401 protein-coding genes, 35 tRNA genes, 2 other RNA genes and 10 pseudogenes (2 of these 448 running past the window's edge) are annotated in these 461,373 nt (G+C 43.5%); 262 read left to right on the top strand and 186 right to left on the bottom strand.

The window, feature by feature from the left end:
* The 9 genes from C2M32_RS14575 to C2M32_RS14535 all read left to right on the top strand — a co-directional run.
* On the top strand, window positions 1-2,478 hold the 3' portion of the coding sequence (locus tag C2M32_RS14575) for an efflux RND transporter permease subunit (RefSeq protein ID WP_105169042.1). The gene continues 591 nt to the left of window position 1, outside the view; 2,478 of the gene's 3,069 nt are visible here — the last part of the coding sequence; its start codon lies off the left edge, out of view; the stop codon is at window positions 2,476-2,478.
* Window positions 2,479-2,527: 49 nt separating this feature from the next.
* On the top strand, window positions 2,528-3,715 hold the full coding sequence (locus tag C2M32_RS14570) for an ATP-grasp domain-containing protein (RefSeq protein WP_105169041.1): 1,188 nt from the start codon (window positions 2,528-2,530) through the stop codon (window positions 3,713-3,715).
* 12 nt (window positions 3,716-3,727) lie between these two features.
* Entirely contained in the window at window positions 3,728-4,948 is a 1,221-nt protein-coding gene (locus tag C2M32_RS14565) for an ATP-grasp domain-containing protein (RefSeq protein WP_105169040.1), read from the top strand.
* 1 nt (window position 4,949) lies between these two features.
* Window positions 4,950-6,158, top strand: coding sequence for an MFS transporter (locus tag C2M32_RS14560; protein WP_105169039.1), 1,209 nt, complete (start codon window positions 4,950-4,952; stop codon window positions 6,156-6,158).
* A 142-nt stretch (window positions 6,159-6,300) separates the two neighbouring features.
* Window positions 6,301-6,816 carry a cysteine dioxygenase gene (locus C2M32_RS14555; protein WP_105169038.1) on the top strand — a complete coding sequence of 172 codons (516 nt, stop codon included), beginning with the start codon at window positions 6,301-6,303 and terminating at the stop codon, window positions 6,814-6,816.
* 58 nt (window positions 6,817-6,874) lie between these two features.
* Window positions 6,875-7,795 (top strand): TauD/TfdA family dioxygenase, encoded by a 921-nt coding sequence (locus C2M32_RS14550; protein WP_105169037.1) that lies wholly within the window; start codon window positions 6,875-6,877, stop codon window positions 7,793-7,795.
* A gap of 34 nt (window positions 7,796-7,829) precedes the next feature.
* Window positions 7,830-8,888 (top strand): DUF1611 domain-containing protein, encoded by a 1,059-nt coding sequence (locus C2M32_RS14545; protein ID WP_105169036.1) that lies wholly within the window; start codon window positions 7,830-7,832, stop codon window positions 8,886-8,888.
* A 357-nt stretch (window positions 8,889-9,245) separates the two neighbouring features.
* Window positions 9,246-10,931, top strand: a complete 1,686-nt coding sequence (locus C2M32_RS14540) for a carbon starvation CstA family protein (protein ID WP_105169035.1) — start codon at window positions 9,246-9,248, stop codon at window positions 10,929-10,931.
* Between the two features lie 73 nt (window positions 10,932-11,004).
* Window positions 11,005-12,537: a M17 family metallopeptidase gene (locus C2M32_RS14535; protein WP_105169034.1), complete on the top strand. Its 1,533-nt coding sequence runs from the start codon at window positions 11,005-11,007 to the stop codon at window positions 12,535-12,537.
* 43 nt (window positions 12,538-12,580) lie between these two features.
* Here the strand turns inward: C2M32_RS14535 and C2M32_RS14530 are convergent, their stop codons facing one another.
* From C2M32_RS14530 to C2M32_RS21170, 3 genes are all read right to left on the bottom strand, one after another.
* Window positions 12,581-14,806: a S9 family peptidase gene (locus C2M32_RS14530; RefSeq protein ID WP_105169033.1), complete on the bottom strand. Its 2,226-nt coding sequence runs from the start codon at window positions 14,804-14,806 to the stop codon at window positions 12,581-12,583.
* A gap of 154 nt (window positions 14,807-14,960) precedes the next feature.
* Window positions 14,961-16,475, bottom strand: coding sequence for a dipeptidyl-peptidase 3 family protein (locus C2M32_RS14525; protein ID WP_442792710.1), 1,515 nt, complete (start codon window positions 16,473-16,475; stop codon window positions 14,961-14,963).
* 14 nt (window positions 16,476-16,489) lie between these two features.
* Window positions 16,490-16,645 carry a hypothetical protein gene (locus tag C2M32_RS21170; protein ID WP_442792709.1) on the bottom strand — a complete coding sequence of 52 codons (156 nt, stop codon included), beginning with the start codon at window positions 16,643-16,645 and terminating at the stop codon, window positions 16,490-16,492.
* Between the two features lie 221 nt (window positions 16,646-16,866).
* Here C2M32_RS21170 and C2M32_RS14520 point away from each other — a divergent pair, with 221 nt between their 5' ends.
* Entirely contained in the window at window positions 16,867-17,706 is an 840-nt protein-coding gene (locus C2M32_RS14520; RefSeq protein WP_105169032.1) for an HDOD domain-containing protein, read from the top strand.
* 45 nt (window positions 17,707-17,751) lie between these two features.
* Here C2M32_RS14520 and rdgC read toward each other — a convergent pair whose 3' ends face one another.
* Both rdgC and C2M32_RS14510 read right to left on the bottom strand, forming a co-directional pair.
* The gene (gene rdgC, locus C2M32_RS14515) at window positions 17,752-18,660 is read right to left on the bottom strand and encodes a recombination-associated protein RdgC (protein ID WP_105169031.1); all 909 of its coding nucleotides are present in this window, start codon (window positions 18,658-18,660) and stop codon (window positions 17,752-17,754) included.
* Between the two features lie 101 nt (window positions 18,661-18,761).
* Window positions 18,762-20,522 (bottom strand): sensor histidine kinase, encoded by a 1,761-nt coding sequence (locus C2M32_RS14510; protein WP_105169030.1) that lies wholly within the window; start codon window positions 20,520-20,522, stop codon window positions 18,762-18,764.
* Between the two features lie 201 nt (window positions 20,523-20,723).
* Between C2M32_RS14510 and C2M32_RS14505 the strand changes: the two genes are divergently transcribed.
* The 14 genes from C2M32_RS14505 to C2M32_RS14440 all read left to right on the top strand — a co-directional run bounded on the left by C2M32_RS14505 (window position 20,724) and on the right by C2M32_RS14440 (window position 36,695).
* Window positions 20,724-21,092, top strand: a complete 369-nt coding sequence (locus C2M32_RS14505; protein ID WP_105169029.1) for a response regulator — start codon at window positions 20,724-20,726, stop codon at window positions 21,090-21,092.
* A gap of 324 nt (window positions 21,093-21,416) precedes the next feature.
* Entirely contained in the window at window positions 21,417-23,828 is a 2,412-nt protein-coding gene (thrA, locus tag C2M32_RS14500; RefSeq protein WP_105169028.1) for a bifunctional aspartate kinase/homoserine dehydrogenase I, read from the top strand.
* A gap of 15 nt (window positions 23,829-23,843) precedes the next feature.
* Complete coding sequence (thrB, locus tag C2M32_RS14495; RefSeq protein WP_105169027.1) at window positions 23,844-24,785, top strand: homoserine kinase; 942 nt, start codon at window positions 23,844-23,846, stop codon at window positions 24,783-24,785.
* Window positions 24,786-24,787: 2 nt separating this feature from the next.
* Window positions 24,788-26,071 carry a threonine synthase gene (thrC, locus tag C2M32_RS14490; protein WP_105169026.1) on the top strand — a complete coding sequence of 428 codons (1,284 nt, stop codon included), beginning with the start codon at window positions 24,788-24,790 and terminating at the stop codon, window positions 26,069-26,071.
* A 242-nt stretch (window positions 26,072-26,313) separates the two neighbouring features.
* Complete coding sequence (glyA, locus tag C2M32_RS14485) at window positions 26,314-27,570, top strand: serine hydroxymethyltransferase (RefSeq protein WP_105169025.1); 1,257 nt, start codon at window positions 26,314-26,316, stop codon at window positions 27,568-27,570.
* An 82-nt stretch (window positions 27,571-27,652) separates the two neighbouring features.
* A complete protein-coding gene (nrdR, locus tag C2M32_RS14480; RefSeq protein WP_070993255.1) occupies window positions 27,653-28,102 on the top strand; it encodes a transcriptional regulator NrdR in 450 nt (149 codons plus the stop codon).
* Between the two features lie 2 nt (window positions 28,103-28,104).
* The gene (gene ribD / locus C2M32_RS14475) at window positions 28,105-29,211 is read left to right on the top strand and encodes a bifunctional diaminohydroxyphosphoribosylaminopyrimidine deaminase/5-amino-6-(5-phosphoribosylamino)uracil reductase RibD (RefSeq protein WP_105169024.1); all 1,107 of its coding nucleotides are present in this window, start codon (window positions 28,105-28,107) and stop codon (window positions 29,209-29,211) included.
* Between the two features lie 13 nt (window positions 29,212-29,224).
* Window positions 29,225-29,881, top strand: coding sequence for a riboflavin synthase (locus C2M32_RS14470; RefSeq protein ID WP_105169023.1), 657 nt, complete (start codon window positions 29,225-29,227; stop codon window positions 29,879-29,881).
* 29 nt (window positions 29,882-29,910) lie between these two features.
* Window positions 29,911-31,023 (top strand): bifunctional 3,4-dihydroxy-2-butanone-4-phosphate synthase/GTP cyclohydrolase II, encoded by a 1,113-nt coding sequence (ribBA, locus tag C2M32_RS14465; protein WP_105169022.1) that lies wholly within the window; start codon window positions 29,911-29,913, stop codon window positions 31,021-31,023.
* Window positions 31,024-31,182: 159 nt separating this feature from the next.
* Window positions 31,183-31,647: a 6,7-dimethyl-8-ribityllumazine synthase gene (gene ribH, locus C2M32_RS14460; protein ID WP_070993251.1), complete on the top strand. Its 465-nt coding sequence runs from the start codon at window positions 31,183-31,185 to the stop codon at window positions 31,645-31,647.
* An 11-nt stretch (window positions 31,648-31,658) separates the two neighbouring features.
* Window positions 31,659-32,069 (top strand): transcription antitermination factor NusB, encoded by a 411-nt coding sequence (gene nusB, locus C2M32_RS14455; RefSeq protein ID WP_105169021.1) that lies wholly within the window; start codon window positions 31,659-31,661, stop codon window positions 32,067-32,069.
* 42 nt (window positions 32,070-32,111) lie between these two features.
* Complete coding sequence (gene thiL, locus C2M32_RS14450) at window positions 32,112-33,074, top strand: thiamine-phosphate kinase (RefSeq protein ID WP_105169020.1); 963 nt, start codon at window positions 32,112-32,114, stop codon at window positions 33,072-33,074.
* Window positions 33,075-33,082: 8 nt separating this feature from the next.
* Window positions 33,083-33,568 (top strand): phosphatidylglycerophosphatase A family protein, encoded by a 486-nt coding sequence (locus C2M32_RS14445; RefSeq protein WP_105169019.1) that lies wholly within the window; start codon window positions 33,083-33,085, stop codon window positions 33,566-33,568.
* 34 nt (window positions 33,569-33,602) lie between these two features.
* Window positions 33,603-36,695 carry a ligand-binding sensor domain-containing diguanylate cyclase gene (locus C2M32_RS14440; RefSeq protein WP_105169018.1) on the top strand — a complete coding sequence of 1,031 codons (3,093 nt, stop codon included), beginning with the start codon at window positions 33,603-33,605 and terminating at the stop codon, window positions 36,693-36,695.
* Here C2M32_RS14440 and C2M32_RS14435 read toward each other — a convergent pair.
* The 4 genes from C2M32_RS14435 to C2M32_RS14420 all read right to left on the bottom strand — a co-directional run bounded on the left by C2M32_RS14435 (window position 36,692) and on the right by C2M32_RS14420 (window position 40,150).
* A complete protein-coding gene (locus tag C2M32_RS14435) occupies window positions 36,692-36,991 on the bottom strand; it encodes a DUF962 domain-containing protein (protein WP_105169017.1) in 300 nt (99 codons plus the stop codon). The two genes, C2M32_RS14440 and C2M32_RS14435, sit on opposite strands and share 4 nt — an antisense overlap.
* 43 nt (window positions 36,992-37,034) lie before the next feature.
* On the bottom strand, window positions 37,035-38,894 hold the full coding sequence (gene dxs / locus C2M32_RS14430) for a 1-deoxy-D-xylulose-5-phosphate synthase (protein WP_105169016.1): 1,860 nt from the start codon (window positions 38,892-38,894) through the stop codon (window positions 37,035-37,037).
* 122 nt (window positions 38,895-39,016) lie between these two features.
* Window positions 39,017-39,904 (bottom strand): (2E,6E)-farnesyl diphosphate synthase, encoded by an 888-nt coding sequence (gene ispA / locus C2M32_RS14425; RefSeq protein ID WP_105169015.1) that lies wholly within the window; start codon window positions 39,902-39,904, stop codon window positions 39,017-39,019.
* 3 nt (window positions 39,905-39,907) lie between these two features.
* On the bottom strand, window positions 39,908-40,150 hold the full coding sequence (locus C2M32_RS14420; protein WP_105169014.1) for an exodeoxyribonuclease VII small subunit: 243 nt from the start codon (window positions 40,148-40,150) through the stop codon (window positions 39,908-39,910).
* A 320-nt stretch (window positions 40,151-40,470) separates the two neighbouring features.
* Here C2M32_RS14420 and pomA point away from each other — a divergent pair, with 320 nt between their 5' ends.
* Complete coding sequence (gene pomA, locus C2M32_RS14415; RefSeq protein ID WP_105169013.1) at window positions 40,471-41,238, top strand: flagellar motor protein PomA; 768 nt, start codon at window positions 40,471-40,473, stop codon at window positions 41,236-41,238.
* 5 nt (window positions 41,239-41,243) lie between these two features.
* A complete protein-coding gene (locus tag C2M32_RS14410) occupies window positions 41,244-42,188 on the top strand; it encodes a flagellar motor protein MotB (protein ID WP_105169012.1) in 945 nt (314 codons plus the stop codon).
* Window positions 42,189-42,217: 29 nt separating this feature from the next.
* Here the strand turns inward: C2M32_RS14410 and C2M32_RS14405 are convergent, their stop codons facing one another.
* The 14 genes and pseudogenes from C2M32_RS14405 to leuS form a co-directional block, all read right to left on the bottom strand.
* Window positions 42,218-43,423, bottom strand: a complete 1,206-nt coding sequence (locus tag C2M32_RS14405; RefSeq protein WP_105169011.1) for an aromatic amino acid transport family protein — start codon at window positions 43,421-43,423, stop codon at window positions 42,218-42,220.
* Window positions 43,424-43,643: 220 nt separating this feature from the next.
* On the bottom strand, window positions 43,644-44,609 hold the full coding sequence (lipA, locus tag C2M32_RS14400; protein WP_105169010.1) for a lipoyl synthase: 966 nt from the start codon (window positions 44,607-44,609) through the stop codon (window positions 43,644-43,646).
* Window positions 44,606-45,259, bottom strand: a complete 654-nt coding sequence (gene lipB / locus C2M32_RS14395; protein WP_105169009.1) for a lipoyl(octanoyl) transferase LipB — start codon at window positions 45,257-45,259, stop codon at window positions 44,606-44,608. The genes lipA and lipB overlap by 4 nt, the downstream gene beginning before the upstream one ends.
* A gap of 18 nt (window positions 45,260-45,277) precedes the next feature.
* A complete protein-coding gene (gene ybeD, locus C2M32_RS14390; protein ID WP_105169008.1) occupies window positions 45,278-45,556 on the bottom strand; it encodes a DUF493 family protein YbeD in 279 nt (92 codons plus the stop codon).
* A gap of 151 nt (window positions 45,557-45,707) precedes the next feature.
* Window positions 45,708-46,871 carry a serine hydrolase gene (locus C2M32_RS14385; RefSeq protein ID WP_105169007.1) on the bottom strand — a complete coding sequence of 388 codons (1,164 nt, stop codon included), beginning with the start codon at window positions 46,869-46,871 and terminating at the stop codon, window positions 45,708-45,710.
* A gap of 45 nt (window positions 46,872-46,916) precedes the next feature.
* On the bottom strand, window positions 46,917-47,681 hold the full coding sequence (locus C2M32_RS14380; RefSeq protein ID WP_105169006.1) for a septal ring lytic transglycosylase RlpA family protein: 765 nt from the start codon (window positions 47,679-47,681) through the stop codon (window positions 46,917-46,919).
* Complete coding sequence (gene rodA / locus C2M32_RS14375) at window positions 47,678-48,787, bottom strand: rod shape-determining protein RodA (RefSeq protein WP_105169005.1); 1,110 nt, start codon at window positions 48,785-48,787, stop codon at window positions 47,678-47,680. Before rodA ends, C2M32_RS14380 begins: the two co-directional genes overlap by 4 nt.
* Window positions 48,784-50,657: pseudogene (gene mrdA / locus C2M32_RS14370) on the bottom strand (penicillin-binding protein 2). Before mrdA ends, rodA begins: the two are co-directional and overlap by 4 nt.
* A gap of 10 nt (window positions 50,658-50,667) precedes the next feature.
* Entirely contained in the window at window positions 50,668-51,138 is a 471-nt protein-coding gene (rlmH, locus tag C2M32_RS14365) for a 23S rRNA (pseudouridine(1915)-N(3))-methyltransferase RlmH (RefSeq protein WP_070993222.1), read from the bottom strand.
* 3 nt (window positions 51,139-51,141) lie between these two features.
* Complete coding sequence (gene rsfS / locus C2M32_RS14360; RefSeq protein WP_070993221.1) at window positions 51,142-51,459, bottom strand: ribosome silencing factor; 318 nt, start codon at window positions 51,457-51,459, stop codon at window positions 51,142-51,144.
* Window positions 51,460-51,514: 55 nt separating this feature from the next.
* Window positions 51,515-52,144, bottom strand: coding sequence for a nicotinate-nucleotide adenylyltransferase (nadD, locus tag C2M32_RS14355; protein WP_105169004.1), 630 nt, complete (start codon window positions 52,142-52,144; stop codon window positions 51,515-51,517).
* 9 nt (window positions 52,145-52,153) lie between these two features.
* A complete protein-coding gene (gene holA, locus C2M32_RS14350) occupies window positions 52,154-53,191 on the bottom strand; it encodes a DNA polymerase III subunit delta (RefSeq protein ID WP_105169003.1) in 1,038 nt (345 codons plus the stop codon).
* Window positions 53,191-53,691 (bottom strand): LPS-assembly lipoprotein LptE, encoded by a 501-nt coding sequence (locus C2M32_RS14345; protein ID WP_105169002.1) that lies wholly within the window; start codon window positions 53,689-53,691, stop codon window positions 53,191-53,193. Before C2M32_RS14345 ends, holA begins: the two co-directional genes overlap by 1 nt.
* A gap of 1 nt (window position 53,692) precedes the next feature.
* On the bottom strand, window positions 53,693-56,281 hold the full coding sequence (leuS, locus tag C2M32_RS14340) for a leucine--tRNA ligase (RefSeq protein ID WP_105169001.1): 2,589 nt from the start codon (window positions 56,279-56,281) through the stop codon (window positions 53,693-53,695).
* Between the two features lie 344 nt (window positions 56,282-56,625).
* On the opposite strand from leuS, the gene C2M32_RS14335 reads away from it, so the two are divergent.
* The 4 genes from C2M32_RS14335 to C2M32_RS14320 all read left to right on the top strand — a co-directional run bounded on the left by C2M32_RS14335 (window position 56,626) and on the right by C2M32_RS14320 (window position 62,277).
* Window positions 56,626-58,764 (top strand): TonB-dependent receptor, encoded by a 2,139-nt coding sequence (locus C2M32_RS14335; protein WP_105169000.1) that lies wholly within the window; start codon window positions 56,626-56,628, stop codon window positions 58,762-58,764.
* A 103-nt stretch (window positions 58,765-58,867) separates the two neighbouring features.
* Window positions 58,868-59,326 carry a zinc ribbon-containing protein gene (locus C2M32_RS14330; RefSeq protein WP_105168999.1) on the top strand — a complete coding sequence of 153 codons (459 nt, stop codon included), beginning with the start codon at window positions 58,868-58,870 and terminating at the stop codon, window positions 59,324-59,326.
* Between the two features lie 45 nt (window positions 59,327-59,371).
* A complete protein-coding gene (locus C2M32_RS14325; protein ID WP_105168998.1) occupies window positions 59,372-61,795 on the top strand; it encodes a Lon protease family protein in 2,424 nt (807 codons plus the stop codon).
* Complete coding sequence (locus C2M32_RS14320) at window positions 61,795-62,277, top strand: FKBP-type peptidyl-prolyl cis-trans isomerase (protein ID WP_105168997.1); 483 nt, start codon at window positions 61,795-61,797, stop codon at window positions 62,275-62,277. The genes C2M32_RS14325 and C2M32_RS14320 overlap by 1 nt, the downstream gene beginning before the upstream one ends.
* Before the next feature lie 46 nt (window positions 62,278-62,323).
* On the opposite strand, the gene C2M32_RS20565 is transcribed toward C2M32_RS14320, so the two are convergent.
* Together C2M32_RS20565 and C2M32_RS14315 are read right to left on the bottom strand one after the other, a co-directional pair.
* On the bottom strand, window positions 62,324-62,500 hold the full coding sequence (locus tag C2M32_RS20565) for a hypothetical protein (RefSeq protein ID WP_158678229.1): 177 nt from the start codon (window positions 62,498-62,500) through the stop codon (window positions 62,324-62,326).
* A 188-nt stretch (window positions 62,501-62,688) separates the two neighbouring features.
* Window positions 62,689-64,029, bottom strand: a complete 1,341-nt coding sequence (locus C2M32_RS14315) for a type III PLP-dependent enzyme (RefSeq protein WP_234401300.1) — start codon at window positions 64,027-64,029, stop codon at window positions 62,689-62,691.
* Window positions 64,030-64,253: 224 nt separating this feature from the next.
* Between C2M32_RS14315 and C2M32_RS14310 the strand changes: the two genes are divergently transcribed.
* Window positions 64,254-65,000, top strand: a complete 747-nt coding sequence (locus C2M32_RS14310; RefSeq protein WP_105168995.1) for an SDR family oxidoreductase — start codon at window positions 64,254-64,256, stop codon at window positions 64,998-65,000.
* On the opposite strand, the gene C2M32_RS14305 is transcribed toward C2M32_RS14310, so the two are convergent.
* From C2M32_RS14305 to miaB, 7 genes are all read right to left on the bottom strand, one after another.
* The gene (locus tag C2M32_RS14305; RefSeq protein ID WP_105168994.1) at window positions 64,975-65,538 is read right to left on the bottom strand and encodes a GNAT family N-acetyltransferase; all 564 of its coding nucleotides are present in this window, start codon (window positions 65,536-65,538) and stop codon (window positions 64,975-64,977) included. The genes C2M32_RS14310 and C2M32_RS14305 overlap by 26 nt on opposite strands.
* A complete protein-coding gene (locus C2M32_RS14300; RefSeq protein WP_105168993.1) occupies window positions 65,535-65,780 on the bottom strand; it encodes a helix-turn-helix domain-containing protein in 246 nt (81 codons plus the stop codon). The genes C2M32_RS14305 and C2M32_RS14300 overlap by 4 nt, the downstream gene beginning before the upstream one ends.
* Before the next feature lie 315 nt (window positions 65,781-66,095).
* On the bottom strand, window positions 66,096-67,673 hold the full coding sequence (gene lnt / locus C2M32_RS14295; RefSeq protein WP_105168992.1) for an apolipoprotein N-acyltransferase: 1,578 nt from the start codon (window positions 67,671-67,673) through the stop codon (window positions 66,096-66,098).
* On the bottom strand, window positions 67,651-68,529 hold the full coding sequence (gene corC / locus C2M32_RS14290) for a CNNM family magnesium/cobalt transport protein CorC (RefSeq protein ID WP_105168991.1): 879 nt from the start codon (window positions 68,527-68,529) through the stop codon (window positions 67,651-67,653). Before corC ends, lnt begins: the two co-directional genes overlap by 23 nt.
* A 61-nt stretch (window positions 68,530-68,590) precedes the next feature.
* Window positions 68,591-69,049, bottom strand: coding sequence for an rRNA maturation RNase YbeY (gene ybeY, locus C2M32_RS14285; protein ID WP_105168990.1), 459 nt, complete (start codon window positions 69,047-69,049; stop codon window positions 68,591-68,593).
* Window positions 69,049-70,095, bottom strand: coding sequence for a PhoH family protein (locus C2M32_RS14280; RefSeq protein WP_105168989.1), 1,047 nt, complete (start codon window positions 70,093-70,095; stop codon window positions 69,049-69,051). Before C2M32_RS14280 ends, ybeY begins: the two co-directional genes overlap by 1 nt.
* A gap of 51 nt (window positions 70,096-70,146) precedes the next feature.
* Window positions 70,147-71,580 (bottom strand): tRNA (N6-isopentenyl adenosine(37)-C2)-methylthiotransferase MiaB, encoded by a 1,434-nt coding sequence (miaB, locus tag C2M32_RS14275; protein WP_105168988.1) that lies wholly within the window; start codon window positions 71,578-71,580, stop codon window positions 70,147-70,149.
* A 239-nt stretch (window positions 71,581-71,819) separates the two neighbouring features.
* Between miaB and C2M32_RS14270 the strand changes: the two genes are divergently transcribed.
* A complete protein-coding gene (locus C2M32_RS14270; RefSeq protein WP_105168987.1) occupies window positions 71,820-72,977 on the top strand; it encodes an FAD-dependent oxidoreductase in 1,158 nt (385 codons plus the stop codon).
* Between the two features lie 135 nt (window positions 72,978-73,112).
* On the opposite strand, the gene C2M32_RS14265 is transcribed toward C2M32_RS14270, so the two are convergent.
* The 17 genes from C2M32_RS14265 to lolB all read right to left on the bottom strand — a co-directional run bounded on the left by C2M32_RS14265 (window position 73,113) and on the right by lolB (window position 79,816).
* Window positions 73,113-73,197: transfer RNA gene (locus C2M32_RS14265), tRNA-Leu, on the bottom strand.
* A gap of 107 nt (window positions 73,198-73,304) precedes the next feature.
* Window positions 73,305-73,379: transfer RNA gene (locus tag C2M32_RS14260), tRNA-Gln, on the bottom strand.
* 41 nt (window positions 73,380-73,420) lie between these two features.
* Window positions 73,421-73,505, bottom strand: a tRNA-Leu gene (locus C2M32_RS14255).
* A 1-nt stretch (window position 73,506) separates the two neighbouring features.
* Window positions 73,507-73,581, bottom strand: a tRNA-Gln gene (locus C2M32_RS14250).
* Window positions 73,582-73,729: 148 nt separating this feature from the next.
* Window positions 73,730-73,814 (bottom strand) — tRNA-Leu (locus tag C2M32_RS14245).
* Window positions 73,815-73,913: 99 nt separating this feature from the next.
* Window positions 73,914-73,988 (bottom strand) — tRNA-Gln (locus C2M32_RS14240).
* 43 nt (window positions 73,989-74,031) lie between these two features.
* Window positions 74,032-74,116, bottom strand: a tRNA-Leu gene (locus tag C2M32_RS14235).
* A gap of 46 nt (window positions 74,117-74,162) precedes the next feature.
* A tRNA-Met gene (locus tag C2M32_RS14230) sits at window positions 74,163-74,239 on the bottom strand.
* A 2-nt stretch (window positions 74,240-74,241) separates the two neighbouring features.
* Window positions 74,242-74,316, bottom strand: a tRNA-Gln gene (locus tag C2M32_RS14225).
* Window positions 74,317-74,344: 28 nt separating this feature from the next.
* Window positions 74,345-74,429 (bottom strand) — tRNA-Leu (locus tag C2M32_RS14220).
* A gap of 44 nt (window positions 74,430-74,473) precedes the next feature.
* Window positions 74,474-74,550, bottom strand: a tRNA-Met gene (locus C2M32_RS14215).
* Between the two features lie 257 nt (window positions 74,551-74,807).
* Window positions 74,808-75,899, bottom strand: coding sequence for a redox-regulated ATPase YchF (gene ychF, locus C2M32_RS14210; RefSeq protein WP_105168986.1), 1,092 nt, complete (start codon window positions 75,897-75,899; stop codon window positions 74,808-74,810).
* 47 nt (window positions 75,900-75,946) lie between these two features.
* Complete coding sequence (gene pth, locus C2M32_RS14205; RefSeq protein ID WP_105168985.1) at window positions 75,947-76,531, bottom strand: aminoacyl-tRNA hydrolase; 585 nt, start codon at window positions 76,529-76,531, stop codon at window positions 75,947-75,949.
* Between the two features lie 19 nt (window positions 76,532-76,550).
* Window positions 76,551-77,165: a 50S ribosomal protein L25/general stress protein Ctc gene (locus C2M32_RS14200; protein ID WP_105168984.1), complete on the bottom strand. Its 615-nt coding sequence runs from the start codon at window positions 77,163-77,165 to the stop codon at window positions 76,551-76,553.
* A 167-nt stretch (window positions 77,166-77,332) separates the two neighbouring features.
* Complete coding sequence (locus C2M32_RS14195) at window positions 77,333-78,280, bottom strand: ribose-phosphate pyrophosphokinase (RefSeq protein ID WP_105168983.1); 948 nt, start codon at window positions 78,278-78,280, stop codon at window positions 77,333-77,335.
* A 74-nt stretch (window positions 78,281-78,354) separates the two neighbouring features.
* On the bottom strand, window positions 78,355-79,209 hold the full coding sequence (gene ispE, locus C2M32_RS14190) for a 4-(cytidine 5'-diphospho)-2-C-methyl-D-erythritol kinase (protein ID WP_105168982.1): 855 nt from the start codon (window positions 79,207-79,209) through the stop codon (window positions 78,355-78,357).
* Window position 79,210: 1 nt separating this feature from the next.
* Entirely contained in the window at window positions 79,211-79,816 is a 606-nt protein-coding gene (lolB, locus tag C2M32_RS14185) for a lipoprotein insertase outer membrane protein LolB (protein ID WP_267894535.1), read from the bottom strand.
* A gap of 62 nt (window positions 79,817-79,878) precedes the next feature.
* Between lolB and hemA the strand changes: the two genes are divergently transcribed.
* From hemA to C2M32_RS14115, 14 genes and pseudogenes are all read left to right on the top strand, one after another.
* Window positions 79,879-81,135 (top strand): glutamyl-tRNA reductase, encoded by a 1,257-nt coding sequence (hemA, locus tag C2M32_RS14180; protein WP_105168981.1) that lies wholly within the window; start codon window positions 79,879-79,881, stop codon window positions 81,133-81,135.
* Between the two features lie 7 nt (window positions 81,136-81,142).
* Window positions 81,143-82,227, top strand: a pseudogene (gene prfA, locus C2M32_RS14175) (peptide chain release factor 1).
* Window positions 82,228-82,229: 2 nt separating this feature from the next.
* On the top strand, window positions 82,230-83,075 hold the full coding sequence (prmC, locus tag C2M32_RS14170; protein ID WP_105168980.1) for a peptide chain release factor N(5)-glutamine methyltransferase: 846 nt from the start codon (window positions 82,230-82,232) through the stop codon (window positions 83,073-83,075).
* A gap of 42 nt (window positions 83,076-83,117) precedes the next feature.
* Window positions 83,118-84,668 carry a response regulator gene (locus tag C2M32_RS14165; RefSeq protein WP_105168979.1) on the top strand — a complete coding sequence of 517 codons (1,551 nt, stop codon included), beginning with the start codon at window positions 83,118-83,120 and terminating at the stop codon, window positions 84,666-84,668.
* Window positions 84,669-84,680: 12 nt separating this feature from the next.
* Window positions 84,681-85,055, top strand: a complete 375-nt coding sequence (locus C2M32_RS14160) for a SirB2 family protein (RefSeq protein WP_105168978.1) — start codon at window positions 84,681-84,683, stop codon at window positions 85,053-85,055.
* 196 nt (window positions 85,056-85,251) lie between these two features.
* The gene (locus C2M32_RS14155) at window positions 85,252-86,061 is read left to right on the top strand and encodes a tetratricopeptide repeat protein (RefSeq protein WP_105168977.1); all 810 of its coding nucleotides are present in this window, start codon (window positions 85,252-85,254) and stop codon (window positions 86,059-86,061) included.
* A gap of 20 nt (window positions 86,062-86,081) precedes the next feature.
* Window positions 86,082-87,332 (top strand): DUF819 family protein, encoded by a 1,251-nt coding sequence (locus C2M32_RS14150; RefSeq protein WP_105168976.1) that lies wholly within the window; start codon window positions 86,082-86,084, stop codon window positions 87,330-87,332.
* 12 nt (window positions 87,333-87,344) lie between these two features.
* The gene (gene kdsA, locus C2M32_RS14145) at window positions 87,345-88,199 is read left to right on the top strand and encodes a 3-deoxy-8-phosphooctulonate synthase (RefSeq protein WP_105168975.1); all 855 of its coding nucleotides are present in this window, start codon (window positions 87,345-87,347) and stop codon (window positions 88,197-88,199) included.
* A gap of 62 nt (window positions 88,200-88,261) precedes the next feature.
* Window positions 88,262-89,155, top strand: coding sequence for a transcriptional regulator GcvA (locus tag C2M32_RS14140; RefSeq protein WP_105168974.1), 894 nt, complete (start codon window positions 88,262-88,264; stop codon window positions 89,153-89,155).
* Entirely contained in the window at window positions 89,155-89,784 is a 630-nt protein-coding gene (locus C2M32_RS14135; RefSeq protein ID WP_105168973.1) for an alpha/beta family hydrolase, read from the top strand. Before C2M32_RS14140 ends, C2M32_RS14135 begins: the two co-directional genes overlap by 1 nt.
* Window positions 89,777-90,145: a DUF423 domain-containing protein gene (locus C2M32_RS14130; RefSeq protein ID WP_105168972.1), complete on the top strand. Its 369-nt coding sequence runs from the start codon at window positions 89,777-89,779 to the stop codon at window positions 90,143-90,145. The genes C2M32_RS14135 and C2M32_RS14130 overlap by 8 nt, the downstream gene beginning before the upstream one ends.
* 12 nt (window positions 90,146-90,157) lie before the next feature.
* A complete protein-coding gene (rlmM, locus tag C2M32_RS14125) occupies window positions 90,158-91,243 on the top strand; it encodes a 23S rRNA (cytidine(2498)-2'-O)-methyltransferase RlmM (protein ID WP_105168971.1) in 1,086 nt (361 codons plus the stop codon).
* Between the two features lie 75 nt (window positions 91,244-91,318).
* Window positions 91,319-91,570, top strand: a complete 252-nt coding sequence (locus C2M32_RS14120) for a Rho-binding antiterminator (RefSeq protein WP_105168970.1) — start codon at window positions 91,319-91,321, stop codon at window positions 91,568-91,570.
* 127 nt (window positions 91,571-91,697) lie between these two features.
* Window positions 91,698-93,296 carry a formylglycine-generating enzyme family protein gene (locus tag C2M32_RS14115; protein ID WP_105168969.1) on the top strand — a complete coding sequence of 533 codons (1,599 nt, stop codon included), beginning with the start codon at window positions 91,698-91,700 and terminating at the stop codon, window positions 93,294-93,296.
* Between the two features lie 100 nt (window positions 93,297-93,396).
* Here the strand turns inward: C2M32_RS14115 and C2M32_RS14110 are convergent, their stop codons facing one another.
* The 4 genes from C2M32_RS14110 to cysZ all read right to left on the bottom strand — a co-directional run bounded on the left by C2M32_RS14110 (window position 93,397) and on the right by cysZ (window position 98,023).
* On the bottom strand, window positions 93,397-95,157 hold the full coding sequence (locus C2M32_RS14110) for a winged helix-turn-helix domain-containing protein (protein WP_105168968.1): 1,761 nt from the start codon (window positions 95,155-95,157) through the stop codon (window positions 93,397-93,399).
* Window positions 95,158-95,307: 150 nt separating this feature from the next.
* Window positions 95,308-95,601, bottom strand: coding sequence for a putative quinol monooxygenase (locus C2M32_RS14105; protein WP_105168967.1), 294 nt, complete (start codon window positions 95,599-95,601; stop codon window positions 95,308-95,310).
* Window positions 95,602-95,828: 227 nt separating this feature from the next.
* Entirely contained in the window at window positions 95,829-97,160 is a 1,332-nt protein-coding gene (locus tag C2M32_RS14100) for a glycerophosphodiester phosphodiesterase family protein (RefSeq protein ID WP_105168966.1), read from the bottom strand.
* A 137-nt stretch (window positions 97,161-97,297) separates the two neighbouring features.
* Window positions 97,298-98,023 (bottom strand): sulfate transporter CysZ, encoded by a 726-nt coding sequence (gene cysZ, locus C2M32_RS14095; RefSeq protein ID WP_105168965.1) that lies wholly within the window; start codon window positions 98,021-98,023, stop codon window positions 97,298-97,300.
* A 232-nt stretch (window positions 98,024-98,255) separates the two neighbouring features.
* Here cysZ and C2M32_RS14090 point away from each other — a divergent pair, with 232 nt between their 5' ends.
* The 5 genes from C2M32_RS14090 to speB all read left to right on the top strand — a co-directional run bounded on the left by C2M32_RS14090 (window position 98,256) and on the right by speB (window position 103,647).
* Window positions 98,256-99,557 carry a hemolysin family protein gene (locus C2M32_RS14090; protein ID WP_105168964.1) on the top strand — a complete coding sequence of 434 codons (1,302 nt, stop codon included), beginning with the start codon at window positions 98,256-98,258 and terminating at the stop codon, window positions 99,555-99,557.
* Window positions 99,558-99,634: 77 nt separating this feature from the next.
* Entirely contained in the window at window positions 99,635-99,916 is a 282-nt protein-coding gene (locus C2M32_RS14085; protein ID WP_105168963.1) for a hypothetical protein, read from the top strand.
* A gap of 65 nt (window positions 99,917-99,981) precedes the next feature.
* Complete coding sequence (locus tag C2M32_RS14080; RefSeq protein ID WP_105168962.1) at window positions 99,982-100,572, top strand: CBS domain-containing protein; 591 nt, start codon at window positions 99,982-99,984, stop codon at window positions 100,570-100,572.
* A 234-nt stretch (window positions 100,573-100,806) separates the two neighbouring features.
* A complete protein-coding gene (gene speA / locus C2M32_RS14075; protein ID WP_105168961.1) occupies window positions 100,807-102,720 on the top strand; it encodes a biosynthetic arginine decarboxylase in 1,914 nt (637 codons plus the stop codon).
* Window positions 102,721-102,723: 3 nt separating this feature from the next.
* On the top strand, window positions 102,724-103,647 hold the full coding sequence (gene speB / locus C2M32_RS14070) for an agmatinase (RefSeq protein ID WP_105168960.1): 924 nt from the start codon (window positions 102,724-102,726) through the stop codon (window positions 103,645-103,647).
* Window positions 103,648-103,690: 43 nt separating this feature from the next.
* Here speB and C2M32_RS14065 read toward each other — a convergent pair whose 3' ends face one another.
* Window positions 103,691-103,987: a hypothetical protein gene (locus C2M32_RS14065; protein WP_105168959.1), complete on the bottom strand. Its 297-nt coding sequence runs from the start codon at window positions 103,985-103,987 to the stop codon at window positions 103,691-103,693.
* 425 nt (window positions 103,988-104,412) lie between these two features.
* Between C2M32_RS14065 and C2M32_RS14060 the strand changes: the two genes are divergently transcribed.
* Entirely contained in the window at window positions 104,413-105,108 is a 696-nt protein-coding gene (locus tag C2M32_RS14060) for a helix-turn-helix transcriptional regulator (RefSeq protein ID WP_105168958.1), read from the top strand.
* Here the strand turns inward: C2M32_RS14060 and C2M32_RS14055 are convergent.
* From C2M32_RS14055 to C2M32_RS14035, 5 genes are all read right to left on the bottom strand, one after another.
* A complete protein-coding gene (locus C2M32_RS14055; protein WP_105168957.1) occupies window positions 105,062-105,886 on the bottom strand; it encodes a CsgG/HfaB family protein in 825 nt (274 codons plus the stop codon). The two genes, C2M32_RS14060 and C2M32_RS14055, sit on opposite strands and share 47 nt — an antisense overlap.
* Entirely contained in the window at window positions 105,886-106,296 is a 411-nt protein-coding gene (locus C2M32_RS14050) for a curli assembly protein CsgF (RefSeq protein WP_105168956.1), read from the bottom strand. Before C2M32_RS14050 ends, C2M32_RS14055 begins: the two co-directional genes overlap by 1 nt.
* Window positions 106,297-106,298: 2 nt before the next feature.
* Window positions 106,299-106,682 (bottom strand): CsgE family curli-type amyloid fiber assembly protein, encoded by a 384-nt coding sequence (locus tag C2M32_RS14045; protein WP_105169310.1) that lies wholly within the window; start codon window positions 106,680-106,682, stop codon window positions 106,299-106,301.
* 111 nt (window positions 106,683-106,793) lie between these two features.
* Window positions 106,794-108,314, bottom strand: coding sequence for a curlin (locus C2M32_RS14040; RefSeq protein WP_105168955.1), 1,521 nt, complete (start codon window positions 108,312-108,314; stop codon window positions 106,794-106,796).
* Window positions 108,315-108,338: 24 nt separating this feature from the next.
* Window positions 108,339-108,806, bottom strand: a complete 468-nt coding sequence (locus C2M32_RS14035) for a curlin subunit CsgB (protein WP_105168954.1) — start codon at window positions 108,804-108,806, stop codon at window positions 108,339-108,341.
* A gap of 491 nt (window positions 108,807-109,297) precedes the next feature.
* Here C2M32_RS14035 and C2M32_RS14030 point away from each other — a divergent pair, with 491 nt between their 5' ends.
* Window positions 109,298-111,799: a S8 family serine peptidase gene (locus tag C2M32_RS14030; RefSeq protein ID WP_105168953.1), complete on the top strand. Its 2,502-nt coding sequence runs from the start codon at window positions 109,298-109,300 to the stop codon at window positions 111,797-111,799.
* 75 nt (window positions 111,800-111,874) lie between these two features.
* On the opposite strand, the gene C2M32_RS14025 is transcribed toward C2M32_RS14030, so the two are convergent.
* A complete protein-coding gene (locus C2M32_RS14025) occupies window positions 111,875-112,300 on the bottom strand; it encodes a hypothetical protein (protein ID WP_105168952.1) in 426 nt (141 codons plus the stop codon).
* Window positions 112,301-112,663: 363 nt separating this feature from the next.
* Here C2M32_RS14025 and C2M32_RS14020 point away from each other — a divergent pair, with 363 nt between their 5' ends.
* The 5 genes and pseudogenes from C2M32_RS14020 to ligA all read left to right on the top strand — a co-directional run bounded on the left by C2M32_RS14020 (window position 112,664) and on the right by ligA (window position 119,691).
* Window positions 112,664-113,395: a TrmH family RNA methyltransferase gene (locus tag C2M32_RS14020; RefSeq protein WP_105168951.1), complete on the top strand. Its 732-nt coding sequence runs from the start codon at window positions 112,664-112,666 to the stop codon at window positions 113,393-113,395.
* 54 nt (window positions 113,396-113,449) lie between these two features.
* Entirely contained in the window at window positions 113,450-115,003 is a 1,554-nt protein-coding gene (locus C2M32_RS21165; protein WP_442792708.1) for a chromosome segregation SMC family protein, read from the top strand.
* 806 nt (window positions 115,004-115,809) lie between these two features.
* Window positions 115,810-116,844 (top strand): annotated as a pseudogene (locus C2M32_RS21160) (chromosome segregation SMC family protein); the annotation flags it as partial.
* 18 nt (window positions 116,845-116,862) lie between these two features.
* Window positions 116,863-117,591, top strand: a complete 729-nt coding sequence (zipA, locus tag C2M32_RS14010; protein WP_105168950.1) for a cell division protein ZipA — start codon at window positions 116,863-116,865, stop codon at window positions 117,589-117,591.
* Window positions 117,592-117,672: 81 nt separating this feature from the next.
* Window positions 117,673-119,691 (top strand): NAD-dependent DNA ligase LigA, encoded by a 2,019-nt coding sequence (gene ligA / locus C2M32_RS14005; RefSeq protein ID WP_105168949.1) that lies wholly within the window; start codon window positions 117,673-117,675, stop codon window positions 119,689-119,691.
* Between the two features lie 149 nt (window positions 119,692-119,840).
* Here ligA and C2M32_RS14000 read toward each other — a convergent pair whose 3' ends face one another.
* Together C2M32_RS14000 and C2M32_RS13995 are read right to left on the bottom strand one after the other, a co-directional pair.
* Entirely contained in the window at window positions 119,841-120,314 is a 474-nt protein-coding gene (locus tag C2M32_RS14000) for a hypothetical protein (protein WP_105168948.1), read from the bottom strand.
* Window positions 120,311-120,736, bottom strand: coding sequence for a GNAT family N-acetyltransferase (locus C2M32_RS13995; RefSeq protein ID WP_105169309.1), 426 nt, complete (start codon window positions 120,734-120,736; stop codon window positions 120,311-120,313). Before C2M32_RS13995 ends, C2M32_RS14000 begins: the two co-directional genes overlap by 4 nt.
* A gap of 288 nt (window positions 120,737-121,024) precedes the next feature.
* Between C2M32_RS13995 and C2M32_RS13990 the strand changes: the two genes are divergently transcribed.
* Entirely contained in the window at window positions 121,025-121,510 is a 486-nt protein-coding gene (locus C2M32_RS13990) for a DUF2919 domain-containing protein (protein ID WP_105168947.1), read from the top strand.
* A 9-nt stretch (window positions 121,511-121,519) separates the two neighbouring features.
* Window positions 121,520-121,960, top strand: coding sequence for a peptide-methionine (R)-S-oxide reductase MsrB (msrB, locus tag C2M32_RS13985; RefSeq protein WP_105168946.1), 441 nt, complete (start codon window positions 121,520-121,522; stop codon window positions 121,958-121,960).
* On the opposite strand, the gene C2M32_RS13980 is transcribed toward msrB, so the two are convergent.
* The 7 genes from C2M32_RS13980 to C2M32_RS13950 all read right to left on the bottom strand — a co-directional run bounded on the left by C2M32_RS13980 (window position 121,957) and on the right by C2M32_RS13950 (window position 125,138).
* Entirely contained in the window at window positions 121,957-123,588 is a 1,632-nt protein-coding gene (locus tag C2M32_RS13980; RefSeq protein WP_105168945.1) for a tetratricopeptide repeat-containing response regulator, read from the bottom strand. The genes msrB and C2M32_RS13980 overlap by 4 nt on opposite strands.
* 700 nt (window positions 123,589-124,288) lie before the next feature.
* Window positions 124,289-124,364, bottom strand: a tRNA-Val gene (locus C2M32_RS13975).
* 33 nt (window positions 124,365-124,397) lie between these two features.
* Window positions 124,398-124,473 (bottom strand) — tRNA-Val (locus C2M32_RS13970).
* A 16-nt stretch (window positions 124,474-124,489) separates the two neighbouring features.
* Window positions 124,490-124,565: transfer RNA gene (locus C2M32_RS13965), tRNA-Val, on the bottom strand.
* Window positions 124,566-124,767: 202 nt separating this feature from the next.
* A tRNA-Val gene (locus tag C2M32_RS13960) sits at window positions 124,768-124,843 on the bottom strand.
* 103 nt (window positions 124,844-124,946) lie between these two features.
* Window positions 124,947-125,022: transfer RNA gene (locus C2M32_RS13955), tRNA-Val, on the bottom strand.
* Window positions 125,023-125,062: 40 nt separating this feature from the next.
* Window positions 125,063-125,138, bottom strand: a tRNA-Val gene (locus tag C2M32_RS13950).
* Window positions 125,139-125,784: 646 nt separating this feature from the next.
* Between C2M32_RS13950 and C2M32_RS13945 the strand changes: the two genes are divergently transcribed.
* The 7 genes from C2M32_RS13945 (at window position 125,785) to C2M32_RS13915 (ending at window position 127,044) form a co-directional block, all read left to right on the top strand.
* Window positions 125,785-125,860, top strand: a tRNA-Ala gene (locus tag C2M32_RS13945).
* A 35-nt stretch (window positions 125,861-125,895) separates the two neighbouring features.
* Window positions 125,896-125,971: transfer RNA gene (locus tag C2M32_RS13940), tRNA-Glu, on the top strand.
* Between the two features lie 104 nt (window positions 125,972-126,075).
* A tRNA-Glu gene (locus C2M32_RS13935) sits at window positions 126,076-126,151 on the top strand.
* A gap of 162 nt (window positions 126,152-126,313) precedes the next feature.
* A tRNA-Glu gene (locus C2M32_RS13930) sits at window positions 126,314-126,389 on the top strand.
* A gap of 162 nt (window positions 126,390-126,551) precedes the next feature.
* Window positions 126,552-126,627 (top strand) — tRNA-Glu (locus tag C2M32_RS13925).
* Window positions 126,628-126,730: 103 nt separating this feature from the next.
* Window positions 126,731-126,806, top strand: a tRNA-Glu gene (locus C2M32_RS13920).
* A 162-nt stretch (window positions 126,807-126,968) separates the two neighbouring features.
* Window positions 126,969-127,044, top strand: a tRNA-Glu gene (locus C2M32_RS13915).
* Window positions 127,045-127,481: 437 nt separating this feature from the next.
* Here the strand turns inward: C2M32_RS13915 and iadA are convergent.
* The 3 genes from iadA to C2M32_RS13900 form a co-directional block, all read right to left on the bottom strand.
* Window positions 127,482-128,648: a beta-aspartyl-peptidase gene (gene iadA, locus C2M32_RS13910; protein WP_105168944.1), complete on the bottom strand. Its 1,167-nt coding sequence runs from the start codon at window positions 128,646-128,648 to the stop codon at window positions 127,482-127,484.
* 12 nt (window positions 128,649-128,660) lie between these two features.
* Window positions 128,661-130,070 (bottom strand): putative basic amino acid antiporter YfcC, encoded by a 1,410-nt coding sequence (gene yfcC / locus C2M32_RS13905; RefSeq protein WP_105168943.1) that lies wholly within the window; start codon window positions 130,068-130,070, stop codon window positions 128,661-128,663.
* Between the two features lie 147 nt (window positions 130,071-130,217).
* Window positions 130,218-133,145, bottom strand: a complete 2,928-nt coding sequence (locus C2M32_RS13900; RefSeq protein ID WP_105168942.1) for a TonB-dependent receptor domain-containing protein — start codon at window positions 133,143-133,145, stop codon at window positions 130,218-130,220.
* Window positions 133,146-133,493: 348 nt separating this feature from the next.
* On the opposite strand from C2M32_RS13900, the gene C2M32_RS13895 reads away from it, so the two are divergent.
* Window positions 133,494-135,191, top strand: coding sequence for a cyanophycinase (locus tag C2M32_RS13895; RefSeq protein WP_105169308.1), 1,698 nt, complete (start codon window positions 133,494-133,496; stop codon window positions 135,189-135,191).
* 30 nt (window positions 135,192-135,221) lie between these two features.
* On the opposite strand, the gene C2M32_RS13890 is transcribed toward C2M32_RS13895, so the two are convergent.
* The 3 genes from C2M32_RS13890 to C2M32_RS13880 all read right to left on the bottom strand — a co-directional run bounded on the left by C2M32_RS13890 (window position 135,222) and on the right by C2M32_RS13880 (window position 136,990).
* Complete coding sequence (locus C2M32_RS13890; protein WP_105168941.1) at window positions 135,222-135,410, bottom strand: hypothetical protein; 189 nt, start codon at window positions 135,408-135,410, stop codon at window positions 135,222-135,224.
* 107 nt (window positions 135,411-135,517) lie between these two features.
* Window positions 135,518-136,060: a cytochrome b gene (locus C2M32_RS13885; RefSeq protein WP_105168940.1), complete on the bottom strand. Its 543-nt coding sequence runs from the start codon at window positions 136,058-136,060 to the stop codon at window positions 135,518-135,520.
* A gap of 30 nt (window positions 136,061-136,090) precedes the next feature.
* Complete coding sequence (locus C2M32_RS13880; protein ID WP_105168939.1) at window positions 136,091-136,990, bottom strand: LytR/AlgR family response regulator transcription factor; 900 nt, start codon at window positions 136,988-136,990, stop codon at window positions 136,091-136,093.
* 386 nt (window positions 136,991-137,376) lie between these two features.
* Here C2M32_RS13880 and C2M32_RS20560 point away from each other — a divergent pair, with 386 nt between their 5' ends.
* The 4 genes and pseudogenes from C2M32_RS20560 to C2M32_RS21120 form a co-directional block, all read left to right on the top strand.
* Window positions 137,377-137,532, top strand: a complete 156-nt coding sequence (locus tag C2M32_RS20560; protein WP_158678228.1) for a hypothetical protein — start codon at window positions 137,377-137,379, stop codon at window positions 137,530-137,532.
* A gap of 22 nt (window positions 137,533-137,554) precedes the next feature.
* Window positions 137,555-138,112: a hypothetical protein gene (locus C2M32_RS13875; protein WP_105168938.1), complete on the top strand. Its 558-nt coding sequence runs from the start codon at window positions 137,555-137,557 to the stop codon at window positions 138,110-138,112.
* A gap of 551 nt (window positions 138,113-138,663) precedes the next feature.
* Window positions 138,664-138,879 (top strand): hypothetical protein, encoded by a 216-nt coding sequence (locus C2M32_RS20555; RefSeq protein WP_158678227.1) that lies wholly within the window; start codon window positions 138,664-138,666, stop codon window positions 138,877-138,879.
* 524 nt (window positions 138,880-139,403) lie between these two features.
* Window positions 139,404-140,885, top strand: a pseudogene (locus C2M32_RS21120) (methyl-accepting chemotaxis protein); the annotation flags it as partial.
* 202 nt (window positions 140,886-141,087) lie between these two features.
* On the opposite strand, the pseudogene C2M32_RS13860 reads toward C2M32_RS21120, so the two are convergent.
* Both C2M32_RS13860 and C2M32_RS13855 read right to left on the bottom strand, forming a co-directional pair.
* Window positions 141,088-141,285, bottom strand: a pseudogene (locus tag C2M32_RS13860) (endonuclease III); the annotation flags it as partial.
* Window positions 141,286-141,316: 31 nt separating this feature from the next.
* Window positions 141,317-141,859, bottom strand: a complete 543-nt coding sequence (locus tag C2M32_RS13855) for a nuclear transport factor 2 family protein (RefSeq protein WP_105168934.1) — start codon at window positions 141,857-141,859, stop codon at window positions 141,317-141,319.
* 155 nt (window positions 141,860-142,014) lie between these two features.
* Between C2M32_RS13855 and C2M32_RS13850 the strand changes: the two genes are divergently transcribed.
* From C2M32_RS13850 to C2M32_RS13835, 3 genes are all read left to right on the top strand, one after another.
* Window positions 142,015-142,401: a winged helix-turn-helix transcriptional regulator gene (locus C2M32_RS13850; protein ID WP_105168933.1), complete on the top strand. Its 387-nt coding sequence runs from the start codon at window positions 142,015-142,017 to the stop codon at window positions 142,399-142,401.
* 363 nt (window positions 142,402-142,764) lie between these two features.
* On the top strand, window positions 142,765-144,225 hold the full coding sequence (locus tag C2M32_RS13845) for a hypothetical protein (protein WP_105168932.1): 1,461 nt from the start codon (window positions 142,765-142,767) through the stop codon (window positions 144,223-144,225).
* Window positions 144,226-144,598: 373 nt separating this feature from the next.
* Complete coding sequence (locus tag C2M32_RS13835; RefSeq protein WP_105168930.1) at window positions 144,599-144,982, top strand: VOC family protein; 384 nt, start codon at window positions 144,599-144,601, stop codon at window positions 144,980-144,982.
* On the opposite strand, the gene C2M32_RS13830 is transcribed toward C2M32_RS13835, so the two are convergent.
* The 13 genes and pseudogenes from C2M32_RS13830 to C2M32_RS13770 all read right to left on the bottom strand — a co-directional run bounded on the left by C2M32_RS13830 (window position 144,979) and on the right by C2M32_RS13770 (window position 154,917).
* Window positions 144,979-145,620 (bottom strand): helix-turn-helix domain-containing protein, encoded by a 642-nt coding sequence (locus C2M32_RS13830; RefSeq protein ID WP_105168929.1) that lies wholly within the window; start codon window positions 145,618-145,620, stop codon window positions 144,979-144,981. The genes C2M32_RS13835 and C2M32_RS13830 overlap by 4 nt on opposite strands.
* Before the next feature lie 15 nt (window positions 145,621-145,635).
* Window positions 145,636-146,271 carry an endonuclease III gene (gene nth, locus C2M32_RS13825; protein ID WP_105168928.1) on the bottom strand — a complete coding sequence of 212 codons (636 nt, stop codon included), beginning with the start codon at window positions 146,269-146,271 and terminating at the stop codon, window positions 145,636-145,638.
* Window positions 146,272-146,289: 18 nt separating this feature from the next.
* Window positions 146,290-146,988 carry an electron transport complex subunit E gene (locus tag C2M32_RS13820; protein ID WP_105168927.1) on the bottom strand — a complete coding sequence of 233 codons (699 nt, stop codon included), beginning with the start codon at window positions 146,986-146,988 and terminating at the stop codon, window positions 146,290-146,292.
* A pseudogene (gene rsxG / locus C2M32_RS13815) lies at window positions 146,985-147,622 on the bottom strand (electron transport complex subunit RsxG). The gene C2M32_RS13820 and the pseudogene rsxG overlap by 4 nt, the downstream one beginning before the upstream one ends.
* Complete coding sequence (gene rsxD, locus C2M32_RS13810) at window positions 147,619-148,677, bottom strand: electron transport complex subunit RsxD (RefSeq protein ID WP_105168926.1); 1,059 nt, start codon at window positions 148,675-148,677, stop codon at window positions 147,619-147,621. The pseudogene rsxG and the gene rsxD overlap by 4 nt, the downstream one beginning before the upstream one ends.
* Window positions 148,674-151,127, bottom strand: coding sequence for an electron transport complex subunit RsxC (gene rsxC, locus C2M32_RS13805; RefSeq protein WP_105168925.1), 2,454 nt, complete (start codon window positions 151,125-151,127; stop codon window positions 148,674-148,676). The genes rsxD and rsxC overlap by 4 nt, the downstream gene beginning before the upstream one ends.
* Window positions 151,128-151,136: 9 nt before the next feature.
* Window positions 151,137-151,691 carry an electron transport complex subunit RsxB gene (gene rsxB / locus C2M32_RS13800; RefSeq protein WP_105168924.1) on the bottom strand — a complete coding sequence of 185 codons (555 nt, stop codon included), beginning with the start codon at window positions 151,689-151,691 and terminating at the stop codon, window positions 151,137-151,139.
* Between the two features lie 2 nt (window positions 151,692-151,693).
* Window positions 151,694-152,275: an electron transport complex subunit RsxA gene (gene rsxA / locus C2M32_RS13795; RefSeq protein WP_105168923.1), complete on the bottom strand. Its 582-nt coding sequence runs from the start codon at window positions 152,273-152,275 to the stop codon at window positions 151,694-151,696.
* A gap of 201 nt (window positions 152,276-152,476) precedes the next feature.
* The gene (locus C2M32_RS13790) at window positions 152,477-154,420 is read right to left on the bottom strand and encodes an EAL domain-containing protein (protein WP_105168922.1); all 1,944 of its coding nucleotides are present in this window, start codon (window positions 154,418-154,420) and stop codon (window positions 152,477-152,479) included.
* Between the two features lie 126 nt (window positions 154,421-154,546).
* Window positions 154,547-154,623, bottom strand: a tRNA-Asn gene (locus C2M32_RS13785).
* Between the two features lie 27 nt (window positions 154,624-154,650).
* Window positions 154,651-154,727, bottom strand: a tRNA-Asn gene (locus C2M32_RS13780).
* 17 nt (window positions 154,728-154,744) lie between these two features.
* Window positions 154,745-154,821 (bottom strand) — tRNA-Asn (locus C2M32_RS13775).
* A 19-nt stretch (window positions 154,822-154,840) separates the two neighbouring features.
* Window positions 154,841-154,917, bottom strand: a tRNA-Asn gene (locus C2M32_RS13770).
* Between the two features lie 1,025 nt (window positions 154,918-155,942).
* Between C2M32_RS13770 and C2M32_RS13760 the strand changes: the two genes are divergently transcribed.
* On the top strand, window positions 155,943-157,319 hold the full coding sequence (locus C2M32_RS13760) for an MATE family efflux transporter (RefSeq protein ID WP_234401296.1): 1,377 nt from the start codon (window positions 155,943-155,945) through the stop codon (window positions 157,317-157,319).
* Window positions 157,319-159,331 (top strand): excinuclease ABC subunit UvrB, encoded by a 2,013-nt coding sequence (gene uvrB, locus C2M32_RS13755; protein WP_105168920.1) that lies wholly within the window; start codon window positions 157,319-157,321, stop codon window positions 159,329-159,331. Before C2M32_RS13760 ends, uvrB begins: the two co-directional genes overlap by 1 nt.
* A 122-nt stretch (window positions 159,332-159,453) precedes the next feature.
* On the opposite strand, the gene C2M32_RS13750 is transcribed toward uvrB, so the two are convergent.
* The 4 genes from C2M32_RS13750 to C2M32_RS13735 all read right to left on the bottom strand — a co-directional run bounded on the left by C2M32_RS13750 (window position 159,454) and on the right by C2M32_RS13735 (window position 167,547).
* Entirely contained in the window at window positions 159,454-161,676 is a 2,223-nt protein-coding gene (locus C2M32_RS13750) for a TonB-dependent receptor (protein WP_105168919.1), read from the bottom strand.
* Between the two features lie 376 nt (window positions 161,677-162,052).
* On the bottom strand, window positions 162,053-163,258 hold the full coding sequence (locus C2M32_RS13745) for a hypothetical protein (protein ID WP_105168918.1): 1,206 nt from the start codon (window positions 163,256-163,258) through the stop codon (window positions 162,053-162,055).
* A 48-nt stretch (window positions 163,259-163,306) separates the two neighbouring features.
* On the bottom strand, window positions 163,307-165,100 hold the full coding sequence (locus C2M32_RS13740; RefSeq protein WP_105168917.1) for a hypothetical protein: 1,794 nt from the start codon (window positions 165,098-165,100) through the stop codon (window positions 163,307-163,309).
* A gap of 119 nt (window positions 165,101-165,219) precedes the next feature.
* On the bottom strand, window positions 165,220-167,547 hold the full coding sequence (locus tag C2M32_RS13735; protein ID WP_105168916.1) for a DEAD/DEAH box helicase: 2,328 nt from the start codon (window positions 167,545-167,547) through the stop codon (window positions 165,220-165,222).
* Window positions 167,548-167,655: 108 nt separating this feature from the next.
* Between C2M32_RS13735 and C2M32_RS13730 the strand changes: the two genes are divergently transcribed.
* The 3 genes from C2M32_RS13730 to C2M32_RS20550 all read left to right on the top strand — a co-directional run bounded on the left by C2M32_RS13730 (window position 167,656) and on the right by C2M32_RS20550 (window position 172,158).
* Window positions 167,656-168,486 carry a M90 family metallopeptidase gene (locus C2M32_RS13730; RefSeq protein WP_105168915.1) on the top strand — a complete coding sequence of 277 codons (831 nt, stop codon included), beginning with the start codon at window positions 167,656-167,658 and terminating at the stop codon, window positions 168,484-168,486.
* 110 nt (window positions 168,487-168,596) lie between these two features.
* Complete coding sequence (locus tag C2M32_RS13725) at window positions 168,597-171,782, top strand: amidohydrolase family protein (RefSeq protein ID WP_105168914.1); 3,186 nt, start codon at window positions 168,597-168,599, stop codon at window positions 171,780-171,782.
* 211 nt (window positions 171,783-171,993) lie between these two features.
* Complete coding sequence (locus C2M32_RS20550) at window positions 171,994-172,158, top strand: hypothetical protein (RefSeq protein ID WP_158678226.1); 165 nt, start codon at window positions 171,994-171,996, stop codon at window positions 172,156-172,158.
* A gap of 431 nt (window positions 172,159-172,589) precedes the next feature.
* On the opposite strand, the gene C2M32_RS13720 is transcribed toward C2M32_RS20550, so the two are convergent.
* The 9 genes and pseudogenes from C2M32_RS13720 to pspF form a co-directional block, all read right to left on the bottom strand.
* Window positions 172,590-173,801 carry an ABC transporter permease gene (locus C2M32_RS13720; protein WP_105168913.1) on the bottom strand — a complete coding sequence of 404 codons (1,212 nt, stop codon included), beginning with the start codon at window positions 173,799-173,801 and terminating at the stop codon, window positions 172,590-172,592.
* A gap of 9 nt (window positions 173,802-173,810) precedes the next feature.
* On the bottom strand, window positions 173,811-175,133 hold the full coding sequence (locus C2M32_RS13715) for an ABC transporter permease (RefSeq protein WP_105168912.1): 1,323 nt from the start codon (window positions 175,131-175,133) through the stop codon (window positions 173,811-173,813).
* A gap of 10 nt (window positions 175,134-175,143) precedes the next feature.
* Window positions 175,144-175,833 carry an ABC transporter ATP-binding protein gene (locus C2M32_RS13710; protein ID WP_105168911.1) on the bottom strand — a complete coding sequence of 230 codons (690 nt, stop codon included), beginning with the start codon at window positions 175,831-175,833 and terminating at the stop codon, window positions 175,144-175,146.
* A 431-nt stretch (window positions 175,834-176,264) separates the two neighbouring features.
* A complete protein-coding gene (locus C2M32_RS13705) occupies window positions 176,265-177,026 on the bottom strand; it encodes an ATP-binding cassette domain-containing protein (protein ID WP_105168910.1) in 762 nt (253 codons plus the stop codon).
* Complete coding sequence (locus C2M32_RS13700; protein WP_105168909.1) at window positions 177,011-178,018, bottom strand: peptide ABC transporter ATP-binding protein; 1,008 nt, start codon at window positions 178,016-178,018, stop codon at window positions 177,011-177,013. Before C2M32_RS13700 ends, C2M32_RS13705 begins: the two co-directional genes overlap by 16 nt.
* On the bottom strand, window positions 178,018-178,911 hold the full coding sequence (locus C2M32_RS13695) for an ABC transporter permease subunit (RefSeq protein WP_105168908.1): 894 nt from the start codon (window positions 178,909-178,911) through the stop codon (window positions 178,018-178,020). Before C2M32_RS13695 ends, C2M32_RS13700 begins: the two co-directional genes overlap by 1 nt.
* Window positions 178,898-179,932 carry an ABC transporter permease gene (locus tag C2M32_RS13690; protein ID WP_105168907.1) on the bottom strand — a complete coding sequence of 345 codons (1,035 nt, stop codon included), beginning with the start codon at window positions 179,930-179,932 and terminating at the stop codon, window positions 178,898-178,900. Before C2M32_RS13690 ends, C2M32_RS13695 begins: the two co-directional genes overlap by 14 nt.
* Window positions 179,932-181,535, bottom strand: a pseudogene (locus tag C2M32_RS13685) (ABC transporter substrate-binding protein). The gene C2M32_RS13690 and the pseudogene C2M32_RS13685 overlap by 1 nt, the downstream one beginning before the upstream one ends.
* 2 nt (window positions 181,536-181,537) lie before the next feature.
* Window positions 181,538-182,623, bottom strand: coding sequence for a phage shock protein operon transcriptional activator (gene pspF, locus C2M32_RS13680; protein WP_105168906.1), 1,086 nt, complete (start codon window positions 182,621-182,623; stop codon window positions 181,538-181,540).
* A gap of 186 nt (window positions 182,624-182,809) precedes the next feature.
* Here pspF and pspA point away from each other — a divergent pair, with 186 nt between their 5' ends.
* From pspA to C2M32_RS13640, 8 genes are all read left to right on the top strand, one after another.
* A complete protein-coding gene (gene pspA / locus C2M32_RS13675; RefSeq protein ID WP_105168905.1) occupies window positions 182,810-183,472 on the top strand; it encodes a phage shock protein PspA in 663 nt (220 codons plus the stop codon).
* A gap of 77 nt (window positions 183,473-183,549) precedes the next feature.
* The gene (pspB, locus tag C2M32_RS13670; RefSeq protein WP_415839071.1) at window positions 183,550-183,780 is read left to right on the top strand and encodes an envelope stress response membrane protein PspB; all 231 of its coding nucleotides are present in this window, start codon (window positions 183,550-183,552) and stop codon (window positions 183,778-183,780) included.
* Complete coding sequence (pspC, locus tag C2M32_RS13665; RefSeq protein ID WP_105168904.1) at window positions 183,777-184,178, top strand: envelope stress response membrane protein PspC; 402 nt, start codon at window positions 183,777-183,779, stop codon at window positions 184,176-184,178. The genes pspB and pspC overlap by 4 nt, the downstream gene beginning before the upstream one ends.
* A 76-nt stretch (window positions 184,179-184,254) precedes the next feature.
* Entirely contained in the window at window positions 184,255-185,661 is a 1,407-nt protein-coding gene (locus C2M32_RS13660; protein WP_105168903.1) for a YcjX family protein, read from the top strand.
* A complete protein-coding gene (locus tag C2M32_RS13655) occupies window positions 185,658-186,695 on the top strand; it encodes a TIGR01620 family protein (protein WP_105168902.1) in 1,038 nt (345 codons plus the stop codon). Before C2M32_RS13660 ends, C2M32_RS13655 begins: the two co-directional genes overlap by 4 nt.
* A gap of 137 nt (window positions 186,696-186,832) precedes the next feature.
* A complete protein-coding gene (locus C2M32_RS13650; protein ID WP_105168901.1) occupies window positions 186,833-188,011 on the top strand; it encodes a trans-sulfuration enzyme family protein in 1,179 nt (392 codons plus the stop codon).
* Between the two features lie 219 nt (window positions 188,012-188,230).
* Window positions 188,231-189,028, top strand: coding sequence for a phenylalanine 4-monooxygenase (gene phhA / locus C2M32_RS13645; protein ID WP_105168900.1), 798 nt, complete (start codon window positions 188,231-188,233; stop codon window positions 189,026-189,028).
* 11 nt (window positions 189,029-189,039) lie between these two features.
* Window positions 189,040-189,384: a 4a-hydroxytetrahydrobiopterin dehydratase gene (locus C2M32_RS13640; RefSeq protein ID WP_105168899.1), complete on the top strand. Its 345-nt coding sequence runs from the start codon at window positions 189,040-189,042 to the stop codon at window positions 189,382-189,384.
* A 59-nt stretch (window positions 189,385-189,443) separates the two neighbouring features.
* Here C2M32_RS13640 and dapD read toward each other — a convergent pair whose 3' ends face one another.
* The 3 genes from dapD to map are packed head-to-tail and all read right to left on the bottom strand — an operon-like array spanning window position 189,444 to window position 193,696.
* Complete coding sequence (gene dapD, locus C2M32_RS13635; protein WP_105168898.1) at window positions 189,444-190,271, bottom strand: 2,3,4,5-tetrahydropyridine-2,6-dicarboxylate N-succinyltransferase; 828 nt, start codon at window positions 190,269-190,271, stop codon at window positions 189,444-189,446.
* 11 nt (window positions 190,272-190,282) lie between these two features.
* Window positions 190,283-192,901 carry a [protein-PII] uridylyltransferase gene (gene glnD / locus C2M32_RS13630; RefSeq protein WP_105168897.1) on the bottom strand — a complete coding sequence of 873 codons (2,619 nt, stop codon included), beginning with the start codon at window positions 192,899-192,901 and terminating at the stop codon, window positions 190,283-190,285.
* A gap of 9 nt (window positions 192,902-192,910) precedes the next feature.
* Complete coding sequence (gene map, locus C2M32_RS13625; RefSeq protein ID WP_105168896.1) at window positions 192,911-193,696, bottom strand: type I methionyl aminopeptidase; 786 nt, start codon at window positions 193,694-193,696, stop codon at window positions 192,911-192,913.
* A gap of 265 nt (window positions 193,697-193,961) precedes the next feature.
* Here map and rpsB point away from each other — a divergent pair, with 265 nt between their 5' ends.
* From rpsB to C2M32_RS13530, 19 genes are all read left to right on the top strand, one after another.
* A complete protein-coding gene (rpsB, locus tag C2M32_RS13620) occupies window positions 193,962-194,690 on the top strand; it encodes a 30S ribosomal protein S2 (protein WP_105168895.1) in 729 nt (242 codons plus the stop codon).
* A 104-nt stretch (window positions 194,691-194,794) separates the two neighbouring features.
* Window positions 194,795-195,646: a translation elongation factor Ts gene (gene tsf / locus C2M32_RS13615; RefSeq protein ID WP_105168894.1), complete on the top strand. Its 852-nt coding sequence runs from the start codon at window positions 194,795-194,797 to the stop codon at window positions 195,644-195,646.
* Between the two features lie 148 nt (window positions 195,647-195,794).
* Window positions 195,795-196,532 (top strand): UMP kinase, encoded by a 738-nt coding sequence (gene pyrH / locus C2M32_RS13610; protein WP_070993497.1) that lies wholly within the window; start codon window positions 195,795-195,797, stop codon window positions 196,530-196,532.
* 23 nt (window positions 196,533-196,555) lie between these two features.
* Window positions 196,556-197,113, top strand: coding sequence for a ribosome recycling factor (gene frr, locus C2M32_RS13605; protein WP_105168893.1), 558 nt, complete (start codon window positions 196,556-196,558; stop codon window positions 197,111-197,113).
* Between the two features lie 76 nt (window positions 197,114-197,189).
* Window positions 197,190-197,963, top strand: a complete 774-nt coding sequence (locus tag C2M32_RS13600) for an isoprenyl transferase (RefSeq protein WP_105168892.1) — start codon at window positions 197,190-197,192, stop codon at window positions 197,961-197,963.
* Window positions 197,964-197,975: 12 nt separating this feature from the next.
* A complete protein-coding gene (locus C2M32_RS13595) occupies window positions 197,976-198,842 on the top strand; it encodes a phosphatidate cytidylyltransferase (protein WP_105168891.1) in 867 nt (288 codons plus the stop codon).
* Window positions 198,839-200,032, top strand: a complete 1,194-nt coding sequence (gene ispC / locus C2M32_RS13590) for a 1-deoxy-D-xylulose-5-phosphate reductoisomerase (RefSeq protein WP_105168890.1) — start codon at window positions 198,839-198,841, stop codon at window positions 200,030-200,032. Before C2M32_RS13595 ends, ispC begins: the two co-directional genes overlap by 4 nt.
* Window positions 200,033-200,035: 3 nt before the next feature.
* On the top strand, window positions 200,036-201,388 hold the full coding sequence (rseP, locus tag C2M32_RS13585) for a sigma E protease regulator RseP (protein WP_105168889.1): 1,353 nt from the start codon (window positions 200,036-200,038) through the stop codon (window positions 201,386-201,388).
* Between the two features lie 71 nt (window positions 201,389-201,459).
* Window positions 201,460-203,931: an outer membrane protein assembly factor BamA gene (gene bamA, locus C2M32_RS13580; protein WP_105168888.1), complete on the top strand. Its 2,472-nt coding sequence runs from the start codon at window positions 201,460-201,462 to the stop codon at window positions 203,929-203,931.
* 10 nt (window positions 203,932-203,941) lie between these two features.
* Window positions 203,942-204,460: an OmpH family outer membrane protein gene (locus C2M32_RS13575; RefSeq protein WP_105168887.1), complete on the top strand. Its 519-nt coding sequence runs from the start codon at window positions 203,942-203,944 to the stop codon at window positions 204,458-204,460.
* Window positions 204,460-205,500, top strand: a complete 1,041-nt coding sequence (lpxD, locus tag C2M32_RS13570; RefSeq protein WP_105168886.1) for a UDP-3-O-(3-hydroxymyristoyl)glucosamine N-acyltransferase — start codon at window positions 204,460-204,462, stop codon at window positions 205,498-205,500. Before C2M32_RS13575 ends, lpxD begins: the two co-directional genes overlap by 1 nt.
* 15 nt (window positions 205,501-205,515) lie before the next feature.
* Window positions 205,516-205,968 (top strand): 3-hydroxyacyl-ACP dehydratase FabZ, encoded by a 453-nt coding sequence (fabZ, locus tag C2M32_RS13565; protein ID WP_105168885.1) that lies wholly within the window; start codon window positions 205,516-205,518, stop codon window positions 205,966-205,968.
* A 2-nt stretch (window positions 205,969-205,970) separates the two neighbouring features.
* On the top strand, window positions 205,971-206,741 hold the full coding sequence (gene lpxA, locus C2M32_RS13560; RefSeq protein WP_105168884.1) for an acyl-ACP--UDP-N-acetylglucosamine O-acyltransferase: 771 nt from the start codon (window positions 205,971-205,973) through the stop codon (window positions 206,739-206,741).
* 90 nt (window positions 206,742-206,831) lie between these two features.
* A complete protein-coding gene (gene lpxB / locus C2M32_RS13555; protein WP_199886159.1) occupies window positions 206,832-207,986 on the top strand; it encodes a lipid-A-disaccharide synthase in 1,155 nt (384 codons plus the stop codon).
* Entirely contained in the window at window positions 207,976-208,572 is a 597-nt protein-coding gene (rnhB, locus tag C2M32_RS13550; RefSeq protein ID WP_105168882.1) for a ribonuclease HII, read from the top strand. The genes lpxB and rnhB overlap by 11 nt, the downstream gene beginning before the upstream one ends.
* Before the next feature lie 2 nt (window positions 208,573-208,574).
* Window positions 208,575-212,066 carry a DNA polymerase III subunit alpha gene (gene dnaE, locus C2M32_RS13545; protein WP_105168881.1) on the top strand — a complete coding sequence of 1,164 codons (3,492 nt, stop codon included), beginning with the start codon at window positions 208,575-208,577 and terminating at the stop codon, window positions 212,064-212,066.
* 16 nt (window positions 212,067-212,082) lie between these two features.
* Entirely contained in the window at window positions 212,083-213,039 is a 957-nt protein-coding gene (accA, locus tag C2M32_RS13540; RefSeq protein ID WP_105168880.1) for an acetyl-CoA carboxylase carboxyl transferase subunit alpha, read from the top strand.
* Between the two features lie 76 nt (window positions 213,040-213,115).
* Window positions 213,116-214,432 (top strand): tRNA lysidine(34) synthetase TilS, encoded by a 1,317-nt coding sequence (gene tilS / locus C2M32_RS13535; protein ID WP_105168879.1) that lies wholly within the window; start codon window positions 213,116-213,118, stop codon window positions 214,430-214,432.
* Window positions 214,425-214,778 (top strand): hypothetical protein, encoded by a 354-nt coding sequence (locus tag C2M32_RS13530; protein ID WP_105168878.1) that lies wholly within the window; start codon window positions 214,425-214,427, stop codon window positions 214,776-214,778. Before tilS ends, C2M32_RS13530 begins: the two co-directional genes overlap by 8 nt.
* Window positions 214,779-214,837: 59 nt before the next feature.
* On the opposite strand, the gene C2M32_RS13525 is transcribed toward C2M32_RS13530, so the two are convergent.
* On the bottom strand, window positions 214,838-215,734 hold the full coding sequence (locus C2M32_RS13525; RefSeq protein WP_105168877.1) for a GGDEF domain-containing protein: 897 nt from the start codon (window positions 215,732-215,734) through the stop codon (window positions 214,838-214,840).
* 144 nt (window positions 215,735-215,878) lie between these two features.
* Between C2M32_RS13525 and C2M32_RS13520 the strand changes: the two genes are divergently transcribed.
* Window positions 215,879-217,846: a cation:proton antiporter domain-containing protein gene (locus C2M32_RS13520; protein ID WP_105168876.1), complete on the top strand. Its 1,968-nt coding sequence runs from the start codon at window positions 215,879-215,881 to the stop codon at window positions 217,844-217,846.
* 8 nt (window positions 217,847-217,854) lie between these two features.
* Here the strand turns inward: C2M32_RS13520 and C2M32_RS13515 are convergent, their stop codons facing one another.
* Window positions 217,855-219,003, bottom strand: a complete 1,149-nt coding sequence (locus tag C2M32_RS13515; protein WP_105169306.1) for a patatin-like phospholipase family protein — start codon at window positions 219,001-219,003, stop codon at window positions 217,855-217,857.
* Window positions 219,004-219,160: 157 nt separating this feature from the next.
* Between C2M32_RS13515 and C2M32_RS13510 the strand changes: the two genes are divergently transcribed.
* From C2M32_RS13510 to C2M32_RS13500, 3 genes are all read left to right on the top strand, one after another.
* On the top strand, window positions 219,161-220,060 hold the full coding sequence (locus C2M32_RS13510; RefSeq protein WP_105168875.1) for a DUF3014 domain-containing protein: 900 nt from the start codon (window positions 219,161-219,163) through the stop codon (window positions 220,058-220,060).
* A 125-nt stretch (window positions 220,061-220,185) separates the two neighbouring features.
* An RNA gene (ffs, locus tag C2M32_RS13505) (signal recognition particle sRNA small type) lies at window positions 220,186-220,282 on the top strand.
* A gap of 535 nt (window positions 220,283-220,817) precedes the next feature.
* Entirely contained in the window at window positions 220,818-221,816 is a 999-nt protein-coding gene (locus C2M32_RS13500) for a sphingomyelin phosphodiesterase (RefSeq protein WP_105168874.1), read from the top strand.
* A gap of 85 nt (window positions 221,817-221,901) precedes the next feature.
* On the opposite strand, the gene C2M32_RS13495 is transcribed toward C2M32_RS13500, so the two are convergent.
* Window positions 221,902-222,807 (bottom strand): PD40 domain-containing protein, encoded by a 906-nt coding sequence (locus tag C2M32_RS13495; RefSeq protein ID WP_105168873.1) that lies wholly within the window; start codon window positions 222,805-222,807, stop codon window positions 221,902-221,904.
* 413 nt (window positions 222,808-223,220) lie between these two features.
* Between C2M32_RS13495 and C2M32_RS13490 the strand changes: the two genes are divergently transcribed.
* The gene (locus C2M32_RS13490; protein ID WP_105168872.1) at window positions 223,221-225,293 is read left to right on the top strand and encodes a leucine-rich repeat domain-containing protein; all 2,073 of its coding nucleotides are present in this window, start codon (window positions 223,221-223,223) and stop codon (window positions 225,291-225,293) included.
* A 73-nt stretch (window positions 225,294-225,366) separates the two neighbouring features.
* On the opposite strand, the gene C2M32_RS13485 is transcribed toward C2M32_RS13490, so the two are convergent.
* Window positions 225,367-228,147, bottom strand: coding sequence for a DUF5666 domain-containing protein (locus tag C2M32_RS13485; protein WP_105168871.1), 2,781 nt, complete (start codon window positions 228,145-228,147; stop codon window positions 225,367-225,369).
* 327 nt (window positions 228,148-228,474) lie between these two features.
* On the opposite strand from C2M32_RS13485, the gene C2M32_RS13480 reads away from it, so the two are divergent.
* Window positions 228,475-228,939, top strand: a complete 465-nt coding sequence (locus C2M32_RS13480) for a hypothetical protein (protein WP_105168870.1) — start codon at window positions 228,475-228,477, stop codon at window positions 228,937-228,939.
* Between the two features lie 30 nt (window positions 228,940-228,969).
* Window positions 228,970-229,833 (top strand): LysR family transcriptional regulator, encoded by an 864-nt coding sequence (locus C2M32_RS13475; protein WP_105168869.1) that lies wholly within the window; start codon window positions 228,970-228,972, stop codon window positions 229,831-229,833.
* 246 nt (window positions 229,834-230,079) lie between these two features.
* Here C2M32_RS13475 and C2M32_RS13470 read toward each other — a convergent pair whose 3' ends face one another.
* A complete protein-coding gene (locus C2M32_RS13470; protein ID WP_105169305.1) occupies window positions 230,080-230,409 on the bottom strand; it encodes a stress response translation initiation inhibitor YciH in 330 nt (109 codons plus the stop codon).
* A gap of 204 nt (window positions 230,410-230,613) precedes the next feature.
* Between C2M32_RS13470 and C2M32_RS13465 the strand changes: the two genes are divergently transcribed.
* From C2M32_RS13465 to C2M32_RS13450, 4 genes are all read left to right on the top strand, one after another.
* Complete coding sequence (locus C2M32_RS13465) at window positions 230,614-230,919, top strand: STAS domain-containing protein (RefSeq protein ID WP_105168868.1); 306 nt, start codon at window positions 230,614-230,616, stop codon at window positions 230,917-230,919.
* Between the two features lie 27 nt (window positions 230,920-230,946).
* Window positions 230,947-232,593, top strand: a complete 1,647-nt coding sequence (locus tag C2M32_RS13460) for a fused response regulator/phosphatase (RefSeq protein WP_105168867.1) — start codon at window positions 230,947-230,949, stop codon at window positions 232,591-232,593.
* Between the two features lie 65 nt (window positions 232,594-232,658).
* On the top strand, window positions 232,659-233,324 hold the full coding sequence (locus C2M32_RS13455) for a GAF domain-containing protein (protein WP_105168866.1): 666 nt from the start codon (window positions 232,659-232,661) through the stop codon (window positions 233,322-233,324).
* A gap of 126 nt (window positions 233,325-233,450) precedes the next feature.
* Complete coding sequence (locus C2M32_RS13450; RefSeq protein ID WP_105168865.1) at window positions 233,451-234,641, top strand: amino acid aminotransferase; 1,191 nt, start codon at window positions 233,451-233,453, stop codon at window positions 234,639-234,641.
* A gap of 67 nt (window positions 234,642-234,708) precedes the next feature.
* Here C2M32_RS13450 and C2M32_RS13445 read toward each other — a convergent pair whose 3' ends face one another.
* On the bottom strand, window positions 234,709-235,011 hold the full coding sequence (locus C2M32_RS13445) for a YebG family protein (RefSeq protein WP_105168864.1): 303 nt from the start codon (window positions 235,009-235,011) through the stop codon (window positions 234,709-234,711).
* A 263-nt stretch (window positions 235,012-235,274) separates the two neighbouring features.
* Between C2M32_RS13445 and C2M32_RS13440 the strand changes: the two genes are divergently transcribed.
* Window positions 235,275-235,583: a ComEA family DNA-binding protein gene (locus C2M32_RS13440; protein WP_234401295.1), complete on the top strand. Its 309-nt coding sequence runs from the start codon at window positions 235,275-235,277 to the stop codon at window positions 235,581-235,583.
* A 29-nt stretch (window positions 235,584-235,612) separates the two neighbouring features.
* Here C2M32_RS13440 and C2M32_RS13435 read toward each other — a convergent pair whose 3' ends face one another.
* Both C2M32_RS13435 and dsbB read right to left on the bottom strand, forming a co-directional pair.
* Window positions 235,613-235,915: a hypothetical protein gene (locus C2M32_RS13435; RefSeq protein ID WP_105168863.1), complete on the bottom strand. Its 303-nt coding sequence runs from the start codon at window positions 235,913-235,915 to the stop codon at window positions 235,613-235,615.
* Entirely contained in the window at window positions 235,912-236,427 is a 516-nt protein-coding gene (gene dsbB / locus C2M32_RS13430) for a disulfide bond formation protein DsbB (protein ID WP_105168862.1), read from the bottom strand. The genes C2M32_RS13435 and dsbB overlap by 4 nt, the downstream gene beginning before the upstream one ends.
* Window positions 236,428-236,605: 178 nt before the next feature.
* Here dsbB and fadR point away from each other — a divergent pair, with 178 nt between their 5' ends.
* Together fadR and C2M32_RS13420 are read left to right on the top strand one after the other, a co-directional pair.
* Window positions 236,606-237,319, top strand: coding sequence for a fatty acid metabolism transcriptional regulator FadR (gene fadR / locus C2M32_RS13425; protein WP_105168861.1), 714 nt, complete (start codon window positions 236,606-236,608; stop codon window positions 237,317-237,319).
* Window positions 237,320-237,570: 251 nt separating this feature from the next.
* Window positions 237,571-238,176, top strand: a complete 606-nt coding sequence (locus tag C2M32_RS13420; RefSeq protein ID WP_105168860.1) for a peroxiredoxin C — start codon at window positions 237,571-237,573, stop codon at window positions 238,174-238,176.
* 200 nt (window positions 238,177-238,376) lie between these two features.
* Here C2M32_RS13420 and C2M32_RS13415 read toward each other — a convergent pair whose 3' ends face one another.
* The 3 genes from C2M32_RS13415 to smrB form a co-directional block, all read right to left on the bottom strand.
* Entirely contained in the window at window positions 238,377-238,643 is a 267-nt protein-coding gene (locus tag C2M32_RS13415; RefSeq protein ID WP_105168859.1) for a hypothetical protein, read from the bottom strand.
* Window positions 238,644-238,810: 167 nt separating this feature from the next.
* On the bottom strand, window positions 238,811-239,614 hold the full coding sequence (locus C2M32_RS13410; protein ID WP_105168858.1) for a response regulator: 804 nt from the start codon (window positions 239,612-239,614) through the stop codon (window positions 238,811-238,813).
* Between the two features lie 96 nt (window positions 239,615-239,710).
* Window positions 239,711-240,268 carry an endonuclease SmrB gene (gene smrB, locus C2M32_RS13405; protein ID WP_105168857.1) on the bottom strand — a complete coding sequence of 186 codons (558 nt, stop codon included), beginning with the start codon at window positions 240,266-240,268 and terminating at the stop codon, window positions 239,711-239,713.
* 89 nt (window positions 240,269-240,357) lie between these two features.
* Here smrB and prmB point away from each other — a divergent pair, with 89 nt between their 5' ends.
* The 4 genes from prmB (at window position 240,358) to C2M32_RS13385 (ending at window position 244,633) form a co-directional block, all read left to right on the top strand.
* Entirely contained in the window at window positions 240,358-241,293 is a 936-nt protein-coding gene (gene prmB / locus C2M32_RS13400; protein WP_105168856.1) for a 50S ribosomal protein L3 N(5)-glutamine methyltransferase, read from the top strand.
* Window positions 241,294-241,354: 61 nt separating this feature from the next.
* Complete coding sequence (gene aroC, locus C2M32_RS13395; RefSeq protein WP_105168855.1) at window positions 241,355-242,455, top strand: chorismate synthase; 1,101 nt, start codon at window positions 241,355-241,357, stop codon at window positions 242,453-242,455.
* A 194-nt stretch (window positions 242,456-242,649) separates the two neighbouring features.
* On the top strand, window positions 242,650-243,522 hold the full coding sequence (locus tag C2M32_RS13390) for an MBL fold metallo-hydrolase (RefSeq protein ID WP_105168854.1): 873 nt from the start codon (window positions 242,650-242,652) through the stop codon (window positions 243,520-243,522).
* A 115-nt stretch (window positions 243,523-243,637) separates the two neighbouring features.
* Window positions 243,638-244,633, top strand: a complete 996-nt coding sequence (locus C2M32_RS13385) for a phytanoyl-CoA dioxygenase family protein (protein WP_105168853.1) — start codon at window positions 243,638-243,640, stop codon at window positions 244,631-244,633.
* 155 nt (window positions 244,634-244,788) lie between these two features.
* Here the strand turns inward: C2M32_RS13385 and folD are convergent, their stop codons facing one another.
* Window positions 244,789-245,643 carry a bifunctional methylenetetrahydrofolate dehydrogenase/methenyltetrahydrofolate cyclohydrolase FolD gene (gene folD / locus C2M32_RS13380; RefSeq protein WP_105168852.1) on the bottom strand — a complete coding sequence of 285 codons (855 nt, stop codon included), beginning with the start codon at window positions 245,641-245,643 and terminating at the stop codon, window positions 244,789-244,791.
* A 346-nt stretch (window positions 245,644-245,989) separates the two neighbouring features.
* On the opposite strand from folD, the gene C2M32_RS13370 reads away from it, so the two are divergent.
* From C2M32_RS13370 to ppiD, 11 genes are all read left to right on the top strand, one after another.
* Window positions 245,990-246,066 (top strand) — tRNA-Pro (locus tag C2M32_RS13370).
* A 37-nt stretch (window positions 246,067-246,103) separates the two neighbouring features.
* Window positions 246,104-246,180 (top strand) — tRNA-Arg (locus tag C2M32_RS13365).
* A gap of 25 nt (window positions 246,181-246,205) precedes the next feature.
* Window positions 246,206-246,281: transfer RNA gene (locus C2M32_RS13360), tRNA-His, on the top strand.
* Between the two features lie 14 nt (window positions 246,282-246,295).
* Window positions 246,296-246,372 (top strand) — tRNA-Pro (locus C2M32_RS13355).
* A 27-nt stretch (window positions 246,373-246,399) separates the two neighbouring features.
* A tRNA-Pro gene (locus C2M32_RS13350) sits at window positions 246,400-246,476 on the top strand.
* 286 nt (window positions 246,477-246,762) lie between these two features.
* Window positions 246,763-248,067: a trigger factor gene (gene tig, locus C2M32_RS13345; protein ID WP_105168850.1), complete on the top strand. Its 1,305-nt coding sequence runs from the start codon at window positions 246,763-246,765 to the stop codon at window positions 248,065-248,067.
* Between the two features lie 150 nt (window positions 248,068-248,217).
* Window positions 248,218-248,835: an ATP-dependent Clp endopeptidase proteolytic subunit ClpP gene (clpP, locus tag C2M32_RS13340; RefSeq protein WP_105168849.1), complete on the top strand. Its 618-nt coding sequence runs from the start codon at window positions 248,218-248,220 to the stop codon at window positions 248,833-248,835.
* A gap of 125 nt (window positions 248,836-248,960) precedes the next feature.
* Window positions 248,961-250,244, top strand: a complete 1,284-nt coding sequence (gene clpX, locus C2M32_RS13335) for an ATP-dependent protease ATP-binding subunit ClpX (protein WP_105168848.1) — start codon at window positions 248,961-248,963, stop codon at window positions 250,242-250,244.
* Window positions 250,245-250,366: 122 nt separating this feature from the next.
* Window positions 250,367-252,736 carry an endopeptidase La gene (lon, locus tag C2M32_RS13330; protein ID WP_105168847.1) on the top strand — a complete coding sequence of 790 codons (2,370 nt, stop codon included), beginning with the start codon at window positions 250,367-250,369 and terminating at the stop codon, window positions 252,734-252,736.
* 202 nt (window positions 252,737-252,938) lie between these two features.
* Window positions 252,939-253,211 (top strand): nucleoid-associated protein HU-beta, encoded by a 273-nt coding sequence (gene hupB / locus C2M32_RS13325; RefSeq protein WP_010371157.1) that lies wholly within the window; start codon window positions 252,939-252,941, stop codon window positions 253,209-253,211.
* A gap of 169 nt (window positions 253,212-253,380) precedes the next feature.
* Window positions 253,381-255,291: a peptidylprolyl isomerase gene (ppiD, locus tag C2M32_RS13320; RefSeq protein ID WP_105168846.1), complete on the top strand. Its 1,911-nt coding sequence runs from the start codon at window positions 253,381-253,383 to the stop codon at window positions 255,289-255,291.
* Window positions 255,292-255,355: 64 nt separating this feature from the next.
* Here the strand turns inward: ppiD and C2M32_RS13315 are convergent, their stop codons facing one another.
* From C2M32_RS13315 to barA, 4 genes are all read right to left on the bottom strand, one after another.
* Entirely contained in the window at window positions 255,356-255,862 is a 507-nt protein-coding gene (locus C2M32_RS13315; protein ID WP_105168845.1) for a YfiR family protein, read from the bottom strand.
* On the bottom strand, window positions 255,859-257,865 hold the full coding sequence (locus tag C2M32_RS13310) for a TonB-dependent receptor plug domain-containing protein (protein WP_105168844.1): 2,007 nt from the start codon (window positions 257,863-257,865) through the stop codon (window positions 255,859-255,861). Before C2M32_RS13310 ends, C2M32_RS13315 begins: the two co-directional genes overlap by 4 nt.
* On the bottom strand, window positions 257,862-259,064 hold the full coding sequence (locus C2M32_RS13305; RefSeq protein WP_234401294.1) for a sensor domain-containing diguanylate cyclase: 1,203 nt from the start codon (window positions 259,062-259,064) through the stop codon (window positions 257,862-257,864). Before C2M32_RS13305 ends, C2M32_RS13310 begins: the two co-directional genes overlap by 4 nt.
* Window positions 259,065-259,391: 327 nt before the next feature.
* A complete protein-coding gene (gene barA / locus C2M32_RS13300) occupies window positions 259,392-262,145 on the bottom strand; it encodes a two-component sensor histidine kinase BarA (protein WP_105168842.1) in 2,754 nt (917 codons plus the stop codon).
* A gap of 80 nt (window positions 262,146-262,225) precedes the next feature.
* Between barA and rlmD the strand changes: the two genes are divergently transcribed.
* Together rlmD and relA are read left to right on the top strand one after the other, a co-directional pair.
* Window positions 262,226-263,539 carry a 23S rRNA (uracil(1939)-C(5))-methyltransferase RlmD gene (gene rlmD, locus C2M32_RS13295; protein WP_105168841.1) on the top strand — a complete coding sequence of 438 codons (1,314 nt, stop codon included), beginning with the start codon at window positions 262,226-262,228 and terminating at the stop codon, window positions 263,537-263,539.
* 5 nt (window positions 263,540-263,544) lie between these two features.
* Window positions 263,545-265,701: a GTP diphosphokinase gene (relA, locus tag C2M32_RS13290; protein ID WP_105168840.1), complete on the top strand. Its 2,157-nt coding sequence runs from the start codon at window positions 263,545-263,547 to the stop codon at window positions 265,699-265,701.
* 129 nt (window positions 265,702-265,830) lie between these two features.
* Here the strand turns inward: relA and C2M32_RS20840 are convergent, their stop codons facing one another.
* The 3 genes from C2M32_RS20840 to C2M32_RS13275 are packed head-to-tail and all read right to left on the bottom strand — an operon-like array spanning window position 265,831 to window position 266,871.
* On the bottom strand, window positions 265,831-266,052 hold the full coding sequence (locus C2M32_RS20840) for a GDCCVxC domain-containing (seleno)protein (RefSeq protein ID WP_105168839.1): 222 nt from the start codon (window positions 266,050-266,052) through the stop codon (window positions 265,831-265,833).
* Complete coding sequence (gene merC / locus C2M32_RS13280) at window positions 266,040-266,429, bottom strand: organomercurial transporter MerC (protein WP_105168838.1); 390 nt, start codon at window positions 266,427-266,429, stop codon at window positions 266,040-266,042. The genes C2M32_RS20840 and merC overlap by 13 nt, the downstream gene beginning before the upstream one ends.
* 58 nt (window positions 266,430-266,487) lie before the next feature.
* Window positions 266,488-266,871: a MerR family transcriptional regulator gene (locus C2M32_RS13275; protein ID WP_105168837.1), complete on the bottom strand. Its 384-nt coding sequence runs from the start codon at window positions 266,869-266,871 to the stop codon at window positions 266,488-266,490.
* A gap of 131 nt (window positions 266,872-267,002) precedes the next feature.
* Between C2M32_RS13275 and mazG the strand changes: the two genes are divergently transcribed.
* The 3 genes from mazG (at window position 267,003) to eno (ending at window position 270,998) form a co-directional block, all read left to right on the top strand.
* A complete protein-coding gene (mazG, locus tag C2M32_RS13270) occupies window positions 267,003-267,812 on the top strand; it encodes a nucleoside triphosphate pyrophosphohydrolase (RefSeq protein WP_105169303.1) in 810 nt (269 codons plus the stop codon).
* 115 nt (window positions 267,813-267,927) lie between these two features.
* On the top strand, window positions 267,928-269,562 hold the full coding sequence (locus tag C2M32_RS13265; protein ID WP_105168836.1) for a CTP synthase: 1,635 nt from the start codon (window positions 267,928-267,930) through the stop codon (window positions 269,560-269,562).
* Between the two features lie 143 nt (window positions 269,563-269,705).
* Window positions 269,706-270,998: a phosphopyruvate hydratase gene (eno, locus tag C2M32_RS13260; protein ID WP_105168835.1), complete on the top strand. Its 1,293-nt coding sequence runs from the start codon at window positions 269,706-269,708 to the stop codon at window positions 270,996-270,998.
* A gap of 58 nt (window positions 270,999-271,056) precedes the next feature.
* Here the strand turns inward: eno and mutH are convergent, their stop codons facing one another.
* Entirely contained in the window at window positions 271,057-271,731 is a 675-nt protein-coding gene (mutH, locus tag C2M32_RS13255) for a DNA mismatch repair endonuclease MutH (RefSeq protein ID WP_105168834.1), read from the bottom strand.
* A 432-nt stretch (window positions 271,732-272,163) separates the two neighbouring features.
* Here mutH and rppH point away from each other — a divergent pair, with 432 nt between their 5' ends.
* The 11 genes from rppH (at window position 272,164) to C2M32_RS13200 (ending at window position 281,346) form a co-directional block, all read left to right on the top strand.
* Window positions 272,164-272,688, top strand: a complete 525-nt coding sequence (gene rppH / locus C2M32_RS13250) for an RNA pyrophosphohydrolase (protein ID WP_105168833.1) — start codon at window positions 272,164-272,166, stop codon at window positions 272,686-272,688.
* An 11-nt stretch (window positions 272,689-272,699) separates the two neighbouring features.
* Entirely contained in the window at window positions 272,700-274,970 is a 2,271-nt protein-coding gene (gene ptsP / locus C2M32_RS13245) for a phosphoenolpyruvate--protein phosphotransferase (protein ID WP_105168832.1), read from the top strand.
* 75 nt (window positions 274,971-275,045) lie between these two features.
* Window positions 275,046-275,855 carry a sulfite exporter TauE/SafE family protein gene (locus C2M32_RS13240; protein ID WP_105168831.1) on the top strand — a complete coding sequence of 270 codons (810 nt, stop codon included), beginning with the start codon at window positions 275,046-275,048 and terminating at the stop codon, window positions 275,853-275,855.
* A gap of 9 nt (window positions 275,856-275,864) precedes the next feature.
* A complete protein-coding gene (gene lgt, locus C2M32_RS13235; RefSeq protein WP_105168830.1) occupies window positions 275,865-276,668 on the top strand; it encodes a prolipoprotein diacylglyceryl transferase in 804 nt (267 codons plus the stop codon).
* Between the two features lie 14 nt (window positions 276,669-276,682).
* On the top strand, window positions 276,683-277,516 hold the full coding sequence (locus C2M32_RS13230; protein ID WP_105168829.1) for a thymidylate synthase: 834 nt from the start codon (window positions 276,683-276,685) through the stop codon (window positions 277,514-277,516).
* A gap of 8 nt (window positions 277,517-277,524) precedes the next feature.
* Window positions 277,525-278,403 (top strand): UTP--glucose-1-phosphate uridylyltransferase GalU, encoded by an 879-nt coding sequence (gene galU / locus C2M32_RS13225; protein ID WP_105168828.1) that lies wholly within the window; start codon window positions 277,525-277,527, stop codon window positions 278,401-278,403.
* A gap of 247 nt (window positions 278,404-278,650) precedes the next feature.
* Window positions 278,651-279,247 (top strand): FlgO family outer membrane protein, encoded by a 597-nt coding sequence (locus C2M32_RS13220; RefSeq protein WP_105168827.1) that lies wholly within the window; start codon window positions 278,651-278,653, stop codon window positions 279,245-279,247.
* A 13-nt stretch (window positions 279,248-279,260) separates the two neighbouring features.
* Window positions 279,261-279,935 (top strand): FlgO family outer membrane protein, encoded by a 675-nt coding sequence (locus C2M32_RS13215; protein ID WP_105168826.1) that lies wholly within the window; start codon window positions 279,261-279,263, stop codon window positions 279,933-279,935.
* Between the two features lie 8 nt (window positions 279,936-279,943).
* Window positions 279,944-280,609, top strand: coding sequence for a FlgO family outer membrane protein (locus C2M32_RS13210; protein ID WP_105168825.1), 666 nt, complete (start codon window positions 279,944-279,946; stop codon window positions 280,607-280,609).
* 77 nt (window positions 280,610-280,686) lie between these two features.
* Window positions 280,687-280,761 (top strand) — tRNA-Arg (locus C2M32_RS13205).
* A gap of 111 nt (window positions 280,762-280,872) precedes the next feature.
* Window positions 280,873-281,346, top strand: coding sequence for a DUF1203 domain-containing protein (locus tag C2M32_RS13200; protein ID WP_105168824.1), 474 nt, complete (start codon window positions 280,873-280,875; stop codon window positions 281,344-281,346).
* A gap of 54 nt (window positions 281,347-281,400) precedes the next feature.
* On the opposite strand, the gene C2M32_RS13195 is transcribed toward C2M32_RS13200, so the two are convergent.
* Window positions 281,401-282,594 carry a flagellar assembly protein T N-terminal domain-containing protein gene (locus C2M32_RS13195; protein ID WP_105168823.1) on the bottom strand — a complete coding sequence of 398 codons (1,194 nt, stop codon included), beginning with the start codon at window positions 282,592-282,594 and terminating at the stop codon, window positions 281,401-281,403.
* Between the two features lie 108 nt (window positions 282,595-282,702).
* On the opposite strand from C2M32_RS13195, the gene C2M32_RS13190 reads away from it, so the two are divergent.
* Window positions 282,703-283,182, top strand: a complete 480-nt coding sequence (locus C2M32_RS13190) for an LPP20 family lipoprotein (RefSeq protein ID WP_105168822.1) — start codon at window positions 282,703-282,705, stop codon at window positions 283,180-283,182.
* Window positions 283,183-283,222: 40 nt separating this feature from the next.
* On the opposite strand, the gene flgN is transcribed toward C2M32_RS13190, so the two are convergent.
* The 3 genes from flgN to flgA form a co-directional block, all read right to left on the bottom strand.
* Window positions 283,223-283,651: a flagellar export chaperone FlgN gene (gene flgN / locus C2M32_RS13185; RefSeq protein WP_105168821.1), complete on the bottom strand. Its 429-nt coding sequence runs from the start codon at window positions 283,649-283,651 to the stop codon at window positions 283,223-283,225.
* On the bottom strand, window positions 283,644-283,970 hold the full coding sequence (gene flgM, locus C2M32_RS13180) for a flagellar biosynthesis anti-sigma factor FlgM (protein WP_105168820.1): 327 nt from the start codon (window positions 283,968-283,970) through the stop codon (window positions 283,644-283,646). The genes flgN and flgM overlap by 8 nt, the downstream gene beginning before the upstream one ends.
* A gap of 69 nt (window positions 283,971-284,039) precedes the next feature.
* Complete coding sequence (gene flgA / locus C2M32_RS13175; RefSeq protein ID WP_105168819.1) at window positions 284,040-284,747, bottom strand: flagellar basal body P-ring formation chaperone FlgA; 708 nt, start codon at window positions 284,745-284,747, stop codon at window positions 284,040-284,042.
* Window positions 284,748-284,887: 140 nt separating this feature from the next.
* On the opposite strand from flgA, the gene C2M32_RS13170 reads away from it, so the two are divergent.
* From C2M32_RS13170 to C2M32_RS13070, 21 genes are all read left to right on the top strand, one after another.
* Complete coding sequence (locus tag C2M32_RS13170; protein ID WP_105168818.1) at window positions 284,888-285,820, top strand: chemotaxis protein CheV; 933 nt, start codon at window positions 284,888-284,890, stop codon at window positions 285,818-285,820.
* A gap of 17 nt (window positions 285,821-285,837) precedes the next feature.
* A complete protein-coding gene (locus C2M32_RS13165) occupies window positions 285,838-286,671 on the top strand; it encodes a CheR family methyltransferase (RefSeq protein ID WP_105169302.1) in 834 nt (277 codons plus the stop codon).
* An 82-nt stretch (window positions 286,672-286,753) separates the two neighbouring features.
* The gene (flgB, locus tag C2M32_RS13160) at window positions 286,754-287,161 is read left to right on the top strand and encodes a flagellar basal body rod protein FlgB (RefSeq protein ID WP_105168817.1); all 408 of its coding nucleotides are present in this window, start codon (window positions 286,754-286,756) and stop codon (window positions 287,159-287,161) included.
* A gap of 5 nt (window positions 287,162-287,166) precedes the next feature.
* Complete coding sequence (gene flgC / locus C2M32_RS13155; RefSeq protein ID WP_070984410.1) at window positions 287,167-287,601, top strand: flagellar basal body rod protein FlgC; 435 nt, start codon at window positions 287,167-287,169, stop codon at window positions 287,599-287,601.
* Window positions 287,602-287,615: 14 nt separating this feature from the next.
* Window positions 287,616-288,293 carry a flagellar hook assembly protein FlgD gene (locus tag C2M32_RS13150; protein WP_105168816.1) on the top strand — a complete coding sequence of 226 codons (678 nt, stop codon included), beginning with the start codon at window positions 287,616-287,618 and terminating at the stop codon, window positions 288,291-288,293.
* 46 nt (window positions 288,294-288,339) lie between these two features.
* The gene (flgE, locus tag C2M32_RS13145; protein WP_105168815.1) at window positions 288,340-289,662 is read left to right on the top strand and encodes a flagellar hook protein FlgE; all 1,323 of its coding nucleotides are present in this window, start codon (window positions 288,340-288,342) and stop codon (window positions 289,660-289,662) included.
* Between the two features lie 135 nt (window positions 289,663-289,797).
* Window positions 289,798-290,562, top strand: a complete 765-nt coding sequence (locus tag C2M32_RS13140; protein WP_105168814.1) for a flagellar basal body rod protein FlgF — start codon at window positions 289,798-289,800, stop codon at window positions 290,560-290,562.
* A gap of 18 nt (window positions 290,563-290,580) precedes the next feature.
* Window positions 290,581-291,369, top strand: coding sequence for a flagellar basal-body rod protein FlgG (gene flgG, locus C2M32_RS13135; protein WP_070984421.1), 789 nt, complete (start codon window positions 290,581-290,583; stop codon window positions 291,367-291,369).
* 15 nt (window positions 291,370-291,384) lie between these two features.
* A complete protein-coding gene (flgH, locus tag C2M32_RS13130) occupies window positions 291,385-292,068 on the top strand; it encodes a flagellar basal body L-ring protein FlgH (RefSeq protein WP_105168813.1) in 684 nt (227 codons plus the stop codon).
* 11 nt (window positions 292,069-292,079) lie between these two features.
* The gene (locus C2M32_RS13125; protein ID WP_105168812.1) at window positions 292,080-293,174 is read left to right on the top strand and encodes a flagellar basal body P-ring protein FlgI; all 1,095 of its coding nucleotides are present in this window, start codon (window positions 292,080-292,082) and stop codon (window positions 293,172-293,174) included.
* Between the two features lie 106 nt (window positions 293,175-293,280).
* Complete coding sequence (gene flgJ, locus C2M32_RS13120; RefSeq protein ID WP_105169301.1) at window positions 293,281-294,255, top strand: flagellar assembly peptidoglycan hydrolase FlgJ; 975 nt, start codon at window positions 293,281-293,283, stop codon at window positions 294,253-294,255.
* A 1-nt stretch (window position 294,256) separates the two neighbouring features.
* Complete coding sequence (flgK, locus tag C2M32_RS13115; protein ID WP_105168811.1) at window positions 294,257-296,257, top strand: flagellar hook-associated protein FlgK; 2,001 nt, start codon at window positions 294,257-294,259, stop codon at window positions 296,255-296,257.
* A gap of 6 nt (window positions 296,258-296,263) precedes the next feature.
* On the top strand, window positions 296,264-297,478 hold the full coding sequence (gene flgL / locus C2M32_RS13110; RefSeq protein WP_070991342.1) for a flagellar hook-associated protein FlgL: 1,215 nt from the start codon (window positions 296,264-296,266) through the stop codon (window positions 297,476-297,478).
* A 324-nt stretch (window positions 297,479-297,802) separates the two neighbouring features.
* Complete coding sequence (locus tag C2M32_RS13105; RefSeq protein ID WP_105168810.1) at window positions 297,803-298,765, top strand: flagellin N-terminal helical domain-containing protein; 963 nt, start codon at window positions 297,803-297,805, stop codon at window positions 298,763-298,765.
* Between the two features lie 408 nt (window positions 298,766-299,173).
* The gene (locus C2M32_RS13100) at window positions 299,174-300,139 is read left to right on the top strand and encodes a flagellin N-terminal helical domain-containing protein (protein ID WP_105168809.1); all 966 of its coding nucleotides are present in this window, start codon (window positions 299,174-299,176) and stop codon (window positions 300,137-300,139) included.
* Between the two features lie 148 nt (window positions 300,140-300,287).
* Window positions 300,288-301,250 (top strand): flagellin N-terminal helical domain-containing protein, encoded by a 963-nt coding sequence (locus C2M32_RS13095; protein WP_105168808.1) that lies wholly within the window; start codon window positions 300,288-300,290, stop codon window positions 301,248-301,250.
* A gap of 85 nt (window positions 301,251-301,335) precedes the next feature.
* Window positions 301,336-301,755 (top strand): flagellar protein FlaG, encoded by a 420-nt coding sequence (locus C2M32_RS13090; RefSeq protein WP_105168807.1) that lies wholly within the window; start codon window positions 301,336-301,338, stop codon window positions 301,753-301,755.
* A gap of 24 nt (window positions 301,756-301,779) precedes the next feature.
* Complete coding sequence (fliD, locus tag C2M32_RS13085; protein ID WP_105168806.1) at window positions 301,780-303,207, top strand: flagellar filament capping protein FliD; 1,428 nt, start codon at window positions 301,780-301,782, stop codon at window positions 303,205-303,207.
* An 11-nt stretch (window positions 303,208-303,218) separates the two neighbouring features.
* Window positions 303,219-303,647 (top strand): flagellar export chaperone FliS, encoded by a 429-nt coding sequence (fliS, locus tag C2M32_RS13080; protein WP_105168805.1) that lies wholly within the window; start codon window positions 303,219-303,221, stop codon window positions 303,645-303,647.
* Entirely contained in the window at window positions 303,637-303,930 is a 294-nt protein-coding gene (locus C2M32_RS13075) for a hypothetical protein (RefSeq protein ID WP_105168804.1), read from the top strand. The genes fliS and C2M32_RS13075 overlap by 11 nt, the downstream gene beginning before the upstream one ends.
* 17 nt (window positions 303,931-303,947) lie before the next feature.
* A complete protein-coding gene (locus tag C2M32_RS13070) occupies window positions 303,948-306,023 on the top strand; it encodes a motility associated factor glycosyltransferase family protein (RefSeq protein ID WP_105168803.1) in 2,076 nt (691 codons plus the stop codon).
* Window positions 306,024-306,130: 107 nt separating this feature from the next.
* On the opposite strand, the gene C2M32_RS13065 is transcribed toward C2M32_RS13070, so the two are convergent.
* The 21 genes from C2M32_RS13065 to C2M32_RS12970 form a co-directional block, all read right to left on the bottom strand.
* On the bottom strand, window positions 306,131-306,835 hold the full coding sequence (locus tag C2M32_RS13065; RefSeq protein ID WP_105168802.1) for a nucleotidyltransferase family protein: 705 nt from the start codon (window positions 306,833-306,835) through the stop codon (window positions 306,131-306,133).
* A 1-nt stretch (window position 306,836) separates the two neighbouring features.
* A complete protein-coding gene (locus tag C2M32_RS13060) occupies window positions 306,837-308,279 on the bottom strand; it encodes a PfkB family carbohydrate kinase (protein WP_105168801.1) in 1,443 nt (480 codons plus the stop codon).
* A gap of 11 nt (window positions 308,280-308,290) precedes the next feature.
* Complete coding sequence (locus tag C2M32_RS13055) at window positions 308,291-308,947, bottom strand: class I SAM-dependent methyltransferase (RefSeq protein ID WP_070991353.1); 657 nt, start codon at window positions 308,945-308,947, stop codon at window positions 308,291-308,293.
* Window positions 308,947-309,408 (bottom strand): WbuC family cupin fold metalloprotein, encoded by a 462-nt coding sequence (locus tag C2M32_RS13050; RefSeq protein ID WP_105168800.1) that lies wholly within the window; start codon window positions 309,406-309,408, stop codon window positions 308,947-308,949. Before C2M32_RS13050 ends, C2M32_RS13055 begins: the two co-directional genes overlap by 1 nt.
* The gene (locus C2M32_RS13045) at window positions 309,405-310,505 is read right to left on the bottom strand and encodes a DegT/DnrJ/EryC1/StrS family aminotransferase (protein ID WP_158678224.1); all 1,101 of its coding nucleotides are present in this window, start codon (window positions 310,503-310,505) and stop codon (window positions 309,405-309,407) included. The genes C2M32_RS13050 and C2M32_RS13045 overlap by 4 nt, the downstream gene beginning before the upstream one ends.
* Window positions 310,492-311,232, bottom strand: a complete 741-nt coding sequence (locus C2M32_RS20545) for a hypothetical protein (RefSeq protein WP_158678223.1) — start codon at window positions 311,230-311,232, stop codon at window positions 310,492-310,494. Before C2M32_RS20545 ends, C2M32_RS13045 begins: the two co-directional genes overlap by 14 nt.
* Window positions 311,199-311,807, bottom strand: coding sequence for a hypothetical protein (locus C2M32_RS13040; protein WP_234401293.1), 609 nt, complete (start codon window positions 311,805-311,807; stop codon window positions 311,199-311,201). The genes C2M32_RS20545 and C2M32_RS13040 overlap by 34 nt, the downstream gene beginning before the upstream one ends.
* A gap of 21 nt (window positions 311,808-311,828) precedes the next feature.
* Window positions 311,829-312,608 carry a hypothetical protein gene (locus tag C2M32_RS13035; protein ID WP_105168797.1) on the bottom strand — a complete coding sequence of 260 codons (780 nt, stop codon included), beginning with the start codon at window positions 312,606-312,608 and terminating at the stop codon, window positions 311,829-311,831.
* Between the two features lie 13 nt (window positions 312,609-312,621).
* Window positions 312,622-313,332 carry a formyltransferase family protein gene (locus C2M32_RS13030; protein WP_158678222.1) on the bottom strand — a complete coding sequence of 237 codons (711 nt, stop codon included), beginning with the start codon at window positions 313,330-313,332 and terminating at the stop codon, window positions 312,622-312,624.
* A gap of 11 nt (window positions 313,333-313,343) precedes the next feature.
* Complete coding sequence (locus tag C2M32_RS13025; protein ID WP_105168795.1) at window positions 313,344-314,492, bottom strand: class I SAM-dependent methyltransferase; 1,149 nt, start codon at window positions 314,490-314,492, stop codon at window positions 313,344-313,346.
* A 4-nt stretch (window positions 314,493-314,496) separates the two neighbouring features.
* Window positions 314,497-315,534, bottom strand: coding sequence for a zinc-binding dehydrogenase (locus C2M32_RS13020; RefSeq protein ID WP_105168794.1), 1,038 nt, complete (start codon window positions 315,532-315,534; stop codon window positions 314,497-314,499).
* Window positions 315,534-317,357, bottom strand: a complete 1,824-nt coding sequence (locus C2M32_RS13015) for a hypothetical protein (protein ID WP_105168793.1) — start codon at window positions 317,355-317,357, stop codon at window positions 315,534-315,536. Before C2M32_RS13015 ends, C2M32_RS13020 begins: the two co-directional genes overlap by 1 nt.
* Before the next feature lie 8 nt (window positions 317,358-317,365).
* On the bottom strand, window positions 317,366-318,382 hold the full coding sequence (locus C2M32_RS13010) for a phosphotransferase (RefSeq protein ID WP_158678221.1): 1,017 nt from the start codon (window positions 318,380-318,382) through the stop codon (window positions 317,366-317,368).
* On the bottom strand, window positions 318,379-318,975 hold the full coding sequence (locus C2M32_RS13005; protein ID WP_105168791.1) for a hypothetical protein: 597 nt from the start codon (window positions 318,973-318,975) through the stop codon (window positions 318,379-318,381). Before C2M32_RS13005 ends, C2M32_RS13010 begins: the two co-directional genes overlap by 4 nt.
* Window positions 318,972-319,892, bottom strand: coding sequence for a transketolase family protein (locus C2M32_RS13000; RefSeq protein WP_105168790.1), 921 nt, complete (start codon window positions 319,890-319,892; stop codon window positions 318,972-318,974). Before C2M32_RS13000 ends, C2M32_RS13005 begins: the two co-directional genes overlap by 4 nt.
* Window positions 319,889-320,692 (bottom strand): transketolase, encoded by an 804-nt coding sequence (locus C2M32_RS12995; RefSeq protein ID WP_105168789.1) that lies wholly within the window; start codon window positions 320,690-320,692, stop codon window positions 319,889-319,891. Before C2M32_RS12995 ends, C2M32_RS13000 begins: the two co-directional genes overlap by 4 nt.
* 7 nt (window positions 320,693-320,699) lie before the next feature.
* Window positions 320,700-321,362, bottom strand: coding sequence for a class I SAM-dependent methyltransferase (locus tag C2M32_RS12990; protein ID WP_105168788.1), 663 nt, complete (start codon window positions 321,360-321,362; stop codon window positions 320,700-320,702).
* 7 nt (window positions 321,363-321,369) lie between these two features.
* Window positions 321,370-322,359, bottom strand: a complete 990-nt coding sequence (locus C2M32_RS12985; RefSeq protein WP_105168787.1) for a GDP-mannose 4,6-dehydratase — start codon at window positions 322,357-322,359, stop codon at window positions 321,370-321,372.
* Window positions 322,352-322,963: an SIS domain-containing protein gene (locus tag C2M32_RS12980; protein WP_105168786.1), complete on the bottom strand. Its 612-nt coding sequence runs from the start codon at window positions 322,961-322,963 to the stop codon at window positions 322,352-322,354. Before C2M32_RS12980 ends, C2M32_RS12985 begins: the two co-directional genes overlap by 8 nt.
* A complete protein-coding gene (locus C2M32_RS12975) occupies window positions 322,960-323,904 on the bottom strand; it encodes an NAD-dependent epimerase/dehydratase family protein (RefSeq protein ID WP_105168785.1) in 945 nt (314 codons plus the stop codon). The genes C2M32_RS12980 and C2M32_RS12975 overlap by 4 nt, the downstream gene beginning before the upstream one ends.
* 61 nt (window positions 323,905-323,965) lie before the next feature.
* Window positions 323,966-324,691 (bottom strand): cytidylyltransferase domain-containing protein, encoded by a 726-nt coding sequence (locus C2M32_RS12970; protein WP_105168784.1) that lies wholly within the window; start codon window positions 324,689-324,691, stop codon window positions 323,966-323,968.
* Between the two features lie 90 nt (window positions 324,692-324,781).
* Here C2M32_RS12970 and C2M32_RS12965 point away from each other — a divergent pair, with 90 nt between their 5' ends.
* From C2M32_RS12965 to C2M32_RS12945, 5 genes are read left to right on the top strand one after another with little or no spacing between them, the layout of a single operon-like run.
* On the top strand, window positions 324,782-325,960 hold the full coding sequence (locus C2M32_RS12965; protein WP_234401291.1) for an FkbM family methyltransferase: 1,179 nt from the start codon (window positions 324,782-324,784) through the stop codon (window positions 325,958-325,960).
* Window positions 325,961-326,006: 46 nt separating this feature from the next.
* Window positions 326,007-327,047: a pseudaminic acid synthase gene (gene pseI, locus C2M32_RS12960; protein WP_105168783.1), complete on the top strand. Its 1,041-nt coding sequence runs from the start codon at window positions 326,007-326,009 to the stop codon at window positions 327,045-327,047.
* Window positions 327,044-327,295 (top strand): hypothetical protein, encoded by a 252-nt coding sequence (locus tag C2M32_RS12955; protein ID WP_105168782.1) that lies wholly within the window; start codon window positions 327,044-327,046, stop codon window positions 327,293-327,295. Before pseI ends, C2M32_RS12955 begins: the two co-directional genes overlap by 4 nt.
* Window positions 327,292-328,869, top strand: a complete 1,578-nt coding sequence (locus C2M32_RS12950; RefSeq protein ID WP_105168781.1) for a PseG/SpsG family protein — start codon at window positions 327,292-327,294, stop codon at window positions 328,867-328,869. Before C2M32_RS12955 ends, C2M32_RS12950 begins: the two co-directional genes overlap by 4 nt.
* A 20-nt stretch (window positions 328,870-328,889) precedes the next feature.
* Entirely contained in the window at window positions 328,890-330,395 is a 1,506-nt protein-coding gene (locus tag C2M32_RS12945; protein ID WP_105168780.1) for a class I adenylate-forming enzyme family protein, read from the top strand.
* 19 nt (window positions 330,396-330,414) lie between these two features.
* On the opposite strand, the gene C2M32_RS12940 is transcribed toward C2M32_RS12945, so the two are convergent.
* Genes C2M32_RS12940 through pseB form a run of 3 tightly spaced genes read right to left on the bottom strand, consistent with a single transcriptional unit; the run spans window position 330,415 to window position 333,738 of the window.
* Complete coding sequence (locus tag C2M32_RS12940) at window positions 330,415-331,548, bottom strand: Gfo/Idh/MocA family protein (protein WP_105168779.1); 1,134 nt, start codon at window positions 331,546-331,548, stop codon at window positions 330,415-330,417.
* Window positions 331,549-331,579: 31 nt separating this feature from the next.
* Window positions 331,580-332,740 carry a UDP-4-amino-4,6-dideoxy-N-acetyl-beta-L-altrosamine transaminase gene (gene pseC, locus C2M32_RS12935; protein WP_105168778.1) on the bottom strand — a complete coding sequence of 387 codons (1,161 nt, stop codon included), beginning with the start codon at window positions 332,738-332,740 and terminating at the stop codon, window positions 331,580-331,582.
* On the bottom strand, window positions 332,737-333,738 hold the full coding sequence (gene pseB, locus C2M32_RS12930) for a UDP-N-acetylglucosamine 4,6-dehydratase (inverting) (RefSeq protein WP_105168777.1): 1,002 nt from the start codon (window positions 333,736-333,738) through the stop codon (window positions 332,737-332,739). The genes pseC and pseB overlap by 4 nt, the downstream gene beginning before the upstream one ends.
* Before the next feature lie 224 nt (window positions 333,739-333,962).
* Between pseB and C2M32_RS12925 the strand changes: the two genes are divergently transcribed.
* Window positions 333,963-334,748 carry a flagellin N-terminal helical domain-containing protein gene (locus tag C2M32_RS12925; protein WP_105169299.1) on the top strand — a complete coding sequence of 262 codons (786 nt, stop codon included), beginning with the start codon at window positions 333,963-333,965 and terminating at the stop codon, window positions 334,746-334,748.
* A 147-nt stretch (window positions 334,749-334,895) separates the two neighbouring features.
* A complete protein-coding gene (locus C2M32_RS12920; RefSeq protein ID WP_105168776.1) occupies window positions 334,896-336,335 on the top strand; it encodes a sigma-54 dependent transcriptional regulator in 1,440 nt (479 codons plus the stop codon).
* A gap of 2 nt (window positions 336,336-336,337) precedes the next feature.
* Here C2M32_RS12920 and C2M32_RS12915 read toward each other — a convergent pair whose 3' ends face one another.
* Complete coding sequence (locus C2M32_RS12915; protein ID WP_105168775.1) at window positions 336,338-336,937, bottom strand: DNA-3-methyladenine glycosylase I; 600 nt, start codon at window positions 336,935-336,937, stop codon at window positions 336,338-336,340.
* 171 nt (window positions 336,938-337,108) lie between these two features.
* Between C2M32_RS12915 and C2M32_RS12910 the strand changes: the two genes are divergently transcribed.
* The 29 genes and pseudogenes from C2M32_RS12910 (at window position 337,109) to C2M32_RS12770 (ending at window position 365,461) form a co-directional block, all read left to right on the top strand.
* Window positions 337,109-338,212, top strand: a complete 1,104-nt coding sequence (locus C2M32_RS12910; protein WP_105168774.1) for a sensor histidine kinase — start codon at window positions 337,109-337,111, stop codon at window positions 338,210-338,212.
* Window positions 338,209-339,594, top strand: a complete 1,386-nt coding sequence (locus tag C2M32_RS12905; RefSeq protein WP_105168773.1) for a sigma-54-dependent transcriptional regulator — start codon at window positions 338,209-338,211, stop codon at window positions 339,592-339,594. Before C2M32_RS12910 ends, C2M32_RS12905 begins: the two co-directional genes overlap by 4 nt.
* 155 nt (window positions 339,595-339,749) lie before the next feature.
* Complete coding sequence (gene fliE, locus C2M32_RS12900) at window positions 339,750-340,082, top strand: flagellar hook-basal body complex protein FliE (RefSeq protein ID WP_070991379.1); 333 nt, start codon at window positions 339,750-339,752, stop codon at window positions 340,080-340,082.
* A 22-nt stretch (window positions 340,083-340,104) separates the two neighbouring features.
* On the top strand, window positions 340,105-341,814 hold the full coding sequence (gene fliF / locus C2M32_RS12895) for a flagellar basal-body MS-ring/collar protein FliF (protein WP_105168772.1): 1,710 nt from the start codon (window positions 340,105-340,107) through the stop codon (window positions 341,812-341,814).
* Window positions 341,807-342,844 carry a flagellar motor switch protein FliG gene (gene fliG / locus C2M32_RS12890; RefSeq protein WP_070984512.1) on the top strand — a complete coding sequence of 346 codons (1,038 nt, stop codon included), beginning with the start codon at window positions 341,807-341,809 and terminating at the stop codon, window positions 342,842-342,844. Before fliF ends, fliG begins: the two co-directional genes overlap by 8 nt.
* 3 nt (window positions 342,845-342,847) lie before the next feature.
* The gene (gene fliH, locus C2M32_RS12885; RefSeq protein WP_105168771.1) at window positions 342,848-343,666 is read left to right on the top strand and encodes a flagellar assembly protein FliH; all 819 of its coding nucleotides are present in this window, start codon (window positions 342,848-342,850) and stop codon (window positions 343,664-343,666) included.
* A gap of 14 nt (window positions 343,667-343,680) precedes the next feature.
* Window positions 343,681-345,011: pseudogene (gene fliI, locus C2M32_RS12880) on the top strand (flagellar protein export ATPase FliI).
* Complete coding sequence (fliJ, locus tag C2M32_RS12875) at window positions 345,011-345,451, top strand: flagellar export protein FliJ (protein WP_105168770.1); 441 nt, start codon at window positions 345,011-345,013, stop codon at window positions 345,449-345,451. The pseudogene fliI and the gene fliJ overlap by 1 nt, the downstream one beginning before the upstream one ends.
* Window positions 345,452-345,592: 141 nt before the next feature.
* A complete protein-coding gene (locus C2M32_RS12870) occupies window positions 345,593-347,575 on the top strand; it encodes a flagellar hook-length control protein FliK (protein ID WP_158678220.1) in 1,983 nt (660 codons plus the stop codon).
* 57 nt (window positions 347,576-347,632) lie between these two features.
* A complete protein-coding gene (gene fliL, locus C2M32_RS12865; RefSeq protein ID WP_105168768.1) occupies window positions 347,633-348,151 on the top strand; it encodes a flagellar basal body-associated protein FliL in 519 nt (172 codons plus the stop codon).
* Window positions 348,152-348,159: 8 nt separating this feature from the next.
* The gene (gene fliM / locus C2M32_RS12860) at window positions 348,160-349,251 is read left to right on the top strand and encodes a flagellar motor switch protein FliM (protein WP_105168767.1); all 1,092 of its coding nucleotides are present in this window, start codon (window positions 348,160-348,162) and stop codon (window positions 349,249-349,251) included.
* A gap of 28 nt (window positions 349,252-349,279) precedes the next feature.
* Entirely contained in the window at window positions 349,280-349,681 is a 402-nt protein-coding gene (fliN, locus tag C2M32_RS12855; RefSeq protein ID WP_070991387.1) for a flagellar motor switch protein FliN, read from the top strand.
* On the top strand, window positions 349,678-350,079 hold the full coding sequence (gene fliO, locus C2M32_RS12850; RefSeq protein WP_105168766.1) for a flagellar biosynthetic protein FliO: 402 nt from the start codon (window positions 349,678-349,680) through the stop codon (window positions 350,077-350,079). Before fliN ends, fliO begins: the two co-directional genes overlap by 4 nt.
* The gene (gene fliP, locus C2M32_RS12845) at window positions 350,072-350,812 is read left to right on the top strand and encodes a flagellar type III secretion system pore protein FliP (RefSeq protein WP_105168765.1); all 741 of its coding nucleotides are present in this window, start codon (window positions 350,072-350,074) and stop codon (window positions 350,810-350,812) included. Before fliO ends, fliP begins: the two co-directional genes overlap by 8 nt.
* 1 nt (window position 350,813) lies before the next feature.
* On the top strand, window positions 350,814-351,083 hold the full coding sequence (gene fliQ / locus C2M32_RS12840) for a flagellar biosynthesis protein FliQ (protein WP_070984537.1): 270 nt from the start codon (window positions 350,814-350,816) through the stop codon (window positions 351,081-351,083).
* Window positions 351,084-351,085: 2 nt separating this feature from the next.
* Window positions 351,086-351,865, top strand: a complete 780-nt coding sequence (gene fliR / locus C2M32_RS12835; protein ID WP_105168764.1) for a flagellar biosynthetic protein FliR — start codon at window positions 351,086-351,088, stop codon at window positions 351,863-351,865.
* Between the two features lie 3 nt (window positions 351,866-351,868).
* Complete coding sequence (gene flhB, locus C2M32_RS12830) at window positions 351,869-352,999, top strand: flagellar biosynthesis protein FlhB (RefSeq protein WP_105168763.1); 1,131 nt, start codon at window positions 351,869-351,871, stop codon at window positions 352,997-352,999.
* Between the two features lie 64 nt (window positions 353,000-353,063).
* Window positions 353,064-355,160 carry a flagellar biosynthesis protein FlhA gene (gene flhA, locus C2M32_RS12825; RefSeq protein ID WP_105168762.1) on the top strand — a complete coding sequence of 699 codons (2,097 nt, stop codon included), beginning with the start codon at window positions 353,064-353,066 and terminating at the stop codon, window positions 355,158-355,160.
* Window positions 355,161-355,181: 21 nt separating this feature from the next.
* A complete protein-coding gene (flhF, locus tag C2M32_RS12820) occupies window positions 355,182-356,654 on the top strand; it encodes a flagellar biosynthesis protein FlhF (RefSeq protein ID WP_105168761.1) in 1,473 nt (490 codons plus the stop codon).
* The gene (locus C2M32_RS12815; protein ID WP_105168760.1) at window positions 356,647-357,507 is read left to right on the top strand and encodes a MinD/ParA family ATP-binding protein; all 861 of its coding nucleotides are present in this window, start codon (window positions 356,647-356,649) and stop codon (window positions 357,505-357,507) included. The genes flhF and C2M32_RS12815 overlap by 8 nt, the downstream gene beginning before the upstream one ends.
* A gap of 26 nt (window positions 357,508-357,533) precedes the next feature.
* A complete protein-coding gene (locus C2M32_RS12810; protein ID WP_070991614.1) occupies window positions 357,534-358,244 on the top strand; it encodes an RNA polymerase sigma factor FliA in 711 nt (236 codons plus the stop codon).
* Between the two features lie 40 nt (window positions 358,245-358,284).
* Entirely contained in the window at window positions 358,285-358,668 is a 384-nt protein-coding gene (gene cheY / locus C2M32_RS12805; RefSeq protein ID WP_070984550.1) for a chemotaxis response regulator CheY, read from the top strand.
* Between the two features lie 20 nt (window positions 358,669-358,688).
* A complete protein-coding gene (locus C2M32_RS12800; RefSeq protein ID WP_105168759.1) occupies window positions 358,689-359,471 on the top strand; it encodes a protein phosphatase CheZ in 783 nt (260 codons plus the stop codon).
* Window positions 359,472-359,484: 13 nt separating this feature from the next.
* Window positions 359,485-361,689 carry a chemotaxis protein CheA gene (locus tag C2M32_RS12795; protein ID WP_105168758.1) on the top strand — a complete coding sequence of 735 codons (2,205 nt, stop codon included), beginning with the start codon at window positions 359,485-359,487 and terminating at the stop codon, window positions 361,687-361,689.
* A gap of 76 nt (window positions 361,690-361,765) precedes the next feature.
* The gene (locus C2M32_RS12790) at window positions 361,766-362,899 is read left to right on the top strand and encodes a protein-glutamate methylesterase/protein-glutamine glutaminase (protein ID WP_105168757.1); all 1,134 of its coding nucleotides are present in this window, start codon (window positions 361,766-361,768) and stop codon (window positions 362,897-362,899) included.
* A gap of 64 nt (window positions 362,900-362,963) precedes the next feature.
* Window positions 362,964-363,734, top strand: coding sequence for a ParA family protein (locus C2M32_RS12785; protein ID WP_105168756.1), 771 nt, complete (start codon window positions 362,964-362,966; stop codon window positions 363,732-363,734).
* 8 nt (window positions 363,735-363,742) lie between these two features.
* The gene (locus C2M32_RS12780; protein ID WP_105168755.1) at window positions 363,743-364,513 is read left to right on the top strand and encodes a chemotaxis protein CheW; all 771 of its coding nucleotides are present in this window, start codon (window positions 363,743-363,745) and stop codon (window positions 364,511-364,513) included.
* Window positions 364,514-364,537: 24 nt separating this feature from the next.
* Complete coding sequence (locus C2M32_RS12775; protein ID WP_070984558.1) at window positions 364,538-365,035, top strand: chemotaxis protein CheW; 498 nt, start codon at window positions 364,538-364,540, stop codon at window positions 365,033-365,035.
* A gap of 3 nt (window positions 365,036-365,038) precedes the next feature.
* Window positions 365,039-365,461, top strand: a complete 423-nt coding sequence (locus C2M32_RS12770; protein WP_442792707.1) for a DUF2802 domain-containing protein — start codon at window positions 365,039-365,041, stop codon at window positions 365,459-365,461.
* On the opposite strand, the gene C2M32_RS12765 is transcribed toward C2M32_RS12770, so the two are convergent.
* Together C2M32_RS12765 and fliK are read right to left on the bottom strand one after the other, a co-directional pair.
* Window positions 365,462-365,758 carry an EscU/YscU/HrcU family type III secretion system export apparatus switch protein gene (locus C2M32_RS12765; protein WP_070991401.1) on the bottom strand — a complete coding sequence of 99 codons (297 nt, stop codon included), beginning with the start codon at window positions 365,756-365,758 and terminating at the stop codon, window positions 365,462-365,464. It abuts the gene before it with no gap.
* Window positions 365,759-365,766: 8 nt separating this feature from the next.
* Window positions 365,767-368,121, bottom strand: a complete 2,355-nt coding sequence (gene fliK / locus C2M32_RS12760; protein WP_105168753.1) for a flagellar hook-length control protein FliK — start codon at window positions 368,119-368,121, stop codon at window positions 365,767-365,769.
* An 88-nt stretch (window positions 368,122-368,209) separates the two neighbouring features.
* Here fliK and ccmA point away from each other — a divergent pair, with 88 nt between their 5' ends.
* The 10 genes from ccmA to C2M32_RS12710 are packed head-to-tail and all read left to right on the top strand — an operon-like array spanning window position 368,210 to window position 375,933.
* The gene (ccmA, locus tag C2M32_RS12755) at window positions 368,210-368,845 is read left to right on the top strand and encodes a cytochrome c biogenesis heme-transporting ATPase CcmA (protein WP_442792706.1); all 636 of its coding nucleotides are present in this window, start codon (window positions 368,210-368,212) and stop codon (window positions 368,843-368,845) included.
* Entirely contained in the window at window positions 368,842-369,528 is a 687-nt protein-coding gene (ccmB, locus tag C2M32_RS12750) for a heme exporter protein CcmB (RefSeq protein WP_105168752.1), read from the top strand. The genes ccmA and ccmB overlap by 4 nt, the downstream gene beginning before the upstream one ends.
* Before the next feature lies 1 nt (window position 369,529).
* Complete coding sequence (locus C2M32_RS12745; protein ID WP_105168751.1) at window positions 369,530-370,270, top strand: heme ABC transporter permease; 741 nt, start codon at window positions 369,530-369,532, stop codon at window positions 370,268-370,270.
* Entirely contained in the window at window positions 370,270-370,473 is a 204-nt protein-coding gene (gene ccmD, locus C2M32_RS12740) for a heme exporter protein CcmD (RefSeq protein ID WP_105168750.1), read from the top strand. The genes C2M32_RS12745 and ccmD overlap by 1 nt, the downstream gene beginning before the upstream one ends.
* Window positions 370,470-370,949 carry a cytochrome c maturation protein CcmE gene (gene ccmE, locus C2M32_RS12735; protein ID WP_105168749.1) on the top strand — a complete coding sequence of 160 codons (480 nt, stop codon included), beginning with the start codon at window positions 370,470-370,472 and terminating at the stop codon, window positions 370,947-370,949. Before ccmD ends, ccmE begins: the two co-directional genes overlap by 4 nt.
* Window position 370,950: 1 nt before the next feature.
* A complete protein-coding gene (locus C2M32_RS12730) occupies window positions 370,951-372,915 on the top strand; it encodes a heme lyase CcmF/NrfE family subunit (RefSeq protein WP_105168748.1) in 1,965 nt (654 codons plus the stop codon).
* The gene (locus C2M32_RS12725) at window positions 372,912-373,484 is read left to right on the top strand and encodes a redoxin family protein (RefSeq protein WP_105168747.1); all 573 of its coding nucleotides are present in this window, start codon (window positions 372,912-372,914) and stop codon (window positions 373,482-373,484) included. Before C2M32_RS12730 ends, C2M32_RS12725 begins: the two co-directional genes overlap by 4 nt.
* A complete protein-coding gene (locus tag C2M32_RS12720; protein ID WP_105168746.1) occupies window positions 373,481-373,936 on the top strand; it encodes a cytochrome c-type biogenesis protein in 456 nt (151 codons plus the stop codon). Before C2M32_RS12725 ends, C2M32_RS12720 begins: the two co-directional genes overlap by 4 nt.
* 11 nt (window positions 373,937-373,947) lie before the next feature.
* Window positions 373,948-375,201, top strand: coding sequence for a c-type cytochrome biogenesis protein CcmI (gene ccmI / locus C2M32_RS12715; RefSeq protein ID WP_199886169.1), 1,254 nt, complete (start codon window positions 373,948-373,950; stop codon window positions 375,199-375,201).
* Window positions 375,202-375,933 (top strand): MlaA family lipoprotein, encoded by a 732-nt coding sequence (locus C2M32_RS12710; RefSeq protein ID WP_105168745.1) that lies wholly within the window; start codon window positions 375,202-375,204, stop codon window positions 375,931-375,933.
* A gap of 88 nt (window positions 375,934-376,021) precedes the next feature.
* Here C2M32_RS12710 and C2M32_RS12705 read toward each other — a convergent pair whose 3' ends face one another.
* Both C2M32_RS12705 and C2M32_RS12700 read right to left on the bottom strand, forming a co-directional pair.
* The gene (locus C2M32_RS12705) at window positions 376,022-376,309 is read right to left on the bottom strand and encodes a hypothetical protein (RefSeq protein WP_105168744.1); all 288 of its coding nucleotides are present in this window, start codon (window positions 376,307-376,309) and stop codon (window positions 376,022-376,024) included.
* A 273-nt stretch (window positions 376,310-376,582) separates the two neighbouring features.
* Window positions 376,583-378,153: pseudogene (locus C2M32_RS12700) on the bottom strand (cation:proton antiporter domain-containing protein).
* A 201-nt stretch (window positions 378,154-378,354) separates the two neighbouring features.
* Here C2M32_RS12700 and C2M32_RS12695 point away from each other — a divergent pair.
* Together C2M32_RS12695 and C2M32_RS12690 are read left to right on the top strand one after the other, a co-directional pair.
* Window positions 378,355-379,098 (top strand): sporulation protein, encoded by a 744-nt coding sequence (locus C2M32_RS12695; protein ID WP_105168743.1) that lies wholly within the window; start codon window positions 378,355-378,357, stop codon window positions 379,096-379,098.
* A 65-nt stretch (window positions 379,099-379,163) separates the two neighbouring features.
* Window positions 379,164-379,616, top strand: coding sequence for a GNAT family N-acetyltransferase (locus C2M32_RS12690; protein WP_105168742.1), 453 nt, complete (start codon window positions 379,164-379,166; stop codon window positions 379,614-379,616).
* A gap of 60 nt (window positions 379,617-379,676) precedes the next feature.
* Here the strand turns inward: C2M32_RS12690 and C2M32_RS12685 are convergent, their stop codons facing one another.
* The 5 genes from C2M32_RS12685 to C2M32_RS12665 all read right to left on the bottom strand — a co-directional run bounded on the left by C2M32_RS12685 (window position 379,677) and on the right by C2M32_RS12665 (window position 385,195).
* Window positions 379,677-381,023 carry a sodium-dependent transporter gene (locus C2M32_RS12685; RefSeq protein ID WP_105168741.1) on the bottom strand — a complete coding sequence of 449 codons (1,347 nt, stop codon included), beginning with the start codon at window positions 381,021-381,023 and terminating at the stop codon, window positions 379,677-379,679.
* Window positions 381,024-381,258: 235 nt separating this feature from the next.
* Window positions 381,259-382,548 (bottom strand): ATP-binding protein, encoded by a 1,290-nt coding sequence (locus C2M32_RS12680; protein ID WP_105168740.1) that lies wholly within the window; start codon window positions 382,546-382,548, stop codon window positions 381,259-381,261.
* An 11-nt stretch (window positions 382,549-382,559) separates the two neighbouring features.
* A complete protein-coding gene (locus C2M32_RS12675; RefSeq protein WP_105168739.1) occupies window positions 382,560-383,267 on the bottom strand; it encodes a response regulator transcription factor in 708 nt (235 codons plus the stop codon).
* 169 nt (window positions 383,268-383,436) lie between these two features.
* Entirely contained in the window at window positions 383,437-384,279 is an 843-nt protein-coding gene (locus tag C2M32_RS12670; protein ID WP_105168738.1) for a MipA/OmpV family protein, read from the bottom strand.
* Window positions 384,280-384,391: 112 nt separating this feature from the next.
* A complete protein-coding gene (locus C2M32_RS12665; protein ID WP_105168737.1) occupies window positions 384,392-385,195 on the bottom strand; it encodes a hypothetical protein in 804 nt (267 codons plus the stop codon).
* Between the two features lie 97 nt (window positions 385,196-385,292).
* On the opposite strand from C2M32_RS12665, the gene C2M32_RS12660 reads away from it, so the two are divergent.
* The gene (locus tag C2M32_RS12660) at window positions 385,293-386,447 is read left to right on the top strand and encodes a serine hydrolase domain-containing protein (protein WP_105168736.1); all 1,155 of its coding nucleotides are present in this window, start codon (window positions 385,293-385,295) and stop codon (window positions 386,445-386,447) included.
* Window positions 386,448-386,452: 5 nt separating this feature from the next.
* Here the strand turns inward: C2M32_RS12660 and yhbY are convergent, their stop codons facing one another.
* Window positions 386,453-386,749, bottom strand: a complete 297-nt coding sequence (gene yhbY, locus C2M32_RS12655) for a ribosome assembly RNA-binding protein YhbY (RefSeq protein ID WP_070991617.1) — start codon at window positions 386,747-386,749, stop codon at window positions 386,453-386,455.
* Window positions 386,750-386,833: 84 nt separating this feature from the next.
* Here yhbY and rlmE point away from each other — a divergent pair, with 84 nt between their 5' ends.
* From rlmE to C2M32_RS12610, 9 genes are all read left to right on the top strand, one after another.
* Window positions 386,834-387,463, top strand: a complete 630-nt coding sequence (gene rlmE / locus C2M32_RS12650; RefSeq protein ID WP_105168735.1) for a 23S rRNA (uridine(2552)-2'-O)-methyltransferase RlmE — start codon at window positions 386,834-386,836, stop codon at window positions 387,461-387,463.
* A 69-nt stretch (window positions 387,464-387,532) separates the two neighbouring features.
* A complete protein-coding gene (gene ftsH / locus C2M32_RS12645; protein ID WP_105168734.1) occupies window positions 387,533-389,470 on the top strand; it encodes an ATP-dependent zinc metalloprotease FtsH in 1,938 nt (645 codons plus the stop codon).
* 153 nt (window positions 389,471-389,623) lie between these two features.
* A complete protein-coding gene (gene folP / locus C2M32_RS12640; protein WP_105168733.1) occupies window positions 389,624-390,472 on the top strand; it encodes a dihydropteroate synthase in 849 nt (282 codons plus the stop codon).
* A complete protein-coding gene (glmM, locus tag C2M32_RS12635) occupies window positions 390,469-391,809 on the top strand; it encodes a phosphoglucosamine mutase (RefSeq protein WP_105168732.1) in 1,341 nt (446 codons plus the stop codon). Before folP ends, glmM begins: the two co-directional genes overlap by 4 nt.
* A gap of 79 nt (window positions 391,810-391,888) precedes the next feature.
* Window positions 391,889-392,638, top strand: coding sequence for a triose-phosphate isomerase (tpiA, locus tag C2M32_RS12630; RefSeq protein WP_105168731.1), 750 nt, complete (start codon window positions 391,889-391,891; stop codon window positions 392,636-392,638).
* A 1-nt stretch (window position 392,639) separates the two neighbouring features.
* Window positions 392,640-392,990, top strand: a complete 351-nt coding sequence (gene secG / locus C2M32_RS12625; RefSeq protein WP_105168730.1) for a preprotein translocase subunit SecG — start codon at window positions 392,640-392,642, stop codon at window positions 392,988-392,990.
* A 65-nt stretch (window positions 392,991-393,055) separates the two neighbouring features.
* A tRNA-Leu gene (locus C2M32_RS12620) sits at window positions 393,056-393,140 on the top strand.
* Window positions 393,141-393,440: 300 nt separating this feature from the next.
* Window positions 393,441-395,234 carry a UvrD-helicase domain-containing protein gene (locus C2M32_RS12615; protein ID WP_158678219.1) on the top strand — a complete coding sequence of 598 codons (1,794 nt, stop codon included), beginning with the start codon at window positions 393,441-393,443 and terminating at the stop codon, window positions 395,232-395,234.
* Window positions 395,235-395,437: 203 nt separating this feature from the next.
* A complete protein-coding gene (locus C2M32_RS12610) occupies window positions 395,438-396,727 on the top strand; it encodes a Glu/Leu/Phe/Val family dehydrogenase (protein WP_105168728.1) in 1,290 nt (429 codons plus the stop codon).
* A gap of 96 nt (window positions 396,728-396,823) precedes the next feature.
* Here C2M32_RS12610 and C2M32_RS12605 read toward each other — a convergent pair whose 3' ends face one another.
* The 9 genes from C2M32_RS12605 to C2M32_RS12565 all read right to left on the bottom strand — a co-directional run bounded on the left by C2M32_RS12605 (window position 396,824) and on the right by C2M32_RS12565 (window position 406,047).
* Complete coding sequence (locus C2M32_RS12605) at window positions 396,824-397,675, bottom strand: Tim44 domain-containing protein (RefSeq protein WP_105168727.1); 852 nt, start codon at window positions 397,673-397,675, stop codon at window positions 396,824-396,826.
* Between the two features lie 130 nt (window positions 397,676-397,805).
* The gene (locus C2M32_RS12600) at window positions 397,806-398,522 is read right to left on the bottom strand and encodes a DUF3379 family protein (protein ID WP_105168726.1); all 717 of its coding nucleotides are present in this window, start codon (window positions 398,520-398,522) and stop codon (window positions 397,806-397,808) included.
* Entirely contained in the window at window positions 398,522-399,037 is a 516-nt protein-coding gene (locus C2M32_RS12595; RefSeq protein WP_105168725.1) for a sigma-70 family RNA polymerase sigma factor, read from the bottom strand. Before C2M32_RS12595 ends, C2M32_RS12600 begins: the two co-directional genes overlap by 1 nt.
* Before the next feature lie 63 nt (window positions 399,038-399,100).
* Window positions 399,101-400,750 carry a BatD family protein gene (locus tag C2M32_RS12590; protein ID WP_105168724.1) on the bottom strand — a complete coding sequence of 550 codons (1,650 nt, stop codon included), beginning with the start codon at window positions 400,748-400,750 and terminating at the stop codon, window positions 399,101-399,103.
* Window positions 400,744-402,705, bottom strand: a complete 1,962-nt coding sequence (locus C2M32_RS12585) for a vWA domain-containing protein (protein ID WP_105168723.1) — start codon at window positions 402,703-402,705, stop codon at window positions 400,744-400,746. The genes C2M32_RS12590 and C2M32_RS12585 overlap by 7 nt, the downstream gene beginning before the upstream one ends.
* 1 nt (window position 402,706) lies before the next feature.
* Complete coding sequence (locus C2M32_RS12580; RefSeq protein WP_105168722.1) at window positions 402,707-403,693, bottom strand: vWA domain-containing protein; 987 nt, start codon at window positions 403,691-403,693, stop codon at window positions 402,707-402,709.
* The gene (locus tag C2M32_RS12575) at window positions 403,686-404,120 is read right to left on the bottom strand and encodes a DUF4381 domain-containing protein (protein ID WP_105168721.1); all 435 of its coding nucleotides are present in this window, start codon (window positions 404,118-404,120) and stop codon (window positions 403,686-403,688) included. The genes C2M32_RS12580 and C2M32_RS12575 overlap by 8 nt, the downstream gene beginning before the upstream one ends.
* 5 nt (window positions 404,121-404,125) lie before the next feature.
* Window positions 404,126-405,091: a DUF58 domain-containing protein gene (locus tag C2M32_RS12570; protein ID WP_105168720.1), complete on the bottom strand. Its 966-nt coding sequence runs from the start codon at window positions 405,089-405,091 to the stop codon at window positions 404,126-404,128.
* Complete coding sequence (locus C2M32_RS12565; RefSeq protein ID WP_105168719.1) at window positions 405,091-406,047, bottom strand: AAA family ATPase; 957 nt, start codon at window positions 406,045-406,047, stop codon at window positions 405,091-405,093. The genes C2M32_RS12570 and C2M32_RS12565 overlap by 1 nt, the downstream gene beginning before the upstream one ends.
* Before the next feature lie 282 nt (window positions 406,048-406,329).
* Here C2M32_RS12565 and fadI point away from each other — a divergent pair, with 282 nt between their 5' ends.
* From fadI to C2M32_RS12530, 7 genes and pseudogenes are all read left to right on the top strand, one after another.
* Complete coding sequence (gene fadI / locus C2M32_RS12560) at window positions 406,330-407,640, top strand: acetyl-CoA C-acyltransferase FadI (protein WP_105168718.1); 1,311 nt, start codon at window positions 406,330-406,332, stop codon at window positions 407,638-407,640.
* Window positions 407,640-409,822, top strand: a pseudogene (fadJ, locus tag C2M32_RS12555) (fatty acid oxidation complex subunit alpha FadJ). The gene fadI and the pseudogene fadJ overlap by 1 nt, the downstream one beginning before the upstream one ends.
* A 166-nt stretch (window positions 409,823-409,988) precedes the next feature.
* On the top strand, window positions 409,989-411,512 hold the full coding sequence (locus C2M32_RS12550; protein WP_105168717.1) for a GGDEF domain-containing protein: 1,524 nt from the start codon (window positions 409,989-409,991) through the stop codon (window positions 411,510-411,512).
* Between the two features lie 72 nt (window positions 411,513-411,584).
* Window positions 411,585-412,139, top strand: a complete 555-nt coding sequence (locus tag C2M32_RS12545; RefSeq protein WP_105168716.1) for an elongation factor P hydroxylase — start codon at window positions 411,585-411,587, stop codon at window positions 412,137-412,139.
* Window positions 412,129-413,256, top strand: a complete 1,128-nt coding sequence (locus tag C2M32_RS12540; protein WP_105168715.1) for an ATP-NAD kinase family protein — start codon at window positions 412,129-412,131, stop codon at window positions 413,254-413,256. The genes C2M32_RS12545 and C2M32_RS12540 overlap by 11 nt, the downstream gene beginning before the upstream one ends.
* A 9-nt stretch (window positions 413,257-413,265) precedes the next feature.
* Window positions 413,266-413,544 carry a YfcL family protein gene (locus C2M32_RS12535; RefSeq protein WP_105168714.1) on the top strand — a complete coding sequence of 93 codons (279 nt, stop codon included), beginning with the start codon at window positions 413,266-413,268 and terminating at the stop codon, window positions 413,542-413,544.
* Between the two features lie 59 nt (window positions 413,545-413,603).
* Window positions 413,604-414,686: an energy transducer TonB gene (locus C2M32_RS12530; RefSeq protein WP_105168713.1), complete on the top strand. Its 1,083-nt coding sequence runs from the start codon at window positions 413,604-413,606 to the stop codon at window positions 414,684-414,686.
* Window positions 414,687-414,733: 47 nt separating this feature from the next.
* Here C2M32_RS12530 and C2M32_RS12525 read toward each other — a convergent pair whose 3' ends face one another.
* Together C2M32_RS12525 and C2M32_RS12520 are read right to left on the bottom strand one after the other, a co-directional pair.
* Complete coding sequence (locus C2M32_RS12525; protein ID WP_105169296.1) at window positions 414,734-415,900, bottom strand: NRAMP family divalent metal transporter; 1,167 nt, start codon at window positions 415,898-415,900, stop codon at window positions 414,734-414,736.
* Between the two features lie 153 nt (window positions 415,901-416,053).
* A complete protein-coding gene (locus tag C2M32_RS12520) occupies window positions 416,054-416,908 on the bottom strand; it encodes an HDOD domain-containing protein (protein ID WP_105168712.1) in 855 nt (284 codons plus the stop codon).
* A gap of 149 nt (window positions 416,909-417,057) precedes the next feature.
* On the opposite strand from C2M32_RS12520, the gene C2M32_RS12515 reads away from it, so the two are divergent.
* The 3 genes from C2M32_RS12515 to C2M32_RS12505 all read left to right on the top strand — a co-directional run bounded on the left by C2M32_RS12515 (window position 417,058) and on the right by C2M32_RS12505 (window position 421,583).
* On the top strand, window positions 417,058-418,611 hold the full coding sequence (locus C2M32_RS12515; protein ID WP_105168711.1) for an AbgT family transporter: 1,554 nt from the start codon (window positions 417,058-417,060) through the stop codon (window positions 418,609-418,611).
* Between the two features lie 78 nt (window positions 418,612-418,689).
* Window positions 418,690-419,124, top strand: coding sequence for a GNAT family N-acetyltransferase (locus C2M32_RS12510; protein ID WP_105168710.1), 435 nt, complete (start codon window positions 418,690-418,692; stop codon window positions 419,122-419,124).
* A gap of 122 nt (window positions 419,125-419,246) precedes the next feature.
* Window positions 419,247-421,583 carry a methyl-accepting chemotaxis protein gene (locus C2M32_RS12505; protein WP_105168709.1) on the top strand — a complete coding sequence of 779 codons (2,337 nt, stop codon included), beginning with the start codon at window positions 419,247-419,249 and terminating at the stop codon, window positions 421,581-421,583.
* A gap of 35 nt (window positions 421,584-421,618) precedes the next feature.
* Here C2M32_RS12505 and C2M32_RS12500 read toward each other — a convergent pair whose 3' ends face one another.
* A complete protein-coding gene (locus C2M32_RS12500; RefSeq protein ID WP_105168708.1) occupies window positions 421,619-422,878 on the bottom strand; it encodes an aromatic amino acid transport family protein in 1,260 nt (419 codons plus the stop codon).
* Between the two features lie 507 nt (window positions 422,879-423,385).
* Here C2M32_RS12500 and C2M32_RS20540 point away from each other — a divergent pair.
* Genes C2M32_RS20540 through C2M32_RS12490 form a run of 3 tightly spaced genes read left to right on the top strand, consistent with a single transcriptional unit; the run spans window position 423,386 to window position 424,504 of the window.
* A complete protein-coding gene (locus C2M32_RS20540) occupies window positions 423,386-423,565 on the top strand; it encodes a hypothetical protein (RefSeq protein WP_158678218.1) in 180 nt (59 codons plus the stop codon).
* Window positions 423,566-423,593: 28 nt separating this feature from the next.
* Window positions 423,594-424,142, top strand: coding sequence for a hypothetical protein (locus tag C2M32_RS12495; protein ID WP_105168707.1), 549 nt, complete (start codon window positions 423,594-423,596; stop codon window positions 424,140-424,142).
* A gap of 53 nt (window positions 424,143-424,195) precedes the next feature.
* Entirely contained in the window at window positions 424,196-424,504 is a 309-nt protein-coding gene (locus tag C2M32_RS12490; protein ID WP_158678217.1) for a hypothetical protein, read from the top strand.
* Between the two features lie 133 nt (window positions 424,505-424,637).
* Here C2M32_RS12490 and C2M32_RS12485 read toward each other — a convergent pair whose 3' ends face one another.
* On the bottom strand, window positions 424,638-425,084 hold the full coding sequence (locus C2M32_RS12485) for a helix-turn-helix transcriptional regulator (RefSeq protein WP_105168705.1): 447 nt from the start codon (window positions 425,082-425,084) through the stop codon (window positions 424,638-424,640).
* A gap of 199 nt (window positions 425,085-425,283) precedes the next feature.
* Here C2M32_RS12485 and C2M32_RS12480 point away from each other — a divergent pair, with 199 nt between their 5' ends.
* Complete coding sequence (locus tag C2M32_RS12480; RefSeq protein WP_158678216.1) at window positions 425,284-425,571, top strand: helix-turn-helix transcriptional regulator; 288 nt, start codon at window positions 425,284-425,286, stop codon at window positions 425,569-425,571.
* Between the two features lie 304 nt (window positions 425,572-425,875).
* On the top strand, window positions 425,876-427,387 hold the full coding sequence (locus tag C2M32_RS12475) for a tryptophan halogenase family protein (protein ID WP_105168703.1): 1,512 nt from the start codon (window positions 425,876-425,878) through the stop codon (window positions 427,385-427,387).
* Window positions 427,388-427,445: 58 nt separating this feature from the next.
* Here the strand turns inward: C2M32_RS12475 and C2M32_RS12470 are convergent, their stop codons facing one another.
* Complete coding sequence (locus C2M32_RS12470) at window positions 427,446-428,960, bottom strand: tryptophan halogenase family protein (protein WP_105168702.1); 1,515 nt, start codon at window positions 428,958-428,960, stop codon at window positions 427,446-427,448.
* Between the two features lie 119 nt (window positions 428,961-429,079).
* A complete protein-coding gene (locus C2M32_RS12465; RefSeq protein ID WP_105168701.1) occupies window positions 429,080-432,115 on the bottom strand; it encodes a TonB-dependent receptor in 3,036 nt (1,011 codons plus the stop codon).
* 438 nt (window positions 432,116-432,553) lie between these two features.
* Between C2M32_RS12465 and C2M32_RS12460 the strand changes: the two genes are divergently transcribed.
* From C2M32_RS12460 to C2M32_RS12425, 8 genes are read left to right on the top strand one after another with little or no spacing between them, the layout of a single operon-like run.
* Entirely contained in the window at window positions 432,554-433,780 is a 1,227-nt protein-coding gene (locus C2M32_RS12460; RefSeq protein WP_105168700.1) for an amino acid deaminase, read from the top strand.
* An 11-nt stretch (window positions 433,781-433,791) separates the two neighbouring features.
* On the top strand, window positions 433,792-434,664 hold the full coding sequence (locus tag C2M32_RS12455; RefSeq protein ID WP_105168699.1) for a MurR/RpiR family transcriptional regulator: 873 nt from the start codon (window positions 433,792-433,794) through the stop codon (window positions 434,662-434,664).
* 3 nt (window positions 434,665-434,667) lie between these two features.
* Window positions 434,668-436,140 (top strand): N-acyl-D-amino-acid deacylase family protein, encoded by a 1,473-nt coding sequence (locus C2M32_RS12450; protein ID WP_105168698.1) that lies wholly within the window; start codon window positions 434,668-434,670, stop codon window positions 436,138-436,140.
* Window positions 436,141-436,142: 2 nt separating this feature from the next.
* On the top strand, window positions 436,143-436,529 hold the full coding sequence (locus C2M32_RS12445; RefSeq protein ID WP_105168697.1) for a RidA family protein: 387 nt from the start codon (window positions 436,143-436,145) through the stop codon (window positions 436,527-436,529).
* Between the two features lie 59 nt (window positions 436,530-436,588).
* Window positions 436,589-438,025, top strand: coding sequence for a sodium:solute symporter family protein (locus tag C2M32_RS12440; protein ID WP_105168696.1), 1,437 nt, complete (start codon window positions 436,589-436,591; stop codon window positions 438,023-438,025).
* Window positions 438,022-438,996, top strand: coding sequence for a sugar kinase (locus C2M32_RS12435; RefSeq protein ID WP_105168695.1), 975 nt, complete (start codon window positions 438,022-438,024; stop codon window positions 438,994-438,996). The genes C2M32_RS12440 and C2M32_RS12435 overlap by 4 nt, the downstream gene beginning before the upstream one ends.
* A gap of 43 nt (window positions 438,997-439,039) precedes the next feature.
* On the top strand, window positions 439,040-441,436 hold the full coding sequence (locus C2M32_RS12430; protein ID WP_158678215.1) for a family 20 glycosylhydrolase: 2,397 nt from the start codon (window positions 439,040-439,042) through the stop codon (window positions 441,434-441,436).
* A complete protein-coding gene (locus C2M32_RS12425; protein WP_105168693.1) occupies window positions 441,433-442,335 on the top strand; it encodes an SMP-30/gluconolactonase/LRE family protein in 903 nt (300 codons plus the stop codon). The genes C2M32_RS12430 and C2M32_RS12425 overlap by 4 nt, the downstream gene beginning before the upstream one ends.
* Before the next feature lie 57 nt (window positions 442,336-442,392).
* Here the strand turns inward: C2M32_RS12425 and C2M32_RS12420 are convergent, their stop codons facing one another.
* A complete protein-coding gene (locus tag C2M32_RS12420; RefSeq protein WP_105168692.1) occupies window positions 442,393-443,601 on the bottom strand; it encodes a hypothetical protein in 1,209 nt (402 codons plus the stop codon).
* Between the two features lie 249 nt (window positions 443,602-443,850).
* On the opposite strand from C2M32_RS12420, the gene C2M32_RS12415 reads away from it, so the two are divergent.
* A complete protein-coding gene (locus tag C2M32_RS12415; protein WP_105168691.1) occupies window positions 443,851-445,740 on the top strand; it encodes a winged helix-turn-helix domain-containing protein in 1,890 nt (629 codons plus the stop codon).
* An 8-nt stretch (window positions 445,741-445,748) separates the two neighbouring features.
* On the opposite strand, the gene C2M32_RS12410 is transcribed toward C2M32_RS12415, so the two are convergent.
* Window positions 445,749-446,711, bottom strand: a complete 963-nt coding sequence (locus C2M32_RS12410; protein ID WP_234401289.1) for a formylglycine-generating enzyme family protein — start codon at window positions 446,709-446,711, stop codon at window positions 445,749-445,751.
* 630 nt (window positions 446,712-447,341) lie between these two features.
* On the opposite strand from C2M32_RS12410, the gene C2M32_RS12405 reads away from it, so the two are divergent.
* A complete protein-coding gene (locus tag C2M32_RS12405) occupies window positions 447,342-448,256 on the top strand; it encodes a S1 family peptidase (protein ID WP_105168689.1) in 915 nt (304 codons plus the stop codon).
* Window positions 448,257-448,391: 135 nt separating this feature from the next.
* Here C2M32_RS12405 and C2M32_RS12400 read toward each other — a convergent pair whose 3' ends face one another.
* Window positions 448,392-448,700, bottom strand: a complete 309-nt coding sequence (locus C2M32_RS12400; protein ID WP_105168688.1) for a hypothetical protein — start codon at window positions 448,698-448,700, stop codon at window positions 448,392-448,394.
* Window positions 448,701-448,960: 260 nt separating this feature from the next.
* Between C2M32_RS12400 and C2M32_RS12395 the strand changes: the two genes are divergently transcribed.
* Window positions 448,961-451,483 carry a M1 family metallopeptidase gene (locus tag C2M32_RS12395; RefSeq protein WP_105168687.1) on the top strand — a complete coding sequence of 841 codons (2,523 nt, stop codon included), beginning with the start codon at window positions 448,961-448,963 and terminating at the stop codon, window positions 451,481-451,483.
* Between the two features lie 235 nt (window positions 451,484-451,718).
* Here C2M32_RS12395 and C2M32_RS12390 read toward each other — a convergent pair whose 3' ends face one another.
* The 3 genes from C2M32_RS12390 to ssrA all read right to left on the bottom strand — a co-directional run bounded on the left by C2M32_RS12390 (window position 451,719) and on the right by ssrA (window position 456,330).
* Window positions 451,719-454,013: a DUF262 domain-containing protein gene (locus C2M32_RS12390; RefSeq protein ID WP_105168686.1), complete on the bottom strand. Its 2,295-nt coding sequence runs from the start codon at window positions 454,011-454,013 to the stop codon at window positions 451,719-451,721.
* Between the two features lie 12 nt (window positions 454,014-454,025).
* Complete coding sequence (locus tag C2M32_RS12385; protein WP_105168685.1) at window positions 454,026-455,339, bottom strand: putative phage abortive infection protein; 1,314 nt, start codon at window positions 455,337-455,339, stop codon at window positions 454,026-454,028.
* Window positions 455,340-455,973: 634 nt separating this feature from the next.
* Window positions 455,974-456,330, bottom strand: a transfer-messenger RNA (tmRNA) gene (gene ssrA / locus C2M32_RS12380).
* A 248-nt stretch (window positions 456,331-456,578) separates the two neighbouring features.
* On the opposite strand from ssrA, the gene C2M32_RS12375 reads away from it, so the two are divergent.
* The 4 genes from C2M32_RS12375 to gap all read left to right on the top strand — a co-directional run.
* Entirely contained in the window at window positions 456,579-458,207 is a 1,629-nt protein-coding gene (locus tag C2M32_RS12375) for a DUF342 domain-containing protein (RefSeq protein ID WP_105168684.1), read from the top strand.
* A 366-nt stretch (window positions 458,208-458,573) separates the two neighbouring features.
* Window positions 458,574-460,427: a phosphogluconate dehydratase gene (edd, locus tag C2M32_RS12370; RefSeq protein WP_105168683.1), complete on the top strand. Its 1,854-nt coding sequence runs from the start codon at window positions 458,574-458,576 to the stop codon at window positions 460,425-460,427.
* A gap of 25 nt (window positions 460,428-460,452) precedes the next feature.
* On the top strand, window positions 460,453-461,073 hold the full coding sequence (gene eda / locus C2M32_RS12365) for a bifunctional 4-hydroxy-2-oxoglutarate aldolase/2-dehydro-3-deoxy-phosphogluconate aldolase (protein ID WP_105168682.1): 621 nt from the start codon (window positions 460,453-460,455) through the stop codon (window positions 461,071-461,073).
* Window positions 461,074-461,090: 17 nt separating this feature from the next.
* Window positions 461,091-461,373, top strand: the start of a protein-coding gene (gap, locus tag C2M32_RS12360; protein ID WP_105168681.1) for a type I glyceraldehyde-3-phosphate dehydrogenase. Its footprint extends 722 nt past the window's final position; the window shows 283 of its 1,005 coding nt (coding positions 1-283); it begins with the start codon at window positions 461,091-461,093; its stop codon lies off the right edge, out of view.

The raw sequence follows: 461,373 nt of genomic DNA, 5'->3' as shown, positions 1-461,373 counted from the left end.
GACATTATCAATACCATTAAAACCCACGAGTTTGACTATTCTCTGGGCAGTATAAGTACAGAACGTGATGGTAAAATTGCAGTCAACGTGCAAAAGCGTAACAGCAGTATCGCAAAACTGGAATCTATCACCGTCGCTAGAATCGAAGGGCGAGCAATCCTGTTAAAAGATGTTGCACAGGTGGTGATTGCTGAAACAGAGCTGGCGAGGGTACTGCAGCTCGATGGCAAAAATGCGGTGGCAGTGGCTGTTTGGCCTAAACCTGATGCCAACTTGTATCAGGTTTCGCAGGATTTTCTGGCTGAAGCTCGAGCCTATACATCAAGTGTTGGCACCATACACGTGCTCAATGATCCCTCTGAATTTATTGACGAGGCCATTCATACCGTTATCAAGGCCATTTTGCTGGGTATGACCATCGCCGCCTTTTCCGTGCTGATTTTTTTCCGCTCTTTCGGTAAAACCATAGTGGTATGCTTGGCGATGCCGCTATCTTTATTGGGAGCAGGTGTGCTGATGAGCGTGATGGGCGTTGACATCAACCTGTTATCTCTGGGTGCCATCAGTGTGTCTATCGGCATGGTGGTTGACGGCGCGATAGTGGTGATTGACAACATAGACCGTCATCAGCAACGTTCAGGCAGCGAGGACAATCTTGTTTTTAGGGCGGTCAGCGAAGTCGCACCGGCAATTTTTGCGTCGGTACTAACGACGATTATCGTCTTTGTGCCCATGGCATTTACGATCCCCATCGCTTCCTCATTGTTGTCGGATATTGCCTTTGTGGTGGTTTCCATCATGCTGTTTTCTATCCTGATCACCTTGGTATTTATTCCCGCGCTATTTTCTCTGTGCACAGTGAAAAGCAAACTCGGCGAAGGGCAAATATCTAACAAACGTGTCAACCCGATTGAATATGTGATCCAGCGGGTGTGTGATGTGTACTGTTTCCTCCTCAAGACGCTATTGATCAATCGCTTCATACAGTTGCTGTTTGTTGCGGTTATTTCTGTGGTGGCATGGGCTGCAAGTAATGTGCTTGGAGACATCCGTCAGGAATTGATTGCCAAACCTGAGGCTGAAATTATTGATGTGATTGTTTCTTTCAAAAAAGATGGGCTAGAAATGGCGGATAGAATTGCCTTGCTTGAGCCTATTCGCCAGCAGATAGATGCGGCTTATCATCAAAAAATTAAGTTTGCTTACTCTGATATCCGTAAAAATGCTGGTTATATTTCTTTGCACTTAACGGATTATCGTGTATTCGAAGATGTTTTCATGGGATTGCAACGGTTATTGCAAAACAATGAAGATGTGGATATTGAGGTGGAGCCTTGGATCACATCGGCACTGGCGGTGCCTGATTTCCCAGATTTACGCTTGTTAGTGACCGGCGAAACCGAACATGAAAGGCGTCAGCAACTTGACCAGTTATATGAGGCTTTTAGAGGGCAGGCTGAAGTTAAGAAGGTCAAGGTTACGCCAAAGAATCAGCAAAGTACCAAATATGAGATCACCTATAACCAGCAAATGCTGACTCAGTTGTTTGCAGAGCAAGATATCGACGATATTAAACAGCAACTTGCCGACTATGTCGGGATGGCTATCGAAGAAAAATACCTGAGTGAAATCGAGCTTTTTGGTGAACAAAGTACCCTTTTCGCCCAATTAGGCGACGAAACCCTCAGCAAGATCGAAGAAATTGGTGATCTGCCATTTTTTATCGATGAGCAGATCTTTCATTTACGCGATATTCTTGAAATCCAAAATATTAAGCAATGGAAATTGTTCTACAGCCGCAACAGTGCCCCCATTTATATGGCGGAAGTGTGGCTTAAAGAGGGTGAACAGCATCAGGCTAGCCTTGTTCTTGACAGAGTTTATGCTGGGCAAAGCGGGCAAAAGGCGATTCCATTCATTCTTGATAAGCCAAAGGAGCAGGTTACAGAGGGGATCATTTCCTTGATCAAATCTTTACTACTTGCTTTTGGTTTGGTGCTACTGGCGGTGTTGTTTTTGTTTGCCAGCTTGAAGCTGTCGCTGATCATCTGTGCCGCGATCCCGTTCGCTATTCTTGGGGCCATCATCTCTTTATATCTGTTTGACAGTACTCTGTCGTTGAATTCTATGCTCGGCATGATCATGTTGTGCGGTATTTCAGTTAACAACTCTATTATTTTTGTTGATGTCTACCGCCGAGTACTTGCAGAGAGTGGCGATATCGTGACGGGTATTATCGGCGCTGCGAGATTAAGATTTCGCGCCATTATGGTGACTAACCTAACGACCATTGCCGGCTTGGTGCCCTTGGCGATTGGTTTTGGCAGCGGTGGAAAAATACTCCAGCCGTTGGGGGTTTCAGTCGCTTGTGGCATCGCCTTATCCACCATATTTACCATGTTTTGTATTCCTTTATTACTGGTTTTATTTGACCGGAACAAGGCAGAACAGTCTGACGCGTTAGTGGCGACATCCTAATGGTCAGCGGGCAGTAAAGGTTGAGAAATTAAATGAACCGGAGAAATTCATGAGCACAAAGCAGTTTAAAGTACTAGTGATTGGCGGCAGGGACTTCCAAGTGCAGGGCCTTAATGATTTGGGTATTTTCTATACCCTTTTTCAAAAAAAAGATGAACTAACGCCTTATCAAATTGACCATGCCGATGAGTTGCTGATCACTGAGTATCAAGAGCTGGATAATACCTTAGCGCTGGCGAAAATGTTCCATCGAGAGCGTCAATACGATGCGGTGATAGGCTATCGTGAATTTGCACAAACCGTTTGTGCAGAGATTGCACAACAACTGGGATTACCCAGCAATTGTGATAGCGGGGCGGTGTCGGTTTCTCGAGACAAGCTGAAAATGCGTCAGGCACTGGCTGAAAATGGTCAGGGCAACGTAGCGTTTGCCAAAGTTGAAAGCTTGGCAGAATTACAAGCGTTTATGGCCGAGCTACAAAAGCCTGCGATCCTGAAACCTTTAGATGGTACGGGTAGCCTAGGGGTGATCAAAGTGACCCCTGAAACCGTTGAGCATGCTTACCAGTACGTGAGTGCTCATAGCAATGGCGCCATGTTGGCGGAAGAATATATTGGCGGTAGTGAATACAGTGTCGAGTCGCTGTCCAAAGGCGGGAAGCACCAAGTGTTGGCTATCACCGAGAAATTGACGACTCAGGGACCTTACTTTGTGGAAATGGGCCACAACCAGCCGGCTTCACTCAGCTCTGCGGATACTGAGCGCGTTGTACAGGCCATCACCCGTTTGCTTGATACTTTGGGACATCAAACCGGTCCTTGCCACAGTGAAATTAAAATATTTGAAGGTGAAGTCTTTGTTATTGAAACCCATACCCGTAACGGCGGCGACAATATTTGGGAGATGACTCGACTGACAACGGGGGTCGATATCTTCAAACATACCATTTGCCATCTACTGGCAATCCCTGAGCCAATTGAAAAACCCGCCAGCAATGCCATCGCTGTACGCTATTTTCTGCCTCAGGTAGAGCAAATCAGCAAAATCACTGGTGTAACACAAGTCGAACAGCAGCAAGGGATTTACCGTTTGGAAATTACCTCAGGAGAAGGCAGTCGTATTGGCAGTCTGGAAAGTTCGCACAACCGTGCAGGTTATGTAATGGCGCTGGGTGAATCGCTGAAGCAGGCGGTTGAACAGGCAGACTTCGCTTTAGACAGCGTTATTTTTGAATAGGAAGAGATAATAATGAGAGTTTTGGTTATCGGTACAGTGCGTCAAGCGCATCAGGCTATAGTTAACTTAGAGCACGAGCTGGTTTTATTCATCAATAAGGGCTCTTCCCGTCCCGGAGATGTCAATTTCCCTTACCATGACTTGTTTTTATTCAATGAAGAAGCCTGTTCGGCAGAGTATGAAGATGTTGCCCATGCACTACACCAACATAAGCCATTTGATGCTATCTGTAGTTTTAACGATACCACGCAGGAAATTGCTATAGCGGTTGCTGATCGTCTTGGGCTTAGCTTCCCAGTTTCAATGGATTGTCTATCAGTACTTTACAATAAAGATAAAACCCGTCAGGTATTAAAACAGCAAGGGTTAGATGACACGGCTTATGCGGTTATAGAATCGGTAGAAGCTCTGAATTTATTTGTCGATCAGGTGGGCGGACCTGTGATTGTCAAACCCTTTAACGCCACCGGTAGTAGTGGGGTGACCAAGGTTCACCACCGTGGTGAAATTGACGGTGCACTGAGGTGGCTGAAGCAATGTGGCCACGATTTTCCTGTGATAGCCGAAGAATTTTTACTCGGGGATGAATTCAGCATTGAGGCCATCTCTGAAAATGGTAAGCATTGCATTTTAGCCATCACGAAAAAAATCAAAGATGAAGTTAATTTTGTCGAACTTGGGCATGTGTTGCCAGCTCCCATTGATGACGCAGCGAAGGAAGCTATCAGCACTTTCGTGCGTGACGCTTTAGATGCGTTGGGGCTGCGCGATGGCCCTAGTCACACCGAAGTGATGTTGACACCTAATGGCCCGAGAATCATCGAAACTCACTCTCGCGCTGGGGGCGATCGTATTTTTGAACTGTTGGAACTGGCAACTGGCATCAATGTGCTAGAAATGACGGTCCGTCAAGCAACTGGTGAACAGGTACTGCCGCTCATTGAAAAGTCGATGACCTCCACTAAGGTTGCGGCGATACGTTTCGCCGCTATGGGTTTTGATGATAAAACCCGCCTGAGTTCGGTTGAAAACCTAGAACAAGCTAGAGAAATTCCCGGTATTGTGGAAGTTAGCTTGATGAAAAGCCCAGGAGACGTGATGGGGGCGGTCACTAACAGTTTTGCCCGCTCTGCTTTGGCCATTGCGGTGGCCAACGATGCTGAACAAGCCTTGGCACAGTGCCAACAAGCGCTGGATACCCTGAAATATAACCTGAGCTGGGAACAGAAATAATATGTACTGGTTCTGCGCCGGCGAATTCGCCATCAATGTTGCTAGGGGCATGTTTACCCTAGCGTTGGGTATGCTGCTCTATAGTGCAACTAACAGTCTGTGGGCATTTACCTTGGCGTTTGCCAGTGAATTTCTTGTCAGTATTTTCTTGCAAGGGATAGCTGGCAGTGTGGTAGACCGCATAGGCGCTAAAAAAGTGCTGCTAACGGCATCTGCAGGCAGTTTCTTGATGATTGCAGTCGCTGCCTTGATCAGTCCTGATATTGCGACAGAACCGACGCTGCTCATTGCTGTGGCAATCGGCTTTAACTTGTTTCGTCCGTTCATCCGTAATGCTGTGTTTGTTTTGATCCCCGAAGTGGCAGGCAAAGACAGATTAGAAAAACTCAACGGCTATATTTCCATTGCACTCCAAGCTGGCCAAATACTGGGCATGGCCTTGGTGGGTATATTCTTGGAAATGGAGCAAGCTATGTGGGTGATTTATGCCGTAGCGTCCGGTTATTTGGCTGCATTTTTATGTTACTTGATCCTGATATTGGGTCTGCGCGCGAAGCAAAAGCTGGCAAAGACGCTGGAAAAAACGGACGGTGGCAGTTGGGGCGAGGTCTTTCGGTTCCTGTTATCAAATAAACCTGCGATCTTCATTTTTATAGTCGCTGCCTGTGATTACCTGGCAATTGCATTATTTAACCTGCTCCTAGCACCTGCCATTAAGCATAACTTTGACAACCTCGCCCGCTGGCTGACATTTCTTGATGTTGGTTTTGCCGTGGGGGCTATTCTTGGCGGTCTCTATGTGGCCAAAAATACCATCGAAGAGCGCTATAGAGTAACAGTAACCTGTGCTTCGATGCTTGCTGTGGCAGGGGTTTTTCTGGGGTATGTCTGGCAGCTTCATCCGTATGTGATTTTGGTTTTGACTTTTATTTTTGGCGCGCTGACGACTTTATCGACGGTGTGCTGGATGTCAGCACAACAAAAATTATCACCGCCTCACCTAAAGGGACGTATCGCTTCTGTGCGCTACATGGTGAATGCGTCAATGGTGGCGCTGGGAACTGGCATTGTTTCTTATGTTAACGATATCGGTTTTTCGCAGGCGGCGCTTGCCGCTGTGATAGTAATGGCTGCGATATTATCGATTGCGGTTGCTGGGTTTACGCTCAGTACTCGGCAGCACTGGAAATCAGCAGAGAACGTTATTTAGCTGGTGAGAAAATTACACAACTTTTGATTTATTACAGATAACAAAATCCTCGCTAACAATATATTGAATTTCAATGATGTATATGAAATTAGCAGTTTATATTTAGAGCGTAAGGAAGACTTAATTACAAAGGAAATATGTAATGGAAGCTTTATTTGACAAGAAAACCCCTAGGGCACTGCATCTTGTTTCGCCGCAAGCTACGCGTGATGCTATCCGTCAATTGCTTAAAGCCTTTCCGCAGCTGTCAATCAGTTTGGATGTGGAAAACGTGGTAATTGAGAGCCATTATCCGTTTGTGGCAGGTAGCTATAGCCGAAATAAAATATACCAGGATGAACAGTGCGAAATTGTTCTAGCTATATGGGATAAACATATTTCCTGTCCTGTGCATAACCATGGCAACAGTAAATGTAGTTTTATTATGGTCAGCGGTGAATTGGTTGAACAGAAAGTTATCACGGACAGGTTAGAGCCGACTAATGCCGAGATATGCTCTCACAAGTGTTTAAAGCCGGGTGATTACGACTTTATTGACGATATCAACCAGTTTCATTTCATTGAAAATCACACGGATGAAAAAAGTGTCAGTGTCCATATCTACAGTCCGCCCATCGGTGAATATGAGACTTTAGATTTCAATTCTAAAAATAAATAAAAGTCATTTAGATGTCAGTAAACATTACATTTTATATTGTTATAAGGAGTATTGGTGAATGAAATCCACCATCAATCAGGATGAGTACGGTCAAATATGTGAACTCACTCATCAAGAAAGCAATGAACTGTTAGAAATCGTTAAAGACTTAAATTATTCTCAGGAGCTAAAAACTCAAGATAATCAGGTTCTTAAAAAGATATTCGATGCCCGCTCACAGATTCCTGGAGAAATACAACAACAAGTTGAGCAGTTTAGGAACAGCAACCTGTCGTATTTCCTAATGAAAGGTCTGTCGACGGAGAAGGTCAGCGAAACTTTGCTGCTGCTGACCGGCTTGCTCGGGGTACCGTTTGCCCATGATCAGGAAGCCGAATTGGTTAGCATCGTTAAGCCTAAGAAAGTGGAACTTAAACCGGGAGAAACGGGTTATTACACTTGGAATAAGTTTGATCTGCATTCCGAGCTGCCGTATGTAAAAGATGCACCGGATTATTTGAGCCTACTATGTAAACACAATGTCGAAAATGGCTTTACCTACACGGCGTCGGTGAAAAAAGCCCTAGAGCTGATGAGTGAAGAAGATATCGACATGTTAATGAAGCCGGAATTTCAAATCATGATCCCGCCGCATTTTGGTCATGATGAGTCACATGCTGAATGTCGTCCTATCATAGAATCCTATGCTAACGGCCACCGGATCAGAATTCGCTTCGATGGCATTAGGTTATTGAATCAGGCGGCGAAAGAGCCGTTAGAGCGCTTGTACCAAGCCCTGAATCAAGTGCGCGTTGCACACTTATTGCAGCCAGGAGAATTATTGATAATCAATAATAATACCGCGTTGCACGGGCGTTCTGAATTCGAGCCCAGCTTTGCTGACGGCGATCGCGAACTACACCGGGTTTATCTCTACCGGGAGTCATCGAAGCTGATGAGTAATTTCGACTTTGTCGAAAAGCGTATCAGCGGTTTTTAGCTATTTAATTCAATTTGATATTTGGGAGTTTTCAATGTTTTCAGGTGGTTTTTCTGATCGTAAGATCGTATTGCTGTGCGAAGGGAATTTTGGCGTAATTGAAAGTAAGATAGCCTCAGCCTTTATTCGTTATAACGAAGAGCAGTGTGTGGCCGTGATCAACACTGAGTATGCTGGACAAAATGTTTCTGACGTACTGGGGTGGGGGCATGGCATCCCTATTGTGGCGACCTTTGCCGAAGCGTTCAAATATGAACCAGATACGCTATTGATTGGTGTTTCAGTGCAGGGAAATTCCTTTCCCGAGGCGTGGCGTCCGTTTCTTGTCGAAGCCATCAGCAATAAATTAGATATTGTTGCGGGTCTGAACTTCAAGCTAAATGACGATGCTGAGTTTGCTGCTCTGGCACAAGAGCATCAGGTGAAGTTGATCGATACCAAGTCAGTTCCACAAGATATTGACTTGAGTCGTGGTAGGGCTGAAAACGTAGACGCCTTGATCATACATACTGTGGGTACAGATTGTCGTGTAGGTAAAAAAACAACGGCATTAGAACTGACTTTAGAAGCGAAGAAACGCGGTATTAAGGCAAACTTCGGTGCAACAGGACAAACCGGAATCATGATCTCGGGCACTGGCATTTGTGTTGACTCGGTAATTGTTGACTTTCTCGGTGGTGCCACGGAAAAAGTGGTGTTGGATGCAGCTGAAGGGGCTGATTGGGCTGTCATTGAAGGGCAAGCTTCTATTGCTCACCCAGCCTTTGCTGGTGGGACCATGGGAATGTTATACGGTGCAATGCCGGATGCATTGATCTTGTGTCACCACCATAACAGAGAGAAGCACTATGGTTATGAGCGCCCCATTCCAGCACTTCAGGATTTAATCGAGATGTATGAGACCGTCACTAAGCTTTCTAAGCCTGCAAAAGTAGTCGGCGTGAGTTTAAATACATATCCTTTATCTGACGAAGAGGCAAAAGTGGCTATTGCGGAATTAGAGCGCGAGTTGAATTTACCGGTTACCGATACGGTTAAGTTCGGCGCTGGCAAGTTGGTAGATGCCTTAATTGATTTCGAAAAGAACAAGTAACCTTTGTGTTTATCCCTTGTCCGTGTCGACATATACGTCGACCGGGCAGCGGATTTTTAGGGCCTTCGGCCGAGAACGACTCAATCCTGAGATTTTGGCCTTACTTCGCTAGATGGCATTGGGTCTTATACAATGCATATCTGTATGAGGGCTCGACTCTGGTACGCATCAATTGAAAAGTGTTGTCACACAAGTCTCACAAACCAGTTTGTTTGAATTTTAGCCCGTCTGTGTCGGCGCAGATGAAATTAATATCTCCTTAGTTAAAACCATTCGACTCAGACTAAAAGGTAAGTGCATTACGTGATAACTGTGTTAATTTTTAGAGTCTAACAATAATACCTGCAGGAGCCTAAAATGCAGTCAATCATGATAGTACTGTTTGGGGTAATCGGAATGTTATTTGGCTGGTTTGTGTATTCCAAATTCATTGCCGAAAAAATATTTAAAATGGATGACAATTTTGTCACGCCCGCTCATGAGCTGAATGATGGCGTTGACTATGTGCCAACCAACAAAGTGGTGTTATGGGGGCATCATTTCACATCTGTAGCGGGGGCCGCTCCTATCGTTGGACCAGCCATTGCCGTGTACTGGGGGTGGGTGCCGGCAGTGCTGTGGGTCGTGTTCGGGACTATTTTCTTTGCGGGTGTTCATGATATGGGGGCGCTGTGGGCGAGTGCTCGACATAAGGGTAAATCCATGGGCGCATTGTCAGAAACCGTTATCGGTAAGCGCACTCGCGCACTGTTTATGATAGTGGTGTTTTTGGTGCTATTGATGGTTAACGCTGTGTTTGGTGTCGTGATAGCCAATTCATTTGTGGCTAACCCTAGTGCAGTCTTTCCTGCTTGGGCTGCGATTGCGGTGGCTTTGGTGATTGGTCAGTTACTAAAGCGCCAAGTGCCACTGATCCCGCTATGTGTGATAGGTGTCGCCATTCTTTACGCGACAATTTATATGGGATCGAGTATGCCTTTGGCGCTACCATCTGAAATGTTTGGCCTAACTGACAAAGCAAATTGGATTGTGATCTTATTTATTTACGCTGCGGTTGCCTCGTTATTACCCGTTTGGATGTTACTCCAGCCTAGAGATTTTATTAACGGTATGCAGTTGCTGGTGGGGTTGATATTACTTTATGGCGCGGTGTTTGTGGTGATGCCAGATATCACCGCGCCAGCATTTAACACTCAAATGGCTGCTCAAACACCCAGTATTATTCCCTTGTTGTTTGTTACCATTGCTTGTGGTGCTGTGTCTGGTTTCCATGGCATTGTCTCATCAGGCACTAGTTCTAAGCAGTTGAATAAAGAAACAGACGGTCGTTTTGTTGGGTACTTAGGTGCTGTAGGGGAAGGCTCGCTGGCGCTAATTACCCTTGTTGCGGTGAGCGGCGTGATGTTAGCCATGTCACCAGAACAATGGCATGAAATATATAGCCACTTAGGCGCAGGCAGCGTGGGCGCTTTTATCACTGGTGGCTCTAATCTGATCAGCAGTGGCTGGGGGATACCTACGGAAATCGCAGCTACGTTATTGGCCGTGATGGTCGTGTTATTTGCTGGCACAACGATGGACTCCGGCGTACGGTTGCAGCGCTATATCATTCAAGAGTGGGGGGAAATTTACCACTTACAAGTTTTAAAAAATGGCGTAGTGGCAACCTTGCTGGCGGTTGCTTGTTGTTTACTGCTTGCTTTTGGTGCTGGTGGAGCATCGGGGAGTGGCGGGATGATCATCTGGCCATTGTTTGGCTCAACCAACCAAATACTTGCTAGCCTCACCTTACTAGTGATCTCGGTGTATCTAATAAAACTGGGTCGTCCAGCTAAGTACACGTTGATCCCAATGAGTTTTGTGCTGTTGATGGCATTTTTTGCCGGTCTTATAAAATTGCAGGAGTACTATCAGCAAGGTAATTGGTTGTTGGTAGTGCTGGATGTAATCGTGCTTGTAGTGAGTGTGTTGGTGATGTTAGAAGCGTGGTCGGTGATCGCTAAACATCGTAGTAAGCAAGTAAAAAGTGTACAGACCCAGTAACCGACTTTACTGGTAAAGCATTATCAAATAACCCATAATCGGGCCCTTATTATCGTAACTAAGGGCCTTTTTTATGTCTTTTCCTCTCGCGTTACCATGTGATGATTTTTTCAATGCGCATTCAGATGCTGTCATTGTCATAGCCGCTGATGTGAATAACCTTCACGATGAACGTCTTAACAAAGCGCTTGCGCCGTACTTGGCTGTCGATGCCAGAATTGCTAACAAGGCGACGCTAGTACTTGCCGAAGAATTTCCTGGTAAGCGCTTAATTGTATCGCCAACCGGACCACTAAACCGAGATTATGACGACGTGCGACGTGTATTTGATGCGGCCAAAGCTGCTATTAGTGAAGCGAAAGCTGCGGGTAGCCAAGCACCAACGCTCATCGTCAGTGGCATGCCACAAGATGCACGTTATCAAAATGCCTTACAAGTTGCTTATTTGGGAGCCTGTCAAGCGCTATGGCAACCGTTAGAAGCGCGCGAATATCGCGGTCCAAGTATTGAACCCATCCGTCAAATTAGCCTATTCGGAGCAACGGAAACACAATGTAAGCAACTCAATGCCTTGGCTGCGGGTCAATATGCTGCTCGTGATTTATGTGGTACAGAACCTGAGCGTATGGCACCACCAAGATTTGCAGATTACTGTGTTGAACTGTTCAAAAACACCAGTGTTTCCGTTGAGGTGGTATCGGATATCAACACCATAGAGCAGCAATACCCTATGTTAGGCACCGTGGCGCGCGCATCTTATGCGGTAGAGCGTCATCATCCTCGTGTGGTTAAGCTGGTTTATACGCCAAGCGACGAGGTGACACGTACACTGATGTTTGTTGGTAAGGGGTTAGTGTATGACACTGGTGGGGCTGATCTAAAAGTCGGTGGCTTTATGGCGGGTATGAGCCGAGATAAAGGCGGCGCAGCGTCTGTTGCTGGCTTTATGAAAGCGGTGGCAGATTATCAACCAAGTGGTGTGAAAGTGGTTGCTTACCTTGCTGTAGTACGTAATTCAATTGGCTCAGATTGTTTTGTGCCAGATGAAATTATCACCTGTCGTGAAGGTTTGAAAGTGCGCATTGGTAACACTGATGCGGAAGGGCGTTTGGCGATGGGCGACCTGTTAAGCGAAATGAAAGATATGGCTAAGAGCGAAGTTAATCCAACGCTGTTTACTGTTGCAACATTAACGGGACACGCAGCACGTGCCGTAGGGCCTTACAGTGCCTATGTTGAAAATGGTCCGGCTCGTGTGGCTCAGGTGTCTCGCCAGCTTGCTGATTTTGGCGATTTATGGGCCGATGGCGCAGAATTATCGCGCAGTCGTCGTGAGGACTATGACTTTGTTAAGCCTCGCACTTTGGCTGACGATGTGCTGTCGAGCAACAACGCACCGTCAGCGGTGACGGCGCGTGGTCACCAATTCCCAATGGCATTTTTGGCCATCGTGGGTGGATTGGATAAGCATGGTTGTGACTCTCAGTTACCTTTACCGTATGTACATATGGATATTGCTGGCAGTGGTGTTGAGGGTGGTGATTGGCAACACGGTAAACCTACCGCAGCAACGGTAAGTAGCCTGTTTGCAAGATACTGTCTGTAACTTGGGCGGTTAAAAAGGGCACTGACTGTGCCCTTTTTTGTTTTTAATGTTGGCTGTTGAAATGTCTATCAAAAAAGTTTGTGATCGTTTGATGTAAGTGCGTTTGTACTTTTTTACCTCGCAGGCTGTGTTTTGACCCCGGGTAGGTCATCATTTCAAATGGCTGCATATTGTCTTGCAACTGTTTAAATAGCTTTGTAGCGTGGGTAAATAGTACGTTGTCATCCGCCATACCATGATAAATCATCAATGGCCCTTGCAACCCATCCGCATAGTCAAAGACTGCACTTTGTTTATAGCCTTGCGCATTGTCTTTTGGGTGTCCTAGATAGCGCTCAGTATAATGAGTGTCATACAGTGTCCAATCTGTAACAGGCGCGCCAGAAACCCCCGCTTTGAAATATTCAGGCGCTTTAAACATGGTCATCAGCGCCATATATCCACCATAGCTATGGCCATAAATACCGATGCGTTGCGGGTCTACATAATCAAGGCTACGAAGAAACTCTACGCCACGAATTTGATCAGTAACCTCTACTACGCCTAACTTTTTGTAGATAGGATCTTCAAAGCGCTTACCGCGATTGTACGAACCGCGATTATCAAGTTGAAAAATCACATAGCCTTGTTGTGCCATGTATTGAAAGTACAGGTTCTTACTACGCCAGTTATTCACTACGCGTTGCGCGTGTGGGCCACCGTATACGTTGACAATGACAGGATACTTTTTACCTTTTTCAAGTTTGGCAGGTTTAAACAAGCGATAATGCAGTGTTTGGCCGTCTTCAGCCGTCAAAGTACCGTACTCGGGCTTTGCTAGGTCGTTCAGGTATGGAGTAAGTGGATGATGCTCATTGAGTTCATTTTGCTCTAACCATGTTACAAACTCACCATTGACTTTACGAAGGGCCACCGAATTGGGTTGGTTGACCGCAGAGCTGTTATCGATAAACGTTTTGGCGTCTTTGGCAAGCACTACATTGTGGTAGGTTCCCAAGTTTGTGATGCGGGTAATCGGTGACTTTTCAAAAACCGCAGTACTGTATAGATGACTCTCAAGCACTGTGTCTTTGCGAGCTGCAAAGTACACCTTGCCAGCTTTTTCATCGACTCCTTTAAGTGCATCGACAACCCAATCGCCGTGAGTGATTTGGCGCACAAGTTGGCCATTATTGCGGTATAAATACAGATGTTTGAAACCATCGCGCTCAGAGGCCCAGATAAAGTGCTTATTATCTTTTAAGAAATGCAGGTCAAAGTGTAGGTTGAGCCAAGTATCACTTTGCTCTGTTAAAGCAACGCGTTGTTGTTGTTTTTCGGTATCATAGAAACGCAATTCAAGGGTTTGTTGGGCGCGATTTTGCCATTGATAAGACAGTGTTTTGCTGTCGTTGAGCCATTTAGCCCGAGCAATATAAATATCTTTATCTTTGCCTAAGTCAATCCAGTCTATCTGCTGGTTATCGATTGATACCACCCCCAGCTCAATGGTCACGTTTGCTGTGCCCGTATAAGGATAGCGCTGATTAAATAGTTTCACTTCATCGGCATATATTTCGTTGCGAATAGCCTCTTGAACAGGGCTTTCATCTATGCGAGTAAAGGCGATTTTTGATTCATCTTTGGCCCACCAATATCCGGTCATTCGGCTCATTTCTTCTTGGGCTACGAACTCCGCCATGCCATTTTTAATGACACCACCACCGTCTTTGCTCAGAGCAATTTCTTTGCCTGTTTGTAGCTCCAACACATACAAGTTTTGCTCACGAATGAAAGACACATAGTTGCCTTTGGGTGAGAATTTGGCATCCGTCTCAAAAGCGTCGGTATCGGTGAGTTTTCGACTTTTACCAGAAGCGAGGTGATAGTAGTACAAATCCCCATTGAGCGGGAATAGCAGGGCTTTACCGTCATCTGACCAAGTGTATTCTAATATTCCTCGGCCAAAAATACGTTGCCGTTCACGGCGAGCTTTCTCTTCGTCGGAGAGAGTTTCAGGACCAGAGAACAAAGCTTGAGAGTCAACCAATAAGCGGTTTTTATTGTCTTTAAGATTGTACTCCCATAAGTCGTAGCGATTATAATCCTGCTGTTTACCTTGCAAGTAAGTAACACGACTACCATCCGGAGAAAACTTAAGCTTTACGGGCGCTTTACCCGCAAGACCTGGATCATCAAAAATACGCTCAAGCGTAAGTGGCTGAGCTGCTGCACTAGCGGCTAGCGCTAGAGACAACCCACATATCAAAGAAGAAAATGTAACTCGCACAGTGCACCTTAACTATCAATAAAAGTGATGTGATGGTAGCGGCAAGCTTTGCAGATGACAATTAATTGGGATGGAGTACCGTGCGTGAGCGGTTAGTCGCACAGTCTAAAGAATAAAGGCGCCGGAGGCGCCTGTAGTCTAGAACAATGGTAGCTTATAGACCAAGTACGGATTTACCTTGTTTAAAGGTCACATCCACTGGGATATTTGCTTGCGCTAGCTTTTCTAAATCAGCTTTAAGCTCTGCTTTAATATCACCATGAGTGGCAATCAATTGATCTACTTTTTGATAATCACCATCGCCTTGTAGTGTCAAAATCAAATTAGAAAGATTCTTCATCGCGGTTGCCATTTTATCCATGTTTACTTTGTATAGGCCTTGCTCATTTTTAGAAAATGCACCTTGCTCTTTAAAGAAATTGAAACGGATCATATTGGCTTTACCATGTGCACTTGAAGCACCAAAGCGTACAGAGCGGAAGATACCGGCCATAAAGGTAATGTAATAATCCTCAATGGTCCCTTCTGTGATTTCACCTTTGTTCAATAACTGTTCAACCATGTAAAGGCCAAGAATATCGGCTTTACCTTCTTCGATAGCACTGGCATGTTCCTGTAGCGATTGACGTACGGTGCCTTTGCCTGTGATGGTATTTTTAATACCTAGCCCGTGCGCAACTTCATGGAACATTGTATTAGCAAAAAAGGCGTCAAAGGTAATGTGTTTACGTTGCTCAGGCACGATTAGCTGATCGGCAATCGGTAGCATGATTTTATCAAACTTAGCACGCATGGCGTTTTTAAGTTGTAAGCGACGTGTCCCTTTTTCAAGCTGAACCTGCTCATCGTTTGGCAGGTTAATCGCAATGGTTTTACTACCAGCATTTGAATGCCCAGCATAATAGATGACATCATACGCATTCAAGTCTGCATCCGACCCAGGTACTTCTTGCTTATATTTGTCATCGACAGGCAAGCCTGTTTGTAGTTCAGGCAAGAAGGCGGCAAACTTAGCTAAACGCTCACTCCAAGCTAAGTCTTTAACCAAGACATAAGACTCAAATCCAGCTCGGTAGCCAAATAGTTGATCTTCATAGGTTTCAATTGGACCAATAACAACATCGATGGGGTTATTTTTCATATCCATCCAAGCGAAATCAGACGTTTGATAGCTATTATTCAGTAGTGCATCAGCACGTAACTTAAGATAGTTGGCAAACTCTTTATCTTCGGCAAGCGCACTGGCTTCTAGCAATAGTTTCGCCGCGTGCTTGAGCTCTTTACCATAAATTTCAGAGTAAGGAATGCTATAAAGTTTTCCCTGTTCATCACGCTTAATGATTGAATACAAGCCATTTTTATCTTTGATGTCAGAGGCGTTCAGTTCTTCTTTGCTCATATCATGAGGGTAGAATTCGGCTCCGGGGGCTTTTTCTTCGAAGCCACTAAGAAATACTTTGTCTCCATCTAGTCTATCCCATGGACCATAGTTGATATCTGCGAAGCGACGTACTTTTTCATCGTTGATACGGCTTAGAAAGGTGTCTTTGTCCATACCAAAGCTTTGCTTCCAGAATAGATCATCCATCAATTTAGACGCATCAATCAATTTCGCGATCATTTGCTTTTGGTTGTCGCTTAGGTGAGACAAATCGGTATTAAGCGTCACTTGTGTGTAAATGTCTAAACGCGAAGGCTCAGTGTTACAAGCTCATAGTTTGGTGTTTGTGCTTGTTGTGTGTCTGCGGCAGTCGATGTGTTAGTTGCTGGGTCTGAACATGCACCCAGTGCCAAGGTGCTGGCAATAATCAGTGCCTGACTAATTTTTGAAAGTCTCATGCTGCTCTCTTTTTGTTATTGGAAATAAAACTTGAGCGCCTACTTTACATGATCCAGCGTAATTATGCCTAACTGCTGCGACCATTTTTATAAAATTGTCCAAACATCGACCGCGGCTAATATTTTTATGTTGCTTTCTTAACTTTATAAGGATGTTAGACAATACTAAAGGCTAAAACACGGGCGTTTAGCGCTACTTAATCAGTTTTGGAATTAAGCTCATGTCAACAGAGAATGCCTTACTTACCATCCTTATAGACAGAATCAATAGTGACACCTTAGTGTTGCCTACTTTGCCGGATGCGGCCGTGCGTGTGCGTAAAGCCGCAGATGACCCAGACGTTAATCTAATGCAAATGGCAGAGGTGATATCTCATGACCCCGCGCTATCAGCGCGGATGATAAAAGTGGCTAATAGTGCCTTTTTGGGTCGCTCTGTTAAAGTGAACACACTCAATCAGGCAGTGACGCGTATTGGGCTAAGACAAATCAAAAATATTGCTACGGCAATGGCAATGGAGCAGCTATTTGTATCTAACAATAAGCTGATCAAAACCTATATGGATAAAGCGTGGCAGAAAACGCTTAAAGTTGCCTGCCAAGCCATCACCACAATGGATTTTTACCTTAAGGCGCATAAACATACCTCTTTAAATAGAGATACGATCACATTGGCATCTTTGGTATTTAACATTGGTGTTTTGCCTATTTTGACGGAAGCAGAAAGACACCCAGAAGTATTCGCTAATCCAAGCTTTTTGGCACATGCTATCCAAAAATTAGCGGGTAGAATTGGAGGCGCAATTATGCGTGAATGGGGGTTTACCGAGGAGTTTATTGATGCCGCGGAAAACTGGTCCAATCCAAATTACAAACCACAACAAGATTGCTATGTGGATTTCATTAGAGTGGGCGCTATTTTAGAAGGAATCTTACAGGTTTCCGATAAAACCGCCTCACTGCAAGTGTATGCGGATAAAGGCATTATAGAATCAGTGGAAATGTTTACCAGTGACGAATATATTCATGCTCTGGAAGACATAAGAACGATGTTTGCTTAGCAAACATCGTAGGCGATAGGCGCATGTGCTTATCGCCTCAATGAATTACATATCCGAACCATCACCCAAGCTTTGAGTCAGCTCTTCAAGCAATTCTTTTATCTCTTCACTGACTAGAATAAAATCAGCGTCAAGCTTAACGGCCATATCCTCTTTGGGAATATCGGCATTTTGCTCTTTTAGCGCATCGGCATAGCTTAGACGTTTAATCGAGCCGTCATTTTGCAAGATAAACTTCACGCGTTCACGCCAGTCAAATGCAAGTTTTGTGACGCGTTTACCATTGTCTAAGTGACTTTTGATTTCGTCAGAAGATAAGTCGTGTTGCTTGAGCTTAACTTGAGCACCATTGTCGTCAGGTTCTTGTAGCTCAGCATCAGTACCAATTGCAAAACCTTCAGGGGTCTCAAACTTTGTCAGCCAATCCGTTAAGAACACGTCTAAATCGTAATTTGCAAATGCAGGTACGACAGGTAAGGTGCCTAGCGACTTTCTCAGCAAAGCAAGTAATTCTTCGGCTTTATTAAAGCTGGCGCTATTTACCACGACCCAGCCATTTTTTTGGTCAATAAAAGCAAATTGTAAGCTAGATTTCTTAAATGCTTGAGGCAGCAAACTACTCAGAATGTTCTCTTTTAATTCGTCTTTTTCTTTTTTCTTTACCGGGCGGTTTTCTTCACGCTCGATGAGCTCGACCTTCTCAGCGACCATGTCGTTTATTACAGAAGCAGGGAGTACTTTCTCTTCTCGCTTTGCACATAACAAAATACTGTCTTGTGAAAAATGCGATAAGCTATTGCCATGTTTTCCAAGCGCTTTGGTCCAACCAAAGGTGCTCATGTCTTGGCTTCCACAAGGTCTAAATACGTCTTGCTCTAGTGCCTTTTCAAACTCTTCTTGATTGTATGAAACATCTTGCTTAAAACGATAACAGATCAGGTTACTAAACCACATATATTGAGTATCCGTGCTTAAAAATTGGCGCTCATGATAGCAAGAATTTTATCGTAATGGGGAGGACTACACGTAAAACTTTACGAGTAGTCCAAACAGTGTTAGCTGAACATAGTCATAGGGGCTTGCATATTTTTTGGGAATTGAATGTAGTAGGTCAGCCCTTTACCTTCTTCACTGGTCACTTCAATATCACCATTGAGGGTTTGTTTTACTAAGTTAAGTGTAATGTGTGTGCCTAAACCACTGCCTCCCTGATCACGCTTTGTGGTGAAGAATGGGTCAAATAGTTTCTCTAGTTGTGCTTTGGTCACACCACGGCCATTATCTTTGTAAACTATTTTCACATCGTCATGATCATCGGTGATGATGATATCGATTTCACCCTTATCAACGCCATCAAAACCATGGATCAATGAGTTCATGATCAGGTTGGTAAATATCTGGCTGATTGCTCCCGCCGGCAGGTTAAGAGTTAGGTCCTCTGGACACTCGATATTAATGATGTGTTTGGTCTTTTTGATCTTTGGGTGTAGTGAGCGGACAACTTCGGCCAGATACTCTTTAAAGTTAATCTTTCGCACCGCTTCACTAGCCTGATCAACTGCGATTTGTTTAAAGCTGGCAACTAACTCTGAGGCTCTATCGAGATTAGTGGTCAGAAGACTGGTGCTTTGTTTTGCTTCGTTAATAAATTCTTCCAAAGCCTTGGGTGAGAGGGTTTTATCTTTATACGCCGCTTCAAGCTTATTTAATCGCTCCTGTAAGAAAGACGTTGCCGTCACCCCAATACCAACAGGGGTGTTGATATCATGCGTAATACCTGCAACAAGTCCCCCAAGAGCGGCCATTTTTTCTGAGCCAACCAAGCGCTCTTGCGCCATATTTAGCTCGTCTACATACCGCTCGAGCTCTTTTTGTTTTGTCAGTAGCTCTTGCTCTGTTTGACTACGAAGATCGACCTCTTCGGTGAGAGTGAGTTTTTGTTTTTCCAGCTCATATTTTTGTTGTTGTAAGTCCATCATGGCCTGACTGAGATTAGACGTTTTACGTGCGACCTCTTGTTCAAGCTGCAAGTTGTGTTGATCGAGCTTCTCGTTACTTATCAACAATTCTTTTTGCGTTTGATCGAGTTGTTTTCTGTACTCTGAGACTTTATCAATGAGCTTGTTGAATGCTTCTTCCATTACTTTAAGCTCATTACGTTCCGTGGTACCGATATCAATCTTCCGACCATCAATATCGTCCAATTCAATTTCTTCTATTTGATCGGTAAGATCAGTAAGTGGCTCGGTGAGCAAACGACGAAAGGCAATTAAAAATAGAATAATTAAGAACGTAGTTTTAATCATCGCATTACCGATCAAAAAGTAGATCGATATCATAATACGGCTGAAAACGACGTCTCGAGATGAGAAAAGTGTTACGTCGCCAACTTGTGTCGCGCGGCCAGAAAATTCAAAAATCAGTGGGAAGGTATAGCCAAATAGTCCTGATGGGGTATCTTCGATAATTGCTTCTTCTTGCACCAATTGTTGGCTATAAAGTTCATGAATATCTAAAGATCGGCCCAATTGAGAGATTATTTCACCACTATCATCTCGCACGATGATGCCCTCAATCATGGGGATCGCCAGCAACCCCTCTGCGGTGGTGACTGTTTGTTTGGTGTTTAATTCCCAAATTGCGCGTGTAAGACTACGGCTGAACGTTTTTTGCAGCATAGTCAATTCATTACGAATGTAGTCTTTGGTATTTACGTATTCAGCGACAACCTGACCACAGGTCACTACGAACGTAAGTAGGAAGTAAACCGATAGCACATTCGTGAGTAGCTTTTTAGATAGACTTTTTTGCAGCATGAATGAACTTTGGCTCCCAAAATTAGAGTTTGTGCAGAATGGCTAATCATAAACTTAGCTAATAAAGGTTTAAAAATAAATAAATATCTCTGATTTTCACTCTTAAATGCTGCTTTGGTTTAATTGCAGCTTGCAACACTTACTGATGTCAGAATATTGTGTTATAAGAACGAGGTATAACAAATAATAGTAAAAATAGTAATGGCTTACTCAATATTAGTCTGTGATGATTCGACAGTTGCTAGAAAACAAGTTATCCGTTGTCTGTCCAGCGCGCTTGAGGTGAACGTATTACAAGCAAAAGACGGTGTCGAGGCGTTAAACATTCTAAAGCAGCAATCTATTGATTTGTTGTGTTTAGACCTGACGATGCCCATCTTAGATGGCGTGGGTGTTTTAGAAAGAATTAAAACAGAGCCTAGTATCGAAACTTTTGTGGTGGTTATATCCGCTGATATCCAACCTGAAATGAAAAGTAGGGTCACGCAATTAGGTGCGCTAGATTTTATTGAAAAGCCGGTGGATAGTGAACGACTGATCGCACTTTTGCATCGCTACGGAATACGTTGAATCATCTCGTTACATGCTATTAACCCCTACCTTTTTCCTATTTCAACTCCAGAGTTTCTACCCCTTCCTTTAAAAAATGCATAAAATAGTCCTAAAGGGAATATGTGTATGAGTAAAATGCATATTGTTTGTCGCATTAAGTTGTTGACAGAATGCCTACATTTCGGGCAAGCTAAAAAACATGAAAACAAATTTTAACACTACGACCATTATTACAACCACCATCCATTCTGGATAGTGGCATAGGTCGGTGCGTATTTGAAAAAGGCCTGTGTTCACTACGAACACAGGCCTTTTTTCGTTTTAGGAATGAGGAAAATAACAATGCGTGTTTTGAAATTCGGTGGTTCGTCACTAGCTGATTTTGAATGTCTTAAGCAAGTTCACAGCTTGATCCTTAATCAAGCAGGGGCGGAAGCTTTGGTTGTACTGTCAGCACCGGGCGGTATGACAGACCAACTTGTGGAGCTGGTTGACCTAGCTGAACAAGGGCAAGACTATAGCGAACAATGGTTGCGACTTGAAAATCGAGCACTCGCTTTGCTTGAACAAGTTCAAAAGCTTTATGGCGAAGTGGCTCATTGGCCCGCTTTATCTAGCCTTGCCGAAAAGCTGGCTGGGGTAAAAATGCTACAAAACTGTCCTGATTCAGTGCGAGCTTATGTTATCAGTTTTGGTGAACGAATCAGTGTTGCACTTATGCAAACTATGCTAGGTGCCTCACAAGCAGCATACCTTGAAGCCAGCGACTGTATTGTTAGCCACGGTGGTTACTTAGATGCCGAAGTGGATTTACAGCTGAGCCAGACCAAGTTTGTTGAGGCGATGAATGCAAACCCAAGTAAGTACTACATCATGCCTGGTTTCACTGCAAGTAATGTACGTGGCGAGCTCACTACGCTAGGTCGTAATGGCTCAGATTATTCAGCCGCGATTGCCGCTGCGTGTTTACGCGCCGAAGTCTGTCAAATCTGGACTGATGTAGATGGGGTATATAACGCCGATCCTCGTTTTATCAAAAAGGCCAGCAAAATTGACTGGTTATCATATAAAGAAGCGATGGAGCTATCGTATTTTGGTGCCAAGGTACTGCATCCAAAAACCATCCTTCCTTGTGCTAAGTTCTCTGTACCTTGTGAAATCAAAAATACCCACAACCCGGATGTTGCAGGTTCTGTAATAAGTAACGAGCGACGCGGTGATGAAGCTGTAAAAGCGCTATCTAGTTTAGAAAACTTAGCCATGTTAACTGTCTCTGGACCGGGGATGAAGGGTAAAGTTGGCATGGCTGCTCGCGTATTTGGCGCGTTGGCAAATGACAATGTATCCATTGTTTTAATCACTCAATCTTCTTGCGAATTTAGTATCAGTTTTTGCGTCCATGAGTCGGATTTAGATTTGGCATTGAATGCGCTAGAGCAAGCCTTTGAACTTGAATCGCAAGCGGGTTTGATTGAGCCAGTTCAAGTGCAGCGTGAGTTGGCAATTGTGACACTGGTGGGTGATAACATGAAAGCCCATAAGGGACTTGCTGCAAAATTCTTTGCCTCGCTGGCACAGGCGCAACTCAATATCGTCGCAATTGCTCAAGATTCCACAGAAAGCGCAATTTCTGCGGTGATAGATGGCGCACGTTGTAATGATGCGGTGAAGGTGTGTCACGAGAACTTTTTTACCCATATACCTTCAATCGACGTCTTCTTACTTGGTTGTGGCCTTGTGGGTCAAGAGCTTATCAAGCAACTAGAAAAGCAACAGACTTGGCTCGAAGCGCGCAACATCAAGCTTAATCTCTATGGCGTCGCCAATTCTAAGCAACTATACCTAAACGCCGACGGTGTGCCGTTTGATTCATGGCAGGCAGAATTGGCAAACCAGCAGCAAGGATTTACTTTGCAGCGAGTTGAAGAGTTCGTCAAAGCAAATCATTTGATAAACCCAGTCTTGGTAGACTGTTCTTCATCTCAGTATCTTGCCGATCAATACGTTGACTTTTTGAATGCTGGTTTCCATGTGGTAGCTGCCAATAAGAAAGCCAATACCGGTAGTTATGAATACTATCAAGCGCTCACTTTGGCGGCGCAGCGCAAGCAAAGAAAGTTTTTGTACGAGACGAACGTAGGGGCTGGTTTGCCTGTATTAGACAACTTACAGTTGTTATTTGGTGCGGGCGACGAGCTGTTATCATTTAATGGTATTTTATCTGGGTCGCTGTCATATATGTTCGGCGCTTTGCAAGACGGTTTGAGCCTTTCTGAAGCGACAGCAAAAGCAAAAAGCAACGGCTTTACAGAGCCAGACCCAAGAGACGACCTATCAGGCACTGACGTAGCAAGGAAACTCCTGATCATCGCCCGCGAATCAGGATTGCAACTTGAGCTCAGTGATATTGAAGTGGAATCCGTTGTACCTGACGATTTCGCCCCCGGAACTTCTGTTGATGAGTTTATGGCACGTCTGCCTGAGCTTGATGCCAGCTTCGCCGACAAAATTCAAAGTGCAGCCAATGAGGGTAAAGTATTACGTTACGTTGGTAGTATTGAAAATGGCCGTTGCCGCGTAGGCATTGAAGCAGTAGACAAAGCACATGCACTTTATGATATTCGTGACGGAGAGAACGCTTTAGCAATTTTAAGTCAATATTATCAGCCACGTCCATTTGTGATCCGTGGTTATGGTGCAGGCGCTGAGGTAACTTCAGCGGGTGTATTTGCCGATATTCTTAAAACTTTATAGAGTGAGGAAGTACAAATGATCTCTATTTATGCGCCTGCCTCGGTTGGTAATTTTTGTGTTGGTTTTGATTCGCTGGGTGCCGCTTTGGCACCCATAGATGGTTCATTGTTAGGGGATGTTGTGCATATTGAGCACTCGGAGCAGGATAGCTTTACTTGCTCTGGTCCCTATGCGGAAAAATTACCAGGTGATGCCCATGAAAACTTGTCTTATCAATGTTTGCTTCATTTTAGAGAACATGTCGCACCAGGCATGCCGCCCGCCGCTTTAACGCTAGACAAGCGTTTGCCGATTGGTTCGGGGTTGGGGTCCAGTGCTTGTTCAGTGGTGGCGACATTCGCAGCATTGGATCAATTTGCTGGCACCCAGTTGTCGCAAGAAGCGATGATTGAATTGATGGCCGACTTTGAAGGTAAAGTTAGTGGAGGTCGTCACTACGACAACATTACTCCTTGTTATTTAGGAGGGTTGCAGCTGACGGCCGATATCGTGCCTAATAAAGCGCTGGCGTTACCAGTCGATGAACGTTGGTACTATGTAGCGGCTTACCCCGGTTTTGCCTTAAATACCTCTAAAGCGCGTGGTGTATTGCCTAAGCAGTTGTCGATGCATAGCGCGATAGAATTCGCACAGCGGCTTTCAAGTTTTTGCTTGCTCATGCAAAGTGGTCGTTTTGATGAGGCCTTAGGCTTGATGCAAGATGACTTAGCAGAACCTCATCGTCAGGATTTAATTTCAGGATTTAGCGATGCAAAAGCTGCATTACCTGAGTTTGGGGCTGAACTGGTCAGTATTTCAGGCGCAGGGCCGACATTATTTGCGATTTGTAAATCACTCGAAGATGCTCAGCAATGCCAACAATGGCTTGAGCAACATTATATAAATGAACATGGCTTCAGCCATATCTGTAAACTCGATAACTTAGGTACTCGTGTCGTTTCTCAAGGAGCTAAATAAAAATGCAATTGGTTAATTTAAAAGATGATAAGCAAAAAGTATCGTTTACAGAAGCGGTAAAAACAGGACTCGGGCGCAATCAAGGGGTGTTTTTCCCAACGGATTTGGCGCCGCTAAGTGATGTCAATGCTTTGCTAGATTTACCTTTTGTTGAGCGTAGCACACAGATATTGTCACACCTTATTGGCGATGAACTGCCTAAAGATACATTGGCAGACATGGTTAAACGCGCCTTCAACTTTCCAGTCGAGTTAGTAAAGGTAGATGAAAAAAATTACTGTTTAGAGCTCTTTCATGGCCCAACATTGGCATTTAAAGACTTTGGTGGGCGTTTTATGGCGGAATGTATTGGCCTGTTCAATCAGGGAGAGCGCGTAACAATTTTAACCGCAACGAGTGGTGACACTGGAGCGGCAGTAGCTCACGCCTTTTACAATAAGCCAAATGTTGACGTTGTTATTTTGTATCCCGAGGGCAAAATTTCACTGGCTCAGCAAAAATTGTTTACGACTTTAGGCAACAATATCCATTGCTATGCCGTAGCGGGGAGCTTTGATGATTGTCAGGCGCTAGTAAAGCAAGCCTTCTTAGATGACGAAGTGAAAGAAAAGCTGGGCTTAAACTCAGCTAATTCAATCAATATTAGTCGTTTATTGGCTCAGGTATGTTACTACTTCGAAGCATTGGCGCAATTACCAAAAGACCAGCGAGCGACGGTTCATGTATCTGTACCAAGCGGTAACTTTGGTAATGTTTGTGCGGCAATGATAGCGTCAGTAATCGGCTTGCCAGTGGATAAGCTTTCTGCGACAACTAACCAAAATGATACAGTGCCACGCTATATTGAATCCGGTGAATGGTCACCGAATGCAACCCTTGAGTCATTATCTAATGCAATGGATGTGAGTAAACCTAATAATTGGCCTCGTGTTCAAACTATGTTGGACAGTGGTAAATTTGCTAAACATGATTTTTATTCACGTTGTGTCAGTGAGCAACGTACACAAGAAGTGATGAGAGAAATTGCCGCAAATGGGTATATTGCTGAACCACATACGGCGATAGCTTACGAAGGCTTAAACTTAGATAAAGATGCAAAAAGCACAGGTGTATTTTTGGCAACTGCCCATCCGGCAAAATTCAAAGAGTCGGTAGAACAAGTGCTAGCACAGCAAATTGATATGCCTGAAGTGTTACAAAGTGCATTAGATAAAGCATGTTTAGCACAACCAATGACTGCCGATTATGAGCAACTCAAAGCGGCAATTTTTGCTAAATTACTATAGTTAAAATGCGACGTCAGGTGGTGACTGAATGCGGTCTCACCTGATGTTAATATTAAAATTGTTAATTCCACTCTCTGAACTCATAAAAAAAACAAATGTTAAAATAAAAAAATATCATTACATTAACACTGTGAAATAAATTCAATCCCTGTTTAAATATGCTCATGCCAAGATCGTAGGCATGATACGCATTAGAGCGTACAATATGGCTTTTTATACCTTACGTGCACCTAGGAGACCCCATGTTAGAACGTAACATGAACATTGCAGATTTTGACCCTGAATTAGCAAAAGCGATCGCGCAAGAAACTACGCGCCAAGAAGAGCACATTGAGCTTATCGCTTCTGAAAACTACTGTAGCCCGCGAGTACTAGAAGCACAGGGGTCTCAGTTAACGAATAAATACGCGGAAGGTTACCCTGGTAAGCGTTACTACGGTGGCTGTGAGTACGTTGATGTCGTTGAGCAACTGGCGATAGACCGTGCCAATGAGTTGTTTGGTTCAAACTACGCGAACGTTCAACCTCACGCAGGTTCACAGGCTAATGCTGCGGTATTCCAAGCGCTACTTCAGCCACATGACACTGTATTAGGCATGAGCTTAGCGCATGGTGGTCACTTAACACACGGCTCACACGTTAACTTTTCAGGCAAAACATACAATGCAATTCAGTATGGTTTGAACGAAGAAACTGGCGAGATTGACTATGCGCAAGTAGAAGCACTTGCGCTTGAGCATAAGCCTAAAATGATCATTGGTGGATTCTCGGCCTACTCAGGTATTGTTGACTGGGCTAAGTTCCGTGAAATCGCAGACAAAGTTGGCGCTTATTTACTGGTAGATATGGCACACGTTGCCGGTTTGGTTGCAGCTGGTGTTTACCCAAGCCCAGTACCACACGCTCACGTTGTAACGACAACTACACACAAGACCTTAGCAGGCCCTCGTGGTGGTTTGATTATTTCAGCTTGTAATGATGAAGACATCTATAAAAAGCTAAACAGCGCGGTATTCCCTGGCGGCCAAGGTGGTCCTCTATGTCATGTTATTGCTGCAAAAGCGGTTGCATTTAAAGAAGCATTACAGCCTGAGTTCACTGAGTACCAGAAGCAAGTTGTTAAAAATGCACAAGCTATGGTTGCGGTATTACAAGAGCGTGGCTACAAAGTGGTATCGGGTAAAACAGACAACCATTTATTCTTACTTGATTTAATCGACAAAGATATTACTGGTAAAGACGCAGATGCTGCACTGGGCCGTGCTAATATCACAGTTAATAAAAACTCAGTACCTAACGATCCGCGTTCTCCGTTCGTTACTTCAGGTTTACGTATTGGTTCTCCTGCCATCACGCGTCGTGGCTTCAAAGAAGCAGAATCAAAAGAATTAGCTGGCTGGATCTGTGACGTACTAGACAACATCAATGATGAGTCTGTACAAGCGCAAGTAAAAGAGAAAGTAAAAGCAATCTGTGCAAAATTACCTGTTTACGCATAATTTTACGCACAAAACAGCATTTTTTGTTATTATGAAGGCCGCTATAGCGGCCTTTTTCGTAAGATTTCTAAAGTGAACTAATATGCACTGTCCTTTTTGTACTGCCAAAGATACCAAAGTAATCGATTCTCGTTTAGTGAGTTCAGGCCATCAGGTTAGAAGACGCCGTGAGTGTATTGAATGCCATGAGCGCTTCACTACCTTTGAAGGCGCTGAATTGGTTATGCCTAGAGTGATCAAACAAGATGGCTCTCGTGAGCCGTTTAATGAAGATAAGCTGGTCAACGGGCTCGCCCGAGCTCTGGAAAAGCGTCCCGTCAGTACAGAACAAATAGATGAAGTTATCCATGAAATAAAATCAAAGATCCGGGCCACAGGAGAGCGTGAAGTACCCAGTCATCTCATTGGTGAATGTATAATGGAAGCGTTAAAAAAGCTCGATAAAGTGGCGTATGTGCGATTTGCCTCTGTTTATCGTTCATTTGAAGACATTAGAGAATTCGGTGAGGAAATTGCGAGGCTGGGTGATTAACTATGTTCAGTGAACAAGATCATCACTACATGGCCATGGCGATTGAACTGGCGAAGAAGGGGCGTTTTACTACCACGCCCAATCCTAATGTTGGATGTGTCATTGTCAGAGATAACCAAATCGTCGGTCAAGGTTATCACCAACGTGCTGGCGATGCTCATGCGGAAGTATATGCTTTGCGTCAAGCAGCAGATAAAGCGGCGGGGGCGACTGCGTACGTCACACTTGAGCCTTGTAGTCATCATGGCCGCACACCCCCTTGTGCAGAAGGTTTGATTAACGCCGGAGTTCACCGAGTGGTTGCCGCTATGGTGGACCCCAACCCTAAAGTCGCAGGCAGAGGTCTGGCCATGTTGCAACAAGCCGGTGTCGAAACGGCTTATGGTTTACTTGAAGAAGAAGCGCGAGCGTTGAATCGAGGCTTCTTAAAGCGCATGGAACAAGGTCTTCCTTATGTTACTTGCAAACTTGCCGCCAGTTTGGATGGTAAAACAGCACTAAAAAATGGTCAGAGTAAGTGGATTACAGGTCCGTTAGCGCGCCGTGATGTACAACATTTTCGAGCGCAAAGCTGTGCAGTTTTAACAGGCGCAGATACGGTGATTATGGATGATGCCAAGCTCAACGTGCGAGCGCATGAGTGTGATATTGAGTTACCACAGGGCCATACCTTGAGGCAACCTGTCAGAGTTATCATCGACTCGCAAAACCGCTTAACTCCTGATCTGGCGCTATTTCAGATAGATGCACCGCTAATAATTTTTCGAACACACCTTGATAATAAACACCAATGGCCTCATTTTGTAGAGCAAATTAAGCTTGATGCAGAGCATGGCAAAGTGCCTTGTCGAACTGCGCTGGAACACTTGGCAAATCGTGGCATAAATCACGTGTGGTTGGAATCCGGTGCAACCCTAGCGGGGGTGTTTGCACAGCAACAACTCATAGACGAATATGTGGTATATTTAGCGCCCAAACTAATCGGTCATCAGGGGAAAAGTTTATTTCATTTACCTGAAATAACCCTAATGGATGATGTAACTCAGTTAGCGTTCACTGATGTGACCACAATAGGCGATGACATTCGTATAACGGCTAAAACTTGCTAATTTAAGAGGCAATATGTTTACAGGTATTATTGAAGCAACAGGTACATTAAGCGAGTTAAGAGCTGCGCAGGGCGACTTAGTTGTTCGTGTCAGCAGTTCTGACTTGGATATGAGCGATGTAAACCTAGGCGACAGCATTGCGACTAATGGCGTATGTTTAACCGTTGTCGAAAAGTTCAAAGACGGATTTCGCGCTGACCTTTCAAATGAGACGATTAAACTCACTCAGTTTGCTCATTATAAAACTGGCCAGAAAGTTAATTTAGAAAAGGCCTTGCAGCCGATCTCGCGCTTGGGAGGCCACCTTGTTTCCGGTCATGTTGACGGTATCGCAACTGTAAGTGCAATTGAGAGCAATGCGCGGGCAACAGAATATTGGCTAGAAGCGCCAGCGGAGTTGATGAAATATATTCCTCATAAGGGTTCTGTTGCGATTGATGGGATCAGTTTGACCGTCAATGAAGTCAAAGGCCAGCAGTTTAAACTTACAATTGTGCCCCATACGGCACAAGAAACGACCATTGCTGACCTAAAGGTGGGCAGTCAGGTCAACTTAGAAGTCGATCAAATAGCCCGTTATTTAGAGCGTTTGGTGCTAGGAGCACAACCCCAGGCTAACGAGTCTACTCTCACAGCCAGTTTGTTAGCCAAAGCGGGCTTTATAAAATAACCCCAAAACCTTAATCAGATAGGTAGATTATGAATTTAAACAGCGCACAAGAAATTATCGATGACATTAAAGCCGGTAAAATGGTCATCTTAATGGACGATGAAGACCGTGAGAATGAAGGTGACTTGATCATTGCCGCCGAACATATTTCAGCAGATGCGATCAACTTTATGGCCACTTATGGCCGTGGCTTAATTTGTTTGACGATGACGCAAGAGCGCTGTAAACAACTAGATTTACCTCTTATGGTACGTAATAACGGCGCTCAATTCTCGACCAATTTCACCTTATCCATTGAGGCCGCCAAAGGGGTGACAACAGGTATTTCTGCAGCAGATAGAGCACGCACTGTTCAAGCCGCAGTCGCCAAAGGAGCGCAACCTGAAGATATCGTCCAACCGGGTCACATTTTCCCAATTATGGCGCAACCTGGCGGAGTATTAACGCGAGCAGGGCATACAGAAGCTGGGTGTGATTTAGCCCGTTTAGCCGGACTAGAGCCTGCTTCTGTGATTGTGGAGATCTTAAACCCAGATGGCACCATGGCGCGCCGTCCTCAGTTAGAAGTCTTTGCGCAAGAACACAATATTAAAATAGGGACTATTGCGGACTTAATTGAATACCGAAACCTCAATGAAACCACGATTGAGAAGGTTGCTCAATGTAAGTTGCCTACTGAGTATGGTGAGTTTGACTTAGTGACTTACAAAGACACTATCGACAATCAACTACATTATGCGTTAGTCAAAGGTGAGGTAAAACCAGGTGATACCACCTTGGTTCGTGTGCATCTACAAAGCACCTTCAATGACATTTTGCTTTCAGATCGCGGTGCCGAAAGAAGTTGGAGCCTGCACAGTGCGATGCAATATATCAGTGAACACAAGGGTGTATTGGTGGTACTTGGCAAACAAGAACAAAGTTCAGAAATCGAAGCGATGGTTAAAGCATTTGCCGCGCAAGATCAGGGTGAACAAGTAAACGTTCGTAAATTCCAAGGAACGTCTCGTACAGTGGGCGTGGGATCACAAATTTTAGCGGATCTGGGCATTCAAAAAATGCGACTGATGAGCATGCCGAAAAAGTATCACGCTTTATCAGGTTTCCATTTAGAAGTTGTCGATTACGTAGAACCGCAATAAGACGATAAAAGTTACAAGCAAGCGGGCCCAATTCAGGCCCGTTTTAAGTTGTTTGGGGATAGTTAAAATTGTGCTATCATGCGCCCCAATTTGGCAATTGCTGGACCGAGAATTCGGTACATGCTTCAGCGTTGGTATTTATAAGATTAGGATCATCTAATGAACATTATTGAAGGTAACAAATATGCACCGGGCAAGAAATTTGCCATTGTTATTTCTCGTTTTAACGACTTTATCGGTAAAAGCCTGCTTGAAGGTGCGGTAGATGAGCTAAAGCGTACGGGTGGCGTAAGTGATGAAGATATCACGGTTGTTTACGTACCGGGTGCCGTTGAGTTACCTCTAGCAGCTAAACGTATTGCGATGAAAAAGCAGTTTGATGCGATCATTGCTTTAGGTGTTATCATCCGTGGTGGTACGCCTCATTTTGATTTAGTTGCAAATGAGTCAAATAAAGGTCTGGCAAGCGTATCACTAGACTATGATATCCCAGTTGCATTTGGCGTACTAACCACTGAAAGCATCGAGCAAGCCATTGAACGTGCGGGCACCAAAATGGGCAATAAGGGCGGCGAAGCTGCACTTGGCGCTTTAGAAATGGTTAACGTGCTAGAGCAAATTTAAGAGGATCCTCTGTGAAACCAGCAGCAAGACGTAAGGCACGTATATTGGCTTTACAAGCCGTTTATTCTTGGCAATTAAGCGGTAACCCAATCGCCGACATCGAACAGCAAATGTTGATCGAAAATGATGTATCTAAAGTCGACGTTGAATACTTCAAAGATTTGGCGCGTGGTGTAGCGGTAAATCAAAAGCAGCTTGATGAGATTGTAAAACCACACTTGTCACGACCTTTCGATGATTTAGATGAAGTGGAAAGAGCGGTACTAAGAGTGAGTGCTTATGAACTTAAGTTCAGAGAAGATGTACCGTATAAAGTTGCTATCAATGAAGGTATTGAATTGGCAAAAATGTTTGGTGCGGAAGACAGCCATAAGTTTGTAAATGGTGTCTTAGATAAAGCCGTAAAAGACATTCGCAAGTAAGGCCAAATAAAGGAGAGCCGGCGTTGGCCGGCTTTTTTGTATATGAAGGAATTTGAACTCATCAATCGCTATTTCACAGGTAGGGGGATTACTCGCCGTGATGTTGATTTGGGGATTGGCGATGACTGTGCGTTGATAAGCGTGCCAGACAACTGCCAATTAGCAGTGACAACCGACACCTTAGTAGAAGGTGTACATTTTTTTGCTGATATTCCTCCACGCGCTTTAGGCCACCGTATTTTAGCGGTTAATTTAAGTGATCTTGCAGCAATGGGTGCTGAACCTGCTTGGGTGTCGATAGGGCTGACATTGTCAAGCATCGACCAGCAGTGGCTGGAAGAGTTTACCGAAGGAATGCACGATATCGCCGAATACTATAATGTACAGATTATAGGTGGAGATACGACTCAAGGGCCATTGACCATTACGGTATGTGCTAAAGGTATTGTGCCCAAAGGTAAAGCTTTGACTCGCTCTGGGGCCAAAATTGGTGACTGGATTTATGTTACAGGGCCGCTAGGAGATTCAGGCCTTGCGATTGAAGCGCGTAAACAGGGTTGGGATATAGCACCTGAACATTTAAAAAACGCCACAGAGCGTTTTAACTTTCCTTCACCTAGAGTGGCAGCAGGTCAAGTCCTAAGAGGCACGGCAACCTCTGCTATAGATATTTCGGATGGCTTATTAGCTGACCTATCACACATTCTTCGTCAATCCGGTGTGGGTGCTGTGATTCACGCCGATAAAGTGCCGACATCAGAAGCATTGAACAGTATCAGTGACGATAATATGCGTCTTAAATTGGCGCTAGCCTACGGTGATGATTATGAATTGCTATTCACCGTTAGTGACGATAATAAGAATTTGCTTGAAGCCAAGTTACAGCAGTATGGTGTAGAACCGGTATGTATTGGGCAAATTATTAATAATGACGGCAAGTTAGAATTACTTTACCACAACCAGACATGGCCATTTCCCGATATTGGTTATGAACATTTTAGCTAGGAGTAGCTTTGGCTAAGCAGTATAAATTTGATCTTAAGCGCCCCCATCAGTTTTTTGGTTTAGGTTTTGGTTTGGGATTGTCCCCCGTTGCGCCTGGCACTTTTGGTACGCTAGGTGCGTTACCGTTTATTTTTATTACCGCAAGTTATCCATTGTGGTTACAGGTCGTATTTGCCATTGTCATCAGTGTGTTTGGTCTGTGGGTGTGTGGGCAAACCGCCAGAGATGTACAAGTTCATGATCATCCAGCTATTGTTTGGGATGAAGTGGCGGGCTTTTATATTACTATGTTGGGGGCCGCATTGAGCTGGCAATCTTTGATTGTGGGTTTTTTATTGTTTCGATTTTTTGATATTGTAAAACCTGGACCGATAAAAATGCTCGATAAAAGGTTACATGGCGGCTTTGGAATTATGGTCGATGATGTACTTGCGGGTATTTTTTCATTGATTTGTGTACAGGCTTTGTTTAAAACTGGTGTTTTAACGGGCTGATATTAGGCAGAAAATAGTGTCAACTATGGACAGAATGTTAAGGTTAGTATTTGTAGTGGCGGTGAGCTTAATTGCGCACTTTGCACAGGCTTCAATTAACGATTATGTGGTCAAGCAATGGAACTTACAAAACGGCCTGCCTTCTCAGTCTATTAAAAGCATTACACAAGATAAACAAGGGTATATTTGGCTGGCGACTCAGTTTGGTTTGAGTCGCTTTGATGGTCAGAAGTTTACCAATCTCACCACACAAAACACCGATTTTCTGCGTTCTAATGCTATCCACAAGTTGTTGGTTGGAAGGGATGGGATGCTATGGGTAGGTACTCGCCGTGGCGTACATCGCTTAGACCCGCAAACTTTGGAAGTAGAATCACTGGATATACAAGGGCCAGTAAGGGACTTATTAGAAGACCAACAGGGCAGTATTTGGGTTGCAGCAAATGGTTTGCATTATATTTCCCATGCTAGTCTATCTGTCGCTAGTGGCACGTCAGTTCAGTCTCGCAAACTATCAGTAGTTAGAATCAATCAGATAGTCGGGGCTGTAACTAAAATGGCTTTGGCATCAGACGGTATTTGGCTTGTCAATGAGCGCCATCTTCTTAAAATTAAGCAATCGAGTTCATCTACTGAAAACGCATTTAGACTGGAATTATCTAGTCGTTTATCACTGCCACAACAGCTAGCGCAAACCATACTACACGACTTGGCTTGGATAGATGGCCGTTTGTTTTTAGCCACTGAATTAGGTGCATATTTCCTAGATATTGACGAAGTACTACGTCGTTACGATGAAATTGGTAACACCGCTGTTTACAAGTTCATGAGTGATGGTGAAGGTGGCGTTTGGGTGTCGACTTCCAATAATTTGATGTTTAGAGAGGGCCGAGGCGAGTGGCAATCCGTGCGTCCGGTGCTTTCCGAACAAAGCGTATGGTTTTCAGATATTTTCAAAGACAGAGAAAATAATATTTGGTTGGCAAGCCTAAATGAAGGGTTGTGGTTTGCACATGCAGGAAAAGTAGAACGTTACTCAGTGGGTAACGACGTAAACCAAGGGATCACTGCGATTACCCGTGCACCCAATGGCAAAATTTGGGTGGCGAATCGCTATGGTGTTGGCGTCTTGGATGAGAGCAACCAGTATCAACAAGTGATTGATATGAACCGCTTGCAGCGCCTTACCGTGAATGATCTAGAATTTCAGGGAGACGTTCTGTTGATGGGCACCGACAGAGGCGTTTTAGCTTATGAACGGGGTGAATTGCGCAGTTTGCCCCATCGAGAGTTAAGACAAAACCCTGTTTTTTCTATCAGCCCCTCTAATGAAGGTGGGTTATGGTTTGGTACGGGGCGTGGTCTATACCGACTTGAATACTCTGAACTGACCCCATTCAACTACAACACATTTTTAGGTAGTCAGTTTGTCACCTTCGTGGTCGATTTCCCTACATTTGGTTTTATTGGCACGAATAAAGGCGCATATCGCTATAACGAACGTGGTATCGAAAAACTGGGTGGCCAAACTTCATTAGAAACAGCATATATCACCAGCATCTTCCACATTCAAGATGTTGCGACCTTAATAGGTTCTTGGAGTGATGGACTATTCTATCGAACCGCCGCGGGTCAATGGTATCAGCTAGACGCGTCAAATGGCCTGCCATATGGCTCTATTACATCGCTATACTTTGACAAACAGCTGCGTCAGGTGTGGGTTGGCACTAAAAAGGGTGTTTATCGGATGCCGGTTGGGCAGTTCAAAGGTCCAATCACCAATCTAAAGGTTGATCAGGTTATCAGCCAATTTGATAGACAGCTAGACGGTAAAGCGAGTCGTTGCTGCTCAGGTTTTGGCCATGATGCGGTAATGGAAACGATGGACGCTATTTGGTATCCAAGCTCCCAAGGTGTGGTAAGAATACCTAAAAATATGCAGTTATTTGGCTCGGATGAGCTGATGTTAAAACTGGAAGCCATATTTACACCAGAGCGCCGTATTGCGGGTAAAGCACTACAAGATAAAATTTTTCTTGATACCTCAGAGCGTGATCTGACCGTGCAGTATACCGCAATTGACTTTTATGCTCCGCAAAGCATCGAGTTTAGATATCGGCTACTGAGCAACGGTATGACAAGTGGTGATTGGCGAGAAACGCCAAACCGCCAAGATGCTATTTATACCAACTTGTCGCCAGGTTCATATGTATTTGAGTTACAGGCGAAAAGGCGAGGGCAAGACTGGCAGGCTGCTACTTCTAAGCGAGTCGACATTGCAATCCCTAGGCGCTTTGACGAAACCATGTACTTTAGATTGCTGATCACTTGTGGATTTGCCTTCTTGTTCTATTTGATATTTTGGGTCTTCAGAGCACAGGAGCGACGCAAACATCAGGCGCTGGAGGACTTGGTAGCTGAACGCACTACAGAGCTGAGAAAAGCGAATGAAAAACTCAATCAGGTCAACACTCAGTTAAAGCTGGTCAGTCATACAGATGAGCTAACAGGTTTGCGCAGCCGTCGTTTCTTATTCGATCAGTTACCCAAAGATGTTGAGCATTTTCAGCGCAACGCACAGTCTTTGCAGCAGCAAAATAAAAGCTTAGTGTTGATGATCCTAAATATTGATAAATTCAGCAAAGTTAATGACGCTTATGGCCCCATTGGTGGTGATAGCTGTTTGCAGCAGATGGCGGCGTTGCTGAATTCAAGAACGCAGGGGTCAGACTATGTTGCACGCTGGAGTGGCGATGAGTTTTTACTTCTATTGCGTGATTTTAAACGTGATGATGTTGATAGCTACGCCAGAGAGCTATGTAAAGCGGTGGCGAATTTTGACTTTATGCTGCCAAATGGTAAGTCGATGTCGATGAGTATATCCATGGGCTGGTCGCTGTATCCTCTGCCTTTGTTGGGGGGACAGGTGATTGGCTGGGAGGCATCGGTAAATCTGGCTGATATCGCGCTGCATCAGGTAAAACAACGTGGTGGTGATGGGGCGGCGACGATTATATTTGATGATCAACTGGATGCCTTTGAATTTGAACAAAGCAGCAATGTTGAATCTCAACTGGAAGTGTTACAAAGCAATGGATTAGCTGAAGTTAAAGTGTGGATGCGTTAACTTTGCCTTGTTAGCCAACGCCAATACATTACCCAATCCGCAAGTAACGAGTAAAAGGGATGAGTAAAAGTGGCAGGTCGATTATGTTCAAATACAAAATGGCCTACCCAAGCAAATCCATAGCCAAATACAGGTGCTAGCAGTAAATACCAAGCACTTTGCCAGTACAATGCGATAAGACAAGTTGCAATCACCATTGTACTGCCCAAATAGTGGCACAATCGACACCAAGAGTTTTGGTGTTGTTGTAAATAATACGGGTAAAACTCTCGAAACGTTTTAAATTGCTTTTCCATTGGCAGCGGCCTAGAGATAAAAAAAGGAGCATATGCTCCTTTTTTATACTAGCTTTTGCACTTTTTGCAAAATACCTTGTTCATCAAGGTTCATCTGAGCGTGCATCTCATCTTGCGTACCATGCTTGATAAACTCATCAGGCAAGCCAAGGTGAGTGACTTTAGGTGTCACCCAAATGGTTGCAAAAAACTCACTGACTGCACTACCTGCACCGCCAGCGATTGCATTGTCTTCAAGCGTCACAAAGTGCTCGTGTGTTTTTGCCAGCTCAGTTAATAACTCAGTATCAAGAGGTTTCACAAAACGCATATCAACCAGCGTTGTATCGCACTGCTCGGCAGCAAGTTTTGCATTGTGCAACAGGGTACCAAAGTTGAGAATCGCAACTTTCTGACCACTTCTTAGCAGATTAGCTTTGCCGATAGGAAGCTTTTGCATGGCGACTTGTACGTCAGCATCACCAGCGCTGCCTCTCGGATAGCGCACTGCTACTGGGCCATCATAGTGATAGCCTGTGTGGAGCATCTGACGGCACTCATTGGTGTCACTAGGTGCCATGATAACCATATTGGGGATACAACGCATAAAGCTTAAGTCATAGGCTCCTTGATGGGTTTCGCCATCAGCGCCAACGACACCTGCACGGTCAATCGCAAACAGCACAGGCAAGTTTTGTAACGCTACGTCGTGGATCAATTGGTCATAAGCGCGCTGTAAGAAACTCGAATAGATGGCAACTACGGGTTTTAACCCTTCACATGCGAATCCAGCAGCGAGTGTTGCAGCATGTTGTTCAGCAATAGCGACATCAAAATATTGCTCAGGATACTCTTTAGAGAAACGCACCATGCCAGAACCTTCACGCATGGCTGGTGTGATTGCCATTAGCCTTTTATCATCAGCAGCCTCATCACATAGCCAGTCACCAAATACCTTTGAGAAGGTTGGCGCGCCCGGTTTTGATTTGGGTAAACTATGCACGCTTGGATCGAATTTTGGCACAGCATGATAACCAATTGGGTCAGCTTCGGCGGGCTTATAGCCTTTCCCTTTTTGGGTTTTGATATGCAGTAGCTGAGGGCCTTTCAAATTACGCATATTACGTAGTGTATCGACCAACATATTCACGTCATGGCCATCAATCGGACCGATATAATTAAGGCCCAACTCTTCGAAGAAAGTACCCGGTATGACCATACCTTTAAGGTGCTCTTCCATACGACTGGCCAGCTCCTTGACCGGAGGAACACCTGATAGAAGCTTTTTACTCCCTTCACGGATACTGGTGTAGAAGCTACCCGATAGAATACGCGCAAAGTGATTGTTTAATGCGCCCACATTCTCAGAGATAGACATTTCATTGTCATTGAGCACTATCAGCATATCTGACTTTATATCGCCAGCATGGTTCATGGCCTCAAATGCCATACCCGCGGTAATGGCACCATCACCGATCACAGCGACGGTTTTTCTACCCTTACCCTCTTTTTGTGCGGCTATAGACATGCCCAGCGCCGCAGAAATAGAGGTACTTGAGTGGCCAACACTGAATGTGTCGTATTCACTTTCTTCTCTATAAGGGAATGGGTGTAAACCATCTTTTTGACGGATGGTGTGAATCTTACTGCGACGGCCCGTCAGAATTTTATGTGGATAGGCTTGATGACCAACATCCCAGATAAGGCGATCTTCAGGTGTGTTATAAACATAATGCAAAGCAACGGTGAGCTCTACTGTGCCTAAACCTGAAGCGAAATGACCGCTGCTTTGCGACACTGAGTTTAATAAGTAATCTCTCAGTTCATCGCTGAGCGTGCTAAGTTTGTGCTGCGGTAACTGTCGCAGTTGCTTTGGTTCATCAACCAAAGTTAATAAGGGGTACTTGCTACTATCCAATTTCATCGTATCGATTATGTGTCCTACGCAAACTTCGCACAATTATATACAAAGCCTGCTGTTAATTTTATTTATTTTATGCAAATTAGCCATTAATTTGTCATGAACTTAGATTAAGAAAACGAATTTTAATGGTTACGTTCAATGATGTAGTGGGCTAAACTGGCCAGAATTTCAGTATCTTGATCTATATCTTCCAAGGCTTTCAGCGCTTGCTGAATTAAGCTACTGGCTTTTTGCTTGGCACCATCCAAACCTAGTAATGCGGGATAGGTGGATTTTTTGTTCTCAATATCAGAACCTTTGGGCTTACCCAAGGATTCAGTGTCCCCTTCAACATCAAGAATATCGTCCTGCACTTGAAAAGCTAAACCAATATTCTCTGCATAGCGACGTAAGGCGTTAAAGGTATCTTCGCTGACACTAGGAGCACACAGCGCGCCAAGCTCAATGGCTGAACCTAGCAGAGCACCGGTTTTTAAGCGATGAATTCGTTCCAATTCAGCGAGAGATATTACTTGGTCGGTCCCCGCTAAATCAAGCGCCTGACCGCCAATCATGCCTTGTAACCCCGCAGCGTGTGCCAGTGTGTTGATCATCTTGATTTGTTGCTCAGGGGGGACCTTAAAGCGATGCTCACTAAGCAGTTCAAATGCCAAAGTTTGCAACGCATCACCTGCGAGAATAGCCTGTGCTTCATTAAAAGCAATGTGGCAGGTAGGCTTACCACGACGTAAATCGTCGTCATCCATCGCGGGCAAATCGTCATGTACCAACGAATAACTGTGAACGCATTCAATCGCAGCGGCAGCCACATCTAAGTCTTCAATAGTTGCACCAAACATTTTACCTGTCGCGTACACTAAAAAAGGCCTCAGTCTTTTACCACCATTATTGATACTGTAGTAAGTTGCAGCCTTAACGGTCTCATCGGTGTCCAAAGGTCGCGCAAAATAATTAGCGATAAATGCAGCTAAACGCTCCTGTGTATTTTGTAGTTGCTCCTGTAATTGCACGGTCTATTCCACGTCACCTTGAAATGGTACGGTTTCACTTTGCGTATCATTGGCCATAAGAATAGAGACTTTTTGCTCGGCTTGTTGCAGCTTACTGGTTGAAGAATTTGCCAGTGCGATGCCACGTTCAAATTGCTTAAGCGATTGTTCCAGAGTCAGCGAACCTTGCTCCATAGAGTGAACAATCCCCTCTAATTCGGCCATTGCTTCTTCAAAACTCAGATTTTCTGGTTTTTTTGTTGCCATGATGATGTCTCGTACCTAACCAATTTTAAGACTAAATGAATTTAAGAGCCCAATTCTAGGGCCAATGTAGTGCGAGGTCAAAGTTTGCAGGACTATTTTGCGATACTGTTGCACACAGTGATAGGTTTTGTACCAAAGAGTGGCTCGCAATTTCGGTGCTTTTTAATATAATTGACTTAAGATATTCAGTAGCTTGCCGATAAACAAACACTTACTAAACGCTTTGCCTCATTTCAATAATAATGGCATGTGTTTTGAATGCCTTTTGGCAATGGTACCTGAGCAATAATTTAGAATAGATAAGACTCTCTGGAGGGTATGTGGATTTAGCAACCGTAATTGGGATCCTGGGCGCAATAGGCCTGATTATTATGTCCATGTTCATGAGTAGTGACGGTGAAATAATCATGTTTGCCGATGCGGCTTCAGGCGTCATAGTGTTTGGCGGTTCATTGTTTATCGTATTAGCAAACTTTTCTATGTCTAAGTTTTTTGCCATAGGTAAAGTTGTTGGTAAAGCCTTCATGTTCAAAATTGAGACACCTGAAGAGTTGATAGAAAAAGCGGTTGAATTGGCTGATTCGGCACGTAAAGGTGGGTTCTTGGCTCTAGAGGAAGCGGACATACCGAACTCCTTTATGCGCAAAGGGGTTGATATGTTGGTGGATGGACACGATGCGGATGTCGTTAGAGCTACGCTACAAAAAGACATCGCTTTAACTTCCAGCCGTCATGAATCTGGCGCACTACTTTTCAAAAAGCTTGGTGATATCGCGCCTGCAATGGGGATGATTGGAACATTAATTGGTCTGGTTGCTATGTTATCTAATATGGATGACCCAAAAGCAATTGGTCCGGCTATGGCGGTTGCGCTATTAACCACTTTGTATGGCGCGTTTTTGGCCAACGTTGTGGCAATTCCAATTGAATCGAAATTGGGGCTACGTAAAGACGAAGAAGAATTGAACCAAAGGCTAATCTTAGACGCTATTTTGGGTATTCAAGATGGTCAAAACCCAAAGGTGATAGAAGGTATCTTGAAAAATTACTTACCAGAATCAAAACGCCTGCATGAGAAAGAGGAATAGCGTCTATGTCTTCTGAGGAGAGAGAGTGTAAATGCCCACCTCCCGGCCTGCCTGCTTGGATGGGAACATTTGCTGATTTAATGTCGCTATTAATGTGCTTTTTTGTACTGTTACTGGCTTTCTCGGAAATGGACGTATTAAAGTTCAAGCAGATTGCGGGCTCAATGAAGTTCGCATTTGGTGTACAAAATAAGATTGAAGTTAAAGATATTCCCAAAGGCACCAGCGTCATCGCAATGGAATTCACTCCGGGTAAACCCGAACCTACTCCAATAGAAACCATTCAGCAGCAGACTGTTGAGATGACCCAACAAATGTTGGAGTTCCAGGCGGGTGAGGAAAGCTCCGCAGGGGGGCGTCAGGAGCAGCGAGGTAATAAACGTGGTGGTGATTCACAAAGTACCTCACAAGAACAGGCTATGACGCAAGCTATTGCTGCCGCTGAGCAAGAGCAGGTCAATGAGTTGGTGAAAAAGATTGCTCAGCAGATGGAAAAACAAATCATGGATGGGGCAATCGAGCTTGAATCATTGGGCCAGCAAATCATTATACGCATACAAGAAAATGGGGCTTTTCCATCGGGGAGTGCATTTTTACAACCCAAGTTCACTCCGGTTATTAGAGAAATCGCTGATTTATTGAAGGATGTACCCGGTGAAATCACCGTTTCGGGGCATACCGATGATTTTCAAGTCAGTAATGAGTTGTACAGCAACAATTGGGATTTATCTGCGACACGCGCAGTGGCCGTTGCCAGTGAAATGGTCAAAGCCCCTGGCTTTGATAAAAATCGGTTAGTTGTGGTAGGCCATGCTGATACCCGTCCGCTGGTACCCAATGAAACAAATGCAGATAGACGGCGCAACCGTCGCGTAGAAATATCTATCTTACAAGGTAAACCACAAGAGTCTGACCCGATTGAAGTCAGACAGAATCCACAAAGCAACTAATAATCGTTGCTTTGTGATGTCTGATCTTTTTATCCTAATGAAGGAATAACCCCTGACATTTGCAAGCCTTGTGCTGCAATGATAACGATGCCACACAGTGCGGCCATCGCAAGCCCTAATGTGCCGCCTCTTACCTGATAACCTGTTGTTGGTGTGCCACGGCGACGTTGTGACCAGACCATAGCCACGGGTAAAAATACCGCTAGAATAACCAAGGCGATGGCTGCATAACCCAAGGCCATAATAAAGCCTTTTGGGTAGAACAAGGCAAACCCCAGTGGGGGTAAGAAGGTGATCAAAGCCGTTTTACTTCTATCCAGACTTCCATTTCCCTTTTTAAATGCGTCAGCAAAGAAGTCGAACAGTCCTAAGCTCACACCTAAAAATGATGTGGCGAGGGCCAAGTCGGCAAAAATCGTTACGAAAGTTGTGATGTGTGGATTGTGGGCGATGCTAGAAATGTTGTTAACAAACCCTGTTAATCCCTCACTTTGCATTAAACTTTGTTGGCTCATAACACCTTGGCTTAAAAGCTGCCAGAATACATATATGGTCAGTGGAAGCGCGGCACCAAACATCATTACGCGGCGCAGTGACTTAATGTCTAAGCCCACATACTTTACCACCGATGGAATGGAGCCATGGAAACCAAAAGAAGTGAACACCACAGGAATAGCAGATATTACAAGCCCTTGTTCAATCGGCATATCTAATAAATGTTGGCCATGCACATAAGGAGTTAAAACATAAAATAGGCTAGCTAAAACAATAAGCTTAATACTGAAAAGCACCTTGTTAAGTTTGTCTACTGTACTGGTGCCTGCGGTGACGACCGTTGCCACTACAATGGCTAAAATAACAGAACCTACCTGTGGGGCAACTTGCATACCCAGCGCGTGGTTAATTTTCTCTTGTAACTGGGCACCGCCGCCTGCAATGTAGGCCGCACATAGCGCGTAAAATAAAAATACCATTGAGAAGTTTGCAATGTATTGGCCGCGTTTACCCAAAATAGATTTTGCTAGGGTGTTCAATGTTGCATCGGCACTGGCATACTGGTGAAGTTCAAGCATGAGTAATGCGGTATAGGTCATTAGTAACCAAGACAGCACAATCAGAATTAATGCTGTGGTAAATCCTAACCCCGCAGATGCAATCGGAAGCGCTAGCATACCTGCGCCTATGGTCGTACCTGCAACGATCAGCATACTCCCCAGTGTTTTATTTTTAAGCACAAAATGCCCCTTTGTATGTGAGAGAGTCCAGCAAGATATACTGCTGTGTTATAAATTGAAATAGTTTTGCCATAAATCAATGTTAACGATTGTAATCTATGTTTTACGAGCAAGTAATAGAGCAACAGAATGTAGCAAACTTGCCACCTTGAAATGGTCTTACCACGGTAGAGCGGATGAAAAAAAAGCGCCAAAAGGCGCTTTTTTAGTAGAAATCGTGTTATTTCACTTCTTTACCAGCAGCTTGTTGGTCTGCGTGGTAGCTAGAGCGGACGAATGGCCCACATGCAGCGTGAGTAAAGCCAATTTCATCGGCATACTCTTTTAGTGCATCAAACTCAACAGGCGGGACGTAACGCTTAACTGGAAGATGGTGTTTTGAAGGCTGTAGGTATTGACCAACAGTCAGCATGTCTACGTTATGTTCACGTAAGTCACGCAACACTTCTTCTATTTCAGACATCTCTTCACCTAAGCCGACCATCAAACCTGACTTAGTTTTAACGTTCGGATGAGCTTCTTTAAAGCGACGTAACAATTCCAAAGACCACTTGTAATCCGCTCCAGGTCTTGCCAACTTGTACAAACGTGGTGCGGTTTCTAGGTTGTGGTTAAACACATCCGGTGGCGTTTGAGTTAAAATTTCTAGGGCACGCTCCATTCGACCTCTAAAGTCTGGTACCAAAATTTCGATGGTAATATCTGGGTTGTGTTTACGAATAGCAGTAATACAGTCTGCGAAGTGCTGTGCACCACCATCACGAAGATCATCTCTGTCTACTGATGTGATAACCACATAACTTAACTTCATGTCTTTTATTGTTAAGGCGAGTTTTTCAGGTTCCTCGGCGTCAGGTTTCAGCGGACGACCATGCGCAACATCGCAAAATGGACAACGACGAGTACAGATAGCCCCTAATATCATAAAGGTTGCAGTACCGTGGTTAAAGCATTCCGACAGGTTAGGGCAAGATGCTTCTTCACATACCGAGTGCAGGCCATGTTTACGCATTGCTTGCTTGATACCATCAATACGCTCGCTTGACTTAGGCAAGCGGATCTTAAGCCACTCAGGCTTTCTAAGCATTTCCTGTCGTTCAGTTGGGAGTACTTTTACTGGGATCAATGCCATTTTTTCAGCATCGCGAAGCTTTACCCCTGGCTCCATTTTTACTGGTTTACTCATTCGTTTTCAAACCCTTCAGTTTGCTCAACATGTTGCGCATTAAGTCGCTTCAACATGTGTTTGACTAGCCCATTGCCAACCTCAATCATAGAGTCTGGGCCATTTAATTCACTGGTTTGTACCATGTTCATGCCGGCATAACCGCATGGATTAATTCTTAAAAAAGGCGACATATCCATGTTTACATTGAGTGCAAGGCCATGAAATGAACAGCCGCGACGAACTCTTAATCCTAATGACGCTATTTTACTCTCGCCAACATACACGCCCGGTGCATCTGCTTTAGCATACGCGTTGATATTATGCTCAGCTAGAAAATCGATGATACATTCTTCTAGCCATGTTACCAGTTCTCTTACACCAATCTTTAAGCGTCGCAGATTAAACAATACATACATCATCTGCTGTCCTGGGCCGTGGTAAGTTACTTGACCACCCCGATCTACTTTGATCACGGGGATATCCCCCGGCGCTAGCAAGTGCTCATCTTTACCGGCCTGACCTTGAGTGAATACCGGCTGGTGCTCAACCAACCAGATTTCATCGGCGCTGTCGTCGTCTCGCTGATCGGTATAACTTTGCATTTTTTGCCAAATAGGTTCGTAGCTACGTCTACCTAACTGGCGAACAATAACGGTATGTTGGCTCATAATCACTTCTTTAGTCCGTTACAGTACGTAACGTACGTCTTCTAGTGAGCCAATTTCATTATAGATCTGTTCAATATGTTCTTTTGACGTCACTGTTGCTACAACGGTGATAGATTCATAGGTGCCTTTACTGCTTGGCTTGACTTTTGGTGCATAATCACCGGGTGCGATTGCCTGTAGTTTCGTCAGCACTTGATCCGTCAGGTTTACATTTGCAACGCCCATAATCTTGAATGTGAATGGGCATGGGAATTCTAAGTACTCATCAAACTTAGTATTTTTAACTGGCTTTACCACAACGGTGTCCTCACAACTGGAACTTGCTTGTATTAATCACAAGCTTGGCTAATCGAGTTAGTGTTCTAACCCTGAATAATGGCGGCATTCTACCATTTTTATGACAAAAAAAAACGCCTCCAGTAGGAGGCGTTTATTTATACTTTTATAATTATTGCATGATCTGTAAACGTAGGTAGTCGTATATTTTGCTAAAGAAACTGCCTTCGCCGATTTCTTCAAGAGTAACAAGCGGATACTGAGCAATTTCTTCGCCTTCTAGCTGTAAGAACAATGTACCTACTTTGCTGCCTTTAGCAAGCGGTGCTTCTAAGGTTTTATCCAGTTCGAAGTTCGCTTTTAGGTTTTTACGTTGTCCACGTGGGATAGTAATAGGGGTATCTTGCAAAATACCTAAAGAAACGGTTTCTTTATTACCCATCCAAATACGTTGTTCTGCGAAGCTATCACCAGCCTTGTATGGGGTGATGGTTTCAAAAAATCTAAAACCATAGTTAAGTAGTTTCTTGCTTTCTACTTTACGTGCTCGCTCACTCGCTGTACCCATTACAACCGCGATAAGACGCATATCGTCTTTAACGGCAGAGGTAACAAGACTGTAACCTGCTTCTGAGGTGTGGCCAGTTTTGATACCATCCACGTCAAGGCTTGCATCCCACAATAAGGTGTTGCGGTTGTATTGTTTTATGCCGTTATATGTAAAAGACTTTTCTTTGTAAAGTGCATACTCATCTGGGACATCACGGATTAAAGCAGCGCCAAGAGTCGCCATATCACGAGGTGTTGTATAGTGTTCGTCAGTATCAAGGCCATGGCTGTTGATAAAGTGGGTATTAGTCATACCTAACTTCTCAGCGTGCGCATTCATAAGATCAGCAAATGCGCTTTCACTTCCTGCGATATGCTCGGCCATTGCAACACAAGCATCATTACCAGATTGAATGATGATACCGCGGTTTAAATCATCTACACTAACCTGCTTACCCACTTCGATGAACATTTTAGAAGACTCAGGAAAGTTTTTAGCCCAAGCCTTTTCACTTATAGTCACCATATCTGAGCCAGAAATATTACCTGCGTTCATTTCTGTACCAATCACATAACTGGTCATCATTTTAGTTAAACTGGCCGGCGCTAATTTGGTGTCGGCTTCACCCTCAGCAATGACTTTGCCTGTTGTGAAATCAACTAAAAAATATCCTTTAGCGTTAACTTGAGGAGGTGATGGCAAGATCTGTGCGTTAGCCGCAAAAATTGAGGCGGAACACACAAGTCCGCAAAGTTGAGTGATAAATTTCGATTTTAATAAAGTCATTATGCTCGCAATTTTAATTTAGTTAGTCAGCGTCACCGCAATATTCTAAAGTTGTTGTTCACTATAAAGCAAGAAGGCTTGGCTAAATTGGCCTTTTCGCAAACTATTCAGTACAGATTGTGCCTGATTATCATCTTGCATTGGTCCCAAACGCAGCTTGTATAAGCCATTTTCTAACGTGATGACATTAGCGATGGCCATTTCTTGCTCAAGAGTGCTCGCCATGGTTTGGATTTTGTCTAATTGACTGCCAGCCGCTACTTGGATGTAGGTTAAGCGGGGCGCTTTTCTTGATAGGGTAATCGCTTCTACCTTAACTTTGGCTGTACCATTTAAGTGATAGCCTAGCTTGTACGCGGCGGCGTAAGACAGGTCAATAATTCGATCGTCATGAAATGGACCTCGGTCATTAACCCTGACGATAGCGCTCTTCCCGTTGTCTAAATTGGTTACCTTAACAAAGCTTGGAAGGGGCAGGGTTTTGTGCGCTGCGGTCATATCGAACATATCGAATACTTCGCCATTAGAGGTGTGATAACCGTGGAACTTTCTGCCATACCATGAAGCTGTCCCTTGTTCTATGTAGCCATGCTCATCAGACATTGGCGTGTAGCGTTTACCCATCACCACATAAGGGCGTCCGGTGCTGGCACTTTTGGCTTCATTGGTCACGATTGCGTCTTGCATTTCAAGTTCGGTAGGCGCTCTCAATGGGGCTTTGTCATGTTTTATGTGGTAACGACTGCTGCACGCGCTGAGCAATACAAGCAGTATCATGCCCAAACTCAGATGTAACTGCGCTTTACTCATGATTTTAAAAGCATCCTCTTGTCTGTTGCGATAGCCATAATAATGCCAAATCCAGCCATCAAGGTCACCATTGAGGTTCCACCATAACTAATCAGTGGTAGTGGTACACCCACTACAGGCAGTAATCCTGATACCATTCCAATATTTACAAATACATACACAAAGAATGTTAAGGTCAGTGCACCTGCTAGCAATTTACTAAAGGCATCCTGAGCACGGACCGCGATGTACAGTCCTCGGCCAATAATAAACAAATAAAGGCTTAATAATATCACCACACCAAACAAGCCAAACTCTTCACTGAGTACGGAGAAAATAAAGTCAGTGTGACGCTCTGGTAAAAACTCCAATTGAGATTGGGTGCCTTGCAACCAGCCTTTACCCTCAATGCCACCAGATCCGATGGCAATTTTTGACTGAATAATGTGATATCCCGCACCTAGCGGGTCGCTCTCTGGGTTTAAAAACGTCAAGACACGCTGTTGCTGGTAGGCATGCATACCATAGTGCCAAAAAGCAAACCCGGCTGGTCCCGCTAACAATGCAAATATGCCGATGAGTTGCCAGCTTAAGCCTGATAAAAACAACACAAAAATCCCCGAACTAGCGATAAGAATCGAAGTCCCCAAATCTGGTTGCTCTTTAATTAAAATGGTGGGCACAATGACAATGGTAAAACCTACTACCAGATTCCAGATTGAGGGCGGAAGGCGGTGTTGACCTATATACCAGGCGACCATCATGGGCACGGCTATTTTCATGATCTCAGACGGTTGAAATCGAGTGATACCCAAATCTAGCCACCGTTGTGCGCCTTTGCTGCTGACTCCCACAAACAAGACTGCAACCAACATGGCAAGGCCTATTAAATACATTGGGATCACTATGCGCTTTAACGTGATAGGTGAGAGTTGTGCCATAAACAGCATGGCAATGACAGCGCCTGCCATACGAGTACCGTGGCGTATCATCATATTGATATCTTGACCACTGGCACTGTAAACGACGGTTAAACTGCCCACCATCATTAACATTAAAGCCACTAGCAAAGGCAAGTCTAAGTGTACTATTTGCCAGATTGTGCGCCGATTATGTAACGGGGTCATTGAGCCTCCGTATCAAGTGGGTACGCAGAAAAGTAGTAATCCATGATTTGCCTAGCGATTGGCGCTGCAATTGAACCACCGCCAGCCTTTTGGTTTTCAACGATGATAGCAACGACTATTTTCGGGTCATTAAATGGAGCAAAACCGGTGTAAACTGCATTGTCGCGATGTCGCTCCTTGAGTTTCTTAGCATCATATTTTTCGCCTTGCGCTATGCTTACGACCTGTGCTGTTCCTGTTTTACCTGCAGGGTCATAAGTTACGCCTTTAAAGGCTTTATGGGCCGTACCTGTGGTTTTCGTTACGGTGTTATGCATCGCATCCAAGGCAATTTGCCAGTGGCGTGGATTTTTGAGCTGTACAGGAGGTTTTTCTTCTGTGAATAGCTGCGTGATGTTTTCTTCCTGTCTGGCTACTTGCACCAAGTGAGGTTGGCGGTGAACGCCGCGATTTACCAAGATACTGAGTGAATTAGCTATCTGGATGGGGTCGCGGTCCAATAACCTTGACCTATCCCGACCGAAATCGTATCACCGGGCCACCAGTTTTCTTTAAATCTGGCACGTTTCCAATCAACCGTTGGTAATATGGCGGTTGTCTCTTCATGGATATCAATACCAGAGAGATCGCCAAAGCCGAATTGATCCATAAAGTCGGCAATCTTACTGATGCCGAGTTTGTAGGCTATTCGATAGTAATAAGTATCACATGATTCCTCGATCGCGCGGTATACGTCAACGTGTCCATGCCCCCAGCGTAACCAGTCACGCCATTTATGATCGACATTGGGAATTTGAAAAAAGCCAGGATCCCAGATCTCGGTTTCTTCGGTTACGATACCTTCTTCTAAGCCTAAAATAGCTAAATGTGGCTTAATTGTTGAAGCGGGCGCGTAGCGCCCTTGAGTGACTCGGTTGATCAGTGGTCTATCTTCGTTGAGTAACTTTTTATAATCTTCGCTGCTGATACCGTGTACGAACAAGTTAGGGTCATAACTAGGGTTCGAGTACATCGCTAAAATCCCCCCATCTTTGGGATCGATGGCAACCACAGCGCCACGGGTATCTTTCAATGCATGTTGAGCAATTTGTTGCAGACCAATGTCCAATGTCAGTACCAAGTCTTGGCCCGGCACGGGAGGTTCCACACTGAGTGTTCTCAGCACTCGGCCACGGTTGTTTACTTCAACACGCTGTGAACCGACAATACCATGTAGTTGCTCTTCGTAATATTTTTCGATACCACGCTTACCAATATCGTGTGTAGCCCGATAATTGGTTGCCTGCCCATCAATCTCAAGTTCAGCCAGTTCCTTCTTGTTAAGTTTGGCAACATAACCTAGCGCATGGGTGAGTGTATCGCCGTATGGGTAATGTCGAGATAAACGGGCTTCAATACTAAAACCTGGAAATTTATGCTGATTAACAGAGAAAATGGCAACTTCCTGTTCATTCAAACGGGCTTTAAGTACTTGGCTTTTAAAGCGTCGGTTGTTGCGGATGTCCTCTAAAAATTCTTTTATTTGCTGATCTGTAATGGGGATCAGTTTACTCAATTGCTGCAAACTCTGCGTTAAATCTTCCACGTCTTCTGGGACCACTTCGAGATTGTAAACAGGGCGGTTCTCAGCAAGCAAGACCCCATTTCTGTCGTAAATTAGCCCTCGGTTGGGCGCTACAGGAATGACCTTGATACGGTTGTCGTTTGAGCGAGTTTTATAGGTATCGAAGTCTACAACTTGCAGGTTGTAGACATTCATTAACAGAATACCGATTAGAGAAACTACGAAAATAAAGCCAATAAATGCGCGACGGGCAAAGAGGTTTGCCTCGGCTGAATGGTCACGAATCGTTGGCCTTTTTTTCAACATCGTTTATTAACTATTCTCTATGATAGGGGTGGTTGTTGTTCAAGCTCCATCCGCGATAGAGACTCTCTGCAACAATTATACGCACCAATGGGTGCGGCAAAGTTAAATTCGATAATGACCACTTTTGTTCAGATGCTGCGATACACTCGGGTGCTAAGCCTTCAGGGCCGCCAATAAGTAAGCTAATATCACGGCCATCTAGTTGCCATTTTTGCATATTACTCGCCAGTTGATGAGTATCCCATGGTTTGCCTGTTACTTCGAGCGTAACGATACGATTACCTTTTGGGATTGCAGCTAGCGTCTTTTCACCTTCAACTTGCAAAATGCGTTTTATATCAGCATTCTTACCACGCTTTCCTGCTGGGATCTCAATTAACTCCAGCGGCATGTCTTTAGGAAAGCGTCGTTGATACTCTTTAAAGCCAGTTTCTACCCAAGCAGGCATTTTAGTTCCAACAGCAACTAACTGAATCTTCAAAGTTTAGCCCCAAAGTTTTTCAAGGTCATAGAGGCTTCTAGTTTGATCCTGCATGACATGCACAACCACATCACCGAGATCAACTAACACCCATTCACCCACATCTTGACCTTCTTGTCCTAGTGGCTCCTCGCCTGCGTGACGCGCTTCTTTTGCAACATGCTCTGCGATTGACTGTACATGACGTTTTGAATTGCCTGAGCAAATAACCATATAATCCGTGACTGAAGATACGCCGCGTACATCAAGTTTTACTACATCACGGGCTTTCATGTCGTCAACTTTGTCCAGTGCAAAGTCTAAAAGTTGTTCAGAATTCAAGTGTATTTCTCTTCACTAAATAAAATAATCGGCGATTCTATCACAGCATACACGCTTATTCAGCATACAGGAGGTGTTCATTAATGTAGTTTCTGACCTTATCAGTGAGTAAATGTTCCGTATTCTCTCTATTTTTTATGCGCTTACGTATTTCACTTGAGGCTGCATCTAATTTCTGACCTGATAAAAAGTAGCACAATCCACCCAATTGGTGGTGTAAGGCACGGCTGTCTACCGTAAGGGATCGAGCTAAATAATCGCTCAGCTCTGCTGCTGTTGATTGAATTTCCCCAGGTCTTTGATACACCACTATATGACAAAGCTCGATTATCTCTTGCCACTTAAACCAACTGGGTAGGCTGTTAAAAGAATCCATGCCCATTAAAAATACTAACGGCGTATTTGGTTGTTCGGCACGACATTCTTGCAAACTGAGCAGCGAGTAGGAAGGTCCCTGCCTTTTGAGTTCTCTATGATCAATCCTAAATTTTGAATTCCCTTCGGTGGCCAACGACAACATGGCTAAACGGTGCGTGTCAGTGATGCCTGGTTGCGCTTTGTGTACAGGCACAGCACAAGGTAAAAAATGCAGTGCATCAAGAGACAACTCAGTAATACATTGAGTTGCCATATTTATGTGGCCAAGGTGGATGGGATCGAATGTACCGCCAAATAATGCAATCATAATAAAAGGTTAACTTGATGGTTGATGAGGCAATGAAAAGTTCACCGGTTGACAAAATGCCAGTGCAATGTGCGCGAGTGCTTGATATGGAGCGACCATTTCTGCACGCTTGTATGCGGAGTCAAACTGCGCAAGCAAATTGATCAGGTTCTCTATATGGGTCAGCGTTAAGCGATCGAGAGCTTGTGATGTGGTAGCTTGTTGGTTTTTCCACACGCCATGTTGCTTAAATAGTTGCGCGATATTCTGTCCCGACTGTAAGCCTTGTTTGATGGTCAGTAACGTTTGCGCTTCTTTGTTTAAATTCCAAACAATACTCGCTGGCTCAACATTATCATCAGCCAGTTTGAGCATAACTTTAATGACTTGTTTGGCATTTCCACTGAGCAGTGCAGTATTAAGATCAAAAATGTCGAATTTTGCTTGATTGAGCAACCCCATTAACACCTGTGACTGGTCGATGGGCTCAGATTTGTACAATAAAGAGAGTTTCTCAAGTTCTTGGTGTGTGGCTAGCAGATTCCCTTCGGTCGCTCCTAGCAAACTACGCTTCGCATCTGCGGAAAGATTCAGTTTTAGGAGTCTACATTGGTCATCTAGCCAACGGTGCAGATGGTTACCCGCTAACACGTAGCAGGGGACAAATACGCCTTGCTTATCTAGAGCTTTGAACCAAGCTGTACGTTGAATATCTTGACCAGCCTTAGCACCTTTTAGGATCACTATGACATCGGGGTTTGGGTTCTCACTCAGTGACTTAAATATTTGGCTGCCCTGGGTGCCTGGCTTTTGCTGATTGAGATCAAACTCAATGATCGTTCGCGCGCTAAATAGCGACATACTGTTATATTGTGCGATGAGTTCTTGCCAGTCAAAGCCCGGTAATAAGGTAAATTTGATGACTTCATCAAAACCTTGTTTTTTGGCGACCTGTTTGATCTCCAGCACACAATTAGCCTCTTGAAAGGGCTCTTCTCCGAACACCATGTAAAAAGGCGCTAGAGCTTGCTTTAACTGTGCGGTGAGTTGATTTGCGTAACAGCGCATTACAGTTGAGACAGCTCGCGAACAATGCGTTTACTGGCAAGTTGACGCAACTCATTAAGTAGCAACTCTAGCTCTTTGGCTTTTGCCAGTGCGTTATCGGGGTCGTCTTGATAATTTCTATACAGCTCAAAGCGTTGCTCGATAGGTTCCTGATTTGGTCTAGTCAAACGATAAGACACACCATAGGCGAGTTGATACTGTGCTACCTGACCATTTTTAAACAGACTCAGCGTTTGGCGCTCTAACGTATCGCGATATAGATGCAGCTGTACCAGTTGTTTGTCGGCTTGAATGTCATCTACTAACGTCACTTTGGCTTGTTGCAGATCATTGGCCAGTAGCTCATAGAGCTCGGCGCGTTTGTCGTCGCCATTGAGCACAATGGTACGCATCTCAATAGGCAGGTATGAGGCTTTCTTAAAATGAAAGCCACAGCCTGATAGCAGAACACAGACTAGCGCAAGCGCTAATCCGTGTTTAATTAAAGCGCCAAGATGCATCTTAGTTAGCTACCACGTTGAGTAGTTTACCCGGCACGTAAATCACCTTACGAATTGTCTTATCATCGGTGAATTTAGTCACGTTCTCATCAGCAAATGCAAGGGCTTCAACTTGCGCTTGTGTTGCATCAGCAGCTACGGTGAGTTTGGCACGTAGCTTACCGTTAACCTGAACAACAATAAGCTTTTCATCTTCTACCAATGCTGCTTGGTCAACCTCAGGCCACGCAGCGTCAAGAATATCGCTCTCATTGCCAAGCTCTAACCACAACTGATGACACATATGCGGTGTGATAGGCGCAAGCATGATGATCATGGCATTGAGTGCTTCGTTTGCTAGGGCAATATCTTGCTCGTCTTGCATAGGGGCTTTTGCCAACTTATTAGACAGCTCCATGATAGCCGCAATCGCGGTATTGAAGGTCTGACGACGAGATAAATCATCCGTTACTTTAGCAATGGCTTTGTGAATTTCGCGGCGTAACGCTTTTTGATTGCTGTTTAGCGCAGCAACATTTAGCTGTGCTTTACCGGCTGCGTTAACGTCTACGGCGTACTTCCACACACGCTTCAAGAAACGGTGCGCACCTTCAACACCAGAGTCAGACCATTCAAGCGTTTGCTCAGGCGGAGCCGTAAACATCATAAACAAGCGTACCGTATCAGCACCGTATTGCTTGATAACCGTTTGCGGGTCGATACCATTGTTCTTTGATTTAGACATTTTACTCATGCCCGCAGAGAATACAGGTTGCCCATCTTCTTTGTGCCATGCTTTGGTTACGCGGCCTTTTTCATCCGTTTCTGTTTGTACGTCTGTAGGAGAGATCCAAATATCACCACCTTTTTCATCTTTACGATAGAAAGTATCAGCCAATACCATGCCTTGACATAGTAGACGCTCAAATGGCTCATCAGAGTTAACTAAACCAAAATCACGTAGCAATTTGTGGAAGAAACGTGAGTACAGTAAGTGCAAAATGGCGTGTTCGATACCACCAATGTATTGGTTTACTGGCAACCAGTAGTTTGCCGCACCCGGCTCTAACATGCCTTCATCGTAGCGTGGGCTACAGTAGCGTGCGTAGTACCAAGACGACTCCATAAAGGTATCAAATGTGTCAGTTTCGTGGAACGCAGGCTGACCATTGATGGTGGTTTTCGCCCACTCAGGGTCTGCTTTGATTGGTGAGGTAACGCCATTCATTACGACGTCTTCAGGAAGACGTACTGGCAGCATATCGTCAGTAGCAGCAAGCTCTTGTCCGTTTTCATCGCTTAGCATTGGGATTGGAGAACCCCAATAACGTTGACGGCTTACACCCCAGTCACGCAAACGATAGTTAACCTTACGCTTACCGGCATTAAGAGCTTCTAGCTTGTCTGCCATCGCATTAAAGGCACCTTCGAAATCAAGACCGTCGAACTCGCCCGAGTTAATTAATACGCCTTTTTCTGTGAACGCTTCTTTGCTCAAATCAGCAACCAGCTCAGAGCCAGCTTCCGGTGCGATCACTTGTTTGATCTCAAGACCATAGGCAGTAGCAAATTCAAAATCACGTTGGTCGTGACCTGGTACGGCCATTACCGCACCTGAGCCGTAATCCATGAGTACGAAGTTGGCTACCCAAATTGGTACTTCCTGACCGGTTAATGGGTGGATGGCTTTAAAGCCCGTATCAATGCCTTTTTTATCCATGGTTGCCATATCGGCTTCAGCAACTTTGGTGTTTTTACATTCTTCAACAAAAGCTGCGATCGCTGCGCTGCTTTTAGCGGCTTCTTGGGCAATCGGGTGGGCTGCTGCAACGCCAACATAAGTCACACCCATGAAAGTATCAGGGCGAGTGGTGTATACCGTGAAGATATCGTTGTTGTCTGCGCGCTTAAAATCGATTTCTAAACCTTCAGAGCGACCAATCCAGTTGCGTTGCATGGTTTTCACCTGCTCTGGCCAGTCTTCAAGTTTGTCTAAATCATCTAACAACTCTTGTGCGTAGTCAGTGATTTTAATAAACCACTGTGGAATTTCTTTTTGTTCTACAATTGCACCTGAGCGCCAACCGCGACCGTCAATAACCTGCTCGTTAGCAAGTACCGTCTGGTCAACAGGATCCCAGTTAACGGTAGACATTTTTTTGTATACCAAGCCTTTTTCATACAGCTTAGTGAAAAACCATTGTTCCCACTTGTAATATTCTGGGTGGCAAGTTGCGATTTCACGATCCCAATCATAACCAAAACCAAGCTGTTTCAGCTGGTTACGCATGTAATCAATGTTCTCATAGGTCCATTTTGCAGGCGCAGTGTTGTTTTTAATTGCTGCATTTTCAGCCGGTAGACCAAAAGCGTCCCAACCCATAGGTTGCATGACGTTCTTGCCTTGCAAACGTTGGAAACGTGATACCACGTCACCTATGGTGTAGTTACGAACGTGACCCATGTGCAGACGACCACTAGGATATGGGAACATTGAGAGACAGTAGTACTTCTCTTTGCTCTCGTCTTCGACGACTTTAAATGTCTTGTTCTCTTCCCAATATTGTTGGACTTTTGACTCAATGTCTTGCGGGTTATATTGCTCTTGCATCTACGTTTCCAGACTTCTTGCAAATTGATAGAAAATTGCCCGATAGCATACCCGAATTTGACCAGTAATCACAGCACCTAAGGTGTAATTATTTTAGTCAATTTCTTGCATGTGAAGGTATGTTTATCAGTAGTTATTCGATCAGTTGCATAACAGCTTAAAGGTCGCTCTAAATGTAGTGCTTTTGGTGTTGTGATAATAATTGCGAAAATTAACGCAAAGACAATTTTATTTTACAAATAGAAATGAGATTGGTTCTTATTTCTATTGATCTTTATTGCTTTCCGCCATACTATATCGCCGCTTTTTAAATCATTATTATTCTAAATCCAGCAAGGATACCCATGTTAAAATCGACTCTCAGTATACTAGCGGTTTCTATAAGTACAGCGGCTATCGCAGACAGCGCTCATGTTGAACATTCTCAGAACTCAGATATGGAACATGTCGTTGTTTCAGGAAGTCGGGTATTTGAAAGCATTGATGAGGTGCCAGCCTCAATTACCGTCATCAGCCAAAAGCAAATAGAAGATCATTTGAAGGTAAATCCTGAATTACAAAGTTTGCTGTCGCAAATCGTGCCAGGCCTTGCCCCAGATACTGGCAGCTCAAGCAATACCGGCCAATCGTTAAGAGGGAGAGCACCCTTAGTGATGATCGATGGTGTACCTCAGTCAACGCCACTGCGTAATGGTTCCTTGGGGATTAAAACATTAGACCCAAGTGCGATAGCTCGTATTGAAGTGATCAAAGGTGCGACCTCTATTTATGGTAATGGGGCGTCAGGAGGCATCATTAACTACATTACAAAACAGGCCCGAAGCGGTGAAAAAGCAAGTGGTGAAATTAGCTTGTCTAGCCGTTTTAGCGCTGTAAAAGTAGCTGAGAGTGCTGGCGCAAGAGTGGCAGGGGCCATTAACGGCCGCCTTGACCAATTTAGCTATTTAGTGACGGCCAGTTATGAAGAAAACGGGGTTCAGCGCGATGCTCAAGGTGATATTCTTGGCTTGCAGTATGGTCTGTCGGATACTGAGACTGAAAACTACTTCACTAAATTGGGTTACAACCTTGATGAAGATAAGCAGATACAATTTAGCTATAACTACTACAGTTCACAGCAAAAGACAGACTTGGGTGATGTATTTGGCAATATGAATTTAGGTGAAAAGTCTTATGCTATTCACATGCCTCCAGCCCAGCAAAAACAGGGTAAACCCCAAGGGCCAAAAGGCAATGAAAATGTCACTTTGAAATATACAGATCAAGCGATTTTTGCAAACACGCAGCTGACTCTTGATGCGTATAAGCAAGACATTGAAAATGTATTTTTCTTCTCCCCAAGTCTTGCTAACCCTGATGAAGGGTATACCGGCGGCCAGTCAATTATCCGCTCTGAAAAGCAAGGTGCTAGAGCAACGTTTCATAGCTCAATCGATTTTACTGACACTGTGCAGGCTACGTTTATCTACGGGGTGGATGCATTGAATGATGTCACCTCTCAGCCACTCGTTGACGGTAGAATCTGGGTACCAGAAATGGATATGGACAGCCTAGCGGGTTATTTGCAAACTAAATGGATTGTCGCTGATGACTTGATAATTAAAGCGGGAGTGCGAGAAGAAAGCATCGATATCGCGGTGGCTGATTATCGTACTTTGAAGCTATGCCGCACGGCAGATACCTGCTCTGTGCCGTTTGATGTAAAAGGTGACACCGTTAATCATGATGCCACTACTTACAATGTGGGGATAAAGTACAATGCCAATGAGCGATTTAGCCCCTTCGTAAGTTACTCACAAGGTTCTGATATTTCTGATATTGGCCGATTGCTGCGCAGTGCAACGGTGACTGATATTGCTCAGATCCAAACTGAGGCATCGATCATCGATAGCTATGAAGTTGGCTTTAATTCCCAACTCTCAAAGCTTCGTTTTGAATTTGCCGCCTACAAGAGTACTTCTGAGCTTGGTACTGTCAACAAACTTAACAAGGTAACGGGTGTTTATGAGCCTGTACGTGCACCACAAAGAATTTGGGGCTACGAGGCATTAGTTGATTACACCATCTCAGCAACTTTAAAGCTCAATACCACTTATAGCTATACTGAGGGGAAAAACACCAGTTCGGATGAGTACTTAGGTTCAAAGCATATTAGTCCCCCAAAGTTAACAGCCAACTTGAACTGGCAACCACTGGATGGTTTGTCAATGACGCTAAGCTGGTTACATGTGGGCGACCGAAAGCGTTTTGAGAAAAACGACAAGAATGAATATGGCTTAGATCAAGGCCTAGTTGATAGCTATGATGTGCTGAATTTCAGCGGCCAATATCAATTTGCCAATAACTGGCAAGGGTTTGTCGGGGTCGAAAATCTATTGAATGCTGATTACTTCCCTGCACGTGCACAGTCCTATACCTATGGTGGATATAATGTCAAAGGATTGGGCACAACCGTAACATTGGGCATGAAATATCAGTTTTAGTCCATTTTGGGGTTTACCGCTTCTATTCGGTAAACCCTAATACATTGAATAGCATAACTGGTCTACACTTAATCAGAAGAGGCATTTGATTAGGAGTGTAGCAATGGCTGATTATCAAAAATGGCTCGGTCAGTTTACTGATTGGCTAAAAGATGTAAAAGAACATGAAGTCGATGATCTTGTTGAAAAGTTCATGGAACATCAACAAGCTTTGAAAAACCTATCCCAAGAGAAGTTAGCAACATACAAACGTTACTTACGCCGAGATCTGGCCCACCTAAAAGACAACAACAAGTATTACGATGATTTAGCTTGGCAAGAACTTAAAGCATCCATATGGTACGAGTTGGCACAACTCGAAGATAGAACTCAGCTGGAATGGCATTCGCTGTTACAGGATTTTGACCACAAAGGCACATACAAGCAAGGAGAATGGATAGCCATGGGGCAATTAGTATGTAAGAATTGTGGCAATAAATCGGATGTGTTTTACGCCAGTGAAATTATGCCTTGTTCTGAATGTGGACATGGCGAGTTTGTGCGCAAAGCGTTGTCCCCATAGAACCTAACCCTATAGTAGTTAGCGTTGAGAAATAAGAAGTTAGGAATGACCAAAAAAATATCGCCATTATCTACCGATGCGCTTGCGCCGTCGGTTTCTGTTACTCATGTCCAATCATGTATGCATAACCCTTACCCAGAGGTGCTTCCGTTCATTGGTCAACAACGAGCACAAAGTGCATTGGATTTTGCTTTGGGTATGGAGTTACCTGGCTACAACGTGTTTGTGATGGGGGAAGCCGCGCTTGGTCGTTTTACTATGGTGAAGGACAAACTTGACGCACACAGTAAAACGCGTCCAACACCAAAGGAATGGCTATACGTTAATAACTATGATGATCACCGTGAGCCGATTGCGATGTTTATGCAAGCGGGTCAGAGTAAAGAGCTTGCAGATGATATAGACGAGTTTTTGGATGAAGTCGCAGATACCTTCCCAGCAGCCTTTGATAACCCAGGATATCAACGCAAGAAAAAGTCCATCGATAGAGATTTTGATAACAAATACAATGCGGCGTTAACGGCGGTCGAGCAATTAGCGGCGGATAAAAGCGTGGCTTTGCTTGAAGAAAGTAATTTAGTGGGCTTTGCGCCAGTAGTGGATGGCAAGCAATTAGATGACAATGAGTTTGCAGCATTGGATGAGCATCTTCAAGCGCACTTTATTAACGCCATTGAAGAGTTAGAAGATGCGCTGATCGAAGCGTTGCTCGAACTCCCTCGCTGGAAACGTGAATCATCAGAGAAGTTACGTAATTTAAAAAAGTCTACCGTAGAGATGGCGACTAAGCCGCTGTTGAGAACTTTGGAGCATAAGTACTCAAGTCACATAGGTGTAGTGCGTTATCTCAAAGATTTACGCACAGAAATTGTTGATGCGGTACTTGAGTGGCTAGATGACGACGCGAACAGCGATGAAAACAAAGATGATTTTGACGCAAAAGGTATGCTGAGTGACTTTTTTGCGCCAAATATTCTGGTCGAATATAAAGATGATGATCCAGCGCCCGTTGTTTATGAGCCAAATCCGACCTTTGGCAACATTTTTGGCAAGGTAGAGTATGCGACATCGCAAGGTACTTTGATCACCAGCTATCGCTCTATTCAAGCGGGTGCATTGCACCGAGCGAATGGCGGCTATCTGATCATGGATGCTGAGAAGGTACTCGCCAATCCACAGGTGTGGGATGGCTTGAAACTCTCTTTGAAAACCCATCAGATCAAAAATGATTTGCCTTATCAGGACAACTCAGTAGGTAGTAGCTTTACTTTAAAGCCGCAGTTGATCCCATTGGATGTGAAAATCATTCTGTTAGGCTCGCGAGATTTATACTACACCATAGGTGAGTATGATGAAGAATTCGCTGAGCTATTTAGAGTGCTGGCCGATTTTGATTATTACCTGCCAAGTTCTGACAAGATGCAATATCAGTTTATTAGCAAAGTGCAAGATTATGCTCAACAGACGCTCAACTGTACACTGACTGCTGAAGCGTTTGCGCGTTTACTCAAATTTAGCTATCGACAAGCTGAACACCACACCAAATTGTCAGCACGTTTTGCAGATGTATTGGAATTGGTGGCAGAAGCTAGCTTTTATGCAAAACAAGATGAAGTAACGCAAATCAATTCAGAACACATCGATGAGGCAATTGCGGGTAAACAATATCGCACCGGTCAATTGAGTGAAAATATGCTCAGTGATATTCAAGAAGGCCACACTCTGATAGCAACACAAGGTAAAGCGGTAGGTAAAGTAAACGGCTTAACGGTGTTGCATATTGGTGATACCGCCTTTGGTACGCCAGCACGGATCACAGCAACGGTATATGCTGGAGCCGATGGCGTGATTGACGTAGAAAGAGAAGCCGAGTTAGGTAAAGCTATTCACTCAAAAGGAGTGATGTTGCTGACCGGTTATCTGGGCAACAAATATGCACAGAACTTTGCGTTAACACTGAGCGCGAACATCGCTATTGAGCAAAGTTATGGCTACATTGATGGAGACAGCGCATCACTGGCCGAGTTGTGTGGACTTATCTCAGCCATCACACAACTGCCTATTAATCAATCATTAGCGCTGACAGGATCGATTAACCAGCATGGTGAAGTTCAAGCCATTGGTGGTGTAAATGAAAAAATCGAAGGCTTTTTCAAGCTCTGTAAAATGCGAGGTTTAACGGGCGAGCAAGGGGTTATCATACCCAATTCGAACCGCGTTAACCTAGTATTAGATGATGAAATAGTGGCGGCCGTTGCGGCTGGCCGCTTTAATATTTATGCGGTTCAAAGTGTAGACGAAGCCTTGACCTTGCTGATGGATAAACCGGCCGGTGCCTTAAAAGATGGTGCTTATCCAAAGGATAGTATCAATGGCTTAGCGCTTGAACGGTTGCAGCACATTGCCAATGTGGTCAATGGCGAAGACAAAGACGAAGATAAAGAAAGCGAAAAAGAGAAGGATGCGTGATGTCTACCACGAACATAATTTTACTAGTGGTGATTTTGGTGATGGCCGCCCTAGTATACAAACAGTCTAAACAGCAAAAGCAGTCTGCACAGTATAACCGCAGAGCGGCACAGACGTTTTTAGCGCAAAATACAGATAAGCCGAATATAAAAACCACAGAATCAGGGTTGCAATACGAAGTTCTCACTGAGGGAACCGGTGATACACACCCAACAGCGACGAGCAAAGTGAAGGTACATTATCATGGTACGCTTTTGGATGGCTCTGTATTTGACAGCTCAGTGCTGCGAGACAGCCCAATTAGTTTTGCATTAAATCAGGTTATTCCAGGTTGGACTGAAGGTGTACAACTAATGAAAGTAGGGGATAAGTATCGCTTTTTCATTGGCCCAGAACTAGGTTATGGCGATAGAGCTGCAGGTAAAATTGAACCTGGGTCGCTGTTGATTTTTGAGGTGGAGTTACTGGCGATAGAGTCTTAAATAAGATTTAAAAAAGCCAGCGTTCTATCACTGGCTTTTCTGCGGTTTAAAATGTGACTGGCACATCATCAATGGTGTCATGAGGTTGGTCGGCAATTTGACATCTTCTAGTGCCGAAACATGCGCCATTTCCTCCACCGACACGCGGTGTTAAAGCTTTACCCACTAGATTTTTATTATCCGTTAGGCGCTTAAGCATTTTCTTTTTAAGTTGTACTTTCATTTTAATATCCTTTTTTCAAAAACGTCTAAATTCAGGACAAACAAAATAGGGACAAATGTAAATTAAATTGCTTTATTTCGCCTTAAAGCTTATTTAATGATCTATTTTGGTTAAATCTTATCATGTATTGATTTAGCTTGATCATTTGCGAAGGGCAGCGTCTGCAAAAAAACGTTGCCCTAACAGGATTAGCCTAACTTTTGCTCCGCTAAGCACACTTCGTTTAGCACCACAGTCTGTGCACGCTTGAAGAAGTTAAAATCTGTGGCGGTCGCACTGGTGTATGCGCCCATCATGCGTGCCACGATCAAATCACCGTTGGCAAGTTTAGGGAGCATAATGTGCTCAGCAACAACATCTATGCTGTCACAGGTAGGCCCAGCCAACACGCTTGGATAACATAAGGTATCCTGATTTACTGTGACAATCGGATAATTCGCTTCATCAAACATTAAGCCGCTGAATGAACCGTAAATTCCATCATCTAAATAATACCAAATCTTACCTTCGCGCTCTGCTTGACCCATTACCGAAGCTACACTCATCACCGCTGGTGCAACAATGAAACGTCCGGGCTCTGCAAGCACTTGAACTGTCTCTGGTAAACTGGCTAATGCAACGTTGATCGGCGCACAGAATTCATCAATAGGCATCACTTGTTTTGCGTAGCTAACAGGGAAGCCGCCACCGATGTCGAGCGTACTCAAAGCCGGTAAACCCAATGCCACGACTTTTTCCATTACTTGCTTACACGCCAAAATAGCATCCACATATTTTTGAGGGCTGCTAGTTTGCGAGCCAACATGAAACGATAACCCTTTAATGCGAATACCTAACTGCTTAGCCTGTGCAATGATGGTAATTGCTTGATCAGGGCTACAGCCAAACTTTTTCGATAAGTCAGCGAATGCTTCTGCGTTTCTAAAACTCAAGCGTACTAGCAGTTCAACTTCATCTTTGTATGGAATAAACTTTTCAAGTTCATTTAGGTTATCCACCACAAACACAGTACAACCGTATGCGAGAGCATCTCGAATATCACTATCACGTTTTATCGGATGGGTGTGAATGGTTTTTTCCGCAGGCACACCTTGGCTGGCAACTAAGTCCACTTCACCGCTGGTGGCAAGATCAAAACTTGCCCCCTCTGCTAGTAATGTACGTACCACGGCTTCATGAGGCAGGGGTTTAAGTGCAAAGTGTAAAATTACATTAGGCAGAGCAGCCGCAAGTGCACGGTATTGTTGGCGTACAACATCACAGTCCAAAAGCAAAAGAGGTGCGCCAAATTGCGCTACTGAAGTTTCAATAAGTTGTGTTTCTTCAGCGCTAAGTGCTGAAGGTGAAAAAGCAGAAAAATCCAACGCCGAGTTAGCCATAAGAGCCTCCAAAAATAGAAACAAACTTTCCAAACCATTCGAAAAGTTGAGCGTCAATAAGCGCGTAAATACGCAGTCAAAGTCACTCTTGGATAGTTGCTCTATCGCCTTGCCACACTCGGGGTGTGATGTACTCGGATTGGCTATCATCAAGAAGCAAGTGGATATTAGTTGCAGTTTTTTTATGACGCAAGAATTATTTTTAAAAAATTGAATATATTTTTAAAGTTATTATTTTTCATATGTATATGAGTGTTTGGTGGAGTGTAGCTATGAGTCATAGACCCGTGTTATTGCTGTTAATGAGATAGACAACCCTCTTTTTATCCTGCTAGTGTATCGCACCGTATATCTCTGTTTAAAAGGAAAGTAGCTTGAACAAAGTTGTTCTTGTCACAGGAGCAAGTCGTGGTATAGGCGCGGCGAGTGCCATCAAATTAGCAACGCTAGGCTACAAGGTTGCCATCAATTACAAAGAAGATAGTCACGCTGCCGGGCAGGTTAAGGAGCAGATCCTGAGCATGGGTGGTCAAGCCGCTATATTTCAAACTGACATTAGTGATGAGGACGCGGTTGTCGCTTTGTTTGCTAACATAAAGTCTGAGTTAGGTCCGCTGAGCCACCTAGTCAACAATGTGGGTATACTCAAACCGCAAATGCGTGTTGAACAGATGAGCGCTGAGCGAATTAACTCGGTGCTAATGCATAATGTAACGCCTTATTTTATATGTGCCCGTGAGGCTATCAAGCAGTTTAAAGCACATCATGAAGCAAGCCAATGCGCCATTGTTAATGTATCCTCTGCAGCATCTAGACTGGGGGCGGCCAATGAATACGTTGACTATGCAGCGTCCAAAGGTGCAATAGACTCTTTTACTACGGGACTCTCATTGGAGTTGGCTGCCAGTGGTATTCGGGTCAATTGTGTGCGACCAGGTTGTATATATACTGATATCCACCGCGATGGAGGCGAACCAGATAGAGTAGAGCGTCTTGCATCTTTGTTACCACTTGGGCGAGGTGGTACAAGTGAAGAAGTTGCCAATGCCATTGCTTGGTTACTCAGTGAAGAGGCCAGCTACGTGACCGGAAGCTTTATCGATTTAGCTGGGGGCAAGTAGCGATAGCAGGCTCTTCGGGCAAAACTTTATAGTAATAGCTGGTAGCATTGAATTGACCACTCGCATCGGTGACAAAATTTGGGATTTGCCCCGATTTTTGATAATTGAGTGCTTGATAAAATAGCTCTGACTTATCGCCAGTGTGTGTATCTAGTATCAGTAGCCTCAATTTTTTTGCTACTGCTTGTTGCTCCAAAAACTGCACTAACTTGCGTGCCAGTCCTTGACGTTGTGCACTGGGGCGCACTAGCAGTTTTTCTATTTCAGCGCGGTGGGTGCCATTTTGTTTGTCACAAGGCACCAATTGTACGCAAGCCAGCACCGTATCACCGGTAAAAATAGCGTAAAAATGACGCTGCTTTAAACGCAGTTCATCACTGATATCATGCCAATATTGCTGCAATAAGTCAGCTTGTGCGGGTTTATGAAACCCAAGTGAGGCACCTTCATTGATGCATGCGCCAAGTATTTCTACCAATTGTGTAAACACTGGGGTAATGCAGGCCAGCTCTGTGGCCTGCAAGTGTAAGGTTTTCATGCGCGTTGCAACCCTTGTAAGGACCTTTCTATGTCACTCAGATGCTGCTCTAGCAACTGTTTGGTTGCTCTTAAGCGCTCGTTTTGTTGCTTTGGTTTAGCCTGTGCTAATCTCACCGCTCGATAGAGCGAGCGCTTTGGTAAAGCATACTGTTGCGCAGCTTCGGAAATTGAAAACTGTTCGCTTAAGACTTTATGCACAGCCTCAAGCATAAGAGGATGTTGTAGTGATAGCGCTCTCATAACTGCTTCCTTACACCTTTAACAGGATGTTTCACATCGTGAATTTGCCAAATACTGATGTCTAAATGCCACAATAAATATAGGGTTTGATATAAATCGACCATGTTAACCACCTTCGCTTGTTGTGATTGATAGACATGATATTGGAAGAAGCGTACCAACTTTTTATTGTTAATAAATTCAGTTGGTTAGTCTTTTCTGAATGAAAGCGAAGGGCGAAGTTGCACCAAAGTTGTGGGTATTTCATGATTGTATGCACTAACGAGAGGCATTGGCTTTAACAAGTGTTATATCAAAAATAGGCCACTATTTGTCCTAAAGTAGATCTTGCTCGAAGCGGCTTAAAAAGTAAGCTTTTGCTCTACTGACCGCGACAGCCACAGCCAATAGCGCAACAATAAGCCAAATCGGTTTCTGACCGTATTGACTAAAAAAACTGTAGCCGGATATTAATTGCACCTCTGTCTTAAGTACATCCGAGGTAAATTGTGCAATTGTTAATTGTTGCTGTGAAATTGGGTCATATACACCGGTAATGCCATTGTTTGTGGCTCGGAGCAGGGGCCTTTGTAATTCAAGTGCTCGCATGCGCGCGATTTGCATGTGCTGATGTGGGCCATGTGAGTCACCAAACCAAGCATCATTACTCACCGTAAACAAGATGTCTGATTGTTTAGTAAAATTGTCTCTCACGAGTTCACTAAAAGCGATTTCGTAGCAAATGGCAGGAAGAATATGCAAACTATTGGCAACCAAATTGTGCTGGATGCGTTCACCACGAGTAAATGAAGACATGGCTAAATCAAAAAGTGGGGCCAGTGGCCTGAGGATACTTTCAAATGGTACGAACTCGCCAATGGGTAACAGTTGGTGCTTTTGATAGCGGTTTGGGTGCAGGTATTGGTAATGCCCTTGCTCATCCTCTTCATGCCGTTTACCCAGCACTATCAGAGTATTGTAAACAGTTTTGCTGTTTAGCTGATAATCTGGAATGCCCGTTATCAGTGCGGTGTTATTAAATGCAGCGGCTTTATCCAAGTCGATTAAGAATGCGTTAGCAAAATCTTCAATTTCAGGAATAGCAGCTTCAGGCCACAGTACTAAATCAACATCATGCCAGTGTGGGCGCGTCATATCGCGATATTTAGACATGGTTGGCCAAAATTGCTCAGGTTCCCAGCGTAGGCTTTGCTGAATATTACCTTGTACTAACAATGTGGAGATATGTTTGTCAGAATGTTTTGGTTTATCAAGTAACATATCTGTGCTGAACAACAGTAGTAGGCAGCTTGCCATGAGGAGGGCGGGCTTAGCACGAGGTTTTTTCCAAGAGTAGTAAATACAACCGCCGACGAGTATGCACAGCAGTGTTAAACCAAACTCTCCGATTAACGGCGCTAAAGTATTTAGCGGGCTATCGGTGAGTGTGTAACCAAAGCTAAGCCAAGGAAAGCCTGTCAGTAGTTTGCCGCGCAGCCACTCAAAAACAGCAAAACCGACAATTAACATAGCGATACGCTGCCAAGGCTTATTTACAAAGCGACTAGCTAGGGTAAAAGCCAACATAGGATAGAGCGCCAAATAAGCGCATAGCAACGCCATGAGCAGCAAAGAAATAGGTAATGGTAGGCCGCCGTATTGCGCAATAGAAACATGCACCCAACTAATACCCAGTGAAAACCAAGCAAAACCGAATATAAAGCCGTATTTTGCGGCTTTTCTAGGGCTTGGTGTGTCTGTAACATAGCAGGCTAGGGCAATTGCGATAAACGTGAGTGGCCAAACATTAAATGGCGCATAGCCAAAAGTAAGCGCAAGGCCAGCAAATAATGCCAGCCACGCTTTTTTGTCTTTCAATAAGGAGAATAGGTTATTCAGCTTCGTCGTCGCCATCTTCAGTTTTTGGCACAGTTACTTGTAACTGAATAATGCGACGGTTGTCGGAATTAGTCACCTTAAATTGCAGTTGTTCTATGTCGATGGTTTCGCCACGACTAGGCATGTGCCCAAACGCATGGAGTATAATTCCACCGATGGTGTCGGCTTCTTGGGTGTCGTAACCTGTTTTGAAAAACTCGTTAAACTCATCCAGTGGTGTTAAAGCCTGTACCATGTATACATGTTTAGACAACTGGCGAATATCCTGCTGTTCTTCATCATCATCGTGTTCATCTTCGATTTCACCCACAATGATTTCAAGGATGTCTTCAATGGTTACCAAACCTGATACACCACCATACTCGTCCACAACAATTGCCATGTGATAACGCTTTTGACGAAATTCATTGAGCAGGGCATCCACTCGTTTGCTCTCAGGCACTACAATCGCTGGTCGCAAGTACTCCCTAATAGCAGGTAAATATTCGTCCTTATTCAATATCAACGGCAGTAAATCTTTAGCTAGCAAAATACCTTCAACATGGTCTTTGTCTTCACAAATCACAGGAAAACGTGAGTGAGACGACTCGACCATCGTTGGCAATTGTTGTTCTAGAGATTCATCTACGTCCAGCGTGATCATCTGCGAGCGTGGGATCATAATATCGCGCACTTTAAGCTCAGAGACGCCTAACACACCTTCCATCATATCCTTTGTCTCAGGGTCTATAAGACTTCGTTCCTGAGCATCAGCAATGACTTCTACCAACTCTTCTTTGTTTTGGGGTTCCCCTTGCAGCATCTGTGTGATGCGTCCCAACCAGGTTTTGCCAGAAGAACCCTGGCTACTCTGCGAGTTATCGTCGCTCATTGTCGTGTTTTACTCCATAAAATAACAAATTGGATAATGATGCTATTTGACCATTAAATAATTACAAATCATCGCGGTAGGGGTCACTGATCCCCAACTGCGCTAAAAATTCTTTTTCTAGACTTTCCATTTCCATGGCGTCTTGTTCATTTATATGGTCAAAACCAAGTAAATGCAAGCAGCCGTGGATCACCATATGAGCAAAGTGTTCGTGAAATGGTTTTTCTTGCTCAATGGATTCAAGCTTGACAACCTGTGGACAGATGATGAGATCACCAACTAGCGGTAGCTCGATACCTGGAGGCGCTTCAAACGGAAATGACAGCACATTGGTGGGCTTATTTTTGCCTCGATACTGATGGTTTAGCTCTTGGCTTTCCTTTTCATCGGCAATTCGAATGGTTAATTCTGCATGTTCAAGATAAGGAGACAATGCTTTATCGGCCCATAGCTCGAATTGTTGCTCACAAGGCAAATCATCAAACTCACAGGCAATTTGTAGATCTAACTCAACGCTCATCAGTCTTGCTCTTTTTGTTGTTTAGCTTGTTTAAATGCTTGTTCTTTTAGAGCCTTTTCTTTGCGCTCGGCTTCTTCTTTTTTCTCATATGCTTCGACGATACGCGCCACGACAGGGTGACGCACTACATCATGTGACTTAAAGAAGTTAAATGAAATTTCATCGACATCGCTGAGCACTTCAATGGCGTGGCGTAACCCAGAGCGTGCGCCACGAGGTAAGTCAACCTGTGTAATATCACCGGTTATTACGGCTTTAGAGTTAAAGCCGATACGTGTCAGGAACATCTTCATTTGTTCTGTGGTGGTGTTTTGGCTTTCATCAAGAATAATAAAGGCATCGTTGAGTGTTCGTCCGCGCATGTAAGCAAGCGGGGCGACTTCGATAACATTTTTTTCAATCAAACGCTCTACTTTTTCAAAGCCAAGCATTTCAAACAAGGCATCATAAAGAGGACGCAAATATGGGTCGATTTTTTGTGTTAAATCGCCCGGTAAAAAGCCTAACTTTTCGCCCGCTTCAACCGCCGGACGAGTCAGCAAGATACGGCGTATCTCCTGACGCTCTAGTGCGTCAACCGCAGCGGCTACGGCCAGATAGGTCTTACCCGTACCAGCAGGGCCAATACCAAAGCAAATATCATGAGTGAGAATATTAGCAACATACTGGCTTTGATTAGGATTACGTGGTTTAACCACCCCACGACGTGTTTTTATGTAGACTTCTTGGTCCCAAACAGCGGGGGCATCCTGTTCTAACACATTCGCTTCACTAATTGCCAAATGAACATTGTCAGGTTCAATCTCGTTGACTTGACCACGTACAGGTTGAGTGTCAACGTACAGTGACTTCAAAATATCCATTGCGGCTTTGGTTTGCACGGGCTTACCTGTGACTTTAAACCAATTGTCGCGATGGGCGACTTCTACCCCTAAGCGGCGCTCTATTTGTTTTATGTTCTCATCAAACGGACCACACAATGATGAAAGACGATTGTTGTCGGCGGGTTCTAGGTAAAACTCTATATTTTTTAACTGACTACTCAAAATGGCTTCCTATAACAAGTACGCCAGCAAAGGCTGGCGTAATCAATCTGACTATGGCGTAAACGTTGTTACACCCAACTCATCAGCTTCTGGCTCTAGCGGGGCACGATTTAATATATCTGCCGGTGCCACGTCCTTACGTAAGTTCATTTCTGATTCTGTACGAATTAACTCCCCACGTAAAGAGTTTGGTAACGCTTCCGTTATACGTACATCTACAAACTGACCGATCACAGAGTGTGGGCCTTCAAAGTTAACCACTCGGTTATTTTCAGTACGACCACGTAGCTCCATTGGATTTTTCTTCGATGGGCCTTCAACTAGAATACGCTGCTCGGTATCAAACATCTTGCGGCTGATGTCTTGTGCCATTTGGTTGATGCGATTTTGTAGGATGTACAAACGCTCTTTCTTTTCTTGCTCGGTGACATCATCCGGTAAATCTGCAGCAGGTGTACCTGGACGAGCTGAGTAGATAAAGCTAAAGCTCATATCAAAACCAATATCATTGATAAGATTCATTGTAGCTTCGAAATCAGCGGTGGTTTCACCTGGGAAGCCAATGATAAAGTCTGACGACATACTTAAGTTTGGACGAACCTTACGTAGCTTACGAATGGTAGACTTGTATTCAAGTGCTGTATGGCCACGTTTCATTAGATTCAAAATGCGGTCAGAGCCACTTTGTACCGGTAGGTGTAAATGATCAACCAACTCTGGTACATCGGCGTATGCTTCAATAATATCCGGTGTAAACTCAACAGGGTGAGATGTGGTGTAACGAATACGGTCAATACCATCAATTGCAGCAACATAGCGCAATAAATCTGAGAAATAGCAGATTTCACCATCATGTGTTTCACCACGGTAGGCATTCACATTCTGGCCAAGTAGGTTTACCTCTCGTACGCCTTGTTCTGCCAATTGAGCAACTTCAAGTAAAACATCATCAAGTGGACGGCTTACTTCTTCACCACGTGTGTAAGGAACCACGCAGAAAGTACAATACTTCGAACAACCTTCCATGATAGAAACAAACGCACTCGGACCTTCAGCTTTAGGTTCTGGTAAACGGTCAAACTTTTCAATTTCTGGGAACGAAATATCAACCACCGCGCCTTGTTTGCTTTGTACTTGCTTGATCATTTCAGGTAAGCGATGCAGTGTTTGCGGGCCAAACACGATATCAACAAAAGGAGCGCGCTGGCGAATCGTGTCACCTTCTTGTGATGCTACGCAACCACCTACACCAATCACTAGATCGGGGTTGTCATCTTTTAGTAACTTCCAACGACCGAGTTGATGGAATACTTTCTCTTGTGCCTTTTCTCGAATTGAACAGGTATTGAGTAAGATAACGTCAGCTTGCTCGGCTTCTTCTGTTAGTTGGTAGCCATTAGTGGCATCCAGTAGATCAGCCATTTTCTGAGAGTCGTATTCATTCATCTGACAACCCCAGGTTTTAATATGCAACTTTTTACTCATTGAAATATTGCCTCGTTTTCAATTCGGATCTTATGCACAACGTCGCGCAATTCGTGTTCGCTATGCAATAGCAAAGCTTAAAGGACGCGTATTTTATATGACCTAGGGTCACTAGCCAAGTATAGTTTTTAACTTTAAAAAACTGGATCAAGGTTGAGCGTATTGGTGTGATTACAAATGGGCAAAAGGGGATGACTTAAGATACAATTCTGGTGGTTCAAATTACGTAAGGCAAAGTTATGAAAAACAAGATAGTGATTGTCGGTGGTGGTATGGTCGGTGCTGCAGCTGCGCTAAAGCTGGCCCAACAAGGCGCGCAAGTAACGGTACTTGAACAGCATCCACTTGATGCTCAAGCTGTGCTGGGCGATCCGCAAGTTGACATTCGTGTTTCCGCAATCAATCGTTTTTCAGAGGCTTTGCTTGACCAGTTAGGGGCAATGCCATTACTTAAAGCGGCTCGGGTTGCACCTTACTATCAACTCGAAGCCTATGAACAACCAAATAACAGCCTGTTATTTGACGCCGCAGACGTATCGCAAACGCATTTGGGTCATCTAATAGAGAATAAACTGATCCAAGCTAGCTTATGGGCTCAATTTGCTGAGCACGGCATTGAGGTAGAAGCGGTTAACACATTGCCGACCTTAATTGAGCAAAACTTAGATTCCATTTCCTTACATTATGCGGACAAAAGCTATCAGGCCGATTTGCTTATAGCTGCGGATGGTGGTCGCTCGCCACTTAGGACACTTGCCAATATTGGCGTGACAGGGTGGCAATATCAGCAAAGTTGTATGGGAGTGCTGATAAAGTTAGATGCACCACAACAGTACAAAACTTGGCAACAATTTAAGCCTTCTGGACCAATTGCTTTTTTACCCATGCGTGCTCCGTATGCAAATTTGATTTGGTATCAGGATGCACAGACGCTTGCTGATATGTCTGGCTTGTCTGATGAGCAGTTAAAAGCGCAAATATTAGAACACTTTTTTGAATTGCCTGGAGATTTCACCGTGGAGCAAAAAGCTGTGTTCCCGCTGGCACGTCAGCACGCTAATCAATATAGTCAAGGCCGTTTAGTGCTGTTAGGCGATGCCGCTCATACTATAAACCCGTTAGCCGGTCAGGGAGTCAATCTAGGATTCAAAGATGTGGCTGCGTTGGCTGAATGCTTAGAGGGGCTAGATGATCTAGGAGACTCTAAAGCACTTAAGCATTATGAGCGTAAACGCCGTACAGATAATCTCGCTATGATGAGCATGATGGATGCGTGTTACTTTGGATTTTCTAATGATATAACGCCTTTGAAGCTCATACGTAACGGTGTTTTAAAAGTAGCGAATCAAGCAGGGCCTCTAAAGCGTAAAGTGCTGGAACATGCCATGGGTTGGTAATCGAGAACGGGTTTTAAAAGCGGGCTTCGGTCCGTTTTTTTGTACTCACTATTTTATAAACGAAGAGCATTAAATTATATGGGGTTTGTTGCGTAAATAGTTTGAGAGAATTATAGAAGAGTTATAGAGCCTGTATGGTGCGGAGGGAGAGACTTGAACTCTCACACCCGAAGATACTGGAACCTAAATCCAGCGCGTCTACCAATTCCGCCACCCCCGCATCACAGGATATATTCGTAAAGAATATAATTTTTCAGTAGTTTAGCTACTAGCTTTCCTCTGCATTACCAAAGGATTCGACTTTCCGCTCTAATTGGTAGATTAAAGTGGCTGGAGTACCAGGATTTGAACCTGGGAATGGCGGGATCAAAACCCGCTGCCTTACCGCTTGGCGATACTCCAACAGTCGATTATTCAAATCTTTAATTTTCATCTTTAAAAGATGGTGCGGAGGGAGAGACTTGAACTCTCACACCCGAAGATACTGGAACCTAAATCCAGCGCGTCTACCAATTCCGCCACCCCCGCATGGCTGGAGTACCAGGATTTGAACCTGGGAATGGCGGGATCAAAACCCGCTGCCTTACCGCTTGGCGATACTCCAACAACGTTTACTTAATTCAAATCATATGCTGGTCCCAGGATTTGAATCTGGGGGGAAATGAGTGAGGGATCAAAACCTCTCTCTTTTGCCTTACCGCTTGGCGATACTCCAACAAAAGGTTTGATTATTTTACTTCTTATCGAGAAGTTGGTGCGGAGGGAGAGACTTGAACTCTCACACCCGAAGATACTGGAACCTAAATCCAGCGCGTCTACCAATTCCGCCACCCCCGCATCAAAGGATATGCCCAAAGGCATAATTTAAGTAGTTAAGCTACTAGCTTGCCAAAGGTGTCCTAAGGCTTCGATATACACTTTAATTGGTAGATAAAGTGGCTGGAGTACCAGGATTTGAACCTGGGAATGGCGGGATCAAAACCCGCTGCCTTACCGCTTGGCGATACTCCAACAATCGATAATTCTATATTTAATGTTTTACATCTTTAATAGATGGTGCGGAGGGAGAGACTTGAACTCTCACACCCGAAGATACTGGAACCTAAATCCAGCGCGTCTACCAATTCCGCCACCCCCGCACAAGGAGGTTGTGCCTTTTACCACATTGCACTTTGTGGGAGTAAATGGTGGCTATGCCCTGATTTGAACAGGGGACCCCATCATTATGAGTGATGTGCTCTAACCAGCTGAGCTACATAGCCATTGGCTGGAGTACCAGGATTTGAACCTGGGAATGGCGGGATCAAAACCCGCTGCCTTACCGCTTGGCGATACTCCAACGATTACTCAAACCAACTTAAAAAAGTTGGTGCGGAGGGAGAGACTTGAACTCTCACACCCGAAGATACTGGAACCTAAATCCAGCGCGTCTACCAATTCCGCCACCCCCGCAATATGACCAGCTAAACCGATGAGTTTGGTAGTAAATAAAAGCATGGTGGCTATGCCCTGATTTGAACAGGGGACCCCATCATTATGAGTGATGTGCTCTAACCAGCTGAGCTACATAGCCATCTTTTTTTATTTCCCATCATCGCTGATGCGGGGCGTATTATGCTGATATGCCCCAAACACGTCAACACCTTTTTTGCAAAAAACTGACTCAAAGCGTTTGTTTGCAGATTAAATAGCCGAATTGGTCATTGAAATGTCACTGTCCGCTGCTATTTTAATCGATTAATAAAAGACTATGTTGTTGCCTTGACCATGCATGTATGAGGCAACAAACAAAAAAGGGCCTAACAGGCCCTTTTGGTGTTTAATGGAGTCTTAAACATTAAATAAGAAGTTCATTACATCACCATCTTTGACGATGTAATCTTTACCTTCTTGGCGGAATTTACCCGCATCTTTAGCACCGCTTTCGCCACGATATTGAATATAATCATCAAAAGCAATGGTTTGTGCACGGATAAAACCACGCTCAAAATCGGTATGGATTTTTCCTGCAGCCTGTGGTGCGGTCGCGCCAACAGGGATTGTCCAAGCGCGAACTTCTTTTACACCTGCGGTGAAGTAGGTTTGCAGTTTAAGTAATTCGTATCCGCCACGGATCACTAGGTTTAGGCCTGGCTCTTCTAAGCCAAGATCTTCCATAAACTCCAACTTGTCTTCATCTTCAAGCTCAGACAGTTCTGCTTCAATGGCAGCACATACAGGAATAACAACAGCATCTTCAGCGGCTGCGATTGCACGTACTTTGTCTAAGTGAGGGTTATTTTCAAAACCGTCTTCGTTCACGTTTGCGATGTACATTGTTGGTTTAATTGTTAAGAAGTTCAGCGGCTTGATAGCTTCTTTCTCTTCTTTATCCAATTGTAGTGAACGCAGTGTTAAGCCTTCATCTAAATGCGCTTTTACTTTTTCTAACACAACGTTCTGGAATTTTGCTTCTTTATCGCCACCTTTGGCTTTTTTAGCGTTACGTTGGATAGCACGATCAGCGGCATCCATGTCTGCCAGTACTAATTCAGTGTTGATAACGTCAATATCATCAGCTGGATCGATAGTACCTGCAACGTGAACGATATTTTCGTTTTCAAAACAGCGTACTACATGACCGATTGCGTCAGTTTCACGAATGTTCGCTAGAAACTGGTTACCCAGACCTTCACCTTTTGATGCGCCTTTAACCAGACCCGCGATATCAACGAATTCCATGCTTGTTGGTATGACACGCTGAGGGTTCACGATCTCGGCTAATTGATTTAGGCGATTATCAGGAACCGGCACCACACCTGTGTTTGGCTCGATAGTACAAAATGGAAAGTTAGCGGCTTCGATACCCGCTTTAGTTAATGCATTGAAAAGGGTAGATTTACCAACGTTAGGTAAACCAACAATGCCACATTTAAAACCCATAGTTTTGAACCCTAATTTGTCTCAGATAAACGCAATATAAATTTAGATCACGGCTTAAATGAATGTAGTCTGTTTTGTGCTTTTAACACACCGTCTTTTGCTAAAATTTCCATACAGCGAACAGCTTCATCCACTGCAGCGTCAATTTTTTCCTGATCTTCTTTAGGTGCTTTACCCAGCACCCAGCCTGTCACTTTGTCTTTGTGTCCAGGATGACCTATACCAATTCGTAAGCGCATAAATTCTTTATTGTTGGCCATTTTGGCTATGATGTCTTTAAGACCATTATGACCACCATGACCACCGCCTTTTTTAAGTTTGGCGACACCTGGGTCTAAATCCATTTCATCATGGGCAACAAGAATATCTTCAACTGGAATTTTATAAAAATTCGCTAAACTGCTCACGGATTTACCACTTAAGTTCATGTAGGTGGTAGGGATCAGAAGTTTGAATTCTTTATTATTTATAATGATTTTACCCGTCAGGCCAAAATGTTTGGCGTCAGGCTTTAATTGGCAGTTGTAGCGCTTGGCAAGTTCGAGAATGAACCATTCACCAGCATTGTGACGTGTGTTTTGATATTCGGGGCCTGGATTAGCCAGGCCCACAAGCATTTGAATATTATTCAAGGTGCTGACACCTTAATAATTATTCTGCAGCTTCTTCAGTTGCTTCTTCAGATGCAGAACCTTTAGGCGCGTTTAATGTAACAACCGCTTGGTCATGACCTTCGCCTTTAGCAAGTTCAACTGAAGCAACACCAGCTGGAAGTTTGATGTCAGTTAGGTGTAAAGTTGCACCAACTTCTAGAGCTGCTACGTCTACTTCGATGAACTCAGGAAGTGCAGCTGGTAAACAAGTTACGTCGATTTCAGTAACGTGGTGAGCAATAGTGTTGCCGCCCTTAGTTGCTTTTTCTTCGTTTAAGAAGTGTACAGGCACTTTAGTGTGGATCTTGTGGTTCGCATCAACACGTTGGAAATCAAGGTGAGTGATCTTTGGCTTGTACGGGTGACGTTGAATGTCTTTAAGAATTGCTTCTACAGACTCGCCAGCAATGTTAAGCGTAAGAATGTGGCTGTAGAAACCTTCATCTTCTTGAGCTTTGATTACTTTGTTGTGATCAAGAGTTAGCGCTAGCGCTTCTTTATCAGCACCGTATAGGATTGCTGGCACCTTGTCTGCACGACGTAGGCGGCGGCTCGCACCTGTACCTAAGTCAGCACGTACTTCGGCATTCAATGTATATAATTCGTTAGACATAATGTCTCCAAAAATTTTAGTTTAAAGTTTAAGGTGCTCGCGACCAAACACCCTACCTAAAAAGGCGCGCTACTATACCATTGCTGGTGAATAAATAAAACATAGAGATACAAAAAAAGCACCCTAAGGTGCTTTTATAGCGCTAGCAGCTATGTTTATTCAGCATATTAGTGCTGAAACATAGCTGAAATAGACTCTTCGTTGCTAATACGGCGAATCGTTTCAGCAAGCATATCAGCCAAAGTAAGCACTTTAATGTTATCTAAGGTGCGTAACTCGTCTGATAATGGAATTGAGTCTGTAACAATCACTTCATCAATTACAGAGTTGCGAAGGTTTTCAGCAGCAGCACCTGATAAAACAGGGTGTGTAGCGTAAGCAAATACGCGTTTTGCACCGTGCTCTTTAAGCGCTTCAGCTGCTTTACATAATGTACCGCCTGTATCAATCATATCATCGACGATGATACAGTCACGACCAGCAACGTCACCAATGATGTGCATAACTTGCGATACGTTTGCTTGTGGACGACGCTTATCAATGATAGCTAGGTCGGTATCATTAAGTAATTTAGCGATAGCACGTGCACGTACAACACCACCGATATCTGGTGATACTACAACCACATCTTCAAACTCACGTTCTTTCATGTCATCTAACAGTACTGGGCTACCAAATACGTTATCAACTGGAACGTCAAAGAATCCTTGGATTTGTTCAGCGTGAAGATCAACCGTTAAAACACGGTCAACACCAACGCTAGATAGGAAATCAGCAACAACCTTAGCAGTGATTGGCACACGGGCAGAACGTACACGACGGTCTTGGCGAGCGTAACCAAAGTAAGGGATCACAGCAGTAATACGACCCGCTGAGGCACGACGTAGCGCGTCGACCATTACGATAAGTTCCATAAGGTTATCGTTAGTTGGGGCACAAGTTGACTGGATAATGAAAACATCCGATCCGCGTACGTTTTCATTGATTTGAACACTGATCTCGCCGTCGCTAAAACGACCAACTACAGCATCACCTAATTCAATGAATAAACGTTTTGCAACTTTTTGAGCTAACTCAGGTGTTGCGTTACCAGCGAAGAGCTTCATGTCAGGCACGGTAGGGTTCCTCAGGCACTGAATTTTTGGACTAACATGCAATGACAGAGTCAAAACAGGCTAACTTAAACAATTTACTTCTGCATTTTAAGCCAACTATCAAGCTGCGTATGTGCAGGCGAGATATTGGTACTAGGGGCTACAAACCCTTGCCAGCATGACGGTAATGAATCGAGCACACGCTGTGCTGATGTTGCGCAATCAAGTTCCACAAAACAACACGCTCCGGTTCCCGTCATACGAGCCGGCCCATATTTTAGCAACCACCCTAGGGTCTTTTCAACCTCAGGGTACAGCTTTTTAACCAAAGCCTCACAATCATTGTTGGTATTTGCCAGTTGCCAATCACCGGATAGCTTGGCCGTGTCCCTCGGTAAATCAGGATGAGTAAATACCGTTCCGGTGCTAACGTGAACATTGGGAAACACCACGCAAAACCAGCGCTGGGGCAGGTTTACGGCGGTTAATTTTTCTCCGACCCCTTGCGCCAACGCAGTTTTTCCGTTGACAAAAACGGGAACATCCGCACCTAATTTGAGGCCAATCTCAGCCAATTTTTGATGACTTAAATGACATTTCCATAATTGATTTATTGCCAATAATGTTGTGGCAGCGTCCGAAGAACCGCCGCCGACACCTCCTCCCATAGGGAGTTTTTTGCTGAGCGCGATAGAAATACCGGTTTCAACGCTACGAAAGGGTCGCAGTGCTGATGCCGCTTTGTATATCAGATTGTCTTCAAGCGCTATACCGTGGGTATCACCGGTAATTTCGATATTATCTTGCTCTGTGCAGGTAAAGTTGAGTTCATCCCCAAACTCTAAAAACGTGAACAGTGTTTCCAACTCATGATAGCCATCTGCGCGCTGTGCGTTGATATGTAAGAATAAGTTAAGTTTGGCTGGCGCCATTAATGAAAGCGAAGTCATATTAAAACTGCCATGAGTTAAGCTGAATTTTGATTTTGAGGGTATTATGAGTCAGGTTAATTCGTGTTGGAAGCCACATTTCATTGAATAGGGCATATTGAACATACTTTGCTTGCCAAAGTTGTCCTTGTTCGTCGCGCCAACTGCTAAACGTTAAACGTCCATAGGCATCGTATTGGTTACTGTCATTTTCAACTGTGCCAGTAAGCCATAGGGGGGCTTGGGCAACGGGCAAATCCATGCCACTTAAGCGTTTTACAAGCTGCTGGCTGTCATGGTCAAGATATGTGTTGCCATCATATTCAAGTTGACTGTACTGACCTAACTCGGTCAAAGATAAAATTCGCGTACCGATAAAACTGGTTAAAATGAGTTGCTGCTTGTTGTCTTTGAAATGCCAATTAAAGTTGGCAGACTGACGCTGAGTGTCACTAAGGAAGGCTAACTTGCCACTTGCTTGCCAGTTGGTTTGTTCCTGTAATAACGCCTTCCAGCCTTGGTTTTGCTGCTGTGTGGGAGAGATTTTTTGCGCACATCCATTAAGAAATAAAAAAAACATGAGCAAAATCAAATGAAATCGTGTCAAATGATGTTCCTTACTTTCCATATTCGATTGATTTTTGGTAAAATTGCTGGCTTTAAAACAGGGCTCGGGCAATTCTGGCATCTATGACCATCATCGCACTCGGTATAAATCACAAAACGGCATCGGTAGAACTACGCGAAAAAGTTGCCTTTTCCCCTGAACAATTATCTCAGGCACTCACTGAGTTGGCGCATCATGCTCAATTTAAAGAGTCAGTGATAGTTTCAACCTGCAATCGTACCGAAATCTATTGTAGCCTTGAGAGTGAGAATTCCCAAGCGCTTCTTCAGTGGCTCGCATGTTTTCACAATATAGATGAAGCGCAGCTGAGTGATAACGTCTATGTTCATCACAATCAAGATGCGGTTAATCACTTGATGCGTGTAGCGTGTGGACTCGACTCACTGGTGCTTGGTGAACCACAGATATTGGGCCAAATTAAACAAGCCTATAATAGTGCTAAGCATCACAATGGTATTAAACCTACTTTTGAGCGTTTGTTTCAAAAAACTTTTTCGGTTGCGAAACAAGTTCGTACCGAGACAGATATCGGTGCCAGCGCGGTGTCTGTGGCTTATGCAGCAGTTAACTTAGCGAAACATATATATGGTCAGTTAGATAAAACTCGGGTGCTATTGATCGGTGCGGGAGAAACCATTGAGCTGGTCGCTAAACATTTGTTCCAGCATCATCCTAAATCTATTACGGTTGCAAATAGAACCATTGAGCGTGCTCAAGGACTGGCTGAAGAAGTGGATGGACAAGTAATTTCGTTAGCGCAATTGCCGGATGAATTACATAAAGCTGATATTGTCATTTCTTCCACAGCAAGTACTTTGCCGATAATTGGTAAGGGAGTTGTAGAGCAAGCACTCAAACAAAGGCGACATAAGCCAATGCTGTTCATCGATATCGCCGTACCACGTGATATTGAAAGTCAGGTGGGTGATTTAGATGCTGCCTATTTGTATTCAGTAGATGACTTACAAGCCATTGTCAGCGAAAATATGGCTAGTCGTGAACAAGCGGCGCGCCAAGCACAGGCTATTATCGAAGAGAAAACCAGAGAGTTTGCTCAGTGGCAGCGCTCTTTGAAATCTGTGGATGTCATTCGCCAATACCGTGACAGCGCCCAGCAAATTAAAACAGAGTTGGTTGAAAAAGCACTTAACCAACTAGAGTCAGGCAAGCCTTCAGATAAGGTATTGCTAGAGTTGGCCAATAAGCTCACCAATCGATTAACACACGCCCCAACCAGAGCGATTCAAGAAGCTGCAAAATTGGGAGACGTTGAGCAACTGGCACAACTTAAACAAACATTAGGAATTGAGCAGGAATAAGACGTTAATGAAAGAGTCCGTATACCGTAAGTTAGAGACCTTAGCTGAGCGCTATGAAGAAGTTCAAGCAATGCTAAGCGACCCAGGAGTGATCGGTGATCAAAACCGTTTTCGCGCGTTATCAAAAGAGTATTCAGAACTTGAAGATGTCGTGAAGGCGTTTGCTGCTTATCAACAAGCCCAGGAAGATGTTACGACATCAGAAGAGATGCTCAAAGATTCAGATCCTGAAATAAGGGAAATGGCGCAGGAAGAGTACAAGGAGGCCAAGGCCACGATTGCTCAGCTTGAAGATGACTTACAAGTACTGATGCTGCCAAAAGATCCAAAAGATGACAATAACGTATTTCTTGAAGTGCGAGCGGGTACTGGTGGTGATGAAGCCGCTATTTTCGCCGGCGACTTGTTCCGCATGTACAGCCGTTATGCAGAAACACAGAAATGGAAGGTTGAAGTGATCAGTGCCAATGAAGGCGAGCATGGTGGCTATAAAGAAATTATTGCTAACATCAGCGGTGATGGTGTTTATGGCAAGCTTAAGTTTGAATCCGGCGCGCACCGAGTACAGCGTGTACCAGAAACAGAATCTCAAGGTCGTGTACACACTTCTGCATGTACTGTTGCTGTAATGGCTGAAGTGCCTGAAGCTGAAGCCATTCAGCTTAACCCTGCGGATCTAAAAATTGATACATTCCGCGCCTCGGGGGCCGGTGGTCAGCACGTTAACAAAACTGATTCTGCAATTCGTATTACTCACTTGCCAACGGGTGTGGTTGTTGAATGTCAGGATGAGCGTTCACAACATAAGAACCGAGCAAAAGCGTTGTCAGTGTTAGGGGCTCGTTTACAGCAAGCTGAAGATGAGAAGCGCCAAGCCGCTGAAGCGTCAGAGCGCGCAACCTTGTTGGTAGCGGTGACCGTTCGGAACGTATTCGCACGTACAACTACCCGCAAGGGCGCATTACCGATCACCGTATCAACCTGACGTTATATCGTTTAAATGAAATTGTGGCAGGTGATCTGAGCGCCATCATCGATCCGCTACTATTAGAACATCAGGCAGACTTACTCGCCGCGATGGGTGAAGAATAAGCGTGACGACACACAATGTTGCCCAAGCGATTGCATGGGCTACTAAATTTTTAGAAGCCTCTTCAGATAGCGCCAAGCTAGATAGCGAAGTCTTACTGCTCCATGTGTTGGATAAACCTCGTAGTTTTCTTTTTGCTTGGCCAGATGCACAACTTTCAGAGCAACAGCAAACACAATTTATCGCCTTGATTGATAGACGCAGACAAGGGGAGCCTGTGGCGCATATTGTTGGTATACGAGAGTTTTGGAGTTTGCCGTTGGAGGTGAACGCCAGCACATTGATCCCAAGACCTGATACAGAAACCCTTGTTGAATATGCATTAAGCTTAAGTTTACCAGAAACCGCCAAGGTACTTGACTTGGGAACCGGTACAGGTGCAATCGCGCTGGCGCTGGCTTCTGAACAGCCCAAGTGGCAAATTACCGCACTTGATTATTCTCACGATGCTGTAGCTCTTGCCAAGCGTAACCTGAACAAATTAGGCTTTACTAACGTCGACATTGCACAGAGCGATTGGTATCAGACCGTAAAAGATCAAAAGTTTGATCTGATAGTGAGTAACCCTCCGTATATTGAACATGATGATCATCACCTGACGCAAGGAGATGTCAGATTTGAACCCTTGAGCGCCTTGGTTGCTGATGACGAAGGGATGGCCGATATTAAGATTATTATTGCTAAAGGCACGCACCATCTTAATCACGGCGGCTATTTACTGATTGAACACGGCTATAGGCAAGCTGTTAAATTGCAGCAGTATTTTGCACAAATGGCTTATAGCAATATACTTACAATTAAAGATATGGCAGGCTGTGATCGTGTCACTCTAGCCCAATGGCTTGGGTGAGTCCCCATAAACCTTATTGATGTGCACTGAAAGGATCCCTGTATGGATGATTTTTTGTTTTCTGATGAACCGAGTGAAGTCATTGAGCCAGAGCATAGTGGCAAATGGAAAGTGATCATCGTAGACGATGAACCAGAAGTCCATGCTGTGACCAAGTTGGCTTTGAGTGATTTTGAATTTCAAAAGAAGCGCTTAGAATTTTTAAGCGCCTATTCTGGGGAAGAAGCGCGTAAGGTTATCAGTGAACATCCAGATGCGGCAATTGTGTTACTTGATGTGGTGATGGAAACAGACGATGCAGGATTACAAGTTGCCAAGTTCATTCGAGAAGAAGCGAAGAATAATCACATTCGTATCATCCTCAGAACGGGACAACCGGGCCAAGCCCCTGAGCGTCAAGTCATCGTCAACTATGATATTAATGATTACAAATCAAAAACTGAATTGACCGCTCAAAAGCTTTTCACCGTGGTGATGTCGAGTCTTCGCTCGTATAGAGATATTCTTGCTATTGATCAATCCCGCCAAGGTTTGGAAAAAATCATTTGTGCATCACGGGATATATTCGCTACTCATTCTATTGAACACTTTATCCAAGGGGTTATGCAGCAACTGACATCTTTACTTGGCACTGTTGATGAAGCCATGTATGCCACGTCATTAGTAGCAAGCAATTTAAGCAATAGAAAGAGTGATCAACTCGTGGTGTTTACGGGTCGCGGCGAGTTTGAACGCTGTGAAGGGAAGCCCATCACAGAGGTATTAACACCTGAACAGCTTGATGCGTGTAACCAAGCGCTTAGCGAAAAAGGAATTGTATATAAAAACAATTACTTGTTTGCCTACTGTTCGAGTGAGTACAACCACAGCTCCATGCTCTTTGTGTCGGGTATTCCAGAATTCTTAACCGACACGCAAAAGCACCTAATAAAAATATTCTCGCAAAACGTACAACTGGCATACGAAAACGTGCAATTACAAGCTGAAATTGAAAGCACACAGCAAGAACTGGTGTATCGCTTGAGTGAGGCCTTAGAACAGCGTTCTACAGAAACAGGCAATCACGTTAAGCGCGTCGCCTACATGTGTGAGCTATTCGGCAGCCATAGTGGTTTAAGTCATCATGATGTTGAGCTGCTACGAATGGCATCGCCACTACATGATGTTGGTAAGGTGGGTATCCCTGATGCCATTCTTAATAAGCCAGGCAAGCTCAATGATGAAGAATGGCGCGTGATGAAATCACATACCACCAAGGGCTATCGAATTCTCCAAGACTCAAGACGAGAAATCGTTAATGCAGGAGCGGTTATCGCCAAAGAGCATCATGAAAAGTGGGATGGTACTGGCTATCCAGAAGGTAAAAAAGGTGAAGACATTCATGTTTTTGGTCGTATCGTTGCATTAGCAGATGTGTATGATGCACTGCGCCATAAACGTTGCTACAAAGAGCCTTGGAGCAAAGAGCAAGCATTGGCTGAGGTTAACAATCAAAAAGGCAAACACTTTGACCCCAGTTTGGTTGATATTTTGAATGAACACATTGATGATGTAGAAGCCATCTTGGCTCGCTTTCCTGACAAACAACACTAACTAAGAGTAAATATGGATTATTTAGCACTAAAACACACACATATGCTATTTGTTGTGCTCAGCATTTTGTTATTTTACACCCGCGCTTTTTCTCGTTTTGCCAGTGGCAAGTTAGCTGCTAATAAAGGCGTTTTTATAGCCAGCCACAGCATAGATACATTGCTACTGGTTTCGGCAATCGCTTTGTTAGTGGTGGGAAGTATTAACCCTCTGGGACAACCTTGGCTACTAGAAAAGATAGTACTGGTAATTGCTTACATTGCACTTGGAGTGATAGGTGCAAAATCAACAAGTAAACAAACACAGATAGCGACTTTTATTGGGGTCACGGTCTCGTTATTGGGGATTGGCTATTTAGCAGCGACAAAATCTGCGTTTATTTTGTAATCTAAACGCCACAAGCCTATGTTAAAAAAGCGCTTTCATGCGCTTTTTTGGTTTCTATAAATTAGCACTCTACGCCGCTATTGGTTGACGGTGATAATTAAAAGTATGCAGCTCATAGCATCGCTATTTGGGTCTGTAGCAAAAAGTGGTAGACTAGACTTTCGTTTATTAGAAATTGTGAGTTAACTCGGTATATATGACTGATATCTGGTTCGAAGAACAAGACGGTAGTACAGATTACATACCTCAAGATCCGCTATTTCGCTGTATCAAGGCGGAGAGGCATTGGGATGCGCAAGCCAAACTAGAAACCAGCTTTTGTCAGCTAGCAGAGTTAGAATTGCTGACGGATCAAATCTGTGCCCAATACTCGCACCAACATGAACGTTTAGATAAATTATTAGATGCCTTTTACACAGTTTGGTTGTTTAGTGGCAGCGATCAGAATATTCCTGAATATACGCTCAACAGCGTGTGTTATGTACTCAATATGCGTAGTGGCTCTCCCACGGCGCTTGCAATGATACTGAGTTATCTATTGCAACGTGCTGAGTTTGATGCGAATTTAGCCTTAAGTCAGGGTGAGGTCATGGTTCACGTGACTATCAGTAATGATGAAGGGTATTTAGTTGACCCAAATAATGGGCAGCAAAACTGGTATATTGTGCCTGAAAACGACCCGGACGCTGATAAGAATGAAGAACCATTAGAACTTGTAATGGGAGATGAAGCTGTAAAGCTCTATCTTGCGCAACAAAAGTGGGCCTTTATAGCGGCAGATAAGTTCAGCCATGCATTAAGTTGTGTGGAATTACTGATGGACTTGATAGGGGATGACCCATACGAACGTCGCGATAGAGGTTATTTACTCAATCAATTGAATTGCCCAAAAATGGCAAAGGAAGATCTACAATTCTTTGTTGACGAGTGCCCAGATGATCCAACCATTGAGATTATTCAGCACCAAATTGCAGAACTTGCCGATCACAACAACATACTCCATTAAAAATAATAACGAGGGCTGCTATGGAAGAAGGATCAGCTTTAATCACAAATAATGCTGTCATTTTGGGCCTGCTTGCGCTCATTCTTGGATTTGTATTTTATACATCAAATTTAAAACAAGGTTTTTGGGCTAAGTTTTATAAGTACGTACCCGCATTATTGATGTGCTACTTTTTGCCGTCATTACTTAATACCTTTGGCATAGTTGATGGTAACAATAATGATGTTTACACCGTCGCTAAATACTTTCTGTTACCCGCATGTTTGGTACTGCTAACACTTAGTATTGATCTCAAAGCTATTCTTGGTTTGGGTAAAAAGGCCATCATTATGTTTCTAACAGGCACCGTAGGAGTGGTTATTGGTGGGCCTATCGCTTTGCTCATAGTGGCGAGTATCATGCCTGAACTACTCGGTGTAACGGGGCCTGAGGCTTTGTGGCGAGGCATGGCAGCTTTAGCAGGAAGCTGGATTGGCGGCGGGGCGAATATGCTTGCCATGAAAGAAATTTACGGCGCGGGTGGAGAGATCTTCACCGTAATGGTCACGGTTGATATTGTGGTTGCCAACTTGTGGATGGCTGCGTTGTTAATGCTTGCTGCAAAGCACAAAGAAATCGATGCAAGAACCGGTGCTGACACTCGCTCAATCGATCGCTTAATTGATAAAGTTCAGCAATTTGAAGCTCAGCACGCCCGAAAACCTGAACTTAGTGATCTCATGATCATGCTGGCTTTGGCATTTGGGGCTACGGGCCTTGCCCACTTCGCCGCAGATATATTGGTGCCTTTCTTTGTTGAACATTACCCTGGCCTGAAAAAGTTTTCGCTACACAGTAAATTGTTTTGGATCATTGTGTTAGTGACCACTATTGGCTTGGCGCTCTCGTTTACTAAAGCGCGTCAGTATGAAGCTGTCGGTGCTTCAAAGGTTGGGGCAAGCTTTTTGTATATCTTAATTGCGACTATCGGGTTACATATGGATATAACAAAAATTGTAGAAGCTCCTAAGTACATGATCATAGGCTTAATTTGGATGGCGATCCATATTGGACTATTATTCTTGGTGGCAAAAATTATAAAAGCACCGGTGTTCTACGTTGCTGTGGGCAGCAAAGCAAATATTGGTGGTGCAGCTTCGGCGCCGGTGGTTGCATCGGCATTTCACCCCGCACTGGCTCCGGTAGGGGTATTATTAGCAGTACTTGGTTATGCGCTAGGTACGTATATGGCGTGGCTCTGTGGTCAGTTGCTGCGTATCATTGGCAGTTAAGTTGGAAGAAATATGAATACACAAACGATCAATCTGGCTAACATAGAAATCGCAAACGACAAACCGTTTGTCTTGTTTGGTGGGATGAACGTACTGGAGTCACGTGACTTAGCGATGCGTATCGCTGAGCACTATGTTGAAGTCACACAAAAGCTGAATATTCCTTATGTTTTTAAGGCCTCTTTTGATAAAGCGAACCGCTCATCAATTAACTCGTATCGTGGTCCGGGTATGGAGGAAGGTCTAAAAATTTTTGCTGAGATCAAACAGACTTTTAATGTGCCAATTATCACAGATGTGCATGAGCCATTCCAAGCACAGCCAGTATCAGAAGTGGCAGATATCATACAGTTACCAGCGTTTTTAGCACGTCAAACTGACTTAGTAGTGGCGATGGCAAAAACAGGTGCGGTGATCAATGTTAAGAAACCACAATTTCTAGCCCCTCATGAAATGCGTCATATTCTGAAGAAAATAAATGAAGCTGGGAATGACCAGGTTATTCTGTGCGAACGAGGGAGTAGTTTCGGTTACAACAATCTAGTTGTCGATATGTTGGGCATGGATGATATGAAGCATATGGCACCCGTAATTTTTGATGCCACACATGCACTACAGCGCCCTGGCGGACGCAGTGATTCAGCTGATGGACGTCGTGCACAGGCAGCCGAATTGGCTCGCAGTGGTATGGCGCTTGGTTTAGCTGGGTTATTTATCGAGGCACACCCAAATCCTAACGAAGCAAAATGCGATGGTCCTTGTGCTTTGCCATTGGCTAAGCTGGAAGGTTACTTACAGCAAATGAAAGCGGTCGATGAACTGGTTAAGAGCTTCCCAGCGCTTGATACCAGTGCCAGTGACTTATAACCCAAACAGATAGCCCAGCATCAGCTGGGCAATGATGGCTTAACTTGTAAGGCATTTTCGCTATGTCCAGAAGACTTCCTCCGTTGAATGCGCTTAAAGCGTTCGAAGCCGCCGCCAGACATTTGAGCTTCACCAAAGCAGCAGAAGAGCTGTACGTTACACAAGCGGCTGTTAGTCACCAAATCAAGATTTTAGAAGAGCACTTGGGGCTTAAGTTATTCCTGCGCAAGAATCGCTCTTTACTGCTAACAGAGGAAGGTCAAGGCTACTTTCTGGACATTAAAGAGATCTTTTCTCAGTTGATTGATGCCACTGAAAAGCTATTAGCACGTGGTGCTAAAGGGTCATTAACCGTTAGTTTAACGCCGAGCTTTGCTATCCAATGGTTGGTGCCAAGGCTCAGTTTGTTTAATGAACTTCATCCTGAAATTGATGTGCGGATCAAAGCGCAAGATCATGATGAAAACTCCCTAACTGACGATGTTGACGTAGCCATCTATTATGGTCGTGGGCATTGGAGTGGCGTGCAAACACATAAATTGCATACGGAATATTTAGTACCCTTATGTAGCCCATTGTTACTCAATGGCCCCAAGCCTTTAGATCAACCCAGTGATTTGGCCCATCATACCTTGCTTCATGACACCTCAAGAAGAGCATGGAAAGCGTGGATGAAAACGGCAGGGGTTAGGAATGTACAGGTAAATCAGGGCCCAATCTTCAGTCACTCCTCCATGGTCTTGCAAGCTGCGGTACATGGCCAAGGGGTGGCGCTGGGTAACAGTGTACTAGCGAAACCAGACTTGGACTCTGGGCGTTTGATTATCCCGTTTAATCATGTGCTAGAAAGTAAAAATGCTTACTACTTAGTCCTGCGGGAGTCTCAGTCTGAACTCGGTAAAATCGTATCATTTAGAGACTGGATGCTCAGTCTTGTTGAACAAGAGCAATTGTAATGACAATACAGTGGTTCAAACCAAAGCAACCCATCGCTCAGTTTATTTTTGCCCATGGGGCGGGAGCGGGGAGCGACTCAGCATTTATGCAAACTATCGCGCAACATTTGTGTGACTTGGGTATTCAAGTTGGCTTGTTTGATTTTGAATATATGCAACAGGCCAAAGCGCTGGATAAACGTCGACCGCCAGACAGAGCCCCAAAATTATTAGCATGCTTTGCCAATCAGCTAGCGCAAGCAGACCAAGCGCTTCCACTGTTTATTGGTGGCAAGTCAATGGGTGGGAGAATGGCTTCAATGTTAGTCACTGAAGGGAAATATCCTGTTAAAGGTGTGATTGCTATGGGTTATCCATTTCATCCACCGGGTAAACCTGACAAGCTAAGAATAGAGCACTTTGCAGAGATCCCTTGCCCCTTTTTAGTCTTGCAAGGGGAGCGTGATACCTTTGGCAGTCAAATTGAGTTAGCGCAGCTTAAAATGGATAATGCGCCAGATTTCATATTCTTTGCAGATGGTGACCACTCACTCAAGCCGCGCAAAAAAAGCGGTTATAGTGAAGCTGAACATCTGCTAGAAGCGGCTAAGCAGGCCGCTAAATTTATGCAGGTTCATCGCGATGATTAAATTATTTCTATTAGCAGGCAGCGGCTTTTGTATGTTGTCGGTGATGCTCGGCGCGTTTGCTGCACACGGCCTAAAGCGTCATTTAGATGATTATGCTTTGAGTATTTTTAAAACCGCTAGCGACTATCAAATGACTCATGGTTTAGCGTTGATAGCGGTCGCCTTGTTATTAAAATGGGGTATTAAGGTTGGTTTATCAGGTTGGTTACTGATAGCGGGTATTATGCTATTTAGCGGTAGTTTATACTTACTTGCACTAACGGGGTTAAAATGGCTTGGAGCCATCACGCCGTTAGGTGGCTTGTGTTTTATCGCCGCTTGGCTAGTTATGATCATTAAAATAAGTAAACACACATTTTAAAAGAGAGCACCCATGTCGAGTGTTGTAATTTATTGTCGCAGTGGATTCGAAAACGATGCCGCTGCTGAAATTAACCATCACGCCGCTTTGCAGGGCGTTGGGGGCTATGTTAAAGCAAAACCAAACACGGGCTTTGTGACTTTTGAGTGCTTTTCACCCAGTGATGCTCAAGAGCTTATCAAAAAGGTCGATTTTAAGAGCCTAGTTTTTGCTCGTCAGTGGTTTGCAGGCGTGTTACTGAGCAATATGTCGATTGAAGACAGAGTAAGCGAAGTTAAAGCTGTTGTTGGTGATTTTCCATTATGTGGTGATTTGCGCGTAGAAACACCCGATACCAATGAGGGGAAAGAGCTCTCTAAGTTTTGTAAAAAGTTTTCGACACCACTGGCAAAAAGTTTAGAGAAGCTAAACAAACTGACACGGGATCACAAACCGTCAAAACCGGTGTTACATGTCTTGTTTTTAGCCAATGATACCGCCTATGTGGGCTATTCATTGAGTAACAATAACTCACCATTCTTTATGGGGATCCCACGTCTGAGAATGCCCGCAGATGCACCGAGTCGTTCAACCTTGAAGCTCGATGAAGCGTTTAACGTATTTGTTCCTAAAGATGAAGTAGAAAAGCGCGTACAACCGGGGATGCGTGCCGTCGATTTAGGGGCATGTCCCGGCGGTTGGACCTATCAGTTAGTGCGCCGAGGCATGTTTGTTTCTGCCATCGACAATGGCCCGATGAACGAAGCGCTGATGGAATCAGGACAAGTAAAGCACTTTACAGAAGATGGCTTTAAATACTTACCTGAGAAGCGCAACATCAATTGGTTAGTGTGTGACATGGTTGAAAAGCCATTGAAGGTGACTAATTTAATGTTAGATTGGATAGTTAATGCTTTTGCTAAAGAATTGATATTTAATCTTAAGTTACCGATGAAAAAGCGTTTTGATAGTGTTTATGAGTGCTTAGCGCTAATTCACGAGGAATTAGCTAAATATGAAGTGGACTATGAGTTGCAGGCAAAGCACTTATACCATGACCGTGAAGAGGTAACGGTCCATATCAAGGTCAACCGTGTACCTGAGAAACTATACAGTTAACGCTTATACTGTACCCCAACAGTTGTTGGGGTCGCACCTTGTTGGCGCTTGGTCATTATTCATAGGAGGTGGTTCATGCTGAGCTGCAATGAACATGACTACATTGAGATTGTTTGCATGTATCAATACCCTGTTAGATTAACCTTAAAAACGGGGAGGATAGTGGTTGGCATCGCGGTCGATACAAAACGTAATGAGACCCGCCAAGAGTGCATACAGCTAAAGCATGATGGGCAGATGGATTTGGTCGTGCTTGATGAAATCGTCAAGTTGGCAGTGACTGTCGCGAACCCACATATTAGTGAGATTACTTTTTCTGCAAGTTAAGAAAATAGAAATCAGCATAACAGCCTGAATAATAGAATTAAAAAAACATTTCTCAAATAATAGAAGTTCGATAAGACCCCCCATCGCTAATTGCATACTGTGTTTTGGAATTTACACAGGAGCATTTATGAAACATCTTTTTTTAATTTCAATCATTGCCGTAAACACAGCGCTATCGAGTGTTAAAGCGGTGACTACAGACGATGTCATCGAGCCCATACTGCAGCGCATTTCGACCAGTGAATCCTCCAAAGACAGAGGCTTTTACATGAGTAAGTATGAAGTGACGGTGGCGCAGTTTAGCCAGTTCATTGCGGATACGGGTTATCAGGTACCAAAAAACTGTATGGCATTTACAGATACGCGTTGGCCTGATCCACAAAACCCCGCATCTTGGGATTTGCCCGTGTTCATTGAAAACCCTTATCGGCCCGTTGTTTGTACGGGCATTCAAGGGGCATTGGATTATGCCAACTGGCTTGCGCAGAAAACGGGTAAACCATATAGGCTACCGAGTGAATCGCAATGGCGTCAAGCCGCTTTAGCGGGCAAAGCGGGACGTATGGCGTTTGCGGATGACTTTCAACAGAGGGAAATCTGTAACTATGAAAATACCGAAGACATCGCCAACATAGCTGGTTTTAAAAAGCACCACCAAGTGCGCTATAAGCGCAGTGCCAATTGTAATGACGGTGCTGTTTATCACACGGTTGTGGGCATGTATCGGCCTAATCAATTTGGCCTGTACGACATGATGGGTAATGTTAGGGAGTTTACGCGCACCTGCCATGAGTACAGTGACGCACAGCGCACGGATTGTAAGCGTTATGTTGTCGCGGGTGAGGCTTGGCACTGGCAACCAAGAGGGGTTAATGTATTAGATTGGATAGATAGAGACTTCCAAGGTGGTCTTGAGGGGATCCGATTAGTGCTGGAGGCTGATGATTTGGGCAGCGTAACCGCAGCGACGATGAAATTCTCAGAGCAACTTAACAACGCACAAAACGTGCAGCGTTCGCATCATGCTAAGCTCAAAATGATCCCAGCTACACCAACTGGTGTGAAGGTTGGGTCAGACAAAAATAAAAGCATAAAGATTAGTTGGTTAGATGTAGAAGGTGAGGGGAATAAGTACGCAGTTTACCGTGCTATCAGTGATCCAGCCAATAATCTGGCGACGCACTTTGTGTTACTCGTTGACGAGCTACAGTCTCCTGAATATACCGATATTACAGTGCCTGAACAGGCATATGTTCGCTATCAGGTATTTTCTTACAATGAGTATGGAGAAGGGCTTGGTAGTCATATCGTGGCCTATGGTAACGCGAAAATATTCAAAGAAAGTGAGCGAATAGAAGCTGAACACTTTTTTGATGGCCAATATTATTGGCTAGGCAAGCGAGAGAGTGCCACAATAGTGGGCTTTAGTGATAACCCCGACCACTTTCCAACAGGGGTAAAACCGCACAAACCCGCTTGGGTGAAAGTGGCTTTTGAGGCCAAACAAACCAAACATGCTCAGCTGACATTTAGGGCAATGGCTGAGCAAGACTCGGGCTTTGAACTTTGGCAGGGAGCCCATTTAGTCGGTCGCTACCATATTCCAAAAGGTGACAAATTCACAACTTACCACGCAGCGGCCTTGCTTATCGCGAGTAATGAACCGTTGGAAATTCGTTTGGATAAGCAGGTTTGGTTTGAGCTGGACTGGTTAGCATTTAAATAAAGGCATCGTACGGTTTTCTATTTGAAAGTCTGCGCGATGTTTAGCAACGGCAAAGCGCAATTCAAATTCAATGAGACGTTGACGGCCTTATTCGCGAGCACTAGCCTTGTTTATTTTGCTGGTGCTCTAACCATTTCTGCTCGCCATTACGCTGCAAGAAATCATAGTAAAATTGTCGTTTTTTATCGTGTTTATCTAAATATTGATACAGTGCTCGGGCGGCATGGATACTGCTATTTTTATCGAACTCGCGCTGCGACTGTTGATAACTTTGTTCCAATATTGAAATAGCTTGTTGGGTCTGGTTTTGTGCAAGCAAGAGTCTGGCATGAAGCAGGTTATGGCTAACTGTACGTAGTTTCTTGGTGACTAACAAGGAATGTGCTTGTGTGAGCATATCGGCTTTGATGTACATATCAAAAAGTCGCTCATAGGCGTCATCTAAGACCCAAAAATTATGCTCTGTGCGAGGTAACTCAACAATCTTCTTCAGATACTTAATCACCGTGTTATTGTCGTTGGCAAATAAGGCGTAGTGTAAATAGACAAAAGCCAAGTTAGCAGGGTGTAATTGCTGTTCTGTGATAAGTTCTTGAGCTTCGTTCAACTGCACATATTTACGTTCATTCAAACCGAGCTTTGCGGATAAAATAGAGTCCAATATGTGTAATTGGAAACGTCCCATGGCATCAATATTTTGCTTGGCAAGCGTAGCGCCTAGACGTAGCTGTGTGCTTACTTGCTCGGAGTCGCGCATGGCATAGGCTATAAACGCGCGGGTTTTGACGAGTTCAAACTTAAGTGGCCAAATTTGCGTGGTCAGTTGAGCATTGGCCTCGACGTTGTTTAACATCTCAAGCGCACTATCGTACTGACCATTGTGCTTATAAATGAGCGCTTTTTGCAACGCGGCCTTGACATAAATAGGTAAGGTCTCAATCGTTGTTGGTAATGCAAGTACGCTATTTAAATAGGCCAGTGCTGTATCGGTGTGTCCCAAATCATCAAAGTATTTAGCTAAATATAAATCAATACTGGCTTGTAAAGGGTGCGCATTTTGCGTGCGTAGTAAGCTTACCCATTGTGCTGAAGTTTGGTTTACTTTAAATAGCCCAAGTTTTTGTAGCTCAGACATTTTGTTATTCAGTAGGGAGCCTAGTTGTGCTGGGTCGAGGCTATATACATAGTCATGCCAATACTGATCACCCCGTTGCAGGCGAAATTCTAACACAGCGCCGTTGTTGAGAGTGTAAACGCGACCTCCAAGCAACCAATGACCGTTATCGGCAAAGAAATCTTGCCATGTAAGCACGGGCATAGTTAGAAAGTCTGTAGCAAAGGGGGGGAGTTGCTCAACGGTGGTAAACTCAAAGTTACGATTGATTAGCTCAAGCTCACTGATGCCATTAAAAGGTAACACATCAATGGGTGTTGTTGAGGTGAGCTGTGAACTTCTGAACAGCCAGTAACTGAGTGCTAAAATGAGCAGAAAAACAACGACCATCACTGTGCGTTTTGGTGTCTTCAGTTGATTTACCAAAACGGGAATCGACGGTGAGTCTAGGGTGATTTGCTGTATTGGTAGATTCCATTTGTAACCCCTGCGGGAGTAGGTTTGAATCGCCCGTTCGCCGATAATAGCTCGCAGTTGACTAATGGTTTGAAACACGACCTGCTCAGAAACAATACGGTCGTGCCATACGGACTCTAAGATACGTTCCTTACTGAGTGTGGTTCCCGCATTATCGATAAAAAGTGCTAATAACGCATGTTGTTTGGGTTTTAGATAGATAGACTTGCCGTGACGAGTTAATACCCCATTGTCAGTGTCAAAACGAAACGTATCAAATTCTACCAGCATGTGTTTGTTCTTATTATCAGTTATGGGAATATTATAAACATTTAGGTACGTAGGTAAATGCTGGTATTAGGGCGCATAGCCAATCGATATCAATGGTTACACGAACCGCATGAGCCGTGTAACCGCTATAGCACAGCAAAATGCCAGTGGTTAACTGGCCACTTTGGTTAGTCTTGATATTTCCACCGACTCAAGCATATCGCCAATCACTTCAAAGCACTGCTTAATGTGTGATGACTGCAAATGGTTATCTAAATCCTGCTCAGATCCCCAGTTTTCATGGAACATAAATACGGCATCATTCTCATTGTCGATATGCATATCGTAGTTAATACACCCATGTTCATTGCGAGTCGGTAGCACAATTTTGCGAAGTTCCGATGCGACGGTTTCTTTGTGTTCAGGCTTTGCAGTGAGTTTTGCGATACACGTTAATATACTCATATAGTTCCTTATTCGATAGTGATGAACAATGTGTCATCAATCGTGTTTTATCGCGTGATACAGTAGGTCATCTGATTTTGCAGGTCAATCATACGCGCATTGCATGCACAGCTCACTCAAGCGATTGACCTTTGATAATGTTCGCAGGTGATAGGAAGCGAGCGTTGTTATTAACAAAAAAAGCCCCTCGAAAGAGGGGCTAAACACTACTTAATGGTAACTTGTGATTAAATGCTCGGGGTCATACCCATACAACTTGCATAAAAGCTGGTGGTAGCAGGCCAGTCGCTAAATACACCGATGACACCAACTTGCTTAGCCAGTACATCAAGCAGTACCAGCGCATCAGCATCGCTATTAATGGCATTGCTGATGGATTGATAATACCAGCCACCGCCGTCTGCCAGCGGGCCTGAGCGCTCTAGGGTCCATGTGATAATATCAAGACCAGCGCCTTTAGCTGCTTTGGCGTACTCGGATGGGACGATGTTGCTGTTGTTGTCCAGTGTTACGAGCATCCAAAGAGGTGGTGCGATAATTTGCACGCCAGCATTTTTAAGCTCCGCCATGGTTGGCTGCCAGGTTTCGGGGTTGTTCGGGTTAAAACCTGCAATGTCATATCTATCGTCGAGATAAACGGCTTGTGCACCAAATTGTGCTTCATTGTTTATCCAGTACTTCACATCATCTAGGTTAAATGATTGCGCAAATACATTATCAGCAGCGACATCAAGCGCTTTATATTCATCAATCATTTTTTGTGCGTACATGGCTTGAGTCATACCTTCATATGGCATGGGTACGCTGGCTGATTTTAGCTCAGGCGTCATTTTTACGTTGAGTGATTTGAACAGCTCGATACTTTCTTTGTGCGTCAACAGCGTACCTTGACTTGCGTAAAGGTCCGTGCGCCAGTTTGCCGTACCTTGTAGGTATTCTTCCACTGTTTTAGCGTTCGGATTTGCGCCGTCCATCTTGCCTTTGAGCTGTCTAAATTCAGCAAGGGTGATATCAGAAGTACAGCACAGGGCGCTGGCGGGTGTGCCACTCGTTTCATCGGCTGGGGTAAAAGGTTGTGAGCACTTAGCCGCTAATTCGGGCATAGCCAAAATATTGGTCGTGGTGTGTAAGTCACATTGAGAATGACGACACACGAGTTCTTTATCTTTAGTAAAGGTGACATCACATTCTAATACGCCAGCACCCATCTTGGCCGCTGCAACATAGGATTCTCTAGTATGTTCTGGATACTGCATTGGCGCGCCGCGGTGACCAATTGAAAAATCAGTCTTGTAAAAAGGTCCATTTTGACAAGCCTGAAGCTTGGACTTTAGTGCCCCGTCTTCAAGTTGGTTTACTAAAAATTGTACTCTGGTACCCAGTTGTACATCGTTAGCCGACCCTTTTGGTACTTCGACAATGACGGGTACTTCAACTTTTTCAATGATGGTAACGGGCTTTTCCACTACCACTTCTTTGGTAACTTCTTTTATTTCCGTTTCATCACAACCACTTAATGCAGCTAGTGCGGTGAGAGAGAGTAATAGTTTGAACTTCATTTGTGTACATCATCTTGTTTATAAATAGAAAATAAACGCTACCTTATAAACATGACAATAGAATGATAACTCTATGACAAGTAAGACAATAGAGCCAATTTAGATTTATGACTCTATTGCTTTAGTTAAGTACCTTATTAGCAATAGTGCTGACGATAGTTTTCAACCCATAGGCGAGTCGCACCACACACAGCGACGGGCATGACGATAAGGTTTACCACTGGTATAGAAGTCAGGACAAACACCGCAAAGCCAAATCCATAAGACAAGCCCTGTTTCGTTTTCAAGTCTGCCTTCATTTGTTTGAAGTGAATTTTATGGTTATCAAATGGATAATCGTTGTATTGCACGTTGTACATCCAGCATGTAAACATCACCCAAAGTATTTGCCCAACTAACGGTAAGACCCAAAGCAGAATGAAAAAGCCGATGGCACGAGGTAAGTAGTAACATAACTTGGTCCACTCTCTGCCTAACATGCGAGGTACATCTTTAAGTAAGTCAGCCAGTCCATCGTCATTAATTTTCTGCCCAGTTAAGTGCATTTCAACTTTCTCGCTCAATAAGCCATTGAAAGGGGCTGCAATAAAGTTGGTTATCACCGTGAAGACCATACTATAACTAAACAAAATGACCATAATGGCAATGGGCCACATAAGCCATTCCAGCCAACTTAACCAACTTGGTAAAAGATTATTAAGGTAATCAAACCCTTGTGTTAGCCAATCGTACAGGAAGAACAATGAGCTCCCGAATAGTAAGATATTGATCAACAAAGGAATAAAAACAAAACGCTTCAATCCTTTTTGCGTAATAAGAGAAAAGCCTGAGAGGAAGTACTCTATACCTTGAGTCAACTGCACAACATACCTCAAAAAACATGGTTAATTTGCCCATAGTATAAGCCCGCATAGGTGGATGAATAAATGAAAATGCGTAACAAACTATTGCATAACTCAATCACTTAAAAATATATATTTTAACTTAATGATTATAAAGGGTTTATATTTGTTGCTTAGCATGTCGATTACGCTACAATTGCTCGCTTTTTGACTAATTCTTAAAGCGATAACCCATTTCTAGCGGAGAAAATAAGTGAGCGAACTGCTTGGTATTGTGTGCCTGATCCTGATCAGCGCGTTGTTTGCTATGTCAGAGATAGCGATTGCGGCTGCACGCAAAATAAAACTCAAGATTATGATGGATGAAGGACATCATGGTGCTGAACAAGTCTTAAAATTGCAGGCTCATCCGGGGGCATTTTTTGCCATGGTACAAATAGCCCTGAATGCCATTGCTATTTTAGGGGGGATTTTAGGAGAGCAAGCGCTTACAGAGTCAGTTAGTTACTATGTCGGATTGATTTATCAGGGGCCTATGCTTGATAAGATAAGCTTTGCAGTGTCGTTTTTAACCATCACCTCGTTGTTCATTCTGTTCGCGGATCTATTGCCTAAGCGGATCGCAATGTTGATGCCTGAGGCGGTTGCAGTCAGAGTGGTGACCTTGATGAACGCCATCACCGCTGCGTTTAAGCCATTGGTGTTGTTTTTCAATGGTGTGACAAACTTGGTACTTAAAATCTTTGGTTTTCCAACGGAGCGTAAAGATGAAGTCACGACCGAAGAAATCGTTGCCATCATGGATGCCGGTGCTAAAAGTGGTAGTTTACAGGCACAAGAATATCAACTGATAGGGAACGTATTGGATTTGGAATGTCGTACCTTGCCCATGGCTATGACGACCCGAGAGTCAATCGTATTTTTAGACGTAGAAGATGACAGTGATACCATAAATCAGAAGATCTTAAATAATCCACATAATCAGTTTTTGGTGTGTGACGGTCATCTCGATAAGTTATTGGGATTTGTCGATACCAAGCAACTCTTAAAGCAACTGTTACGTGGTGAGCCTGTACATCTGAATGAGCAAATAATTGAAAAGGAAGTATTTTATTTACCTGAAACGCTTACGCTATCAGAAGCACTTAATGCTTTTAAGTCAGCAAGTGAGCAGTTTGCGGTGGTGGTGAACGAATATGCGCTGATAGTTGGCATAGTGACCATCAAAGATTTGATGAGTAGTTTTATGGGTGATTTAGTAACTTTTCATGGCGAAGAGCAAATCGTGCAACGCGACAGTGAATCTTGGCTGGTGGATGGTGCGACGCCGATGGTTGACCTATGTCGTGTATTGGGTTGGGAAGATGTACCAGAGACCAACCAGTATGAAACGGTTGCAGGCTTTTTGATTTATCGTTTAAAGCGTTTACCCAAGCGCGCTGATCATGTTATTTGCGATGGTTATAAATTTGAGGCGATTGATATTGAAGGTGTCAGAGTCGAGCAGCTTTTGGTTAGCCGTCACAAAGAGGGGAGCACGGAATTCACCCTTTAACTCTTGCTTATTTTTTATCATGCCAATACACTGAAAATTAGGCGCTGCAATTTAGCGCCTAGTCGTCGGGAGATAAAATGCGGTTCAGTAAGTGGTTTGTCATATCTTGTTTTTGTGTGTTGTTCCTTAGTGTGATCAACGCTCCTCTGAGCTATGCCAAAGTTGAAAACCACTATGAACAGCAACAATCAATCTATATTGACGCAGACCCCATCGACCATGATCCACAAGAGCCACTGGTTGGTTCACTAGATTATGAGTTTTATGTTGCAGGCGAAAGCCTCATCAAGTGTAAAGATAGTCTTCTTTGTACTCGCACATCACAGCACTTTAGCATTCGCGCGCCACCTGTTTTATAAGCCTATTAAACTCAAATAAATACACATTTTTTGTCGTCAGCTTATATTTAAAAATAGGTGTTGTTATGTCTACATACCAAACTATTGGCAGCCAAGCGCTTGCCGCAGATACACGTTTTGATACCGCGTTGGATAGCAGTGTGACTATTTCCTTGGACAGTCCCGCAACCGCGGTCATGCACGGCTTTCATCAGGTTCCTCCCCAGCTTATCGACAGTAATACCAGCGTTAATGATGCTTTACTGATCATGCAACAAACTCATATGCGCATTAGTTTTGTGGTTGATAAGCAAAATAACATGCTCGGGATTATCTCAAAGGCGAGGTTATCCAGTAGCTATGTACTTAGAATTTCTACAAAAAAAGGCATAAGCCGCACAGAAATGAGTGTTGCTGATGTGATGATCCCCTTATCGTCACTTAACAGTGTTAATGAGTTAACGTTACGTACAGCTAAAGTAGGTGACATTATGAAGAGTATGGAAGCGGCGGGTCATGAACATCTACTGGTTGTCAGTCAAGTCCCTGCTCGTGTCTGTGGTTATTTTGATCTCATTGATATCAGTCGCATGACGGGTAAGGCAATGAATCAACACAAGCCGGCGAGCTCGTTCAGTGAAATAGTTGATAGCCTGTGGCACCACGCAGAAATTTAATCAAATTCCGATTTGTTTGCTGTCAGTTTTCAGCGAGCGAATTAGATGCTCCTATGAAATAAAGTTAATGAAAATCAAGGCACCGCGAGGTGCCTTTTTCATGCCAGAATTCATTTGAGAACGAGTGAATTTATTACTCTTTAAGAGTGAAATATTTTGTTAGACACGGGGGCATGATTTATTTCTAATGCGCAAAAATAAACAGTGAACACTTTAGATTTTTAAGGAACTTGAATGGCCAAACACATCTCTTCTGAGCACGCGCGTGATTGCTATAACGTGCGTCATTGGAGCCAAGGCTTTTATGGTATCAATGATCAGGGAGAGGTTACTGCGATGCCTAAGCTGGCACAGCCAGAACATGCAGTAACTTTGGTAAGCATTGCCGAGCAAATTAAATCGCAAGGATATACCTTGCCAGCATTAGTGCGCTTTCCACAAGTATTGAGTCAACGCGTACATAGCATTTGTGACGCGTTTAATCAGGCGATCGCGGACTATCAATATCCAGAAGATTATCTGTTGGTTTATCCAATAAAGGTAAACCAACAGCGTGAAGTAGTTGAAGGCTTGATAGCTAGCCAAGCCGGTACTGACAAAAAGCAGCTTGGGCTAGAAGCGGGTAGCAAGGCTGAGCTGCTTACAGTGTTGGCCATGAGTGAACAGACCTCAGCTGTGATCGTATGCAACGGCTACAAAGACAAAGAGTATGTGCGTTTAGCTTTACTTGGTGAAAAGCTGGGCCATCAGGTTTATATCGTTTTAGAAAAGCGCTCTGAGCTTGATATCGTAATGGAGCAGGCGAAAGCACTGAATGTGACTCCTCGCTTAGGTTTGCGAGTTCGCTTGGCATCACAGGGCAAGGGTAAATGGCAAGCAAGCGGTGGCGAAAAGTCTAAGTTTGGTCTGTCTGCGTCGCAGGTTTTGGCGGTGATAGATCAGCTAGCGCAGGCCAAGTTGTTAAGTGCACTACAGCTAGTGCATTTTCATCTTGGCTCGCAAATGGCCAATATTCGAGATGTTAGGCTAGGCGTGGGCGAAGCCGCGCGTTTTTACTGTGAACTACGCCGCCTTGGTGCCAACCTACAGTGTTTAGATGTGGGTGGGGGCTTAGCGGTTGATTACGATGGAACGCGCAGTCAGTCACATAACTCAATGAACTACAGCTTAGCTGAATATGCAAACAATATTGTCTACACCATAGGTGACACGTGTAAGCAGTATGAGCAGCCGATGCCAAGGATTATTTCAGAATCTGGGCGAGCATTGACTGCACACCATGCTGTGTTGATCACGGATGTAATTGGTACTGAAAGCTATCAGCCAGAAGTTGTGGTTGCGCCAGAGCATGATGCACCGCGCTTATTGCACAACATGTGGAGTTCATGGCAGGCGCTCAATGGTCAGCGTGATGATCGTGCCCTAATTGAAATTTATCACGACACGCAAGGCGATTTGTCTGAAGTACATAGCCAATTCGCTATGGGGCTATTGAACCTTGAGCAACGCGCATGGGCTGAGCAAATTAACCTAAGAGTGTGTTACGAGCTTAACCAGCGCATGGACAACAAGAACCGTTTTCATCGTCCAATCATCGATGAGCTAAGTGCGAAACTTGCGGATAAGTTTTTTGTGAACTTTTCACTGTTTCAATCATTGCCTGATGCTTGGGGTATTGAGCAGGTGTTTCCGGTATTACCGTTAAGTGGTTTAACCGCTGAGCCTAAAAAGCGTGCAGTGTTATTGGATATTACCTGTGACTCAGATGGCACCATTGAGCACTATGTTGATGGTCAAGGTATTGAAAGCACGCTACCAGTGCCGGAATATCATGCGGATCAACCTTATTTATTGGGCTTTTTCCTTGTTGGTGCCTATCAGGAAATTTTGGGTGATATGCACAACCTGTTTGGTGACACACACAGTGTGATTGCAACACTGGACAATGACGGTGTGCTGCATTTGGGTGATGTGGATGTCGGTGACTCGGTGGCGGATATGATGCGCTATGTTCACTTGGATGTTGAGCAGTTTAAAGCGAACTACGCCAAACTGGTAAAAAGTAAGTTGCCACAAGCAGAGCAAGCAATGTGCCTTGCTGAGCTAGAGCAAGGGTTAGATGGTTACACGTATTTGGAAGATGTTTAATTTATGAGCCAGTTGTTTGATCATACAGATCACTCGTTGTACTCAAATGGTATGACATTCTTGCGCCAGCCAATGGTACGAGATATGACCCAGATTGATACTGATGTTGTGGTGTTGGGATTACCATTTGATTTGGCGACCTCGGGTCGACCGGGTGCACGTTTGGGGCCTGATGCAATTAGAAGAGCCTCGGTTCATTTGGCGTGGGAAGCTAAGAAATACCCATGGACATTTTCATTGTGGGACAAACTAAGCGTGTCGGATGCGGGAGATTTTACCTACCCAATCGGAGATCCAGAGTATTTTACTGCGCAGCTTGAACTGGCGGCGCAGCAAATCATTTCTCAAGGTAAAGCTTTACTTGGGTTAGGTGGTGACCACTTCGTGACACTACCGCTTTTGCGAGCGCACCATAAGATCTACGGAAAAATGGCACTTATCCATTTTGATGCGCATACAGATACGTATAGTCAAGGTTCTCGTTATGACCATGGCACGATGTTCTATCATGCGCCAATGGAAGGCTTGATAAGCCAAGAACACTCTATTCAGATTGGTATCAGAACTGAATATAATCAAGAGAATCATGGCTTTGGTGTTATTGATGCCATGCAGGCAAATGATTTAAGCGCCCAGCAAATGGCTGAACAGATAAAATCACGAGTAGGCGATTTACCGGTTTATCTGACCTTTGATATTGACTGCTTAGACCCAGCCTTTGCGCCTGGTACAGGCACACCGGTATGTGGAGGCCTAACCAGTGACAAAGTATTGAAAATTTTACGTGCCTTACAAGGTGTAAACATGATTGGTATGGATGTAGTTGAAGTATCTCCTGCATACGATCAAAGTGAACTCACAGCAATCGCGGCTGCGACTATCGCTCATGAGTTATTACATCTTTGGGCAGTAAAGCATAGGCCGTAAGTTAAGCCTGTTATTAAAATGCCGAGTTAAGCTCGGCATTTTTTTAATGATCAATAAAGGGTAGGTGGTAGCGTCTGGCGTACCAAATAAATAGCGGTACTTCGAGCAATAAGAAAGTCACCAGTGTAAACCAGAACCAATTAACATCCATCACGATAAAACTAAATCGCATATCGGTGTTATAAAATACCGAACCGACAACACTAAGAGAAGCACAGGCTGCTATGCTGTCTTGAATCGATATTTTCTTCAAAGTATTTGCGCGATATGGATAGACTAACCCATATGCGATAGTGAGCACGATCATATTTAATACGACCACATTAAACTCAATTCCCATAACTGCTTTGGCCTACTTCTAATTATTGCTATCGGCTAGGCTGGTTGATGCGCCTATTCCCATATTAGACATACTGTTACATGCCATTTAGACAGCTCGATAGCAGAGATTTCGTACTATACATCAAATCGGCCAGAACATAGTTTTCTTTAGTACAAAATGATTATTTATTTATATCGAGGCAATGTTGCAGAGCTGACTAGAATCTAGTTAATAGGCAAGTTGTTAAAATTTCATGGTAAATTATATTTTATCAAACATCCGTAAAATCATGAAATTAATAATTATATTTAACTTAATATTAATATTTTAGTTTTGTTATAAAACATAATATTTACATATAAGCGGATTTTGTGTAGCTTGAAGATTCATGGGAACAAGACAGGCACAAATGGGGTTTGTCACTAGGTATAGTAGGATTGAACATGGTCAAAGTGAATTGTAAAGCCACAATCGTCACCCGAATCTTACAAGGGGGAGAGGAACACAGTCTAGAGTGTATCAAGAGCTTACTCAAGCTTTTGCAACTGCCATGCAACATTGTGCGTTGCGAGAAGTCATTCGTCGCATTGCCCGATGAACAATTGGTCTTTGTTGATTTGACTGGATTCACCTGTGAAGAAGTCTTTTCGTTTGATATGGCGGTATTGGCGAAAAGAAAGTCACTGGTGCTATTCAATGCAATAGATGGTCAGGTTGACGAGCGTAGAGCGTTGCTTTCGGGGGTTAAGGGCGTGATATATGCTAAGGATGAGCCTGACATCAAACTCAAAGGTATCAAGGCTGTCAAAGACGGAGAGCTATGGTTTAGACGTAGTATTATCAGCAGCACCTTTTCAGAGTTATTGGTGGATCACGCTATTTTTAATACGCCAACGACAACCCTAAAACAGGACGATAGTTCTTTTAACTTAACCAAAAGAGAAAAAACCATTGTTAAACTGATAGCCGAAGGCGCGCAAAATAAAGAGATCGCCAACAAATTACATATTAGCGATCACACAGTGAAAACGCACTTGTACAGCGCATTTCGTAAGACTAAGTCAAGAAACCGTATTGAGTTACTCAACTGGGCTAGGCAGTTTTTCCCGGATGCGTTGACTCGCTCTTATTCTGAGTAGTGCTTTTGGCTGACCATAGGCCTTTTTCTATACCGCTTTTGATAAGGTCTACCAATGCCTTTTCTATGGCTTGTTTGACGCAGATGTGCATAGGTTCATTGTCGGAATATCCGCCTTCAGCTTCGGCCAGGCGTTTGTAGCTCACATATCTGAAGAAGCCCGCGCGCATTTCTACGCTTAACACTTTTTTGGTCGTGGCGACGGAGGTTAATACTACCCCAGAGCGCACATCAACAGCGCGCATATAGATTGAAATCACATCTTCGCGATACAGCTCAGACAGGCCAATACCAAAATATTCGGCACCTAAACCACCAGTTTTGGTGTTTGAGTCGTAGCTAATAATTCCCCCTTCAAGAATAATCTTAGCCGTGGTGAGTGGGGGGAGTTGATTGTTATTGTTATCATTCTCTTGTGCCGCCCGGATAATTTTTCGCTCAGTGAGAATATTTTGCAAACCTTCTCGCTCAACAGGAACAAACCAGTCGGTTTCACTTAGGGCTTGTACTAAGATAGCTGAAGCGCCCTGAGTTACCGCTGTAGAGAACGAGCTAACATTGGCTATGGGCTTGTATTGCCCCGTTTGATCACGGAATGAGTAGACAGAAACAGGAATGCTGCCCATTGGCTTTGGTAGCGACTTTAGCTGCGAAAAAGTTTCTGTTTGCTCTAGGGTTTGTGCCAAAGAGGTCTGTGGTGGCAAGGTTTTACTGATGTGGCTACAGCCAGCTAAAAGTAAATATATTAAACCCGTAAAGGTGAGGTGTCGTTTCTTCATTAGCCAAACCTCGGGATTTCAATTGTCGTCACTTCTCCGGAAATAAGATGAGTGATCTGGATGGTAATACTGTCAGCGTTGCTGGTAAGTAATTGAATTTGATAATCACCACTGGTGAAGATTGAGTCTTGTCCAAACACATTGTCGTCTGAGCTTTCGCCAAAAGCCAGATCGGTCACTTCCCGTACGATTCTGTTGATATAGGCCCGCTCTAGAGATTCTTGCATTTTTTCCGCATAGCTTTTGGGTTCAACATGTGCTTTGTGTTTGTTTTGTGCCTGCGCCTTGTTCATCAACATGTTGGCATTGAGAGGGTTGCCACCAAAACTTGGATTGATAGGAGTGTAAACCAGTTCACTGGCGTAGCTGGGCTGGCAACAAGCCAACATTAAGAGTATGTATTTTTTCATAGTTAAAGACCACTGCTTGATAAGTCATCACTAAACTTGCTGAAGTTATTACTGGCAAGTACCTTGATAAGAATAAGTGCTGCTTGCTCCACTTGTTCATCTATGGGGGAGAGGCGTCGTCCCAAATAGGTGGTGTAAACAGTCTGGTGATTAAGTTCTACCGTTAAAATCGTGCCTGCTTTTGGTAACAAGGCTTCTTTTATGGTAACTGTAGCACCTGCTGTAGAAGGGATGTCACGCCATAAAATACTGAGTTGACGATAAAACTCATGGCCTGAGCGGCTGATACTTTGATCTAACAAAAAGCCACTAATATCTTCGGTTTTAGCACTGAAACTCGTGCTGATAAAGGCAATTATTCCCAAAATTTTTATGATCTTGTGCATAGAACTCACTGCTCGCATAAAAAATGGCGACATCGCCAAACTGCTTGATTACACAATGAATGAAGTAAAAAAGGAGGGCGCATTAATCGCCACTCCCATTAGGATGGAGAATCATTGTTGTACAATTGTGGTGGTGTTGTAGTCACCAATTTGAGTGACAGACACATCGCCATTGAGTTGTGACATACCCCCTTCAACCAGGTTGCCTGTACCTGTCTGAGTAATATTTAAACTCAAATCATTGCCAGCGACCACAAATGCCCCTTGATCGACTCCAACAACCATGTTCATATCTCCCGTTTGGGCAATATCAATGCTGTTATTTGAGCCTTCTAACATAAGATCAATGGCATTAAGGTTGCCTTCTTGAACCAAGTCAAGGGTGTTATTTTGGCTGCTGGTTTCGCTACTAAGCGTGACACTGGTATCGTTTTCGTTACCAATTTGATTAAGTGCAATGTCATTTGATGAAGTCGCTAAACTAGTATCAGGGTGAGAGGTTTGTATCATTGCATGGTTAGCATCGCCAACTTGACCGATACTAAACACGTTGTCAGACCCATTGAAGTTAGCTAAGTGGCTCTCATTACCATCGCCAAGTTGTGTATTGGTGAACTGGTTATCATCCCCAATCACACCCATATAAGCGGTGTTCAAACTGCCCATTTGTAATGATGTGAAAGAGTTGTCATTGCCAACCATGTCCACTTCAAGTGTATTCTCATTGCCGCTTTGTTGACCATTCAAATGGTTGTCGCTACCAACGATTAGGCCACTGGTAAAGCTGTTATCGTCGCCACGTTGTTGCACAATCAGATTATTGTCTTCACCTTCAACAACGGCAAAGGCGATTGCGCTGTTGTTTCCGTATTGTTCTGTGCTCAAACGGTTGTCGTCGCCATTGAGCAAGTCCACTTGAAAGTTGTTTTGGTCGCCATCTTGTTTAACTTTGAGCGTATTGTCATTGCCAGTCAGCTCATTGATGTCTGCGATGTTCCAAAAACCAGTTTGCTCGACTTCAAACTCATTGCCATCGCCGACGGCCTCAACAATTCTCGCTTCGTTCCATTCGCCGTCTTGCTCTATGGTTATCTCGTTATTATGACCTTGAAGATCATTGATATAAGCCCAATGTCCACCTGAGCCTTGATTTATATTTATACTGTTGGCATCGCCTTGTGCTTTGATTTTCACTTCATTGGCAATTTCACCTAGCCCAGCATTACCAGTTTGTGAAAGAGAAACCATGTTGGCGTCTCCAGTCACGGCTAGTTGGGTTTTTGCATCATTACCTGATTGGTAGTTGCTAATTTGGTTGTCTAATCCATTCACTTCAGTGAGTTGTAGATTGCGATTGCCAGTTTGTTCGCTGGTGAGCCTGTTCGCATCACCTGTAACAGATAGCTGGGCGCCGTTTGTTTCCCCACCTTGGGTCAGGTTGATTTCATTACCAACGGCTGAACCACCTGATGAGTTTTGAGTGATTTCAGCGCGATTGTGCTGCGCACCCACCATAAAGTCTGATTGAATCGCGCTTTGAGTGTTCTTGCTGGTTTGCTCTGCTGCGAGTGCAGCATTACCATAACCTAATGCCATTGCTATGGCACAGGTAAGGAGAGACTTTTTAAGCATGATAGTTTCCTTCGTTAATCGTTTTTATTTTGTAACGCTAATGTTGAGCACCATGTCACTACCAAGCTGATGGATCAGCAAAGATTGCTCACCAAGTTGCGTTAGATTGACGATATTGGCGTCACCTTGCTGCACTATGGAGGTAAAATTGTTATCGCCATATTGAACTAAGTTAACGCTGTTGTTGGCGCCGGCTTGTGTTATATCGGCCAAATTGTTTGAACCCAATTGCACAAGAGACACCAAGTTTATGTCGTCGCCTATTTGATTTATCGTTGCTTTATTTAATGTTCCGTTTTGCTTAATCGTTGCTTGTAACTGTGCATGTACCGACAACGACGGGCTTATACTCAAAGATAAGGGGGACTCTACTAGGTCTGGAGTGTCTGCTAAGCTTAACGGGCTATAAAGAAAAAAAGCTGCAAGTACGCTTAGGGCGCGACGATAGATGTGCGCTTTGGCTAAGTAACAGGTCTTTTCTTTTGTTAGCATTTTGTTTCACTTTTGCTTCATTCTCAAACCTTGTACCTCACATTAGAGAAGTGTCCCCAAATAAGAAATACGAAATTTTAATGAAATATTAATTGATTTAAATCAAGTGGTTATTTTTTTATTTGTGTTTTTAGATTTAAATCCAACAAAAAAGTGTGAGTCGTTATTCGCGAAACAAGCATTGTAATAATACATTATTGTTAATTTTATGTTTTGTTTTGTGTTTTTAACCTGTTTTTGTGATTTTATGACTAAGTACTTGCAGAACCGTTATTTTTGGTGTTTTCTGATTAGGTTGCTTAATTTATGTTTTGAGTACTTTGTAATGTGCGTACGAAGTATTTCATATGAGTATTCTCAGTACTCACCGTTACTTATTAGATAAGTGGGAATTCATGAACCGTAGGCTCATTTATTGAGGCTACAGATGATGCTGAGCATTTTGGCAAATGCCAAGGCTGAGCGACTGTAACTTATTATGGATCCCAACAATGAAATTAAAATTATCTGCTTTAACACTTGCACTTATCCCTTGTCTATCTCAGGCGACAATTTCAATGGACACGCAGCCATCGATCACGGCGGCTGAAGATGCGCTTATTGTTGTTTACAAAAAAGAGTCAACCAAAGAGCAGCGTGTTGCGGCGCGAAAACTAGTCGCAGCAAAAATATCTGATCTGAATAACGATGAAATTGATGATACCTATCGCTTTGTTTTACAAGGCCGTCTAGCCAAATTTAAACTAGATAAAAAGCGTTCACATAAAGAAGCTATTGCCATGCTAAACAAGCATCCAGCTGTTGAATACGCTGAACCAGATTATAAAGTGAGCGTTATGGGTATTCCTGACGATGCACGATTCGACGAGCTTTGGGGTTTACACAACACAGGTCAAACAGGTGGTACGGCGGATGCCGACATCGATGCACCGGAAGCATGGGATATCTCAGTTGGTAGTCGCGATGTTATTGTTGGTGTGATCGATACGGGTGTTGATCACACTCACCCAGACCTTGCAGCGAACATGTGGATTAACCCAAATGAAATTGCTGGAGATGGAATTGATAACGATGGCAACGGCTATATTGATGACGTTCATGGCATTAATGCCATCACGGGTGCAGGTGATCCTATGGATGATCAAGGCCACGGAACACACGTCTCTGGTACCATTGGTGCGGTAGGTAATGATGGCACTGGTGTAGTGGGTGTAAACCATGAAGTTTCGATTGTCGGTTGTAAATTCTTAGATGCCTCTGGCAGTGGTTCGACATCTGACGCTATCAAGTGTATCGATTATCTAGTTGGTTTGCGTGAAGCGGGTGTTGATGTTCGCATTTCAAACAATAGCTGGGGTGGTGGTGGCTTTAGCCAAGCATTGGCCGATGCACTCACGGCTTCTGAAGAAGCAGGTATTTTATTTGTTGCGGCGGCGGGTAATAGCGCGGTAGATAATGATGCATCACCACACTATCCATCAAGTTATGAGCATGAATCTGTATTGGCAGTAGCAAGTACTACTCACACCGATGCTATGTCTAGCTTCTCACAGTGGGGCCTAACCAGTGTTGATTTAGGTGCGCCAGGTTCAGCTATCTTATCGACAGTACCAGGGGGCGGCTATTCTTCTTATTCAGGTACATCTATGGCAACACCACATGTTGCCGGTGCAGCTGCGTTAGCTCTGTCAGTTAATCCAACGCTTACAACCGCAGAGCTAAAAGCGGTATTGATGGACTCAGGTGATGATAATGCCGCGCTCAATGGTAAAGTCGTTTCAGGCAAACGCTTAAATGTGGCTAACGCACTGGAGGCTGCCGATCCAGAACCTGGATTTAGGCTCTCTGCGACACCTGTATCGCAAGATATCACAGCTGGTGAAAGCGCAAATTACAATTTCGACGTGTTATCAGTCGCAGATTGGACCGGTGAGGTTGCGTTAACAGTTGAGAGTGAGTTACCCGGTGCGGTGTTGTCTACGGACATCGTTCAACCAGGACAAAGCTTTGCGCTTACAGTACCTACATCTGAAGATACACAATGGGGTAGTTATACATTCACAGTGACAGCAACCAGTGGTGAATTGGTAGAAACTAAGTCAGTGTCGGTATACGTTTATCCTCAAGGTCTAAGTGAGTTTAACTACAGCAATGATACCAGTGCAGATATCCCAGATAACGACCCAACAGGCATTACTTCTGTGATCACGGTTGCGGATGAGGTTACTATCTTTGGTTCAAGCACTTTCTTAGATATCACCCATACTTATATTGGTGATTTGATTGTGAGCTTAACTTCTCCTTCGGGTACAACTGCAGTATTACACAATCAAGCCGGTGGCAGTGCTGATGATATTAATCAATCATTTGCATCAGATGCATTCAATGGCGAAGTGGCAGCGGGTGATTGGGTATTACGAGTGGAAGATACTTATGCGCAAGATGTGGGCACGTTGAATCAATGGTCACTGACATTAACTGGCTTAGGTGATGTTGCACCAGCAGACCCTGTTGCTGGGTTTAGCTATGCGGCGGATATGTTAAATGTATCCTTCACTGACAGCAGCACAGATGCGAATAACGACATTGTAAGCTGGGCTTGGGACTTCGGTGACGGTAACACGTCTGCCGAGCAAAACCCTATGCATTCCTATGCTGCAGCGGGGACGTATGAGGTATCGCTTAGTGTAACTGATGAAGGTGGCAGAACAAATACACTCGTTCAGTCTGTAACGGTTGCTGATGCGGCACTTGAGCTCAAAGTGAAGCGTGCTAACAAAACACGACTTGACTACGCGCGTATCGAGCTTTCATATCAAGGTGCGACATCTGACACAGTCGATGTATATCGTGATGGTGTGAAAATAGATACTACCGACAATACAGGCACATACCGTGACTTCATTCGTCAGGCCACACAAGATCAGTATGTTTATAAGATTTGTGTTGGTGAAAACATCTGTTCTGAAGAAGTGACTGTTACTTTTAGATAATTTATAGATAGAGTTATTGGAAACTAACAGAGAATAAAAAGCGAGGCCATGAGCCTCGCTTTTTTAGTGTGTAAATTAATAACCGATTTTATGCTTTAAAGTTACTTCACATGGTGCTGTGTTGCTGTTGAAGCCAGATTGAATAAATAAATGATCACCTGCTTTTAGGTTCATTAATATTTGTTTCGTGTTGTTATATCTTCTTTTAGCTGTTTGATATGTGAAATCAGTTGAGCTATCTCTGTTTACATCATAATAAATGTTACAGCCGCCACTAACACCTTCGTTAGTTACCCAATTGAACGACACAGTATAGTTTGAAATAGTGTAATCAAACTTTGCATTGCCTGTGCCGTGCTCACCGACATACACATCTGTCCATCTTGCTTGAGGTACACCTGGGCGTGGCTTTTCAGTGATACTGACATCTAAAGCTGCCGCGTTTGCGAATGAAGAAAATGCCAATGTTGATAAAATAATAGCGATACTGGTCTTTTTCATAATTAATTCTCCTTTTAAAAATTCCAAGCGAAGGTAACGTGTTGATTTTATTAAGTCAATGGCGTTTTTGTGACAGCTTTTCTATATTGTTTCGATTAATTAAACAGTTTCTAATGTGTTGTCTATTTATAGCATTTCGTCTTTTTGGGTTGTTTGTTGCTGTTTTGGGGTCAATAAAATTTTTATTTTTTTGTTGCTGCTTACTGTGAGTTTAAAAGCGCTAAGAGCTTGAGATAGGTCGCTCTTTTTCTTGGCATGTAAAAGCGTAAGCCATCAAGTGTTGTTAAAAAGTAGATGTGGCGCTGAGCTCTCGCAATCTTCACAGCCTCAGGTATAATTCGATGTTCATTTATCGGGGCTGTTATGATCTCTAAAAATCAACTAAAACTCTTGCGTGCGCTAGCGCAGAAAAAATATCGCAAACAACACGGCTTGTATTTGGTACAAGGGGAAAAGAATGTCTTGGAGTTGTTGGCTGCAAATATACCAGCCGAGCAGTTGTTCGCCAGCGCTGAGTTTATAGCCCAATATCAGTCACAGCTCGGGGGCGTCAACGTTATTGAGGCTGATAGCGACAGTTTAACTAAGGCCAGTACGCTAACCAGCAACAATGCTGCCATTGCGGTGGTAAAATTTCCAGACTCACAGCCTATTGATAACTCTGGCATGATTTTAGCGCTTGATGGTGTATCAGACCCAGGTAACCTAGGCACTATCATTCGCGTCGCTGATTGGTATGGATTTAAACAAATCGTGGTCAGTGAGGAGTGCGCAGATCATCTTAATCCAAAAGTGATCAGCGCCACGATGGGATCGTTTGTGCGAGTCAATGTAGTGCGCACCAACTTGGTCGAGTTTTTAGCGCACTATGATGGCGCAATTTATGGTGCCTATCTAGATGGGCAAAGTGTTCACAGCACTCATTTTGAGGCCAAAGGCGTCTTGGTGATGGGCAGTGAATCTCATGGCATTAGTGAAGAAGTCGGTCAATATGTTAATACACCCATTACCATTCCAGCGTTTGGTGGGGCAGAGTCTTTAAATGTTGCGATGGCAACGGGCATTATTTTGGATAACATTAAGCGTGGTAGTTAATTTTTATCGTGCACTTTGCTATCTTTCATTTAAGTAGCGGATAAAAATAACAATATGCGGTTAAGCAGTATCAAGTTGGCGGGCTTTAAATCTTTTGTAGAGCCTACCAAGATCCCATTTCCAGATCCAATGACCTGTGTGGTCGGCCCCAATGGCTGCGGCAAATCCAATGTGATTGACGCGGTGCGTTGGGTGCTGGGCGAAAGCTCAGCAAAAAATCTGCGTGGCGACGCGATGACCGATGTTATTTTTAACGGTTCTACCAATCGTAAAGCCATCTCACAGGCCTCTGTTGAGCTGGTTTTTGACAATGCGGCGGGAAAGTTACCCGGTACTTTGGCCGACAGAAATCAAGTTGCAATAAAGCGCTTGGTTACCAGAGATGGTCAGTCTCTGTATTTTTTAAATGGTAGCAAGTGTCGCAAGCGCGATATTACCGATATCTTCTTAGGTACGGGCTTGGGCCCGCGTAGCTATGCCATTATCGAGCAGGGCATGATCTCTCGGCTCATTGAAAGTAAACCGCAGGAACTCAGAGTCTTTCTTGAAGAGGCGGCTGGCGTATCAAAGTACAAAGAACGGCGCAGAGAAACGCAAACTCGTATTAAAAGTACGCGAGAAAATTTAGAGCGTTTGCTGGATATGCGACAAGAGTTACAGGCGCAGTTAGATAAATTAGCGTTACAAGCTGAAGAAGCAAAATCCTACCGCAATTTAAAAGCACAAGAGCGCACTCTAAAGGGAGAGCTTGCGGTACTTAAGTGGCAAACGTTACATCAAAAGCAACAGCAAAAGTCTGAGCAAATTGCCAAGCTCACACAAGAGCTCGATTTTTTTAACAATGCCCATGGCGGGCATGATGATATTTTGGCGAGTCTGGAAGGGCAAGTGACCCACATCAACGAGGGTGTCAGTGCTCAACAACAAAGTATACATGCGACCCATACCGAATTAACACGCAGCGAACAGCAAAAAATTCATCTGGTGGATAAACTGCGTGCGCTACAAGAAGCGGTAGATAAACAACAACAAGCATATCGCGAAGCAGAACACTTACTTGTAGAGCAAAATCAAAGGGTTGAAGAGTATTACGATACATTGCAGCAAAGTACTGAAGAAGTACTTATTTACGAAGCGCAATATCAAGAATGCGAGCAAAGCTACCAATCTTTATTAGAAGCATTTAGTGAACTTGAAGCGCGTCAGCAAACACTGCAAGCTCAGCAGTCACAAGCGCAGCAGCAGCAACATCAAGCGCAGCAAAATTTATCTCAAGCGCAGCAGTCTGTGATCCATGAGCAGGAGAAATATCAGGCTAATTTAGAACAACTTGCACAACTTGAACAGCAAAACCCTGAGGCGGAATTGGCACAACAGCGTCAAGCTTATAGTAGAAAGCGCAAAGTATGGCCCGCTTACAGTCGCAAGCCAAAGAGTGCTCAGAACAGGTTATACAGCTGCAAACTCAACAGCAGCAGTTACAGCAACGTTATCAACGTTGCCAATCAGACTACGCAAATTGCGTTGCAAACATTAACGCCCTTACTCAAGTATTGTCTAAGCACAGCACCAGCGACGAAGAAAGTTATTTGGCTTCTTTGCGCGTGAAATCAGGGTATGAAAGCGTAGTAGAACGCGCACTGATGGGGCTTACAGAGCTGAAACACACTTCAAGTGAAAGCCAGAATGCGGTTTGGCCTTTCGACGGTGAGCTACGAGATGGTAGCGTAGCAAAAATGGTAGACTCAGGCTGTTATCCAGCGCTACTCAATGACATTCAGTTGCTTGAAGGCAGCCAATCCTATCAGCCAGATGGTCAGTGGCTCATGGCTGTGGATATGCAAGGTACTTTGTATGGTAAAAACTGGCGGGCGAGCCTAGAAGAAGCACAGCAGGAAAGTGGCGTGCTATTACAACACGCCAAGTTGCGAGAACTTGAGCTACAACAGCCCGAACTTGAACGCCAGCAAGTGCAAGTGCAAAATGAACTCAGTGAGACTAATGAGGCACTGGCACAAAGTGAACATGTTCAACAGCAAAATAAAGAGCATATTCACCAGTTAGCTCAAGATATGGCCAGTTCACAAACGCGTATTGATATGCTCAACGTGCAAGTCGAGCAATGGCAGGAGCAAAAGCGAGTATTAAAAGAGCAACAGCAACAAACATTAGCCCAAGAAGAGTTACAAGCGCAAAAACAACAGGCCTGTCAGCAAGCGTTAATGCAATGTGATGAACACTTGGCGCAACTTGAACAAGAGAGCGTGCGCTTTGCCCAGCAGTTTACCGAGGCCAAACAGGCTCAGCAGCTTGCGTCAAGCGCCAAACAAAAGGCACAGCAGCACTTACATGATGCTAAGCTTATACAGCAACAAGCTAACAGCGACTGGCAGTTGAGCCAATCAAAGGCTGAGCATCTTCAACAAAGTCTTGAGCAAGGACAAATTCGCCTACAAGAACTGTTGGAAGAGCAGATGATGTTGCAAGAGCCTCTGGCCGAAGCCGATGAAAAGATTGCGCAACTACTCGCAACGCATGAAGAGCAGCAAAAAATGCTGGAAGGGTTGCAGCAGCAGCTCACAGAAGCAAAGACTAAACTGCAAGAAAAACAAGCCAGTTTGAAAAATGCGCAGTCCGAAGTACAAGCACTAAACGAGCAACTACAACAGCTCAAACTGGACGAACAAGGTTTAATGATCAAAGCTCAGGCTGCGTTGGAGCCTTTGCAAGAGCTACAACAAAACCTAAAAAGCGTGTTGCAGCAGCTCAGTGATGATGCTCAGCAGGGTACGCATCAGGCGCAGTTAAACAAAGTCAGTCAAGGTTTGTCTGAGTTGGGTGCTGTTAACCTCGCTGCGATTGATGAGTTTGAGCAGGCAAAACACAGAAAAGAATATTTAGATACCCAATTAGCGGACTTAACAGCGGCGCTGGACACCCTTGAGGGGGCGATAAAGAAAATCGACCGAGAAACTAAAACACGCTTCAAAGCAACGTTTGATCAAGTCAATGAAGACTTAGCAGAGTTGTTCCCTAAAGTGTTTGGCGGCGGCAGTGCGTACCTAGAATTAACCAGTGATGACCTGCTTGAAAGTGGTGTTTCTATCATGGCGAGGCCTCCGGGTAAGAAAAACTCGACAATTCATCTGTTAAGTGGTGGAGAAAAAGCGCTGACCGCATTATCATTGGTGTTTTCTATATTTAGACTGAATCCAGCACCATTTTGTATGCTCGATGAAGTTGATGCGCCACTTGATGATGCCAACGTTGGACGGTTTTGCCGTCTGGTTGAAGAAATGTCGCAAACGGTGCAATTTATATATATTAGCCATAACAAGATAGCCATGGAAATGGCTGGACGGTTGACCGGGGTAACCATGGCAGAACCTGGAGTTTCGCGTATGGTTGCGGTAGATATTGAACAAGCAGTGCAAATGGCACAAGCGTAATAATAAAAAAGGTGAGTGATGGCCACAGAGTTAAGATGGGCGCTAATTGTGATCAGCGCGTTGGTGATTGGTGGACTGTTGATCCATGGGCTTTGGTCGGTACGCAAAAAAGGCGGCGAAGAATCTATGCAGCCAACAAGCAAAGCAGAGCCTAGCGATGAGCCAAGCACAGCCAAAGCGACATTTGATGATGAACCTCATATCGGAGAATTAAGCTTTGCTGCCACGGACGAAGAACCTCACCGTGAAGATGACAATGAGATACATCCGAGTGCCGATGAACCACAAGCGGTTCATCATGATGAAGTAGACGAGAAGCAGGCTCCGTCTGCACAAGAGCCGCAAGACTTTATTATTTTGCACATCGAAATGCCAGAAGGGTTGACCATGGCTGGCTCTCGTTTATTGCCGTCGGTACTAAGCCTTGGCTTTAAATATTCAGAAGAAGGCTTTTTTAATCGCCATGTTGAGCCATCGGGCAATGGCCCTGTATTGTTCAGATTGGTAAATATGTTTAATCCAGGAACGTTTGATATTGATAATATGGAACAGTTCAGCACCGCAGGGGTGAGCCTGTTTATGACGTTGCCGTGCGATGGCGATGGATTAGCGGCATTTAACATGTTACATGGTGCGGCCAAGAAGCTAGCCGATGAGTTTGGTGCAACTGTTTTAGACAGTAACCGAGAGCCTTTGAGTGTCAACACCGTACGCGCCTATGTTGAAAGGGTACGTGAGTTTTCATAATCCCTATTGTTTATAAGTCATTATTTTTTAAGCCACGAAGCCTTGAAGTGCGTTCGTGGCTTTTGTGTTTTAGAGGTGCCAATGTCAGAGTCAATTAATAATCAAATCCTCAGCCTAAGGGCGCAGTTGGAAGAACATAACTACCAATATTATGTGATGGACAACCCCACGGTGCCGGATGCCGAATATGACCGTCTAATGCGTGAGCTTATTGCCCTTGAAACGGCCCATCCTGAGTTATTAACTGCGGACTCCCCTTCGCAAAAAGTGGGCGGAGAAGCGCTGGGTAAGTTTGAGCAGGTCCAGCACCAAGTACCTATGCTGTCGCTAGATAACGCATTTGATGAGGCTGAATTTACGGCATTTAATCGACGCATCAAAGAGCGCTTATTAAGTACTCAAGAATTAGCGTTTTGCTGTGAACCTAAGCTGGATGGTTTGGCGGTATCGATTTTATACCGTGATGGGGTGTTGGTTCAGGCGGCGACGCGAGGCGATGGCCAAGTGGGTGAAAACATTACCGAGAATGTTAAAACCATTCGTAATATTCCACTGCGCTTGCGTGGTGAGGATATTCCTCAAGAGTTAGAAGTGCGTGGTGAAGTGTTTATGGATAGCGCAGGGTTTGCGCGGTTAAATGAAACTGCGGCAGCAAAAGGTGAAAAGACCTTCGCGAATCCACGTAATGCAGCGGCGGGTAGCCTACGACAGTTAGACTCAAAAATTACCGCTAAGCGGCCTTTGATGTTTTATGCCTACTCACTGGGGGTGGTGCAGGGGGCGCAATTGCCTAATGAGCACTATGCACAACTCAAGAAGCTTACTGAGTGGGGCTTCCCCATGTGTCCTGAGACACGCCTCGTTGAGGGAACACAGCAGGTACTTGAATATTATAAAGATATTTTAACACGTCGTGGTGAGCTGGCTTATGAAATCGACGGTGTGGTTATCAAAGTCAATGATAAGGCCTATCAGGAACAATTAGGTTTTGTGGCACGAGCGCCACGTTGGGCGATTGCGTTTAAATTTCCAGCCCAAGAAGAAATCACGCAACTGTTAGATGTTGAGTTTCAGGTGGGCAGAACTGGGGCAATTACGCCTGTAGCAAGGCTTGAGCCGGTGTTTGTTGGTGGTGTGACGGTATCGAATGCCACCCTACATAACCGAGATGAGATAGACCGCTTGGGGGTGAAAATTGGTGACACCGTGATTGTACGCCGTGCGGGGGATGTGATCCCTCAGGTGACACAGGTGGTCATCGACCGACGCCCCGAGCATGCCCGTGACATTGAGTTCCCAGAGCAGTGTCCGGTGTGTGACTCGCATGTGGAGCGTATCGAAGGCGAAGCCGTCACACGTTGTACCGGTGGTTTGGTGTGTCAGGCACAGCGTAAACAGGCAATTAAGCACTTCGCCTCTCGTAAAGCATTGGATGTGGATGGTCTGGGCGATAAAATCGTCGAGCAATTGGTGGATAGAGAGCTTGTTCACACTCCCGCTGATTTATTCGTGTTAAAACAAGGGCACTTTGAATCTCTTGAGCGAATGGGACCCAAGTCAGCGAAAAACCTTGTGGAGGCTCTAGAAGCTGCGAAAACAACCACGTTAGCCAAGTTCTTGTATGCGTTGGGTATTCGCGAAGTGGGTGAAGCCACGGCACAGAATTTAGCAAATCACTTTTTGACCCTTGAAAAGGTGATGAGTGCCTCGATAGATGCTCTACAAGAGGTCAGTGACGTTGGCGTTATCGTGGCTAAACACCTGCATGCGTTTTTCAACGAACCACATAACCAAGAAGTGGTGAGCGCACTATTGGAAGTTGGCTTAAACTGGCCAGACATAGAGCAAAAATCTGAGCAGCAACAGCCGTTGGCGGGTTTAACCTATGTATTGACGGGAACGTTAAACCAGCTAAACAGAAATGATGCAAAGGCGCGATTACAAGCGCTGGGCGCAAAAGTCTCTGGCAGTGTATCTAAAAACACACATGCGCTGGTGGCTGGTGAAAAGGCCGGCTCCAAGCTTACCAAAGCGCAAGAGTTGGGTATCGATGTGCTCGACGAAGATGCACTGATAGCATTGCTTGCACAGTACGAGTAACGAAGAGCGCTTTAAAAAAGTGCAGATATGCTCTTAACACCACTCGTTTAAGGTGATGAGATCCTGACGAAGGTCAGGATCTCTGAAGCGCATAGCATTAAGGCTTAGTCTGCACTTTTTAGCACCAGCCCTTATAAGGTGAGCAACCTTTATTGATGATTGTCTTCTTCCCAATACTTTCCTGATAGATACCAGAAAAATATCGGGAAAATAACAATGAAGCCAATATTTTCAATCATAAACCAAGTTATGAAGTCGGTTATGGTAAAAGTAACCAAGCTATGACCAAACTCATTTTCATATCTTGCTACTGTGTTCATTAACACCGCACTTAACACAGCTAGTAGGGTGGACTTGAATCGATACCAATTTTTCTTCTGCTCTTTCACTCTTTGGGAGGCGACATGAGTATTTCTATACTTAGTCACTAACCCAGAACAGAAACAGACTATGGCAAGTGTCGCCAGCGTCATCGTATTCTCTGTAAAAGAACGAGCTATCTCTAACTCACCTGTTTTAAAGTAATCAACGATAACAATGAGTAGCAGTAGCGAAAGGCCGACACACACGCTTAAGCTCGTGGCAAAGAAGAAAGGTTTTAGTTTAATGGCTGTTTTATTCATAGGCTCTTAACTAAAAAGTAGCTGGTGTGCCCAGGAGGGGTGTCTGCAAGCTCACCGTACACTTGGTAACCTAGCTTTTCGTAAAAGGGTTTGGCTTGAAAGTCCAATGTTTCGGTGCGAATTTGGTGTAGGCCTTTACTGCTGGCAAACTCCTCTAAACGTTGCATCAACTTTGACCCGATACCGAACCCGCGAGTGTGTTCTGACAGCCACAATAGTTCAAGTAAGCAATAACTCCAGATGATACTGGCTTGTAGTCCGCCTATGATGTCTCCCGCTTCATTTTGCACCGTAATAACAAAACGACACCCCGAGTCAAACTCACCTTCACACTGCATATATTGAGCATTAAACGCAGCGATACCTTTGCTAATAGCACTGAGTTGTTGCGGTGTGGGTGTGGTAGATAGTTCTATTTTCAAAAAAAGGTGCTCCAAGATTACCGCGCCAAGAGTTGATAGCTTTGTGCTAATACCAAACATGGTTACAAACATTATGGCTAAGTCTTGGAGGAGTCAACCGAATATTCATTTGAAAGTCGTCACTTACTGAACGTTCAAATTAAGCCTTTGGTAAGTTTTCGTCATCAGTAACTATACATGGTAAAGTGATCATATTATGGCCTTGAATAATGCAAAAAAGATCACCATTTCGGTTTAATCTAAAACAGTACATTCAAATTGAATACGAGTCGGTGGTTGGAGAACAAAATGAAGCAGTATGGCCCAGAATACTGGGATAAGTATGGAGTATATCGTACACCGATAGGATTTAATTTAACCTTGGTTGTGCTATTGCGAGCCTATTTGCTGTGGGTTTTTTCTGCGCTTGCTCGTCGCCCTGATTTAGATTTACTGTCTTTATTTTTCCAATCAAAAACACACTTTTTTGTATCTTTAGGGATAGGTGCAATCGCATTAGTACCGACTGTGCTCTTCTCCTTGCGCCGACCCAGTAGCTCGCAAAAGCTTGCTAAATATTGGCGTTATATGCGTTGGCCGTTGTTGTTTACTGCAATTGCGGATTTAAGTTGGTTGACCATGCAAGCATCGCAAAGTCACTATCAATTTTCCATGTACATCGCAGTACAAATGGTGATGCTGCTTTGGGTCATTCTATACTTACTTAAGAGCAAATATTTGGGCTGTTTCTTTAACGATTGGCCCGAACCTGAGCAGCAAAGCAAGAAAAAATAAGGAACCGTTATGCTTAAATGGCGCGATATTTTAAATTTTGCCAATCATGGCAACCCACAGCCGAGTAATAGAGTAGAGAAAACACCACAACAGTGGCAAAGTGAACTCAATGAGGATGTGTACCAGATTACTCGTAACAAAGGTACTGAGCGGCCTTTCAGCGGTGCTAGTTGTAGTGTGTTTGAACCGGGCAAATATGCTTGCGCGTGTTGCGGCAATGTCTTGTTTGATGGCGACGAAAAGTTCGAAAGTGGCTCCGGGTGGCCCTCATTCACGCAACCCGCACAGGACAATGCTATTGCTTATATCAGCGACAGTACCCATGGTATGCAACGCATCGAAATAGTGTGTAACGTGTGTGATGCGCATTTAGGGCATGTATTTCCCGATGGACCACCGCCAAGTTGTTTGCGCTACTGTGTTAATGCGTTATCTATGAAGAAGCTTTAGTCTAGTGATAGCCCAAGCTCTTGCATATGCGAGAGTATTTTTGCGAATCGAGTATGTTGTTCAGCATCAAGCGACATAGTGCTTAACGTGGTGTAGCACTTTTTCGCCAGTGCAGAGTTGAAGGTTTGCCCGCTTTTTCCTGCATGATCTAACATACATTGCAGCAAATTTAAGGCAATGCTGGGGTTTTTGGGCATGATCCTAAACGCTTGTGCAAAGGCCTCCATAGCCACTTCCAATTGACCTTTTTTAAACTGGGTAACGGCGTGGTTGTTGAGCTCTTTTGGTCCCATGGTAATGTCGCGTCGCTCATCTTGTTGCTGCTGTATATAACGCATGGTGATGGGATCGCTGACTTGCTTGTGGCGCTTACAGTGCTCAATTATCTGACTAAATAAATCTTGTGCCTTGGAGTGAAATCCGAGCTCATGAAAAGCTTTTGCTTTGTCTAACGCGGCATCCACAGAGCGAATGCTTGGCTCATCATCTAATTGTTCGATTAACTGGCGTGCTTTTTTGCTTTCGTCTTTTAGATAGTGAATGCGTGCATGGAGCACATCAATCTGTTCTTGATTTGTGGCATCTGGAAATTGTTTTTTTAAATCGCCAAGATATTGCTGAGTTTGCCTTGTAATGCGATTAATTAATTCTGCCTGATCCGTTGTTAGTGCAAAGTCGATACCGGCCCTTGCCGCATTTAAATAGACCTCAGGCCCATCATGAATCGAATTCTTAGCGTAGTGGGCGATGTCTTTCATCGCGTTATAATTACATTCATAGTCATGATTTAGAGAGGCCACACGGCCCAGTGATTTTTGTCTATCAATATTACGAGGTGCAATAAGCGAGGCCTCTTTTAGTCGTTGCTGCGCTTGCTCTAATAAATTCAATTTGATTTCAAGCCTGCCAAGCAAATCTAAAGCAACTAGGCGTGTTTCTGGCTGTTCTAGCATGCCAGCTAGCATACGTTGTGCAATTGCATCCTCGTTGTTCATCACAAGCGCTTCTATCAAACCCACTTTTGCCCAAGTAAACTTTTGTAACTCAAGCGCTGACTTATAAAAGTGTTTAGCGTCGTCAATGCGCCTCAAGCGTAGTAATATTTCACCTTTTAGCTTTAGTAGGATAGGGCTGTATGCATGATCTTGTTTATCCAAATCATCATCAATGAGCTTGAGCGCTTTGGCATCATTACCATCATCAATCAGCGCATAGATATTTTTGAGTGCGTGTTTACGCTTGAGTACTCTATCAATTCTTGTTTTCAGCTCTTTGATTGAAAAAGGCTTTACCAAAAATTCATCAGGGTTAAGCTCTAAAATACTGTGTACAACGGTAGGGCTCGTTTCGGCAGAAACGAAGATAAATGCGGTGGTCTTTTTGATAAGCTTTTTATGCTTGAGCTCTTCGTAAAGTTGATAACCGTCTTGTCCATGGGTTAGGTCAAATGAGCAGATAATCAGTTCAAAGTTATGAGTCTTACATAGCTCTTTAGCAACAGCGCTATTCTCTGCAAACTGCATATCTCTGAAGCTTAATTGTTCTAAGGAGCGTCTCATGTAACTCAATGCGAGTGGCTGCTCTTCAACAATTAAAATTTTGGAATTAACAAAGGGCTGAATACTCACTTACCAAAGCTACTTCTGATGAAAGACCTGTTCCAAGTCTAGACGCTTATCCATGGATTTAAAATATTTAGAGTAATTTGATAAAAGCAAATAGTACTAATGTACTAGTTTTTGTGTTGGGTAAGCTTTATCCCGCAATGGAGAACAACAAATATATGTGTTTGTTAAACAATAATGGGTACTTTCGTTACCCGTGTTAAAAGGGCGGCGATGCTCTGTGCGGTGTTTTTATAAGGTTTTTATGTAGAGGTTTTGATTAAATGGTGGGTCGTACTGGACTTGAACCAGTGACCTTCGCCTTTTTGTTAAAAGGGCGGCGATGCGCTGTATGGAGTTTATTAAAAGACTATCTTCTAGAGGTTTTGATTAAATGGTGGGTCGTACTGGACTTGAACCAGTGACCCTCGCCTTTTTGTTAAAAGGGCGGCGATGCTCTGTGCGGTGTTTTTATAAGATTTTTATGTAGAGGTTTTGATTAAATGGTGGGTCGTACTGGGCTTGAATCAGTGACCTTCGCCTTTTTGTTAAAAGGGCGGCGATGCGCTGTATGGAGTTTATTAAAAGACTATCTTCTAGAGGTTTTGATTAAATGGTGGGTCGTACTGGACTTGAATCAGTGACCTTCGCCTTTTTGTTAAAAGGGCGGCGATGCGCTGTATGGCGTTTATTAAAAGACTATCTTCTAGAGGTTTTGATTAAATGGTGGGTCGTACTGGACTTGAACCAGTGACCCTCGCCTTGTAAGGGCGATGCTCTCCCAACTGAGCTAACGACCCCAAATAATCAGTTCTTTGCGTACACCATATAAATGGTGGGTCGTACTGGACTTGAACCAGTGACCCTCGCCTTGTAAGGGCGATGCTCTCCCAACTGAGCTAACGACCCGCAAAGAGTATCTAAATGGTGGGTCGTACTGGACTTGAACCAGTGACCCTCGCCTTGTAAGGGCGATGCTCTCCCAACTGAGCTAACGACCCATTTAGATTTTATACTTTCATATGAAAGTGGTGGGTGATCTGGACTTAACCAGTTATCTTCGCCTTTCGTTATGAAGGGCGGCGATGCTCTCCCAAATTTACCACATTTGGAATGTGGTGGGTGATCTGGACTTAACCAGTTATCTTCGCCTTTCGTTATGAAGGGCGGCGATGCTCTCCCAAATTTACCACATTTGGAATGTGGTGGGTGATACTGGACTTGAACCAGTGACCCTCGCCTTGTAAGGGCGATGCTCTCCCAACTGAGCTAATCACCCAAATCTGTTGTTCTATAATGGTGGATGAGCTTGGCTTAACCAGTTATCTTCGCCTTTCGTTATGAAGGGCGGCGATGCTCTCCCAAATTCTACCATTTTATAATGGTGGGTCGTACTGGACTTGAACCAGTGACCCTCGCCTTGTAAGGGCGATGCTCTCCCAACTGAGCTAACGACCCAATATAGAACCTTAGATAATAAACACACCACCTTTAAAAGTGGTGGGTCGTACTGGACTTGAACCAGTGACCCTCGCCTTGTAAGGGCGATGCTCTCCCAACTGAGCTAACGACCCATATCTAAGTTACAAACGACAATTGCTGCGTCGTTGTGGGGCGCTATTATAGGGAGACTTGAAATAGTGTCAATACTTGAAGTTACAATTTTAGTTTATGTGCGGTTTTTATCGCCAGATTACAATTGCTCTTCATTATTACAGTAATTAAGAAGCTGCAAAAAAACACATATGCTTTTACAGCAATGTATTACTTAACACTCATAAATGTGGCCTTAATGAGAAACGTGAGAGCGAAGGCAGGGGGTTATGAAAGCTTATTTAGCAATTGTATGATAAGACTCTATCACTCACTACTACACTTCATTTTAGAAAAAGTAGGAGGGGACTAGATTATGAGAATACTCAATTGCTGAATATTTTTTGATAATAAAGGGAAAATAGAGGAAATATATTAGTAGTCATAGCTGTTTCTGTTAGAGTTGATTTTAAAAGCATTCCCAAGAGCTGTTTTTTTGAGCTAAAACAAGGGTTTTTGTTGTTTTTTAATGGCTTGGTGGTTATATTGTCATCGAATTGGTGTTTTTTAAAACGTTTGATAAAAAGTTCGAGAAAAACTGTTGACTTTGTTTGTGGGCCTGCATAGAATGCGCCCCGCACTCAGCGATACAGACGTGTAATTAACTTTACAAAGTTTGTTAGAAATGGGGCTATAGCTCAGCTGGGAGAGCGCTTCGCTGGCAGCGAAGAGGTCTGCGGTTCGATCCCGCATAGCTCCACCATTTCATTAGTGCAATGTCCTAGAACACATATTTGTGTCCCCTTCGTCTAGAGGCCTAGGACACCGCCCTTTCACGGCGGTAACAGGGGTTCGAATCCCCTAGGGGACGCCACTTTACTTTTAAGTGATGTTTCTAAGCGCTCTCGAGTAGCACTTAGATAGATTAAACTCATATGGTGAGAGTTAAAATAACCAGTCCTAGTGACACTAATCAGTGTCCCCTTCGTCTAGAGGCCTAGGACACCGCCCTTTCACGGCGGTAACAGGGGTTCGAATCCCCTAGGGGACGCCACTTTACTTGGGTAAAGTAATAAAAGCTCGTATGGTGAGAGTTAAAATAACCAGTCCTAGTGACACAGAAAATTTTCTGTTTTAAATAAGGCCATTCGCCTCGCAGGCTCGGTCTCATCTAATGCAGAAATAGCAAATCAACGATTTGCAATACGATTTCTGCGTCCCCTTCGTCTAGAGGCCTAGGACACCGCCCTTTCACGGCGGTAACAGGGGTTCGAATCCCCTAGGGGACGCCACTTTACTTAGGTAAAGTAACAAAAGCTCGTATGGTGAGAGTTAAAATAACCAGTCCTAGTGACACAGAAAATTTTCTGTTTTAAATAAGGCCATTCGCCTCGCAGGCTCGGTCTCATCTAATGCAGAAATAGCAAATCAACGATTTGCAATACAATTTCTGCGTCCCCTTCGTCTAGAGGCCTAGGACACCGCCCTTTCACGGCGGTAACAGGGGTTCGAATCCCCTAGGGGACGCCACTTACTTTTAAGTGATGTTTCTAAGCGCTCTCGAGTAGCACTTAGATAGATTAAACTCATATGGTGAGAGTTAAAATAACCAGTCCTAGTGACACTAATCAGTGTCCCCTTCGTCTAGAGGCCTAGGACACCGCCCTTTCACGGCGGTAACAGGGGTTCGAATCCCCTAGGGGACGCCACTTTACTTGGGTAAAGTAATAAAAGCTCGTATGGTGAGAGTTAAAATAACCAGTCCTAGTGACACAGAAAATTTTCTGTTTTAAATAAGGCCATTCGCCTCGCAGGCTCGGTCTCATCTAATGCAGAAATAGCAAATCAACGATTTGCAATACGATTTCTGCGTCCCCTTCGTCTAGAGGCCTAGGACACCGCCCTTTCACGGCGGTAACAGGGGTTCGAATCCCCTAGGGGACGCCACATCTTCTTTTACCAATGCTCTGTTGGTATGTGTTAATTCTTCACGTTAAAAACTTTTCTTAGTAAGCTTTCTGAATTATCTCAAATATCTTATATCCATTGTTCCGTTTCTTATCTGATCATTGATATTTATTATCTTGTTTACCAAGTACTGAGCAGAGTTATTGCAAGGATCATCTGTTTCAGTGAATTGTATTGAGCTAGGTATTGTGGATACACCACGGTTAAAGTAAGCCTTTCCCAGATAGCTTGCATGTTTTACCCTTTGGCGAGAAGGTTAGTTGTACGCTCATGTAGCAAAGGTATGCAAATGGGCGTGTGAGAGGTTTTCTGGTTCTATCCACACATTTAAAAATATTTGGCGTGATGCCATCGTGATCTACAAAAAATGCCCACCACTTGGGCGGGCGATTTAATAAAACCTCACTGGGGAGAGGTTATTCAAATAAACCTTTTACAATGGGAAGCCCATGTTCAACCATATGTAGGCCATTACTCCAAACATGCACAGGCATTAGGGTTTGTTTGTCTAACAAAACCAAATCAGCGTCACTATCAATCTTGATCAAGCCTTTATTTAACCCGAGTACGCGCGCGGGGTTAGCAGTAATCGCCATTAATGCATGCTCCATTGGAACATCAAACTCATATACTGCCTGAACAAAAGCTTGGTGAAGAGCCGCTTCCTTTCCGACTTCGAGACCAACCAGGTTAAGTTGCTCGTCAAAAATCGGCAAGCTAGCATGGCCATCAGAGCTAATGGTCAATAGCGTCGGATCAACCCCTTGCGCGAGACAATATGCCAGCGCCTGAGCTGCTGAATATTCACCGTGTGCCAAATCGTACTCAGTGGTACTGGCAGTAAAGTCGATATGACCACCGCCTTGGCAAAAAGTGATACCAGCATCAAGCAGTGCTTTGCTGCGGTTCATATGGGTCGGATAAAAAGTGGCTAAACTAATGTCACTGGTTTGAGCCACCTGATGCAAAAGACCCAAGTGAGTTGGCTGAGGCCCGACGTGTATGCTGACCGTACCTTTTTTACCGCTTAGCATACCTGCTACTTTTGCTTGCGCGGCCAGTTGTGCCAGTTGTTGCGCTGTGGGCTGACTACTGCGGTGATCTGAAATTGCCACTTCCCCAACGCCAATAAATTCCTCAATGTACATGAGATCATCAGTGATGCATCCTGTGAGTGTTTTAGCAGGAAGGTGATATGATCCAGTGTGACAAAATACATTCAAACCGTGCTCTTTTAACCCTTTAGCTTTGGCTATCAAGTTACTTAGAGTACGACTGCTAGAATCTGTGCCTAGGGCTCCAATTACTGTGGTGATGCCATTTAACGTTGCATCGGTCAGATTCATTTCTGGTGTCCGGCTAGCAAAACCTGCTTCACCGCCACCCCCTGTAATATGTACTAATGAATCGACAAAGCCCGGTGCGAGGATCTGCTTGTGCGCATCGATTATTTTAACCGCAGTGTTGCTCGTGAGCTTGATCTCAGGCTGGATGTCAATGATTTTTGACCCTGCCAGCAGTACATCCATTTTACCTTGCGCTGTAGGAGCGTATAAGTCTGCTCCTTGAATAAGAGTTAACATAAATAGCTCTTTTTATTGATAATTAATGAAGTAAGCGATGAAAATAAAGCTACTGGCAAGGACAAACAACGCCAGAGTGAATCGCCAAATGAACGCAGCCCATTCACCCCAATCTAGTTTTACTATGCCTAAGCAGCCAATTAAGCTCGCTGAAGTTGGAATAAAGATATTGGTGAGTCCGTCACCGAGCTGAAAAGCCAGCACAACTATCTGTCTTGAGACGTTCAGTAAGTCACCCAAAGGTGCCATCAGGGGCATAGTGATTGCGGCTTGTCCCGAACCAGAAGAGACGAAAAAGTTAAATAGGCTTTGAAATAGCAACATGCCCCAAGCAGCGATAAAATCTGGCACCGCTGCGATGCTGCTGGCGCTGTAGTAAAGTAAGGTATTTAATATTGATGGGGCATTGAGGTCACTGCCACCGAGCAATAGTACGACACCTTTGGCAAGTGCTACTAACATAGCTGCGGGGAGTAAATCCTGAGCACCTTGTTTAAATGCATCTGCGCTATCGTTGGCGCTCAACTTGTTAAAGACTTTTGCAATAAAGGCACTGAACAAACCAATACAGAAAAACTGCGCTGCCAATTCAGGAATATAATACTGTCTGGCCATAACACCCCAAACTACCCAAATCATCCCGAGTACAAAAGTAGCCAAGATCAGTTTGTCGCATATATCAAGTGAGGTGTGTACGGTTGGCGCGTCACTGCTAGCGCTATTGGTTTGTTTAATTGAATTGGCGTAGCGCACCGTAAAAATAAGACCGAACAGGGTAAACACCAACCAAGCGACCATTCTAAAACTGGCTCCTGAAAACACCGGAATTTCAGCGATAGATTGAGCAATCGCGATACTGAACGGGTTCATCCATGAGGTGGCAAAGCCAATTTGCGTCGCTACATAGGTAGTGAGTACCGTTACTTTTGCGTCATAACCCAGTTGTTTCATGATAGGTAGCAGTACGATGCAAAAGGCGATTGCTTCTTCTCCCATCCCAAATACTGCTCCGCCCAGAGAGAACAAGGTAAACAATAAAGGGATAAACAGCCATTCAATACGCTGGGTTTTGTTGATGAGCGCCATAATACCGTTATTGATGGCACCGGTTTTCATGATGATGCCAAAGGCACCCCCTGTAATAAGAATAAATGCCATCACTCCGATGGTCGCGCCATACTTATCACCTGCTACGAGACCTTCAAATAGTACATTGGCAAGGCCAATATGACCGCCTTCAGCAAAAAGAGGCGCAGCTTGAACGCCTTCAACGGTTTGATACTGAGACAGCGTCACGGAATGACTCTTGTCTTCAACATTAAACTTTCCTGGTGTGATCAGCAAAGACGCGATATAGGCGATGAATGCCACCGTCAGCAAGATAATACTTGCATCGGGCATGATAAATTTATTTGTTTTCATAATTCCACTTCAAGCGCAGGATGTTGAGCAGCGAACTTGCCTAGGGCAAAAGCTGTCAACGACTAATTAGTGCAGTGGCTCTACTTAAACGGTAAAGCCACTGTAAATATCGGCATAGTGTACACAGAGCTTAGTCTGTGCTGCTAGCTAGAAACGATAAGTTGCGCTGAGGGTAACACGAGTCCCATAGGCATTATGATTGATAGAATCAAAACCTCGCGCTGAACCGTAAACACGTGGTGGTGCTTTGTCGAACAGGTTGTCAACGCGTGCTCTAATGGTGAAGTTGTCATTCACATCGACTCCCGCAGACAGATCCCATACTAAGAAGCTATCCACCTCACGTCCACCTTCTGCATTCAAAACTCCTAAGTCATCCAGTTCGCCAATTTCTCGGCCTCTGAGTCCCTCGATGTCGTCTTCATAGCTGCTGGTGTAGTTTGCACCCAGTGTGATGTAGTAAGCTTCGCTGTTCCAATCTATCGACATACGAACAATGTCACGAGGGTATTGATAGCTGCCAACGAGTTTCTCTAATGAATCAGAGCCAGGCTTGTTGCGATCAAACTTCAAATAGTGTGTACCGTTTATTGCCAGAGTCAGTTCGCCTGCATCGAAGTTAAAACGGTGATCTATTTTAAAATCAAGCCCAGAAAGTGTCTGTGTTCCTGTGTTTTCAAGTGGGATCACATGGTCACGATAAAGAGGTAGGTAAAGCTCACTTTCACGCGGTGCAAAGGTGTTTATGTATGCCGTTAAGATCTGCCCTAAATCAGCACCATCTTGTTCGATGTTCAAACCTTGGCTGTCGGTAACGTCACATAATAGCGCGTCATAAGAAATACCTTGTGCACCGTCGGGCACCAATCCACAGTGACGCAGTGACGCATCCGTCATGGCGCGGTCTAGCACTGCGGTCATATTGGTGTCTATCACTTGTTCGTGATCAAAGTGCCAGAAGTCCAATGTAACATTGGTGTCTATGCTGGGACTCCAAGCCACACCAAAGCTCAGAGCTTCAGATTCTTCGGCTTGAAGATTAGGATTGCCGAGCTCAAGTGAGTTAACACTCACTTGCGTTCCTTCACCCATACAATATAGGTCTGCAACAGCTTGGTTAGTACCGCAGTCAAATGATGATGTTGTCGTTCTAAGTTTGACACCAGCTTGCGTGAGAGAGGGCGCTCTGAACGAAGTAGACCATGAACCCCTTAAGATCAGTGAGTCAGATGGGCGAAAGCTCACGCCAATTTTAGGGTTAAAGGTGCTGCCAAAATCATCGTAATGATCATAACGGCCAGCCAGTTGCAATTCGATTTGCTCGGTTAAGGAAACGTTGAGCTCAGCAAAGGCGGCATATTGCGTGCGTTTGGCACGCGATAATGAGGAACCAAACCCAAATACGTCTACTAGGTAGTCATTGTCGGCTTGGGCTTGTGAATCGGTGGATGGTACGTCGTTTAGCTCTTCTTTTCGAGCTTCAATCCCGAATGAGGCATACGCGGGTAGTTCATTGAAGGTAAACAACTCACCGCTAATGTTGGCATCCCAACCATAAACGCTGCTTTCTCCGCTGCGAGTAGGGCGCGCTTGTGTCAGTGCCAAAATCGCATCGTTATTGGCATCGCCTTGCAAGAATGGATTGTAAAATGGTAGTAACTCACCACTTTGACAGCTTAGCGTCTGCTCATCAAGGCTCGCTAATGACCCATCAGAGCAAAGCTCGCCTGTAATTGCCCCATGGAATTGGTAGCGATTATATACACCGGCAATGGCTTCTTGTTCAGAACGTGAGCGTGAAATAGTGATCCCAGATTCCCAGCTCCAATCGTTAATCTCCCCTTCTAGTGTGCTGACTAAACGGAAATTTTTAGTTTCTACTTCGATAGTTCTTGGGTCATTAAACCGGGCATCAAAGGCAAAGCCATAAACTTCTCTACCGAGTTGCGTGGTAAATGGGTCGATGTATAGTTGGTCCATCAACGCGTTGCTGCCATCTGCTTGGTCGTAAATAAACAGCGCGTCTTCGAGTATGTACGGGCCATCGCTGTCATCTAACTGGTTAATAGCAGCCGGTGATGAATAGGCCTGCGCCTTGGTTTGGCTGTAGAAAAAGTCTGTGTGCCAGTCAAGTTCGCCTACTTGGGTGTTAAACATAAAACCAGTAGAAACACTTTCAAAAGGTGTTTCTAGGTAGTCGTGTTGATTTGTGTAGTAGGCACAGATCTCTTCGCCATACTCGGTTGTTACCAGCGCGGACTGGCAGTTTGGTGCGGCGAGTTCGTTGCCATCACGGCTACTGTAGTAGTAAATATTTGGTGCGTTTTCCAATGTCGGCAAGTAAGAATATGAGCTAACCAAACTTGGCGATGCGCTGAAGCTGCGGTCTGTCGCTTTGAAGGCATTCCTATCATACATGTCTAAAAACACACTAAGGTGGCTGTCACCAATTTGCGTGCCGTATAGCAAGTTGATTTGCTTTTTGCTCTCATCATGACTGTTTGTGCTGTCACCATATGAAGCGTTGATTTCAGCGCCTTGATAGTCATCTTTAAGGATATAATTGATGACCCCAGCAACGGCATCGGCACCATAAACTGCCGACGCTCCCGTTGCTAGAATTTCAATGCGTTCGATAGCTGCAAGCGGGATAGCATTGATATCAACAAAGTTCTCAGTTCCAGCAGCAAATGAGCTAGGTGCAACGCGCCGTGAGTTTATCAGGGTAAGTGTGGAAGAAGGGCCCATGCCTCTTAGGCTGGCTGCCGACTGACCTGCTGGAGTCGAGGTGGAGGTGCCACCGCTTTCGGAAGTTGAAAAGGTGCCGTTTCCTCCTTTAAGCACGGAAAGATCTTTCAGTAGTTCAAAAATGGTATTGGCACCTGATTGTTTAATACTTTGTTGGTCCAATACAGTAAGAGGGACGCTGCCCTCTAGATCAACGCCTTTGATGCGTGAGCCCGTAATTTCTACTCTTTCAATGTTATCTAATTCGTTTTCTTGTTGTGCATACGCAGACGCAACCGGACACAGCGAAGCGCTGATTGCCGCGGCAATAGTTAATCGACGAAACATGACGGATTACCTTTATGTCTTTATCGAGCAGACGCAAGTGTGCCTAAGCTCAATTATTATGATTATTCAGACAGGGCAGTGATGCATGAATACAAATAGCCCCCCACAAAACAATGACGTTGTGAGGTGTTGGCTACTCGTCAAACCACTCCGAAAGGTAGTGAGGTGAGTAGAAATATGTACAAAGCGATGTGGCTTTTTTTAACATAATTCCAATCCAACTAAGGTTTTTGACAAAGCTAACAAGACAGTGCTAGCTTACTCGCGTTTTAAAGTTCCTTTTTTTTATAGCAAGGCATAATTGTGTCTGCAAGTACTTTTTTTAACCTCAGCATGAGCGAGAAGGTAATGAATAAAATTTACACAGCGTTAAGCGGTAACTTTAAAACGACTATTTTAACATGTTTTTCTATTCTTTTGGCTGCTTCTTCGCAGCATTTGGCAGCAAGTCAGCAGTCGCAAACATTGGTTTTGATAGGTGGTGCGCTGACAACATGTTCTAGTATGAATTCCGATAATTGCAATAATCATGGTGCACCAAATGGTAAATCGGCTAGCTTATTTCAGCTATCCAAAGCTAACCTTAAGCTATTAGACACTCATTGGCCGAGTGAAAACACGATTCACAAACATCAAGTGAGCAGTTTGCTTAGCAAAATGGCGAAACAGCAGCCCCAAGCGCTGAGTAAGAAAGCTTTGTTATGGGCATGGCGGGATGCGAATAACACCTTACTCAATCAGTTAAGTGATGCCGAGTATTACTTCGTGATGGATACTCTCGAAGTCCCGGTATTGGACGGTCAGGGCAAGCGTCAAAAAGAGCGAGTCAATGTCAAAAATAATTTAGAGCCTGCCAGCAGTGACATTCTTAACTTTATCAGAGCGTCGGCGAGTGTTGCGAACCAATCACCCTCGTTATTGGCGATTACAGCTTCGAGCAGAGATCCATATGAGTCAGCGGACTTTTACGAAGAATTGTTGTCGCAAACAGGGCTCCAAGCAGCATGGTTGCCGCTGACTCCTGCGCTTGCAAAAGCGATAACAACAGGTCAGTGCAAACAACTTGATGAATTGCGCGCACAAGTCATGCGAGCCTACAAGAGAGGATCAGTCTACGCTGACAGAATCAACGCCGAACAACGTCTGTGTGAGCAAGGCGCAGAGCATTTAGTCAAGCTAATCACGTCTGCGACAGGGGTGATGTTTAACGGCGGAGATCAAAGCCTGACCAAACAGGTATTATTTGATGACAAAGGCAATCCTTACCCGTGGACACAAGCCATTAAGGACCGTCCACTTTTGATTGGCACGAGTGCGGGTACTGCGGTGCAAAGTGGTAGCCACAATCAGTTTGGTCAGGTGGCAATGATCACCAACGGCACCAGCACAGCAGCTATTGAAAATGGCGCGCATGCTTTGGCAGCCCCCAGTGCACGCTGTCTTGATGACTGCCAGCACGATTTGTCGGCTGATGCGCTTACTTATCAGGCTGAAGGTGGGTTGGGTTCATTCAGTTTTGGTATTCTCGATACACACTTCAGTGAACGAAATCGTTCGCTACGTTTGGCAACGTTACTGGCACAAACAGAGCAGACATATGGATTTGGGGTAGATGAAACCACTGCACTGGTTGTGATCCGCTCTCCCCAAGGAGAGGTGATGACGGTGATTGGTAAACATGGGGTGGTACATATTAAATCGCTGTCATCGCGTTCATTTTACTATTCATACTGGCCTAGTGGCACATTTGTAGAAGCACACAAAAATGGCTTTTCTTTACATCAACGTACTTTAGGTAAGGCTTTGGCTAATGTTGCCATTCCTGCGTTACCAGACCAACGTTTTAAAGACATTTTGGACGATGAAAAACTACGTTCCTTGACACAGGCCATGTGTTTGGCAAAGCAAAAACAAGCTTTGGCGCAACATGGTAAATTTAATTTTGCTTTTCAAGCAGATAACAGCACCCGCTACCTGAGAGTCAACAAATCAAAGTTTGGTTGCGCGATAGAAAACTTAAAAATAAGCTATTCAAACAACAAGTAAGGTTAGCAGCAGGCCAATTTGGCCTGCTTTTTAAAGCAACAGCTTAACCGCATCCTCATAGCCCTGAGCGTGCAAGTATTCACGTAGCTCTAAAATAGATTGACTAGAATCGCTGTAATTCTTTTGCAAATAGTCCCTGAACAAGCGGACTTTGTTTGAGTTGTTGTGGACGGCAAAATAGCCAATCAGTCTTAACACATCGTCTTTTTGTGGCGCCACTTGGAAACCAACTATCGAGCATGGCTTGATGATAAGGTTAGCACCTCGTCTAAACACCTTAAACTGGAGTAGCTCAAATGCTTTGACTTGAGCTACTCATAGCAGAATTAGGCTCTACCTAGCATTCTGCGCAGGGTAGCGTCTTTATCAACCATATGATGTTTGAATGCCGCAGCAATGTGCGCAACGATGAGTGCCGATAAACCATAGCCAATTAGACTATGGGCATTTTTGGCGATAATAAAAATGGTTTCGTTGAATGGTACGATTTCATCGTTCATGATGTTTTCAGGCACTAGGTGAAAGCCAAATATATCAATGCCATAGCCACCAAATCCCGAGTACAGCATACCACTAATAGGCATGAGAACCGTACCAAGCAACAACAGCCAATGTGCGACATGAGCGAGTTTTTGATTGCTAAGTGACACGCCATCAACCGCGGCTGGAAAACCACGTTTAACCCGATAAATGACTCTGGGTAGAATCAGTAATAACGCCAGTACACCCAGCGCTTTGTGAATAGGGTACAACGCCCAGACTTCAAGGTTAACCATATAAAAGCCGACCATGATAAGGCCCAGCATGGTAAAGCCAACTAACCAGTGCATGGCTCTGGTTGTAACACTAAGAGGTGAATGAGTATTCATACTTGCTCCTTAACTAACGGAGCTAAAAAGTTACTCAGTTTTATACTTGGTCTCCATACCTGCGGGATAAATAGTGGGTCTTTTGGGATCAATGGTTGGCACTTTGCCATTCGTCCCTAGCGCAGGTGACTTATGACTTATCAACGAATGAGCATGTTTGCGGTTACCTTTACTCACCGGCACCAGCTGCTCTGTGGTAAGCAAAATCTGGCCATGGCCTGAGCGTTCATTGATGACAGCTTTTGCATGCGTGATATTTACGAAATAAGATCTGTGGCAGCGAAAAAACAGCTCATCAGGTAGCAAGGATTCAAGCTCTTTCATGGTGCCACGCAGAAGGTGTGTCTTTTTATCGGTGACAACTTCAATATAGTTGCCTGCTGCTTTAACAAATAAAATGGCTGCGCTGTTGATATGTGTGTCGTCGATGGTGAGCAGGTTAGGTTCCAGCTCACTCTCAGTTGTATTCGTTGTGGTCGTTGTTTCTGTGAGTTGCTCAGTCTTATGTTCGAAAAAGGAGTGTTTAAGGTGCCACACCAATACTATGGTGATATACGCGATAACATGATGATGCCACTGGTAAAACAAACTCTCTTGCCATGAGATCTTTTCAATAGTGATATCTAAAGTGGTATTAACGGCAAGTGCAAACCCAATTGCGTATAACCCCACCACAGAATACTTATTAAACTGTGATGTAAAACGGGGGTGATTAAATGCATTACACAATGCAGGAGTCATCACCAGCCATACGCCAAACTTTTGCAATGACCAAACAATAGATGAATAGATATCTACACGCTCTTTGGCTATCAACACACTATGAACCGTGCAGTTTAAACACACAACCGTGAGAATAAGTGCCCAGCCAATCAGCATAATTTGATAGTCTTTGAGTTTGTAGAATTGGTTTTTTAGCAGTGTATCCACGGTTCAATCACCTGACGAGGGGTTTGAAGTCATCTTAAAGATGATAAATTAACATAAACAGACCGCAAATTGAGATCAAAAGTTCTGATTTTGGTAAATTTAAATATTTGTTGCTAGATGCCTTATCAAGGCTTTGTTACAATCGTTTACCTTATCCGTCATACATTTTAACTAAATTATTTGTTGAAGCGATGTTTAGAAAGTAACATGTGAAGGCCTGTGAGTTCAGCTAGTCGGCTGTTCAGGTATGAATATATTAATAATTTTGGATAGACCAAGCCTTTGCGACTCACTCAAATTCACATCATGTTGCTGATTTGCGTACACGGAGTTAACATTTAAATGCTTAGGTGAGGTATGTATCCCTAAAAGTAAGGATTTGGATAATGAAAACCTCAATTAAATTGAAAATAAAAGCAAAAAAGTTAAAAGAACTATCTCAAGTGCAGGCGCAGCAAGTTGCTGGTGGAACTAATGACGGTAGCGAACCACCAGCAGCCAAAGCGAATTACTGGCAAACATTTTGTACTTGCAAGTGCTAGGAACCAATACAAAGGATGATACATGAATGATATTTTATACGGTTTAGGCTGGGGGTTAAAAGGAGTTGAGCTGTTAATAGTACTTTTTTGGCTATATAAGTTCTCCAAAATGAGATGGAAACTTTTTTTTGGTCAAAAAAAGGATCTAGCCTCTGTACAGCATCATGAATTGTATTCCAGTTTTTTAACCGCGTTTTGCTTTTTAATATTTCATTTAATTGGCTCGGAGTTAGAGCAGTTTCTTTTATCCCTTCAAATGGATAAACAGAAACACATAGGGTTGTTTTATACCTGTATGATAGTATTAAGGTTCTCCTCGCTACTAACTCTATTTAGCCTACATTTAGTACGTGGTTGCACCTTTTCTCCAACAGCTAGAGTTTGTGTATACTCAACAATTGTGGTGATGGCGTTAATGGGGATGCAGCTTATTACCAGAAACTACTTTGACTATCATGACCTTAGTATCATTTACAAAGTTGGTTTGTGGATATGCAATTTAATGGCCATTACAGCGCTATGCACTTATCCTATCCGCTGTTTAAAGGGGTATTTCAGAGAAAAATACGCGATGGCATAGTTATATTAGCAAACGGAAAATATCATTTATTTTAAGATGGTGAGCCTACTCACCATTTTTATTACTCAAAGAAAAGAGTAAAAAAATTACAACAATTAGTATGTGAACTATGTGTAGGCGTTGGCATTTGTTATTGTATTTATACAGAGCAATGTTTGCGATATCCATATTCATGGACTGCAATCTTATGCGGGTTACGTTTAATGGCACTTAATGAGCTTTTATCTCGAGCAGGATGGGTTGTAAAGGGATTTGAATTTTTAGCGATAGTTTGGTTTTTGGTTACACAGTTTCCTCGTCACAGGTGGTCACTATTTTTTGCAACCAGACGAGACCTAGTCACTCGCGATTTACATGAAATGCATTCGTGTTTTATTGTCGCGATATGTGTATTTATGTTCCATATGCTCAGTTCAAATTACGGAGCGTACATTATCAACTTAACTTTTGGTAGAATCCCGGTAATCCGGTTGTTCTATCTAGTGATGATGGTAAATGCCTTTTCGTTCGTATTGGTCTTACTCATATTACATTTATTGCGCGGTTGTGCCATGTCGGCAGCTGCACATCGGTGTTTGTTCTTAACTTTGTGTATGATTGTGGTACTCGGTATTCAGTTAACCGCCAGAGGGTATTTTGACTATCACGAGCTCAAGCCATTATATGCCACCAGTGTCTGGATCATTAATCTATCCACTTTAGCGGCTGTCTATCAGTATCCGATTAAACATACCCGTATGTACCTTAAAAAATCAAAAGAAGCATGATGTGTTTTAGCCCTCTTTTGAAGGACTAAAACTAAACGTCATATAAGCCATTTTGGGTTTGCTAGCAGTAAACATAACAAGTGTGCAAAACAGGCCAGTGATGGACATTCACTGGCACGACTTTCTCAAACATTTTTTCTCCTGAGCCAAATCTATGCCGATGGCAAATTGAGTACGGTGAGAGGTATGAAAGACATGCCATCGACGCTGACGGTGAACCAACTCAAGTAAAGCGCAAGTCGATGTTGGTTTATAAAACTGTGACTCACGAATTACGTCATTTCTTTTTTAAAATTGAACGTTCAAAGCGAATATGTTTTAGCATTTGATTGCTTCTAAAAAACAATATTGACTTGTTCACAAGTACCGTGGACACGGGCTACTGCGCCTCTGCTATTGCTACGAATCAAGTATTTAAATTCTATTATATTTGTTCTGTTTGTGAACCCAGTTTGGCTTCTGTTCGTAAAGAATGTAGTGTTGTTAGATTAATACGTCGTTTTCCAATTATTTCCGGTGGGTTTATGTTCTTCAAAAAAAATATCGTCCGAGAGGCAAACATTCAATTTGTTAGCAGTCTCAGTGGACATGCGTTGTTAGTTGATCAAAAAGCCAATATCCTTGCTACTAGCCATTCGGCAAGGCGATTTGTGCCCACCGTTCAAGAACGAGAAGCGGTTGCCTTGAACAGTGTTTTACCCACCGTACGATTAACGGAGGGACATCAAGAAACTCTGATTGATGGAGCTCACTACAAAACAATTGTTACTAAAATTCGCAGTGACAATAATCCTCTATGGCTTTTGCAATTTGAGCTAGATAACTTATTGCTGGGAGTTGATGAATTTCTTGACGCGTTTCTCGCTGTCGATGACGATGCCTATTGCCTAATAAGTGCAAATGGTACCGTTTTGAAGTGCTCTGCTACGCTAGAGTCGTTTATCAAGCAACTTGATGTGAATGAGCTGCTATCTAACTTCTCTGGTACCCAACAGATTGCGTTAAATGACAAAACATTTGAGGTGTTTTGCTATCAGCTTCCTCACATCAAAAATGCGCGATTATACAAATTTAAAGAGATAGACCAAGACGACAGTGAGTCAGAGAATATTGACCTCATGAAGCGGGTCGTAGAAAACACCACCTGTTCTGTCATTGTTACCAATACCAAGGGAGAAATTTTATATGTTAACCGGGGTTTCGAGAAACTGACCGGTTATAGTGCGTCTGAGGTTATGGGAAAACGTCCCGGTAGAATGCTGCAACGAGAACAAACAGATAAAGCAACGGTTGCACGTATTTCAGCAAACTTGAGAAACAAACAGCCATTTTACGAAGAAATTCTAAACTTTGATAAGGAAGGAAATCCCTACTGGATCGTGTTGTCAGTCAACCCCACGTTTGATGAAAACGGCATACATACAGGTTTTGTTGGTGTAAGTTCTGACATTCGTGATATTAAGCGTCAAGTCATCGAACAACTCACCCAAAGAGATGCGGTTGATAAAAACTCGGTCGTTATGGAGTTTAAACTTGAAGGGGAGTTAAAAGAAGCTAATGAGTTTTGCCTTAACCAGTTAGAGCTGCGCTCATCGTCAGCAGCCAGCAGTATTATAGGTAATTTGTTTAGTCACACATCGGGCGAAGATAAGCAGAAACTAATAAATGGCCAATCAATAAGTCTGACCATTAACTTGAACAACGGTGATAAAGCAATACTACTCGACTGTATTGTGACACCGATCGTTAACTTAAATGGAGAAGTGCACAAGTTTATTGCGTTTGGCGATAATATATCTGATAGGAACTCAGTAATTGAAGGGACCCACACAGCGATGAGTCAAGTTTTAGATCGCATTCAAGGAATCGTGAAAACCATAAATTCCGTATCTGAACAGACGAATTTACTCGCTTTAAATGCGGCGATAGAGGCTGCCAGAGCAGGTGAAGCAGGCCGAGGTTTCGCTGTCGTGGCTGATGAAGTAAGAGCATTAGCTTCAACTTCTACGGATGCAGCTAGTCAAATAGGCGGGTTAATCAAGGAAACTCAAGAGCATGTAAATGGTCTGTCGAACTTCCTTGCTTCTTAGTTGCCGTGAGGCAAAACAATTTAGATAGGTTTATGATTAGCGCTCAGGTGGCGCTAAACATGAACACTAGCTTATAGATTTGTTCCTGTTCAAAAGGCAGTTCGAATTAGTATCAAAACTAATCAGTTTTGCCTTTAAACTCACACAAGTCTTCATTCAAACACGAGCCACACTTTGGTTTACGCGCCGTACACACATAACGGCCGTGTAAAATAAGCCAGTGGTGTACATCAACCTTAAACTCCTTGGGCACGACTTTTTCAAGCTTCTTTTCCACCTCAACGGCATCTTTACCCATTTGGTTTGAAACGCTGAAGGGTTGGTGTTAATGACAAAGGACATTTAGTTTAAAATACGCCATTGTCGTTACGAATGGTCCCACCACTTATCAGTGAATAAAAGCGCATAAAGCCGTCTAGTGCTTGAATTGAGTCCCAGTGCTCGACAATCTGGCCATCTTTAACTTGCCAAGTATCAATGATATTCATGCCTTTTTGGTCGTTGCCCCTATCGTCTTTGTACAAAGTGGCGTGAGAGTGAAAGACCACAAAATCACCATCAACAAGAATGCGCTGAACGTCGTAAGAATACTCTGGGTAATCTTCTACAAAATCTTGTAAAAAACTAACTAACCCAGTCATTTTATCTGGAAGGTTACGGTTATGTTGTTTGTACGCACTATTGTTGTAGTGTGCCAAAACATAATCAAAATCGTGATTATTCATCAGGCTTTGCACAAAATCTGTGATGAGCAACGCATTTTCTAACTCTTGTTTTGTCCAGTTTGATTTTTGCAATGATTTAAAATCAATGCTCTGTTTATCAATACCTTGTGCGAGTGAGCCCATGCTTATTAAAGCAAATAATAAAAATGTAATAGCCTTAAACATAAATACTTCCTAAAATTCTATTTGGTTACTAAGTGAGACTATAGTAATTATTAGTAACCAACCTTGCAATTAGGCACACAAACCTACCCTAGGCACAAATAGGTAACCTAATCGAGGTGTATTTTTAAATAAAACAGATAGTTAAGGGGGAGTTGATGGCTGCAAAAAACATTCAAGAAAGACGGAGATTTTATAATGATGAGACATGTCCAATCCGTAATGTGATTGCTCAAATTGGGGATAAATGGTCAATGTTAATTTTATTTGCTTTAGTGGATGGCGCTGATCGGTTCAACTCTTTGAAGTCTAGAATCATAGGGATCTCACAGCGGATGCTAACGCAAACGCTACGAGACTTAGAGCGTGAAGGTTATGTAAAAAGAACGGTATTCCCCGAAGTACCAGCACGCGTTGAATATGAATTGACAGCCATGGGAAAAGGAATAGTAAAGCCTCTATATCAGCTTGTTACTTGGGCTGATGAACACCATGATGAAATCCATAAAGCGCGTAAAGCGTATGACAGAAAAGCTCAGTCATAAGTTTTAGGTCTTTCACTAGTTGGATGATACTCAGCAAGTACTGATGACTCATTGGATTGTTATTTTAAACTCATACCGTTCTTCAACCAAGCAAGCCCGCATTTAGCCTCGTACCTAGTCGCCATGGAAGGTCAACCTGTGATGTGTGTCAATGGCGATGGTCGCCAGCCAAACGATAAGAGAGGTAGGTTATGATTGTTCATTTACCTAAGTTTATACGCTGATGCTTGGTGATGAGGTGCAATTTAACATAGAAAACTCTCAAGTTGTCGAATATGAGAAGAGTGTAGATGAAATTTAGGGTAGGTTGTTTTTTATACTGTCCATTTCATTTCAATTTAAAGCAAGAAGGAAATCGCTTTCATGTTCATAGCTTCAATTAACCCCAGTTATTTAAAAGCATTATTTTTTAGTTTTATCATTTGTATAACATTAACAGCGACAACTAGCTGGGCGGGGGAGGCTAAAGAATTCCTGAGCACACTTAAAGCTCACTATGAAAGCACCCGTTCAATTAAAAAGTTCTCACTGAATTATCACTTCTTAAACAAGCAATATAGATCGCATGACTATTGGGATTACGCAGCACCGAATAGAATAATGTCGGTTAGAATGGTTGAAGTTGACATGGTTAAGAAGTACTTCTATGACAATGATATCTTGTACACGCCGGGAGGTCAGATACTTGATAGAGTGCAGTTCCAAAATGACACGCATAGTTACTACTATGAAAAGAATGGTAACTTTTTAGGTAAGCGTTACTTTAATGTAGGGCTAGGAAACTTTGACCGATTCATGAGTTATAACATCTTGAATATCGACTTTTTAGCTGTAAGGCCGTTACTTGCAGAAAAAAACATAGCAGAGAATGTGACGCTGCACAAAGATGAAAGATTTGGAACGACTGTACTTACACACCGAAACGCGGATGATCAAGTTATTGAATATGCCTTTAGTCATGAGCCATTGCAATTAGTGTCGCTTCACAATAAAACACGGCAGGCGCTGTTTATTTATGATGATTATCAAACTACACGAGGATTAACCTTTGCCCGTTCGGTTAATAAATATTACGACGGTTCAAAAGTCCCCGCATACATAAGCTTTAATGATAAATTTGAAATTATTGAAGAAGTTGATGCATCTAAACTGCAACTTCCTTCTGGTTATGGCCCCGAAATACCAGCAGGTGATGGTGTGTTAGTAGCGGATGAAATAGCAAAAGGTCTCTACTTGGTTACTGACTCGGCTGCTTGGCGCAACAGTCTATTCAAAGTGAATGGTGATGACATTATGGTATTTGGTGGCAGTGGGGCACCAACATTGGCAGAGAAAACCATTAAGGTTATTCAAACACTGTTTCCTGATAAGACCATAAGCACAATTCATGTTACACATCCCCAAGAATCTGATATTGCTGGACTAGTAGCCTATGCAGAACTAGGTGCTGAAATACTTGCCGATGAATATACAATTGAGGCTATCAAGGCTTACCCTGATTTTGCCAAGGACATTCATAAATTTAAGTTTCGCACCATCACAAATGACGAAGTTATTAGTGGAGTTCACTTTTATGTATTAGAGAGTATGCATGCTAAACGACAAAGCTTTGCGTATTTCAAAGACAGTGGCATTATTTTTCAAGCAAACTTCTTAGATATTGCTTTTGATAATACCATCCCTAAAGTTGTTCCCAGCTATACTCGAACTTTTATTGACTTTGTTCGTAGTAAAAAACTTAACATCAGCCGTATTGTCGGCAACTATAAAAACAACAATATTTCTGTAGATGTTATGAACAAAACTTATGATGCAATGATGTAACAGTATGGACCATACAGATGGAGTTGATGGAATAGGGTGTTCATCAGTGACATTGCCATAGGTTATTGTTTAAAGGCTGAACTATCTTTATAGGATGGCACGTGGGTGAACGGAAATAATTTGGTTACATCCACGATTAGCTGCTCAGTCGTTGCCTTAAACTCTTTTGGCGCCAGCTTTTTGAGACGTCGACTATGTTTTGACCCATAGCACACTTGATACGGTTTGAAGCACGAAAGTGCAAAGTTTGGCCAGCCGATTACCAAATTTTCATGGTCGCGCATTTAATTTAAGGATTGTCGCAATTGTTCAAGACAGGTAGCACACCTATCTGTAGCCATACTGAGACTTTAATCGACAAGAGGGCAATACCTTGAAATTTAAATACACGATACTGTATGTTGAAAATGTCAGTGAAACTTTCAGTTTTTATGAAAAGGCATTTGGACTGAAAAAGAAAATGCTGCATGAAAGTGGAGAGTATGGGGAGTTAGATACAGGTAGTACAACACTTTCCTTTTCTTCCCTAAAGCTTATGAATGAGTTAGGCAAGAACCCCGCAGAACCTAACCCTAAAGCCCCGACATTTGAGATAGCTTTTGAAACTGATGATGTAGAGACTGCACTTGCTAATGCGCTGGATCCTGGGGCGTCACTGGTACAAGATATAACACAAATGCCTTGGGGTCAGACAATAGCTTATGTAACGGAGAATAATGGCTTTTTAGTTGAAATATGTACGCCTGTTAGGCCTTAGGCGTAGCCTTTGCTATTGAGCTGCCTGATGATAGCTGGATAACTTAATAGCTGTACTGGTGTCAGCCCAAGCCAGCGTTGAAACTCTCTATTCATGTGGGATTGGTCAGAAAAACCATGGTTTTGGGCTACATCAGCCAAAAGAGTGTTGTGTGTTAAGCTTCGAGCTGCTTTTCTAACCCTAGCTAACTGCAGCCAATAACTAGGCGTTCTTTTTGTTTTATGCAAAACCAGTCGTTGCAAGGTTCTGACACTGACTCCAAGTTGGGCTGCGCTTTGTTTTATAGACCCAGTGTCGCAGGCAAAGCATTCCAAAACTTCTTCAATGGAGCTTTCAGAAGAAACAAAATCGCCAATAAAACTCTTTACATCTTGCGCATGACATCGTTTGGCTTCAATGTATTCTAGTAGCGCTTGTTCTTTAATTTGTGCGCCTGGACTTAAACGAAAGCCAGCCCACTGGCTATTCGCTTCTATTTGGACTAACTCTGGGCGATCAAACAGCTCAGAAACAAACCAATTTTGCTTATCATTTCCGAGCGTTTTTACTATCAAGTCGCGACAACCATCCGGAATGATAACGGTCGATGATGTGCGACTATATTCTGCTCGCCAACTAGCAATTAGGTTATTGTCCATATTTTCACGCTGATATTAGCTATCGACTTTATCATTAAACTCACACAAGTCTTCAATCAAACACGAGCCACACTTTGGTTTTCGCGCCGTACACACATAACGGCCGTGTAAAATAAGCCAGTGGTGAACGTCTACCTTAAATTCCTTGGGCACGACTTTTTCAAGCTTCTTTTCCACCTCAACGACATCTTTACCCATAGCAAACTTGGTACGGTTAGAAACACGGAAAATATGCGTGTCTACCGCGATAGTTGGCCAGCCAAAGGCGGTGTTTAGTACCACGTTAGCGGTTTTTCTACCAACGCCCGGTAGTGCTTCAAGGGCTTCACGGTTTTCAGGGACTTCGCTACCATGCTTTTCAACCAAAATTTGGCACATTTTATAGACGTTGTTTGCTTTTGAGTTAAACAGGCCAATGGTTTTAATGTAATCTCGCAGACCCTCAAGACCTAAATCTAGAATGCCCTGTGGTGTATTGGCAACAGGAAACAGCTTGCGGGTGGCCTTGTTGACCCCCACATCTGTAGCCTGGGCAGACAAGGTAACCGCTACTAACAATTCAAACGGCGATGAGTACTCAAGTTCGGTTTCTGGATGTGGATTGTCATCGCGCAGACGGGTGAGTATTTCAATACGTTTTTGTTTGTTCATAACTGCTTCTTTATTCTTTTACGTTAAACTGGTGACGCGCGCTCTCGGCGCTTTTTCCGGCTCTGTTGAAGGCGCGGCTTTGGCTTTAATTTGTGCGTCAATCACATTCTTAGCCGCGATCAAAAGTCCTAAGCCTAAGAAAGCTCCGGGAGGTAAAATTGCCACTAAGAATTGACTGTCAAACTGAAATATTTCCACTCGTAAACTGGCCGCCCACGGGCCCAGTAACAAGTCTGCACCGTCAAACAGCGTACCTTGGCCAATCAACTCACGCATGGTGCCCAATACAATTAATACAATGGCAAAACCAAGGCCCATCATAACGCCGTCCCAAGCGCTAAGTAAGGCGTTGTTTTTCGAAGCAAATGCTTCTGCGCGACCAATAATGGCACAGTTGGTCACAATCAAGGGGATAAATATTCCTAGGGATTGATATAGATCATAGGTATAAGCGTTCATCAACAGTTGTACTATGGTCACAAACGCCGCGATGATCATCACAAACACTGGAATACGAATGTCTTTGGGAACCCAATTACGCACCACAGATACGGTTACATTTGAGCCCACCAATACTAATAACGTTGCAAGTCCCAATCCCAAGGCATTGGTAATCGTGCTAGTCACTGCCAGCAATGGACATAGCCCCAATAGTTGTACAAGGGCGGGGTTGTTTGCCCACATGCCTTCTTTGAATAAGGTTTTCATTTCGCTCATTGTACGTCTCCATTGCATTGGTTTTTAGCTGCAAACAAGGCGGTAAAGTTTTGTTGTGTATACTCTACAGCTTGCTTCACTGAGCCAACAACGGCACGTGGTGTGATGGTGGCCCCTGTGAACTGGTCAAATTGACCGCCGTCTTTTTTAACCGCAAATTGCGCTGCATTGTCTGCGTTAATGGTGAGGCCGTTGAATGTGGTGATCCAAGCAGATTTTGCCAGCTCGACCTTATCGCCAAGGCCTGGAGTTTCTTCATGACGAGTAACGCGTACGCCGCTAATACTGCCATCGGCTTTAACGGCAGTTAAAATATCAATATTACCACTGTAACCTTTTGGCGTTACGTGGCGCACTAATAGGGCTGCGGGTTGTCCTGCTTTGGTTGCGCGATAAATTATATGTGGCGCACCGGGGCCAAGCTCGGGAGCACTGCTGCTGGTACAGTCTAAATATAAGATGTTGTCATATTCATCGGCGCTTAAAACTTGCCCTAATAGCTGCATTAAATGTTGTTTCTCTTGTAAAGCAATGCGCTCAGCGGTCATTGACTGAACAAGGCGACACCACCTGTGGTTGCCAGCGCAAAGGCGGTTAATATCGCGCCATTTCGATACATAGATTGCGCTATCATTTTGCTACTCCATGGCCATAAGTACGAGGTTGCGTGTAGTGATCAATTAAAGGCACCGCCATGTTCATGATCAACACCGCAAAGGCGACGGCATCAGGGTAACCACCGTAGTTGCGGATTAAATAGACCAGCAAGCCAATACACGCGCCGTAAATTAATCGACCACGATTGGTGGTGGAGGCTGAAACTGGGTCAGTGGCGATAAAAAATGCACCTAGCATGGTGGCGCCGCTGAGTAGGTGAAACAGGGTGCCAGCATGATTTCCGGGGGCAAGGATAAAGCCAATGGCCGAGCACAGAGCCAGTGTGCCCAGCAGTGCAACAGGTATATGCCAGTTAATCACTTTGGTTTTTAATAAAAATAGGCCGCCGGCTAAGAAGGCGAGATTAACCCACATCCAACCAATGCCAGCGTAGGTTGTAAATTGCTTACCCATCATCGCTTCGGTCACAGTCAAGTTTTGTGATACAGCGGTTTTTACAGCATCAAGCGGTGTTGCCATGGTGGTGCCATCCACTGACGTCATCGCGCCGAGTAAGTCTTTATGGTGTGTTGAGTACTCGAAGAAAATGAGCGTTATTTGATCTACCAAACTCGGTGGCAGCTCAAGCAGGCTGCTGACAGGTGTCCAGCTGGTCATTTGTACTGGGAATGAGATTAGTAATAACACGTAGGCTGCCATAGCAGGGTTAAATAAATTGAAGCCTAATCCTCCGTAGAGTTGTTTAACCATGGCAATAGCAAACACAGTACCTATTACAATTACCCACCAAGGTGCCAGTGGTGGAATACTGATAGCCAGTAACACAGCGGTTAACCAAGCACTGCCATCGCTAAGGGCGGGCCAAACGGGTCGTTTACGAATGCGCAGCATCACAGCTTCGCTGAGGCTTGCGGTGATCAGTGCTAAAATCAGTTGCACAATCACGCCAAATCCAAAGAAATAGCACTGAGCGATAATGCCGGGAATACAGGCCGCGATGACCGTCAGCATCAGCCTACTGAGGTTTTTATGACTGTGATTGTGTGGGGATGAGGCCATGCTTAGTTTCATGACGGATCATTTCCTTCTTGTTCTTTGGCTTGTTTCTTAGCCTTTGCTTTAGCGACGGCTGCTTTGATGGCTGCCTGACGTTTCTGTTCTGGCGTTTGCGGCTCTGCGTCTGATCCGTGTTCGCCTTGCGACGCACTTTGTTGCTCGGCCTGTTGCGCAGCTTTTTTGGCTTTGGCGCGGGCGATAGCAGCGGCAACGGCGGCTTTACGCGGGTCGTCGTCTGTTTTGTTCGTCTCAGGCTCAGCGGTTTGCTCAGCTTGGGTTTCACCTTGTTGCTCGGCCTGCTGCGCGGCTTTTTTGGCTTTGGCGCGGGCGATAGCAGCGGCAACGGCGGCTTTACGTGGGTCGTCGTCAGTTTTGTTCGTCTCAGGCTCAGCGGTTTGCTCTGCTCGGGTTTCACCTTGTTGCTCGGCCTGCTGCGCGGCTTTTTTGGCTTTGGCGCGGGCTATGGCAGCGGCAACGGCGGCTTTACGTGGGTCGTCGTCAGTTTTGTTCGTCTCAGACTCAGCGGCTTGCTCTGCTTGGGTTTCACCTTGTTGCTCGGCCTGCTGCGCGGCTTTTTTGGCTTTGGCGCGGGCTATGGCAGCGGCAACGGCGGCTTTGCGTGGCTCATCATCCGATTTTTTCGTTTCAGACTCAGAGGCTTGCGCTTGTTGTGGCTGTTCATTTTGTTGCTCACTTTGCTGCGCAGCCTTTTTGGCTTTGGCGCGGGCAATTGCGGCAGCGACGGCATCTTTTTTGCTACTGGTCTCATTTGAACTTTCACTTGATGCTGCGTCCTCGGAGTGCTTTTGCTCTTTGTACTGTCGAGCCTGTTCTTTACGTCTGGCGCGCTCTAATGCAACTTCACTGTTATCTGGCTCTAAACTGCCATCCGCGGCTTTTTTCGCTTTTGCACGTTCTATAGCAGCTTGCACTGCCGACTGGTCGCCTTGCTTTTGTTTCACTCTGGCAAGTGCATCAGCCACTTTGGCTTTTTCTGCATCAGGTTTGGCCGCACGAGAGGTTGAACGTTTGTGTTTATTTTGTCTTTCTTGCTGCTCGCGTTCCAAACGTTCTTTACGAGCTTCAAAACGCTCTTTAGCCCGTTCTGCTTTGATCTGATCCAGTTTTTGCTCTCGAATCTCGGCCTTTGCGACTCGATAGTATTGCACTAGAGGGATTTCGCTTGGACATACGTAAGAGCAGGCACCACATTCGATACAGTCAAATAGGTTGTAGGCTTCGAGTTTGTCGTAGTCTTTGCTTTTGGCAAACCACTGCAACTGTTGAGGGAGCAGAGTCTGTGGGCAGGCATCCGCACATGCGCTGCAACGAATACAGGCTTTTTCATCGCCAGGTTCAGCTAATTCTTGATTGTCGGGTGCCAAGATACAGTTTGTGGTTTTGACCACGGGAATGCGTACGGTCGGTAGCGTAAAGCCCATCATGGGACCACCCATTACAACACGTTGCTCAGGTACGGGAGTAAAGCCTTGGCAATCAAGTAGGTGTTTGATCTCAGTGCCAATCAGTGCCCAAACATTCTGAGGTTTGTTAATCGTATTCCCTGTGACTGTTACAACGCGTTCAATCAGAGGTTTACCTTTATAAACGGCTTCACTTATGGCAAACAAGGTTCCCACATTTTGTACGAGCACACCAATATCTGCTGGGATCCCCGCGCTGGGTACTTCTTTTGAAGTGAGTACGCGAATAAGCTGTTTTTCACCACCTGAGGGGTACTTTGTTGGTATTGATCTCACTAGAATTGCGCTGTTATGTGCGCAGGCTTGCTCCATAGCCGCAATCGCTTGAGGTTTATTGTCTTCAATGCCAATCAAGACGCGTTGAGGTTTGAGGAGTTGCTGCATCACTTCGATGCCTTGCACAATTTCTTGCGCATGTTCGCGCATCAAAAGATCGTCTGCGGTGATATAAGGTTCACATTCAACGCCATTAACAACGAGAAACTCAATCGGCTGGTGGCTATCTGCCTTTATATAGGTTGGGAAACCCGCGCCACCCATGCCAGCAATACCTGCATTGTGTAAAATATCGATCAAGGTTTTGTGGCTGAGTTCTTGCAAATTACTGATAGGGCTAAGTTCACACCATGTGTCGTTGCCATCTGGCGCAATAACAATGCTTAACTCAGGCAAAGCAGATGGATGTGCAGATGGCATTGGTTTAATGTCAATGATCTCACCTGATGTTGGCGCGTGTACGGGTAATGACCAGTTGGCACTGGGTTTGGTAAGCGCTTGACCTTTTTGTACTTTATCACCCACATCAACCAATAACTGACCGTTGGCACCTATGTGTTGTTTAAGAGGTAGTACAAGCTTGTCAGGCAGTGGCAACCTTGCTATCGGCTGCTGATTTGACAGTGACTTTTGCTGAGGTGGGTGAACGCCACCCGGAAATTGCCACAGGGTGCCACGTTCTATTTGTTCAAGTAACGAGTCCACTTAAACCTCTTAATCTATTTGTTTAACGGCAATGGCGTCCAGTTGCCATTTCCAAGTTTGTTTGGTTTGTTCAACAGGTAGCATATCAATGCAATCAACGGGGCAGGGCTCTACACATAAATCACAGCCCGTGCATTCATCGTCAATGACCGTATGCATTTGCCTTGTTGCGCCAACAATGGCGTCAACCGGACAGGCTTGAATACACTTGGTACAGCCAATACACTCATCTTCTCTAATATAAGCGACTGTTTTTACTGGCTCAGCTTGTTCACCACCGGCTAGGGGCTTAGGTTCAACGCCCATTAAATCAGCCAATTTTTTTACGGTGGCTTCCCCCCCCGGAGGGCATTTATTTATCTCGTCGCCATTGGCGATTGCTTCCGCATAGGGGCGACATCCTGGGTAACCACATTGTCCACACTGTGTTTGTGGTAAGATTGCATCCACTTGATCAACGATAGGGTTACTTTCAACGCGATATTTCACTGCGGCGTAACCGAGTATGAGTCCGAATACAAGCGCCAGTGAGCCCAGCGCAATTAAGGCATAAAACAAAGTCATGGTTATAATTTCACTAATCCAGAAAAGCCCATAAAGGCCAGCGACATTAGCCCTGCAGTTATCATCGCGATAGACGCACCTTTAAAAGGAGTAGGAACGTCTGCGGCAGCAAGTCGTTCTCGCATAGCGGCAAATAATACCAACACTAAAGAAAAACCCACGGCTGCGCCAAATCCATAGACAGCGGAACCAATGAATGTGTGATCTTTTTTAATATTCAATAACGCAACGCCCAGTACAGCACAGTTAGTGGTGATAAGCGGTAAGAAAATACCTAATAGTCGATAGAGTGTAGGACTCGTTTTGCGTACCACCATTTCAGTAAATTGCACCACAACGGCTATCACCAAAATAAAGCTCATTGTTCTTAAGAACGTCAGATCCAGTGGCAATAGGATATATTGGTTGACTAAATAGCTGGTTACGGACGCCAAAGTCAGCACAAAAGTGGTTGCCAAAGACATACCCACAGCTGTGTCTAACTTTCCAGAGACTCCCATAAATGGACATAGTCCCAGAAATTGAACCAGAACAAAGTTGTTTACCAGCACAGTGCCAATAAGCAACATGATATATTCAGTCATTGCAGCCCCTTTTGCGAAAAACTGAGGTGAGTTTTAGATGGCCGTGATTTTAGCAATTTTGTGCGCCAAGATCATAAAAAAATTACAGAATTAAAAATGGTGGCAGGGCACATATGCCTTAAATTGTTGACACTTAACCAATACGAAAGAATAAATTAAGGCCATATAAAATGGCCTCATTTAAAAAATAGGGCGAGGCCGCTAAATTTCTTTTGGCTTTTCTATATAGTAGCCTTGTACGCCATCTAGGCAGAGCGTTTCAACGATATGCTTTTCTTCTTGTGTTTCAACGCCTTCGGCGAATACATTGACCCCGATCCTATGTGCTAAATCGACCATTAAGCGCATGAAATATTGATTGTTTTTATCTTCTTCCAAGCCTCGTGTATAGCTGGCGTCCATCTTAATAAAGTCTGGTTTAAGGTCTCTAAAGAACTTGAAGGAAGTTAAGCCAACACCGAAGCGCTCTACAGTAATACGGGCACCGACGCGATGAACCATATCGATAAAGCGCTTACTGGCTTTGATATTTTGTTGTAGGCCAAACTCACTCACTTCGAATATGAGTTTAGAGGCAATATTGGCATCTTTCAGTAAACGACGCTCTAACCAGATCACAAATTGGTCACTGTGCGCGCTGGAAGCGGTGACATTGATACCAAAATATTTCTCGGTAAAGTTGCGGGTCTTGATGAGTTCCAAAGAGGTATCAATGATTAAGCGGTCAATATCAATGGCCATTTCCAGTTTTTCAGCCATTGCCAAAAAAGAAGCGGTTGGCAGCATCTGGTTTTCTTCGGTTTTAAAGCGCGCTTGGATCTCGGCATAGGCCTTGGTGTTCTTACCCACTGGCATGATATTTTGCATCATCAAAGACACACGCTTAGAACTTATTACCTCACTGATCACTTTACGCCAGTTTTGATTACCAAAACCTGCACCTACGTTATTTACTAGGTCAGACTCTCGCTGGATGTGCCAAGCATTGGCCTGTTTACTTTGTGCCATGCTCATGGCGTTATCCACCACAGAGAGTAGTTCGCCTAATGGTTTACCTGTTTCGTAAGGCACGATACCTGTATTAGCCACGGAGCTTAGCTCTTGGTTTTGTTGGAACTGGGTAAATCTAGCCTGTAATGTTTCACCGAAATGTTCTGCTTCTTTAGAAGGTACATTGGGCAGAAGTACGGCAAAGTCAGAGCTATTGAGCCTAAATGTTTGACTACCAGTATATGTACCACTGACGTGCTTGATGATGTCGGAAACGGATTTTATATACTCATCACCCTTTTGATAGCCACGAGTCTGGTTGATGATTTGTAACTCACTACAGCGGATCATCGCTAAGCTACCAAAAGTCTTTTTAGTCGCTGACTCAATATGATGTTCATAGTGTTCGACAAACATATTGCGATTACCAAGACCCGTGATGACATCTTTATAGGCTTCTTGTTTAATACTTTGCGCAGCGCTTTTTATATCGTGTTCTTTACTCTTTAAAAAATGTGCAAGGCGTTTAAACGAGGGAGTAAGATCGGCACCTAGAGACTGCATTTCTTCGGTATCAAATTCGCTGTCAATATTTGCTGAATTCTGATTGCGGGTGATGTAAACATCAACGGCGTCAGCGACGGTGGTACTGACATTACGAATAAGGCGACGATAAATGGTACGCATATAAAAGATGGGAATAAACGCAAGTAGGGCGGTTACCGCAAAGGTTAATAGCATCGCTTGTTGTAATAGTTGGCCTTGGCTTTGTGCATTGATCACAAACTCAATTTTAATATCTTTGCTCTTATTTACGGCAAATTGTGGTCTGACAGCATTTATACTGGATTCAATCATACTGGCTAACAATGGCAGTGCACTTGGCTCACTAATATTTAAAACGGTTTCGCCATTAAAATTGCGCACTATAAACGTAGAAAAGACTTTGCCATCGGCGAGGGCGGTTTGAATATGCTGGGGTGTCACTTCGGCCATTGTTTTATCATGAATGTATTGTGTGACCATAGCTTGAGCACTTTGCTGTGCTTTACTTACCGCAGAGTCGAAACTCGATGCAAAAAATAACACGCCAAGGAGTGAAAACATCAACCATGAGAAAAATTGTAACAATACGAGTTTCTTGAAACTAGCCATTATTCAGCCATTATTTTTATCTAAAAACGAGGGAAGAAAACTGCAATAAATCAAAATCTTTTTGATTGGATCTAAGCTGTTGTAGGGTAGTGCAAAAGTACTTGAATGTCTATTTAAAAGTGATATTGGCTCCCCCTCCCCGACTCGAACGGGGGACCTGCGGATTAACAGTCCGTCGCTCTAACCAACTGAGCTAAGGGGGAACAATATATAAAGAAGAGTGTGTAATGTGGCTCCCCCTCCCCGACTCGAACGGGGGACCTGCGGATTAACAGTCCGTCGCTCTAACCAACTGAGCTAAGGGGGAACAATTACATTAACGATTGGCTCCCCCTCCCCGACTCGAACGGGGGACCTGCGGATTAACAGTCCGTCGCTCTAACCAACTGAGCTAAGGGGGAATCGTTACATTGAAAAACTTGGCTCCCCCTCCCCGACTCGAACGGGGGACCTGCGGATTAACAGTCCGTCGCTCTAACCAACTGAGCTAAGGGGGAAGCGTGTGTCTCTCAACGGGGCGAAATATTAATGACCCCTTTGCAAGGTGTCAACCAATAAAACGTCATAAAATTAAAAAACTCTCTTATTCGCTGCTTTTCTATTCGATTTGTTGAAATTTATGTCACTCACAAAGCCTTGAGAACAAAAAAGCAGGGAGTGAATTGTTCGTTAAGTCGGTCAAACACACAAAATGTGTGATTATTAAGCTTTTGAGCTAAAAAAGCATCGAACTGCGTTTTTTATAAACTTTTCTGTGCGATCCAAATTCACAATTGAAGATCTGACAAAAAAGATCGCCAACAAGCGGGATGAAAATAGTCTCCAATTCTTGTTTGAATGGTAAATTTGTGACGAGTGCGGCCAGTAATTCTGCATAGATTATCTGTAACTTATAAAAACTCTTTAATAATCAGGTGGTAATGTTTTTGTGCCGTTAAGTAGAATAAAAGGTATCGATAAAAGGAACGAAAGTGTTACCGCTTTTGCACAAAGATCAAGCCTAGAAATAGCCACTTTAATTTGTCAGATCAACTTACGATTATTAGGGTGTCAGAAATGATCTCTCTACAGCCCCTTATTCTATTGGCGTTTCTTGAGTTATCCACGGAATCTGTGGATAACATTGTTTATTAATATTTAAGAAGTGTGTCAACGCCATGAAAATAAAGCCCTGCGAGCATTTCAATATGTTTTATATAATTATTTTTGTTTAATAAAATCAGCGACTTATTAAAATCGCTTATAATTGGCGCAGTTTTTGATAGAAGTGAACTTTTTATGACCAAAACGCACTTTTGTTGTGCAAAAAAAATACTCAAGGTTGTTAAATGTGTAACTAATTTGTCATTTAAGGGGGTTTTGCACATTTTTGAGCGCTAGCTCGGTCTATCATAGACAAACCCTTTGATCCTGATTTTCAGTATGGTAATCGACGAGAGGCAAAATCGTAAGTTAATTGACTGGGTTTCAAGTCGGGGATGATCTAAAATGCCAGGCTCACAATAGGAGAATACTCATTAATATGTCGTCAGTGAACAATCCAGATAAAAGCAATGATATCTTACACGGGGACATTGCTGGTACTTTGAAACGAATGACCATCCCTATGATTTTCGGCATGATCACACTGATGATGTTTAATATAGTTGATACGTTCTTCATCAGTTTGCTGGGTACCGAACAATTGGCTGCGGTCAGTTTTACCTTTCCGGTGACATTTACCGTTATTAGCTTAGCCATTGGTTTGGGGATCGGCACGTCTGCCGTGATTGCTAAGGCACTTGGCGCCAACAAAATAGAAGAAGCTAAGTTTGATGCAACCATCTCACTGTTGATATCAGCAGTGTTTGTGTTTTCTCTATCTGCTTTGGGTTTTGTACTCATTGAACCAATATTTAAATTACTCGGTGCTAATGCGCAGGTAATGCCTTACATATTCGACTATATTTCCATTTGGTTTTTAGGCAGTGTATTTTTGATCACCCCCATGATAGGCAACTCGGTCTTGCGTGCCAGCGGTGATACTAAAACACCGAGTTTTATTATGGGCTTTGCGGGTTTAATCAATGCGCTGTTGGACCCGCTGCTTATCTTTGGCGTGGGACCATTTCCAGAGCTAGGTATTAAAGGCGCAGCGATTGCCAGTGTCATCGCATGGGCAGTGGCGGTCGTGATCATTTTATATCTGTTAGCAATTAAGAAGCGCCTGTTGAGTTTACATGGTGGTCAACAAGGGGTGATAAGCGCAAGTCGTAAAATTTTAAAAATCGGTTTTCCTGCCGCAGGAGCGAACATGCTCACGCCGATGGCGATGGCGGTAATGACCGCGATAGTAGCAGGATATGGCCCTGAAGCGGTGGCCGCATTTGGGGTTGGCAGTCGCATAGAGTCTATTGCAAGCTTAGTGGTGTTAGCATTGTCCATGACTCTGCCCCCATTCGTCAGCCAAAATTATGGGGCAGGTAAATACGATAGGGTCAAGCAGGCGTATCGTAAAACGCTCCAGTTTGTGTTGTTATGGCAGTTAGCTATCTATTTGCTGCTATTTATTTTTTCTGGAGTCATCAGTCGTACCTTTGGTAATGAGCCAGAAGTAGTAAGGGTGATAGAACTATTTATCTACATCATGCCGCTAAGCTATGGCTTGCAAGGTATTATTATCCTGACTAACTCCTCGTTTAATGCTCTACATAAACCCATGAATGCATTAGTGTTGAGTATTGTTCGCCTATTTATTTTCTATGTGCCGTTTGCCTATGTTGGGTCTGTGATTGGGGATTTAGCCGGTTTATTTATCGGAGCGGCGATAGGTAATCTAGTGACCGCTACAGTGGCGTATCAATGGTTTAATCATAATTTGACCAAAATGCATGATGCATCATTAAAGGAGTTTGCCTAATGAGTGACGAGTTTAAACTGGTTTCGCATTTTTCACCCAGTGGCGATCAACCCACTGCAATCGCTCAGTTATGCGATGGTTTAGAAGCGGGTCTTGCACATCAAACCCTATTAGGTGCAACGGGCACGGGTAAAACATTTACCATGGCCAACATTATCAGCAATCTCAATCGACCAACCATTATTATGGCGCACAACAAAACATTGGCGGCACAACTTTATGGCGAAATGAAAGAGTTCTTTCCCGAAAATGCTGTTGAGTACTTTGTTTCTTACTACGATTACTATCAGCCAGAAGCCTATGTGGTTGCCAGCGATACCTTTATTGAAAAAGACGCCTCAATTAATGAACACATCGAGCAAATGCGTTTATCGGCCACTAAAGCGTTGCTTGAGCGTCGTGACACCATCATAGTGGCATCCGTTTCGGCTATTTACGGTTTGGGCGATCCAGACTCGTATATGAAAATGATGTTGCTACTTAAGGTGGGGGATACCGTTGACCAGCGGGACATGTTGCGACGTCTGGCTGAGCTACAATATACGCGCAATGATATGGACTTTAGTCGTGGTACGTATCGGGTGCGTGGTGAAGTTATCGATATTTTTCCTGCTGAATCAGATTCATATGCTATTCGTGTGGAAATGTTTGACGATGAAATAGAACGTATCAGCATGTTTGATCCACTTACGGGCGCAGTTGAAAAACATCTTATTCGCGCGACTATTTACCCCAAGACTCACTATGTGACGCCACGAGAAAAGATCTTAGGTGCGATTGAAAATATTAAAGTAGAACTCAAAGCTCGTCGCGCACAGTTACTGGAAAATAATAAACTAGTTGAAGAGCAACGGGTTGCCCAGCGTACGCAGTATGATATTGAAATGATGACCGAACTTGGATATTGCTCGGGTATTGAGAACTACAGTCGTTATTTATCGGGTAGGGCACCAGGCGAGCCGCCACCAACATTATTGGACTATTTACCAGATGATGCGTTGATGATCATCGATGAATCCCACGTGACTGTGTCGCAAATCGGTGCCATGTATAAGGGTGACAGGAGTCGTAAAGAGAACTTGGTGGAATATGGGTTTAGGCTGCCTTCTGCGATGGACAATCGGCCCCTGAAATTTGACGAGTTTGAAGCCATTGCCCCGCAAACCATTTATGTGTCAGCGACGCCAGGGGATTTTGAACTAGAAAAGTCTAACGGCGATGTAGCTGAACAGGTTATTCGCCCCACAGGGCTGTTAGACCCACAGTTGGAAGTGCGTCCAGTTGCTACTCAGGTTGACGACCTGTTATCCGAGATTTACCTGCGGGTTGAAAAGCAAGAGCGGGTATTAGTGACCACACTGACCAAACGAATGGCTGAGGATTTAACGGATTATCTCAATGACCACGATGTTAAGGTACGGTATTTACACTCCGACATTGACACCGTTGAGCGCATGGAGATCATTCGTGATTTACGCAAAGGCGTATTCGATGTGCTAGTGGGTATTAACTTACTGCGTGAAGGCTTGGACATGCCTGAGGTCTCTTTGGTGGCGATTCTAGATGCCGACAAAGAAGGTTTTTTACGTTCCGCTCGTTCACTTATCCAAACAATAGGTCGTGCTGCTCGACACTTAAACGGTAAAGCGATTCTATATGGTGATGTGATCACTAAGTCCATGCGTAAAGCGATTGATGAAACGGAGCGCCGTCGCGCGATTCAGCAAGCGTACAATGAAAAACATGGCATAGAACCACAGGCATTGATTAAGAAAATTACCGATGTGATGGATACTGGAGAATCGGTTTCACAGGCGGACATTGCCAAAGCCAAGTTGCATAACAAAGCCAAAGTGGCGGTGGTGGACTCAGATCCTAAACAACTGGCCGCGCAAATTAGCGAGCTTGAAGCGAAGATGATGCAACATGCCCGTGAATTAGAATTTGAACAAGCAGCCAAAGTACGTGACCAAATTCATGAATTACAGCAGCAGTTGTTGGGGATTTCATAACTCAATGATGGTCAAAGCGTTATCTATACTGGATAACGCTTAGCTAAATGACGCCTTCGCGTAAGTAAAAAAATGCCAGCATAACGCTGGCATTTTTCGTGATCTTCTAGATAAATGAGTATTTAGAATGTCGCTTTGTAGCGTACACCAAATTCACTGGCATCATTGCTCTTGATCACTAGGATGTAATCACCCGTGTTCAAGCGTGCATCATCATAACGCTCATCGAAAATGTTACGGCCATACAATGAGATGTCCCAGTTAGCGTTCGCTGGCGCATATGAAATATCGAAGTTTGTGGTGGTACGCGAGTCGATTTGCGTCATACGACGCGGATCTGAACTTGGCTCACCGTACATGTCGTCACGGTAAGAAATATCCAAACGAGTCGTGATTGTTGCACCATTGCTTAAACCAAATTCATATGACGGGCTAATTGACGCTGTCCACTCTGGAGTCAGTGGCGCGACAGGTTTAACACCCTCTTGCTCTTGTACATCAACATCCATAAAGCCAAAGCTTGAATGTAGCGTGAAGTTATCAGTCACATAATAAGTACTTTCGAACTCTACACCACGAGACGTTTGTTCAACAATAAGGTTATTGGTATCGAAGCCCGCGTCTGTTACAACGTTAACCTGATATGGTAAGTCTTCGTATTCTGTATTGAAAAACGCCAAGCTCATGCTGAAATCATCTGTTAACTGACCTTTAAAGCCTGTTTCGTAGTTGATTGCGCTGATGTTGTCGCTGGCTAAAAAGGCGTTGTTTGCACGTACGATAGCCGCTGCGTCTGGGTTGTCAAAACCACCTGCACCGAAGAATTGGCCAATTAGGAAGTATGGACGAGCAGGGAACTGACCCGACTGGTAACCGGTTTGTACAGTACCGTACCAGTTTAAGCCATTCTCAAAGGTATAATTTGCAGCTAATTCCCAAGAGATCTCATCCCACTGGCGACTTGAATAAATGGTACCGACTGGGTCGAATACGTTGGTAGAAGCTGATTTTTCGTCTTCAGTGTAACGTACACCACCTGAGATGCGTAAATCGTCAGTGGCATCGTAGCCAACGTTAACAAATACCGCACGGCTCGTTGTTTCTTGGTCTAGCTCAAGCTTTGTTGGGCCACCATCGAAGCTCGCTTCAGATGAATCTTGACGGTTTGAGCCTTCTTCATTGAACCAGTAAACACCCGTTACAAAGTCTGCACGGCCTAAATAACCAGTAAGCTGTAATTCAACCGAAGTTTGGTCAGCGGTACCGCGCTCTGGATAGTGATCAAGCGCAACTGCTGTGCTGTCATCATCTAGACCTGCTTTGTATTCACTTGAACGCTTAGAGAAAATAAATTTAGTGCCAAAATCTGGGTTGATATCGTATTCAGCGGTTAATGACACGCCATTTGCTTTGTTTGAAACAGTCGATGTTTCCATGGTACTGGTGGCGTTGTCGTATGGATCCGCTGTGGTTTGCTCATTGCGTAAACCATTTTGATATAAACGACCATTTGGTAACTCGTCAATTAACGTTGTATAAGGGCGTGTACCGCCTTCACCGTCATTGGCATCCGCTGTAAATACAAAGCGCAAATCTTCGCTGGCATTGTATTTTACTGATACACGGCCGTGGAATTCTTGGTTCTCACCCACATCGTATTCAGCGTTAGGTAGGTTTACAAACTCACCAATGCCGCCACGACGATTGAAGCCTATGTTAAAGTTAAAAGCCAAGTCTTCTGTGACAGCTTGGTTAGTGAAAATACTGCCTTTCAGGCGACCACGAGTGCCCACCTCAGCGCTGACTTTCGTCACAGCAGCTTGATCTGGCTGCTTGGTGATGATGTTGATTGCACCGCCGATTGAGTTACGGCCATACAACGTACCTTGTGGGCCACGCAACACTTCGATACGCTCGATATTCGCAAGGTTCCAGTTTTGGCCAACTTGGCGACCAAGGTATACACCATCTACGTAAACGCTCACGCCAGGGTCGGTCGTGATTAAGTGATCTTGTAAACCGATACCACGAATGAACGGGTTGGCTGAAGAATTGTGGCCAGCTGAGAAGCCAGTGATATTTAGGTTTGGAACAAATTTACCCACATCAGTAATGTCTGAGATACCTTGTGAGTCAAGGTCATCACCAGAGAACGCACTCATTGCAATTGGTACTTCATAGATAACTTGTGAGCGCTTCGTTGCCGTTACGGTAATGGCTTCCATTTTTGATTTTTCGGCTTGTGCTTCTTGCTCTTCGGCCATCACTGATGTTGAAGCAAAGCTTGCAAATGCTAACGCCAAAGCGCCTGCGACAGGGTTTAAATTGCGTACTGTGGTGCTCATATTTGTTCCTCAGAAACGGTTAATATTTTAAATCTCGTGTGTGTTTGGTTTCTGCGAGGTACTCGCCAACCGTGAATGCAACAGCTAACCGATTTCGTTTGTAAAACGCGCGCGCAAAAAAATGCAATCATCCGTTGGAGACTGCCTATACGTTTTTAATTTTTTACGGCTAATTACGAAAATGAAAGGTCAGCAAAATGCTGCTATTCGATTGGGAGGGTATTCTACAATGTGTGAGGAGAAGTATGCAAATTAAATTTTAAAAAACTTGACTTTAGGTAGTGCCTTTTTTAAAAACATTTGCTATAAATAGAAGGTTTGCTAGTTGCTCGTAAAGCTTGGCAAACCTAAACCACCATTGTCCGCTTTTTCTAAATTAAGACAGTTTGGACTCAGAAGATAAAATGGCTGAGGGGTTCAACATAACTTCAATAGCGTACTTTAAATCCTCGGGCTTACTAAACAGGTGTTTAGAGTAAAGCCAGTTTTTGTACTTTCCAATTGAGAAACTTCCAGAGCTCTGATATTTGGATTCTTGTGTGACTGCTATTACGTGGTTACCCGTAGCAGGAATGTTCCAGCTGTAGTCCTCTTTTCCTTGAGTCTGTAAATAATAGGTCAGTCCGTTAATCGTTGGCATCAGGTAGGCGTTTTGAGTGTTGTTGCTGAGCACTTTTAATGCGGAGTGTTTGGCAAACTCAAATGTCTCCTTTGGTGAGCGGTTCATCAAGGTTTGTAACTTATTCAATGCTTCACTAAAGTTGACTAGTTCATTGCTTTCAAAATCTTTGATATTTTCATCTGAGCTTTGCACAAACTCTAATAAATCAATGATATCTTCCGCAGAATAACTGACATTTTGCAGTTGTTGCTGTAACTGTTTTAAATGTAATTCTAAATCTATGAAAAAAGAAGATTTGTGTCTTGTTTGACTAATTAGTATCGCTAGATTGTTGAGCCTTTGCTTAGATAAAGCATGTTCAGTATTTAGCGCCGTAACTTGTGATTCTAGCAATGCGATTTCTGTGCGAGTCGCTGCGATATGACCATTTTTCTCATTCAGCACCGCTTCTTGTGCACGGATACTGTTCACATAGGGGGTAATTGATTCCATTGAACGCAGAGCATCAAGCCCTTGTGAAGCCTTAAAAATGGCCCCTATAAATGGGATTTTAGACAGTGTATTGAGCTTTTTTTGTCGTCTTTGAAATGCTTTTTTTTGCGCCGCTATGTCTTTTTCTAGTGACTCAACTTTCTGTCTTAGAGATGTCAGTACACTTGTCAGTTCTCTAACAGTAACTTTCTTTTTTTTAAGTTGTGTATGTTCCTTCTTTAGTTGTGATTGGATAGCCTCGACTGTGTTCAGTACTGATTGTTCTTTTTTATAGAGCTCTTGCTCCATATCTTGCATGAGCGCTAATTGGCTAAGTGCACGGTATTTTGCTGAACTAGCTATCTGTAAATCCAAATCAACTTTGGCAATAACCTGTGTAATGAGCTGTTGGCTTTTTGTCAGATCATTGGCTTGGATAGCGTTTAGAGCACCGCGCAGATCGGCGGTCAGTGTTTTGCAGTTTTCCAAATATGCCTCCTGCACCAAACCTCAGTTTGGTGCAATATGTTTATTTAATTACACAGCGTGTTGATACGAGTTGCTGTTTGGTAACTGAGCCAAAGTTTGTTCACTAGATGTATGTAAACGTACGATGGCTTCGTTGGATGCCTCTATTTGTCGGCTTAGCTTAGTCCCCATTTCCTTGGCGAGCTGAGGGGCAAGTTCTCTACACAACTCGATAGAAGGATTCAATTTCATGTGTTCTAGAGCTTTCACTTGAGCAAGAGAGGCTTTCGCTTGATATTCTTTTGAAATACCGTTTAGTGCAGCCCACTGACAGAGGTAGGTTAAGTATTCTTCGATAAACATTTCATCTTCATATTGCTCCTTTCTGGTGTCTTCATCTTCATCCTTAATGTCTTCAATCATTGCTTGAAAACCAGCGTCTTGCATTCGGTCGCAGTAGTTTGCCATTTGCTCCCAAAACAGCGCAGCCTGAGTCAAACTGCTGACAATTTGCCCCATTGCACCCACCGCTGCATGTAATGACTGTACCGAAGATTCACTAATGGTGAATTCGTCCTGCGTGTTAGCCAACATAGAAGTGAACTCACTAAGCTTTTCTAAAGATTCTCGTTTGGCCTTTTCTAATTCAATTTTTTGCTTTAGAAATGCCATTTTTTCTTGTCGGTATGATGCTAAGGTTTTTGCTGAGGCATCAGTCATATCTTTTAGCGTGCTCTCAATAGCATTGAACGCAGACATAGCTGTGTTGTAAATCCGCTTGGCGTCATCAGCTGCTTTCTGAGCGGCTTTCTTGTTTTTGTGTGCATTTTCAAGGTGTACATCTAACTGCACTTTTTCTGTTTGTAGGCCTCGAATTTGTGCAAGCAATGCATCCTCTTCATCTTTTGCATCAGGTTGGCTGCGTTTTACCTCAAGCTTCTGCTCTAGCTCTTCAAGTCTCGAAACAGTGTGTAATGCTTTAGCTTCGAGTTCTTCAAAAAGTTTACTTGCAGTTGCAAGTTGTTCCTCATGACGTTCTAATTGTTGCTGTTTTTCATTAGCATCCTGCTGTGCTTTAGCTTTTTTCTCTCGTTGTGCTTGAATGGCTTCATTCTCTTGGTCACTTCCTCCAAAGGCCGCGCCAATGCCTGCTTTAAAAACACTGAGCACCATACTTACAATCTGAACTGTTCGGGTATGCTTTACTTCGCTTTCTTCACGGTCTTTGGCATCTTGGTAATCGAGCTCTGCTTGCATTGCGTTCGCGACTAACTCTTTTTGAGAGGTTTTTTCTGCTTTTAATTTGGCATTGAGGGTCGAAATAGACTGAGAAAGCTTTTCTTTACGAATATGTTCTTGTTCCTCGGCGTACATGGTGTCGGTGTAGACTGAAGTTGAGTCTTTTTGCAGTACGACAAATGCATCAGCTAATTGCTTTGCTTCTTGCGCCATGCTCTTAGAGGCCTCTTTGCAGCGCGCGAGTTTTTTTATTGCCATACCTTCTTTGGCTTTAGATAGCCATTTATGCACTTCAATCAGCTGCTTTAAAATAATTGCGGTTTGAGACTCAAAAGAGGTCATAGTTACAATGCAATCATTGCTCAGCATTGCAAGCTCACTTTGGAGTTTGGCAACTCTTGGTCTAAGTGTGCCTTGCCCAGCTACGCCATGATAAGCGACATTGAGGAGATCAACACTCAGTTCTAGGTTTTCAGTGACCTCACCTAAGTTAAGTTGTCCGAGCACCCGTTGCACTTCTTTTTGTACCATTGAAGATTGAAAGCTTGGTATTTCCCGTAAGCTATATGATTCCGTACCTAGCGTGATCTCAGTTGGTGAAATGATGTTCAGATTTTGTCCCATAATTATTCTTCCACGATGAAAAGGTGTACCTATGGATCATCATGAGAAATCATGAATATGTAAATTACAGGGCATTACGCTCAAAAAATGAATACATATTGACTGAAAATCGTGGGAAATTACTTCACATCGACCACTTTACTGGCTTTTTTGTATCTAACTTTAAAGCCCGGCCAAGCGGGAAGCTCCCATTTTTTTGGCGCATCTTTTCTATTACCGCTGACATGGGTTAACAAGATACGCTTGCCAGTGAATGAGTACTCTACCTGCATCAGTAAATCATTGAGCTTGACGTGTAATGGGTGCTTTTCAATAAAGGGTGCAAGCTGCCAAGGTTCAAGTGTTTGATAGAACAGATCCTGCGCTTCAATCAGTGCAATGTCATCTTGTTCCTCAATACCCAGTTGTTGTAGCTTTTGTTGTAAATATTGCTCTGTGGTGAGCGCTTCAAAAGGTGTACCGTGAGCTTGGTAGTAAAGCTGGTGTTCTGCCAGTGACTGCTTGACTTGCTCACCTGCAGGGGCCAGTAGTTCTCCTCTTGAAATTAAGGTGACGCAGGCGTCGATGAGCAATTGACCCGCAGGCTCTATGAGCTGCTCATTAAGCTCAAGCCCCGCATAACTGGTGCTAAATTTTGCCATGATACGTTCATCAATAACGCATGCATCAATAAAGTGCTGCTCACCTAGTCCCAACGTTGTGACGAGGTTTAGATTTACAGGGGCATTCATGGTTGCCAACGTCATGGCTTGCTTAGTGCCTTTACCCGCTAATGCATAAGTATCGAGTACTAACATGGCTTGGCAGTTGTCATTGATACGTGTTTCTTTTGCTGGGATCACCTCACTGTTGCCATTGCCGAATGCGCCGCGCCGATTATTACGTTTGACGTATAACCAATCAGGCTTGGCCTTGGCGATAGCTGCAACAAGTAGGTTCCGATCGTAGCTGGCTGCGTGCTTTCTTTCTGGTAAATCAAACGCAATACGCAGTTGATCACTAAATTGTTTTGCTTCTTTTAGGGCATCATGCTCGACGTTGATACCTTCTAGTTGATCCCGCACTAAGGCGATGACGAATTCCAAATCACAGTGATTGGGTAATTGTTTGTTCAGTGCATCGACGTGCTCTGGTGAACTTGGCAACTGATAAACTCGAGCGGGAACGCTCAGCACTGAGATGGCATCAACCATCGCCTGTTGCAACGATTTACTGGGCATAGTGCTGATTAAATACGCGAGCTGGGCATCCACTGGCAATGGATAAAGCTGTTTGCCAAGTTCAGTGGCGCGTTGGTGCGCATCAATGGCTTTAATCTTGGTAAGTTGCTCGATAGCAGCCGATTTAGATGCTACAGGCAGAGGCTCAATAAACTCTAAGCTATCAACCCCTTCACTTGAACATCCTGCCGCCAACACCAGCTCAGTAAGGTTTTCACGGTGTATTTCTGGTGGCGTGGTATCAAGGAGCGGCGCATGTTCACCGTAGAGACGAATGCATAGGCCTGATTGTGTTCGTCCCGCGCGGCCTAAACGCTGTTTTGCTGAATCTTTAGCGATGGCTTCAAGGTTGAGTACGGTTTTCCCACCGCGTAGATGCGTGCGTCGTTCAAGTCCTGAGTCAATGACACAGCTTACATTGGGAATGGTCAAAGAGGTTTCGGCCACATTGGTCGCCAAGATAACTCGTTGTTGATGCTGAACATTCAGCGCCAATTGTTGTTGCTCTGGGTTACAGCCACCATACAAACGCACTACCAGCGCATCTAAATGCGATAGTTGCCCCGCTGCGGCCTGAATTTCGCCTTTCCCGGGTAAAAACACCAAAATATCACCCTCTGTAATATCAAGGGCTTGTTCACAAGCTTCACGCACTCGTTCACTCAAATCATATTTACTGGGCATAGCGCGTGAGTCACTGGCGATAAAACGCTCCTCAACAGGGAACATTTTGCCGTCTGAGTGCAATGTGGCAGCTTGTAAATAGTTGATAAGTGGCTTGGTGTTGAGCGTCGCTGAGGTCACGATTAAACGGTGTTGGTTATGTGTTTTGAGCAATGCAAGTAGCAAGTCCATATCCCAGCGCCGCTCGTGAAATTCATCCAGCATGACAACATCATAATCGCTGAGTTGGTTTTCAAAATACCAGCGTAAAGCCACACCAGGCGTGGCAAAGACGACCTGTGTGTGCTCAGTAAAATGGTGCTTAAAACGTATGGCATAACCAATCTGCTCACCCAGCGCGGTATTCGCTTGTTGTGCAAGATATTCAGCCAGTGATGTACATGCAATACGCCGAGGCTCTATCACCAGTACTCGACCTTGATCACGTGCCCACAAAGGTAAGCAGGTAGATTTTCCAGAACCAGTTGCTGCGCTGACTACCACATGCTCTTTGGCAAGAGTGGTTAAAAATTCAGATTGTATGGCAGCGATAGGTAAAGTCATAAATAGGCACGTAGATAAAAGTCACACAAAGGCAAATATTATCAAAGCTGTATTGAAAATGCCGCAGTTTGTACCAACTATGTTTAAAAAGATGAATAAGTAATCAATATGATAAATGGTTTTTTACTGTTGGCTTTAATGGTTTTTGTGGTGGTGTATTGGCGTTGGCAACACATTCAAAATCTATTTTGGGCACGAAAATATAAAGAAATAACCCTGAGCCAACCTGATAGGCAAGTGCTACTGCAATATATGCCTATTTACCGGGCAATGACGGATGCCGACCGAGCCGCTTTAGAAAAGCACATAGTGTGGTTTTTGGGAGAAAAGCGCATTTTGGGACGAGATGGATTGCGGGTAAACCGCGCAATGGAATTAATTGTTGCGGCCGATGCCTGTTTGTTGGTGCTCAATCAATCTTGGCCGCTGTACCCCAATGTCAAAGAAGTATTACTTTATCCTAGCAGTTATTATGTGCCGCAAACCAGCCGTGATGCGGCGGGATTAGTGAATTATCACACCTCAGTTAGACAGGGGGAATCTTGGCCTGGTGGTACATTGGTATTGAGCTGGCACGATGTGTTGGAGGGCAACCGTTTACCGGGGGATGGCCATAATTTGGTGTTTCATGAGTTTGCTCATCAGTTAGATCAACAAACGGGGCAAACTAATGGTACGCCGCTGCTGGCATCAAAACAGGACTACGCTGATTGGGCAAGAGTATTCAATCGTGCATATAGTAATTTGAAAAGTCATGTGGCCTATCAAATGCCCCATGTGATGCATAGTTATGGGGCAACCAATGAAGCGGAATTTTTTGCGGTGCTTACCGAAACCTTTATTGAGAAACCGACCCAATTGCGAAGCTATGACCCTGAGCTATACCGCCTATTAATACGCTATTTTAAGTTTGACCCACAGCAGTGGCAGCGATATTGAGAATAAATACAGACAATAGCCGCGTAATTCTGTAACTGATGGCATTTTACTGGCAACTTTAGCTAATTTTTGCTGTGATGGTGCAAATTTTAGTTGAGAGTATAAGAATGATGAAAAAGCAGTTTTATAGCGCACTGTCGCTCTCTATCGCATTAGCACTGGGAACGAGCAGTGCAGCCATCAATGCAGCAGAAGAAAAATCGCAAAAATGGCAAGTGGATGCCCCTCAAGGTGAATTTTTAGACGCCAAGATTTCCGTGACACAAGGTACTTGGATGAACGTTGACGTCAGTCCTGATGGACAAACCTTGGTGTTTGACTTGTTGGGTGATATTTACACCATGCCTATCTCAGGTGGGGAAGCCAAGCAGCTAACCAGTGATATTGGTTGGCAGATGCAGCCACGTTTTAGCCCTGACGGTAAGCACATTGCTTTTACCTCGGATCAAGGCGGTGGTGATAACATTTGGCTTATGAACGCTGATGGTTCAGAGCAACGCGCAGTCACCAATGAGACGTTCCGTTTGTTGAACAGCCCAGCTTGGAGTCCGGATGGGGATTTTCTTGTTGCGCGTAAACACTTTACCGCATCGCGTTCTTTAGGCGCAGGTGAAGTTTGGATGTATCACAAGTCTGGCGGCAGTGGTGTACAACTGACTAAGCGTGAGAACGATCAAAAAGACTTGGGCGAACCGGCATTTTCGCCAGATGGTCGTTACGTGTACTTCTCCCATGATGCGACACCGGGCAAAACGTTCCATTACTCTAAAGACTCGGTAGCGGGTATCTACAAAATCAAACGTTTTGACCGTGAAACAGGCGAGATTAAAGTTATCTTATCCGGCATGGGTGGTGCTATTCGACCTACACCGTCACCAGATGGTAAAACACTGGCGTATGTAAAGCGTGATGATTTCCAATCAAGCCTTTATTTGTACGACTTAGAGTCGGGCAAAGAAACCAAGCTGTATGGCAATCTTGAACGTGACATGCAAGAAACATGGGCTATTCATGGGGTATACCCAACGATTGCTTGGACACCGGATAACGAAAGCTTGGTATTCTGGGCGGGTGGTAAAATTCACAAAGTAGCGGTTGATGATAAATCGTTTGAAACCATCGAGTTCAGTGTTAATACCACGAAGAAAGTACAAAAAGCATTACGCTTTGCACAAGACATCGACCAAGCACAATTCGATGTAAAAATGTTACGTAATGTACAGGTTTCTCCAAATGGTGAAACAGCTGTTTTTGAAGCCATGGGCCACATCTATTCACGAGACTTGGCCTCGGGCAAAGTGAAGCGTTTAACCAAACAAAACGATCATTTCGAATTCTTCCCGCAGTTCTCTCGTGACGGTAAAAAAATTGTCTATACCACTTGGGATGACAATGAGCAGGGTAGTGTACGTGTGGTTTCAGCCAGCGGTGGCAATGGTAAAGCTATTACTAAAGAGCCGGGCAAATACGTTGAGCCGACCTTTAGCCCAGATGGTAAAACCGTGGTGTTCCGTAAGTCTCGTGGCAGCTCAATCTTGGCACCAGAGTGGTCGTTAAAGCCAGGTTTATATCAGGTGTCGAGCAATGGCGGTGAAGCAGAGCTTATCAGTGAAGTGGGCTATCAAGCACAATTTGCCGATAGCAACGATGTAATTTACGTGATGGCACAGGGCAAAAACCCAGAGTTACGCGCGATTGAATTAGCAACGAAAAAGTCTCGCACGCTTTATGACGCGGAGCATGCAACCGAATATCGTGTATCACCAGATGGTAAATATCTGGCATTTGCTGAGCGTTTCAAAGTGTTTGTAACACCATTTGTGCAAACTGGTAAAACCATTTCAATCTCTCCAAGTGACAAGCAGTTCCCTGTACAGCAGTTATCTGTACGGGCGGGCGAAAATATCAGTTGGAGCGCTAAAGGTGACAAGCTGTATTGGAGCCTTGGGCCTGAGCTATATCACGCAAGCTTAGACGGCATGTTTGATATTAAGCAAGATAAAGACGCTGATTTTAAAGTAAAAAGTGGTACTGACATTGGCTTTAAACAAGACATGGCAGAACCAAAAGGTATGATTGCGTTAACCGGTGCGACCATCATCACGATGCAAGGCGAAAAAGTGATTGAAAATGGGGTGGTACTGACCGATGGTAAACATATCAAAGCGGTTGGCAGTGCCGCGGATGTGACCGTTCCTAAAGACGCTCAGGTGATTGATGTAACTGGTAAAACGATCATGCCAGGATTGGTAGATGTGCACGCCCACGGCGCGCAAGCCAGTGAGGAGATCATTCCAGAGCAAAACTGGAAGAACTTAGCTGGATTGTCGTTAGGTGTGACCACTATTCATGACCCATCAAATGATACCACTGAAATCTTTGCGGCCAGCGAAATGCAAAAGGCAGGTAAGATTGTTGCACCACGCATTTTCTCAACGGGTACCATTTTATATGGTGCCAATGTACCGGGTTATACCGCACACATTGACTCATTAGATGATGCGAAGTTCCACCTTGAGCGCTTGCAAAAAGTGGGTGCCTTTAGCGTTAAGTCATATAACCAGCCTCGTCGTGAACAGCGCCAACAAGTTGTTGAAGCGGCAAGAGAAATGGGCATGATGGTGATGCCAGAAGGGGGATCACTACTACAGCACAACCTGACCATGGTGGTCGATGGTCATACGGGTGTGGAACACTCTATTCCAGTTGCTAACATTTATGATGATGTGAAGCAGTTATGGTCGCAAACTGAAGTAGGTTACACACCAACACTGGGCGTGGCATATGGTGGTATTTGGGGTGAAAACTACTGGTACGATAAAACCGATGTGTGGAACCACCCACGCTTAAGTAAATTTGTGCCTAAGAACCAGTTGCTACCGCGTTCTATGCGCCGTATCAAGTCACCTGAACATCACTATAACCACGTAAACAACGCGCGCGTTGCCAAAGAACTTCAAGAGTTAGGTATTTTGGTGAACCTTGGTGCGCACGGTCAACGTGAAGGCTTAGCAGCACACTGGGAAATCTGGATGTTCGCCCAAGGTGGTATGACGCCTCATGAAGCACTACGTGCGGCAACATTAGACTCGGCTAAATACGTAGGCCTAGACAAACATATTGGTTCGATTGAAGCCGGTAAACTTGCTGATTTAGTGGTACTAGATAGCAACCCACTTAAGAACATTCGTGACACCGATAAGGTGGCTTACACCATGATCAACGGTCGTTTGTTTGACGCCGAAACCATGAATGAAGTAGGTAAAAAAGAGCGTGATAAGTTGTTCTTCGAATAACCATTTTTTGCTTTGAATTAAAAAAGGCTGCAACTTAGGTTGCGGCCTTTTTTGTTTAAGGTGTCTCGTCCTGAAATGTGTTCAGCATGACAAGTGCGTCAAACATATATGCTGTCATCCTGACGAAGGTCAGGATCTTTTAAATGAATGGCTCTAACACCAAGTTATTGCCTTTTGATTGAAGGTGACGAGATTCTGAAACAAGTTCAGAATGACGAAAGTAACCAAAAGAGGGCATTGCTTAGAAACTAAGGAAACGGCATTGTTCATGCAAATATGTCGTCTTCCCGACGAAGGTCAGGATCTTTTACTAGGTGATGAGATCCTGAAACAAGTTCAGAATGACAAGCGAAATTGGGACGAAGGCGCGGCTTAAACAAACTAGGATGAAGGCATTACTCATGCATATATGTCGTCATCCTGACGAAGGTCAGGATCTCTTACGAAATTTCGGTCACATTCGAGTTTTTGTGACATTGCTTGTTGAGAAATACCCGCCTTTAACCGCATCGACCTTAGGTCGTCACCATTAATCACGTCCTTTCCCTTTTTATTGCGATGGGGAGATTTTTCCGCATCTAAATATACATAATATTAACAATGGTGGCTTCTGGTAAAACAAAAAATGGCTTTTTAACTTTAGTAATGCCAGTAATAAACAGTGTTTAAGCCGTGCAGGGCTTTAAGGGACAGATTATTTCAACAGGGTTAAAAAATAAACATTTTGTTTACTATTGGTGTAAATCCATTTATCAGTACGTAAGCAGCTCGTTAGCATTCACATGCTAACGAGCTTTACCTATACGCCTAAGCGCCACGGGTGGCGATGGCGGGGGAGACTCTACTGGCTCGGGTGGCAGGGTAGATAACCGCCAGTTGGCCGAGTACAAAAATCATCACTGTGCCTATCATTAAATAGCTTAGCGGTACGGGGTTAATGGATAGCAGTTCTACAAACTGATTATTGAGAATAATGGCACCGAGCAAACCAATCACCACACCAATGCTTGTGACAACGGCGTTTTCAACCATAAAGTAGCGAATAACATCCCATTTGTTTGCGCCCAGCGCTCTGCGAGTACCGATTTGTTGGGTTCTGCGACTCACGTTGTAACGCGCCTGACCGAATATACCGAGACCCGTAATAATGGCCAGCCCCACGCCAATGGCGGTAAGTATTTTGCTGGTGGCTAAGTCTTCTTTGTAGGCTTTTTGCCTGACCTGCGCCATCGTGCCGATACGCTCTATTTTCCGACCTGGAGTTTTAAGTAGCATATCAACAGTGTTGTTCATCACTTCTTCCAGCCTGCCCGGTTGGGTGCGGATCGCAATATGACTGGCTGAGGTTGGTAATGCTTCGTTCACGCCAGCAAGTACTGTTAATTCCACCATGGACCAAAACTGCCATGAGCTTTGCAAGGTTTTAATAACGCCCTTCACGCGATGTGGGTTACCACTGAAATACAAGGTGGTATCGACAATATCACGCCAATTATTGGGGTAGATTTTTTCTGCTAAAGCTTGGGTAACAACCACAGGAGACTCAACAAACGTACCATCGCTCATCACTGACACAATATCGGTGGGCGTAAACCATTCACCAGCGATAAGCTCTAGGTTGAGTGCTTTTAGGGCATGCTCATCACTGTTAAAGTACCCGCCATAGGCCACGCTTTCACCTTTTGGGTCTAGATAGAAGTCGGTGTAACGTCCCCAGCCGATAAGTGGTATGCTTGGTAAAGGAGCTGCTGCGACCACACCGTCTAACGCTCTTATTTGTCTTAAATTGTCATTATGCTCTGCAAGTACTTGATGGCCTTCACGCAAAATATTCGTGATGACATAAAAGGTATTGGCTTCGTCAAGGCCAGTAGGGCGCTGCATTTTTTTGCTGCGCTCACCTATCATATAGGCGGTATTGACCAGCACCATAAAGGTAATCGCAACCTGTAATGCGAGCAAAATAGGCGCAATTTTTTGCTTTTTAAGCGATTTTAAAATTGGGAAAAAGTCTTTCATATCTCGCTCCTATAGGCTCTTAAGCTGACTAGATGGCGTGGTTTGGCTCGCCTTCAATATTGGCAAAAGCCCAAATAGCAAACTACAGAGCAGGGCTAACAACAAAGTCGTGGCGGCCAAAGATAGGTTCATCTGCATAATGCCTGCGGGCATGTAGTAATAAATGCTGGTGAGTATTTTAAGCCCAAGCTGTGCTAGTGCGAGTCCCAGTAGCCCACCGAGCGCCCCTAATAAGGCCAATTCAACAGAAAACTGTATAAAAATGGCTTGCTTGCTAGCACCTACTGCTCGGCGAAGGCCTACCTCTTTTGAACGGCCAAAAAATTTCGCCATCATAAGGCTCATACAGTTGAGCAAACAAACAATCAAAAAGAGCACTGCAAGCCACACCGCAAGTTTACCGTCATTGGGGATCATTTCATCGTCAATTAGACGCTCTCGCACCGTCAATAATTTGGAGCGAGTGCTATTTGGAAAGCGGCCAAAGGCTTGCTGCTGTTGGGCATAGCTAGTGAGAAAGTCTTTATACTGTGCTTTAGTTTGTTCATCTGGTAATTCAACCCACATGTTGATCATCGAGCATTCAGAGGCAATGAGGGCGGCAAAAGAGCCATCTTCCGGTTCTTGCCAACAATGGGTATCGGCGCTAAAGGAGGAGTAAAACTCATTTTTCATCTGTGTATTTAAAGGGATAAATACATCATATGGATCATTATACGTATCCATGGCATGGCTGTAATACTTAGGAATAGGTGACCAGTGTTCCATCACACCAACAACAGTAAATACCTTATCTGCGAATAGTACTGTTTGCCCAACGGAGTTTTCACCGTTAAATAGGCGTTGGTTAGTTTTTTTACTTAACACAATCACCTGTGCTGCATTGTCTTCGGCTTGCTGGTCCCAACCATTACCAAATGCAATAGGAACTTCAAAGATGTTAAAAAAGTCAGGTGTGGTGGTACGTACAGTAACATTTTCAGGTTGTAAATCAGGTCGAGCGGGGTTAGAAAGCATTTCTTCACTAGAATTGAGCGCTACCTGATAGCGGGGAATATCTGATTTAATCAGATTCATTGCATCTTGATAGGTCAGTGTGTAATTTAGTTTGTCACCCATTTCTATGGCGTATTCTTTACTGAAGTTATCAAGCTGTACATTAAAGAGCGTTTGGCTTTTTGCTGGAATGGGGTCTTTTGACATCATATAGCTGACGGTATATGTCGTCATGGTTGCAGCAATGCCAATGGCTATCATGGCGACGATTAAAAAACTCAAAAACGGGGTTTTACGCACGCCCAAACAGGCGAGCTTAAAATAGTAGGTCATCATGGCTCGTTACTCATGCAATGGCTTTTTCAAGCGATTGTAATTCGCTCAAATGGCCGTCTTTAATTTGAATTATGCGGTTGGCTTGAGCGGCTTGTTCATTGTCGTGGGTTACCATAATGACACTGGTGCCTTGGGCGTTGATGTCTTTTAGTAATGTCATGATCCCCTGTGCCATGTGTGAATCTAGATTACCTGTTGGTTCGTCGGCGAGGATAACTGTGGGGGAACCAGCAATGGCTCTGGCAATGGCTACTCGCTGTTGTTGCCCACCTGACAATTGATTTGGATAGTGGTGTTTTCTTCCTGCTAAGCCCACTTGCTCTAACGCTTGCATAATGCGTTTGTCACGCTCTTTTGCGGTGAATTTTCGATAACGCAGTGGCATATCCACATTGTCATACAAATTTAGCTCAGGGATCAGGTTAAAACTTTGAAATACAAAGCCGATTTTTTCATTTCGATAAGCGGACTTTTGTTTGTCTGTCATTGCTTTTACATCTTGTCCATCAAGTAGATAAACCCCTTCCCTGGGTTCTTCGAGTAAGCCAGCAATATTTAAAAATGTGGTTTTCCCAGAGCCTGATGAGCCGATGATGCTAACAAACTCGCCTTGCTCCACCTGTAAGTCAAAAGGATGCAATGCCTGTGTTTTGATCTGATCTGCGAAAAATGTTTTGGCTAATTTTTTCATTGTTAACATACGTATCTCCCTATTGTTATATGTATATGGGTTTTTGATAACAAAACTGAGTGGTGGTTTTTATGCTTAATGAGATTATTCATATATCGATGGTTGGCGCGTAAATACATGTTACAGAGGGTAAAAAGCGCTGCCAGATAATTGGCTGTAGGTGCGAACGTCATTGATGTTATTCCTTTGTATAAGCACGTAACGAACGAAACTGGCGTGACACTATTTTGGAGGGACTGTACTAAGCTATCCATGTTAAACAGAACCAGAATGTGCGGTTATTTCAAAATCAATCGTGCCACCAATTTCGCACATCAGTGTACACTTTTTTAACACAAGATCAATTGTTGTTAACCTTGTGTTCATTTAAATTTCAGCAGTAATATAGGTTGGGAGGGGGAGTAAACAGGTAAGTATCAAGCGTTGTTAGGAGCTACACGCTATACATTTAAAAGCCTTTGCATAACGCGAGACTTAGGGGCTGCAAAAATACTTTGGGTATTCCCGTATTCGGCGATTTTGCCTTTGTTTAGCACCAGTAGCTGATCACTCATATGCTTTACCAAACTCAAGTGGTGGGTGATCAATACATAACTTAGGCCTGATTCTCGCTGTAACTCCAACAACAAGTTGACGGTTTGCGCTCTTACCGATGGGTCAAGCGATGATAGCGCTTCATCAAGTACCACTACTTTTGGGTCTAATATCAGGGCTCTCGCTAATGCGATACGCTGCAACTGACCGCCGCTGAACATGTGGGGATAATAGTCATAGTGCTCGGTTAGCAGACCCACTCGGGTGAGGGTATGCTTAATCTTATTATCTCGCTGTTGTATGGTCAGCTCGGTGTTGAGGCGCAAGCAATCATCCAGCATGTCACCAATGGTTAATCCTGGGTTTAAAGAGCGTGTTGGGTCTTGAAAAATTAAACGGATATGACGGCATTGGGTGTTACGCAAGCCATCATCCTCAATGGTGTCGCCATCGAGTAAGATCTGCCCTTTGTCAGCATGGTCCGCACCCGCCAAAACTCTGGCTAGGGTGCTCTTTCCAGAGCCTGTTTCACCGATGATGGCGAGAGTTTCACCGACACCGACCGAGAAGGAAATATCAGTAAGCACCTGAGCATGAGTGCGTTTAAATACACCCGCGCGAGTACAGAACGATTTGTTCAGTGCTTGTACTTTTAAGAGTGGTTGCATTTAGGCTTATCCTTCATCAGTGGAAAGTGGCATGCGTAAGTATGGTTGTGGACTTTACTTTGCGTTGGTGTAACAACACACTGTTTTTGTGCTTGTGGACAACGTGGGCCAAGTCGGCAACCTATGGGTAAATGCTGTAGCGGTGGTATGGTCCCTTTAAGCGCATAAAACGGCTCTTTGTGGGCAAGCCCCTGTGCGTAGTCCGGTAAACTTTTTACCAAAGCTTGCGTGTAAGGATGAAATGGGGCGCAAAATACTTTATCAGTGGGGCCTGCTTCAACCATCTGACCACAATATAGAACATGCATGGCGTGTGACCAATCAGTGATCTCCTCCAGTTCATGTGAGATCATCAAAATAGACATGTTTTTTAATTGATTAAGGCTTTTTAGCAGACGAAAAACTTGTGCTTTGGCGATACTTTCCAGTGCTGTGGTCGGCTCATCGGCAATCAATAATTTTGGGCTGCGGGCAATGGCCATGGCTATCATGACTTTTTGACAAACTCCCTCAGAGAGTTCGTGAGGATAGCTGCTGGCCACTTTTTTGTCATCTCTGATCCCGACCTTATGCAGTAGTGCCTTGACCTTGCTCTTTCGCTTGCTGTTTCGAGAGAAAAAGCTGCTTTTGATACTGTTGTCAGGTATCGACTCTGCAACCTGATCGTATATTTTGGCGGTCGGATCTAGACTTCGGCTCGGCTCTTGGTAAATCATCGCCATGTCTCGGCTGACAATTTTACGTCGCTTCTCAGGGCTTAACCTCATTAAGTCGACCCCTTGCCAGTGCATCCTGTCCGCAGTGACCGTCCAACGTTTGTTCAACACACCGACAATGGCTTTGGCAATCAAACTTTTTCCTGAACCAGATTCACCCACTAGGGCATGAACCTCGCCTTCTTTGAGGCTGAGATTGATTTTATCAACGGCTCGGATCACACCTTCTTCGGTTTGCAATTCAATGGTTAAATTTCGAATATCGAGCAACTGCATTAATCCACCTTTCGCCCTTTGAGTACTTGCCTTAAGCCATCGCCTACAAGATTAGTAGACAATACTGCGATAAATAGTAACACACCGGGCAGGCCAACAGTCCACGGCGCAAGGTAAATTAGGCTGAGGTTTTCAGCCAAAATGGCACCCCATTCGGTTGTGGGTGGCTGTGCACCAAGTTTTAAAAAGCCCAGTGCGGCAATATCCAAAATCGCGGTAGATAAAGCCATGGTAAAAATAACCACAATATGCTCGTAAATGTTCGGCAACACGCCGCGGATAAGAATTTGCCATTTAGATGCGCCATCCAAACGAAATGCACTGATGTAATCTTTGCTGAGTTCCTCTACCACCAAATTTCTTACTGAATGCACATGCTGGGGTAATAAGGCGAAGATAATAGCCCATACCGTGTTGAGTAGTCCCGGACCCAACACCGCAATAATGATGATAGCCAGCAATAGAGACGGGATGGATAATGTAATGTCCAAAAGATGGTTCAATAGGCTGGAACGCAGTCCTTTACTGATCCCCGCGAAAGTACCTAACACAACACCGATTAAGGTTGTTACAAGGGCCGCGACAATTGATAGGCCAAAAGTAAATGTAGCGCCATTCATTAATCTCGATAGTACATCTCGGCCAAGGTCGTCGGTGCCAAGTATAAAACGCACATCTCCCAGCTCATGCCACGATGGAGGCAGTAATAGGGCATCACCATGCTGTTGGTTGATGCCATAAGGCGCGATAAATGGGGCGGTCATTGCCAACAGTGTTAGGGCAACAAAAACCCAAAGCCCCACCAATGCAGGGTGGTTAGACTTAAACTTTCGCCACAATCGAGACAGTGGCGAGCGGTTTGACTCTTCACTAAATAAACTAAACTTTGCCATGGGCCTGATTTCTCGATAATGGGTCAAATAACGTATGACTGAACTCAGCCAGCATGTTGGCTAAAATAACAAACATTGACACCGCCAACAGTCCTCCCTGAATCGCAGGGTAGTCACGTTGATAAATACTATCTATTAGCCAGCGTCCAACACCCGGCCAAGAAAAAATAACTTCGGTGATCATGGCGAGGGTGATCAAGGTACTAAATTGCAGACCGATTTGTTTGATAACAGGTAATAGTGCATTTCGTAAAGCGTGATGCATGATCAATTGGCGTCTATTGAGGCCCTTAGCTCGCGCCGTTTTGATATAGTTTTGTTCCAACACATCGAGCATAGAATCACGGGTAAAGCGGATCAGCACCGTCGTTGGATACATTGCAAGCACGATGGTAGGCAAAGCTAAATGATGAAGCGCATCGACAAATGCGAGACCTTGGTAAGGGAAGCCCTGCAAAATAATATCGAGCAGAATAAAGTTGCTAATGGGTTCAACTTCATACAACAAGCCAATTCGGCCAGACATCGGAAACAACCCAAGCCCAAGGCAAAACACCATTATCAGCAAGAGTGCCAACCAAAATATCGGTACAGAAAACCCAAGTAAACTGAGTGAATTGATTACTTTTTCGGGCCAGCGTTTGTGATAGGCCGACGCAACTATTCCGCTTGGGATCCCCACCATAATGGCAACTGCTAAGGCATAAACGCATAGCTCTAGAGTGGCAGGAAAGAGCTTGACCACATGCTCAAATACACTTTGTCCAGAAGATAAAGAAACGCCCCAATCACCCTGTAGAATGCGCTGTAAGAATGCCAAATATTGAACGATAACCCCTTCATTGAGGTGATACTTTTCTGTCAGTTGTTGGCTTTGCGTAAAAGAAGGATTGACCTGACCACTGACATTGGCGAGTAATTCACCGGGGAATAAATAACTCAAAGAAAAAGTAAACACGGTTAACGTGAAGACCATAAACAACAATAAGGATAAGCGTCGCAGCAAATATTCAAATAACATTAGTCTCGCCTCGCTTTGCCAAGAGAGATGCCACCAAATGGGCGAAGGGAAATGTCTTTGACATCAGCGCTGGTGGCTTGAAAGCGCATACCGTGAGCGATAGGTACCAAAGGTAGCTGATCAATGATCATCTTTTGTGCCTGATAATAGAAGGTTTTACGCAGTTCTACATCCGTAGTATCCAGCGCTTGAGTAAGCAGTAGATCGAACTCAGGGTTACACCAGTTTGCAGGGTTTTTACCGCTGAAGGTGGCCGTACAACTTAGCAATGGACTGAAAAAGTTATCTGGGTCAGGGGTGTCAGCAGCCCAGCCTAATAACACGCTATCATGCTCATGTTGGCCAATGCGCTCTAAGAATGTGTTCCACTCATATCCACAATCCGTGCTGATATACCAATCCCTTTTAAATCACTTTGGATGAGCTCGGCCATTTTTCTGGCATTAGGATTGTAAATGCGCGATACGGGCATAGCCCATAAGGTCATACTAAAACCATCTTCATATCCAGCTTCGACCAGCAGTTGTCTGGCGTATTCAGGGTTATAAGTGGGCATATGATCCTGAGCTTGAAATGCCCACGATGAAGGCGGTAAATGAGAACGGGCGATGATGCCATTACCGTAAAAAACCGCCTGCATAATCTTTTCAAAATCAACGGAGTGCGCCAGCGCTTTACGAACTAAAAGGTTGTCAAAAGGAGGCTTCTCTGTATTGAACGCCCAATAACCAATGTTGAGGTTTGGCGCTTTATCTACACGAATGTCATCACGAGCAGCCAACACGCTTAATTGTGTGGCACTGGGATGTGCCGTGATGTCGCACTCTTTGGTCAGCATTTTTGCAATGCGGCTGGTGCCATTGGTGGTAATATCAAAAACCAACTGCTGCATCGGCACGGGGTGTTTCCAGTAGTGCTCGTTGCGATGGTAGCGGATCAGGTTATCACGCAAAAAGTGCTTATATTTGTAAGGGCCAGTCCCTATCGGATAGGTATCAAACAACTCTTTTTGTTCAAGGGCAGCGAGATGGTTTGCATATTCCTCTGACAGGATCACCGCAAAGTCAGTAGCTAAATTAGATAGAAAGCTGCTTTCAGCATTGAATAGTTCAAAGCGGACTGTGTAATCGTCTACTTTTACCACCTGACGGATAAGCTGATCTAACCCAACACTTTGAAAGTAAGGATAGTTGGCATCGCCCACAAAGTGATAGGGGTTATACACGTCAAACAAACGGCTAAAAGAGAACACCACATCATCAGCGTTGAGAAAGCGAGTTGGTTTGAAGTAGTCGGTATGATGAAACTGCACATCTTTGCGCAAGTAAAAAGTGACCACCTTACCGCCATCACTGACTTGCCAAGAGTGGGCAATTTCGGGCTTAAATTCAGCTGTTTCTGGATCAATACTCAATAGTGTGTCGTATAGCTGACTCGCTATGATATCAATGGTTGAGCCTGTAGTCGTCACTTGTGGGTTAAACGACACTGGATTTGCTTCAGAGCAATACACTAACCCTTGGGTTTTTCTGATCGTCTGTTGGCTGGCATCTATACAGCCTAGCAAGTAGGTGCACAATACACCTAACAGCAAATTACGCACGCTTATGCCTCTTGTTTTTGACCCGAGTCTAATAAGTTGTATTTTTTCAAATATCCACGTAGCTGATGATACGTTAAACCAAGCATTTGTGCAGTTTTCTTTTGATTAAATTGGCTATGTTTAAGTGCTTTTTGTAATAAGTCGATTTCAAACTCATTAGAAAGTGATTTGAGATCGCACGGAAACTCGATGACATGTGCTTTGCTTTGCGATTCTGTAATCTGTGTTGGCGCTTGTTTAGCTGGGGTTTCAGTTGGAGAAACTGTCTCGGTCATCACCTTGGCTTTAACACGTTGAGCGGGTCGATGGGGGCTTTCAAACGGGTCTAAAACAATATTGTGTACCGGTAAACTTTCACTGCCGTGGCGATACAAACTACGTTCAATGACATTTTTGAGTTCACGAATGTTACCGGGCCAATCGTACTCTAGCAGTTTATCGGTGGCCTTACGGGTAAACCCGCTAAACAAAGACCAGTTGAGATCCCGAGCCATGTTCATAGCAAACTGCTCAGCCAAGAGCATGATGTCATCTTGACGCGCTCTCAGTGGCGGTAAAGTGATTACATCAAAGGCTAGTCTATCGAGTAAATCGTGACGAAATTCACCATTATCAGCCAAGGTTGGCAAATCCTCATTGGTAGCACATACCAAACGAGTATCGACTTTTACCGTGCTTTTGCCACCAACACGCTCAAATTCACCATACTCTATGACTCGCAGCAGCTTTTCTTGCACCATTGCGGAGGTGTTTGCTAATTCGTCTAAAAATAAGGTGCCACCATTAGCGCGCTCAAAGCGTCCTTCATGACGTTTGTTGGCTCCGGTAAACGCACCACTTTCGTGGCCAAACAGTTCACTTTCTAGCAAGTTTTCATTGAGTGCGGCGCAATTAAGTTTGATATAGTTTTGTTCCCATCGCTCAGATAAATAATGTAATCTTGCTGCGATAAGCTCTTTACCTGTGCCGCGTTCACCAATAATAAGAACGGGTTTCTCAAGTGGAGCGAGTTGTGACACTTGGTCCAATACGGTTAAAAAGCTGTCAGATTGGCCGAGTAAGTTATCCTGTTGGCGAAATTGGCTCATATTGCCTAACTCTTAGTTATTTTTGCTAACTGTTAGTGTATTTCAAAAACTGAATGAACTAAAGTTATTTTTAAAATCAGTTAACCGTATGATATTGTTGTTCTTTTATGATTTTGAAAAGTTGGCAAGTAATTTGATACATACCATGTCAGCAATTCAAATTTATAAACCAAAGAGGTAAAGATTATGGGAATTTTCTCTCGTTTTGCAGACATCGTTAATTCTAATATCAATGCCATTTTAGATAAAGCCGAAGATCCAGAAAAAATGGTTCGCCTTATCATTCAGGAAATGGAAGATACATTAGTTGAGGTGCGTTCTACATCTGCCAAAACACTCGCTGAAAAGAAAGAATTGACGCGTCGTGTTGAGCAGTTGGATGCGCAAACTCAAGAATGGCAAGAAAAAGCAGAGTTAGCTCTGAGTAAAGATCGTGAAGATCTAGCGCGTGCAGCGCTGCTTGAAAGGCAAAAATCTGAAGAAGCAGCACAAAGTGTGCGCTCTGAACTTGCACATGTTGAAACGCACATTGAAAAGTTGCAGCAAGAAGTATCAACGTTGCAAGAAAAATTGGCAGACGCTAAGGCAAGACAAAAAGCGATTGTACTTCGTCAGCGTTCAGCCGAGTCACGCTTAGAAGTTAAAAAAGCGCTAGATAGCTCAAAAGTGGAAGATGCACTGAATCGCTTCGAACGCTATGAAACTAAGATTGATGGTCTAGAATCTCAAATTGAGTCATATGATTTAGGCAAAAAGTCGCTGGCCGATGAAATTGCAGACCTACAAAAAAATGAAAAAATTGATGACGAACTAGCCGAGCTTAAGAAAAAGCTGGCAAAAAACAAATGAACTTAACTGGTATCTGCTGAACTAATTCAGTAGATACCAAACTGCAAGGTTACGCCTTAGTTTTGGAGTAATAAATTATGGAATTAGACGTTTTAGTAGCACCGATTATTATTTTTATGGCGGTAGTCGCCCCGTTGTGGTTGATTCTACACTATCGCAGTAAAAAGCAGGTAAGTCAGGGATTGAGTGAACACGAACATCGTCAGCTTAGTGAGCTTGCTAGTAAAGCAGAAAAAATGGCTGAGCGTGTTGAAACACTAGAAGCTTTGCTTGATCAAGAAGCACCAGAGTGGAGACGCAAGGTATGAGTAGTTTAAAACGCGAGTTATATCGCGACCCTAAACGCGGCAAAATTGCTGGAGTATGTGCGGGACTGAGCGATTACTTTAATATGGAACTGTGGCTAGTACGTATCTTAGTCATCACAGCAGTACTGCTCTCTGGCGGTCCTTTGTTTGTCGTTGCTTATATAGCATGCTGGTTTATTTTAGATACTAAACCATACTCAGGTGCCCATAAGAGCGATAATGATAACGATGACCCTATTTCCGTCAAATTTAAGGTTTGGCAAAAAGGTGAACCACCAAGACGTGCGTTATTTGACTTAAAAGAGCGTCTGACACGTTTAGATAGTCGTATTCAAAATATGGAAAAGTACGTGACCTCTAGCGAATTTACAGTGAGCAGAGAGATCAAAAAGTTGTAGCCCTGGACTTAAAAGCTAGTGTGGCGTTTATACGCCACAGCGCTTAAAACCAAAATAAGAGGGAATCTGATTAAACATGAAAGCTAAGCTTATTACCCAAAAAGCCCTCGAAAAACTCAAATCAAACACAAAAAAAGCCATTAACCGTAGCTTAGACAGACATGTCAAACTCGCAGTGACGGGGTTTAGTGGCAGCGGTAAAACCGCATTTATTACCGCCTTAGTGAAGCACCTGACCAGCCAAGCGAATAAGAAGAATCTGCCGTTTTTTGATGTAGTGCGCGAACAACGTCTTATTGCTGCAAAGCAAGTCCCACAAAGGGCTTTGGATATTCCTACCTTTGACTATCAAAGTGCAGTTGCATGTTTACTTGCTGATGAGCCTAAGTGGCCGCCTTCAACCGAGCGCATCAATACATTAACGCTGGCGATTAAATTTGAAACACAGCACGGTATTAAGCAACATCTATCTGCCGATAGCACTTTATATCTAGAGCTTATCGATTATCCGGGGGAGTGGCTGGCTGACTTACCCATGATGTCACAGGATTATAAAGCTTGGAGTGAGGCGATGTTAGCTTTGTTAAAAGCTGATGCCTATAAGCCTTACAGTCAAGAGTTTTTATCGTTACTGGCGGACTTCAACAGTACTGAACAAGTGGATGAACAGGTACTTAAAACACTGGCAGACAGCTACCAGAACGTGTTAACCACACTGAAAAAAAATACTCATCTTGCACAACTTCAGCCGGGCCGAATGTTGATCCCAGGCGATCTGGCTGGCGCGCCGATTTTACTATTTTTTCCGGTTGATGCCCAAGCGCACGGCGGTGACAACAGTCAGTATCAACAATTACAAGCGCGGTTTGAAGCATACAAACAACAGGTGGTCACACCGTTTTATAAACAGCACTTTTGTCAGTTTGATAGACAACTGGTTTTGGTTGATGTGCTTAGTGCTCTCAATGATGGACCAGATACATTACGTGAACAGCAAGAAGCGATAGGGCATGTGATGCAAGTGTTTAATTATGGTAAATCAGGACTACTAAAGCGGCTGTTCTACCCAAAAATAGACAAAGTACTGTTTGCCGCCAACAAATGCGATCATGTTAGCCCATCACAGCAAGCGGATATTGCTTTGTTGCTCAACGATATGTTGGGTGGACACAGTAATGATTTACGTTTTGCTGGTGTTGCTGTGGATACCATGGCTATTTCTTCAGTACAAAGTACGCAAGTCAAGCGAGTACAAGAAGGTGGGCAGTCACTGGAATGTGTCTATGGCAAAGTATTGGCAGAGGACGGTTGGACCACGTATTTACCTCCTCAACCACCAAATCATTGTCTAACAGCTCAACAATGGCCAGAGCAGGGGTTTGAATTCTTGTCTTTTTCTCCCCTTAAGGCTGAAAAGGGAGAACTCGGTCACATCCGTCTCGATCACACATTACAATTTCTCATCGGAGATAAATTAGCATGAATGAAGTTAAAAAGTTGCGCGCTGGGAGGCGTATTGCAACCAGTGTTGAACCGGACCATGCTGAGCCGCCACTAGAATCGGGGAAACGGGTAGAAAGTGCTCATCTTGATAGCGTTGTCGACAATGAAAGCGCTGCACTTGAAGTTGAGCAAGAGCTTGAACAAGTATTTCAAAAGCCGAAAAGAAGGTTAGGCTTGTTTGGCTATTTTGTGATTAGCTTACTCACCCTTGTTTTAGTGGAGAGTGTTTACAGTGTTGTGCAAGCGCTACAAAGCTCCTGGCTATTGGCGATACTCTACGCCAGTGTGTTGGGATTAGCGGTGTTAACGACACTCGTTTTTATCGCCAAAGAAGCAAGCGCATTGCGAAAATTAAAACACCATCAGCAGCATCGTCAAGATGGGCAGAGGTTACTCAATAGCACCCAAATAGGAGAAGCTCAGGATTGGTTGAGTCCATTACTTGCTCATCATCCTAAACAACAAGTTGATGAGTTTAAAGCGGCAATTAAATCACATCATACTGACAAAGAAGTGCTGCAACTATATGAGTCCAGTTTATTACAAACGCAGGACCAGCGGGCTAAAAATATTATCAATCAACACGCAACAACCAGTGCTTTGCTGGTGGCCATGAGTCCGTTAGCACTTGTAGATATGCTGGCGGTACTTTGGCGCGGCATCCATTTGATAGAAGCTATCACCAAGCATTATGGGATTAAGTTGGCCTATCGAAGCCGCATCACTTTGTACAAGTTATTGTTCAAACAGATGGTGTTTGTTGGGGCGACGGAGCTGATCACTGATCTTGCTGCGACCAGTTTAGGGGCTGAACTGTTAGGTAAGCTCTCCGCAAGGGCTGGTCAAGGATTAAGCGCTGGGGTGTTTACCGCGCGCTTGGGATATAAGACGATGGAACTATGTCGCCCCTTGCCATGCCTTGAACATAAACCTAATTTACTTAAATCTACAGTTGATCAAATAGTTAAAACATTATTAAAACGAACCGACGTGTCTGCAAAGAGCGATAGGTGACAACAATTATGTACACCTGTGTGGAAGCGAGTGGAGTGAGCTAGCCGTCTTAGCGTCTGGCTTGCTTGTGAATTTTACCTCGCTGACTTATTTATTAGATAAATCAATTAAAGAATAATAAGTTAGCAGGTTAATTTATGAAGAAGTATCACGATAACACGCAATGTATTCATGGCCCTGAGCATTTCAATGACCCACATGGTGCGCTCACAGCACCACTGTATCAGACATCTACATTTGCATTTAAAGACGCGGCACAAGGTGCAGCGCGCTTCGCAGGGGAAGAAGCAGGCTACATCTACACTCGTCTTGGCAATCCAACCACGCGTGAACTAGAGCAAAAGCTTGCTCAGCTAGAAGAAATGGAAGATGCGGCTGCTACTGCTACCGGTATGGGGGCGGTTTCGGCCTCTGTGTTGAGTTTCCTGCAACAAGGCGATCACTTGATAGCTTCTAGCGCCTTATATGGTTGTAGTTTTGCTTTGTTTGCGCACATGTTACCTAAGTTCGGTATCGAGGTAACGTTTGTCGATATGACCAATGAAGATGAATTGAAAGCAGCGCTAAAATCGAACAGTAAAATGTTATTTGCAGAAACACCTATCAATCCAAACATGACGGTTTTGGACTTAAAGATGTTGGGAAATTTTGCAAAGCAACATCAATTGATAAGTGTTATCGACAATACCTTCATGACGCCGCTTTTACAAAAACCTAAGCACTTCGGTATCGATATTGTGATCCACAGTGCTACTAAGTATCTGAATGGTCATGGTGATGTCGTTGCTGGCATTGTGTGCGCCAGCAAAGAACATATCGAACTAATCAAGCTGACAGTGCTAAAGGATATAGGCGCAACTATCAGCCCACACGATGCGTGGTTAATTAACCGCGGCTTGAAAACTCTCGCTGTGCGTATGGCGCGTCATTGTGAGAGCGCACAGCAAGTCGCTGAGTTTCTAGAAAAACATCCGAAAGTAAGCAAGGTTTACTATCCCGGCCTTGCATCCCACCCAGGCTATAAGTTTTTGGGTGAACAGATGAAAGGTGCAGGTGGTGTGATTGCATTCGAGATAGCTGGCAGCTTGCAAGATGGTGAAACATTTATCAATGCGACCGAGCTATGTACACTTGCTGTGAGCTTGGGCGATCCTGAAACGCTTATTCAACATCCTGCATCAATGACACATTCGCCTTATACCCCTGAAGAGCGTCAAGCGGCGGGAATTGCTGATGGCTTAATCCGTATTTCTATCGGTTTAGAGGATGTTGAAGACATCATTGATGACTTGGAGAATGCTTTTAAAGCGATTTAGTGTAAATTTATATTCACACCCTATCTTCGTCAAACCCGCCTGCGTGGCGGGTGTTTATTTTTCAATACAAATTTGTAATTTTATATGTACAAAATTGCATATTGCTCAGATGGCGCTGTGAGCGTCAGCTATTACACTTTTCATTACTTTTACTTAGTATCGTAGTAACAAGTTGAGGCACGATCATCACAGATCGACCGATGTAAAGAGAAGGTTAAAATGGCTAAATCGAGCAAATACACCTCAAAGCAACCTGATGCAAATGGCATTATTGCTTGGAGCGATGAAGAGAATAAAATTTGGTCAGAGCTAGTGGCTCGTCAGTTGAAATGCATTGAGGGTAAAGCCTGCGATGAATACATGGAGGGATTGCAGAAAATCAATCTACCTCATGATCGCATACCGCAGTTGCATGAGCTTAACGAGGTGCTTGGTAAAGAAACAGGCTGGCAAGTTGCGCCTGTTCCTGCGCTTATCGATTTTGACGAGTTCTTCCGTTTGTTGGCAAATAAGCAATTCCCAGTTGCGACATTTATACGTAGCCGAGAAGAGTTTGACTATTTACAAGAACCTGATATTTTTCACGAGATCTTTGGTCATTGCGCAATGCTGACTAACCCTGACTTTGCTGAGTTTACGCACAAATATGGTCAGCTAGGTTATGCGGCACAAAAGAAAGACAGAGTTTATCTGGCGCGCTTATACTGGTTTACCGTTGAGTTTGGTTTGATGCAAACTGCAAACGGGCTGCGCATTTATGGTGGTGGTATCCTGTCTAGCCCAGGGGAAACTCAGTACGTTTACACTGACAAACCAGAGATTTCACCTTTAAAAGTGTTGGATGTGCTTCGTACACCATATCGCATTGATATTATGCAGCCTGTGTACTACACCATTAACTCAATCCATGATTTGTTTGATATTTCACAAATGGATATCATGTCATTGGTTGAAAAAGCAAAAGAGTTGGGCTTATTCGAGCCAAAATTTCCACCTAAAGAAAAATTAGCAAGTTAAGGATTTATTAGATGTCTGATTTAAGTGCACAAAAATGTGAAGCGTGTCGTGCGGATGCGCCTAAAGTGTCAGATGAAGAACTAGCGGTATTGATTAAGCAGATCCCAGATTGGGTTCCTGAAGTACGTGATGGAATTATGCAGCTTGAGCGTGTGTTCAAGTTCAAAAACTTCAAAGCCGCGCTTGAGTTCACCAACCAGGTGGGTGCAATGGCAGAAGAAGAAGGCCATCACCCAGGCTTGTTAACCGAGTGGGGCAAAGTGACCGTGACTTGGTGGAGCCATTCTATCAAAGGCTTGCACAAAAATGACTTTGTGTGTGCAGCTAAAACAGATGATGTATTCGCTGCGCTTTAACGAAGTGCGATTCAAATTAAAAAAAGCGCCATTTGGCGCTTTTTTTATCACTGCGATAGTTAGTCGTCAATAGCGCGAAGTAGGGCATTAATTCCCACTTTTTCACGTGTTTGTTGATCAACTTTTTTCACAATAATTGCAGCATACAAGCTGTGTGAACCATCTTTGCTTGGCAATGAGCCTGGCACCACAACGGCACCCGCTGGTACTCGACCATAGTGAATTTCGCCAGTCTCGCGGTCATAAATACGTGTGCTTTGCGAAATATATACACCCATAGAGATCACGGCACCTTCTTCCACAATCACACCCTCGACGATTTCAGAGCGTGCACCGATAAAGCAGTTGTCTTCAATGATAGTGGGGTTAGCTTGCAACGGCTCTAGAACGCCGCCGATGCCCACACCACCCGATAGGTGTACATTTTTACCTATCTGTGCACACGAGCCTACGGTTGCCCATGTATCAACCATCGTGCCCTCATCAACGTAAGCGCCGATATTTACGTAAGATGGCATCAGTACTACATTCTTACCAACAAAGCTTCCCTGACGAGCTACAGCGTTAGGAACCACACGCATACCGCCTTGTTTAAACTGCTCAGGTGTATAGTCGCTAAATTTTAAAGGTACTTTATCAAAAAATTGGTTTACACCGTCGTGCATAGGCTGGTTGTCACGAATACGAAACGACAGCAATACGGCTTTTTTTAACCATTGGTGTACCACCCACTCGCCACTGATTTTCTCAGCCACGCGAGCTGCACCAGAATCAAGCAGATCGAGTACTTGAGTGATTGCATTTCTTACAGGTTCTGATACTTGCGTTGGGGTGATGTTGTCGCGTTGCTCCCACGCTTGTTCAATGATTAATTTTAGATCTGACATAATGTCCTCTTTTATTCGGATTCTGCGTTTAATTTTTTCATTAAATCACGATGCAATTCGGCTTTGTGTTCTTCACTTAAAGCTTGGTATTTTTCATCGGATACCACAAAGAAATCTTCCGCACGTTCGCCCACGGTTGTAATCCGCGCGGCATGAATATGCAGTGAATTAGCTTGAAATACTTCTGCGATTTTAGTTAACAAACCTTGAATATCAATCGCTTGGATTTCAATTAGGTTTCTGTCATTGCGCGGATGTGGACGCACGATGACTTTGGGTTTGATGTTAAAATCTTTGAAACGCTGTGAGCGATTCTTTTTAACTCGTATTTTCTTTTTAGGATCTTGTAGTACGGCTTCAATGCCTTTGCGGATTGAATTGGCTCGAGCACTGGCAACAGGGTTTCCGTTGACCTCCAAAATCACAAAACTAAATACCACGTAGCCGTCTTTGGTAGTCATCACTTGTGCGTGTTGAATTTGTGCTTTTTTGGAGCCAATGACACTCACCAGTTTGGCAAATAACGTGGCCTCATAAGGGCTGTATACGAATACCTGCGTTCCGCCATGAAGTGGTTTTTCACTGACCATAACACTGGCTTGACTTAAGTCTTTTGATTTAAGTAAGTGCTCGCTATGCCAAGATATTTGCTGCTCACTAAAGGCGGTAAAGTAATTCGCTTTGAAGCGTGACCAACTTAGGTCGATAAACTCTTCTTCAAAACCTTTATTGATCAATCTCTGCTTGGCTTGATGCTTTTTATCACGGATTTGATCACGCATATCCATGGGGTTTTCAAGACCGAGGCGCAGTGCGCGTTGCGCATGCAGGTAAAGCTCTCGCAGCAGAGTATTTTTCCAATCGTTCCACAAGTTGTCGTTGGTCGCACGAATATCAGCAACGGTTAGGCAGTATAAATAATCTAACTGACGCTCGTTCTTAACCTGTGAGGCAAACTCATTGATCACATCAGGGTCGTTGATGTCTTTGCGCTGTGCTGTCACTGACATCAACAGGTGACTTTTGACCAACCAAGCCACAAGGCGTGAATCTGAGGTGGTGAAACCATGCATCTTACAAAATGCCAGTGCGTCCACTGCGCCTAACTCTGAATGGTCACCCCCGCGGCCTTTGGCAATATCATGAAATATCGCGGCAAGGTACAGTAACTCGGGTTTATCCATGCGAGTGACGATTTCGCTACAAATTGGAAATTCACTCGGCTGAGTTCTATCAAAGTACTGATAAATATTTTTAACCAGTTTGTGGGTGTGTTCATCCACCGTGTAGGCGTGAAATAAGTCAAACTGCATTTGGCCGAAAATGTTTCGCCATTGCGGTAGGTAGGCGGCCATCAAACCATGTTTATGCATTAGCGTAAATGCGCGTCCCATGCCGTTTGGATGTTTTAGCAAACGCAAAAAGGCATCTCGGCAACCGGCATAATCTTGTAGGTCGCCAAGTAGTCTTCGGCGCACTTGACGCATGGTTCTTATGGTATTCGGATCGATACTAATAATTTCTGGGTTGTCGGCAATATGTTCAAAAAGTACAAACAATTGTTCGCGTCTGAAAAACACCGAAGGGTTTTTAACACGAATCTTATTGCCTACACGCTCAAAGTTTCTATCCAGTGGCACAACAGCCTGTTCACCGCTATCTGGTAAGATACTTTGCTCAAAATAAGACAACAGCATCTGATTCATTTCACGTACGCGACTCATGATCCTAAACAGGCGCTTCATCATGCGTTCTACCGATGCTTTGCCTTCGGCACCAAAACCCAGTAATTCAGCAGCGTTTGGTTGGTGATCAAACAGCAAACGGTTTTCGTTGCGACCCGCAGCTAAATGCAGTGCAAAACGTATATTCCATAAGTTTTCAATGCACTCTAAAAGCTCTTGATACTCTTCATGGGTCAAGTAGCCGTGATTGATGAGCTCTTCAAGGGTTTCGGCGTGAAAATGCTTTTTGGCTACCCAAAAAATGGTTTGTAAATCTCGCAATCCCCCAGGGTTTTCTTTGATATTGGGTTCGAGATTATAAGCGGTGCCATGACACTTTCGGTGGCGAACTTTTTGCTCATCCACTTTGGCAATAAAAAACTCGTCAGAGCGCCAGATTGGCGTTTCCATGATGTGACTTTTTAAACGCTCAAACTCAATGTGGTTGCCACAGATCAAACGGCTTTCAAGGAGGCTCGTGGTAAAATGAACGTCTTGCTTTTTTTGTTCCAACACTTGTTCGTGCGTTTGTACGCTGTGACCTATCTCTAGGTTTAAGTCCCACAGCATGGTGACAAAATTCTCAAGGTTGCTTTTGAGTTGATCGTCGGGGGGAGACTGCACCAACAGCAAAAAGTCGATATCGGAGTATGGATGAAGCTCGCCTCGGCCATAGCCTCCGATAGCGATCAGCGCGATTTCTGGATAGTGCGCAAGGCCAGTGTCGCTGAATAACTTGATCAACAAGCGGTCGATAAACTCAGCGCGAGCGTTGATCAGGTTTCTGACAGGTTGCTTTGAAAATTCGTTGTGTAGCCATTTGTAAAAATAAGCAGAACAATCTTTATAATCATTGAGCTGCTCGGCATTGTCGAGCAGCGTTTTTACTCTGTTAGGCAGTGCCACCTAAGGCTCCTAGTGTTCAATCACTCTGTCAATTGTTTCGTCGTTACGCAAGGTAAGGATCTCAACGCCATTTTCAGTGACCAGTAATGTATGTTCCCACTGAGCTGATAGACTACGGTCTTTAGTGACAACAGTCCAGTCGTCTTTTAGCAACTTACATTGGCGTTTACCCGCATTGACCATCGGCTCAATCGTTAAACACATGCCAGCTTTTAATACTTCGCCTGTGCCTGCTTTACCGTAATGCATAACTTGAGGTTCTTCGTGAAATTCTTTACCAATGCCGTGACCACAATATTCACGCACGATAGAGTAATTAAACCCTTCAGCAAATTTTTGAATGGCTGCACCGATATCACCTAAACGTACGCCAGGCTTAACCATTTTAATAGCTAGGTAAAGGCTTTCCTGAGTAATTTCGCTTAAGCGTTTACCTTGGATGGTTGGTGTACCAACATAAAACATTTTTGATGTATCACCGTGGTAGCCATCTTTAATCACCGTAACATCAATATTGATGATGTCACCGTCTTTTAGTGGTTTATCATTAGGAATACCATGACAAATAACATGATTCACAGACGTACAAATTGACTTTGGAAAGCCATGGTAATTTAGTGGTGCGGGTATCGCATTTTGTTCATTCACAATATAATCGTGACAAATTGTATTTAGCTCATCTGTAGTGACCCCAGGCTTCACAAACGGCCCAATCATTTCTAATACTTCTGCGGCTAAACGCCCGGCAACACGCATTTTTTCGATTTCTTCAGGGGTTTTTATCACTGCACTCATTGAGACTCCAAGTCGGTATTTTTAAGTTAGCAACAACGCACAATTTTTGTACTTATCGTTGAGTTATGCACTTTTATATGGTATAAAGCGCGCCGTCTTTTTACAAATAAATCTTACGGGGTTGTTTGTATTTAAGATAAACACATTCATATTAACACACACACATATCGACACATACACTTGGGTGCATGTCTTGGTAAAACTGAGCATGTTGGTGCTATGGGATATGTGGAGGCTTAACCCTAAACTTATAGAGGAAATTAAAATGGCAAACGTTTCAATGCGCGATATGCTTCAGGCTGGTGTTCACTTCGGTCACCAAGCTCGTTACTGGAACCCTAAGATGAAGCCTTTCATCTTCGGCGCTCGTAACCGTGTACATATCATCAACCTAGAAAAAACTGTTCCTATGTTCAACGATGCACTTAAGTTCTTACAGAACACTGCATCTAACAAAGGTAAAATTCTTTTCGTAGGTACTAAGCGCGCTGCAAGCGAAGCAGTTAAAGAAGCAGCTCTTCAAAGTGATCAGTACTTCGTAAATCACCGTTGGTTAGGTGGTATGTTGACTAACTGGAAAACAGTTCGTCAATCAATCAAGCGTCTTAAAGACCTTGAGACTCAAAGCCAAGACGGTACTTTCGAGAAGCTGACTAAAAAAGAAGCGTTAATGCTAACTCGTGAAATGGAAAAGCTTGAAAAGAGCCTTGGCGGTATCAAAGATATGGGCGGTCTTCCTGACGCTATCTTCGTTATCGACGCTGACCACGAGCACATCGCTATTCGCGAAGCTAACAACCTAGGTATTCCAGTAGTATCTGTTGTTGATACTAACTCGAACCCAGATGGTGTTGATTACATCGTTCCTGGTAACGACGACGCTATCCGCGCTATCCAGCTTTACACTGGCGCTGTAGCTGCTGCTATCACTGAAGGTCGTGAAAGCAACATCGTTGCTCAAGCAGAAAGCGACGACTTCGTAGAAGCTGAGTAATTAGCTGTCATCAAGTCTTCATCTAAATGAGGTGAAGACTTGATATTCTTGAAGAGCGGTTATTCCGCTTCCCTAAAACAGAATTCATATTTGAGGATATTCTAATGGCTGTAACTGCTGCCCTAGTAAAAGAATTACGCGAGCGTACTGGCGCTGGCATGATGGATTGTAAAAAAGCGCTAACTGAAACCAATGGTGACATTGAGCTAGCGATTGAAAACATGCGTAAGAGCGGTGCTGCAAAGGCTGCTAAAAAAGCGGGTAACATCGCTGCTGAAGGTACAATCCTTATCAAAGAAGGCGAAGGTTTCGCTGCTCTATTAGAAGTTAACTGTCAGACTGACTTCGTTGCTAAAGACGCTAACTTCCTAGCGTTCGCTAACTCTGTACTAGAAGTTGCTGCTGCATCTAAAACAACGATTGCTGATCTTCAAGCACAGTTCGAAGAAGCACGTGTTGCGCTAGTTGCAAAAATCGGTGAAAACATCAACGTTCGTCGCGTTGAGTACATCGACGGTGCTAACCTAGCGACTTACCGTCACGGTGAGCGTATTGGTGTTGTTGTTGCGGGCGACGCTGACGAAGAGACTCTTAAGCACGTTGCTATGCACGTAGCTGCTTCTAAGCCTGAGTACGTAAACCCTGAAGACGTTCCTGCAGACGTAGTTGAAAAAGAAAAAGCGGTACAAATCGATATCGCGATGAACGAAGGTAAGCCTGCTGAAATCGCTGAGAAAATGGTTGTTGGCCGTATGAAGAAGTTCACTGGTGAGGTTTCTCTTACTGGTCAAGCTTTCATCATGGAACCTAAGAAAACTGTTGGCGAAATCCTTAAAGAAAAAGGCGCTACAGTATCTAACTTCGTACGTTTAGAAGTTGGTGAAGGTATCGAGAGGAAAGAAGAAGACTTCGCTGCTGAAGTTGCTGCACAAATCGCTGCTGCAAAAGGCGAATAATTTTGTTCAGTAGCAAAGGCAAATACCGATGGTGTTTCCGCGATTTGCTTTTGCTTCGATGCTGAAAATTCTTTAAAATAGCCGCGCATTTATGAATATCATAAGCGCGGTTATTTTTTATCTCACTTTCTCAAATGGCCCGGAAAATATGACTATCAATCGAAAACCTGTTTTTAGACGCGTTCTTCTTAAATTAAGCGGTGAAGCTTTAATGGGAGATGAAGGCTTTGGTATCGATCCAAAAGTGTTGGATCGCATGGCACAAGAAATCAAAGAACTTGTAGAGCTCGACGTAGAAGTGGGTTTAGTTATCGGTGGTGGTAACTTCTTACGCGGTGGCTCTTTGGCAGAAGCGGGTATGAACCGAGTTGTGGGCGACCACATGGGTATGCTTGCCACTGTGATGAATGGCTTGGCAATGCGTGATGCGTTGCATCGTGCTTTTGTTAATGCACGTTTGATGTCTGCTATTCCTCTAAATGGTGTTTGTGATGCGTACAACTGGGCCGAAGCAATTAGTTTATTGAAGTCTGGCCGAGTGGTAATTTTCTCTGCAGGTACTGGCAATCCCTTCTTTACTACCGATTCAGCTGCCTGTTTACGTGGTATTGAAATTGAAGCGGACACAGTTATCAAAGCAACCAAAGTAGACGGTGTGTTTAGTGATGATCCTGTGAAGAACCCTGACGCCACACTTTATCGTCATTTGACGTATAATGAAGTGATTGAACAAGAATTAAAGGTTATGGACTTAGCGGCATTTACGCTAGCCCGTGACCACGATATGCCTTTGAGCGTATTTAACATGAATAAACCAGGCGCTTTAAAACGCGTTATCATGGGCGAAGAAGAGGGCACATTAATCTCTTCTGCAGCCTCGGAATAATCAGTTAAGACTAGGATTGAATTGTGATTAACGATATTAAAAAAGATGCGCAGGAGCGCATGCAAAAAAGCGTAGCAGCACTTGCTAGCCAATTATCTAAAATCCGTACTGGCCGTGCTCACCCAGCTCTTTTAGACGGTATTACCGTTTCTTACTATGGTGCCGATACACCGCTTAATCAGGTAGCGAATGTATCTACAGAAGACGCACGTACACTAACAATCAGTGTATTTGATAAGTCTCTTGCACAGGCTGTTGAAAAGGCGATTATGTCGTCAGATTTAGGTCTAAATCCGATGTCAGCAGGTACCATCATTCGTGTTCCGCTTCCTCCGCTAACGGAAGAGCGTCGTAAAGATCTAATCAAGGTTGTACGTGGCGAAGTAGAAAGCGGTCGTGTTGCTGTGCGTAACATTCGTCGTGATGCAAATGGTGACATCAAAGCGTTATTAAAAGACAAAGAAATTTCTGAGGACGAAGCGCGTCAAGCTGAAGATGAAATTCAAAAGCTGACAGACAAATTTGTTAAAGAAATGGATACACAATTGAGCGCAAAAGAAGCTGAGTTGATGGAAATCTAAGCAGTTCAAAACTATTAGTTTTGCAACGCCGTCTGGGGTATACTAGGCGGCGTTTTTTTTTAACTAAATCGGGATTATGGTTTTAAACGCTGAAACAATTTCACAGCAATCTTTGCCAAAACATGTAGCCATCATTATGGATGGAAATGGTCGCTGGGCGCAGTCCCGTAATCGACCTCGTACATATGGACATAAAAAGGGTGTCGACGCTGTCCGCAACTCTGTGCAGTTTTGCAAAAATCTGGGCATTGAATCTTTGACGCTATTTGCATTTAGCAGCGAGAACTGGCGCCGTCCAGAAGATGAAGTTACAACTCTTATGGGGCTGTTTTTATTTGTCCTGACAAAAGAAGTTAAGAAACTACACAAAAGCAATGTTAAATTAACCGTTATCGGAGATTTAAGTCGTTTTCCCTCATCTTTGCAGGAACGAATTAATGCCGCGCATCAGTTGACGAGTGAAAATACTGGACTACAACTTAATGTTGCTGCTAATTATGGTGGCCGTTGGGACATTGCCCAAGCTGCACAAAAGTTAGCAACACAGGTGGCTGAAGGAAGCTTAGCACCAGAGGAAATCACGGAAGATGAAATTTCAAAACATCTTACAATGGCAAACCAAAGCGAACTGGATTTACTAATACGAACGGGCGGTGATTACCGCATTAGTAACTTTTTGCTTTGGCAGGCAGCTTACGCTGAGCTTTATTTTACAGATACTTTATGGCCAGATTTTAATGATGAGGCGTTTTCAGAGGCAATTGCCTGCTTTGTATCTAGAGAAAGGCGCTTTGGCTGCACCGGCGATCAAATAAAACAACTACTCGCTGCGTCCAAAACAACAAGTTAAAGGTAAATTAGTTTGCTAAAACAACGAATTTTAACCTCAGTGGTGCTTGCACCACTGGCGATGCTTTTGGTGTTCTACACACCATTGGCATTATTTAGTTTTATCGCTGGCGCAATTGTATTGCTTGGTGCTTGGGAATGGTCCGCTTTTATTGGCCTATCTTCGCTAAAACAAAGAAGCAGCTTTGTCGCATTAATGTCGGGTGTTTTACTACTACTGCATTGGCACTGGCCTATCACTACTTTGTGGCAGGATGGGCGCTTACTCGCTGATGCTAATTATATTTTTACACTGGCCTTTGCTTGGTGGCTGGTTGCTACCTTTTTGGTTGTTAAATATCCTCGTATGGCAAAAGCATGGAGTGAAGGGGTTGTAATGCGCGCTGTGGCGGGTTTATTGACCTTAGTACCTTTGTGGTTAGCGCTTAACGTATTACGTAGTGCAGAGTATCAGCAAGCTCATCAATACGGTTCAACACTTATTATGGTGGTGTTAGGAATTGTTTGGAGCGCGGATATCGGGGCGTATTTTGCTGGTAAAAACTTTGGTAAACATAAGTTAATGCCTAACGTGAGCCCGAATAAGACGATTGAAGGCTTGGTCGGAGGCGTGATCACCGCGGTGGTATTTGTGGTGCTATTTTGTCATTTTGCCCAAGTTGAACAACGGTTATGGCCAATTTATGCGGTAATGACGTTGTTCATTGCTTTATTTTCTGCGGTCGGAGATTTACTTGAGAGTATGTTTAAGCGTGAAGTTGGCTTAAAGGATTCAGGCTCTTGCTTGCCAGGACATGGTGGTATTTTGGATAGAATTGATAGTCTAACTGCTGCAGCGCCGATATTTGCGCTGTTTTACGCATGGACGGTAACGCTATGAGACAAGCAGAACAAGTTGTTATTTTAGGGGCAACGGGTTCTATTGGTCTGTCAACCATAGATGTGATCGCGCGCAATAGTGAGCGTTACAAAATTTATGCCCTAGCAGCGGGTCGCAATGTTGAATTAATGACGCAGTTGTGTGTGACGCATCAGCCCAAATTTGCGATTATGGACTGTGAGAATGCGGCTAACGCGCTACGTGCCAACTTAGCCCATACGCAAACAGAAGTATTACAAGGCAGCGAGCAGATGGCGCACATTGTTGCACATGGTGATGTGGACACGGTGATGTCTGCCATTGTTGGCGCAGCGGGCCTCATACCCACGCTAGCCGCAGTTGAAGCGGGTAAAAAAGTATTACTCGCCAACAAAGAGTCCTTAGTGATGTCTGGTCAATTGTTTATGGATAAAGTAGCCAAACATGGCGCGACTTTGTTGCCGATTGACAGTGAACATAACGCTATTTACCAATGTTTACCGCACGCCCTACAACAAGATGCAAAACAAGGGCTTAGTCAGTTTGGTGTCAGTAAAATCTTGTTAACAGGCTCTGGTGGCCCGTTTCTAACGCGAGATTTAAATAGTTTAAAAGATGTAACCGTTGAACAAGCTGTGGCTCACCCAAACTGGTCCATGGGGCAAAAAATATCAGTAGATTCTGCAACCATGATGAACAAAGGCTTAGAGTTTATTGAGGCCAAATGGTTGTTTGCCTGTCAGGCGGAAGATATTGAAGTGGTGATCCATCCACAGAGTATGATCCATTCTATGGTTCAGTACACCGATGGATCTATTATCGCGCAAATGGGACAACCCGATATGCGTACACCCATAGCGTATGGATTGGCATACCCAGAGCGGATCGACGCGGGTGTTAAACCGCTAGATTTTGCTGCGTTGAGCGACTTTACCTTTACCAAACCAGATTTTGCTCGTTATCCCAATTTGGCGCTCGCCATTGATGCGTGTCGCGCTGGACAAGCCGCTACAACAGTCGTTAACGCTGCGAATGAGGTGGCTGTTGAGGCATTTTTGAGCCGTAAAATCGGGTTTTGTGATATTTACCGTGTTAACGCTGAGGTGCTTGAAAAGTCAACGCTACATTCTTTAAACTCGGTACACGAAATTATGGCGCAAGATGCGCAAGCCAGAGCATTGGCACATGAATGTGTAAGTCGAATAAGGTAATTTATGTTTGATTTTCTATGGAACTTGACGTCGTTTATTGTTGCTTTAGGTATCCTTGTTACGGTACATGAATATGGTCATTTTTGGGTAGCAAGGCGAGCTGGTGTTGAGGTTCAAAGATTTTCCATCGGTTTTGGTAAACCTCTTTGTCGTTGGTATGACAAACAGGGCACCGAATACGTGATTGCCATGATCCCTTTGGGCGGTTACGTGAAAATGTTGGACGAACGAGTCGATGATGTTCCCGCAGAAAAACGTCATCTTGCATTTAATAATAAACCGGTATTATCGCGCATCGCGGTTGTTTCAGCAGGCCCGATTGCTAACTTTCTATTCGCGATCGTGGTACTCGCTGCGATGTATATGATTGGCGTGCAAAATGCCAAACCAATCGTGGGAGAGGTTCAGCTTAACTCTAGAGCTGCGCAAGCCAACATGCAAAGCGGCGATCATATTCTCTCCATGGCAGGTCAAGAAGTCAGTTCTTGGCAAGATGTAACCTTTGGTTTAATGCGTCATCTAGGTGAGGAACGCATCGAGATTAAAGTAAAGGATGCAGATCAACAAATCGCTATCAGAGTACTTGATATTGAGGGTTGGAAGCTTGATAAGCAGGATGAAGCACCTCTTAATGCCGTTGGTATTGTTCCCTTTAGACCCGCACTAACCTTGACGCTTGGGCACATCGCCAACGATTCAGCCGCACAACAGGCGGGGTTACAGGTTAATGACACCCTAGTGGCATTAGATGGTGAGCCAATCGAGAATTGGCAGACGTTTGTGCGCAGTATTCAATCCTCTGCAAACACCACGCTTATGCTGAGTGTATCCAGAGAGGGCAAGGTACTGGAATTGCCTATTACTCCGCAGCAACGCACGGGGCCAAATGGTATACAGCAGGGCTTTTTGGGGGTCGTTCCTTTGCTTGAAAAATGGCCAGACGGGTATATCGAAACTAGACATTATGGTCCATGGGATAGTATGGTGCTTGGCGCTGAGAAAACTTTCGAGTTGATCCGCCTGAGTTTTGATATGATAGGTAATCTCATTACAGGGCAAGTGTCGGTCAAAAACTTGAGTGGCCCTGTTGGTATTGCCGTTGGTGCAGGTAACAGTGTTAGCTATGGAATTGTTGCGTTTTTAAGCTTCTTAGCACTAATTAGTGTAAATCTTGGTGTTTTTAACTTATTGCCCCTTCCTGTCTTAGATGGTGGGCATTTAATGTATTACATAATTGAACTAATTCGCAAAAAACCAGTCTCTGAAAAGACACAAGAGTTAGGGTTTAAGGTAGGTGCGGTAGTACTTATAGCTTTAACTTGTTTTGCATTACTTAACGATGTCTCGAGGCTGTAGCTCGAATGGCGTGAGTGACGTCCATCAAAGCGCTTAGGGCGCTAACTGTTGTAAAGGATAAAGATAATAAAATGCCTATAAAAAAACATCTTGCAGTAACGAGTTTACTTGGCGCTAGTTTTGCCGCTTTAGGGCAAAACTCCTTTATCGTTGAAGATTTAAAAGTGGAAGGCTTGCAGCGTGTTGCACTGGGTGCGGCATTAACGCATATTCCGATTAACGTGGGTGATACTGTCGATCAGTATACGATTTCTCAGACGATTAAGGCGTTATATAAGTCTGGCCATTTTGACAATATCGTTGCTTTTCGTGATGGTGAGCAAATCATTTTCAAGGTGCAAGAGCGTCCAACTATTGCGGGAATTGACTTTGATGGCAACAAAGACATCAAAGATGAGCAGCTTAACGAAAGTCTTGAGCAGCAAAATATTCGTGTTGGTGAACCGTTAGATAAGACGGTTGTAGACAATATCGAAAAAGGCCTGATAGAGTTTTTCCACAGTATTGGTAAGTACAATGCCAAGATTGAAATGAGCATCGTTGACTTACCCCGTAACCGTGTGCGATTAAAGTTGGAATTTGACGAAGGTGATGCAGCATCCATTCGCCAGATAAACCTCGTGGGTAATGAGCTATTCTCTGACGAGGAGTTGCTAAAGCTTGTTGAGTCACAACAAGATTTGCCTTGGTGGAAGTTTATGTCGAACGATCGCTACCAAAAGCAAACTATTGAAGGTGACTTAGAAAAGATTCGTAGCTTCTACTTGGATAGAGGGTATCTGCGCTTCAATATTGACTCAACACAAGTGTCTGTTAGCCCAGAAAGAGAATCTGTTTATGTAACGGCTAATATCACTGAAGGGGATACTTACACCGTTAAAGGTTACGATTTCATCGGTGACCTGTTGGGCCGTGAAGAGCTTATCAAGAGTATCATTCCTCTTAAAGCGGGTGAGTTATACAACGGCTCTATCGTAACGTCTTCTGAAGAATTCATTAAAGGCTATTTAGCTCGTTTTGGTTATGCCAATGCCGAAGTACGTACCATCCCAGAAATTGACGACGAGAGCAAAGAAGTCCAGCTTACCTTATCGGTAAACCCCGGTAAGCGCGTATATGTTCGTCGCATCCTTGTTAACGGCAACCAAGTTACCGCTGACGAAGTAGTACGTCGAGAAATGACGCAGCTAGAAGGTGCATGGTTATCTAACCAGAATCTAGAGCGCTCTAAGTTACAGATTCAACGTTTACCTTACATGGAAAAAGTTGATTTTGAAGTAAGACCATTGCCAGGCGTTGATGATATGGTCGATGTTGACTTTACCGTTAAAGAGCAACCAGCAGGTAGTTTCCAAGCAGGGGTTGCTTACGGTTCATACGGTGGTTTACAGTTCAACGTGGGCGTGAGTGAGTCTAACTTCCTCGGAACGGGTAATCAGTTAGCCTTTAATATTAATACCTCGAAAAGTCAGAACGTTTATCGTATATCTTATAACGACCCGTACTTTACACCTGACGGTATATCTCAGGGCACAAGTATCGAGTACAGTAGCTTTGATGGTAGTAAATTGGGCTTGATTGGTTATGATTCACGTCAGTATAGCCTTGGTACTACGATTGGCTTCCCAATCAATGCGATAAACCGTGTTAATTTTGGAGTCCGTTGGATAGACGAAAAACTGGATTATATCCCAGATTATGAGCAGACTCGTATTTTACGTCTCGCATTCCTAGACCCAGAAGATCCAGATGGCGCGTACAACTTTACTAAATACGAGTTGAGTGCTGGTTGGTCGCGTATGACTGTAAACCGTGGTATGTTCCCAACAGCGGGTTCTCGTCAAAATTTAGTGTTTAGAGCTACGTCGCCAAACTCAGATCTTAACTATTTTAAAGTTGATTACGACTCACGTTTTTACTGGCCTATCAGTAATGACCATCAGTGGGTATTCTCAGCAAGAGCAGGCCTTGCATACGGAAACGGTTACGGTGAAACAAATGGCTACGAGCAAACCTTACCGTTCCAAGAGTTCTTTAGAATTTCTGAAAACGAGCTACGTGGTTTTGAGCGCAATACCATACTGCCACGAGCGATTCAGCGCAGGATGACGGAAATCCCAGGTTCAACCTTACCAGATGGTACGAGCACTTCGAATATCGGTGGTAATAGTGAGTTTGATATCCTAGTGCCAGGTGGCCGTATCGGTGGTAATGCAAAAGCCACGTTAGGGGCAGAGTTAATCGTGCCAACACCATTTTTAGATGAAGACAACACCAGTTCTGTACGTACCAGCTTCTTCGTTGATGCTGCCAACGTCTGGGACACTGAGTTTGATGTAGACCGTTATTCAAACCTACATGAAGATCAATACAAAAAGCTCTCGGATTACTCGGATCCAACCCGTTTTAGGGTCTCAACCGGTTTATCGGTTCAGTGGATTTCGCCGATGGGCCCCATGCTGATCAGTTTCGCTTATCCGTTGAAGAAAGAAGATGATGACGAAACCAAGACGATCAGTTTTAATATCAGTAATACATTCTAAGGAGTTAATTGTGAAAACACTTATAAAAACAACTGCAATGGGTTTAATGGCTGCATTAATGATGGGTACATCTGCCAGTGCATTGGCACATAAAGTAGGTATCGTAGACATGCAACAGATCTACAAGAATATTCCTCAAGTAGCTAAAATTGAACAGCAGTTACAAGGTGAGTTCGCTGAGCGTCGTCAGGCATTAGAGAAGTTACAAGGCGACATTCGCTTTGAAATGGAAAAATTCCAGCGTGAAGGCGCAACCATGAGCGACGAGCAAAAGACAACATTGCGTGACAAAATTCAAGGCATGCAAAAAGAGTTGGCTGAGAAAGGTCGTCCGCTTGAGCAAGAAATCAAACAGCGTCAAAATGAAGAGCTTGCTAAAGTTCAAAAGTTAATCATTGATGTAATTGAAGATGTCGCTAAAAGCGGTAAGTTTGATGAAGTTAAAGTAAAAGATACGACAATTTACTTCAACCCTGATAAAGTAGCGGACCTTTCTGACAAAGTTGTTGAAGCGGTAAGCAAAAAGTAATGACCAAACATTATAGTTTAGCTCAACTGGCGGCATCAATTGATGCTTCGCTAGTTGGCGACGGCGAATGTCAAATCGATAAGATAGCGACACTCGCACAGGCAACAGACAAAGATATCAGCTTTTTAGCGAATAGTAAGTATCGTGCGCAACTGGCGACCACTCATGCTGGTGCGGTGATATTATCCGAGTCTGATGCCGAACATTTCAAAGGCAATAAATTAATCGTTAAGAATCCTTATATTGCCTATGCCAAGCTTGCGCAACTCATGGATACGACGCCTCGTTCCGCCGAAGGTGTACACCCAAGCGCGGTGATCCATGAGTCGGCAACGCTAGGAAAAAATGTTTCAATCGCTGCCAATGCAGTTGTTGAAGCGAATGCTGTACTGGGTGACAACGTACAAGTTGGCGCAGGATGTTTTATAGGTAACAGCGCGAGAATTGGTGACAACACCAAACTGTGGGCAAATGTCAGCGTGTACCATGAAGTTGAAATAGGTAAAAACTGCTTATTCCAATCGGGCGCAATCATTGGCAGCGACGGTTTTGGTTATGCAAACCATGCAGGCACGTGGGTAAAAATTCCCCAAGTTGGACGCGTTATTATTGGTGATAGTGTTGAAGTGGGTGCCAATACCGTGATTGACCGCGGGGCATTAGATGACACTATTATTCATAGTAATGTAATTTTAGATAATCTTATTCAAATAGCACATAATGTAGAAATCGGTGAAGGCACTGCGATAGCCGGTGCATCGGTGGTTGCTGGTAGCACTAAAATTGGTAAACATTGCCAAATTGCAGGGCTAGTAGGCATCAATGGTCATATGGAAATTTGTGATGGCGTTATTATCACCGGTATGACAATGATCACCAAATCGATTACTACGGCGGGTGTTTACTCCTCAGGTATACCTCACAGTACCAACAAAGAGTGGCGACGCAATATGGCTCATTTACGCAATCTGACAGATTTTAAGCAGCGTTTGAAGGCGCTTGAGTCTTTGACAGAGCAGCTAAAAAAGATAGATGAATAAAAAAAGGATGCTATTTTGGCAAACGAACTGAACGGTTTTGATATCCAAGAAATCTTAAAGTTATTACCACACCGCTACCCAATGTTGTTGGTTGATAAAGTTATTGATTACAAAGCAGGTGAGTATTTACACGCGGTGAAGAATGTGACGGTAAACGAGCCAGTCTTTACAGGGCACTTCCCAGACCAGCCTATTTTTCCGGGGGTTATGATCCTCGAAGCCATGGCTCAGGCAACTGGATTGCTAGGTTTTAAAACGGTAGAGAATCGTAGCGAGAACGAGCTATACTTGTTTGCAGCCATTGATAATGCACGCTTTAAGCAGCCTGTTCTTCCGGGCGATGCAATGCATTTGCACATTGAGTTTGTAAAAGAGCGTCGTAATATCTGGAAGTTTTACGGTGAGGCAAAGGTAGATGGCAAAGTAGTTTGTAGTGCCGACCTTATGTGTGCAAGAAGAGAGTTATAATAGTGATTCATCCTACTGCGATTATTGAACCAGGCGCACAGCTAGGCGATAACGTCTCTGTGGGTCCTTATAGCTATATCGGGAATGATGTAGTGCTTGGTGATAACTGCATCATTGAGTCTCATGTGGTGATCAAAGGACCTTCAACCATAGGCTCTGGTAATCATATTTATCAGTTCGCTTCAGTGGGCGAAGCTTGCCAAGATAAGAAGTACAAGGATGAACCAACACAATTAATTATGGGTGATAACAATATCATCCGTGAATGTGCCACAATCCACCGTGGTACGGTTCAAGATCAAGGCGTCACAAAAATAGGCAGTAATAACTTGTTTATGGCCTATACCCATGTGGCTCACGATGCAGTGATTGGCAGCAATGTTATTTTCTCTAACGGTGCTAGTGTGGCGGGTCATGTGCATGTGGGTGATTGGGCCATCTTGGCGGGCAACACAGGCGTTCACCAGTTTTGTAAGATCGGTGCTCATGCCTTTATTGGTATGTATTCAGGGGTTAGTAAAGATGTTCCTCCGTTCGTAATGACGACGGGAACTCCAGCAAAACCCGCAGCAATTAATACGGAAGGGATGAAACGCCGAGGCTTTAGCAGTGAAGAAATCATGGCCGTACGTCGAGCTTATAAAGCGATGTATCGTAAAGGGCTAACTTTAGATGAAGCGATTGCTCAGATGCGTCAAGAAGCATCTGAATTTGCTGCAGTGCAGCAAATGATAGATTTCTTAGATACGTCGGATCGCGGAATTATTCGTTAACGATAAGACTGCGATAGCAAGGCCTATATGCTGATAAACGCCATACAAAGCTGATGTATGGCGTTTTTATTTATAAAATAGATTAATGTGATGACAAATAACAAAAAGTTAACTATTGGCCTCGTGGCGGGTGAATTATCTGGTGATATTTTGGGGGCGGGATTAATTAACGCGCTGAAAAAGAAATATCCAGATGCTGAGTTTGTTGGGATCGCAGGCCCCAAAATGCAGGCAGCGGGATGTCGTACCCTGTTCGACATGGAAGAGCTGGCGGTAATGGGGTTAGTAGAAGTACTTGGTCGCTTGCCCAGACTCCTTAAAATCCGTAAACAGCTAGTGCAATATTTTATTGATAATCCGCCAGATATTTATATTGGTATTGATGCGCCTGATTTTAATTTACGCGTTGAAAAACCGCTCAAAAAGGCGGGTATTAAAACCGTCCAATATGTCAGTCCTTCAGTATGGGCATGGCGGCAAAAGCGTATTTATACCATCGCTGAGGCGACCAATTTAGTGTTGTCTTTGCTACCGTTTGAGAAATCATTTTATGATAAGCATGATGTACCTTGCAGGTTTGTTGGTCATACCTTGGCGGATGAGATTGAACTAGAGCACGACAGCAGTGCTGCGCGTGCAGAATTGGGCTTAACCGAAGATGATTTAGTATTGGCTTTACTGCCGGGAAGTAGAGGCTCAGAAGTCGGGCTATTAAGCGAAACCTATATACACGCTGCGCAAAAGCTTAAGTTGCGCTTGCCATCTTTAAAAATCATCGTGCCGTTGGTGAATGCAAAACGCCGTATTCAATTTGAAGCTATCCTTAAGCAAACCGCCCCTGACCTTCCTGTTATGATGCTTGATGGCCAATCTAGTGCTGCTATGTCTGCTGCTAATGCTGTGTTATTGGCGTCGGGAACGGCGACATTAGAGGCCATGTTGTATAAAAAGCCAATGGTAGTTGGCTATAAATTTAAACCGCTCAGTTACTGGATATTTAAGAACTTTTTTACTTTTAATATCAAATATTTCTCATTACCAAATTTATTGGCTGACGAGCGTTTAGTACCAGAATTTTTGCAGCAAGAATGTAACTCGGATGCGCTTGTTGATGCTTTGTACCCGATGCTCAAAGGGGATAATAGCGCCTTAATTAACAAGTTCTATGAGATTCACAATAACATTCGTCTTGATGCCAGCAAACAAGCGGCAAATGCAGTAGAGGAGTTAATTAATGCAGATTGAACGCCCTGACGTGCGGTACATCGCAGGTGTAGATGAAGTTGGCCGTGGACCACTGGTAGGTGATGTAGTGACCGCAGCGGTCATTCTGGACCCTAACAATCCAATTGCCGGGTTGAACGATTCAAAAAAGCTGACCGAAAAAAAGCGCACATTGCTCGCGCAAGAAATCAAACAAAAAGCGTTGAGTTTTAGTATCGGCAGAGCGTCAGTGGAAGAAATTGATGAGCTTAATATATTGCACGCGACGATGCTTGCGATGAGTCGAGCGGTTGAAGGGCTAAGCATACAGCCTGATTTTGTATTTGTTGATGGCAATCGTTTACCGAAGCTGCTGATGCCTGCGCAAAGTGTTGTCAAAGGCGATAGCCTTGTTGCTGAGATCAGTGCCGCGTCAATCATCGCCAAAGTCGCACGAGATCAAGAAATGATGGAGCTCGATGCCAAATACCCTGAATTTGGTTTTGCGGGGCACAAGGGTTATCCTACTAAAGCACATTTCGCTGCATTAGAAGCGCATGGTATTACCCCGCACCATCGAAAAAGTTTTAAACCAGTGCAGCGCGTGTTGGCCATGAAGGAGCTATAGGTATGGCTGCGCCAGAGTTTGTTCATTTACGTGTTCACAGTGATTTCTCTATGGTGGATGGGCTTGCCAAAACCAAGCCTATCGTCGCCAGAGCACAGGAGTTAGAGCTCCCCGCATTTGCGATTACCGATCAAATGAATTTATGTGGCTTGGTGCGTTTTTATGGCGCTGCCCATGGCGCGGGCATTAAACCCATCGTGGGAGCTGATATTTGGCTCAAAAGCGATGAGTTTCCAGATGAGCCCAGCCGTTTAGTCATCTTGGCCAAAGACAATGAAGGTTACAAAAACCTGACGCTGCTCATTTCAAGAGCATACCAACGAGGACATGTTTTTCACCGTCCTGTGGTGGATAAACAATGGCTGGCAGAACATAAATCAGGCTTGATCCTTCTGTCGGGTGCCAAAGATGGTGATGTGGGTAAAGCGTTGCTTAAAGGCAATCAGCAGCTTGCGTTGGACGTGTTGGCATTTTATGAGCAGCATTTTAAAGACCACTTTTTCTTAGAGCTCACCCGTACAGGCCGAGCTCAGGAAGAAGAATATCTTCATGCGGCGGTCGCTTTGGCGAGCGAGCGAGACCTTCCCGTGGTCGCGACCAATGAAGTGGTTTTTCTGCATGAAGAAGATTTTGAAGCGCACGAGATCCGCGTTGCCATTCACGATGGTTACACACTAGAAGACAAACGTCGTCCCAAGCGTTTTTCTAAAGAGCAATATTTAAAAACGCCCGAGCAGATGCTGGAGCTGTTTAGTGATATTCCAGAAGCGCTTGAGAATACAGTAGAAATTGCCAAGCGCTGTAACGTAACGGTGCAATTAGGTACTTACTTCTTACCAGATTATCCAACTGGGGATTTAAAAATTGAGGACTTCCTCGTTAAGGTCTCCAGAGATGGATTGGAAGAACGTTTACAATTTTTATTTCCAGATGAACAAGACAGGGCTGAAAAACGTGTTGAATACGATGAACGCTTGCAAATAGAGCTAGACGTTATCAACCAAATGGGGTTCCCTGGTTACTTCTTGATAGTAATGGAGTTCATTCAGTGGAGTAAAGATAACAATATTCCTGTGGGCCCAGGACGGGGCTCGGGTGCCGGTTCACTGGTCGCTTACGCCCTTAAAATAACCGACCTCGATCCGCTGGAATTTGATTTGCTTTTCGAACGATTCCTAAACCCTGAACGTATTTCGATGCCCGACTTCGACGTTGACTTTTGTATGGACCGTCGAGACGAGGTAATTGATCACGTCGCCATGTTGTATGGCCGTGATGCGGTATCGCAGATCATCACTTTTGGTACCATGGCGGCAAAGGCGGTTATTCGAGATGTGGGTCGTGTGCTCGGACACCCCTATGGATTCGTAGACCGAATTTCTAAGCTAGTTCCGGGCGATCCCGGCATGACACTGGCCAAGGCCTTTGATGTGGAGCCTAGGTTACCAGAAGCCTATGATGGTGATGAGGAAGTTAAAGATCTCATCGATATGTGTCGCATTTTGGAAGGGTGTACCCGAAATGCAGGTAAACACGCCGGCGGGGTTGTTATCTCGCCGACCACCATTACTGACTTCGCCGCTTTGTATTGTGACGAAGAAGGTAAGTTCCCCGTTACCCAGTTTGATAAGAACGATGTTGAAACTGCGGGTTTGGTTAAATTTGACTTCTTGGGGTTAAGAACGCTCACTATCTTACAGTGGGCGCTGGATATGACCAATGAGCGACTAGCCCGCGAAGGCAAAGAGCCCGTTGATATCAATGCCATTCCATTAAATGACAAAGCGAGTATCGAGTTATTACTCAGAGCTGAAACGACGGCGGTATTCCAGCTAGAATCCCGTGGTATGAAGGATTTGATCCGTCGTCTTAAGCCCGACTGCTTTGAAGATATGATAGCCTTGGTTGCACTGTTTCGACCGGGCCCACTGCAATCAGGCATGGTAGATAACTTCATTGACCGTAAACATGGCCGTGAAGAACTTTCTTACCCAGATGTACAGTGGCAACACGAAAGTTTGATCCCAATACTTGAACCAACCTACGGTATTATCTTGTATCAGGAACAGGTAATGCAGATTGCTCAGGTCTTAGCGGGTTACACGCTGGGTGGAGCAGACATGCTGCGTCGCGCCATGGGTAAGAAAAAGCCTGAGGAAATGGCCAAGCAGCGATCAACCTTTGAAGAAGGAGCGATTGCCAACGGCGTTGATGGCGAACTAGCGATGAAAATCTTCGACTTGGTGGAGAAGTTCGCGGGTTATGGCTTCAACAAATCTCACTCGGCAGCCTATGCGTTGGTGTCTTATCAAACGCTGTGGATGAAAACCCACTATCCGGCTGAATTCATGGCTGCGGTAATGTCTGCGGATATGGATAACACCGATAAAATCGTCACATTGGTTGATGAATGTGAGAATATGAAACTCACCTTATTGCCGCCAGATGTAAATGCTGGGGTGTATAAGTTTACCGTAAATCGTCAGGGCGAAATTGTGTATGGCATTGGCGCCATCAAGGGAGTCGGTGAGGGTCCCGTCGAAGCAATCCTCGAAGCCAGAGAAAAAGGCGGGGAGTTTAAAGACCTTTTTGATTTCTGTGCCCGTGTTGACTTAAAGCGACTCAATAAGAGAGTTGTTGAAAAGCTCATTTATGCTGGCGCTTTAGATAAACTGGGGCCGGAAAAAAATCAGCCAGGCAGAGCCACCTTACTGGCTAGTCTGACAGGTGCGATGAAATCCGCTGAGCAGCACCACAAGGCCGAGTCGCTAGGCCAGTCAGACTTATTTGGTCTGTTGGCGGTTGAGCCCGAGCAGGTTGAGCAAGCCTTTACCAGTGCTTTGCCCCTCACAGATAACCAATGGTTAGATGGGGAGAAAGAAACGCTAGGCTTGTATTTAACGGGTCACCCGATCAATCAATACAGAAAAGAGCTAAAGCACTACACTTCGGGCAGATTAGTGGACTTGCAGCCGACTAACCGCGATGTTCAGTCTACTGCTGCGGGTTTGGTGATCAATGCTAGAACCCTGATAAATAAGAAAGGGAATCGCTGGGGCTTGATAACTTTAGATGACAAGAGTGCCCGGATTGATGTACGCTTATTCCCTGAACAGTTTGAAATGTACCAAGAATTGCTGCAAATTAACCAAATCTTGGTAATAACCGGACAGGTCAGCTTTGATAACTTCTCTGGGGGCATTACAATGACCGCCAGAGACGTCTGCACTATAGCTCAAGCACGAGAAAAACGAATTCGTGCGATAAAAATGACGCTAAATATGGTGCAAATTGAAGCAAACTTCTTCGAAAATTTACGAAAAGTACTGGAACCTTACAAGTTTGGCACGTGTCCGATAAAGATTACGTATCAACGTCCAGACGCGTTAGCTGAGCTAACGCTGGGAACCCAATGGTGTGTGACGCCTACTGATGATCTGTTGACTCGATTATCACAAATGGCGGCGCAAGAAATAGAACTAGAATTTAACTAATTAGGTAGTTTAGAGCATGAGCCTCAATTATCTTGATTTTGAACTTCCAATTGCAGAATTGGAAGTAAAAATAAAAGAGTTACAAAATGTTAGCCGTTCAGGCAGTTTAGATCTGAGCCTTGAAGAAGAGATTACGCGTTTAAAAGAGAAAAACGTTGAGTTAACCAAAAAGGTCTTTTCAGGCTTAGGTGCTTGGCAGGTTTCTCAATTGGCTCGTCATCCTCTTCGTCCGTATACTCGCGATTATATCAACCGTATTTTTACTGAGTTTGATGAGTTTGCAGGTGATCGTACTTTCGCTAATGATCCGGCTATTTTAGGTGGCGTTGCGCGTCTTGACGGCAAACCTGTTATGGTGATTGGTCAGCAAAAAGGGCGTGACACGGCTGAGAAAATCAAACGCAACTTCGGTATGCCAAAGCCGGAAGGTTATCGCAAAGCGTTGCGCCTGATGGAAATGGCTGAGCGGTTTAAAATGCCGATTGTCACCTTTATCGACACTCCGGGGGCTTATCCTGGTGTTGGTGCTGAAGAGCGTGGTCAAAGTGAAGCTATCGCACGTAACCTAAAAGTTATGGCCGCATTGAAAGTGCCAACTATCTGTACTGTTATCGGTGAAGGTGGTTCTGGTGGTGCACTGGCAATTGGTGTGGGCGATCGCGTGAACATGCTGCAATACAGTACCTATTCGGTTATCTCGCCTGAAGGGTGTGCTTCAATTCTTTGGAAAAGTGCAGAAAAAGCGCCATTGGCTGCTGAAGCTATGGGTGTTTCTGCGCAACGCGTAAAAGAGTTGGATCTAATCAACAACATCATTGAAGAGCCGTTAGGTGGTGCACATCGTGACTACGATGCTATGGCTAAGAATCTAAAAGTACAATTAAAGCGCGATTTGGCTGAACTAGAAGAGTTGGGTACTGATAAGATGCTGGAACAGCGTTATCAGCGACTCATGTCTTTTGGTTACTGCTAAAAGTCTATTGTATTTATACACTGATTCGTGATAAAATGAAAAAGCCGCTATGAGCGGCTTTTTTACATTGTGAATTATGAAAAATACCACGCTATATAAACAGTTTTTATCAGCGGTTAATACGCTAAACCCCCATCGACGGCCCATGAGTGTTGCCTTGTCGGGGGGCGTTGATTCTGTGGTGTTACTCCATCTGTGTCATACGTTACGCGCAGAACAAGCACCTCTTCACCTAGAAGCTATCTATATCGACCATGGTCTATCAGCCGACTCAAAAGCTTGGCAGCAGTTTTGTGAGCGTCTGTGTCAGTCCTTAGCGATTGAATTCAAAACTACCTCTGTGACTATCGAACAAAAAGCCCGGCACTCTTTGGAGTCACAAGCTCGTGAGGCACGCTATGCTGCGTTGGATAGACTTGCTCGTGAAGACAGTTTGTTGGTGTTAGGGCAGCATGCTGATGATCAACTTGAAACATTTTTACTTAGATTGAAGCGTGGCTCAGGGCTCAGTGGCTTGGCGTCAATGCGGCAAAGCACCGAGCTGGCATCGGGGCGTCAGTGTATCAGGCCATTGCTCAGCGTCAGTCGCCAAGACATTGAAGCGTTTGCTAACCTATTGGCAATTTCCCACATTGAGGATCATTCTAATCAGGATGATAGTTTTGACCGTAACTTTCTTCGCAACCAAGTATTACCGCTGTTAAAATCGCGTTTTAAGGGGTTTTTGAGCAGTGCTTTGCGCAGCATTGAATTGTTACAGCAACAACAGTTGTTGATTGATGAAATCACCGAACAAGATTTACAGCTATGCCAAACTGCTGAGCAAACGCTAAACCTTGTCACGTTGTCGCAGCTTAGCCAAGCACGACAGGCCAATACAGTGCGCGCTTGGCTACAAGGCCACAACCTGAAAATGCCCTCTAAGGTGGTGTTAGAACAGTTGTTATATCAAGCTCTTAATAGTAAGCAAGATGCGCAACTTAGCATCTCTATTGGACAGGCAGAGGTGAAGCGATACCGGCAGCATTTGTTTGTAGTTATACCGCAAATAGTTCCTGCATCGCAGATCATTACTGATTTAGACAGCGTAGAAATAAGTGATTGGCAAATGCTCAAACCCAAGTTGGGACGGGGAGTGCGCTTACCTTGTGATGATGAGCAAGTCTCAGTGATGTTTGGTCGTATGAATGACAAAATACGACCGCTGAATAAGCCGGGCCGCAATACAGTAAAACACTGGCTTAAAGAAGCGGGTGTGCCAAGCTGGCAACGTGCTCATGTTCCCCTTATTTTTTATAATGAGCAGTTGGTGCAAGTCGTAGGATTTTATTTGGAGCATACGCTGTTTGATGAACAGCAAGGTATACAATGGGAAGTAACGAGAAGTGAATAATCAAGAAATCGGAAAATCTTTGGCAGGTAAAGCGCCTTGGGGTTTATTGTTCAATGTAGCGGTGTTTGCACTGTTAGGTGTGATCGATGGCGCACCACTGTTGGCAAACCTTTTATTTGCGTTATTGTTTGGTGCGATAAGTACGGTGTTTCTGCTGCTTTATTGGCATGAAAAAGGGGGGAGTTTTTTTATCTTCGCGCTACTGATGCCACTGTTGCTTATCATGCTGAGCGAACTAAGCAATTTTGTTGCTTTGGCTTGGGTAATAAATGGTTTCTTTTTTGGTTTTGCCGTCGCACTCATTATCTATCGGCTCGTTTATATCAAAGAGTCAGTAGAGAACTAACAAGTTGCAGGCTCCGCTAGGGGGACTCCGCTTGGAGCGCAGAGCCTGCTCAAAAATGACTAGCTGGTTCTTGCGCAGTCACGGCCATCCGCTTTTGCTTTGTACAAGCCTTTGTCGGTGCGCGCAAAGATACTCGCCTCACAGTCTTGTATAGTCGACAGTGTAAAACCAATACTGGTTGTGACCCCAAATTTAGACAGCACATGGCAGTTACGAACAGCACTCATTACTCGCTCGGCAATCACTTTGTTGGTGGTAAACTGCGGGTCGTCAATAATGATGGCAAATTCATCACCGCCAAAACGATACACGGTATCGGTGCTGCGTACCGATTGCTTTAAAATATCCGCAAATTTAATCAATACCTCGTCACCTGCACTGTGGCCGTGACGGTCGTTGACTTGTTTGAAATTGTCCAAATCCAGCAACATCAAACTGAAGTTGCTTTGTAGACGACGTCCACGCTCAATACGCTGCGCCAAACTATCACTGAATTGGCTGCGATTATAAAGACCCGTTAGAGAATCTTTGGTTGCAAGCTTTAACACTCGGTTATAGGTCAACGCATTGCGCATCGGATACAACAATGTGCTGTGCAATCGACATAACTTAGCCTTGATAGCATCGTTTATCTGATACTGACAAAAATATACCAGTTGCCCCAGATGTTCTTCGTTGAGCTCAAGATCGAATTTAAACGGTGTATGCTGATTGTCACTATTGTACATCTGTGCCACACCCAACGATGAGTGAAACTGTAAACCTGATAGTTTAATAATGCGCTGTGCATGCTCTGCGAACACAGTTAGCAATTCGTCTATATGAAGCGTGGTTTGTAATTGTTCCACAAGCTTGTGGATGGGATCCGCCTCACGGTTGATGTATTGCTCGGTGTTGAACGGCAAATAATCGCCGCGCGTTGACACGCGTTGAGCCAAAATATGGACATTTTCCATTCAGTATTCCCCTAAGTACTACTATTGTCTTACTCTAAGCGAAAAATGTGCCAATAATTTAAACTGGCTGAAAAACAATTGCTTGCTATATTTAATGACAAGCATCTTCGCTGATTCCCTGATTTTTGACACTTTGGAGGCCATTTGCAGAACATTTTTGCCGAGGTTTTTGCCCTATTGCTTGCCGCTGCTGTTTTAGTGTGGCTGTTTAAGCGTGTCGGCTTACCTGCAATTTTGGCCTATTTAGTGACTGGGGTACTTGCCGGTGGGTATGGTATTGGCTGGATGAGTATCAGCTATGAGATGCACTTTATCGCTGAGTTGGGCATTGTGTTTTTATTGTTCAGCTTAGGGCTGGAGTTTTCCGTGCCAAAACTTATGGCGATGCGCAATCTAGTGTTTGGGCTTGGCAGCTTACAGGTGTTAATAACCACCATCGTTGGCATGTTTGTTGTCAAAGCGCTTAATTATGATTGGCTAAGCGCATTTGTCATTGCAAGTTTAATGGCGCTCTCTTCTACCGCCGTGGTCGTGAAAATACTCAAAGAAAGTGGCACTCTAAACTTACGCAGAGGGCAACTGGCAATTGGCATGTTGCTATTTCAAGATATTGCCGTTGTGCCCTTATTGATTGCTTTTCCGCTGATCGCTCAGTCAGATAATCAAGTGCTTGTAGGTGCTCTGGCCTTTGCTTTGGCAAAAGGGGCGTTCGTGTGTTTACTGCTCTGGGCGATTGGTAAGTGGTGCTTGCCGAAAATATTTAACGAAGTTGCCTCGGTGCGTACCGATGAATTATTTGTCCTGACCACCATTGTGGTTGCTTTGTGTGCGGGGGCATTGACCTACTTGTTCGGACTATCGATGGCCTTGGGCGCTTTTCTAGCAGGTATGATGCTTGGCGAGAGCCAATATCGGCATCAACTGGAAGCCGAGATCAGGCCATTTCGTGACATTTTAATGGGGCTATTCTTTGTCACAATTGGCATGCAGCTAAATGTACCTTATGTTGCTAACAAAATAGGGTACATCGTTTTGGCTTTGGGAATATTGCTGCTTCTTAAAGTTTTGATCATCGCCTTGCTTGCTCAGCTCATGGGAGAGCGAAAAAAAGACGCGTTGGCGTCGGGTATCTTGCTATGGCAGATGGGGGAGTTCGGTTTTGTGTTGGTGGCATTGGCAAGTAAACACAATTTGCTAGATGCAAACAGTACATCCTTTTTGGTGGCACTAGGCGTGTTATCCATGGCTATCACTCCGTATTTAATCGACCGAACCCCCGTGATTTTGCAAAAGCTCAATGTTAACGGTGGGCACTATAAAAATGATTACAGCCAGCGATTTAATAGTGAATCGTTGAGCGATCATGTGGTTATTTTAGGATACGGAAGAGTTGGTCAAACCATCGCGCGTTTTTTAAAGCCCGAAGCCATTCCTTATTTGGCGATTGAGCGTAATCCAAGCCTAGTACAGGAAGCGCAAACGGCAGGTGAGCCTGTTATGTTTGGTTATTCAGGGTCTTCAGCACTGCTGAAATCAGCCAATGTGGATAAAGCCCGATTGGTTATTATTACCTGCTCGGATTTTAATCAAAGCCATGAAGTGATAGACGCAATTCGCCGCGTTGCCCCCGATGTGAAAATATTGGCTCGCTCTACCGACGATAGTCACCTTGATGCGCTCAAAGAGTTGGGTGTGACCGAAGTGGTACCAGAAGCGCTGGAAGCCAGCTTGATGCTGGTGTCGCATGTGTTGCATATGTCAGGCGTACCGATGCGACGTATATTTAAGCGGGTGAGTAAAGAGCGCCATAATCGCTACGAATATCTACATGGCTTTTTTGCAGGAGATGAACAAGACCCATTAGAGGCCAACGTTGATAGGCTGGAATACCTTCATGCTTTAGCATTGCCAGAGTCAGCCTATGCGGTTGATAAGACCATTGAACAGCTCAACCTAGACAAACAAAAAGTGGTGATCACCGCGCTGCGCCGAGGGGGGCAAGAATTGTCTGCCCCCGTACAAAGTATGGTAATTCATGCCAATGACGTTTTACTGCTAAAAGGTAAACCTAGAAGAGTAGAGCGAGCCGAACAGTATTTGTTAAATGGTTAGCCTAATCGCTAGTCATCTAGGCCCAAAAATGCCCGCATTTCATCAAGCCTAGCCAAACCATCCTGATAACCTATTTCTATTAGATGTTGGGTGTAACTTTTCTCGAACAACAGATAGCTGGTCAAACTTGAGCTAGAGTGACGTTTTACACCCAAAGTACGCATCAGTAACTTAATTGCCAGCGGCATATCATCATAATATTGTTCGGCGATGTCTCTGAAATTTACCGTGGGGTTGATCACTAAGGTGTCAATCGCTTTCAGCTCTCTATTTTGATCCTTGGGTGGCAGCTGGCCGATGGTGCGATTGACGCGGTGCAAGCGCTCCAGATCAGACTGTAGCGTGTCGCTAAATACACTATCGAGTAAGTGACCAGCAATGGCTGACATGCCCGGAAAATGAGGCTCATAACCCAGCGGAGCGCGTATTTTTGGTTGCTCTACACCAATTACAAATATTTTCTCAGCCCCTAAATGAATCGAAGGACTCAGTGGTGACAATTGGTGAATAGAGCCATCACCGTAGTAATGATGTTTAACTCGGACACTTGGAAAAACCATAGGAATGGCACTGGAGGCCATCAACACATCTAGTGAAATTCTACCGGGCACGCCCTCACGTTTTGCTCGTTGCCATGTTTCGGCATCTTTAGCTTGGTAATATGCTACCGACCGTCCGGTGGAATAACTCGACACGGTGACCGAGATAGCATCAATAAACTGCTTATGTATGTTGCGCTCAATACGGCTTAAATCTAATACCTGACTGAGTAAACTGCGCAGCGGAGAGTTATCAAGCAAACTTGCTGGTGGGTGATTTAGATGGCTCGACTGAAAACTGCGCATGGCATTGGCGATCAGGTAGCCAAACGCCCCAAGAAAGTCGCTGCGATACACCATATGCGAATGGAAGCTCTTCCATACCCATTCTATTTTACGTACAGCAAGGTGCATACAAGAGGCGTAACAGGCCAGCGCCGCTGAATTAATGGCCCCAGCGGAGGTGCCATTAATGATTTGAAACGGGATCGGCGCGGTGCGCGGCATACTAAGAGCCAGAGCCTTAAGTACGCCAACCTGATAAGCGGCTCGGGCACCACCTCCAGTTAGCAGCAAGGCAACCTTTGGCCGATTAGCTTTACGTTGTTTTAAATTCATATATCCTCGAAAAATAATGAACTTTTTACTATATTGCTCATCAGTAGATAATAGTCCTGCTATCATCGCAGTATAAGTGCTTTCACTTTTACTTTATGTTTTAATTTTTAAATATTCAAAAGAATATTGTTTTTCAAGCTAATTTTATGGAGCGGTTATGTCAGAGCACAGTTCGGAGCATACTCACAAGAAGGGCCCGTCACGCAGTCAGCTGTTGCTGGCGGCCAGCGTGCTAGTGGCGTTGGTGATAGTGGTGACTTTTGTGTTATCAAAACAAAATGAACAAAAGCAAGAAAACGCGAAGTTCTCGCAGGATGTGGTGAAGCAACAGCAGCAAACCTCGCAACAGCTTAATACTGCACAATCTCAACAAGACCAACCTGAGCAGGACAGTGCCCCTGAACTTGTTGAGCAGCCTCCACAATCAGAGCGTAACGAAGCACCTTTAGAAGTAAGCACGGCTACGCCTGAAGCACCAGAGCTCCCTGCGCTTGATAACAGCGATGAAGTGGTAAAACAAAGTGTGGCGCAGCTAATGAGTGAAAAAGCTCTGGCATTGCTGGTGAGTGACGACATGGTTCGTCGTGGGGTGGTGTTTGTTGACAACCTCGCTAAAGGTAAAGTCGCACAAAAGCATATGCCAGTGAAGAAGCCTCAGGAACCATTTATGGCCCTTGAAGGCGACATTGTGGTGACTGATCCAAACAGCTTTGAGCGTTACACGCCATATGTTGATATGCTATCAAGTATGAGTACGGCTCAACTTGTACGCCTATTTGATAAGTTTAAGCCTCTCATATCACAAGCTTATGAAGAAATTGGTTACGATGGCGAAGACTTTAATCTGACTTTGGATAAAGCCATCACCGAGCTTTTAAACACACCGATCCCAGAGAGTAATATTCCGCTTATCAAAGACTCTGTGACCTATCGATACGCTTATCCAGAGTGGGAGCAGCTATCAGAGGCGCAAAAACAGTTTTTGCGCATGGGCCCAGAAAACATGAAGAAAGTAAAACAGCGCTTAGCAGCCCTGCAAAAATCGCTCAATAAGTAACAATCCCAACAGCCAACTGCTGGATGTTTAAGCAGTTGGCTTAATTAACCTAGTTTTCCCTTGAAACTACACCCGAAAGTAGAGATAATCCCTCCCGCGCCAAACAAGGCCCTCAATGGTAGTCTTATTGGTCCTCTCGCAACGATAGCAGGTGAATCTGGTCAGGCCCGGAAGGGAGCAGCCACAGCTTGTGACTCGTGTGCCGGGATGTGGCTGGTAAGACTACCACCCAAACTCCAATGTTTGTTGTTTGAAGTGCTTACACTACTAACTCCAAAGCTTGTTGTTCCAGCGTTAGTTTCATCCATACCCTCTAAAGCTTTACTAATCTTCGGTTCTCTCATTAAACTTACTTAAATCTTATTATTAGCTCTCTAAATCAATAGTTTTCACTATTCACCCCTGTGGCAATTATCCATTTAACATCTAGACTAAATAAATTCGATTATTAATTGATTTATAGAATTCGACTTGGTCCTAGTTAAACAAACCCCCGTAATGTGTACCATCTTCATTTTAAATACCTTGTGTATGCAATGGCGGCACGCTTACTACGATAGTCATAAAAGTGTCTTTTAAACGCACTATTTCTTGCAAAAAATCTTCATAAAACAAACAGGTTAGAGTAATCATTCTGACATTCATTGTGGTTATTTTCGTAGCGCAATTTTCACTCGTTCATTACTGCGTCTAGTAAGCATGGCAGGGGTGAATGTCTCATAAATATGAAAATAATAATGAATGATTGGAGCAATACATGAAGATAAAGTACGCCTTGACGTGTGCCTTGATGCTGTTGAGTACACAAAGTTTGGCCGAGTCACTTAAAGTCATGGCTTATAATATTATGCAGTTAAATGTACAGGATTGGGATCAGGCGAACCGAGCCGAACGTTTACCAGCAGTATTAACAGCAATGAGCGACAGCCCTGATGTTATTTTGGTCAGTGAGGTGTTTAGTAGCGATGCGGAACAAGCTCTAGCAAGGCTAGCAAATCTGTATCCTTATCAAACCCCGAATGTGGGGCAAGATTGTAGCGGTAGCGGTTGGGATTCGCTCACAGGCAACTGTTCAAATAGCCCGTTTGTTATTCGTGGTGGGGTGGTCATTCTTTCTAAGTATCCAATCATCACGCAAAAGGCGCATGTGTTTAATCATAGCTTGAGCGGCAGTTGGGATTACTTGGCAAATAAAGGCTTTGCCTATGTGGCGATAGCAAAAGACGGTCAACGCTATCATCTAGTTGGTACTCACTTACAAGCCACGCACGATGGTGATACAGAGCAAGAGCACCGCGTTCGTATGGCGCAGCTTGATGAAATTCAAACCTTTATTAAGGCTGAAAATATTCCTGCGGATGAAGCGGTTATCATTGGCGGCGATATGAATGTGGAGTGGAGCAAACAGCAAGAAGTAGCTGATATGCTGGAAACCGCTCGCGCAGAGTTACACTTTCAAACGCCATTGGTTGGTTCATATTCTGCAAAGCATAATTGGTTTACCAAAGCCAATGCTTACTATTTTGATTACAGCCTAGATTATAATGACACCCTAGATTACGTGTTTTGGCATCGCGATCATAAACAGCCTACAAACACACCGAGCATGAAGGTGCGCTATCCCAAAGCAAATAAAAACTGGTATTGGAGCTACCTGCGCGGAAACTGGAACTTAAGTGATGGCCGCTACTATCATGATGGCTATTACAACGAGTTATCTGATCACTACCCAGTACAAGTTAACTTAGAGTTTTAATGGGTATATGAGAGCGATGTACGCTACATCGCTCTTTAGTTTTATATCGGCAGTTGAGGTTTTGAGGGTACTGACTAGTTAGATATTATTTGTATCCCGTCATTGATAGTTTCGGCCTGAGCTGTTCAATCACTGCGGCATCGACCCAATAAATATCACCATCTGAAGAAGATTGCGTTACCCCTTCTTTTAGGAGGTTTCTATTAAAAAATAGATAGTTACCATCAGGAGAAACATAAGCCCCAGCTTCAATTCCCGAAGTGTTGATAGCGTCACCTAGGTTTATCGCATCGCCCCATTCACCAGTGGGTAGGCGAAAACTGATATATAAATCTTTGTCGCCAAAGCCGTCGTCTTTTTCACTGTCCCAGATAATGTATGAGCCATCTTGGGCAATAAACGGATGGGCAGTCCATTTACCCGCGTTGATGTGAGGGCCAAGCAATACAGGCGCTTGGCGTTTGCCATTTTTTACCTCAGAGATACGCAGCACATCATTATTTTTATAATCATCAAATATATACGTGCCATTAGCCGATGCTGACAGGCGCATAATGCCCCAATCTTGCCTATCAATCATAGGCCCAAGGCTTTTGACTTCTGACCAGCCACTGCTGGTACGTTGCATATATTTACTACCTAAATACATGGTATTGCCATCAGGTGATAGGATAGGTCTGCCAATCCTTGGGCCCACAACAGATTCATGCCATACGTTGTTTATTTGTTTAAATTGAACCAGCCACCAGTTTTGTGTGTCGACATCCTTTCTAGAAAAGTAAAACTCCTGCATGTCTGGGGTAAACGAGCCACTGTGATCTCGGTGTCTGGTACTGACATAACCGGGGGCAAATACTTTTGGTGTCATACCTGGTGGTGTTTGGCCAAGATAGGGGCCTGTGAGTAACGGGCGCTCACTCGCTGTCAAAGCTTCGCTATTTACCATTAGTAAAGAGATGAATAGCATTAAAAAATAGCGATATTGTGTCATGATTTATCCTCGTTTTATTTAGTCTACCCAAAATGAGCTTGTACAGTTCTACCTTATGTAAGTTGTTATCTAGATACCTGATGTTGTCATGATTTCTTGATGATTTTTGCTTGAGGTGAAGTTGAAGATTGGATAGCAGCCATCGGCTGGGCTTGCTTGTGATGAGGTGAACAGCAATGGAGGCGTTGTGTAAGTTAGCTTAGGTTAGGAGTCATACACTTTATTATGTTCTTTTAAATTTTTAATCATTTGTTTTTACTAGTTAAAGTTTTCGTGCAGGAAATTATCAAAGTGGTGAGCATCGCCACTACAAACATCATTGAATTCGTTTCTCTATATGGTACGATACCGCGCCTTTATTGCCATTAAAGATGGCAATACTTTGATTTATGAACAAATTTTAGTGGAATATAATGGATTTGATATTTAAAAAACTCACTCTCTTTACACTTTGCTCAACATTGCTAGGATGTGGTGGGTCAAGTGACACACCCACACCGAATGATAATAACGTTGACGAAATCGTTAGCACCCCCTCACCAGCACCAAACTCATTACCTGTTATTGAACAAGTTGCGCATTTAGTTGTAAAAGAGCGTGATCGTTACGTAATTGATGCAACCGCATATGACCCAGATGGCCAAATTGTTTCTTACCAGTGGAAATGGACTGAACAGGGCACTAACTACTTTTATTCGGGCTCAAATGAGCTTCATATGATGGCCCCAGCGGTAGACACAGCCACACCGATTAACTACACATTGACCGTGACTGATGAGCAAGGGGCTCAAGCTGAAATGTCAGGTACCGTTTTGGTTGAAGCCTATCCAGAGTTTGATGCTGAACAAATAAAGGATTCACGGCTGCTAGATTGTTTAAACGATAATGCAGCAGATACAGGCACATATAGAATTCTTTGTTCTTCACCTGCTATTAAAGACTTAAGTGGTCTATCTCAATTTTCACAACTGCAAGAATTGGCGATTCGAAATGCAGAAATCCAAAGCCTTGCGCCTCTTAGTGCTTTGCCAAATTTAGAACGTTTGTTTTTAATAGACGCGTTTAATTCTTACACAGGCGCAACAGAAAATGTTCTTAATGATATTAACCAACTAGCCAGCTTAAAAGAGCTCTATGTTGATTCTCGTTATGGCGAAGTGTTGCAAGGTTTGTCGATAGACAAACTTCAAGAGCTGGAATCAATCACATTGTCTGGTTCTACAATGGTTGATTTTGACGCATCACAGCTAATCTCAAACTCGTTGCAAAGCATAACCATAGACGGGCTGAACGTTTATAACCTAGACAAACTGGGTTTGATAGCGTCATTGAAAGAACTGAAATTAGAAAACATTTGGCAAATTGAAAATCTAAACTTTTTATCATCGTTAGAAAATTTAGAGCGTTTACATTTATACAGTGCAAGGATCACGGATGCGTCAGCATTAACACAGTTGGAGCACCTTAAATCTTTGGAACTTATAAGTTCAGAGCTAAAAGATACAGATATATTGTATGAATTAAATAACTTAGAGAGTTTGCAATATAACCTTTCGTCAGATGACTTTAAGGTGTTTGATCTCGCGCGTATGACACAGTTTACTAATTTACATACGCTATCCTTATCAAATCTAGATGTAATTAACAAAGATAAGCTAAGTCAGTTTTCAAAGCTTAAAAACCTGAGACTTCACAATAATGACCATGCTCAAGAGGCATTCAGTACAAGTCATCTAAATGGCTTAAATGACTTAGAGAGCGTATCACTTTATGCGAATAACCTTTCTGAGTTAGATGCTTTATCTGCCCATAGTAAACTCAAAACGTTAGAGCTCAGTGACATCTCTGAAAATACTCAACCAGACTACACACAATTTAAATTGTTGGAATCTCTAGACTTAAAGTTTAGCGCAGAGTCGTCTTTTAATGGTGATTTAGTATCACTGAGAGAAAGCAGCCAGTTATCATACTTAACTATCAGTGCTAAAGCCTTTATAAACGGTGGATTTGAAGGTAGTGATAGCGTGCGATCACTCTCACTGTTTTTATCAGACACGGTAGAGTTACCCCAATTATCAATGTTTGCTAATTTACGTAGCTTAAACCTGTCGCTGGGTGACAGTAGCAACGTATCGTTAAACTCACTTGGAAAGCATGACAGGCTTTCAGAACTGCGTTTGTCAGGTAGTGCCCTTGATAATATGGAGTTCGCTAAAAGTTTAACCCAACTTAGGGCGCTGGATTTTACTGGGAAAAATATGACTGATATTTCTGCCATTAAATCATTGCGTAATCTAAGGTCACTAAATTTAAATCAAATTGAAGCGGATTTTAACGCAGAAGTTATATTGGAAATGCCATTTTTAAGGGTGCTAGTAATTAATGACAGTGCGCTGAGCTGCGATACAACAAAGCAGCTGCAACAATTTGCTCAAGAAAATGACATAGACTTCAGTATTTCAGGTCAAGCTTGCACTGACCTCTAATCTTATTGTTTATCCTAGAGCCTTACCCAAAGTACAAAGGGTAAGGCTTTCTTGGATGGCTGATGAGTGACAGTTAGTCGTCAAACTCGATTTGTTGTGCAAGCACGATGTTGTTGTCCTGCAAAATACCTTTAACGTGAATTTTAATGCCTCGTGTCAGGTCGTTCGCTTCTCCGCCAATGTATTGCGTGTCCGCATCCGTGGTGATTTTGCGTGCGCCAATCGAGAACTCTGTCGCTGAGGTAAACTTGTTGATTTTACCGCTCACTTCAATATGTTCGTCTTGTTCATTGTCAACGAACTCTATTTCTTCGGCACTGATCAGCGTCTCACTGTGTTTACGACCTTCAACTTTAAGCGTGATACCGATAGCCAAGTCAGACGCATCACCATGTTCAAACTGCGTTTGCTGTGAATACTCAATGGTTATGTCAGCGATGGTGAAAGCCTGTTCAGAAAGGGCGGTCACTTCACCAGTGAGCTTCACTTTTTCAAGCTTTTCAAAGGCGACTTTTGAGGCCACTAGCACGTTATCTTGATTTAGTGTGCCCTCAATTTCTACGGTGACGCCATCGGCCAATCTACTTGCATTACCATTTTTGAAGGTGGTTTCATCGGTTGTGGTGACGGCCTGTTCATTGACAGTAAACTCTTGCGCCGATATAAAGTTGCTTATTTCACCAGAAACCTCGGTTTCATCCTGATCTGCGTCAATATCAACTTTATGTGCAACCAATACTCCGTCTGAGTTGAGCACACCTTCTACTTCAACTTCCACATCAACTGCTAAGCTATCGCTGTCTCCGCCTTTAAAGATGGTGTGCTCATCGGTTGTCACAGGTTGGTCGATGACGGTGAAGTCGGTGATGGAGGTAAAGGCCGTGATGACACCTTTCACTTCTACTTCGTCTACATCATCCTCTGACTTAAATTCGATTTTTGTTGCCAAAATACTGCCATCAGAATGCTCTTCGCCTTTTATCTTAACCATCACACCATCTTCAAGCGATGCTGGTGTACCGTCTTCAAAATGGGTGAATTCGTTGGTCGTGATGGCGCGACCGTTAACCTTAAAGTCTTCGGCAGAAACAAAATCATGTACAACACCAGATAGTTTTACATATTCAGGTGTTTCACCGTCAGCACTGGTTTTTGCTTCTATCTCTAAAGCTAATACCTCACCTTCAGACGTTGCTTGAGCATTAACCGCAACAAAGTGTCCGGCTTGTATCGCAGCAAAGAAACCTTCGGTGTCTAGGGCTTCGCCATCAACTTCAAACTGTGTTACCGCGCTGGTGGTAATATTGACATCCTGAACTGTGAGCGTAGGCTCTGCAACGCTACTGACGAGTCCTTCAATCTCCACGTTGCCCTCTGGTGCTTCATCAGATACGGCTTCTCTGGTTAATTGTTTCACCAATAAAGATTCACCATCAGATGAGGCAAATGCCTTAATCGCAACAATATCTCCAGATACTAGATCAGTCATCACCATGCGGCGTACTTTCTGGCTAGATTTGTCTTTTAGTTTACTGTGGTCGTCCAGTGTAAATAGCGTATTGAGCACCAGCACTTGACGAGTATCGATATTGACCTCTTCAATGGCACCTTCTAACTTAATGACACCTTGCTTGTCGAGGCGGATTTTTCTTGCGCTCAGTTGGTCGCCAGTCAGTGTTCCGTGTACTTTAACACGCACGCCTACCTCAAGTTCACTGGCCTCACCACCAAAAAACTCTGTATCAGACGACCAGCTAACGGATTTATCGCCTAGTGTGAAGCTACTGTCATCAATGACTGCGCTTATCACACCGTCTAACGCGTACTGAATGCTTTGTTCTTGGCTGTCATCTTCACTTTCGCGCTCTATCACTTTTACCTGTGATGCCAGCAAAACTCCGTCATTTGCAGTGGTTTCACTATAAACCACCACGTGCTCGTCATTGGCAAGTACTCCTTCAATCTCAGCTGCACTGTAATCAATCACTAAGTTGTCGAGTGAGAACGTACTACTTTGCTCATCTAGCAAAGAGACAACCCCTGCGACTTTGAGTGTGGTGTCCACATTGTCTAGTTCAATATGCGTGGCGACTAGTTGTTGCTGATCATTTTGAATGGCACTGACTTTTACAAAGTCATCTACTTGTAAGGTTTCAAGTGTGGTATTTTCAAACTCAGTAGACTCGTCTATGAGGAAAACAAAACCAAGCACTTGCAAAGTGGAGTCTGTCAGTGAAATAGCTTCGGCAGGCCCTTTGGCTTTAAGCTCAAAATAGACTTCTTCCGCTTGAGCGTGTTCACCGTCTGCGTCTGAGCGACCAACTACGGTCACGAGCATACCGACTTCAAAGTCATCTTCACTGCTTGGCTCGCCGTCTTCATCTTTAAAGTCTGTGCCAGATGTATCGTAACGTACCCCATTGACATAGATACTACCAAAATTACTGACGATACCTTGGCTAATAACTGGGGACTGATAAATCAGTTCAATATTGTTTGTTGTGTTTTTGGAAACGTTCACGGTGTATTCGGCGGGTAAAACGTTATAACTGAGTGAATTTGCACTGACTGCGTTTACCGTCACTGTATAGCTGCCGACGGTTAAATCTGCAATGGTTTTAGATTGATTTAAGTCGCTACTGTAACCGTCTGGTCCCGTGATAGTAACATCGGCACTGACCCCTTGTGGGAGGCCTGCGATACTGACTTTAAGTGTGCCAGTATCAACCGTTTGTGCTGGAGGATCTGTGGGGGTTGGTGTGGTCGGTGTGGTGCTTTGATCGCCACCGCCGCCTCCACAGCCTGATAGGAAAATCAGACATGCGCCGTAAAAATAAGTATTTAAGCGTCTCATATAACAGCTCCGGATTTTAAACATAAAATAACTCACTCGCTGAGAAAGTGCCAAACAGTCACTCAGCGTAATTCAAGGTGAAGTGTTAATTTTGCTAACACAGTCTAACGAGTTTTATTGACTTATACAAAAGAATTGCCGTTTGTGTTTTATATGGGTAAAAGGTATGGGTTTTTGGTGCAGCCATGACCATGAGATGACGTTGATGCAATTAACTATGCTGAGTTTTAACTGGTGCTAAAACGCAACAGTAGGTGAATATTTTAATCCACGACCCAAGTGACTGTAATTGCTAGGATAGTGAAAACAATTAAGGAGAAAGTAACCATGAGAATAGGTATCTTAATGATGCTGTTGTTAGTAAGCAGCAACGTCTTGGCTCAATCCAGTGAAGCTAAAATTAGCGCACTGTTTGATAGTTATATGACGAAATATAATCACTATTTACAGCATGGTGTATTGCCACAAACACCAAAGTTATATGCCGACACAATCATGTTGATGTCATCAAACTCAAAACCCAGTGTTATTACGCACATGCAAATGGACGAACAGGTACAAGTTTTCTTATCAAATTTGAAGGCACAAGGGGTGAGCCACGTCAAATGGGCAAAGGTGTTTATCCACCAACTGGATGACAACATTGCACTAGTTAGCAATATTGCTGAGCGATACACCAAAACGGGGGCCCTGTATAACAAAGTTGGCGCCAGTTATTATGTCTATTTAATTGATGGACAATGGCAAATTTCGGCATTTGCTATACACAATGCAAAAAACACTTTAATTTAATAGGCATGAAAACGAATAACGCTGTGATGTATGCAAAACTGGGATGACTTTCAATTACTGCTCGCATTGCAGCGCGCTCAAACCCTGCGTGGGGCAGCTAAGTTGTTGGGGGTAAACCATACAACCGTCGCACGTAGACTAAATAGCTTAAATCGACGTTATTCCACTTCTGTTTGTACGACAACTCAAAACAAATTGGCTTTCAGTGAACTCGGTAAACAGTTGCTGTGTACCGCCGAAGCGATGCAAACTCAGTTGCACAAGCAACTCCCAGAGATTGAAAACACCATTAAGCAAGCGACGCAGCAGGTTAATCTTTCCTTACCTCCAGCGATTTTACAGTTTGTTTTAATGGATGCATTGGCTGAGTTTCAACAGCAATATCCAGAGATCCAACTTAATATCAATGCAACGTATGCGCTGAGTGATTTAGATAACAGCGAAGCGGATGTTGTGATCCGTGCTGCTGAGCAACTTGATGACTATTTAGTTGGCCATCGCTTGTGTCCAATTTCATTAGGATACTTTATGCACAAGGATTACCTGACACAGCGTGATGACCAAGACATCGCTTGGATAGTGGCAAGCAGCCAAGCTCGTCCGCCATGGTTGGCCGAAACGCCATTCCCGAATGCTTCAATTAAATTAACGGTTGGAGATTTAGTGTTGCGCCACCAAGCTGCTGCAAATGGGCTGGGCATGATCAGAGGGGCGCATTATATTGCACAACACTTTCCTCAGTTAGTTGAGTTTGCGCCTTGTTCAACCTCATTTGCTGATTTGTGGGTGCTTACTCATCCAAACAAGCAATCATTACCTAACGTTAAAAAGCTCATCCACTTTTTGCTAACTACAATGAGAGGTAAGCAAAGCGTAATTAATCGGAAAAGTTAAAGAAGAGACAACGGCAATGCGATGTTTAAGATGATTACATGTCACAACAAGTGCGGCTCATCACTGAGTGCCTCGTTGTTTTAATACACGTCAGTTGGCTGAACGAAAGTAACTGATAATGAGCATTAAAATGTCACTCTTAAAGTGAGCAAATATTTTAAGGGATGTGTTTAAGAACGCACGCTTTTACACCTTAGTCAGAGGCACTCAACATGAATCCCTCTGATACATGGCAAAGGTGTCGAGTTAGCCACCCGCAATTTTTACTTTGAATTTGAGGGTTTCGAGTATTTGTTTAAGTTTCTCTCTATCGTCACCTTGAATTTCGATGATGCCATCCTTCAACGCGCCGCCTTGCCCCATTTTACTTTTTAATGTTTTTGCTAGCTTTTTCAAATCATGTTGTTGTGCATCAATGCCTACAACCAGCATGACCCCTTTGCCTTTTCTTCCCTTTGTTTGTCTCTCAATTCTCACGAATCCATCTTTGAATACTTTTGACTCAATTTCCTTTTTTGGTTCTTTCGTATCAATTCGGCCCGTTTCTGTTGAATAAACTAAACGACTATCAGACATTTTTCTCTCACCGCTAAAAAAGATCAGTGTGGTGATCATATCATTAATCTATTTCTTAGCAGTAATGTTTACGATGATGAAGCAAAGAGTAAAAAAATAAGCTGAATTTTTTCGCAGTAGCTTATTTGTGGCTAAACTGAATAAAGCGTTTATATTTAAGTCAGTGTACTGGATAACAATTTCGAAATATATTAGGAGCTTAACATGAGTTTGAGCAAGAATTCTTCAGCAGACGGCAAGATTTTAACAATACAAATTAGAGGGAAGTTTGATTTCAACCTAGTACAGTCTTTTCGTCAAGCCTATGCCGATGTTGGAGAACGGACCGAAAAAGTAGTCGTTGATTTGAGAGAAACAGATTACATGGATAGCTCCGCATTAGGTATGCTGCTAAACATGAAAAAAACGCTCGCAGACACAATTGAGACCATTCAAATTACCAACTGCCGACCTCAGCTAAAGAAAATATTACAAATATCAAGATTTGATAAAAAGTTTGATATCGATTGATAAAGCCTTTCATCAGGAGCCGTTAAAGTGCGCGTATTGGTTGTCGATGATCAGCCGTTAAACTGTATTTTGCTAAAAGCAATGTTAGAGCAACAAGAATATGACGTTGTTGTTGCTAATGACGGGGCGCAAGCAATTGAGCTGATGCAGCAATATGACATTGATGTGGTGTTGCTTGATGTCATTATGCCCGTAATGGATGGCTTTGAGGCTGCTCCTAAAATAAAAGAGTTGGCTGGGGATGTGTATCTACCCGTTATCTTTATTACCACACTTGAAGACCATGATAGCTTTGAAAAATGTCTGGCTGTAGGTGGCGATGACTTTATTCATAAGCCATTCGATAGAGTTATATTGTCAGCCAAGATCAGAGCCCATGCCCGTACTCGTCGGTTGAGTCAAGAAGCCAACCAGCAAAAAAAGCAGCTTGAATATCACTACAATCAAATAGAAAGAGAGCATGAGATTGTAGAGCATATTTTCAGTAATGCGCTCGATCAATCCATAAAGTATCATCAGCATTGCGACTATCATCTTTCCCCCGCTTCAATGTTTAACGGTGATATGTTCTTGATGGCAAAAAGTCCTATGGGCGGGTTTTACTGTTTACTTGGGGATTTTACTGGGCATGGTTTGGCAGCGGCAGTAGGGGCATTGCCGGCGTCACGTATTTTCTATGCAATGGTCAGTAAAGGAATGGCGGTGAACGATATTGCCTATGAACTTAATGGAGTATTGAATACTTTACTACCAAGCAACATGTTTTGTGCGGCGGCCATAGTGGAGTTAAGTGAATCTGGGCGAAGTGTGTCAGCTTGGTTGGGTGGATTGCCTGATATCTATTTGATTGACGAGCAAGGTAACGTAATACAAACACTAGAGTCACAGCATATGGCGCTCGGGATCCTAAGTGATGATGAATTTGAGCGCACGACAATTCACTTAGAAGTTAATGCAAACCAACGATTGGTGATGGCCACTGATGGCATCATCGAAACCGAAAACAGACAAGGAGAAATGTTCGGTGAGCAGCGTCTCAAAGAAGTACTTCGAAGCTGTAACAACATTTCCACTGAGCAAATTATTCAACTGACCCAAAGCTTTTCTGAGCATAGCGCACAGCAAGACGATTTGAGCATCGCGATTATTAATTGCATAGCGAGCGAAAAAATCAAAACAGCACCCATAGTGTACTCGAAAATTCCTTTTGAGCTATCTGTACATGTCAACGCACAATGTATTGTGGGAACAGATCCGATACTAGAACTGGTTGACGTTTTGAGCAAAATCGAGGGAGTGAGTGAGCATAGATCAAATATTTTTTTACTGCTTTCGGAGGCATACAATAACGCTGTTGACCATGGTGTACTTGGCTTAGACTCTAATATTAAAAATCGAGATGATGGCTTTTTGGAATATTACCAAATAAGAGAAAAAGCGCTGGCAAAACTAGAGAATGCGTTAGTCAGTATCAGTGTTAAATACGTCCCCAAAGATGGCGTCTTGATATTTACGATTGCTGATTCAGGCAGAGGATTTAGAGTTAAGGACAATAAAGATGACAACCTTCAATTAGAGTACGGCCGCGGCCTGCGCTTACTTCAAGAGATGTCTTGTGACATTCAATTTAACACGCAAGGTAATGAAGTAAAAATAGTTTATTCTTTGCAATAATTTCTATTTGCAAAGCTTTATTTGCATGCTAGTCTAGAGCTGTTTTTAGATGTTTGGATGGCTAGATGGTTTCTTCGTATCTCACTCAATCGGCTCTTAGTGTAGAGCCTGCCGATATAGAATCGGCGTTATCTCAATTAGATGACTTTTTACAAGATCAGAATAACTGGCAAGATGCTGTGTGGTCTTATCGCATTCCTGAACTTGGAGAAGGTGGTGCGTGTAGTTTGTTTGGTCATCTTCAAGACGAGCCTTTTGAGCTCACATCATTACTTTCTCAAGATCAGCAAACTTCACAAGCTTTGGTTAAGTTACAGTCGATGGTGGCGTATGTACAAAGCCAAACCGATGTGGATTGGTTTGGCATATATCAAACTCGTCAGACACCACAGGGAGCTCAGTTGTTGAAGCTGGCTTACCATGGTGCACCTAGCCGACCATTGTTTCCTATCAACGAACAATTTGCAGCAACAAGTAATAATGTACAAGTGGTCATGAGCGGCCGCGCCCGCGTGATCAATGATGTGCCGCAATACGTTAGCAATGGTGGCGAATATTATACTTGTGATCCAAAAGTGCAGGCGGAAGCTTGTCTACCATTGTTTGATAATGCAAACAACTGTATCGGTATTATTGACGCAGAAGCGTTTAGCAAAGATTTTTTTACACCAAACGTGCTAGCTTTACTAATTGCTGTATGTATTAAAATTCCTCAGTATCTACCTGAGTGATATGGCTCGTTTTGACCAATATTTATGTTAATATGAGCTCAGTTTAAACCCTAGTGTTCAGCGATGCTTAGCGCCCGTGCAGTGCAAATATTGCTCGCTGATATAACGTAAAATAAGAGATGACCCATGTTCAGTGAATTAAAACCACTACCAACAGATCCAATCCTAGGATTGATGGCTGCTTACAAGCAAGATACAAACCCAAACAAAATTGATTTAGGCGTTGGGGTTTATAAAGACGAACAGGGCGATACACCTGTGCTGCGTGCCGTTAAAAAGGCGGAAGCATTTCGACTAGAAAATGAAAAAACGAAATCTTACATTGGGTTAGCAGGTAACTTAGAGTATTGTCAGCAAATGGAGTCTCTGCTTCTTGGTGAGCACAGCGCATTATTGGCTAATCGAGTTCGCACAGCTCAAACCCCAGGTGGAACGGGTGCGTTGCGTGTAGCGGCGGAGTTCATCAAGCGTTGTAATACCAATGCGACGGTGTGGGTTACTACACCAACATGGGCAAACCACATTAGCTTATTTGAGGCTGCTGGCCTGACGGTTAAAGAGTATCCTTACTACGACTATGAAAACAAGGGACTACTTTTTGATGAAATGATCAGTGCGTTAAAGCAAGTTCCTAAAGGTGATGTTGTATTACTTCACGCATGTTGCCACAACCCAAGCGGTATGGATCTGAATGAAGAGCAGTGGAAAGTTGTTGCGGAGCTTGCAAAAGAGGTTGGTTTTACACCATTAATTGATATTGCATATCAAGGTTTTGGTGCGAGCTTAGACCAAGATGCTTATGGCTTACGTTTACTTGCTGACACTGTGGATGAGCTTATTATCTGTTCTTCATGTTCAAAGAACTTTGGATTGTATCGTGAACGTGTGGGTGCGTGTACGTTGATTTCTAAAGATGCAGCAACAGCAGACATCTCAAATTCAGTATTGTTGAGTGTTGTGCGTAGCATTTATTCAATGCCACCAGCGCATGGTGCTGATATTGTAAACATCATTTTAAGTAGCTCAGAGCTTACGCAAATGTGGCACGACGAATTGGATGAAATGCGTTCACGTATTAACGGCTTGCGTACTTTAATCAAAGATAGCTTAGCGGCCAAGGGCGTTGATCAGGATTTTTCTTTCATCGATAAGCAAAATGGTATGTTCTCATTTTTAGGTATCAACAAAGATCAAATTGATCGCTTACAAAAAGAATATGGCATCTATATTGTTGGGTCGAGCCGAGTAAACGTCGCCGGTATCAGCCAAGCAAATATAGATTATTTTGCTAATGCAGTTGCTGATGTATTGAAGTAACTGACAGCCTGATGTTAAAAAAGCCGCAGATAGCGGCTTTTTTATTGTGAGTTGTAACCTTTACTAACTACGCCTCTTTTAGCGGCGTTACGTTTTCAGTGTTCGTTTTGGCTGAAGGCTTAGCTTTTTTTGTTGCAACGGGTTTGCCGCCTTTGAGTACAGCTAAGAACTCATCTTTTTGCTTGGCAATCTCAAGTGCTAGCGACTCAACTTGTTGCTCGCTAAGAGGAACATCAACTTTGCTCAGCATCTGCTCTAACGACTCTGCAACGTCTAACATTTTGTCGTATGCATCAGCCTCTTTTTTACTGGTAAAGGTCATGCGCTCGACTCCATTTCTTTCAACCACATACTTAACAATAACAGCCATGATCACTCCTGCTAAACACTGTTTTTTTATACAGTAAATCTTTCTGGGGCATTATGCAAGGTTTTATTCACCTTTGCTACCTATCCTCACCAGCATAACGCAGCTTTATTAAATTAAAACGACTATGTGGTTTTCATAAGTAAGTATCTTGACAAATTAAGGTGCATTTCCTTTATTTAATATTCCTTGATAGTAAGTAGTTTAGAAGTATGACTACATACACAAAGGATTAAATTAAGGAATATAACTAGTAAGGAACTACTATGATGAAATCAATTATACTTGTCGTAACTCTGATCATGGGTTTTGGGCTTAATCATAATGCGGGTGCTCAAGAGCTCAATCAATCTGCTAGCGTTAAGGTCGTTGAACCCACCACTCACTTGGTCGATATTAACTCCGCTTCAGTCGATGAACTGGCAAAGCTGCCTGGTGTAGGGCAAAAGAAGGCGCAAGCTATTATCGACTATCGCCAAACCAACGGTCGATTTGTGGACTTCGATGGATTGCAGCAAGTCAAAGGTATTGGTAGCCGTATTGCTGCTAAGTTAGAGGGCAAGATTCGTTTTTAAAAAATGATTAAGGGCCCATGGGGCCCTTTCTAGGTTTGCTCAGAGTCAAACTTGTCTACAGCTTTGTTGAACCATGGTTTGGCAAACATGATTTCAATTGGACTGGTGAGGATAGGGTAGCTAAGTCCAGCTAACAATAATACCGGTAATAAGCTCCACCCTTCAAAGTAAGCTAACGCGATGAAAAAAGGTATTAATACCGTAAGTTTAGTAATACGCAGTGCCACTTTACGCGTAGCAGGCATTTCATCTAATGCGATAGCTAATATGCGTTGTTTATCACGTAGCTTGTAGCGCTCCAGCGATTTTATCTGACTAAGGCGGATTATCATTTTGTGCGAACCAAAATACTTGATGCCAAAATGGCGATGAAGCTTAAACTATAAAACGCAAATATGATCTCCATCCACCCTGGCATACTGAGTGATAAGAAAGACCAATCAATGTTTCCACAGTCTCCAGTGGCGGCGAAAAAAGCAGGGAACCACTCGTGCAATGGCATGAAGCTGGGAAAGTTTGGCACGATGTCACAGGTAAAGGCAAAAGGGTCTGTGGTCGTTTGCATATTGATATGTTCACGGGCGATCACCCAACCCCAAATACTACTGACTCCCCAAATGGTGAAGCCCAATCCTTTAACCAACCAGTTTGTTGGTGATAAATAGCCTACGATGCCTGCGGCAAATAAACCAAGCATGGCAGTTCGTTGATAAATACACATGATGCACGGCTCTAGGCCCATCACATACTGAAAATACAATGCTGTGACTTCGAACAATCCAGCACTCAAAGCCAGTAACGCCCATGCCTTTTTAGATGAAGACAGTGAACTTAACCAATTCATACCTACTCCTGAGTATTATTTTGTGGTTATTATGAGTCATAAACGCTTTTTGCTGCAACTAATCTCGGTATAGCGACAAGCTGGCCGCTAATCGTTATCTTTGCTTGTTAGTTGAAAATCATCTGGTACAATCAGTGGATTGCATAATGTGCGGTCATTTTTTAAGAAGTGGTGCTAAATGAGAATTTTCAAAGCCAAGAGTCCAGCAGGGTTTGCTGAGGAGTATATTGTTGAATCTATATGGAACGGAGAGTTTCCACCGGGTTCTATTTTACCTGCCGAGCGAGAGCTGTCTGAATTAATTGGCGTCACTAGAACCACACTGCGTGAGGTGCTTCAGCGTTTAGCCAGAGATGGTTGGCTAACTATCCAACATGGAAAACCAACACGTGTAAATAACTTCTGGGAAACATCCGGTTTAAACATCCTTGAGACGCTCGCGCGTTTAGATGAAGACAAGATGCCGGAGTTAACAGATCAACTATTGTCTGCTCGCACAAATATTAGCGCAATTTATACTCGCGCCGCTATTAAGTTTAATCCTCAATCTGTAATTGAAATACTATCAAAAAGTGATGAGTTAGAAGATACCGCTGAAGCGTTTGCTGAATATGACTATCGTGTTCATCATCAACTGGCCGTTGCGGGTAATAACCGCATCTATGTGCTGGTACTTAATGGTTTTAAGGGTCTGTACTCAAAAATTGGTGGCCATTACTTCTCCGATGCTCGCACTAGGGAATTGGCAAGACAGTTTTATAAAGACCTGACTGTACTTGCTCAGGAACAAAACCATGATGGTGCAATTTCGTTAATGCGTAAATACGGTCATAAAACCGGTGAAATCTGGCAGCAACTCCGTGGTGAAATGCCAGACAATATTATGGACTAAATAGACTCACAAAAAGCGCCTCTTAATTAAGAGGCGTTTTTTGTATACGCGATGCAAAGTCGTAATCAAAAAAATTGATGATAGTTATCGCTTTATTCGATTGTTATTTTACAGTGATGAGGAATACACTGGGGCCAAATTTTTTTGAGGTTGTTTTTTTGAAAACCGCCTCAATATAGACAGTACAGTTTTAGCGCATGGATATGTGCTAAATATAATTGGACAAAAAACCTAACTATTTGGAGAAAACAATGGGTGTATTAGTTGGCCGTCAGGCACCAGACTTTACAGCAGCAGCGGTACTAGGTAATGGCGAAATCGTAGATAGCTACAATCTACATGAAAACATCAAAGGTAAAAAAGCGGTTGTGTTCTTTTACCCACTAGACTTCACTTTTGTTTGTCCTTCTGAATTGATCGCATTCGACAAGCGCTTTGAAGAGTTCCAAAAGCGTGGCGTTGAAGTTATCGGTGTTTCAATCGATTCACAATTCTCACACAACGCATGGCGTAATACACCTGTAAACGAAGGTGGTATTGGTCCAGTTAAGTATGCACTTGTTGCAGACGTAAAACACGAGATTTGTAAGGCGTATGACGTTGAACATCCAGAAGCTGGTGTTGCATTCCGTGGTTCATTCCTAATCGACGAAGAAGGTAATGTACGTCACCAAGTAGTTAACGATCTTCCTTTAGGTCGTAACATCGACGAAATGCTTCGTATGGTTGACGCACTTGCGTTCCACAGCGAGCATGGTGAAGTATGTCCAGCAGGTTGGACTGAAGGTAAAGCAGGTATGGACGCAAGCCCTGAAGGTGTTGCTAAGTTCCTATCTGAAAACGAAGGCGCGCTATAATAAGCCATCTTCCGCTTTAAGAAACCCGCCGCTTGGCGGGTTTTTATTTGCCTGCACGCCTCGTTTATTCTTGATACCACCATATAGTTACCCCATGCTGAGTCTTTGGCCGACAAAGCGAAGTAGCTCTATTCCCATGTATGCCACAAATGTGCTTAGTACTGGTAGAGAAAGCAAGCTTATTAACATTAGTTCAGAACTCATAGTGAGCTTTCCTGTTCTACTTGAGTCGACTTTGACACCACGACAGTGGCTTCTTGCTCTGAAGCGTTGTCTAGAGATTGAGTTACAGCTTTAAGCGTTGACGCTTTCAACTCTTCAATACTGTTATTGATACTTGTGGTGATGGCATTGCTGATCACCTCAGATAGTTCAACGGAGGCATCAGATTGTAGGGGGTTTGCATAGCTGGTTGCACTCGCACAACCTATTAATACGATAGCAGTTAGTTTAGATAAAGTTTTCATAATATTGCTCCTTTGCATTGTTAGTCGTGATTACTATTACAAAGGTTGTGCCATATTATAAATTTTCTTTAACTTACTGATTTTTATTCATTTTAATTTTTCATCTAGTGGTCAATAACTCTGTGAGTGCGAAATTGACCACTCTAAATGGTTAAAAAAGCTATATTTTAGCTATCTTGTTCAAGCAACTGATAAATCAATTTTTTCACAGTGTCAGGTTCAAAAGGTTTGTCACAAAGTGCGTTCACGCCAGATTGCATAATGTTGGATAAGTGCGCATCGTTTGCCTCTGACGTAACCATAAGTACTGGAATATGGGCATGTTTGTCACTATTACGGATTGACTCTGTAAGCTCCTGACCATTGACCTGCGGCATATTGTAATCGGTCACTATCAAATCAAACATTTGTGTTTGCAATATCTCAAGGGCTTGAGCACCATCTTCAGCCTCAGTGAACCGGCTTGCTCCCAAGTTAGTCAATACTCTGTGTATGTACTGTCTTGCCAACTTTGAGTCATCAACGATGAGGACGCGCAAATCCTGAATATCATAAAGGTCTAGCTCAAGCTCCTGTGGAGATAAAATATCCAATGTGGCGTTGATGGCTTTACCTAAATGCTGTTTGTTAAATGGTTTAGGTAAAATCGCAATGACGCCGGACTGTTTAAATATCTCCAGTTGCTCTTTTCGCGTTTCACTGGAAATAAGCATAAATGGAATGGAGTATTCGCTGAGGTCATGGTTGATGTGATGTTGGATATCTACCGCGCTGCCATCTGGGAGGTGAAGGCAAGAAATAATCAGATCCGGAATGTTGCTTTCTAATTGGGCTTTTGCATCAGCGATAGAATCGGCAAAATCAATGTGTAAGATACCTTCGCCTTGCAGCTCTTTTGTAATAATTTTTCGTTGCGTCGGAGATGGCTCAATAAGCAAGATAGCAAGATCAGCACTTAGTAATTCGTTCATATGAACCCTGTTAATGTATGCGTTATCGATATTCGTTATCGGGCATATTAACCAATGGTGCGCTTATGAGCCAGTTAATTAAGAGTATCGCGCTGCTTAGCGCCTAAACTCATCCGATTGCGGCAGGTCCACTAAGATTAAAACAGCACCTTTGCCGCCGTATTCGAGCGGAGCCTGATGCATAGCGAGTATATCTGGATGTTGAACAAGATACTGCGGCACCTTGTGTTTTAATATGTGCTCACCAATTCCGTGTACGACACAGGCACAGTAGTAGTGTTGCTTTTTGCAGGCATGGATTAACGCAGCCAACTCTTCTTTAGCGCGATCTTTATTTAAACCGTGTAAATCGAGGATCAACTCTGGGGCAATATCTCCACGACGTAGCTGCTTAGCAAGGTATCTGTCAGCCCCTGGTCTGACATAGTTGACCGTGCCATGGGTATCTATGTCGGGGATATACTCGTCGGAAAAATAAAATTCAGACTGATGCTGCTTTGTTTGACTGGCAAGCTCATTTAGTTTGGGCTTGCTGGGGGCCTTTTCAAAGCGCACTGTATCTTGCTTATACTTGGTTGCACCAGCAATAGACTGACGGAATAAATCAAGATCAGCATCATCAATCATGTGGGAGTTTGGGCGTTCTTTTTTCATTGGCACATTCTAAATAAAAAAAGCATAAAAACCCAGCTTAAAAACCGCTACAATAGCAACAATTACATTATGATGACTGAGATAAAAACATGAGCGAATTTCAGGTAACAGAAGCGTTAACGCAAGAAACAGTAAGTGATTTACTAACAATCAGAGATTGGCTGCGTTGGACCACTAGCCAGTTTGCAAGTGAGGGGCTGTTTTTTGGCCATGGTACAGATAACGCGTGGGATGAAGCGGTAAGCCTTGTGTTACCTATTTTAAACCTACCTTTGGATACGCCAACGGAGTTAATGAACTCCCGTCTTACTCGTACTGAGAAACTTCGGTTGTTGAGTTATATAGAAACGCGAATTGTTGAGCGCACTCCCGTTGCTTATTTGACCAATCAAGCGTGGTTTGCGGGAATGCCTTTTTATGTTGATGAGAGAGTATTAGTTCCGCGTTCGCCTTTTGCGGAATTAATCAATAACAAGTTTGCTCCTTGGTTGAGCGCTGAGCAAAGTGTGACGCGCATTTTAGATATGTGTACAGGCTCTGGCTGTATTGCAATCGCATTAGCCCAGACTTTTCCTGAAGCACAAGTAGATGCTGTGGATATCTCGTATGACGCTCTGGAAGTGGCAAATATCAATATTGATGATTACATGCTACAAGATCAGGTGTTTGCAATTCAATCTGATGTATTTAGTGGCATTGAGGGTCAGAAGTACGACTTAATTGTTGCTAACCCACCTTATGTTGATGCTGAAGATATGGCGGATTTACCCCATGAGTTTCATCATGAACCTGAGCTTGGATTGGCATCAGGAGAAGATGGCTTGGATGTCACTCGTACGATTTTACAACAGGCCGCAGAGCACTTGACGGATGACGGATGGTTATTTGTCGAAGTAGGTAACTCTATGGTACATATGGAAGCACTGTATCCAGGGGCACCGTTTGAATGGGTTGAATTTGAACATGGTGGTCTTGGGGTGTTCGCGGTTTCAAAGCAGCAATTAATCGCATATTTTAATGATTGAGTTGGTTTATTTGTGAAGTAACTCAGTGTGTTAGGGGTGTCATTTGGAATGAGGATAAATAATGGCAGGTAATAGCATAGGTCAACTTTTTAAAGTGAGTACCTTCGGAGAAAGTCATGGTCCGGCCTTAGGTGGTGTGGTTGATGGTGTTCCGGCGGGGCTAGAGCTTTGTGAAGCTGATTTGCAAATTGATTTAGACAGACGAAAGCCCGGACAAAGTCGCTACACCACACAGCGCAGAGAAGGGGATGAAGTAAAAATTCTTTCTGGGGTATTTGAAGGTAAAACAACAGGAACCAGTATTGGCTTACTGATTGAAAATACAGATCAACGCTCGCAAGACTACAGCAAGATTGCCGATGTGTTTCGCCCAGGCCATGGAGATTATACCTACTGGCATAAATATGGTCACCGTGATTACCGAGGGGGAGGGCGCTCATCCGCCAGAGAAACTGCGATTAGAGTTGCGGCAGGTGGTATTGCCAAGAAGTATCTTCGCCAAGTACATGGTATTGAAATTAACGCGTGTTTATCTCAATTAGGTCCAATCAAAGCTGCACAATTCGACTGGCAGCTTGTTGAGCAGAACCCATTCTTCTTTCCTGACGAAAGCAAGCTGGATGAACTTGACGAGTACATGCGCGAGCTGAAAAAGTCTGGTGACTCTATTGGTGCGAAAGTCATGGTTGTGGCTAAGAATGTACCCGTTGGCTTAGGTGAACCTGTTTTCGACCGTTTGGATGCGGAACTTGCCCACTCTTTGATGAGTATTAATGCGGTTAAAGGTGTAGAGATTGGAGATGGCTTTGCGGTTGTTGAACAAAAAGGTTCACAACACCGTGATGAGTTGACACCAGAAGGCTTTACCAGTAACCACGCGGGTGGAGTTTTAGCGGGTATTTCAACAGGCCAAGATATTGTTGCCTCAATTGCGCTTAAGCCAACATCTAGTATTACTATTCCAGGCAAGAGTATTAATACATCCAATGAAGCAATCGAGATGATCACCAAAGGACGTCATGACCCATGTGTTGGAATTCGTGCCATACCCATCGCGGAAGCAATGATGGCGATTACCTTGATGGATCACTTGTTACGTCAGCGAGGGCAAAACCCCGATGTGCAATTAGCACATGGTCCTATCAAAGCAAGTAAAGAATAAGTCTATATCACTGGTTTTCATGATTATTAGCAAAATGAAAACCAGTCCTTACCTCAGATGTATTTAGCCTAATGTTGTTTAATCATCCTCTCTCACTTGGGAAAAGTTATTCCAAACACTTAAAAATCAGCTACCTTATTAATCAGTAGATGGAAAAGCACCGTATACCAATAAAAACTGTTATGGATTAGATGATGAAACGTATCTTAATATTATTTCTCTTGCCTATCGTGTTGTGTGCCACAAGCTATGTAAACGCGCAAGTAGAGTTTAAATTGCAACAATTATCAACTCACCTTCATGTGCTCTATGGTCAGGGGGGGAATATCGCCATCAGCGTGGGCAAGGATGGTATTTATTTGGTTGATGATCAGTTTGCAAAATTGAGTGATGACATTAAAGCGCAAGTGAGTAAGTTACAACCGGGTGCCACAGAGTTTGTGATTAACACGCATCACCATGGTGATCATACTGGAGGGAACGAAAACTTTGCTAAGGCAGGTAGTCATGTTATTGCACATCATAATGTCTATCGCCGTTTAAAAGACAAACATGGTGAAGGTTCACAATTCTTGCCAGTGATCAGTTTTAGTAAAGATATGACACTGCACTTTAATGGGGAGCATGCCAGTATTTGGCACTACGCGAATGCCCATACAGATGGCGATGTTGTGATCTTTTATGAGCAGGCTAATGTGGTACACACGGGCGATATCTTTTTCAATCTAAGCAGCTTGCCATTTGTGGATGTAGATAGTGGTGGTTCGTTAGATGGTGTGATTGCTGCGGTTTCGAGTATCCTAGAGCGTATTGATGATAAGACGAAAGTGATCCCAGGTCACGGTCCAGTAACTAATAAAAGCGGTTTGCTGGAATATAAAATGCTTCTTGAGCAAGCAAAAAAAATTATGCTTGTGGCAATAGAAAAACACACAACTCTAGATGCGGTCGTAGCTGCGCAGCCGCTGGCAGAGTTAAAGCTCAGTTATTCCAATTGGCTTCCCCAAGAACGAGTTACGAGATTGTTTTATCGCAGTTTGACATCATCAGCAAACAGTCAAGAATAATGGCGAGTTACTCAGCGGATCCAGTACAGCCTTGTTTTTAATGCTGTAAATCATTGCTGTAGGAACACATAATAGATGGCGTTGTGATGATCTCCACGCATATGAAGGAATAGTAATGACACAAGTAATAAACTCTTTACAGCAGCGCAGCAACTTTTCGTCATTAGAAAGTATATGGTGGCGACGAACTCAATTGCTTAACTGCGCTGGCTCAGAAAGTGTGTTGGACAGCGAAGTCGATCGCGCGATATTTGATTTGCTGGGAGTGAGTCAACATCAGGGTATTACTGCTGTATTCGAGCATGCTTCATCATTTGATGGGTTTTTAAATCATGTTGAGCAGTTAAGCGGCATTAGTGGGCAGGGCCTCGCGCGTGCTAATGCTTATCTAAATGACTTAGCTCAGCCGACATGGGTGCAGCAGAAATTTGACGAGATAGCTGCTATGCCTAATGTTTTAACTGACGAAGATATACAGCAGTGGCATGAGGATGGTTATGTGATCTTGAGACAGGCACTTGACCTTGAACTGTGCAGCAAAGTAATCAAGGCGATTGCTGATTTTTTAGATATTGATATCAACGACCCATCACAGTGGTATGGTCTAAAGATGCGTAATGGCATTATGGTTGATTTAATTCAACATCCAGCGCTAACACAAGCACGCAATGTCAAACGAATTCATAAAGCCTACAGTCAGCTATGGGAAACAGAAGATTTAGTCGTTTCAGTCGATAGATGTGGCTTTAATCCTCCACACACTCAAGAACACCCATTTTCAGGGCCCGATTTGCACTGGGATCTTAACTTTGCTAAACCATTAAAATTTGGCACTCAAGGCATCGTATATTTGACTGATACGGCACCTGAGCAGGGAGCATTAACTGTTGTGCCGGGCTTTCACCTCAAGTCGCCCGATCTGATTGGGCAATATGCAAACAATCAGCATCAAACTGACTTTCATCAATTTGGTTCCAGAGCGATTGGCGCAAATGCTGGAGATATGGTGATTTGGCATCACTTTTTGCCACATGGTAGTCGAGCGAACCTCACCGAACAGCCTCGAATTGTTCAATATATAAACATGTATCCGTTCCCACAAATTAGCTGAATCACCAACAAAAACCGGCTGAAGGACAAGCTCTTAGGAAAAGTACTGAGTTTCCCGTCAAGTTATACTTATTGAAGGTGTGCATGGGTCGTTATAGATAGCAAAAAGCCACAACAGTGTGTGGCTTTTTTGTTTTGTAAAATTAGGAAGTAAGTTTAGCTATGATATTTTTCACAAGCTTCTAAAGTATTTTCAATCAAGCTAGCCACTGTCATCGGGCCCACACCTCCTGGTACGGGAGTAATAAAGCTGGCGTTTTGCTCAGCAACATTGTATTGCACATCGCCAACCAACTTGCCAGAATCTAAACGGTTAATACCTACATCAATGACAATCGCACCCTCCTTAACCCAATCACCAGGGATAAACTCGGGCTTACCGACTGCTACAACCAATAGATCGGCTCTTCTAACGTGAGCTTCTAAATCTTGGGTAAACTTGTGGCACACAGTGGTTGTACAGCCTGCTAGCAAAAGCTCTAAAGACATCGGGCGACCGACAATATTTGAAGCCCCCACGACGACAGCGTGCATACCTTTGTAGCGTACGCCGGTTGAATCTAGTAACGTCATGATACCTTTTGGCGTGCAAGGTCTAAGGGCTGGCATTCTTTGCGCTAAGCGTCCAATGTTATATGGGTGGAAACCATCTACATCTTTATGTGGATGAATACGCTCAAGTATTTTTTCAGCATCTAGGCCTTGAGGCAGAGGTAATTGAACTAAAATACCATCCACTTCAGGGTCGTTATTTAAAGTATCAACTAGCTCTAGTAATTGTTGTTCACTTGCATCCCCTGGGAGGTCGAAAGATTTTGAAATAAACCCAACTTCTTCACATGCTTTGCGTTTTGAACCAACATAAACCTGACTGGCAGGATCTTGTCCTACCAATACAACTGCTAGTCCAGGGACGCGAAGTCCCTGTTCAACGCGCTCGGCAACACGTTTGGTTACTGTTGTGCGTACTTGTTTGGCGATTGCCTTACCATCTATGATGTTTGCCGTCATGGGTGACCTTTCTTGGGATTAAAAACTTGAACGATAGTGAGCGTATAGGGGTTGCGCTCATATTGCCACTTTCACAATAAAGAAAATGGCGTTATGGCGCTATTTTCTCAGAAAACAGCGCAAGCGCCAAGCTGATATACCGTTTTAGCTGTTAATATATATGCGTTGCTTTCATTTTGAGTCCAAAATTGTTTAATTTTCAGCAAACTGATCTGCTTTTTGAACATTTTGTAGTAAAAGTAGTCAGTTGAAACGATTTTTTGAAAAAGTGTTTGACCTAGTTCGGCCAAATCACTATTATGCACCCCGTTGTCAACGAGGTCACTCGAAAACAACAAAATGGTATCGGCGATTAGCGCAGTTTGGTAGCGCACTTGGTTTGGGTCCAAGGGGTCGCAGGTTCAAATCCTGCATCGCCGACCACTTTAAAGTAAGAATAGTAACATGAAGATGTTCGTATGCGCCCTTAGCTCAGCTGGATAGAGCAACGCCCTTCTAAGGCGTCGGTCGAAGGTTCGAATCCTTCAGGGTGCGCCATTCTTATTTTAGTCCCTATGTAGTGGCGGCTGTAGCTCAGTTGGTAGAGCCCTGGATTGTGATTCCGGTTGTCGTGGGTTCAAGTCCCATCAGTCGCCCCATCTACATACTTCGTCGGCGATTAGCGCAGTTTGGTAGCGCACTTGGTTTGGGTCCAAGGGGTCGCAGGTTCAAATCCTGCATCGCCGACCACTTCTTCAAAGATACATTTATCTACATCGGCGATTAGCGCAGTTTGGTAGCGCACTTGGTTTGGGTCCAAGGGGTCGCAGGTTCAAATCCTGCATCGCCGACCATTTTGTCCTGTTTTAAGTAATCCTATCTACTAATTAATTAACCAAGTTTTAACCATTCAAGCCTTAAATCTTCATAAATTTATCCTGATTGCTCGACTAAACGGTTTTATAGGTTATAATGCCGCGTCTATTGTTTAACATAGCGCCCATGAAGGGCAGGCAACAAGAACAACACATGCAATTAGTGCTCAAAACGGACTTCCGTTGATAGGCTGATTACGGCATGATGTGCAACTTGTTTGTAAGGAAGGCGCGTTGTCGCCAAAATTGAAGATTGAGGTAAATCATGCAAGTTTCTGTTGAGACGACTCAAGGCCTTGAGCGCCGTCTGACTATCACCGTTCCTGCAGAGAACGTTGAGACTGAAGTTAAAAAACGCTTACAACAACTGTCTAGAACTCAGCGTATAGATGGTTTCCGTGTTGGTAAAGTTCCAGTGTCTGTTATCGCAAAGCGTTTCGGTGCTGCTGTTCGTCAAGAAGTAGCGGGCGAGCTAATGCAACGTAATTACATTGAAGCGATTGTAGCTGAGAAAATTAACCCTGCAGGTGCGCCTTCTTTTGCACCAAAATCTTTAGAAGCAGGTAAAGACTTAGAATTCGATGCAACTTTTGAAGTATATCCAGAAGTTGAATTAAAAGACCTTGATAAAATCACTGTTGAAAAACCAGTTGTAGAAGTAACTGATGAAGATTTAGCAAACATGCTTGAAACGCTTCGTAAGCAACACGCTACTTGGGTAGAAAGTGATGCAGCTGCAGGTGAAAAAGACAGAGTTACTATCGATTTCGTTGGTACTGTTGACGGTGAAGAATTTGAAGGCGGTAAAGCAGAAGACTTCCCTCTTGAGCTAGGCCAAGGCCGTATGATCCCAGGTTTTGAAGAGGGTATCGTAGGCAAAAAAGTAGGCGAAGAAGTAGTTGCAGATGTTACTTTCCCTGAAGAATACCACGCAGAGAACCTAAAAGGTAAGCCAGCGCAATTCACTATCACAGTGAAGAAAGTTGAAGTTCAAGAACTTCCTGAGCTAAACGACGAGTTCGCAACTAAGTTTGGTGTTGCTGAAGGTGGCGTTGAAGGTCTAAAAGAAGAAGTTAAAAAGAACATGACACGTGAGCTTACTCAAGCAGTTAAAGCGAACGTTAAAGACCAAGCGATCAAAGGCCTTTTAGAGCATAACGAAACTGATGTTCCTAAAGCGTTAATCGATCAAGAAATCAATGCATTGCGTCAGCAAGCTGCACAACGTTTTGGTGGCAACGCGCAAAACATGCCTGAGCTTCCTGCTGAATTGTTCCACGAGCAAGCGGTAACACGTGTTAAGACGGGTCTACTACTTGGTGAAGTGATCAAAGCAAACGACATTAAAGTTGATGAAGCGAAAGTTGACGAGCTAATCGAAACCGTAGCGTCTGCTTATGAAGATCCAAGTGAAGTTGTAGCTTATTACAAGAGCAACGAACAAATGATGCAGCAAATGCGTAACGTAGCGATGGAAGAGCAAGCGGTTGAAGCTATTTTAGCTGCTGCAAACGTTTCTGACGTTACTAAAGCATTTGACGAAATCATGAATCCGCAGCAAGGTGCTTAATAAGTCATTGACTTAAAGCTAAGCTAACGATTTAATGGCTCGAGATGTTCTACACTGGTTTGTAGTCTATCCGAGCCATTTTTATTTGTAGGCACAAAATACCAACTAAACGCAGTGCTGAAAACAAGCTGCGGATTAAGGAATAAAAATATGAATGACGGTATGATTGATCCCCTAAATGCATTAGTCCCTATGGTTGTTGAGCAAACGGCTAAGGGTGAGCGCTCTTTCGATATTTATTCGCGTCTTCTAAAAGAGCGTATTATCTTTTTGACGGGTCAAGTTGAAGATCACATGGCAAACTTGATTGTTGCACAGTTGCTGTTTTTAGAGTCTGAAAGCCCTGAAAAAGATATCTTCCTTTACATTAACTCTCCAGGCGGTTCGGTAACAGCTGGTATGTCTATCTATGATACGATGAACTTTATCAAGCCAGACGTGAGCACAGTGTGTGTAGGTCAAGCTGCTAGTATGGGCGCATTTTTGTTGTCTGGTGGTGCCAAGGGTAAGCGTTATTGTCTACCTAATTCAAGAGTGATGATCCATCAGCCTTTAGGTGGTTTCCAAGGGCAGGCATCAGATTTCGAAATTCATGCTAAAGAGATCCTATCAATTAAAGAAAAGCTCAATCGCTTAATGGCAGAGCACACCGGTCAGCCGTTTGACATCGTTTCACGCGATACCGATAGAGATAACTTCATGAGTGCTCAGGATGCGGTTGAGTACGGGCTAGTAGATGCTGTTCATACGCGTCGAGAAATCAAGTAAATCTTACAGGTGAGGCAAGAAACCTCATCCTGCAACTATGCTAAAGTGAACTTTATTTGGTATAGTTAAAATCATGTATATGGTTACCGCATTGTTAGGTAACAACGAAAATAAGAGGTAGCTGAATGTCAGATACTCCAACAGACGGCGACAAAAGCAATAAGCTCTTGTACTGCTCTTTTTGTGGTAAGAGCCAGCACGAAGTACGCAAGTTAATTGCCGGTCCTTCGGTATATATTTGCGATGAATGCGTCGAACTGTGTAACGACATCATTAGGGAAGAGATCAAGGACATTGCACCCAGACATGATACGGGTGACAAACTTCCTGTTCCGAAAGAGATTAGAAATCATTTGGATGATTATGTTATCGGCCAGGAACATGCTAAAAAAGTGTTGTCTGTAGCGGTATACAATCATTACAAAAGACTACGTAGCCAAGGCTCAAAAAATGATGTTGAGCTAAGCAAGAGTAATATTTTGTTAATTGGTCCTACAGGTAGTGGTAAAACACTACTTGCTGAAACACTAGCAAGATTACTTGATGTGCCATTTACTATGGCCGATGCGACGACCTTGACTGAAGCGGGCTATGTTGGCGAAGATGTTGAAAATATCATTCAAAAACTTCTGCAAAAATGTGATTACGATGTAGAAAAAGCGCAGCGCGGTATTGTCTACATTGATGAAATTGACAAGATTTCTCGTAAATCAGATAACCCTTCCATCACGCGAGATGTATCTGGTGAAGGCGTACAGCAAGCTTTGCTTAAATTGATTGAAGGTACAGTTGCTTCGGTGCCACCACAGGGGGGTCGTAAACATCCTCAGCAGGAATTTTTGCAGGTTGATACGTCAAAAATCTTGTTCATTTGCGGTGGAGCGTTTGCTGGTTTAGATAAAGTTATCGAGCAACGCAGCCATAAAAATACCGGTATTGGCTTTGGAGCAAATGTTAAGTCGTCAGATGCTTCACGTTCTTTGAGCGAAACGTTCAAAGATGTAGAGCCAGAGGACTTAGTAAAATACGGTTTGATCCCTGAGTTTATTGGCCGTTTACCTGTGGTTGCAACGTTAACTGAACTTGACGAAGATGCGTTGATCCAAATCTTAAATGAGCCAAAGAATGCGTTGACGAAGCAATTTGCAGCGTTGTTTAAGATGGAAGACGTTGAATTAGAGTTCCGCGAAGATGCCTTAAAAGCTATCGCACACAAAGCGATGGAGCGGAAAACTGGTGCGCGCGGTCTTCGTTCAATTGTTGAAGGAGTGTTGCTTGATACGATGTACGAGCTACCCTCTATTGATAACGTCAGTAAAGTGGTTGTGGATGAGACTGTAATTAAAGGCGAATCTGATCCTATTCTAATTTACGAAAATAGCCCTCAGGACAAAGCTGTATCTGAGTAAGCTTGTGAATAGTGTAAAAAGGAGCCAATGGCTCCTTTTTTTATCAACGAGTTGAACTTTTTAATCACTATCCCCATATAGACCGATATAAATAAAAATTAACGAAGTGTGAAGAGAATAAAATGACGCTTGAGAGAACGGATCGAGTTGAAATTCCTGTGTTGGCACTGCGCGATGTAGTCGTGTACCCACACATGGTGATCCCGCTTTTTGTAGGTCGAGAAAAATCGATAAAGTGCCTAGAAGCGGCGATGGAAAATGACAAGCAAATCTTTTTAGTTGCGCAAAAAGACGCAACGATTGATGACCCTAAAGCTGATGAAATATACGATGTAGGCACAATTGCAACGGTATTACAGTTGCTCAAGCTGCCTGATGGCACAGTTAAAGTACTCGTCGAGGGCACTCAACGTGCAAAAATTGAAGAGTTTCTAGTAACTGACGATTATTTCTTAGCGCAGGCACAATTCCTTGAATCGCAAGATATTGAAGAACAAGAACAAGATATATTTATTCGCAGCGCGGTGAGTCAGTTTGAAGGCTATGTAAAGCTGAATAAAAAAATCCCACCTGAAGTGTTAACGTCAGTATCTGGTATTGATGAGGCCTCACGTCTTGCTGATACCATGGCCGCACACATGCCTATCAAAGTGCCTGAAAAGCAAAAAGTGTTGGAACTCAGCAGTGTCACTGAGCGTTTAGAGTACTTAATGGCGCTAATGGAAGGCGAAATAGACTTGCTACAAGTCGAGAAGAAGATCCGCTCGCGTGTGAAGAAGCAAATGGAAAAATCACAGCGTGAGTACTATTTAAACGAGCAGATGAAAGCTATTCAAAAGGAACTCGGTGAATTAGATGATGTGCCAGATGAATTTGAAGCGTTGAAAAAGCGCATCGGCGAAGCACACATGCCTAAAGAAGCTGAAGAAAAAGCACTTTCAGAACTTAACAAGTTGAAAATGATGTCGCCTATGTCAGCAGAAGCTACCGTGGTTCGCTCGTATATTGATACGATGATAGGTGTGCCATGGAAGAAACGCTCTAAAGTGAAAAAAGACTTAGCAGGTGCGCAAAAAATACTGGATGCAGACCACTACGGCCTAGAAAAAGTTAAAGATAGAATCATTGAGTATCTAGCTGTCCAACAGCGTACTAATAAACTTAAAGGACCGATCCTTTGTCTCGTTGGACCTCCAGGGGTCGGTAAAACAAGCTTGGGTCAATCAATCGCACGTTCCACTGGCCGTAAATATGTTCGTATGGCGCTGGGTGGTGTGCGTGATGAGGCTGAAATTCGTGGTCATAGACGTACTTATATCGGCTCAATGCCGGGTAAGCTGATCCAAAGTATGAGCAAGGTGGGTGTGAAAAACCCACTATTCTTGCTAGATGAGATTGATAAAATGTCATCAGATATGCGTGGAGACCCTGCATCGGCTTTACTAGAGGTTCTGGACCCAGAGCAAAACAGTACTTTTGCTGATCACTATCTAGAAGTGGACTATGACTTATCGGATGTCATGTTTGTAGCGACCTCTAATAGCTTCAACATTCCAGGTCCACTGCTTGATCGTATGGAAGTAATACGCCTGTCTGGATACACAGAAGACGAAAAGCTAAATATTTCCAAACAGCACCTTATCCCTAAACAAATCAAGCGTAACGGTTTGAAAGAAGAGGAAGTTGTGATTGAAGATAGTGCCATCATTGGTATTATTCGCTATTACACTCGCGAGGCAGGGGTGCGTAACCTAGAACGTGAAATTTCTAAATTGTGCCGCAAAGCTGTAAAGAACATCCTGTTAGATAAAGGTATTAAGCAGGTTGTTATCAATCAAGACAATCTAGAGTCATTCCTTGGTGTACAACGCTTTGATTACGGTAAAGCTGAAGATGGTGATCGTATTGGTCAAGTAACGGGTCTAGCATGGACCGAAGTCGGTGGCGACTTACTTACCATTGAATGTGCAGCGGTGCCAGGAAAGGGTAAGTTGACGCATACCGGCTCGCTTGGTGATGTAATGCAAGAGTCGATACAGGCTGCGATGACAGTGGTTCGCAACCGTGCTGAAAAGCTGCGCATTAATAGCGACTTTTACGAAAAACGAGATATCCATGTACACGTACCAGAGGGCGCTACGCCAAAAGACGGTCCAAGTGCAGGTATCGCGATGGTGACGGCGTTAGTTTCGAGTCTAACAGGCAATCCTGTTCGTTCAGATGTGGCTATGACCGGTGAAATTACTTTAAGAGGTGAAGTGTTACCGATCGGCGGATTGAAAGAAAAGCTTCTGGCAGCGCATCGCGGTGGTATTAAAACTGTAGTGATCCCAAAAATTAATGAAAGGGACCTAAAAGAGATTCCACAGAACGTACTAGAAGGGTTGGATATTCACCCAGTTACTTGGATTGATGAGGTATTATCATTAGCCTTAGCCAATCCAATTGAGAGTTTTGCCGTACAAAGCGACAAAATTGAAGAAAAAGTCTAAAAAAGTGCATGAAAGGGCTTTTCAAATTGAAAAGGTATGTTAACTTAAGCACTGGTTTCAAGCCTAGCCCTTATGTAGCCTAGGCTTGATAAAGATTTCCGAATTAGAGAGTCGCTGTGATGTCTCTAAATTAACAGCAAAAGTGGTATTCTTTTATATAGTCAGACCATTTTTGATAATAACAATGTAAGAGGATGATATTGTGAATAAATCTCAATTAATCGATCAAATCGCAGCTGATGCTGATATTTCTAAAGCGGCTGCTGGTCGTGCTCTAGATTCATTCATCGAGTCAGTAACTGGCGCCCTAAAAGACGGTGATTCAGTAGCACTTGTTGGCTTTGGTACATTTTCAGTACGTGAGCGTGCTGCACGTTCAGGCCGTAACCCACAAACTGGCGAGACAATTCAGATTGCTGCAGCTAACATCCCATCTTTTAAAGCGGGTAAAGCATTAAAAGACGCTGTTAACTAATCCACTTCGGGATTGCAAACGCGGCTTTACGTTGCTTCACAACTTTTAAATTGTAAAAGCCGTGAACAGCTTCAAGAAAAAAAGCGTATCTGATAAGATACGCTTTTTTTACATTAGCGATTAACTTCAAAGCGCAGCATGTGCTTTGGCTTAGATAAGAGAAGAACAAATGCTTGAAAAGATCAGAGAAGGGTCTCAAGGCCCAGCAGCCAAAATTATACTTGGCCTAGTCATCTTGTCTTTTGCGTTAGCAGGGATTGGTGGTTACCTAGGTCAAACCACAGAGCAACCTGTAGCAGAGGTCAATGGCACAAAAATTAGTCAAACTGAATTTGCTCGCGCCTATCAAAATGAAAGAGCAAGACTTGAACAACAATTTGGCGAGTATTTCACACAAATCTCAGCTGACCCAGCGTATATGGCACGTATTCGCGAAGGTGTGGTAGACAGATTGATACAACAAGAATTACAAAACCAACTAGCACTAGAGTTAGGCCTTCGCGTCAGCGATGAGCAAGTTAAAAATGCCATTTTAGAAATGTCGTATTTTCAACTTGGTGGTCAATTTAGCAATGACCGTTACTTACAACTTATTCGTCAGATGAATTTTCAGCCGGATACTTTCCGTGAATACTTACGTGAGGAAATGACAAGAAATCAGTTAGTAACTGCCGTAGCAGGGACTGACTTTATGCTGCCGTCTGAACTGAAAAACGCTATTGCTTTACAGCAGCAAACACGTGACTTGGATTACCTCCTGTTAAACAAAGGCAAGCTTGCTGACAAGGTTGAAGTTTCTGAGCAAGAAATAAAAGATTATTACCAACTTAATCAGAGCCAATTCCAGTCTCCTGAGCGTGTTGCCGTTCAATACTTAGAATTGAAAGCAAGTGACATCGCTCCAGCGAAAGAGATTTCTGAGCAAGACGTATTGGCTCATTATGAAGAAAGTAAAAATCAGTACACTGCGCCAGAGAAGCGCCGAGTATCACACATTCTAGTAGAAGGCAGTGTTGATGATGCACAAGTGCAGCAACGAGCGCAGGCGATACTTGACGAGTTAAAAGGTGGAGCTGACTTCGCAGAGCTTGCACAAGAAAAGTCTGATGATATCGTCAGTGCAGAATTGGGCGGTGATTTGGACTGGATTGAGCGTGAAATGATGGATCCTGAGTTTGAAGCTGCTGCGTTTGCACTTGAAAATGTAGGGGATATCACAGATGTGGTTGCATCAGAATTTGGTTTGCATGTGATCAAATTAACTGATATTCAGCGCGAACAAGTTAAACCTTTTGAAGATGTGAAGGAAGAATTGCGTGCTGAGCTTGAGCGAGCTGAAAAAATTGATGCGTTCTACCAGAAGCAAACCGAAGTTGCTGAGCTTGCGTTTGAAGTTGCTGATAGTCTTCAAGATGCGGCAATTGCTGCGGGTGTTGAATTGAAAGCAACCGAGTTGCTTGCGCGTAACATGTTGCCAGAGCCTTTGAATTCTCCAGCTGTAAGCAGCGCTATTTTTACACCAGAATTGTTAGAAGACCGTGTAAATTCGGAAGTGCTAGAAGTAGGCAGTGAACATATCGTAGTCGTTCGAGTAAAAGATTATCAGGCTGCAGCGGCTAAACCGCTTGAGGAAGTCAGTGCTCAGATAAAAACTAGACTGGTAAATGAAAAAGCATCTTCATTAATCAAAGAACACGCACAAACTTTATTTGCGCAGTTGCAAGAGGGCACATCACTTGAAGAAATAGCTTCCAGTGAAGAGTTAGAGGTGCAATCTGATAAAGCGCTAAGTCGTCAGTCATATAGCCTTGCGCCAGCGATCGTTAGTAAAGCATTCCAACTACCGCACCCAGCGGAAGGTCAACCTCAGTTCGCAATGGTTGAGTTAAATAATGGTGATGCGGCCTTGCTGAAACTGAACGCTGTGACAACGCCAGAATTGAGTGATGATATTGACGCTCAGCAAAAGCAAAGCGTTACGATGGCTCAAATGAATCAGAACTACAATGCATTAGTGGACGCACTAGAAGCGCAAGCTGAAGTAAAACGTCCTAAAATCAACGTAGCAGAAGAAAATTAATCTATTAAATAGTCATGAAAAAGGCGCCGGTTGGCGCCTTTTTATTTGCTCTTCTACAAAGCCCTTATCTAACTTCAGAGGCCAGCTTTAATAGGTGGGCGCTAAAGGTTAGTCCTCGACGTTTGGCATCCGTCAGATTAACTCTAAAACTCAAGTTGTTTGCATCGGCAATCAAACCAATCATAGCGCCTTGACGAAACCCTTCACTGGTGTCAGCAACAACTAAGATAGGAGATTGTTCTATCTGGCTGAGCCAATATTTAGTTTGCTGGCGATTTTGTTGACTCAAAAATAGCACATCACACTGCTTTACTTGCTCACTACTTGGCATCTCTAGAACAGAGCTAGTTTGTTGCAAGTTTTGAGCATACAGTAGTGCTGAGACAGCTTTGAACAATTCATGATTGCCAACCACGCAAAATTGTAACGAATGAGGCGGTGGAGGCGGCCACTTACTAAATTGACTAAAGCGATACAAGAAAGCTGCTTTGAGTTCGTTCTCACTGAGGTTTTGTCCATGACTCGGTAGCACAGACAAAAGCAAGAGTAAAAATAAGCAGGCTTTTATCATTGTCCCCAACTCCAATTTATGGACAAATGAGCTTGCCGACGTTGTTGCACATAAGGGATTAAGCTGTCATCAAGAATCTCGGTAATTTTTTTATCTGTGATATTACGTATCCCAAGCGCGAGCGACATATTATTAAAAGGCTGCCAGCTAATACTGACATCATGGCTAGCAAAGCTCGGCAGTGTTTGAAAAAGTACCCTCCGCTCACTTACTACATGAGAGTTAATGCTAAAAAGTATGTCAGGTGATCCAATAGGTGCGCTAAACCTAAGTTGACCTATAAATTCGGGAGAGTTTGCCACTTTGATGCCGCCGCTAAACTCAGAGTGCTGAAAGGCTGCACTTGCAACCAAAGAAACCCCGTTAGCCCAGCGCTTATCAAAGCCTAGCTCTAATCCCTGACTTTTTAGCGGAATGGTATTGACGTATATAGGGGTTAAAATAGCCTGACTAATTAAGTTCTCTATTTTTGCCTGATATGCGGTGATAAATGTGGACAATGATGGAGACCAATTTTGTACAAGACTGGCTTCGTTGTAGTGAGTGGATTCGTTTTCTGGTATGGGCAAGTCAAACGATGTATTGGTAAAATGTTCTAAGAAGTTGGCAACTCTAAATGCCCGACTATGGCGTAGCAATAGCTTATGCTGAGGTGTCCAATTGTATTTTAACGTATAGCTCGGAGACCAACGTGGTGTGCTCGAATCTGAATCATCATAGCGCAGTGCCCATTGTAATTGTAACTTATCGCTCCAGCGCCATAAGTCTTGTACATACACACCATATCGAGATTCATCTGCGAGGAAATTGAGCTCCGTGGGCTCGGGAATAATGTACTGTGCCATGAATTTTTTTCTATGATCTCGTTGATAATCAAAACCGAACATCAACTCGTGATCCGCTAAACCGAGAAAAATTAGACGGCTGTCTAAATTGCTCCAGCGTCCTGAGTTAAGGCGCTGCTCATATAACAGAGCGCCGCTTTCTAGAACAACGGGAAGTCGACGCGTAAAGTCATTACCATGTGTGGAAGCATGTAAATACAGCTCAATATCATCAGATATTCGATCATCAAAGCTGACACTCAGTAAGTATGATTCATTATCTACTTCTGCATTAAGAGGGCGGACATTAGGGTCAAACGCAAATAAGTCAGGATATTGTCGTTCACGCTTCGACCCTGCAGCTTGGATTTTAAAGCCTCCATTTTGATGGTTCAGCATTAGCCGCGTACTTTTCTCCTCATTTAAGTGCTGCCATTTTGCTAAATGCGGTGGAATATTGATAAGCGGATATTGAATGTTGTCTAACTTGGTTTGACTCAAAGAAAGCCAGCTATCTGAGCCCGAGTCTGCCCGTATTCCACCGGTTATTCTAGCGTGCTTGGCTTTGTTGTTAGCCACAGATACCGAGGTGTTGATACCTCGTAATTTGGAAGATGTTTTAGTGACAATGTTAATAACACCAAGCAAGGCATTATTACCGTATAGCGCGGCTGAAGCGCCTGGTGTGTACTCTACGCGCTCAATTAGTTCGACATCCACAAAAAATTCATGTCCAACGAGTCCTGCATCAAGCAAGCTTTCATTAATACGCGTGCCATCCAACATAAAGAGAAACCGAGAGTTAAAATCACCAGGGCGACCAATCCCTCTGGCACCAATATAAGTAAAAGCGGAGTCTTCGCGGGTCGTAATGCCCACGAATTGAGCGAGAATGTCGGCGAGTGAGCGCAAGTTAAACTGCTTTATATCTTTATCGTTAATTACATGAGTGACCGCCATACTATCGCTACTTGAGCGGGTAACGCGAGACGCTGCGGAGATTTCAGTATTGGCTGGCAACTGGTGTAATTGTTGGTTTAGTAAATCTTCAAGCTCAGGTAATACCTCTTTACCAGCGTCATTCTCAGGTTTGTTGCTGTTATCAGCTAGTGTGCCAGCGGTTTGTGCTGTAGCAGCGGAAAACCAGAACAGTAGCAGAGCTAGCAATGCCTTATTCATGCTGAAGCCTTCTTGTTGTATACCTGAAAATTATTTTTGCCAGCTCGTTTGGCCGCATACATTGCATCATCGGCGCAGTTCAGCAACTCCATCGGTGAGCAGGTATCTAGCGGAGTGTAGGCGAGCCCAATACTGATCCCTATGGGCATAATCGTGTCTTTTATGACGATTGGTCTATTTATACTGCTGACGATACGCCCTGCCAAGCGCTCGGCATTGTCGGTAGATTCAATGTTAGGAAGCAGTAGTGCAAATTCGTCGCCGCCAAGTCGACATAACAGATCATTGCTGCGTATGATGGCACTGATCCGTTTTCCTACTTCTATCAGGGTGTCATCGCCTGCGTCATGACCGAAATTGTCATTAACAAATTTAAAATTATCTAAATCAATAAACATTAAGCAGCTTAAGGGAGCTGAGCCGCTCGACTCTGTGGTAATTTCTTTGAGCATCGTATTGAGAGCCAACCGATTAGGCAGGTTAGTCAGAGGGTCAGTTTTGACCATTTGTTTGAGCTGTAGCCCTTGCAATTGCTCCTGCTCGAGTTGTTGACGCAACTCAGCTTGGGAAATATCCACGCGTTTGAGCAGCTCATTAAAGCTTCGGGTTAGAATACCAATTTCATCGTTACGGACCACCTTTGCACGTAGTTGAAAGTCATGTTCTCTTGATACTTTTTGAGCCAATTCAGAGAGTGATAACAACGGTCTTAACGCGCTTCTTTGCACCTGAGATAGTAGCAAGGCTGATATGGTAAACAAAACGCTAATGAGTACTGCCAACATTAAAATGAGTCTAATAAACCAATACAGCATGTTGGTAAGGTCTATCACCATGATTAGGTCGCCTTCCACTTGTCCTTTGAAAGAAACTGGGTGATAAAGCATCATTTTTACGCCTGAATATACTATATACGGCTGCTCTGCATTGTGTTGATAAATCTCAGGGGGCGGGATAAAACTGGGTGCACTGTATTCGCTGAAAACATCTTGGCTGGTGTTACGTAGCGCGATAAAAAGTACGTCTTTTTGCGCGCCTACAAGGGCTAATTCACGCTGCGCGGTGTCTATGTCGCTAAATACTAGCATGGGCACGATATTATGAGCGAGTTGGGCAAGGTTCACTTGTGCGGTTTCGGCGTGACGATCTCTTACGACAAACCACAGTAATATCGTTGTTAAGGTGAATACCAAAACCATGCTCGCTGCCATTACTGACATGTTAAGTTGAGTTAACCTTCTAACAAGAGACATGGTAGGAAATTGTTCGCTCAATCGTACCTCACAAAACAAATCTTTGTATTGTCTTAACAAATATAGATTAGAGATCTTTAAATGGCAGTAAAATCCCTGTGATTTACTGATAATTTATTGAATTTTTATTAATTGATAGGGAAGGGATTAACAATAATGGGAGAGGGTAAAGGGTAGAGATGAAATGCGTGCTGGCGAGCAAGGTTGTAGTGTTAAGGTGTTGCAGTTGCCTCTGTCATAGCGCAACTGCAAGGACGACTTGCCATGTACTTACTAGGCTTGAGCGTCACGACGAAGGTTAGATAATTCATCAATCAACTCGAGTAACTCAGGCTCAAATTGAACAATAGGTTGAGATTGCTTTAACGCGGTTTCCAATACCTCTGCTAGGCTCTTGAGTTTGGGCACTCCGGTGTAGCAGCACGCTCCATGGAACTTGTGAATCGCACTTAGTAGTGTTTGAGTATCCTGCTGTTCATAAGCCGTTTCAATTGTTTCCAGTAAAGGGCTTAAACCATCTAACAACATGTTTAACATCTCTAGTGCCAGATCAGGCTTTCCGCCAGCATGTTGTAAAGCGAGTTGCCAATCCAATAATGGGCTTTCAAAAGGTGCAACGCTATGTTCATTGACCACTTTACTCTTTTGTTTACTAACTGGAGCGCTAGAGCTGTAGTCGCTTATCGTCTGTCGTAACATATCTTCATCAATAGGCTTAGTTAGATAACCTTTAAAGCCATCTTTTAATAGTTGTTCTTTTTCTCCAGATAGCGCGTGGGCTGTTACCGCGATAATGGGTGTATCTTCATTTAATGAAGATTCTAAAATTGTTTTGCAGGCGGTGATACCATCCATGATTGGCATTTGTATATCCATAAAGATCAGGTCATATTTATGTGTCTTACATAATCCAACTGCTTGAGCGCCATTATGAGCGGTATCTATTAATTCCACCTGTTCTTCAAGTAGTGTTGATAGCAGTTTTAGGTTGGCATCATTGTCATCAGCAATGAGTACTTTCATGGGGAGTATCTGTGTATCACTTTCTTCAATGGCGATACTTGGGTGGTCAAGTCGATACGGTGCTGCCAGTACTTCACATAATTTACGGTGGTTTAGAGGTTTACTCAAGCAGGCATCTGCGCCACTGCCAATCAGTGACTCTCGCATGTTATGTGAGATAGTATTGAGCATCAAGTAAAGATAATCGGCAGCGCCACGGGCCTTAGCAATGTAGCTCTTCACCAGTTGCATATGTTCAACACTGGCCATATTGCCAATGAGACAGATATCGAAACTGAACTCTTTCTCCAATGCTGCAAGAAATGACTGCTCATCTTCGCATGAAGTGATTTGCATATCCCACTCTTCCAGTTGAGAGACCACCGCAGCATGGGTATGGCTTTGTGGCTCAAAATAGAGAATCCGCTTATTGGCTAGAGAGCTATTAGGCAAATCGTCGTTGTAAATCCGATTGGGCAGTTCAAAAATTGCGTTAAAGGTAAAGCAAGTGCCATTTCCTGGGGCTGAGTTGAGCGTGATCCTACCCTTCATCGCTTCAACGATATGTTTGGTGATGATCAAACCAAGACCCGTACCACCGAACTTGCGGGTAATGCTGGAGTCCGCTTGTGCGAACGGGGTAAACAAGGCATCTTGTTTGTCCATAGCAATACCAACACCCGTGTCGCTTACAGATACAAGTAATGATGCATGAGAGTCATCAAGTAAGCGGTATGAGACATCAATCTTCACAGACCCTTTTTCGGTAAATTTAATCGCGTTGCTGACAAGGTTTATGAGTACTTGCTTAAAACGAGTGGGGTCGCCAACTAGGTTGTCAGGCACTTGGCGGTTAATCGCTATGGATAACTCGAGATTTTTTTCATGCGCGCTAGGGGCTAGCAAGGTCATTACTTCATTGACGGCATCACGTAACTGAAATTGAATGCTTTCCAAGTCCATAGCGCCAGCTTCGAGCTTCGAGAAGTCCAAAATATCACTGATAATTGTCAAAAGACTATTTGCTGATAACTCGATGGTATCCAAATAATCTTTTTGGTGTTTATTCAACGGTGTTTTGTATAGTTGACGGGTAAAGCCAATCACCCCGTTTAGTGGTGTTCTCAACTCATGACTCATCTTGGCAAGAAAGTCTGATTTTACGCGGTTAGCGTCCTGAGCTTCTCGTTTGGCTATGTTTAACTGAATATTTTGTGTTTCGTACTGTTCAAGCGTTTCTTTATAATCACTAGTGGCTTGGTCGATATGCTTTTGCATTTCGTCACGCTGACTGATCATTTTCTCATTAATGGTGTTGAGACCCTGACGCAATAGCTCAAACTCACCTATCATCTCATGTTCAATATCAATGTCTCGTTTACCTTCTACCAGCTTGTCAGTGGCGAGCAGCAGTGCTGACAAAGGTTGGGTGAACATTTTGCTGATCCGCAATGACAAAAATGCAGCAAGGAACAGCGCAAACAAAATGATACTGCTACTCCAAATCAGCGCCTTTTGTTGGGATATCAAGGCCTGATTTTGGCTTACTTCGATTGCCAGAATCGCCAGTGTTTTTGGATGTGTAGTATGCCAGCGATCCGACTGTTTCGAAAAATGTTTGATGGGTGTAAAGAACACGAAAGAGTCATTGAGTTTCACTAACTCTGTTTTGTGTAACTGAGAAACGTCACCGAAAAAATACAATTGCTCAAATTTTGAGTGATAGTTGCTGGTTAATAGCAGCTGATTATCTTGGTCAAATAACGCAATACTTTTTATCAAAGGAGAATGCTTGTTGTGTGCGGTACTGATAATTTGGTGTAATGCGGCTCTATCATGTTTGAGCACGGCCTGTTCTGCTGCTATTGCCAAGGGCTCAGAAATACTACTACCTTGCTGATAGAGAATTTCTTCAAGCTCAACATAGCGATTTACTGTAAAATATCCACCAAGTATTAAGCCTATCAGCACTGTGGGAATTATAGTTAATGCAAGAATGCTGTCACGAAGACTAAGTTTGGTCATGTTGGGCAGTGAGCAAGGTCGTTAATTTTTCAATAGATTATCTAGTTAGGCGCTGATTAGCAATGTTTAAGGGGTAGAGTATGGCGCAGTTTTTTCGTGCTAAGACATCATCAGCTAAAGGCAAAACGATAGAACTTGCCATTGAGTCGATGGATCACCAAGGGCGCGGAGTGGCCAAGCATCAGGGGAAAGTATGCTTTGTTGACGGTGCTTTGAGCGGTGAGCGTGTGAAAGCACAGATTCAACAAGATAAGTCCAAGCTAATCATTGCTAAAATGGTTAAGTTACAGCAAAGCAGTGAACATCGGGTCAGTGCTTTTTGCGACTATTATAATGATTGTGGCGGGTGTCAGTTACAGCATTTGGCACATAAAGAGCAGCTCATTGTTAAACAGCAAGCGCTTAATAAGCTCTTTGCTAAATTCGCTAAAACCGAACAGTTGCCATGGCAGGAGAGTATCGAGAGTGAGCCAACTCATTATCGCAGAGCGGCGCGCCTAGCCTGCTTTTATGACAAGCAGAGTCAACGGTTGAAAGTGGGGTTTCGCAGTGCCAAGAGCAAGCATATCGTAGATATCAAAAGGTGCGATGTTTTATCAACACCGTTTGCTAGCAGCCTCGAGAAGTTAAGTGTCGCATTAAATAGTCATAAAGCGTTTGCCAGCGTCACTCATGTGCAACTATGTGATGCTGATAATGGTCAGTACTTGCTGCTGCGACACACTAAGCAGATTAATGAGCAAAGCAAAGAGATGCTCGCGGCGGCTTTTGCTGCACAAAATTGGCGATTGCTTTGGGATGATGGCAAACAAGCCATCAATTATGAGGTGTTGCCAAACTATCGTGTGGCCGATTTAACCTTTGAATTTAAACTAAGTAACTTTATTCAAGTGAACAGGGCTGTGAATGAAAAAATGTTACTTCAGGCTCAAACATGGTTGGCACTAAAGGAAGATGATCAGGTCCTTGACTTATTTTGTGGTATTGGAAACTTTTCGTTATTGATGGCAAAACGAGCAAATAAGGTGATTGGTGTCGAAGGCTCGGAGTCTTCGGTTGCAATGGCTAAACAAAATGCGCACACTAACCAAATCAGCAATGTGCAATTTTTTTGTTCTGACTTAACGGCGTCTTTGGCTGGCACTCAGTGGTTTTCTGATTCATTGAATGTTTTGCTTCTTGATCCATCGCGAACAGGGGCGTATGAAATCTTACAGCAGATGCCACTGCAACAATTTGCAAAGGTCCTGTATGTTTCGTGTGATCCTGTAACTTTAGCCCGTGACAGTGCATTGTTGCTTCAAGCTGGTTTTGAAATACACAAAGTTGGCCTTATGAATATGTTCCCTCATACAGGACATATTGAAACTATGGCGTTGTTCCAAAGGAGGTAATAGGAATGGTTGCAACTCGCCAATCGCATCAGCAGCAGCTTCCCGCTGACTTTTCAGCGCGGCTCTCATTATTAGCATTGTCGGATGAGAAATTGACGCGTCTACAGCAAGCACATGGTTTGTGCCCAGCAGAACCTGCCCCCGAAATGCTCAATAATGCCATTGAAATGGTGGAGATACTGGCAGATCTAAACCTTGATGCTGAGTCTTTGGCAACCGCCTATCTAACCCCATATTATCTCAACGATTTGATCGATATAGATAAAGTTAAAAGTGAACTGGGAGATAATATCGCGCTGCTACTGAGCGGTGTTGAGCAAATGGCCACTATTAGTACGTTAGCCCACCAAGGTAAGGGCAATGTGCAAATCGATAATATTCGTCGCATGTTATTGGCCATGGTGGAGGATGTTCGAGCGGTTGTGATTAAACTTGCTGAACAGATCTGTCATTTGAGAGCCGTTAAAAATGCGGATGAGGACGAACGGGTTATTGCAGCCAAAGCCACGGCTAATATTTTTGCCCCCTTGGCAAATCGCCTCGGAATTGGTCAATTGAAGTGGGAACTAGAAGATCTATCATTTCGCTATTTGCACCCAGAAATGTATAAAAAAATAGCGAAGCAGCTTGCTGACAAGCGCCTTGACCGTGAAGCTTATATGGAAAATATGGTTGCATTGGTGAGTGATAAGCTGAGTGCCGCGGGGATCAATGCACAGGTATATGGGCGTCCCAAGCACATTTACTCCATCTACAAAAAGATGTCGCAAAAAAACTACGAGTTTGATCAGTTATTTGATATTCGCGCCATGCGTATTGTTGTGGACGAAATTCAGGACTGTTATGCCGCGCTTGGCATAGTGCATACCAGCTGGCGACATTTACCAAAAGAGTTCGATGATTATGTCGCAACACCGAAGCAAAATGGCTACCAGTCCATTCACACTGTGGTTTTTGGTCCCGAAGGAAAAACGGTTGAGATACAAATCCGAACCGAAGAAATGCATCAAGATGCCGAGTTAGGGGTCGCTGCACATTGGATGTATAAAGAAGGCGCGTTACCGGGACGGGGTTCAGGGTATGAACAAAAAATCAGCTGGCTGCGTAAACTCTTGCAGTGGCAAGAAGAAGTCGTTGATGGTAGCGATCTGGCTGATGAATTGAAAAACCAGGTGGTTGAAGACCGTGTGTATGTGTTTACACCGAAAGGGGATATATTCGACTTACCCTTGGGAGCCACGCCGCTAGATTTTGCGTACTATATTCATTCTAACGTCGGTCATCGCTGTGTGGGCGCAAAGGTATTTGGCAAGATAGTGCCGTTTACTTATAAGTTGTCAACAGGTGATCAAGTTGAAATCTTAACGCAGAAGAACGCCTCGCCAAGTCGAGATTGGTTGAACCCATCACTGGGTTATATCCACTCATCCCGAGCAAGAAGCAAAATCCATCATTGGTTCAAACAACAAGATAGGGATAAAAATTTACAGGCTGGTAAGGATATATTGGATGCCCAGCTTGCTAAGCTCGATTTAACCTATAAGCAACTTGAGCCAGCGATTGAACGTTTTAACTTCAAAGAAATTGACGACTTGATGGTGGCGATTGGCGCGGGCGATATTCGTCTGAATCAGTTCTTGAATTATGTACAAGACAAGCCCGAAGAACTACCCAAGCTAAAAATTGGTACGCCACGCAAAAAGCGCGGAGACAAGAACGGTATTGTGGTGGACGGCGTGGGTAGTTTAATGAGCCATGTTGCTAAGTGTTGTCAGCCTGTACCAGGGGATGAAATCGTTGGGTATATCACTCAAGGTCGAGGCATAGCGGTGCATAGAACGGACTGTGACGCTTTCGCACACATCTGCGAGCTTCATCCTGAGCGTGAGATTGCCGTAAGTTGGTCGGATGAAATCCAGTCAGCTTATGCGATTACCGTGCGTATAGAAGCTCATGACAGACAAGGCTTGATCCGTGATATCAGCTCGGTACTTGCGAATGAAAAAGTGAATGTCCTAAGCATGAATGTACAAACGAATGATGAAAGGGCTGTGGCAATTTTCGAAATGAAAATAGAAATCTCTGATTTGTCAGCAATGAATCGTTTGTTGACCAAATTACACCAGATTGAAGGTGTGTTTGAAGCAAAAAGGCAGCATTAGCAACAGTAAGTACTTACATTTGTTTAGGTTTTAGAGCACTTGGTAGCAATGTCTGTGCTTCTAGGCTCAGTTTAATTGGGAAGTATGCATTCAAACGAAGAGCACTGTCGTTGTATGCATACTCATCGATTAATCATCACCCGAGCAGCAGGATGACCCTTGTTGGATGGGCGGGCATTTTACAGTCCCATATGAGCAATATACACAACAGTCACCATACAATGGTGTAAGTATTGTTTTGCAAGATTCACATTCATAGAACCATTGGCAAGCATTTGTGGGCATTTGCTCTGTTTTTGAATGTCCACACTCGGGACAGGTGATAGTTGAATTCAATTCTATATGTGGCATGTAGGCTTCCTCGCAGGTTTTACAATGTCTAACACTGAGATGCTAATCATTAACGTTATTCCAAAATAAAACAGATAATTGCTCCAACCATATTGCCACAGTGGATACAGGGTTAATAATACCGCTATTGGACCAAGCACACTCACTAAGCCTCGAGTAGTATTTTTATGTTTGAACCAGTTGTACAAATTTGCAAGCAAAGCAATGCTGGCGAACAAAGGAAGCAAAGTATTCACTGCAATTGCTTCAAAATGTGAAAGAAACCCCAGTCCCAAAGCGGACGAGAGTGAACCTAAAGCCGGAAAGCATGCAGTGCAACTTAACGCAGCGAACCATACTCCACCAGAACCTATTTTTTCGACGATTTTACTAACCATAAACAAACCCTATTACTAAACTCAGAAGTCAGCATAAGGTCCGTACTATAGTACTGTGTCAATCTTTACTGAGTGAATTTATAATCGGGCAGACATCTGAATTTTGGTTGGTTTGGCACGTATCTGTAAGGTCGCTGATCACTGTTTCTAGTTTTTTTAAATCATTAATTTTTTGTCTAATGAGTGCTAACTTTTGTAATCCAATAGATTCCACTTCTTTGCAGTTATGACTTAAGTTTAACAGCGACAAAATCTCGCTTAACGTAAAACCTAATGTCTTTGCTCTAAGTATGAACTTTAATCGCTTAATTGTGTTCCTACTGTAAACTCTATAGCCATTGGCGGGTTTTATTGGTTGTTCAATAAGACCTTTTCGTTCATAAAACCGTATGGTTTCCACACTGATACCAAGCTCCTTAGCAACAACTCCAATTGTTTTCATTGTTAACTCCAATTTCTAGCACGAGCAAACGAACTGACAAGATTGTGTAATTTAATTTATAGATAAGCAAAGAAACAAGTTAAACTGGGGCGCATAGTTATAATATTTTTGCCCAGATGTGAAAAATGACCATGTTGAGTGACAAACCTGCAATAGAACAACTTCGTTGGATTATGTCTCGTCTACGAGACCCTGAAACAGGGTGTCCTTGGGACATAAAACAGACTTTTTCATCCATTTCACCTCATACAATCGAAGAAGCGTATGAAGTAGCCGATGCCATAGAAAGCAACGATATGATGGCACTAAAGGATGAACTGGGGGACTTATTATTCCAAGTTGTGTTCTATGCACAAATGGCCAAAGAGCAAGGTGAATTTGATTTTGAAGATATTGTGGTTGGCTTGAATGAAAAACTGATGCGCCGCCACCCTCATGTATTTGCTAAGCAAGAATCGTTAACGGACGAACAGCTTGAGGTGCAGTGGCAGGCAATAAAAGCGCAAGAACGCTTACAAAAGGACAATGCTAAACAGGCCCAACCGCTTTGGCATGATATTCCTAAAATGCTGCCGGCATTGTCACGTGCCCAAAAAATCCAAAAGCGCGCTTCTGCGTTAGGATTTGATTGGCCTGATTATCATGGCGCTCTTGATAAAGTGGCGGAGGAAGTGCAAGAAGTCTCTGAAGCATTGTCAGTTGATCCATACTCAGCGCATAGTGCTGAAGAGTTGGGTGATCTGTTGTTTGCTACGGTGAATGTAGCGCGTCATGCAAAGCATGATCCTGAGCAAATTCTGCGATTGGCATGTGATAAATTTGTGCGTCGCTTTGAGCGGGTTGAGTATACACTTCGTCAGCAAGGGCTCAGTTTAGACAGTGCGACGTTAGAAGAAATGGACCTAGCGTGGGAGCAAGTTAAAAAACAACAACGTAGCTGAACAAGTACAGGGTGACGTAAATATTTAGCTGGATTGATTTATGGCTCTTTGCTATACTATCGCCCCGTCTTGATTCTTATTTAAATTCCATTTTTCCTGATATTCTAGGGTTCGCATGAGTACAAAATTTATCTTCGTAACGGGCGGAGTTGTTTCCTCCTTGGGTAAAGGTATTGCAGCTGCATCTTTAGCCGCTATTTTAGAAGCACGTGGCTTGAATGTAACTATTCTTAAGCTGGATCCTTATATCAATGTTGATCCGGGCACCATGAGTCCAATTCAACACGGTGAGGTGTTTGTAACCGAAGACGGCGCAGAGACTGACTTAGATTTAGGTCACTATGAACGCTTCATTCGCACCAAAATGACAAGTCGTAACAATTTCACGCAAGGCCGTGTTTTTGAAGATGTATTACGTCGTGAACGTAAAGGCGAATACCTAGGTGCAACCATTCAGGTTATTCCTCATATCACAAATGATATCAAACGTCGTGTGCTTGAAGGCGCTGACGGTTATGATATTGCAATTGTTGAAGTCGGCGGAACGGTTGGTGATATTGAGTCACAACCTTTCCTTGAAGCGCTTCGTCAGTTGGGCACAGAACTAGGTCGTGAACACGCGCTGTTCATGCACTTAACACTGGTTCCTTTCCTTGGCACTGCGGGTGAGGTTAAAACTAAACCAACACAGCACTCGGTTAAAGAACTACGTTCTATCGGTATTCAGCCTGACATTCTTGTTTGTCGTTCAAGCTGTAAATTGCCTGCTAATGAGCGCGCCAAAATTGCACTATTCACTAATGTGGAAGAAAAGGCGGTTATTTCACTTCCTGACGTAGATAGCATTTATAAAATTCCTGCGTTGCTTAAATCTCAGGATTTAGACAACTTGGTTTGTCGTCGTTTCTATTTAGATGTGCCAGAAGCAGACCTTTCTGAGTGGGAGCAAGTATTGTATCAAGAGTCGAACCCAACGGGGGAAGTGACAATTGGTATGGTGGGCAAATACACTGAACTACCAGATGCTTACAAGTCGGTAAACGAAGCCTTGAAACATGCGGGTCTTAAAAACCGTTTAACGGTAAACATTGAATATGTTGATTCGCAAGATATTGAAAGTAAAGGTGTTCAGAGGCTTGCACATTTAGATGCTATCTTGGTACCTGGTGGTTTTGGTCACCGCGGTGTTGAGGGTAAAATCCTCGCTGCAAAATATGCGCGTGAAAACAAAATTCCGTATCTTGGCATTTGTTTGGGAATGCAAGTTGCGCTGATTGAGTATGCGCGTAACGTAGCAGGCCTTGAAGGCGCAAACTCTACTGAGTTTGATTCTAAATCTGCACACCCAGTTGTTGGCTTGATCACCGAATGGTTAGATGCTGAAGGTAACGTTGAAGTACGTGATGAAGAGTCAGACTTAGGCGGAACGATGCGTCTAGGTGCACAGAAATGTCATCTTAAGAAAGGCTCAAAAGTTCACGAAGTGTATGGTAATGATGAAATAGTTGAACGTCACCGTCATCGTTATGAAGTTAATAACCACTATGTAGAACGTCTTGAAAAGGCTGGCTTGCAGTTTACAGGGCTGTCTGAAGATAAAAAGCTGGTGGAGATCATTGAAAATAAAGATCACCCTTGGTTTATCGCAGCCCAGTTCCACCCAGAGTTTACATCAACTCCGCGTGATGGACACCCATTGTTCGAAGGTTTTGTTGCGGCGGCATACAGCCACCAAAAAGCAGAATCTTAATATATTTAAAGCCGTGCTTATGCACGGCTTTTTTATGTCACAGTAAGTGTTGTTTTGAGTTTAAAATATAAGTTCAAACCAGTGCTTATTTTATAAGTTATATACATATTACACTCACCACTTTGGGAATAAGAGGAATCAAGATGTCAAAAATCGTAAAAGTGATTGGCCGTGAAGTTATGGACTCACGTGGTAACCCGACGGTTGAAGCTGATGTTCACTTAGCTTCAGGCGCATGGGGTCGTGCCTGTGCACCATCAGGTGCATCAACGGGTACTCGTGAAGCACTAGAGCTACGCGATGGTGACAAAGCACGTTACTTAGGCAAAGGTGTTTTAACCGCTGTTAACTACATTAATGTAGACATCGCTCAGGCGCTAGAAGGTAAAGATGCGTTAGAACAGCGCGTGATTGACCAAATCATGATCGATTTAGATGGCACTGAGAACAAAGAAAAATTAGGTGCAAATGCGATTTTGGCGGTATCTCTTGCCAATGCTAAAGCTGCAGCGCAAGAGAAAGGCGTTGCTTTATACGAGCATATTGCTGATATCAATGGTACTTCTGGCCAGTACTCCATGCCTGTACCTATGATGAATATCATCAACGGTGGTGAACACGCAGATAATAACGTCGATATTCAAGAATTTATGATCCAACCTGTTGGCGCAAAGAGCTTCCGTGAAGCACTGCGCATGGGTGCTGAGATTTTCCATAGCTTGAAAAAAGTATTGAACGCACGTGGTCTGAATACCGCTGTGGGCGATGAAGGTGGTTTTGCACCTGATCTAAAATCTAACGAAGAAGCGCTTGAAGTGATAGCGCAAGCCGTGAGTGATGCAGGTTACGAACTAAACAAAGATATCACATTGGCATTAGACTGTGCTGCATCTGAGTTCTATGTTGATGGTAAATATGACCTTAAAGGCGAAGGCAAAGCGTTTGATTCAGCAGGTTTTGCTGATTTCTTAGCAGATCTCGCTGCGCGTTATCCTATCGTATCAATCGAAGATGGCTTAGATGAAAGCGATTGGGCTGGCTGGAAAGTACTGACTGATAAAATCGGTAGTAAAGTTCAGCTTGTAGGCGATGACTTATTCGTAACAAATACTAAAATCTTAAAGCGTGGTATTGATGAGAACATTGGTAACTCAATCTTAATCAAGTTTAACCAGATTGGCTCGCTTTCAGAAACTCTTGATGCAATCAAGATGGCACACGATGCAGGCTTCACTGCCGTTATTTCACACCGCTCTGGTGAAACTGAAGACGCAACGATTGCGGATCTTGCAGTAGGTACAGCGGCAGGCCAAATCAAGACTGGTTCGCTTTGTCGTTCAGACCGTGTAGCGAAATACAACCAGCTACTTCGTATCGAAGAAGCACTAGGTGAAAAAGCCGTATACAAAGGTCGCTCAGAGATCAAAGGTCAGTAATCAAGATATTGGTTATTGACTTGAAAGATGCCGCTACGTAAAAAGTAGCGGCATTTTTTTATGCTTTAAATTGGTCATACAAAATACCTTGTGTGAAATTGGTTTTTAAATAAAACCCTCGCGGTAACGTTTTTATGAGCTTGCCATTCGGCCCGATGGCATCCGTTGTTACACGGCTATTAGCGGCCTTGGGTCTTATTTGCATCACTTGCCCCAAATGGCCAGATATCTCTTCAACTCTGCCAAGTGCTATCAGTTCTATTTGCTCTTCCCAGTCTCGTTTTAACAGCGCATTTTGTATCTCTGTCGGTTGCCATAAAAAGCCATGCCCCACGGTTCGATTTACCGGCTGTATGTCTCGTTGGGCGAGTACTGGTAGCCACAACACATGATTGAGCTTTTTTCTGACAGTACTGTCTTCCCAAGTTGCTCCCGTAAGTCCTGTTAAAGGCACTACTGAGACATACGTGGTTTCAAGGGGTTTGCCTTGGTAGTCGATAGGAAGTGATTTTAGCTCAATGCCTAAGTGCTCAAAGTCCGGAACGGGTTTGGATCCAGCACTGGCTCCAAGTACATATTCAAGAAGCTGCCCTGGCCAACCTTTTTCGCGCAGCAGGTGCTCTGGGCTTTTGAACTGGTATTGTTCAGCCAACTCACCCAATGTGAGTCCAGCTATCGCATCAACACGCTGCATAAGTTGTGTAATGGACTCTGGTGGCTGTGGTTTGTACATGATGAGCAACTTGTGAAGATGATAATGGCTATTATTGTAACCAAAGAGCGCTTAATAAAGAAATGTTGATAAAGTAAGTGGCTGATTTTTGAACTGTCTTTATTTTGGCTATTTATTCCCCGCATAAATATCCAGTGCTTTCTTTTAGCCTATTGAAAGTAAATGGTTTTTTATTTTTCATTTACAAAGCTCAACCTGTTAGAGATGACAGGTTTTGGATAAATACAACAATATGAACACAATTATCCACAGTTTCTGTGGAGAAAGTACTGTATAAATCACTTAATTGTGGATTTGTTTGTTAATTAAGCATACTTATGAAGTTTTATGTACAACCTGTGAGTAACTTGAGTAAAAGCAGGAATAATATTTGCTGTGTGTGAGAAGTTGTGGAACAATCATTAAAAATCGACTTATAAAAGAGGCACTAAGGTGATTGATGCCGAAGGTTTTCGTGCCAATGTCGGAATTGTTATCTGTAATAACCAAGGGCAAGTATTTTGGGCTCGGCGTTTTGGTCAACATTCGTGGCAGTTTCCCCAAGGTGGTGTGGATGAGGGGGAGACCCCAGAACAAACCATGTATCGTGAACTGCATGAGGAAGTTGGCTTAAAACCTGAGGATGTGGAGATAGTAGCTAGTTCAAAACACTGGTTACGTTACAAACTACCAAAACGTTTGATCCGCAGAGATTCAAGTCCGGTTTGTATTGGCCAGAAGCAAAAATGGTTTTTACTTAAACTTAGGTGTAAAGATGAAGATGTAGATTTGCTACATACGCATCACCCTGAGTTTGATGATTGGCGCTGGGTAAGTTATTGGTATCCAGTTAGGCAAGTTGTTTCTTTTAAAAGAGATGTGTATCGGCGAGTGATGAAAGAATTTGCGCCATTTGCGATGCCATTCAATAAAAAAGAACAGCAAGGCCGAGATACCAATTGGCGACAACGCCGATAAAGGAGTGAACAGTGTTAGCAACGTTGCGGTCGATAGTGGAGTCGGTTTCACAGCAAGCCAATTTAGAGGATGCGCTGACGCAATTTGTTACCTTGGTCAAAGAGGCCATGAACACAGAATGTTGCTCAATTTATTTCGCTGATTACACACAAGATAACTTTGTTTTAATGGCCAGCGATGGTTTGAATCCACAAGCCATCGGTCAATTTCGTATCGGTTTTACAGAAGGATTAGTTGGCTTAGTTGCCCAACGTGAAGAACCAATAAACATAGCCCACGCCCAATCTCACCCGCGGTTTAAATTATCTCCAGAAGTAAATGAAGAAGGGTATAACGCCTTTTTATCTGTGCCCGTTGTGCATCAGCGCAAAGTACTTGGGGTTATTGTGGTTCAGCAGAAAATGGCGCGTGTTTTTAGTCATGATGAAGAATCATTTTTAATTACTTTGTCAGCTCAGTTGGCATCTCAGTTGGCACATGCTGAGATACAAACGATATTCGCGCAAGAAGCAACTGCCCACCAAACCTCAGTACTTAAGGGGGTTTCGAGTGCGCCTGGTATTGCGATTGGTGAAGGTTATGTGGTTCTGCCAAAGTTAGACTTTGATAGTATTGAACCGCAAAAGGCTGAGCATACGGAGCAGCAGAGACAGCTATTTTTGCAGGCTGTTGCCGCGACACGTCAAGAGTTTCATATTCTAGCCAACACGCTCAGTGACAGTATTCCAAAAGAAGCGTTGGCGGTTTTTGAAGTTTATCAGCAGTTGTTAGATGCTCAGAGTCTGGGACAGCAGGTAGATGCGCAGCTAAATTTAGGCTGGAATGCCAAGAGTGCGCTCAAGCATGTTATTGAGAGTTTGGTACATCAGTTTAATGAGATGAAAGACCCTTACATTAAAGAGCGTGCGGTAGATGTCAAAGACATCGGTTTGCGTGTGCTTCACCATCTGGTTAGTACAGAACATGCGGTTAAATCCTACCCAGATAATACTATCTTGGTCACTCATACACTCACACCGAGTATGCTTGCTGAGGTGCCCAAAGAAAAGTTAAAGGGAGTGGTGAGCGTACATGGTGCAGCTAACTCTCATGCCTCTATTTTGACCAGAGCGATGGGGATCCCTGCAATTTGGGGCATAGAGGACATACCGTTACTCCAGTTAGAGGGTAAGGAAATGATTTTGGATGCTTATGCAGGGCGAGTTTATATTTCACCCTCTCAAGCGTTGCGCCATGAATACGAGCAGATGCGTCATCAAGAAAGTTTATTGCATGACAAGTTTGAAGCTGAACATGCCTTGCCTCCAGTGACTCTCGATGGTGAGCGTATTAGTTTACTGCTCAATGCAGGTTTAGACTTAAGTACCGAATCATTGACAGCAAAATACTGTGATGGGGTAGGGCTTTATCGCACTGAAGCTTGGTTTATGCAAAAGGGTCGGTTTCCATCACAAAGTGAGCAGGAAGTCTGGTATCGAGAGGTGTTGACTCGGTATCACCCCGAACCTGTGGTAATGCGTACGCTAGACATCGGCGGCGATAAGGTACTAGATTACTTTGATATTAAAGAAGAAAATCCGTTTCTTGGTTGGCGTGGAATACGCGTTTCACTGGACCACCCAGAACTATTTCTAGACCAATTAAAGGCCATGATTAAGGCTAATACCGGTCTGGGTAACTTACGCATTATGTTGCCTATGGTGAGCCATACCGAAGAAGTCGATGAAACACTTGCCTTGCTTGAGCAGGCGTACTTTGAGCTACAAGAAGAGTGGGCTGATCAATTCTTATTGATTGACAAGCCAGAAATAGGTGTGATGTTGGAAGTACCGTCCAGTGTATTTTTACTGCCTGAATGGTCCAAAAAAGTTGATTTTTGCTCAGTGGGCAGTAATGACCTTACTCAATACTTGTTAGCGGTAGACAGAAACAATGCACAGGTAGCTGATTTGTTCGACCCTTATCATCCAAGCGTTTTACGCGTTTTAAATAGTATTGCCAAAAGCTGTCAGGAGTTTGAACTGCCCTTTAGTTTGTGTGGTGAACTGGGTGGTGAACCTGAAGGGGCAATTTTGTTGGTTGCTATGGGTTACAGACGATTGAGTATGAATATTTCTTCTTTGAGTAAAGTTAAGTGGGTGCTACGTCGATTGCATGTCAGCAGTATGGAATCACTTCTGCAGGAATGTTTAGCGCAATCTTCAGCTAAACAAGTCCACCGTCTATTGCGCAATTTTATGATTGAGCATAATTTCAGCGAACTATTTTATCAGTCCAAATAGAAAACCGTGCAAGGGTGCACTGTAACGGATAATGCGTTACCATAGCGCGCTCAAATAAATGAGAGATATAAGTATATGAGCGAAGCCATTTTGCTGGTAGTCAGCTGCGCATTGCTTGGGAGTTTTGTTGGTTTCCTCGCTGGGTTGCTCGGCATAGGTGGTGGTTTAGTCATTGTACCGGTTTTGTCTGGTATTTTGCGTTATTTTAATATTGTACCCGAGTCTCAAATTGTCTTGGTGGCAATTGCTACTTCACTGGCCTCAATTCTTTTTACGTCAACTTCCTCAGCGTTGGCGCACCATCGTAACAAAAATGTGCCGTGGCATATCGCGCCATATGTGATGGGAGGCGTTGCATTTGGTGCTTTAATTAGCGGCTTTTTAGCAGCGTTGCTACCAGAGCCTGTGATCAGAAGTATTTTTGCCGTGAGCGTGGTATTGATCGCCATCAAAATGCTATACAGTAGCTCAAAGAAAAGTGTTACACAGCGCGCCCTACCAAGTGGCCCCGTGCTGGGAGCCTTAACCTCTGTTATGGGCGGATTGTCAGCGATGATAGGCATTGGAGGGGGAGCTTTAATCGTGCCTTTACTGAGCTTTTTTTCCATGGATATGAGAAAAGCTATCGGTTGTGCTTCAGCTTGTGGCATTGTTATCGCCTTGTTCGGTTCACTGGGTTATATTACCGCAGGGAGTGCCCATTATACTTTTTCACAAGGTTTTGCTGGGTTCATCTATTTGCCAGCTTTGTTTGGTATAGTGCTCACTTCGTGGTTTATGGCACCTTTGGGAGCAAAGTCAACTCAGTTTTTACCTGTGTCGACCATAAAGAAAATTTTCGCAGCATTGCTACTAGTAATTGCTATTAATATGATCATTAGTTAAGGAAACGCGATGGCTTTGCAATTTCCACAAATAGACCCAATTATTTTTTCGATAGGTCCGCTCAGCGTACGTTGGTACGGTGTGATGTATTTAATTGGTTTTTTGTTTGCAATGTGGATGGCAAATAAACAGGCCGAAAAGCCAAACTCTGGGTGGAGCAAAGAACAAGTCAGCGATTTGTTGTTTTATAGTATGCTCGGGGTCATTTTAGGTGGGCGTATAGGTTACGTGCTGTTTTATCAGTTTTCATATTTTATTGAAAACCCAATCTACCTTCTGAGGATTGATCAAGGTGGAATGTCGTTTCACGGTGGGGCACTTGGCGTTATAACTGCCATTGTTGTATTTGCTTGGCGTACAAAAAAATCAATTTTGTCAGTAGGGGACTTTGTGGTCCCGCTTGTTCCTGTTGGTCTAATGGCAGGGCGAATTGGCAACTTTATCAATGGCGAACTTTGGGGACGTACGACGGATGTACCATGGGCATTTGTATTCCCAACAGGTGGTCCTTTACCAAGACACCCCTCACAGTTGTATGAAGCATTTTTTGAGGGATTAGTGTTATTTATAATGCTAATTTGGTTCGCGAAGAAGCCAAGACCAGCTGGAAGTATTGCTGGACTGTTTTTATTTGGCTATGGTGTGTTTCGTTTTGGTATCGAGTACTTCAGAGAACCAGACGCGCACATTGGATTATATGCAGGGATGATTTCACAAGGGCAGATATTGTCTTTGCCTATGGTGCTTGCTGGCGCCGCATTGATTGCATGGGCGTATAAAGCACAGCCCTCATTGAGTCACACTGAGAAGTAATTAAGACCGTTGCTATGAAACAATATTTAGAGTTAATGCGCTATGTCAAAGAACATGGCACTGTAAAACAAGACAGAACTGGCACTGGAACCATCAGTGTTTTTGGCTATCAAATGCGCTTTAATCTGCAAGAGGGTTTTCCTCTTGTGACGACCAAAAAGTGCCACCTTCGCTCTATCATCCACGAACTATTGTGGTTCTTGAAAGGTGAGACGAACATCGCGTATCTGCAAGACAATGGTGTGAAAATTTGGGATGAATGGGCCACTGATGAAGGTGAATTGGGTCCTGTTTATGGCAAGCAGTGGCGTTCATGGACGGGCGAAGATGGTCAAGTGGTTGACCAAATAAAAGAGCTGATCCAGCAAATTAAAACCAACCCAGATTCTCGCAGACTGATTGTGAGTGCTTGGAATCCGGCGTTATTGCCAGATACACAGTATTCTCCAAAAGAAAACGCCGCAATGGGTAAGCAAGCATTACCTCCTTGCCACACGTTATTTCAATTTTATGTGTTGGATGGCAAGCTGTCATGTCAACTTTATCAAAGAAGTGGTGATATTTTCTTGGGCGTGCCATTTAATATCGCCAGCTATGCTCTGCTGACTATGATGGTTGCACAAGTGTGTGGTTTGCAACCCGGAGATTTTATCCACACGTTTGGTGATGCTCACTTGTATTTGAATCACCTAGAACAGGTTGATGAGCAACTCTCACGGACGCCATATGCAAAGCCTACGATGAAGATTAACCCAGAGGTAAAAGATATATTTTCGTTTACCTATGAAGACTTTGAGCTTGAAGGGTATCAAGCTCATCCCCATATTAAAGCACCAGTTGCTATTTAGGAGATTTAATGAAAGTTGTTATTCCAGTTGCTGGCTTAGGCACTAGAATGCTACCTGCAACCAAAGCTATTCCAAAAGAAATGCTACCCATTGTAGATAAGCCGCTTATTCAATATGTTGTTAATGAAGCGGTGATGGCTGGTGTCAAAGAAATTGTTTTGGTTACGCATTCGAGTAAAAACTCAATTGAAAACCACTTTGACACCAGCTTTGAACTTGAAGCGATGTTAGAGAAACGTGTAAAGCGTCAGTTGCTTGAAGAAGTTCAGTCAATTTGTCCTGCAGACGTAACGATTATTCATGTACGTCAAGGCGAAGCTAAAGGGCTTGGTCATGCTATCAACTGTGCTGCTCCAATAATTGGTGATGCGCCATTTGTAGTTATGTTACCTGATGTATTAATTGATGAAGCGGCGAGTGATTTGTCTAAAGACAACTTAGCGCAAATGATCAAGCGTTTTCACGAAAATGGGCAAAGCCAAATTATGGTGGAGCCTGTGGCGCATAAAGACGTCGATAAATTCGGTATTGCAGATATCGGTGATAATAAGCTCAAAGCGGGTGAAAGTGCAGATTTAAATAGCTTGGTTGAGAAACCGCATGTTGACGAGGCTCCTTCGAATTTGGCTGTTGTAGGCCGATATGTGCTAAGTAAAAATATTTGGCCTTTACTGGCAAAGACGCCACTGGGTGCTGGTGGTGAAATTCAATTGACGGACGCTATTGCGATGTTGATGGAAAAGGAAAAGGTACAAGCATATGCGATGAAAGGTAAAAGCCATGATTGTGGCAGCAAACTTGGCTATTTACAGGCAAATGTTGAATATGCATTGAGACGTAGTGAGTTCAGTAAAGAACTGAAAGCTCATATAAAAAGCATTCTTTAAAGCAGTCAGTAACGTTAACAAAAAAGGTGCCTAATGTGGCACCTTTTTTGTTTATAGACTCGTTTGTAGCGGCAAAGTATTGCCATACTAAATCTATCGCAGAAGCAGCCGATATAAACGTTAGGTCAGTAAACGTAACGCTTAGGAAATAGAAATAAGGTTTTTACGTTGCAGGATGCTTGATTGACTCGTTTAGGTATGCTTTTTGCATCGAACAATCATAGTTATTTACTTAGGTTAAACAATCATGCGGTTTTTACTACTTGCGCTATGTGTTGGCTTGATTGGGTGTCAAAGTCCCAATGACGTCAAAAAACAACATCCGTTGTATGTAACACCAGAAAAGAAGATGGCTGGCTATACTGTTCACCAGTATATTGGTGATTTAAGTGTGCAACTAAGCAACATATCAGGTGTGCGTAAACGTAATGCGAGAATCGCTGTGATGAGCTTTTTCAGGGCCGACGGTTTAGGGGAAAAACTAGCTAGTCAACAAGCTTCTGGTTTGAGCCAGCAGATTCAAGAAAGCTTGCTCACACAGTTTACTCAGTTGGGCTATCACACGGTAGAACACCGTTTAGAAAATCAACTTACTCTGCTGGCAAATGCCGATAGTATGATCAGTCGAAATATAGATAATCTACGTGAACGTCAGAACATTGACTTCGTTGTTGCAGGTACACTAACCCAGCAACAGCATGCATATATCGTAAATGCCAGACTCATAGACATGCAAAGTGGCCGAATTGTCTCTGCGGCAACAACAGAGATCCCCATCAATGTGATGTGGTCCGATGAAAAAGTACAGCAGCGCGATGGTTTGATCTATCGCAGTGAATATTGATGAGGAACATGCGATGAAGAATTTTTTGTATATTTTGCTACTACCCTTAAGTGTTGGCTGTGCGAACATGATGAGCAGTTGGGACACACCAACACAGCAAGTGACTGACGAAAGTGGGCAGCGCAGTGTGAAGGCTCCTAGCACATCAAAAGAAGCCTTTCAGTCTCGCAATGCAATACCTAACACTGCTAGCCAAATGGCTAATATGAGTCGTAAAAATATTAACCACTATGTGCGTGGAATAATGCAAGATATGGTTGAGAACTTGCAGTATGTTAATGCAAAAACGCCGCTGGCAGTCTCCAGTTTTGTTTACTTAGATGATAATTATGACCAAGCAACACTGCTTGGAAACCAGTTATCAGAAAGTTTTATGCACGAGCTGCATAAGTTTGGTGTTGCTGTGGTTGACTTTAAAACGACCGATTATATGCGAGTTACGCCAGATGGTGATTTTGTGTTTAGTCGAGATTATTTGGAGCTCAATGAAACACAGAACTTTCAGTATGTACTTGCTGGCACCTTAGTAAATCATCAAGGTGGTGTGTTGGTTAATGCTCGTATCGTGGGAATTAACAGTAAAGCTGTGGTTGGTTCTGCACAAGGCTTTATCCCACAATCTGTTGTAGATGCGCTGGGTAATAGCTATAGAACAGATGGTATTTTACTAAAGAAAGCCAGTAACTGAGGTGTAGCATGAAACAGCAAATTTACCTAGCGACTGCACTATTGCTAACGCTTAGCGGCTGTCAACTTTTGATCCCAACTAAGATATATATAGAAGATGAGCATACTGCGCCAAACCACTCTGTTAAAGGTCAAGCTAAGCAACAATCAACACAGGATGAAGATGTGCAGATAGACGAGTTCTCTGCACTACAAAATACACGCCGCTTTAACCCATCACAGCATCATTTACGTTTGGCTAATTATGTTGAACAAATGGCTCTCGACTTAGTAGATACTATGAATTCTGAGCAGGATATTAATATTGCAGTGACGTCATTTGTGGATTTTGATAATAATTTGCGCACAACAAACCAGTTGGGAAATCAGCTGGCTGAAACTTTTATCCATCAGTTACAGAAGTTTGGTTATGGGGTCGTAGACTTTAAAACTGCCAATTCTGTTTCTGTCACCTCCAGTGGCGATTTCTCCTTTTCCAGAGAAGTTAGAGCGCTGGCGAATAAACGTATTGCTAGTCATGTACTGTCCGGCACCATGATATATCGCAGTACGGGAGTGGAGGTGAATGCACGTGTGATTGATATAGACTCGAAGCAAGTGATTGCTACCAGCACTAAACTAGTGCCTAACTATGTGCTGCAAAGTGCTGATATTGTGTTATCTAGTGTGCATTGATTTTTTATTAAGTAGCTGACTTTTATAAAAAATTGTTGAAATTTATTGGGCCAAGAGGCTATACTTTTAAGCATTCTGGCCCCTTAGTTAAATGGATATAACAGTCCCCTCCTAAGGGATAGTTACAGGTTCGATTCCTGTAGGGGCCGCCAGTTCTTTTGTTCCTCATCTCATATCACTTTATACATAACGCCAGTTCCATATATGGCAAGCTCAATGTAATCATAGATTTTATACTTATCTTTTTCTATCAGGATGGGTATATGAACACAGACTTTATTATTAAAGCACTAGATCTAGAGCTATTTACACCATTGATGTCCCTAGATGAGCACGCACTAGCCGCGGTTGGTGCTAAGTGGGTTTCTGTAGATTCTAAACCAGGCTTCCCATGTCGTGTTTCTTTGGTCGAAGCGCAAATAGGGGAGCGAGTTATGCTTATACACTTTGTGCATCATGATTGTACTTCTCCCTATCGTTCTTCTGGCCCTATCTTTGTCAGAGAACGAGCAAAAGCAAGTAACTTATCGGTAAATGAAATTCCCGAAGTATTAAAGCTACGTTTGCTAGCACTGCGAGGGTATAGCCCTGACCATGACATGATGGCAGCCGAGATCGTAAAAGGGGAGCGGTTAAAGGAGGCTATACATCAGATATTCGCTAATCCAGAAATTGACTACGTTCAGATTCACAATGCAAGTGCTGGGTGTTATAGCTGTGTTGCATATCGAGCTTAAAACTTTAATGATTGAGCTAGTGGCGCGAAACTGCGCCACATCCAGTTAATGTGTCTAATTATCCAGAGTAAAGCTCTCTTCGCTTTTAACTTGCACTTGGACAATATCATTGAGTTGGACATTACTCAGTGGACGGGTGTTTAAGTTTACCGCCGTTGCATTTTGCATGTTCACATTGACTACTTTGAGTTGGTCTATCGTTTTTGTTGTGGAATTAATAATGGTGCCATTTCCCATCATTATGTCGCTACGGTGCATTATGGATAGCACTCTACCGGGTTCCAGCCCATGATCTTTCCCTAAGTTAATAACAACCTGATCATTATCTAAATAAAGAATTTTGCCTTTAGTGGGAATACATGACACCGCGGTATTCAGATCTTGGCTCACTTTATTAAAGACTTCCTGAATGCGCTGTCCATAGTGGGAGCGCCAAAACTTTTCACTATAGACATCTATCAACTCCGTTTTTTCGAATGGCCAAATCCCCTGAGTTGTATAGTGTTGAAACCATACTTTTTCAAAGGTCATGGCATCATAAAGCGCGAAATCAATCTTAAAGCTTCTGAGGTATTCGTCGTCTTGCCAGAATGCATAATCGTTATTAAGTTTATCCAGGCCCGCTACATCGGTGATCTGACTCAATAATACATACTGGCTGTTGCTATTCATTGCGATGGTTTCGACGAGCATATGATTGTAGTCAAACTGCTGCGAAAAGTACTCTCGTACATTAATAGCTGAGTTCAGGTAGGGGATAGGCTTTACCGCACTAGTGCGTTCGTTCAAAGTATTGAACAACCGTTGTGATGCGGATTTCGATATGTCAAATATTTGACCTAATCTAGCTTGATGAGGCTGAGTTAGCTGACTTTGTGTAATCGCGATTTGCTTATTAAACTGCTGTGCTAAGCATTTTCCTTTTGTAGCATAAATATCTAGATGTAAGGTGACGGTGTATTGGTCCTGTTCTTTACTTTCGCTGACTAGGTTAATCTGTTGAATCTCTCCGTGTGATTTCACTTTCAAATCGTCTTGACTTAGTACGCCGTCTGCTACGCTTTGTACACTAGTAACAGTGGCTCCAGAGAATATAAGTGCTTGTGTAATAGCATCTTTTACCGCTGCTTGACGCGCTTGAGACACATCGCGCCCTTGGGTGCTTGCGTAGCCAACAACCTCGTACCACTCAGCTTTGACACCCAAGCTCATCGCACATAGCGCGAATAAAGTGATTGCCTTCATCATAATATTGAACCTCGAAAGATTGATAGTTATCTAAAGCAATTCATGTACCATAATTTTTGGCAAGGATTGTGCATTGTGAATTTCATTATTTTGATGAGGTGAGCAAAGATGAACATCAGTAGAGCGATAAATCTAGCTAATTTTGTAATAACCGTAGGTTTACTATTTATTCTAACCAGTTGCAGTAGTGTTTTCGACAAGCACATTGAGTATGAGTACATTGAACCGGATCATTATCCTGTGTTGAAAGCTATTGGCTATGCCCCTTTGAGCACCCAGCCTGGAAAAAATGACACACAAAAAATGCTCATGGCGGTTAAGGTTTCAAAACTAGAAGCGTACCGCGAACTGACAGAGCAGGTTTATGGACAGAATATCTCATCGACCATGACGGTAAAAGGTGCAGTCGCACAAAATGATGGATTACAAAGTCAAGTTAACGGAGTGATTAGAGGTGCGAAGGTGGTAAAGAGTTACTCTGCTGGTGATACTTATGTAACAGAGCTTGAACTCGACATGAAGCGAGTTCATGATTTGTATATTACGCAGGTGAAGCCAAGAAAGATAAAAAGAGTGACATATTACTGATATGATCTGAGGCTCTGTATTGACTGCAGAGCCTAAAATATTAAGCCTTTAGGTTTTTAACCAGCTCGTCATTGCGTGAAACCACTGCGCCATCTTGGCTGTATGTGACTGAAGAAGGCACACCTATCAAAATATCTTTTAACTCTCTAACACTTAGATGCGCCAAATGAGCCGCATGAGCGTTCACTTCATTTTTGTGTTTGCATTCTTGTAGTAAAGCTTCAATTTTCGTTGTAACGTCTTTGGCTTCTTGCTGTTGAAACAAGCTACTGTCAAAGCCGGACAATTCTTTGTCTAATTTCTGAATAGTATTAAGTAGCAGCAGCTTCTCTTTGGCGAGTTCTTTCAGGCCATCGCCTTTTTTGGCTGCCAAAGTATTCAGCTCACTGTCTAACAACTGGGTCAGAGTAGTTAGATGAGTGAGCTGCTTTTCAAGCTTGTGTATACAAAGTGAGAGTTGATCATCCATACATGTCAAACTCGAATGCGGCAATATTCTTAGCCAGCTTTTGAGCGTCTATTTGATACTTGCCCTCGCTGATAGCTTTTTTAAGCTCAGCCACTTTTTCACTGTCAAATGCTGGCGCATCTTGCGCTTTGTCTTGCAGGTTTTTTAACTGCCTAGCTTGAGGTGTTAGGCTTACTGAATCAGATGCGGCTTTTTCAGGTGCCTTAGTTGGCGCACTGCTACTCGCATTTGCTTCATTTTTTTGCAACTCAGCTTTTTGTTGCTTAATATTGTTAAGCACGCTGTTAGATTGCGTTTGACCTTTTACGTTATTTACCATGATGGTGACCCAAAAATTACTTTCTTGTTTAGAATATCGGCTGCTACTTGTATAACTTTAGCAAAAATTTTAGATATTGACCTCAACAGAATCAACATCTTTTACCCTCGCTGAGAGTATTTTTCCAGACTTTTGATTTTTAACCTGAATTTGCTCACCAATATTGCCGTCTTGCATAGCGATCCCTGTGGTTTTTATGGTCAAGGTCGCTGTTTTGGCATAAATATTGACAATATCACCTTTACACACCATACAAATTTGGTGCATGCCGATGGGCATTCCTTCTCTCAATGTTCGCTTGCTTCGACTTCCAATCAATAAATTTTTATCGTCAATATACGAAGGTCGAACAAAATGCTTGGCTCGATATTCCAGTTTTAGATGCTCTTCGCTCAACAGCTCACCTTTGGAAATAACAGTATTACTCACAATGACTGGATATAGTTCTTCAACGCGTATGTGGACATACTGTGTCCAGCCAGATAAATCGTCACATTTAAGTTGTACAGTTACCTGCCGATTAAAAGGTGGCGACGCATTTGTTGATATATCAATTGGCTGCTCGCAGTAACGGGTTGGAAGTCTTGCATCCAAAGGAATGGCACTAATCTGAAGTTTACTGTCAGGCTTTATTGAAGTTAGGTCTTCAATATAGGTCCTAGCAACTTCTTCAAGCGCTTGATTGTTGTAATTTTGAGCATAAACTTCACAACTGAGTAGAATATATACCATTGTGGAAAAAAACCCGAAGGTTTTGGTTTTTTTTAACAAACTCATGATGTTTCGACTATGCTTATCATGTGAAAAAGGGTATAAAGATTTTGCGTTAATTGTGGCACCTCTTCAAGAGTTATCGTTCCTTTATTAGCGTCTGCAAGTATCGTTCCGTTAAGCAATGTTATAGGTAGGAGATTGAGATGGCAGGTATTTTAGACTCAGTAAACCAACGCACCCAGTTGGTTGGGCAAAACCGCCTAGAGTTGTTGCTTTTCAGGCTTAAGGGTCGACAACGTTTTGGCATCAACGTATTTAAAGTACGCGAGGTGCTTCAATGCCCGCCATTGACGAATATGCCTAAGTCAAATCCCTTTGTTAGAGGCGTTGCGCATATCAGGGGGCAGACCATCTCGGTGATTGATATGTCATTGGCTGTAGGTGGCCCACCTATCGAAGACATCTACAACTGCTTTATCATTATTGCTGAGTATAATAGGTCCGTTCAGGGCTTTTTGGTTGGCGCTGTAGAGCGTATCGTCAATATGAATTGGGAAAAGATCATGCCTCCACCATCTGGAGCTGGCCGTTACTCATATCTTACCGCTGTCACTGAAATCGAAAATGAACTAGTAGAAATATTGGACGTTGAAAAGATTCTCAATGAGATATGCCCAGTGAATACCGAAGTGAGCCAAGACATTGTGTCAGATGGTGAGATGCAAAAAGACTTGGGAGAGCGAATCGTTTTTATTGCCGATGACTCTGCTGTAGCTCGAAATCAGGTAAAGCGTGCGCTTGAGCCATTAGGTGTTCAAACAGAGCTTGCCAAAAATGGTAAAGAAGCCTTGCTGAGACTCAGAGAAATCGCTGAAGTAGATTGCCAGAATAATATTACCGAGCGGGTAGGTTTGCTTATTTCAGATGTGGAAATGCCTGAAATGGATGGCTATACCTTAACTGCAGAAATAAAAGCAGACCCAAAATTGGCACCCTTACATGTTATCTTACATACTTCCTTGAGTGGGGTATTTAATCAGGCCATGATCGAAAAGGTCGGTGCCGATGATTTTATCGCAAAGTTTAACCCGGATGAATTGGCAGCAGCCGTTAAAAAGTGGGTTCACTGTGACTAATGAATGGCGGTAATACTTTGGAAAATAAGCACCTTCAACAAAACGAATACGATCAATTCAGAACTTTTCTAGAGCAGCAGTGTGGCATCGTACTGGGCGATAACAAACTGTATTTGGTGAAAAGTCGTTTGGCACCACTGATGGCACGGTTTGGTGTTGATACATTATCTGCATTGGTTGGTAAGACTCTAAGTCCACATGAGCGGCAATTACGTGCCGCAGTGGTTGATGCAATGACCACGAATGAAACCTTATGGTTTCGTGATACCTATCCATTTGAACTGTTAAAAACCAAAATCTTTCCAGAGTTTAGTGATTTAAGAAGACCCGTTAAGATCTGGTCCGCAGCAAGCTCCTCAGGACAAGAACCATACTCCATTGCCATGTCTGCGAGCGAGTACCAAAGCAAAAGTCCAGGTTCGTTGAAAATGGGTGTTCAGATAATAGGCACTGATATTTCCAATACCATGCTAGATATGTGTAAGAACGCGGAGTATGACGCACTTGCTCTTGCAAGGGGTCTATCGGCTGAACGCAGAAAGAAGTTTTTTAAAGATAGCGGCAATGGTATGGCTCAGGTTGTTGACCCTATACGTAAGATGGTAAGTTTTAGACATCTTAATTTGCTTGACTCATACGCATTGATGGGGAAATTCGACGTTATATTTTGTCGAAATGTACTGATTTATTTTTCTCCTCAAGTAAAGGCTAAAATCATTTCTCAGTTTGCCCAAGCTTTAAACCCTAAAGGTTATTTATTTCTTGGCGCTTCCGAATCAATGGCTGGATTAAGCGACTCATTTGATATGATTCGATGTAATCCAGGTATTATTTATCAGAAAAAACAATAATATACGGCGGTGATCCCGCCGTTTTCACTTCTGGCCCACCTTTTGCTTTAACTCCTAAGAGTCAAATTTTTGGAGTTGTGTTATGGCAATTAGTTTTGATAAGGCGCTGGGCGTACACCCGCATGCTTTGCTTATCCGTTCTCAGCGTGCGGAAATTTTAGCAAGTAATATCGCCAATGCCGACACCCCAGGCTATAAAGCCAAAGATATTGATTTTGCACAGGCATTTAAAGCGGCAAAATCGAGCCAGCAGCGCGGCAATACAATGGTTCGTACCGATGATAGTCATCTCAATGGGGGAACTAAAATGACTGGTGGTGTTGAATTATTTCGTAATCCAAATCAAGCAGATACAGGTGATGGTAACTCGGTTGATGTACAAGTGGAACGGAACTTGTATGTACAAAACTCGTTAGAGTACCAAGCAAGTTTGCAGTTTCTTTCTGGTAAGTTTAAAGGGCTAAATAAAGCCCTCGGTGGTCAAGGGTAATTATTATGAGTTTATATAACGTATTTGATATAGCAGGTTCAGGTATGAGTGCTCAGAATATTCGCCTCAATACAACTGCCAGTAATATCTCAAACGCAAACAGTATTAGTTCGAGCCAAGATAAAGTATATCGTGCGAGACACCCTGTTTTTGCGGCTGAGTTAACGAAAGCGTCATCGGTGCAAGATCCCACTAAGTTAGGTGCATCGGTTGGCGTAAAGGTATTGGGCATTGTGGAAAGTAATAAGCCACTGCAAGTGGAATATAACCCCAATCACCCAAGTGCAGATAAGGATGGTTATATCTATAAACCGAATGTGAATGTTGTGGAAGAAATGACCAATATGATTTCCGCATCACGCTCGTACCAGACAAATGTACAAGTAGCAGACGCCGCTAAACAAATGCTTAGCAAAACTTTACTACTTGGTCAGCGTTAACGGGAGTATAGCTGATGAGTAATGATATTAATGCCGCATCGTCCTCTTATTTGGATTCGCTTCGTTGGTCTGAGAAAAACAGACCTGAAGAAAAAAATGACACGTTAACGCAGGAAGACTTCTTTTCATTGTTGACGCAGCAATTGTCATATCAAGATCCTAGTAAGCCTGCGGACAATGATCAGATGATCGCACAAATGACGAACTTTACCATGGCGGAAGGTATTTCAAATCTTAACAGTAAATTTGAAATGCTATCAGCCTCAATGACTTCTAATTCAGCATTGCAGGCATCGACGCTAGTAGGCAAAAAAGCATTACTCGAATCAGATACGATCAACATAGGCGCAGACCAACTCGCTAAGGGATCCGTTATTACTACCGAACCAGTTGAAGACCTGACGATTAGCATCTACGACGAGAAAAACCAACTGATCAGAACCATGAATATGGGGAGTCGTACCGCTGGTGCATTAAGGTTTGAGTGGGATGGTAAAAACCAAGATGGCACCATGATGCCAGATGGTGAGTACACAGTTAAAGCTGAGGGCAGAGCGAACGGTCAATTTACTAGTCTGCCCATGGCAACATTCAAGAATATAGATAGCGTAAATGTGAATGGTGCGAATGGCATCATAATTAACACAGCTTCTGGCGCGGTGAAACTCACTGATGTCGCAGAAATCGCATAACTATCGTTAGTCACAGAATTAACCTTACAGTACAAGAGGTGAGAGTATGAGTTTCAATATTGCATTAACAGGCTTAGCGGCCGCGCAGAAAGATTTAGATGTGACCGCAAATAACATTGCGAACGTTAACACCACAGGTTTTAAAGAATCACGTGCTGAGTTTGCAGATGTATATGCTGCTTCAGTATTCAGTTCTGCTAAGACAAAAGCTGGTGATGGTGCACAAACTACGATGGTTGCCCAACAATTTCACCAAGGCTCATTGAAGTTCACTAATAATTCACTGGATTTGGCCATCACGGGTGAAGGCTATTTTGCAATGAGTGAGGAGTTTGGTTCTCAAGATTATACTTACACACGTGCCGGTGCGTTCAAGCTAAATCGTGATAACTTTATTGTGGATGCGCAAGGCAATTTCTTACAAGGTTTCCCTGTCGACCCGTCAACCGGTGACACGACATCCGTGAGTTTGAGTACCTCAACAGCATTACAAATTCCAGATGCTTCGGGCTCCCCACGTGCAACGTCAACGATTTACTCATCTTTTAATGTTGATTCGCGAGAGTCAGTACCGACGATTCCGTTTGACCCAACAGAATCTGCGTCATTTAACTCATCTACTTCGGCAACAGTATACGATTCTTTGGGTGAGCCGCATGTTATGCAGCTATTCTTCAGAAAGTCTGCCGCTAATACTTGGGAGGTGTTTGGTACGCTAGACGGTACTCAGTTTGATAATACCGGTACCGCAGGTACTGGTACGCCAATCGCAACATTTGGTTTTGATGCCAGTGGTTTACCCTCTACAACAGATGGTGCTGCCAATACTGGGACTACTTTCAACCCGCTAACTTTAACGGGTGGTAACCTTACAGGTATGCTATCAAACGGTGCGACATTCCCTAATGATGTTACAATGAACTGGCGTGACGAGGCTAACACCACTAACAAATTACCGACTCAGTACGCTAGCCGTTTCGAAGTGAAAGTACTTGAGCAAGATGGTGCGACAGTAGGCCGTTTGTCGAGTATTGATATCGGGGCTGACGGTAAAATTATTGCTGCATACAGCAATGGTGATTCAACGTACCTCGGTCAAGTGGCCATGGTACGCTTTTCAAACTCACAAGGCTTATCTCCAGTGGGTAACACAGCTTGGAAGAAAAGTTTAACGTCAGGTGAGCCAATCGCGGGTGAACCAGCATCAGGCACACTAGGAAGCATCAGCTCATCATCTTTAGAACAATCTAACGTGAATCTAACGAATGAGCTGGTTGACTTAATCAGCGCACAGCGTAACTTCCAGGCTAACTCACGTGCCTTAGAAGTTAACTCAACACTTCAGCAAAACATCTTGCAGATCCGATAATATCAAACCAGTTAAAAAGGTCGCCACAGTGCGGCCTTTTTTGTCGCTGAAAAACCTCACTAAAAAATGTCAGATATTTGTTGGCACTATTATTGCTTTATCTAGTTAGATGAATTTAACAATAGGATTAGTGATATGGATAAAATGCTTTATATCGCTATGTCAGGTGCTAAACAGAACTTGCGTGGTGTGGCAATCAAAGCAAACAACCTTGCTAATGCAAACACAGTAGGTTTTAAAGCCGACTTTGCTCAAGCTCGCTCGATGCAAGCGTTTGGCGAAGGGCTGCCTACTCGTGTTTTTGCTATGCAAGAGAGGCCTGGCACAAACTTAACGTCTGGGCCTATTGTTGAAACTTCGCGAGACCTAGACATATCTGTAACTCAAGAGTCTTGGATCAGCGTGATGGATGAAGCGGGTAACGAAGCGTATACCAAAGTTGGTAGCCTCAACATCCGCGCAGATGGTGCGCTAATCACCAGTCATGGCCGTCAAGTTATTGGCGAAGGTGGTCCAATTATTTTGCCAATTCCAGTTGATAAAGTCATTTTTAGTGATGACGGCTCAGTACAGGTAAGGCCACAAGGTGCGCCCGCTAATTTTATGGAAGTTGTCGATCGGCTAAAAATAATTGATGCAGATAATAGTCAACTTGAAAAAGGTAATGATGGTTTATTTCGCCCAAAAGAAGATGCTCTGGTAAATGGCCTGTGTGGCTTTTGTGATATTTCGCCGACAGCGCGAGTTATGAGTGGAACTTTGGAGCGTTCAAACGTAAACCCAGTGCACGAAATGATTGACTTGATAAATCATCAACGTCAATTCGAAATGCAAATGAAACTAATGAAAACCGCAGAAGAGATGGATGAACGTCATGTCACTCTACTGCGTATCGTCTAACCAAGTGAGGTAGATATTATGAACCCAGCATTATGGATCAGTAAAACAGGCTTAGATGCGCAGCAAACTGACATCGCCGTTATTTCCAACAACCTCGCGAATGCTAGTACGGTTGGTTACAAAAAGAGCCGAGCTATTTTTGAAGACTTGCTCTACCAAAACATTAATCAGCCTGGGGGGCGTTCTTCGCAAGATACCGAACTGCCTTCTGGTTTAATGTTAGGTGCGGGTTCAAAAGTAGTTGCAAACCAAAAGAACTTTTCTCAAGGTAATCTGTTGAGCACTGAAAACTCATTAGATTGGATGATACAAGGTCCAGGCTTTTTCGAAATTCAATTACCAGATGGTACAACTGCTTACTCTCGTAATGGTCAATTTACGACTGATGAAGAGGGGCGTGTAGTGACATCGGGAGCTGGCTTTCCAGTGCAACCAGAAATGAACGTACCAGATGATGCACAATCGATTACGGTTTCTCAAGATGGCGAAGTTTCCGTGGCCATCTCAGGTCAAGCTGAAAACGTGGTGATAGGCCAATTGGTGATCAGCGACTTTATTAATCCGTCTGGTTTAGAGCCTATGGGTCAAAACCTTTATACGGAGACCGCAGTAAGTGGGGCTCCGGTACAAGGTAACCCAGGGGTTGATGGCCTAGGGACAATAGTACAGGGCGCATTAGAAACCTCTAATGTTAACGTTACCGAAGAGTTAGTAAATCTTATCGAAACTCAACGGGTTTACGAAATGAACTCGAAAGTAATTAAGTCTGTCGACGAAATGCTTAGTTACATTAATCAACAGTTATAAGCGTTAGGGGGTTGTATGCGTGATCTTAGCTTATTCATTATAGCGACTGCTTTACTTTCTGGGTGTGTATCAACACAAAATAGTGATGTGGTAAGAGATGACCCATACTATGCACCTATGTATCCAGAGCAAGAGGCAGAGCCTATCGTTGCAACTGGCTCTTTGTTTGATCAGCACCGTGCTAATGATTTGTATTCAGACAAAAAGGCGTTAAGAACCGGAGACATCATTACGGTGGTGCTTCGAGAGTCAACGCAGGCTTCTAAAGCGGCTAATAGTCAGATGGATAAAGAGTCAGAAATGTCGCTGGATCCGATAATTGGTCTCGGTGGCGCAGCAGTAAATATTGGTAGGGAAAGCATCCAGTTTGGTATGGAGTCAGAGTCTTCATTTCAAGGTGATAGTCAAGCAAACCAATCCAACAGCTTATTCGGCAATATTTCAGTAAATGTGATGCGAGTACTACCCAATGGAAACTTAGTGATCCGTGGGGAGAAGTGGCTCACATTAAATACTGGTGAAGAGTTTATCCGTCTTGAAGGTCTGGTTAGAGCCGCAGATGTAAAGGCTGATAATACCGTTGAGTCGAACCGTATCGCCAATGCAAGAATTCAGTATTCAGGCAAAGGTCAACAGCAAGAAGCGCAAAGCCCAGGTTGGTTAGCACGTTTCTTCATGAGCACATTGATGCCATTTTAGAGGTAAAGACGATGAGGTTGTTTCTTATAATAAGCGTTTTATTTAGCTGTTTGTTTATGCAAGTAGCCAGTGCTGAACGTGTCAAAGATGTCAGCATGGTGGAAGGCGTTAGATCCAACCAATTGGTTGGCTATGGTTTAGTTGTCGGTTTGCCAGGAACGGGAGAGCAAAGCCGTTTTACAGAGCAAAGCTTTAAGGCAATGTTGAGCAGTTTTGGTATCACCATGCCAGCCAGTTTAAAACCAAAAATCAAAAATGTTGCAGCGGTTGCGGTACACGCTGATTTACCGCCATTTGTGAAGCCGGGTCAGCAAATTGACGTCACAGTTTCATCAATAGGCAGTGCGGGAAGTTTACGCGGTGGTACTTTATTACAAACCTTTTTGAAGGGCGTAGATGGGAATGTATATGCAATTGCACAAGGTAGTCTGATAGTCGGTGGTCTTGGTGCAGAAGGACTAGATGGTAGCCGCGTTGTTATCAATACCCCCACTGTTGGCAGAGTGCCAAATGGTGCGACAGTGGAACGCGCAGTAAAGAGTCCTTTTACACAAGGGGATCATATTACCTTCAATCTGAATAGCCCAGATTTTACTACCGCTAAGCGTTTAGCTGATACGATTAATGAATTGGTGGGACCTAATAGTGCCAAACCTATGGATGCTGCATCTGTTAGAGTAATCGCACCACGTGACCCTTCGCAGCGTGTAGCCTATTTATCTACTTTGGAAAACTTAGAGTTTAAACCGGCGGAAACCAACGCCAAGATTATTGTCAATTCACGTACTGGCACCATAGTGATCGGTAAAAATGTCAAGTTACAACCTGCGGCGATTACACATGGTGGGTTAACCGTGACCATTGCTGAGCAGCAAAATGTTTCTCAACCACAAGCGTTGGCTGAAGGTGAGACGGCGGTCACACAGCAGAGCATCATTGATATTGATTCGGATGATTCTAGAGCGTTTGTATTTGACCCAGGTGTGAGCCTTGATGACTTGGTGCGCGCAATTAATCAGGTCGGTGCAGCCCCTGGCGATTTAATGGCGATTTTAGAGGCACTTAAAGAAGCAGGTGCAATCAATGGTCAATTAGTCGTCATTTAAAGTTTTATTTTTAATCAAATAGTTAGCCTCGAAATATCGAGGCTTTTTTTTGGCTCGCTTTTTGCATTTATTTGACTATGAACTTTTACTTTGTGTCGTTGAGCAGATGAATACCAATCAGTTAGACAAACAAAACTTTTTTGACTTGGGGAACCTAGACTCCCTGCGTCAGGATGCTTTAAAAAGTGCTTCCGATCAAAAAGCATCAAATGAAGCGCTAAAAAAGGCTGCCCAACAGTTTGAATCAATCTTTACGCAGATGCTGTTAAAGAGTATGCGAAAAGCCAACGAAGTATTAGAAGACAAAGACAGCCCTTTCAACTCAAGTAGTGTGAAGTTCTTTGAAGAAATGCATGACCAACAATTGTCAATAGAGCTTGCTGGCAAAGGGAGTCTTGGTCTTGCCGATCTCATTGTTCAACAGCTATCGCCAAATAGCGAAGGTTATACGCCAGCGTCTGTATTACGCACTAACGCCGAATTGCAAAGTGACAAAATCGCCAACGGTAAAGCTGCATCTATTGGGGTGTCAGGTGCCGTTGATAAGAGCGACAAAGCACAGCAAGAAACACCACAAGATAGCTTCGATGACCCTGCTTCGTTCGTTGCAGCTATGTGGGATCACGCTAAAGAAGCGGCTGAAAAAATTGGTCTCAATCCTGCGGTAATGATAGCCCAAGCGGCACTTGAAACGGGTTGGGGTAAGCATGTGATAGCCAAACAAGATGGCTCTAGCAGCTTTAATCTATTTAACATCAAGTCAGATAAGTCATGGCAAGGCGAAAGCGCCAGAAAGTTGACTTTGGAATTTGAACAAGGCTTGCCTGTTCAGAAGCAAGCAAATTTCAGAGCATATGATTCTGTGAAAGAGAGTATTAATGATTACATCGAGTTTTTACAAAACAACCCTCGTTATGACGAGGCTCTGAAGAAAGTGAAGCAACCAGCTCAGTACTTGGATGCGTTACAGCAGGCAGGCTACGCCACAGATCCAAATTATGCGCAAAAAATAAAGAGTGTGTTACAGCGTGGCGAGTTCAAGCAAATGCTGACATCGCTTATTCGTCAAGGAGTAAATTAAGATGTCTTTCGATTTAATGCATATTGGTACAAGTGGTATTCGTGCAAGCACGGAGCTACTACAAACAACCAGTAGAAACATCTCAAACCTTAATACCAAAGGGTATATTCGCGAACGCACCGAACATGCGACGACTGTGGGCAACCTAGTCGGTCGTGGTGAGACCGTCAGATTGATCAATGAGTTTGCGGTTAAACAACTGAACCGTGATACTTCAAACAAAGCTTACTATGATCAATTCGTGACAGAATCATCGCGCATTGATACCTTGTTTGCTGAGGAATCAAACAGTCTAAGCACAAGTATTAACAATATGTTCAATAGCTTGCAAGAGTCTATGAACCAGCCATCATCTACGGTATCTCGCTCCTTATTTATGAACTCAGCCGAAGGCTTAGTGCAGCAAATGCATCGTTTGTCGAATATCGTATTTGATCAAAAGAGTGTTGTTAATGAGCAGCTGAGTTTGTATACCGATGAAGCGAATAGCTTGATTGAAAAAATCAGTGAGTTAAATAATAAGGTTGCCTCAACATACACCAGTGATGACCACACAGTGGCTCTGTCGGTACTCAATGAACGAGATCAAGCTATTCGTGATTTGTCAGGGTTAGTTGATATTGAAACATTAGATGGTCCAAATGGCGAAAAACTCATCTTTTTAGGGTCTGGTCAGTCTCTTGTTATGGAAAATGGTACGTTCAATGCGTTTGCGCTTGACGGTGATCCAGATCCAAATGTGAAAGATTTAAAGCTAGACGTCACTGGCGGCAGTGCCATTGCGCTCGATGTAGATCTGGGTTCATTGAAGGGAAAAATTGGTGGTTTGCTGGCGTTTCGTGACGAAATTTTGCAGCCAGCCCAGAATCAATTGGGTCAAATTGGTATTTCGATAGCAGATGCGTTCAACCAGCAAAATGCACTGGGTATGGACCTAGATGGCAATTTCGGTGGTGATATTTTTGATATACCGACTGTGCAAGGCTATGCATTTCAGAACAATACTGGCACAGGCGTGGTGAACGCGACTTTAGAGTCAGGCCTTGGCAATTCCATTCCAGCGACTGACTTTCAAGTAACTTTTTTGACGGCAACGACGGTTGAAATAGCGGCAATAGATAGTAAAGGAAACGTGATTGGTACGCCATCTACGGCGAACGTGACCGCAGGGGCTATTAACTCGGGTACAATTACCTCCGGTGAATCATTTGGTCTGGATATGACAGTTACAGGAGCGCCAGCAGCGGGTGATAGTTATGTGATTAAGCTCAATTCAATCGCCGCGGGCTCACTTGAAATGGCAACCGAGCGACCAGAGCATTTAGCTTTGGCGTCCCCTATTAGAACCGAAGTAAGTGCAAATAATATTAGCACAGCCAGTATTTCAGCAGGTGTGGTTACGGACACCAGTGCTACGAGTAATTTTTCTAGCCCACCGATTACACTGACGCAAGGGCAGATCACAATTACCAAAACAGCGGTGGCAAACCAATATCAAATTAATGATGGTAACGGTACGAATTTAGTGACAATCACGCCGCCGGGTAACGGTATCCTAAACCAAGCTGGTGCACCTTACGATAGTTACGGCTTTGATTTTGATATTTCAGGACAACCAGCCACCGGTGATGTCTTTACTATTGGGGTTAATACTGATGGCTTTGATGATAACCGAAACGGTTTAGCGCTGAGTCAGTTGAAGGACACGGAGCTTGTTCGTCAGGGGGTAATAGCGAGTGCCGATAATTTGAAAACATTTAATGAATCTTATGCAGGTTTGGTTACGGAAATCGGTGTGATTGCTAACCAGGCTAAAACCAATGGTGCTGCTTTTGATGCGTTAGCCACACAATCTGAAACCTGGTTTGAGTCTATATCGGGTGTAAACTTAGATGAAGAAGCGGCCAATTTACTGCGCTTTCAGCAATCTTATTCAGCATCAGCGCAGATTATATCTGCGGCGCGTACCATATTTGATACGCTACTCAGTGCGGCGAGGTAATGAATCATGCGATTATCTAACAACTTAATGTTCAGAAATAATTTGAACACCATTTTGAACAATCAGCAGGAAGTGAATAGAGCACAGCAGCAAGTTAATACACAAAAAAGAGTATTAACAGCCTCGGATGACCCCTCTGCGATTGCCAGCTCAATGCTATATACGGACAAGATCCAATCGAACGAGCAGTTTGCGAAAAGCTCTTCCATGCTAAGTAGTCGCCTAGAAATGGAAGAAAGCGTCTTAGAAAATATCAAAGGTGCGATAGCTAAGGCACAAACTTTAACAGTGCAAGCTGGTAACGGTGCATTATCTGATGCTGATAGAGAAGGGGTTGCTGCGGAGATCAGTTCACTAAAAGAGTCAATTTTTGAATTGATGAACGCAAAATCCGAAGATGGTGGCTTTATATTTGCGGGCTATCAAGATAGTAAGCAGGCATATATTTATAATAGTGGTACTGGTAGCTACGAGTATCAGGGGGATCAGGGCCAACACAGCATTAAAGTTGCCGAAGGAATTAGTATTAAATCCAGTGATAATGGCTTCGATGTGTTTGAAAAAGCGGGTAAACGTTTGGATGTAGACCAAACAACGATTGTCCCTGCAACAAGCACTGTTTACGTCCAACAGCAAGGTGCGTTTGATACTTTTCATCGTACTAACTATAACGCGGATCCAACAGCGCCTGCGAACGCCAATACTGTGACTATCAACTTTACATCTGCGACGACGTTTGATTTACAGGTTGGCGGCACAACGATTGACTCGGGTACTTTCTCTGGAAATAAAGTTGCGATTAATGGCTTTGAAGTCACATTTACTGGTGCCCCTGCGAGTATTGACTTTGATCTGGAAACTCCACAGAAGCAGAATGTGTTAAATACTTTAAACGACTTGGTCAATACTTTGACTGATACGAGCTTAGACCAGGAACAGTATAAACAAGCCTTGGCCGATGCCACAGTGGGTTTAGATAATGCCAAAAACTTGGTGTCGCAAACGCAGTCTGTGTTGGGTGGGCGTTTAAATACCACTAAACGGATAGAAGCGGCAAATTCTGACCTAGACATTAATAATAAGTTGTCCAAAGCAAACTTAGTTGAGCTAGATATGGCTGAAGCGATTACTGAGCTAACTAAACATGAAACGGCCCTGCAAGCCTCACAGGCAACATTTGGCCGCTTATCTAATCTCTCCTTATTAGACTACATTCGTTAAATTTGAAGCTGCCAAAACTTTGGCAGCTTCAAATTTTTTTTCTGAGTTTTTCCCAAGTTTTATTCCCTAACACTCTGTTTTAAATAAATAAAGATATTCTAAATATCCAAGTTAAGTCACAAATTCCATTTTCATGCATAAATCTGAAATAGATACTATTTCCAATTTAAATTCAGCAGGTTAGGATTTTTTTTAAAAAAATACTAAAGGATTTTTTTTGGCTTCCGATAACTTAAGTAACCGAGCTGGAGATTAAAAATTAAATTGAAGGCTTAAAGTTATAAGTTTGAGAGTAAACCGAAAGTTTACATTGGGAGAACTATCATGGCACTTTATGTAAATACTAACGTAAGTTCGTTGAACGCACAAAGACAATTAATGAATTCAGGTAACGCTTTAGATACATCATTTAAGCGCTTATCTTCAGGCTTCCGTATCAACAGCGCAGCTGATGATGCAGCAGGTCTACAAATCGCTGACCGTTTGACTTCACAGATCAATGGTCTTAACCAAGGTAACCGTAACGCAAACGATGGTATCTCACTAGCACAAACTGCTGAAGGTGCGATGGACGAAGTTACATCAATGTTCCAACGTATTCGTACGCTTTCACAACAAGCAGCGAATGGTTCAAACACTGATGAAGACCGTTTAGCAATCCAAGAAGAGATCCGCTCTCTGTCTTCAGAGGTAAACCGTGTTGCAGCTGATACAACCTTTGGTGGTCAAAACCTTCTAGATGGTAGCTATGCGGCAAACTTTCAAGTAGGTGCAGATGCAATCCAAACGATAGGTTTCAGTATGCAAAACGTGGGTGGCACAGCTAACTCGCTAGTTGCTAACAACGGCTTTACATTATCAGGTATTGCAGGTATTGCCAGTGCGGTAACAGGTGCTTCTTTAAGTGCGGTTGCAGGAACAATCAGTAACGTAGTGGGTGCATCGGCAGATGCGGCAGCATTCTCTAACGTGTTTACTGCAGGTGGTATCTCGGTATCTTCACAAGCGAATGCGCAAGCAGTACTAGCAGGTATGGACCAGTTAATCGCTGTAGTAGATAAGAAACGTGCTGAGCTAGGTGCTGTACAGAACCGTTTCCAATCAACGATTCGTAACCAGTCAAATATCTCTGAGAACTTATCGGCTGCTAAATCTCGTATCAAAGATACAGACTTTGCACAAGAAACGGCAAACCTAACTAAGATGCAAATCTTACAACAAGCTAGCCAAACAATCTTGAGCCAAGCTAACCAGCGTCCACAGGCTGCTCTAAGTCTACTAGGATAATGGGGAAATAATTAGAAAGGGTGTCCGCGCTTAATGGGGTATTAACGCGGACACCGTGTTTGGACAAAAAAGCGGAGTACTTTAAATCCAAGTTTGTTCACAAATTCAATGAACAAGTATTTATAAGCATAAGCTATGCCAATGTTTATGCTAATTTATTGACACTCACTCTCAAACTTTTAAAAAGGGGCTGTATAGCCCTTTTTTTTCGCCTTCGAATAAACTATTCCCCCGACAAAATAAGTTGGCCCATGTTTTGCTTATTCTCTTGTAAGAAGTTTTTGTATGCGCAAAGCGGCAATTTTTGGCCCCGTCTAAAGTGAACGCGATAGACAAAAATGCCGCCTTGTATTCGATTTGAACTTATGAACCTCTTGTTGGTTCGAGTTAGTAAAGAGAGAATGAGTTATGGCTTTATTTGTTAACACTAATGTCAGTGCTTTAAATGCACAAAGACAACTATCTAATTCAAGCAATGAATTGGACACGTCATTCAAGCGTTTATCTTCAGGTTTACGGATCAACAGTGCTGCTGATGATGCGGCTGGTCTACAAATATCTGACCGTCTGATGTCACAGATCAATGGTCTTAACCAAGGTAACCGTAACGCAAACGATGGTATTTCATTGGCGCAAACCGCTGAAGGTGCGATGGATGAAATTACGAATATGTTCCAGCGTATACGTACCTTGTCGCAACAAGCGGCAAACGGTTCGAATACCGATGAAGACCGTTTGGCAATTCAAGAAGAGATCCGTCAGCTTGCAGCTGAGGTAAACCGTGTTGCTTCTGATACCACATTTGGTGGTCAAAACTTACTAGACGGCTCTTATTCTGCAAACTTCCAAGTCGGTGCGGATGCAATCCAAACCATTGGTTTTAGTATGCAATATGTAGGCGCTACCGCAAATAGCATGGTTGCTAACAATGGCTTTACTCTTTCTGGGGTTGCCGGTGTGGCAAGTGGTGTATCTGGTGCTTCACTTAGTGCGACAGCGGGTACAATCAGTAATGTTGTCGGTCAGCCGGCAGATGCTGCAGAATTCTCGAATGTATTTACCGCTGGGGGTATTTCGGTGTCTTCGCAAGCGAATGCTCAAGCTGTATTAGCAGGTATGGATGCGATGATTGCCGTGGTTGATAAAAAGCGTGCGGAACTTGGTGCGGTACAAAACCGTTTTCAATCTACCATTCGTAACCAAGCAAACATTGCTGAAAACCTAGAGGCTGCAAAATCACGAATTAAAGACGCTGATTTTGCCTTGGAAACAGCAAAATTGACTAAAAACCAAATTTTACAACAAGCCAGCCAAACAATATTAGGTCAAGCAAATCAAAGACCTCAGGCGGCATTGAGCTTGCTACAAGGATAAAATTAAAAAAATTACAAATAAAGCTAAAGCTTCCGCTTCATAAGCCGATAGTTGACTTAGAGAACTATAAATCTAGGACTCTAACTTGGGTGTAACAGGGTAGGGGTATCCCGTTACTCACCAATCCAACAAAGAAGCGGAGGCTATTATGGCTTTATATGTAAATACAAATGTGAGTTCATTGAACGCACAAAGACAGCTGAATAACTCAGCTCTGTCGCTAGATACATCTTTCAAAAGGTTGTCATCTGGTTTCAGGATTAACAGTGCGAAAGATGACGCGGCGGGGATGCAAATCTCGAACCGTTTAACAGGTCAGATCAATGGTCTGAACCAAGGTGTTCGTAACGCTAACGACGGGATTTCTCTTGCGCAAACTGCTGAAGGTGCGCTTGATGAAACAACCTCAATGTTTCAGCGTATCCGTACGCTTGCACAACAGGCCGCTAACGGTTCAAACACTGATGAAGACCGTTTGGCAATTCAAGAAGAGATCCGTTCTCTTTCTTCAGAAGTAAACCGTGTTGCTGCTGATACGACCTTTGGTGGTCAAAACCTATTGGATGGTACTTATGACGCTAACTTCCAAGTTGGTGCTGATGCAATCCAAACAATCGGTTTTAGTATGCAAAATGTGGGTGGCACAGCTAACTCACTGACAGCAGACAATGGCTTTACCCTTTCTGGTATCGCAGGCATTGCGAGTTCCGTAACAGGGGCATCGTTAAGTGCTGTTGCAGGTACAATCAGTAATGTTGTAGGCGCATCTGCGGATAGTGCTTCATTCTCTGGTGTGTTCACTGCAAGTGGTATCTCGGTATCTTCGCAAGCAAATGCGCAAGCAGTGCTAGCTGGTATGGACCAACTTATCGCCGTTGTTGATAAAAAACGTGCGGAACTAGGTGCGGTACAAAACCGATTCCAGTCTACAATTCGTAACCAATCAAACGTTTCTGAGAACTTAGAGTCAGCACGTTCACGAATTAAAGATACAGACTTTGCACAAGAAACGGCAATGCTGACTAAAATGCAAATCTTGCAACAAGCCAGTAGCTCAATCTTGAGTCAAGCTAACCAAAGACCTCAGGTAGCATTATCGCTACTCGGGTAATTTAGCTTGAAGTATACTGCCAGTCCGGGTGCAAGGTATCCGGATTTGGCGTATGCTATAATGTATAGGGTCTAGGAGGTGTTCAATGAAAGATTTTGACTCTTCAAATCTGGTAGCCAATGTTTTGACTTCTCCCTCATCTCAATTGAGTGAAGTGAAGAATCAGGAGTCGGCGCGTGCGATTGAAAAACCATCTAAGTCTGAAAAGGAATCAGCTAGAGAAAAAAGTCCGCAACTAGATACGGAAAAAAGCAGGCAACAACTGGTTGATGAGGTTAAGCATAACCTTGAAAAGCTCAATGAGTTCATACCTGTCACTTCAACAAACTTGTCATTTGAGTTTGATGAAGCTGGCGATCCTCCGTTTATTCGGGTGATTGATAGAGATAATGATAAGGTGATTAGGGAAATCCCTTCGGAAGAGTTTAGAGCAGTAGCTAAAGCTTTGGACGAATTTGCCGATAAGTTAAATGGAAAGGGCTTTTTGTTCGATAGAACAGCCTAGTATTATTGGAGTTGGAGGTCGTTTATGCCACTTATTACATCTGCAGGTATTGGCTCAGGTCTTGATTTAGAAAGTATTATCAAGGCTTCAGTTGATGCGGAAAATCGCCCGAAGATGCTCTCTTTTATGGAAAAAGAGGAGACACTTCAGGTTGAGTTGTCGGCACTAGGCGAAGTCAAATCGGCAATGTCTAAATTACAGGATATTGTTAAAAAACTAGCCGACCCCGATAATTTCGGTAAACGCATCGCAAATATCACACAGCCCTCTACGGGTGATATCATCAGTGTTACGCCTACATCAGAGATTTCTGTGGGAACATTCGATATTGCAGTTAAACAACTCGCGCAAGGTAGCCGATTGGTTTCTGCTGATGCTGCGTTTTCCTCGGTAGATGATGTGGTATCTGCATCAGGAGGTACACTTACCTTTGATGCTGGTACTGGAAACACCTTTTCTCTAGCTGTAGACGCTGGCGCTACGTTGTCTGAACTTAGAGACGCGATTAATAGCTCAACAGATAACTTTGGCGTAACGGCCAACATTGTGAATACTGGTGACCCAGCCGTGGGTTCGAAACTGGTACTTACATCAAACGTTACTGGGGATACGAATGACCTCACCATTACTTCTGACACATCGGAATTAGATGCGATTAGCACAGCCGCCTTTGGTGGTGCAGCTGGTAGTGGCGGAATGACATATGAGCAATCAGCCCAAGATGCAATCATTACGGTTGACGGGTTAACAGTAAACAGTGACACAAATACCTTTAAAGATGCTGTTCAGGACATGACTATCAAAGCCTTAGCGGAAAGTGAACAAACCGCAGGAGCTGGCATCTATGATGAGGCTAAACTGAATGTTGAATATGACAGAGAGTCAGTCAATAAAATGATTGATGAGTTTGTCACAGCCTACAACAATTTAGTTGGTAACATTGGTTTCCAAACTCGTATAGGCAAACCACTTAATGGTGACGCATCTATGCGTTCATTGAGCGGACAGTTGGTTAATACCCTTTCTACACCTTTAACTGGTGCAGGACCTTTCGAATCGATTTTTGATATTGGTTTAGGTGTAGATAAAGATGGTTATTTACAAAAATCCTCTTTGGTACGAAGTTTAAACGAAGCAATGGATAGTAATTTTGATGATATTGGCACAGCTTTTGCTGGAGAAGGAGGTGTGGCGTCACAACTTGAGACGTTACTCAGTGGCTATATCGATTCGGGTGGCCTAATTAAAGAACGTGAAACAAATTTAAATGGTCAATTAGACGATTTAGAGGACGACGTAGCTAACCATGAATATCGCATGGCTTCGTTAGAAGAAAGGTTACGTAAACAATATGCCGGACTAGATGTGTTGTTAGCACAAATGCAGCAGACACAAGCGTACTTAGGTGCGCAATTGGCTAACCTCCCTGGTTTCACAAAAGCTAAATCATAGAGGGTATTACTATGTACAACGCGAGAGTTAAAAATTACCAACGAGAAGCTTTGAAAACTCAAATAGCTGGGGCTGATCGGTACGAAGTAATCCAAATGCTAATGGCTGGTGCGATAGAAAAAATGGTGCTTGCTAAAGTTGCAATAGAAAAGCGTAACCTTGAAGCGAAGGCTGAACACATTTCTAAAGCTTCTGCCATAATAGAAGCGCTTAGAGGCTGTTTAGACTTTGAGGTAGGCGGTGAAGTAACTGAAAACTTGTATGCGCTTTATTCGTACATGTTAGACCGTTTACTTGATGCGAGTGTACAAAACGAAGCGAAGTTTGTAGAGGAAACCTCTACCTTACTAAAAGAAATCAAGTCAGCATGGGATGCCATCCCACACGATGTGCGAGAGCAAACGCTAAGCCAAAATGGTGCTGATGCTCATGCAGGATAGCGGCAAGTCTCTTAGTGCACATCTAAATGAGATTGAGCAAGCAGTAAAAGATGGTGAACACGACGTCGCAGCAGGGCTTATGACTGCACTAGATGAGCAGCTTCGCCAAATCTTTGACAGGGGAGTAGAAGAAGGCGATCCCTTGATTGCAGAACTTCAAAGCCTTCAAGACAAAATGCAGTCGCTCTCCAATACGCTTTCCGATGAACGTACCAAAACGGCATCGGAATTAGCGAAAATGCAAGGCAATAAAAAGAAAATTAACGCCTATAAACAAACTTAACATCGCCGGTTGATGTAATGAAGCAAGATTCACTCGAGAAACAAATTGAAGCGCTGGATCAGCGTTTATCAGAAACAGTAGAACATCAGCAACGTGAGGCTATGTTCGCAGAAGAAGCGAATGTCAGGTTTGAGAAGAATGTTAAATGTTTCGAAAAATACTATCCAGATATCGCTAAAGCAGTTAACTCATATCAAGTAAGAGAAGACTTTTGCCTGCACGTTACTAAAAGTGGTCATGGCAACTTTATTCCTACTGGCGAGTCATCACTGTTATACAGCCAAGATCCGATAGCTCAAACCAAAGAGCAAATAAAGGCTCAAACAGAGTCTCCGGTTTTTAGCTTGACCGACTATACTAATTATCCCCAAAAAGAAGACGGGCGTATACATACAAGGTATATGACCAAGCTCACTCAGTTTATGGGGCAGGTTAAGGGTGAAGCAAATAAAACACTGGCTACATTACCGGATACTTTTCCAACTGCGATCATTTTTGGTCTGGGGCTTGGATATCATGTCCCTCTTTTAATGGCAAACACTCAATTTGACTATGTTTTTTTGATTGAACCAGATTTTGAACAGTTTTTTGCAAGCTTGTTTTGCACGAACTGGTATGAAGTTATTACAGACATAGACGAGCAGGGTGGATGTTTATTCTTTCACTTAGGCGCAGATCACCAATCTTTTATAAAAGATGTAGAAAAGATAGGTGAAGATATTGGCGCATTCTCATTAGTACGCAGCTTTTGTTATCAACACACACCTGGAGCAGAAGTTAATACCCTGATCAAAAGGTGGTGTGCAGATTATTTTAGGTTCCAGTTTGGTCACGGTTTTTATAATGATGCCATAACGGGCCTCGCCCACAGTATTCATCACGTGAGAAATAAAGCTGCAATATTGGTTAATGAAACAAAAAAACTAGATTACGATACGCCAATTTTCGTAATTGGTAATGGTCCATCACTAGATGAAGCAGAAGAGTTTATCAAAAACAATTGTGACAAGGCGCTTATTGTCTCGGCTGGTACTTCTATTGCTTCATTGTACAAAAAAGGAATTCAGGCCGACTTCCACGTGTTGGTAGAAAGACCGTTTCAAAACTATCAAATCTTTGGTGAAATACTACCTGAAAGTGAGTATAAAAAGGTCAATTTGCTGGGCCTGAATATGCTGTACCCAGATACAAACTTCCGTTATAAGTGGGCTGGTGTTGCAGTAAAAGGGAATGAGGCAGGAACCAGTTTGATGGATCTTATGTCACTAAAGTTGCTCAGCAAAACCTTGCCAAAAATACCTTATTGTAACCCTGTGGTAGCAAATACTGCATTGTCATATTTCTTGTTTATGGGCTATCGCAATATTTATCTATTTGGAGTGGATAATGGTAAGGCGGAGCATGGCAATCACCATAGTAAAGACAGTATATACAAGGTTTGTAATGATGATGATTCACAAGGTTATAAAGCGACTGTGATCCAAGGCAAAAAGTTGCCGGGTAACTTTGGTGGGGAAGTGGTTTCCAATGACTTGTATATGGTTGCCCATACACAGCTTGAAAAGTTGGTTAGTCATTATAACGTGTCTACAGTGATGAACGTCGGCAGCGGCGCAAAAATTACTAATACCATATCAACACATGCTGAAGATTTGCTTGATTTACCGGCTCCACTGGACAAAAATCGAGTAATAGAAAGTATTAAAGAAAGTTTTTTTCAGCAGTTGCCGGTTGATGATATTGATGAGCAGTATAAGGCAATTGAGAAATTTAATGCGCTGTGTGACAACATCATATCAATAGCTAAAGAAGAAGTGACGAGCCGACAGCAGGCTGCCAGTAATTTAAAGCGGCAGCAACGTTATGTGTATGCATATAGAGATACAGCGCTTGGCCACTTGTTTCATCTCATTAAGGGGTCGCTACTGTACTATCATTGTCCTTTGTTGACCTTATTGTATAGTTATGAGGATGAGCAGCTTACTTTAGAGAAGTTTGCCACTTTGAATCAGTTGTGGATTGACTATGTTACTGATATTAAAAATGACTATGCAGTTAATGTCGAGACTAAATGTGACTGGGTGATTGCGTAGAAGCGATACCCAGAATACTGTATTCCTGACTTGGCGCACTGCGCAAGCTCAGCTTTAATGATGTTATCTTAAGCCGCATTTTCGAGCACCAAAGTGTAAAGTTTAAGTTAGTTTTGCGCCAGTAACTGAGCCCTCTCATAGTTTTCAGGTGTGCCTATATCTAGGTACGCCTCATTGGTGCGCCATCCCAACATTGAACCGATCATACTAGGCACAATGTCTGAACTAAGATCATAAAACATATTTTTGGGTATTGTTTTAAAATACTTTGAATAGACAGCAGGTGAAAATATAAATAGTGCGCCACTAGCTAAATTCCCAGGTGGATTAGCAACTTTCTCATGAAACTCGCACACCATATTATGATTATTGAGTTGAACAATACCACAGCTACTAGGTTTGTCTGTGGCAAATAAAAGCAGTGTTACATCCGCTTGAGTCGGCCGGTTCTCATGCGCTTGCAACATGTCAGACAGATCGCTTTGGCAATAGTTATCTGCATGTATCACAAAACAGGTATCATGCCGCCAAAAATCACTATTTTTCACTAAAGTACCACCAGTTCCCAACAGTTCTGGTTCATAAACAAGCGAGATTCTTGACTTATATGGGTGCCCAGAAATGTACTGTTCAACTTGTTCGCAAAAATAGTGTGTATTTATCAGGATTTCAGTCACACCTAAGTTGATTAGTTTGTCTATCCATAGTCCCAGCAAGGTCTGTCCATTGATAGGGACTAAGCATTTTGGGATATTATCTGTAAGTGGGCGCAGGCGAGTACCCAGCCCCGCGGCAAGTAAAATAGCTTTCATGTTATGTAAAAGATTCCTTAGCTGCTCGTCTTAGCAACTCGACGGATAATGGGGTGTTACCTGTTGTACTTACCTGACAAGCTGATGCTAGGCTACCTAAATAATATGCAAGCCAAGGGGAAGCGCCTGAAGCTAGCGACAAAGCACTGGCGGCTAAAAAGCAGTCACCGGCTCCAGCTGGGTCTACAGCAAGTTTGTTTATTGCTGGAAGACGATCATTTTCCCAGTTTTTGAAATCATCGCTCGGTTTGTGAATTAAAATACCTTCCTCTGCTAGGGTAATAACCAGGTTCCTAGGTTTCGATTTTTCGGTCAGTTTCTGTGCTAGTATGACTAATCCGTCATCTGGGTTATTCAAAGCTACACGCACTTCTTTTTCTGTAGGAGTGATTAAATCCATACCTATATATCTTGATATATCACCAACTTGAGATGAAGTCTGACTATCTGCAACCAACTTAATCCCTCTTTTTTTGCATATGGTAGCGACGCGCTCGACGAGGGAGTTTGGTAATAAGCCGTAATTAAAGTCTGAAAAAACCACTAAATCAGCTTCGTCTACAAGTTTCTCAAGCTGAGCGATAATGGTGTTTTGTAGCTCCTTGGAAATTTTGTGTTGGCGAACTTGATTAACTCTTAATAAGGTTTTGCTGCCAGCCCGATACCTTGTTTTTAATGATGTTGGACGGCTTTCATCACGATAGAAGTAAGGAGTAACACCGTAATCGTGTATTTTTGATTCGGCATAGAGCGCTGATTTGTCATTTCCTAGAACCGAAATCAAACTAACGCTTTTTGCTCCAATGGCTTTTATATGGCCAGCAGTGATGGCCGCGCCACCCAAAAACGTATCTGTTCGGCTTGGTGTCATTACAATGGTAGGATCTTCTTGAGACAGTCCCACTGCTGTGCCTTGCACATATTCATCGACTATTACCTCTCCGATTACCACGGCAGTAATCTTTTTTACGCTTTCAAGGCACTCAGACACTGACTCCATGGTGATATCATGCCTTTGTGCATAGTCTCTTGATTCAGAATAATCAAAGCTACTTTTGACTCTCTCAGAGCGTGTTATAAATTGTTCTGCATTGGCTTCAAATTCACCAGAACCAAAAAATAGCTTGCCGCCGTACTCGTTAAGTGCTTCAAGTTCTGGGTTGTATTTCTCTTCAAACTCTTTGCCCTTTACGACGGCATAAGGCTTCAGCTCACTAACCAGTTGACTGGGAGTTTGTGTTGTTAAAAAGGCTTCATCAACGCATTCAAGTGATTTTACAAGTTCAAGGCGGTGTTTTTCTTTGACCCTGCTTTTAACCGACATGGTACTGTCGGTATTAACCGCAACGATGAGTCGATCTCCACACTCTTTAGCGAACTTTAGCAATCTAATATGGCCTGGATGAAGTACGTCAAAATTGCCTTGAACTAAGACCTTACGCATTTCTGTTACCTTTATTTTGGATTACAAGCTAATACAAAAAGGTAATGACACATTGGTGTGTAACCTGTATGCAAGACTTCATCATTCATGCCGAATAGAAAAACATTGTGAAAATGTTGTTCAAATGTCTCTTGTAATCTCTCACCAGAGTATAGGTTGACATGCTGTTCATTTAGCGTTGCATATTTTTCTGCAGTGATGTTGGGAGTACCAATGATAACTGCACCATTGTCTGCTAGGTTTCGCTTTACTGATTCTATGAAAAGGTGTTCATTTTCAGGGTAGATATGCTCAATCACATCAAGCGAGAAAACCATATCATGTTTACCATAATCAGCTGTGAGTATATCGCTTTGTATAAACTCTACTTTTTCGTCAGCTAGGTGCTCTTTAGCCCAGTTTATTGCTCGGTGATCGAAGTCGACCGCATGGATTTTCGAGGCTCTCTCTTTTAGTAGCTGTGTCCCAAAGCCATCAGAACAGCCAAGCTCAATGACGCTGGAGTTTTTCTTCAACATTTTTAAAACGAATTTATATCGAGCTAACGAAAACACCAAATGCTTTGGATCTGTATTTGCGTATACTGAGAAATAGGGGCCAAGAGAAAAGGAGTCACCTTTTTCTACGCCCGGAGTGGTGTCAAACCATAGCTTTTTTTCTTTACTCATTATTTTGTTCCCGTTAGGTATTGGTCATAGTTAGTATCTTGATACCAAGACGCGTAGTCATCCTCAGCTAAAAATGGCCCCTCTGCGATTTCATGCAAAACCAGTGGCGTCTCAATAGGGATGGGCAATATATAATAATCACAAGACAAACGCACAAAGCGCGTTTCTTTAAGGCTCATGTCGATGGTTTTTACTAGATTTCCAATATTGTCAAAAAGTACTAAACGTAGTTTTCCACAAATAATAGCATAAGTGCGTTTGGTACCTTTTCTGCGGTGAGGCTGAAGCTTACTGTGCGCTGCCATAGCGATAAGCATTTCTTGTATCAGATCGCTTTGCGATTGATGCAAGCAAATACGATATCGACCATTGCTTGCTGCTTGCGCTTGTTTACAAAGGTGTTCCAAATCAGCGTCTGTAACTGAAAATATATCAGCATTATTAAATATTGCGTTACTCATAGTGCTTCACAGAATTGTTCTATTAAGTTACAGATTCGTTCTCTTTGCTCTGGTGTAAGCTTTTCACTTACAGGTATTGCCAATTTAGTTGCAACAAGCTCTCTGGCCAATACCAGGCCTTCATGATTGGCATGCTGATAAGCAGGTTGGTCACAGATCAGTATATTGTCGCGTATTCTAGCCTCTACTCCTGCATTTTCTAAAAACTGATACAGATCATCTCGCTTGGGGTGACCAATGAGGTATAAAAAATGCGCATGTTCGCTGTAAGTTGGACATGTTGGAGTTTTAACAAGCCCCTTTAAGCGCTGGTTATAAAACTCAGCGTTTTCCCTTCGAATAGCAATTTTATGCTCAAAGCTTTTTATTTTCTCAAGTAAAATAGCAGCTTGCAATGTGTCCATACGACCGTTTATTCCAGCTTCATAGCAATGAGACTTATTGACCATGCCATTGTAGCGCGCGATCACGAGTTTCTCAGCCAACTCATCGCAATCCGTTAATATCACGCCAGCTTCTCCACAGGCGGCAAGAGATTTCATGGGGTTTAAGCTTATACATGATGCGATGCCAAAGCTTCCTACTTTTTGCCCCTTATAGTTGGCCCCAAATGCTTGGGAGCCATCTTCGATTAGCAGTAGATTATGTTTAGAAGCAATTTCTTTTAACTTATCATATTCACATGGCAGCCCGGCATAATCTACGGCCAATATCGCTTTTGTTTTGCTGGTGATGGCGGCTTCGATGTGCTCTGGTGAAATATTCAAATCTGACTGAATATCGACAAAAACAGGTTCTGCGCCAAGAAGAGCAAATGAGTTTACAGAAGCTATCCAAGACAGTGGTGTCGTGATGATTTCGTCTCCCGCTCTAATGCCTAAGCATTTAAAAGTTAAATAGAGCGCATCTGTTCCTGAACCAACACAAATAGCGTGTTTTCTGTCAGCATATTTAGCTACTTGGCTTTCAAACTGGTCGTGTTCTGGGCCTAAAATGAAGATACCGTGATCAAACACACGCTCGATGGCTTCTAATAGCGATTGTTTTTCTGTCTGAGTTACAGACAGGTCCAAAAATGGAATTTTATTCTGAGACATGATTGGCCTCGTTCGATGATAAATAGTGCTTCTCGTGCAGCGTGAGGAAGTGCTCAAAAGCTCGATCAATTGCCTCAAAAGAGTCATTTTCCCACACTAAGTGTTGGAGTTCATTTTGCCTAAACCAGTACTGCTCGCCAATTGGAATACCGAGTTTTTTAAATAAACTCGGAGATATTGCAGGGTTCTTCTCATTGGTCCATATGAAATTGATATACCTACAATCTTTAATGAAGTTAAGTACCAGCGTGGGGCCATTATTAACGCTGAAGTTTACAAATGCAGTTTGATAAAATGCTACACGAAGCGCAAAATCAAGACTTGCTGCGGGCATATAATGAACATCTAAATCTGCAAACTCTTCGGGTTCTTTGTCAAAACTATGGTATGTATCTCTTATCACTACAATTAGGTATTCCTGATTATTTAGTGTTGCAAGAAATTTAGCCCACTCCTTAAGGTTTGAGTTCCTTTCAGGGGAGTATGCGTACTCCCTTAAAGTGAGTGTGATGAGCTTTCTACCTTTAAGGAGTCGCTGAACAAAGTTATTGACTAAAACTGTTGCATTGCTTGGAGCTGAAAATGAGCAAAAATCGTGATTAGTAACACGTGTTCTTGGTAAGTCAGATGTGGCGAGGGTTTTATCTCGATACTCTAACGTATAGTCAGCGGGGAAAAGGTGCTTATTTTTTGTTAAAGGTTGTGCATCTTCGCGCAGCGGAAGCACTGAGATACCTGCACATGATGGAATGCATTCAAAGTTACCACGGAGTATTTTGTCAATTCTCCATTGGTAATCCACACTGCTAAAATAAGTAGCTGAGCCCAAATGTCCACCTGCTCACTGCGGCTGGGCACAACTACAAAATGGATATGGTCTAATCCAAGTGATTTTCTTTTTAGCTCGGCCAAAACGCAAAATACAGTGACGTCGTAACATGGAAGGTTAAAAGATAAATCATAAAACGCATATAGTGTATTGTTTTTACTCACGCTTGAGAGCGAGATATCAGTAAGTGGTACAGGAATTTTCTTATGATAATCAAAAAAATATAACTGCTCTAATGTGAACCCATTGTTGATTAAGTTAGCGCTTATCTCTGCCACAAATTCTGAGCAAATAACAACTCTGTCTATCTCATTTCGGTTCATTTTGACCAATTGTTCTAGACTTAATGAAGGCTCTCCTTGATAGCTCTCACCACCTTTGGTACAGGCAAAAATATTTGAACCTTTATTAAACCGAGAGTTTAAAAACAGGGTCGTCGTTTCGTTTATGCCGTAAATTACTGTATACATCATAATTCCAAAGATGATTGCGTTTTAAGGTTGCTTCAATGCAAAGTACTTTATTTCATCGTGCAACTCCAAGACTTCTTGTAGTTCTTCAATATTGCTGACTATTTCGCCTATATCTTTTGTTGGCAGTTTTTTTGTAACAGGCTTTTTAGTTACGCTCATTGCATCCTCTTGGCTACAATTACTGCCAATAAATTGAGTTAGAGCGTAAAATTGTGCCTCAATGTCGCTGTAATCTAAACTATAGAAGTTGGTTACCCTGCAACGTAGCTTCTCAACAGCTAAGTCGTTTTTTAACAAATTACGCATTAGCCTTCTACAGTGCCCGTGGTCAATCGTCCTTGGAGAATTATCGGATTCAGACTTATCGTCCAGAGAGTTAGATTTAAGAGTTTTTAAAAGAATAGAAGCTTCCTCAACCGCAACATCGTCATTAAGAATATTGATTGGCTTGCCTCGCATGATAGAAGAAAATACTTCTACATAACTTCTGGTTAAGTGAATAACTTTGATCTCGGGGTCGATTGTCTCTAAGAGTTCTAATAACTCTTCATCGGTGTGATATCGGGGATCAAATACCAACTTAGAACCAACAATGGGGGCGGTTGGAGATATGCTCTCTAGTGCTTTTTTACAACTAAAGTCTTTACTATCAACTCTAATATGCAGAGGATGAGGATCGTATGGTGGTTTCCATTTAAACTCATACTCGACCTTTACATCACTAAGCTGGCCTAGCATGGTTTCAAGCCAAGTGGAGCCAGATCGTCCATTACTGATAATTAAAAATTTATTTTGTTTCATATTGCTCGAACTCCTAGGCTTCCAAAGTCACAGATACTTTGTATTTGACACCGTCAATAATTACTTCTGGTTTTGATGTGTCATTGAAATCGTGAGATAGGGCCCAGTTAATTGTGTCTTGAATAGACATAACTTCTTGGCCCTCTTTTACTCTGTCTTGGTTTGTTTGTTTTCTGGTGTGATAGACTGCATCGCCCGTTTGCGCAATGGGTTTGATGGTACCTGATTCTATATCGGTCCAATTCTCCTTGAATAAATTCAAACAAGCATCAAGCAAGGCTTCATGTAGTTGTGCGCCTTTAGTTGGGAACTGGTAGTGGACCTTTTTTTGGCAATATACATCCCCGTCATCGATGCCTTGCGCAACAGTTATGATAGACACGCCTGCTTCAGTTTTGTCTCTGAGTGTCCAGGCCGCACAATCATTCCCTTTATTTAAAGGTACTAAAGAGGGGTGAATATTGAGGCTGTTTTCGAAGCTGTCTATCAATTCTGGCTGTAACTTTATTGAGCTCCAAATGGTGAGTAACCATTGCTTGTCAATTTCTTGGTTTTTCGCAAGCTCTGTTTGTAATCCTGAGTAATATATTTGATAGGGGACTTGGAACGTTTGGCACAGCGAAATGATGCCCACCTCTTGATCGTTAGGTACAACAACAAGCTCTGGTTTGGTAGCATCTTGTATCAAAAAACTAAGTACTTCTTTTCCGAGCCACCCGGACATAAACGCTAGCACTATAATAACTCCTGACTAAATGGGGGAACTAATGATGTTAGACCAAAGTTGTGTTCAAGCTTTTGGCTGATTTGCTTTGCTTGTTCAATTGGAAACGGCAGTATTACTGGAATATGTTTGTTTGCTTCAGCAGGCGGCATTACAGCTACACCTTCAATTAATTGATTTAGAGAACTGGTATCTTCATCTAAGTAGCCAACAATGTTTAAACCATAATTAGCAGCCAACCACCGTGCCACGTAGGTTGTGCCAAGAATATATAGAGGCATCGAACTATTGGCGTACTGCTTTAACTGAAAATCAATTTTTTTCAGTAGACGAATATTTTCCTCCAGAGCGTGTTCACATTGCTTAGGCTTGAACTTTTTAGGTTCTGCTTTTTTACAAATTAAGGTCATTTCCTTTGGCAACGTCGTGGTATCTAAATGCATTACTTCAAAGCCATAACCTGCCAGCAAATTCGTTAAGCCATTCGGCGTAAAGTTGTAATATTGTTCGTATATTATTGGCAGGAAGTAGTTACTCTCCAAATTGTTGGTCTGTAAATGCAACACGCCGTTTGAAGCGAGTTTATTATATAAGCTAGCCAATAATTCGGGTAAATCTGCTATGTGCTCAAGTACATGAGTAACAACTATAATATCAAACTTTTCAGCTAATTTAGAAATTGGTGAGGTGGTAAAATGAGTATTCTCAGAGATTGACTCAACTTTACTTTTAAAGCGGTCGCTGACATCAACACCATATAAGTGCCAAAAAGGGAAGCCATCATGGAAGTTTTGTAAGAACGAGCCATAGTGACAGCCAATATCTAGTAACTTACCGGTACTCTTTATGTCGATATTCTCTTTTAATTTTAGGTAGTTATATTTTGACTTGGTAATCCCGCCTGCATGCACATTAAACAACACCTTGGTTTCTTGGCTGGTACCCACACTGTGCAGCGTATATCTATTATAGATACTATCGATAACATGACTACTTGCCTCGCAGCCAAGATGAGATTTACTCAGGGTTTGACAGTCATTGCACCAGTGCGCATCAATTGGCATATCTACGAGTTGCCCATCGGATGCAACTGAGGTTTGCGTTGTCAGGTAAAGCTTAGTATTTAGCGACTGACATAGTGGGCATTTGAACTGTTCCATTTGTTCAACCTTCGCTACATTTTATAATGGATCTGATGGCGCTGCCTTGGTGGAGATCCTCTAACGCATTGTTGACGTTATCAAGTGAATACTCATTTGTGATTAGCACATCTAAGTCCAGAAGCCCTTTATGGTATGCGTCTACAAACTTGGGTATATCTCTATCTGGCATTGATGCTCCACCCCAGCTTCCTCTAATCATTTTTCCTCGGTGAAATGCATGAGGCTCGAGCTTGATGGTGTCTCCTTCTGGAGGGTGAGAAGCAAAAATGCATAATCCACCTTGGTCGCGGACACTGTTAAACGCAAGTTCGATAGATTGTGCTTTACCACCAGCCTCGATGCTATAGTCAACACCGCCTTTGGTTAATGTAACGATTGATTCTACTACATCAGTATTTTGTGCATTTAGAGTATGTGTTGCACCGAGTTGTTTAGCTAACTCAAGTTTTTGTGGGTTGATGTCAACCGCTATAAGTGTAGTTGGTTCATACAGTTTTGCCGCCAGCAGGGCGCTCATACCAACTCCACCAAGTCCAAATACCGCGATGGTTTTGTTTTTCTCTGGTTGTAACTCGTTAAATACTAAGCCCAGTCCGGTTGGCAGCGCACAGCCTAGCAGCACAGCCAGTTTGTCAGGAAACCCATTCGGTACTTTGACGAGCCTGTTTTCCGCTACGATGGTTTGCTCAGATAATGTGGTAGCACTGCCGGAGTTAATCGTATAATTTTCGTGGAGATATTTTCCACCCGGAGCATCTAGTCCTTCACCTTTTATCCATCCAATCACAACTTTATCGCCGACAGCGACTTTGCTTACACCTTCTCCAATTTGCTCAACTATTCCAACGCCCTCATGGCCAAGAAGGTGGGGAAGGTATTTATCTTCGCCTCTACCGCCAGATACTTCCATAAGCTGAGAGTGGCAAACACCACTATATAAAATTTTTACCTGAACCTGCCCACGAGTCAGTGGTGGCATTTCGATGCCTTCTAAGATCTGTAATGGTTCTCCGGTTTTGAATAAAACAGCGGCTTTCATTAGTTTTCCTTGTGACTAATCTTTTTAAAGTAGAAATAATTACTCATCGAAAGGTGAGCCTCTAAATCAGGGACATCTGGGAATGCATACTTTATAAGTTCATAATCGGTAGATACCAGCTCAAAGCCGAAGCTACTCACTAGTTGAATGAACTCATTCATGGACCACGCATTTTGATGGTTAAATTGAAAATCTGTTTCTGTCGCAATGATTTTTTGTGTCAGTATTTTTGAGATCTCTTGAATCGAATCACGGCTTAGGATTGTTTTAAATTCGTCGCTGGATAATTTCGCTGGACCGTAGTAACCCTGTCTGGGCGTAGACTGGTGTTGGTATAAATGGCCGAAATCAGCGTTCCAATAGCTGGTAATGACATTTGCAGCTAGTGTGAGTGCACACTTAGGGTCTACATTGTTTTGTTGCCAGTTGCTAAGCATTTCTGAAGTCAGAGGGAACTGTTCAAAGTAGTCTAAATCTCCTTTGAGGCCTGCCTCTCTAGCGGTGTCAAAATCAGGGAGTTTGATGAGCAAATCGCCATCGTTAAGTAGTATTCGCCAGCTTTCTCCAAGTAGGTTATCTAATGTCAGGTTGTCTATGTGTTCAAAAAAGTGAGAAGAGTATACTAAGCTACAAGACTCATTGCGATTGGGTAATATGGTGTTTGGAGAAAATGTAATATGCTCGATGTTTGCGCCTTCACGCTCATCGTAGCAAATCCAGTTTTCGCCATTGAAGTTAGCTCCACCACCTAGATTTACTTTGTTCGCTCCACAGCGTTTCCAGGGTTTATAGGGATATTGTGAAGCGTGTCCTTTGACAAGGATATCCGTATTTTTGTATTGGCATGGCGCTATTGTGATTTCGCATACGATTCTGTTTAATTTGTCTGTTGATAAGCCACGATGTAATAAGCGACTATTTTGAAACAACAGCCAAGTTCCTGACGCACCTGTTACCGTCAGTTCAGTGCCATCTTGTAGTTGCAAAAAAGTTGAGCCATGGTCATTGCTAGGAGGTGTTAAATATAGCAATATTTTTTTTACAGCCTCAGGCATGGCATCCAGATGCAATTTGTTAGACCCGCGTTGTGAATTTTTAACTTTAGCTAATTGGGTAATTCTAGTATTAACAATCCGCCAGTTGCTGCCCATTTGTATCGCTATTTCATCATAATGAGTTTGTACAAACTGACTAACACAGTGTTTTGCTTGGTCAGTTACTTCGAGGCGAGCCAGATCTAAATTGTCTTCACCAGTGAGGTAATTTGAGAAATAGTCAAAATCTTGTTTGCTCGACTCGATGTCTCTTGGAATAACATCCAATCGCTGACAAAGCTCTAGAAACTCGTTGGCACGAGACTCACTATATTGACCGATGTAATAGCCATGATCACTCAGCTGAGAAGTTGACCAGTTATGCTTATTTCGGTACGCAGACTCAGCATGGCTTTGATACTCTTGCCAAGCCAATTCGGAGATATACAACCGATTGGTGACATTTTCACTATAAGGCATCAAAGGAATAAGTTTGGATTTAAAAGCAGGGTTATGTGCAGTAAGCGCACGCTTTATATCACTGTAAAAGGAAATGGATGAAACCACCACAGGGTGCTCTACGCTTACTAAATCATAGGCACTTAATGTATCCACCGGCTTATTTTTCGCTTCGTTATCCAAGACAGCGATAGGGGCTCTAAGTTTTTGTTCTTTAATAAAACATAATATTTCTTGAGCACCGCCACCTGAGCCATATAAGTAATAATCTAGGTTATCTAGATTCCGCTCTTGATAAACAGACTTAAAACGAGTGGTAATTTCAGACATGTTATTCCTTATATTTTCCAGTGCTGTGCACTTAGTATATCGTCAAGTACGTTTAGCTTTTCAGGTATAGCTTGCATGTACTGTTTGCATTTATTCAGTTGCATTGTGGTTTTTGACAGCTGATTGTTACTGCTTTTTGAGTCAAAGCAATATTCATGCCTAGCAAAAGCTCTGCGTTGTGCTATTTGTGGGTCAAAAGCATTAAGCATAATGAGGCACCACTTGAGTTGCGTAAGCTCGAAGCATGCCAAAAATTCTGCTTTATGATTTTCAAAGCTGGGGGAAACGTTTAACTTAGATGCGCTACTAAATGTATTAGTATCGACAGGAACTTTTGGTTGACTGAAAAAATCACACACCAGTTTCCAGTAACTGTCTAGTCCGGCATATTCAAAATCAAAAAATGCTAGCTTGCCATCAGCGTCAATTAACGCGTTATGAAATCCAAAGTCTGATGGAGAAAGGTGCTGACACTCAAGTGCTAATGTCCATTGCAGCGTTTGTTCGCTAATCTGTTTAGCGCGTTGTTCAATTTGAGCTAGCAAGGTTTTAACTTCTACATCCTCAATCGTATTTATCTGAGAAAAGCGTTGTAATCTGTTAAACACAATCTTTAGGAAGTCGGCGACTTCCTCGGTAGCGTCTGAAGCTTTTGGTATCGCCAAATCATATGTTGCAGTATTAATCCTGTTTATAAAGTCAAATGCGTCTTCAACTAGGGTTGGGCTGCTTCTACGTATAGGCTGGCCAGGAAGCAAGCTGTATAGTGCAACGAGATTCTGCTCGCAGCAGGCTATCGGCGTTGCCACATCTTTTATACCTTGCTTATGCAGGAGTTGAGTAAATTGGAATTCATTGACAAGTTTTTTGTGCGAGTTCTGTGTATGTCCACAGAAGCATTTTAAAAAGTAATTTCCTGTGTTTGATAAAATCTTAAAACATTGGTTATTTGCACCATCAATCACTTTTTCAATCCGGTAATTTGGACCAACATGCTGCTGAATAAATGGTTCTACAATGCTCAAATACACAGCTGAATGTTCTCCCAGTGAGGATGATGCTCTAAGCACTTGTCTTCAGAGGAAATATCTACATTGAACAGTACTTTTCTAGTTTCAGGGGGGAAGTTGGGAGCTAGCAAGATAGACTCCAAATCATCAATAAAGACGTCACATTGCTGAGCGGCAATACAAGCGATTTTTTCTGCTTTAGTTTCGTTGAAAAAAATATTACTTCGCTCAAATGGAGAGTCAGGGTGGTCGATGAATGCGTTATTTCTTAGCCATTCAGTAGCTGCACTATGAAAGTCTACCTTGTCCCCGATAATTGGATAGCGGGTCTTGTGTGATATTAATTTTAACAAGTGGCCCTGTGCCTTGAATGTTTTTAGCACCTCAAGGCAGTTTTCGTAAGGCTTTGCTTGATGAATTTCTTTGCCGTAAACGATCCCCTGAAGCTCAGTCCACTGTGGTTCAATACCTTGCTCAATGAAATAGGACTTTACATCACTCTTGCTGGTACCAATGTTTGTAGGCAACCAACCTAGCGCAACGGCAACACTGTGAAAAACACCTGTGTAATTGGCTATTGTATTATCAAAATCAACACCGATTATCACATGACACCTCTTTGCTTTAGTTTATTGCTGAGAGTCTCAATGTTAAGTCCTGCTTTGTCTCGAGCATCAGGTGTGTTGTGAACTTGATCGATAAAAAAGTCGGGTATACCAAAGCGGTGTACATTCACGCTTAAGTCGTTATCAGAAATATACTCCAGTACGGCGCTACCAAAGCCACCATTGACATTGTGTTCTTCAAGCGTAACGAGGTGATCAAATCGGTTCGCAGCGTCTTCCAGATAAGCTTTATCTAACGGCTTTACAGTGTGAAAACTCACCAGTTCAGCGTCGATGTTAAACGCCTTTAAATGTGCACATAATTGCTGAGCTAAAGGCATAATGGTACCTGTAGACAAAATAGCAACCTTATATCCATGCTTCATGATATGTGCTTTACCAAATTCTAGTTTAGGTAATTCAGGGTGTACTTTAGGCTCATTTTTTTTGCCAATTCTAAAGTAGCATGGCTTGTTTAAGGCGATGAGCTGCGGCATCAAAACTTCTAGCTCTTGTGCATCTGCCGGACAAACGATGTGCATGTTTGGCAACGACCTCATCAGCGCGATATCTTCAAAAGAATGATGAGTTGGCCCTAGGTTAGCGTAGGATAACCCTGAACCTGTGCCTACGATGATAACGGGCTGATTTTGGTAGGCTATATCAATTTTAATTTGCTCAAAGTTACGTGCTGTTGTAAACGGTGTAATGGTGTATATGAATGGCTTATGTCCCATCATCGCGCTGCCTGCAGCCATTGACGCCATGTTCGCTTCAGCAATGCCAGCATTGATCGTGCGCTCGTCAGCAAACTCTTTCAGGGGATTAAATAGTCGGTTACCAATATCGGCATAAAACAAAACCAGCTTATCATTGTTTTTTGCCAGTTCAGTTAGCACGCGTGCAAATGCATTTCTCATGATACACCCAGCTCCTCTTTCGCTAATAAGACTTCATCAGCAGTTGGAATGCGATAATGCCAGTTGTTGTCATTTTCCATAAACGACACCCCTTTCCCTTTTACTGTGTCAGCGACAATACAGATGGGCTTATCAATGTTGTCTGTATCAGAGAGTGCATTTTGCAATGCATTGATATCGTGGCCATCGAGGCGGATGGTATGCCACCCAAATGCGCGCCATTTCTCTTCAAGAGGCTCAAGATGCATAATGTTGCAACTTTCTCCTGTGCCTTGAAGCTTATTAAAATCAATGATAGCAACGAGGTTGCTAAGCTTTTTACCAGCAGCAAACATCGCGGCCTCCCACACCGTACCTTCATTTATTTCACCATCGCCCATCAGTACAAAAAAGCGGTTAGCTTTCTTTTGTAACTGGCAGCTCAATGCCATCCCAGTGGCCAGTGATAAGGCATGGCCTAAGGATCCTGAGGCGGTTTCTACACCTGATGGTGCATGTATGCCTGGATGTTCTTCAAATTGACTACCTGTTTGCCCATGTTGATAGAGATCTTCAATTGGGAAATAGCCCCTGTAGGCAAGGACGGTATACAATGCACTTGCAGCGTGACCTTTACCCAGCAAAAAATAGTCTCGCTGTGGCAGCTTGGGAGTGTTGGGGTCGATGTTCATCACGCCAAAATATAACGCCGTGAGAATGTCGGTACATGATAAACAGCTGCCCAAATGTGGTGTTTTGGTTTTGCTGGAAACGTCACATAAGGTGTGCCTGATTTGTGCTGCAATGGGTTCTAATTTCATACAACGCCTATGGAATAAACCAGTAAAAGTCGCCTGTGTAACCATTATCGGCAAAAAATTGCTTCCAATCGTCCACATGCATAATGGTTTTTGCTGTTAATGCCCATTCGAGCATGCGTTCTTTTTCTTCATCATTTCGATATGCATCTACCGTGATAAAAGACTTTCCACGACTCACACGTTCGATTTCTCGTAACGCCATGGCGCACTCTTGCTCATCTAAGTTATGAATTGTATTAATAGACATCACAACGTCAAAGCTATTGTCTTCAAATGGAAGTGACTTAGCGTTACCTTGTGATAGCAGGTTTTTGACTTCTTCTTTGGCGTTGTCCAAAGCATACTGAGAAATGTCTAGACCACGTAATTTGATACCGGGGATATGCTGCTGTAAATCATAAAGCATGAACCCTTTTGCGCACCCCACATCAAGCAGTGAACTGTCGCTTGTGAGACCAAAATGCGCTTTTAAATCAGGTACTACGGGTTGCCAAAAGCGTGGCATATAGCTAAAACCGCCGTAACCATAAGTGCGGTCACCATCGAAAAAGTCTTTTCCATATTGGCGGGCTATTTCACGGTCGGCTTCAGTAATGACGTTGGCACGACCCTTGGTATCACGCATAGACTTTGGATAGTTTCTTAATAAATCGATTTCGTTTCCTAACATAGATTTCTCAAGCCTTATGTATGTATTCGTTTGGTTGTGTCTTTAACACATCTAAATTGTTTTTCACCCAGTTGATAGTACGTTCTACACCGGTCTCTAGTGCGACTTTGTCACTCCAGTTGAGCTCGTTACGTACTTTTTTGCAGTCCAGCAAGTAGGCAGCATCTTTGCCAAGCCTATCTTCTGTCACTTCACAAACTTGCTCAAACGGTACATTTAACATGTCACATATCATCTCGACTAAAGCGCGAATCGTTATCATGCGTTCGGTTGATATATGATAAATCTCGCCCGATTTACCGTGCTCACCAATGCGCTGTGTTGCGTCAGAAACATCGTCAATGTGAATAAAGGAACGTGTAGAGTGGCCGCCACCATGCAACGGCAATACGTTACCTAGCAGGGCAAACAAAATTGTTCTGGGAATAATACGATACAGCTGCTGACCTTCACCGTAGACATTTGCAGCTCGAGTAAAGACAACAGGAAAATCATATACATCACTGAAGGTGTGTAGGCTCATATCCGCAGCTGCGCGGGAAACCGCATAGGGTGTACTTGGCTGATAATTTCTGTGCTCAGGAACGAGTCCCTCACAGCTACCGTATACTTCAGGGGTGGAAATATGAATATATCTATCAAGGCCATCAAGTTGACGTAATTCATTATGCAGTTTTATCGTTGACACGGCATTGGTCATAAACCAATGCTCAGGATACTGCCAGCTCTGGCCTACCATACTTTGTGCAGCGAAGTTATATACTTGTCTGATATTCTTTTGCTTGATTAAAGCAATGATTTCATCCAAGTGATGATTAAGATCCAGTTGATGAAAATCGGGTTGATTGGCTTGCCATCGATAGGGAAGCAGTGCCTCAACGGGTTCCTGCGAGCGGCTGACAGCAATCACGTTGTGTTCTTGTTTGAGCAGGTGGGCACAAAATGATGCACCAGAAAAAGAATTGCTTCCTAGCACTAAAATAGGGGAGTTAGCCATGATTTAATTCCTGATATAAGGCTTTCATAAGAATATGTCCGATCACGACCTGAGTATCCTCCGAGATCTGCATATCTTGGATATCAAAATGGAAGACATGTTCTAGCATAGGTTTGGCTTTACCGCCATCAAAACCCAGAATACCGACTGTAGACATGCCTGAGGACTTCGCCTGCTCTATGGCTTGGAGGATATTGCCAGAGTTACCGCTGCCTGATAGGACGAGCAACACATCATTGTGGTTGGCTTTGACTTTAAGCTGGTGGGCGAAAATATTATCGTAACCGATGTCATTACCTAAACAGGTTAAAACCGAGCTGTTTGCAGCCAGCGCTTCAACTTTAAGGGCATCACCTTGTGGGTTGATCCCAAAGGTAAAATCATTGGCTAAATGAATTGCGTTAGCGGCAGAGCCACCGTTACCACACAAATACAAAGTACCACCACGCTTTTTCATTAACAATAATGTATCGACAAACGCTCTTATCTTATTACCATCCAGTTGCGTTAGCACCTTGCTCAGGGTTGCGACATATTTCTGTGTTAAAGTGACTACAGGGTCTTTAGATGGTATGGCGGTAACGGCACTTTGTTGTTTAGTCATAATACTTCTCGCTGCATCCACTTAAGGTTGTAGTAACGATCTTCATCCGTTAGCTTACCTTGTTGATAGGCATGTATTATTTCGTCAATTGCAGTGGCCACTGATTTATTAGGCTTGAAACCAGTCGCAAGCAGTTTATCGGAGTTAATACGGTAACAACGGGGATCATTCGAAGGGGTCACTTCAATCTCACAATCAATCTTTTGCTGTACCATTTTAGCAATATCCATGATCGAGATATTCTCAAAGCCAGCATTAAATACGCCAGATGTTTTCTCTGGGTTTTCCAACATATAGATGTAGAGGTTGGTGATATCATCAATATGAATGTTCGGGCGTACTTGCGCACCACCGAAAACGGTGATCTTGCCATTTTTTAAGGCTTGCATTGTCAACATATTGACGGATACATCTAGGCGCATTCTAGGTGATAAGCCACAAACTGTTGCTGGCCTTACAATTTGTACCGCCATGTCATCGGCATAGCTCAATAGTACGCGTTCTGCGACCATTTTGGTCTTATTGTATTCAGAAATGGGCTCAAGGCTAAGATCTTCCGTCACTTGTTCTTCATCTTTGACACCATATACACTGCCAGATGAGGCATAGATAAACTGTTTTATCCCGTGACGTTTAGCCTTGTCGGCCAGTTGCATCGTAGCCAGCGCGCTGACTTCCCAAGTTAGTTTGGGGTCTAAATCTCCACATGGGTCATTCGCAATTGAAGCAAGATGAATGATGCTATCGATATTTTCAAGATCGATATCATTGGTAAAACGCACATCAGACTTAATCACCGTTAAGTTCTCGTGCTGAGGCAAAAAGTTACCAAACCATTGTGTATCAATAGCTATAACCTGATACCCCTTAGCAAGAAGTTTGGGCACTAGAACGGTGCCTTTGTAGCCTGTGGCGCCAGTAACTAGAATCTTTTTATTCATTATCATTTCTCGATCTAAAATAGGTTCTACGAATTGTAAATAAACAAAGTGTGTGCCAGTTTTACACGTTTTTCTGTTCTACATGTTTATTTATATCGGTAAGTTCGGGGAATTTCTTTAGAGTTTTAATTAACTCTGAATAGGAAAAGTCAGTTTTATTGCCGAATTTTCCATAAATTTGCTTAATTGCAGTGTAATCATCCTGTTCATCAAGCGTTAGTCGAAGGTGGCTGAGATCTTCCAGAGCGCTAAATATATATGAGCTAACTTCATTGAACTTTGTCATCCCTAAGGTAACGTGCTCTCTATCTGCTGGTAGCGTTGCTTTCTGATGGGTGTTGCTAAGTAGATTAAAACCGAATGCGCAGCAATCTAAGCCACGGGGATAGCCACTGTGTGGTCCAAGGCTGACTATATCGTAGTCGCCACAAAGGTGCTTGTTAATGACCCGCAAACACAGTGCCTCATCAATGAGCGGACAATCACTGGTTAGTCTTACGATGGTGGTTTTCTCGTTCGCACCAAATTGTTTGGCCGCGTAATAGTAGCGCCCAAGAACATCATCGGTTTCTCCACGAAAATACTTTATATTCAGGTTTTTACAAAGTTCGATTATAGGAGACTCACTACCATCATTGGTGGTTGCGATAATAATATTGTCGTGTAAATTTGGTAGTCGTTCTAACATTGTTTGTAAGACAGATGAATTACACAACGGCAACATGACTTTGCCCGGTAACCTGGTTGATGTCATGCGTGCTTGAATTATTATTTGAACGTTTTTCACAATTTGCCTTGGATCGTCCCTATATCAATAGTTTAATAGTACAATAGCCTAAGTTGAATGGCAAAGTGCACGCCCTATAGTCCTGTTATAGTGAATAAAACTCGGCTTGAAACTTGCTTAGAACTCTACTCTACAGATTTATTAGATGACTCGGAGGTTTTCTTGGAGCTTAAAAATAACGCGTTCTATATCTATGGTGGCAGCCACTTTGGTAAAGCGTTGGTTGAATATTTTATTGAAATCAACATTTTACCTTCAGCGGTGCTAGATAGAGCCCCGAAATTTGAGCATTATTTAGGAGTTCCGGTACTTCCTTTTGAGCAAGGCAATTTTGATCATAAGCTACCTGTTTTGGTATCTATATTGGGATTTGATGGCGTAGAACAAGCTATTGAAAAAGCAGGGTTTGAACAGATAATCCCAACCCTTGAAGTGTTTAAGTTGTTTCCACAGGCACTGAAAATTCTGAATCAATGTGGGGTGCTATGGATGCAGCCACCTCTAGACAAACAGGTTGATGAACGTAGCTGTGATGCGTTACAAAGCTTATGGTCAGACTCTAGTTCATTGAATTTGTTTAATAAAATAATCAATTATAGAAAGTCTCCATCGCAATCTAGTTACCCTCTGCCAGAAGGCTACGAAATGTACTTTCCGACTGACATTCCGTCGCTTTATGCATACGAGCGATTACGAGTATTAGATGTTGGAATTTTTGATGGTGACACATTTGCTGGGTTCTATGAACGCTATGGCACATGTATAGAAAAATACTCTGGCGTGGAAGTGAGCACTAAAAACATAGCAAAGCTGCAAACTAGATTAAAAAATATGGGCTTGAGTGAATCATTCATAGAGGTTGAACGCCTAGCAGTTGGATTGCCTGAAGGTAGCGCTTTGAAAGTTATTGAAAATGACTCAGCATCAACAGTGGAACTAATTGATAGTAATGCTATTGCATCGTGCGATAGTGCGGTGGTTGTACAAGCTGGAGATCTAGGGAGATTATTGGTAAAAACGCAATGCAATATTTTAAAAATGGATATTGAAGGTGCGGATTATGATGCCCTAATTCAAGCAAAAACTTATATTAGTAATCATACACCTACGCTGGCTCTATCGTTGTATCATAGGCCGCAGGATTTATGGGCTATTCCATTATTAATTGAAAGCTTTGCACCGAATAAATATAACTATTATTTAAGACAAGAAGGGCATTGGCTTCTAGAGACTCAACTCTATGCCGTACCTAAAGCTATGGTGGTTTAGGTCGATAATAGAGGGAGCTTGGCGGCGGATGTATCAGAGATAAAAGATGAATTTTAAACAACAGTTCCAGATAAATGAGCGAACAATTGGGCATGACTTCCCTTGTTATGTGATAGCTGAAATGTCAGCAAACCATGGTCAATCATTAACTAAGGCAAAGGAGCTTGTGTACGCAGCCAAAGAGTCGGGAGCAGATGCAATCAAGCTACAAACTTATACAGCAGATACGCTGACCATGGATTGCAAACTGCCGCATTTTGAAGCGACAGGACCTTGGCAGGGGCAATATTTGTACGATCTATACAAAAAGGCTTACATGCCATGGGATTTTCATGCTGAGTTGTTTGAGTTAGCACATAAGTTAGGCCTGACATGTTTTTCATCTCCGTTTGACAAAACAGCGGTTGATTTACTTGAGCAATTGGATGCCCCTGCTTACAAAATTGCTTCCCCCGAATTGATAGATCATCAGTTAATTAGGGATGTCGCTGCGACTAAAAAGCCCGTGATTATGTCAACTGGCGGCGCAACACTGGCTGAAATTGCCAATGCTGTGAAAGTCGCTCGTGATGCTGGTGTGACAGAATTAGCCTTAATGAAATGCACCAGTACTTACCCTGCGCCAGCGAAGACGATTAACCTTCGCACTATTCCACACATGCGAGAGGCATTCGGGTGCCCTGTTGGTTTGTCAGATCATACACTAGGTAATGATGTGCCACTGGCATCGGTAGCCGTTGGTGCATGTATGATCGAAAAGCATTTTGTGATGGACAAAAAAGATGAAACAGCGGATAGCTTTTTTTCAATGACACCGGATGAATTGGCGGCCTTGGTGCACGGTGTTAGGCAAATCGAACAAGCGATGGGAACGGTACATTATCCTAGTGAGCCGTCCAAGGCGCGTCGCTGTGTATACATAGTTAAAGACATCGCCGCGGGAGAGGTAATAACCGAGGAACATGTGGCCCAAATGCGCCCGGGGGGCGGAGAAATCATGCCTGAGGCACTTCCAACTTTGATAGGAAGGATCACTCGTAAAGCTTTGACCAGAGGCACACAACTAGCATGGACAGACTTACTATGAATACCAATAAACGTGAATTACTATCACTGATCCAGCAGTTCTTTTTAGAAAGAGGTGTAGTGATCTCGGACGATCAATTACCTCGCTATGATTTTATCGCAGCAGGAAGCCTAGACTCTTTTGAGGTATTGTCCTTAATCATGCATATTGAAATGCATTGCCAAATTAGTGTACCAGCCGAATTGTTGTTGGATAAAAATAACGCAGAAATTGGTAACCTAGTTGATGCTATTTTAGGATTGCAATGATAGCGTTTCGAATTGATAGCCTCTGTGGGCTGGGGCATTTTATGCGCTGCAAGTGGCTTGCATTGGCACTAAAAGAGCAGGGTGTAAAGACCATTCTCTTTGTGGATAACCAACCTGAACCTCAATTGTGTGAAAAACTCCATCAGGATATCGTGATAGTGCCCTCAGGGCTGACAGAAACACAACAAGCAGCTTGGTGTAATGAGTATTTAGCCGATGAGGGTTTAACCCCAAGTCACTGGGTGATAGATGGCTATAATTTTTCGACGCAGTGGCAAGTGGCAGTTAAAACGCCACAAGTTCAAGTGGTGGTCATAGATGATCTAGCTCGTGTTCATGAGGCCGATTGGGTGATCGATGCAAAATGGCAGGGCGATGCAACCTTTCGACGTTACGACAATAAAGTTTCCAACAACACCAAACGATTGCTTGGCCCTAAATATGCGTTGTTGGCTCCACAATATGGGCAGCCTAAGGCACAATTAGAAAGACAAAACAGTTTGTTGTTTTCATTGGGCGGTGGTGGTGATTGGTCGAAGCTTACAGAAGTCATCAATTATATGCTCAACCATGACGAGCAATTGATGATTGATGTGATCATAGGGCCCTATGCAACCTCAACACAAAAGCTAAAGCAGTTAAGTGAAAAGTATCCCAACCTTCGGCTGATAACGGGTGAGAGTTGTCTGTATCAATATTATGTTAGATGTGGCTTGTTTGTGGGCGCATTGGGAACGTCCTTGTATGAATTGGCGGCTACAAAAACGAGTGCGGTGACCTTCAGTATCGCAGACAATCAGCTGAATAATCAGCAAGACTTAGAGCAACTAGGCCATTACTTTCATATTCCTGATCTGTTAGATAATCCAGTAGATGAGATTGCGAGTACGTTAAGCACTTTGTTACATCATCAAGTGCGGGTGAACAAGCTTGTCCAGTCAGCAGTTGTAAAGGTTGATGGACTCGGAGCACAAAGAGTATGTTCGATGCTGTTGAACAATGATGGCCCAGAAAAACCACAACCACCGAAAGCCCGACACACACCAGCAAGCATTCAATTTACTCCTGACCTTACTCTTAGACCGGTACAAGACTCAGATATTAACCATTACTTGAATGCGAGAAACCGGCCAGATAACGCTTGGCGCATGACTATAACTCAGCAAATAAGCCAGTTACAGCACTATCGCTGGTGGTTTTCTAATCAACGCGCCTCATTCGTGCTGGAATCCGAAGGTGAGGCATTGCTGTATGTATGGCATCAACAATATGTGAAATATGACCAGCAGTATTTAATAGGCGGATGGTTTGCTGCCAGTGACAAAGTTGGCTTTGTTCATGCGCAGCTTATTTTAGATTGGCAGCTTAAAGAAACGGCTAAGCTATGGCCCAATGCACATTGGTTAGCGGTGATAAACAAAGAAAACAAATTTGTGAATTTGCTGAACCAACGCGCTGGATTTATTGGTGTGACAGAGGGAAGTCAAGAGTTTGCGAGCATTTTGGAGCTTTTTCCTGATGCTAAACCGGAACAATTTAATTTTGTGGTTAAATTTGCCGATAACAATACATAGACCGTAATGAGTAATACGTTTTGAACAGTATATATCAACTATTTCAACAACATGTGAATACTTCTGCAAATAAAATAGCCGTTATCTATAACGATAAGAGTTTGAGCTATCAACAGCTAGATGACCAAGTTGGGGCACTTAGCAGCTATTTTACGTCACTAGGCTTAAAACAAGGTCATCGAGTCGCTTTATTTGCACCAAATGGTTTGGAATACCCGACGGTGATGTTAGCTGCGGCAAAATTAGGCTTGGCTATTGTACCATTGCCCATCAGCTTGAAAGGTGATGCACTTATTAATGCCCTTAAAGTGATGCCTGTCGCCGCAGCAATAGCTTGGCCAACCATTAGCAAAGTCCTCCTGCAACAGAGATTGGTAGAAAGAGAAAGTATCATTACTCTTGGTGAAGCGGTTGATGGTGAGAAAACGTGGGATACCGTGTTTACATCTGACTTTGAACCATGTGATACGCCTGATGTGGATATTTCAGCCCCATTTATCTTGACGATGACATCGGGTTCAACAGGTCAGCCAAAACCTATCGTATTGAGTCAGCAGTGCAAAATAAAGCGCGCGTTTTCCGCCACGATTGATTACTACCATTTAAGTAAAGCGGATGTGGTTTTGGTTGCGACACCACTTTATCACTCGTTGGCACAACGTGGGGTGTTGATGCCACTGATGTTGGGTGCGACAAGTGTGATTATGCCCAAATTTTCATTGCCTCATTGGTTAAAGACGATTGAACAACACAAAGTGAGCTTTTTATTTGCTGTATCGGCCCAGTTGGAGAGCTTTCTAGCTCAGGACTCGATTACAGAAGATATCAGCTCGGTTCGATGCTTAGTCTCCTCATCAGCGGTACTAAACAATGACAGCAAACAAGCAATAATGGCGCGCTTAAATTGTGATTTTCACGAATGCTATGGGGCTTCTGAGGTCGGTGTGGTCACTGATTTCTGTGTTTCTAAACAGCCTCAGTTAAGCGGTAGCGTTGGTAAGGCTTTGCCATTTGTTGCTATTAAAATAGTGGATAAACGAGGACATACCCAGCCTAACAATGAAATTGGTGAGATCTGTTGTAAAACCAGCACCGCTTTTAATGAATATTTCAAAATGCCCGAAGCAACTGAAAATGCCTATGACAGCAGTGGCTATTTTAAAACGGGTGACTTAGGTTATCTGGACGAGCAAGGTTATCTGTATTATGTCGGGCGTAAAAAAGAAGTCATCTCAAGTGGCGGTATCAATGTGTTCCCTCAGGATATTGAAGCTGTTGTAAAATCACATCCCATGATTATTGATTGTGTTGCATTTGGTTGTCAGCATCCCCAGCTAGGGGAATATGTTAAGGTGGTGTATGAGCAGCGAGGAGAGCAAGATCTTGCTATGGAACTTCGCAAGTTATGTTTACAAGAGTTAACAGATTACCAGCAACCGAGAGAGTTTCTGAAGGTGTCCGAGTTATTCAGAAACCCGATGGGTAAAGTGTTACGCAATCAAGTAAAAGAACAGTATAAATCGTAATAACGGGGTGATGAAGTTATCACCCTACGCTTTCCCAAGTTTTACTGTGGTTAGCTCGCTTCGCTGCGCTAAACAGGTCTAAGCCTTGCTTCGCTTGCTCTAATCCAAATACGTATTCATTGGTGTTAGGGCGGCCAGCTTTGAAGTTGCTGAGTGCTTGATGGATATCCGTGTACAGGTTGGCAAATGCCTCAACAAAGCCCGTTGGATGACCGGGCTTCATGCGGTTGTATCTGAATTGGTTAGCATACTGGCATTGGCCTGCTCGGTCTAAAATCTCTCTTCTGCCATCATTAAACTGTAGTTCCAATTCGTCTGGATTTAGCTGATACCATCGAGCACTGCCAAGGGTTCCATAAATTCTCACTTCTAGACCATTGCGGTGGCCGATTGCTGTCTTTGACATCCACATGCTCCCTGTCACATTGTTTGGATACTTTAGTAGCATGGATACATCATCTATCAGATTGGCATATTCCGAGTGGTTGGCAAATTGAGCGCACGTTTCAGTGGGCTCACACTCAAGCAGATAACTGGATAGATGGTGCAAATGTACCCCTAAGTCTAAACAAATAGTTGGCACTGAATAGTCTTTAAGACGCCAAGCCTGAGGTAAACTCGGTTTGCCCGCAATATCAGGTGGTCTTTTAAACCCTTCTTGCGGCATTTCCAAGTGTATCTTTTGCAGTGTTCCTAACTTGCCTTGTTTTATGATGTTTTTTAGCTCGCGCACCATAGCGTAACCACTATAGTTATACGTAACGGCTAAAAAGTGTTTCTTTGGATCATAAAGCTGTAATAATTTTGCCGCTTCTTCAGAGCCACAGACGAGTGCTTTTTCGCAAATGACAGGCACATTTTTTTTCAGTAAGTACTGTAATGCCTCTAAATGATGAGGAGTAGGAGTGAGTACAACGACGGCGTCAATATTTTCTTGCTCGTTATCTATCATCTTGCGCCAATCATTATAGGTTCTGTCTGTCGCAATGCCCCACTGCGCAGCAGTCAATGAGTTATTGTTTGGGTCGCGACTGAATGCTCCTGCGACTACTTGAAATTTGTTATCTAAATGGGCAGCTGAAAAATGAACATAGCCGACAGCGGAATTTACGCCACCACCAATAAATGCCAAATTTAAAGGCTGATTACTCATAAAATTTTCCATCCGCAATTATTAAGTTTGTTTAGTCGTTAATAAGGGCAAGCAAATTATCGACGATATCTTGTTGTTGTTCTTCACTCAATTCAGGAAACAAAGGTAAGGTAATTGCACAGTGATAATATTGCTCTGCGTTAGGACAATAACCTTGTTGAAACCCCTGTTGATGATAATATGGCTGCAGATAAATCGGGATATAATGTACATGCGCGTATATACCCAAAGCTCTGAGCTTGCTCACCACATTACCGTGCATAACAGGATCGCAATCTTGCAACTTTACCACGTAAAGGTGGTATGCGCTGTAGCAATTGCTGCGTACGACTAATGGTATAACCTTTTCATTTGAGCTTAATAACTTGTCATAGCGCTGCGCTAATACATTGCGCTGACGTACAAACTCGCCTAGTGAGTTGAGCTGGCTGTAACCCAGTGCTGCATGGAGATCTGTCATTCGGTAGTTGTAGCCAAGCGCATGTTGCTCGTAATACCAAGGACCATGACTTGCTTGCGTGAACAGACTATCATCGGAAATAACGCCATGGCTGCGTAAATGGCGCATTGTCGCAGCTAGTTCCTCGTTATTAGTCATTGCCATCCCGCCTTCTGCGGAAGTGATGATTTTTACCGGATGGAAGCTGAAAATACAGATGTCGGAATATTCACAGCTACCAATGGGCTTGTCGTCATATCTGCCGCCCACTGCGTGAGAAGCATCTTCAATGACTTTAAAACCGTATTGCTTTGCTAGCTGCGCAATCGCTTTCATATTGCATGATTGACCCGCAAAATGCACTGGGATCAAAACCTTAGGGAGGCGCTCATGTTGCTCAGCATCAGCAAGTTTGCACTTGAGTGCTTCAATACACATATTGCCGGTTTCGAGCTCTATATCGACAAAATCTACGCTGGCGCCACAGTATCTGGCACAGTTAGCTGAGGCAACAAATGAGTTTGGTGACGTCCAAACCACATCTCCTTCAGATACATTCAGCGCCATGCAAGCAATGTGTAATGCAGATGTAGCACTATTAGTGGCAACAGCGTATATGCTTTTACAGTACTGGGCGATAGCAGATTCAAATAGGGGAACCTTTGGCCCTTGTGTTAGCCAATCTGATTTTAAAACGTCAACAACAGCATCTATATCCTGTTGGCTGATATTCTGTTTCCCATATGGGATCATGGCAGTGCCTTTGCGTTGAATGCTTTTATTTCTTCGACAGTTAAATAATGCTCATTGGTCAATGAATTGTATTCAAACCCAGGTTTTACGGATACCCCTTGTTCACCCAGTCCATTGGTATCAAAACGATTATTTCTGCTACTAAATTTAATACCAGGCGCTATCACGAAGTGATCAGAAAACTCATAAGTGTCAAAACTTAAGTCCTGAGGGCACATGACTTCATGCAATTTTTCACCCGGTCGAATACCGATGATTTTTTGCGGTAAATTAGGCGCCATCGCGGTAGCTAAATCAGTAATTTTGATAGAGGGGATTTTGGGCACAAAAATTTCACCACCAAGCATACGCTCAAAATTCTTTAGAACAAAATCGACACCTTCTTGTAGACTAATCCAAAACCGAGTCATATCTTCATGTGTGATTGGGATGTGTCCCGTATTTTCGTCAATAAATTTCTGGAATACAGGGACTACCGAGCCCCTAGAGCACACAACATTACCGTAGCGGACTACGGAGAACATGGTTTTATGTCCACCAGCAATGTTGTTAGCTGCCACAAATAGTTTGTCAGAGGCGAGTTTTGTTGCGCCGTATAAATTGATAGGGTTCGCTGCCTTATCTGTAGAAAGTGCGATGACTTTTTCTACATCGTTATCTAATGCGGCATCAATAACGTTTTCTGCACCATTGATATTAGTTTTGATACATTCCATAGGGTTGTATTCAGCGGCTGGTACTTGTTTTAATGCCGCAGCGTGAATCACATAGTCCACACCTTGCATAGCCCTGCGTAACCTCTCTTTGTCACGGACATCACCGATAAAGTAGCGCATGCAGGATTGATTAAATACTTGTTGCATTTCAAACTGCTTGAGTTCGTCACGAGAGAAGATGATGATCTTTTTAGGTTTGTATCTTTCTAATAGCGTTTTGGTGTACTTCTTCCCGAAAGAGCCAGTACCACCCGTTATTAAAATAGTTTTATTATCGAACATGCTGATCCACCTTGTGGTGCAATTAAATCTTTACAATATCCACAACAGGTTTAATCCAAGCACTTTTGTGGAAATCTATAAATCGAATACCAGTCAATACTTTATATCAGTTTTCTCAACTTTGCAGTATTTATGGCGCGACAGAATGCAGTTTATGTTGCTACAGGTGACATATTGAACAAAAAGGAGTATGGTCATAGTAATACCACTTGATGGGGGGCGGTATGAAAATCCAATCACAAAGTAGTAGTATTTTTAACAGAATTGAAAATACGAGTAACAAACTGAACCAACAACTTGCAACAGGCAAGCGGGTTAATTCTGCTGCAGACGATGCGGCAGCTTTACAGATAATCGATCGTTTGACTTCGCAGCAAAATGGTTATGGTCAGTCAATTCGTAATGCCTATGACGGCATTTCCTATGCGCAGACTGCTGATTCAGCGTTGTCCGGTGTAAATGATGCGGTTTCTAGAATACGTGAATTATCAATCCAATCTGGTAGCGGTGCACTGACTGATACAGATAGACAAGCGCTTCAAGAAGAAGTGGCTCAGCTACAAACGCAAATCACGGAAACATTTGAAAACACCACGTTTGGTGGTGCGAAACTGTTTAACGGTGACTCCGCAACATTCCAGATTGGACCTGATGCGTTGACTACCAAAGAATTGACTCAAACAGATGGCAGCTTTGCCAGTGCTATTTTGAGCGTTGATATTTCAACAGAAGCTGGTGCTCAAGCCGCGATTGATGTTGCTGATACAGTTTCTCAAGACCTGAATACACAAAGAACCCAATTGGGCGCTTTTGAAAATACTGTTTCAAGTACAATTCGTAACGCGGATAATCAAAGAGAAAATATAGCAGCGAGTCAAAGTCGTATTCAAGATACAGACTATGCTAGAGCTGTCTCTGAGCAAACTGCAAACGATATTCTTTCACAAGCTTCAATTGCTTTGAGAGGACAGGCTAACCAGTCAGCATCTGCGGTATTGGGTCTTTTATAGGGATTAATGCAAAAGTATTGATTCCAATCACTCTTGGTGGCGTTTTTTTGGCGAAAGTGTCAAAAATTTGCCACCAAGGTATTGCATCCCATCCTAACTACCTTACAATCGTAATATATTCTCGCCATAAGTAGTTGGACTCGTAAGATGGTTTTGATCTTAGATAATAATAATAATCGAGCTAATAGTCTTTATAGTGCGCTGACTTTTGTCGGTCAGGGGGCACAGATCATTGATGAGTCTGAATTAGATCTACAAAGCACTTTTTCGAAAGAATCAATTATTGTGCTCGGAGCTCTGACGGGGTTGGACCACGAGCAAGTTATTAAATCCCAGCCAGCGTCTCCGTTTCTATTGATTGGAGAAACATTAAAACCGTTATTAAACTTGGCGAATGTGGTAGGACTTATATCCGAACCCTTCGGCCATGATGTCACTATGCAGCTGCTTCATGACTGCCAGCAATATCAGAGAATGTTGCCAGGGCAATCAGACAAAAATAGTGGTAAATCGTTTGATGGCTTGGTTGGTGAAACCGAAGCGGTAAAACAGGTTAGGTTTTTGATATCTCAAGTTGCCAAAACAGATGCGAATGTGCTCATTTTGGGTGAGTCGGGAACGGGTAAAGAAGTGGTTGCTCGTAATGTGCATTTGCTATCACGACGTAACCATGGGCCATTTGTGCCAGTAAACTGCGGTGCAATTCCCGGTGAGTTGCTCGAAAGTGAACTGTTCGGGCATGAAAAGGGGGCTTTTACAGGAGCTATCTCGGCGAGAAAAGGGCGTTTTGAATTGGCACAGGGAGGCACGTTATTCCTTGACGAAATTGGTGACATGCCTTTACAAATGCAAGTCAAATTATTACGAGTGTTGCAAGAGCGCAGCTATGAGCGCGTAGGTGGCACCAAGGCTATCCAAGCTGATGTTAGAATTATTGCCGCTACGCACCGAAATTTGGAGCAGATGATTGAATCTGGAAAATTTCGAGAAGATTTATATTATCGTCTAAATGTCTTTCCTATCGAAAACCCATCTTTGCATGAACGTGCTGATGACATTCCTTTATTGCTCAAAGAGCTAATGCGTCGTGTTAATGAACAAAGTGGTGCGACAGCCAAGTTTACTGAACGTGCGATTGAAAGCTTAAAAGCGCACGATTGGCCCGGTAATATTCGCGAGTTAGCCAATTTAGTGGAGCGGATGGTGATCATGTTTCCAGAGAAGGTGGTTGATGTTACTGATTTACCCAATAAGTATCGCCATATTGATGTGGAAGCTTATGAGCCAGAGTACCCAGAAGAACTGCTGGAAAAAGATGCTTTTAATGAACTATTTAGTGATGGGTTCAGTGATTTTGAAGATGACACGGACGATGACGTGAGCAATGTGAATAATGCAACACACATGGGATTGCTACCTGATGAAGGCATTGAGCTGAAAGAGTACTTAGCAGATTTAGAGATTAGTTTGATTACACAAGCGTTAGAGCGCTATGACTATGTTGTGGCACGCGCAGCAGAAGTGCTAGGAGTGCGCCGTACCACATTGGTTGAGAAAATGAAAAAATATAACCTTAATCGCGATTAAGGTTATAGGGTTGCAAAGTCAATATGACTGTAGCTTGTCGTTATCTGGGCTTTTCTAAAACACGCATTATCATGATCGTTAATCATACCGGATGCTTGCATGTGAGCATAAACGGTGGTTGGGCCCAAAAACTTAAAGCCTCTGCGCTTTAAATCTTTTGCGAATAATACGCTGATTTCACTTTGAGATTGGTAGTCGGCTTTGCTTGCAATGTTATTCACGATAGGAAAGTAGTCTACGAACTGCCATTGATATTTTGCAAAGCTACCAAATGCGTTTTGAATGTTGATAAATGCTCTGGCGTTATTAATGGTTGCCAATATTTTCTTTTCATTGCGGACAATAGACGATTCAGTCAATAGTCTTGCAACATCTTCATCACCCATACTCGCTACAAGCTGCACGTTGAAGTCAGCAAAAGCTTGCTTATACGCATCTCGCTTTTTCAAAATTGTATACCAACTTAGGCCTGCTTGAGCTGATTCTAATGTTATAAATTCGAATAGAGTCCTATCATCAAGCACTGGCACACCCCATTCATCGTCATGGTATTGAATATAATCTTCTTTACTTTGGTCTAGCCATAGGCATCGAGTACACATGTTTTTTCCTTGTAGAGAGCGGTTAGTTGATTGTACATATTGCTGTATAAAAAAACAGTGTCAAAAAAGCGTTATCAAAAATTTATTTATAACTCATTGATTAAATTTAAAAATAAAATTGGCCCGAATCCTGCTTATTCAAGTGTAGAGTCTTTATGAGAGAATGACGTTATGGCTTTGGCACATGTATTAAATCCACAATTTGTGACGCCTGCACAATTTAGTCCAGGTTTGCTTCAAGAAGCGTATGTTGGTGAGTTAAGCGAACTACGTCAGCAGGCGAGTTGGCTTAGTCACTTAGTTGACACCATGCCTGCGGGTGTGGTCGTGCTTGATGGACAAGGCATGATAGCCAAAGCTAATCAGATAGCAATTGATATGCTAGGTGAACCACTCGAAGGCGAGAAGTGGTTTAACATCATACAGCGCTCTTTCAGTCCTCAGCAAGATGATGGGCATGAAATATCACTCAAAGATGGTCGCTTGATCAAACTGGATATTACGGCTTTGGCACCAGAGCCCGGGCAACTTATTTTGATGACAGATTTGACAGAGACGCGTCGTTTGCAGTCGCGAGTCGCACATATGCAGCGCCTGAGTGCGCTTGGTAAAATGGTTGCTTCATTAGCACATCAAGTCCGTACACCTTTATCTGCAGCTATGTTATATGCGGCTAATCTTGGTTGTCGTGGTTTACCTGATACATCGCGTACTCGCTTTCATGAAAAACTCATGTCTCGACTCAAAGATTTAGAATCACAAGTGAACGACATGTTGTTGTTCGCCAAAAGTGGTGATCAACAGGTTGTAGAGAAAGTATCAATGCAGCAACTGCTTAACGAAGTTAAAGCGGGAGCTGATGCGATGGTTGCAACGAATAACAGTATGTTAGACGTTGCATTGCCAGAACCAGATATTACGGTAATTGGCAATAAAACGGCGCTTGCGAGTGCGGTGCAAAATTTAATACACAATAGTATTCAAATTATTGGCACTGGTGCACAAGTTAGAGTCAATGTGCAAAGAGAGCATGATAGAGTAAGAATTTCGGTTATTGATAACGGTCCAGGCATAGATCCGAAAATAGCGGACAAAGTGTTTGAACCATTTTTTACGACCAAAAGTCAGGGGACTGGCCTTGGTTTAGCTGTCGTCAGCTCAGTCGCACACTCCCATAAAGGGCAGGTAGAAGTTAAAAATATGGAAAGCGGTGGCGCTTGCTTTAGTTTACTGCTCCCTATTTCATTCAATACCGAACAATTGGAGGTTGTATGAGTCATTCAATTTTAGTGGTGGAAGACGATGCAGGTCTACGTGAAGCACTGATCGATACTTTACAGTTATCGGGGTTCAGTTGTGTTGAAGCGTCTAGCGCTGAACAGGCCGTTATTCTGCTAAAACAACAATCTTTCTCATTGGTAGTAAGCGATGTGCAGATGGGGGCGATGAGTGGTATTGATTTGCTTAAAACGATCAAACTAAATTACCCAGACTTGCCAGTATTGATGATGACCGCTTATGCGACCATTGATGATGCTGTTGAAGCAATGAGGCTGGGGGCCATCGATTATATGGCAAAACCTTTTGCGCCAGAAGTGCTACTTAATATGGTGAGCAGGTACATGCCACCAAAAGATAAAGAAACAGATGGTCCCGTTGTTAAAGATCCAAAGAGCATTCAATTGCTGGAGCTTGCAACTCGGGTCGCAAAATCTGATGCCAGTGTTATGGTATTGGGCCCAAGCGGTTCTGGTAAAGAAGTCTTAGCCCGTTACATTCATGATAAATCCGAACGAGCACATGAAGCATTTGTGGCAATTAATTGTGCTGCGATCCCAGAAAACATGTTAGAAGCAACGCTGTTTGGTTATGAAAAAGGGGCGTTTACAGGTGCGATCCAAGCTTGCCCTGGCAAGTTTGAGCAAGCTCAAAAAGGGACAATTTTACTTGATGAGATCACCGAAATGGATCTTGGCTTGCAAGCTAAACTGTTGCGTGTATTACAAGAACGTGAAGTTGAGCGTTTAGGTGGACGTAAGACCATAGACCTTGATGTACGAGTACTAGCAACCAGCAATAGAGATCTGAAAGAGGCTGTAGCTGCTGGTAAGTTTAGAGAGGATTTATACTATCGCTTAAACGTATTTCCACTAATGTGGCTACCACTTTGTGAGCGTCCTGGTGATATTGTGATTTTGGCAGAGCACCTCATCGCGAGACATTGCATGAAGGCCAATAAGCCAGTGCCTAGTTTGACTTCTGACGCACAAGAAAAGTTACTGTCTCATAGCTGGCCGGGTAATGTACGTGAACTAGACAATGTTGTGCAACGGGCGCTGATTTTACAACAAGGTGAGAAAGTCGCGGCGGATGATATTTTTATAGAAAGCTATCAACCAATGACTGCCAATATTCAAGGTTCTACTACAGTAGCACAGGACATAGAAGCCCCTACACAAACGATGGAAATGGATAACAGTGATACCACAAGCTATAAATCCGAGCTGCAAGATAAGGAACATCAAATTATTTTGGACACATTATCTCGTTGCCAAGGTAAACGTAAAGATGTTGCTGAAGTACTAGGGATGAGTCCAAGAACCTTACGTTACAAACTTGCAAAAATGCGTGATATGGGCATACCTGTACCTGCATAAATCCACCCTGTGAAGTAAAGCCAGCTACCGCTGGTTTTACTTTGTCAAAAACATGACAACAATAAAAAACACATTAAAGCATTGATTTTAATGTGTTTTTTATTGGCATGAATTGTGCTTTATACCTACTATCTTTAGTAAAAAGGGTGAGCACAATGAACATTCAACCCAATGCCTTATATCAAGAAATGCAGTCTCTAGCTTTAGAGGCTACGCGAAATAAACCACAAGATAGTTTGCCTGTGCAATCTTCTGCAACATCAACAGCGCAGTTCGGTGAGTTGTTGTCGGATGCGATTAACACTGTTAATGGATTGCAAAAAGAGGCAAAATCCAAAGTGACAGCATTAGAGATGGGCGATCGCAGTGTCTCTTTAGCAGAAGTAATGATTGCGTCGCAAAAATCATCTGTGGCGTTTGAGGCTACCGTGCAAGTTCGTAACAAGCTTGTCGAGTCATACAAAGAAATTATGAGCATGCCTGTTTAAACCTAGGTAGTGGAGAGTAACTGTGGCAACGAATCAATCAACAGAACTCGCTTTATCAGACGGCGCTACGGGCACCGAGGCTGAAGAGCAGCAAGAGCAAAAGTCAGGGTATCTGAGTGCGCTAAGTGGCGTTGATATGCTACGCCAAGTTACTTTAGTGATAGCGCTGGCGATATGTTTAGCAATTGCAGTATTCATTATCATTTGGGCACGTCAGCCAGATATGCGACCACTGGGCCAATACCCAACCGAAGAGCTCGTACAGACTCTTGATTTTCTGGATGCACAGAAAATTGACTATGAGCTGGACGGTAACACTATCATGGTCGCTGAAGGTGATTACCAAAACATTAAGTTGCAAATGGCACGTGATGGTTTTTCGCAAAGTCCAAGCTCTGGCACCGATATTCTGATGCAGGATATGGGGTTTGGCGTAAGTCAGAGACTTGAGCGTGAACGTTTAAAGCACAGCCGTGAACAGCAGCTAGCTCGCACTATTGAAGAATTACAGGATGTGAGCCGAGCAAAAGTTTTGCTGGCAATCCCTAAAGAAAATGTATTTGCACGTCGAGAGAAAAAGCCCTCTGCCACAGTGGTTCTTACCCTAAAGCGTGGCAAGACACTGGACGGTGAGGAAGTTGACTCAATTGTTGATATTATCGCATCTGCGGTACAGGGTCTGGAACCTGCGCGTGTAACCGTGACGGATCAAAATGGTCGTTTGCTCAACTCTGGTTCACAGGATTCACTGGCAGCTCGTTCGCGCAAAGAATATGAAATTGAACGCAAAAGAGAGCAGGAATACCTAGAGAAGATCGACAGTATTCTGATCCCTGTGGTGGGTTTAGGTAAATATACCGCTCAGGTAGATTTAACCATGGATTTCAGTGCCGTAGAAGAAACACAAAAGCGGTATAATCCTGACTTACCTGCAGTTCGTAGTGAAACAACATTTGAAGAAAACAATATTGGTGGTATTACGGCAGGTATTCCTGGTGCGCTTACTAACCAGCCTCCACTTGATTCAAATATCCCAGAAGTTGCAGGAAATGGTAATGCTGCTAATGGCACTAACCCAAGCAGAATGCAAAAAGAAGCAACGCGAAACTATGAATTAGACACTACAATTAGTCATAAGCGTCAACAAACTGGAGTGATCCGTCGTATTAGTGTATCGGTAGCCGTTGACTACCTACCAAAGGCGGATGCTGAGGGCAACGTAACGTTAGCACCACGTACGCAAGAAGAGCTATCGAACATTCGCCGTCTATTACAAGGTGGCGTAGGGTTTGATATGCAACGTGGAGATGCATTAGAAGTTGTTACCGTACCGTTTGTGCGTGAAGATTTAAGTGAAGTAGCAGAGGTGCCACTTTGGGAGCAAGAGTGGTTTATGAAGATGGCGCGTTTAGCGTTAGGTGCTCTCGTAATCATTGTACTTATCCTAGCGGTTGTCAGACCTATGTTGAAACGCTTGATTTACCCAGATGATACGCTTGAAGAGTTTGATGAAGATTCACTTACATCGGGCGTGGATTTAGGAGATAGCACACTAGATATGTTAAATCATGAGTTTGATTCATCAGCAGTTGGCTTCTCTTCGGATGGTACTTTACAATTGCCAGACTTACATGGTGATGAGGATCTACTCAAAGCAGTACGTGCCCTTGTTGCCAATGAACCAGAATTATCCTCTCAAGTAGTGAAAGCGTGGTTAACAGAAGATGACTGATGAACAAAAACAATTACCCGCTGCGTATGATGTAAATAAGCTCGATGGCGTCGATAAGGCCGCCATCTTGCTACTCAGTTTATCTGAAGAAGATGCTGCGCAAATCTTAAAACATCTTGAGCCAAAGCAAGTACAGCGTGTTGGTATGGCAATGGCCGCGTTAGATGATCTATCACAAGCCAAGATAAGTGCGGTACACAACTTATTTATCGAGCAAATTCAAAGCTTCAGTACAATCGGCTTTCAATCAGAAGACTTTATTAAAAAGGCGCTTACCGCTGCACTTGGTGAAGATAAAGCCGCGAGCCTTATTGACCAGATTGTCATGGGATCTGGTGCTAAGGGTTTGGATTCGCTCAAATGGATGGACTCAAAACAGGTTGCGAACATTATTCGCAACGAACACCCTCAGATCCAAACCATCGTATTATCGTATTTAGAACCGGAACAGTCAGCAGAAATACTGTCACAGTTCCCTGAAAAAGTACGTCTTGATTTGACAATGCGGATAGCGAACTTAGAAGAAGTTCAACCAGCAGCTTTACAAGAGCTTAATGAGATTATGGAGAAACAGTTTGCTGGTCAAGCGGGTGCTCAAGCAGCGAAAATGGGCGGCTTGAAGGCCGCTGCAGACATTATGAACTACTTGGATACGAATATAGAAGGTCAACTTATGGACTCTATTCGTGAGCACGACGAAGAAATGTCTCAACAAATTCAAGACCTCATGTTTGTATTTGAAAACTTATTGGATGTGGACGATCGAGGAATTCAAACCATCTTGCGTGAAGTTCAGCAGGATGTATTGATGAAAGCCATTAAAGGTACAGATGATGCTCTGAAAGAGAAAATTCTCAGCAATATGTCAAAACGTGCTGCGGAAATGCTGGCGGATGACCTTGAGGCTATGCCACCTGTCAGGATCAGTGAAGTTGAAGCTGCTCAAAAAGAAATTCTATCAACGGCACGTCGCCTTGCTGATTCAGGTGAAATCATGCTTGGTGGTGGCGGTGGTGAGGAGTTCTTGTAATTTATGAGCGATACCAAGTTTTTTAAAGGTCGGCCAGTGGAAGGGGAAGCGCTTGATGAGCTTCTTAAAAATTGGCCAATACCTGATGTGACTGAAGATCCCCGCAAATATTCCGGACGTTCAACTGCGTTTGGTAAACCCTTGGAGCAGGTGTATCAAAAGCCAGAAAAGCGCAATGAAGAGCCTGACTCTGACGAGCCTGAATTTCCGACATTGACGTTGGAAGAGTTAGAGCAAATTCGTCAAGATGCATACGATGAAGGGGTCAAGCAAGGTCACGAGCAAGGCTACATTGATGGCTTTGATAAAGGCGTAACAGAAGGAAAGGAAGCCGGTTATAAAGAAGGTGTTGAGATTGGCAAACAGCAGGGTCATGACGAAGCAAAACCACTGATTGAAGAAAAGCTACAGACCTTAACTCTAATAATCAATGAGTTACATGAACCCCTACGTCTCGTTGATGAACGCTGTGAGAAGCAGCTGGTAGAGCTTGCCAATTTATTGGCGCAGGCAGTGATCTTCCGAGAAGTTGAGCTGGACAGTAGCATTGTATTACTCGCCTTGAAAAAAGCGATGGATGCATTACCGATTTCGGATCAGACGGTTAAGATTCACCTACATCCGGATGACTTAGAGCTTGTAAAAGAAGCCTATGGTGAGGAACAGCTGGTAGAGCAACATTGGCACCTATTGCCAGAACCCACATTGCATCGCGGTGATGTTGAGGTGAAAACTTCCCAATCTTCAATAGATATGACGCTAAAAACAAGGATTAAAGAAATCTTGGACGATTTTTTGCATGACAGTGGTATCCAGTCGTAATTTTTGGCTACACCATGAGTGTTGAAAGTCCTTTAGCTGAGCGTTTATCGCAATATAAAAAACACATACATCAATTTGCTGTGCCCGTTGCTGGTAGTTTAACCAGAGTGGTAGGGTTAACACTCGAAGCAAAAGGGCTCAGCGCACCTGTTGGCAGCAACTGCAAAATAGAAACTATCAGAGGTTTTGTTGATGCAGAAGTGGTTGGTTTTAACGACGATACACTTTACTTGATGCCCAATGATCACATTTCTGGCGTATTACCCGGCGCTAGAGTTATTCCTCAGCTCAAAGAAACTGGGCTCCCCGTAGGGATGAGTTTGCTCGGACGAGTTGTTGATGGCCTAGGTCGGCCACTAGATAACCTAGGGCCAATCAATGCTGAACATACCTTGAAGTTTGCGCAGGAACAGATAAACCCTCTTGCTAGGCGTCCATTAGTCAACCTATGGATGTGGGGGTAAGAGCTATCAATTCTATTATAACCGTTGGACAAGGTCAGCGTATGGGCTTGTTTGCCGGAAGTGGTGTAGGTAAATCTGTGCTGTTAGGCATGATGACTCGCGGTAGTGAAGCGGATGTCATAGTGGTTGGTTTGGTCGGTGAACGTGGACGGGAAGTTAAAGAATTTATCGATGAAATATTGGGCGCTGAAGGGCGTAAGCGCGCTGTCGTGGTTGCAGCACCGGCGGATGCTTCACCGCTCATGCGTCTGAAAGGGTGCGAAAGTGCAGTGACTATCGCAGAGTATTTTCGCGATCAAGGTCTTAATGTGTTGTTACTTTTGGATTCAGTGACTCGCTATGCGATGGCCCAGCGTGAAATCGCGTTGGCCGTTGGTGAACCACCAGCGACTAAAGGCTATCCACCATCAGTATTTGCAAAGCTACCTGCATTGGTAGAAAGAGCGGGTAATGGTGGAGAAGGACAGGGTTCTATAACCGCATTTTTCACGGTGTTAAGTGAAGGTGATGATATGCAGGATCCGATAGCTGACGCTGCGCGAGCTATCTTGGATGGACACATTGTACTGTCTCGTGATTTGGCTGACAGTGGTCACTATCCGGCAATTGACATTGAAAAGTCCATCAGCCGAGTTATGCCACAAGTGGTCTCAGATAGCCACTTACAACAAGCAAGGGTACTCAAACAAGTATATGCGATGTACCAGCAGAATAAGGATATGATCACGCTTGGAGCCTACCAAAAAGGCAGTGATCCTATGCTGGATCAAGCTATCAATATGATGCCCACGGTAAATGCATTTTTACAGCAAGGTATGAAAGAAGTACTAAGTTACGACCAGTGTCTACAAGAGCTTGCGAAATTATTGGGACAAGAATAATGGCGACAAATAAACTTAACTTGCTATATAAACTTGAATCAGAAAAAGAAGAATCCTTGCGTGTAAATTACATGCAGGCACAGCATCACTTAAATGATAACCAGCAGAAGCTGGCTGGTCTGAATGATTTCCGTCTTGAATATAGTCAGCAGCTACATCTAAAAGCGAAGCAAGGCTTAACCAGCAGTGGCTTAATTCAATATCAGGCCTTTATTAAAAAAATAGAAGATGCCATGCAACAACAAGCAAGAACTGTTAATACAGCTAAACAGGTTGTAGAACAACGGAAAAAACTATGGTTAGCGCAACAAGTTAAAGCCAAAGCAATCGAAAAGCTTATTGAGAAAAAGCAGCTTGAATTGCAGAAACAACGTGATAAAGCAGAGCAAAAAATGCTTGATGAATTCGCGACCAATCAATTCGTGCGCCGCCGAGCTTAACCTTCAGCTCCACTTGGTTATTGCTTCGATGCGCCACTTTAGACACTGTGGTGCCTCAGCTATAAAATTGGCCTGAGTTTTGCTTTTATTCTTCTAGTGATGTATCCGCGGCTGTTAATTGCCGCTTTGGCAGGTAAAAATATGCTTAATGTAACTATCAACAACTCAGTCAAAACTAGCATTGATGCTGGTGCTGCGGAATATGCAAATACTCAAGGTGAAGGCACTAATGAAGAGCAAAGCTTTTTTGCGACCTTTGCTCAGATAAGTAGCTATGACACCAGAAAGGAGTCGAACAGCACTCAAGGTGAATCACAATCAGAAGATGTGCAGGACACGAGTGTTGAGTCTTTAGCTGAGAGCGAATTAGATGCAGTGCTATATAGCTCTGAAGAGGACGCTGAACAAAGCACAGTTGATCCATCAGAAGCTGATGCTGACACCACTGTGTTATTGGATGCACAGCAGACAAGTAAACAGAGTCAACGCTCAGCAGATGATTTACTAGCGCAGATAAACGCTGCTAATCAGCAAAAAACAGATGTGACTAGATATCAAACTGATGGGTCTGCGGCCAAAACTACAACGGCTTTACAAACAGGCCAAATTCCGCTGGGGTTAGATCAAAACATCAGTGGTTCTGATATCAAAGTTGAGTTAATAGAAGAACCTGCTGATGATATTGTACTCCCTCCAAAATTTGTTGCAATGACGGCAGAGGAAGAGCTTGCTGAGCAACAAAATGGTGCTCAATCTTCTGATAGTAAAGGCAAAGCCATTTCTTCAATGGCTGAGTCGCAAAGTAAGCAAAGCAGCGCTGAGTTAGTTTCACAAAATCCAGCTGACGGACAAGAGAAAGCAGGTGACAAAGCGGTCAAATTAGAGCCGTCTTTGTTGATGCAAGAACAAATCAACTCAACAGACGACACAGTGCAAGCAACGGCGATGCCAAAAGAGCAACATGGCGTATCTAATAGCGCGACAGTAAGAAATGCTGTGGACTTGGCGGAGCAACAATCAAATGTGTCAACACTCAAGAAAAATGAGTTAGCGCAACAAGTCAGTGATATAGCCAAACAGAACAGCGCGAAAACGACTCTAGGTAGTGCTCAGGATAATCAGGTTCCAGCGGAGCTCAAAGCAACGCTAGAGCAGCAACTGGCATTGTTGACACCCAAAGAAAGAAGCGCTCTACAGCAGGGATTACAGCAACTCAGCAATGAAGGTAAAGCGTCCCCAGTGGTTGAACAGGCCTTGCAGCAGTTGAAAGAACTTGAACAAAGCCAGGCCACGTTGACGAAACAAGTTACTCGTGGTGATGATACTGTAGCTGCTAATGTCGCTACGGTTGGCAACAAAAGTGTTTCTTATAACAGCACTAAAATAGATAAAGATGCAACTAAACAAGACGTGAAGGTGTCGCAAAAGGCGATGGACTCCGCAGATGGCGATAGTTTCCATTCAGATATGAAACGAGAAGCACTGAATGTTGGTCAGTTGGCTCAAACGATGCCCACTCCGCAGGTTGAGCAGCTTTTCAAAGCGATTGCAACGCCAATCCAAACAAATTCACTTTCGTCGCAATTTAGCGAGCTAGTCCAGTATCTTGAGCAGTTGGATGCCGCGCCACAGAGCACACAAACTCAACAGCTCAACGCCACTTCACAAAAAGTGCAAGTAGATGCGCAAATGCTGCAAGCAGTAAATATTGCCCGCAATGATGCGGCTAAAATTTTGCAAGAGAAAGTGTCAATGATGTTGAATCTCAACAATCAAGAAGCTGAGATCAGACTCGATCCGCGAGAGCTCGGTAGTATGCAGATCAGAATCCGTACAGATGCAGAGCAAGCGCAAGTAAACTTCGTAGTGCAAAATCAACAAGCGAAAGATTTACTCGAGCAATCAATGCCGAAGTTAAGAGAAATGCTAGCTGAGCAAGGTATCGAATTGGGACAGAGTAATATTGAGCAAGGCGGAGAAGGCCAGCAGGAGCAAATGTTTGGTTCAAATGAAGACAGTCATGCACATTCTCGATTGGCAGAACAATCAGAGCAGGATGAAAACTCGCCATCACAAACAGGTGGTTCTCTAAACGATGGTTCTTCAATAGATTATTACGCCTAACTACTGCTATTATATAGAAATAGACCCTAAGCGATGTGGCTTATATAAGGATTAACAATGGCAGAAGAAACCGACTTAGAAATAGAAGAAGCGGGTGGTAATAAGAAAAAAATTATTATTGCGGCTGTTGCAGTAGTGGTATTGGTTGCTGCTGGTATTTGGTTTTTGACTTCCTCAGATGAGGCGCCAGTTGAGACACTGGCTGAAGAAGAAACGGCACAACAAGTTACAGCCAACTCATCTTCGGCAAATACAGGTAGTGCTCTTTACGTGGCCATGCCAAGACCATTTGTATTTAATGTGCCAGGCGCAAGCAGAGACCGCATCGTACAAATCAAAGTACAGCTTTTGGTCCGTGGTGATATCAACGAAGAAATAGCAAAAAAGCATATTCCTTTGATAGAGGGAACGCTGTTAAGTGTATTTTCGACAACAACAGCGGACGAGCTAAGTACCAGTGCAGGAAAGGAATCGTTACGTTTGTCAGCAGTAGACAAAGTACAGGAAGCAATGGAAGGGGTTGAGGGCAGTAAAGTCATTGAACGTGTGCTATTCACCGGCTTTGTAATGCAGTGAGGTCTTAAGTGAGTGATTTATTATCCCAAGACGAAATTGATGCGCTACTCCATGGTGTTGATGATGTCGAAGAGGAAGAAATAGGCGAAGGTGATGACGGGGAGTCGACTGCACTACAGTATGACTTTTCATCACAGGACCGTATTGTTCGTGGTCGTATGCCGACCCTCGAAATTGTTAATGAACGTTTCGCTCGACATATGCGTATTAGCCTATTCAATATGATGCGCCGCACTGCTGAGGTATCAATTAACGGGGTACAAATGCTCAAGTTCGGTGAGTATATTCATACCTTGTTTGTTCCAACTAGCTTAAATATGGTGCGCTTTAGACCTCTAAAAGGAACCGGTCTGATTACGATGGAAGCGCGTCTAGTCTTTATTCTAGTAGATAACTTCTTTGGCGGTGATGGCCGTTATCATGCGAAAATTGAAGGTCGAGAATTTACACCAACAGAGCGTCGAATAGTCCAAATGCTTTTAAAAATAATCTTTGAAGATTATAAAGAAGCTTGGGCTCCCGTTATGGATGTATCGTTTGAATATCTCGACTCTGAAGTAAACCCAGCGATGGCTAACATCGTGAGTCCTACTGAGGTTGTGGTCATCAGTTCATTCCACATTGAGTTGGATGGTGGGGGTGGAGATTTTCATATTTCACTACCTTACTCGATGCTGGAGCCTATCCGTGAATTGTTAGATGCTGGTGTGCAGTCGGACACTGAAGATACCGATTTGCGTTGGAGTAAGGCACTACGTGATGAGATTATGGATGTTGAAGTTGAACTATCTACACAATTACTTGAGATAGATTTGACTCTAGAACAAATTATGGGCTTAAAAGCAGGAGATGTTATTCCTGTGGAGATGCCAGAGTATATCACCGTATTTATCGAAGAACTGCCTACATTTAGAGCGAAGATGGGGCGTTCTAGAGACAACGTTGCATTGCAAATTAGTGAAAAAATTAAACGCCCAGAGTCGGTTAAATCTGAACTACATGTGTTCACTAAAGGTGGCAAGAAGCTTGACTCGGATGCAGAGCTTGCGGAATTGGAAGAAGATTTACATCTTTCTGAAGGTGTGGACTTAGATTGGTAAGAATTGATTACATAAAGGTTTTGATAGTATGAGTGATGATCAAGATACAATGGACGAATGGGCTGCGGCATTAGCTGAGGCAGAAGAAAGTGAAAATGTCTCCAGTGAGCCAGAAGTGGCTGAATTGGATGAACTAAAAGACACGACTTCCAACCTATCGCCAGACGAGAAACGTAAATTAGATACTATTTTAGATATTCCAGTTACTATTTCGATGGAAGTGGGGCGCTCTAAAATAAACATTCGTAACTTGCTACAATTAAACCAAGGTTCGGTTGTTGAGCTTGACCGAGTAGCTGGTGAACCGCTAGATGTTCTTGTTAACGGTACACTAATTGCACATGGTGAAGTAGTGGTTGTGAACGATAAATTTGGTATACGCTTAACTGACGTAATTAGCCAAGTTGAACGTATCAAAAAACTACGATGAAGGTATTAACCAGCACATTTTTGCTTGTGGCAGCGATGCCAGTGATAGCAAAACAGGAAATGACAGGCTTGAGTACAGAGCTGTTGTCGATGGGCTTGTCATTAATGCTGGTCGTTGCAGTGATTATTGGTTTGGGATTGTTGGTTAAAAAACTCAATCCTAACCTAGGCAATAGCAAAGACTTTAAGGTCATACGCAGTCTGCCATTAGGCACAAAAGAGCGCTTAATGGTAATAGAAATAGATAATAAACAGCATTTGCTTGGCGTAACGCCTCATAGCATAAACTATTTATATCAATTAGATCAGCCGCTAGAAGAAGCACAGGTGCCAGCATTTGCAAAAGAGCTTGGGCGATTTGTAGGTAGACAAAATAACAAGAATAGTTCTTATGATTAGATTTTTAATAGCGCTTATAGGTCTGGGCTTTTTACCTTTTGCAGGCGCTGAAGGTATCGATGCGCTAAGTGTCACCACTAATCCAGATGGTTCGCAAGAATACTCAGTAACATTACAAGTCCTTGCCATTATGACTGCCCTGAGTTTCATTCCAGCAGCAGTAATAATGATGACTTCATTTACGCGCATCATCGTGGTTTTGGCCATTTTAAGGCAAGCAATTGGTCTTCAACAGTCTCCTTCAAACCAAATTCTTTTGGGTATATCTTTGTTTTTAACGTTCTTTATTATGGCTCCCATATTCAGCCAAATAAATGACAGAGCGGTACAGCCATACTTAAATGAGCAACTGACATCACTACAAGCATTAGAGCAGGCGAAAGAGCCGCTAAAAGCTTTTATGCTTTCGCAAACACGTATAAAAGATTTGGAGACCTTTGCCAAAATAGCTGGGTATGACAAATTAGATAGGCCAGAAGATACCCCTTTTGTGGTGATCATCCCCGCATTTGTGACCAGTGAGCTTCAGACTGCATTTATTATTGGTTTTATGTTTTTCATACCATTTTTGATTGTTGATCTTGTGGTTGCCAGTGTATTAATGGCAATGGGTATGATGATGTTGTCACCCATGATCGTTTCTTTACCATTTAAGATCATGCTATTCGTATTGGTCGATGGCTGGGGGTTAGTGATGGGTACGTTGGCCCGCAGTTTTGGCCTAGGGGTGTAATATGGAACCCGAAGTATTTGTCGATATACTCAGCGATTCACTGTTTTTGGTCATAAAACTGGTTGCGGCAATTGTACTTCCCGGATTAATGATTGGTTTGGTAGTTGCTGTATTTCAGGCTGCAACCTCAATCAACGAACAAACTTTGAGTTTCTTGCCCCGTTTGATAGTTACTATTCTTGCATTGATCGTTGGAGGTCACTGGTTTACCCAAGAACTCATGGATTTCTTCACGAGTCTTGTGATGCGGATCCCTGAAATAGCAGGTTAGTGATGGAATTTCCAATTGCAACTATCATGCAGTGGCTCAGTGATCTGTTACTGCCTCTGGTGCGGATCAGCTCAATGGTCATGGTTATGGCCGGCTTGGGAGCGCAAACAGTACCCACAAGAATTAAATTGGCCTTATCTGTTGTCATAACCTTTGCGGTTATGCCTGCACTTCCAAAGGCTGAATTTGTTCAGCTGTTTTCTTTTTCAATGTTACTGGTGGTAATCCAACAGATGATCATTGGCATTGCCATTGGTTTTGCGTCACTGTTGTTACTCAATACGTTTATCATTGCTGGGCAAATTCTTGCAATGCAAACGGGTCTGGGGTTCGCTTCAGTTGTTGACCCTGCGAATGGCTTGAGTGTACCTGCAGTGGGGCAGTTTTATCTCATCTTGGCAACTTTGTTATTCTTTGTTTTTAATGGTCATTTGATGATGATGAATATGATCATTTTTAGCTTTGAAACTTTTCCCATTAACGGTCAGTGGTGGGTGGTAGATAACTACTGGCAGATTGTTAATTGGGGTGGTTGGATGTTTACGACCGCGCTAGCGCTTTCGTTAGCTCCTCTTACTGCAATGTTAGTGATTAATATATCGTTTGGCATAATGACACGTGCGGCACCACAAATGAATATTTTCTCTGTGGGCTTTGCATTCACACTCGTAGCAGGTTTAACCATTATTTGGGCCACCCTGGGTAATTTTGTTGTGCAGTTTGAATTTCAATGGCTAAAAATGACAGAACTGATGTGTAACTTAATAGGTTGTACGGTTTAGCATATGGCAGAAGATTCTGGTCAAGAACGCACGGAAGAGCCCACCGAGAAGAAAATTAGTGAGGCTCGAAAAAAAGGGCAGGTTGCTCGCTCTAAAGAGCTGGGAACAACTTTTGTGCTGATCTTTTCAGCCATCGCTTTATTGTTGTATGGACCAGCGATAGGTAAAGGGTTGTACAACATCATGGGCCGCGCACTGAACCTAAATCGCAACGAAAGTTACGATACCACCAAAATGTTTGCTGTATGGGAAAGTGTTTTTTCTGAGCTTTTTTTTCCGATGGCGATGTTTGTTTTAATCATTGTTATTGCGGGAGTCGTGGGTAATACCTTACTGGGAGGGTTCAATTTCAGTTGGCAGGCCGCAGCACCAAAAGCGAGTAAGATGTCACCTATGAAGGGTCTTAAACGGATGTTAGGGCCACAAGCCGCTGTCGAGCTTGTAAAATCAATACTCAAGTTTGTGTTGGTGGCTGGTAGCGCGATTTTCCTGATCAGCGCTTTCTTTTATGAAATTCTTCACCTGAGCATAGAAGTTATGCCGAGCAGTGTGATCCACGCGTTGGAGATTTTAGCGTGGATGTTTTTAGGCTTGAGCTGCACGTTAGTGGTTATCTCCGCGATCGATGCCCCATACCAAAGCTACAACCACCACAAACAATTAAAAATGACGCTGCAGGAGGTGAAAGATGAATATAAGAATTCTGAAGGTGATCCACAGATAAAAGCTAGAATTAGGCGCACGCAGCGAGAAATGTCGCAGCGACGTATGATGCAAGATGTACCCGACGCGGATGTGGTGGTCACTAACCCGACACATTATTCTGTTGCTCTTAAATATGATACGGAAAAAGCAGGAGCGCCAATGGTTGTTGCAAAAGGGGTGGATGAAATTGCTATGCAGATTCGAAAAGTCGCGATTGGTAATGAAGTCCCCATTGTTGAATCGCCCGCGCTGACGCGCTCGTTATATCACACCACAGAAATAGGGCAGCAAATTCCAGATCAGTTATTCACCGCAGTGGCACAAGTGTTGGCCTATGTATTCCAGTTAAAGCGTTTTAATAAAGGCCGAGGACGTCGCCCTACGTCACTCAGCAAAGACTTACCTATCCCAGATAACTTAAAACATTAGACCTAATAATTGGCTCGTAACTTGCTTTATCTGCATAGTGTCAATATTTTGCAGTTGTTAAGTTATGGAATTTAAAGCGGTTTTAGCACAGCTCAACAAAGATAAAAAAGAATACGCCAAAGGTGTCGGTACACCGTTGCTGGTATTGGCGGCTTTGGGGATGGTGATACTACCTCTACCACCTTTTTTGCTGGATATTCTATTCTCTTTCAACATTGCATTAGCTTTAGTGGTGTTACTGGTGACGGTATACACCATGAAGCCACTTGAATTCGGTATGTTTCCTGCCGTTTTACTCATTGCGACTATCATGCGTCTGGCTCTGAATGTTGCCAGTACACGGGTAGTACTATTGGAAGGTCACAACGGCGGTGACGCCGCGGGTAAAGTGATTGAAGCATTTGGCTCGGTGGTTATTGGTGGTAATTATGCCGTTGGTTTAGTGGTCTTTCTTATCTTAATTATCATCAACTTTGTGGTTATTACAAAAGGTGCGGGGCGTATCTCAGAAGTTTCAGCACGTTTCACATTAGATGCTATGCCAGGTAAGCAGATGGCGATTGACGCCGATTTAAACGCGGGTTTTATCAGTGCGGATGATGCCAGAGCAAGACGTGAAGAAGTGACACGTGAAGCCGATTTTTATGGTTCGATGGATGGTGCCAGCAAATTTGTAAAAGGGGATGCGATAGCAGGTATCGTCATTCTTGCTATTAACATTATTGGCGGTTTGTTTGTTGGTATGATCCAACATGATTTGCCTTTTAGCCGTGCAATGGAAGTCTACACATTGCTAACAATTGGTGATGGCTTGGTTGCCCAACTTCCTTCACTGTTGCTATCTATTGGTACTGCGATTGTTGTTACCCGTCAAAATGAATCCCATAACATGGGTGATCAATTCAAAACCCAACTAGGTAATGAAAAGTCGTTATTTATCGCTTCTGGCATCTTAATTGTTATGGGTCTAGTGCCTGGAATGCCACATTTTGCATTTTTGAGCTTAGGGGCACTACTTGGGTATCTAGCTTACTTCACTCAGAAACAGAAAAAAGATGTGGCCGAAGCCGCAGCTGATGAAGCTGCCAAAGGCACTGCAGTGGCAAATAAACAAGAGCAAAAAGAGCTTGGCTGGGATGATGTTCAGCCTGTTGATGTAATTGGCTTAGAAGTGGGCTACCGTTTGATCCCGCTGGTTGATCAGTCACAAGGCGGGGAGTTGTTGAATCGCATTAAGGGTGTGCGTAAAAAGCTATCTCAAGAGTTGGGCTTCTTGGTACCGCCTGTTCATATTCGTGACAATCTCGAGTTAGACCCAAATGCCTACAATATTACCTTAATGGGTGTGGGGTCTGGTGAGGGTGAGTTAAAGCATGGTGATGAGCTGGCCATTAACCCAGGCCAAGTCTTTGGTCCTATAAAGGGCATTGAAACCAAAGATCCCGCTTTTGGCTTAGATGCAGTTTGGATCAAGCCTGAACAAAAAGACGAGGCACACTCGTTAGGCTATACCGTTGTTGATGCTGCGACAGTGGTTGCAACCCATATTAGTCAACTGTTGACAAATAATGCTGCGTTATTATTAGGTCATGAGGAAGTTCAGAACCTATTAGACATGCTGGCCAAGAGCCATCCTCGCTTAGTCGAAGGGCTCGTGCCTGATGTGTTACCACTTACAACCGTTGTAAAAGTACTACAAAATCTACTTAACGAAGGCGTTGCAATTAGAGACATGCGCTCAATTGTTCAGACTCTTGTTGAATATGGACCTCGTAGTCAAGACCCAGATGTATTAACGGCTGCGGTACGAATTTCACTACGTAGGCTCATCGTTCAAGATGCAGTTGGTAACGCTGATGAAATCCCTGTCATAACATTGGCGCCTGAGTTGGAACAGATGTTGCATCAGTCACTTCAGAACGCAGGTGATGAAGGGGCGGGCATAGAACCAGGCCTTGCAGAGCGGCTTCAAAACTCATTGAGAGAAGCTCATCAAACGCAAGAAATGCTAGGTGATCCGTCCATTTTATTAACCTCAGGTATGTTAAGAAGTGTGCTTTCAAGATTTGTTAAACATACGATCCCCGGCCTTCGAGTGATGTCATATCAAGAAGTGCCAGATGAAAGACAAATTAAGATTGTGAGCTCAGTTGGACAGTAATAGGATTTAAGGGGTTGTAACATGAAGATCAAACGTTTTTTTGCCAAAGATATGCGAACTGCACTAAAAGAAGTGAAAGAAGAGCTTGGTGTAGATGCGGTTATTATGTCGAATAAAAAATTGGCCGATGGCGTCGAAATTGTCGCTGCAATTGATAATGATCGAGCACCAGCAACTCCTAAGCCAAGTGCACAGGAAGCTGCGCAGCAACAGGTGCAGCAACCTCGCTCAACATCACCTCGCTTTGTACGTCCTGAGCCTCAGCAAGCACGCCCTGAACCACAAGCACAAGTAGCGGACAGCCTAGAAGCTCTTTTGGAACGTCAAGCTCCACGTCCTCGCTCACCGCAGCTTGCGTCTATGTTTTCCCAATCGGGCATTGATACTGAACAAGTATTTAAACCTCGTCAGCAGCAAGCCGACGCGCAAATGCATAATCATGAGCGTTTTAGACAGCCAGAACACAGTCACAGCACGCAAGCTCAGACATCAAATTGGCAGTTTGATGATGAATTAGAGTCAGGTTTTGGCGATGACATGGAGCACAGTGATCCTAAACATGATGAAATGACATCAATGCGCGAAGAAATGAATGCCATTCGTCAGCTTCTTGAACATCAAGTCTCTGGCTTGATGAAACAAGAGATGGCACGCCGAGATCCAACACGCGCTTGTCTAATCGACCGTTTGCAGGGTATGGGCATTGATGCTGATGTAGCTGAGCAAATGGCGTGTTTCATTCCTGATGACGTATCACGCAAAGAAGCTTGGAATGCATTACTAAACATGGTTGTAAACCAGATGCATACCACTAACAATGATATTCTTCGCCAAGGTGGAGTATTCGCTTTTGTTGGACCAACAGGGGTCGGTAAAACAACAACCGTTGCTAAATTAGCTGCGTTAGGCGCGCAGAAATTTGGCGCTGACAAAGTTGCTCTAATTACTACAGACACTTACCGTATTGGTGCATATGAGCAGTTATCAACCTATGGCCGAATTATCGGCTGTCCGGTTAAGCAAGTAAAAGATGCAAATGAACTGGCTGAAGTGTTATACCACTTGCGCAATAAACGACTAGTATTAATAGATACGGCAGGAATGAGTCAAAGAGACTTGCGTTTGACTGAGCAGTTGAATACTTTGATGCGTAGCACTCGCGTTGACATTCGTAGCTATTTGGTATTAAGTGCGACATCACAAATGCATGTGTTACAAGAGACGGTTCGCCATTTCCAAAAAGTGAACCTAACTGGCTGTATTTTTACTAAACTTGATGAGTGTCTAAGTTTGGGCGAGATTATTAGTATTGCGATTCAAAATCGCTTACCAATAGGGTATCTTACCAATGGACAGCGAGTTCCAGAAGATATTCGCGTAGCAAATGCACAAAAGCTAGTCAAAAAGGCTGAGCAATTGTATTTAAAAAGAATAAAAGCACAACATTCGAGACCTGTACCAGTAGCGTCTCAGACAGTAGGAATGTATGATTAACACAGTATTAGATCAAGCAAGTGGCCTGCGTAAAATGAGTCAAAATAGTAATCACGGTGTTAAAGTTATCGCGGTAACGGGCGGTAAAGGTGGAGTGGGTAAAACCAATGTATCTTTGAATACCGCAATAGCGCTAGGCCAGCAAGGAAATCGAGTGTTGGTACTCGATGCCGACTTGGGGTTGGCGAACTGTGATGTGATGTTGGGTTTAAGAGTCGAAAAGAATTTGTCACATGTTTTATCGGGTGAATGTGAATTAGACGAAATTTTGGTGGAAGGTCCTGCTGGTATAAAAATTGTTCCTGCAACATCAGGTTCGCAAAGCATGGTAGAGTTGACGCCAGCTGAACATGCTGGCCTGATCCGAGCATTTAGCGAGTTAAACACAGAGTTTGATATCTTAATCGTTGATACTGCCGCAGGTATTTCGGATATGGTATTGAGCTTTTCTCGTGCTGCACAGGATGTAGTTGTGGTGGTATGTGATGAACCTACCTCGATAACTGATGCCTATGCTTTAATTAAAGTATTGAGTCGTGAACACGGTGTTTATCGGTTTAAAATTGTTGCTAACATGGTGCGTAGTTTGCGAGAAGGACAGGAATTATTTGCTAAACTGTCAAAAGTAACAGACAGGTTTTTAGATGTGGCTTTAGAACTTGTTGCAACTATCCCGTTTGATGAAAATATGCGGAAGTCTTCAAGACGTCAAAAAACCATCGTAGAACTCTTCCCGAATTCACCAGCAGCAGTTGCATTTAGAGGTCTAGCAAGTAAAGCTGTGAAATGGCCCATACCGCATCAACCGTCAGGGCATCTTGAGTTTTTTATTGAACAACTTGTCAATGGGTAACTATGGCATCATCGGTGAGTAAAGCGATGGGGTATCAAACGTCAGAACATCTACATAAAGTGGTTGAACGTCATGCGCCACTTGTGAAAAAGGTAGCTTGTCACCTATTGGCTAGGTTGCCTGCTAATATTTTGCTAGATGATTTGATGCAATCAGGAATGATTGGTCTGATAGAGGCAACCAAAAACTTTGATGCTTCAAAAGGTGCCAGCTTTGAAACTTTCGCCGGCATCCGCATTCGTGGAGCTATGTTAGATGAAATCCGTCGAGGCGATTGGGCACCACGTTCAGTACATCGCAAAAGTCGTATGGTTGCAGAAGCCATTGCAGAATTAGAATCCCTCCTCAACCGAGAACCAAAAGATACTGAAATAGCTGAAAAACTTGCTATTACGCTGGATGAGTACCATCATATTCTAAATGATGTAAATACCAGTAAAGTAATAGGTATTGAGGACTTAGGTGTAGATGAAGACGTCATTTCGCCTGCAGACAACGATTTATCGCTAGACAAACCATTTAATAACGTTAAAAATGAACGCTTTAACGAGTCGTTGGTGGCAGCGATAAAATCTTTGCCAGAAAGAGACGCCCTAGTGTTGTCGCTTTATTACAACGATGAAATGAATTTAAAAGAAATCGGCCAGATACTAGATGTAAGTGAATCTCGTGTTAGCCAAATTCATGGGCAGGCAATGATAAGGCTTCGTGCCAAGATCAATGACTGGGTAAATTAGAGTAAAAAAATAATAGGTTCAAACCTCACTGGAGGATGTTTTGGATAAAAACATGAAAATTCTCGTGGTTGATGATTTTTCTACAATGAGGAGAATAATCAAAAACCTGCTAAGAGATTTAGGCTTTACCAATGTACAAGAAGCTGATGATGGCAGTACTGCGCTTCCAATGCTACAAAATCAAGATTTTGACTTTGTAGTAACTGATTGGAATATGCCTGGTATGCAAGGGATAGATCTGCTACGCGCAATCAGAGCAGATGAAAACCTTAAGCATATCCCAGTGTTAATGGTAACTGCGGAAGCAAAGAAAGAACAAATCGTAGCCGCTGCCCAAGCTGGGGTGAACGGTTACATCGTCAAACCATTTACCGCAGGAACACTGAAAACTAAGTTAGAAAAAGTGTTTGAACGTTTAGGCTAATAAATAAGAAGGAGAGGCTAATGTCAACGCCTTCTGTGCCTCAGATCAGCCTTGAGCAGGCAAAGCAGCTTGTTGCTTACTTAGAACAAGGTGAACAAGAAAAAGCAGATCAATTAATTTTGGACGCTGCCAATAAAGAGCAATCCGAGTTGTTTGCTGAGGTGGGTAAATTAACTCGCCAATTGCATGAATCTTTGAAAAATTTTGAACTCGACACGCGTCTTGCTGATTTGACGACTGAAGCCATTCCCGATGCTAAACAACGTTTAAACTATGTCATGGAAATGACAGAGAATGCCGCCAATAAAACCATGGACGCTGTTGAGGCGAGCCTTCCGTTGGCACAAGAACTAGCAGATGAACTGTCAAGTATTAAACCAACTTGGGACCGCCTTATGCGGCGTGACATTCAGCTAGGAGAGTTTAAGTCTTTATGTCACGATTTAGACAGGTTTATGCAGGGGTCACAAACACGTACTGATGAATTACAAAGTTTGATGACAAATGTATTAATGGCTCAAGACTATCAAGATTTGACAGGGCAAGTTATTCGTCGGGTTATAGAGCTAGTTAGAGAAGTCGAAGATAGCCTAATTAATTTATTAACCGTTTTTGGCACTACGGATGAGCTACCGAGCAAGAAGAAAAAGTCTGAGGCTCAGGTTGCTGCGAAAAGTGAGGTTGATATTGACGTAAATGAAATTTCAGGGCCAGAGGGTCCGATTATTGATGCTGAAACCCGGGATGATGTTGTTTCAGGTCAAGATGAAGTGGACGATTTACTGTCAAGTTTAGGCTTCTAATAGGAGAGTATGCATGAGCTTTGAAGTCGATGAAGATATCTTACAAGACTTTCTCGTTGAAGCTGGAGAGATCCTTGAGTTACTGTCTGAGCAGCTCGTAGAGTTAGAAAACAACCCTGAAGATAAAGAGTTGCTCAATGCAATTTTCCGAGGTTTTCATACGGTCAAAGGTGGTGCAGGGTTTTTGAGCATGACCGAACTGGTCGATGCCTGTCATGGCGCGGAGAACGTGTTTGATGTGCTACGCCAGGGGCAACGCAAAGTTACATCTGAATTAATGGATGTTATTTTGCAATCACTTGATACGATTAATGAAATGTTTGCTCACATTCAGAATCGTGAACAACCAGAACCAGCCGACCCTGCGCTACTTGAAACGCTTCATCAACTTAGCAAACCGCAAACAGAAGACGAAGCTATCGATACTCCACAAGACGAAGAAGTCGTTGTCGAGCAGCCTCCCGAAGAAGAGATGGGAGCTGACGATGTTTTCTTCGACCTTGACGCATCGGGCCCAGAAACAGGGCAAGATGATGGCAGTATCGACGAAATAACCGAAGATGAATTCGAAAGCTTGCTAGATGAATTACATGGTGCAGGCAATGGTCCTGCAAAAGCTAGTCAATCTGCTGCCAGTAGTGAATCTGATAGTGATGGCGATATTACCGATGATGAATTTGACAGCTTGCTAGACGAGTTACATGGTGTTGGTAGTTTTGGCACAATTAATAAGTCACAAGAGACGGCCCCAGTAGAATCAAGCAAAAAGGAAACTCAATCATCAAGCAGTAGTGATGATGAGATTGATGATGACGAGTTTGAAGCGTTATTAGATGAGCTTCATGGCAAAGGGACAGCACCGCGTTCGGTTGAAAACACACCTGCTACTACGGCTAAAGTTGATAAACCAAAGGAACCACAGAAGCCTGTAGAACCTGTGAAGCCCGAGGTTGCTAAGCCAGCAGCCGCTGCAAAAGCGGCACCCGCTCCAGCGCCTGAGAGTAAAACAGCAGCTGCACCTGCGGCAGCGAAGAAAGCGCCAGCAGCTCAAGCTGAGACCACAGTTCGTGTTGATACTAAACGGTTAGATCAAATAATGAATATGGTGGGCGAATTAGTATTAGTCCGGAACCGCTTGGTGAGTTTGGCAAATAATACCAACAGTGAAGCGATGGGTAAGGCTATCTCAAATTTAGATGTGGTGACCGCCGACTTGCAAGGCGCTGTGATGAAAACACGCATGCAGCCCATCAAAAAAGTATTTGGTCGCTTCCCGAGAGTTGTTAGGGACTTAGCCAGAAGCCTGAAAAAAGATATTAATCTAGTGTTGGAAGGTGAAGAGACCGACTTAGATAAAAACTTAGTAGAAGCACTAGCCGATCCGCTTGTTCACCTTGTGCGTAATTCAGTTGACCACGGTATTGAAATGCCAAGTGTGCGAGAAGCCGCAGGAAAAGCACGCACAGGTACAGTGACGCTGTCAGCATCGCAAGAGGGTGATCATATCTTGCTGACCATTCGCGATGATGGTGCTGGTATGGACCCTGAAAAGCTGAAAAAGATCGCGATTAGTAAAGGTGTTATCGACTCAGATCAAGCGAGTAGATTGTCTGATACCGAGGCATACAATTTAATCTTTGCACCTGGCTTTTCGACCAAAGAAGAAATATCGGATATTTCTGGTCGTGGAGTGGGGATGGATGTAGTGAAAACTAAGATCACCCAGCTAAACGGTTCAGTCAATATTCAATCTGAGTTGGGTGTAGGTACAATTTTAGAAATAAAAGTACCGTTAACCTTAGCGATACTGCCTACACTAATGGTCATTGTAGGAGAGCAGACCTTTGCGTTACCTCTTGCTGGCGTTAGTGAGATTTTCCATTTAGACCTAACTAAGACCAACATTGTAGATGGACAACTAACGATTATCGTGCGTGAAAAAGCAATTCCACTGTTTTATTTGGAGCATTGGTTAGTTAAAGGTGCAGATAAGAGCACTCGTAAAGCACACGGTCACGTGGTGATAGTGCAAATCGGAACTAAGCAGGTTGGATTTGTCGTAGACTCATTGATAGGTCAAGAAGAGGTTGTTATTAAACCTTTGGATGCGCTATTGCAGGGTACGCCAGGTATGGCTGGGGCGACAATTACCTCGGATGGTGGTATTGCTTTGATCTTAGATGTGCCGAATATGCTGAAGCATTATGCGGGCAAGTAGAGTTTCTAAGTAAGAGTTAGACACAGTGGTGCCTTGCGCACCACTTTTTAGATCTGAATATTTAATGAGCGTGCCAATGGCAGTTAAAGTGTTAGTAGTTGATGACTCAAGTTTCTTTCGCCGTAGAGTAAGCGAAATTCTTGAGCTAGATAGTGATATTAAGGTGATTGATTTTGCTGTTAATGGCAAAGAGGCTGTTGAAAAAGCAGCACAATTGAAACCTGACGTTATCACTATGGATGTTGAAATGCCGGTCTTGGATGGTATTAGTGCTGTGAAACAGATTATGGCTTCTAATCCTACGCCAATTCTCATGTTTTCATCTTTAACCAGAGAGGGAGCGAGCGCTACTCTGGATGCTTTAGACGCAGGCGCCTTGGATTTCTTACCAAAGAAGTTTGAAGATATTGCTCGCAACAGCGATGAAGCCATTAAGTCTTTACAGAGTAAAGTAAAAGAAATTGGCCGTCGTCGCTTACCACGATTTGTGAGCCCGTTTGCAGCAAGACAGGCTAGTCGCCCTACCCCAAGCCAAGACCTTGGCACTAATACGAGAGTTAGCCAGCCTGATAGAACGTTTCAGCGTACCGCGCCAGTCAGTGGCTCTAGCGCTTCATTCAAGGCATCAGGCAAAAAATATCAAATTGTTGCGATTGGTACATCAACGGGTGGTCCAGTTGCGTTGCAAACCATTTTGACACAGTTGCCGAGTAACTTTCCCCATCCAATTTTGCTTATACAACACATGCCTGCTGCGTTTACTCCTGCATTTGCCAGCCGTTTGAACAGTTTGTGCAAAATCAGGGTAAAAGAAGCACAGCAGGGAGACCGTTTAGAACCGGGAGTTGCCTATTTAGCGCCCGGTGGCCAGCAAATGATGGTTGAAGCAAGAGGGGCAAGTAAGACACTTCGAGTGTTTGAAGATGATAGTCCACGTATCACCTATAAGCCAAGTGTGGATGTTACATTTGCAAGTGCCGCTAAGGCTTATCAAGGGGATGTATTAGCTATCGTATTAACAGGCATGGGAGCGGATGGCCGTGATGGCGCTCGTATGCTCAAGCAAGCAGGTGCTACTATTTGGGCTCAAGACGAAAAAACCTGTGTTGTTTATGGGATGCCACAAGCCGTTGCGAATGCAGGTCTAGCATCTGAGCATATTGCTTTGCCAGAGGTTGCGGCAAAGCTCAACAAAGAGGTTGGGTGTTAGCTGCAGGTGCCAGTAAGCAAATAACAACAAGAATAAGCGCACAACTTGGAGAATGCATTAGCTCGTGAAGATCTGGACAGTAGCAAACCAAAAAGGGGGAGTAGGGAAAACGACCACAACAGTGAGCTTGGGGGGAATTTTAGCACTCCAAGGTAAACGTGTGTTGTTGATAGATACAGATCCACATGCGTCTTTGACCTACTATTTTGGTATCGACTCTGAAGAGTTAGAGATTAGCGTTTATGATATTTTTGCTCGTGGTAGTGCCATGCAAAGTGAAGAGATCTTGCAAGCATTGTGCCCCTCAACGATAGAAAACCTGGATATATTGCCAGCTACTATGGCTATAGCCACTTTAGATAGAAGTATGGGAAATCGAGCTGGAATGGGTTTGGTACTCAAAAAAGCGCTAGAAAAAGTTAAAGACCATTACGACTATGCAATTATCGATTGTCCACCTGTACTTGGTGTACTTATGGTTAATGCGTTGGCTGCCAGTGAACGGATTTTAATCCCAGTACAGACTGAATTTCTTGCTCTGAAAGGGTTGGACCGAATGATGCGAACCATGGAATTAATGCAAAGTTCGCAATCCAAGAAATATCAATATACCATAGTGCCAACAATGTATGACAAACGGACGAAAGCCTCGTTGGAGGCCTACAAAACCCTATTAGCCAATTACAAAGAGTATGTTTGGCCTGGAGTGGTTCCGGTGGATACAAAGTTTAGAGATGCAAGTTTAGCTCAACAGGTCCCCGTTTCTTATTGTCCAAAATCTCGGGGAGTGTTTGCTTATCGGGCCTTACTTGATTATTTATTGCAGGTTAAATAGAGGTAGTAATGAGTAAACACTTGTTTGCTAATGAAAAAGTTATGAAGCAATATTTAGGGGCGCTTCTCAGTGAAGAAGAACCTGAAGACAGCTCATTGCTGCCTGTAGCCAAATTACTTGAACAGGTTCCATTGGCATCAGAAGCTGAAGAGCAAGTTCAAGTCGAGCAGCTTAAAAGTGAACCGTTAATTGAAGCAAAAATACCACCCGATGCGGCACAGGAAATCCCTGAAGAACAAACGAAAGATCTTGAGATAACAGAAAATAATACTATTATCAAAGAATCGACTGAAACAAAAAATCAACCAGTTAGCGCTAAAGAAGCGTACGGTGAGCAAGAGTTTCAGGCACTATTTTTTGAAGTCGCAGGGCTTACCTTGGCTGTGCCATTAAAATCACTAGGTGGTATCCATCAGCTAGGAGAAGTAAATCAGTTGTTTGGTAAGCCTAAGTGGTTTAAAGGCGTGATGTTAAATCGTGATGAAAAACTTAATGTAGTTGATACAGCGCGTTGGGTAATGCCAGAAAAGTATACGGCAGAGTTGGAAGAGAGCTTAGATTATCAGTATTTAATCACATTGGGTGATAGCCCATGGGGATTATTAGCTGAAAATTTGGTAAACAATATTACATTGCGGCCAGATGATGTGAAATGGCGCACAGGCAATGGTAAAAGACCATGGCTGGCAGGCGTAATCAAAGAAAAAATGTGCGCGTTGATTGATGTAGAGAATTTAAACCGCTTGCTTGAGCAAGGCCTCGATAGTCGAGAGCAGTAAACAAGATCTTTTTGGAGTTAAACCATGAGCCAAGATAGACTACTTTCCGCAGACAAAAATGCCGATAGTAATGATGAAGTTCTTCAATGGGTGACCTATAAACTCGAGGATGAAACATACGGCATTAATGTGATGCAGGTACAGGAAGTATTGCGCTATACAGAAATTGCTCCTGTTCCTGGTGCACCAGCGTACGTGCTAGGTATTATTAATCTACGTGGTAATGTTGTAACGGTTATAGATACTAGAGCACGTTTTGGATTGGTCAGCGCTGAGGTTACAGACAACTCTCGTATCGTAATCATAGAAGCAGAAAAGCAAGTTATCGGTATTTTGGTCGACAGCGTTGCTGAAGTAGTCTATTTACGAAGTTCAGAGATTGACAGTGCGCCTAATATTGGAACTGAAGAGAGTGCTAAGTTCATTCAGGGTGTCTCTAACCGCGAAGGTGAGCTTCTTATTCTGGTCGATTTAAATAAACTACTCAGTGATGATGAGTGGGACGAGTTGAGTCATTTGTAAACTGTGGAAGTAGTAAATAATAACCTCGTATTACTTATATTGATCGCCTCAAGCTTACTCACTTTTGTATGCTTGGGGTTGGTTTTTATGTTGAGCAAACGTTTGGGAGGCAGTCATCAGCAAGTCTTGTCTCTGAGGCAGAAAATAAAAGACAATCATGATCAAACTGCTATTTTGCGTAGCGAAATAACGGAAGTACGCAGCAGTTTAATGAGTATTGGTAAACGTTTAGTTGCGTGCGAGAACTATGCAAAGGAACTGGCTCAGCAACAGGCTGTACAAAAATATGATGATCCTGATGCAAAAATCTACTCTCGTGCAGTTAAGATGATTGAATTGGGTGCCGATTTGGAAGAAATCATGCGTGAGTGTGAAATCCCTCGAGCGGAAGCTGAGCTGTTAATGTCACTGCATCAAAAATCTTGATTAAGCCTTAATATCCAGTTTATTACTAAAACCTTTCCATCCTGGTGGAAACTTTCCTCGTAATACATATGAAAAAGCAATGAGCTCGGCAATGACATAGTAGAGCTCTTTGGGTATTTCCTGATGCAAGTCGAGTTGTTCCAAGGTTTTCGCCAGTTCAGCATCCTCGTGGATCATGATCCCTTTTTCCTTGGCGAGGGCGATGATCTCTTCGGCAAGCTCACCAAAGCCTTTACAAGCTACATGTGGTGAACTGCCTGCTTCATACAGCAAACCTATCGCTGTTTTTTGTTCCATACTGACTCCTAAACTTTAATATTAACGATAGCATGTTGTTCGTAAAAGGTATGCGTTTGCTGTGCATCTTCACTAAGCGTAATCTCATTCACCTGTAAACCATGTGAGCAAAGCTTTCGTCGCAAAGCATCTAAATGTGGCTCCGCCAACGAACATACCTGCTGAGTGTTGGCAACCAATTGACAATCGAGCGCTTTATCCATCAGCTCTGCTTGAGCACTCAGTTTGCCTAGGTGGGCATAATCAAAATTAAGACGCACAAACCATACGGTTTTTTCTGGCATTTTTGCTTTTGCTGGCTTTTTATATTTTCCTATTTGGAGCTCGGTTTGTTTACATTCGCTTGGTAGTTTCATGGGCATAAAAAGGCTGAGTAACAACTGAGTTTCACTATCTACCTTTTGACTAGTTGGTGTGATTTGTACGCTATTGGTTAGCGTGTTTTGGACCTGAGCTAAATCACTGAGTAACGTGTTATTCAACTGCTGTAAATGAGGAAGTACCTGCTTTGTCGCAATGCTCTTTGCATTAGGTAATATGGTTTCCAGCAATGCTCCAAGACGCTGAGTTTGGTCTATATTTTCGGGCAAAGACTGCGGTGCAGTTGCACGAGGTGATGCAAGCATTGTCACCAATAGCTTATCTAGAGCCTGTGTAAAGCTGTTAGTCGGTAATGAGGTTGGTGGGTGTTTACTAACCAACCCTGGGACAAGGCTATTTAGTTCAGCCATAACATGATTAGCTGAAATATTATTCGCATCAATCATACGGCTGAATGCTTGATGGACTAGTTTGGTCATATCCACTGACTGTGGATCTTTGTATTGACTCAGCTGCGCTATCTTTTCGGTTGCTAGTTGGCTATTAAGCATCGATACGGTTTGCTTTGGTGTCTGAGCAACTAACTTTAAGAGCGGCTCCAGCAACTTACGCTCTATGGGATGGCTAGCCTGATAGTCTCCCCTTGGCATGGGCAAGAGTGTGCTAACATTCGAGCTTGCCGTAGTTTTCAGCGGCGTTTTTAGCATTTCGGTGATGACGCTACGTTGTTCAGCTTTTATGGTTTCGTTATCTAGTGATTGAGTTGCTGAACTTAAAGATAAGGTATTCTTGTCTGACGTTTGGTTAGTTGCTTTAGGTGAGCTCGGATGGCCGCTTAGGTTATTACCTTTCTGACTCCCTGCATCTGCTGGGTTTTGCAACACGTTTTTTATTTGCGCAAACAGCTTTACTAGCGGCGGCAGAGCATCGGTTGATGGTGAAACTGACAGAAGCGGTGCCATTGCAAATTTTGGCAAACTACTAATTTGGCTCGGCAGCATGCTAGGAATGGGGGTACCTTGTCCTGTTTTCGCCGTGTTGTTCGTTGCTAACTGCTTAAATGGTTTAGATAGCCATTGCGAAAGTGCTTGTTCGACAGCCTTTTTTATATCGTTAATGGTGATATTAATCAGAGGCTTGTTATAACCTAGGTTGAGATTGCTCGATACTGTTTCAAGGCTCTGTGTTGGTGCGATGTGGGGGCTGACTTGAGCAAACTTACCTTTTATGGGTTGTTTTAAATCCAAATGTTGTAGGTCACTGAGCGCTTTAATTTGTACGCCCATGGTCGTGGCTTTTAATTGTGCTTGTTGCCACTGTGCAGTACCGATAGGTTGTGGGCTTTGTAAATTGCTCAGTGGTAGGGTGAGCGCTTTGAGCGAGGGAGCGAATTTCACTTGTAATGCATGTTTATCAACCAGCAGAAGTAGGCTTTTCCCCAAAGTAGCCAGCTGCTCGGACACTTTCTGCTTCGCTAGTACGCTGGAGAAAAGCTGGTCGGCAAACCCATTTGTAAGTTTTAACTGAATTTTATGGTCGTTTGCTTGTAACTGCGCAATGAGTTTGTGCTCTTGAGTTAGGATCTTTGCAAGGGATGGATCCAAAGCAAGCTTTAGGTCGAGCTTGTCCAATACAAGCTGCGGATTATTACCGCCAGTGACATGCGCACTGGTTTTTAAACTGGACTCAGGCGTGCCACTTTTCATCAAAGTTAATAGAGACAAAAGCTGGTTAGCTGCTTTAATATTGACGGTTTGTTCTGGCGACTTGATAGTGAGGGATTGGCCATTTTCACCTAAGGTGATCACTGCTTCGTTTAAGCGCAGAGGGGGTTGGTTATTATCTTTTACGGCCAGTCGAATCGTTTGCCAGCGACCATCAATTTCAACCTCCATCTGCAGCGCATCAGGTTTAATTAACACATTTCGCGCAACAAACTGGCTGGCTTGTTTAGAGAGGTCAATATTTGCACGCCCTTCGTTTAAAGCTGAGCTTGTATCAGGTGTGTTCGAATATTGAATAGAAATCGGTGGCTTATTCATTATTTTAAATCAAATTTTCGCTAATCGGTCGCAACGCGTTATTCGTATTACCATACCATTATGGTAGACTAACGCCCAATTTTGGGTAATGAGAATAACCAATTTGCTAGAGATTAAATCTGTTACTTGTACTAAACAAGAACGCTGTCTGTTTGAATCGTTAAGCTTCTCGTTAGAAGCAGGGCAGATCATGCAAATTGAGGGCCCAAATGGCGCAGGTAAAACGTCATTATTACGGATCATCTCTGGGTTTGCACGTCCTGATGAAGGGGAAATTCATTTTCAAGGTCAGTCTATTAGCAACAACTATGATGAGTTTGCAGCGCAATTACTTTTTATCGGCCACAAAACGGGTGTGAATGGCCAACTAACGGCCTATGAAAATGTTTGTCACTGGCTGCGTGTTCATGGCTGTGGTGTGGACGAGCGTGCTTACGATTTGCTATCCCTGTTAGGACTGGTTGGCTTAGAAGATGTGCCAGTGAGAACACTATCAGCAGGTCAGCAAAGGCGTGTTGCGTTAGTGAGACTATGGCTTAATAACGCTAAACTGTGGATACTGGATGAGCCTTTTACAGCGCTCGATAAGAAGGGCGTAAAGCTGCTACAGACACGTTTTTGTGAACATCTGGCTCAGGGAGGCGCGATTTTACTCACCACCCACCAAGATTTAACAACCCATTTTGCGGCACTCAAAACCCTCGTATTGGAGTATCAATTTTGACGGCCCAGCATTCTTATTGGCAACTATTTATTAGCGTCTACAGTAAAGATGTGACGTTAGCGTTTCGCCAGCGCTCGGAAATTGTTAACCCTCTGCTATTCTTCCTCATCGTGATCACATTATTTCCTCTTGCGATTGGTCCTGAGCCCGCTCTGTTGAAAAGAATGGCACCAGGCATTATTTGGGTAGCGGCTTTGTTATCGACCATGTTAGGGTTAGATAAATTGTTTAGGGATGATTACAACGATGGCTCACTGGAGCAGCTCATAGCATCTCCTTATCCACTTTCTCTGTCAGTACTGGCAAAAGTATCTGCCCACTGGACTATCACGGGTTTGCCCATGGTACTGATGGCGCCCATGTTTGCTCTGTTGATGAATTTAGAATCCCAGGCTCTTGGTGCAACTGTATTAACCTTACTGATTGGTACGCCTTTATTGAGTTTCATTGGCGCAATAGGTGCAGCACTGACAGTAGGATTACAAAAAGGTGGAATATTAATGAGTTTGTTGGTTTTACCCTTGTATATTCCCGTACTGATTTTTGCGACGTCTGCCATCGATACCAGTAGTATGTCTTTAGACTATGGCGGTCAACTCGCAATCCTAGGTGCCATGTTAGCCGTTGCTAGCGTTTGTGCACCTATCGCAATATCTTCAGCTTTAAAAGTGAGTGTTAGTTAACATGTGGAAATGGTTACATCCCTATGCAAAAGCAGAGCGTGCATATCAATTATGTAATACGCTAATGCCATATTTTGCGGTGATTACCGTAGTATGTTTGACGGTCGGTTGGGTATGGGGTCTTGCCTATGCTCCGGCGGATTACCAACAAAAAGATAGTTATCGCATTATTTTTATCCATGTTCCCTCGGCAATATTGTCAATGGGTGCATATTCTTCTATGGCGATAGCCGCAATAGTTGCTCTTGTGTGGCAAATCCGTAATGCTGAGTTGGCGGTGATATCTATTGCTCCGGTAGGGGCCGCTATGACGGCGATAGCATTAATCACTGGCGCTGCTTGGGGCAAACCCATGTGGGGCGCTTGGTGGGTTTGGGATGCTCGTTTGACATCCGAGCTCATATTACTGTTTTTATATTTAGGCGTATTATCTTTATACCACGCGTTTGAAGATAAAAAGTCAGCAGGACGCGCCGCCTGTATTTTAGCCGTTGTTGGTGTGATTAACCTACCAATTATTCACTTTTCAGTGGAATGGTGGAATACCTTGCACCAAGGGGCCACCATAACCAAATTTGATACATCCGCGATAGATTCATCAATGCTGTGGCCATTATTAATCAACATCGCCGCATTTGCAGGGGTTGTTGGTGTCGTGACGTTGATCCGTTTGAAGAATGAAATCTTACAATGTGAGAGGCACCGCCCATGGGTGCGAGAACTAGTCAGTCGAGGTGAGTGATGCAATTTGAATCATTGAATGAATTTCTGGCTATGGGAGGCTACGGTTTTTATGTGTGGTTGTCCTTTGGTAGCTGTGCTGCGATTCTTCTGACGCTGTTTGTGAGCTCATTAAGAGACGGTAGCAGGTTGCGCAATGAAGTTCGTGCGCAAATAAAACGTGAAGAACGCATTAAGAAAGCCAAGCAGCAGGAGCAAGTATGAACCCGAGACGCAAAAAACGTTTACTCGCCGTGGTGGCAATTATTTTTGGGGTTGGCTCAGCGATAGGGCTAATGCTGTATGCGTTACAAGAAAATATTAACTTGTTTTACACGCCCACAGAACTAATTGAAGGCAAAGGTGAAAACAAAGAAAAGCCCTTTATCGGCCAAAAACTACGAATTGGTGGTATGGTCGTGCCGGGGTCAGTCGTTCGAGATGAAAGCAGTCTCGATGTTAGTTTTAAGCTGATGGATACGGGGCCAACGGTCACGATTCGCTATGAAGGAATTTTACCTGACTTGTTCAGAGAGGGTCAGGGGATCGTAGCACAGGGAACTTTGGTTGAACCCGATGTGATTGAAGCGTTTGAAGTGTTGGCGAAACACGATGAAGAGTACATGCCACCAGAAGTAGCAGAAGCGCTAAAAGGCATTAAACATGAGAAGCCAAAGTACAACTTAAATAACGAGAATTAATATGATCCCAGAGATAGGTTATTTTGCGTTAGTGCTGGCTATGGCACTAAGTCTATTGTTGTGCATTTTCCCATTATGGGGCGCTCATACAGGCAATCTGAGATTAATGCGTGCTGCGCCTTCTTTGGCGGTTGGTCAATGTGTGTTTGTTTTGTTTTCGTTCGCGATTTTAATCTACATCACGCTAACGGATGATTTTACAGTGGCGTATGTTGCGCACCATTCAAGTAGCACTTTACCGTGGTATTACAAAGTAACGTCAACTTGGGGCGGACATGAAGGCGCCATCTTATTGTGGTTGGTGATGCAGTCCTCATGGACAGCGTTAGTTGCACTCATGTCTAGGTCAATACCTTGGGTATTGCGTGCCCGAGTTCTGGGGGTTTTAGGCTTCCTAGGCGTAGGTTTTATGCTTTATACCTTGTGGATGTCGAGTCCGTTTGAGCGCTTGTTGCCATACTACCCAGTGGAAGGCAGAGATCTTAACCCGCTGTTGCAAGACCCAGGTATGATAATCCATCCACCATTGCTTTATATGGGATATGTAGGATTATCAGTTTCTTTCTCATTTGCTATTGCAGCTTTATTGACTGGTAAATTAGATAATACTTGGGCGAAATGGTCTCGACCTTGGACCATGGTAGCGTGGGGCTTTTTGACTTTAGGAATAACCATTGGTAGTTGGTGGGCATACTCAGAACTCGGCTGGGGTGGCTGGTGGTTCTGGGATCCTGTAGAAAACGCTTCATTGATGCCATGGTTGGTGGCGACAGCTTTACTCCATTCACTAGCTGTGACTGAAAAACGTGGTGTGTTTAAATCTTGGACCGTGTTATTGGCAATAACTGCCTTTAGCTTGTGTTTGCTAGGCACGTTCATTGTTCGTTCCGGAATTATTGTTTCTGTTCACGCATTCGCGACCGACCCTGACCGTGGATTGTATATCTTACTGTTTCTAGCCGTTGTAGTTGGTGGCAGTTTAGCGCTCTATGCGGCGCGAGTTTCACAGGTGAAAAGTGAAGGGCGTTATCAGTTCTTCTCCCGAGAAGTTGCTCTATGGATCAACAATATATTTTTAGTGGTAGCAACTTTGGTGGTGTTTTTAGGCACCTTACTGCCGATGATCCATAAAGAACTGGGCTTGGGCTCAATCTCTATCGGGGTGCCATTTTTCAATCAAATGTTTGCAATCTTAGTGGTGCCGTTTGCTTTATTACTCGGCATTGCACCTATGTTACGTTGGAAGCAAAACAAACTATCTGTGCTGGTTAAAAAGTGGTTGGTTATTTTAGTCGCAACACTTGTTATCAGCGCAGCTTGGCTATTTGGCAGCTTTGATAACGTGACGCCATTGACGTTTGTGGCAACGGCGCTGGCTGTGTGGATTGTGTTAGCAACAGCAGTGGATTTTGCACAAAAAGTATCAGCACAAGAAAGTCTCACTGAAGGATTAAAACGTCTTGGTCTGAGTTATTGGGCCATGGTATCAGGCCATATTGGCATTGCGTTTGTTATTGCAGGGGTAACATTGACATCTGCATATTCAGTAGAGCGTTCAGTGCGAATGCAGCCAGGTGACACCGCTACGCTGAATGAGTATGTATATCGTTTTGAAGGCGTCAAAGAGATTGTTGGGCCTAATTACAGTGGTCATGCGGGGGTTGTAACGGTATTAAAAAACAATGAGCAAGTTACTCAGCTGCACGCTGAAAAGCGTTTATATACCATAGGTATGCAGTTTATGACCGAAGCAGCCATTGATGACGGTTTCTTCAGAGACCTGTACCTTGCGCTTGGCGAACAATTTGAGGGGGGGGCTTGGTCTTTGCGAATCTACCACAAACCCTATGTACGTTGGATGTGGCTGGGTGGCCTACTCATCGCTTTCGCTGGGTTTATTGTGTTGGCAGATAAACGCTATAGAAGAAACGCAGCACCGAACAATAAACAAGAGGTACAGCAATGAATCGCAAGTTATTAGGGCTCGTGCCGTTTCTAATTTTCATTTTATTGTGTGTGTTTTTATATCAAGGGTTATTTGGTAATCCACGGGAACTACAAACTGGTCGCTTAGGGCAAACCATGCCGAGCTTTACCTTGCCTGACCTCATGGACGATACCAAACAATGGCAAGACGGTGACCTACTTGGGGAAGTGTACTTGCTTAATGTATGGGGAACTTGGTGCCCAACCTGTATTGCAGAGCTAAGTTATCTCACTGAGTTACGCGAACAGGGGGTACGTATTATCGGTTTGTATTATGAACAGGCATATGACCCTGATTTTGGTGATCAGTTTGATATTAATAAATTACGCTCAGAAGTCAGTACTATGCTTGCTAGAACGGGTAACCCGTACCAGTTTAATATTCTTGATTTAGAGCGCACCTTAGCGTTGGACTTAGGGGTTTCGGGGGCTCCTGAAACTTTTTTGGTTGATAAGCAGGGTAAAATCTTACTTCATCATACCGGTGATATAAATCAACGCGTATGGCGTGTTAAGTTTGCGCCTAAGCTGATGGAGCTGACGCAATGAGATTCGTGATTATTTTTTTTCTAATGGTATGCGGTAGTGCAATTGCTACACAAGATAAATATGAATTTGCTAATGCGGAGCGTGAGAGCACCTTTCGCGAGCTAACACATGAGCTGCGCTGCCCTAAATGTCAAAACCAAAACATCGCTGATTCTGATGCTATTGTTGCTAAAGACCTAAGAGATAAAGTATTGGCTTTAGTGAATGAAGGTAAGAGCAAAGATGAGGTGATTGATTACATGATAGACAGATATGGCTATTTTGTTCATTACCAACCACCAGTCACACCCGCTACCATCGTATTATGGGTACTGCCCATCTTGATTGTTGTCGTGGGCTTTGGCTTTATCGTTTTTAGGCAGAAGAAGGCGTCAGGTAAACAGACATGGAGTGAGCAAGACGAACAACTGCTGAACAAGTTAATTAAACAATATCAGCGTAGGGAGCAGTAATCGTGGACGCAATTATGCAAATGTGGGTGATGTTTGCGTTACTCACTCTATTAGCAATTCTGTTTGTAGTTGTTCCATTCATCCGCCGAGAAAAAGTGCTGACGGTTGACAATCAGGCGAATGCTGAGCGTATTGATATCTATCATCAACGCCTTAATGAGCTAAACGCTGAACTGAGCAATCAACGCATTGAACATGACGCTTATCAAGAGTCGGTGCTTGAACTTAAACGCAGGCTACTCAATGAGCTGTCGCCTGAACAGCAACTTCGCAGCCGCGGTAACAACCGTATCTTTGCCTTAACGGGTTTGCTGTTCACCATTACGGTAAGCGGTGTGTTTTATCATTTTACAGGCAGTCAGCAGCAGATAGCTAATTGGTATGATGCTATAGAAAAGCTGCCAGAATACGGTGAGCGAGCCGTGTTGCAACAAGGCCAAAGGCTCAGTGCAAATGAGTTACAGGCCTTTGCATTAGGCTTGCGTACTAAGCTGGCTCACAGCGGTGATGACGCAGTGGCATGGATGTTGTTGGGTCGTATCGCTATGTCGTTAAACGACTATGAAATGGCCAAACAAGCATTCGACAAAGCGTTGAAAATGGAACCTAACAATAGCAATATTCTGGTCAACTACAGTCAAGTACTGTTGGTTGAAGGGTCTGAGTCAGGTATGAACAGAGCAGCGAGATTATTGGCCAAAGTACTGAGAAATGAACCAACTAATATTGATGCTATTTCTTTGTTGGCACTTATCGCCTACGAAAAGCAGGATTGGCGCGAAGCAAAAACGGCCTTTGAGGTACTGCTTGCTAGTATGAACAGTGACGATCCGCGATACTCGATGATTGAACAGCGTATTGTTGAAATTGAACAAAAAATTGCACCTCAGACCACAGTTTCGCCCGCGGCGCTACAGATTGAAGTATCACTAAATGCTCAGCTGATGGATCAACTGCCAAAGCAAGGAACTTTGTTCGTGTTTGCTAAAGCTGTAGATGGTCCGGCCATGCCGTTAGCCGTTGCGAAGCTTACAAATTTTAACTTGCCTTTACGTGTAACACTGGATGATAGTATGGCGATGATGCCGAGCTTGAAGCTTTCCAGTTATCAAAATGTAATCATCACCGCGCGCATTTCAACAGATGATAGTGTGATGCCACAAGCAGGAGAGTTGGAAGGGCAGAGTGAGGTTATATCATTGAGCAATGCGCTTGAGGTGATCCCAGTAGAGATTAACCGGATTATATCAAACACAGGAAATTAAATGTTTAAGCCTTTTTTAGCTGTTCTGACAGCTGTTGTGATTTCAGGGTGTAGTACGATCCCTGAAGAAAAACAGGACGAACGTGATCCATTGCAGTCACTCAATCGCCCTGTTTATGATTTTAATATGGACGTTTTGGATAAATATATTTTACGGCCTGTAACGGTCGGTTATGTTGCTGTAACCCCGCAGCCGGTGCGCAGTGGTATCGTTAATTTTACCACCAACTTACTTACTCCTACGGATGCAATTAATGCAGGCTTGCAGGGTAAACCTAGTAGTATGGGCGTCAATGCAGCACGCTTTTTGGTAAATTCGACCGTCGGTCTTTTTGGCTTGTTTGATGTGGCGAGTAGTCTAGGTCTTAAACATCAAGATGAAGACTTTGGACAAACGTTAGGAGTATGGGGACTCGGAGACGGTGCTTATATCATGCTACCTGCGATGGGGCCATCAACAGTTAGAAACCTCACTGGTGATATTGTTGATAATTATGTAATGCCAGAAATTGCGCTTACTACGCCACAGACAATCGCTGTATTCACACTTAAAGCCATAGAAGCAAGAGCATCGTTAATGGCACAAGAAAAGCTGTTAGAGGAGTCTTTAGACCCATACATTTTTGTTAAGGATGTATACTTTCAGCGTCAATTATATGAGCTATATGATGGAAATCCGCCGTTGAAAGAAGAGCCAACCGATTTCGATGAAGATTTCTTAGAAAATTTGTAATTTCAAGAAGTAACTTTGAGAAAGAAGATAGGCTGGCGACGGGCAGTGCCAGCCTATAGTGGGGAGAGTAGGCTCCCCCTAATCAGTCCTAGTGCAAAGCACCATTATTTTTACGATAAAAACCCAAATCATTGAGCTTTTCAACCAATAATACAGGATCGTCTATACGTGACGGTGTGTCCTCGTCTCGTAGAAAGTGGTCATTCGGTACATTGTGTAAATCAAGCATTTTATGAAATAGCACATTGCGAATTGCTAACGCTGTCATCCCGTTGTCTTGGATCTCGTCAAGTCGATTTTGCAGCTCGGAAAATGGCCCAGCTTTTACGTCATCAACGACAGCAGCAAAGTGATTTACCTGTTTAGTTTTAAGCATATTGGCCTTCTCCCAAAAAACATCCAATTGTTATGTTAGTCACGCACATCATATTTTTTGTGTTAAAAATAGATACTTACGTCCTCTTTGTTGAAAACAGTGTACTCTGTTTTTAGGGTAGATTACTAACTTCGATGTAAAGCTTTGTAAATCGAATAATGTACGATTTGAAATGATTAATTAGGAAGCAATAGACATCTAGAAGTAAGACATTGATGCGCAAATAAAAATAGTTCTCAGTACCTTTTGTGGTACTAAGAACATAGGATGGTATTAGGAAAATAAATTTTGTTTTACGTGTTCAGCAAAACCACTTCCAGCCTCAAGATAGAAGTTATAGGTTGAATTTACCCCCATATCTTCAAGTTCTTTTTGTTGGTCGGGGTAGTTCGCAATGGCGGTAACCTGGCCCTTAAAGCCAGACGCTTTTAATTGCTCCAATGCGTAAATATTTTGCATGTGTTTGGGCATTGCTAACATGACCATATCAACTTGGGAGTGGTTTACTCGTTGCCAAAAATCGGGGTCTGTCGCATCAGCTAGCAATACTCTCGTCCTCTTTGTACGTGCTTGTCGACCACTTCAGGTTTGATATCAATACCTGCTATTGAGCCTGGGTGGGTTGCTTCTATGGTTTCATAAGCACCCGTACCGATGCGGCCCATGCCAAAGATCACAATGCGAGTGTCGGCTAGATTGACGGGTAATTCTTCTTCAAGGCGCTTGCTGCTTTCAAACTTTAATAAAAAGGGCTCTAGTTTTACGTAGAAGCCATTTGCACGTTTGTTCAGAGGCGAGGCAATCACAAATGTAATAGATACGGCGATTGCGACAACAGCTAGCCAATCTGAAGCTATCGCCCCAGAGCTGGCGGCAACCGCACAAACGATCAGTCCAAACTCACTGTAGTTTGCAAGCGTAAAGGCGCTGAGCAAAGATGTACGAGCACGTAGTTTGAAAATATTGGTAAGTACGTAATAAAGACATACTTTTACCGGCAAGACCAAGGTCAACAAACAGGCAATAAGTAAAGCATCAAAACTCATATTGGCATTGAGACCAATGTTGAGGAAGAAACCTACTAACAAAACGTCTTTGAGATTCATCAAGGACTTTGATAACTCACCAGCTTTTTTGTGTGGAGCGAACAGCATTCCAATGATCAAAGCCCCAAGGTCTCCTTTTAAACCCGCAAATTCAAAGGCGTGGTAACCAACCACCAACGCAAAGAAAAAACCAAACAAAGGGAGTAATTCACCGTGTTTAGAGCGATTTAACACCCAGAACATAATCGGTCTGAATACTGGCAGGCACAATAGTAATACCAATGCCCAGACATTTGGTGCTTTTCCAGTACTGATCGCTAAGAACACCACGGCGAAGATATCTTGCATAACCAAAATACCGATGGATATCTTACCGTGTAGACTCGCCATTTCACCGCGCTCTTCGAGTACTTTTACTGCGAACACTGTGCTTGAAAAGCTAAAGGCAAAGCCTACGAGTAAGGCGGTTGAAACACTCAAATCGGTAAATAGTGGCAGACTCATAGCGCCAAGTAGCAGCAACAGACTCGCGAAAAATGTACTGCTGAGCACAATATGTAGGGTTGCAGGTGCCCATACTTGTGCCTTGACGAGGTTGCCAATTTTGAGCTTTAAACCAATGCTAAATAGCAGTAAGGTTACACCTAAATCAGCGAGCTGAGTGAGTAGCTCTGTACTGCGATATCCCAGTAGATTTAAAATAAACCCAGCCATTAAGAAACCAATGAGCGGCGGCAGCTTTAACTGATATACAGAAAAGCCACAGGCGAACGCTGCGGCAAAAAACAAAAGTTCCATGGTGTGCCTATGTTAGTTCTATCTACCACCAGTGTACCAAAACTCTCTGATTTATAAATTGAAAAGTTCTTTTGAAAGCAGATAACTCAGATCTTTTTTATAGAATTCTTGAATAATATAAAAGAACCCATAAATTTTCGCTGACAATATCCTGCAAATGTGGTTAAGATGCGATAAGGGAACATTCTCACAGGAGAAGTAATGTTTAAAAAGATCCTCGCATCTGTTGGTATAGGTGCGGCAAAAGTAGATACGGTATTAGAAACAGAGCACTTGCATCCTGGCCAAAAATTTCAAGCAAGAATCATCATTGAAGGTGGTGATGTGAGTCAGGAAATTAATGGCTTAGAAATGGCGTTAATGACCAAAGTAAAAGTCGAAAATGACGATGGTCATTACTTTGCAAATCATGTAATAGAAAAGTGGAAGATAGGCGAGCGGTTTGAGGTTTCGGCAAACGAGAGAAAGATCATACCATTTGAAGCTCGTTTACACTCAGAGACACCGCTTACCGAGCTTAACGCTGGATATAACCACAGCCATGTATGGCTGGAAACGGGCCTTGATATTGACCTAGCACTAGATCCTACGGATCGAGATGCACTTCATATATACCCCAATGATGCGATAAAGACTTGCATGATGGCAATGGAAAAACTCGGCTTTGGACTTGTGAAAGCCGATGTTGAACAAGGGTATTTGCGAGCGAGTAACTTTCACACTGTTTCTGGATGTTATCAAGAGCTCGAGTACCGTCCTCAACGTCAATCGATGTTTGGTATCCAAGAAGTTGAATTGTCATTCGTTCCTGAAGCTCACAAGACTCATGTGTTGATTGAACTTGATAGAGCATTTCGCGGTGATGGATATGTAGACTTGACGATAGAGCATGACCAAGTAAATTTGTCACAGTTGTGTGATCAGCTAGAGCGCCTATTTGCTTAGCAAAAGTGGGTGTAAGTTATAGAGCCCAGCATTGCTGGGCTTTTTTGTTATTTGGAGTGAAACTAATGCATTGGCAGGTAAATACCTTTTCACAACTTGATATAAACACCTTGTTTGGTTTACTTAAGGCCCGCGTCGACGTTTTTGTGGTCGAACAACAGTGTGCCTATCCTGAATTGGATGAGATAGATAGACAACCAGAAACCTTCCATGTAATGGCTTATGATGGAGAATCCCTGTGCGCCTATGCGCGGGTATACAGAAAGTCATACCACGAATGCGCAATAGGGCGCGTATTAGTAATGCCCAATGCGCGAGGTAAAGGTTTGGCTAGCCCCTTGATGGAAAAAGCACTAGAGGTATGCAATACACATTTTAATGGGAATGATGTAGTGCTCAGCGCACAGACATACTTGTTGAAATTTTATCAATCTTTAGGATTTGTAAATGAAGGTGATGAATACTTAGAAGATGGTATACCGCACCAAGATATGAGATTAAATTCGGCGCTCAAATAATGTGAACCTACCGCAGCTTGTGCAAGGCCTGATTTCTCAGGCCTACTTTCAAGCTATAGCCTATAGCGTATGGATAAACACCAAAGCAATGGCAAGTGGACAAACGAACTTGATATACCAAGGCCATATTTTCCAAAACACACTGTGCTCGGCATCAGGGTAGCCACTTTTAATCTCTGTTAGCAATCCGTTTCTATGCCAGATCCAACCCACAAAGATACAGCAAAACATCCCTATGAGTGGCTGACCGAACTGAGTGGTTAAACTTACAACAAATCCAAACAAGCTGCTGAAGTTAAAAATAATGGTAAAACTAACCAATGAAATGAGGCCACCAATTACCCAGGTTGCTTGTAAACGCGATAAAGCAAAGCGCTCTACTGCGTACGACACGGGGGCTTCAAGCATCGAGATAGAAGAGGTTAATGCGGCAATGCTCATTAGTGCAAAGAACGCAAAGCCTACAAATAAACCCACCTCTCCCATACTTTCAAATAGCGCTGGCAAAACTTGAAATACTAGGGTGTCTTCTGAGAGAAGTTGTCCACTTGGGCCAAATATCTCAACTCCCTGAGCTTGAGCTACGTACATTGCCGGTATAATTAGTAGACCCGCGACAAAGGCAATAAACACATCTATTAATGTTACATACGCCCCCAAAGACACTAAGTTCTCTTGCCTACTAATGTAAGAGCCGTAAATAATCATTACGCTGGTTCCTAAAGAAAGCGAAAAGAATGCTTGTCCTAGTGCGCTAACTAACAACTCAGGGTTTAAGATGGAAGAGAAATCTGGCACGAGATAAGCCTTTAGACCTTCACTGGCGCCTTCTTGCATTAAAACATAAGCGATAAGTAAAAATAGGATACCCAATAGAGCGGGCATTAATCGTTTCGACCATTTCTCAATACCATTTTCGACGCCTTTACTGATAATCGAAATAGTTAAGACCACAAATAATGCAGTAAAAATCAAGTCTCTAGCGAGTGATTGGCTGTTTAGCCATTGTGCGGTGTCCGATAAACTGGTTAGTTTAGCGATGGGTTCCAACGTTGCACTAAACATCCAGCCAGCAACAATTGCATAAAAACTGAGGATAAGACCTGCGCAAATAATACCACCAAAGCCCACACCGAAAGCAAAGCGTTTATTGAATGCATTCCCAGAGAGCTTTTGAAGTGACGATACCGCGTTCGCTTGACCGTGTCGTCCGATAACTAATTCAGCCATTAAAGCCGGATAGGCTAAACAAAACGCAAGCACCAAATAAACCAAAACGAAAGCCGCCCCACCATTGCTAGCGGTTTGAGTGGGAAAACCCCAAATGTTACCAAGGCCAACAGCTGATCCCGCTGCTGCCATGATGAATCCAAAGCGAGAACTAAATTCTCCGCGCACAGTGCTCATATTATTTTACTTCTCTATTTTTTTTTACGGCGGCTGACAATCTACTGTAAATACAGCGAAATAAAAAGCGCTAATTGTTATTAATAATGCCATGATCTAGCGCAATATTTTGGCGATTTTATGAGTGTAACACTAGCTCGCCAGGCTAAAAATTCAACTGCTGAGTATAAGTTATTGCTTTTCGGTCGATTAACTAAAAAAGCAGCTGCCTGATGTGAGTATTACTTTACGCTGCTCACTTAGCTTTACAAGGCAAAGTTAAGGTGAATTTTGCGCCACCTAAAGTATCAGATTGCGATACGCTGGCTTTGCCATGATGCCAATCGACGACCTTAGCTACAATTGCCAGTCCTAGGCCGTAACTCTTTCCAGCCCGATTGCGATGTGATTGCTCTTGGAAAAATGGACTAAAGACTTTGTGCCAGTTTTGTGGGGCAATACCTGGGCCATCATCCTCAACGTGAACCTGAATAACTAGGCCGTCACTGACCACTCTAACAAGAACAGTTTGAGTTGCAAAATCACTGGCGTTAGAAAGCAGGTTTGTTACCGCTCTTGCCAACCAGTGTAAGTCTGCATATATGTCTAGGTGTGGCTCGATTTCATAGTCAATTCGTAGACCCGCATTTTTAAGCTTTGGGGCTACTTGTTCTATGAGTGAGACAAAATAAGAAGTCGCATCGGTCGATTCAAAGTTCAGCAAGTGCGCTTTTTGTTCTAAGGTAGCAAATGATAGATAACTGGCTAGCATATCCTCCATTTGATCTAAGTCTTTTTCCATTCTATTCAAAATACTATGAACTTGATGAATGTCTTTTTCGTCCAATGCTGCGTCCAATCCAAAGCGAAGACAGGCAACAGGAGTTCGTATATCGTGCGATAAACTTGATGCGAGGAGTTTGTTCTCTGCCAGCAGTTTGTCAATTTGACTTGCCATTCGATTAAATGTCAGCTCAACATCTTTGATATAAGTGAACTTATCGGTAGCGATTCTTGCACTCAAATTACCGCTTGCAAATTGTTTAGCTGCCTCAGTTAGTACCGATAAACGCTTTGCTAACGGGGAGAGTATAAACCACATAAAGGTACATACACCGGTATAAAACAATAACGTCAGTATTGCATCATTGTCTTGTTGGTCTGCTGGTTTATCTAAACGCAGTTCAAGATAGTCAGGGAGTAATGCATGATTGGTTTTTAGGAGATAAAAACCTTGCTGATCTTCTAAAATTAGGCCTTTACCTGTGAGCATTTGCTCTTTGAGTTCGGATGGCACGGCCAAGGTGTCGCCTTGTTTGTAACTAATAGCTAAACCGTAGTCATCGCTCAAAGCTGCAATGTAATCAGCTCTGAGTGAAACAGGTTGCCTTGCGGTTTGTTTTGCAACACCGCTGGCCAGTGTGCTTTGCCAGCCGAAATTATCATCGACTTCCAAGGTTTGCTCGCTAAATATATCAATTAGCCAACCTAAAACGACGATTGAAACTAAGGCACTGGTGAGCAAATAAATATAAAGCTTTCTCACAAATTAGCCTTTTACCATGCGCTTGGAACCATTAAGTAGCCTTTACCCCATATGGTTTTAATTTTTTCTGGGTGCTGTGGGTCATCGTTGAACTTTTTACGCAAGGCTGAGATGAGCACATCTACGCTTCTGTCCAGCCCATCATATTCACGCCCTTTGGTGGCTTTGAATACCGCATCTCTAGAGACAACTTCCCCAGCGTTGGATGCCAAAAAGTGAAGCAGCAGATACTCAGCACTAGAAATATTCACTTCTTTACCTTGCACGAGTACTTTGCGTGCTTGAGTGTCAATGCTCAAGTTACCAACACATAGTGATGTATCATTATTTGTATTGGAAGTTTTTTGCTCATTTGATGCGCGCAACATGGCTTTAATCCTAGCTAACAAAGCACGAGGTCTAACTGGCTTTATTACATAGTCACTGGCGCCGACTTCAAGACCTATTACTTCATCCATTTCTTCGTCTTTGGCTGTCAGCATAATGATCGGATGTTGGTAAAACTGGCGAAGTTCGCGGCATACGCTTATTCCATCTTGGCCAGGTAGCATAACATCCAAAAGTACGATATCAGGGCTAAGAGACTTCACCATGGCGACCACTTGGTCTCCTCGAGGGCAGATATGGGTTGTGTATCCTTGGCCATTTAAATAATCCGCGACCCATTGAGATAGAGATTCGTCATCTTCGACGAGTAAAATCGTACCGTAATTATCCATTTTAAAACCCTCTAACGTATTATATTTGCTGTTTAATCATACATACTCACAGGCATTGGTTTGATTTTGCCTGACTAATTTAGTGCTGTCATTCATCAGTGCTGTGTTATTGGTAAAGTATGCAAATCAAAAGATTTCTCGTATTGATTTAGGCACTGATGATCACTCACTAAAATACATACCGCACACCGATTTTCGCCTTATGTTGGTAGTTTTGAGCAACAATGGGGCTGTGATAAATTTGTTCTGAAAACCAAGTAGTCATCCAACCAGCTAGGAAAATCCAGTTTTCGTGCAGTGGATATTCTGCGTGAAACTCGTAGACCACTCCCATCGCGCTGGTAGGACGATATACAGCTCGGTCAATTCTTTGTTCTTGAGGAGAAATACCAAAATAATAATTAGTAAAGTCTTTGGAATAAAAATTGACACCAAGCGCGGTTCTAAACTCCCAGTTTTGCCAGGGGATAATTTTGCTGTAAAAAGCACTGACTATCCAACCGTTATGGGTACTACTTATGTCTTGCAATAATTCTAATGATACTTGATCGTCTGTGAATCTGCGGCTTAAACGTAACCCGCCTGTCAGGTCAAATTTTCGTTTAGTAATACCTTTTAGTTCAGGGATCTCATCTGAACTATACAAATCAAAGCCTTTTTCATCAAAGCCATCCTGTGCTTGTGTAACAATAATATCTACATCCCAATCATTATGTTCAAGGGCACTGTAGCCAAGTATCCAGCCTCCACTCAGTTGGCTGCGATCAACATCCAAATACCAGTTCTCATATGACGCAAAGACATTAATATTAAACAACTCTACACCATCTCTTGTCGCATTCGCACCGATGAGATAGGAATCTTCGAAGAGGTAACCCACGCCGATATTGATATCAAGATACAGGCCATCAGTGGGCGTGAGCGTGTTGTCAGAATACAAGCGATTACTCGCATTAACTGCCGAAGGCAAAAAAACAGTGATGAGTATTAAGAGTGCTAAGGTGCGGAGCATAATGTTCACCAACAACTAAATTGATGAACATTATATTGAATGCGGCGTTAGTATCTGTAAAAAATTGTTGTGTGTGGCTTACGCGCAAGCACGGGTTTCGATATTATTTAGCCTATAGGACATTAATTTTATCAATCAAGACTGCTGCAAGTTGTTGATGCATGGCACTGCTAAGCGCACTTACTTCTGTTTCGGTACACGCACCTGCGACTTTTTGTGGCTCGCTAATCACATCCTCAACAATATACTTAGGTACATCAACAGGTGTGTCTGCGCGCGCAATTCTGGCTTGCTCGGTATTTTGTGAAACGATAAACGACACTACATCATGTTCATTGGTTATCTTTTGCTCTTTGGTATAGCTAAATTGCAATGGGATACCTTGAAAACTGGCACTATCAATCGACGACTTTGCGAACCATACAACATCGGATGACGCAATGTGAGTCAAACGCATGCTCACGCTAGCGATTATATTACTACATTGATAGCTAGGTGATTTTTGTGTGACAAGTTGATACAAAGCATGAGATGTTTTAGGCGCATTTAAGACATATGTTTTATTTGGACCAAAAGTGAGATCTAGCTGATGGATGTTAAGTACATAATCCGCTTTTTTAGTGGTAACAATTTTTAATCCGTGTTTTTTGAGCGCACGCTCAATGTGGGATTTCAAGGTGTCTGTCATGGCGACTTTATCAGCTACAATTCGTACTGAATTAGTTTTCTCAATAGGGTGAGCTGGCAACTGTACCGACTTTATTCTTGCTGAGTCTAATTCGGTACTATAGCTAAGCTGATAAATTTCCTTACTTAATATGGGCTTAGGAGGCACATTTAGTTTAGGTGCCATCTCGGGAGTCAAAGAACAACCAAACGAGAAAGCCAAAGTAATAAAAATAAGCAGAAAACGCATTCATGTACCTCTTGTTACAGTTTAAGTCTCAATTGATGATGTAAACACAAGCTAACTTCGTGATAAACTTTAATGAATTCTAGTTTAACGAGTTTTTATGAAGTATTTAGTTCTTATTGTCTTCTGGCTGTTTGCGACTAATACAGTTGCATCAGAAGACAAAAAGCAGCAGTGGCACCAATTTTTGAACAGCTATTCTAAGCAAGTCGAGCGAAAACTAAAAGAAAAATCAATTCCAGGTGCAGCATTGAGCGTCGTACATGGTAAATTTGGCTCTTTAGCGAAGGGATATGGCAAAACCAAAGTTAATAAAGGTCAAAAGGTTGATGAAAATACGCGCTTTCGTCTCGCATCGGTCTCCAAGACATTCGCAGGCTCTTTAACAGCAAAACTGGCGAGTGCGCAATATTTGGAGTTAGATGAGTATGTGAGTACATATTTACCTTACTTGAAAGGGACCGATTATCAATCCCTCAAGGTTTATCATTTACTTAGCCATTCCAGTGGCTTGGTGCCAAATGCTTACGATAACCTCATAGAATCCAGAATGTCATATGAACAAATTGTTGAACGTTTAATAAAGGTTGAGCGAATTTGTACGCCTGGACAATGCTATGGCTATCAAAATGCCATGTTTAGCTTGATTTCCGATGTGATTTTGCATGCGACGGGTATGTCTTATGAGCGCTGGTTGCAGGAGTTTATTTTCACACCATTAAAGATGAATGATGGAGGTGTGGGTCTTGAGAGTATGCTAAAGGACGATAACCATGCGTTACCACATGTACTTGGACGCAAACGCTGGCATACCGCAAAACTTAAACCTCACTACTACAAAGTTGCGCCAGCGGCGGGTGTCAACGCCAGTGCCAATGACATGGTGCAATGGTTAAAAGCACAGCTTGGTCTTTATCCTGAAGTTTTGTCATTGGACGCATTAACACTACAAAGCAGGCCTTATACACACACTAAAAGGGAATTGAGAAGACGAATTTGGCGTGATCATGTCAATGAGGCATTTTACGGATTAGGTTGGCGTATATATGATTTTGATGGTGAATTTATCATGTATCACAGCGGTTGGGTGCAAGGTTATCGAACTGATTTGGTTGTAATACCCGCTTTGAATGTAGGATTCAGTTTGCTGTTAAATGCAGAAAGTGGGGTGATAAACCAATTGACGACTGACTTTATTACTCAGGTTATTGAAAAGTACAGACAGGCGCCAACGCATGAAGGCGATGGCGCATAAGAAAATCACTGGCGAGGCAGTTGAATTTTCTTTTCTTCGCTTTGACGGTACAAAACGATGACGTGGCCGATGGTCTGCACTTTATGTGCGCCAGTTTCGCGCACAATAGCGTCAAAAATTAATTGCTTTGTCTCACGGTCATTCGTAGGCACTTTAACTTTGATAAGTTCGTGAATGTTCAAAGATTGATCTATTTCAACTAGAACACCTTCAGTTAAACCATTTGCACCGAGTAAAACAACCGGTTTTAGTGGATGAGCTAACCCTTTAAGGTACTGCTTTTGTTTATTTGATAAAGTCATATTGGTACAATTTACTATATGTAGGCTTGAATTCTCATATTCTACCGCCATCTAGACAATATTACTAATGAGTTGCAGTGAATAATGGCAAATAAAAAGCACTCAGCGAGCTCTAAACGCTGGTTAAAGGAACATGTGGACGATCCTTACGTCCATGAAGCGCAAAAACGTGGCTTTCGCTCCCGAGCTATTTTTAAACTCGAAGAGATCCAACAACGCGATAAACTCATCAAACCTGGCATGAGCGTGGTTGACTTGGGCGCGGCTCCTGGTAGCTGGTCACAGTACTTGGCAGAAGAAGTAGGTGAAAAAGGACAGGTTATAGCTTGTGATATTTTACCAATGGATTCATTAGCCGGGGTGGATTTCTTACAGGGAGACTTTCGCGAGGAAGCAGTGTTAAATGCTTTGCTTGAGCGTATTGGAGGGAAGAACGTTGATGTGGTTTTTTCCGACATGGCACCAAATATGAGTGGCAATATGTCGACCGACCAAGCGGGTAGTATGTACTTGGTGGAGCTTGCGCTAGATATGTGTCATCAAGTGCTCGGTAAAAATGGTGCTTTTGCAGTGAAAGTTTTCCAAGGGGAAGGCTTTGATCAGTTTGTACAAGAAGTACGTAAATGCTTTAACGTGGTAAAAATCAGAAAGCCAAAAGCCTCTCGTCCACGTTCCCGTGAGGTTTATATAGTGGCGACAGGCTACAAACTGTAGTACAGTTGAAAAGCATTAAAGTCGAATTTAAATAATTTTTGGATACAAGAGGTTAACCCCTTGAGCGATATGGCGAAGAATCTAATACTCTGGTTGGTAATTGCAGTTGTGCTAATGACCGTCTTTCAGAGTTTCAATGGCGGCGATCACATTGATCGTCAAACCAGTTACACGCAGTTTGTCAAAGAAGTGCGCAGCGGCGCAGTACGAGACGTAAACATTGACCGTTCAACCGGTACCATTACGGGTATGAAGGGCAATGGTGAACGTTTTCAGACTATTATGCCTATGTACGACGAAGATCTGATTAACGATTTGCTAAAAAATGACGTGAACGTTAAAGGTGTAGCACCGGAAGAACAGTCGTTTTTGGCCAATATTTTTATATCTTGGTTCCCAATGTTGTTGCTTATTGGTGTATGGATATTCTTCATGCGTCAGATGCAAGGTGGCGGTGGTAAAGGTGCCATGTCATTTGGAAAGAGTAAAGCCCGTTTAATGAGCGAGGATCAAGTGAAAACTACCTTTGCTGATGTTGCTGGCTGTGATGAAGCAAAAGAAGATGTGACAGAACTAGTTGATTTTCTTCGCGACCCATCAAAGTTCCAAAAACTAGGCGGTAGCATTCCGAAAGGTGTGTTGATGGTCGGTCCTCCAGGTACGGGTAAAACGCTACTGGCTAAGGCCGTAGCTGGTGAGGCTAAAGTACCATTTTTTACGATTTCTGGTTCTGACTTCGTTGAAATGTTTGTAGGTGTTGGTGCATCTCGTGTGCGTGACATGTTTGAACAGGCCAAAAAGGCCGCGCCATGTATTATCTTTATTGATGAGATTGATGCTGTGGGCCGTAAGCGTGGTGCAGGCATGGGTGGAGGCCACGATGAGCGTGAGCAAACACTTAACCAAATGTTGGTTGAGATGGATGGTTTTGAAGGCAACGAAGGTATCATTGTAATCGCTGCGACCAACCGCCCAGATGTGTTAGACCCAGCGTTGTTACGTCCTGGTCGTTTTGACCGTCAGGTGGTGGTAGGCCTACCAGATATTCGTGGTCGTGAGCAAATTCTAAATGTACACATGCGCAAAGTACCGTTAGATGATAATGTTGAAGCATCACTGATCGCACGTGGCACGCCTGGTTTTTCAGGTGCAGATTTAGCCAACCTTGTGAATGAAGCCGCTTTGTTTGCAGCCAGAGGCAACAAACGCAAAGTAAGCATGGCTGAGTTTGATGCCGCTAAAGATAAAATTATGATGGGTGCTGAGCGTAAGTCCATGGTGATGAGCGAGCATGAGAAAGAAATGACCGCATACCATGAGGCGGGTCACGCGATTGTAGGTCGTTTAGTGCCTGAACACGATCCCGTTTATAAAGTATCCATTATCCCTCGTGGTCGAGCTCTAGGTGTTACAATGTATTTGCCAGAACAGGATAGAGTGAGTCACTCGAAAGAGCATCTCGAATCAATGCTGTCGAGCTTATATGGTGGCCGTATTGCGGAAGCGCTGATCTACGGTGATGACAAAGTAACGACCGGTGCGAGTAACGATATTGAACGCGCGACAGACATCGCGAAGAAAATGGTAACGCAATGGGGTCTGAGTAGTAAACTTGGTCCGCAAAAGTATGTTGAAGAGCAGGGCGAAATGTACATGGGCGGCAGTTCAAATCGAATGGCTGGCATGTCAGATGAAACGGCTAAACTGATAGATGCAGAGATAAAAGATTTCATTTCGAGAAATTATCAACGTGCTGAGCAGATCCTAAAAGATAACATGGATATTCTGCACAGCATGAAAGATGCGTTAATGAAATACGAAACTATTGATGCAGGCCAAATTGATGACCTAATGGCTCGAACAGAAGTGCGTCCACCTCGTGATGCCCATGATCGTAAGCCAGAGACTAAGTCTGATAAAAAGGCGTCAAAGCCGACTGTCGAAGACGCTCAAAAGCCTGTCGATAAATCAGAGTCATCATCAGAGCTTGATGATAGAACAGAATAACGGTTAAAATAGCCTTATGTCTAAAGCCCCGCTAAGTCGGGGCTTTTTCATACTTATTAAAAATGAAATTTTTTGATAGATTTTTGCACAATATGAAGTTGCTGAGCATACTTACTTGCTTTTGCTAACATTACTCTAAAACGAGTAACGACAATGACAACCACAATTCGTTTACCTAGAGGCAGAGCGATAAGCCTCAACAAGCCGCAAGTCATGGGCATCGTTAACGTAACTCCTGACTCGTTTTCAGATGGTGGCTCGTTTTACCACTGTGATAGCGCTGTCAATCAGGCGCTTACCTTGCTCGAACAAGGAGCAACTATCCTTGATATAGGCGGAGAGTCGACTCGACCAGGCGCACCTGATGTTACATGTGAAGACGAGCTTAAGCGTGTGATACCCGTTATCCAAGGTATTCGTCGTCGAAGCGACTGTGTTATTTCGATAGACACCAGTAAAGCCGAAGTGATGCGTCAAGCCATCGAAGCGGGTGCCGACATCATTAATGATGTGCGTGCATTACAAGAGCCTGGAGCACTTGAAGTCGCAGCGATTTATCCTGACGTTGCGATTTGTTTGATGCATATGCAAGGCCAGCCTCGCACTATGCAACAAAACCCTTCGTACAGCGACCTAATTGGGCAGATTAAGGCATTCTTCAGCGAACGTTTGCTAGCGTGTGACAAGGCGCAAATATCCAGAGAGCGTCTTATACTCGATCCTGGATTTGGGTTTGGTAAAAATTTGACACACAACTTTGAATTGTTGGGTAACTTTGAGGCTTTCCAATCTTTTGGTCTGCCTCTACTTGCTGGTCTATCGCGTAAGTCTATGTTTGGCAAGTTATTAAATAGAGAAACAAATGAACGTTTAGCTGCAAGCCTCGCTGGGGCATTGTTATGCGCCCAACAGGGGGCGCACATAATCAGAGTACATGACGTTCAGCAAACAGCTGATGTTCTGAATGTCTGGCAAGCAGCAATTAATGGAGTAACCATATGACAACTAGAAAGTATTTTGGCACAGATGGAGTAAGAGGTTTAGTTGGACAACATCCAATTACGCCTGAATTTGCGCTTAAATTGGGATGGGCTGCCGGTAAGGTTTTGTCTAAAGCTGGCACAAAGAAAGTAATTATCGGTAAAGATACCCGTATTTCTGGTTACTTGTTAGAAACTTCTTTGGAAGCAGGACTCATTGCGGCGGGTATTGATGTTGTGTTACTTGGACCTATGCCTACACCCGCTGTAGCGTATTTGACGCAAACTTTTAGGGCTGAAGCCGGTATCGTGATCAGCGCGTCTCATAATCCATATCATGACAATGGTATTAAATTCTTTAGTGGCAATGGCTTGAAGCTAGCGGATAGCGTGGAACTAGAAATTGAAGCTATGTTGGACGAAGACATGACGTGTGTCGCTTCTGAAAAGTTAGGTAAAGCAAGACGTCTTGAGAATGCAGATGGCCGTTACATTGAGTTTTGTAAGAGTCAATTTCCCAAAGAGTTATCACTTGAGGGGCTGAAAATTGTTTTAGATTGCGCCAACGGTGCAACTTACCATATTGCACCGGCGGTAATGCGTGAATTAGGTGCAACGGTGATTTGCCATGCCTGTGAACCAAATGGGTTGAATATCAACCATGAATGTGGTGCGACCCATATTGATAGCTTAAAGCGTCAGGTTTTAGAGCATAAAGCGGATGTTGGTATTGCTTACGATGGTGATGGTGATCGCGTGATGATGGTTGATCACAAAGGTCATGTTTTTGATGGCGATGATATTGTTTACATCATTGCTTGTTTGGCGCATGCCAATGGCACGCTTAACGGTGGCGTTGTTGGTACCGTTATGTCGAATATGGGCCTTGAAAACGCTTTACGCAGCCAAGGTATTGAATTTGCTCGCAGTAAAGTGGGTGACCGATATGTCATGGAATTGCTCAACCAGAAAGGTTGGACAATCGGCGGTGAAAGTTCTGGCCACGTGTTAAATCTAGGTCTCATTGGGACTGGTGATGGTATTGTTGCGAGTCTACAAGTCTTAGCAGCAATGGTCTCTCAGAACAAGACGTTGCAAGACCTTGGCAGCGGCTTTACAAAATACCCGATGAAGATGATTAACGTTCGCTATTCTACCGACTCTGATCCAACGCAGCAGAGTGTTGTTAAACAAGCTGTGGCAGAAGTTGAAGAGCTGCTTTCGGGTAAAGGGCGCGTCCTGTTAAGAAAATCAGGCACAGAACCGGTTGTTCGAGTGATGGTTGAAGCAGAACAAGAGAAACAAGTGCTCGATTTTGCAACAAAAATAGCTGAAGTTGTTGAATCTGTGAGCAATTAATCTGGTTTTTAATTTTATTTCTTGTAAATCAGGGTGAGGAGAGTTAGTATCTCACCCGCTTTCTGATGCGGAGTATCGTATGGCGCAACGTAAGCCAATAGTAGCAGGTAACTGGAAAATGAACGGTTCGTTAGAACTTGTATCTGAGATCTGCGGCGAAGTTGAAAAGCACAAAAATGCAAACCTGGATGTCATTATATTTCCTCCAGCTTTATTGCTCAAAGAAGTGGTAAGTAAAGGCGTAATGGCAGGCACTCAAACCATATCAGAGTTTGACTCAGGGGCATACACCGGAGAAATCCACGCTCAGTTAGCTCGCGAACTAGGGGCAAAATATACCCTAGTGGGGCACTCTGAAAGGCGTAGTTTGTTCTCGGAGAGCAACCAGCAGGTAGCTGATAAGTTCGCTAAGGCACAAGAGTTTGACTTGATTCCAATACTCTGTGTTGGTGAAACAGAACAACAGCGAGATGCTGGAGAGACAGAAGAAATCGTTGCACAGCAAATAAAAGCCGTAATTGATAAATTAGGTGTAGCAGCGTTAAATAATTCTGTGATAGCATACGAACCCGTTTGGGCTATAGGGACTGGTAAAACAGCTACCCCTGAGCAGGCACAAGCGGTACATAAATTCATTCGCGACATGCTTAGTGGTTATGATGAGCAAGTGGCGCAAACACTACGTATCCTATACGGTGGTAGTGTGAACGAAAAAAACAGTGAATCATTATTTGCACAGGCAGACATCGACGGTGGCCTTATAGGCGGAGCGAGTTTGCAAAAAGATGCCTTCATCAGCATCTGTAAAAGTGCACTAGGGAACGTATAAAATGTACGAAATATTATTGGTTGTTTACTTGATTGTTGCTTTAGCACTTGTAGGTATGGTGTTAATTCAACAAGGTAAGGGTGCCGACATGGGCTCATCGTTCGGTGCGGGTGCATCAGCAACGGTTTTTGGTTCATCGGGTGCGGGTAACTTTATGACTAAGACAACGACGATTCTTGCGTCAGTGTTCTTTGTTTTGAGTATTATTCTTGGCAACCTTACAACGGGTCAAATTAAAAAGACAGACGAATGGGAAAACCTAGAAGTGCCAGCATCTACCACTGTAGCGCCAGCAACTTCAGATGTACCGGTGTCTCCTGAAGAAAATAAAACTTCAGACGTACCAAATTAATAGCTTAGTAACCTAAAGTTACTCGGTAGTTTGATTCCTCAATCAGACAATAGACCGACAAAAATGCGGATGTGGTGGAATTGGTAGACACGCCATCTTGAGGGGGTGGTGGCTTCGGCCGTGGGGGTTCAAGTCCCCCCATCCGCACCAAATTATAAAGACCAGCGTTTTGCTGGTTTTTTTATGTCTGCTGTTTACCATATGATGGCGTAGAGCAGATGTTATTCCTTAGCCAATTCTTAAGTGCCATAATTGAACTTTAATCTCTCTTCTTTAAAAAAACGAGTTGCTCATTTTCATAGTTGTAGCATCCATAAACGGTCGCTAATGTTACTAAACGGCGCGGTTTGTAAAGAGATTGCATGGCAACAAATGCAAAATCCACCGAGACTCGTAAAGGGTTCTATCCTCTCTAAATTGCAGATAAAGTTAGTTGATAGGGAGGCTTTGTTGAGCGTTACAGTTGCGCATAGCGAGCATACAAATGACGACTTTCAGAGGTACTGGATTAATCAGCACCATCTTCGGTTGATTAACGCAATTGGTAAAATAGAAGCGTTACTAAAAAATCACTATCTATCACATTCTAATCTCGAAGTATTACAGCAAAGCGTCGCTGTTCTTGAACAGCAATGGCTGAGTTGGAAGCCTAGTATTACTTTATCGCCCGATCTCGCTCAGGCACTGTATACGCTCAAAGAGCTACAACAATGGCAAGCATTTGATATTGATGCATTTCGGGCCATGTTCATAGAATACTATGCGAGCCAATATCAACACTTTTTTGATAACGTTGAGCGCCAACCATTAACTTGGGCACAAAGACAGGCTTGTATTATTCGCGATGACCGTCATTTACTGCTAGCTGGCGCAGGTACTGGAAAAACCAGTGTGATGATAGCCAGAGCTAAGTTTTTAGTTCACTGTGGCGCAGTGCAGCCCGAGCAGATATTGCTGCTTGCTTACGGCACTGAAGCTGCTAAGGAATTAAAACAAAGAGCTGGAGAAGGGTTTGAGTGTATGACCTTTCACGCATTGGGAAGATTAGTGATAGCACAAGTTGAGGGCAAGCAGCCTCGGCTCAGTACGTTAACTAGTGATGCCAAGCAAAGATACAGGTTTGTTCACGACACCTTACAAGCACTTTGTTTTCAGCCTGGCTACAAAGAACTGTTCGCGCAATTTTGCATAAAGGAATGCAATATCAAACCAAGTGGAGAGATGGTTGAATTTATCAGTAGTTCAGGTTGTAAACCCGTCATAACACATATTACCGCTTTGCTTGGCGTGTATAAGCATGTCACAGCTTTAGGTCAAATGAAGGCGGTAACATCACAGCATGACGAATTGCTTAAATGTCTAACCCCAATAGCCACAGAGTATCAGTCATATTTGGCTAGTGAGGGAGCCATTGACTTTGAGGACATGATAGCTAAAGCGATAGCGTATATTGAGACGGGTCACTTTAGTGCGCCTTGGCAACATATTATGGTCGACGAATTTCAGGATTTGTCGCCGATTAGGGCTAAGCTTCTCAAAGCGCTGCTGCGAGGGGAAAATAAACGATATTTATTTGCGGTAGGGGATGATTGGCAGTCGATTTATCGATTCAGTGGTGCAGATATTACATTGACCACGCAATTTGATAAACATTTTGGGGATGCTGCGATTACGGCATTAGATAAAACTTTTAGATACCCTCAAGATATATTAGATATTTCCAGTACCTTTGTATGTAGCAACCCAGCTCAGCTCAAAAAGCGGGTAAAGTCTGCTCGTAAGTCAGCAGTACCCGCACTGCTAGTGGAAACCATAGCAAGCAGTGAACTTGAAGCGCTTGAAAAGGTACTTGAGAGGCTCAATGCGCAAGGTGAAGCGAGTGTATTGTTGCTTGCACGCTTTCATAAAATGCTGCCCTCACGCGAGAGGTTGTCAGACTTGCGAAGCAAATTTAACTTGTTAGATATTAGGGTGATGACCTTTCATGCAGCAAAAGGCAAAGAGGCGGACTACGCCATAATGATGGGGCTGTATGAGGGCAGTACAGGCTTTCCTACCAGCCGTGCGATTCAGCCATTGATGGATGCGATGTTACCATCACGGGAGACGTTCCCGTTTGCAGAAGAAAGGCGTTTGTTTTATGTGGCTCTGACGCGCGCTAAGCAACAAACTTTTGTATTGAAACCACAAGAAAACGCCTGTCGATTTTTAGCAGAGCTAGAAGTAGGGAGCAACACTAAGTAGGTTTGAAAGTTTCACTCTTTAATTGTTACCCTCAGTTACGAATGCGAGTTTTGATATTGAGAAATTAAAACTTCCCAGCACATTAGCTATTCCAAGATGATGTTTCACTCATACAAGTGAAAATAACGAAGAGAATGTGCAGCAGAGGTTAATTACACTACGCTTGTAGTTACATCCAAAGAGCAATATTAAAGGAGTTGAATATGAGAAAAGACCTGCTAGGAGATGCGCTAGCGCGATTGAGTACCATAGCTCAAGATACTCCCCAGTTTAGCGCTGTATTAGAAGCGTTGAGTCAGCCGCAAAGTACCTTGACCAGCCATATCGCGATCCGTAAAGACAACGGCAATACCGCCTACTTTAAAGCTTATAGATGTCGATATAATGATTTATTGGGGCCAACAAAGGGGGGCATTCGCTTTCATCAGGATGCAGACCAAAGTGAGGTAGAAGCGCTAGCGTTATGGATGACACTAAAATGTGCCGTAGTTAATGTGCCGTTTGGAGGGGCAAAAGGTGCGGTGACTGTTGATCCCAAAAAACTCTCACCGATGGAACTGGAACGTTTATCTCGCTCTTACATTAGAGCAAAAGCGGATTTTATCGGGCCTGAACTCGATATTCCCGCGCCAGATGTCTATACCAATGCTCGTATAATGGGTTGGATGATGGACGAGTATGAAAAAATTACCAGAACAAAATGCCCTGCGGTGATCACAGGTAAGCCTTTAGCATTTGGCGGGAGCGTTGGTCGTGAAAGTGCCACTGGACGTGGTGCCTTTTTGTGTATTCAAGCATTGGCAGGAAAACTAGACTGGCAAGTTAACCAAAAGACGGTTGCAATACAAGGGTTTGGTAATGGTGGTTACCACTGTGCGAGGCTGTTACAAGCCGCTGGGTATAAAGTGGTTGCCGTGAGTGACTCCAAGGGCGGCATTTATTGCGAACAAGGGCTTGATGTGCAAAGCGTATTCACAGAAAAGCAACGAAGTAATGAGCTAAAAGCTGTGTATTGCCAGCATTCGGTGTGTGAAGATATTGAGCACACTCGGATCAGCAATGAGGAGTTACTGTCTCTGGATGTTGATATTTTAGTACCCGCGGCATTGGCAGGGGTGATTAACAAAGATAATGTTGAGCAGGTGCAGGCAGATTACATCGTTGAAATTGCCAATGGCCCAATAAGCTCCGATGTTGACCAACAACTCACAGAGCAGGGAACTCATGTGATCCCAGATATTTTGGCTAATGCTGGCGGTGTTGTGGTGAGTTTTTTCGAGTGGTGCCAAAATCGTCAAGGTGAAACTTGGACTGAGCAAAAGGTTAATGAGAAGCTCAATGATTATATTCACAAGGCGTTTGAAACAGCTTGGCAGCGCTATCAGCAAGCTAATGGGTCAATGCGTGAAGTTGTTTACCAAATAGCGCTAGAGCGCTTGTCTGACGCGCTACATGCGCACGGTACATCGGACTACTTCTCTGGTTCACAGTAATGGTTGTGTGCACCCACTGGTAGATAAATGCCAGATCTATGCAAAAAAGCCGCGAACAAAAAATGTTGCGGCTTTCTTGTTTCGTGGCTTCAGCGATTAGCTTTCTATTAAATCCTCTAAGCCAACGATCAGCCACGGAGCATTGCCTTGAGTTTGACGCTCTAAGTGCCAGATTTCGTGAATAGGCTCTTCTTGCTTGTCACCCAAATCACGGTACTTTCCTTTAAATAAGATGCTCACTTCCCAGACCTCAGGGTTAGTATCGGCACGCACTAGTTGTGCGTCTACAAACATCACCTCGGTGGCTACTTCTCCAGCGCCTTCACGCTCTAGTTTAAACTGTTCAACTAACTGTGGGCTCAAGTATTCAGCCATGGTCGTGTAATCTTTGTTGTTCCATGCTTCTTGTAAGGTAAGGTAGTGCTGACGAGCACCTTGCAAAAAGCCATTTACGTCAAAGTCTCTTGGTAGATTGAAAGGCACCGAGTCTGGCTGACCAAATCCGCCTGTTGCCGCTGACTGTGTCTGAAACTGCTGAGGCTGGCTGAATTGGCTAGGGTTAACCTGTGGGCCACCTGCCATATGCGGATGTTGGCGCTTAACCAATGCACTTTTTACCAGTTTAAAGATTAAAAACGCCGCACCTGCTAGCAATAGCATTTCTAGAAACTGGAAGCCTTCGAAGTCATCACCAAGCATTGCAGCGATGAGGCCCCCAGCAAGCAGGCCACCTAAAACGCCTGCCATAATGCCTTTTTTACTTGACTTAGGCTTTGCGGTTGTAGGGGCTGATAGGGACTTGGTATCAGTTTGTTGTTTTTGCTGTGTGGTGCTGGTTTGATGTGTTTTACCTGTTGATTTACTGCCAAACTTTTTTCTGGCTTCCGCGTTAAAGCTGCTAACAAATAACAGTGAGATCAGTGAAAAAAGTACAATAAAGTTTTTCATAACTATCCTAAAGAACTAAAATTGCTTTGAATTCTAAAGAATTAGCCCTGTGAGATAAATAGAAACAGGGTCAACGAGGGATTAAATGGGGAGAGCGGTACGTGCCGAACGTACCGCTTTATTTACATACCTATAGCCAGCGTAGGGCGTTGCTAACGTTTTTTTGATACTGCACAACAGGTGAACCTAGGTTGGCAACTAATACAGTGGCACCGTGGTTGTCTTGTTCAATTACACCATTGTAGCGTTCATCGGCAAATTGCCCATCTCCACCTAAACTATTCTTACCAGATAAAGGCACAATAAACACTGTCATCGGACCGTGTTCAGACTGAAACACCAAGTGTAAGCTTTTCTGACCTTTAAAATTACAGAAAGTCGCGTATGTAACTTTACCCGGCAGAGCCTCAAGTCTGGCGCCAAACAGCGATAGCTTGTCGTTTACGGTTTGCAGGGCAATTTCATCTTTGCCCTCAAAAGCCACTTGCTCGTGACGTACGTGGGCTAAAGCATGATCTCCTGCCAACAACGGTGCTTGTGTGGCACTCAAAAAGTACAAGCCCAGCGCAAAGGTTGCACTAGCCGCCGTGGCGAATGGCGTGCGATAGCGACGAAACCAGCTTTTTTTTACCACATTATTGTGCGAATTGTCAGCCTGCTGGTTTGCTAAAATACGTTCAGCCAAGCCCGCTGGCACTTCTACATCCAGTGCTTTTGCTAGTTGAGCATCAAAGGCCTTAAGTTCCTCTAATAGGGCGTTTTGCTCAGCGTTATTTGCTGCCTCTTGCGCAACGTCCTTATCGTTTGGATCTGCAAAAAGGCGGCGACGAAATTCTAGTTCATTCATCAGTTTTGTGCCCCTTTCAATGGTTCTTGACGTTCGGTTAGTGCCTCTTTGAGCTGATTACGAGCTCGATAAAGACGCGTCATCACTGTGTTTTTGTTCAGCTCTAAAATGTCTGCGATTTCATCGCCAGAGCAGCCCATTACCACTTGTAGTAGCAACGGCTCTCGGTACTCAACAGAGAGTTTATTAATCTGCCTCTGTATAACGGCTTGCTCCATTTCATCATCTAAACTTACGCCGGTGTTATCGACGAGAGTGTCGTTATCCACGTCGGCGTAATCAAACTGCTTTCTCTCAAAACGCCGTGCATTTTCTCGGCGTAAAATTGTTAACAACCAAGGCTTGGCTGCGTTTTCATCTTGAAGTGAGTCAAGTGAGCGCCATGCCCGTAAAAAAGTTTCTTGAACTAAGTCTTCGGCTATGTTCGGGTCTTGGCATAACCAGTAGGCAAAGCGATAAAGCTCGCCATGGTAGACCTGTACCAAAGCTTCGTAGCGTTTTTGTTTTGTGGTCATGCTAATAAGACCTTATGATCCGCGACTTTCTTACATCACGATAAAAATTAATTTGCACCTGACTCAGTATAGTTGAGTCAGGTGAGCGCTATCCTGTGCTGCATGTTTTTTTATTGCTGTTTGCAACAGTTGGTATATCTTCTTTAAATCAACACTATGGTTGCTATCACTATAAAGAGATGCCTGTAGTTTAGCAATTTCATCGCTAAGCTCAGAGGCACTTAACTGGGCAAGCCACGCATCAAATCCAAGCGCTGGAGCCTGTTGCTTGGCGAACGTTCTCAATGCTTGATAAAAACCGCGCGCATTATTTTGTTTTACAGCTGCTTTCAGGGCTGCCATCGGGTCTTGGGCTGGTGTTTTCGATATGCTCTTCGGCGCTACTGCTTTCGGTTTCCGTAACAGCCAAATGGCCAAAGTCAGCAACCATAGTACATAACCCGAACCCATCAACAGCCAGTCGAAAAGTGTTTTATTCGCTGCCACAATAGGGGGCTCTGTCGGTAAAGCTGGTAATGACTGATTGGTTTGTTCAGTGCTAGTTTGGCTATGTGTTTGCACCGTTGGTGCAGCAACAGAGGATGCTGCTTGATTCGGATCGGCAACCACAGTAATACTTCGAGCAGGTAAAGTGGCGTAACTGACCTTATTGATAACCGTGTTAAACCATGGGATTTTCACTTCTGGCAGCGTGTATGTGCCTGGCTTTTGCGGAACTAATGCGTGGGATGACACCAATTGTGAGATCACGCGCCCGTCACGACTAAGTTGATTTCTCTCGCTTTCATCTGGATAGCTACGAATGCCAGAGAGGGTATCCAGCTCGATATCTGGGAGTTGTTCTTGTGTCACACCGAGGGCGGTGAGGGTAATTGTGCGAGTTATGGGGGTGCCCACAGTGACCGTCTCATCGGCGGGTTGCCACTCTTCACTGAGGTTGACCAACTCACTGGGTAACCATGCACCTTGATAAGTATCAGGAATTGGCTTTACATCAAGCTGTGTATCCTCGGCAATGGCTGACACGGCCATACGGCGATAATTTTCTCTTACTTGACCATTAAATACCGGCGCAGTAATGGTAAAGCTGCCACTTTTTTGCGGCTGGATAAGATACTCGCGAGTGATGACCATATAACGACGTCCGTCAACTACTTCGTAATCTTCCTTTTGTTTACCCATTTGTGAAATCTGGGCATCGGCCATTTCAGGGGCCGTTAGCTGCCCATCAAGCAAGTCTTTACCTAGATATAGCTTAACTGTGTATAAACCGGCTTGTTGCACGTACAGAGTGCTGGGAGTTAGCTCAGCTGAAACAAAAATGTCTTTTTGTTGCTGTCCATCATTACTGCGTGGCACTACTTTTAGCTGGATCGGTTCAGATCGTTTGCCGGCCACTTCAAAGGTCGGGATCGTGAAAGTGCCTGGCTTTCTAGCCATCATCCGCATTTGCCATGTGGTTTGGCTACTCATGCTACCGTTAATAATGCTAGTACGAGAGCCAACGCTGACTGGGCTGGTGACAAACTGCTGTGACAAAGCGCTGGTATCAGGCTGTTCGCCAGAGACTTTTCCATCAGCTTCAATCGTGAGGGTGAAATATTCTCCCACCAGCACGGGATTTTTATCGACGCTGGCGGTAAGGTTGTCTATCGCCAAGCTTGGGCGTAAAAACAGTAAAAGGAATACGGAAATAAACAAGCGTATTACCATGATTTTTCAACTCCTTGTGGACGGCGTTGTTGAGCGCGTTGCTGGGCTTTTAGTTGCATTTTATTGCGTAACAAAATAGCAGGATCATCAGGTACTTTACGTAGTAGCTGGTTGATCTGCTGCGCCTTTTCTTTTTCTTCTGGGGTGAGTGGCTGAGCTGCTACAGAACCACCTTGGGCCTCATCGGTTGCTTCTTCTGAGCTAGGTTGAGCTCGCTGTTGTTGCATTGCTGCTTGTGTATCCTGCTCGTCAGTCTCTTGTTGTGTATTTTGATCGGCACCTTGAGGCTGTTGTTTGGTGTTGGGATCACTTTGCATATCAGGCTGATTGTTTTGGTCACCTTGTTGCTGTTGGTCACCTTGCTGCTGTTGGTCACCTTGCTGCTGTTGGTCATCTTGCTGCTGTTGGTCACCTTGCTGCTGTTGGTCACCTTGCTGCTGTTGGTCACCTTGCTGCTGTTGGTCACTTTGCTGCTGTTGGTCACCTTGCTGCTGTTGGTCACCTTGTTGCTGTTGGTCACCTTGTTGCTGTTGGTCACTTTGCTGCTGTTGATCACCTTGTTGCTGTTGATCACCTTGTTGCTGTTGGTCACCTTGTTGCTGATTTTGTTGCTGCTTGAGTTGCTCCACCAGTTTTTTGTTGTCAGCCGCCTCACTAAAGTCTGGGTCAAATGTTAACGCTTGCTCATATGCTGCTATGGCGGCATCGAGTTCGCCTTGATGAGCAAGCGCATTGCCATAATTGTATTGGCCTAATGCAGATTGTGTGTCTTTCAGAACCTCAGCGGCCTGCTCATAGTTGCCTTGTTTGTATAGAGCGGCACCTTTTAGCTCTGGATTGTTCGCAACAGCGGCGCTACTAAAGTCATCATTTTGGTATGCGCCAAGCGCATTCTGATCGGTATTTTTAAACCAGCTTTGCCAATCAGCGGCCACTGACTGCTCAACGGGTGCAACCATAAACATCACGGCGATGAGTGTGATCCCAGTACGACGCATGAGTAATAATGCCAGAGGGAGTAATAGAAGCAAACCATATTGTCCCGCATCGACACGCCACAGCGCCTTACTTTGCTGAGTTTCATCAAGCACTTCATCATTTTTTATTTTAGGTTTAAAGGCTTTAATGTCCTGTTCTGTTGGAGTGTAGCGAACCAGTTTACCACCATGACCTTTAGCCAGTCCGGCCAAACGGGCAAAGTTAATTGTAGGAATGACGATTTGTCCAGAAGCATCTTTCAAAAATCCGCCTTCAGGTACAGCGATTGGTGCGCCTTGTTCGGTACCAATACCATAAATACTCAGTTGATAATATTCGTTCTTTAATTCTGAGGTTATGTCGTCCACGTCATTTTGATCGAGGCCATCAGTCACCAGAATGATGTCTCCTTGGGTATAACCCGCCTGCTTGAGTAACGAAACCGCTTGCGCGATGCCCGCTAATACATTGGAACCTCTCCCCGGCATAATCTCAGGGCTGAGACTGGGGATCAAATTTGCGAGTGTAGCTGCATCGCTGGTCAGTGGAGAAACAGTGTAAGCATCACCCGCATAGGCAACCAAGGCCGTTTCGCCTTCTTTAAACAACTCGATCATATCCAGTGTTTTAAAACGCGCTTGTGTCAAACGGTTTGGAGTTATGTCCGTTGCGTACATCGAATAGGACATATCCATTAACAGCACTCTGGCCTGTTTCGACTGATAAACAGGAACCTGTTGCTTTTCGAAACTTGGGCCAGCTAGGCTTAGAATACCCACCAATAAAAATAGACTCATTAACAGCGGACTAGTTTGCTTTTGCTGTTGTTTACCTTGGCTGAGCATAACATTTGCGAGATGGGGGGCGATTAGCTCGCTGTGCTTGTGATGGCTTCTTTTTACAAACTGTATGCCAGTGATAAGTAACCAAGGAATGAGCAGCCACAGCAGTGCAGGGCGAATAAACATAAACTCCATATTACACCTCCTGTCTCATGCCACGCAGGGCTTTTAGTAAAATGGCTAGAGCAATCAGTAGTAAAGCTCCGCCAAGTGGCCAATAAAAGAGCGCTAGTTGTGGGCGAAAGGTTTGCGCCTCATCGGATACTGGCTCAAGTTTATCCAGCTCTTGATAAATCTGCTGTAAACCTGCGACGTCTTTCGCTCTGAAGTACAGCCCACCGGTTTCTTTAGCAATATGCTTCAGTGTTGCTTCGTCAATGCTACCACCGCCGACTCCACCCATTCCAAATAGACTAAATCCACCTCTGCCGTCAGAGCCGACTCCCACGGTGTACACTTTAATCCCTTCCTCTCGGGCTAAGATCAACGCATCGTCGGGGCTTAGATTGCCCGCCGTATTTTGACCATCGGTCAGCAAAATTAGCACGCGGTTACTTTGTTGCTTCTGACTGAAACGTTTTACTGCAAGCCCTAATGCGTCGCCGATAGCCGTTGCACGACCCACTAAGCCTATTTGTGCCTCGCTTAGCATTTGGCTGACGGTATTGAGATCTCGTGTAAGCGGGGTTTGCAAAAATGCCGTATCGCCAAATAAAATTAAACCTAATCGGTCACCTTGTCGCTGTTCAATAAAATCACCTAACACGGCTTTTACAACCGATAAGCGATCTATATAACGGCCTTGGTATTCCATGTCTTGCTCCGTCATCGAGCCGGATAGGTCCACTGCCAGCATGATATCACGGCCTTCGTTGGGTAGGGCGATTGGCTCATCAAGCCATTGAGGGTTAGCCGCAGCCACAACCAGTAACAGCCAAAGCAGTGACTCTAGCCAGTGCATTTTACGGTTGTGTTGCACCGCTTTAGGAGCCAGTGTTGCGAGGTTCGCAAAACTAGGCATACGTAGACGCGCACTGGCGGTGTGTTGTACGGGTTTTAATTTCGCAAGTAGCCATGGCAAGGGTAATAATACAAAGGCCCAAGGCCAAGTGAACTCAAACATCGATGGCCTCTTTCAATTTAAAGTTTTTGATGGCCAGACGCAGCTTAGGCGCCAGCTCAGCACTTGGCTGCGGGCTGTAAAGCGTATCAAGCTCTTGCGCATTAAAGGTTTGTCCACTCAACTTGGTTAAACGGGTTGCCCAGAGTTGATTAGACCCCGCCACTGCCTGATTACCATAGTAATGTTTAGTCAGACGTTTAATTAATATGTGTAACTGCTGAGCGTCGTGCTGATGCTGCTCACACTGGCTAATAGCTTCGCGTTTTGCGCGCTTATGCTGCCAAATTCTGTATCGCCAGACGATCAGTAAAGTTATGATGATGAATAGCGCCGCTATGACGGCCCATGTAGCAGGTGATAGCGGCCACCATGACACTTCGCTTGGTGGCATCACGTCGTGTAATGCATCTAGTGGAGAAGCCTGCATAACTGTTAATACCTCGAAAGCTGTGATTCTAAGGGCGTTGCCGCACTAAAAGATTGCATGGTCATACCCGAGCGCTTTAAACGAGCTAGGCGCTTGGCAAATACATCTGCCGCTTGCTCGGCAAACTTACTGCGAAATTGTTTGTCCATCAATGGCAATGTCCAGACACCTGCACCCGCTTCAACCATAATCGCTTCACGATAAGCGGGTAGCTGATGTTCAAATGGATCGCTGATGTGACAGCCGATCAATTCACAATGCCGCGCCAAGCGCTCCAATTGTTTAAAACTGGTGTCACTGAGATGGTTAAAGTCTGAAATCAGATAGACTAGGCTGCCCGGTTTAGCTAGATGAGTTAGCCGTTTTAGGTTATCGGCAAAGCGGTTTTCTAGCTGTTCACTGTCCAATACTTGCTCGCGGTTTTGTAGCGCCAGTTGGTGGATATCACATAGTTGATGACACAAGGCTAACACGCCTTTATCTCGCGCGGCTGGTTTGAGCTCATGATGCCCATATTCGCTAAACACAATACCACCGAGCCTATCACCGCGCTGACACGCCGACCAAGCAACCAAAGCACTTAAATGAGCCGCTTGTACTGATTTAAGTAGTAATTTACTGCCAAATAGCATGCTATTTGTAAGATCCGTAAATACGAATACTGGCCGCTCTTTTTCTTCTTGATAAAGCTTGGTGTGCGCTTCACCCGTTCTTGCAGTAACGCGCCAGTCTATAGCACGGATATCATCACCATACTGATATTGGCGCACCTCAGCGAACTCCATACCTCGGCCTTTGTGAGGAGCTAAATATTGACCCGCTTGATTACTTTTAATACGTGATCTGGGCTTTAGCGACAGTAAATTGGCTTTGGGCTTGTAATATAGTAACTCTTTCAAGCCCAATTGTGCGCCATTACTGTGGCATTGCTCTAACCATGCTTGGGTTGATAACTGAGTTGGTTGCTTCATTACGGTACAGGCACTAATTCAACGATTCGACTGATCACTTCATCTTTGCTGATGCCATCTGCTTGTGCTTCGTAGCTCAAAATAATGCGGTGACGTAAAACATTGTGGACCACGGCTTGAATATCTTCAGGAGTGACAAAGTCACGTTCATTCAGCCAGGCATGTGCACGCGCACACTTATCTAATGCGATGGTGGCACGAGGACTTGCGCCAAACTCAATCCATGCTCCAAGCTGTTCATCCAGTTTAGAGGCCTGACGCGTGGCGATAATCAGCTGTACTAAATATTGTTCAAGCGGCTCGGCGAGGTGCATTGACAAAACACTTTTACGAGCAGCAAATAAGGTAGCCTGACTAATAGGGGCAAAGCTCTCAGTTACTTGCTCCAAAGCTTCTCCACGCGTCAGTCGTAAAATCTCAAGTTCATTTTCGGCGTGTGGGTAATCAATATTTAGGTGTAGCAAGAAACGGTCTAGTTGGGCTTCGGGTAGCGGGTATGTGCCTTCTTGTTCTAGCGGATTTTGTGTCGCCATAACCATGAATAGGTCGGACAATGGGTAAGTATTTTTGCCTACTGTAATTTGTCTTTCAGCCATTGCTTCAAGAAGTGCCGATTGCACTTTAGCTGGAGCTCGGTTGATTTCATCAGCGAGGATCAGGTTGTGAAACAATGGGCCTTTTTCAAATACAAATTCGCTGGTTTGTTGGCGATATATATCCGTGCCCGTCACGTCAGCGGGTAACAAATCTGGGGTAAACTGCACGCGCTGAAAGCTGCCCTCAATACCTTTTGCCAACGCATTAACTGCACGCGTCTTAGCGAGTCCAGGTGGGCCTTCTACTAAAAGGTGGCCATCAGCCAAAATAGCGATAAGTAAAGCCTGAGTCAAAGCAGGCTGACCAATAATTTGTGTATCGAGATAGCGTTTTAATTGTGTAAATTCATTTACTGCCATTGCTTTGTCCTTGTTGTGACAAATTTTTGTTCTAAGTTATATGGGTTTGTTGTCTGATCTCAAGTGTTGATTGACATTTTTGCGTCATACTTAGACTCTGGTTTTTTGAATAGTTCCCGAGTTTTTTCAATAACTTTTGCGACTGTATAAAAAAACGACTAGGGTAAGGGGTGTTTGATTCTTTTGTAACCAATTTTGATTTTACTATTGGCATTGCTGTAGCGGTTGTTTAGAATCAGGTAAAATTTAACAGGTCAGACCTGTCAGCGGGAGAGCATATTAATGTCTGAGCAAAACATTCTAAAAACAACGAAAGGCGACCGTATCGCGATTGTAAGTGGGTTACGTACTCCATTCGCAAAACAAGCGACAGCGTTCCATCATGTACCAGCACTGGACTTAGGTAAATTGGTAGTGAACGAAATGCTTGAGCGTTTGAACTTTGATAAAAATGAAATTGATCAGTTGGTATTTGGCCAAGTTGTGCAAATGCCAGAAGCGCCAAATATCGCGCGTGAGATTGTATTGGGCACAGGTATGCCAGTATCTGTGGATGCATATTCGGTATCACGTGCATGTGCAACCAGTTTTCAGGCGATTGCCAATGTAGCCGAATCAATCATTGCAGGGTCTGCGACGGTTGGTATTGCAGGTGGTGCAGACTCATCATCAGTATTGCCAATCGGAGTGAGTAAAAAACTCGCTGGCAGCCTTGTTGATTTGAACAAAGCGCGTACCTTAGGTCAGCGCCTAAAGATTTTCTCAAAATTACGTTTAAAAGATTTACTGCCAGTACCTCCTGCCGTAGCTGAATACTCAACCGGACTGTCAATGGGGCAAACCGCCGAGCAGATGGCTAAAACTCATGGTATCAGCCGTGCCGATCAGGATGCGATGGCGCATCGCTCGCACACACTAGCAGCTAAAGCGTGGGCCGATGGATTATTGGCAGAAGAAGTGATGACTGCTCATGTACCGCCATATAAATCATTTATTGAGCAAGATAATAACATCCGTACTAATTCATCATTAGAAGGGTACGCAAAACTTAAGCCGGTATTTGATAGAGTACATGGTTCGGTTACGGCAGCAAATGCCACTCCGCTAACAGATGGTGCAGCGGCGGTATTGATGATGAGTGAGAGCAAAGCTAAAGCACTGGGGTATGACATCCTAGGTTATGTTCGCAGTTTTGCATTCTCTGCAATTGGTGTACACGAAGATATGTTAATGGGTCCAGCTCACTCGACGCCTGTAGCGCTAGATAGAGCGGGCATTAGCTTAAAAGACCTAGATTTGATAGAAATGCACGAAGCATTTGCTGCGCAAGCGTTAGCAAACATGAAGATGTTTGGTTCAGACAAGTTTGCGCAAGAAAAGCTTGGTCGTTCAAAAGCGATTGGCGAAATAGATATGGATAAGTTTAACGTTAACGGCGGCTCATTAGCATATGGTCACCCATTTGCGGCAACGGGAGCACGTTTGATCACGCAAAGTTTGTATGAGTTAAAACGTCGTGGCGGCGGCTTAGCATTAACCACAGCCTGTGCGGCAGGTGGTTTGGGTGCAGCCTTTGTATTGGAGAGCGCGTAATGTCAGTATTTAGTTATGAATTAAACGAAAGACGAGTAGCCATCGTTACCATCGATGTCCCGGGTGAGAAAATGAACACCCTGCGAGATAGTTTTGCCGAAGACTTGTTGGCGATTTTAAAACAAGGTCGCGATGACAATATTACTGGGATGGTTTTTATCAGTGGTAAAAGCGATAACTTCATTGCAGGCGCAGACATAAAAATGCTGGACAACGCAAAAACGCGTGAAGACGCATTGGCGTTGTCTGAAATGTGTCAGCAAGCATTCTTTACCATGAAAAAGCAGCCTTATCCAACGGTTGCGGCTATTCATGGTGCTGCACTTGGCGGTGGTTTAGAGTTTGCTTTAGCATGTGATTACCGAGTGTGTACAGATAGTGACATTACTAAGTTGGGTCTACCAGAAGTACAGCTTGGTTTATTACCTGGTGGCGGTGGGACGCAACGTTTGCCAAAACTTGTGGGTATTCAAAAAGCACTTGAGTGGATGCTAACCGGTAAGCAAGTGCGTGCTAAGCAGGCTAAAAAGTCAGGGTTGGTTAACGACTGTGTACCAGCTAGCATCTTGTTGTCAGTTGCCTCAGAAATGGCAACCAAGGGTAAAGCGAAACCCTCTAAACCGCGTTTAGACAGACTTAGCCAACTGCTTGAATCAAATCCATTTGGTCGTAATATTATCTTCAAAAAAGCACAGGAAAACGTGCTTAAAAAGACGGGTGGTCATTACCCAGCACCGCTTAACATTATTAAAGCTGTGCGCGCTTCGATAGAGCTTGATGAGCTTAAAGCATATAAAACCGAGGCAGAAGGGTTTGCTGACTTGGTTATGACAGATGTGTCTAAAGCACTGCGCGGTATATTCTTTGCCACTACGGAAATGAAAAAAGAGTGGAAGAATGATGACGTTGCACCTATCTCCCGTACAGCCGTTCTTGGTGGTGGCCTGATGGGCGCAGGAATCGCTCATGTCAGCGCGGTGAAGGCTCAAGCCTTGGTACGTGTTAAAGACGTAGCGCAGCAAGGCATCGCAAATGCCATGAATTATAGCTACAAAATTTTGTCTAAGCGCCAAAAGCGTCGCATCATGACAAAGGCTGAGTTGCAACAAACCATGAACCGCATAACTGGCACCACAGATTATTCTGGCTTTAAACATATTGATATGGTTATTGAAGCGGTATTTGAAGATCTTAAGCTTAAGCAGGGCATGGTTGCTGATATTGAGCAACACTGTCAAAAAGACACCATTTTTGCTAGTAACACCTCGTCATTACCGATAGCGCAAATTGCTGAAAAAGCAGCGCGTCCTGAAAATGTTATTGGTCTGCATTATTTCTCTCCAGTTGAGAAAATGCCGCTGGTTGAGATAATTCCTCATGCTGGTACTTCGGAGCAAACCATTGCTCGCACTGTGAATTTTGCACGTAAGCAGGGTAAAACGCCGATCGTGGTACAAGATAAAGCTGGCTTTTACGTAAACCGTATTTTGGCCCCTTATGTCAATGAAGCGGCTAATTTACTGCTAGCTGGTGAGCCAATCGAAAAGATTGATCAAGCGTTGGTGGAGTTTGGCTTCCCAGTAGGACCGCTGGCATTACTTGATGAAGTGGGTATTGATATCGGCTCAAAAATCGCACCTATTTTGGAAAAAGAGCTAGGCGAACGTTTTAAAGCGCCAACAGCTTTTGACCGCCTCATAGATGCAAAGCGTCTGGGTCGTAAAACAAGTCGAGGTTTTTATAGCTACGATAAGAAAGATAAAAAAGTCGATGAGTCAGTATACGAGTTGTTGGGTATTACCAGCAGCCCACGCCTGAACAAGCAAGAAATAGCTAGTCGCTGTGTTGCGCAGATGCTTAACGAGGCAGCACGCTGTTTAGATGAAGGCATTATTGCCAGCCCTCGTGATGGTGACATTGGTGCGATTTTTGGTATCGGCTTCCCGCCATTCCTTGGTGGCCCATTCAGTTACATGGATAACGTGGTGTTAGCAAGGTTTGTTCAGAATTGTCGACTTATGCTTCTGATAACCCAGTGTTTACTCCAGCCGAGCCGTTGATGAAAATGGCTGAAAAAGGCGCGAAGTTTTATCAAGAGACGAAGCCTGCATTGAGTGAGGTGAGTAAACCACAACCTCAAGACGCATCTAAGTCAAGCGAAGAGCAGACTGAAACGCCTTAAGACAATACTAACTTTATTGTCCTGAGTTTTAAAAAAAGGGAATACACCTTGCGGCGTGTTCCCTTTTTTGTATTTTATATCAAGCTCTAATAAGCGCTGTAAATTATTGCTGTCATGTATTTGTTAGCTACACTTATGCTTAACACTTTAGCTTGGATGCAAAGTTATGGAGCGGCGTTTTTACTGGCAATTAGGCGTATTGTTATCGTTAACAATTATCGTTAATTTCGCGCTGTTTTATTGGAATACTGTTGCCGTTCAAAAGTCAGAGCAGCTAAATACAAACTGGCAGCAAATTACCAGCAGTAATCTCGAAAAAGCCGTGTTGCTTGCTAAGTTAGATCAAAACTTGGGCTACGGTGGGTTTATTCATCATTTCAAAAATTATGTTTTGCGTCGTGAGCCGAGCTATCTGCTAGGCGCGCAAACAGATCTCTCACAAGTTTATGATAATATTCGAGCCTTCAGAAAGCTCACACTGACAGATGAAGAAATAGCCGCAATCGATATTATTGAAAGCACTGTTCGAACCTATGCAAGTAAACTCTCTGAAGCTCAGTCTGAAGGATATAAGGAATTGAGTGTTGAGCAATTAGATGTGCTTGTGCGTGTTAATGATGACAGTGCCGAAAGCGCACAGCAGAGCTTACGTGCCAGCTTACGTAGCAGTTATCAGCAGGCCTTAGTTTTGCAGACTAAGCTTCGTAATGAGACGTTGTCTACCATTAAGCTTGGTGCTTCTGTGGTGTCTCCCATCGTGTGTTTGGCAGCACTGCTTAACATAATAGCGCTGTGGCGCATAGCAGTACTATTTCGTGAAAGAGACGTTCTGTTTGAAGTCACCCCTGATTCAATTCTTTATTGTGACAAGCAGGGGCATATCATTCGTGTTAATAAAGCGATGGAAGAGCTGTTTGGTTACACTAAAGCACAATTACTTAGCATGAAGGTCGAAGATCTGATCCCAGAATCTTATCGGATGCGACACATCAATTTAAGGCAAGACTACTCTGGCAAGTCTAAGATGCGGCATGGTAAAAAAGACGGGTTAAACATTGTTGGCTTGCATAAAAATGGTACTCAATTGCCCCTAGATATTGCCATCGCCAGTGTTAACCATGGTGCGAAGGATTTCTCAATCGCAATCGTTAGAGATATTCGCCAAGAAGAAGAATTAGCTATCAAGGCTGAACGAGACTATTTAACGGGAGTGTATAACCGCCGGCATGCGTACTCTTTGCTCGAGGATGAACTTATCCGCGCTAACCGCTATCGTCGTCCATTATCATTGCTGCTAATTGATCTGGATAATTTCAAACCTTTAAATGACCAAGAAGGGCACTTCGCTGGCGATGTGGCGTTGAAAAACTTATGTCAGTTTTTAACCGAGTCAGCTCGGCCAACCGATATTATTGGCCGTTGGGGTGGAGATGAATTTTTGATTGTCTGTCCAGAAACGGCCCATCATAGTGTTATGAGTTTTGCACAGCGCTTGGTTAAAGAGTTTGCTGAGCAAGCCGAGCATGGACTTACACTGAGTATTGGCGTTGTAGCCTATGATTTTGTCAGCGATCAACTCAGCGCTAACGATTGTGTCGATCAGGCTGATGCAGCGCTATATCGTGCTAAAAGCCGCGGTCGAAATCAGGCTGTCATGTTTGAGGCAGAGCTATTGATGACGTCAACCTAGAGCTTTTTACTTCCTGCCTAAAAGTACGTACAATCTGCGGCCATTAAATAACATATGGTTTGCTCGTAGTTAATGCATCACATCAGCGATTTGATCACTATCTTTGATCAACTATTTTCAACTCAATATAACACGCGACTAGTGAAGGGAGATGATGAGCCTATTTATCTTCCCGCAAACAAACGTTGTGATTATCACCAAGTGGTATTTGCCCATGGGTTTTATGCCAGTGCACTGCACGAAATAGCGCATTGGCTGGTGGCTGGAGCAAAACGACGAGCGCTAGAAGATTATGGCTATTGGTATTGTCCGGATGGCCGTGACAAAGCAAAACAGCTTGAGTTCGAAAATGTTGAAGTTAAACCTCAGGCTATCGAGTGGGCGCTGAGTGTCGCTGCAGGATTTGAATTTAATGTCTCGGTAGATAACCTCAATGGCGAACAAACTTGTCGATTCAGCTTTCAACGACGGGTACATAAGCAAGTAATCGCGTTACTTGAGAACGGTTTTAATCGCCGCACGGAACAGTTACTCCGTGCGCTAAGTGATTTTTATAAAACCCCCTGGCCGCTTTCACCGACACAATTTAGTTGGCATTGTCCAAAGGAGCTTCTTGATGCAGTTTAAACTTGGTTTGATAATTAACCCAGTGGCTGGTTTGGGTGGTAGCGTCGCTCTAAAAGGGAGCGATGGTGAACACACCGCTAAGCAGGCGTTGGCACTGGGAGCCATGCCAAAAGCGAATCAAAGAACACAGCTTGCCCTTGAACAGCTACTCGCTCATCAAGCGCACATAGAAGTCTTTACGGTGAATGGTGACATGGGCGAAACGACAGCCAAAGCGCTTGGTTTTAAAACTCAAATTGTTTATCAGAGCAAACAACCGACAACACCACAAGATACAGAGCAGGCCGCTAAAGCTATGCTGGCATGTGGCGTTGATATGATTCTATTTGCCGGTGGTGATGGCACCGCGCGCAATATTTGCGCGGCGGTTGATGATAATGTCCCTGTGCTTGGTGTACCAGCGGGTTGTAAAATTCACTCGGGCGTATATGCCATTACCCCTAAAGCTGCGGGGCGAGTGGTAGACATGTTGGTAACGGGAGAGTTGGTTACCTTGTCTGAGGCTGATGTTATGGATATTGATGAAGAGGCTTTCCGTCAAGGCACTGTGAGGGCGAAACGTTACGGTGAAATGCAAGTACCCTCTGAGTTGCGCTATGTTCAAAGCGTCAAAAACGGCGGTAAAGAAAGTGATGAACTCGTACTTGCTGATATCGCAGCATATGTTATCAGTGAGATGGACGCCGACACACAGTACATAATGGGCTCAGGTTCAACCGTCGCTGCCATTATGGAAGAACTGGGTTTAGAAAATACCCTATTAGGCGTTGATCTTATTCAAGACCACCAACTTGTCGCTCAAGATATGACAGCCAGTGAGTTATTAGCCAAGGTTAAGTGCGTACCAAGCAAATTAGTGATCACCCTCATAGGTGGTCAAGGCCACATTTTTGGCCGAGGTAATCAGCAACTCAGCCCAGAATTAATTAAAACAATAGGTAAAGAAAACATCATTGTTGTAGCAACCAAAACTAAGCTACAAGCGCTTAACGGTCGCCCCCTCATTGCCGATACCGGTGATGAGCAATTAGATGATGCCCTGAGCGGTTATATCAAAGTCATCACAGGATATAATGATCATGTGATGTATGCCGTCGGCCACCCAGATTTAAACTAGGAGACACTTATGTCATTTCAAGAATATGTAGATGCAGCACAACAGTTTTTTGATGCGCTGGTAGATAGAGCAACAGATGATGAGTTGTTTGCAGGTGGCTACCTGCGTGGTCATTTCGATTTGGCTGTGGGCTATGCGCAAGTCGCTGGTGAACAAATGAGTGCACAAGAATTAAACGAAAGCGTTGAAAAAAGCCTAGTTAAAGCATATCGCAGTGGTGAACTCACTGAAGAAGACAAAGCACATGTCGTTGATATTTGGGAACAGTTAAAAGCATTAGCGGCTTAAAAAGCTATTTTCATTTCAAATTTTGTATTTATAATAGGGAATTTCAGAAAGGATTCATTATGCCTTATACGTCACGAGCGCTGCTATTAACCAGCGCACTATTGTGTTCAACGGCGTCTGCGCAACCAGATGTACGTGAGCAATTTAATCAAAATTACCGCGCTTATCAGCAAGCGGTTGAAAAACATGAAGACTTCCAAGAGATTGAACGATACGCCAAGTTAGCATACGAACAAGGCCGCGCGGTGTTTGGGGAGCAAACTGAAAACACTGCCAATCTGATTATTAACTACGCTAAATCTATTGCTTTTGATAATAAAGAAGAAGCGTTGAATCTACTGGATCGTGCGATTGCGACATTAGAAAAAATCTATGGTGATAATGCGGTTGAGCTAATAGATTCTTATATGCTTAAGGCTGACTGGTTACTACCGAAAAAGGATCTCACTGCGAGGGAATATATTTCTAAGTCGCTTGAGATTGCGAAACAGTCAGGCAATAAATTGCTTGAGTCAACAGTCTATTTTGAGGCCGCTAAGACGTTAAATATCGTTGGAGATTACAGCCGAGCTAAAAGCTACTTACGCCATGCTGATGAGATCAACCAACAGCACTTACCCAAGGACTCAGTTCATAGATTAACGGTTGATTTATGGGTTGCTGAACTGCTTGCTGCTCGCAAGCAAAACAATAATGCCATCGAAAAGTTGAATCAAGTTGTGGCTGTGTTTGATGAAAAGTTAGATTTTGATCACCCGCTAGAACTTGTGGCTCACTCGCGTTTGGTTGGTTTATATGAACGGCTCGGTAAACGGGAGCTGGCGACACGCCACTGTGTTGCTATTGCGAAAATGAAGCCTTGGCAGGATGATATTGAACAAACGCCTTTATACAGAATAGAACCAATATATCCAACCCGAGCGGCTAGAGCACGTAAAGAAGGGTGGGTTGATTTAGAGTTTACAGTCACGCCTGAGGGATTCGTAGAAGACATAAAGGTGTTGGATAAAGAGCATGGTGAAATGTTTGTGAAGAACTCCATCAAAGCATTAAAAGATTGGCGTTACGCGCCTAAGTTTGTAGATGGTGAAGCCGTGAGTGCTAAAACATCAGTGCGGCTGGCGTTTAAAATGAGTCGTTAACGGTTTAATGGCAATAAGGGAGCCAACTATGTGGCTCCCTATCAAGGTTAAAAGCGCCAGTATAAAAACAGCAGTGTAAAACCGAACAAATACGCTAATCCTAGCCAACTTAACAGCTTCATAAAACCTCGGGGCTGATTATCAATCACCTTCATTAAACGATAGTTAAACCAAGCAAAAATAGGCGTGGTGACGAAGGCTAATGTCATTGCAAACGTCAGCATGTCTTTTAAATTAGCTTTGAAAAACAATACCACAGTCATACCCAGCGCAGCTTGAAGCAGTACCAGTAGTGACAAGGTGTATTTAGGAATAGACTTTCGTGTTAAGTGCAAAGATTCATTTAGTGTTCTAGCGTAACCATCTAATACCGTCAAAGTGGTGCCAAACATACATAAGAACGCAATCGCGGCAACCAGTGAATGAGACCACGGGCCAATAGTTTGCGTATACATGCTGATAAGTTGCTGACTAAAAGCGACGCCTGCCAGTTCAATCTTTGTGGCGCTGCCATATTGAATGAGCACGCCCAGTGAGAAAAATACCACCGCAAGTGCAGCGGTGAGCCCATAGCCAAGGTTAAAATCAAAAAGCCCTTGCTTGAGCGTGAGTTCGGATGTTCTCGTCTTAGCTTTAAGCCAAAGAGAGTTGATAGCGGAGATCTCAATAGGGGCTGGCATCCATCCCATTAACACGACTAAAAACCCTAACATGGCCATTTGAAAGGGTTCAGGCGGATTTGCGGGTGGTGGGTTTGCCGCACCTTGTCCAATTGCGATACACAATGCAGTAACGGTTGAAACGGTCAGCGTGAGCATGATCCACTTACTAGCCTTATCAAGCAGCTTGTAATGACCTAGTAGCAAAATCGCCAGACATAAAGCCAAAATTGCAAAGCATAATACGGTGATGTCAATTGCCCAAGGCAGCGCATAGTGCAACAAACTGGCCGTGAGTAACAACACGCCAGCTGTATTGACGATAGCAGCAATAATATTGAGCACAATAAAGGCGATGAAAACAGCCTTCCCTTGTTGCTGATAACCGGCAACTAAACTGCTTTTACTCAATAGCGTGTATTCAACACCAAAGCGGAAAAAAGGATATTTAAGAAGGTTTACGGCCAAGATTAGCCATAGTAGCTGCCAACCAAACAGTGCGCCTGCCTGTGTTGCTGCCACCAAATGCGAACCACCAATTGCAGCGGTAGCCATGAGAATACCGGGACCAAGTGTGGAACCGATGGAATTGAGTTTGTGTTTTAGCGCCAACAGCACGATGATTCCTTATAATTTTTTGTGCCATAGTAGCGCTTGCGCTTTTAAAACTGAACAATTAGTTTACATATTTCGGTACTGCTTGACAGTCTAACTAAAACGCTCCTGAAAGTAGTCTGCGACATCTTCCAAGATATCTTGATAATCGTCATCGTCTAATTCTAATGTGTTAAGCACGTGGGATTTAATATGTAACCAATCCGGCGTATCCCTAAAGCGTTTTTGCGTGTGCACGAGGTTCTCAGCCATTTTTAGCGTGGCGTAACTGAGCAAAGACTCTTGATCATGAGGCTCTAATAAAAACTCTAAATCATGATGACGTAAAATCAGGTGGCATATTGGCTTTGGTAAATGCCAGCCGGATGCTAGAAAGTAACCCACAATAGTGTGATCCGTATTGTAAGCCTGTTCTTCAAATTGAGTCAGGGGGGTGTCGAGACTGTTATTGGCGATATCGAGTACCTTGACATAGTCTGGATATTTCACCGCCATAGCGGGGATCCCTGCATCGTGAAATAATCCGAGCATGTGTAGGTTTTCAGCGGGGACCTGAGACTTAATTTTTTTGCCAATGAGGGTCGCAATCGCCGCAATTTCGCTAGAGGTATCCCAAAATCTCTCAAGACTAATACAGCAGGTATTTTGTTCGAATGATTGCTGTAATAAACAGCTAGTTACTAATTGAGTAACACTATCAAGACCCAAAAACATCACGGCTTGCTTGATATCAGTGACGGTGCGAGACATGCCGTAAGCGGGCGAATTGATCACCTTAAGGACCGCTGCAGATGTTGACAGGTCGGTGGCTATTAATTCTGCTATGTAAGTTAATTCCGGTTCTGGTTGTTTAATAGCAGCTTGTAGTTGCTCTAGAAGCTCGGGTTTTGGTGGTAAATTGAAGCCACTCTTTATGTCGTTTATTACTTTGTCATCAATATTGATCATAGTAGCCCCATCAGGAAATCTAAGTATGAGCTAAAGCATAGCCTATTTGTCTGGAAGTAAAGGGTATTACCACAATGCGGCTGTGCTGGATATTGCGACGAATGTTAAATTTAAGTACAGTTAGGTGATTTTTTTATTAAGGAACAAATATGGACTCACAGGCGAACGGTGCAGTAAATAATGGCGCAGTGACTCGATTTCTGAATTTTATTGAGCGGGTCGGTAATAAACTACCTGACCCAGCCATGATTTTTTTATTCTCAATGTTATTGATTTGGCTGCTTTCTTGGCTTTTTTCTAACACTCAATTTGAGTCGATTGACCCAAGAACAGGGCAAGCGATTGTGGTGCACAATTTATTAAGTGGTGATGCGCTCGCTAGCTTCTTGGCATCGATGGTTAAAACATTTACCAGCTTTGCACCGTTAGGTGTGGTACTGGTTGCCATGTTAGGTGTCGGTGTGGCAGAACATTCTGGTTATATTAATGTTGGTCTAAAATTGATGCTTAAACGCACCCCTCAGATGTTACTTACTCCTTCTATCATTTTGGTTGCAATTGTAAGTCACACGGCAACGGATGCGGGTTATGTATTGGTTATTCCACTTGCTGGCGTTATTTTCTACGCCATGGGACGTCATCCTTTAGCTGGGATAGCGGCTGCATTTGCAGGTGTAAGTGGCGGCTTTAGTGCTAACTTTATTCCGTCAGGTATTGACCCACTATTACAGAGTTTTACCCAAAGTGCGGCGCACATTATCGACCCAGATATGTCAATTAACCCTTTGAATAACTGGTTTTTTACATCAGCATCGAGTGTATTTATCATTCTGTTAGGTTGGTATATCACAGATAAAATTATTGAACCTAGATTGAGAAATACTCCAGTAGATGGAGATACAAACGATCTCCCTGAATTCCATGAAGTTACGGATGTTGAACGTAAAGGTTTTTATGTTGCAAGTACCGTGATGCTCGCGGGTATTGCTCTACTTACATATGCTGCAAGTGGTGAAGATTCGGCACTGCGTAGCCCCTCAGGTGCATTAACAGATTTTAGCGCGCCTTTGATGCAATCAATCGTACCTCTAATATTTTTACTATTTTGGATACCAGGTGCCGTGTTTGGCTTTATGGTTGGAACTTTTAAGTCCTCTAAAGACATGATAGATGCGATGAGCAAATCAATGGGCAGTATGGCTTATTACATTGTGATGGCATTTTTCTGTGCTTTGTTTATCGCCGCGTTTGCTCAGTCGAATCTAGGTGCTTTGTTGGCAATTGAGGGGGCGGAAGTACTCAAGTCGCTCGCATTGCCAAGTGGTATTACTGTGGTTGGGATTATCTTCTTAACTGCATTTGTAAATCTATTCGTGGGCTCTAGTTCGGCAAAATGGGCGTTATTGGGACCAATATTCGTGCCTATGTTGATGCAATTGGGTATTTCACCTGATTTAAGTCAAGCCGCGTACCGTGTGGGTGATTCTAGCTCCAATATCATTACCCCATTGATGCCTTATTTTCCTCTGGTTGTGGTCTATTGTCAGAAATATGTAAAAGGAACTGGCATTGGTACATTGATAGCGATGATGCTGCCATATTCGATAGCCTTTTTGATTGGCTGGAGCTTGTTCTTATTGATATATTGGGGGCTGGATATTCCCTTGGGTTTGCAAGCGAGCTATGAATATTTAGGTTCATAAGTAGATAAATTTCAATGGTATGGGCTCCGCAGTGGTGGTAATCTTTTTATCACGCTATTGCATCAAATGGAGCCCGATATGCAAGTTAACGTGACCTCAGACTCTCACCTTATCCTTTCTTATTTGGATGATATACACGCGTATATAAGCCAATCTTACTGGGCAGAAAACATTCCCAAACCACTGCTTAAAAAAGCATTAGAGAACAGTGTGTGCTTTGCCATCATAGACCCACAAGATGGTTTAATCGCATTTGCTAGAATGGTCACTGACAAGGCTACATTTGGCTACTTGGCAGATGTTTTTGTGCAGCCTGCTTTTCGTGGTAAGGGGTTTAGCAAGAAATTAATGGCCGCGGTCCATGCACATCCTGAATTGCAGGGGTTACGTCGCACCATGCTAGCAACTAAGGATGCACACGGATTGTATAAGCAATATGGCTTTGAACCCATCAGCGATGCTTACCCGTTTATGCAAATAACGGTGCCAAATATTTACAAACAAAACTTGTAACAAAAGGCAGTTACGATGCCCTCAAGAGTTTATGTGTATAAATTAAAGTGGTTGTTGTACAAACTCCTGCTAAATTTACTTATTGTGCAGGAAGTTTTTGCAGCAAGCAGTAGAGGTATGCGGTGAGAATAAAAAGCAAAATTATATTAAACGTGGCAATTATTGTCGCGGCAGCGGTGATAGCGACAGCAGGCATTCTAACAGTGTTAGCAAAATCTAATGCTAATGAAGCTTTGCAGGAGCAGTTACAAAATCGTTTAGTGGGTGTCAGGGATGCAAAAAGAGAGCAACTAGAAAGCTACTTTGACATGATGCAGCAGCAAATCAAAACGCTGGCATCCTCGGCAATGACGGTCGATGCGACTATCGCATTTCGCTCTGGTTTTTCTCAGTATCAGCAGCAGATTTCGGGTACGAGTCAGGCTCAAATAGACACCTCTTTGCAACGTTTCTATCAACAGCAATTCGCTGCTAACTATCGAGAGCTAAATGATAATGCGGAAATAAATACGCAAAAGTTGTTGGCGGATCTCTCTAGCAATGCCAGAGCTATTCAATACACTTACATTTCTAACAATCGGCACCCGCTGGGCAGTAAAAGTGAGCTCTATGATGCCCAAGATGGCAGCGACTACGCACAAACCCATGTGAAATATCACGATTCTTACAAACAGCTATTAGAGTCATTTGGTTATTACGATATTTTTATCGTTGATGCGCAAACTGGCGATGTTGTTTACTCAGTGTTTAAAGAACTCGACTTTGCTACCTCGTTACGCTCTGGTCCATACAGCAACTCAGGCTTGGGAGATGCGTACCAAGCTGCAATGAAAACCCAGCAAGGAGAAGTCTCGCTCATAGATTTTAAACCTTACACACCTTCCTACGAGGCGCCAGCTGCATTTTTGTCAACGCCTATATTTAGTGACAATCAGCGTATAGGGGTGCTTATTTTTCAAGCGCCAGTAGACAACATTAACAACATCATGAACTACGGTCAGCAATGGCAGCAAAGAGGGCTTGGAGAAACTGGAGAGACCTACCTAGTGGGTGAAGATCATTTGATGCGTTCTCAAAGTCGTTTGTTTTTAGAAAATAAGGCTCAATATATAACGGGTCTTAAGCGCCTAGGCATTGCCAGTCATGTAATTAACCAAATTGATGCGAAAAACTCTACACTGGGCTTAGCGACGGTAAAAACACAGGCGGTTGAGCAAGCACTGCAAGGACAAAATGGTTTCTTACAAGGCAATAACTATTTTGACATTGAGGTGGTCTCTGCTTTTGCCCCATTAGATTTAATGGGGCTACGTTGGGCGATAGTCAGTGAGATCAGCACAGAGGAAGGCTTTGAGGCGAGCGAAAGCCTGTTGGAAACTATGTTGATTGCCGCTGTGATGCTCAGTGTTGTACTGATCTTAATGGGATTAGCAATAGCATGGTTCTTAGGCGGTTATTTATCTAAACCGGTACTGGCGATTAATGATTTTGTTGTCAAAGTAGCGACCTCGTTAGATTTGTCTTTAAGAGCAAACTTACGATTCAACAAGGCTGACAATGATGAAATAGGTCAGGTTGGTCGCTCACTCAACAAGATGATGCAAAGCATCAATGAAGCAATGTGTGAAGTTTCGGACTCATCTAAAAACTTGGACCGTTCAGTGACTTCGCTCAGAGAGAACTTTAACAAAGTGGCAACGCAGTCATCTGAGCAATCAAGCATGACCTTACAGCTATCGGCAGCGATAGAACAGATGGCACAGACCTCTGAATCACTGGCGCAATCAGCGGAAAGTTCTAACGAAGCAACCCATACAGCCGTTGAGCAAGTGGCGGGTGGTAAAGCCAATGTAGAGGCCAATGTCCGCAACAACAACGAGCTTAAAAGTATCATCACCGCGACATCGCATGAAGTGGACAAGGTGGCAAAAGATAGCGCAGATATCGGCTCTGTTTTAGAGGTGATAAAAGGGATAGCTGAACAAACCAACTTGTTGGCGTTAAATGCCGCGATAGAGGCTGCTCGTGCTGGAGAGCAAGGGCGCGGATTTGCGGTCGTGGCGGACGAAGTGCGTGCGCTGGCGCAAAAGACGCAGGACTCGACTAAGGAGATCCACACTATCATTGAAGCCTTACAAGGTGGCTCTAAACAAACTGTGGCTTCGATGCAAGGGGCTTTGGCGAGCGTTGAGCAAACCTTTGCTACAACTACCTATGTCACGACCTCATTTGAGCAAATTAACGAGCAAGTAATGGCGATTGAAAGCTACAACTCTCAGGTGGCAACAGCAACGTCACAGCAAAGTGCAGTGGCAAAAGATATGGCACATCAGGTATCAAGTATCAGTGATCTGGCCGAGAACAACAGCAATAATATTCAGATAGCATCTGGTTGTTGTGATGAAGTCGAATCGGAATATCACCGCCTGCAGGCTTTGGTAGGCCGCTTTAAACTCTAGTCAGCTAACAGCCTGACTAGAGTTTTATTGCTAGGTTAACCTAACATGTTGTACAGCAACGCAGAAACCGCAAGTAGGCCGACAGTGAGCACAAAGTAGGTGCCAATGTGAGTTCTGTATGACTGTAAGGCGGGTACTTTAAATACTGCGACCGTTGGCATAATAAACAAAATCATGGCAATGATAGGTCCGGAAATGGCTCCCATCATGTCTAAGATACTTGGATTTGCAACGGCGCACACCCAAATAGCAATAAACATAAATCCGATCCCCAGTTTGTCTGCCTGTGAAAAGGTCAATGAAAGTTGTTTAGTTATCAGCCCATTAAAGCTTTCGCGTGCTCCCATAAAATGGCCCAAAAATGACGATGTTATGGCCACAAAGGCGACGAGTGGCCCAAGCATCGCAATAAACGGGTTATCATATATATTGGCTAGATAGGAAAGTACAGATACATTTGCTTGCTTTGCGTTATCCATTTGCTCTGGTGTCAGAGACAATACACAGGAAATCACAAACAACAGTACAAATAAAATCAAGAACACCGACGTGTACTTTAGGATACGTTCAGCTTTACTGGTTGCTTGCTGTTTGTAGTGACGTTTTTGCACGTTAGCAAAGCTAGAAATGGCTGCAGCGTGACTAAATGAGAACACCACAATAGGCACCGATAACCATAAGGTAGAAGCCAGTTCACTTACCTCGGGAGTCTCAACAATAGGTAGTTGCCAGTGTGGAATTAAGTACAAAGACAGAAACAGGAGTATCGCGACTAATGGATAAACGAGTATCGCAAAAGCGCGCATAAGTAGCTTCTCGCCACCAAGCATAATACCAATCATACCTGCAACCAAAACCCCAGAGAGTGCAGCGCGCGGTAAGGACTCTAGCCCCAATTGATTAATCATAAAGCTATCAACTGTGTTAGTCAGGCCAACCCCGTAAATTAGTAGAATCGGAAATATTGAGAAGAAATACAGTAATGAAATGAGGCGGCCCGCCATCGCGCCAAAATGTTCTTCTACTACGTCGGTAAAATCTGCATTTTTTTGCTTAGAGGAGAGTACAAAACGGGCAAGTCCTCGGTGTGCCAAATAGGTCATTGGAAAAGCCAATAATGTCATTACCAGTAACGGCCAAAAACCACCAATGCCGATGTTAATTGGTAAGAACAAAATGCCCGCACCTACAGCAGTACCAAATAAACTAAGGAGCCAGTGGGTATCATGTTTGCTCCAATTACCCCAACTGACTGAAGATGTATCGGTAGCGATTACTTCTGGGGAATGACTCATAAAAATATATCCTGAGTTTTAAAAATTTCCCGCATCATAATAGAAGTTAAATAAAGATTCATGTGTAATTCAGCTCTTCGGATGAGTTGTGCTTAAAGAGTGTTCAAAGTGTTTAATTGTTGCGCTCAATGCTTTGGGGTATTTGTATTTAGGGTTATCTGAAAAATAGATATATGGACGCTCTTTAGTGAGGGTATCAAGGCAATAACAACTTTATATTCATTCAAGGAAGAAAAAATTTCACAAAAATAACCTATTAAATTCAGTTATATAGTAGAAATTAGTTTTAATTTGGTTAATAATCATTTCATTTTTTTCACATTTCCCTAATATAAATATGTTCGTGGCGTGTTTCCTAATATGAGCAAGTCCATGAATAGCGTATCGCTGTATAAAATGTTACATCTTTTGGACGTCTAGAATTGACGTAAGGTTATTATGTGTTTAACATTGGGGTAACATTTTGTGCGGCATTCATTATACAATTTATACCAAGAGGTAAATGAAATGTTGGCACTGAATAAAGTTATAGGGAATATTTTGAGGCTGGATACTTGCGATAGAGCATTGCCAAAGAATAAGAAGCTTGCTTCGAGCGAGAGACACAGCAGTCAATTGGAATTACATCAATGTCAATTGGTGTCAGGTGCAGGTTCATCAGGACACGGTCACCAGCCTCCAGAATAAGGCTCGCCGAGTATTTTAAAGGAAAAACATGAATGAACTTTACACATTAGTGGCTTGGGGATTACGAGCATTAGAATGTGCAGTTTTAATCTTGGTTGTTTTAAATCTTAAGTGGCGAAATATACCAGTATTTAGTGCTTATAGATTTAAATCTCCTGCTGATGAAGAGCTTTATTCATGTTTTTTAACTTGCCTATGCTTGTTTACTATAAATATACTCATTACCCACACCATACCTTATATTTTTTCACTCGATGTGGGTGTCTTTGAGCTGAGGCGTTTTTACTATTCATTTTTAGTGAGTATCTCAGCAACCTTTTGCCTGCTGATGTTTTTCTTTCATTCAATAAAAAACTGCCGCTTCTCGTTTGTAGCAAGGACTTGCTTATTTATGAGCTTTGTAGGGACATTGACAAATCTCTTACAACTCATATTGAGAGGGTATTTTGACGTTAATATCCTTTATAGCTTTTATGGCCCTTTCATCGCCTCTCAATCAATTATGGACATCGCCATCACCATGTTTTTTGTACTCAAATTTACGTCTCAAAGATATCGCGCGAGGGTGACAGCATGATGCTTATTCTGACGATGACCTGCCTCACATGCCTGATTTTTTTTTGTTTTGTTATGTCATTGGTCAAAGGCGTAAACTTATCTCCCAGTGAGCAGAAACTCAAAGCGTTTCTAGTTAGGTCAAAACCCATTCAGAATGATCCGGTTTCAAAACATGCCTATAACCAAGCTTACGATATCGTGATGGATTTAGGTGAAGTACTCGAAAGTGACAATGACTTTGTTAAATATGACGGTGTACGAGTGATGTTTAAGCGGATAAGTGAGTTTAGAGAATCCGAACAAATACAACATGCTGTGGTGATCAAGCCTGATGTTTCGGGCTGTGATAAAACGGTAACAACCCTCAAAGTGGTTAAGTGATCCAAAGTATCTTCTTAAACGAGTTTGGCTACATGTACGTGTTAATCCCAGCTTTGGGCGTTTCACATGAGGATATACTCATTACCTCGGTCTAGGGCTGTATAGAATCCTTTATACATTGATATTGCTAGGATTAAGCACTTTTATTCTTTCTAAATGATCCTACTAGAAGCGGTTTTAAGTCTCTGAGTAACAGTTGTCCGCATGTTTCGAAGTCAGCGGTCTTCGTTGACTTAAACCACCCAAGATGGCACATGAATAACAACGTTTCTTTCGCGGTTTTTACAAATTGCTGTTCAAACTCACCCTCAGACAAAGTAGGGGAATAATTCTGTGTACTAATGGGTTTATCAGTGGTCGCATTGGGGTAGTTTTCGCCAGTAATAAGCCACTGCGCGAATGCTTTAGTCGAAGGGTGTTCAAAAAACTTGGAAATAACCGAAAGGGTGGGTTCTCGCTCGCCTTTCTCATACTTTCGATATGATGGGACCGGGATCTCTAACATTTCAGCAAAATTTACCTGTGATTCATCCACCGAAATGCGTAATTGTTTTAATCTTGTTGCAAAAGTATTTGACATATAACCCAATCCGATCAATTATTTTACCAGTTGACCCAGATAGGCTACATGAAATAAATCATCTTGTCTATTTCGGTGTTTCAGGGGGCTGTGGATGTATTGTTGTGATATACATTCACTCAAATAGGACCATGTGGTGATTTACAACCAATTGTTGTGCGGTTGTAGAATACCGACTATTACCAAATATGGATATATGATGACAATAAGAAGAAACGAGCGCACACGTAAGGCGCATACACTGGCAGCAAAACAATATATTCCAGCGACTATTCGTAAGTTGCGACGTGAAATGAAATTGACTCAGGCACAGCTAGGTAAAAGCCTTGTCACTCCCGTTGATCAGGCTACGATCTCAAACTGGGAATCTGGTAAAACAGAACTTACCGCGTGCCAGTTGCTTGATATTATGATGCTGTTTGGTCAACCCAATTTTCTATCGTTTATCGAACAATATAGCCCTGTTGAGGAAAGACGGTCCGCCTGATCTGAATTCTAATTTTGTGCTCTGCACCTTAGCAGAGCATAACTCGAAGTTCTCGTACCTGTAGCAGTTTCATAACTGCGTTCTGCTGGTGGAATAAACACTATTTAGTCGTTGGCTGTTTATTTCACCTTTTTGTATGTTACTTGGCTCTTTGTGCTTTCTCTTTTCTACACCTTCCAAGTCAATACCCACACTTTCAACGTTTTGCTCTGTAATCGGTATGTTTTTTGCGCATTTTGACTTAGAGCTGAGCGGATTTTAGTTTATATTAGAGTGACTAAAAGCAATAACAAGAAGGTGGTCTGTGACTGATGAAATAAAGAAAATCGTCATTGTCGGCGGTGGCACAACAGGCTGGATGGCAGCCGCGAGTTTATCCAGATATGCCCAAGGGAAAGATCTTACTATCACACTTATCGAATCTCCAGACATTAATACCGTCGGAGTAGGCGAAGCGACCATTCCAAACTTCGTAGATTTTAATCGCCAGCTGGGTATTGCGGATGCCGACCTGATCAAAGCCACGCAAGCTACTTTTAAGTTGGGGATTGAGTTTGAAGATTGGTACCAAAAAGGTTCGCGGTTTTTCCATCCCTTCGCGGCCTATGGTGCACCACTGGAGAACGTTGAGTTTCATCAATATATCAATAAGCTCAAGACTCAGGGAGTAACACAGGATATAGAAGATTACTGTTTTGCCTGTGTACTGGCCAAAAAGGGGGCCTTTGCCGCGCCAAATGAGCAAAGCAGGAATTCAATCAATCATTACGCCTATGCTTATCATATTGATGCGGTGTTATACGCTCGGTTTTTGACACAATTTTGCAAGGAGCGGGGAGTTTGCCACATTTTGTCAACGGTATCTCAAGTAACGCTAAATGCACAGTCGGGTATGATTGAATCGTTAAAACTCAACGATGGGCAGATCATCGATGGCGATTTATTTATTGATTGTTCAGGTTTTAAAGGCGTATTAATTGAAGGAGCAATGGGGGTTGGCCTTGAGGAAGATACTCATTGGCTTCCTTGTGACAGCGCTGTCGCTGTGCAAACTGAATTGCAAGATACGCCGACACCCTATACCCGAGCCATAGCCAAAGAAGCTGGTTGGCAATGGTGTATTCCACTGCAACATCGCATGGGCAATGGTTATATCTACTCCAGTAAATTTATCAGTGATGAACAAGCCAAAGAGAGCCTGTTAAATAGTGTCAAAGGGCGAACCATTACAGAGGTAAAACACTTTAAGTTTCCAAAAGGACGCAGAAAAGTGATCTGGCACAAAAACTGTTTTGCGCTTGGGCTCGCGGCGGGATTTTTGGAGCCGCTGGAGTCTTTGGGCATTTCTCTTATTCAAACCGCGCTGGCGAAACTGCTGACTTTCTTCCCTGACAAATCATTTAATCAAGCAGACATCAATGAAGTAAATCGACTTCACAATAGCGAGCTTGACTGCATCATTGACTTCTTACTCGTGCACTACAAGCTAACGCAACGTGATGACACGGCATTTTGGCGACATTGCCAGCAACTGCCGATACCGCAGAGTCTTGCACACAAACTCGCCGTATACCAAAGTCAGGGGCATGTGGTGCAATATGCTAATGAGTCTTTTCAACAGGCAAGTTGGCTGGCAATGTTCTACGGGTTTAACTTACAACCAGAGCGTTTTGATGCGCGCATTAAGGGCTTAGATAACCATTTAATTGAGAAGAATTTGGTGCAGTTAAAAGCTAAACTAGCAACGGCTGCATCACAATGTTTATCACACCAAGCTTTTATTAATCAGCACTGTAAAGCGCTAAGCGATGTATAACTGATAAGATCAGAATAGGGTATTATCGGTATTCTGATCTCAAGGGTCATAGTCAGCATCAGGGATGTTGCGCTGGACAATACTCACGTAAGAACTGGGCATGTGAGGGCTGTTTAAGTACGCAGTGTTCAAGCGCTGAGCGGCCCTTTGTTAAACTTTTGCGCAGTGTATCTAAATTTAAAGCATCTAACGTTGGATTATACGCCATTGGCGTGACTCTCATGCCATTTAATACAGCATACCAACTGGTTGCTTGAAACAGCGCTTCTGTTTCGTTGAGCAAACCGCCATGTTGTGCGAAAAAGTTCAAACGTTGTTGCAAAGTTTGTGGAATGGACCGTTGCTGCCAGTCTTGCCAAAAAGGGCTGTCGTCGCGTTTAGTGGTGCAATAATGTAATACCAAAAAGTCACGGATCTCTGCGTAATCTTGATGTATACGACGGTTAAACTCAGCTTGCAATATGGTGTTTTGCTGCTTGGTTGGAAACATTCGAACAAACAGAGCCAATGATTTCGATACCAAATGGATAGCGGTTGACTCAAGTGGCTCCAAAAAGCCTTGCGCCAATCCAAGGGCGAGACAGTTTTTATGCCAAACCTGTTCCCTCAAGCCTGTTTTAAAAGGTATAACACGAGGGGGAGTTAGCGGCTCCCCTGAAATGTTGTCCATCAAAGTTGTAATGGCTTGTTCGTCGCTGATGTATTTATCACAGTAAACATAACCATTACCCATGCGATGTTGCAGCGGAATGTGCCAGCTCCAGCCAGCTTCTTGTGCTCGGGAAATGGTGTAAGGTGCAATATCGTCAGATAAAGTCGTTTGTATCGCAACGGCGCGATTGCAGGGTAAATATTCAGACCAATCAAGATATTTTGTGTTTAGTGCGTTACCAATTAGCAAGCTATTAAAGCCGCTACAGTCGATAAAAAAGTCGCCAGTGATTGTTTGACCGGACGTTAAGGTGACAGATGCAATCTGTCCATCTAAGGTTTTATCCACCAGTTCAACATGGCCAAGGGTGCGTTTGACGCCAATACTCTGTGCAAAATCTCGCAGATATTTTCCGGCTAAAACCGCATCAAGATGGAGTGCAAAACGAGCGCCTGCAAGTGGGGTATTCATCGCCTGATGTGGCACAAAAAAGCGCTTATACTCAGCGAGCATGGCTTCTGGTGAATAAGCCATCAGTGGTGTGTTATCCCCATGGGCTTTGAGTTTTAACCAGCATTGATAAAATTCATGGCCATCAATACGCTGGCCAAGCTCCCCAAAAGGGTGAAAGTAGCTATGCGCCTTTTGATACCAATTCTCGAATTTAATACCCCACTTAAAGCTCGCTTGAGTTGCGCTTATAAATTCAGATAAATCAATGCCTAAGCTCTCTAAGATGTCGATAAGTGGTGGAATGGTTGCTTCACCTACACCAATAATATTAACGTCTTCGGATTCGATTAATTCAACTTCAACATCGGAATGTTTGAAGATGTTGCCAAGTGTTGCGCCCGCTAGCCAGCCTGCGGTACCACCGCCGACGATGACAAACTTTTTAATCGGGTCTTGGGTTATTTGCATATTACATCCTCAAGGTAGTGGGTCGCTGCACATCAAAGCAGTGCTTGTATTCAGTGGTAATTTACATAAATAAGACTACCGCCGCGAAGCGGTAGTCTTGGGCAGAAGTGTTATGTCAACTAAAATGTTGCCCTAACACCAAGGGTCCAACGAGATTCATATTCATTACGGAATGCTTTTTGTGCAGCAAACTGTAAATACGTTTGTTGTACTTCTTCGGTAATGTTTGAACCATGCAAGAAGATATCTAGGTAGTCAGTGGCATGATAGGTCGCGCTGAAATCAAGCTGTGAATAATCATCTTGATAAAGAGATTGTCCACCCACAGCGCTTGAGCCCGTTGTCACTAACCGTGGGCTGCGAGAATTCCAAGCTAGACGTGTAGAAAACTCATCTTGCTCATACCACAGTACAAAGTTGTAAGTGTCTTTTGAGTTGCCCGGAAATGGCAGCTCGCCAAACACGCTTTCATTGGTATCATACCCGCTGTCACTGTAGGTATAGTTCACATCAACACCAAAGTTTTGCAAGATGCTGATGTCGGTATAGTCACCAAATGCGGCTTTCATACCGACTTCAATCCCTTTTACGTAGCCACCTTCACCCTGCACTTGGGTGGTGAAAGGCCATGGACCACGACGGATACCGTCATCATCGGGCTCATCAATCATCACTGTTCCATCTGTTGTGAAGCTCTCAATATCAATTTTGTAAAGTGCTAAAAATGCCATGGATGCCTCACCGGAATACCACTCAGCAGAAAGAGAGAAGTTCTTCGAGCGCCATGGATTTAGTTCAGGGTTACCCGATAGCGTGCCATTAACAACGCGCAAGCAGTCACACTCGCCGTTGATAGCTTTGCCCACGGTTTTACCACCGCCCCAATTGCTCAGTGTCAGCGCTTGCATATTTTTTGAATAGGCAGCACGTACGATCACATCCTCAGTGACATCAGCGGTAATATTGACCGATGGCAAGTAATCCGTATAACTGCGCTCAGTAACAACATCACCAATATCAGGGCCCAAGCCACTGTGAGGTAGGTTAGACCCTGCCAAATTTTGTTTTACATACAAGTCGGTTTCGATAACCTTCATACCGAAGTTGCCTTTGAACATGTTGTATTCGAAGTTTGCTTGCAGAAAGTAACTAAATTCATTCAACTCCACATCGTAAGATGCACCCGCATTTTCGATACGTTGCACGTTGCCAAAAGTATCGAGGTGGAACTGGCGGGGGTCGCGAAAGTTACTCGGGTCAATTGACCACATGCTCGGGATACCTTGCACGCTGCCATAATTAGAAATCTGACTAACGGTGGTGTACTTATCTAACCTAGCGGGGTTTAACAGCGTATAGGGCACCCAAGTACCAGCAGTGAGATCACCTACATCTTGTGTTAGGTACTCACCCGCAGCAGGGTTACCCTCACACGTTGCAGTGGTGTGGTATTGGTCAACGGCTTTCCACTGGGCAACATCACAGCCATCACCAAATTCAGAGGTGTAGGTAAATTGATCGTGATCGACCTCACGCTCCATAACGCGAATACCAAAGTCTACGCTGGTAATAAAGGTCACGTCATCAAATTGGTAGTTCCATTTGGTACTGAAGGTATTGATTTCACCTTCATCGTCGGTATTACCTTCCGAAGAAAATGCACCGATATGGTATGAATCAATGCTGCCCATGTAATCGGCCACACTCATCCTACCTTGTCCACCATTGACCATTTGCTCAAAGCCGCTAAACACGGGGGACTCGCCACTGGCATTGTAGCGAAGTAAAAAGCTGTCATCTTCAATACCGCCGGGTGAGAATGCCGCGTAACAGCCACCTTGATCACCCACAATGGCGTCATCGCTACCACAAAATTCGGCGGGGGTTAATTGCCCTGGACCCGTCACCAAAGTACCCCGGTCGATGCTCAGCATGTCACCTTCACCATAACCATGGCGCATTCTAGCCGATGCGTGAGCACGCGTGGCGCGTACTTGACCGGTAAGCGCTCCACCGTTGTTGAAATTCAGTTCCAGATTTAGGTTGGTTGATTTTTCAAAGTTGTTATTTACCTGTGTGAAGGTTTGTAGACGCCATGGCTTCAAGTAGAAGTCGTTGACGGCACCCCAAGGGTTGCCATCGGCATCGGTAAAGGTATCGCCAGTCCAACCAGACTCGGTCGGGTAGGCATAGTCATTGAAGCTGTACCAGCGGTTATTTTGTGACAGACCTCGGCGGTCATTAAAGCGTGATTGATCTGTATAAAAAGCTTCGAATACTAGTTCAAACCCTTCACTTAAATCGGCTTGAAATGCAAATTGATAGCCTTCACGTTCTCGCTTTTCCTGTTTATTGAAGGCTGCAAAACCCTGTGGTACAACGTGGCGAACTTCTTCACCGCGCGGGTTTTGACCCCAAGTAAAGTTGTTGTTGGCGGCGCCAATACCACCGTTTTCAGACGTATCGAAATAGCCGTTGTAGTCAGTCGCTAACGTTGCCTCTTGAGTCGCCGCTGAAAATAACACGCCCCATTTGTCAGCGTTATAACTGACTAAACCAGTAAGCGTCGGGTCGCTTTCTTCGCTGATTGAGCCTTGTGTTACGTCAGCAGAAACATTATATACCCAGCCTTCATTCATATTGAAAGGACGGCGGGTTTTTAAATCTACCGAGCCAGTAATACCCGATGCGGTACGTTTTGTTTGGCTAGTTTTGTACACATCAACACCAGCAAACAGTTGAGCAGGCAGATCACCAAAATTTGCACCTGAGGAGTCGATGGTGGTGGCACTTAAAAATACTTCGCCGTTGAGTGTGGTATCAACTTGACCCATACCACGAATTTGTACCGGTCCGCTTTCTCCAGCGGTTCTTTCAACTTGTACACCAGTGATCCGCTGTAGAGAGTCGGAGATTGTGACATCAGGTAGCTTACCGATATCTTCAGAGGCAATACCATCAACTTGCGACGCAGCAAAACGCTTAACGTTAATTGATTTGACTGTACTGGCACGGATCCCTTTGACTTGAATAATTTCAATATCATCTTGAACAGTTGGACTGTCTTGCGCGCTTGCATTGTGTGCAATGCCCGCAGAGAGCGCGACCGCAATGGTAGACGATAGTATGCTGCGTTTAAATGTTTTGTTAGACACCTTCTTCCCCTTGTATCGTTGAGCAAATCAAGTTGACTGGGCTTGATATGCCTTGTTGTTGTGATGATTCATTTCTTTTCAAAAAGTAAATTTGACATCGCTGTCATTCAGTTTTAAAAAAATATTGATGGCCTGTATATTTGAGTAACATGACGTTTAACTACTCATACAAACGTTGCGTCATCACGACAAAGTAACAATGGCGCAAAACGTACTCATAATTTACCTGCTCAGCTCAAAATTAATGTTTGCTACCAAACAGTAATGTTAAAAAGTAACATAAAAATACTATTGAACTTGTTACTTTTTAACATTACCATAGGCGATAAAGCAAGCAGTTTGGTTAATATTTGTGTTGTTTTTGATTGTAAATTAGTCGTATGTGGTTAGCGTCACATCACTATGTCAAATAATTGTGACGGATTAATAAAGGGTACTATGTCTGAATTTCTAAAAGGCTCTGGTAAGCCTGAATTACTTGTGACTCAAGGCTGGAGTATTTTAGCTGAGGAGGTCAGCTTACCCGTTGCCGTTGTTAAGCAAAGCGCCATCACCAATAACGCACAATGGATGGCGCAATATGCGATGCGAGCAGGTGTAAAGCTTGCACCTCATGGTAAAACAACCATGTCGCCTGACTTGTTTCACCAACAAATTGAACAGGGAGCTTGGGCTATTAGTTTAGCAACGGTGCCGCAGGTGTTAAATGCAGTAGAACATGGCGTAGAAAGGATCATTCTAGCCAATCAACTGGTGGGAAAATATCATTTTGAATTGATAGCGCAGTTGCTGGCACAGACAGATACCGAGTTTTACTGTTTTGTAGACTCTCCAGATAATGCTCGCCAGTTGGGGGAGTTTTTTGCGACTAAAAGTGTAGCACTAAACATTCTCCTAGAGGTAGGTATTGAGAATGGTCGTTGTGGTGTGCGTTCACAGGCGCAGACACTCGAACTGTTGGATGTATGTCAGCAGTTTAAAGCACTGAATGTTTGCGGTTTGAGCTTTTACGAGGGGGTGGTAGCTGCGGAGCAAGCCGTAGAACATATTAATACGCTTGTGGAAAAGATTATTGCAATAGCGGTGCAAATTCAACAACGTCAGGGCTTTGCCTTAGCCAACCCCATTATTACCGGCGCGGGCTCTGCTTGGTACGATGTTGTTGCAAAGGCCCTAAATGCCAGTAAAAGTCGTGAACAGTTTACCTATGTACTGCGCCCTGGTTGCTACCTTATTCATGACACTGGAATTTATCAATCTGCTCAGCAACAAGTGGTACAACGTTGCCAGTTAGCATGCGACATCAATGGCGCTTTAATATCAGGCTTGTACATTTGGGCCTATGTGGTTTCGCGTACCCAGTCTGATCAAGTAATCATTGGTTTGGGCAAGCGTGATGCAGCTTTTGACGCCGGACTACCAACGGCGGAGTTGGTTTTTACACCTGCTACTCAAAAACTTGAGAATGCGCCGTCAGCGTGGCGAGTGACGCATATTATGGACCAACACTGCATGATGAACGTTGCACCAGATTGCACGCTCAAAGTGGGCGATTTAGTTTGTTTCTCTACTTCACACCCGTGCTTAACCTTTGATAAATGGAGACAAATTGGTGTGGTTGAAGATGATTGGGTGATCACTAAAACCTTAACCACATACTTTTAAAAGGCTTAGCTATGGACATAATTGACAAAATATCACAAGGCATGGGCCACTTTAGTCGAGCAGAGCAAAAAGTTGCCAAGCTTATCCTGTCAGACCTCCATTTTGCAGCCAGCGCTTCAATTAATGAATTAGCACAAAGAGCGCAGGTCAGCCACGCCAGCATAACGCGTTTAGCAAAAAGTCTACAGTGCGAAAACGTACGCGATCTGAAACTGCAATTGGCCAAGTCAACCGCTGTTGGAGAGCGGTTTTTAGGCACATCTTTGGTTGAGCGGGAGAATATTTCTCACGTCTATTCTTCGATTCAGGAGATTTTGAACCTTAATGCAGGACTTATTGAAGAGCATGTGGTGCAACAAGCGAGTGACGCTATTTGCAGTGCTCGGCATTGTTTAATTTACGGAGTTGGTGGGGGCAGCAGTATGTTGGCCACAGAGTGTCAAAACCGTCTATTTCGCTTAGATATACTCAGTAACGCCCATAGCGACCCCATGTTGATGCGCATGACTGCATCAACCATCAATAAAAATGATGTCGTCATTAGCTTGTCTATCAGCGGTGTTAGCCCGGATGTCACGGATGCAACTCGCATAGCAAAAGAATATGGCGCAGTGGTGATAGCCATCTGTCCTGAAGGGGAGTTGTCAGCGCTGGCCGACTTTCATTTGCCAATTAAAACACAAGAGAGTGATTATATTTTTAAACCCAGTGCGGCACGTTATGCCATGATGGCGGCAGTGGATATATTGTCCAGTGAAGTGGCGATGAAAAACCAACGCCGTTCAAAAGAAAAGCTGCGGCGCTTGAAGGTGCAGCTGGATAAGCACCGTAATGAAGCCAGTGGGGCTTACCCCATGGACAAACGTTTTCCATTGGGAGATTGAGCGATGATAAGTACTGAGCTTGTGGATACAGTTATTCATAACGTGATGATTTACAATGGTGAATATTGTGACCCCAAACTTGGTGGCGTTGCCATTATGGGCGAACGCATAGTGACAATTGGCAACGTGTCACACTGTCGTGCAAAACACTATGTTGATGGACAAGGCTGTGCACTGGCACCGGGGTTTATAGATGTACATACCCATGACGATTTAGAGGTGCTGCGTAATCCACATATGCTCAATAAGCTGAGTCAGGGGGTGACAACGGTCATCACAGGCAACTGTGGGATCAGTGCTGTGCCATTTCGAGGCGCTGAAAAGTTGGTTGACCCGATTAACTTACTCGGTGATGAAGTTGAGTTTAGGTTTGCCACACTGGCAGAGTATCAAAGCCAGTATGCCAAGGTTAGACCAAGCGTAAATACAGCGATGTTGATAGGTCATACTTCACTGAGAGCGCAAGTGATGCCAGCGCTTGGGCGAACTGCAACGAGTGACGAAATTGCGCAAATGCAAGCGCTGCTAACAGAGGCCCTAGCCGATGGGGCGCTAGGCTTTAGTACAGGGCTCGCCTATGCCAATGCGAATGCGGCAAGTTTCGCAGAAGTATGCGACCTGATCCAGTGTTTAGTCCCCTACAACGGCATATATACAACACATTTGCGCACTGAATTTGACGCTATTTTGGATGCAATGGATGAAGCATTCGCTAGCGCTAAAAGTGCGCAAGTTCCCTTGGTTATTTCTCATTTGAAGTGTGCAGGAAAAAACAATTGGGGTAGGGCGAAACAAGTATTAGCACATCTACAAAAACAACGTCAGCATCAGGCTGTTTGCTGTGATTGTTACCCTTATGCAGCCAGTTCGAGCACCTTGGATCTAAAGCAGGTAACGGATGAAAGTGAAATTTTTATCACTTGGTCTGAACCTCATCCAGATATGGCACAGCGCACCCTCAAAGATATAGCCTCTATGTGGCAGGTTTCATTACTAGAGGCCGCACAAAGGCTGAGCCCAGCTGGTGCTGTATATCATTGTATGGATGAGCAGGATGTGCAGGATATTGTTTGTCATGAACACAGCATGATAGGTTCTGATGGACTACCGTGTGATCCTCATCCGCACCCTAGACTATGGGGGACGTTTCCACGAGTTTTAGGTCAATATGCTCGCCAGTTACATGCTTTAGATTTGTCTTTAGCTATCCATAAAATGACAGCGTTATCATCTCGAACCTTTGGACTTAAAAATCGTGGTGAGATCAAAGAGGGTTATTTTGCTGATTTAGTGTTGTTTGATGCCAAGACGATTTCGGATCAGGCGACGTATAGCCAACCTCACAAACAAGCACGAGGGATAAAACAGGTGTGGGTGAATGGTCGTACTAGCTTCAAAGAAGGGGACGACCAATTCAGCATTCAACAAAGACACAGGGCTGGGCAGTTTTTAGTTCGTTCACAAGATAAGGAATAACGATGACAATCAGACGAATTGGTGCCGAAGGAGGCACGGGTACAGGCGGGCAGCATTTGCCCTTTGCCAGAGCGGTTGAAGCGGGCGGTTGGCTGCGAGTGTCTGGGCAAACGCCGATGCGTGATGGGGAAGTAGTTGAGGGGGGGATCATTGAACAAAGCAAAGTCGCCCTTGATAACTGTGTTGCGATTATGGAAGAAGCGGGTTATGCACTTGAACATGTTACCCATGTGTCGGTGATTTTAACCGATGCACGGTACTTTCAGTCCTTTAATAAGGTATTTGCGCAGTATTTTGGCGCTCACCCGCCAGCGCGTATTTGCATGGTTGCGGATTTGGTTGTGGATTGCAAAGTGGAAGTGGATGTCACCTGTTACAAGGGCAATTAACAGGCTGAGAATAGACACAATTGCGGCGTCTAGCACAAGTCGCAAAGAAGGGGGCGTAGATGACATCACAGCAGAGTTTTTTCTTGTTGGCTTTTGCGGGCTATTTATTTGTGATGGTAGTAATTAGCTGGTGGGTATCTCGTTGGCAAAAGTCATCCAGTGATTTTTTACTGGCGGGGCGCAGAGTACCTGTATTACTAACTTTGGGTACGACAGTGGCAACTATGGTAGGCACGGGCTCCTCAATGGGCGCGGTTGGTTTTGCCTATGAAAATGCATGGGCGGGCGCTTTATATGGCATAGGTGGCGCGCTGGGTATTTTACTTCTCGCTTGGTTATTTGCGCCTGCTAGAGCGCAAAACTTTTCCACCATGAGTGAGGAACTTGCCAGCTATGTCGACAATCACCCTTTGGTTAAAAAGCTATTGGCATTACTCATTTACAGCGCCAGTATTGGTTGGTTGGGCGCACATCTTATTGGCGGTGGCATGTATTTATCTTGGCTCACTGGCATTGAACAAGGGCAAGCCAAGCTGATCATCGGCGTGGGTCTAGCGGTTTATGTGACCATTGGTGGCTATAGTGCCGTGGTGTGGACGGATGCCATTCAGGCGGTACTGCTTTTTATCGGCTTTGTATTAATGGCGTATTTTGCGATAGACCATGTAGGAGGGCTTAGCGCAATTGGGCACAGTGAGCTTGTTGTTGATAGTGGCTTTTTATCGGTCAATAAAATAGGCGTGATGCCAGCGATATCTTTAGCCATTGCGGTATTAGTTGGCGTATTAGCGACACCTTCATTTCGTCAGCGCATTTATTCAGCTCAGAGTGTGAAAAGTGTGCGCCAATCTTTTGTTATTTCTGGCGGACTATATCTGCTTTTTAGTGTTATTCCGGCTCTAATAGGTATCAGCGCTTATTTGCTCAATGCCGAGCTTGATAATCCTGCGTTTGCCTTTCCTTACATGGCTTTAAATAGCCTGCCACTGCTGTTAGGTGGGCTGATCATTCTTGCTGGGTTGTCTGCCACCTTATCTAGTGCCAGCTCTGATGCGATAGCGGGAGTGAGTGTGTTGGTGGATGATATGTATCAGTGGTTGTTTCGCAACAGCATGCCAGTACAACAGCAACTTTTAATTTCCCGTGTAGCTATGTTACTCACTGTGGCCTTAGCCTTAAGCATGGCGTTGTTATCAAATGATATTATCAGTTACATCACCCATATGATTGCGACGGTGATGAGTGGTCTCTGCGTGATGGGGTTGCTAGGTAGATTCTGGCATGACTACACATGGCAGGGCGCGCTGGCAACGCTGTTTAGCAGTGTCATGGCGGCATTGTTGGTCGCTCAGCAAGACAATTGGCTTGCATGGTTTGGCAATCCAGTCATACCGGCGCTTTGCAGTGCGATGGTCGCTGGAGTGCTGGTGAGCAAGTTCAGCCAAAAACGCCGAGGGAGCAAGGCACACGGGGCAGTGGAGCAAACATCATCATGAACGTACAAATCAAAAAAGTGGTGTTTTTCGGTGAATGCATGATAGAACACCGAGCCGATGGGAATGTGTTTTTTGGCGGCGATACATTTAACACCGCTTGGTACTGTCAGCATCTTTGTGCTCAGCTCGCACACGCGCCTGTTGCAATCTACTATGCCAGTGCAATCGGAGCGACATCGCAAGAAGAATCTGCATTTCGTCAATTACTAGTTCAAAACGCCATAAACGACGATTTTTTGCTGATACACCCACATCGTAACATGGCAAGGTATTGGGTCAGCCATGATCAATTTGGTGAGCGCCGATTTCGCTTTGATAGAGCGAATAGTGCGGCTCGCGACTATTTTGAATTAGATGAAACGCTCAGTGAGGCGCTCACTCACGGCAGCATTGATGCAGTTTACCTTTCGGGTGTCAGTTTAGCCATTTTGCCAGCCTCCCATAGAAGCTATTTAATTGATAAACTAAGGAAATTTAAACGCCATGGTGGTACTGTCATCTTTGATAATAACTATCGGCCAAGCCTGTGGGAATGTGTAGACCCGCAAAGGGACTATCTAGCATTGATGGCTATGGCTGACATCGCTTTTTTAACCGACGATGATGAATACGCCTTGTATGGAACAAGTAACACTAAAGAAATCATAGAATTACATGCAAGGCAACAAAGTGACAGACAATTGCTGGTGGTCCGTCAGGGGGCTGCACCCTGTGTACTCTACTGTAGCGAAACCAAAACTTGTATTGAGGTGCCAGCATATCCACTTGAGCCTAAGGTTGTAGTAGATACTTGTGCCGCAGGGGACGCATTTTCAGCTGGTTTTCTAATTTATTTCTTACTTGAAAACGACTTAGTTGCCAGTGCAACATTTGCACATCACTTGGCGGGAGTTGTTATTCAGCATCAAGGGGCACTCATTTCGCCAACATTATTACCCAACTTACTGGAGCAGGAGCACTGTGTTGAATAACTGTTTAAAGTTAGCCCTTTTTGCACTGTGCTGGTGTTATGCCATGAGGTCGGTAGCCACACCAGAATCGGCAAATCTCGGGTTGATGTTAATGCCATCGCCAAAAAAAATGCAGGTAACTCAACAGCACCTTGTTTTACCCGAAAACCTACAGGTTTTTATGACCGGACTAGATGAGCAGCGCCAGTCTTTACAATTTGTAAGGCTTCAATCGGCACTCGCTCAAAATAAGAGTTTGCGCTCAACCACACTGCTGAAAAGCGCCTTGCCAGATACCAGTTTATTGCACATTGTGGTATCGACAAATAACATCAAAAAAGCGCATCACTTGTTGCCACAGCTCGGTGATGATGAATCATATACCTTAGAGATTGGTGCACAAGGTATACATATTCAAGCCAACAGCGTTGTTGGGGCGCAACATGCGGTGAGTAGTTTGATGCAGTTACTTGCCACCGCAGAAGGTGGACGGCTGCCTTATTTACACATTGAAGATGCACCTAGATTTGCTTGGCGGGGGCTGTTAATCGACAGCGTACGTCACTTTATCTCGGTTGATACCATTAAGCGCCAATTGGATGGTATGGCGGCGGCCAAGCTGAACGTACTACATTGGCATCTAACTGATGATCAAGGCTGGCGAATAGAGTCACGGGCTTTTCCTTTGTTGACGCAAAAGGCCTCTGATGGCCAGTACTATACGCAGCAGCAGGTGAAGGATGTGGTCGCTTATGCTGCTTTGCATGGTATTCGTGTTGTGCCGGAGTTCGGTATGCCAGGACACGCAAGCGCGATAGCCGTCGCTTATCCGCAACTGATAAGTGAAGTAAAAGACTATCGTATGCAACGTCATTGGGGGGTTTTTAAACCACTCCTTGATGTTTCCAAACCTCAGGTTTACGAGTTTATAGACACGTTGTTTAGTGAAATGACCACGCTGTTTCCAGATCAATATGTGCATATTGGCGGGGACGAGGTTGACCCAGAGCAGTGGCTGGGTAACAGCAATATCCAAACGCTCATGAACACCCACAATCTCAAAAATGGCCATGATATACAAGCCTATTTTAATCAGCGCATACAGGGAATTTTAAATAATCATCAGCGCATTATGATGGGTTGGGATGAAGTGTATCACCCCAAATTACCGCGTGATATTGTGGTACAGTCTTGGCGTGGTCATGACTCTTTAAATTCGCTTGCGCGCAGTGGTTATCAAGGCATTTTGTCTACCGGTTTTTACATTGACCAACCACAATATACGGATTATCACTATCGTAATGATCCACTCGCATATGATGAACCAGTGGATCTATCATTAGCGCTATCTTCAGCGTATGCCTTTACCATTGAGCGATTGAAAGGCAGTGATGTGCACGGTGAATTGCTCATTATGGGTAAAGGTGCTGAGCAGCAGGTGCTGATTAAGCTCAATGATCAACATCATAAAATCGCCCAATTTAGTAAAAGCTACTCTTTGAATGGTAAACAATACTCACTGGTAACGTTAGATAGCTGGATGGGGCCCTTAGAGTTTGAGTTTGCACTCAATGGTGGTGATAGCTCTGTTTTGGTAGGTAACAGCCGTTATCCCTTAATGCTGAAGGAAAACCTCAGGCCAAGCAAAGTCTCATTATTACAGCCGCTAACATCTGTTGAGCAACAACGTATTTTGGGCGCAGAGGCCACGATTTGGAGTGAACTGGTCAGCGATGATAACTTAGATCTCAGAATATGGCCGCGCTTATTTGCCATTGCTGAACGTTTATGGTCGCCGCAGTCAATAAAGAACCGAGAAAATATGTATCACAGACTCGAAGCGATGGATGACTATGGCGCTAATGTGGTGGGGCTTGCACATCAACGACAGTATTTAAACGGCTTGAGTCACTTACTTAGTCCTACGCTCAGTGATGCGCAGCAGCAGCGCAGTCTGACATTTTTACTGGCTTTATCATCTCGTTTGGAGCCCGCCCATTATTACACTCGACACCATATTAAATACCTAAAGAGTCAGTATCATCAAGGTGCTGCGCTGAATGATTTGGTTGATTTTTTACCTGTCGAAAGTACAGCTGTACGCCAGATGCAAAGCGCTTTCTCGCGTTATCGTGCAGGCAAAACCGCTGCTTTGGAACAGGTAGTACAGCAGACACTGACGTTACAAGCTCAACTGCTTGACGGTCAACAGGTATTGGTCGATAACGACAATTTAACACACCTACAACCAGTATTAGCGCGTCTACTAACACTCAATGTAATGACGCTAGGTGTGATTGAAAGCTGCCGTCGCCAAGTGACACACCCTCCTCAAGCGCAGGCTCAGGTTGCTCAGCAGTTACGCTCATTGCAAAACTTACAAAGTGAACTGGTGTTGGCGGCCGTCGAGCCCGTGCGTCAGTTGTATTTAGATTGTCAAAATAGCCAAGGAACATTATGAAATATTTAATCGGTTCTTTTATCACGTTTTTCGGATTTGCACAGGCGCAGCCCCTTTACATTACTCAAGATTGGGTGGGTGACAAGGTGTTTACACAAGGGGTAGAAGGGCCTGCGGTGGATAATAACGGTGTGTTGTATGCGGTAAATTATGCCGAGCAAGGCCGTATTGGCAAGGTGACAGCAAAGGGCCAAGTCAGTCAATTACTCAGCTTGCCAAATGGCAGTGTAGGCAATGGCATTCGTTTTGATAGGGCAGGCAACATGTATATTGCCGACTACGTGAATCACAATGTGCTACGAGTCAGCCGCGATGCACTGCAAAGTGGCGCAGATGCGTCCGCGTCAGTGAGCGTTTTTGCACACAACGACAAGATGAACCAGCCCAATGATTTGGCAATTATGGACAATGGCATTTTGTTTGCCAGTGATCCTAATTGGAAAAATAACACAGGCCAGCTGTGGCGCATTGATCAAGATGGCACTAGTCATTTGCTTGAAGCTGACATGGGGACCACCAATGGGATTGAAGTGAGCCCCGATAATAAAGCGTTGTATGTGAATGAGAGCGTGCAGCGCAAAGTATGGCGATACCGCCTCGATGACAAGGGTAACATCAGCAATAAGCAATTATTCATTGAATTTAAGGACTTTGGTCTAGACGGCATGCGGACCGATAGTGACGGCAATTTGTATATCGCCAGATACGGTGCAGGTGTGATTGCTGTGGTGTCTCCACAAGGAAAGTTACTCAAAGCGGTTAAACTCAAAGGGCAGCACCCAACCAACGTAGCGTTTGGTGGCGAGGATGGTAAGTCCGTATTTGTGACCATGCAAAAGCGCGGAGCGATTGAAATGTTTAGAACGGCTGTGGCGGGGCGTAATTATGCAGTAGATTGAACAAGCTAGATTTGAGGCGTCATGAAAACTATCTGTTGACGCCTCGATAGTAATTAGTTATTTTGACAAGCCAAAGCTTTTAGACAGTGTTAGCCTTTGAATCTTTCTGTTATCAAAAATACTGTCGTCTTTTACCATTTCCCATTGATAAGAGATAGAAATAACCTCTCCAATCTCAGCGGTAACGGTGAAACCATAGCTTTCGAAATTATCAGAAAACTCACTCGGGTTATTCAAGGTAAGGTTGCTGGCAATCTTTTTAATATTTTCATCATCATAATTGTGGTACGTATAATTTGCAGCGATATTTAGGGAACCAGGTTGTACTTTCCCGTTATCATTTACATCGAAAAGCTCCAAATATGAATTGTACTGCCCCACGATTGAAGCGTTGTAGCCATAGACAAATTCAGACTCAGTGTCGCCTTTAATTTTTTTGGCAACGGCACGAAAAATACCACCCGCCATGACGGTACTTTGCTTTTTGTTATTCTCGCCAAGACCACTATTAAATGCAAAAAGAGCGGGAATACTCAGTTGAATACCTGCATCTTTGTCCATTAGGGTTTCAGAGGCTTCGTTATTGTTTGTATCAGAACTTGGTTCTGCATAGGAAAAGTAAAATGGGATTTTGACGGTCTCTCCCCATGCGTACCATAAACCTTTATACAAGCCAACCTCATAGTTGGTACTGTCTCCCACTGGAGAAAAAGATGCTTGGTAGAACGCATCCTGATCATTTTCAATTGCCCCAGATACCCAACTGATGGTGTCCAAAAAAGGGATGACAGGACACTTTTGGTTGACTCCTTTGTCGTCTTTATAGGTAGATTGGCTATCACAACTTGCCACTGCAGCTAAGAGCTTAGTATCATCTTTCACTCCAGCCTTTACAAGATGAGAGATGATCAAAGGACAGTCGTGTTGGTTACCATTGTTATCGACATATGTACTTTCCGTCTTACATTGTATCAACACATTGCTAGTGACCTCATTACTCAATGACTTTTTAGCTTGCATAAAAGCCATCCCGTCACGCTGTACATCTTTTCGCAGAGTCGCGCATTCTTCGGTGTCGCCTGACAGAGCTTTACACTCGCCAATTTTTGCACGCAAGGCTTGCTTTTCTTTTTCAAGAGATTCTTGCAACTTGTCTGTGTTGCGTTTTTCAATAGCTTGCTGTGTGAAACTATTAGAAGTAAACGGGTTGCTGGCCAAAGCAACGGGTGAGGCAATCATTGAGAGTATTAGAGCGCGTTTAAGCATATTCAAATTCCTTGTTTTTGCTTATCTTAATGTTGGGTAAATAAATGGTGTGTTCATTCTTTGTTCATTTATAAACTTTTAATTAACATTTAGGCGCTTGAATGTCAATTGAGCAGTTGTAAATGGCGGGCAGTACTTGGAGGCTTAGAAATACACCGAGCTGTTTTTAAGGTGTACCTAACAAGCCGCGCTTAACAAGTGTTGCTTAACACGGTACACTGAAGCATTGTCGTTACAGCTCGTTATTAAATGCTTTACTTTTCTGATTTTTGTTTCGATACACAGCATCAGGTTTTGTATCAAAGAGGAGATGTGGTCAGCCTGAGCGTGAATCAGGTAAAGCTATTATCTTTATTTTTAGAACAGCCGACTAAGATACTGAGTAAAGATGATATTTTATCATCTGTGTGGCCTCGTAAGGTGCTCTCCGATCAGGTTGTATTCCAGACGATTAGCCAATTGCGGGTGGTCGTGGGTGAGGGGGCTATAAAAACCTTTCCTAAGCGAGGATATCAATGGCAACTCGCAATTAGTGACGCTCCGGTTAATGAACATCATCCCCAACATCAGTCAAACAACTCCCTAGCTCACAATAAAGTCGCTTATTGGCTTAGCGCGTTGGCTGTCATGTTTGTGACCAGTGCGTATCTGTGGATGACTGTCAAAGAGCAACCTCAAGCGCCAGTTACCACACAAGGAAATCAACAGTTTGCCAATTGGTATGTAATACCGTTCGCGACCCGAGCATCAACATTACCGCAGCCGACACTTGATGTACTAAATACCCAACTTAAACAAACAATGACAGAGGTTGAGACATCTAGTAGCGACTCAAACAGTGGATTGACAGGCGCTTGGCGGTTTTTTGCTTCACCATTTATGGAACGAAAAAAATACCTTAGCGCAAACAATCCAAACGGTGTGTTGTTGTCAGGCGTTGTCTATTCATATCAACATGCACAGCAGCAAACACCTTACTTTATTTTGGAGTATTTGGCGCAAGGCAGTCAGCGTCAATGGCGTGGATATGTGCATGTTCAGTCGTTATCGCAGGTAGAGGAGCTGCTCTATCAAGCGTTAGAGCCGGTGCTTTTGTCTGATTTTTTCAATGAACCGTCTGAGTCAGCCGCAACCGCTGAGCTGGCAACATTGATTGCCCGTTACCCGGAACATTTAGCGCTGTTGCAACAGCTTATCGAGCGACAAATTGAACAGACCGAATATGATATTGCCGATGCACAAATTGAGAAGCTGTCAACACTTGCAGTGGCGCAACAACAACCTGTTTATGTTGCCTATGCACATTGGTTAAGGGGTAAGCTCTTGTTGGAGCTGGAGCAACACCAACTTGCCATGCAGCAGTTTGAACAGACACAGTCACTACTGGCAGAGATTGATTTACTCGCACTGCAAAGTGAAGTAAGCCAATCCCAGATTGATGTTGCTGGAGTTAGTAGCGATTTTGCGCAAATACAAAGCCACCTGTTTCGGGGGGCAAGTCACGCTAGGCTGGCGAATAGACCCATGCAGGAGATCAGGGCGTATACCTTGTTGTCTATCAAGGCTGCCAAACTTAAATTGTATAAAGAACGCTATGACTATTTAAAACAGGCTGAGTTGTTGATTGATGATTACCAATTAGATGACTCTCACAGAATGTTGACGGATTACCATTGGGCGTTGTTTGCAGAGCAAAAAGAGGAAAAACTTCGCCATTACCAAAGCGTACTGCGCAGGCCTGTCACATTGGATAACTTCTGGGTGTTTTTTAGTGTCACTGAGAAATTGCTCAGTTATGCCATTGAAGAACAACAGTGGGCAACGGCTCAATCACTTGCACTAGGTATTACCGAGCCTGCTCGGCAAGCCTATTTACTCACCAAAATACACCTTGCTAAACACCAGCCCAGACTGGCAATACAACAGGCAGAGCGTGCTTTTAACCTAGCTCGAACGCAAGGAATAGACTGGATTGGCCTTGAAATGGCGCTTACATTACTCGAATTGCTGCAAGACGATAGCGACGCTGCACAAGTTACTTTAAGCAAAAGGTATATCAGTAACACCGCTAAATCTTGGTGGTTGAAACGGCATCAGCAAAGATTACAGCAAGTAGGAGTTACCGTTAACTCCTACTAAGTGAGATATTACTGAGGTGTGCCAGAGACGTTAACTGTACTAGGGAAGTTCACCTGTGTGTGGGCGCGATGGCTTTGCCAATTCTTTTTCGCTGTTGTTTGCGCTTTGCTAAGTGCCTTAACAAAGTCGCTGTTGCCCGGCTGACTCTCTAGGGCTTTGCCATTGGTATCTAATGCCAAACGAAATCCTTCAAGTGCGGCAAGAAAGTCTTCACGCATACGCATTCTTGCACTGCTGGTACTGGCTTCCCAATGCCAACTGCTTCCTCTTGCAACGTACGCATCACAGTCTTCTTTTATTACTGGGCTGCCATCGTTTGGCGCGTCGATATAGTTATTTTGATAGCAATCAGCGAGTCGTTCCACCACATTTCCAAGCATATCATGTATGCCGAAAGGGTTGGGCTCGTATAAACCGACGACCGATGTGGTGATCTCATGATCATGGCATGGTTCAATGGTGTACTTGTCATTGTAAGTTGCGTCATATTGTTTTGGTGATTCAACTTTTGCATCTAAATCAGACAGGTTGGCATATTTACAGGCCTGACCGCTTAGCGCTTGGTCGCCATAAAAATAGCGTGTTTGTGTGCCGCCTCTTAGCGCATATTCCCATTCAGCTTCGCTAGGCAAGCGGTAGTGTTTGCCCGATTGTTTTGATAACCAATCAGCATAGGCAAGCGCATCTTTTCTGGAGACGCATACCACAGGATGAAATTCGCTTTGCGCATAAATATTATTGTCCCAACTACCATCTTTTTTACCACTCCCAAACCACTTTTTACCAATTCGGTGGGTACAAGTTTGCTTGGCAGGGTAGCCTGTTTGCTCAACAAACTTTCTAAATTCAGCAATGGTAACTTCGTATTTAGCCATTTGAAATGCCTTAACAGAGACTCTGTGTTGCGGCTTTTCATCGTCTCGTCCGTGCTCACTTCCCATTAAAAACTCACCGGCAGGCACTGCAACCATTGGGGGTTCAATATAAGTTGAGTTTATTTTATTGCCACTGTGCGCAAAAGTACTGAACAGGAGTGAACAACATAGTACTGACAAAGTGTTTGAAGGTATTTTACACATGGTTATTTCTCTTAGTTAAATTGACCCATCCACCATGCATAACCTTGAACCGAGTTGTCTTACCAAAAAGCTATCAAGTTGTCTGAATAGTTTTTTGATAGATCTAACAGGTTGATTGTAAAGGATAGAAACTCTATAACACGCATTAATTATATGGCCTAGAACCTGTTGTATGCAGTATGCACCCATGTGCTAAATGTGGCTTATGTAAAGACAGCAGCAAGATTTATAAACGCAACAATTCATTCTGGGCCGTTAAAGAAAAAGTGAAATCGCATCACAAAAAAATTCGTGTATAGCGCAAAGAGGTAAGGTTTAGCAGCTGACATCATCGGCTTAGAACCTCAATTTTTGTCTGTGCCGTTTAACAACAAAAACACAATTGAAACGATTTCATGTTTTAAATATGTAAATTTTTTGTGTTTTGTGTCATATTTAGAACCAAGCGTGAGGGCTTGCTATGTTTGGCCTTCGTTGATAGTTGCGATTATTGTATTAAATTAATTAACATGGAATGATCATATGATATACACAGAGCACATCGACGCATTAAAGCGAGAACCTACTTTAATGCGTGCTATGAGAGTCGCTAAAAGTTTACTGATGCTCGGTGCGACTGTTGCATTATTTGGTTGTGGTATGAGTCAGACTCATCAGGGAAAAGAGTTGGCCATTGCTTATCAAAATAATTCGTCAATCCAGGCCGATGAAGGCAAAGAGCTGGTCATTAATTATCAAGTAATGATTAGCGTTCAGTCCAAAGATAATGCGTTAATCAATGGTATGGGTATTCCGTTGAACCATGAACTTGTTGTTACTGCCGATCACGTTTTGGCTGACCTAGAGGTAGGAGACTCGGTGTATGTACAACTTGGTAATTTGGGCAAACTCTCTCAACCGCTGCTAGCCAAAGTGGTGCTGCGCTCTGCACAAACAGATTTAGCATATTTAAAACTGATAGAGCACCGCTTTAGTCCAGCCGCTGTGCCAAAATGGTGTGAAAATGAACAGTTTGGTTCACGGGTTGCGATGAGCAAGTTAACGCCAGATTCCAGAGTTGCAGCGTCATCGGGGACGATATCGGGCATTACTGAAAGACCATTGATGACAGAAAGCTTTAACACCGCGGCCAGTAAAGAAGGCATCGCACCCAACAACATGCGCAGTGAGCCCGTTAGTTGGATACTTCTACATCAAGGAATGCAAGGTGGCTTTTCTGGGGGCGCAATGTATGACGTGAACAACCAGTGTGTTGTAGCGGTTTCTTCATTGATTGCCAGTTTTGATGATTTAGCCGAGCCCGACAGATATGGCTCAGTATATGAAGCAATCAAAACTAAATATTGGGCGGATTACAGTAAAGTACTCGCGTTTGGTATCCCTGCAAAAACAGTATTTAAGTTGGCGAAAAGTGAAAAGGTCTTAAATCCGGTTTAGTTGATTTAATCTCGTGTGGACAAAGGCGTTGTGAGAGCGCGTGTCCTCGGCTATGCACATTCCCCCACCATGATAAACAAACCCGGGTACTTGGTAATCGTGCAGGCAAACAGGGTTTGCCTGCTTAAAGCTTGGCTACAGTAATGTGCTGTAAGGGTTGTCGATTGGCTTGAGTAGGTCATCCGTTATGCCAAGCCATCCCAGACCCTTTTGGGTCATAACAATATGGGTTTGATTAACAGTACTTTGTCTGGCATATCCTTCATTTACAAGAAAGTGAACCACTTCTTTGAGCTCGCTCTTTTGTTGGTTTGAGATTGGCTCACCGTGTGCTGGTGCATGAATTGTCTCGTAGCTTGGTGTTATGCCATTTGGGAACGCGGTCAATAGCGCTTTTGATAAAGGTTCTGCATGGCGTTTAAAGGTATCAAACGGGTTTGACATGGGCTGTCCTCCTTGTTGTGGTGCTTAAATAGTATACAGATTGGTGAAGTAAGCAACCTAGAGCAAGATGAAACTTCAATGACAAACACCCAAACCTAGGCGTATTTAGGGTCGATGTGCGCGATGTTGAAAGCCGCAGCATAATGATGAGTGTTACGCCAATGAGCTGCACACTAATAATAGTAGAAATCCCCCCTATAGCATGGTGTAATAATTGCTAATTATAACTAAAACAACATGTTAATCAGGGAAGGTATACGTTGTATTCTAGCCGTTTTTTCACTGTGATTTTGTCTGTGTTGGTGACGCTATCCGCTCAGGCCAATACCCATCGTTTACCCGCAAACATTACCTTAGAGCGACAACATGTCGCACTCACTTTGTCGCCCAAACAAAGTGAGTTTAGTGGTCACACCCGTATGCATTTAGCGATAAAGCAAAGCAGCAACATTATTGCTTACCATGTTCGTGATCTGGTCATAGAATCGGTTGAGTTAACACACAACGGGCAAACCACCAGTTTAGAAATAGTACAGCCAAATGAATTTGATATTGTGACCCACCAATTAGCCAAGCCTATTTCGGGTCAGGCAAACTTACAGATCAGTTACAAGGGCAAAATCAATCAAAAGACGATGGGCTTGTTTGTGGCGGACCAACAAAGCGGCTCACCCTATATTTTTTCCCAGTTTCAAGAGATGGAAGCGCGCACCGTATTCCCTGGGTTGGACGCGCCTGACAAGAAAACCCGTTTTGAGTTTAGTGTCGATATTCCTAAACAATATGATGCGCGACATAACACACCCGTTGTATCTAGTGAGGTTCAAGGGGAGCGCAAGCATATTCGCTTTGCACCGAGTCACAAAATTTACTCTGATGTGCTGGCGTTAGCGGTGGGAGAGTTCCATTCGGTTGCACTTAAAGGCACCCCATATAACTCGGTGGTGTACGCGCCCAAAACCATTGTATTGAACTTGCCCGATGATATGAGCGAATTGGTCAGCAATACCGTGCGGTTTATGGAAGATTACCTCGATTACCCATTTCCTTACAGCAAGCTAGATTTTTTTGTGACACCCATAGATGGCCTTGCGGCGATGGAAAACGTGGGTTTAATTGCTTTGAACAGTCATCAGATCCCAAAGTCTGATGCGGATGGCTTTGCTATCTGTCGCTTCAGAAAGCTGATTGCCCATGAAGTGGTACATATGTGGTTGGGCAACGATATCACCATGAGTTGGTACAACGACTACTGGATGCATGAGTCATTCGCTGAATTCTTTGCTGCCAGAGTGCTGCAAGCGCTTTACCCGCAGGAGACGGGCTGTGCATTGAACCCTCAGTTATCGGCATTTTTTGATGATAAACACAGTGCTAGAGCGCTGCGCAGCGGCGTAAAGTACCGAGGCGATAACGAGGCCATAGGTCAATTGGCCTACACCAAGGGCCGAACCGTGCTGGAGATGGCCGAGTTGGCTCTGGGTCAAGCCCAGTTTAAAACTCATATGCGTGCTTATGCCAAGCAAGTAGCGGGGGCAAACACCAGCGCACCACTATTTGCTCGGCACTTTGCTAACACCCCGTGGTTTGAGGGGTTTCTCAATTCATTTATCACCCAATCGAACTATCCGTTATTGACGCTTAGCAAACTCAATAACCAAGTGTTTATTCAACAAAATAGTTTTTATAGCAGCCAAGATAAACTCTGGACCATACCCTTAACCTTGAAAATATGGGATGGCAAAGTGCTCAAAACACAACAAGTGGTGCTCGACAAAGCGCGCATGGCGCTCACCAATGTACCCGCCAATGCACAGCTATTTTTAGACAGTAACGGGGTTGGGTACTTTAGATATTTAGACAACACGGGCAATGGGGATTTCCCCATTGAGAAGCTGAGCGCTGCCGAGCGAGCCTCTTACGTAGATAATCAAGAAGCGCTGGCCATGGCCGCGAAAATTGACTTTATGACGTACATTGATTCACTTCTACATATCATCAATACTTTGCCACATAGCGCAATGGAAGTGAGTAATGCGCTGTCGACCTTGCAAGATACATTTGTGACGTTGATCCCTGAATCACTCAGCGGTGAGTACGCACATTATTTGCGTTCTAAGTTACCCAGTATCAGCGAATGGCCGCCAATACTTGCCAATCAAAACGGTGGCTTGTGGCTAGAGTTATACGGTTTGAACCTAAATGCCAGCAGTGCCATCAGCGCAGCGAAGCAAGCGTACAAAGACACGCCTTTGAGCGAACTTACGCAACGCACCGCCGTGTTACGCGTGCTGGTTGCCAACGCCAATGAGCAAGAGTACCAAACGTTGCTGAGCCAATTTGCACACAGTGAAAAACATATTAAAGAAGACCTACTCGACGCCTTGGGCTATGGCAATACACACAGCCAAATCAAAGCCTTTTACGACTTGCTGCTCAGTGATGCAAGTAAAGGCCACGATATTGACTACCGCTTTCAGTTCCCAGCGTTTTCACCCAAACACCGCGCTTATGCGGGGGAGTATATTCGCAGCCACAAAGAAGTCATCAGCAAGCGAATTGCCGATGATAAGTTGCAATGGTTCCCATACAACTTCATCACCGCTTGCTCTGCAAAAGAGGCAGAGATTGTCAAAAACACCTTTGCAGATTGGCAGGATGTACAAGGCCTAGACGCCAAACTTAATATTGTACTTGAGGTTATCAACGAGTGCGCCGGTAATGCTCAGCGTAGTTTGCAAAGCGTGCGGGAGATACTAGGAAAAAGTAAGCACAGTTTGTGATAGTGGGTTGCATCTTGGGATGAGCGTACATAGGCAAGTTAATAGGTTATAGCTGCGTTATGGGTAGTAACTTTCACTCTGATGGGCGAAAGTTGCTACCTTACTTGGTTCTTTTTATCACCTCAGTGTAAGCGTTAGGTGTCCAAAATGATCTAGGGAGACCAATAAAATTTAATGCTGGCTCTTTAACGGATAGAAATTGAACCTACACCGCTGAGCCTAAGAATGAAATTTGTCACACACTTATTTCATTCAGAAGGTTTTCGAAGTATTCCTGCTGTTGAACGTCTGGCTCTGGGTTTTTGAGCTTGCTTTTTACCAATGCCATCTTATCTTGTAATTCTTTAAATGTAATTGAGACTTGTCGTGAATGTTCGAGCCTTTGCATGATTTGGAATAGCAGATAAAAATCAACTAAATATCTTTTGCCACCTTCTTTGTAAAAAACTTCATTTAGTGAATTCTTAAGGTTCCCTGGTGACAATTTTGACTTTAAGATTGAAATTATCTTTTCAATATCTCCGATTGATTCAAGAAATCTATTTTTAAGTTCAATATCAGTTAAAATTTTCTCTAGAAGTGCTGATACATCTTTCTTTTCGGTTATTCTGCAATTAACTTTGCTGTCTCTTAAGTAAAAGCCCAGACTGGTATAATCAGGTCTATATTTTGAGTTATACAAGTTATAACCTAGCAAGGTTATTAACTCCTCATTTAACATTCTATCAGAGGAGTTATTCCCGTTTCTCTGTTTTATATAAAACCATTCAATATTATCGTTAGTTATTTCTTTTATATACCTAATAACATCTCTATCCATGAATGAGTTCCACATTTCGAAGGAGTTTTCTTTTATTGGGTAAGGCTTGTTGTTAAGCCTAATGAAGAGATCAACAGGATCAAAGTTGTTATTTAAGTATGAGTCTATCTCAATCACACTAAGCATAAAATCATAGATTTTATCTTGAAGGTTAAAATCAAGATCTTCAAACCTAGAACCGTTTAACTCATGAAGTATTTTAAGCCTTGATAATTTAAAGTTACAGCATTTAGGGTATGTCGTAATCCCATTCTCATCCTGATAACTTTTTCCCAAAAAACCCAATACTGAAAGTAACCGTTGTTGGCCATCTATAACCTCTTTAACTCCATTTCTATTCTTATAGATGAACAGAGGTGGAAGATTAATACCAAGAAGAATGCTTTCGATAATTGCAGAAGCTTTGAATACATTGATCTTCTCAAGTCTTTGATAGCTTGGCCTAATTAAATACTTGTTTCCATTTAACTCTTCTACAATCTCTTCTATAGGAATTAAGGAGGGCTCCGGCTTTTGCACTCGTAATGAAGCTAACTCATCCAATTTTAGTTTGGCCTCCTTTTCGCTTTGCCTCATTTCTTTCACTGAGTGTTTGAAGTCATCATTCTTAATAAATAATGAAAAATCAAAATTCAATAGTGTCGAAATCATCTCACTGATCGACTTATGTCTCTTTATAATTGATTTATAGTGATGACTATTTTCAGAGAGGAAATCATCTTGGTGATTCGTTAAGTAGTTATTAATATGAATAATACCTTCAGGAGAAAATAAAGGTGAAATGTCTACTTCTTCTTCAATCAGTATGAATATTGCCCACAGTAATGCTTCATTTACTAGCTTGTTTGCGGGAATCTTTAAATGTTTTATAAGCTCTAATGTTTTGTCTAAGTTATAAAATAAGCTCTCACATATTTCATCAGGGTTTTCTGTATTTTGTGATTTGACACCGTATAGGAGATCCATTATTTCAGTTCTGTTGCTACCGCTAGCATATGTACTAATGGGAAAAGATGACAAAACTAAATATCGTCTCATAAACTGGAGTACTTTTGATGTATCATCATTTTTGAATACTTTACCAAGAAAGTTTTTTTCAACTAGTGAAATAAATTCTGGGTTATCAATAATGCGTGCCTTCAATTCGTTTGTTATAGAGTCATCATCATAGGTTGCATTGTCGATTTCTGCGCTATTTAGTGGAGTAATACCAGAATTATACCTTCTGAAAATTTCTTTCTTTATTTTATCTTCAAGCGTTGCATCCAGCCTTGGCTCATTAAAGATCTCAAATTCAAAAATACGAATCTTTGCATCATCTAGTAGCCCTTGAATTTCAGCGTCGAGAGTACTAAATTGCATATTTTGTAGCTGGGTGAGTTTTGTAAGTCCTTTAATGCTCAATTTAAGTTCGCCATTGCGAAACTTTTTTATTGTTTCATACCGTTGTCTACCATCAATTACTTCTATTGTCGAGCCTGTATTGAAGAAAATTAGTGGGGGAACGTCGGTTCCTAACAAAATGCTTTCAATAAAGAAAGTCGCTTTACTGTTGTCCCATACATAATTACGTTGATAGTAAGGGTCATATTTTATTTTTTCGACTCTTCTTTTACTAAAAAGGGTTTTTAGAGAAAGTGAGTAAACCTTTGTTGTTATGTGGTTCTTGAAAATATTTTCAAAATCTTCTTGGTTTAAATATAAACTCATTATTTACTCTCTCTAAATCATATCTTTATTTAGCTGTATTTTCTTTTTTGAATGCAATTCAAATATTATTGATTTGCTTGTTTTTCGTGTATCAATGAAACCTGAGGCTTGCTCTATGGGGACATACATTGCGTAAATGAATCTATCAAAAAGAATTAATTCTAAGTATTTTATGAAACTATCCACATCAAATTTGGATAACGTGATGTTTTCTAAATCACGTGAAGAAGATATTTCAATCTTCATTTCATTTAAATTTGATGACTCAAAGGATATTAAAGTTTCTGTATTAAGTGGGAGATTAGTCGAAACTCTTAACTCTTCAAAGTCGTCACTATAGTATTTATTCTCGAGAAGATCAAGGAACTGCTGGATTAGTAGAAATATTTCATTATTAAATCGCAACAAAAATGCATTTTTAGAGTCAAACCTATTCTTGTTTTTTCCATCTAATATAATTGGCTTTCCATTGCGGTTCTTAGGAATTAGGAATTTATATAACTCTAACTTGGAGATAGAGGGGAGGTGTTTTAATAGGTTATATTTTAGAATTAGTTTATATGAATTTTCACCATAATAAGAATGAGAGTTGTAATATAAAGCAAGTAATTCATTCTCACTTAACTGTGAGCGTAATATCTTGATATAAATAAATTTCTCTTCATCGCCAATTTCAGAATCATCAATAGTTTTTATGATTCTATAGACAAGTCTGAAGTAATGAGTTAATTCTTCTTTTCTTGAATAGAAGACGCTTAAGTATATATCGTTTGAAGCTCGGTAGTCACTGATTGGTTGAATGCTGCCAAGTGCTTGCGAATAAAGCTCGCGTTTAAGCTCTTTAAAGTAACTACCTTTTGAACAGCTATTATTTAGTTCGCTCACTACAGTGTTATACAAATCAAGGAGTGAAAAGTAAATAGAATCAAGCCGTTGTTGCATAAGTGTTTTAGATTGTTCTTTGAAAACATTTCTAGACTGTTTTAGCTCGTCTCTTTGTAAAGAAAACTCTTGTCGTTGTAGTCTAAACTCATCTGATTGGGTTTTTAATGCATCTACTTGCTTATCCAAAGCGACTCTATTCGTTTGAAAGTCCTTTCGTTGCTCTTTTAATGCATTATAAAAAAGCAATACTCCGCATAATGACCAAACAGATCCCAACACCCCACCAACAAAATCACCAAAAGTACCAAATTTTCCATCATCTATCGGTGCTGAAATAGAGTAATTATTTTCCCAAAGGAACAGCACAAGTAGTGGTATTAGTATTAATAGCATCCACAGCGCTAGATTATATATTATTTCTGCTGTTTTATTTTGAGACATGTGTCTAATTATTTCCTTGTAAAGCTCTGGCTAAAAGCTTACTGTAAAAAGTAAATTCTTTATTTATAAAAACGGTTCAAGTAGGATTGATCTTTCTATTCTGTTTCGAACAAAGCTTTTTTAATAGCTATATGTTCTTTAAATGATATTGGAGTAAATTGACAAAGTCAGCCAATAACTACTACATTCTTCGCGCTTAAATTAAACGAGTTATTACTATATAGTGACTAATATCACTTGCTTCTATAGCTCGTTGTTCGTCAGTATTACTATTAGAATCAAAGCTTTCAAACCGTGTCTATATATCTTTTGAAATTTCCTATAGCGCAGGAAATAACTGATAGGATACGATTTTTTGTTGTTTAGCTAAGATGAAAGTATTTACTTTACCTTTGGAGGATATTTTGACTTCTTTTTCCTTACTGGGCAAGAGCAACTACACATATTTTGAAGCTTTTGGTGACAGACAAATAAGGGTATCAACTATAATAGATAGCGTAGAAACTATAACTAAAGCCAATTTAGGCTAGTGACGAAGTCGTGCCAAATCAAACCCATATCAGCACAGAATCAAGAATCCAACAAACAAAAAAGCCATCAAAACAAAGTTTTGATGGCTTTTCATTTCGCTATTTGGTGGAGCTGGGGGGATTTGAACCCCCGTCCGGAAAGCGTCGACCTTCGGTCCTACATGCTTAGTATCGTCTATTGGTTAACCTTTAAATCTCGGACGAACACGATAAGTAAAGGCGAGGCCGCTTAGTTTTAGCCCTTCAACCCCGGCCAGGGTTTCCGTAGCGATCTTATGTAGGGTGACACTCCAGAACCAGAACCATAAGCATTTCTTGGAGGAGTGCTAGCGGGCTATTATGCCGCTAGAGCGTAGTTATCGTCGTTTGCGATTACTTTAAATACGGCTTTTTTACGAGGCCAGCCGCACCTCGACATGCACCTAAGGCTTCATGAATCCCGTCGAATCCTAATCAGCCCCTGAATGTGTTATTCAGTTTAGAGACGCCAGTATAGCGCAGCGAGGGGAGGTTGAACAAGGAACTTTTTCAGGTAACTCATTAAATATGAATTGCTTGGGTGATTATTGTACAAAGTGCATTTACAATCGTTTATAATTTGTGTGCTAATGTGGACATATATTGCTTAACATTGTTGCATTGTTGTGCTCAAATGGCTTAGTTACGTTGTCAATAACAAAGTGGATTTGTTTTCGTAGGAATTAAGTCGATGTCGTTGTTTCGTTATGATAAAGATATGGGTGCGGTGTATTTACTCTCTCATCCATCAGAATCTGGTTTCCCAGCGAGTGCTTCTCAGCTGGTTGAATTGCTTGAGCAATCTGAATTTGCCGATTTTGATATTATCCACGCAAACATCGGTAAACTGTTCACCAGTCAAGACTCCGACAACGAATCCCTCGTTATAGCCATGGCCATTGGCGCCGAAATCTCTATCCGTGTTGATGATAATAATATGATTGCTGAGGCAACCATAGTGACCGCCCGTGGTGGCAATATGATCTCCATGGACGTGGCCGAACAAGCATTAAAAGACGCGGGTGTGAAACATGGTATTAACAAAACCGTGCTTGAGCAGTTTCTAGCGCAACAATTAGAATTACCAGCTGGTGAAGTCTATAAAACCATTGTCGCCCATGGCCGTCGTGCGAAAAATGGCGATGATGCCAAATTTGTGCGCTTGTGTATGACAGCGCAGGACAGAGTGCTCAGTCCTCAGGCTAAAGAAGGTGGCAAGGTCGATATGCGTGACCTTGGTGCCATTATTACCGTTAAACCCGGTGCACCATTGATGAAGCGTATTCCGCCCACTAAAGGCGAAACGGGTTATACGGTATTCGGTGATGTGCTTGAGCCAAAACCGGGTCGCGATTTTGATATGCAGGTGCTTGAAGGCACTAAGCTTGACGAAAATGATCCAAATATTTTAGTTGCTGACTCTAAAGGTGTACCGGTGGCGGTGCCACGTGGTATGCGCGTTGATGACGTTTTGTGTTATCAAGATGTGGATGTAAGCACCGGTCATATTGAATTTGATGGCAGCGTGATTGTCAGCGGTGACGTAAAAGATGGCATGCGTATTAAAGCCACCGGTGATGTGACCGTGATAGGTTTTGTGGAATGTGCTCAGATTGAAAGCGCAGGCGCTGTGACCATCATTCAAGGGGCAATTGGCAGAAAGCGCGCCGATAATGACGAGTTCTCGTGTAGTATCAAATCGGCACGAACGGTGTCGATTGGTTATGCGCAATACAGTCATATTGAAACACAGCAAGACTTATTTGTTGAACGTCAGGCGTTGCACTGCGATTTGTCAGCAGGGCGTTTAATCCGTATTGGTAAGGGTGAGAATCCCAGAGGTAAGTTGATAGGTGGTAATGTACTTAATGCATTGCGCCTTGAAACGGGCGAGTTGGGCGCTCCGTCGGGTACGCGTACGCGTATCGCCATTGCACAAAATTGGTTTGAACTAAAAGAAAAGCAAAAAGAATTTAGAAGCTTTGAAAAACGTTTGACTGAAAAGGTTATGGAGCTGTCCAAGGCTAAAGCCAAAGCAACCAAATCGCCGCAATCTAGTAAGCGTGATGAGTTTTTGAAAAAACTCGAAGCGAGCGAGAAACAGCTCGATCTCCACTACAAGCGTAATCAGCGTAATATCCGAATCATCCAGCAAAAGTTAGCGCGTCTGTTGCATTCGTGTCGCGTTAAGGTCAATGAATTAATGCATCCGGGCATTGAAGTGACCATTGCCAAAGACTCCAAACAATTCACTCGTATTTATCCGCCGCACATGGTCAGGTTAGACGAAGGAAAAATCACTCAGCAGTTTAATCTGTAATAATTTTATTGAGTTACTCCTGCTAAAGTACACGCGTATTTACACCCTTGCTCAAGGGAAGTGCTTACTAACCAAAACAATAGGGTTTTGGTGCTCTGTTCATATCTTCATATTTCTCCTTATTTGTTGTTAGGTCATTATTTGGTCATTTTATATTTTTAGACTAAATTTATGGGTAAAGGTTGACACCGGTGTCAACGATATGCGTTAATACAGTGACACCGGTGTCAGGTTGGGGTGAGAGACAACCTGATAGCGTACCTTTGAACGGGTAAATCAAAATGTGCTCAGTGCAAGGATTGGAGTGGAGTCTTTAATCGCGCTGAGCCTTTTTCCTCTAACCTATATAGAGAATGAGTCGAATATATGTTGCATCCTCGAGTTAAAGAAGTTACCGAACGTGTTATTGAGCGTAGCCAAAAAACACGTCACGCCTATTTAGACCGCATCGAAAAAGCAAAAAAACAAACGCGCGTTAGAGCAGGCTTAGGATGCGGCAACATTGCCCACGTAATGGCGGCATGTTCTAGTGATGACAAAGCACGTTTAAAAGCCGACGAGCAGCCAAACCTTGCGATCATCAATTCGTACAACGATATGTTGTCAGCGCACGTCCCTTATAAAGAGTATCCAGATTTAATTAAACAGATTGCACAAAAGTATGATGCCACAGCACAGGTTGCAGGTGGCGTGCCTGCGATGTGTGATGGTGTTACCCAAGGCCGTGATGGCATGGAATTATCGCTGTTTTCACGCGATGTTATCGCTATGTCTACCGCAGTAGCCTTATCACACGATGTGTTTGACGGCGTATTTTGTCTAGGTGTGTGTGACAAGATTGTCCCAGGACTGTTGATCGGTGCGTTGTCGTTCGGTCACTTGCCTGTGTATTTCTTGCCAGCAGGGCCAATGCAGTCGGGCATTCCAAACAAAGAAAAAGCGCGTGTTCGTCAAAAGTTTGCGCAAGGCTTGGTAAGCCGTGAAGAACTGCTTGAGGCTGAAAGTGCGTCTTATCACAGTGCGGGTACTTGTACGTTCTACGGCACGGCAAACTCAAACCAAATGTTGATGGAAATCATGGGTCTACACTTACCGGGTAGCTCATTCATCAACCCATACACCGAATTAAGAGACGGCCTAACGGGCAATGCGGTTGAGCGCATGTTACAGCAGCTTATTGACAGCAAAGACGCCAATTGTTTAGCGGATGTGGTCAGCGAGAAAACCGTGATTAACGGTTTAGTTGGATTGCTAGCGACAGGTGGTTCAACCAACCATGCCATTCACTTGGTTGCGATGGCTAAAGCGGCTGGCGTACAAATCACGTGGAAAGACATGGCTGACTTGTCTGAAGTGGTGCCACTTCTTGCACGTATTTATCCAAACGGTTCAGCGGATGTGAATCATTTTCAAGCGGCTGGCGGTATGGGCTTTTTAATGCGTGAATTGCGCGATGCTGGGTTCTTACACAACGACGTAAAAACCATTGTAGGTGAAGGGCTTGATGCTTATACCCAAGAGCCAGTATTAGCAACCGATGCGAACTTAATCATTACCGACAGCAACGGACCAAGCAAAGTGAAGTGGATCCCAGTGCCAGAAAAGTCACTGGATGAAGAAGTACTTCGCCCAGTAAACAATCCGTTTAGTAAGCAAGGCGGTTTGCAGTTGTTGACGGGGAACATAGGTAAAGCAGTGATTAAAGTATCGGCTGTGTTAGAGCAACACCGCGTGGTAAGTGCTCCAGCCAAAGTGTTCAGTTCGCAAGGCGCGTTGCAAGAAGCATTTGCCAATGGTGAGCTTAATCAAGATTTTATCGCCGTTATAAAAGAGCAGGGTCCGAAAGCGAAGGGCATGCCTGAGCTACATAAACTAACACCGGTTATGGCAACGCTACAAGACCAAGGCTTTAAAGTGGCGATTGTGACTGACGGTCGTATGTCAGGGGCGTCGGGTAAAGTACCCGCGGCTATTCACTTAGCGCCAGAGGCGGTGGAAGGTGGATTGATTGCCAAAATTAAAGACGGCGACTTAATCACATTGGATGCGCCGGCGGGTGTTTTAAAAGTACACGTATCTGACGAAGAACTTGCAAATCGCGAAGCGCAATTAACACAGCCTGAGATGACTTATGGCACGGGTCGCGAATTGTTCAATGGATTTAGAAATATTGTTAGCAGTGCAGACCTAGGTGCAAGCGCCTTTGGTCTAGAAGAATAACAGCGCATTGGGAATGAGGAAGGTTATGAGCATAGAGAAGATTTTATCATCGGCACCGGTAGTCCCTGTGGTTGTCATCGACAACCTAGAAGATGCCGCGCCGCTAGCGCAAGCTTTATATAAAGGTGGTTTAAAAGCATTAGAAATCACCTTGCGTACACCGGTTGCTGCGCAAGCGGTAAAAATTATGAAAGAAACCGTGCCAGATGCCTACGTAGGCACAGGTACTGTGGTCGATAGAGCCACTTTTGAAGCATCGGTTGCAGCAGGCGCTGATTTTATGGTTAGCCCAGGAGTAAACGACGAGTTATTGGCGCTGGCCAAAGAGTCTGACATTCCATTTTTACCTGGCGCTGCAACACCAAGTGAAGTGATGAACCTTGCTTCTCACGGTTTCAAGTTTCTTAAGTTCTTCCCTGCTGAAGCCGCAGGTGGTACAGCAATGTTGAAATCGATTGGTGGCCCTTTACCGCAGGTAACGTTTTGCCCAACTGGGGGGATCACGCTAGAGAGCGCGCCAAAATATTTGGCATTGAACAATGTAATTTGCGTTGGCGGCACCTGGATGTTGGACAAACAGCTTATCGCTAACAAAGACTGGCAAGCCATTGAAGCGCTTGCAAAACAAGCAAGTGAAGTTAAATAATCAAGGGGAATCGCAGCATGATCAACATCGCAATTAATGGCTATGGCCGTATCGGTCGCAATGTTTTACGAGCGCTTTATGAGTCAGGCCAAAATGAACAAATCAAAATCGTTGCTATCAACGATTTAGCACCAGCTAATGTAAACGCCCACCTGACTCAGTTCGATTCAGTACACGGCCGTTTCAACCAAACAGTAGACTTGCATGACAACACGCTGGTTGTTGGCAGTGATGAAATTACCTTAACGCAAGAGCGTGACCCTGCAAACTTGCCTTGGAAAGAACTAAACGTTGATATCG

Origin of the sequence: Pseudoalteromonas sp. T1lg23B, assembly GCF_002964665.1 — a bacterium.
In the GTDB taxonomy this organism is placed as follows: domain Bacteria; phylum Pseudomonadota; class Gammaproteobacteria; order Enterobacterales; family Alteromonadaceae; genus Pseudoalteromonas.
This window is presented reverse-complemented; position numbering and strand designations above follow the sequence as displayed.

What these genes read in the sequence shown, in the direction of transcription:
- ychF (WP_105168986.1), bottom strand. Translation starts at nt 75,899, where the DNA reads ATGGGTTTTAAATGTGGCATTGTTGGTTTACCTAACGTTGGTAAATCT.
- C2M32_RS12745 (WP_105168751.1), top strand. Translation starts at nt 369,530, where the DNA reads ATGTGGAAATGGTTACATCCCTATGCAAAAGCAGAGCGTGCATATCAA.
- C2M32_RS13725 (WP_105168914.1), top strand. Translation starts at nt 168,597, where the DNA reads ATGAAAAAGCAGTTTTATAGCGCACTGTCGCTCTCTATCGCATTAGCA.
- C2M32_RS13220 (WP_105168827.1), top strand. Translation starts at nt 278,651, where the DNA reads ATGCGGTTTTTACTACTTGCGCTATGTGTTGGCTTGATTGGGTGTCAA.
- fadR (WP_105168861.1), top strand. Translation starts at nt 236,606, where the DNA reads ATGAGAATTTTCAAAGCCAAGAGTCCAGCAGGGTTTGCTGAGGAGTAT.
- C2M32_RS12670 (WP_105168738.1), bottom strand. Translation starts at nt 384,279, where the DNA reads ATGCTCCGCACCTTAGCACTCTTAATACTCATCACTGTTTTTTTGCCT.
- C2M32_RS14105 (WP_105168967.1), bottom strand. Translation starts at nt 95,601, where the DNA reads ATGAGTATATTAACGTGTATCGCAAAACTCACTGCAAAGCCTGAACAC.
- C2M32_RS14060 (WP_105168958.1), top strand. Translation starts at nt 104,413, where the DNA reads ATGGTCAAAGTGAATTGTAAAGCCACAATCGTCACCCGAATCTTACAA.
- flgJ (WP_105169301.1), top strand. Translation starts at nt 293,281, where the DNA reads ATGAATACCAATCAGTTAGACAAACAAAACTTTTTTGACTTGGGGAAC.
- C2M32_RS12985 (WP_105168787.1), bottom strand. Translation starts at nt 322,359, where the DNA reads ATGGCTAACTCCCCTATTTTAGTGCTAGGAAGCAATTCTTTTTCTGGT.
- folP (WP_105168733.1), top strand. Translation starts at nt 389,624, where the DNA reads ATGACAACCACAATTCGTTTACCTAGAGGCAGAGCGATAAGCCTCAAC.
- C2M32_RS13065 (WP_105168802.1), bottom strand. Translation starts at nt 306,835, where the DNA reads ATGAAAGCTATTTTACTTGCCGCGGGGCTGGGTACTCGCCTGCGCCCA.
- C2M32_RS13410 (WP_105168858.1), bottom strand. Translation starts at nt 239,614, where the DNA reads ATGAACGAATTACTAAGTGCTGATCTTGCTATCTTGCTTATTGAGCCA.
- C2M32_RS13215 (WP_105168826.1), top strand. Translation starts at nt 279,261, where the DNA reads ATGAAGAATTTTTTGTATATTTTGCTACTACCCTTAAGTGTTGGCTGT.
- C2M32_RS12515 (WP_105168711.1), top strand. Translation starts at nt 417,058, where the DNA reads ATGGACTCACAGGCGAACGGTGCAGTAAATAATGGCGCAGTGACTCGA.
- C2M32_RS13525 (WP_105168877.1), bottom strand. Translation starts at nt 215,734, where the DNA reads ATGGAAAATGTCCATATTTTGGCTCAACGCGTGTCAACGCGCGGCGAT.
- flhF (WP_105168761.1), top strand. Translation starts at nt 355,182, where the DNA reads ATGAAGATCAAACGTTTTTTTGCCAAAGATATGCGAACTGCACTAAAA.
- C2M32_RS12430 (WP_158678215.1), top strand. Translation starts at nt 439,040, where the DNA reads ATGAGGTCGGTAGCCACACCAGAATCGGCAAATCTCGGGTTGATGTTA.
- miaB (WP_105168988.1), bottom strand. Translation starts at nt 71,580, where the DNA reads ATGAGTAAAAAGTTGCATATTAAAACCTGGGGTTGTCAGATGAATGAA.
- C2M32_RS12790 (WP_105168757.1), top strand. Translation starts at nt 361,766, where the DNA reads ATGGCAGTTAAAGTGTTAGTAGTTGATGACTCAAGTTTCTTTCGCCGT.
- C2M32_RS13210 (WP_105168825.1), top strand. Translation starts at nt 279,944, where the DNA reads ATGAAACAGCAAATTTACCTAGCGACTGCACTATTGCTAACGCTTAGC.
- C2M32_RS13830 (WP_105168929.1), bottom strand. Translation starts at nt 145,620, where the DNA reads ATGGACAATAACCTAATTGCTAGTTGGCGAGCAGAATATAGTCGCACA.
- C2M32_RS14200 (WP_105168984.1), bottom strand. Translation starts at nt 77,165, where the DNA reads ATGTCTAACGAATTATATACATTGAATGCCGAAGTACGTGCTGACTTA.
- C2M32_RS13075 (WP_105168804.1), top strand. Translation starts at nt 303,637, where the DNA reads ATGCAGGATAGCGGCAAGTCTCTTAGTGCACATCTAAATGAGATTGAG.
- tsf (WP_105168894.1), top strand. Translation starts at nt 194,795, where the DNA reads ATGGCTGTAACTGCTGCCCTAGTAAAAGAATTACGCGAGCGTACTGGC.
- C2M32_RS14565 (WP_105169040.1), top strand. Translation starts at nt 3,728, where the DNA reads ATGAGAGTTTTGGTTATCGGTACAGTGCGTCAAGCGCATCAGGCTATA.
- C2M32_RS12990 (WP_105168788.1), bottom strand. Translation starts at nt 321,362, where the DNA reads ATGTTAGGAAACGAAATCGATTTATTAAGAAACTATCCAAAGTCTATG.
- C2M32_RS13030 (WP_158678222.1), bottom strand. Translation starts at nt 313,332, where the DNA reads ATGTCCGGGTGGCTCGGAAAAGAAGTACTTAGTTTTTTGATACAAGAT.
- ftsH (WP_105168734.1), top strand. Translation starts at nt 387,533, where the DNA reads ATGGCGAAGAATCTAATACTCTGGTTGGTAATTGCAGTTGTGCTAATG.
- pspC (WP_105168904.1), top strand. Translation starts at nt 183,777, where the DNA reads ATGAGTAGTTTAAAACGCGAGTTATATCGCGACCCTAAACGCGGCAAA.
- fliO (WP_105168766.1), top strand. Translation starts at nt 349,678, where the DNA reads ATGAAGGTATTAACCAGCACATTTTTGCTTGTGGCAGCGATGCCAGTG.
- C2M32_RS12565 (WP_105168719.1), bottom strand. Translation starts at nt 406,047, where the DNA reads ATGGCAGTAAATGAATTTACACAATTAAAACGCTATCTCGATACACAA.
- C2M32_RS13490 (WP_105168872.1), top strand. Translation starts at nt 223,221, where the DNA reads ATGGATTTGATATTTAAAAAACTCACTCTCTTTACACTTTGCTCAACA.
- C2M32_RS14050 (WP_105168956.1), bottom strand. Translation starts at nt 106,296, where the DNA reads ATGAAAAAATACATACTCTTAATGTTGGCTTGTTGCCAGCCCAGCTAC.
- C2M32_RS12800 (WP_105168759.1), top strand. Translation starts at nt 358,689, where the DNA reads ATGTCAACGCCTTCTGTGCCTCAGATCAGCCTTGAGCAGGCAAAGCAG.
- C2M32_RS12940 (WP_105168779.1), bottom strand. Translation starts at nt 331,548, where the DNA reads ATGAGTAATCAGCCTTTAAATTTGGCATTTATTGGTGGTGGCGTAAAT.
- thrC (WP_105169026.1), top strand. Translation starts at nt 24,788, where the DNA reads ATGCAATTGGTTAATTTAAAAGATGATAAGCAAAAAGTATCGTTTACA.
- C2M32_RS12390 (WP_105168686.1), bottom strand. Translation starts at nt 454,013, where the DNA reads ATGAGTTTATATTTAAACCAAGAAGATTTTGAAAATATTTTCAAGAAC.
- C2M32_RS13195 (WP_105168823.1), bottom strand. Translation starts at nt 282,594, where the DNA reads ATGATGAAGGCAATCACTTTATTCGCGCTATGTGCGATGAGCTTGGGT.
- fadI (WP_105168718.1), top strand. Translation starts at nt 406,330, where the DNA reads ATGTCTGAGCAAAACATTCTAAAAACAACGAAAGGCGACCGTATCGCG.
- fliH (WP_105168771.1), top strand. Translation starts at nt 342,848, where the DNA reads ATGAGCGATACCAAGTTTTTTAAAGGTCGGCCAGTGGAAGGGGAAGCG.
- C2M32_RS14020 (WP_105168951.1), top strand. Translation starts at nt 112,664, where the DNA reads ATGATCTCTAAAAATCAACTAAAACTCTTGCGTGCGCTAGCGCAGAAA.
- mutH (WP_105168834.1), bottom strand. Translation starts at nt 271,731, where the DNA reads ATGTACAAACCACAGCCACCAGAGTCCATTACACAACTTATGCAGCGT.
- fliR (WP_105168764.1), top strand. Translation starts at nt 351,086, where the DNA reads ATGGAATTTCCAATTGCAACTATCATGCAGTGGCTCAGTGATCTGTTA.
- C2M32_RS12705 (WP_105168744.1), bottom strand. Translation starts at nt 376,309, where the DNA reads ATGCTTAAAACTAAACAGGTAAATCACTTTGCTGCTGTCGTTGATGAC.
- C2M32_RS12720 (WP_105168746.1), top strand. Translation starts at nt 373,481, where the DNA reads ATGAGATTCGTGATTATTTTTTTTCTAATGGTATGCGGTAGTGCAATT.
- fliJ (WP_105168770.1), top strand. Translation starts at nt 345,011, where the DNA reads ATGGCGACAAATAAACTTAACTTGCTATATAAACTTGAATCAGAAAAA.
- corC (WP_105168991.1), bottom strand. Translation starts at nt 68,529, where the DNA reads ATGAGCGACGATAACTCGCAGAGTAGCCAGGGTTCTTCTGGCAAAACC.
- C2M32_RS12460 (WP_105168700.1), top strand. Translation starts at nt 432,554, where the DNA reads ATGTCTGAATTTCTAAAAGGCTCTGGTAAGCCTGAATTACTTGTGACT.
- C2M32_RS12520 (WP_105168712.1), bottom strand. Translation starts at nt 416,908, where the DNA reads ATGATCAATATTGATGACAAAGTAATAAACGACATAAAGAGTGGCTTC.
- ispC (WP_105168890.1), top strand. Translation starts at nt 198,839, where the DNA reads ATGAGACAAGCAGAACAAGTTGTTATTTTAGGGGCAACGGGTTCTATT.
- C2M32_RS13060 (WP_105168801.1), bottom strand. Translation starts at nt 308,279, where the DNA reads ATGCGTAAGGTCTTAGTTCAAGGCAATTTTGACGTACTTCATCCAGGC.
- yfcC (WP_105168943.1), bottom strand. Translation starts at nt 130,070, where the DNA reads ATGAAAACAAATAAATTTATCATGCCCGATGCAAGTATTATCTTGCTG.
- glmM (WP_105168732.1), top strand. Translation starts at nt 390,469, where the DNA reads ATGACAACTAGAAAGTATTTTGGCACAGATGGAGTAAGAGGTTTAGTT.
- ccmE (WP_105168749.1), top strand. Translation starts at nt 370,470, where the DNA reads ATGAACCCGAGACGCAAAAAACGTTTACTCGCCGTGGTGGCAATTATT.
- C2M32_RS13700 (WP_105168909.1), bottom strand. Translation starts at nt 178,018, where the DNA reads ATGCAGTTGCTCGATATTCGAAATTTAACCATTGAATTGCAAACCGAA.
- clpX (WP_105168848.1), top strand. Translation starts at nt 248,961, where the DNA reads ATGTCAGATACTCCAACAGACGGCGACAAAAGCAATAAGCTCTTGTAC.
- C2M32_RS13845 (WP_105168932.1), top strand. Translation starts at nt 142,765, where the DNA reads ATGTTCATAGCTTCAATTAACCCCAGTTATTTAAAAGCATTATTTTTT.
- flgC (WP_070984410.1), top strand. Translation starts at nt 287,167, where the DNA reads ATGAGTTTATATAACGTATTTGATATAGCAGGTTCAGGTATGAGTGCT.
- C2M32_RS12445 (WP_105168697.1), top strand. Translation starts at nt 436,143, where the DNA reads ATGACAATCAGACGAATTGGTGCCGAAGGAGGCACGGGTACAGGCGGG.
- C2M32_RS14380 (WP_105169006.1), bottom strand. Translation starts at nt 47,681, where the DNA reads ATGAGTAAAGCGCAGTTACATCTGAGTTTGGGCATGATACTGCTTGTA.
- C2M32_RS14540 (WP_105169035.1), top strand. Translation starts at nt 9,246, where the DNA reads ATGCAGTCAATCATGATAGTACTGTTTGGGGTAATCGGAATGTTATTT.
- C2M32_RS14335 (WP_105169000.1), top strand. Translation starts at nt 56,626, where the DNA reads ATGTTAAAATCGACTCTCAGTATACTAGCGGTTTCTATAAGTACAGCG.
- C2M32_RS12980 (WP_105168786.1), bottom strand. Translation starts at nt 322,963, where the DNA reads ATGACTAAACAACAAAGTGCCGTTACCGCCATACCATCTAAAGACCCT.
- C2M32_RS14570 (WP_105169041.1), top strand. Translation starts at nt 2,528, where the DNA reads ATGAGCACAAAGCAGTTTAAAGTACTAGTGATTGGCGGCAGGGACTTC.
- C2M32_RS12870 (WP_158678220.1), top strand. Translation starts at nt 345,593, where the DNA reads ATGCTTAATGTAACTATCAACAACTCAGTCAAAACTAGCATTGATGCT.
- C2M32_RS12530 (WP_105168713.1), top strand. Translation starts at nt 413,604, where the DNA reads ATGCCTTATACGTCACGAGCGCTGCTATTAACCAGCGCACTATTGTGT.
- ybeY (WP_105168990.1), bottom strand. Translation starts at nt 69,049, where the DNA reads ATGAGCGTTGAGTTAGATCTACAAATTGCCTGTGAGTTTGATGATTTG.
- C2M32_RS13045 (WP_158678224.1), bottom strand. Translation starts at nt 310,505, where the DNA reads ATGTCTCAGAATAAAATTCCATTTTTGGACCTGTCTGTAACTCAGACA.
- C2M32_RS12385 (WP_105168685.1), bottom strand. Translation starts at nt 455,339, where the DNA reads ATGTCTCAAAATAAAACAGCAGAAATAATATATAATCTAGCGCTGTGG.
- lipB (WP_105169009.1), bottom strand. Translation starts at nt 45,259, where the DNA reads ATGAGCCAACATACCGTTATTGTTCGCCAGTTAGGTAGACGTAGCTAC.
- dnaE (WP_105168881.1), top strand. Translation starts at nt 208,575, where the DNA reads ATGGCTGCGCCAGAGTTTGTTCATTTACGTGTTCACAGTGATTTCTCT.
- edd (WP_105168683.1), top strand. Translation starts at nt 458,574, where the DNA reads ATGTTGCATCCTCGAGTTAAAGAAGTTACCGAACGTGTTATTGAGCGT.
- C2M32_RS13650 (WP_105168901.1), top strand. Translation starts at nt 186,833, where the DNA reads ATGAAGAAGTATCACGATAACACGCAATGTATTCATGGCCCTGAGCAT.
- C2M32_RS12590 (WP_105168724.1), bottom strand. Translation starts at nt 400,750, where the DNA reads ATGGTAATACGCTTGTTTATTTCCGTATTCCTTTTACTGTTTTTACGC.
- ispE (WP_105168982.1), bottom strand. Translation starts at nt 79,209, where the DNA reads ATGACTTCGCTTTCATTAATGGCGCCAGCCAAACTTAACTTATTCTTA.
- C2M32_RS12510 (WP_105168710.1), top strand. Translation starts at nt 418,690, where the DNA reads ATGCAAGTTAACGTGACCTCAGACTCTCACCTTATCCTTTCTTATTTG.
- C2M32_RS12815 (WP_105168760.1), top strand. Translation starts at nt 356,647, where the DNA reads ATGATTAACACAGTATTAGATCAAGCAAGTGGCCTGCGTAAAATGAGT.
- C2M32_RS13025 (WP_105168795.1), bottom strand. Translation starts at nt 314,492, where the DNA reads ATGGAACAGTTCAAATGCCCACTATGTCAGTCGCTAAATACTAAGCTT.
- C2M32_RS13485 (WP_105168871.1), bottom strand. Translation starts at nt 228,147, where the DNA reads ATGAGACGCTTAAATACTTATTTTTACGGCGCATGTCTGATTTTCCTA.
- C2M32_RS14055 (WP_105168957.1), bottom strand. Translation starts at nt 105,886, where the DNA reads ATGAAGAAACGACACCTCACCTTTACGGGTTTAATATATTTACTTTTA.
- C2M32_RS12780 (WP_105168755.1), top strand. Translation starts at nt 363,743, where the DNA reads ATGAGTAAACACTTGTTTGCTAATGAAAAAGTTATGAAGCAATATTTA.
- C2M32_RS12710 (WP_105168745.1), top strand. Translation starts at nt 375,202, where the DNA reads ATGTTTAAGCCTTTTTTAGCTGTTCTGACAGCTGTTGTGATTTCAGGG.
- C2M32_RS13445 (WP_105168864.1), bottom strand. Translation starts at nt 235,011, where the DNA reads ATGGCTGTTATTGTTAAGTATGTGGTTGAAAGAAATGGAGTCGAGCGC.
- dxs (WP_105169016.1), bottom strand. Translation starts at nt 38,894, where the DNA reads ATGAAATTGGATAGTAGCAAGTACCCCTTATTAACTTTGGTTGATGAA.
- C2M32_RS14555 (WP_105169038.1), top strand. Translation starts at nt 6,301, where the DNA reads ATGGAAGCTTTATTTGACAAGAAAACCCCTAGGGCACTGCATCTTGTT.
- folD (WP_105168852.1), bottom strand. Translation starts at nt 245,643, where the DNA reads ATGACGGCAAACATCATAGATGGTAAGGCAATCGCCAAACAAGTACGC.
- C2M32_RS13095 (WP_105168808.1), top strand. Translation starts at nt 300,288, where the DNA reads ATGGCTTTATATGTAAATACAAATGTGAGTTCATTGAACGCACAAAGA.
- C2M32_RS13055 (WP_070991353.1), bottom strand. Translation starts at nt 308,947, where the DNA reads ATGAGTAAAGAAAAAAAGCTATGGTTTGACACCACTCCGGGCGTAGAA.
- C2M32_RS13415 (WP_105168859.1), bottom strand. Translation starts at nt 238,643, where the DNA reads ATGAAAACTTTATCTAAACTAACTGCTATCGTATTAATAGGTTGTGCG.
- C2M32_RS14000 (WP_105168948.1), bottom strand. Translation starts at nt 120,314, where the DNA reads ATGAATAAAACAGCCATTAAACTAAAACCTTTCTTCTTTGCCACGAGC.
- C2M32_RS13660 (WP_105168903.1), top strand. Translation starts at nt 184,255, where the DNA reads ATGAAAGCTAAGCTTATTACCCAAAAAGCCCTCGAAAAACTCAAATCA.
- C2M32_RS13850 (WP_105168933.1), top strand. Translation starts at nt 142,015, where the DNA reads ATGGCTGCAAAAAACATTCAAGAAAGACGGAGATTTTATAATGATGAG.
- C2M32_RS14040 (WP_105168955.1), bottom strand. Translation starts at nt 108,314, where the DNA reads ATGCTTAAAAAGTCTCTCCTTACCTGTGCCATAGCAATGGCATTAGGT.
- tpiA (WP_105168731.1), top strand. Translation starts at nt 391,889, where the DNA reads ATGGCGCAACGTAAGCCAATAGTAGCAGGTAACTGGAAAATGAACGGT.
- C2M32_RS13200 (WP_105168824.1), top strand. Translation starts at nt 280,873, where the DNA reads ATGAACACAGACTTTATTATTAAAGCACTAGATCTAGAGCTATTTACA.
- C2M32_RS13475 (WP_105168869.1), top strand. Translation starts at nt 228,970, where the DNA reads ATGCAAAACTGGGATGACTTTCAATTACTGCTCGCATTGCAGCGCGCT.
- C2M32_RS12420 (WP_105168692.1), bottom strand. Translation starts at nt 443,601, where the DNA reads ATGCTTAAACGCGCTCTAATACTCTCAATGATTGCCTCACCCGTTGCT.
- C2M32_RS13900 (WP_105168942.1), bottom strand. Translation starts at nt 133,145, where the DNA reads ATGTTTCGTCGATTAACTATTGCCGCGGCAATCAGCGCTTCGCTGTGT.
- C2M32_RS12605 (WP_105168727.1), bottom strand. Translation starts at nt 397,675, where the DNA reads ATGAAAAACTTTATTGTACTTTTTTCACTGATCTCACTGTTATTTGTT.
- lon (WP_105168847.1), top strand. Translation starts at nt 250,367, where the DNA reads ATGACGCTTGAGAGAACGGATCGAGTTGAAATTCCTGTGTTGGCACTG.
- C2M32_RS12535 (WP_105168714.1), top strand. Translation starts at nt 413,266, where the DNA reads ATGTCATTTCAAGAATATGTAGATGCAGCACAACAGTTTTTTGATGCG.
- C2M32_RS12685 (WP_105168741.1), bottom strand. Translation starts at nt 381,023, where the DNA reads ATGAGCACTGTGCGCGGAGAATTTAGTTCTCGCTTTGGATTCATCATG.
- lolB (WP_267894535.1), bottom strand. Translation starts at nt 79,816, where the DNA reads ATGGAAAGTAAGGAACATCATTTGACACGATTTCATTTGATTTTGCTC.
- fliE (WP_070991379.1), top strand. Translation starts at nt 339,750, where the DNA reads ATGAACATTCAACCCAATGCCTTATATCAAGAAATGCAGTCTCTAGCT.
- C2M32_RS14315 (WP_234401300.1), bottom strand. Translation starts at nt 64,029, where the DNA reads ATGATAGCCAATCCGAGTACATCACACCCCGAGTGTGGCAAGGCGATA.
- lgt (WP_105168830.1), top strand. Translation starts at nt 275,865, where the DNA reads ATGGCTTTGCAATTTCCACAAATAGACCCAATTATTTTTTCGATAGGT.
- C2M32_RS14270 (WP_105168987.1), top strand. Translation starts at nt 71,820, where the DNA reads ATGAAAAACAAGATAGTGATTGTCGGTGGTGGTATGGTCGGTGCTGCA.
- rodA (WP_105169005.1), bottom strand. Translation starts at nt 48,787, where the DNA reads ATGACCCCGTTACATAATCGGCGCACAATCTGGCAAATAGTACACTTA.
- C2M32_RS14330 (WP_105168999.1), top strand. Translation starts at nt 58,868, where the DNA reads ATGGCTGATTATCAAAAATGGCTCGGTCAGTTTACTGATTGGCTAAAA.
- C2M32_RS13760 (WP_234401296.1), top strand. Translation starts at nt 155,943, where the DNA reads ATGTCGTCAGTGAACAATCCAGATAAAAGCAATGATATCTTACACGGG.
- flgL (WP_070991342.1), top strand. Translation starts at nt 296,264, where the DNA reads ATGCGATTATCTAACAACTTAATGTTCAGAAATAATTTGAACACCATT.
- iadA (WP_105168944.1), bottom strand. Translation starts at nt 128,648, where the DNA reads ATGTTAACTCTTATTCAAGGAGCAGACTTATACGCTCCTACAGCGCAA.
- C2M32_RS13170 (WP_105168818.1), top strand. Translation starts at nt 284,888, where the DNA reads ATGGCAGGTATTTTAGACTCAGTAAACCAACGCACCCAGTTGGTTGGG.
- galU (WP_105168828.1), top strand. Translation starts at nt 277,525, where the DNA reads ATGAAAGTTGTTATTCCAGTTGCTGGCTTAGGCACTAGAATGCTACCT.
- C2M32_RS12450 (WP_105168698.1), top strand. Translation starts at nt 434,668, where the DNA reads ATGATAAGTACTGAGCTTGTGGATACAGTTATTCATAACGTGATGATT.
- flgM (WP_105168820.1), bottom strand. Translation starts at nt 283,970, where the DNA reads ATGGTAAATAACGTAAAAGGTCAAACGCAATCTAACAGCGTGCTTAAC.
- C2M32_RS13140 (WP_105168814.1), top strand. Translation starts at nt 289,798, where the DNA reads ATGGATAAAATGCTTTATATCGCTATGTCAGGTGCTAAACAGAACTTG.
- nth (WP_105168928.1), bottom strand. Translation starts at nt 146,271, where the DNA reads ATGAACAAACAAAAACGTATTGAAATACTCACCCGTCTGCGCGATGAC.
- C2M32_RS14470 (WP_105169023.1), top strand. Translation starts at nt 29,225, where the DNA reads ATGTTTACAGGTATTATTGAAGCAACAGGTACATTAAGCGAGTTAAGA.
- C2M32_RS13495 (WP_105168873.1), bottom strand. Translation starts at nt 222,807, where the DNA reads ATGACACAATATCGCTATTTTTTAATGCTATTCATCTCTTTACTAATG.
- rseP (WP_105168889.1), top strand. Translation starts at nt 200,036, where the DNA reads ATGTTTGATTTTCTATGGAACTTGACGTCGTTTATTGTTGCTTTAGGT.
- C2M32_RS14030 (WP_105168953.1), top strand. Translation starts at nt 109,298, where the DNA reads ATGAAATTAAAATTATCTGCTTTAACACTTGCACTTATCCCTTGTCTA.
- C2M32_RS12905 (WP_105168773.1), top strand. Translation starts at nt 338,209, where the DNA reads ATGAGTCATTCAATTTTAGTGGTGGAAGACGATGCAGGTCTACGTGAA.
- C2M32_RS14320 (WP_105168997.1), top strand. Translation starts at nt 61,795, where the DNA reads ATGTCTACCACGAACATAATTTTACTAGTGGTGATTTTGGTGATGGCC.
- C2M32_RS12585 (WP_105168723.1), bottom strand. Translation starts at nt 402,705, where the DNA reads ATGGAGTTTATGTTTATTCGCCCTGCACTGCTGTGGCTGCTCATTCCT.
- bamA (WP_105168888.1), top strand. Translation starts at nt 201,460, where the DNA reads ATGCCTATAAAAAAACATCTTGCAGTAACGAGTTTACTTGGCGCTAGT.
- C2M32_RS14305 (WP_105168994.1), bottom strand. Translation starts at nt 65,538, where the DNA reads ATGAAAACCTTACACTTGCAGGCCACAGAGCTGGCCTGCATTACCCCA.
- C2M32_RS14345 (WP_105169002.1), bottom strand. Translation starts at nt 53,691, where the DNA reads ATGCATCTTGGCGCTTTAATTAAACACGGATTAGCGCTTGCGCTAGTC.
- C2M32_RS14140 (WP_105168974.1), top strand. Translation starts at nt 88,262, where the DNA reads ATGTCCAGAAGACTTCCTCCGTTGAATGCGCTTAAAGCGTTCGAAGCC.
- C2M32_RS13510 (WP_105168875.1), top strand. Translation starts at nt 219,161, where the DNA reads ATGTCAGAGCACAGTTCGGAGCATACTCACAAGAAGGGCCCGTCACGC.
- C2M32_RS14435 (WP_105169017.1), bottom strand. Translation starts at nt 36,991, where the DNA reads ATGGAAAAGCAATTTAAAACGTTTCGAGAGTTTTACCCGTATTATTTA.
- C2M32_RS20550 (WP_158678226.1), top strand. Translation starts at nt 171,994, where the DNA reads ATGACGAAAGTAACCAAAAGAGGGCATTGCTTAGAAACTAAGGAAACG.
- dapD (WP_105168898.1), bottom strand. Translation starts at nt 190,271, where the DNA reads ATGTCAGATCTAAAATTAATCATTGAACAAGCGTGGGAGCAACGCGAC.
- mazG (WP_105169303.1), top strand. Translation starts at nt 267,003, where the DNA reads ATGTTGAGTGACAAACCTGCAATAGAACAACTTCGTTGGATTATGTCT.
- C2M32_RS12480 (WP_158678216.1), top strand. Translation starts at nt 425,284, where the DNA reads ATGACAATAAGAAGAAACGAGCGCACACGTAAGGCGCATACACTGGCA.
- C2M32_RS14440 (WP_105169018.1), top strand. Translation starts at nt 33,603, where the DNA reads ATGTTAAGGTTAGTATTTGTAGTGGCGGTGAGCTTAATTGCGCACTTT.
- phhA (WP_105168900.1), top strand. Translation starts at nt 188,231, where the DNA reads ATGGCTAAATCGAGCAAATACACCTCAAAGCAACCTGATGCAAATGGC.
- C2M32_RS12575 (WP_105168721.1), bottom strand. Translation starts at nt 404,120, where the DNA reads ATGCAGGCTTCTCCACTAGATGCATTACACGACGTGATGCCACCAAGC.
- C2M32_RS13105 (WP_105168810.1), top strand. Translation starts at nt 297,803, where the DNA reads ATGGCACTTTATGTAAATACTAACGTAAGTTCGTTGAACGCACAAAGA.
- C2M32_RS13735 (WP_105168916.1), bottom strand. Translation starts at nt 167,547, where the DNA reads ATGACTTTACCTATCGCTGCCATACAATCTGAATTTTTAACCACTCTT.
- kdsA (WP_105168975.1), top strand. Translation starts at nt 87,345, where the DNA reads ATGAATACACAAACGATCAATCTGGCTAACATAGAAATCGCAAACGAC.
- C2M32_RS12725 (WP_105168747.1), top strand. Translation starts at nt 372,912, where the DNA reads ATGAATCGCAAGTTATTAGGGCTCGTGCCGTTTCTAATTTTCATTTTA.
- C2M32_RS12540 (WP_105168715.1), top strand. Translation starts at nt 412,129, where the DNA reads ATGCAGTTTAAACTTGGTTTGATAATTAACCCAGTGGCTGGTTTGGGT.
- C2M32_RS13990 (WP_105168947.1), top strand. Translation starts at nt 121,025, where the DNA reads ATGAAGCAGTATGGCCCAGAATACTGGGATAAGTATGGAGTATATCGT.
- C2M32_RS20840 (WP_105168839.1), bottom strand. Translation starts at nt 266,052, where the DNA reads ATGCCACATATAGAATTGAATTCAACTATCACCTGTCCCGAGTGTGGA.
- C2M32_RS14410 (WP_105169012.1), top strand. Translation starts at nt 41,244, where the DNA reads ATGTCTTCTGAGGAGAGAGAGTGTAAATGCCCACCTCCCGGCCTGCCT.
- C2M32_RS13895 (WP_105169308.1), top strand. Translation starts at nt 133,494, where the DNA reads ATGAATAAAATTTACACAGCGTTAAGCGGTAACTTTAAAACGACTATT.
- lpxB (WP_199886159.1), top strand. Translation starts at nt 206,832, where the DNA reads ATGACAAATAACAAAAAGTTAACTATTGGCCTCGTGGCGGGTGAATTA.
- C2M32_RS12795 (WP_105168758.1), top strand. Translation starts at nt 359,485, where the DNA reads ATGAGCTTTGAAGTCGATGAAGATATCTTACAAGACTTTCTCGTTGAA.
- barA (WP_105168842.1), bottom strand. Translation starts at nt 262,145, where the DNA reads ATGACCAAACTTAGTCTTCGTGACAGCATTCTTGCATTAACTATAATT.
- C2M32_RS13265 (WP_105168836.1), top strand. Translation starts at nt 267,928, where the DNA reads ATGAGTACAAAATTTATCTTCGTAACGGGCGGAGTTGTTTCCTCCTTG.
- C2M32_RS12975 (WP_105168785.1), bottom strand. Translation starts at nt 323,904, where the DNA reads ATGAATAAAAAGATTCTAGTTACTGGCGCCACAGGCTACAAAGGCACC.
- C2M32_RS12665 (WP_105168737.1), bottom strand. Translation starts at nt 385,195, where the DNA reads ATGCGTTTTCTGCTTATTTTTATTACTTTGGCTTTCTCGTTTGGTTGT.
- C2M32_RS12695 (WP_105168743.1), top strand. Translation starts at nt 378,355, where the DNA reads ATGTTTAAAAAGATCCTCGCATCTGTTGGTATAGGTGCGGCAAAAGTA.
- thrA (WP_105169028.1), top strand. Translation starts at nt 21,417, where the DNA reads ATGCGTGTTTTGAAATTCGGTGGTTCGTCACTAGCTGATTTTGAATGT.
- hemA (WP_105168981.1), top strand. Translation starts at nt 79,879, where the DNA reads ATGACCATCATCGCACTCGGTATAAATCACAAAACGGCATCGGTAGAA.
- C2M32_RS13470 (WP_105169305.1), bottom strand. Translation starts at nt 230,409, where the DNA reads ATGTCTGATAGTCGTTTAGTTTATTCAACAGAAACGGGCCGAATTGAT.
- C2M32_RS12675 (WP_105168739.1), bottom strand. Translation starts at nt 383,267, where the DNA reads ATGGATAATTACGGTACGATTTTACTCGTCGAAGATGACGAATCTCTA.
- C2M32_RS14505 (WP_105169029.1), top strand. Translation starts at nt 20,724, where the DNA reads ATGGCTTACTCAATATTAGTCTGTGATGATTCGACAGTTGCTAGAAAA.
- C2M32_RS14550 (WP_105169037.1), top strand. Translation starts at nt 6,875, where the DNA reads ATGAAATCCACCATCAATCAGGATGAGTACGGTCAAATATGTGAACTC.
- C2M32_RS13820 (WP_105168927.1), bottom strand. Translation starts at nt 146,988, where the DNA reads ATGAGCGAAATGAAAACCTTATTCAAAGAAGGCATGTGGGCAAACAAC.
- C2M32_RS13315 (WP_105168845.1), bottom strand. Translation starts at nt 255,862, where the DNA reads ATGATAAAAGCCTGCTTATTTTTACTCTTGCTTTTGTCTGTGCTACCG.
- C2M32_RS12545 (WP_105168716.1), top strand. Translation starts at nt 411,585, where the DNA reads ATGCATCACATCAGCGATTTGATCACTATCTTTGATCAACTATTTTCA.
- C2M32_RS12765 (WP_070991401.1), bottom strand. Translation starts at nt 365,758, where the DNA reads ATGGAACAAAAAACAGCGATAGGTTTGCTGTATGAAGCAGGCAGTTCA.
- C2M32_RS13640 (WP_105168899.1), top strand. Translation starts at nt 189,040, where the DNA reads ATGTCTGATTTAAGTGCACAAAAATGTGAAGCGTGTCGTGCGGATGCG.
- ppiD (WP_105168846.1), top strand. Translation starts at nt 253,381, where the DNA reads ATGCTTGAAAAGATCAGAGAAGGGTCTCAAGGCCCAGCAGCCAAAATT.
- C2M32_RS13385 (WP_105168853.1), top strand. Translation starts at nt 243,638, where the DNA reads ATGACACAAGTAATAAACTCTTTACAGCAGCGCAGCAACTTTTCGTCA.
- dsbB (WP_105168862.1), bottom strand. Translation starts at nt 236,427, where the DNA reads ATGAATTGGTTAAGTTCACTGTCTTCATCTAAAAAGGCATGGGCGTTA.
- tig (WP_105168850.1), top strand. Translation starts at nt 246,763, where the DNA reads ATGCAAGTTTCTGTTGAGACGACTCAAGGCCTTGAGCGCCGTCTGACT.
- C2M32_RS13040 (WP_234401293.1), bottom strand. Translation starts at nt 311,807, where the DNA reads ATGATGTATACAGTAATTTACGGCATAAACGAAACGACGACCCTGTTT.
- C2M32_RS14300 (WP_105168993.1), bottom strand. Translation starts at nt 65,780, where the DNA reads ATGAGAGCGCTATCACTACAACATCCTCTTATGCTTGAGGCTGTGCAT.
- C2M32_RS13035 (WP_105168797.1), bottom strand. Translation starts at nt 312,608, where the DNA reads ATGAAACAAAATAAATTTTTAATTATCAGTAATGGACGATCTGGCTCC.
- C2M32_RS13730 (WP_105168915.1), top strand. Translation starts at nt 167,656, where the DNA reads ATGATAAATGGTTTTTTACTGTTGGCTTTAATGGTTTTTGTGGTGGTG.
- relA (WP_105168840.1), top strand. Translation starts at nt 263,545, where the DNA reads ATGGTTGCAACTCGCCAATCGCATCAGCAGCAGCTTCCCGCTGACTTT.
- C2M32_RS13855 (WP_105168934.1), bottom strand. Translation starts at nt 141,859, where the DNA reads ATGTTTAAGGCTATTACATTTTTATTATTTGCTTTAATAAGCATGGGC.
- C2M32_RS13125 (WP_105168812.1), top strand. Translation starts at nt 292,080, where the DNA reads ATGAGGTTGTTTCTTATAATAAGCGTTTTATTTAGCTGTTTGTTTATG.
- C2M32_RS12660 (WP_105168736.1), top strand. Translation starts at nt 385,293, where the DNA reads ATGAAGTATTTAGTTCTTATTGTCTTCTGGCTGTTTGCGACTAATACA.
- rdgC (WP_105169031.1), bottom strand. Translation starts at nt 18,660, where the DNA reads ATGTGGTTTAGTAACCTGATCTGTTATCGTTTTAAGCAAGATGTTTCA.
- ccmD (WP_105168750.1), top strand. Translation starts at nt 370,270, where the DNA reads ATGCAATTTGAATCATTGAATGAATTTCTGGCTATGGGAGGCTACGGT.
- secG (WP_105168730.1), top strand. Translation starts at nt 392,640, where the DNA reads ATGTACGAAATATTATTGGTTGTTTACTTGATTGTTGCTTTAGCACTT.
- C2M32_RS14560 (WP_105169039.1), top strand. Translation starts at nt 4,950, where the DNA reads ATGTACTGGTTCTGCGCCGGCGAATTCGCCATCAATGTTGCTAGGGGC.
- C2M32_RS14545 (WP_105169036.1), top strand. Translation starts at nt 7,830, where the DNA reads ATGTTTTCAGGTGGTTTTTCTGATCGTAAGATCGTATTGCTGTGCGAA.
- C2M32_RS12410 (WP_234401289.1), bottom strand. Translation starts at nt 446,711, where the DNA reads ATGGTTGCAGTGCCTGCCGGTGAGTTTTTAATGGGAAGTGAGCACGGA.
- fliG (WP_070984512.1), top strand. Translation starts at nt 341,807, where the DNA reads ATGACTGATGAACAAAAACAATTACCCGCTGCGTATGATGTAAATAAG.
- C2M32_RS12440 (WP_105168696.1), top strand. Translation starts at nt 436,589, where the DNA reads ATGACATCACAGCAGAGTTTTTTCTTGTTGGCTTTTGCGGGCTATTTA.
- fliQ (WP_070984537.1), top strand. Translation starts at nt 350,814, where the DNA reads ATGGAACCCGAAGTATTTGTCGATATACTCAGCGATTCACTGTTTTTG.
- pspB (WP_415839071.1), top strand. Translation starts at nt 183,550, where the DNA reads ATGGAATTAGACGTTTTAGTAGCACCGATTATTATTTTTATGGCGGTA.
- C2M32_RS14160 (WP_105168978.1), top strand. Translation starts at nt 84,681, where the DNA reads ATGGATTATTTAGCACTAAAACACACACATATGCTATTTGTTGTGCTC.
- C2M32_RS13240 (WP_105168831.1), top strand. Translation starts at nt 275,046, where the DNA reads ATGAGCGAAGCCATTTTGCTGGTAGTCAGCTGCGCATTGCTTGGGAGT.
- C2M32_RS13020 (WP_105168794.1), bottom strand. Translation starts at nt 315,534, where the DNA reads ATGAAAGCCGCTGTTTTATTCAAAACCGGAGAACCATTACAGATCTTA.
- pseC (WP_105168778.1), bottom strand. Translation starts at nt 332,740, where the DNA reads ATGATCCCATATGGGAAACAGAATATCAGCCAACAGGATATAGATGCT.
- prmB (WP_105168856.1), top strand. Translation starts at nt 240,358, where the DNA reads ATGAGCGAATTTCAGGTAACAGAAGCGTTAACGCAAGAAACAGTAAGT.
- eno (WP_105168835.1), top strand. Translation starts at nt 269,706, where the DNA reads ATGTCAAAAATCGTAAAAGTGATTGGCCGTGAAGTTATGGACTCACGT.
- rsxD (WP_105168926.1), bottom strand. Translation starts at nt 148,677, where the DNA reads ATGAAACTAAGCATGGCCTCATCCCCACACAATCACAGTCATAAAAAC.
- C2M32_RS13515 (WP_105169306.1), bottom strand. Translation starts at nt 219,003, where the DNA reads ATGAATTTAAAACAACGTAAAGCTAATCGGCCAAAGGTTGCCTTGCTG.
- C2M32_RS12600 (WP_105168726.1), bottom strand. Translation starts at nt 398,522, where the DNA reads ATGAATGAACTAGAATTTCGTCGCCGCCTTTTTGCAGATCCAAACGAT.
- C2M32_RS21170 (WP_442792709.1), bottom strand. Translation starts at nt 16,645, where the DNA reads ATGAGACTTTCAAAAATTAGTCAGGCACTGATTATTGCCAGCACCTTG.
- C2M32_RS14155 (WP_105168977.1), top strand. Translation starts at nt 85,252, where the DNA reads ATGACTGATATCTGGTTCGAAGAACAAGACGGTAGTACAGATTACATA.
- C2M32_RS12595 (WP_105168725.1), bottom strand. Translation starts at nt 399,037, where the DNA reads ATGACCACAAAACAAAAACGCTACGAAGCTTTGGTACAGGTCTACCAT.
- rsxB (WP_105168924.1), bottom strand. Translation starts at nt 151,691, where the DNA reads ATGACTTTGTTTTATGCCTTAATTGCGCTGGGCTCACTGGCGCTTGTA.
- rlmM (WP_105168971.1), top strand. Translation starts at nt 90,158, where the DNA reads ATGTCGAGTGTTGTAATTTATTGTCGCAGTGGATTCGAAAACGATGCC.
- C2M32_RS12920 (WP_105168776.1), top strand. Translation starts at nt 334,896, where the DNA reads ATGGTTTTGATCTTAGATAATAATAATAATCGAGCTAATAGTCTTTAT.
- pyrH (WP_070993497.1), top strand. Translation starts at nt 195,795, where the DNA reads ATGACTATCAATCGAAAACCTGTTTTTAGACGCGTTCTTCTTAAATTA.
- yhbY (WP_070991617.1), bottom strand. Translation starts at nt 386,749, where the DNA reads ATGACTTTATCAAATAAACAAAAGCAGTACCTTAAAGGGTTAGCTCAT.
- ribH (WP_070993251.1), top strand. Translation starts at nt 31,183, where the DNA reads ATGAACATTATTGAAGGTAACAAATATGCACCGGGCAAGAAATTTGCC.
- ligA (WP_105168949.1), top strand. Translation starts at nt 117,673, where the DNA reads ATGTCAGAGTCAATTAATAATCAAATCCTCAGCCTAAGGGCGCAGTTG.
- C2M32_RS14115 (WP_105168969.1), top strand. Translation starts at nt 91,698, where the DNA reads ATGAAACATCTTTTTTTAATTTCAATCATTGCCGTAAACACAGCGCTA.
- aroC (WP_105168855.1), top strand. Translation starts at nt 241,355, where the DNA reads ATGGCAGGTAATAGCATAGGTCAACTTTTTAAAGTGAGTACCTTCGGA.
- C2M32_RS13050 (WP_105168800.1), bottom strand. Translation starts at nt 309,408, where the DNA reads ATGAGTAACGCAATATTTAATAATGCTGATATATTTTCAGTTACAGAC.
- C2M32_RS13690 (WP_105168907.1), bottom strand. Translation starts at nt 179,932, where the DNA reads ATGTTATTTGAATATTTGCTGCGACGCTTATCCTTATTGTTGTTTATG.
- C2M32_RS14110 (WP_105168968.1), bottom strand. Translation starts at nt 95,157, where the DNA reads ATGCTGGTAGAATTTGATACGTTTCGTTTTGACACTGACAATGGGGTA.
- C2M32_RS13070 (WP_105168803.1), top strand. Translation starts at nt 303,948, where the DNA reads ATGAAGCAAGATTCACTCGAGAAACAAATTGAAGCGCTGGATCAGCGT.
- C2M32_RS13600 (WP_105168892.1), top strand. Translation starts at nt 197,190, where the DNA reads ATGGTTTTAAACGCTGAAACAATTTCACAGCAATCTTTGCCAAAACAT.
- merC (WP_105168838.1), bottom strand. Translation starts at nt 266,429, where the DNA reads ATGGTTAGTAAAATCGTCGAAAAAATAGGTTCTGGTGGAGTATGGTTC.
- C2M32_RS13305 (WP_234401294.1), bottom strand. Translation starts at nt 259,064, where the DNA reads ATGGTTTTGGTATTCACCTTAACAACGATATTACTGTGGTTTGTCGTA.
- C2M32_RS14025 (WP_105168952.1), bottom strand. Translation starts at nt 112,300, where the DNA reads ATGAAAAAGACCAGTATCGCTATTATTTTATCAACATTGGCATTTTCT.
- clpP (WP_105168849.1), top strand. Translation starts at nt 248,218, where the DNA reads ATGAATGACGGTATGATTGATCCCCTAAATGCATTAGTCCCTATGGTT.
- C2M32_RS13655 (WP_105168902.1), top strand. Translation starts at nt 185,658, where the DNA reads ATGAATGAAGTTAAAAAGTTGCGCGCTGGGAGGCGTATTGCAACCAGT.
- C2M32_RS13310 (WP_105168844.1), bottom strand. Translation starts at nt 257,865, where the DNA reads ATGAATAAGGCATTGCTAGCTCTGCTACTGTTCTGGTTTTCCGCTGCT.
- C2M32_RS20560 (WP_158678228.1), top strand. Translation starts at nt 137,377, where the DNA reads ATGAAAACCTCAATTAAATTGAAAATAAAAGCAAAAAAGTTAAAAGAA.
- C2M32_RS14085 (WP_105168963.1), top strand. Translation starts at nt 99,635, where the DNA reads ATGCGGTTCAGTAAGTGGTTTGTCATATCTTGTTTTTGTGTGTTGTTC.
- flgE (WP_105168815.1), top strand. Translation starts at nt 288,340, where the DNA reads ATGAGTTTCAATATTGCATTAACAGGCTTAGCGGCCGCGCAGAAAGAT.
- holA (WP_105169003.1), bottom strand. Translation starts at nt 53,191, where the DNA reads ATGCGCTGTTACGCAAATCAACTCACCGCACAGTTAAAGCAAGCTCTA.
- C2M32_RS13275 (WP_105168837.1), bottom strand. Translation starts at nt 266,871, where the DNA reads ATGAAAACAATTGGAGTTGTTGCTAAGGAGCTTGGTATCAGTGTGGAA.
- tilS (WP_105168879.1), top strand. Translation starts at nt 213,116, where the DNA reads ATGAAAAATACCACGCTATATAAACAGTTTTTATCAGCGGTTAATACG.
- C2M32_RS14100 (WP_105168966.1), bottom strand. Translation starts at nt 97,160, where the DNA reads ATGAAGTTCAAACTATTACTCTCTCTCACCGCACTAGCTGCATTAAGT.
- C2M32_RS12810 (WP_070991614.1), top strand. Translation starts at nt 357,534, where the DNA reads ATGGGGTATCAAACGTCAGAACATCTACATAAAGTGGTTGAACGTCAT.
- rpsB (WP_105168895.1), top strand. Translation starts at nt 193,962, where the DNA reads ATGGCAAACGTTTCAATGCGCGATATGCTTCAGGCTGGTGTTCACTTC.
- C2M32_RS20555 (WP_158678227.1), top strand. Translation starts at nt 138,664, where the DNA reads ATGTCGGCAGCTGCACATCGGTGTTTGTTCTTAACTTTGTGTATGATT.
- thiL (WP_105169020.1), top strand. Translation starts at nt 32,112, where the DNA reads ATGAAGGAATTTGAACTCATCAATCGCTATTTCACAGGTAGGGGGATT.
- C2M32_RS13090 (WP_105168807.1), top strand. Translation starts at nt 301,336, where the DNA reads ATGAAAGATTTTGACTCTTCAAATCTGGTAGCCAATGTTTTGACTTCT.
- pspA (WP_105168905.1), top strand. Translation starts at nt 182,810, where the DNA reads ATGGGAATTTTCTCTCGTTTTGCAGACATCGTTAATTCTAATATCAAT.
- nrdR (WP_070993255.1), top strand. Translation starts at nt 27,653, where the DNA reads ATGCACTGTCCTTTTTGTACTGCCAAAGATACCAAAGTAATCGATTCT.
- C2M32_RS12435 (WP_105168695.1), top strand. Translation starts at nt 438,022, where the DNA reads ATGAACGTACAAATCAAAAAAGTGGTGTTTTTCGGTGAATGCATGATA.
- C2M32_RS13150 (WP_105168816.1), top strand. Translation starts at nt 287,616, where the DNA reads ATGAGTAATGATATTAATGCCGCATCGTCCTCTTATTTGGATTCGCTT.
- uvrB (WP_105168920.1), top strand. Translation starts at nt 157,319, where the DNA reads ATGAGTGACGAGTTTAAACTGGTTTCGCATTTTTCACCCAGTGGCGAT.
- C2M32_RS14510 (WP_105169030.1), bottom strand. Translation starts at nt 20,522, where the DNA reads ATGCTGCAAAAAAGTCTATCTAAAAAGCTACTCACGAATGTGCTATCG.
- C2M32_RS12495 (WP_105168707.1), top strand. Translation starts at nt 423,594, where the DNA reads ATGAATGAACTTTACACATTAGTGGCTTGGGGATTACGAGCATTAGAA.
- C2M32_RS14120 (WP_105168970.1), top strand. Translation starts at nt 91,319, where the DNA reads ATGCTGAGCTGCAATGAACATGACTACATTGAGATTGTTTGCATGTAT.
- rnhB (WP_105168882.1), top strand. Translation starts at nt 207,976, where the DNA reads ATGCAGATTGAACGCCCTGACGTGCGGTACATCGCAGGTGTAGATGAA.
- flhB (WP_105168763.1), top strand. Translation starts at nt 351,869, where the DNA reads ATGGCAGAAGATTCTGGTCAAGAACGCACGGAAGAGCCCACCGAGAAG.
- C2M32_RS14035 (WP_105168954.1), bottom strand. Translation starts at nt 108,806, where the DNA reads ATGCTAACAAAAGAAAAGACCTGTTACTTAGCCAAAGCGCACATCTAT.
- C2M32_RS12485 (WP_105168705.1), bottom strand. Translation starts at nt 425,084, where the DNA reads ATGTCAAATACTTTTGCAACAAGATTAAAACAATTACGCATTTCGGTG.
- C2M32_RS14045 (WP_105169310.1), bottom strand. Translation starts at nt 106,682, where the DNA reads ATGCACAAGATCATAAAAATTTTGGGAATAATTGCCTTTATCAGCACG.
- C2M32_RS12425 (WP_105168693.1), top strand. Translation starts at nt 441,433, where the DNA reads ATGAAATATTTAATCGGTTCTTTTATCACGTTTTTCGGATTTGCACAG.
- C2M32_RS13720 (WP_105168913.1), bottom strand. Translation starts at nt 173,801, where the DNA reads ATGAAAGACTTTTTCCCAATTTTAAAATCGCTTAAAAAGCAAAAAATT.
- lpxD (WP_105168886.1), top strand. Translation starts at nt 204,460, where the DNA reads ATGACCAAACATTATAGTTTAGCTCAACTGGCGGCATCAATTGATGCT.
- lipA (WP_105169010.1), bottom strand. Translation starts at nt 44,609, where the DNA reads ATGAGTAAACCAGTAAAAATGGAGCCAGGGGTAAAGCTTCGCGATGCT.
- fliS (WP_105168805.1), top strand. Translation starts at nt 303,219, where the DNA reads ATGTACAACGCGAGAGTTAAAAATTACCAACGAGAAGCTTTGAAAACT.
- eda (WP_105168682.1), top strand. Translation starts at nt 460,453, where the DNA reads ATGAGCATAGAGAAGATTTTATCATCGGCACCGGTAGTCCCTGTGGTT.
- C2M32_RS13480 (WP_105168870.1), top strand. Translation starts at nt 228,475, where the DNA reads ATGAGAATAGGTATCTTAATGATGCTGTTGTTAGTAAGCAGCAACGTC.
- smrB (WP_105168857.1), bottom strand. Translation starts at nt 240,268, where the DNA reads ATGAAAAAAGAACGCCCAAACTCCCACATGATTGATGATGCTGATCTT.
- rlmD (WP_105168841.1), top strand. Translation starts at nt 262,226, where the DNA reads ATGGCGCAGTTTTTTCGTGCTAAGACATCATCAGCTAAAGGCAAAACG.
- C2M32_RS13695 (WP_105168908.1), bottom strand. Translation starts at nt 178,911, where the DNA reads ATGGCAAAGTTTAGTTTATTTAGTGAAGAGTCAAACCGCTCGCCACTG.
- C2M32_RS14080 (WP_105168962.1), top strand. Translation starts at nt 99,982, where the DNA reads ATGTCTACATACCAAACTATTGGCAGCCAAGCGCTTGCCGCAGATACA.
- C2M32_RS12570 (WP_105168720.1), bottom strand. Translation starts at nt 405,091, where the DNA reads ATGAAGCAACCAACTCAGTTATCAACCCAAGCATGGTTAGAGCAATGC.
- C2M32_RS13100 (WP_105168809.1), top strand. Translation starts at nt 299,174, where the DNA reads ATGGCTTTATTTGTTAACACTAATGTCAGTGCTTTAAATGCACAAAGA.
- C2M32_RS13885 (WP_105168940.1), bottom strand. Translation starts at nt 136,060, where the DNA reads ATGAATACTCATTCACCTCTTAGTGTTACAACCAGAGCCATGCACTGG.
- C2M32_RS12915 (WP_105168775.1), bottom strand. Translation starts at nt 336,937, where the DNA reads ATGTGTACTCGATGCCTATGGCTAGACCAAAGTAAAGAAGATTATATT.
- C2M32_RS12610 (WP_105168728.1), top strand. Translation starts at nt 395,438, where the DNA reads ATGAGAAAAGACCTGCTAGGAGATGCGCTAGCGCGATTGAGTACCATA.
- C2M32_RS13450 (WP_105168865.1), top strand. Translation starts at nt 233,451, where the DNA reads ATGTTCAGTGAATTAAAACCACTACCAACAGATCCAATCCTAGGATTG.
- thrB (WP_105169027.1), top strand. Translation starts at nt 23,844, where the DNA reads ATGATCTCTATTTATGCGCCTGCCTCGGTTGGTAATTTTTGTGTTGGT.
- flgH (WP_105168813.1), top strand. Translation starts at nt 291,385, where the DNA reads ATGCGTGATCTTAGCTTATTCATTATAGCGACTGCTTTACTTTCTGGG.
- pspF (WP_105168906.1), bottom strand. Translation starts at nt 182,623, where the DNA reads ATGAGCCAATTTCGCCAACAGGATAACTTACTCGGCCAATCTGACAGC.
- C2M32_RS14065 (WP_105168959.1), bottom strand. Translation starts at nt 103,987, where the DNA reads ATGGGAATTGAGTTTAATGTGGTCGTATTAAATATGATCGTGCTCACT.
- C2M32_RS12550 (WP_105168717.1), top strand. Translation starts at nt 409,989, where the DNA reads ATGGAGCGGCGTTTTTACTGGCAATTAGGCGTATTGTTATCGTTAACA.
- lnt (WP_105168992.1), bottom strand. Translation starts at nt 67,673, where the DNA reads ATGGCGACGACGAAGCTGAATAACCTATTCTCCTTATTGAAAGACAAA.
- fliN (WP_070991387.1), top strand. Translation starts at nt 349,280, where the DNA reads ATGAGTGATGATCAAGATACAATGGACGAATGGGCTGCGGCATTAGCT.
- fliP (WP_105168765.1), top strand. Translation starts at nt 350,072, where the DNA reads ATGATTAGATTTTTAATAGCGCTTATAGGTCTGGGCTTTTTACCTTTT.
- speA (WP_105168961.1), top strand. Translation starts at nt 100,807, where the DNA reads ATGGCCAAACACATCTCTTCTGAGCACGCGCGTGATTGCTATAACGTG.
- speB (WP_105168960.1), top strand. Translation starts at nt 102,724, where the DNA reads ATGAGCCAGTTGTTTGATCATACAGATCACTCGTTGTACTCAAATGGT.
- C2M32_RS20565 (WP_158678229.1), bottom strand. Translation starts at nt 62,500, where the DNA reads ATGAAAGTACAACTTAAAAAGAAAATGCTTAAGCGCCTAACGGATAAT.
- pseI (WP_105168783.1), top strand. Translation starts at nt 326,007, where the DNA reads ATGAATTTTAAACAACAGTTCCAGATAAATGAGCGAACAATTGGGCAT.
- pseB (WP_105168777.1), bottom strand. Translation starts at nt 333,738, where the DNA reads ATGTTCGATAATAAAACTATTTTAATAACGGGTGGTACTGGCTCTTTC.
- rsxA (WP_105168923.1), bottom strand. Translation starts at nt 152,275, where the DNA reads ATGACTGAATATATCATGTTGCTTATTGGCACTGTGCTGGTAAACAAC.
- C2M32_RS14165 (WP_105168979.1), top strand. Translation starts at nt 83,118, where the DNA reads ATGGATGATTTTTTGTTTTCTGATGAACCGAGTGAAGTCATTGAGCCA.
- C2M32_RS13710 (WP_105168911.1), bottom strand. Translation starts at nt 175,833, where the DNA reads ATGTTAACAATGAAAAAATTAGCCAAAACATTTTTCGCAGATCAGATC.
- C2M32_RS20540 (WP_158678218.1), top strand. Translation starts at nt 423,386, where the DNA reads ATGTTGGCACTGAATAAAGTTATAGGGAATATTTTGAGGCTGGATACT.
- msrB (WP_105168946.1), top strand. Translation starts at nt 121,520, where the DNA reads ATGCTTAAATGGCGCGATATTTTAAATTTTGCCAATCATGGCAACCCA.
- C2M32_RS13015 (WP_105168793.1), bottom strand. Translation starts at nt 317,357, where the DNA reads ATGTCTGAAATTACCACTCGTTTTAAGTCTGTTTATCAAGAGCGGAAT.
- C2M32_RS14325 (WP_105168998.1), top strand. Translation starts at nt 59,372, where the DNA reads ATGACCAAAAAAATATCGCCATTATCTACCGATGCGCTTGCGCCGTCG.
- C2M32_RS12525 (WP_105169296.1), bottom strand. Translation starts at nt 415,900, where the DNA reads ATGGCTACCGCTGCAATTGGTGGTTCGCATTTGGTGGCAGCAACACAG.
- C2M32_RS12400 (WP_105168688.1), bottom strand. Translation starts at nt 448,700, where the DNA reads ATGTCAAACCCGTTTGATACCTTTAAACGCCATGCAGAACCTTTATCA.
- C2M32_RS13420 (WP_105168860.1), top strand. Translation starts at nt 237,571, where the DNA reads ATGGGTGTATTAGTTGGCCGTCAGGCACCAGACTTTACAGCAGCAGCG.
- rlmE (WP_105168735.1), top strand. Translation starts at nt 386,834, where the DNA reads ATGGCAAATAAAAAGCACTCAGCGAGCTCTAAACGCTGGTTAAAGGAA.
- C2M32_RS13455 (WP_105168866.1), top strand. Translation starts at nt 232,659, where the DNA reads ATGGTTTCTTCGTATCTCACTCAATCGGCTCTTAGTGTAGAGCCTGCC.
- C2M32_RS14535 (WP_105169034.1), top strand. Translation starts at nt 11,005, where the DNA reads ATGTCTTTTCCTCTCGCGTTACCATGTGATGATTTTTTCAATGCGCAT.
- C2M32_RS13190 (WP_105168822.1), top strand. Translation starts at nt 282,703, where the DNA reads ATGAACATCAGTAGAGCGATAAATCTAGCTAATTTTGTAATAACCGTA.
- glyA (WP_105169025.1), top strand. Translation starts at nt 26,314, where the DNA reads ATGTTAGAACGTAACATGAACATTGCAGATTTTGACCCTGAATTAGCA.
- C2M32_RS14150 (WP_105168976.1), top strand. Translation starts at nt 86,082, where the DNA reads ATGGAAGAAGGATCAGCTTTAATCACAAATAATGCTGTCATTTTGGGC.
- zipA (WP_105168950.1), top strand. Translation starts at nt 116,863, where the DNA reads ATGGCCACAGAGTTAAGATGGGCGCTAATTGTGATCAGCGCGTTGGTG.
- C2M32_RS12405 (WP_105168689.1), top strand. Translation starts at nt 447,342, where the DNA reads ATGATATACACAGAGCACATCGACGCATTAAAGCGAGAACCTACTTTA.
- leuS (WP_105169001.1), bottom strand. Translation starts at nt 56,281, where the DNA reads ATGCAAGAGCAATATAACCCGCAAGACATTGAGTCAAAAGTCCAACAA.
- flgK (WP_105168811.1), top strand. Translation starts at nt 294,257, where the DNA reads ATGTCTTTCGATTTAATGCATATTGGTACAAGTGGTATTCGTGCAAGC.
- C2M32_RS12950 (WP_105168781.1), top strand. Translation starts at nt 327,292, where the DNA reads ATGATAGCGTTTCGAATTGATAGCCTCTGTGGGCTGGGGCATTTTATG.
- fliK (WP_105168753.1), bottom strand. Translation starts at nt 368,121, where the DNA reads ATGAATAAGCCACCGATTTCTATTCAATATTCGAACACACCTGATACA.
- C2M32_RS12470 (WP_105168702.1), bottom strand. Translation starts at nt 428,960, where the DNA reads ATGCAAATAACCCAAGACCCGATTAAAAAGTTTGTCATCGTCGGCGGT.
- C2M32_RS13705 (WP_105168910.1), bottom strand. Translation starts at nt 177,026, where the DNA reads ATGCAACCACTCTTAAAAGTACAAGCACTGAACAAATCGTTCTGTACT.
- ribD (WP_105169024.1), top strand. Translation starts at nt 28,105, where the DNA reads ATGTTCAGTGAACAAGATCATCACTACATGGCCATGGCGATTGAACTG.
- flgA (WP_105168819.1), bottom strand. Translation starts at nt 284,747, where the DNA reads ATGAGTTTGTTAAAAAAAACCAAAACCTTCGGGTTTTTTTCCACAATG.
- C2M32_RS12455 (WP_105168699.1), top strand. Translation starts at nt 433,792, where the DNA reads ATGGACATAATTGACAAAATATCACAAGGCATGGGCCACTTTAGTCGA.
- C2M32_RS13435 (WP_105168863.1), bottom strand. Translation starts at nt 235,915, where the DNA reads ATGATAATCCGCCTTAGTCAGATAAAATCGCTGGAGCGCTACAAGCTA.
- C2M32_RS14135 (WP_105168973.1), top strand. Translation starts at nt 89,155, where the DNA reads ATGACAATACAGTGGTTCAAACCAAAGCAACCCATCGCTCAGTTTATT.
- C2M32_RS12500 (WP_105168708.1), bottom strand. Translation starts at nt 422,878, where the DNA reads ATGAGTCATTCCCCAGAAGTAATCGCTACCGATACATCTTCAGTCAGT.
- ccmA (WP_442792706.1), top strand. Translation starts at nt 368,210, where the DNA reads ATGAGAATAACCAATTTGCTAGAGATTAAATCTGTTACTTGTACTAAA.
- fliL (WP_105168768.1), top strand. Translation starts at nt 347,633, where the DNA reads ATGGCAGAAGAAACCGACTTAGAAATAGAAGAAGCGGGTGGTAATAAG.
- C2M32_RS14420 (WP_105169014.1), bottom strand. Translation starts at nt 40,150, where the DNA reads ATGGCAACAAAAAAACCAGAAAATCTGAGTTTTGAAGAAGCAATGGCC.
- fliD (WP_105168806.1), top strand. Translation starts at nt 301,780, where the DNA reads ATGCCACTTATTACATCTGCAGGTATTGGCTCAGGTCTTGATTTAGAA.
- accA (WP_105168880.1), top strand. Translation starts at nt 212,083, where the DNA reads ATGAGCCTCAATTATCTTGATTTTGAACTTCCAATTGCAGAATTGGAA.
- C2M32_RS12415 (WP_105168691.1), top strand. Translation starts at nt 443,851, where the DNA reads ATGCTTTACTTTTCTGATTTTTGTTTCGATACACAGCATCAGGTTTTG.
- C2M32_RS12690 (WP_105168742.1), top strand. Translation starts at nt 379,164, where the DNA reads ATGCATTGGCAGGTAAATACCTTTTCACAACTTGATATAAACACCTTG.
- ribBA (WP_105169022.1), top strand. Translation starts at nt 29,911, where the DNA reads ATGAATTTAAACAGCGCACAAGAAATTATCGATGACATTAAAGCCGGT.
- C2M32_RS13465 (WP_105168868.1), top strand. Translation starts at nt 230,614, where the DNA reads ATGAGTTTGAGCAAGAATTCTTCAGCAGACGGCAAGATTTTAACAATA.
- C2M32_RS12775 (WP_070984558.1), top strand. Translation starts at nt 364,538, where the DNA reads ATGAGCCAAGATAGACTACTTTCCGCAGACAAAAATGCCGATAGTAAT.
- map (WP_105168896.1), bottom strand. Translation starts at nt 193,696, where the DNA reads ATGAGTGCAGTGATAAAAACCCCTGAAGAAATCGAAAAAATGCGTGTT.
- C2M32_RS12925 (WP_105169299.1), top strand. Translation starts at nt 333,963, where the DNA reads ATGAAAATCCAATCACAAAGTAGTAGTATTTTTAACAGAATTGAAAAT.
- C2M32_RS12730 (WP_105168748.1), top strand. Translation starts at nt 370,951, where the DNA reads ATGATCCCAGAGATAGGTTATTTTGCGTTAGTGCTGGCTATGGCACTA.
- C2M32_RS12995 (WP_105168789.1), bottom strand. Translation starts at nt 320,692, where the DNA reads ATGAAATTAGAACCCATTGCAGCACAAATCAGGCACACCTTATGTGAC.
- C2M32_RS13440 (WP_234401295.1), top strand. Translation starts at nt 235,275, where the DNA reads ATGATGAAATCAATTATACTTGTCGTAACTCTGATCATGGGTTTTGGG.
- flhA (WP_105168762.1), top strand. Translation starts at nt 353,064, where the DNA reads ATGGAATTTAAAGCGGTTTTAGCACAGCTCAACAAAGATAAAAAAGAA.
- C2M32_RS12955 (WP_105168782.1), top strand. Translation starts at nt 327,044, where the DNA reads ATGAATACCAATAAACGTGAATTACTATCACTGATCCAGCAGTTCTTT.
- C2M32_RS13740 (WP_105168917.1), bottom strand. Translation starts at nt 165,100, where the DNA reads ATGGGACAAAATCTGAACATCATTTCACCAACTGAGATCACGCTAGGT.
- flgB (WP_105168817.1), top strand. Translation starts at nt 286,754, where the DNA reads ATGGCAATTAGTTTTGATAAGGCGCTGGGCGTACACCCGCATGCTTTG.
- C2M32_RS13715 (WP_105168912.1), bottom strand. Translation starts at nt 175,133, where the DNA reads ATGATGACCTACTATTTTAAGCTCGCCTGTTTGGGCGTGCGTAAAACC.
- C2M32_RS21165 (WP_442792708.1), top strand. Translation starts at nt 113,450, where the DNA reads ATGCGGTTAAGCAGTATCAAGTTGGCGGGCTTTAAATCTTTTGTAGAG.
- C2M32_RS13750 (WP_105168919.1), bottom strand. Translation starts at nt 161,676, where the DNA reads ATGAGCACCACAGTACGCAATTTAAACCCTGTCGCAGGCGCTTTGGCG.
- C2M32_RS13790 (WP_105168922.1), bottom strand. Translation starts at nt 154,420, where the DNA reads ATGGCTAGTTTCAAGAAACTCGTATTGTTACAATTTTTCTCATGGTTG.
- C2M32_RS13230 (WP_105168829.1), top strand. Translation starts at nt 276,683, where the DNA reads ATGAAACAATATTTAGAGTTAATGCGCTATGTCAAAGAACATGGCACT.
- C2M32_RS14130 (WP_105168972.1), top strand. Translation starts at nt 89,777, where the DNA reads ATGATTAAATTATTTCTATTAGCAGGCAGCGGCTTTTGTATGTTGTCG.
- C2M32_RS12910 (WP_105168774.1), top strand. Translation starts at nt 337,109, where the DNA reads ATGGCTTTGGCACATGTATTAAATCCACAATTTGTGACGCCTGCACAA.
- C2M32_RS12580 (WP_105168722.1), bottom strand. Translation starts at nt 403,693, where the DNA reads ATGTTTGAGTTCACTTGGCCTTGGGCCTTTGTATTATTACCCTTGCCA.
- C2M32_RS13875 (WP_105168938.1), top strand. Translation starts at nt 137,555, where the DNA reads ATGAATGATATTTTATACGGTTTAGGCTGGGGGTTAAAAGGAGTTGAG.
- C2M32_RS13000 (WP_105168790.1), bottom strand. Translation starts at nt 319,892, where the DNA reads ATGAGAAATGCATTTGCACGCGTGCTAACTGAACTGGCAAAAAACAAT.
- C2M32_RS13390 (WP_105168854.1), top strand. Translation starts at nt 242,650, where the DNA reads ATGAAACGTATCTTAATATTATTTCTCTTGCCTATCGTGTTGTGTGCC.
- nadD (WP_105169004.1), bottom strand. Translation starts at nt 52,144, where the DNA reads ATGATTGCATTATTTGGCGGTACATTCGATCCCATCCACCTTGGCCAC.
- C2M32_RS12490 (WP_158678217.1), top strand. Translation starts at nt 424,196, where the DNA reads ATGTCATTGGTCAAAGGCGTAAACTTATCTCCCAGTGAGCAGAAACTC.
- C2M32_RS14520 (WP_105169032.1), top strand. Translation starts at nt 16,867, where the DNA reads ATGTCAACAGAGAATGCCTTACTTACCATCCTTATAGACAGAATCAAT.
- flgG (WP_070984421.1), top strand. Translation starts at nt 290,581, where the DNA reads ATGAACCCAGCATTATGGATCAGTAAAACAGGCTTAGATGCGCAGCAA.
- C2M32_RS14385 (WP_105169007.1), bottom strand. Translation starts at nt 46,871, where the DNA reads ATGACTTTATTAAAATCGAAATTTATCACTCAACTTTGCGGACTTGTG.
- C2M32_RS13500 (WP_105168874.1), top strand. Translation starts at nt 220,818, where the DNA reads ATGAAGATAAAGTACGCCTTGACGTGTGCCTTGATGCTGTTGAGTACA.
- C2M32_RS12375 (WP_105168684.1), top strand. Translation starts at nt 456,579, where the DNA reads ATGTCGTTGTTTCGTTATGATAAAGATATGGGTGCGGTGTATTTACTC.
- flgN (WP_105168821.1), bottom strand. Translation starts at nt 283,651, where the DNA reads ATGGATGATCAACTCTCACTTTGTATACACAAGCTTGAAAAGCAGCTC.